This window comes from Pseudomonas capeferrum (genome assembly GCF_000731675.1).
GTDB classification, from domain to species: Bacteria; Pseudomonadota; Gammaproteobacteria; order Pseudomonadales; family Pseudomonadaceae; genus Aquipseudomonas; species Aquipseudomonas capeferrum.
The window spans coordinates 508,788-917,271 of record NZ_JMIT01000002.1 but is presented as its reverse complement, the minus strand read 5'-3'; the positions used below and the strand labels follow the sequence as shown (position 1 = coordinate 917,271).

Genomic DNA, 408,484 nt, shown 5'->3' with positions numbered 1-408,484 from the left:
CGGTGGCTTGCAGTACTTCGCCATCGACTTGCGGTGGAGCGAGGGTGATGTTGAATACGCCAGTCGGGCCGACTAGGGCAGTGCCCAGTTCGGTGCCGTCGGCGGCAAGAATACGCACGGTGCTGCCGGGTTCGGCGCGGCCAGTGACGACAGTGCCGTCAGCGCTGACGGCCAGTTCACTCGGTGCGGTTGGAGCAGTGATGTCCGGCGCGGTGATCTGCGCAGGCAGGGACGACAACCCTGTGTCATCGATGGCGACCACGTCCAGCAGTTCGCCGTTGGCCTGTGCCGGGTTGAGTTCGAGAGTGAAGGTGCCATCGGCACCGGCAATGGCGCTGCCGATCAGCGTGCCATTGGCATCGTGGACTTCCACACGGCTGCCGGCTGGGGCGGTACCGGTAAGGGTGGTGCCGTCGGCATCGATGGCCAGGTCGCTCGGGCTGGCTGGCGCTGTTATCAGGGGCACATCGTATTCAAGGGCAACCGAAGCGTTACCGCTCGGGTCGGTCTGCACCAGGCTCAGGTGCTCGCCAGGGTGTACGGCAGGGGCGAGGTCGATCAGGAAGGTGCCGTTGGCCAATACGGTGCCGGTGCCAATCACATTGCCGTTGGCGTCGCGCACTTCAACCGTGGCACCCGGCTCGCCGCGACCACTTAAGGCCACGCCTCCGGCCCCGACGACGATGTTGCTGACGGCAGCAGGCGGCGTAATGTCCGGGGCATCGAACTGCAGCGGAGCGGAGGTATTGCCAGCGGCAGCCTCCTGGCGGATATCCAGCGCCTCGCCATTGGCCTGAGTAGGGGACAGCGTCAGGCTGAAGCTACCGTCTGCACCCACCACGCCGGTACCGATCACGTTGCCTGCGGCGTCACGCACCTGAACCGTAGCCCCTGGCTCGCCACGACCGGTAAGGGTCACGCCTTCGGCCAGGGCCAGGTCGGTCGGTTGTGCCGGTGGCAGCAGGTCTTGCGAAGCGACTGAGCCAGGCTGCGAAACGTTGCCAGCGGCATCGGTCAGGGTGACCTGCAAGGTACTGCCGTCGATCACGGCAGGATCAAGCGCGATCACGAAAGTGCCGTCTGCACCCACAGTGCCCGTCGCCAGCACATTGCCGGCGGCGTCACGCACCTGCACCGTGGTGCCTGCTTCACCGCGGCCGCTGAGTTGCCGCCCGGCCAGGGCGATCAGCAGGTCGGTTGGCGCATCCGGCGGGGTAGTGTCGGGCGGTGTTTCGACATCCGGGGCCGTGATACCGGCGGCTGGCGAAGTGTTGCCAGCCGCATCCTGGGCGGTCACTTCCAGGGCCTGGCCTTCAGTCTGCGGAGGCTGCAAAGCAATGCTGAATTGCCCGTCGGCACCGGCCACCGCGCTGCCCAGCAGCACGCCACCGGCGCCCCGCACCGCTACCGTGGAGCCGGGCTCGGCACGGCCGGTGAGGGTTGTACCCTGTTCATTGATGGCAAGCTCGGTCGGCGCTACGGGGGCTGTTGCATCCGGGGCGGTAACACTGCCTGGGGCCGAGACATTGCCAGCGCCATCGGTCAGGGTGACTTGAAGGTTCTCGCTGTTGATCTGCGGGGGGGTAAGCGACACATTGAAACTGCCATCGGCACCCACCGTGCCGCTGCCGATCAGGTTGCCCGAAGCGTCGCGAATGTTCACCGTGGTGCCTGCTTCGCCACGCCCGGTCAGGCGCAGGCCATCGGGGGACACCAGCAGGTCGATGGGCGTGGCAGGGGCGGTGGTATCGCCTGGGTCCGAGCTGCCGCTGCTGCCACCGCCACTGTTGTCTGCAGCGGCCGCCGCGCCGCCGATACCCAGCAGGCTGAGCCCGGCAATCGCCCAGGTGGGCATCTCGCTACCGGCCACACCGATACCCGCGACCAGTTCATCCAGCGAAGCCACTTCGTCGAAGGTAAAACCGGTGAATGCCGCTGCATCGTAGTTCGCATGCCACAGGGTGCCGTCTTCACCGACGAAGACGATGTCGCTGCCGACCCCCGCCTGATCCACGGCGAAGAAGTTGCCGATAGTGACCTTCTCGCCCGACTTCAAGGTGACGATCAGGTCTTGCCCGCGCTGGGTTACGGTTGCCACTTTATCGGGAGAAACCGGCATCTGCACGACGCCTGGCCCGTTGAGACTGACATTGCCCCAGGCACTCTGGGTGGCGACTGCGGATTGCTTATCGGCGACGACGATGTTGTCCATGGATGCTCCCTGCTGGTGTGCGGCTACACTGGCTCGACTTCGCGACCCAGGGCCGGCGCAACGTGAAAGAACGTGTTGCGCGCAGCCTCGACCATGACGGCCGTGATACCGGTGGTTAGGGAGATATAGCAGCCCAGCAGGAAGCAACCAGATGGCTTTCTGGGTTAATCCTTTGGTAGATAGCCCTCAGCGAAGCCCCAGCCGACGCGCCAGCCGACTGAGGTTGGCGCGGTCCAGGCCCAGTTCGCGCGCAGCGGCGGCCCAGTTTTCTGCATGCCGTTGCAGGCAGTTTTCGATGACCTGGCGTTGGTAGTCATCCATGGCTTCACGCAGCCCACCCTCGGGCAAAGACGCCGCTTGCAGCGGGGTGGGTGAGGGCAGGGGGTGCAACGCGGGGGCGACACGCAAGTCCAGGTCGATGGCACCCAGGGTGAGGATGCGTGGCCGGTCAGGGTGCTGGCCCAGCGCCTTGAGTGCCGAGCGACCGATCAGGTGTTCCAGCTCACGCACGTTGCCTGGCCAGTCGTAGGCCAGCAGCGCGGCCTGGGCTTCGCTGCTCAGGCGCAGGCTGTTCAGGCCCAGGCGCGAACGGTTCTGTTCGAGGAAATAGCCCGCCAATAGCAGCACATCACGCCCACGTTCACGCAGCGGCGGCACGTGCAGCGGGTACACACTCAGGCGATGGTAGAAGTCGGCGCGGTAGTTGCCGTCGCGTACTTCTGTTGCCAGGTCACGGTTGGTGGCAGCGATCAGGCGCACGTCGACCCGGTGCTCACGGTCCGACCCCAGGCGTTGCAGTTGGCCACTCTGCAGCACCCGCAGCAGCTTGGCTTGCACCATCAGTGGCAGTTCACCGACTTCATCAAGGAACAGCGTGCCGCCATTGGCCAGCTCGAACTTGCCAAGGCGTTCGCCATGGGCGCCGGTGAAGGCGCCGCGCACGTGGCCGAACAGTTCGCTTTCCACCAAGGTGTCGGGCAATGCGGCGCAGTTGAGGCTGACCAGGGGCTTGTCGGCACGGTTGCTGGCCTGGTGCAGGGCTTGGGCCACCAGCTCTTTGCCGACGCCGGTCTCACCGGTGATCAGCACGGTCAGTTCGCTGCCGCCGACCAGGCGTATCTCCTCTTCCAGGCGTTTGTGCGCGGCGCTCTGGCCAATCAGCTGCTTGTCTTGGGTGCTGGCCTGGCGGTAGATCTCGGCGCGGTGGTGTTCGTCTTCTGCGCGCAGGGCCAGGTGTTCGATGCGCTCGGCCACCGTCACCGTGGCGGCGGCCAGGCTGGCGAAGGCCTGCAGGGCATCCAGTTCCAGGCTCTGGAACTGCCCTGGGGTGAGTGCGTCGAGGGTCAGCAGGCCCCACGGGCGTTCATCGACCATCAAGGGGCAGCCCATGCAGTCATGCACTTCAAGGTCGGCATCGGCGGCGGTGACCAGGCCGTCGTAGGGGTCGGGCAGTTCCGAATCGCTGGGGAAGCGAGTGGGTTGCGGGCGGCTCAACAAGACCTGGAAGCGCGGGTGCTCGCTGACCTTGAAGCGTCGGCCCAGGGTATCGGCGCTCAGCCCGTCCACCGCCAGAGGCACCAGCCACTCACCGTCCAGGCGCAGCAGCGCGGCAGCGTCGCAAGGCAACAGCCCACGCATGGCCTGAAGCAGTCGACGGTAACGTTCGTGGTCGCTCAGGTCGCGGGACAGGTCGCTGACCAGGGGGAGGAGGGCGGTGAGCAGGGGCTTTGCAGTCATAAGGACTCCTATTGGTCATTATGACTATACGCCGGCCTGGGTCATTATGACATGGCCTGCGTCAACCCCTTGATTTTGCTGGCGATAAAAGTTGGCACGATTGGTGATATGCCTAGTTCAATCATTACAAGCCACAGGTTCAGGAGTCGTTGCAATGCTCAATGCCGAACAACGTGCAATCATCAAGGCCACCGTACCCCTGCTGGAAAGCGGCGGCGAAGCACTGACCACCCACTTCTACAAGATGATGCTCAACGAGTACCCGCAAGTACGCCCGCTGTTCAACCAGGCCCACCAGGCCAGCGGCGACCAGCCACGTGCGTTGGCCAACGGCGTGTTGATGTATGCCCGCCACATCGACCAGCTCGAACAGCTCGGTGGCCTGGTCGGGCAGATCATCAACAAGCACGTCGCGCTGCAGATCCTCCCGGAGCACTACCCGATCGTCGGCAGCTGCCTGCTGCGTGCCATCGAAGAAGTGCTTGGCAAGGAAATCGCCACCCCTGAAGTGATCGCTGCCTGGGGCGCCGCGTATGGCCAGTTGGCCGACATCCTCATCGGCGCCGAAGAATGCCTCTATAAAGAGAAGGAACAAGCCGCCGGTGGCTGGCGCGGTACCCGCGCGTTTCGCCTGGTACGCCGCGAGCAGGAGAGCAGCGAGATCGTCTCGTTCTACTTTGCGCCGGTGGATGGCAAGCCGGTGCTCAAAGCCGAGCCAGGGCAGTACATTGGCCTGCAGTTGTTCATTGACGGTGCAGAGCAGCGTCGCAACTACTCCTTGTCGGCCCTGTGCGACGGCAAGCAATACCGCATCAGCGTCAAGCGCGAAGCCGGTGGCAAGGTCTCCAATTACCTGCATGACGAACTGGTCGTGGGCGAGACGTTGCAACTGTTCCCGCCAGCGGGCGATTTTACCCTGGCCGCCAGCGACAAGCCGCTGGTGCTGATCAGTGGTGGTGTGGGTATCACCCCGACCCTGGCGATGCTTGAAGCGGCGCTTGCGACCCAGCGCCCGGTGCATTTCATCCACTGCGCGCGCAACGGTGCCGTGCACGCCTTCCGTGACTGGATCGATGGGCTGGCCGAGCGCCACCCGCAGCTCAAGCGCTTCTATTGCTACGCAGAGCAGGATGCCGACGACCAGGCCGATGCAGTGGGCCTGCTGAGCCAGGAGCTGTTGGCGCAGTGGCTGGGGCGTGAGCGTGACGTGGATGCCTACTTCCTCGGGCCCAAGGGCTTCATGGCAGTGATCAAACGTCACCTCAAGGGCCTGGGCGTGCCTGAACAGCAGAGCCGCTACGAGTTCTTCGGGCCGGCGGCGGCGCTGGAGTAACCTGCGCCTATTGTGGGTAGGCGCCCGACAAGGCCGTGCCTACCCAGAGCACCTCATCTATATAAAGGAGAGATGAAACAGGCCCCGAACCTTTCATCTTTAATCCTCCTTTAATCACGGTATCCTTCACTCCCGGGTGTCGAGGGGCTTGCCCCTGTGCGGCACCCGGGTAGCCGCTTTTTTGCCGTGGCGCGTTGAACCGACGTCGCCAAGGCCGGTCTCAGCCATCTCCGGATAACCCGCGCAGTGCCATCACGCCGCCACCTCGGCACGCTCAAAAGGCCCTGCCCAGCGTGTAGAATTGCGCACAGGCAGGCGGACCACGCGGCCACTATCCATCGAAGGAATCGGCAATGAACGAACAAACATCGCGCCTGAATCGGGAACGGCGCTTTCTGGTGCTGCTAGGGCTGATCTGCCTGTCGCTGATCGGTGGCGCCCTCTATATGCAAGTGGTGCTGGGCGAGGCGCCTTGCCCGCTGTGCATCCTGCAGCGTTATGCCCTTCTGTTTATCGCCGTGTTCGCCTTCATCGCCGCCGCGATGCCGGGGCGCCGCAGCCTGACCTTGTTCGAAGGCCTGGTGGTGCTCAGCGCGGTGGGCGGAATCGTTGCGGCCGGCAACCATGTGTATATACTCGCCAACCCCATGGTCAGTTGCGGCATCGATACCCTGCAGCCAATCGTCGATGACCTGCCCCTGGCCAAGCTGTGGCCACTGGCGTTCCAGGTCGACGGCTTCTGCAGCACGCCGTACCCACCGATCCTCGGTCTGTCGCTGGCGCAATGGGCACTGGTCGCGTTCGTGCTCACCGCCATTCTGGTACCGCTGGGTATCTACCGCAACCGACGTCAGTCTTAGACAAAAGTCCCGAATTGTGTGAGGTCTTTTGCACCGTGTGAGATGCGCAGAAAGTTGCTCCCCGCTTGATCCAGATCAATCACGAAGCCTTGTAGAATGCGGCTTTGAGGGCTACCGGGCGGGGTGCGACAAACTGTCGCGAAGTTGATTCTTCGGGGTGCATTGTTACGTATTCTGTAAAAGACTGTTGCTCAATAAGTCATAGTCAAGGGTTGGCGACCTATCTACAATCGCCCCCAATTTCCGTTCGGCACTGCTTGCGAGTCGCAGGATTGAAGGAAGCCCCAGCGCTCCCTTTTGCTGACTTCGTCAAGTTTCGCCCAGCGGCGATACCGAGCGGACACCCCTCCGCGTTTTCCCGCACCAAATGGACTTGGTCTGAAGTACAGGCCTGTTGCCTACGAAACCATAAGCACCGCTAACACGCTTGAGCCAAGGTCCTGCAGTCGGACCCCAGGCAGGAGCGAGTACGGGCGCGAAATGCCTCACTTGGCAGGACGAAGTGTTGGCTACCAAAACACAAATTGCATTGAAGCAAGCTGATCTAGAGGTCGTGAGATGAGTAAAAAGCGTTACCCCAGACTGTTTGGCATATTGCCCTTTTTAGGCATGCTTTTACTCAGTGGGTGCAACTGGACCCTGCTCGACCCGAAAGGTCAGGTCGGCATTGAGCAAAAGAACCTCATCCTCATCGCTACCGGCCTGATGCTGCTGGTGGTGATTCCGGTCATCATCATGACCGTGGCGTTCGCCTGGAAGTACCGTGCTTCCAACAAGGCTGCGACCTACACGCCTGACTGGTCGCACTCGACCAAGATCGAGGCTGCGGTGTGGATCATCCCGATCCTGATCATCATCGCGCTGGGTTATGTCACCTACAAGTCCACCCACAAGCTGGACCCGTATCGTCCGCTGGATTCGGACGTCAAGCCGATCCAGATCGACGTGGTCGCACTGGACTGGAAGTGGCTGTTCATCTACCCGGAGCAGGGCATCGCGACGGTCAACAAGATCAACTTCCCGGCTAACACTCCGGTCAACTTCCGCGTCACCTCCGACGCCGTGATGAACTCGTTCTTCATCCCGGGCCTGGGCGGCCAGATCTACGCCATGGCCGGCATGACCACCAAGCTGCACCTGATCGCCAACGAGAACGGTGTGTTTGACGGTATCAGCGCCAACTACAGCGGTGCTGGCTTCACCGGCATGAAATTCAAGGCTACTGCCACTTCCCAGGAAGACTTCGACAAGTGGGTCGCCGAAGTGAAGCAGTCGCCTCTGAAACTGGGCAAGGCCGAGTACGAAGCACTGGCCAAACCTAGCGAATACAACCCAGTCGCGCTGTACAGCGAGGCGCCAGCGGAGCTGTTCCAGACCATCGTCGACAAGTACGAAGGCATGAACCGCGGCAAGCCGGTCCACGAAGAAGCAGGCAGCAAAGATCTGGCCACCACCACGGGTGTGGAATCGAGTACGCAACCAGCTGCCGGTGCAGAGGAGTAAGAGATGTTCGGTAAATTAAGCCTGGAGGCGATACCCTATCACGAGCCGATAGTCATGGTGACGCTTGCCATGATCGCGCTCGGCGGTATCGCTGTCGTCGGCCTTATCACCTATTTCCGCAAGTGGACCTACTTGTGGACCGAGTGGCTGACCACGGTCGACCACAAGAAAATCGGGGTGATGTACATCATCGTCGCGATGATCATGCTGCTGCGCGGCTTTGCCGACGCCATCATGATGCGTACACAGCTCGCTGCTGCTACCGGCGGCTCCGAAGGCTACCTGCCGCCTGAACACTATGACCAGATCTTCACCGCTCACGGTGTGATCATGATCATCTTCATGGCGATGCCGTTCTTCACCGGCCTGATGAACCTTGCGGTTCCTCTGCAGATCGGTGCACGTGACGTTGCCTTCCCGTTCCTGAACTCCCTGAGCTTCTACCTGCTGCTGGCAGGCGTGCTGCTGGTCAACATCTCCCTGGGCGTCGGCGAATTCGCCAAGACCGGTTGGGTTGCCTATCCGCCGCTCGCGGGCATTCAGTACAGCCCTGGAGTGGGTGTCGACTACTACATCTGGGCGCTACAGCTCTCCGGATTGGGTACGACGCTTACCGGTGTGAACTTCCTCGTCACCGTGATGAAGATGCGCGCACCTGGCATGAAACTGATGGACATGCCGATCTTCACCTGGACCTGCACCTGGGCCAACGTGCTGATCGTTGCTTCCTTCCCGATTCTGACCGCTGCACTCGCTCTGCTGACTGTTGACCGTTATCTGGACTTCCATATTTTCACCAACGAGCTTGGTGGGAACCCGATGATGTACGTCAACCTGTTCTGGGCGTGGGGTCACCCTGAGGTTTACATCCTGATTCTGCCGGCCTTCGGCGTGTTCTCGGAAGTGACTTCGACCTTCTCCGGCAAGCGTCTGTTTGGCCACCACTCGATGATCTACGCATCGGGCGCAATCGCCATCCTGGGCTTCGCGGTATGGCTGCACCACTTCTTCACCATGGGTGCCGGCGCCAGCGTCAACACCTTCTTCGGCCTGGCGACGATGCTGATCTCCATTCCGACGGGTGTGAAGTTGTTCAACTGGCTGTTCACCATGTACCAGGGCCGTGTGCGCTTCACCGCGCCGATGCTGTGGACCCTGGGCTTCATGATCACCTTCTCCATCGGTGGCATGACCGGCGTTCTGCTGGCAGTACCAGGTGCCGACTTCGTTCTGCACAACAGCCTGTTCGTAATTGCTCACTTCCACAACGTGATCATCGGTGGTGCGGTATTCGGCTACATCGCCGGCTTCGCCTACTGGTTCCCGAAAGCCTTCGGTTTCACCCTGAACGAGAAGTGGGGCAAAGCTGCCTTCTGGTTCTGGATCTCGGGCTTCTACGTTGCGTTCATGCCGCTGTACGCCCTGGGCTTCATGGGCATGACCCGTCGTCTGAACCACTCCGACAACCCACTGTGGGAACCCTACCTGTACGTAGCCGTTGTCGGCGCCGTGCTGATCCTGTTCGGTATCGCTTGCCAGCTGATCCAGCTCTACGTTTCGGTCCGCGACCGCAACCAGAACCTGGACGTGACCGGCGACCCATGGGGCGGTCGTACCCTGGAATGGTCGACTTCGTCGCCACCTCCGTTCTACAACTTCGCCCACATGCCTGAGCAGGTTGGTCTGGATGCATGGCATGAATCCAAGGAAACCGGCGTTGCCTACAAGCCGGCGACCAAGTTCGACGCCATCCACATGCCGAGCAACACCTCTACCGGTTTGTTCATGGGCCTGTTCCTGACCGTCTTCGGCTTTGCCTTCATCTGGCACATCTGGTGGCTGGTTGGCGCAAGCCTGGTTGCAACCATCGCTGTCTTCGTTCGCCACGCCGCGCGTGACGACCAAGGCTTCATGGTTCCGGCCGAAGAAGTGGCGCGCATCGAAGGCGAGCGCATGAAAGCGCTGGCCAAAGCAGGTGCTCTGCCTGCCGGCGCACGTGTCGAATCGTTTGAGCGGGTGTAATCAATGTCCAGTCAAGTAATGCACGGCGCTGCTCATGGTCACGACCATGGGCATGACGACCACCACCACGACTCGGGCCAGATGACCGTACTCGGTTTCTGGCTGTACCTGATGACCGACTGCATCCTGTTTGCGTCGCTCTTCGCCACCTACGCGGTGCTGTCCGGCAGTTTTGCCGGCGGCCCGTCGGGTCATGACATCTTCCAGCTCGATTTCGTGCTGGTAGAAACCGCGTTCCTGCTGCTGTCCTCGATCACCTTCGGCTTCGCCATGCTGAAGATGTTCGCTGGCAATAAAGCAGGTGTACTGGGCTGGTTGGCTGTGACCTTCCTGTTCGGTGCAGGCTTCATCGCGATGGAAATCTATGAATTCCATCACCTGATCGCCGAGGGCTTCGGCCCGCAGCGCAGTGGCTTCCTGTCGGCGTTCTTCGCGCTGGTCGGTACCCACGGCCTGCACGTGACTGCCGGCCTGATCTGGATGGCAATCATGATGTACCAGATCAACAAGCACGGCATCACGCCGACCGCCAAGACCCGCATGAGCTGCCTGAGCCTGTTCTGGCACTTCCTGGACGTGGTCTGGATCTGCGTATTCACCGTCGTTTACCTGCTGGGGGTTCTGTAATGGCTAACGCACACGACACTCATCACGAAGGTAATCACGGTAGCGTGAAGTCCTACATGGTCGGCTTTGTTCTGTCGATCATCCTGACCGCGATCCCGTTCGGCCTGGTGATGTTCCCAAGCCTGCCGAAGAACCTGACCGTCCTGGTCGTGGTGGCCATGGCCGTCATCCAGGTGGTAGTGCACCTTGTGTACTTCCTGCACATGGACCGCTCGCAAGAGCAGCGTTCCAACGTGTCGACGTTCCTGTTCACCGCCATGGTAATTGCACTGCTGGTCGGCCTGTCGCTGTGGATCATGTTCAACATCCACATCGAAATGATGGCCAAGTGAGGTAAGACTGCATGTCCGTTAAGCACTTTATCCAAATCACCAAACCGGGGATCATTTTCGGTAACGTGCTTTCCGTGGCAGGCGGATTCTTCCTTGCCGCGAAGGGCCATGTGGACTTCGCCCTGTTCCTGGCGGTGGTGGTTGGTACTTCCCTGGTGGTGGCGTCCGGTTGTGTGTTCAACAACTGCATCGACCGCGACATCGACATCAAGATGGAACGTACCAAGAACCGCGTCATGGTCCAGGGCGACATGTCGCTGACCCTCGCGCTGATCTACGCCACCCTGCTTGGGGTGGCGGGTTTCAGCCTGCTGTATGTCCAGGCCAACCCACTGTCGGCGTTCTGTGCGCTGATCGGTTTCATCGTCTACGTCGGTTTCTACAGCCTCTGGCTGAAGCGTAAATCGGTGCACGGCACGTTGGTCGGCAGCCTGTCCGGTGCCATGCCTCCTGTGATCGGCTACTGCGCCGTCAGCAACAGCTTCGACCTGGCTGCAGTGACCCTGCTGGTGATGTTCAGCCTGTGGCAGATGCCGCACAGCTTCGCGATCGCCATCTTCCGCTTCAAGGATTACAGCGCTGCCAACATCCCGGTTCTGCCGGTGGCGCGCGGCATTCTTGCTGCCAAGAAGCAGATCGTGCTGTACGTGCTGGCCTTCGTGCTCGCGACCCTGATGCTTACCCTCGGCGGTTATGCCGGCCTCGGCTACATGGCCGTGGCGGCAGCCATGGGCCTGTACTGGCTGTATATGGCCTGGGGTGGCTACAAGGCCGAGGACGACAGCAAGTGGGCCCGCAAGGTGTTTGGCTTCTCCATCCTCACCGTTACCGCCCTGAGCGTGATGATGTCGGTGGACAGCCAGACCGCTGCGGACGTGCTGATGACCTACGCACGCTGATACCGCTGCCTGTTACACGAAAACCCCGGCCATGTGCCGGGGTTTTTTTATGGGTGTTCTCCTGTGCCGGCCTCTTCGCGGGGCAAGCCCGCTCCCACAGGTTGGACTGCCCCCAAGAAGTTGGACAAAAAATCCAACCCTTGGGGGGACCGATGGGCAAATACACAGAGCAGTTCAAACTCACAGCCATCTCAGCCTACCTAGATGGTAGCGATGGCTTCCGAAAAGTAGCCCAGCGTTTCGGTATCGACGTCAGTCTGCTGCGCCGGTGGGCCTCCAGCTATCAGAGCAAGTCCAGCCTTAGTCCGCGCTCGCACGGGCAGCGCTATGACGACGACTTCAAGCGCCAAGTGCTGAGCCACATGCACGAGCATCGTCTCTCCCTTCGCCAAACCGCTGCGCATTTTGGCCTCGGCCAGTCCTCGCAGATAGGCAACTGGCAGCGGCAGTACTACAGTGGTAGCCCTGTAGCCCCTGTCATCCGCCAGAAAAAGCCGATTAAAGTGTTGAAGAAGATTAAACCAGCAAAGCCCACAGATACCGACGATTCGCAAAAGCCCAGAGACCAGCTGATGGCTGAGCTTGAGTATCTGCGCATGGAGAACGCTGTCCTAAAGGAGCTCAAGGCTCTGCGCGAGGAAAAGGAACGAATACCGGCGAAAAAGTCCTGATCGTTTCCAAACTCAAACGTAGATTCCCTTTGCCTGACCTGCTGCGGCTGATCGGACTGGCTCGCAGCACTTTTTACTACCAGGTACAGAGCCAACAGAAGCCGGATAAATACGCGGAGCTTAAAGAGAGAATTCGGCAGGTCTATCACAAAGAGAAGGGGCGTTACGGGTATCGGCGCGTTGCACTAGCAATCAGAAAAGAGGGGCCGCTAGTCAACAAGAAGGTCGTTGAGAAACTGATGACTGGGCTGGGTCTGAAGTCACTGGTGCGACCCAAGAAATATCGGTCGTACCGAGGTACTGTCGGCAAGATAGCGATGAATCTGCTGGAGCGTAATTTCGTCGCCCAGCGCCCCAACCAGAAATGGGTGAGTGACGTAACCGAGTTCAAGGTGGCGCAACAGAAGCTCTATCTTTCGCCTGTGATGGATTTGTATAACGGGGAAATCATCGCCTACGAGACGGCCAGTCGCCCACAGTACAGCCTGGTTGGGAACATGCTCGACAAGGCACTCAAGACCCTGGGGGAGAAGCCGAAACTCGTGCTCCACACCGATCAGGGGTGGCAGTACCAGCAGGCTCAGTATCGCCAGAAACTGCGCAGTTGTGGAGTGAAGCAGAGCATGTCTCGTAAAGGCAATTGCCTAGATAATGCAGCTATGGAAAGCTTCTTCGGCACGCTCAAGTCAGAATTTTTCTACCTCAAGCGGTTTGAGAATGTTGATGAATTGAAAGCGGGCTTGGATGAGTACATCCACTACTACAACCATGACCGCATCAAGCTGAGGCTCAATGGCCTGAGCCCTGTCGAGTACAGGACCCAGGCGGCAGCATAGAACTGTCCAACTTTTTGGGGGCAGTCCAGGTGTAGGGCAAGTCCCAATGCCTGTGTATAACCCTGTGGGAGCGGGCTTGCCCCGCGAAGAGGCCGGCCCTGAAAACATAAAATTCTAATTTTCAAAAAATACATCTGAAAAAATATAATAAAACAGGAAATTGTCCTTTACAGGTATCCTGTTTCGGCACTATCTTCTGATCCAGGCCGCTATATCGGCCAACGTCGCTCGGACGGTTCCGGGCGCTTACGTCTGCAGAGGAAACCATGGCCAACCCAGGTTTGCCGCGCCGCTTCGCGCGCATCGATCGTCTCCCCCCTTACGTCTTCAACATCACTGCCGAGCTCAAGATGGCCGCCCGCCGCCGTGGCGAAGACATCATCGACCTGAGCATGGGCAACCCCGATGGCGCCACCCCGCCGCACATCGTCGAGAAGCTGGTGCAGGTCGCCCAGCGCGAAGACACCCACGGCTACTCCACCTCCCGCGGCATCCCACGCCTGCGTCGGGCCATCTCCAATTGGTACAAGGAGCGCTACGAGGTCGACATCGACCCGGAAAGCGAAGCCATCGTCACCATCGGCTCCAAGGAAGGCCTGGCCCACCTGATGCTCGCCACCCTCGACCAGGGCGACACAGTGCTGGTACCCAACCCCAGCTACCCGATCCATATCTATGGTGCAGTGATAGCCGGTGCCCAGGTGCGCTCGGTGCCACTGGTGCCGGGTGTGGATTTTTTCAATGAGCTCGAACGGGCCATTCGCGAATCCATCCCCAAGCCGAAGATGATGATCCTCGGCTTCCCGTCCAACCCCACCGCGCAGTGCGTCGAGCTGGACTTCTTCGAGCGGGTGGTGGCCCTGGCCAAGCAGTATGACGTGCTGGTGGTGCATGACCTGGCCTACGCCGATATCGTCTACGACGGCTGGAAAGCCCCGTCGATCATGCAGGTGCCCGGGGCCAAGGACATCGCGGTGGAATTCTTCACCTTGTCCAAGAGCTACAACATGGCCGGCTGGCGTATCGGCTTCATGGTGGGCAACCCAGAGCTGGTCAATGCCCTGGCACGCATCAAGAGCTACCACGACTACGGCACCTTCACACCCTTGCAGGTGGCCGCCATCGCCGCGCTGGAAGGTGACCAACAGTGCGTGCGGGACATCGCCGAGCAGTACCGTCAGCGCCGTAACCTGCTGGTGAAGGGCTTGCACGAGCTGGGTTGGATGGTCGAGAACCCCAAGGCGTCGATGTACGTCTGGGCGAAGATTCCGCCGGAGTATGCGCACCTGGGCTCGCTGGAGTTTTCCAAGAAGCTGCTGGCCGAGGCCAAGGTCTGCGTGTCGCCAGGTATCGGCTTTGGTGATTACGGTGACGACCACGTGCGCTTTGCTCTGATCGAGAACCAGGACCGTATTCGCCAGGCGATCCGCGGTATCCGCCAGATGTTCAGGGCCGATGGCCTGACCCACAAGTAAACCGCGCGGGGCCGCAACGCGGCCCCCATCGGGTAGTAGGTTGGCCTTCCGTCTGCCTGCCCGTTATGCACGCCAATACCTTCAGCACTCATTCTTCCTGTTCAGGTATTCAAATGAGTGTGTTCACAGCCTATTTCTGCGGTACCGCTTCCAACCGTTTCGATGATGCAAACCCCAATTTCTGGAACGGTGAACTGGTCTCGACGTTGGCCAGCAACGATAAAGGGTTCGAGTTCGCTCATTGGATTGCAGTCGATGGGCCTGGTAGCGGCAACCTTCAGGACGACAACCTGTTCGTCGAGCCAGGCGGCTACTTCAACTGGAGTGGCCAGTTGTTCGGTCGCGGTTGGGACGAAAACGTGAACCATGTGCTGCAAGTCATCAAGGGCGAAAGTAACTGGCAGCGCACCAAGCTTAGCGAGGAAGCATACACAAAGCTCAAAGACGCGGGCGTACCGATCCCGGATGCGTCCGCAAAGGCATCCTGGTTCTGGCGAACCTACGACTATGGCGACCGCCACCCAACCCCGCAGGAATTGCAGGAGCGGATCATCAGCATGTTCCGCAAGCCGCGCCTGCCCACCCAGGTCAACCTGGTGGGCTGGAGCCGGGGTGGTATCAGTTGCCATATGCTGGCCAATGCGATGGCGCAAGACCCGGTGCTGCGAGATATCCCGGTCAACATTTTTGCCATCGACCCGGTGCCAGGCATTGGCAACATCCAGACGCAACGGGTGAAACTGGCGGGCAATGTCAGAGAGTACGTCGGTTTCTATTCGCGGGATGAGCGCTCCAAAGGTTTTGCCTGCGTGATCCCCTCTGTAGAGAGCGGCACGCACATGTGCATTTATCCGATGCCGGGCCGGCATGCCACCTTGGTCGGCAATGCGTCGGCCAATGGCGCGGGCGACGGCAAAGTGCTGACTGAGCCCGGTTTGATCGTGCGGCATTTCGCCGAAGTCTGCCTGACCCGTTGGGGTGTCGATTTGGACAGGCGACTGGCGCTGAATGACGACCAGTTGATGCGGCATCACCTGGCCATGGCCACTGCCGATGAGCAATACCAGGCCATGCGTAGCGAGTCGTATACCGTCTTCACCGAAGGCAGCAAGGACGACCGGCTGGTGCACTGCGGCGAAGCCCAGGCGCACTTCAGCCAAGTGAGCGGCGAAAGCTATGACCCAGGCGAAGGCCTTGGCTTGCAACACTGGGATGCCAGCACTTACAAGGCCCTGCGATAGGTCAGGCGGGCGGCCATCCAGTGGGCTGGCCGCCTGTTTTTCGGGCTTCGGGCTGCCCGGATCAGCGGCGATTTTTTTTGCATTGCCCCTCTATCCAGCCGGCCCCGGTTGGATTGAAAATGGCGCTGCGGGCCCAGCCCCGATAACAACAACCTTCCCTCCGTGGCCTCATGTCCGAATATAACCCTTGCCTTGACTGCGGCGCCTGCTGCGGGTACTTCCGTGTGTCCTTCTTCTGGGGCGAATGCCAGTCTGCCGGGGGCGTTGTGCCTGACGACCTGGTGGTGCAGATCAACCCCACCCGGGTCGCCATGATCGGCACCGATGCCAAGCCTTGCCGCTGCGTGAGCCTTGCGGGCGAGATCGGCAAAGAGGTGGCGTGTACCATTTACGCCAACCGCTCGAGCCCTTGCCGAGAGTTTGAAGCGTCGTGGGAGGGTGGGGTGCATAACCCCAGCTGCGACGATGCTCGCGCGGCCTATGGGCTACCGCCGCTGACCCCGCCAGGGGCTAACGAGCCACATTGGCCGGATGACGGGGCTGAGGTAGCTTGAGGTTACTGAGTGGCCTGTACCCGCGAGAGGGTCATCCTGAATGGCCTGTCGGGGCGCGAGTAATGGCTGAAAGGTGCATGACGCAAGGGCTGCAGCGCTCTTGAGATCGAGCGCCGCCCGCGCGGCGCGGGCGGCGCTCGATTTGCGCCCCACCGCAAGCCCCCCAAATGATCCCCAAAACACTATAAAAACCCAAGGCATCCCCCAGCCGCCCCGCTTGACGTTAAACTGTCATCTCCCCAGCAATGGACAGGAGATCCGGCGTGACCCCACCCCGCAGTTTCCCCAGTGACCTCTGCCTCGACAGCCCCCGCCTGCAATTGCGCCCGATGCGCCATGGCGATGCCGCGCAATGGCTGGCGATCATGGCCGACCCCGAGGTCATGCGTTATTGGCATCATGCACCCTGGCAAGACCTTGCCGAGGCTGAAAGCGCACTGGCCGCTGACCGCGAAGCCTATGCCAATGGCGACCAGCTCAAGCTAGGCATGTACCGCCGTGACAACGGCGAACTGATCGGCATGGTCCAACTGTTCAATATCGACGACGTTTCCCGCCGTGGCGAAATCGGCTACTGCCTGGCCAGCGCCGTGCAGGGCAGGGGCTACATGGACGAGGCATTGACCTGCTTCATCGACTACCTTGCCCATACCCTGCACATGCGCCGCCTTGAGGGCGAAATCGACCCGCGCAACCAGGGTTCGGCACGCACGCTGGAGCGTCAAGGCTTCGTGCTCGAAGGCACCTTGCGGGCGCGTTGGTGCGTGGCCGGCGAGCTGTCCGACTCGGGTATCTACGGTTTGCTGTTGGAGCCACCTGTTGCTTGATGTTGTAGCGAGCATCAACGCCCGCCGAGTATCACACCACCGTAGTTGGCCTTTCGCGGCACCTACTTAGATCTGGAAGCGGGGCAGGGCCTGGGTTATGGTCGCAGCCTGTCCCGTTTTCCCCCAGGTGTGCCCCTTGCCCGTTTTCTACCTGAGCATCAGCCTGCTTTTGTACTTGCTCGCGCTTTTTTTCGATGGCGCGCTGATGAGTGGCGGCCGCCACATGCCGGCCTTGCAGATGTTGCTGTATGGGCCCTGGGGCATGCCGTTCGGGTTGTACCAGTGGTTTGCCAACCCGTTGTTGGCGGTGGCAATTCTTGCCCACCAGCGGTTCCGTCGGATGGCGTTGGGGTGCGGGCTGGCCGCGCTGTATCTGGCCGCCAGCAGCTTTGGCATCGACCGCCTGCCAGACAGCCAGAGCTACGACTTCAATGCACGCACCGGCTTTGGTGCGGGCTTTTATCTGTGGCTTGCGGCGATCGTAGTGTTCTGCGCGGGCCAGGCCTGGCATTGCTGGAAGGCCCGCAGCGCAGCCGACATGCCTGGCTGGCGCTGGCTTGATGTGGCCTTGATTGCTGCGCTGGGGGTGGCGTTGTATGCCGCCACGCAGATGCCGTCGTTGCGTTTCGAGCCGGGCAAGGTGCTGATGCCGCCGGAGCAACCGCAGTCATTTTGATACTCACAAGGAGGGTTTGCATGATCAAGCATTACCTGGCAGGCCTGGCACTGGCCTGCGTGCTGCCGCTGGCTGTGGCGGACGACTATACGCCGGCCTATGGGCAGTGCATGGACAAGGCTTCAAGCACCCTGGCCATGAGCGAGTGCATCAACGCCGAGACCCACGTGCAGGACCAGCGCCTGAACCGGGTGTACAAGCAACTGATGGGCAAGCTGGATGCCGGGCAGCAGAAGACCCTTCGGGATGTACAGCGCAAGTGGATGGCTTACCGTGATGGCAACTGTATGTTCCATGTGCAGGCCAGTGGCGGAACCATGGCACAGCTGGAAGGCGGCACGTGCGTGATGGACATGACCCGTGACCGGGCGGCGGAGCTTGAGCGGGTGTTGGGGCCCGTGTAGGAGCGGCCTTGCGTCGCGAAAGGGTCGCGTAGCGGCCCCAAAATATTCGCGGCGAAGCTGAAATCTGGGGCCGCTACGCAGCCCTTTCGCGACGCAAGGCCGCTCCTACGACGAGCGGGCCTTGAGGTATTCGCGCACCTCTACAGCGTCCCCGGCAAACTCGATACGCTCGGCCTTGGCATCGCGCTGATAGGCATACATCGGGTCGTAATACTCCGTCAGCAACCCTTCGATCCAACCCCTGTGCAAATCCACCGAGCCACAGCGCAGTTGCTCGTCCAGCGCTTCACGCATGACCGCCGACAACCGCTGGAATCGCTCACCGCCCAGGCGCTTGTGGATATTGGCCAGGCTCTGCAGCATGCGCTCGGCGAACAGCCGCCGCCCCAGCTCTTCGCCGTGCAGCGCGACGAATTCGGCGCTCAGGTTGACCACGTAGTCGCGCAGGATACGTTCGACACGGTTCTCGAAGCTGTCCTCCAGCCACACCAACGGGTACTGCTGCATGCCTTGGTACAACGCCAGCGGCACCGTGCAACTGCCGACGATACGGCCTTCATCTTCGAGCACGAACTGCTCGATGCCGCGTGCGCGCTTTTTCAGCACATCGACGGCCAGCTTATTTTCGAAGTCGATCTGCGCAGGTTGCGCCGTGGCGCGTTTGCCAAAGCTGGAACCGCGGTGGTTGGCGTGGCCTTCAAGGTCGAGCACGTTGCTCAGTTGCTGCAACACATCGGTCTTGCCGGTGCCGGTAAGGCCACCCAGCAGGACGAAATCGCAGTGCTCCACGGCGTCCTGGGTGGTATCGAGGAGGAAGGTGCGCATGGCCTTGTAGCCGCCCTTGACGCGGGGGTAGTCGATACCCGCTTCATCACGCAGCCACTGCTGGACAATCTGCGAGCGCAGGCCACCGCGCGCGCAATACAGATAGCCGTCAGGGTGGGCCCGGGCAAAGCTGGCCCAGGCGTGCAGGCGCTCACGCTTGGTCGTGCCTCTGACCAGTTGGTGGCCGAGGGTGATGGCGGCGGCCTGGCCCTGCAGCTTGAAACAGGTGCCGACCTTCTGCCGCTCCAGATCGTTCATCAAGGGCAGGTTGACGACACCCGGGAAGGCACCTTTGGCGAATTCGACGGGCGCGCGCATGTCCATCATCGGCACGTCGTTCAAGAACAGCTGGCGGTAGTCGGTGCAGTCGGGGCGCATCAAAGCACCTCGACTGCATGGCCCTGTCGCTCGACCAGGGTGCCGATGGGGGCCAGTGCCAGGCCCAGTTCGGCGGCCACAGCCAGAAACTGCGCTTCACCCTCAGGGCTGACCGCCACCAGCAGGCCACCGCTGGTCTGCGGGTCGCACAGCAGGTGCTTTTGCTCATCGCTCAAGGCGCCGATCTTGTGGCCATAGCTGTCGTAGTTGCGCAGCGTGCCGCCTGGGATGCAGCCCTCGTCCAGGTAATGCTCGACGCTCGGCAGGCGGGGGACTGCAGCGAAGTTCAGCTGGGCGGTGAGGCGGCTGCCTTCAGCCAGTTCTACCAGGTGGCCCAGGAGGCCGAAGCCGGTGACGTCGGTCATCGCCATGACACCGTCGAGCTTGCCGAAGCGGCTGCCGGGGGTGTTGAGGGTACACATCCAGTCGCGTGCCAGGCCCTGGTCCTGTTCACGCAACTTGGCCTGTTTCTCGGCGGTGGTGAGGATGCCGATGCCCAGCGGCTTGGTCAGGTACAGCTGGCAGCCTGCAGTGGCGGTGTCGTTGCGCTTGAGGTGGCGCTTGCTGACCACGCCGGTGACGGCCAGGCCGAAGATCGGCTCCGGGGCATCGATGGAGTGGCCGCCTGCCAGCGGGATGCCGGCTTCGGCACACACCGCACGCCCGCCGCGAATCACTTCGCGGGCGACCTCCGGCGGCAGTACGTTGACCGGCCAGCCGAGGATGGCGATGGCCATCAACGGGTCGCCGCCCATGGCGTAGATGTCGCTGATGGCGTTGGTGGCGGCGATACGGCCGAAGTCGTAGGGGTCATCGACGATCGGCATGAAGAAGTCGGTGGTCGAGACCACGCCGCGTTCCTCGTCCAGGGCATACACGGCGGCATCATCGCGTGAAGCATTGCCAACCCAGAGCTTGGGGTCCAGGGCCTGGGCGCCGCTTTCGGCCAGGATCACGTCCAGCACCTTGGGGGAGATCTTGCAGCCACAACCGGCACCGTGGCTGTACTGGGTCAGGCGGATTGGCTCGCTCATACGTTCCTCAGCAGATCAAATTGTTGCGCGATTGTAGCAAAGCTGGTCATTGCGCCGTGGCCCCTTATACTTTGCACGGACGGCGTGGCAGCCGCCCCTTACCCCGCCACTGTCCCGGAGAATGTCCATGCTCAAACCCCCTCTGGCGCTCGTCGCCGGCCTCGTGTTGTCCTGCTGTGCCGTTGTCGCCCAGGCCGCAGAAACGCTGCGGGTCAGTGCCATCCCCGACGAAGCACCCACTGAACTGCAACGCAAGTTCAAGCCGTTGGGGGAGTACCTGGCCCGTACGTTGGGCATGGAGGTGAAGTTCGTGCCAGTCTCCGACTACCCGGCGGTGGTCGAGTCGCTGGCCTCGGACCGCCTCGACCTGGCTTGGCTGGGCGGCTTCACCTTTGTCCAGGTGCACCTCAAAGACCCCAATGCCACGCCGTTGGTGCAGCGTGAGCAGGACGCGCAGTTCACGTCCAAGTTCATCACCGCCAACCCCAATGTGAAGAGCCTGGCCGACCTCAAGGGCAAGTCGTTCGCGTTCGGGTCGATATCGTCCACCTCGGGCAGCCTGATGCCGCGTTACTTCATGCTCAAAGAGGACAAGATAAAGCCTGAGGACTACTTCAGCCGTGTGGCTTACTCCGGTGCCCACGACGCCACTGCGGCCTGGGTGCAGGCGGGCAAGGTCGATGCTGGGGTGCTCAATGCCAGTGTCTGGCAGAAGCTGGTGGATGCCGGCAAGGTCGATACCAGCAAGGTCAAGGTGTTCGCCACCACGCCCACCTATTTCGACTACAACTGGACCGTACGCGGCAACATGGACCCGGCACTCAAAGCGAAAATCAAAAAGGCATTCCTCGACCTCGACCCGGCCAACCCCGAGCACAAGGCGATTCTCGACCTGCAGGCCGCCAGCCGTTTCATCGAGACCAAACCTGAGAACTACCTGGGTACCGAACAAGCCGCGCGTGAGGCCGGCCTGCTCAAGTGACGGCTATTCGTTTGCACGGTGCCAGCCTGCGCCACGGCCAGGTGCGTGCGCTTGAAGCGGTGAGCCTGAGCATCGAGCAGGGCGAGCGGGTTGCGATCATCGGCCCGTCAGGGGCGGGCAAGTCCAGCTTGCTGCACCTGATGGCCACCGCTATCCAGCCCAGTGACGGGCGGTTGGAGCTGTTCGGTGAACTGCCCTGGGCGCTGTCTGGCAGGGCGCGTCAGCGGTTGCGGGCGCGGGTTGGCTTGGTGCACCAGGCGCCGCCCTTGCCGCCGCGCCAACGGGTGGTCACGGCGGTGCTGGCGGGGCGGCTGGGGCAGTGGGGCACCTTGCGTGGCTTGCTCAACCTGTTGTACCCGACCGATGTAGCGGGCGTGCGCCAGGCGTTGGCAGAGTTGGGGCTGGCCGACAAGCTTTTCGTGCAGTGCGGGCAGCTGTCTGGCGGCCAGTTGCAACGGGTGGGCATCGCCCGGGTGTTGTATCAGCGGCCGGCACTGCTGCTGACCGACGAGCCTGTGTCGGCGATGGACCCGGTGCTGGCCGACCACAGCCTGGCATTGCTCAACCGTCACGCCCAGGCCAACGGCGTCACGCTGGTGGCCAGCCTGCACGCGGTAGAACTGGCATTGGCGCACTTCCCGCGGGTGATCGGTATCCGTGAGGGGCAGGTGGTGTTCGACAGCCCCGCCGCAGCCGTCAGCCCGCAGATGCTGGCGGCACTCTACGCCAACGAACAATTGGCGCCGCCGCCTACGCCGGGGCCTACGCCTGCGTTGACGGTACAGATCCCGCGATGCTGAAGGCCGATACCCGCGACCCAGCGGCGCTGCCACGGTTGCTGTTGACCCTGCTGGCCTTGGCGGTGTTATGGCCGGGGGTGCAGTTGAGCGAGCTGAACCCGGGTGTGCTGTGGCAGGCCGAGAACCGTCAGCAGATCGCCAGTTTCACCCAGGCGTTCTGGCCACCGGCGCATGATGCCGAGTTTTTGCTGCTGCTGTTCGAGGCCACGCTGCAGACCCTTGCCGTGGCCACGGCCGGCATGGCCCTGGCGCTGCTGCTGGCGGTGCCGGCCAGCCTGCTGGCCAGCCGCGCCTTGTCGTTGCGGGCGGCCTCGCGCGGCGGCCGGGCCGGGCTGTTGTCGCGGGTGCTGCGCATGCCGGTGCGCGGGCTACTGATCTTTCTGCGTAGCGTGCCGGAAATCGTCTGGGCCTTGCTGTTCGTGCGTGCCGTAGGGCTTGGGCCAACGGCCGGTGTGCTGGCCATCGCCATTACCTACAGCGGCATGCTCGGCAAGGTCTATGCGGAAATCTTCGAGTCGGTCGACCAGCGCCCGGCCCATGCGCTGTTGCAGGCGGGCAGTGGCCGGCTGATGGCTTTCTTCTACGGCATCTTGCCCAATGCCGTGTCGGAGGTGGTGTCCTACACCGTCTACCGCTGGGAGTGCGCGGTGCGGGCTTCGGTGGTGATGGGCTTTGTCGGTGCCGGCGGCCTGGGGCAGCAGATCGACCTGTCGATGCGCATGTTTGCCGGTGCGCAAGTGGCGAGCATGCTGCTGACATTCCTGTTGCTGGTGTCTTTTGCTGACATGCTCAGCCGCTTCCTGCGGGCGAGGCTGGCATGAACCGGGTGATCAACCTGCTGGTGCTCGGCGCGCTTGTGGCAGCGGTGGTGGCCTCGTTCGCTTACCTGGAGCTGGACCTCCAGGCGCTGGTAGGTGACGGCGGGTTGGGGCAGATGGCCGAATATGCGCGGCGCTTCCTGCAGCCAGACCTGTCCGCCGAGCATTTGCGCGCGGTGGGGCGTGGCGCCTTGGAGACCTTGGCCATGTCTGGCCTGGGTACCTTGCTGGCGGTGGTGCTGGGGATGCTGCTGGCGTTGCCGGCGGCGGGCCGGTTCGGCTGGCCGCTGCAGACTGCGGCGCGGGTGCTGCTCAATGCCTTGCGGGCCATCCCCGAGCTGGTCTGGGCGGCGCTCACCGTGCTGGCAGCAGGGCTTGGCCCGAATGCCGGCACCCTGGCCCTGGCGTTGCACACCGCCGGGGTGCTGGGCCGGTTGTTTGCCGAGGCCCTGGAGAACGCGCCGGCCGAGCCTGCGGCCGCCATTCGTTTGCAGGGTGGCAGCCAGGTTGCGGCGTTCTGCTTTGGCACTTTGCCCAACCTGTGGCCGCAGTTGTTGGCCTACAGCCTGTACCGCTGGGAGAACAACATCCGCATGGCCAGCGTGCTGGGGTTTGTTGGGGCGGGTGGCTTGGGGCAGATGCTCTATACCACCTTGAGCCTGTTCCAGGAGGCGCAGGCCAGCACGGTGATCCTGGCGATGCTGGTGCTGGTGTTGCTGGTGGATGCGTTGAGTGATGTGCTGCGCCAGCGCTATGTGCGCGCCTGATCGGGGCTGCAAAGAGGCCCCGACAGCCGTCAGGTCACCTGTTCCCCATGCTGCGCCTCCCGTTGCATCGACTCCAGGTTGCGCTCTATCGTCTCGCAGATGGTATCCATCTGGATCTGGTGCTCGCTGAACCGGAACGGGCTCTGCAGGTCGGTGCCGATGCGCTCGATGGCCAGCAGCATGAACCCCACCACCGTCGAGGCCAGCGGGGTAAACCAGCCCAGCGACTCGACCAGCCCCACCGGCACGATCAGGCAGAACAGCGTGATGAACAGCCGCGGAAAATACACATAAGGGTAGGGCAGCGGTGTGTTGGCAATCCGCTCCATTCCGCCCTGAGCATTGGACAGGTCCACCAGCGTCGACTCCAGCCTCGCCAGGCGGATGCTGTCCAGGCGCCCGGCCTGGTACTCCCGCGCCAGCAGGGCCGCCGAGCCGCTGAGGATGTCATTGGCGAAGTTGTTCGAGCGGTTGCGCCGCTCGAACTCCGCTGGGGGGATGAACGCCATCAGTTCATCCGGGCAACGCTCACCCTTGAGGTGCGCCGCCAGGCAGTTCACATAGGCGATATGGCGGCGCAGCAAGGTGGCCTTGGCCGGGTTCAGGCTATCGTCCGGGTCGTCGATCAGGGTCAGCGTCTGCCGGGCAAAGCTGCGCGAACTGTTGACCAGGGCACCCCACAACGTGCGCGCCTCCCACCAGCGGTTGTAGGCACTGCTGTTGCGAAAGCTCACCAGCACCACCAGCGCCGAACCCAGCAAGGTCAATGGAATCAGCGGCAGGGTGAACTTGCTGTTGAAGAACAGCATGAAGTCGATGGTGACCAGCACATCCCAGATCAGCAGCCAGAACAGCGACCAGCCGATGTAACCGATGGTCTTCACGACCAGGCGGTACTTGCGGGCGATGATCTCTTTCACACGGGGTACCTCGGAACGCGGGGGATGCAGGATCGGACGCCGAGTGAGGGTTATGGTTCGGTGTAGTCTCTCTTAGGGTGTTAACAGAAGTGTCGAGCTACCCAAGTATTTGCCTCATCTGCACCAACGCCACCCGCTTCCCATCCGGCGCCTGGCGCGCCTCGATGCCGAACGGCACAAAGCCCATCTGTGGATAAAGCAGCAACCCCGCCGTGTTGTGATTGAAGCACGACACCCAAACCTCCCGTGCCGCAAACTGCTTGCGGGCCAGCTCGACCATGGCGTTGACCAGGTAGCTGGCCACACCATGGCCGCGGGCCGCTGGGGCCACGACCACGTTGCCCAGGGCGCATACACCGCCGTGCTCGGCTTTGTAGAAGTTGGCGAAGGCCAGCACCATGCCGCCGCCTTCCACCACCGTGGACCCGTTGCGCTGGGCGATGGCGTCGGTCAGTTGCGCGGGCGTGAGCGGGTAGGTGGCCTTGGGGAACATGTAGAACAGTTCGTCCGGGCCTTGAGGGAAGCAGCAGATGGCGGGGATGTCATTGGGCTGTACAGGGCGGTGGCTGAGGTGCATGGCAGGTCCTTTTACAGGCGTGTGGCTGGCGCTCACAGCGTAGCACTGCGCATGGGGCGCGGGCCTGTCGGGAGCGCCTGGCCGCCGCTCAAGGTTTGGCGGCCACCGCCACAAACCCCTTGATCGCGGCAGGCGCATGCGGTTTGGCCTTGCGTGCCAGCAGGTACTGGAAGCGCCGCCATTCCTTGTCGATCTCGCTGTACGACATGAACACGCTGACGCGCTCTTTATCGGGGAGGTCCGGGCGAGCGCGCACGTCGATCTCGTTCTTGGGGATGAACGCGACATTGATACCCACCACCTGGCCGTCATCGGCGAACACCGGCCCGCCCGACATGCCCTTGACCATGGGGCCGTCGTGCAACGAGTAGAAGACACTGCCCGGGGTGCCTTCGAGGCGTACCAGTGATGGCATGGCATGGCCCTTGCCCTGTACGGGCATCATCAGGCTGTTGAAGCCGACGGCCGTCACCGACTCACCTGGCACGTATTGCCGCCAATGCGGTACCTCACGCGCCTTGTGCTTGAAGAACACGACATCACCGAGGCCCTCGTGGACCACGTTGCGCAGGAAGGGTGTGTGTTTTGCGGTCACTGCGTAGTCTTCGTTCCACTGGATGGCACTGGCCATCAGCAACATCGGCAACGGCGCACCTGAGGTGACCACGAAAGCCTGGCTGTAGACGGGATCGGAGACGTAGGACGTTGGCACTCCATTGCACCCACTGAGCAGCATCATTGCCGCCAGACAGGGCACGGTTGTTTTCATGTGTCACACAGTCATGGAAAAATGGGAGCGCAAATATGGCCAAGTGATATCACTCTGGCAATACTTTGTGCATATATCCGACGAGTAACATCTTAAGTAGGGGGGAGGAGGCTAGCCAATAGATTCGAGGCATGGCTGCTGCCCCGCTCGTCAGGCACGCGGCGTCAATTTGATGAGGGATCAAGGGCGCGATTTTCGTGTTACTCATCACTCGCGATGAGGGTGATGAGCTCCATTGAGCTCTATTGAGCTTGTCGGACAGTGAGAAGATGCAGTTTGAGCCCTTGTTGCAGGCTGAACTGGATACCCTGACACTGCATAACTGTGCCAGGTATCGGCTGGGCATGAGCCAGGTGCAAGCGTGGATCGAGGCCGGACGCCCACGTTGACGAGGCGTACGCAGGGCATTGGTCGCACGTGTTCATAGATCAAAACTGAAAGGAATCAAACATGCTGAAGCTCAATCCCCTGGTCCCCGAACTCATTGTTTCCGACCTCACACGAAGCCTTGCCTTCTACTGCGACATACTCGGCTTCAAGGTCGAGTACGAGCGGCCAGAAGATCATTTCGCTTTTCTTTCTTTCGGCGGCAGCCAACTTATGTTGGAACAGGACTGGCACAGTGAATCGCCTTGGCGGGTCGGGCCTCTTGAGCCGCCTTATGGGCGTGGTATCAACCTGTCCATCGAATGCCCGAACGCTTCAGCGCTGGTGTCGGCACTGGAGGCGGCCGGGTATCCCCTCAGAAACCCGGTTGAAGAGCACTGGTACCGCAGCGGTGAACTACTGTTTGGTCAGCGCAATTTTCTGCTGCTCGACCCGGATGGTTACTTGCTCCGTTTTGCAGAAGCTATCGGCAGCAAACCCTGCTAGCCGCACCTGTCAAAGCGACTACCCATTCGGGTTGATTGGATCATCGCTATCATCCAAGGCGCCATTCGATGTCCCGGTGTGTGCTGGCCATTTCTACGGATTGCCCAATTCGATCACGCTATAGGTGAACTCGTTGGCCTGCTTGGCCTTGCCGCGCGCAGACTCGGCAACCTGAACCCGGTCATCATCGTGGACCACCATTACCTGGCGAGCATTCAACGCTACAACGCCTTCCGGTTTGTTATCGAACCACAAGGGCGAGCCGTCGGGCCCGAGGAACGGTAGCGGTGTACCCGACCCGTCCGGTTCAAGCAGTGGCAGTGGCAATGCCCACAAATAGCCACCAATCTGGTCACCCTGCTCATGGCTGGTGGTGGCCAGCAGGCGCTTGTTGAAGGGGTCGTATTCCAGGCTGGAAAGGCTCAGCGGTCTGTCGTCGCCCTGCACGCGCGGTTCGAATTGATAGGCCAGTTCGAAGGCGCCACTGATCTCGGGCTCACCGGCCTGCACTGTGATCGGCGCCTGCAGGGTTCATTTTCATTTTGCGGCTCCTTGCACGAGAGATGAAGGCAAGGGCCAGCGTAGGGAAGGGTGCTGAGCCGGGGCAGAGGGCAGTTGTGCCAAGGGGCCGCGCGACGGTGCTTGAGGATTGCTAAACGCCAGGCACAAAAAAACCGACCATAAGGTCGGTTTTTTCTGGATTTTGGTGCCCCGAGGGAGACTCGAACTCCCACTCCTTTCGAAAACGGATTTTGAATCCGCCGCGTCTACCAATTCCGCCATCAGGGCTTGTGGCGCGCAGTATAGAGAGGTGCCTCGGGTCGGTCAATCGGGTTTCATGGTCAATTTTCACACATTGGGCTAAACTTCCCGGCCCTGCCGAACCGAACATCATCATGCGCGTCGCCGATTTTTCCTTCGAACTCCCCGATTCCCTGATCGCCCGCCACCCTCTGGCCGAGCGCCATGGTAGCCGTCTGCTGGTCCTCGATGGGCCGAGCGGCGCCTTGGTACATCAGCAATTCACCGATCTGCTCGACTATTTGCGCCCGGGCGACCTGATGGTATTCAACAATACCCGGGTTATCCCGGCGCGCTTGTTCGGCCAGAAAGCCTCCGGCGGCAAGCTGGAAGTGCTGGTCGAACGCGTGCTGGACAGCCACCGGGTATTGGCCCACGTGCGCTCCAGCAAGGCGCCCAAGGTGGGTGCTCAGATTCTCATCGATGGCGGTGGCGAGGCCGAAATGGTCGCGCGCCACGAAACGCTGTTCGAGCTGCGCTTCACCGAAGAGGTGCTGCCACTGCTCGAACGCGTCGGGCACATGCCGCTGCCGCCCTATATCGACCGCCCCGACGAGGGCGCCGACCGTGAGCGTTACCAGACCGTCTACGCCGAGCGTGCCGGTGCGGTCGCAGCGCCCACGGCCGGCCTGCACTTCGACCAGGCGCTGCTGGAGCAGATTGCCGCCAAGGGCGTGGAGCGGGCCTTCGTGACCCTGCACGTCGGCGCGGGCACCTTCCAGCCGGTGCGGGTCGACAAGATCGAAGACCATCACATGCATAAAGAGTGGCTCGAAGTGAGCCAGGATGTGGTGGATGCGGTTGAGGCCTGCCGTGCCCGCGGCGGGCGTGTGGTGGCCGTGGGCACCACCAGCGTGCGCTCGCTGGAAAGCGCGGCGCGCGACGGCGTGCTCAAGGCATTCAGCGGTGATACCGACATCTTCATTTACCCGGGCCGGCCATTCCATGTGGTCGATGCCCTGGTCACCAACTTCCACCTGCCGGAGTCCACGCTGCTGATGCTGGTCTCGGCCTTCGCCGGCTACCCCGAGACCATGGCCGCCTACGCGGCTGCGGTCGAGCAGGGGTACCGCTTCTTCAGTTACGGTGATGCCATGTTCATCACCCGCAATCCGGCGCCACGCGGGCCCGAGGATCAAGCATGAGTCGCACCTGTCGAATGTCCTTCGAACTGCTGGCCACCGACGGCAAGGCCCGTCGTGGTCGCATTACCTTCCCCCGAGGTACCGTGGAAACCCCGGCGTTCATGCCGGTAGGCACCTACGGCACGGTCAAAGGCATGCTGCCGCGCGACATCGAGGCCATCGGCGCCGAGATGATCCTGGGCAACACCTTCCACCTGTGGCTGCGCCCGGGCACCGAGGTGATCAAGAAGCACAACGGCCTGCACGACTTCATGCAGTGGAAAGGCCCGATCCTCACCGACTCCGGTGGCTTCCAGGTGTTTAGCCTGGGCGCCATGCGCAAGATCAAAGAGGAAGGCGTGACCTTCGCCTCGCCCGTCGACGGCTCCAAAGTGTTCATGGGCCCCGAAGAGTCGATGCAGGTCCAGCGTGACCTGGGCTCGGACGTGGTGATGATCTTCGACGAGTGCACCCCTTACCCGGCCGAGCACGACGTGGCACGAACCTCCATGGAGCTGTCGCTGCGCTGGGCCCAGCGCTCGAAAAACGCCCACGCCGACAACACAGCGGCGCTGTTCGGCATCGTCCAGGGCGGCATGTACCAGGACCTGCGCATGCGCTCGCTGGAAGGCCTGGAAAACATCGGCTTCGACGGCCTGGCCATCGGCGGCCTGTCGGTGGGCGAGCCCAAGCACGAGATGATCAAGGTGCTGGACTACCTGCCGGACCAGATGCCTGCTGACAAACCTCGTTACCTTATGGGGGTAGGCAAACCGGAAGATCTCGTTGAGGGTGTGCGCCGCGGCGTCGACATGTTCGACTGCGTGATGCCGACGCGTAACGCGCGCAACGGCCATCTGTTCGTCGATACCGGGGTGATCAAGATCCGCAATGCGTTCCATCGCCACGATGAGTCGCCGCTGGATCCGACCTGCGATTGCTATACCTGCACCAACTTCTCCCGCGCGTACCTCCACCACCTGGACAAATGCGGCGAAATGTTGAGCAGCATGCTGAATACCATCCACAACTTGCGCCATTACCAGCGCTTGATGGCCGGTTTACGCGAGGCTATTCAACAGGGTAAATTGGCCGCCTTTGTCGACGCCTTCTACGCCAAACGCGGGCTGCCTGTGCCGCCTTTGGGCTGATTGTCAGCACTTAAATATTAAAACTCAGTAATGGAGTGCCTCATGAGCTTTCTGATTCCCGCCGCTTACGCGGACGCAGCAGCACCTGCCGCCGGCCCAGCCGGTACCGGTTTCGAGTGGATCTTCCTGGTCGGCTTCCTGGTCATCTTCTACCTGATGATCTGGCGTCCACAGGCCAAGCGCGCCAAAGAGCAGAAGAACCTGCTGGGCAACTTGCAAAAAGGTGACGAAGTTGTCACCAACGGCGGCATCGCCGGCAAGATCGTCAAGGTCACCGATGATTTCGTGGTGCTGGAAGTTTCCGACACCGTCGAGCTGAAGTTCCAGAAGGGCGCCATCGCCGCGACCCTGCCAAAAGGTACGCTCAAGGCTATCTGAGTTACCGGTTTTATTTTTCCAGTCGGGGCGCGCAACGCGCCCCGCGTCTTGAACGGGCGGCGTGATGCTGAACAAATACCCTCTGTGGAAATACGCACTGATCCTGCTGGTACTGGCGATCGGTTTTATTTATTCCGCTCCCAACCTCTACCCGGATGATCCGGCGGTGCAAGTCAGTGGTGCCAGTTCGGCGCTGCAGGTAAACCAGGCCGACCTCGATCGCGTCTCCAAGGCGCTGACCGATGCCGGTATCACCGTCAAGGGCGCCAGCCTGGGTGAAAAGGGCAGTGCGCTGATTCGCCTGACCAACCAGGAAGACCAGCTTCCAGCCAAGGATGTAGTGCGCAAGGCACTGGGCGATGATTACGTCGTGGCCCTGAACCTGGCCCAGACCACTCCGCAATGGCTGCGTAACCTGGGTGCAAGCCCGATGAAACTGGGCCTGGACCTGTCCGGTGGTGTGCACTTCCTGCTGGAAGTGGACATGGACAAGGCCATGACCGCCCGTATGAAGGTGTATGAAGGGGAGGTCAAAACCCTCCTGCGCAAAGAGCGCATCCGCTACCGCAGCCTGCCTCAGCAGGATGGCGGCATCATGCTGGGCTTCGCTGACGATGCAACCCGCGAGCAGGCACGTGCCCTGATCCGCAAGAATTTCTCCGATTTCGACCTGACTGCCACCGAGCGCAATGACCTCGCCGTGCTGCGTCTGGCGCTGACTCAGGCGAAAGTCGCCGAGATCCGCGAATACTCGATCAAGCAGAACCTGACCACCGTGCGCAACCGCGTCAACGAGCTGGGCGTGGCCGAGCCGCTGGTTCAGCGTCAGGGCGCCAACCGTATCGTGGTCGAGCTGCCAGGCGTGCAGGACACTGCCGAAGCCAAGCGTATCCTCGGCAAGACCGCTAACCTTGAGTTCCGCTTCGGTGCCGAACCTGGCGCGTCCAAGGCAACCACCGAGGTCTTCGAGTTCCGCGAGGGCGGCCGCTCCGCCCCGGTCGAGCGTGGCCTGATCATCACCGGTGACCAGGTTACCGACGCCCAGGCCAGCTTCGACGAGCACGGCCGCCCGCAAGTGAACATCCGCCTGGATGGCCACGGCGGCGAGCTGATGAGCCGCGCCACGCGCAGCAACGTCGGGCGCAGCATGGCGGTGATCTTCATCGAGCAGAAGCCGGTCACCCGCTACGTCAAGCAGACCGTCGACGGCGTCGAGAAGGAAGTGCCGGTACAGAGCTTCCAGGAAGAGAAGAAGATCATCAGCCTGGCGACCATTCAGTCGCCGCTGGGTAGCCAGTTCCGCATCACCGGCCTGAACGGCCAGGGCGAATCGTCCGAGCTGGCCCTGCTGTTGCGTGCCGGTGGTCTGGCTGCGCCGATGTATTTCGCTGAAGAACGTACCATTGGCCCAAGCCTGGGTGCGGACAACATCACCAAGGGTATTGATGCGTCGCTGTGGGGCATGCTGTTCGTCTCGCTGTTCATCATCGCCATCTACCGCGGCTTCGGCGTGATCGCCACCATCGCCCTGGCGGGCAACATGGTCTTGCTGCTGGCGCTGATGTCGCTGCTGGGCGCGACCCTGACCCTGCCGGGTATCGCGGGTATCGTGTTGACCATGGGTATGGCGGTAGACGCCAACGTGCTGATCTTCTCGCGTATCCGTGAGGAGCTCAAAGCCGGCATGTCGGTGCAGCGCGCCATCCATGAAGGTTTCAACCGCGCCTTTACCGCGATCATCGACGCCAACCTGACCAGCCTGCTGGTCGGCGGCATCCTGTTCGCCATGGGTACCGGCCCGGTCAAGGGCTTTGCGGTCACCATGTCCCTCGGGATTTTCACCTCGATGTTCACCGCCATCATGGTGACCCGCGCAATGGTCAACCTGACCTGCGGCGGGCGTGACATCAAGAAGCTGTGGGTTTGAGGGAGCTGCGATGAAAATCATCAACTTCATGGGCGTGCGCAATGTCGCGTTCGCCATCACTGTGCTCCTCACCGTCCTGGCGCTGTTCAGCTGGTGGCAGAAGGGCCTGAACTTTGGCCTGGACTTCACCGGCGGTACGCTCATCGAGCTGACCTACGAGCGCCCGGCCGACCTCAAGGCGGTACGTGCCGAACTGGTCAACTCCGGCTTCCACGAGGCCGTGGTGCAGAGCTTTGGCGCAACCACCGACCTGCTGGTGCGTATGCCGGGCGATGACCCGCAACTGGGCAGCAAGGTAGCCGAGGCACTGCAAAAAGCCGGCGGCGACAACCCGGCCACGCTCAAGCGCGTCGAGTTCGTAGGCCCGCAGGTGGGTGAAGAGCTGCGTGACCAGGGTGGCATGGGCATGCTCCTGGCCCTGGGCGGCATCCTCATCTACCTGGCCTTCCGCTTCCAGTGGAAGTTCGCCGTGGGCGCGATCATCTCGCTGATCCACGACGTGGTGGTGACGCTGGGTATCCTGTCGTTCTTCCAGATCACCTTCGACCTGACGGTATTGGCGGCGGTGCTGGCGATCATCGGTTACTCGCTCAACGACACCATTGTCGTATTCGACCGGGTGCGTGAGAACTTCCGTGTGATGCGCAAGGCGTCGCTGATCGAGAACATCAACGTCTCGACCACCCAGACCCTGCTGCGTACCATCGCCACCTCGGTGTCGACCTTGCTGGCCATCGCCGCACTGCTGTTCTTCGGTGGCGACAACCTGTTCGGCTTCTCGCTGGCGCTGTTCATCGGGGTCATGGCCGGTACCTACTCGTCGATCTATATCGCCAACGTGGTACTGATCTGGCTGAACCTGAACAGTGAAGACCTGATTCCCCCAGCCAAGACCGAAGGCGTGGACGAGCGTCCGTAAGGGCTTTTCCTACGCCGTTTGGCGAATCAAGAGGCGCGAGTATTGAACTCGCGCCTTTTTTTTTGCTCCAAGGCAGGGAGAAGGCGGGCTATGTCCCGCAGGGAAGATCAGGAGGTTCAGGTGAATAAATCAATGCTGGTGGGTGCGGTACTGGGTGCTGTCGGTGTAACTGCCGGAGGTGCTGTGGCGACCTACAGCTTGGTGAACAAAGGGCCGGAGTACGCCCAGGTCACCGATGTGCAGCCGATCAAGCAGCAGGTCAAGACACCGCGTGAGGTCTGCAAGGACGTCACCGTGACGCGTCAGGCGCCGGTCAAGGACCAGCACCAGATCGCCGGTACCGTCGTGGGTGCCCTGGCCGGTGGCCTGCTGGGTAACCAGATTGGTGGTGGTACCGGCAAGAAGATCGCCACCGTGGCCGGTGCGGTCGGTGGTGGCTATGCCGGTAACAAGGTGCAGGAAGGCATGCAGCAGCGTGACACTTACACCACGACGCAAACCCGCTGCAATACGGTCAATGACATCAGCGACAAGGTCGTTGGTTATAACGTGAAGTACACCATTGGTGACCAGGCGGGGCAGGTGAAGATGGACCGCGAGCCGGGCTCGACCATCCCCCTGGACAAGAATGGCAAGCTGATTCTCAGTGACAACCAGGCCGGGCAGTAAAGCTCACATTGGCCAGTTTGAGGAGGCGGGCTGGCGAGCCCGCTCCCAAGCCGGTCTAGCGTAGTTGTTGCTGCGCGCCTAGCTGCTTGCGAAGCCGGACGCGGTCCGGCTTGCCGGTCGGCGTCATGGGTATCCGTTCAAGCACTGCGATACTGGCACTAATGCCCAGGCGTTCCAGCCCCCCGGTCAGTTTCGCCAACCGCTCATGTGCGTCAGCCGTGTTGCCTTGCACGATCACATGGGCGCGCCGGCGATCCTGCTCGTCTACCAGTACCACCACGCGCTCGAACTTCATGGCCTGTGCGATCTGCGCTTCCAGGGCGGGGGCAAACTGCATGCCTTGTTGCGTGAGCAGGGCATCCGTCGCGCGCCCCAGCGGCATCAGGCTGCCGTCGGCAAGGCGCCGGGCGATATCGCCGGTGGCATAGGCCTGGTCCTCGCAAGGGATCGGTGCAGGTGGGAAGTACCCCGAGCCGCGGTGCGTGGAGCGGGCGATGATTTCGCCTACTTCCGGTTGCGCGGGGTCCAGCGGTTCCAGCGTCACCTCGACATCACCTACCGGGCGCATGCCACAGCCGACCTGCAGGCTCGGCGTGAAGTTTGCCAGGACCATGCCGAACTCCGTCGAGCCGTAGATCCTTTTCAGGTGCACGCCCAGGTGGCGCTCGCTTTCCAGCACCACATGGTCGTCCAGGTAGGCGCCGCCGCAGAAAGGTTTGCTCAGTGCTGGCAGGCGGATGCCGGTGTTCTGTGCGGCCTGTGCCAGCTCCAGGTACTGCGACGGCAGTGCGCTCATCACGCTGATGCGCTGTTCGTGCAGGGTGCGCAGGGTGTGCTCAACCTGGGTCGCATCACCCAGGTACAGCGTCGCACCCGTCAGCAAAGCCGGGAATACATGCAGGTCTACTGCATGCCCGCCATCGAGGCTATGGATATTCAGGTAGCGCGCACCGGCGTCCAGGCCGGCGCTGTCTACCCAATGCATGATTTCACGGTACAGCCGGTCCTGGCGCCACAGCGCAAGTTTGGGTGCGCCGGTGCTGCCTGAGGTTTCCTGCATGCGCATCAGCCCGGCGCAGTCGCGCCACGCTGGGGTCTTGAGATTGACAGGTGTGGGCGAATAGAGGGTAAAGCCTGGTACACCAAGGCCCGCCGGCACTATGCCGGCTTCGGTGATCAGTAGGGCGGCGCCGACCTGGCCCAGGCGCATTGCCCGCTGGTGTGTGCTGCTGGCCACGCTCACGGGGCAGTGAATCAGCCCCAGGCTTGCCATGGCAAACAGCAGCGCCACATATCCGGTACTGTTGCCCAGTTGAGTGGCTACCACATCACCTTCGCGCAGGCCTGCAGCATGCAGCCTGGCGCGCAACTGGTCGATGTCCTGCAGCAGTTCGCCGTAGCTGCGGGTTTTGCCATGGCTGTCGACGACCGCCGGGTAGTCGCGATGGCGCGCAACCATGCTGAAGAACTGTTGCTGGAACATGCAGGAGGGCTCCTTGTGGGTCAGCCGAAATACAGCTTCAGGTGTTTTCCCGTGCCGTCCATGTGCATCGTGGTGCTGCCTGCCGGTGCAGGCTGGTGCCACGCTAGTAAATAGGCTGCGCGCAGCGCCTGGTACCTCCCAGAACAGGGAGGTTGTGGCGGGTTGGGCAACTGACTAGTGTCTGCGACCGCTTGCTTCTCGTCGGCGAGCACTCTATGCACGTTGATTTCAATGTGCCATGTAACTATCTTATCGACCCACCTGAATGAGGGAGTCGATATTCCCTCGCGTGTTGTCTCGCCATGAGACCACCGTCAAACGGTGCCTACGAGGAAGGGAATGACCCTACTGGTAATGGATGAGCTGCTGCGACTCAGCGAAATGGAGCGCTTTGAGGACTGGCTGGCTCACCTTAAAATCCTGACCCGCAAGCTGGGATACTCGAACTTTCTGATCGGTCTCAAGCCTGCGCCCACTGACGCCAATCAGCAGGTGCTGATCTACAGCGACTACCCTGATGCGTGGCGCACACGTTACGACGCCGAGTCCTACGCTGCGGTCGATCCGGTGGTTCAGCACTGCCTGAACGCAAACCGGCCACTGCTCTGGGACCGGGACAACTACCGCCGTCCCTCAGAGTCGGAATTCTTCGAAGAAGCCGCCGCACATGGCTTGCAGCAAGGCCTTGCGCTGCCCTTGCATGGTCCGCGCGGCGAGGCGGGCATGCTCTGCCTGAAACCCTCTGAAAGTGGTCCGCAAGCGACTGCTACGATGATCGAGTCCTTGCCTACGGCGACCCTGCTGCGCGATTACGCGATGGAGGGGATGCTCAAGGCACGCATCGAATGCTCCACACCCGTGCACCTGACGAGCCGGGAAAAAGAGGTGCTGCAGTGGAGCGCAGCAGGCAAGACCACCTGGGAAATCTCGATGATTCTGTCGTGCACGACCTCGGCCATCGACTTCCACTTCAAGAACATCCGCCGCAAGTTCCAGGTCAGCTCGCGCCAGATGGCGGTGCTCAAAGCCATCCAGCAAAAATCGATCACGCCCTGAGTGTCACTGCGGGCGTTGGGCCAGGTCGCTTTCCTCCAGGCGACCGCTGAGGTAAAGGCGCAGCAGGATATACACCGGGGCGGGCACTTGACTGGTGCATTCGATGCGGCTGGCGCAGGCCTGGCTGATGCCGAACCTTGACCAGAATTCGGTCTGGCTCTGCTTGAGGCCCAGGCGCAGGCTGATGGCTTGATGGGCGACCTCGCGCACAGCTGAGGTATTGAGTAGCTTCATCGGGAATCAATCCTGCAAAAGCCGAAAAATTAACAAGTCTGGTTAATGTCGGCCACCTCCCAAATTAGGTAGGATTTTATTTAACCGGCATGAATATACCGTGGGTGGCAATTCAAACCCCTGCCGGTAATTGCCCCTATGCTTATCTCCATTGATCGCCGCACTAACATCGACCCGCAAGCGCTGAATGCCATGCATAAACTTCGGGCACGTATCTTCAAAGTTAAAAAGATGTGGGACATCCCGCTGATCAATGACATGGAGATCGATGGCTACGATGCGCTCGACCCCTATTACATGATCATCAACCGCGATGACGAGGCGGGCTATGTCTGTGGGTGCTGGCGGATACTGCCGACCACGGGCCCGAACATGCTGGCGCATACCTTCCCCGAACTGCTGCATGGGCATCCTGCACCGTGCTCCGACGCCATCTGGGAGCTGAGCCGCTTTGCCATCGAGCTGCCGGACGGCAATCGGTTCGGCTTCTCCCAGGGCACCACGCAGGCTATTCATGCGATCGTCAGCTATGCCATTGGCTGTGGCGTGAAACAGTTCGTCACGGTGACCACGGTGGGGGTCGAGAAAATGTTGATCCGCCTGGGGTTGGATATCAGCCGCTTCGGCCCGGCGTTGCAAATTGGTGTCGAGCGTGCGGTGGCGTTGCGCATCGAGTTGAATGAGAAGACGACGTCGGCATTGGAGGCGGCCATCAAGAATAACTGCCATTGAATAGGCCGCGGCTGCCGTGCGGCTGTTATATCAATACGTTGTAAGGCTGGTGAAGTGTCGAGCACAATACGTCGCCATAAAAAAAGCACCCCGAGGGGTGCTTCTTTATAACGCCAACGGTACTTAGCGCTTCATGCTCTCTGGCAGGTGCGGCTGGATAGCCGTCAGTACTGCCTTGAAGCACTTGATGTTGCCCGCGACGATGTGGCCCTTGTCGAGGAAGTCGTGGCCACCGTTGAAGTCGCTTACCAGGCCGCCTGCTTCTTGAATCAGCAGTACGCCTGCAGCCATGTCCCACTCGGACAGGCCCGACTCCCAGAATGCATCGAAGCGGCCGGCGGCGACGTAAGCCAGGTCCAGGCTGGCGGAGCCTGCGCGGCGGATGCCTGCAGTCTGGCCAGTCAGGGCGCGGAACATGCCCAGGTAGTTGTCCAGGTCGGCCATCTGGCTGTCACGGAACGGGAAACCGGTGCCCAGCAGGGCGCCTTCCAGGCTGGTGCGCGAGCTGACGCGCAGGCGGCGGCCATTGAGTTGGGCGCCACGGCCACGGCTGGCGGTGAATTCTTCCTGGCGAACCGGGTCGAGAACCACGGCGTGCTCAAGGCGACCACGGTATTTGCAGGCGATGCTGACAGCGAAATGAGGGATGCCGCGCAGGAAGTTGGTGGTGCCGTCCAGTGGGTCGATGATCCACAGGTAGTCCTTGCCTTCTTCGCCGGTGCCCGCGTGCATGCCGGTCTCTTCACCCTGGATGGAGTGGTTCGGGTAGGCCTTGCGCAGGGCGTCGACGATTTTCTGCTCGGCGGCGCGATCGACTTCGGAAACGTAGTCCTTGGCCTCTTTCTCATCGACCTTGATGCTATCCAGGCGTTCGATGGAGCGGAAAATCAGTTCACTGGCGCTGCGAGCGGCGCGCAGGGCGATATTCAGCATAGGCTGCATGGGCGGGTCACCTGGAGATGTTAAAGAAGAAAGCCGATCATTCTAGCAGAAAACTTTGACGACAGAAGTGTCACATTTGCTTTCATGGCGTTACGTCTGTCGGTTCTGTAAGATCGAAGGCCCTGATATCTGCCTCTGAGAGCACAACACCGTGCTGCAAAATATTCGTGTTGTTCTGGTCAATACCAGCCACCCCGGCAACATCGGCGGCGCTGCGCGTGCCATGAAAAACATGGGCTTGTCGCGTCTGGTGCTGGTGCAGCCAAAAGCGTTTCCCGATGCCGAAGCCAGTGCCCGGGCCTCGGGCGCCGACGATGTGCTGGGTAACGCCCAGGTTGTCGACAGCCTTGAGCAGGCGCTGGTCGGCTGTAATCTGGTGATGGGTACCAGTGCCCGCGAGCGCAGCATCCCCTGGCCATTGATCGACCCTCGCGAATGCGGGGCCAAGGCTGTGGAGCATGCGCTGGGCGGCGAGGAAATCGCCCTGGTGTTCGGTCGCGAACACGCCGGCCTGACCAACGACGAACTGCAGCGATGTCACTTCCACGTGCACATTCCCTCGAACCCCGACTTCAGCTCGCTGAATCTGGCCGCCGCGGTCCAGGTGCTCTCTTATGAGGTGCGCATGGCCTGGCTGGCAGCCGAGGATGCCCCGGCGAAAGTCGAGAAGGCCGACGCCAGCGAGCTGGCGACCATGGACGAAATGGAGCTGTTCTACGACCACCTGGAAAAGACCCTGGTGGACATCGGCTTCCTTGACCCCGAGAAGCCCAAGCACCTGATGGCGCGCCTGCGTCGGCTGTACGGGCGCAGCTCGGTGAACCGTCCGGAAATGAGCATTTTGCGCGGCATCCTCACCGAGACCCAGAAAGTGGCTCGGGGCGAACCGCATAAAAGGAAGGACTGACAGATGTTCGAACGCCTGCGTGAAGATATTCAAAGCGTATTCCATCGTGACCCGGCAGCGCGCAACGCCTTCGAGGTGCTGACCTGCTACCCGGGCATGCATGCCATCTGGCTGCACCGGCTGGGCAATGCCTTGTGGACGCGTGATTTCAAGTGGCTGGCCCGGCTGGTGTCGAACTTCGGGCGCTGGATGACCGGGATCGAGATCCACCCTGGCGCCACCATTGGCCGGCGTTTCTTCATCGACCATGGCATGGGGATCGTCATCGGCGAGACTGCCGAGATCGGCGACGACGTCACGCTTTATCAGGGTGTGACCCTGGGCGGCACCAGCTGGAATAAAGGCAAGCGCCATCCGACCCTGGAAAACGGCGTGGTGGTGGGGGCGGGGGCCAAGGTGCTGGGCCCGTTCACCGTCGGTGCCGGGGCCAAGATCGGCTCCAATGCGGTGGTGACCAAGGCCGTGCCGGCGGGGGCGACCGCAGTGGGTATCCCGGGCCGCATCATCGTCAAGAGCGAAGAAAACGAAGTCGAAGCCCGGCGCAAGGCCATGGCCGAGAAGATCGGTTTCGATGCGTATGGCGTCAGTGGCGACATGCCAGACCCGGTCGCACGTGCCATCGGGCAGATGCTCGACCACCTGCAAGCGGTGGATGAGCGCCTGGAGGGCATGTGCGGCGCGCTGACCAAGATGGGCAGCGACTACTGTGCCAAGGAGTTGCCGGCACTGCCGGAGGATGACTTCACCGAAGCTGCCCAGGCCGCCCAGCGCGACACTCAGTCGCATTGATCGCGTCGCGCTGAAGCCGTGGTGACATACGGGGCGTGTGCTCACGCCCCTCGTCTGCTACAATCGCGCCCGCCTCCCGACGTAAAACCCGACTAAAGCAGTAGGTCTAATAGTTGACTTAAATGCTCGGGAATCGCATACTCGCTCACATCCTGTAACTCCCGTGGTACCCAATAGCCATGCGACTGACTACTAAAGGCCGATACGCCGTGACAGCCATGCTCGACCTGGCGTTGCACGCGCAGCATGGGCCCGTGTCTTTGGCCGACATTTCCGAGCGCCAGGGCATTTCCCTCTCTTATCTGGAGCAGCTGTTCGCCAAGCTGCGCCGCAGCAGCCTGGTATCCAGTGTGCGCGGTCCAGGCGGTGGCTATCAGCTGTCGCGGGGCATGGAAACCATCCAGGTGGCTCAGGTCATCGACGCGGTCAACGAATCGGTCGATGCTACCCGTTGCCAGGGCCTTGGGGATTGCCATGCCGGTGATACCTGTCTGACCCACCACCTGTGGTGCGATCTCAGCCAGCAGATCCATGAATTCCTCAGCGGCATCAGCCTGGCCGACCTCGTCAAGCGCCGTGAGGTGCAGGAAGTCGCCCAGCGCCAGGACCTGCGTCGTGTCGCAGGCCGATCCGCCCAGTTGGACAAGATTGAGACGTCCGCCGTCGACTGACCTTTATAACAGCGACGAGCGACGCCACCGCCTGATAGGAGATATCCATGAAGTTGCCGATCTACCTCGATTACTCCGCGACCACCCCGGTCGACCCACGTGTCGCCCAGAAGATGGCCGACTGCCTGCTGGTCGACGGGAACTTCGGTAACCCGGCTTCGCGCTCCCACGTCTTCGGCTGGAAAGCCGAGGAAGCGGTCGAGAACGGTCGTCGCCAGGTCGCCGAACTGATCAACGCCGATCCGCGTGAAATCGTCTGGACCAGCGGTGCCACCGAGTCCGACAACCTCGCTCTCAAAGGTGTCGCGCACTTCTATCAGACCAAGGGCAAGCACATCATCACCTCCAAGATCGAGCACAAGGCGGTCCTGGATACCGCTCGCCAGCTCGAGCGTGAAGGTTTCGAAGTCACCTACCTGGAGCCAGGCGAAGACGGCATCGTCACCCCGGCCATGGTCGAGGCCGTGCTGCGCGACGACACCATTCTGGTCTCGCTGATGCACGTCAACAATGAAGTCGGCTCGATCAACGACATCGCCGCCATCGGTGAGCTGACCCGCTCGCGCGGCGTGCTGTTCCATGTCGACGCGGCCCAGTCGGCCGGCAAGGTCGAGATCGATGTGCAGAAGCTGAAGGTCGACCTGATGTCGTTCTCGGCGCACAAGGTCTACGGCCCCAAAGGCATCGGCGCACTGTACGTCAGCCGCAAGCCGCGTGTGCGCCTCGAGGCAATCATTCACGGCGGTGGCCATGAGCGCGGCATGCGTTCGGGCACCCTGCCAACCCACCAGATCGTCGGCATGGGCGAGGCGTTCGCCATCGCCAAGCAAGAGATGGCCAGTGAAAATGTGCGCATCAAGGCCCTGAGCGACCGCTTCTTCAAGCAGGTTTCGGACCTCGAAGAGCTGTACGTCAACGGCAGCCAGACCGCCCGTGTACCGCACAACCTGAACCTGAGCTTCAACTACGTCGAAGGCGAGTCGCTGCTGATGTCGCTGAAGGACATCGCGGTATCGTCCGGTTCGGCCTGTACCTCCGCTTCGCTCGAGCCGTCGTACGTACTGCGCGCTCTGGGCCGCAATGACGAGCTGGCGCACAGCTCGATCCGCTTCTCCTTCGGCCGCTTCACCACTGAAGAAGAAGTCGACTACGCCGCGCAGAAAGTCTGCGAGGCCGTTAACAAACTGCGTGAGCTGTCGCCGCTGTGGGACATGTACAAAGACGGCGTTGACATCTCCAAGATCGAGTGGGCCGCCCACTAAGCAGTCGCCGGCAAGAGCGGCTCCCTGATGAGGAAGGAATTGCACCATGGCATACAGTGAAAAGGTCATCGACCACTACGAAAACCCGCGCAACGTCGGCAAGATGAATGCCGAGGACCCGGATGTCGGTACCGGCATGGTCGGCGCGCCGGCCTGCGGTGACGTGATGCGTCTGCAGATCAAGGTCAACGAGCAGGGCGTCATCGAAGACGCCAAGTTCAAGACCTACGGCTGCGGTTCGGCCATCGCCTCCAGCTCCCTCGCCACCGAGTGGATGAAGGGCAAGACCCTGGACGAAGCCGAAACCATCAAGAACACCCAGCTGGCCGAAGAACTGGCGTTGCCGCCGGTCAAGATCCACTGCTCGGTACTCGCCGAGGATGCCATCAAGGCAGCCGTACGCGATTACAAGCAGAAGAAAGGCTTGATCTAAGTCGCCTGTTGCGAGGTAAGGAGTTCTGATGGCTATCAGCATGACAGAAGCCGCCGCCAACCATGTGCGGCGTTCCCTCGAGGGGCGCGGCAAGGGCGAAGGTATTCGCCTGGGCGTGCGCACCACCGGTTGTTCGGGCCTGGCCTACGTGCTGGAGTTCGTCGACGAGCTGGCTGACGAAGACACGGTGTTCGAGAACCATGGCGTCAAGGTGATCATCGATCCCAAGAGCCTGGTGTACCTCGACGGCACCGAACTGGACTTCGTCAAGGAAGGGTTGAACGAAGGCTTCAGGTTCAACAACCCCAACGTGCGCGGTGAGTGTGGCTGCGGCGAAAGCTTCAACGTCTGAGGCTGGCTGTGGGTACTCCTTGTCATTTCGCACTGTTTGACCTCCAGCCAAGCTTCCGCCTGGATCTCGACAAGCTGGCCACTCGCTACCGCGAGCTGGCCCGCGAAGTCCATCCTGATCGCTTTGCCGACGCCTCCGAGCGTGAGCAGCGCGTAGCGCTGGAAAAATCCGCAGCCCTCAACGACGCCTACCAGACCCTGCGTAATGCGCCGCGCCGAGCCCGCTACCTGCTGGCCATCGGTGGCCATGAAGTGCCTCAGGAAGTCACGGTCCACGACCCCGACTTCCTGTTGCAGCAGATGCAGTTGCGCGAAGAGCTCGAAGAGCTGCAGGACGAAGCCGACCTTGAGGGTGTCGGCGTGTTCAAGAAGCGCCTCAAGGTCGCCCAGGACACGCTGAACGAGGACTTCGCCGCCTGTTGGGACGTTGCAGACGAGCGCGAGAAGGCCGAGCGCCTGATGCGCCGCATGCAATTCCTCGACAAGCTCGCCCAAGAAGTGCGCCAACTGGAAGAGCGCCTCGACGATTAACCCGGTGTCTTTCGTGATGACGCCTAAGGTATTCAGATAAGCATGGCCCTACTGCAGATCGCCGAACCCGGTCAGACCCCTCAGCCGCACCAGCGTCGCCTGGCGGTGGGTATCGACCTGGGTACCACCAATTCTCTGGTCGCCGCCTTGCGCAGCGGTCGTAGTGAGCCCCTGCCCGATGCGCAGGGTAATGTCATTCTGCCGTCTGCGGTGCGCTACCTCGAAGGGCGCAGCGAAGTCGGGCAGGCTGCGCGCGATGCCGCTTCCAGCGACCCACTGAACACCGTGCTGTCGGTAAAGCGCCTGATGGGGCGTGGTCTGGCCGACGTCAAGCAATTGGGCGAACAGCTGCCTTACCGCTTTATTGGCGGTGAGTCGCACATGCCGTTCATCGACACCGTCCAGGGGCCGAAAAGCCCGGTGGAGGTGTCCGCCGATATCCTCAAGGTGCTGCGTGAGCGCGCCGAGCAAACCCTCGGCGGCGATTTGGTGGGGGCGGTGATCACCGTGCCGGCCTATTTCGACGACGCCCAGCGCCAGGCCACCAAGGACGCTGCGCGCCTGGCCGGCCTCAATGTGCTGCGCCTGCTCAACGAGCCTACCGCAGCGGCCGTGGCCTATGGCCTGGACCAGAACGCCGAAGGCGTTGTGGCCATCTATGACCTGGGTGGCGGTACCTTCGACATTTCCATCCTGCGCCTGACGGCCGGTGTCTTCGAAGTGCTGGCCACCGGCGGCGATACCGCCCTGGGCGGCGATGATTTCGACCATGCCATTGCTGGCTGGATCATCGAGCAGGCTGGCCTGTCCTCCGATCTCGACCCCGCCACCCAGCGCCAGTTGCTGCAGGCCGCCTGCGCCGCCAAGGAAGCCCTGACCGATGCCGACGTTGTCAGCGTCCGCCACGGTGCCTGGCAGGGCGAGCTGAGCCGCGCGGCCTTTGAAGCCATGATCGAGCCGTTGGTCGCCCGCAGCCTCAAGGCCTGCCGCCGCGCCGTGCGCGACAGCGGCGTCGAGCTGGAAGAGGTCGGTGCCGTGGTGATGGTGGGCGGTTCGACCCGCGTACCCCGCGTACGTGACGCTGTCGGCAGTCTGTTCGGCCGCACCCCGCTGACCTCGATCGACCCGGACCAGGTGGTGGCCATCGGTGCTGCCATCCAGGCCGACACCTTGGCTGGCAACCGCCGCGAAGGTGGCGAGTTGCTGCTGCTCGATGTCATCCCGCTGTCCCTGGGCCTTGAGACCATGGGTGGCTTGATGGAGAAAGTGATTCCGCGCAACACCACCATTCCGGTGGCGCGTGCCCAGGAATTCACTACCTATAAAGATGGCCAGTCGGCCATGATGATCCACGTGCTGCAGGGCGAACGCGAGCTGATCAGCGACTGCCGCTCCCTGGCGCGCTTCGAACTGCGCGGCATCCCGGCGATGGTTGCCGGCGCCGCGAAGATCCGCGTGACCTTCCAGGTCGATGCCGATGGCCTGCTCAGCGTCGCGGCCCGCGAGCTGGGGTCGGGGGTCGAGGCCAGCATTCAGGTCAAGCCATCCTACGGCCTGACCGACGGCGAGATCGCCCGCATGCTCAAGGATTCGTTCGAGCACGCAGGCACCGACAAGCAGGCGCGTCAGCTGCGTGAACACCAGGTTGATGGCGAGCGTCTGCTCGAAGCGGTGCAGGGCGCCCTGGACGCCGATGGCCAGCGGCTGCTCAGCAGCGAAGAACGCGAAGCCATTGAATTCCAGATGCAAGAACTACGTGATTTGCTGACCGGCACCGATGGCCCTGCCATCGAGCAACAGACCAAGCGTCTGTCGCAGGTGACCGATGCATTTGCCGCCCGTCGCCTTGATTCGACGGTCAAAGCCGCACTGGCCGGGCGCAACCTGAATGAGATCGAGGAGTAACCGATGCCGCTGGTGACATTCCTGCCGCATGAGAAGTTCTGCCCGGAGGGGCTGACCGTGGAGGTCGCGCCCGGGACCAACATCCTGGAGCTGGCCCACGACCATCACATCGAGATGGAAAGCGCCTGCGGTGGCGTAAAGGCCTGCACCACTTGTCACTGCATTGTTCGCAAAGGTTTCGAGTCGCTCGATGAAGCCGACGAGCTGGAAGAGGACATGCTGGACAAGGCCTGGGGCCTGGAGGCCCAGTCGCGCCTCGGCTGCCAGGTAGTCGTCGGTGACCAGGACCTGGCCATCGAGATCCCCAAGTATTCGCTCAACCACGCTGCCGAAGCGCCCCACTGAGGATTTTTGCATGAGTCTGAAATGGGTTGATGTACTTGAGATCGCCATCCAGCTTGCAGAAAGCAAGCCGGAAGTCGATCCTCGTTACGTGAATTTCGTCGATCTGCACCGCTGGGTGCTGGCATTGCCAGAGTTCAGCGACGATCCGTCACGCGGCGGTGAGAAAGTGCTCGAGGCCATCCAGGCGGCCTGGATTGATGAAGCCGACTAAGCGCGACGCTGCAGGTTAGGCAATCCCCTGGAACCCGCGTATAATTCGCGGGTTTAATTTTTCGCAACACTCATATTTCTGGAGTTTTCCATGGCTGTTCAACGTACTTTCTCGATCATCAAGCCTGACGCAGTTGCCAAAAACGTCATCGGCAAGATCACCACTCGCTTCGAAGACGCCGGCCTGAAAATCGTTGCCTCGAAAATCAAGCAACTGTCCAAAGCCGAAGCCGAAGGCTTCTACGCTGAGCACAGCGAGCGCGGCTTCTTCGGCGACCTGGTTGCCTTCATGACTTCCGGTCCGGTTGTCGTTCAGGTTCTGGAAGGCGAAAACGCAATCGCTCTGAACCGTGAGCTGATGGGCGCTACCAACCCTAAAGAAGCTGCTGCCGGCACCATCCGTGCTGACTTCGCCGAGTCGATCGACGCCAACGCCGTTCACGGTTCGGACTCCGAAGCTGCTGCTGCTCGCGAAATCGCTTACTTCTTCGCTGCTACCGAGGTAACCACTCGCTAAGCGAAAGCTTACGGGTGAGGGTGAATCCATGACGACATCTACTGGCAAAATCAACCTGTTGGGCCTGACCCAGCCGGAAATGGAACAATTCTTCGACTCTATCGGGGAGAAGCGCTTCCGTGCCGGCCAGGTGATGAAATGGATTCACCATTTTGGCGTCGATGATTTCGCCGCCATGACGAACGTCGGCAAGGCCTTGCGCGAAAAGCTCGAGGCTGTTGCCGAAATTCGCCCACCGGAAGTGGTCAGTGAAGACATTTCCGCCGACGGCACCCGTAAATGGGTGATCCGCGTTGCCTCCGGCAGCTGCGTCGAGACCGTCTACATTCCCACCGACGACCGCGGCACTTTGTGCGTCTCGTCGCAAGCCGGCTGCGCCCTGGATTGCAGTTTCTGCTCCACCGGCAAGCAAGGCTTCAACAGCAACCTCACCGCCGCCGAAGTGATCGGCCAGGTGTGGCTTGCCAACAAATCTTTCGGGACCGTCCCGGCCAAAGTCGACCGCGCGATTACCAACGTGGTCATGATGGGCATGGGCGAGCCTCTGCTGAACTTCGACAATGTCATCGCCGCCATGAAGATCATGATGGATGATCTGGGCTATGGCATTTCCAAACGTCGCGTCACCTTGTCCACCTCGGGCGTGGTGCCGATGATCGACGAGCTGGCCAAGCACATCGACGTGTCGCTGGCCCTGTCGCTGCACGCGCCGAACGACGCGCTGCGCAACCAGTTGGTGCCGATCAACAAGAAGTACCCGTTGAAGGTGCTGCTGGAGTCGTGCATGGGCTACATGGCCACCCTGGGTGGCAAGCGCGTGCTGACGGTTGAGTACACCCTGCTCAAGGACGTCAACGACCAGCCCGAGCACGCCGCACAGATGATCGAGCTGCTGCGTGACGTGCCGTGCAAGATCAACCTGATCCCGTTCAACCCGTTCCCGCATTCCGGTTACGAGCGTCCTAGCAACAATGCTATCCGCCGCTTCCAGGACCTGCTGCACCACGGCGGCTTCAACGTCACCACCCGTACCACCCGTGGCGAGGACATCGACGCCGCTTGTGGTCAGCTGGTCGGCCAGGTCAACGACCGCACCCGCCGCAGTGAGCGCTACATCGCCGTGCGCCAGTTGTCTGCCGACGCCGAGCTGCCAGACAGCGCCGCGCGCCACTGACCGAGAACCTAGCCATGAGCCTGCGCGCCGCGCTGTCGATCCTTGCGCTTTTGCTGCTGGCCGGCTGCGTGTCGGGCGGCGCGGGCGATCCGCTGGCCAGTCGGCAGGGGCGGGAAGAGGCGGGCAGGGCTTATGTGCAGCTTGGGCTTGGGTATTTGCAACAAGGCCTGACCGAGCAGGCCAAGGCGCCGCTTGGCAAAGCCCTCGCCCTCGACGCCAGCGATGCCGGCGCACACGCCGCCCTGGCGCTGGTGTTTCAGGCGCAGGGTGAGCCGGGGTTGGCCGAGAAACACTTTCAAAAAGCCCTGCAGGCACGCCCTGGCGATACGCGAATTCGCAACAATTACGGCAGTTTCCTTTATGCTCAGGGGCGATTTGCCGAGGCCAAGCAGATGTTTCGCCTGGCCAGCGCCGATACCCTGTATCCTGAACGCTCCCGCGTGTACGAGAACCTTGGCCTGACTGCCCTGAAGCTCGAACGTCGTGACCAGGCCCACACATATCTGTTCAAAGCGTTGCAACTCAACCCGCAGCAACCGAGAGCGTTGCTGGAAATGGCTGAGTTGTCCTACGAAAACAGGCATTATGTGCCGGCCCTGGACTACTACGATCGTTTCAGCCGGTTGAGCGACCATGACGCCCGTAGCCTTCTGCTGGGCAGCCGCCTTGCCCGGGTATTCGACGAGCAGGGCACACTGGCCGACCTGGGCCAGCAATTACAACGACTTTATCCCGGTACGCCGGAATATCAGCAATACCTGTCGGAGCAACGATGAACGCCGCGCATCCCGAAGTAGCAGTAGCGCCTGGCCAGAACCCCGGTGAGCTTTTGCGCCAGGCCCGTGAGAAGCGGGACTGGTCACAAGCCGAGGTGGCCCGCAAGCTCAACCTCACTGTCAGTTCGTTGAACCACGTGGAAACCGGCGCCTTCGACAAGCTGCCCGGGCACACCTTCGCCCGTGGCTATATCCGCGCCTATGCCAAACTGATGGACCTGGACCAGGCCGCGTTGGTCGAGGCCTTCGACCAGTACACCGGTACCCACGCCAAGGGCAGTGAAGTGCATTCGCTGGGCCGCATCGAAGAACCGGTGCGCCTGTCGCACAACATACTGCGCGGTGTCAGCCTGTTGCTGCTGGTGGCAGTGGTCGGTGGTGGTTTCGTTTGGTGGCAGGACCAGGGCAGCTTGCGGGGCAAGGACCTGGCCAAGATCGCCCTCGAGCACGTCGAGGTCGAGAGCGCCGACGGCACCACGCAGATCCACCCGCTGGACGAGCCTGAAGACCAGGCCGTGACGGCAGGCCAGCAACCCGAAAGCGCACCGTTGCCGCTGGAGCAGGCCGCTGGCGAACAGCCGCTTGCCGCCGCCGAGCAAGTGCCGGCCAGCCCTGCGCAAACCCCAGCTGCAAACGCAACGCCAGCCCCGGCCGCGCAGGCACAAGTGCCCGCCGCAGCCACTGCGCCAACGCCAGCACCTGCTGCAGTAGCACCTGCTGCCACGGCACCTGCCGCTGCTGCCCCTGTGGTCGCCGCCGCCGAGCCGGCCGCACCGGTCGCAGTACCTGCCGGTAGCGCCAAGGTCGCCATCCAGTTCACTGCCGATTGCTGGACCCAGGTCTCCGACGGCAACGGCAAGGTGCTGTTCAGCGCCGTCAAGCGCAAGGGCGACAACCTCGAGCTGACCGGCAAGCCGCCGTTCGCGGTACGCCTGGGCTTTGCCCGTGGCGCCCAGGTCAGCTACAACGGCCAGGCCGTCGATGTTGCTCCGTTCACCAGTGGCGAGACTGCTCGCCTGAAGTTGGGACAGTAAGTCATGCACGGCGAATCTCCGATCAAACGTCGCGAATCCCGCAAAATCTGGGTCGGCAATGTGCCGGTGGGTGGTGATGCGCCCATCGCGGTGCAAAGCATGACCAACACCGACACCAACGATGTCGACGCCACTGTCGGCCAGATCCAGCGTCTGGTCGATGCCGGTGTCGACATCGTGCGCGTCTCGGTACCGGACATGGACGCCGCCGAAGCGTTTGGCCGCATCAAGCAACGGGTGAGTGTGCCGCTGGTCGCCGACATTCATTTCGACTACAAGATCGCGCTGCGCGTGGCCGAGCTGGGTGTCGACTGCCTGCGTATCAACCCGGGCAACATCGGCCGTGAAGACCGTGTACGCGCGGTGGTCGATGCCGCCCGTGACCGCGGTATCCCGATCCGTATCGGCGTCAACGCAGGCTCCCTGGAAAAGGACCTGCAGAAGAAGTACGGCGAACCGACCCCAGCGGCGCTGGTCGAGTCGGCGCTGCGCCATGTCGAGCACCTGGACCGCCTGGATTTCCAGGACTTCAAGGTCAGCGTCAAGGCCTCCGACGTGTTCATGGCCGTCGAAGCCTATCGCCTGCTGGCCAAGCAGATCATCCAGCCCCTGCACCTGGGCATCACCGAAGCCGGTGGCCTGCGTTCGGGGACGGTGAAATCCGCCGTCGGCCTCGGTATGCTGCTGGCCGAGGGCATCGGCGATACCATTCGTATCTCCCTGGCCGCTGACCCGGTCGAAGAAGTGAAGGTCGGCTACGACATCCTCAAGTCGCTGCACCTGCGTTCGCGTGGCATCAACTTCATCGCCTGCCCGAGCTGCTCGCGGCAGAACTTCGATGTGGTCAAGACCATGAACGAGCTGGAAGGGCGCCTGGAAGACCTGCTGGTACCGCTGGACGTGGCGGTGATCGGTTGTGTGGTCAACGGCCCCGGCGAAGCCAAGGAAGCCCATGTAGGGCTGACCGGCGGTACGCCGAACCTGATCTACATCGACGGCAAACCGGCGCAGAAGCTAACCAATGACAACCTGGTCGATGAGCTCGAGAAGCTCATCCGCCAGAAAGCGGCCGAGAAGGCCGAGGCCGACGCGGCGCTGATCGCCCGTGGCTGACACACAGCATTCGTAAGGACTTTTCGTGAGCAAATCGCTGCAAGCCATCCGTGGCATGAACGACATCCTGCCAGAACAGTCGCCACTGTGGCGCTACTTTGAAGGCACCGTGGCCAGTCTGCTGGATACCTACGGGTACAGCCAGATCCGCACGCCGATCGTCGAGTTCACCGAGCTGTTCAAACGCTCCATCGGTGAAGTGACCGACATCGTCGAAAAAGAGATGTACACCTTCGAGGACCGCAACGGCGATTCGCTCACCCTGCGTCCTGAAGGTACCGCCGCCTGCGTGCGTGCCGTGCTGGAGCATGGCATCACCGGCAACGGCCAGGTGCAGAAACTGTGGTACATCGGCCAGATGTTCCGCCACGAGCGCCCGCAGAAAGGCCGTTACCGCCAGTTCCACCAGATCGGCGTGGAAGTGTTCAACCTCGATGGCCCGGACATCGACGCCGAGCTGATCATGCTGACTTGGCGCCTGTGGGGCCTGCTGGGCATCCAGGACGCGGTCAAGCTCGAGCTCAACAGCCTGGGTACCAGTGAAGCCCGTGCGCGCTACCGTGATGCGCTGGTCGAGTTCCTGTCGGCACGCCTTGAGCAGCTGGACGAAGACAGCCAGCGTCGCCTCAAGAGCAACCCGCTGCGCATCCTCGACAGCAAGGACCAGAACACCCAGGCGGTGCTGGTCGGTGCACCGAAGCTCGAAGATTACCTGGACGAAGCGTCCCGCGTGCACTTCGAGGGCCTCAAGGCCCGTCTGGATGCGGCCGGCATCCCGTTCGTGATCAACACCAAGCTGGTGCGTGGCCTGGACTACTACAGCAAGACCGTGTTCGAGTGGGTGACCGACAAGCTCGGCGCCCAGGGCACCGTCTGTGCCGGTGGCCGCTACGACGGCCTGGTCGAGCAGATGGGCGGCAAGCCGACCACTGGTGTAGGTTTCGCCATGGGTATCGAGCGCCTGATCCTGCTGCTGGAGACCCTGGGCAAGGTGCCCGAGTCGATCAGCCGTCAGGTCGATGTCTACCTCTGCGCCTTCGGTGAACAGGCAGAGCTGGCTGGCCTGCGCCTGTCCGAAAGCCTGCGTGATCGCCTGCCGGGCCTGCGCCTGGTGGTCAACGCTGGTGGCGGCAGCTTCAAGAGCCAATTCAAGAAAGCCGACAAGAGCGGCGCGCTGTTGGCCCTGATTCTTGGCGACGACGAGTTGGCCAAGCAGGAAATCGGCGTGAAGCCCCTGCGTGGCCAGGGCGAACAACAGAACATTGCCTGGGATGCTCTGGCTGAGCACCTGGAAACCGCAATCGCTCAGGCGTAACGCGGTTCAACAAGCGAATAGGCGAAAAGGAGTATTGGGGTGTCGAGTACAGATGATGATGACCTGGCAGGGGTCAAGGACTGGTGGAACCGCAACGGCAAGCCACTGCTGACCGGTGCCCTGCTGGCCGGCGTGGTGGTGTTGGGCTGGAATACCTGGCACAAGTACCAGAACAACCAGTCGCAAGGTGCCTCGCAGCTGTACCAGGCATTGCTTGAGACCAGCCTGACGCCAAGCGGCCAGCCAGACGCGACCAAGGTCGCGGAACTGGCCGGCAAGCTCAAGAGCGAATTCGGCGGTACCGCCTACGCCCAGTATGGCAGCCTGTTCGTGGCCAAGGTCGCGGTCGAGAGCGGCAAGCTCGACGACGCCGCCGCCGAGCTCAAGGGTGTGCTGGACAAGCCTGCCGATACCACGCTGGGCGAAATTTCGCGCCAGCGCCTGGCCCGTGTACTGGCTGCCCAGGACAAGGCCGACGAGGCCCTCAAGCTGCTCGACGGCGACGCCGACAAGGCGTTCCTGGCCAGCCGCGAAGAATTGAAGGGTGACCTGCTGGTACAGCTTGGTCGCGCCGACGATGCCCACAGCGCTTATGAAAAAGCCAAGGCCGCGCTGTCCGATGAAGCGGCGGTCGGTGGCCTGCAATTGAAGCTGGATGACCTGGCCAAAGGGGACGCCTGACGTGATCGGTTGGAAACAAGCAGCAGTGCTGACCCTGGCCGTTCTGGCCGCGGGTTGCAGCAGCAACAGCAAGAAGGAACTGCCCCCGGCCGAGCTGACCAAGTTCACCGAGGAAGTGGTACTGAAGAAGCAGTGGAGCCGTTCGATCGGTGACGGCCAGGGCGAGACGTACAACACCCTGGTACCGGCCATCGAAAACGACCGTATCTACGCCTCCGACGTCAACGGCGAAGTCTTCGCCCTCGACCGTATCACCGGCGACGTGGCCTGGAAAAAAGACCTCGACCTGCAGGTGTCGGGCGCTGTCGGTGTGGGTTACGGGCTGGTCATGCTCGGTACCCTCAAAGGCGAAGTCATCGCGCTGGACTCCAGCACCGGTGAAGAGCGCTGGCGCTCACGCGTGACCAGTGAAGTGCTGGCACCACCAGCCAACAATGGTGACGTGGTGGTGGTGCAGACCCAGGACGACCGCCTGATCGGCCTCGATGCCGCGACCGGCGACCGCCGCTGGATCTATGAAAGCACCCCGGCCGTGCTGACCCTGCGGGGCACCGGCGCGCCGATCGTGACCAACCGCATGGCGGTTGCCGGCCTGTCCACCGGCAAAGTGATCGCGGTGGATATCAGCAACGGCGTGCCGGTGTGGGAGAGCCGCGTGGCCATCCCGCAGGGGCGTTCCGAGCTGGACCGCGTAGTGGATATCGACGGCGGCTTGCTGCTGTCCGGTGGTACCCTGTACGTCAGCACCTACCAGGGCCGCGTAGCGGGCCTGGACCTGGAAAGCGGCCGTGTGCTGTGGCAGCGTGATGCTTCCAGCTACGTGGGTGTCGCCCAGGGTTACGGTAACGTCTATGTCAGCGAAGCCTCGGGTACCGTTGAAAGTGTCGACGAGCGCTCTTCCAGCGCCCTGTGGACCAACGATTCCATGGCTCGCCGTCAGCTGTCGGCACCGGAAGTGTTCTCCAGCTACGTGGCTGTAGGTGACTTCGAGGGTTACCTGCACCTGCTCAGCCAGGTCGATGGCCGCTTCGTCGGCCGCGAGCGAATCGACAGTGATGGCCTGCGCGCCCGGCCCTTGGTGGTCGGCGACACCATCTACGTCTTCGGCAACAGCGGCAAGCTCGAGGCACTGACCGTCCGCTGAAGCTAAGCTCAAGTCCGCCAACGGGCTTGAGCCGCGGTGTAGGAAACGCCGCACAAACTCCGGCCGCTGCCTTGCAGCGGCCTTTGCATTTTCAAGAATTCAAGAGTGGAGAGCCGCATGGTTCCCGTAATCGCCCTGGTGGGACGGCCGAACGTCGGCAAATCCACCATGTTCAACCGCCTGACCAAAACCCGCGATGCCATCGTCGGTGACCTGTCGGGTCTGACTCGTGACCGCCAGTATGGTGATGCCTCCTGGCAGGGTCGTTCCTTCATCCTGATCGACACCGGTGGTATCACCGGTGACGAAGTGGGCATGGACGAGAAGATGGCCGAGCAGTCGCTCATGGCCATCGAAGAAGCCGACTATGTGCTGTTCCTGGTCGATGCCCGTGCGGGCATGACCGCAGCAGACCTGATGATCGCCGAGCACCTGCGCAAGCGGAACAAGTCGGCGATTCTGGTCGCCAACAAGATCGACAACATCGACCCTGACGTCGCCCGCGCCGAGTTCTCGCCGATGGGCATGGGCAACGCCATCCCGGTGGCGGGCTCCCAGGGCCGTGGTATCAGCGCCCTGATGGAAGCCGTGCTCGGCCACCTGCCACGCGATGCCGAAGACGAAGCGCTGGACCAGGACGTCGCCGAAGGCGAGGAAGCCGTGCGCATCCCTGGCCCGAGCGAAAAGGATGGCATCAAGATCGCCATCATCGGCCGCCCGAACGTCGGCAAGTCGACCCTGGTCAACCGCATGCTCGGCGAAGAGCGCGTGGTGGTCTACGACGAGCCGGGTACTACCCGTGACAGTATCTACATCCCGTTCGAGCGTGATGGCGACAAGTACACCTTCATCGACACCGCCGGGGTGCGCAAGCGCGGCAAGATCCACGAGGAAGTCGAGAAGTTCTCCGTGGTCAAGACGCTGCAGGCGATCAAGGACGCCAACGTCGTGATCTTCGTCATGGATGCCCGCGAAGGGGTGGTCGACCATGACCTGAACCTGCTGGGCTTCGCCCTCGAAGCCGGCCGCGCCATCGTCATCGCCCTGAACAAGTGGGATGGCATGGAGCCGGGTGAGCGCGCCTACGTGAAGACCGAGTTGGAGCGCCGGCTATTCTTCGTCGACTTCGCCGACATCCACTTCATTTCCGCGCTGCACGGCACGGGCGTGGGCAACCTGTACAAGTCGGTACAGGCCGCGTTCATGTCGGCGGTAACCCGCTGGCCGACCAGCCGCCTGACGCAGATCCTCGAAGACGCCGTGAGCGAGCACCAGCCGCCGCTGGTCAATGGCCGCCGCATCAAGCTGCGCTATGCGCACTTGGGGGGTGCCAACCCGCCGCTGATCGTGATCCACGGCAACCAGACCGACAGCATTCCCAAATCGTACTCGCGTTACCTGGAAAACACCTATCGCCGCGTGCTCAAGCTGGTCGGTACGCCGATCCGTATCGAGTACAAGGGTGGTGAAAACCCGTACGAGGGCAAGAAAAACACCCTCACCGATCGCCAGGTCAACAAGAAGCGCCGCTTGATGTCGCACCACAAGAAGGCCGAGAAGAAGCGCCGCGACAAGCGCTAACTAGCGGCAAGCTACAAGCTCAAAGCTGCAAGAAAAAGCAGGCGTTGATGCATGCCGCTTTTTCTTGTGGCTTGAAGCTTGTAGCTTATAGCTCTCAGTCCCCAGGAAAGAGGGCTCCATGATCCGCAGCAAACTGCCGAATGTCGGCACGACCATCTTCACTACCATGTCCCAGCTCGCCGTGCAGACCGGTGCGCTCAACCTCTCCCAAGGTTTCCCTGACTTCAATGGCCCGCAGGCCCTGCTCGATGCAGTGGGCCGGCATGTGGCCGCCGGGCATAATCAGTACGCGCCGATGACCGGCCTGCCGGCCCTGCGCCAGCAGGTTGCGGCCAAGGTCGAGCGCCTGTATGGGGCCAAGGTCGATGCCGATCAGGAAGTGACCATCACCCCCGGTGCCACCGAGGCGATCTTCTGCGCCATTCAGGCGGTGATCCACAGCGGTGACGAGGTGATCGTCTTCGACCCTTGTTACGACAGCTATGAGCCTTCCGTAGAGCTGGCCGGCGGACGTTGCGTGCATGTACAACTCAGTGACGGCGACTTTCGCATCGACTGGCAGAAGTTCAGCGATGCCCTGAGCCCGCGCACACGCATGGTCATCCTCAATTCGCCGCACAACCCCAGCGGCGCGTTGATCACCCGAGAAGACCTGGACCAGTTGGCGCGGCTGATTGCCGAGCGCGATATCTACCTGGTCAGTGATGAAGTCTACGAACACCTGGTCTACGACGGTGTAGGCCACGCCAGCGTACTGGCCCATGCCGAGCTGTATAGCCGTGCCTTCGTGGTCAGTTCGTTTGGCAAGACCTACCATGTGACGGGGTGGAAGACCGGCTACGTGATTGCGCCAGCGGCCCTGAGTGCAGAGCTGCGCAAGGTGCACCAGTACGTCAACTTCTGCGGGGTGACGCCTTTGCAGTGCGCGCTGGCGGACTTCATGGCCGAGCACCCCGAGCACCTCGACCAACTGCCCGGCTTCTACCAGGCCAAGCGCGACCTGTTCTGCGACTTGCTGGCGGGTTCGCGCTTCAGTTTCCGCCGCGCGGCCGGCACCTACTTCCAACTGGTGGACTATTCGCAGATCCGCCCGGACCTGAACGACGTCGACATGGCGCTGTGGCTGACCCGTGAGCATGGCGTGGCGACCATTCCGGTGTCGGTGTTCTACCAGCAACCTATCCCCGAGCAACGCCTGGTGCGCCTGTGCTTTGCCAAACGTGAGGAGACGCTGCGTCAAGCAGCGGAAAAACTATGCGCGATCTGAGTGCACTGCCCAACCTGAAAATCGCTCTGGTGCAAACCACCTTGGCCTGGCATGACCGCGAGGCCAACTATGCGCATTTCGAGGTATTGCTCGACCAGGCGGGTGACGTCGACCTGGTGATCCTGCCCGAGATGTTCACCACTGGGTTTTCCATGGAGTCGCAACGCCTGGCCGAGCCTGAGAACGGCCCGACCTACAAATGGCTCAAGGCCCAGGCCAAGCGGATCGACGCAGTGGTCACCGGCAGCGTGATCATCCAGGCCGCCGATGGCAGCCACCGCAACCGCTTGCTTTGGGCACGGCCGGATGGCGAGATCCTGCACTATGACAAGCGCCACCTGTTCCGCATGGCCGGTGAGCATAAGCACTACACCCCGGGCGAGCGCCAGGTGCAGTTCGAGATCAAGGGCTGGCGGGTGCGCCCGTTGATCTGCTACGACCTGCGTTTCCCGGTGTGGAGCCGCGATGCCCAGGACACCGACCTGTTGCTGTATACCGCCAACTGGCCGGCCGCGCGCCGCCAGCACTGGAACCGCCTGCTGCCGGCCCGCGGCATCGAGAACCTGTGTTATGTGGCGGCGGTGAACCGCGTGGGCACCGATGGCAAGGGCTTTGCTTATTCGGGTGACAGCCAGGTGCTGGACTTCCAGGGCGAGAGCCTGCTCAGCGCGGGCGAGGCGGACGGGGTGTTCACGGTGGTGTTGCGGGCGGCGGAGCTGGCGGCTTACCGCAGCAAGTTCCCGGCTAACCTGGATGCTGATACTTTCGAGCTTCACTGAGTCAGCACCGGCCCTTGTGTAGGAGCGGCCTTGCGTCGCGAACGGGCCGCGAAGCGGCCCCAGGTTATTGGCGGCAGCGCTGAAATCGATGGGGCCGCTTCGCGGCCCGTTCGCGACGCAAGGCCGCTCCTACACAAAGGCGGGCTGTATCAGTTGTGGCAGTGATCAGTACACATCCCGCCGATAGCGCCCCTCTTCGATCAATTGCTCGACCAACGCTTCTCCGAGAATGCCCTTCAGCGCGGCATCAACACCGGCAGCCATCCCTTGCAGGCTGCCACAGACATACACACAGGCGCCGTCCGCGACCCAGCGCTTGACCGCTTCGGCCTGCTGCAGCAACACATCCTGCACATACACCTTCTCTGCCTGATCCCGCGAGAACGCGAGGTCCAGGCGCGCCAGGTCACCGCTGCCCAGCCAGCCTTGCAGCTCATCACCGCACAGCAGGTCGTGGGCCCGGTTACGCTCACCGAACAACAGCCAGTTGCGCTGCTCGCCCGCGTTGATGCGTGCCTTGATCAGGCTGCGCAAACCCGCCAGCCCGGTACCGTTGCCGATCAGAATCATGGGTGCCGGCGACGCGGGCAGGTGGAAGCCACTGTTGCGGCGCAGGCGCAAGCCCAGCGCGCCCTCTACCGGCAGGTACTCGGTCAGCCAACCGGAACCCAGGCCGAGGGTGCCATCGGGGTGACGTTCCTGGCGCACGATCAACTCCAGCACACCGTCACTGGCGATCGAGGCGATGGAGTATTCACGCGTGCCGATCGGTACCAGCGCATCGACCAGCGCCTGGGCGTGCAGCCCCACCAGGTGATCGCGCCGGCTCGGCAGCTGGCGGCTGGCCAGCGCCTGACCCAAGGTTTCGCTCAGGCCGTCGAGCTGCACGGACGTGTCGGCATTCAGCCCCAGGCCATGGAGGAAGGCATCGACCCGCGGCTGACCATTGCGCGGCAAGATTTCCACCAGGTCACCAGCCTGCCAGCTGGCGGGCGCTTCGGCACGCAGGCCGATCAGGTAAACCGGCTGGCCTTGGCTGCCCGGGTTCATCAGCGCGCGTTGCACCAGGGTCCAGTTGCCGAAGCTTGCTGGCTGCCAGGCCGTTACCGGCTGAGCGCCGGTCAGTTGCGCCAGTGCCTGCTGCCATTGCTGCAGGGCCGCCGGGTCGGCGCTGTCTACCTCCACCGGGCTGAACGCAGTGCTGGCGCCGCGCTCAGCCAACCAGGCCTGCAGGCGCCGGGCGAAACCGCAGAAGTGCGGATACTGACGGTCGCCCAAGGCGAGCACTGCGTAGTTGAGGTTGTTCAGCGCCCACGGCTGGCCAAGCACCTTGCGCTCGAACGCGCGGGCGCTGTCAGGGGCTTCGCCATCGCCAAACGTACTGACCACGAACAGTGCACGGCGGGCTTGGCGCAAGTCATCCTCGCCCAGTTCGGCCAAGGCGCGGACGTGCACCGGGAGGCCTGCAGCCTGCAACTGCCCGGCACTCTGCCAGGCCAGCTGTTCGGCAAAGCCGCTTTGGCTGGCGAAGCTGACCAGCCAGCTGTCGCTGCCGGCGTTGACGCTGTCGACGTTGCCGCGGGCGGCGCGCACCTGGCGCTTCTTGCGGCGGCGGTCGAGGTACAGCAGCCAACCCGTCACGAAGAACAGCGGCATGGTCAGGCTGGCGACGGTGACGATGATGCGCCCCGGCAGGCCGAAGTACTCGCCCACGTGCAGGGCGTAAACGCTCTGCAGCAACTGCGCCTTGAAGGATTTGTCGGCGTAGCGGTCGTGGTTTTTCACCTGGCCGGTGGCCGGGTCCAGCATCAGGGTGTCGAAGGCGCGGGGGTGCGCAGCGTTGTCCAGCAGGAAGAACAAGTTGGCCGGTTGCCCACCTGCCGGTGGCAGGCGCAGGTTGTAGGCGGCCAGGCCGGGGCCTGCAGCAGCCTTGAGGCTGGCCCAGATGGCGTCGTAGTCGACCACCAGCGGCGGTGCGTTTTTATCGACCTTCTGTGGCCCGTGGCGGCCACGGCCTTCGCCGCGCTTTTGCTGCTGGCCTGCTGCCGGCGCGTCGGCCAGCAGGGTGTTCAGGCCTTGGCGATACCATTCGTAAGACCAGAACAGGCCGGTGAGGGCGAACAACAGATAGAACAGCAGGCACCAGGTACCTGCCACGGCGTGCAGGTCCCAGTTGAAGGCGCGGCCTTTCTTGGCCCAGTCGAAGGTCAGCCAGACCCGCCAATTGAGTGCCTTGCGCGGCCAGCGCAGGTACAGGCCGGAGAGGCAGAAGAAGATCAGTATCAGGGTGCAGGCGCCGGTGATCTGCCGACCACTGTCGCCCATGGCCAGGAAACGGTGCAGGTTGAGCATCAGGTTGAAGAAATCCTGCCCGGCCACTTCGCCCTTGAGCTCGCCGGTGTACGGGTCGGCATAGCGCAGCTCGCCGCGGCGCTGGCCCGGCGGTGGGGTGAAGAAGATTCGCGCTGCGTTGCCCTGATGAAGGTCGACCCACAGCATCGACACCTTCTCGCCTTGCGCAGCCTCGACCCGCTGCACCAGTTCGGCGGGCGGCAGCACGCCCTCGGGGCGCACTTCTACCTTCAGCACATCGGCATTGAACGCACGCAGCAGTTCTTCCTGAAACGACCAGATCGCCCCGGTAATGCCCATCAAGGCCAGCACCAGGCCAGCGGTGATGCCAAAGAACCAGTGCAATTGGAACAGCGTCTTCTTCACCACATCGATCACCTTGTCGTGCTGCCGCAACCTGCGCGGCGTGCATTATGCCTTGGTACGCAAAAGCCCCGCTCACTGGAATGAACGGGGCTCCGGGTTGCTGCGTTAGAAGTGGACGCTGGTGGTCAGCAACGCGGTCCGGCCCGCCGCCTGGTTGGCGAAGTGGGTGGAGAACGCCTTGTCGTAGTACACCTCGTTGGTCAGGTTCTGCACGTTCAGCTGCAGGTCGACGTTCTTGGTCAGCTTATAGGCCGCCATGGCGTCGTAACGTACATAGCTGTCGACCATGGTGGTGTTGGCCACGCTGCCGTAGACGTCATCCACATAGAACGCGCCGCCACCGACGGTGAGCTTCGGCGTGATCGCGTAAGTGGTCCACAGGCTGGCGCTGTTGTTCGGCGTGTTCGGCAGCTGGTTGCCGTCGTTGGCCTTGCCCAGCGCGCCACCGTCGATCTGGCGGGCCTGCATGTAGGTATAACCGGCGAAAACCTGCCACTCGTCGGTCAGCTTGCCGCTGGCCGACAGCTCGATGCCCTGCACGCGGGTTTCACCGACGTTTTCGTAGCTGGTGGTATCTACCTGCACGCGAGCGTTTTCCTTCTCGGTGCGGAACAGCGCGGCGGCCAGGGACAGGCGCTGGTCGAGCAGGTCCCACTTGGTGCCGATCTCGTAGTTGGTAGTTTCTTCCGGCTCCATGTCGCTGCTCAGCAGGTTGCCGGCGCGGTCACTGGTGTTGCCCAGCGGGTTGCCTTCGGTGCCTTCACCCAGCATTGCGCCGGGTGGCGTTGCGGAGGTGGCGTAGGAAACGTAGATGCTGCCGTTTTCGGCCGGTTTCCAGACCAGGCCCAGCTGGCCGGTGATGAACTCGCTGGTGTCACGGCCCTTGGAAGCAACGCCCTTGCTGTTCACCACGGTAGCGCCGGCGGCATCGTAAGTGCGGTACTGGGTGTCGAAGTGGTCGTAGCGCAGGCCCATGTTCAGCAGCCAGTCAGGCGTCAGCTCCAGGGTGTCGAACACGTAGAGGGCGCGGGTGTTGCTCTTGGTGTCGGTGCCCGCGTAGTTGCGCGCAATATTGCCGTTCCAAGGGTCGTCCGGGTTCGGGTTGCTCAGCGAGGTGCAGTTGTAGCCGCTGCTGGCGCCGATCATGCCTGGGGTGCAGTTGCTGTTGGCGCTGCCCCCCGGCACGGTATCGGTGTCAACGGTGTAGGACGAACGCTTGCTCTCTTCGCGGCTCAGCTCGATACCGGTGGAGAAGCTGTTCTTCATGCCGCCCAGGTAGAACTCGCCAAACAGGTCAGTCTGGTTGGTGGTGGTGGCGGTGTTGCCGACGCGGCTGTTGGCACGGCGCCAGACGCTGCCGTTGTTGACGTTGCCCTTGCTGTCGTCCGGCTGGGTCAGGATGTAGTCCTGCATGCTGTTGCCATGGCGCAGGGTGTTCTTGACGGTCAGCGAGTCGGTCAGGTCGTGTTCGATCGCGAAGGTGGCGATGTCGACCCGGCTCTTGCGGAAGTCACGGCCGGTCAGGCCGTAGAAGTTGTCGCTGTCGCCACCGTCGTTCGGCTTGCTCGGGTGCGCCGAGGTGCGCCCGCCGCTGCCCGAGGTCGGGATGGTGTAGGGAATGCCCGAGTCCGGCAGGTCGTCGCTTTCCAGGTGGTAGTAGTCGAGGTTGACGCGGGTCGGCGTGCCCAGGCCGAAGGCCAGGGACGGGGCGATGCCCCAGCGGTCGTAGTTGACCTTGTCACGGCCGGCGACGTTGCTCTCGTGGGTCATCAGGTTGAGACGACCGGCGACGGTGTCGCTGAACTGGTAGTTGCCATCGAAGGTGTAGCGTTGGGTCTGGTCACTGCCCCAGGTCCAGGCGCCGTCCAGCGAGTTGCCCAGGTGCGCACGCTTGCTCACCAGGTTGATGGTGCCGCCTGCGGCGCCTCGGCCACCGATGGCCGAGTTCGGGCCCTTGGCCACTTCCACCGACTCGATGGCGAAGATCTCACGGGTTTGCGCGCCGGTATCACGCACGCCGTCCAGGTAGGTATCGCCCTGGGCGTCAAAGCCGCGGATGAACGGGCGGTCGCCCTGGGGGTTGCCGCCTTCACCGGCACCAAAGGTGATGCCAGGTACCGTACGCAGGGCGTCCTGCAGGCTGAGGGCGTTGGTGTCCTTGATCACCTGCTGCGGAATCACCGTGACCGAGCGCGGTGTATCGACCAGCGGCGCGGTGTACTTCTGCGACGAGGCTTTCTCGACCTTGTAGTCGGTGCTGGCCTGTTCGGCCTTGCCGTTGACGCTGGTGGCATCAAGGGTAACGGCACGGTTGGCGGCAGGCTCGGCAGCGTAGGCGGTCGAGGCAGTGATGGCGACGCCGATGGCGGTCACGATCAGGCGTGGCGAACTCACAGCAGATGGCACGTAGTGACGCATTGGTAAGGACCTTCCCCAAGGTGATAAGGCGGCGGATCTTAATGTAAGCAATTGTGACTAACAATTGAGAGTCGTTACCATTCGTGAGGAATTTACAATCTTTACAGTTTGCCGTTACGGTTTTCGTCGGCTGAAACGTCTTAATCGGCGAATGGGGCTTGTGGTGTGTAAAAGGTAATCAATATCATTGACGCCTTTACATTTGCCCAGGTGCCGCCGCCATGCTGCTTCACATTCCCGGCCTGTTCGATGCCGACGAACTCGCGCGTATCCGTGAGGCCCTGGAGCAGGCTGACTGGGCCGATGGCAAGGTCACGGCGGGTTATCAGTCGGCCAAGGCCAAGCACAACCTGCAGTTGCCTGAAGGCCACCCGCTGGCCAAGGAGCTCGGCAGCGCATTGATCGACCGCCTGTGGAAAACGCCCCGGTTCATGTCGGCAGCGCTGCCGCACAAGGTCTTCCCACCGCTGATCAATTGCTACCGCGAAGGCGGCAACTTCGGCTTTCACATCGACAATGCCCTGCGCCAGCCCAAGGGCAGCGCGGAGCGGGTGCGTACCGACCTGTCGTCAACGCTGTTTCTCAGCGACCCGGACAGTTACGACGGCGGCGAACTGGTGATCCAGGACACTTATGGCGTGCAGCAGGTGAAGCTGGCGGCCGGCGACCTGGTGCTGTACCCCGGCACCAGCTTGCACAAGGTCAACCCGGTGACACGCGGCCAGCGCTATGCTGCGTTTTTCTGGACGCAAAGCCTGGTGCGCGAAGACAGCCAGCGGGCGCTGTTGTTCGAGATGGACAATGCCATCCAGCAACTCACCGCCGATGTGCCCGAGCACCCTTCGCTGCTGCAGTTGACGGGTACCTACCACAACCTGCTGCGCCGCTGGGCTGAGGTCTGAGACGTGTCATACCAATTGCGTCGTGAAGAAGTGATCGATGTTGCAGGCCTCAAGGCCATGCTCGAAGACAGCCCCGGCAAGGCTGCCCAGGCGATCCTGGCGGCAGCGGGGCAGGGGGCGGTCGAGGCACAGTTGCTGCTGGGGCAGATTCTGCTCGACGGGCGTGGCATCGAAGCCGATGCCGGTGTGGCCCGGCGCTGGTTCGGCATCGCCGCCCAGGCTGGCAATGCCATGGCGCACAACATGCTTGGGCGTTGCCTGGAACATGGCTGGGGGGGGGAGGTGAGCCTTTCGCAGGCGGCCATCCACTATGCGCGTGCGGCCGACGCGGGGCTGGGCTGGGGCCTTTACAACCTGGGCAACCTGCTGGCCACCGGGCGTGGGGTGCCGGCAAACCAGGCCCAGGCGTTGCTCTGTTACGAGAAAGCGGCGCACATGGGGCATGCCAAGTCGATGAACTTGTATGGGCGTTACCTGGAGCAGGGCATCGCCACGGCGCCCAGCCCGGCGCGGGCGGTGCGCTGGTATCGACGTTCGGCAGAGGCGGGGGACTTTCGCGGCATGTTCAGCCTGGCGCTGGTGCTGGTCGAGCGTGGACAGGTGGCTGAGGCTGGGCCTTGGCTGGAGCGTGCGCGGGTTGAGGGGAATGTGAATTTTCTGCGCAGTGCAGTGGCCACTCTGCAGGGCGCTGGACCGTTGCTGGTGGGGTATGCTGCCGGGTACGCCGAGGAACTCGAACAGCGTCGGGAATAATGTTTACAGTGCCGGCCTCTTCGCGGGGCAAGCCCGCTCCCACAGGTTATCTGTTCCTGTGGCACAGCAGGGTCCGGTGGGAGCGGGCTTGTCCCGCGAAGAGGCCGGCATTGACACACACACACATGAAAACGGGGCCTTTCGGCCCCGTTCTTCATTACAGGTAGTAAGCCTTCAGCGGCGGGAAGCCGTTGAATTCCACCGCGCTGTAGCTGGTGGTGTAGGCACCGGTCGACAGCCAGTACAGGCGGTCGCCGATCGCCAGGTTCAGCGGCAGGCCGTACTTGTAGTGCTCGTACATGATGTCGGCGCTGTCGCAGGTCGGGCCGGCGATGACCACTTCTTCCATCTCGCCTTTCTTCTCGGTCCAGATCGGGAACTTGATGGACTCGTCCATGGTTTCGATCAGGCCGGAGAATTTGCCCACGTCGGTGTACACCCAACGCTCGACCGCGGTACGCGACTTGCGCGCTACCAGCACCACTTCGCTGACCAGGATGCCGGCGTTGGCGATCAGCGAACGGCCTGGCTCGAGGATGATTTCCGGCAGGTCGTCACCGAAGTCTTCCTTCAGGAAGCGGATGATCTCTTCGGCGTAGGTTTCCAGGCTGTTGGTACGGGTGATGTAGTTGGCCGGGAAGCCGCCACCCATGTTGATCAGTTTCAGCTCGATGCCGTCTTCTTCCTTCAGGCGCTCGAAGATCACCTTGACCTTGGCGATGGCCGCGTCCCACACGCTGATGTCGCGTTGCTGCGAACCGACGTGGAAGGAAATGCCGTACGGCACCAGGCCCAGGTCGCGGGCGAGGATCAGCAGGTCCATGGCCATGTCGGTCTGGCAGCCGAATTTACGCGACAGCGGCCAGTCGGCAGGGGTGGAGCCTTCGGTGAGGATACGCACGTAAACCTTGGAACCCGGCGCGGCCTTGGCGATATTGCGCAGGTCGGCTTCCGAGTCGGTGGCGTACAGGCGCACGCCCTTCTCGTAGAAGTAGCGGATGTCCTTGGATTTCTTGATGGTGTTGCCGTAGCTGATACGGTCGGCGCTGACGCCACGGTCCATCACTTTGTCCAGCTCGTAGATCGAGGCGATGTCGAAGCTCGAGCCTTTGTCTTTGAGCAGGTCGATGATCTCGACCGCCGGGTTGGCCTTGACTGCGTAGTAGACCTTGGCGAATTCGAAACCGGCGCGCAGGTCGTCGTAGGCCTTGCTGATCATCTGGGTATCGATGAGTACGAACGGGGTTTCTTGCTTGTCAGCGAACGCCTTCATTTTCTGGAAGGTGTCACGCGCGAAATAGTCTTCGACCTGGATCGACATGCTCAGGGACTCCATGGGCAAACTGAAAAGATAAGTGGCTGCAAACTGAACGTCCTCCGTATCCCCACTTTGGTTCGCCTACTCAGTACTTGAGCCGGATGGATCGTTTCCAGCATGGACGTTCGGCGCGCACTTTAGGGCGTGAAGAATGCAAGATCAACAGGCAATCCGGGCATGTTCGTCGCGGATCGACGACCTGCCATTTGAATAACCGACTCATGTGACCGGCAGATGTTCCCTGGGATGTTTGAAGCGTTAAATATTGTGGAATGGACCGTTTCGGCCCTTTGGCGGGTGAACCCGCTCCCATAGGGATTGCGCTAATCCTGTGGGCGCGGGCTCACCCGCGAATGGCCCTGAGGTGTTCATATTTATGGCCACATTTTCCTGGCACTGCAGTGCCTGAAATCCCTATAAATTTTTTGTTACCGACTGACGGATTTGCCGTGCTTGATGAGAAACATTACTATTCGCAGCCTTATCTGCCTCCCTGACGAACCCCGACCGTGTCCGGACCCAAAGGCTTCCTCGACCATTACCATGAGCTGATCGGCACCTGGACGCGCAAGCTGCGCAGTCGTCAGCAGGCCGAGGACCTCGCTCACGATGCCTTCGTACGGGTACTGGAAAACCCCCGCGAACAGGTCGAGCAGCCCCGCGCCTACCTGCACCAGACCGCCCGCAACATTGCCGTGGACGGTTTTCGCCGTGAAGACCGGCGCCAGGCACTGGCGCTGGAAGCCTTTGAGGAAAGCGCCAGCCACAGCGGTGACCCTGAAGCCTACGTACACGCGCTGGAGCTTGCCGACAGTGTCGAGCGGGCGCTGGCCGAGTTGCCGCTCAACTGCCGGCGGGTGTTCATCTGGCAGAAGCTCGAAGGCCTGACCCAGGCCGAGATTGCCGAGCGCATGGGCTTGAGCAAGAACATGGTCGAAAAGTATATGATCCGCACCCTCCGACACCTGCGTGAGCATCTGGATGTGTCGGCATGATGAGTCAGGAGACCTTTTCGATGAAACGGCACGGTACCGATAGCGTCCGCGAGCAGGCGGCCGAATGGTTCGCCCGCGTGCAGGATGCGCCGCGGGATGCCGAGCTGCTGGCCCGCTTGCAAGGGTGGCTGGAGGCGGACCCACGCCATCGCGAGGAATACCAGCAGCTCGCCAGCCTCTGGCGCGCCGCCGACTTCATACCGCGCCAGCGCCTCGATGCCCTGTGCGCGCCAGAGCCCGTGCGCCAGCTGCCTCGGCGGCGTTTGCTGCGCCAGGCTTTGGCGGCCGGTGTGGCAGTGGTTGCCCTGGGGCTCGGCTGGAGTGGCTGGCAGTACCAGCGCCTCAATCATCAGGACCTGTTACAGACTGCCTTCGGTGAGCGCCGCCAGGTCGAACTGCCGGACGGCTCGCAGCTGACGCTCAACGGCGGTACGCAGTTGCAGGTCGATTTCAGCGCGGGGCGGCGGCACATTCAACTGAACGCCGGTGAGGCGATGTTCATCGTCGCCCACGACAGCAGCCGACCGTTCGTGGTCGACACGGCCCAAGGCAGCGTGACCGTCACCGGCACCCGCTTTGATGTACGGCTGGACCCGGCCGCCACCCGCGTAGCGGTCGAGCAAGGCTCGGTACGGGTGCAGGGCAAGGATGCTTCGCTGGCGCAACTGACGGCCGGCCTGGGCGCGCATATAGATGCACAAGGCAAGGTGGCGGCGCCCTACGCGGTCAATGCCGCAGCCCTGACTGCCTGGCGCCAGGGCAAGCTGGTGTTCGACAACGCCACCCTGGCCGAGGTGGTGGCCGAAGTTTCCCGCTACCGCACCCAGCCGCTGCGGGTTGCTCCCGGCAAGGTGGCACAGATGCGCCTCTCAAGCACCTTCAGCACCGACGACACCGATGCACTGCTGCGCGCCTTGCCGAGCATCTTGCCGGTGGGCATCAAAGCCCATGAAGACGGCTCTCGCGAAATAATCGCGAAATAGATTCAGGTTTATTTCAGCTCGTTCGTCTTCCTCGCCAGCTGCAACTGCCAAGCATTTACATTTGCATGCGGTTGGCGTTTATCCCGCACTTCAGGATGTCTGACGACGTGAACAACAACAAATCCTTGCCACGCTTTCGCGCCCTGGCGCTGGCTCTCGCGGTCAGTGCCGTGGCCGTCAACAGCCACGCCGAACAGGCTGGCGGCGCAATCCAGATCCAGGCACAACCGCTGGCCTCGGCCCTGAGCCAATTGGGCCAGCAGACCAACCTGCAACTGTTCTACAGCCCTGAGCTTGTGGCCGGCAAACAGGCCCCGGCGGTGTCCGGCAACCTGGCGCCGGTGCAGGCGCTGCAACAGTTGCTGCAAGGCAGCGGGCTGACCTTCGAGCTGGCCCAGGACACAGTGGTGGTAAAGCCGCTGCCGACCACCCTCGACCTGGGCAGCGGTAGCCTGGAGCTGGCGCCCACCGACATCAAGGTGGTCGGTGACTGGCTGGGCGATGCCGACCAGGCCGTGGTGCAGAACCACCCCGGTGCGCGCACCGTGGTGCGTCGCGAGGCCATGGTCGAGCAGGGTGCAATGAACGTTCGCGACGTGCTGCGCGGCATCCCTGGCGTGCAGGTGCAGGACTCCAACGGCACCGGTGGCAGCGACCTGTCGCTGAACGTTGGCGTGCGCGGCCTGACCTCGCGGCTGTCGCCCCGCTCGACCGTGTTGATCGATGGCATCCCGGCGGCGTTCGCCCCTTATGGCCAGCCGCAGCTGTCGATGGCGCCGATCTCTTCGGGCAACCTGGACAGCATCGACGTGGTACGCGGCGCAGGTTCTGTGCGCTACGGCCCGCAGAACGTCGGTGGGGTGATCAACTTCGTTACCCGGGCGATCCCAGAGAAGGCCTCGGCTGAGCTTTCCACCACCTTGGAAACCTCGCAGCATGGCGGCTGGAAGCACACCGAGTCGGCCTTCGTCGGCGGCACCGCCGACAACGGCATGGGCGTAGCACTGCTGTACACCGGGGTGAACGGCAACGGTTACCGCGAGAGCAACAACGGCAACGACATCGACGATGTGATCCTCAAGACCCACTGGGCCCCGACCGACGTCGATGAGTTCTGGCTCAACTTCCATTACTACGATGGCCGTGCCGACATGCCCGGCGGCCTGACCCAGGCCCAGTACGACAGCAACCCGTACCAGTCACTGCGCGACTACGACTACTTCGCCGGCCGGCGCAAGGATGTATCGTTCAAGTGGCAGCGCCAGCTCGACGACGCTACCCAGTTCGAAGTGCTGACCTACTACACCGACAGCTTCCGTGGCAGCGCCATCGCCTCGCGTGACATGAAGACCCTCTCGTCGTACCCGCGCAACTACCACACCTTCGCCATCGAACCGCGCCTGTCGCGGATCTTCTTCGCCGGCCCCACTACCCAGGAAGTCAGTGTGGGTTACCGCTACCTGAAAGAGGCCATGCGCGAGCAGTCGACCCGCCTGGCGCTGATCGACAACGTGCCGACGCCAACCCCGACTTCTGATGGCCATGTGTTCCAGGACCGTAGCGGCGGCACCGAGGCCAGCGCCTACTACATCGACGACAAGATCGACGTCGGCAACTGGACCATCACCCCAGGCATCCGCTTCGAGCACATCAACACCGACTGGCGCGACCGCCCGGTGCTGGACGCCAACAACCGCCCGGTGGCAGAGAAGAAGCGCAGCATCACCAGCAACGAACCGCTGCCGGCACTGAGCGTGATGTACCACCTCTCCGATACCTGGAAGGTGTTCGCCAACTACGAGACCTCGTTCGGCAGCCTGCAGTACTTCCAACTGGGCCAGGGTGGTACCGGCAACAGCACGGCCAACGGCCTGGAGCCGGAAAAGGCCAAGACCTATGAGGTGGGTATGCGCTATGACAACGGCGGCTTCGCCGGTGAACTGACAGCGTTCTACATCGACTTCGATGACGAGCTGCAGTACATCAGCAACGATGTCGGCTGGACCAACCTGGGCGCCACCAAGCATCAGGGTATCGAAGCGTCGCTGCGTTTTGACCTGGCCGAGCTGGACCCGCGGCTCGAAGGCATGTCGGTGAATGGCGGCTACACCTATACCCGTGCCAATTACGAAGGGGAGATCCCAGGCTTCAAGGGGCGTGACCTGCCGTTCTACTCACGCCAGGTGGCCACTGCCGGCGTGCGCTATGCGATCAACCGCTGGACCTGGAACCTGGACGCCTATGCCCAATCCAAGCAGCGTGCGCCGGGCACCGGGATCAATAGTGATGGCAGCTTCAATGGTGACTACATCACCGAGCCGAGTGCCGATGGGCAATATGGGGATATTCCGGGTTACGTGACCTGGCATGCCCGTGGGGGGTATGACTTCGGGCCGCAGATGGCCAACCTGAAGGTGGCGGCGGGGGTGAAGAACCTGTTCGACAAGCAGTACTTCACCCGCTCCAGCGACAACAATGCTGGCCTCTATGTGGGTGAGCCGCGGACCTTTTATGTGCAGGCCAGTTTAGGGTTCTGACACAGCGTCGTCCCATTCGCGGGGCAAGCCCGCTCCCCACAGATGTGTGTAGGAGCGGCCTTGCCGGGGCGCCGGACCGGTCGGAAAGGGGCGCAAAGCGCCCCCAAAAAATCAGGAAACCACCGCCTCAGCCGGCGACACAATGCTGGTCTTCGCCCCACGCGATCGCCCCGAGCTCAAGTAAGCCGCAATCGACTCCTGCGTCACCTCGCCCAAGAACACCTGCTCGGCATCCAGCACCGGCAACCACGCCCGGTTGAACTCGTACATCCGCGACAGCAGGATGCGCAGGTTCTCATCGTGCGATGCGGTGGCATTGAACTGGCGCAGGAAGTCGCCGCAGGCCCCTTGCTGGCGGTGCATGTCGCGCCGGCGCACATAGCCCAGCGCCTTGTTCTGCGCATCGGTCACCACTACATAGCGGCGGTCGTGCTCGTCCAGCAGCTCCAGCGCATCGCTCACTGGCGTGTCCGGGCTGACTGACGGGGCGTTGTCCGCCGCATCTTCGGCACGCACCAGCAACAGGCGTTTCAAGGTGCTGTCCTGGCCGACGAAGTTGCTGACGAAGTCATCCACCGGGTGCGCCAGCAGGGTGTCCGGGTGGTCCAGCTGCAACAGCTTGCCGGCACGGAAGATGGCGATCTTGTCGCCCAGCTTGAGCGCTTCGTCGATGTCGTGGCTGACCATGATCACGGTCTTGTTCAACGCCCGCTGCATCTCGAAGAACTCGTTCTGAATCATCTCGCGGTTGATCGGGTCGACTGCGCCGAACGGCTCATCCATCAACAGCACCGGCGCGTCGGCAGCCAGCGCGCGGATCACGCCGATACGCTGCTGCTGGCCACCGGAAAGCTCACGCGGGTAGCGCTGCAGGTACTGCTTTGGCTCGAGCTTGATCATGTGCATCAGCTCGCGGGCGCGGTCGTGGCACTTCTGCTTGTCCCAGCCGAGCAGGCGCGGGACCACGGTGATGTTCTCCTCGATGGTCATGTTGGGGAACAGGCCGATCTGCTGGATCACGTAGCCAATGTGGCGGCGCAGGGTGACTTCGTCCAGCCCGCTGGTGTCTTCGCCATTGATGAACACCTGGCCGGAGGTGGGCGTGATCAGGCGGTTGATCATCTTCAGCGTGGTGCTCTTGCCGCAGCCCGAGGGGCCGAGGAATACGCAGATTTCGCCTTCGTTGACGGTCAGGCTGACCGCGTCGACGGCTTTGACATCCTTGCCGTTGACGTTGAAGGTTTTGCTGAGGTTCTTGAGTTCGATCATGAGCGCAGTCCTTCTGGAGTCAGGGCACGTTGCAGGGTTTGCAGGAGCAGGTCGGCGATGATCGCCAGCAGGCTGACCAGCACGGCGCCGACCAGCAACATCGACATGTCGCTGCGGCTGATGGAGGTCAGGATGAGCACGCCCAGGCCACCGGCACCGATGGTCGCGGCGATGGTCATCACGCCGATGTTCATTACCACGGCGGTGCGCACGCCGGCGAGGATCACCGGCACCGCAATCGGCAGTTCGACCATGCGCAGGCGTTGGCCGAAGGTCATGCCGATACCGCGCGCGGCTTCACGGATACCGGGCTCGACGTTGGTCAGGGCGAGGTAGGTGTTGCGCAGGATCGGCAGCAGTGAGTAGAGGAATACCGCAGTGATCGCCGGCAGCGGGCCGAGGCCTTGGCCGAACTTGGAATAGAACGGCAGCAGCAGGCCGAACAGGGCGATCGAGGGAATGGTCAGCAGCACCGTGGCGCTGGCCTGCAGCGGGCCTGCGACGGCCGGGAAGCGGGTCATCAGGATGCCCAGTGGCACGCCGACGAGGATGGCCAGGCTGACGGCGACGCCGACCAGCATGATGTGTTGCCAGGTCAGTTGCAGGACCTGGGCCCAGTCGAGGTGGGCGAAGGTGTCGAGCAGGCTCATGGCTGTACCTCCTTCAAAGGATGCTCACGCAGGAAGGCTGCGGCCACGGCGGTGGGGTTCTGGTGTTCGACGTCGACCTGGGCGTTGAGCTGGCGCATGGTTTCGTCGTCGAGCTGCTCGGCCAGCGGCTTGAGCAGGGTGGCCAGGTTGGGGTTGGCGTCTAGCACGGCTTTGCGCACCACCGGGGCGGCGGTGTAGTCGGGGAAGTAGTGCTTGTCGTCGTCCAGCAGTTTGAGGTCGAAGGCGTTCAGGCGCCCGTCGGTGGTGTACACCAGGCCGGCGAACACCTGGTTGTTGCGCATCGCGGTGTACACCAGGCCGCCATCCATCTGGCGGATGTTGCGGCGGTCCAGCGGCAAGCCGTACAGCTCGCGCAGGCCTACCAGCCCATCAGGGCGGTTGGCGAACTCGGTGTCCAGGGCCACCAGGTGGGTGCGGTCGTGCTCATCACGCAGCACCTGGTTGAGGTCGCTGATCGAGTTCACCTGCGGGTAGGCTTCGGCCACTTGCTTGGGCAGGCCCAGGGCATAGGTGTTGCTGAAGTTCGAGGGGGTCAGCCAGATCAGGCCCTTTTTTGCGTCCAGTGCCTTGACCTTGGCGTAGGTGGCCTCGGCGTTGGGCATGCGTTCGTCGATGTGGTTGTACGACACCAGCGATACACCGGTGTATTCCCACATCAGGTCGAGCTGGCCGGTCTCTTGTGCCTGGCGGGCGATGTTGCTGCCAAGGCCGGTGGTCACGCGCACATCGAAACCGTTTGAGCGCAGGTATTGGGCGGTGATTTCGGCAAGCACGGTCTGTTCGGTGAACACCCGCGCACCGATACGGATCAGCGGTTTGTCCGCTGCCTGGGCAAAACCTGCGAACAGCAGGGCCGCGCCCAGCAGCAAGGCGATTCTCTTCTTCATACGTTCCCTCTTCTTATTGGGCCAGGCCACGTTCCAGCCAGCGCCTGCTGGAGAAGCTCACCAGGGCGTCGAGCAGCAATGCCAGCAGCGCCGTACAAGCGGCGCCCAGCAGCAGCTGCGGCTGGTTGTTCAGGGCGATGCCAGGGAAGATCAGGCTGCCCAGGCTGTTGGCGCCGATCAGGAACGCCAGGGGCGCGGTGCCCACGTTCAGGGCCAGGGCAACACGCACACCGCCGACGATGATCGGCACGGCATTGGGCAATTCCACCTGCCACAGTTGCTGGCGCGGGGTCATGCCGATGCCGGTGGCGGCTTCCTTGAGCGAGGCGGGGACGTTTTTCAGGCCCTCGTAGGTGTTGCGCACGATGGGCAGGAGGGAGGCGAGGAACAGCGCGAAGATCGCGGGCCCGGCGCCGATGCCCAGGATACTGAGCGCGATGGCCAGAACGGCCAGAGGGGGAATGGTGTTGCCAACGTTGAAGAACTGCATGAAGCGTTCGGCTTTGTCGACCCGGTGCGGTCGACTTAACGCAATGCCGGCGGGGATGCCCACGGCCAACGCCGCCGCCATCGAAGCCAGCACCAGTACCAGGTGCGCTTGCAGGTAGAACCCAAGATCGTCGCGGTAACGCGCGATCGTGTCGATGCCGATCCAGTGGATCAGCAGGGCCAGGATGACGAGCACGGTGGCGCATCCCAACAGCCCTTTTCCGTAGCGTGTAGCCACAGGCGGACTCCTTGTGTTGTCGGCGAGCACACTTCTTTTTTTGCCGGCCATCACTGGCGGCGGTGGGTGTGTTCGCGAGTAGCAGCGTGATGCGTGCGCAAGGCAGCGATCAGGCCATGAGCCGAACCCCGTCGGGCCCGAAAAAGCTGATGAAACCAGTCCCCAAGCGAAGCGGGTTGCAGGGGAGTGGACGTCTCCGAGGGCGTAAAGGTTCCCATCTGAGGCGGCATTTGGCCAGTGTTAATCACTGGGTCAGTGAACTTTCGTACGAAAAAACAGCGCAATTCCTACCTTAAGGCGTTGGTTTACCTGCTTTCGATCCATTTGTCCTGATGGACAAAATTCCTCTCTCGATTTCCTTGATATCTATTTGAAGGAATATTCTTTGGGGGGTATATTTTGTCTTGGTCGATACATTTCTGTACCGAATTCGTCGTGGAGTTCGAAGGGTTCGACAAGCAGGTCCAGAAAGAGCTCGTGGCCCATCTGAGGCTATTGGAGTTTCAAGGGCCAACCCTGGGTAGGCCGAGGGTGGACACACTGAAGGGGTCTCGTCACAACAACATGAAAGAGCTGAGATTTTCTGCGTGTGATGGAGTCTGGCGTGTTGCATTTGCTTTTGACCCAGCGCGTAAAGCCGTAGCTCTGGTAGCTGGAAATAAGACGGGACTCAGCGAAGCACTGTTTTACCGGAGACTGATCAAGCGGGCCGATGATCGTTTCGACAAGTATTTACGAGAAGGAGATAGCAATGTCCAAGACACTTGATGAGGTCATTGAGAGTTTGCCACTGGAACTGCAGGTGGCAGCCGAAGCGCGAGGGCGTGAGCTGATACGCGAAGAGATGACATTGCAGGCGTTGCGCAAGCAGCTTGAGCTGACCCAGGAAAGCATGGCCGAAAGGCTGGATATCAGGCAGGGCAACATCTCCAAGGTCGAAAATCGCTCCGATATGCTGATTTCTACACTGCGCAGCTATGTTGAAGCGATGGGGGGGACGCTTGAGCTGGTGGCGCGCATGCCGGGTCGCCCTCCTGTCACCTTGGATGGGTTCACCGATAGCGCCACTAGCAGCAAGTAACTCAGCATCCGCTCGACGGGGGGCGGGGATCAAATTTTGGTCCCCGGCCAAACTCAGGTATGATATTGCCCCTTTTCGAATCCCCCAGTCAGGCGATTTCCCATGACCAACCAGGCCGCCGAAGTCGCGAAGCGCCGCACTTTCGCAATTATTTCCCACCCCGACGCCGGTAAGACCACCATCACCGAGAAGCTCCTGCTGATGGGCAAGGCCATTGCCGTCGCCGGTACCGTGAAGTCGCGCAAGTCCGACCGCCACGCCACCTCCGACTGGATGGAAATGGAGAAGCAGCGCGGCATCTCCATCACCACCTCGGTGATGCAGTTCCCGTACCGCGAGCACATGATCAACCTGCTCGACACCCCCGGCCACGAAGACTTCTCGGAAGACACCTACCGCACCCTGACCGCGGTGGACTCGGCGCTGATGGTGCTCGACGGCGGTAAAGGTGTAGAGCCGCGGACCATCGCCCTGATGGACGTCTGCCGCCTGCGTGACACGCCCATCGTCAGCTTCATCAACAAACTCGACCGTGATATCCGCGACCCGATCGAACTGCTCGACGAAATCGAGGCGGTGCTGAAGATCAAGGCCGCGCCAATCACCTGGCCGATCGGTTGCTACCGCGACTTCAAGGGCGTGTACCACCTGGCCGGCGACTACATCATCGTCTACACCCCGGGCCACGGCCATGAGCGTACCGAGGTAAAAATCATCGAGAAGCTTGATTCCGATGAGGCGCGTGCGCACCTGGGTGACGAATATGATCGCTTCCTCGAACAGCTTGAGCTGGTGCAGGGCGCCTGCCATGAATTCGATCAGGACGAGTTCATCAACGGCCAACTGACCCCAGTGTTCTTCGGTACCGCACTGGGCAACTTCGGTGTCGACCATGTGCTCGACGCCGTTGTCGACTGGGCGCCGCGCCCGCTGGCCCGTGTGGCGCACGAGCGTACCGTGGAGCCGGTAGAAGAGAAGTTCACAGGCTTCGTGTTCAAGATCCAGGCGAACATGGACCCGAAACACCGTGACCGTATCGCCTTCATGCGCATCTGCTCGGGCAAGTACGAGAAGGGCATGAAGATGCGCCACGTGCGTACCGGCAAGGACCTGCGCATCGGTGACGCACTGACCTTCTTCTCGTCCGAGCGCGAGCAGCTGGAAGAAGCCTTTGCCGGCGATATCATCGGCCTGCACAACCACGGCACCATCCAGATCGGCGACACCTTCACCGAAGGCGAAGCACTGGGCTTCACCGGTATCCCGCACTTTGCTCCGGAGCTGTTCCGCCGTGTGCGCCTGAAGGACCCGCTCAAGTCCAAGCAGCTGCGCCAGGGCCTGCAGCAGCTGGCCGAAGAGGGGGCGACCCAGGTGTTCTTCCCCGAGCGCAGCAACGACATCATCCTCGGTGCGGTCGGTGTGCTGCAGTTCGACGTAGTGGCCAGCCGTTTGAAGGAAGAGTACAAAGTCGAGTGCGCCTACGAGCCGATCACCGTGTGGTCGGCGCGCTGGATCAGCTGTGATGACAAGAAGAAGCTCGAGGAATTCCAGACCAAGGCCATGGAGAACCTGGCCATCGACGGTGGCGGCCACCTGACCTACCTGGCGCCGACCCGGGTCAACCTGGCGTTGATGGAAGAGCGCTGGCCGGATGTGAAATTCCGCGCTACTCGCGAGCACCACTAAAAGCAGCTTCGAGCCTCAAGCTGGAAGCTACAAGTGGAAGCGAGCCTGTATTGGCCCGCCTTTCTTGTAGCTTGCGGCTTGAAGCTGTTGTCAGTTTCCGGCTTTGATACTGGTCCAGATCCGGGTGCGAATGCGGTCGATCTTCGCCGGCATCGCCTCCAGCGCATACAGCTTGCCCATCACTTCGTCACTGGGGTAGATCATCGTATTGCCCTTCATCGCCGGGTCCACCAGGCCGTCAGCCTTGAGGTTGCCGTTGGCGTACTGCACGTGGTTACTGATGTTGGCCATCACCTCCGGCTGCAGCAGGTAGTTCATGTAGGCATACCCCGCCTTCTCATCGGGGGCATCGGCCGGCATGGCAACCATGTCGAACCACATCGGCGCGCCTTCCTTGGGGATCGAATACCCCACCTTCACCCCATTCTTTGCTTCATCAGCGCGGTTTTTCGCCTGCAGCACGTCACCGGAGAAGCCCACCACCACGCAGATATCGCCATTGGCCAGGTCACCGGTGTACTTGGATGAATGGAAGTAGCTGATGTACGGCCGCACCTTCATCAGCAAGTCCTTGGCCTTCTCGTAGTCCTTCGGGTCCTGGCTGTGATGCGGTAAGCCCAGGTAATGCAGGGCAATCGGCAGCAGCTCGGGGCCGTTGTCCAGCACTGCGACGCCGCAGCTTTTCAGCTTGCTCATGTACTCGGGCTTGAAGATCAGGTCCCATGAGTCCAGCGGCGCGTTGTCGCCGAGGACTGCCTTGACCTTATCGATGTTGTAGCCAATGCCCGTGCTGCCCCAGAGGTACGGGAAGCCGTACTGGTTGCCCGGGTCGTTGACCTCAAGTGCCTTGAGCAGCACCGGGTTGAGATTTTGCCAGTTGGGCAACTGCGACTTGTCCAGCTTCTTCAGGGCCTTGCCCTGAATCTGCCGGGCCATGAAGTGGTTGGACGGAAACACCACGTCGTAGCCGGAATTGCCGGTCATCAGCTTGCCATCGAGGGTTTCGTTGCTGTCGTACACGTCGTAGGTGGGATTGATGCCCGTGGTTTGCTGAAAGTGCTTGAGGGTGTCCGGCGCGACGTAGCTGGACCAGTTGTAGATTTTCACCGTGTCGGCGGCGTTGGCCATGCTGGCGGCCAGCATCAGAGGTGCAAGAAGAAGGGTGCGCATGTCGGGTTTACCTTGCTTTGTCTGTTGTTATCGAAGGCAGGCGATCAGCGGATCAGAAAATAAGCACGTAAGTCTTGCGCACGGTCTCCAGGATGTCCCAGGTACCGGTGCTGTTGGCCGGTAGCGTCAGTGCGTCTCCGGCTTCTATGTAGAGGGGCTCGCCACCGTCGGGGGTGAAGGTGCAGCGACCCTTGATGATGTGGCAGAACTCTTGTTGCACGATCTGCCGCCGCCAGCGCCCGGGGCTGCACTCCCAGATGCCGGTTTCGACGCCATCGCTGCGTTCCACGCAGGTGACCGAGGTCACCGCCACGGGCTCGCCGAGCGGCACTGCGACCGGGTTGGTGCTGTCCAGGACGGCGCTTTCAGTGTGTTTGAAGTGAGTGATGTTCATGACCGGTGGATCCTGTGTAGGTGAACGGTAAGTCAGTGCATGAAGCCTTCCATGAAGTCTGCCAGTGAGCTGGCCAGGCGCCGCCGCCACGGTGCGCTGGCGCGATTGGCGAGGGTACGGTCCTCGTGGACGAAACTCTGGATGATCGCGTTGTAGCCCAACCAGCGGCAGGGCTCGGGTGGCCAGCTGGCCAGGCTCGACAATGGGCGGTTGTCGAGTACCCAGGGTTGCGCGGTCAGTGCGTTGTGCTGGTTGAGGATCAGTGCCGCCAACGTCCGCCCGCCGAGGTTGGTGGCGCCGACCCCCTCGCCGCCGTAGCCGCCGGCCAAGGCGATGCCGCGCTGGCGGTCGCACAGCATGTGCGGTCGGAAGCGTCGGGCCATGCCCAGGTTGCCGCCCCAGGAGTGGGTGATGCGCACATGCTTGAGCTGCGGGAACAGCTCGCTGAACAGGTAGCGGCGCAGTTCGACTTCGGCTTCGGTCAGGGTGAAGTCTTCGCGCAGGCGGCCACCGAAGCGATAGCCGCCACGGGCGCCGAACACCAGGCGGTTGTCGGCGGTGCGCTGGCCGTAGGTAACCTGACGGCTGCTTTCGCTGAAGGCTTGGCCCTCGGCCAGGCCGATCTGCTCCCAAGTCGAATCGGGCAGTGGCTCGGTCGCCACCAGCAAGCTCTGCACCGGTAGCTGATGCTTGCCCAGCGGTGGCAGGCTGGCGGCGTAACCTTCCACGGCGGGCACCGTCCACTGGCAGCGGATGCGCGCCAAGGGGGTGCGAACTTCACCGGGCTGCCAGTCGATGGCAGGGGTGTTCTCGTAGATCGGCACGCCCAGCGCCTCTACCGCTCGGGCCAGGCCGCGGGCCAGCTTGGCGGGCTGGATGGTCGCGGTGTGCGGGCTGTAGATCGCGCCGTAGGCGTTGCTCACCCGCAGTTGTGCGTCCAGTTGCTCGGGCCGCAGCCAGCGGTAGTCATCCTCGGTCATGCCCTGGCGGTACAGGTCATCGAGGTAGGCACGCAGGCTGCGTTCCTGTTCCGGGTAGCGGGCGGCGCAGTACAGCACGCCACCTTTGCGGTAGTCGCAGTCGATGGCTTCGCGTTGCAGCACGGCGTGGACTTCATCGGGGATGCCATGCAGCAGGTCGATGCTGGCGCGGCGTTGTTGCGGCGACAGAGCGGCAAGCAGGCGGTCTTCGCCGAGCAGGTTGCCCATCAGCCAGCCGCCATTGCGCCCAGAGGCGCCGAAGCCGGCGATGTTGGCTTCGATCACGGCAATGTTCAGCTGGGGCGCCTGGCGCTTTAGGTAGTACGCGGTCCACAGGCCGGTGTAGCCGGCGCCGATGATGCACACGTCAACGTCAAGGTCGTTTCGCAGTGCCGGGCGCGCGCACAGCGGCTCGTCGAGCTGGTCCATCCACAGGCTGAGCGTGCGCAGGGGTTGCATCAGTTTCGGCTCCACATCCGTCAAGGTCTGTGGGCGATCCTAGTGGCGTTGGGGGAGGGCTGTCTTACGTGCGTGCACGCAGGGAAATTTGCTTGAGGTAGGCCTTGGGTGTGAGCCCGGTCTGTTCACGGAAGCACTTGTAGAACGCCGACAGCGAATTGAAGCCCGCGCTGAACGCCAGCTCATCGATCGTTGCCTCGACGCTGTCGTCGTTCAGGCTGGCCATCAGGTGCTGTAGCCGCGCCTGGTTCACGTAGCGGTAGAAGCTTTGGCCAAGCACCTGGTTGAGCAGGTAGGAGATCTGGTTGCGGCTGTAGCCGCTGGCATCGGCGACCTGCTGCAAGTCAAGTTCAGGGTCGAGGTAGGGGCGTTGACGCTGGAAGTAGCACTCCAGGTCCTGGGCCATGGTTGACAGCTGGCGCGGTGAAAGGCCCAGGCGGCTGGTGGCCGGGCGCGGGCCGCTGCCAGCTTGCCCTCGGTTGTTCTGCCGGACCAGCGTGGCGTATTCGTTGACGCGCCAGATCAGTCCGTCCTTGACGGTGATGGCCTCGCTGGACTGGAACGCCACCAGGCCTTCACCGCCCTGCACCGTGACCTGGTACTGGATGAACGCAGTGCAGCCATCGACGCGGATTCGGTCGCTGTGGACGATGTCCTCGCCGGCTTCATGGGGCAGGCAGGCGCGCACGTAGTCGCGCAGCGCGTCGAAGCCGAGCACGCGGTTCTGGAAGAAGTCGTGGTACTGGACGTCGGGGTGGTAGAGCGCGATCACGCCGTCGAGGTCGCGGTGCTTCCAGCACAAGTGGTAGCGCATCACAGTTTCGGCGGTGATGGGCGTCTGTTGCGGGCCGTCGGCTGGGTACTGGGAGGTCATGGGCAGATAGTGCCAGATCAACCGGCATTGCAGAACACGGCGTTGGCGTGTGGTGAATCCGGCATTTTGCACGGTCCTTGGTTGGCCCAGTGATTTAAGTCATTGATTCAGTTGGGTGTCATTTTTTGACACAACTGGCACATCCCCTGCACCGGCTCTAGGGCGAACGGACTTGTTGATCACTACAAAGGCGAAAAACCATGATCCCCTCTGCCGATTACCCGTATGTCGATTCACAGCATCGCTCTGGCGTGTCCTGGGCGGCCATTTTCGCGGGGGCCGCAGCGGCTGCCGCGTTGTCATTGATCCTTGTGGTGCTGGGTGCGGGGCTAGGCTTCGCGGCTACCTCGCCCTGGGCTGATGAAGGTGCCAGCGCCCAGACCCTGGGTGTTTCGGCGATCATCTGGCTGCTACTGACACAGATCTTCGCCTCAGGCTTGGGCGGCTATATCGCCGGTCGGCTGCGGGTGAAGTGGGCCAATCTGCAGGGTGATGAAGTGTATTTTCGTGATACGGCCCATGGCTTCCTTGCCTGGGCAGTGGCCACGCTGGTGGCGGCCATGTTGATACTGAGCACCGCCGGTGGCCTTGCCACTGCCGGTGCGCAGGCCGGGGCAAGCGCGGTAGGGGCTGCCGCCAGCATGGCGCCAAAGCCTGATCCCAATGCCTATTTCGTTGACAGCCTGTTCCGCAATGACGGCCCGGCACCTGTCAGTGATGACGCCGCCAATGGTATTGCGGCGCGCATTATTGCCAAGTCCATCGCGCAAGGGACGCTGGCCGAAGGTGACCGCGCTTACCTGGCGCAACTGGTGGCCCAGCGTACCCGCCTGAGCCAGGCCGAGGCCGAGGCACGGGTCGATCAAGTGTTCGCTCAGGTTCAACAGGCCAAGGTAGAGGTGCAGCAGGCCGCTGATACGGCAGCCAAAGTGGCGGCCTGGACGGCCCTGTGGACCTTCGTTGCACTGTTGTGTGGGGCATTCTTCGCCAGCCTTGCCGCGCTGCTCGGTGGCCGTCAGCGTGATCGTGTCGTATGGCTGGAAGCGGAAGGGGTGGACTACACCGCGCGTCGTACCATTCAACGTTAAGTAAGGAGAAACATCATGCGCTCATTACTGCTGTGGATGATTGGGGTGCCGATTCCGGTGATTATCCTGATTGCGATATTCATGCATTGAGATTCTTGGGGGCGCTTTGCGCCCCTTCGCGGGGCAAGCCCGCTCCCACAGGTACCTCGCATGTCCCAACCAGGCGAGGTACAGGGGGGAGCGGGCTTGCCCCGCGAAAAAACTCACACCGATCTAGAGAAACTGCTCCGCATAGTGGCACGCCACCTGCCGCGTCCCCACCTGCCGAAACGCTGGCACCTCCTTCCCACACCGTTCCGTCGCATACGGGCAGCGCTTGTGAAAGGCACACCCATCTGGCGGATTCAATGGGTTGGGCAGCTCACCGACAATCCTGATCTTCGGTTTCAACGGGTCGGGGTGGATCGCCGGCGTTGCCGACAGCAATGCCTGTGTATAAGGATGCAGCGGCTTCTCGTAGATGTCCGCCTTAGGCCCCATCTCCGCCGGCCGCCCCAGGTACATCACCAACACGTGGTCCGCCACATGCCGCACCACGGCGAGGTTGTGCGAGATGAATACATAGGCTGTATTGAATTCCTTCTGCAGGTCCATGAACAGGTTCAGCACCTGTGCCTGGATCGACACGTCCAGCGCCGAGGTCGGCTCGTCCGCCACCAGCACCTTGGGCTGTAGCATCATCGCCCGGGCCAGGGCGATACGCTGGCGCTGGCCGCCCGAGAACATGTGCGGGTAACGCTGGTAATGCTCGGGCCGCAGGCCGACCTGCTCCATCATCTTCTGCACTTTCTCGCGCCGCTCGGCCTTGCTCAACGAGGTGTTGATCAACAGCGGCTCGGCCAACTGGTCGCCGATCTTCTGCCGCGGGTTCAGCGAGGCATAAGGGCTCTGGAAGACCATCTGCACGTCACGGCGAAGTTGCTTGCGTTCGGCCTTGCTGGCGCCCTTGACCTCGGTGCCGGCGATCTGCAGCGAGCCGGACGAGGGCTCTTCGATCAAGGTCAGCGCGCGGGCCAGGGTCGACTTGCCGCAGCCGGACTCGCCGACCACGGCCAGGGTCTTGCCGGCCTCCAGTTCGAACGACACGCCATTGAGCGCGCGCACCAGGGCGTGGCCCTTGAACAGGCCACGGGACACTTCGTAATGGCGAGTCAGCTCGCGGGCAGTGAGTACGACGGCCATCACGCCACCTCCTGGTTCAGCGGGTAGAAACAACGCACCAGGCTATGTGCCTGGGGGGCGAGGGGGGGGCGCTGTTGCCGGCAGTTATCCTGCACGTAGGGGCAGCGCGGCGACAGCAGGCAGCCTTGTGGCCGGTCATAGCGACCGGGGACGATGCCGGGCAACGTCGCCAGGCGCTCGGCACCCAGGCTGTGCTCGGGGATCGCCGCCAGCAGCGCTTCGCTGTAGGGGTGCGCTGGCACGTCGAACAGCTCAGGCACCTGGCCCACTTCCACGGCCTGGCCTGCGTACATCACACAGACACGTCGCGCGGTTTCGGCCACCACGGCCAGGTCATGGGTGATCAGGATGAGCGCCATGTTGCGCTCCTTCTGCAGGTTCACCAACAGCTCCATGATCTGCGCCTGGATGGTGACATCCAGGGCCGTGGTCGGCTCATCGGCGATCAGCAGCTTGGGTTCCCCGGCAATCGCCATGGCAATCGCCACGCGCTGGCTCATACCGCCGGACAATTGGTGCGGGTAAGCGTCCAGGCGGCTTTCTGCGGCCGGGATCTCGACTTTTTTCAGCAGCTCCAGGGCACGCTGGCGCGCCGCCTTGCCCTTCAGGCCCAGGTGCTGGCGCAGTACTTCCTCGATCTGAAAACCTACGGTGTAGCTTGGGTTGAGCGCGGTCATCGGGTCCTGGAAGACCATGGCGATGTCCTTGCCCACCACCTTGCGCCGCTGCCGGCCGCTGAGCTTGAGCATGTTGGTGCCGTTGAACGTCAGGGTGTCGGCGGTGATGCGCCCGGGGGCGTCGATCAGCCCCATCAAGGCCATCATGGTGACCGATTTGCCCGAGCCGGATTCGCCGACGATGGCCAGGATCTCGCCGGCATCCACTGCCAGGTCCAGGCCGTCGACCACGGGTACCGCGTTGGCGTCGCCGAAGCGCACGTTGAGGTTGTTGATCTGCAACAGTGACATGGCGTTCTCCTCAGGCGGCGTTCTTGAGTTTCGGGTCCAGCGCATCACGCAGTCCGTCGCCCATCAGGTTGATTGCCAGCACGCTGAGCAGAATGGTCACCCCAGGCAGGCTGACCACCCACCAGGCGCGTTCGATGTAGTCGCGGGCCGAGGCCAGCATGGTGCCCCACTCGGGCGTTGGCGGTTGCACGCCCAGGCCCAGGAAACCCAGGGCCGCGGCGTCGAGGATCGCCGAAGAGAAACTCAAGGTGGCCTGCACGATCAACGGCGCCATGCAGTTGGGCAGCACAGTGACGAACATCAGGCGCGGCAGGCTGGCACCGGCCAGGCGGGCGGCGGTGACGTAGTCGCGGTTCAGTTCACCCATCACTGCGGCGCGGGTCAGGCGCACATAGGCGGGCAGCGAGACGATGGCGATGGCGATCACCGTGTTGAGCAGGCCGGGGCCTAGGATGGCGACGATGGCCACCGCCAGCAACAGCGACGGCAGGGCCAGCATCACGTCCATCAGGCGCATGATCGAGGGGCCGAGCAAGTGCGGGAAGAAGCCGGCCAGCAGGCCCAGCAGAATCCCCGGGATCAGCGAAATCACCACCGACGACAAGCCGATCAGCAATGACAGCCGGGCACCCTGGATCAACCGCGACAGCAGGTCGCGACCCAGCTCGTCGGTACCGAGGATGAATTGCCAGGTACCCCCTTCGAGCCACACCGGTGGGGTCAGCAGGAAGTCGCGGTACTGCTCGCTCGGGTCATGCGGGGCGACCCAGGGGGCGAACAGGGCGCAGAACACCACCAGGCACATGAAGGCCAGGCCCATCACCGCGCCCTTGTTGCGCGAGAAGGCGTGCCAGAATTCCTTGTACGGCGAGGGGTAGAGCAGGCTTTGGTCCACCGGGCTGGCCGGTGTGACGGGTTTTGCAAGTGGACTGGTCATGGCGGGGGCCTCAGCGCTGATGACGGATGCGTGGGTTGGCCAGGCCGTAGAGGATGTCCACGACGAAGTTGACCAGAATCACCAGGCAGGCGATCAAGAGGATGCCGTTCTGGACCACGGGGTAGTCACGGGCACCGATGGCTTCGATCAGCCACTTGCCGATGCCCGGCCAGGAAAAGATGGTTTCGGTAAGCACCGCACCGGCCAGCAACGTGCCGACCTGCAGGCCGAATACAGTGAGCACCGGGATCAGCGCATTGCGCAGGCCGTGCACGAACACCACGCGGGCCGGCGACAGGCCCTTGGCGCGGGCGGTGCGGATGTAGTCTTCGCGCAGCACTTCGAGCATCGACGAGCGGGTCATGCGGGCGATCACCGCCAGCGGAATGGTGCCCAGCACGATGGCCGGCAGGATCAGGTGCATCACGGCGTCCTTGAACGCGCCCTCTTCGTCGCTGAGCAGGGTATCGATCAACATGAAACCGGTTTTCGGCTCGATGTCGTAGAGCAGGTCGATGCGCCCGGACACCGGCGTCCAGCCCAGGCTGACCGAGAAGAACATGATCAGGATCAGCCCCCACCAGAAGATCGGCATGGAGTACCCGGCGAGCGAAATGCCCATGACCCCGTGATCGAACAGCGAGCCGCGCTTGAGCGCGGCGATCACCCCGGCCAGCAACCCGACGATGCCGGCGAACAGCAGCGCGGCAAAGGCCAGCTCCAAGGTGGCGGGGAACAGGGTGAGGAATTCGGTCCACACGCTTTCGCGGGTGCGCAGCGATTCACCCAGGTCACCCTGGGCGAGCTTGCCCACATAGTCCAGGTACTGGACCGGCAGCGGCTTGTTCAGGCCCAGGCGCTCCATGGCCTGGGCGTGCATTTCGGGGTCGACCCTGCGCTCGCCCATCATCACTTCCACCGGGTCGCCGGGGATCAGGCGTATGAGCGCGAAGGTCAGCAAGGTGATACCGAAAAAGGTCGGGATCAGCAGGCCCAGGCGCCGGGCAATAAAACTCAACATTGTCGGGGTTACCTCATCAGCCGTTGTACGGCAGTGCCGCTGGTCCCCGTGTGGGCTGCCAGCGGTCGTTGTTTTTCTACTTCACCTTGGTGGTGGCGAAGTTGTTGTTGGTCAGAGGGTTGATCACGTAACCCTCCACGTTCTCACGCATGGCGGTAAATATCTTGGGGTGGGCCATGCTGATCCAGGGTTGGTCGTCATCGTACACCTTCAATGCCTCGCTATAGAGCCTTGCCCGCTCGCCGTTGTCGGTCACCTGACGGGCCTGGTTGATCAGCGCCTGGAATTTCGAGTTGCACCAGCGTGCGTAGTTCTCGCCATTTTTCGCCGCCTCGCAACTGAGCAGCGGGGTGAGGAAATTGTCCGGGTCGCCGTTGTCGCTTGCCCAGCCTGTGGAAACCAGGTCGGCCTCGCCTTTTTTGGCCCGGCGCAGCATCTCTGCCCACTCCATGACGCGAATGTCGAGCTTGATGCCGACCTTGGCCAGGTCGGCCTGGAGCATTTCCGCCGACAGCCGTGGGTTGGGGTTGGTCGGGCCACCGCCGCTGCGGGTGAACAGGGTGATGACCGTACCGTCTGGCACACCGGCCTGTTTGAGCAGCGCACGTGCCTGGTCGAGGTCGCGCGGTGGGTTTTGGTTGTCGCGGTTGAAGCCGATCATGCTCGGCGGATAGGGGTTGATGCCGACCACGGCATTGCCTTTGCCGAACAGCTGGTTGACGTGGGCCTGGCGGTCGAAGGCCATGTTGATGGCTTTGCGCACACGCACATCGCTGAGGTATTTGTGTTCGGTGTTCATGGCGATGTAGCCGGTGACCAGTGCTTCGGTATTGGCCACCTTGAGCTTGGGGTCGGCCTTGATCGACGGCACGTCCTCAGGCTTGGGGTACAGCGCCACCTGGCATTCGTTGGCGCGCAGCTTTTGCAGGCGTACGTTGCTGTCGTTGGCGATGGCGAAAATCAGGGCATCGGCCGGTGGCTTGCCACGGAAATAGTCCGGGTTGGGCTTGTAGCGTACCTGGGCGTCCTTGTTGTAGCGCTGGAAGATGAACGGGCCGGTGCCGATCGGCTTGCTGTTGAGGTCGCCGGTCTTGCCAGCCTTGAGCAACTGGTCGCCGTACTCGGCGGAGTAGATCGAGGTGAAGCCCATGGCCATGTCGCGCAGAAACGGTGCTTCAGGGCGGGTCAGGGTGATGACCACGGTGCGATCGTCGGTCTTGTCCACCGACTTGAGTAATTTGCCAAAGGCCATGCTTTCGAAATATGGATAGCCGACGCTGGTCTTGTCGTGCCAGGGGTGTTGCGGGTCGAGTTGGCGGCGCAGGCTCCACAGCACGTCATCGGCATTGAAGTCGCGGGTAGGGGTGAAGTAGTCGGTGGTGTGGAACTTCACCCCCTGGCGTAGGTGGAAGGTGTAGGTCAGGCCATCGGCTGAGATGTCCCAGCGCTCGGCCAGGGCTGGCTGGATGTCGGTAGTCCCAGGTGTGAAATCGACCAGGCGATTGAACAGCGTTTCGGACGAGGCATCGAACGTCACGGCGGTGGTGTACTGGACGACGTCGAAACCCTCGGGGCTGGCTTCGGTACACACCACCAGCGGCTTGGCCGCAAGCGGCGCGGCGCTGCCCAGGATGAGCGCTGCCAAGGCAGCGTGGAGCGGTAGCGATTTCATGAGTACTCCCTGCAAGCATTGATTCCAGCGTAGCCGCCACGGCCTGTTTTTTTCAGTGGGTGAGGCAGGCCGTGGCGTCATCGGTCAGAGGATGTTGAACGGAATGGTGGTCACCAGGCGGAACTCGTCCAGGCTGCCATCGGCCTGCGCCTTGCTGGCGCGGTGCGCGGTGTAGGTGGCGCGGATACTGGTGTCCTTCAGCGGGCCGCTCTGCACGGCGTAGCTGGTGCCGATGCCCCACTCGTAGTGGGTCTCGCCGTCCATGCCGTTGACGTCATAGGCAGTGCCCCGGTAATGGGTGCCATCGATGCCCCAGCCGCGGGCGTTGTACAGGTTGAACTTGAGGCCCGGCACGCCATACGGCGCCATGTTCAGCACATAGGAAAGCTGCAGCGATTTCTCGTTCGGGCCGTTGAAGTCCGAGAGCAGCGAGTTGGCCAGGTAGATGCCGTTGGTTTCGTGCAGGTAGTCGAAGTACTCGTTGCCGTTGACCTGTTGCCATGACGCGCTGAGGGTGTGGGCCTGGTGGGTGAGGGCGAGCGACAGGCTGTAAGTGTCGTTGTCGATCTCGCCCATCTTCTTGCTGCCTGCATCCACGGTCTTGTAGTAGTTCAGGCCGGTGCTCAGGCTGAGCACGGCGCTGTCGCCCAGCACGTGGTTGGCGCCGAAGTAGTACTGGTTCCAGAAGTCGTCGACCTTGGTGGCGTACAGGCTGGTGCTCAGGCTTTTGAACGGCTGGTAGTTGACCCCGGCAGTGCTGGCGCGGTCGGTCTCGACGCCGGCGGCGCCGTACTCGGAGCGGAACTTGCTGAGGCTTTGTTCGGTTCGGGGCGAGACGCGGTCGAAGGTGCCCAGGTCGAACGACAGGTTGTCGAATTCGGCGCTGTGCAGGAAGGCGCCCTGGAAGCTCGATGGCAGGGCGCGGTTGCCAATGTAGGCGATCATCGGCGTGTCCACCGACTGGCGGCCGAGAGTGAGCGTGGTGTTGGACACGCGGGCCTTGATGTTGCCCAGGCCCAGCTTGCTCCACTGGCCCACGGGGTCGCCGTCGCTGTGGGTCAGCGTGCGGTTGTTGGGCCCGGCGATTGCCTCGCGGCTCTGTTGCAGGGCAATGGCATTATAGCCGGCGGCTTCGACGGCAATACCGACGGTGCCTTGGGTAAAGCCCGAGCTGTAGTTGAGGATGGTGCCCTGCAGCCAGTTCTCGCGGCTGTGGGTGTCGTGGCGAGTACCGTCGCGCTTGTAGTACTTCCAGAGCGGGGCGCGGGTGGCGCGCTCGCGGGCATACCAGTTACGAGTGCTGCCAGAGACGCTTTGGCCGTCGATGAAGCCGGTCGCCTGGTCTTGTTCACTGCTGGTCTTGAGGCTGAGTGGGACGTAGGCCTGGCTTTGGGGTTCGGCTTCGGCCACGGAGCAGACGCTGCCGAGGGTCAATGCCAGTGCGGTTGAGGTGAATAGTCTCAAGGTGAAAACTCCCTTTCCTTTTTCTAGTTATTACCGGCCTTGTGAGCCGGGCGTGTTGCTGCGGTGTTGCCAGAGTTGCCCGGGGTTGCCGGGCTAATCAGGGGAGGGGTGTTGTTTGTAGCGTCTAGTGCCTAATCAACACTCACACCGGAAAAATTGTTGCGGCCAAAGGGGCTGACCTTGAAATCGGCAACCTTGATGCTGATCGGCTGGTTCACCGTGGAGTGCGCCACCGGGGTGATTGGCACCTGTTGCTTGAGCCGCTGCTGGGCCTGCCGGTAGAGGGCGGTGCGTTGTTCGCGGTCGGTCACCTGCTTGGCTTGCTTGACCAGGCTGTCGTACTGCGGGTCGCACCACCGGGAGTAGTTGTTGCTGCCGATGGCGTCGCAGTTGTAGAGGGTGCCGAGCCAGTTGTCGGGGTCGCCGTTGTCACCGGTCCAGCCGATCAGGGCAATGTCGTGCTCGCCGCTTTTCATGCGCTTGAGGTATTCACCCCACTCGTAGCTGACGATACGTACCTTGAAGCCAAGCTTGCTCCAGTCGGCCTGGAGCATCTCGGCCATGAGCTTGGCATTTGGGTTGTAGGGGCGCTGCACGGGCATGGCCCACAGGGTGACTTCGGTGCCTTCCTTGACCCCGGCCTGCCTGAGCAGTTGCTTGGCTTTTTGCGGGTCGAAGGGCGCGTCCTCAAGGCTGTCGTCATAGGACCACTGGGTCGGTGGCATGGCGTTGACTGCGCGCTGCCCGGAGTCCTGATACACCGCCTGAAGGATCGCCTGCTTGTTCACCGCCATGTCCATGGCCTGGCGCACTTGCAGGCGGTCGAACGGCGGGTGCTGGGTGTTGTAGGCGATGTAGCCGAGGTTGAAGCCAGGTTGCTGCAGCACTTCGAGTTTGTTATCGGCCTTGAGCGCCGGCAGGTCGGCGGGGCGCGGGTGCAGGGTGACCTGGCATTCGTTGCGCCGCAGCTTCTGGATACGTACCGAGGGGTCGATGTTGATCGAAAACACCAGGTTGTCGATTTTCACCTGGCCCGGCGCCCAGTACGCCTTGTTGCCCTTGAAGCGGATCTGCGAATCCTTCTGGTAGCGCTGGAACACGAACGGTCCGGTGCCGATGGGCTGCTGGTTGATGTCGCTGGGGCGTCCGTTGGCCATCAAGTGCTCGGCGTACTCGGCGGACAGCACCGAGGCGAAGCTCATGGCCAGGTTCTGCACGAAGGCGGCGTCGACCTTGTTCAGGGTGAACATCACGGTCAGCGGCCCGGTCTTTTCGAGGCGGGCGATGTTCTTGTCCAGGCCCATGCTGACGAAGTAGGGGAATTCGGTGGGGTAGGCCTGACGGAACGGGTGGCCCTTGTCGAGCATGCGGTTGAAGGTGAACAGCACGTCGTCGGCATTGAAGTCGCGGCTGGGGCTGAACGCCTTGTTGGCGTGGAACTTCACCCCCTCACGCAGGTGGAAGGTGTAGCGCAGCCCATCGTCAGACACGTCCCATTGGGTGGCCAGGGCCGGCTGCACCGCCGTGCCACCGCGCTCGAACTCGACCAGGCGGTTGTACAGCGGTTCGGCGGCGTCGTTGTCGGTGGCGCTGGTGTACTGTGCCGTGTCGAAGCCGGCCGGGCTGCCTTCGGAGCAGAACACCAGGTTTTTTGCGAGCAGGGCCGGGGAGAGGCTTATCAGGCCCAGCGCGAGCAGGGTCGAAAGGGGGGTGGCAGGGCGCATGGCAAGTCCTTGTTGGTCTGTTTCGCCGGCTCGGGGTACGAATGGCGGCAACAGTTCGCCGATCCCGCTGCGGATGGCGGCGGGGCGGTATGCTGTGATCGGATCTGGTGGGGCTGGCACCCGCCGCCTGGCGGGTGCCGGGATCTACCCTATTTGTCCACGCTGACGCCGTAGAAGGCGTTCAACGCGAACGGGCTGATCTTGAAGTCCTTCACCTTGGCGCTCATGGGCTGGTACACGGTGGAGTGGGCGATCGGGGTGATCGGCACCTGCTCCTTGAGGATGTGCTGCGCCTGCTGGTACAGCTCGGTGCGCTTGGCCTGGTCCGAGGTGGCCTTGGCCTGCTTGATCAGGTCGTCGTAAGGCTTGTAGCACCACTTGGAGAAGTTGTTGCCGTCGACGGCATCGCAGCCGTACAGGGTGCCCAGCCAGTTGTCCGGGTCACCGTTGTCGCCGCTCCAGCCAATCAGCATGGCGCCTTGTTCGCCGCCTTTTGAGCGCTTGATGTACTCGCCCCATTCATAGCTGACGATTTTTGCCTTGATGCCGATCTTTGCCCAGTCGGCTTGCAGCATTTCAGCCATCAGCTTGGCATTTGGGTTGTACGGGCGTTGCACCGGCATGGCCCACAGGGTGATCTCGGTGCCTTCCTTGATGCCGGCTTGCTTGAGCAGCTGTTTGGCCTTTTCCGGGTCGTAGGTGGCGTCCTTGATACTGTCGTCATAGGACCACTGGGTGGGCGGCATGCCGTTTACCGCCAACTGACCGGCACCCTGGTAAACCGATTCGATGATCTTCTTCTTGTCCACCGCCATGTCCAGTGCCTGGCGCACTTCGAGCTTGGCCATGGGGTTGGGTGCGTCGCTGCCCTTGATCTTGTCCATCACGTTGTAGGCGATGTAACCGAGGTTGAAGCCGGCCTGATGCGGCATCTGCAGGTTCTTGTCGGCCTTGAGCGGCTCGATGTCCGCCGGCCGCGGAAACAAGGTGACCTGGCACTCGCCCTTTTTCAGCTTCTGCATGCGCACCGAGGCATCGGTGGTGATGGCGAAGATCAGGTTGTCGATCTTCACGTCCTCGGGTTTCCAGTAGTCCTTGTTGCCCTTGAAACGGATCTGCGCGTCTTTCTGGTACTTGCTGAACACGAACGGGCCGGTGCCGATCGGCTTCTGGTTGAGGTCGGCGGCCTTGCCCCCCTTGAGCAATTGGTCGGCGTACTCGGCCGACTGAATGGAGGCGAAACTCATCGCCAGGTTCTGGATGAACGCGGCGTCGACGTCGTTGAGGGTGAACTTGACCGTGTGTTCGTCGACTTTCTCCAGCTTGGCAATGTTCTTGTCCATGCCCATGTCGGTGAAGTAGGGGAACTCGGTGGGGTAGGCCTTACGGAACGGGTGGTCCTTGTCGAGCATGCGGTTGAAGGTGAACAGCACGTCGTCGGCATCGAACGGGCGGCTTGGCTTGAAGTAGTCAGTGGTGTGGAACTTGACCCCTTCGCGCAGGTGGAAAATGTAGGCCTTGCCGTCGTCGGACACTTCCCATTTTTTCGCCAGGCCCGGAATCACGGCGGTACCGCCACGTTCGAACTGGGTCAGGCGGTTGAACACGGTCTCGGCCGAGGCGTCGAAGTCGGTTCCCGTTGTGTACTGCCCTGGGTCGAAGCCGGCGGGGCTGCCTTCGGAGCAGAACACCAGGTTGGACGCCGCGTGGGCGTGGGGGGCGCCAGCGAGCAAACCTGCGCCAAGCAGGAACGGAATGACTGCGTGTTTGAGCATGGTGGCCTCATTGTTGTCATTTTTGATTGAGGTGGCCTCGTGAGCCGACCTGAGGATACTTATGCAGGGGCTATTCCCAATGCAACACTCGGAAGGATAGTTGGCGCCAGAAATGTGGAACGACCGTACATGGATGTCGCATCAGTATAACTTTTGGCGAAGTTAAACGTTTGCGAGGGCAAAATGATGGCTTTTTGCTGAATGTTACGAGGGGGAGGAATTGTAGGCATGCACCGTCAGGGTGCGTAGGAGATGTCTGAAAACGCTAAAAGTGGCCCTGCTGTGGGGCTGGCCAGAAGGGGGCGCAACGCGCCCCACTGTGCCTCAAGGCATCTGAACTTCGATCAAGCCATCGGCATTCATGCTGACTTCGCTGGTGCCCGCCTCGATATCCGGCGCCGGTGCCGCTTCGTCACCCGCCATAGCCTTCATGGCCATCGGTGCGCTGCGCATATAAGGGCGCGGGTAACCGCTGCTGTTGAGGTTCAGGTTGACCACTTTGTAGCCCTTGCCCCCCAGTGCCTCGGTGGCCAACTGAGCGCGTGCCTTGAAGGCATTGACGGCGTCCTTGAGCAGGTCGTCCTCGCTGGCCTTGCGCGTGGCCGGGGCGATGGAGAAGTCCATGCCGCCCATTTTCAGCGCCTGCAACAGGTCGGCGGTCAGTTGCGACAGGGCTGGGAAGTTGGCGCTCTCCAGGCGCAGCTCGGCACGTTCACGCCAGCCGGTGATCTTTTGCCCTTTGCTGTCGTACACCGGGTAGCTGTTGCGGCTGCCCTGGCTGATCTTCACGTCCTTGACCTGGCGAGACTGCTGCACAGCCTTGTTCATGGTCTCGGTGATCTCTTTGGCAAGCTTGCCCGGGTCGCTGTTCTGCGCTTCGCTGTAGAGGGTCACGACCATCAGGTCGCGCGGCACTTCCTTGCTGACTTCGGCACGCAGCGATACCTGGTTGTAGCGCGGCTCTTCGGCCGCCAGCGCAGGCAGGCTGGCGAGCAGCCCGCACGACAGGATCAGGGCAGTGCCGCGACGAGGGATTTGCATGTAAGACTCCTTGGCAATAAAAGGGCGTGGGATCTGGTCTCCATTCCACGCATGGCCCATCAGACCGGGAACAGTGTAGTGGGTTCAAAAGTGCCACTATGCACCTGTGACAAAGTGTGGCGCTTTGCCGCATCGCTGCAGTGAGGCGCCCGGCTTCGGTATACTCCAGCCGATTTTCTGGAGCACTCATCAGGAGAGCTCATGCTCGCTGACGTACAACCGTTGTCCGCTACCCGTCAGAACCTCTGGCGCCTGACTGTCATCCGCGTGCTGGTCCTGGCTGCCCAGGCAGGCTCGGTGGGCGTCGCCTACTGGACTGACCTGCTGCCCTTGCCATGGTTTTCGCTGGCAGCAACGCTGGCCCTGTCGTCCATCCTGTGTGCGTTCACCGCGTTGCGCCTGCGCCTGTCGCTGCCGGTCACTGAACTTGAGTATGCACTGCAGCTTGCCTGCGACCTGTTGATCCACAGTGCCTTGCTGTATTACTCCGGCGGCTCGACCAACCCGTTCGTTTCCTATTACCTGGTGCCGCTGGCCATTGCCGCGGTGACCTTGCCCTGGCTCTATTCGTTGATCCTTTCGGGCATCGCGCTGACGGCCTACAGCTTGCTGCTGGTGCAGTTCTACCCGCTTGAAGGGCTGCCGATGGCGCGGGACAAGATGCAGGTCTACGGCATGTGGCTGAGCATCGCCCTGGCGGCCGCAGTCATCACCTTCTTTGCCGCGCGCATGGCCGAGGAGCTGCGGCGCCAGGAACAACTGCGCTCCGAGCGCCGTGAAGAGAGCCTGCGCGATGAGCAATTGCTGGCCGTGGCCACCCAGGCCGCCGGCGCTGCCCATGAGCTGGGCACACCGCTGGCGACCATGAGCGTACTGCTTAACGAAATGCGCCAGGACCACCCGGACCCTTTGTTGCAGGAAGACCTGCAGATCCTTCAGGACCAGGTCAAACTGTGCAAAGAAACCTTGCAGCAACTGGTGCGTGCCGCCGAGGCCAATCGCCGCCTGGCCATGGTCGAGCAGGACGTCACCGTCTGGCTGGACGAGGCGCTCAACCGTTGGCACCTGATGCGGCCCGAAGCCAGTTACCGCTTCCAGCGCCTCAGGGACGGCCAGGTACCTCGCCTGACGCCGCCACCTGACCTGACCCAGGCCCTGCTGAACCTGCTGAACAATGCAGCCGACGCGTGCCCGGACGACCTTGAGGTGCGCCTGGACTGGGACGCCGAGGACATTGTCATCAGCATTCGTGACCATGGCCCTGGTGTGCCCCCGGCAATCGCCGAAGCGATTGGCAAACCCTTTATTACCACCAAGGGCAAAGGCTTCGGCCTGGGCCTGTTCTTGAGCAAGGCCAGCGTGACGCGTGCGGGCGGTTCGGTGAAACTCTATAGTCATGAGCAGGGTGGCACCCTGACCGAACTGCGCCTGCCCCATGGCAAGCGAGGAGATGAATGATGAGTGAAGATATCCAGGTTGAAGGCGAAGAGCTGCCGCACCTGCTGCTGGTGGATGACGATGCCACCTTTACCCGGGTCATGGCGCGCGCCATGAGCCGCCGCGGGTTCCGCGTGAGCACCGCAGGCTCGGCTGAGGAGGGGCTGATCCTGGCCCAGCAGGACCTGCCGGACTACGCCACGCTGGACCTGAAGATGGAAGGTGACTCGGGGTTGGTGCTGTTGCCCAAGCTGCTGGAGCTGGATCCGGAGATGCGGGTGGTGATCCTCACCGGTTACTCGAGCATCGCCACCGCAGTCGAGGCGGTCAAACGCGGTGCCTGCAACTACCTGTGCAAGCCGGCCGATGCTGACGATGTACTTGCGGCGCTGCTTTCCGAGCACGCTGACCTGGATGCCCTGGTGCCGGAAAACCCGATGTCGGTCGACCGCCTGCAGTGGGAGCACATCCAGCGCGTGCTGAACGAACACGAAGGCAATATCTCGGCCACGGCGCGGGCGTTGGGCATGCACCGGCGGACCTTGCAGCGCAAGCTGCAGAAGCGACCGGTTCGGCGCTGACCCGTTCGCGGGGCAAGTCCGCTCCCACAAATCATGGGAGCGGGCTTGCCCCGCGAAAGGTCCCTGGCTGTCAGACACTTCTCTGTATCGCATCCCGATCCCCGCAACTCGCAGCCGTTGACGTATCATTAGCCCCCTGACGGCAACTCCCTGCAGGATCGCATGCTCGCCCTTCTTATCCAGACGCTGAACATCACGGCGCCCGTTTTCGCCATGCTGTTCATGGGCATACTGCTCAAACGCATCCACTTGATCGACGACAACTTCAACCGTGTCGCGTCGCAGCTGGTGTTCAATGTCTGCATGCCGGCGCTGCTGTTCCTGGGCATCTACCACGCCGACCTGGCGGCCGCGGTCAAACCCGGCGTCATCCTGTATTTCGTCGCTGCCACCCTGGTAGGCTTCGCCGTGGCCTGGGGGCTGGCCCTCTGGCGTTGCCCGCCGGCAGACCGCGGCATCTACACCCAAGGCGCATTTCGCGGCAACAACGGCGTGATCGGCCTGGCGCTGGCCGCCAGCCTGTACGGCGACTACGGTATCTCGCTAGGGGCGGTGCTGGCAGGCCTGGTGATCCTCATGTACAACTCGCTGTCGGCGGTGGTGCTGGCGGTGTACAGCCCGGACCTCAAGTCCGACCCGTGGAGCATCTGCAAGAGCATCTTCAGCAACCCCTTGATCCTCAGCGTGCTGGTGGCAACGCCCATGGCCTACGGCCAGGTGCCGCTGCCCAACTGGTTGCTCACCTCGGGCGACTACCTGGCGCAGATGACCCTGCCGCTGGCGCTGATCTGCATTGGCGGTACCCTGTCGCTGGCGGCGCTGCGTGACAGTGGCAGGCTGGCGATCGATGCCAGCCTGGTGAAGATGGTCTGGTTGCCGCTGGTCGGCACGTTGGGTGCCTGGCTGTGCGGTTTCCGCGGTGCCGAGCTGGGCATCCTGTTCCTGTACATCGGCAGCCCTACCGCAGCGGCCAGCTACGTGATGGCACGGGCGGCCAATGGCAACCATGAATTGGCTGCCTCGATCATCGTGATCACGACGCTAATGGCGGCGATCACCACCAATATCGGTATTTTCATCTTGCAGTGGGGCGGATGGATCTAGATCCTTGACTGCAAATAACAGCAATAACACTGCCTCACTGAGCTAAAGGACACTTCATGCAAGACCAGAGCACGCCCGAGCGCTTGCAGCGCGGGTTGAAGAACCGCCATATCCAGCTGATCGCGCTGGGTGGGGCCATCGGCACGGGGCTGTTTCTGGGGATCGCCCAGACCATTCAGCTGGCTGGACCTTCCGTTTTGCTGGGCTATGCCATTGCCGGCCTGATGGCCTTCTTCATCATGCGCCAGCTTGGCGAAATGGTGGTCGAAGAGCCGGTCGCCGGCAGCTTCAGCCACTTTGCCCACCAGTACTGGAGCGAATTCGCAGGCTTCGTCTCGGGCTGGAACTACTGGGTGGTGTACGTGCTGGTGGGCATGGCCGAGCTGACGGCGGTGGGCATCTATGTGCAGTACTGGTGGCCAGATTTCCCTACTTGGGCGACGGCGGCGATCTTCTTCGTGGTCATCAACCTCATCAACCTGACGCAGGTGAAAGTCTACGGTGAGATGGAGTTCTGGTTCGCCCTGGTCAAGGTGGTGGCCATCGTCAGCATGATCGGCTTTGGTGCCTGGCTGCTGAGCAGCGGCCATGGCGGCCCGGATGCCAGCGTGGCCAACCTGTGGCAGTACGGTGGTTTCTTCCCTAACGGCGTCACTGGCCTGGTCATGGCCCTGGCCGTGATCATGTTCTCCTTCGGTGGGCTGGAGCTGGTGGGGATCACCGCTGCCGAGGCGGACAACCCGCGTCAGAGCATCCCCAAGGCCACCAACCAGGTGGTCTACCGCATCCTGATTTTCTACATTGGCGCCTTGGCGGTGCTGCTGTCGCTGTACCCATGGCAGAAGGTGGTGCAGGGGGGCAGCCCGTTCGTGATGATCTTCCATGAGCTGGACAGCGACCTGGTGGCGACCATCCTCAACGTCGTGGTGTTGACGGCTGCGCTGTCGGTTTACAACAGTTGTGTCTACGCCAACAGCCGCATGCTGTTCGGCCTGGCCAGCCAGGGCGATGCGCCGCGTCAGTTGCTCAAGGTCAGCCGCAGTGGCGTCCCGCTGACGGCGCTGGGCGTTTCGGCGTTCGCCACCGGCCTGTGCGTACTGATCAACTACCTGATGCCGGGGGAAGCCTTCGGTTTGCTGATGGCCCTGGCGGTGTCGGCGCTGGTGATCAACTGGGCGAGCATCAGCATTACCCACCTGAAGTTCCGCAAGGCCAAGCTGGGCGCGGGCATTACCCCGTTTTATCAGAGCTGGGGGCATCCGATTACCAATTACCTGTGCCTGGCGTTCATCGTGCTGATTCTGGTGGTGATGTACCTGACGCCGCCGATTCGTATTTCGGTGATGTTGATTCCGGGTTGGATCGCGGTGCTGTGGGTGGCGTTCCGGTTGAAGAAGGCGCGGCAGGCCAAGGGGTGAGGGGCTGACAAGCGCCTGGCTTGAGCCTTGTGGGGCCTGTGAGATCGAGCGCCGCCCGCGCGGCGCTCGATCTCACAGGCGCAGCAAACCGCAAGGCATGCACCTGGCAGCCATCACGCTACCCCTTACGGCACCTCAATGCTGTCGGCGCCAGGCGCGCACGGTGGTATATAGCAACACCACCGCTAGCACCGGCAGCACATAAAACAGCATGAGCCGTTCCAGGCGCCCGGCCAGTGGCATGCCGGTGGTGAAGGCCACCACATGCAGCCCATAGGCCAGGTACAGGCAAAGGAACACCAAGCCTTCAGCGCGGGTAATCCGGTACCCCGAATAAAACACCGGCAGGCTTAGCGCCGCCACACCCAGCATCACCGGCAAGTCAAAGGCCAGTGCGTTGGGTGAGATCGACAGCGGCTCTGGCGTGATCAGCGCAGTCAGCCCCAATACCCCCAGCAGGTTGAACAGGTTGCTGCCGATCACCGTGCCCACGGCGATCTCCCGTTCGCCGCGAAGGGCGGCGATCATCGCCGCCGCCAACTCTGGCAGCGACGTGCAGACCGCCACCACGGTCAGGCCGATGATGCGTTCGGACAGCCCCAGGTCGGTCGCTACCTCGACGACGGCTTCCAGCAGCAGGTGCCCGGCCAGGCTCAGCAGGCCAAGGCCGAGGGCAATCTGCAACAGGGCGCCAGACCAGAAGCGTGCGCCGCTGACGGTGATGACGCTGGGCGCGGGGTAGGTGCGGGCGTAATGCCGCGATTGGTGCCAGAGCATGCCCAGGTAGCCCACCAGTGCCAACAGCAGCAGCAGGCCCTCCCAGCGGCCCAGGTAGCCATTGGCGGCGAGCGCATACACCAGCGCGCTGGCGACGATCATCAGGGGGATATCCAGGCGCACCAGCTGGCGTGATACGCGCAGCGGGATGATCAGCGCGGCCAGGCCGAGAATTACCAGCACGTTGAAGATATTGCTGCCGATCACGCTGCCGACTGCGACATCGGGTGCGCCTTGGTAGGCAGCCTGCAGGCTTACGGTGAGCTGCGGCGCGGTGCTGCCGAAGGCCACCAGGCTCAGGCCGATGATCAATGGCCGCACGTGCAGGCGCAGGGCCAGGCGCAGGGCCACACGTACCAGTAGCTCTGCACCGCAGGCCAGCAGCACGAGGGCGACGCCCAGTTGCAGGAGGCTGAAGGTGGGAAGGGTGGCGAGGTCGAAAATGGTCGGGCTCCAGTCGGTCAGTCGCTCAGACCTTGTACCCGGACGCGCGCCGTTCCGCTACGGAGCATGCCGATTTTTTCTGCTGCGGCGCGTGACAGGTCGATCAGCCGGCCACGTGTGTGCGGGCCGCGGTCGTTGATGCGCACCACCACGCTGCGTTGGTTGGCAAGGTTGGTGACCAGCACCTTGCTGCCGAAGGGCAGGCTGCGGTGAGCGGCGGTGAGGCCATGCTGGTTGAAAGGCTCGCCACTGGCCGTGCGTTTGCCGTGGTGGCGGGCGCCGTAATAGGAGGCGGTACCGGTCTGGTTGTAGCCGCGAGGGTCGATGTCGTGGCTGGCGCAGCCGGCCAGCAGGGAGAAGAGTGCGAGGGTGCCGAGGGATCGTTTTAGCAAGTCGAAAGCTCCGGTGCTGCCGTTGGGGCTGCTGTGCGGCGTTCGCGGGGCCAGTCGGATCGCCGCACCGCCGCTCCCACAGCTACTGGGCTGCGCAATACCTGTGGGAGCGGCGGTGCGGCGATCCGACTGGCCCCGCGAACGAGGGCAAAGCCCTCGCCGCTTTTTTCAGCTCAGCCTTCGAGCTTGGCTTTGAGCAATTGGTTCACTTGCCCAGGGTTGGCCTTGCCCTTCGACGCTTTCATCGCCTGGCCGACGAAGAAGCCGAACATCTTGCCACGCTTGGCCTCGTCGGCAGCGCGGTATTGTTCGACCTGTTCGGCGTTGGCAGCCAGCATCTCGTCGAGCATCGTCTCGATTGCACCGGTGTCGGTAACCTGCTTCAGGCCACGGCTTTCGATGATGCTGTCGGCATCGCCTTCACCGGCGGCCATGGCTTCGAACACGGTCTTGGCAATCTTGCCGCTGATGGTGTTGTCGCGAATCCGCAGCAACATGCCACCGAGCTGCTCGGCACTGACCGGCGCCTGGTCGATCTCGATACCCAGCTTGTTCAGCAGGCTGCCCAGCTCGACCATGACCCAGTTGGCGGCCAGCTTGGCGTCGCCGCCAATCTTCACCACTTCTTCGAAGTAGTCCGCCTGTTCACGGCTGGAGGCCAGCACGTTGGCGTCGTAGGCCGACAGGCCGTACTGGCTCTGGAAGCGCTCGACCTTTTGCGGTGGCAGCTCGGGCAAGCCGGCACGGATGGTGTCGAGGAAGCTGTCCTCGATGACCACCGGCAGCAGGTCCGGGTCGGGGAAGTAACGGTAGTCGTTGGCTTCCTCCTTGCTGCGCATGGAGCGGGTCTCGTCCTTGTTCGGGTCGTACAGGCGGGTTTCCTGGATGACCCTGCCACCGTCTTCGATCAGGTCGATCTGGCGCTGGATCTCGCTGTTGATCGCACGCTCGATGAAGCGGAACGAGTTGACGTTCTTGATCTCGCAGCGGGTGCCGAACTCGGCTTGGCCCTTGGGGCGGATCGACACGTTGCAGTCGCAGCGCAGCGAGCCTTCGGCCATGTTGCCGTCGCAGATGCCCAGGTAGCGCACCAGGGCGTGGATGGCCTTGACGTAGGCCACGGCCTCCTTGGCGCTGCGCATGTCCGGCTCGGAGACGATTTCCAGCAGCGGCGTGCCGGCACGGTTCAGGTCGATGCCGGTAGAGCCGCTGAAGTCTTCGTGCAGGCTCTTGCCGGCGTCTTCTTCCAGGTGCGCACGGGTAACCCCGATGCGCTTGATGGTGCCGTCTTCCAGGGCGATATCCAGGTGGCCCTTGCCGACGATCGGCAGCTCCATCTGGCTGATCTGGTAGCCCTTGGGCAGGTCGGGGTAGAAGTAGTTCTTGCGCGCGAACACGTTGCGCTTGCCGATCTCGGCGTCGATCGCCAGGCCGAACATGCAGGCCATGCGCACGGCTTCCTGGTTTAGCACCGGCAGTACGCCGGGCATTCCCAGGTCAACCAGGCTGGCCTGGGTGTTCGGCTCGGAGCCGAAGGTGGTGGCGCTGCCGGAGAAGATCTTCGACTGGGTAGCGAGCTGGGTATGAATTTCCAGCCCGATCACAACTTCCCATTGCATGTGTGAACTCCTCAGAAGCCGTTGGGGGCACGGGTGTGCCAGTCGGTCACTTGCTGGTAGCGGTGCGCGACGTTGAGCAGGCGGCCTTCCTGGAAGTACGGCGCCAGCAACTGCACACCAACGGGCAGGCCATCGACGAAGCCGGCCGGCATCGACAGGCCGGGCAGGCCTGCCAGGTTGGCGGTGATGGTGTAGACGTCTTCAAGGTAGGCGGCGACTGGGTCGCTGCTCTTGGCGCCGAGCTTCCAGGCCGGGTTCGGCGTGGTCGGGCCAAGGATCAGGTCGACGTCGTTGAACGCGGCCATGAAGTCGTTCTTGATCAGGCGGCGGATCTGCTGCGCCTTGACGTAGTAGGCGTCGTAATAGCCGGCCGACAGGGCGTAGGTGCCGACCATGATGCGGCGCTGCACTTCGGCGCCGAAGCCTTCGCCACGCGAACGCTTGTACAGGTCGGTCAGGTCTTTGGGGGCTTCGCAGCGGTAGCCGAAACGCACGCCATCGAAACGCGACAGGTTGGAGGACGCTTCAGCGGGCGCGATCACGTAGTACGCCGGGATGGCATGCTGCATGTTCGGCAGGCTGATTTCCTTGACCACGGCGCCGAGCTTTTCCAGCTCCTTGACGCTGGCTTGCACCCGTTCGGCGATGCGCGGGTCGAGGCCGGCGCTGAAGTATTCCTTCGGCAGGCCAATGCGCAGGCCTTGCAGCGAGGCGTTGAGGTTGGCGCTGTAGTCCGGCACCGGTTCTTCGATGCTGGTGGAGTCCTTGGCGTCGAAACCGGCCATGCCTTGCAGCAGCAGCGCGCAGTCTTCGGCGGTACGGGCCAGCGGGCCGCCCTGGTCGAGGCTGGAGGCGTAAGCGATCATGCCCCAGCGCGAAACACGACCGTACGTCGGTTTCAGGCCGGTCAGGTTGGTCAGCGCTGCCGGCTGTCGGATCGAGCCGCCGGTGTCGGTGCCAGTGGAGGCTGGCAGCAGGCGCGCGGCGACGGCAGCAGCCGAGCCACCGGACGAGCCGCCAGGCACGTGCTCGAGGTTCCACGGGTTTTTCACCGGGCCATAGTGGCTGGATTCGTTGGCCGAACCCATGGCGAATTCGTCCATGTTGGTCTTGCCCAGGGTGACCATGCCGGCTTCGGCCAGCTTGGCGACCACGGTGGCATCGTACGGCGCCTTGAAGTTGTCGAGCATCTTCGAGCCGCAGCTGGTGCGTACACCGTTGGTGCAGAACAGGTCCTTGTGGGCGATCGGCGCGCCCAGCAGTGCACCGGCCTCGCCAGCGGCGCGGCGGGCGTCGGCGGCACGGGCCTGGCCCAGGGCCAGCTCTTCGGTGACGCTGATGAAGCTGTTGATTTGCGGGTCGAGTTGCTTGATGCGCGCCAGCAGGGCGCCCGTCAGCTCTTCGGAGGAAAACGACTTGTCGGCGAGTCCGCGGGCGATCTCGGCCAGGGTCAATTGATGCATGGCAGGCTCTATCCCTTACTCGATGACTTTGGGAACCAGGTACAGACCGCTTTCGGTCGAGGGTGCGATGGCCTGGTAGGCCTCGCGCTGGTTGCTTTCGGTGACCTGGTCGGGACGCAGTCGCTGGCTGGCCTCCAGGGGGTGGGCCAGGGGCTCGATGCCCGTGGTGTCGACCGCTTGCATCTGGTCGACCAGCCCGAGAATGCTGTTCAGTGCATCGGTAATGCGTGGCAGTTCGCCATCATTCAGCCCCAGACGGGCCAGATGGGCGATCTTTTCCACGTCGCAGCGTTCAAGCGCCATGGGGATCTCCAGGGGGAACAAAGAACGGAATAAGGTCCGTGATGAGGAACATGTCGGCATTCTGGCGGTCATACGGCCGCGATCATCTGCTGGCGTGCTCGGAAAAACGACCAATTTAACATATTGGCTCCTTGCCCAAAATCCCTGCCATTGTTAGAGTTTGCCGCACTTTTTTACCCACGCTTTCCCCAGGGTCACTTTCCCATGTTCAAGAAACTGCGTGGCATGTTTTCCAGCGATCTTTCCATCGACCTGGGTACTGCCAACACCCTTATTTACGTGCGTGAGCGCGGTATCGTCCTGAATGAGCCCTCGGTTGTTGCCATCCGTACCCATGGCAATCAGAAAAGCGTCGTCGCCGTCGGTACCGAAGCCAAACGCATGCTGGGCCGTACGCCCGGCAACATTGCTGCCATTCGTCCGATGAAGGACGGCGTCATCGCCGACTTCAGCGTTTGTGAAAAAATGTTGCAGTATTTCATCAACAAGGTTCACGAGAACAGCTTCCTGCAGCCCAGCCCTCGCGTGCTGATCTGCGTGCCGTGCAAGTCGACCCAGGTAGAGCGCCGCGCGATTCGCGAGTCGGCCCTGGGTGCCGGTGCCCGCGAAGTCTTCCTGATCGAAGAGCCAATGGCCGCCGCCATCGGTGCCGGCCTGCCGGTTGAAGAGGCCCGTGGCTCGATGGTCGTCGATATCGGCGGTGGTACCACCGAAATCGCGCTGATCTCCCTCAACGGTGTGGTCTATGCCGAATCCGTGCGGGTTGGCGGCGATCGCTTCGACGAAGCCATCGTCACCTACGTGCGCCGCAACTACGGCAGCCTGATTGGCGAGTCCACCGCCGAGCGTATCAAACAGGAAATCGGCACCGCCTACCCGGGCGGCGAAGTGCGCGAAGTCGATGTCCGTGGCCGTAACCTGGCCGAGGGCGTACCGCGTGCCTTCACCCTGAACTCCAACGAAGTGCTCGAAGCGCTGCAGGAATCGCTGGCGACCATCGTTCAGGCGGTCAAGAGCGCCCTGGAGCAGTCGCCGCCGGAGCTGGCCTCCGACATCGCCGAGCGCGGCCTGGTGTTGACCGGTGGTGGCGCACTGCTGCGCGACCTCGACAAGCTGCTGGCCCAGGAAACCGGCCTGCCGGTGATCGTCGCCGAGGACCCGCTGACCTGTGTCGCCCGTGGCGGCGGTCGCGCCCTGGAGATGATGGACAAGCACGCGATGGACCTGCTCTCCAGCGAGTGATCCTGCTCGCGGCTCATGAGCGCCCGGTTTACAGGTAGCACGCACAGTGCTACCTGTATGCGCTGGGCTGGCGTCCGTTTGGGCGTCGTTTCCGTCAACCCGCAACCAGGCTGGTGCGTTGTCCCATGTCCAATGACCTCCTGAGTCGTCCACGAGGAACGGCCCATTAAACCGCTTTTCTCCAAGGGCCCTTCGCTGGGCGTTCGTCTACTCGTATTGGTGGTGCTGTCGATCGCGTTGATGGTGGTCGATGCGCGCTTTGCCGTGCTCAAGCCTGTGCGCAGCCAGATGGGCATGGTGTTGATGGAATCGTACTGGATCACCGATTTGCCGCAGCGCTTGTGGCAAGGCGTGGCGGGCCAGTTCGGCAGCCGTACCGAACTGATCGCGGAAAACGAAAAGCTCAAGACCGAGGCCCTGCTGTTGCAGGGGCGCCTGCAGAAGCTGGCGGCCCTGACCGAGCAGAACGTGCGCTTGCGTGAGTTGCTCAACTCTTCGGCCCTGGTCAACGAAAAGGTCGAAGTGGCCGAACTGATCGGCGTCGACCCCAACCCGTTCACCCACCGCATCCTGATCAACAAGGGTGAGCGCGATGGTGTGTTCCTCGGCCAGCCGGTGCTCGATGCCCGCGGCCTGATGGGCCAGGTGGTCGAATTGATGCCTTACACCTCGCGGGTGCTGTTGCTGACCGATACCACCCATAGCATTCCGGTGCAGGTCAACCGCAATGGCCTGCGCGCCATCGCCAGCGGTACCGGCAACCCGGAGCGGCTGGAGCTGCGCCATGTGGCCGATACCGCCGACATCAAGGAAGGCGACCTGTTGGTCAGCTCCGGTATGGGCCAGCGCTTCCCGGCCGGCTACCCGGTGGCCACGGTCAACGAAGTGATTCACGACTCCGGCCAGCCGTTTGCCATTGTCCGCGCCATCCCTACCGCCGCACTCAACCGCAGCCGCTACATGCTGCTGGTGTTCAGTGACCGGCGTACCCCGGAACAGCGCGCCACCGACGCGGCGATTGCGCAGGAAGAGGCCGACCGCAAGGGCACCGCGGTGAGTGTTCAGCCTGGCGCCAATGGCGAGCAGGCCGCACCTGCCGGTACCGCAACCGCGCCCGTCGCGCCCGCAACTCCGGCAGCCCCTGCCACGCAGCCCGCTGCTGCGCCTGTAGCGCCTGCGGCACCCGCCGTGCCAGCGGCAGCGCCCGCTCAACCCCGGAGGCAATGATGGCTGCATCACGCCGCAACAACGGCTGGGTCATCTGGCTGACATTCGCCATTGGCTTGCTGCTCAGCGTCTCGCCCATGCCTCAGTTCATGGAAGTGTTCCGGCCCATGTGGCTGGCGCTGCTGGTATCGTTCTGGACCCTTGCCGTGCCGAGCAAGGTCGGCATGACCACGGCCTTCGTGCTGGGCCTGGCCGAGGATGTGCTGTATGGCACGTTGCTTGGGCAGAACGCGCTGATCCTGACCCTGATCACCTTCCTGGTGCTGTCGCTGCAGCAGCGCTTGCGCATGTTCCCCATGTGGCAGCAGAGCCTGGTGATCCTGGTGATCTTCGGCATCGCCCAGCTGATACAGCTATGGCTCAGCGCGCTGACCGGCAACCGCCTGCCGACCCTGGCGCTGGTGTGGTCGGCGGTCATCAGCGCCTTGCTCTGGCCATGGATCAGCTTTGCCCTGCGCGACCTGCGCCGACGCTTGCACATAAATTGACGGCGTTGCCGCGACTGACAGGGAGATGTCTACATGAACCCGTTTTACCTGGCCTCTGGCTCGCCCCGTCGTCGTGAACTGCTGACTCAGATCGGCGTACCGTTCACTACAGTAAGCGCCCCCATCGATGAAACCCCGCTGGCCAATGAAGGTGCCCAGGCCTATGTCGAGCGCCTCGCCCGGGCCAAGGCCGAAGCTGGCCTTGCCAGCCTGAAGGGCCCGGCGGTGGTGCTGGGCGCAGACACCGCAGTGGTCCTCGATGGCCGTATTCTCGGCAAACCTGAAAACCGTGAACATGCCCTGGCCATGCTGGCCGACTTGTCTGGCCGCGAACATCAGGTATTGACCGCTGTCGCCCTGAGCGATGGGGCGCGCACCCTGAGCCTGTGCGTCACCAGCAGTGTGCGCTTTCGTGCCATCAGCGCCGATGAAGCAGCGCGCTACTGGGCCAGCGGTGAGCCTGCCGACAAAGCCGGCGGTTATGCCATCCAGGGGCTGGGCGCAGTGTTCGTCACCGGCCTTGCAGGCAGTTACTCTGCGGTGGTGGGTTTGCCGCTGAGCGAGACCGCCGATCTGCTCGCCGGGTTCGGCATCGCCTGCTGGCAACTGCCTGCGCTTTCTCCAGAGGTAACAAAGCCGCAGTAGCCAGCGCTGCCTGCGCGATCCATCATTATCCAAGACCTTTGACGAGAGCCTGCCATGAGTGAAGAGATCCTGATCAACATCACCCCGATGGAGTCACGTGTGGCGGTGGTGGAAAACGGGGTGCTGCAGGAAGTGCACGTCGAGCGCACCCAGCGCCGCGGCATCGTCGGCAATATCTACAAGGGCAAAGTGGTACGCGTGCTGCCCGGCATGCAGGCGGCGTTCGTCGACATCGGCCTGGAGCGGGCTGCCTTCATCCATGCCTCGGAAATTTCCCAGCGCGAAGGCTCGGCGGTAGAAAACATCACCGCGCTGGTGCATGAAGGCCAGGCGCTGGTGGTACAGGTGACCAAGGACCCGATCGGCACCAAGGGCGCCCGCCTGACCACGCAGTTGTCGATCCCTTCGCGCTACCTGGTGTACATGCCGCGCAGCAGCCATGTCGGTATTTCCCTCAAGATCGAAGACGAAGCCGAGCGTGATCGCCTCAAGCAGGTGGTCAGCAGCTGCATGGACAGCGAGAACATCAAGGACGCCGGCGGCTTCATCCTGCGCACTGCCGCCGAAGGCGCCCGCGCCGAAGAGATCCTGCAGGACATTCGCTACCTGCGCCGCCTGTGGGAACAGATCGGCAGCCAGATCCAGACCTGCGGCGCGCCCACGGTAATCTACGAAGACCTCGGCCTGGCCCTGCGTACCCTGCGCGACCTGGTCAACCCGAAGATCGAGAAAATCCGCATCGACTCGCGGGAAACGTTCCAGAAAACCACGCAGTTCGTCGGCGAATTGATGCCGGAGATTGCCGATCGGCTCGAGCATTACCCTGGCGAGCGGCCGATCTTTGACCTGTACGGTGTCGAAGACGAGATTCAGCGTGCCCTGGAGCGCAAGGTGCCGCTCAAGTCCGGTGGCTATCTGGTGGTCGACCCCGCTGAGGCAATGACCACCATCGACGTCAACACCGGTGCCTTCGTCGGCCATCGCAACCTTGAAGAAACTATCTTCAAGACCAACCTTGAAGCCGCTACCGCCATTGCCCGGCAACTGCGCCTGCGCAACATCGGCGGCATCATCATCATCGACTTCATCGACATGGAAGATGAAGAGCATCAGCGCCAGGTGCTGCGCACCCTGGAAAAGCAGCTCGAGCGTGATCACGCCAAGACCAACATCATCGGCATTACCGAGCTGGGCCTGGTGCAGATGACCCGCAAGCGCACGCGTGAGAGCCTCGAGCAGGTGCTCTGCGAACCCTGCCTGGCGTGTCAGGGCCGTGGCAAGCTGAAAACCCCCGAGACCATTTGTTACGAGATCTTCCGTGAGATCCTTCGCGAAGCCCGTGCCTACCAGGCCGAGGGCTACCGCGTACTGGCCAACCAGAAGGTGGTCGACCGCCTGCTGGACGAAGAGTCGGGCAACGTGGCGGAGCTTGAAACCTTCATCGGCAGAACTATCCGCTTCCAGGTCGAGTCGATGTACTCGCAGGAACAATACGATGTGGTGCTGCTCTGAGGCTTACCAAAACGCAGCACAGGATGGCCGGGCTGGCAAAACCGGTACTTGGGGCCATCATGGATAAACGACCTGGAGGGCCATGGCCATGGGACGTCTGAACCGCGTTCTTGTCGCCTTGACTCGCTGGGGGCTGGGCTTGTGTGCGCTGCTGGCGGTGCTGGTGGCGTTGTATGTCAGCCTCGGCCGGCAATTGGTGCCGTTGGTGGCCGAGTACCGAGCCGATGTCGAGAGCAAGGCCGAACAGGCGTTGGGCCTGCCAGTGCATGTCGGTGCCCTTGAGGGGCGCTGGAGCGGGCTGGCGCCTGTGCTGCGCGTTCGCGACCTGCAATTGGGCGAAGGCGCCACCGCGTTGCGCCTGGACGACGTCAAGCTGGTGCCGGACTTGTGGGCCAGCCTGACCTCCCGCGAGGTACGCCTGGCGCGTATTCAGTTAGGCGGCTTGCAACTGATCCTGCGCGAAGATGAGCAAGGCGCCTGGAACCTCGAAGGGCTGCCGAAAAAAGACGATGCCCCCCTCGACCCCGCCGAGTTGCTGCAGCGCTTGCGCCAACTGGGGCGTATCGATGTATTCGACAGCCAGGTTACCTTGCAGCCCTGGCAGCGCGACCCCCTGACCTTGACGTATGTGAGTGCCGGCCTGCAGGCAGGTGCCTCGCGCCAGGCCCTCGACGTGCGCGCAACCCTGCCGGACGGCCAGCCCCTGGCGCTGAACCTGCGCAGCCGCGCGTCGGCCAAAGCCTGGCAAGACGCTGAGGTTGCGGCATACCTGAGCCTGCCGCAGAGCGATTGGGCGCGCTGGTTGCCGCCGCGTCTGCTGGGCCAGTGGCAGGCTGACGCATTGCGCGCCGGGGGCGAGTTCTGGGTCGACTGGCGCCAAGGCCAGTTGCAACACGCGGTGGTCCGTGTCAATGCGCCAACGCTGCAAGGTGCGTATGCCGGGCGCAAGGCCGCAACCTTGGACAACCTGGCGCTGGCCGCTTGGTTCCAACGCAGCCCGCAAGGCTTCGATGTGAGTGTCGATTCCCTGGCCATGAGCATCGGCAAGACCCGTTGGGAAACCCATCTGCAGTTACGCCAGCGCCCTGGGCAGGCACCCGCCGACGAGCGCTGGGAAGTGCAGGCCGACCGCCTTGACCTCACTCCGCTGACCCCATTGATCGATGCCTTGGCACCGCTGCCGGATAACCTCATGGCCGTGGTCGATGGCCTGAAGGTCACCGGCGCGCTGCGCAACTTGCGCCTGGAGGCGCGGCCCAAGGCTGAGGGCGACCAGCGGCTGCAATTTGCCGCCAACCTGGAGCAGGTCGGTTTCAACGCCTACCACGGTGCCCCGGCGGCCGGCAACGTCAGTGGCAGCATCAGCGGCGACCTGGGCCATGGCGAGCTGCGGCTCGACACTGAGGCCTTCATGCTGCACTTGTACCCGATCTTCGCCAAACCTTGGCATTACCAGCAGGCCAATGCCCGCCTGACCTGGGCCCTCGACAAGCAAGGCTTCACCCTCGTCGCGCCGTACCTCAAGGTGCTGGGCGAGGAGGGCAAGATCGCCGGTGACTTCCTGATCCGCCTGCTGTTCGAAGAGGGCCGCGAGGACTACATGGACCTGCGCGTCGGGTTGACCGAAGGCGATGGCCGATACACCGCCAAATACTTGCCGGAAGTGCTCAGCCCGGCCCTCGACGAATGGCTGCGCAGTGCGATCGTCAAGGGCACCGTGGATGAGGGCTACTTCCAGTACCAGGGATCGCTGAACCACGGCGCCGCCCCGGAGGCTCGCAGTATCAGCCTGTTCTTCAAGGTGCGTGACGCGGCGCTGGACTTCCAGCCCGGCTGGCCTCAAGTGCAGCAGGTCGATGGTGACGTGCTGATCGAAGACAGTGGTGTGCGCATCAAGGCCCACCATGGCCTGCTGCTCGATACCAAAGTCAGTGACGTCAGTGTCGACATCCCCCACGTCGAAGGCGACCAGCACAGCCATCTGTACCTGGATGGCGATTTTGACGGCAGCCTGGGTGACGGCCTGAAAATTCTCAAGGAAGCCCCGATCGGCACGGGTGAGATCTTCGCCGGGTGGGAAGGCGAGGGCCCGCTCAAGGGCAAGGTCAAACTCGATATCCCCCTGGCACATGGGCAGCGGCCCAAGGTCAAGGTGGACTTCGCCACCGCTGATGCCCGCCTCAAGGTGGCCCCGCCAAGCCTGGAGCTGAACCGCCTGAAGGGCGACTTCAGTTTCGACTTCGACAAGGGCCTGAGCGGCAAGGACATCAGCCTGCAGGCATTCGGCAAACCGGTGACTGCGCAGATCGTCGCCGAGGGCGAGCCAGGGCAGATGCAGACCCGCATCAACGCCAGCGGCCAGGTTTCGCTGAAAGCGCTGACCGAGTGGCTGCAGTTCAACCAGGCGCTGCCTGCCTCGGGCGACCTGCCCTATCAGTTGCAGGTCAACCTGGGTAGCCGGGACAACAGCCTGAACGTCAACTCGTCGCTCAAGGGGTTGGCGATCAATTTGCCGGCCCCCTTCGGCAAGGCAGCGGCGGATACCCGCGACAGCCGCTTCAGCATGAACCTGCAGGGCCAGGAGCGGCGCTTCGACGCCAGCTATGCCGACCTTGCACGCTTTGCCTATGCCGCGCCCGGCGACAAACTGGCCCAGGGCCGCGGTGAGCTGCTGCTGGGCACAGGCCAGCCGCAAGTGCCAAGCGGCCAGGGGCTGCGGGTACGCGGGCACCTGGAAACACTGGACCTGGCGCCCTGGCAAGCGCAGATGGCTAGCTTGGGCGGTGACGACCCCGGCGGTAGTGCCCGGCAGAGCCTGCAAAGCGTCGACCTGAGCATCGGCCAGCTCAAAGCCTTCGGCATGGACCTGAATCAGGCAGTGGTGCGTCTGGCCCGTGGTGGCCCGGCGTGGGACCTGCGCCTGGACAGCAAGGAAGTCATCGGCAACGCGCGCGTACCCGACGCCAAGGCCGCGCCCATGTCGGTGCGCCTGCAGACCTTGCGCCTGCCAGCGGCGGACCCGGCCCAGGCGCAGGCCGAGGAGGGGCCCGACCCGTTGGCATCATTCGACCCGCGCAAGGTGCCTGCCCTGGACCTGAGCATCGACAAGCTCTACCGTGGCGACGACCTCTACGGCAGCGCATCGATCAAGTTGCGCCCGACCGCGCGTGGCGTATCGGCAGACGATATCGACCTTGACTTCAAGGGCCTGCGCATCGATGGCGGCGGTGGCTGGGAAGGCCCGCCGGGCAGCAGCAGTAGCTGGTACAAAGGGCGCCTGGACGGCAAGAACCTGGCCGATGTGCTCAAGGCGTGGGGGTTTGCCCCTACCGTGACCAGCCGCGATTTCCGCCTGGATGTCGACGGCCGCTGGCCGGGCTCACCTGCCTGGGTGGGCTTGAACCGCTTCTCCGGGAGCATGGATGCCGCCCTGCGCACCGGCCAGTTCGTCGAAGTCGAAGGCAGTGCCCAGGCCCTGCGCGTGTTCGGCCTGCTCAATTTCAACTCCATCGGCCGCCGCCTGCGCCTGGACTTCTCCGACCTGTTCGACAAAGGCCTGGCCTATGATCGGGTCAAGGGCCTGCTGGTGGCCAGCAATGGCGTCTACGTGACCCGCGAGCCGATTACCGTTACTGGCCCGTCGAGCAACTTCGAGCTCGACGGTACCCTCGACCTGGTCCGTGACCGGGTGGATGCCAACCTGCAGGTGAGCCTGCCGGTGACCAACAACCTGCCGCTGGCCGCCCTGATCATCGGCGCACCTGCGGTGGGGGGCGCGCTGTTCCTGGTCGATCGCTTGATCGGCGACCGGGTATCACGCTTTGCTAGCGTGCATTACCGCGTCGAGGGGCCGTGGAAAGAGCCTAGAATCACATTTGTGAAACCTTTCGAGAAATCGCGCTAGGAGTCTTCATGAAGGCAGCGGTGATCCAGATGGTCAGCCAGGACGACGTGCTGGCCAACCTGCAGCGTGCCGGCGCCCTGCTTGAACAGGCCGCGCTCGGTGGCGCACGCCTGGCCGTGCTGCCAGAAAACTTCGCCGCCATGGGGCGCAAGGATGCTGCAGCGATCGGCCGCGCCGAAGCCTTGGGCGAAGGGCCGATCCTGCCATGGTTGAAACGCACCGCGCGCGACCTCAAGTTATGGATTGTTGCCGGCACCTTGCCGTTGCCACCGGTCGGCCAGCCTGATGCCAAGGCCCATGCCTGCTCACTGCTGATCGACGAGCACGGTGAAGTGGCGGCACGCTACGACAAGTTGCACCTGTTCGACGTGGACGTCGCCGACAACCGAGGCCGTTACCGTGAGTCCGACGACTATGCCCATGGCGCGCAGGTGGTGGTGGCCGATACCCCGGTGGGGCGCTTGGGCCTGAGCGTATGCTATGACCTGCGCTTCCCCGAGTTGTACAGTGCCTTGCGCGCTGCCGGGGCCGAGCTGATCTGCGCGCCAGCCGCCTTCACTGCGGTGACGGGCGCGGCGCACTGGGACGTGCTGATTCGCGCGCGTGCCATCGAGACCCAATGCTACCTGTTGGCCGCAGCGCAGGGCGGCACCCATCCAGGCCCACGGGAAACCCATGGGCATGCAGCGATCGTCGACCCTTGGGGGCGGATCGTTGCGCAGCAGGCGCAGGGCGAAGCGGTATTGCTCGCCGAGCGCGACACTGATGAACAAGCGTCCATTCGGGCGCGCATGACGGTGGTTTCGCACCGGCGCTTTTTCTCGCAGGACGCCTTGCGGCCTGCGCACACCTCGGAGTGACTATGAGCCAGATGTTATCCACCGTCAGCGAGCAGCTCCTGGCCCCAGGCGGGTTGACCCTGGACAGCCTGCAGGCTGTGCTGGGTGAGTTGGCCGGCCCGGGCATCGATGCCGCCGACTTGTATTTCCAGGGCCAGATCTCGGAAACCTGGGCGCTGGAGGACGGCATCGTCAAAGAGGGCAGCTTCAACCTCGACCAAGGCGTGGGCGTGCGTGCCCAGTCCGGTGAAAAGACCGGCTTCGCCTACAGCAACGCCATCAACCTGGAGGCACTGACCTCGGCGGCCCGTGCCGCGCGTTCGATCTCCCGTGCCGGGCAGAATGGTACGGTCCAGGCTTTCCGCAGCCAGGATGTGACGGCCCTGTATGCGCCGGACAACCCCCTGGATGTGCTCAGTCGGGCCGAAAAGGTCGACCTGCTCAAGCGTGTCGATGCCGCCACCCGCGCGCTGGACCCGCGTATCCAGCAGGTCAGCGTGAGCATGGCCGGGGTCTGGGAGCGCATTCTCATCGCGGCGGCCGATGGCAGCCTGGCCGCCGACGTGCGCCCGCTGGTGCGCTTCAACGTCAGCGTCATCGTCGAACACAATGGCCGCCGCGAGCGCGGTGGCCAGGGTGGCGGCGGGCGTACCGACTACCGCTTCTTCACCGAAGAGAAGGTCATGGGTTATGCCCGTGAGGCGTTGCGTCAGGCCCTGGTGAACCTGGAGGCGATTCCTGCCCCGGCGGGCACCTTGCCCGTGGTGCTGGGGCCGGGCTGGTCGGGCGTACTGTTGCATGAAGCGGTGGGCCATGGCCTGGAAGGCGACTTCAACCGCAAGGGCAGCTCGGCGTTCAGCGGCCGGATCGGTGAGCAGGTGGCGTCGAAACTGTGCACCATCGTCGACGACGGCACCCTTGAAGGCCGCCGCGGTTCGTTGAGCGTGGATGACGAAGGCACCCCGACCGAGTGCACCACGCTGATCGAGAACGGTGTGCTCAAAGGCTACATGCAGGACAAACTGAACGCCCGCCTGATGGGCATGGCCGTGACCGGCAATGGCCGCCGCGAATCCTACGCCCATCTGCCGATGCCGCGCATGACCAACACCTACATGCGCGCGGGCGAAAGCGACCCGCAGGAAATCATCGCTTCGGTGAAGAGGGGCATCTATTGCGCCAACCTGGGCGGTGGCCAGGTGGATATCACCAGCGGCAAGTTCGTCTTCTCCACCAGTGAGGCTTACCTGATCGAAGACGGCAAGATCACCGCGCCGGTCAAGGGTGCAACGCTGATTGGCAACGGGCCGGAGGCGATGAGCCGGGTGTCGATGGTCGGCAATGACCTGGCGCTGGACAGTGGCGTCGGCACGTGCGGCAAGGATGGGCAGTCGGTGCCGGTAGGGGTTGGGCAGCCGACGTTGAAACTCGATGCGATTACCGTCGGCGGGACCGGGGCGTGACAGGTGTGGGGGCTGCGCAGCAGCCCCTGGGCAATCAGCGCAATCCGCGCTGCAGCTCGTCGAGGTCGCGGATGTACTTGAACACCTTGCGCGCGGCGGCAGGCGGTTTGTTACGCGCCTTCTCGTGCTGGGCATGGCGGATCAGCGAGCGCATTTGCTGGCGATCGGTATCGGGGTACTCGTTGACGAAGCGTTCGAGGTCTTCGTCATTGCCGTCGATCAACCGGTCGCGCCAGCGCTCCAGGCCGTGGAAACGCTCGTTGTACTGGCGGGTCGAGCTGTCCATCTGTTCGAGCAAGGCATGGATGGCATCCAGGTCCTGCACACGCATCAGCTTGCCGACAAACGACATGTGGCGTTTGCGGGCACCGTGAGCGGTGTGCTTGCTGGCCTCGGCCAGCGCCTTGCGCAGCTCGTCGGTCAACGGCAGGCGTGCCAGGGTGTCGGCCTTGAGCGTAGTGAGGCGCTCGCCGAGTTCGACCAGTGCATGCAGTTCGCGCTTGATCTGGGTTTTGCTTTTTTCGCCGTCGAAGGCGTCGTCGTTTGAATCAACCATGGTGGCAGTCCGCTAGAAATCGCCGCCATGATAACCAGTCGGGGGCCGCTTGTCCGGCCCGGTCGTAGAATGACCCTCGCCGAACGCAGAATTTGAGTGGAGAGAACCATGAGTGCAGTCCAGAGCGTAGGTCCGAAAGACCTGCCAGCCTTGCAGGAGCAGGTCGAAGCGATCATCGCCGAAGCGCGTCGCCAGGGCGCCAGTGCCTGCGAAGTGGCGGTCTCGCTGGAGCAAGGCCTGTCCACCACGGTGCGTCAGCGCGAGGTCGAAACGGTCGAGTTCAACCGTGACCAGGGCTTTGGCATCACCCTCTATGTCGGCCAGCGCAAAGGCTCCGCCAGTACCTCGGCAAGTGGCCCCGAGGCGATCCGCGAAACCGTAGCCGCCGCGCTGGCGATCGCCAAGCATACGTCCGAAGACGAATGCTCCGGCTTGGCCGACGCCGCCCTGATGGCCCGCGATATCCCGGACCTGGACCTTTACCACGACTGGGACATCGAACCCGAGAAGGCGATCGAGATGGCCCTGGCTTGCGAGGCCGCGGCGTTCGACGCCGATTCACGCATTCTCAATGCCGATGGCACCACGCTCAACACTCACCAAGGGTGCCGAGTGTATGGCAACAGCCACGGCTTCATCGGCAGCTACGCCTCGACCCGACACAGCCTGAGCTGCGTGATGATCGCCGAGGGTGATGGCCAGATGCAGCGTGACTACTGGTATGACGTAAACCGCCAGGGCAATTTGTTGGCCGACCCGCGCAGCATCGGCCAGCGTGCGGCCCAGCGTGCGGCCAGCCGCCTCGGCGCGCGCCCGGTGCCGACGTGCGAAGTGCCGGTGCTGTTCTCGGCAGAGCTCGCCGGCGGCCTGTTTGGCAGCTTCCTGTCGGCCATTTCCGGCGGCAACCTGTACCGCAAGTCGTCGTTCCTTGAAGGCACTATCGGGCAGCGGCTGTTCCCAAGCTGGCTGACCCTCGATGAGCGCCCGCATATTCCCCGGGCCTTGGGCAGTGCTGCGTTCGACGGTGACGGCCTGGCGACCTACGCCAAACCGTTCGTCGACAAGGGTGAGCTGGTGTCGTACCTGCTGGGGACCTATTCCGGGCGCAAGCTCGGCCTGCCCAGCACGGCCAACTCCGGTGGTGTGCACAACCTGTATGTGACCCACGGCGTCGAGGACCAGGCGGCCCTGATCCGCCGGATGGGGCGTGGCTTGTTGGTGACCGAGTTGATGGGGCATGGCCTGAACATGGTCACGGGCGACTATTCGCGTGGGGCTGCAGGCTTCTGGGTCGAGAACGGCGAGATCCAGCATGCGGTCCAGGAAGTGACCATCGCCGGGAACATGAAGGACATGTTCCAGCAAATCGTGGCGATCGGTAGCGATCTTGAGACCCGCAGCAATATTCACACGGGCTCGGTGCTGATCGAACGGATGACCGTTGCCGGCAGCTGAATGGCCGCCTGATCTACAAAACCCGGCCTGCGCGCCGGGTTTTTTTATACCTGCTTACTCCTTGCTTTGGTCGATGCCCTCTTGAAGTGATTCTATTTATCACTTAATAATGAATATCATTACCCAGTTGCTTGGCGATGGTGTTCATGAAATCCGTCCTCCACGAGTTGCCCTACCTGGAAAACTGGCGCTGGCTCAGCCGGCGCATTCGCTGCGCGCTCGAGCCCGATGAGCCGCGCCTGATCGAGCACTACCTGGCCGAAGGCCGCTACCTGGTGTGCTGCACCGAAACCTTGCCATGGACGGTGGCCCTGACCTCCTTTCGCCTGCTCCTGGATACCGCTTGCGACCGCATGCTGCCCTGGCATTGGCGCTGCCTGTGCCTGGACCAGGCCTGGCGACCCTTGCTCGACCTGCGCAACCTCGACCGCCGCGAACAGAACCAGCGCTGGCAGCCCTACGCCCTGCAATTGGCCAATTGCGTGCTGCTGCCTTCGATTTCTCCCGATGAACTGATGCAAGGATTAGACGATGAGTAATACCCGTATCGAGCGTGACAGCATGGGTGAGCTGCAGGTGCCTGCCGAGGCCCTGTATGGCGCCCAGACCCAGCGCGCGGTCGACAACTTCCCGGTCAGCGGCCAGCGCATGCCGGCCCAGTTCATTCGCGCATTGCTGCTGGCCAAGGCCGCAGCGGCCAAGGCCAACATCGAGCTGGAGCAGGTGAGCGCGGAGCAAGGTCAGGCCATCGTCAAGGCAGTCGAACAACTGCTGGCGGAAGATTTCATCCAGCATTTCCCGGTGGATGTGTTCCAGACCGGTTCCGGCACCAGTTCGAATATGAACGCCAACGAGGTGATCGCCACCCTGGCGACCCGCGTGCTGGGTAATGCGGTCAATGCCAACGACCATGTGAACTGCGGCCAGAGCAGCAACGACATCATCCCGACCACCATCCATGTCAGTGCCGCCCTGGCGCTGCACGAGCAACTGCTGCCAGCGTTGCGTCACCTGGTACAGGTGATCGAGGCCAAATCGCAGCAGGTACACCCATTCGTCAAAACCGGCCGTACCCACCTGATGGACGCCATGCCCGTGCGCATGAGCCAGGTGCTCGACGGCTGGGCAGCACAAATCAAAGGTGCGCAGGCGCACATCGAGGCGACCCTGCCGAGCCTGCAGGCGCTGGCCCAGGGTGGCACGGCGGTGGGGACGGGCATCAACGCCCACCCACAGTTCGCTGCCGGCTTCGCGCGCCAGCTCAGTGCCCTGACCCAGGTCGAGTTCACCCCTGGGCAGAACCTGTTTGCCCTGATCGGCTCGCAGGACACCGCCGTAGCCCTTTCCGGCCAGCTCAAGACTGCTGCGGTGGCGCTGATGAAAATCGCCAACGACCTGCGCTGGATGAACTCCGGCCCGTTGGCCGGCCTTGGCGAGATTGAACTGCAAGGCCTGCAGCCTGGCTCTTCGATCATGCCGGGCAAGGTCAACCCAGTGATCCCGGAAGCCACTGCCATGGTGGCTGCGCAGGTCATCGGCAATGACGCGACCATCGCCATCGCTGGACAGTCGGGCAACTTCGAGCTGAACGTGATGCTGCCGGTGATCGCCCGCAACCTGCTGGAAAGCATCGAACTGATGGCCAACGTCAGCCGCTTGCTGGCCGACAAGGCCATCGCCACGTTCAAGGTCAATGAAGGCAAGCTCAAGGAGGCGCTGGCGCGCAACCCGATCCTGGTCACGGCGCTGAACCCGATCATCGGCTATCTCAAGGCCGCCGAAATCGCCAAGACCGCCTACAAGCAGGGCCGCCCGATCATCGATGTGGCGCTGGAGCATACCGACTTGTCGCGCGACCAACTGGAAGCGCTGCTCGACCCGGAAAAACTCACCGCCGGCGGGATCTGACCCCGGCGCAGGAGACACGCCATGCAGCACTGGAAACGCACCACCGAAATGGCCAACCACCTGTTCGAGCAAGGTGAGTGGGTCGATGCACGGGAACACTACCTGCAAGCCCTGGCGCTGGCCCAGGTGCTGTTCGAGCGCTGGCATGACGTCGACGAAGCGGTGGCGGTGTTCGTCATCGCTCACCACAACCTGGCCGACCTGCACCTGCGCCTGAACCAGCCGCACGAGAGCGCCGACTACCTGTGCTCTGCGCATCAGCGCCTGCTGCAGGCCAGCCAGGAGGCCCGCTTGCCCCAGGCGCTGCGCGATGCCGCGCTGCGCCACAGTGGGCGCACCTACACCGAGTTGCTGAATTTCATCGCCGAGTACGGCCAGTACCCGCGCACCGAGCGCCTGCTCAACCGTCACGCACCCGAGGCCAGCGCGCTGGCCGCGAAGGCAGACGTGACACCCAGACCCCACGCTTACGGAATCCACTGACATGCCACACACCTTGCCTGCGTTGCCCTATGCCTACGATGCGCTGGAACCGCACATCGATGCCCAGACCATGGAGATTCACCACAGCAAGCATCACCAGACCTATATCAACAACCTCAACACCGCTATCGAAGGCACCGAATGGGCCGAGTGGCCGGTGGAGCAGTTGGTCGGCGCGGTCAAGCAGTTGCCAGAGAAGCTGCAGGCTGCGGTGATCAACCAAGGGGGTGGTCACGCCAACCACACGCTGTTCTGGACCGTGATGGCACCACAGGGTGGCGGCCAGCCGCACGGTCAGGTGGCCAAGGCAATCGAAGCCGAGCTAGGTGGTTTCGACGCCTTCAAGGACGCGTTCACCAAAGCGGCACTGAGCCGCTTCGGCAGTGGTTGGGCCTGGCTCAGCGTCACCCCGGAAAACAAGCTGGTGGTTGAAAGCAGCGGCAACCAGGACAGCCCGCTGATGCACGGTAATACGCCGATCCTGGGGTTGGACGTGTGGGAACACGCTTACTACCTCAAGTACCAGAACCGTCGCCCTGAATACATCGGTGCCTTCTACAACGTCGTCGACTGGGCGGAAGTAGAACGTCGTTATCTCGAAGCCTTGAAGTGAGTCGATCCGGTATGCGTTCACAGGTGTTGTCCGTCAGCAGCGTGCGTCTGTTTCGCCTGGCGATAGGAACCTTGCTGTTGCTGGTCGGCACTGCGCTGTTGATGGTGCAGGGCATTGCCTGGCTGGGCCTGGAACCGCGCATGTTGCGCGCCCTCGAGGGGGGCGCACTGTGCGCGTTGGGGACGGCGCTGGGCGCGGTACCGGTGTTGGTGATACGTAATATGCCGGTGGCCCTGGCCGACACACTGCTGGGCTTCGGCGCCGGCGTGATGCTGGCGGCCACCGCGTTTTCCCTGATCATTCCGGGGTTGGAAGCGGCTCAAGGTATCGGCTTCAGCCCCTGGGGCGCGGGCGGCCTGATCAGCTTTGGCTTGATGTTCGGCGCCTTGTGCTTGTTTCTGGTCGACCTCAAGGTTTCCGGCGCCTCGCCGGAAGCCTTGGTCGGCACGGATAACCAGCCAGTGATCGCCGCGCGAATCTGGCTGTTCGTGATTGCCATCATTGCCCACAACATTCCTGAAGGCATGGCCATCGGCGTGTCGGCGGGTGGCGGTATGGCGGATGCCGACAGCCTGGCCATGGGCATCGCCTTGCAGGATGTGCCTGAGGGCCTGGTGATAGCGCTGGTGCTGGCGGGGGCGGGCATGCCGCGGTTCAAGGCGTTTCTGATCGGAGCCGCTTCAGGCCTGGTGGAACCCGTGGCTGCGGTGATCTGTGCCTGGCTGGTCAACGTAGCCGAACTGCTGCTGCCTTTGGGGTTGGCGTGTGCGGCGGGAGCGATGCTGTTGGTGGTGACCCAGGAAATCATCCCTGAGTCGCGCAGCAATGGGCATCACCGCTTGGCCAGCCTGGGGCTGTGTATCGGTTTCTGCCTGATGATGGTGATGGACACCGCGATGTCCTGAGCGGTTTACTCGCCTTCGTCGAAGTAGTTGTTGATCAGCTCGATCAAAGCTTCCAGCGCTTCGTTGTCCTGTTCGCCTTCGGTCAGCAGGTGCACCTGGGTGCCTTTGCCTGCCGCGAGCATCATCACTGCCATGATGCTTTTGCCGTCCACCAGCTTGTCGGGCGCGCGGCCCACGCGCACCTGGCAGGGGAAGCGCCCGGCCACGCCGACGAACTTGGCTGCCGCCCGGGCATGCAGGCCCAGCTTGTTGATGATGGTGATTTCGCAGGCGGGCATCGTGGGGTGGATCCTGTGGGCTAGAGGTCGCGGTGGCGGACCTGGACGTTTTTCAGTGATTGCTGCAGCAACTCGCCGAGGCGTTCGGTCAGGTACACCGAGCGGTGATGGCCGCCGGTGCAGCCGATGGCGATGGTGACGTAGGCGCGGTTGCTGGCGGCGAAGCGGGGCAGCCATTTGAGCAGGTAGCTGGAAATGTCGTTGAACATCTCTTCGACATCCGGCTGGGCGGCGAGGTAGTCGATCACCGGCTGATCGAGGCCGGAGTGCTCACGCAGCTCGGGCTTCCAATAGGGGTTGGGCAGGCAGCGCACATCGAACACCAGGTCGGCATCGACCGGCATGCCGCGCTTGAAGCCGAACGATTCGACCAGAAACGCAGTGCCAGGCTCTGGCTGGTTGAGCAGGCGCAGCTTGATCGAGTCGCGCAGTTGGTAAAGGTTTAGGCTGGTAGTGTCGATTTTCAGGTCAGCCAGATCGGAGATCGGCCCCAGCATGTCGCTCTCGACCCGTATTGCCTCTGCCAGGGAACGGTTGGCATTGGTCAGTGGGTGGCGCCGGCGCGTCTCGGAGAAGCGTTTGAGCAGCGTATCTTCGTCGGCGTCCAGGTACAGCACGTCGCATTGGATGTGCCGCGCTCGGGCCTCTTCGAGCAGTTCGGGGAAACGCGACAGGTGGCTGGGCAGGTTGCGCGCGTCAATCGACACAGCGACCTTGGGTTGCAGCAACTCGGTATTGATCAACGCGTTTTCCGCCAGCTGCGGTAGCAGGCCGGCGGGCAGGTTGTCGATGCAATAGAAACCGTTGTCTTCCAGCACATCGAGGGCGGTGCTCTTGCCGGAGCCGGACCGGCCGCTAACGATGATCAGACGCATGTTCAGGGCTCGCTCTGGACGTCCAGGACAACCTGGTACAGGGCCTCGTTACTGCTGGCTGCACGCAGACGATCACGAACCTCTTTGCGATCGAGCATGCTGGCAATCTGGCGCAGCAGTTCCAGGTGCGCATCGGTGGCAGCTTCGGGCACCAGCAGGACGAACAGCAGGTCCACGGGTGCGCCATCGATGGCGTCGTAGTCGATCGGTGCCTCCAGGTGCAGCAAGGCGCTGACGGGGGCGGTGCATCCTTCGAGCCGGCAGTGGGGGATGGCGATGCCGTTGCCGAACCCGGTCGAGCCGAGTTTTTCACGGGCGACCAGTTTTTCGAAGACGTCTTGCATCTCCAGTTCTGGCACTTGGTCGGCGATGACAGTGGCGACCTTTTCGAGGGCGCGCTTCTTACTGCCGCCCGGCACGTTCACGAGGGAACGGCCGGGGGTCAGGATGGTTTCAAGTCGGATCATGGATGAGGGGGATCAGCGGGCAGCCGTGCCTTGCAGCAGGCTTTGCTGTTTTTCCTTGTGTTTTTTCAGTTGGCGGTCGAGCTTGTCGGCCAAGGCGTCGATCGCTGCATACATGTCTTCGTGTTCCGCGTTGGCGACCACTTCACCGCCAGGAATCTGCAGGGTCGCTTCGACCTTCTGCTGCAGCTTCTCGACCTTCATGATGACCTGCACGTTGGTAATCTTGTCGAAGTGACCCTCCAGGCGCTTGAGTTTCTGCTCGATATAGTCGCGCAGCGGCGGGGTGACTTCTACATGGTGTCCACTGATGTTGACTTGCATACAGCTTCTCCTTTGTTGCCCGTGCATCATAAAGAGGCAGGTCTTGCACCTGCCCCGCAAATGCTGTGGCACATACCAGGGGCTACATCAGTCGCTTGCGCTCGCTCGACGGTGCGATGCCGAGAGACTCGCGGTACTTGGCGACGGTGCGACGGGCTACCTGGATGCCTTGTGCCTCCAGTAAACCAGCGATCTTGCTGTCACTCAATGGCTTTTTCTGATTTTCCGCCGCAACCAGTTTCTTGATGATCGCGCGGATCGCCGTGGACGAGCATTCTCCGCCTTCGGCGGTGCTCACATGGCTTGAGAAAAAGTATTTCAGTTCGTAGATACCGCGGGGCGTGTGCATGTATTTCTGCGTGGTGACCCGCGAAATGGTCGACTCGTGCATGCCCACCGCTTCGGCAATGTCATGCAGCACCAAGGGCTTCATCGCTTCGTCGCCATGGTCGAGAAAACCGCGCTGATGCTCGACGATCTGCGTGGCGACCTTCATCAGCGTTTCGTTGCGGCTCTGCAGGCTCTTGATGAACCAGCGCGCTTCCTGCAGCTGGTTGCGCATGAAGGTGTTGTCGGCGCTGGTGTCGGCGCGTCTGACAAAGCCTGCGTACTGCGGGTTGACGCGCAGCCGCGGGATCGCCTCCTGGTTCAGCTCGACCAGCCAGCGCTCACTGTCCTTGCGCACGATGACGTCGGGCACGACGTACTCGGGCTCGCTCGATTCGATCTGTGAACCGGGGCGCGGGTTGAGGCTTTGCACCAGTTCGATGACCTGGCGCAGTTCGTCTTCCTTGATCTTCATGCGCCGCATCAGCTGGCTGTAGTCGCGGCCACCCAGCAGGTCGATGAAGTCGGTGACCAGGCGCTTGGCCTCGGCCATCCAGGGGGTGCTGGCCGGCAGCTGACGCAGTTGCAACAGCAGGCATTCGCCGAGGTTGCGTGCACCGACGCCGGCAGGCTCGAACTGCTGGATGCGGTGCAAGACCGCTTCGACCTCGTCCAGCTCGATATCCAGTTCAGGGTCGAAACCGGCGCAGATCTCCTCCAGGGTGTCTTCCAGGTAGCCCTGGCCATTGATGCTGTCGATCAGAGTGACGGCGATCAGGCGATCGGTATCGGACATCGGCGCCAGGTTCAGCTGCCACAGCAGGTGGCTTTGCAGGCTCTCGCCGGCCGATGTGCGGGTGGTGAAGTCCCACTCGTCGTCATCGTTGCTTGGCAGGCTGCTGGCGCTGGTCTGGTAGATGTCTTCCCAGGCGGTGTCGACCGGCAGCTCGTTGGGGATGCGCTCGCTCCACTCACCGTCTTCCAGGTTTTCGGCACTGGCGGTGCTTTCCTGGAAGCTGTTGTCCTGGGCTTCGGCGGCCGGTTTGCTCTCGGCGTTATCGGCCATCGGGTCGCTATTGTCGAAGTCCTCGCCGTCTTCCTGACGTTCGAGCATCGGGTTCGACTCCAGCGCTTCCTGGATTTCCTGTTGGAGGTCCAGGGTGGACAGCTGGAGGAGGCGGATGGCCTGTTGCAACTGAGGAGTCATCGTCAGTTGCTGGCCCATTTTTAGGACGAGCGATGGTTTCATGGCAGGGGCTTAATACCTTGTTCGCCGGCGCGCATGCGCCATCCACTACACGAGGGCGCCGGAGCGCCAAATTCAAGCAAGTTTTATGCCTTAAATTGTAGCGTTTGCCTAGAGCACCGTAACAACTTAAACCCCGTCAAGGGTTATTTGCCGGTGCTCCAGGTGCGTCCCGGGGTCAGAGTCGGAACTCGTGACCCAGGTAAACCTCTTTGACCAGGTCGTTGGCCAGGATGGTCTCGGCATCGCCTTCGGCGATCAGTCGGCCATCATTGACGATATAAGCGGTTTCGCAGATATCCAAGGTCTCGCGCACGTTGTGGTCGGTGATCAGTACACCGATGCCCTTGGCCTTGAGATGGTGGATGATCTGCTTGATGTCGCCGACCGAAATCGGGTCGACACCCGCGAAGGGTTCGTCCAGCAGGATGAACTTCGGTGCGGTTGCCAAGGCCCGGGCGATCTCGACGCGGCGGCGTTCGCCACCCGAGAGGCTCATGCCGAGGTTGTCGCGGATGTGGCTGATATGGAATTCCTGCAGCAGGCTTTCCAGCTCCTTGCGGCGGCCGTCGCGGTCGAGTTCCTTGCGGGTCTCGAGGATCGCCATGATGTTGTCGGCCACCGACAGCTTGCGGAAGATCGAAGCTTCCTGCGGCAGGTAGCCGATACCGGCGCGGGCGCGACCGTGCATGGGCTGGTGGCTGACATCGAGGTTGTCGATCAGCACGCGCCCTTGCTCAGCCTGGACCAGGCCGACGATCATGTAGAAGCAGGTGGTCTTGCCGGCGCCGTTGGGGCCGAGCAGGCCGACGATCTGGCCACTGTCGATCGACAGGCTGACATCGCGCACGACCTGCCGACCCTTGTAGCTCTTGGCCAGGTGCTGGGCTTTAAGGGTTGCCATTTACTCGGCCTTCTTCTTGGGCTGGATCACCATGTCGATACGCTGACGCGGTGTAGTCACGTTGCCACCGCGACCGGCGGTCGCCACCTGGGTCTGGGTGTTGTAGACGATTTTCTCGCCTTCGGTGGTGTTGCCTTCGTTTTCGACCTTGGCGCGGTCGGTGAGGATCACCAGGTCCTTCTGCGACTGGTACTGGATAGTCACACCCCAGCCCTTCATCTTGTCCGGCTTGGCGGCGCTCTGTTGCTGCTCGAAGTAGGCCAGGTTGCCTACCGAGGTCACCACGTCGATATCGCCGGTGGCGGAGCGGGTGATGGTCACGGTGTTGCCAGTGATTTTCATCGAGCCCTGGGTGATGATCACATCGCCGGTGTAGGTGGCCACACCCTGCTTGTCGTCCAGATGGGCATTGTCGGCCTGGATACGGATCGGCTGATCACGGTCGTTCGGCAGTGCGAAGGCGCTCGCGCTTCCCAGTGCTGCGCTCAGGCTGAGCAAAAGGGGGAGGGTTTTAACGAGCCTCATACTGTCCTCTTACGTTAGAGAGCAGGTCCATCCTGCCTTCTTTCAAATACGCTTTCATTCCTTTGCCCGTAGTTGTGCCACCGGCGCCGTCGATTCTAACGGCTTGCTCGGTCTGCGCATATTGCTTCTGCGGGAACACGGTCATGCGTGAGCTGGTAATGATGGTCTCACGCTGCTTTTCGTCGGTGCGGGCAACGCGTACCTGGTCGATCAGCTCGACCTCGGTACCGTCCGGGTTGACCTCGGCGCGGGCGCTCTGCACGTGCCATGGGTACTCGGTGCCGCGGTACATATGCAGGTCGGGCGTGGTCAGCAGGGTGATTTCGCTGGCCTTGAGGTGCTCGACCTTGTCGGCGGTCATTTCATACTGCAGTTTGCCGTCGGGCAAGAATTGCAGGCTGTGGGCGTTGGTCGCGTAGTAGTCGATAGCGCTATCGTCGACCTGGCTCACCGGCTTGTCGAGGAAGCTTTCCGGGCTGACGTTCCAGTAGCCGATCGCCACCAGCAGGGCGGCGATGACCCCGAGCAGCGCAAAGTTGCGGACTTTCTTGCTGAACATGGGCAGCCTTACAGGTAGTTGGCGTTGGCAGCGTCCAGGGTGCCCTGGGCCTGCATGATCAGTTCGCAGAATTCACGGGCGGCCCCTTCGCCGCCGCGCGCCTGGGTCACGCCCTGGGCGTGCTGGCGAACGAACGGCGCGGCGTTGGCTACCGCCATGCCCAGGCCCACGCGGCGAATCACCGGCAAGTCTGGCAGGTCGTCGCCCAGATAGGCGACCTGATCATAGCTTAGGCCCAGTTCGGCGAGCAGGCCGTCAAGAACCACCAATTTGTCCTCGCGGCCCTGGAAAAGGTGAGGAATACCGAGGTTCTTCGCGCGGCGCTCGACCACCGGGGTCTTGCGCCCGCTGATGATTGCGGTGGTTACGCCCGAGGCCATGAGCATCTTGATGCCCTGGCCATCGAGGGTGTTGAAGGTCTTGAATTCGCTGCCATCTTCGAGGAAATAAAGGCGACCGTCGGTGAGCACGCCGTCGACGTCGAACACCGCCAGCTTGATGGCCTTGCCCCGTTGCATGAGGTTCTGGTTCATTTACATCACTCCGGCGCGCAGCAGATCGTGCATGTTGAGGGCACCGGTCGGCCGGTCGTCGCGGTCCACGACCACCAGGGCGCCGATCTTGTGGTCTTCCATGATCTTCAGGGCTTCGGCAGCGAGCATCTCGGCGCGGGCAGTCTTGCCGTGCACGGTCATCACGTCGTCGATCAGCGTGGTGTGCACGTCGATATTGCGATCGAGGCTGCGGCGCAGGTCGCCGTCGGTGAACACCCCGGCCAGGGTGCCATTGGCTTCGACGATCACGGTCATGCCCAGGCCTTTGCGGGACATTTCAAGGAGTGCGTCCTTGAGCAGGGTGCCGCGTGCCACCTGGGGCAGTTCGTCGCCGGTGTGCATGACATTCTCGACCTTGAGCAGCAGGCGACGGCCCAGCGCGCCACCGGGGTGCGAGAAGGCGAAGTCCTCGGCAGTGAAGCCGCGGGCTTCGAGCAGGGCGATCGCCAGGGCATCGCCCAGTACCAGCGATGCCGTGGTGGAGGAGGTCGGCGCCAGGTTCAGCGGGCAGGCCTCCTGGGCAACACGGGCGTCGAGGTTGACCTCGGCGGCCTGGGCCAGGGGCGAATCAGGGTTGCCGGTGAGGCTGATCAGCTTGATGCCCAGGCGCTTGATCAAGGGCAGCAGTGTGACGATTTCGGCGGTGCTGCCGGAGTTCGACAGGGCCAGGATGACATCGTCGCGAGTGATCATGCCCATGTCGCCATGGCTGGCTTCGGCCGGATGCACGAAAAACGCAGGCGTGCCAGTGCTGGCCAGGGTGGCGGCGATCTTGTTGCCGATGTGCCCGGACTTGCCCATGCCGACCACGACGACCCGGCCCGTGCTTGCCAGGATCAGTTCGCAGGCCTTGACGAAATTGTCGTCGATGCGCGCCAACAGGGCCTCTACGGCCTCGAGTTCCAGGCGCAAGGTGCGTTGGGCGGATTGGATCAGCTCGCTGGATTGGCTCATGTCGAAAAAGCAATGCCTGATGAAAAGGCGGCGATTATAGCCGCAATGAAAGAAACCCTCACCCTTTCGATTGCTGTGACGAATGTCATCAAAGCCTGTCTCAGGGCTGAACGACTCGCTCCCCGGCCTTGGGGCGGCGCTGTCAGCGGTGCTATAGTTCGCCGCTATTCGGCCTGCCACGGGCGCGTGTGCCTTCAAGAAGAGGGCCGGCGTCCATTAGGACGAGGCTGCACTAGCAAGGAGTCTAGATGAGTGTGGATAGCGCCTACGCGGTCGAGTTGAAGGGGGTATCCTTCAAGCGCGGTTCGCGCAGCATTTTCAGCAATGTCGACATCCGCATCCCGCGCGGCAAGGTCACCGGCATCATGGGGCCATCGGGTTGCGGCAAGACCACGTTGCTACGCCTGATGGGCGCGCAGTTGCGCCCGTCCGGTGGTGAGGTGTGGGTAGCGGGGCAGAATCTGCCGACGCTGTCGCGCAGCGACCTGTTCGACGCGCGCAAGCAGATGGGCGTGCTGTTTCAGAGTGGCGCGCTGTTCACTGACCTCGATGTGTTCGAGAACGTCGCCTTCCCGCTGCGCGTGCATACCCAGCTGTCGGAAGAAATGATCCGTGACATCGTGCTGATGAAGCTGCAGGCCGTGGGCCTGCGCGGAGCCATCGACCTGATGCCCGACGAGCTGTCCGGTGGCATGAAGCGCCGGGTGGCGTTGGCCCGTGCGATTGCCCTGGACCCGCAGATCCTCATGTATGACGAGCCGTTCGTCGGCCAGGACCCGATCGCCATGGGCGTATTGGTGCGCCTGATCCGCCTGCTCAACGATGCACTGGGCATCACCAGCATTGTCGTTTCCCACGACCTGGCCGAAACCGCCAGCATTGCCGACTATATCTACGTGGTCGGTGATGGTCAGGTGCTGGGGCAGGGCACGCCCGACGAACTGATGGGCTCGGACAACCCGCGTATTCGCCAGTTCATGAAGGGCGATCCGGACGGTCCGGTACCCTTCCACTTTCCCGCGCCTGATTACCGCGCCGACCTGCTGGGGGCGCGTTGATGCGCAGAAAATCCTTACTCGAACGTGTTCGCCTGTTCGGTCGCTCGGCGATCGACGTGGTGGCGGTGCTCGGGCGTTCCTGCCTGTTCCTGTTTCACGCGCTGGTCGGGCGTGGCGGCATTGGCGGTGGTTTCCAGCTGCTGACCAAGCAGCTGTATTCGGTGGGCGTGCTGTCGCTGGCGATCGTTGCCGTGTCCGGTGTGTTCATCGGCATGGTGCTGGCGCTGCAGGGTTACAGCATCCTGACCAAGTACGGTTCGGAGCAGGCGGTCGGGCAGATGGTTGCCTTGACCCTGCTGCGTGAGCTCGGGCCGGTGGTGACCGCCTTGCTGTTCGCTGGCCGTGCGGGCTCCGCGCTGACCGCCGAGATCGGCAACATGAAGTCCACCGAGCAGTTGTCTAGCCTCGAGATGATTGGCGTCGACCCGCTCAAGTACATCATCGCGCCGCGATTGTGGGCCGGTTTCATCTCGCTGCCGCTGTTGGCGCTGATCTTCAGCGTGGTCGGCATCTGGGGTGGTTCGTGGGTCGCAGTCGACTGGCTGGGCGTGTACGAGGGCTCGTTCTGGGCCAACATGCAGAACAGTGTTTCCTTTACCGACGACGTGTTGAACGGCTTGATCAAGAGCCTGGTGTTCGCCTTCGTCACCACCTGGATTGCCGTGTTCCAGGGGTACGACTGTGAGCCCACCTCAGAAGGGATCAGCCGCGCCACCACCAAGACCGTGGTCTATGCCTCGTTGGCAGTCCTGGGTCTGGACTTTATTCTGACCGCCTTGATGTTTGGAGATTTCTGATGCAAAACCGCACCCTGGAAATCGGTGTCGGCCTGTTCCTCCTGGCCGGGATCCTGGCGCTGCTGCTGCTGGCCCTGCGTGTCAGCGGGCTGTCGGCCAGCCCGAGCAGTGATACCTACAAAGTTTATGCGTACTTCGACAATATCGCCGGTTTGACGGTCAGAGCTAAAGTGACCATGGCCGGTGTGACGATCGGCAAGGTCACCGCCATCGATCTGGACCGTGATTCCTACACCGGTCGGGTGACGCTGCAGCTGGACAAGACCGTCGACAACCTGCCGACCGACTCCACTGCCTCGATCCTGACCGCCGGGTTGCTGGGCGAGAAGTACATCGGCATCAGCGTGGGCGGCGAAGATCAGGTGCTCAAGGATGGCGCGACCATCCACGACACCCAGTCGGCCCTGGTGCTGGAAGATCTGATTGGCAAGTTCCTGCTCAACTCCGTTGGCAAGGAACCGAAAGAAGCGCAACCGGCTAATTAAGGAGTTTCCATGATTTCGATCCTGCGACGTGGCCTGCTGGTCCTGCTGGCGGCCTTCCCCCTGCTGACCCTGGCGGCACAGACGCCCCACGAGGTGGTTCAAGGCACGACCAACGAACTGCTGGGTGACCTCAAGGCCAACAAGGAGCAGTACAAGTCCAACCCCAGCGCCTTCTACGATGCGCTCAACCGCATCCTCGGCCCGGTGGTGGACGCTGACGGTATTTCGCGCAGCATCATGACCGTCAAGTACTCGCGCAAGGCCACGCCTGAGCAGATGCAGCGCTTCCAGGAAAACTTCAAGCGCAGCCTGATGCAGTTCTATGGCAACGCCCTGCTGGAATACAACAACCAGGGCATCGTCGTCGATCCTGCCAAGGTCGATGACGGCAAGCGTGCCAGCGTCGGCATGAAGGTGACGGGCAACAACGGTGCCGTGTATCCGGTGCAGTACACCCTGGAGAACATCGCCGGCGAGTGGAAGGTGCGTAACGTCATCGTCAACGGCATCAACATCGGCAAGCTGTTCCGTGACCAGTTCTCCGACGCCATGCAGCGCAACGGCAACGACCTGGATAAAACCATCGACGGCTGGGCAGGCGAAGTGGCCAAGGCCAAGCAGGAAGCCGATCAATCGTCCGATAAGGTCGTGAAATGAGTGAAACCGGCGTAAGCATGGCCGAGCCGGGCGTACTGCGCCTGGCAGGCGTGCTGGACTATCGCAGTGGCCCGGCCTTGCGCAAGCAAGGCAAGGCGCTGGTCGAGGCTTCCAAAGAGCCGCGCCTGATCCTCGATTGCTCGGCGGTGGACAAGTCGTCGAGCGTCGGCCTGTCGCTGCTGCTGGCGTTCATCCGCGATGGCCAGGCCACTGGCAAGGTCTGCGAAGTGCGTGGAATGCCCGAAGACATGCGGGAGATTGCCGAGGTCTACGACCTCGATGAAGTGCTGGCCAGCTGATGGCCTGACACGGATGGATGGCCCCTCGGTCAGCGCAAACCTTCAGTGGGCTTCGCAGGCGAGGGGCTTTTTTGTATGATGGCCGACCCGTGCGCATCGGGCGCCGATTGAGGTTGAGCATGCAGGCCGTAGAAGTTAAAAGCTTCCTTGAAGAAAAATTGCCGGGATCCCGGGTCGAAGTTGAAGGCGAAGGCTGCAACTTCCAGTTGAACGTGATCAGCGACGAGTTGGCTGGCCTGAGCCCGGTCAAGCGTCAACAGGCGATCTATGCTCACCTTAATCCCTGGATCGCCAATGGCAGCATCCATGCGGTAACCATGAAATTTTTCAGCAGCGCAGCCTGGGCTGAGCGCACCTGAGCCAACTTGGCGGCGAGACTCCAATGGACAAACTGATTATTACTGGCGGTGCTCGCCTTGACGGCGAGATCCGCATTTCGGGCGCGAAGAACGCGGCCCTGCCGATTCTGGCGGCGACCCTGCTGGCTGACGGCCCGGTCACCGTGGGCAACCTGCCGCACCTGCACGACATCACCACTATGATCGAGCTGTTCGGGCGCATGGGCATCGAGCCTGTGATCGACGAGAAGCTGTCGGTGGAAATCGACCCGCGTACCATCAAGACGCTGGTCGCGCCGTACGAGCTGGTCAAGACCATGCGCGCCTCGATCCTGGTGCTGGGCCCTATGGTCGCGCGCTTCGGCGAGGCCGAAGTGGCTCTGCCTGGCGGTTGCGCCATCGGCTCGCGCCCTGTCGACCTGCACATCCGTGGCCTGGAAGCCATGGGTGCGAAGATCGAAGTCGAAGCCGGCTACATCAAGGCCAAGGCCCCTGAAGGTGGCTTGCGCGGTGCGCACTTCTTCTTCGATACCGTCAGTGTGACCGGTACCGAGAACATCATGATGGCCGCAGCCCTGGCCAAGGGTCGCAGCGTACTGCAAAACGCCGCGCGCGAGCCTGAAGTGGTCGACCTGGCCAACTTCATCAACGCCATGGGCGGCAAGATTCAGGGCGCCGGCACCGACACCATCACCATCGATGGCGTCGAGCGCCTTCACTCGGCCACCTACCGGGTCATGCCAGACCGTATCGAGACCGGTACCTACCTGGTCGCCGCTGCCGTCACCGGTGGCCGCGTCAAGGTCAAGGACACCGACCCGACCATCCTTGAAGCAGTACTGGAAAAACTCAAGGAAGCGGGCGCCGACATCAACACCGGCGAAGACTGGATCGAGCTGGACATGCACGGCAAGCGGCCCAAGGCTGTGAACCTGCGTACCGCGCCTTACCCGGCGTTCCCGACCGACATGCAGGCGCAGTTCATCTCGCTCAACGCCATCGCCGAAGGCACTGGCGCGGTGATCGAGACGATCTTCGAAAACCGCTTCATGCACGTCTACGAAATGCACCGCATGGGCGCGCAGATCCAGGTCGAAGGCAACACGGCCATCGTCACGGGCGTCAAGGCGCTCAAAGGTGCACCGGTAATGGCCACCGACCTCCGTGCTTCGGCCAGCTTGGTGCTGTCGGCACTGGTTGCCGATGGCGATACCCTGATCGATCGCATCTACCACATCGACCGTGGTTACGAGTGCATCGAAGAAAAACTGCAGATGCTGGGCGCGAAGATCCGTCGCGTACCGGGTTAAGAGTCTGCAGGGGCAGGGTGTGGGAGCGGGCTTGCCCCGCGAAGCAGCCACCGCGGTTATGGCACCGGCTTTGCCGGTGTTCGCGGGGCGAGCCCGCTCCCACACACGAATTGTATGCGACCGGGCTTGACGCCCGGTCGGCAGTAGCCGCTTAAGGACCGACGTTTCCCATGTTGACCATCGCGCTATCCAAAGGCCGAATTCTCGACGATACCCTGCCATTGCTGGCCGAGGCCGGTATCGTGCCGACCGAGAACCCGGACAAGAGCCGTAAACTGATCATCCCCACTACGCAGGACGACGTGCGCCTGCTGATCGTGCGTGCCACCGACGTGCCGACCTATGTCGAGCATGGTGCCGCCGACTTGGGTGTGGCTGGCAAGGACGTGCTGATGGAGTACGGCGGCCAGGGCCTGTACGAGCCGCTGGACCTGCAGATCGCCTGCTGCAAGTTGATGACCGCTGGCGTGGTTGGTGCACCCGAGCCCAAGGGCCGCCTGCGCGTAGCCACCAAGTTCGTCAACGTTGCCAAGCGTTACTACGCCGAGCAAGGCCGTCAGGTCGATATCATCAAGCTGTATGGCTCGATGGAGCTGGCCCCGCTGATCAACCTCGCCGACAAGATCATCGACGTGGTCGACACCGGCAACACCCTGCGCGCCAATGGCCTGGAGCCACAGGAAATGATCGCCACGATCAGTTCGCGCCTGGTGGTCAACAAAGCCTCCATGAAGATGCAGCATGCCCGGATCCAGAGCCTGATCGACACCCTGCGCAAAGCTGTCGAATCGCGACACCGCGGCTAAGACTCTCTACCTCCTGCGCGCGACCTCCGCTGTCGCGCCCGTCTATCCGCGTCATAGCCACTTTTCTCAGGTGCCCGCGCGGATGGACTGGTAGCCTAGGGCGCCTGAGCATTCGCTAATAATCGAGGCCCTCGCCATGACCGTGTCCACTGCAATTGCCCGTCTCAACGCCGCTGATCCGGATTTCGCCCGACATCTGGATCATCTGCTGAGCTGGGAAAGTGTGTCTGATGACGCGGTCAACCAGCGCGTGCTCGACATCATCAAGGCCGTGCGCGAGCGTGGCGATGCGGCGCTGGTGGAGTTCACCCAGCGTTTCGATGGTGTTCAGGCCACCCGCATCGAAGACCTGATCCTGGGCCGTGAGCGCCTTGAGCTGGCGCTGACCCGCATCACCCCGGCGCAGCGTGAGGCCCTGGAAAAGGCCGCCAACCGTGTGCGTATCTACCACGAGCGGCAGAAGCAGGACTCGTGGCAGTACACCGAAGCCGACGGCACCGTGCTGGGCCAGAAGGTCACGCCGCTGGACCGCGCCGGCCTGTATGTGCCCGGCGGCAAGGCGTCGTACCCGTCCTCGGTGCTGATGAACGCCATCCCGGCCAAGGTCGCAGGTGTGACCGAAGTGGTGATGGTGGTACCGACCCCGCGTGGCGAGGTCAATGAACTGGTCCTGGCAGCAGCCTGCATTGCCGGTGTCGACCGCGTGTTCACCGTCGGCGGTGCCCAGGCCGTCGCCGCCCTGGCGTATGGCACCGAGAGCGTGCCGCAGGTGGACAAGATCGTCGGCCCCGGCAACATTTATGTGGCGACTGCCAAGCGCCACGTGTTCGGCCAGGTCGGTATCGACATGATCGCCGGCCCTTCGGAAATTCTCGTGGTGTGTGACGGCCAGACCGACCCGGACTGGATCGCCATGGACCTGTTCTCCCAGGCCGAGCACGATGAAGACGCCCAGGCCATCCTGGTCAGCCCGGATGCCGAGTTCCTCGACCGCGTCGCCGCCAGCATCGACAAGCTGCTGCCGACCATGGAGCGCGCCGAGATCATCGAGAAGTCGGTCAATGGCCGCGGCGCGCTGATCCAGGTGCGTGACATGCAGCAGGCCATCGAAGTGGCCAACCGGATCGCCCCCGAGCACCTGGAGCTGTCGGTCGCAGACCCGCAAGCCTGGCTGCCGCAGATCCGCCACGCCGGCGCGATCTTCATGGGCCGCCACACCAGCGAAGCGCTGGGTGACTACTGCGCAGGCCCCAACCATGTGCTGCCGACGTCCGGCACTGCGCGCTTTTCTTCGCCACTGGGGGTGTATGACTTCCAGAAACGTTCGTCGATCATCTTCTGCTCCGAGCAGGGCGCGTCCGAGCTGGGCCACACCGCCTCGGTCCTGGCCCGTGGCGAGTCGCTGACGGCCCACGCCCGCAGCGCCGAATACCGTATCCTGACCCAAGCCAAGGGGAACTGAGCATGAGTCGATTCTGGAGCCCCTTCGTCAAGGACCTGGTGCCTTACGTGCCGGGCGAGCAACCCAAGCTGGCCCGCCTGGTCAAGCTCAACACCAATGAAAACCCTTATGGCCCGTCGCCCAAGGCGCTGGAAGCCATGCGTGGCGAGCTGAACGACAACCTGCGCCTGTACCCGGACCCGAACGGTGACCGGCTCAAGCAGGCGGTGGCCGAGTACTACGGGGTAACCCCTGGCCAGGTGTTCGTCGGCAACGGTTCGGACGAAGTGCTGGCGCACATCTTCCACGGTCTGTTCCAGCACGACGCGCCGCTGTTGTTCCCGGACATCAGCTACAGCTTCTACCCGGTCTACTGCGGCCTGTATGGCATCGCCTTCGAGCAGGTGGCGCTGGACGAGCAGTTCCAGATCCGTGTCCAGGACTACAACAAGCCTAACGCTGGCATTATCTTCCCCAACCCGAACGCGCCCACCGGCTGCCTGATGCCATTGCAGGCGGTCGAGCAACTGCTGCAAGCCAACCGTGATTCGGTAGTGGTGGTGGATGAAGCCTACATCGACTTTGGTGGCGAGACGGCCATCAGCCTGGTGGACCGCTATGACAACCTGCTGGTCACCCAGACCCTGTCCAAGTCGCGCTCGCTGGCGGGTTTGCGCGTTGGCCTGGCGGTCGGCCACCCGGACCTGATCGAGGCGCTGGAGCGGATCAAGAACAGCTTCAACTCCTACCCGCTGGACCGTGCCGCGATCGTCGGTGCGGCCGTGGCGTTCGAAGACCGTGCCTACTTCGAAGAAACCTGCCGCAAGGTGATCGACAGCCGGGAAGTGCTGGTCGAGCAACTGACTGCCAAGGGCTTCGAGGTGCTGCCGTCGGCGGCCAACTTCATCTTCGCCCGTCACCCGCAACAGGATGCGGCCGAATTGGCGGCGCGCCTGCGTGAGCAGGGGGTGATCGTGCGGCACTTCAAGCAGGCGCGGATTGCCCAGTTCCTGCGCATTACCATCGGTACCCCGGAAATGAACCAGGCATTGCTCGATGCGCTGAACTGATCAGGCAGGCTCAAGCAGCCGTCCGCTTTGATCGAACCCCGCCTGGCACTGGCTGCCAGGCGGGGTTTTTCATTCAGGGCGCAACGTTCAGTAGGCCACTTCCTCGATGTTGTAGGGTTGGCCGGCAGGCCTGTTGCGCACCGCCACCGGGGTGGCATCAAGTACCAGCACGTAGTCGTTGACGGTATCCATGCCGTCCGGGTCGGTCCATTGCCCGGCCGCGGCCGGTACTTGTGCAACCACATGCCCGTTCTTGAGGATGGTCAGGTAGCCCTTGGCGCTGCTGTGCCAGCGTAGACGCGCATTGGCTTCATCGGCCCTGGCCTTGCGCGCACCTGCCTTACCCAGCAGGGGGGGGCCGTCCAGTAGCCACTGGGCTTGCAGCGCCTGGCCCATGTGGCGCAGGACGGTGGGCGCCACCGAGGTCTGCGCGGCAAGGCAATAAAGGTTGTTTGGCCCGGGGTTTTCTTCTGGGAGGATGGGCTCGGTCAGCTCTTCGTTCATCGGTTTGTTGCTGGCGATGAAGGTGGTCTTTTCCTGCTCGGTGACGCCACCATGGCCCTTGCCCCGATAGTCGCGGCCATGGTCGGTACTGACAATCACCAGCCAGTCTTCTTGCGGGTGATTGAGGCGCCGTTCGTCGACCTTGTCCAGCAGTCTCCCCAGCCGGTTATCGGCATTGCGCAGTGCCTGTTGGTAGCGCTCGCCGAAGCCTGCAGCGTGGCCGGCTTCATCAGGTTCGCCCAGCTCAATGAAGGTGAAGTCGGCAGGCGTGCTGCCGAGAATCTGCAGTGCTCGCAGGGTGACCTGTTCATCGGACAAGCCGCTTTCGCGCACATCGTTGCCATGGGCATCTTCGAGCAAAAATGCGGTGTTGATGGGCGACCTGTGCACCACACTGGCGAGGTAGGCCGTCGGCAGTGCCTCACGCAGCCGCTTGAACAAGCTGGGAAATGCCGGGTCGACCCGCAGCGACTCGGCATTGGAGTCAACGCCATGCTTGTTGCTCCAGACCCCAGTGAGCAAGGTGACCCAGCCTGGGCCGCTGAGGGTGGGCTGCTCGCTGGCCTTGCCGGTGATGCCGCCGGTATAGGTGTACGCGTAATACAGACGTTGCTTCAGGTGGGTGGCATCGCCCAATGCCTCGTACTGTTCGAATTGCACACCTTGGATGCCGACGATCAGGGTTTTCGGTTCAGGCCCTTTTTGCGCGGGGCCGCAACCTGCCAGCAAGGCCAACGTCAGCAGAAGCAAGGCTGATGGTCGCATGGAGAGGCATCCTTGGAAGGTACAGCGAGCGTTGCAATAAAGTGCGCTGCTCACAACTGGCAGAAATACCAGGTGGTTTGCCGTCCAGAGCGCCATCCATTAAGCTTCGGTAATTCATCGGATGATTGGTTGAATGTGATGAGCGTAGCGTTGACCAAGCGTTCCCTGGTCGAACTCGCCGTGGAGCGCATGCGTGAGCGCATCCTTCAGGGCGACTGGCAGGTAGGGCAGCGACTGCCGACCGAGCCTGAGCTGGCCCAGGCGCTGGGCATCAGCCGCAACACCGTGCGTGAGGCCATGCGTGTGCTGGCGTTCAGTGGCCTGGTTGAGATCAGGCAGGGCGATGGCAGTTATCTGCGTGCTGTGCAGGACCCGCTGTTGGCTGTGCAGGCGATGTCGCGTTGCACGCCTGAACAGGCGCGGGAAACCCGCCATATCCTCGAGACCGAGGCCATCGGCCTGGCGGCGTTGCGCCGCACCGACGCAGACCTGAAGGCGCTGCGTGAAGCCCTTGAAGGCAGTGCCGGGCACTTTCACGGCGACATCGATGCCTACGTGACCTGCGACCTGGTGTTCCACCAGCGCCTGGTCGATGCCGCCCACAACCCTGCATTGAGTGAGTTGTACCGGTATTTCTCCGGTGTGGTAGCGGCAGCGCTGCAACACAACATGACCACCGTCCCACGCTGCCAGTCCACGTTCGATCTGCACGGGGAAATCCTCGATGCCATCGAACAACGTGATGCGGAGCGGGCCAAGCGCCTGAGCCGCACCCTCATCGAATCCTGACCCAGAGAAGGCCATGGCTGAATCCATCACCCGTAGCACCCCCACCGGCGAGCGGGAACTCGACGAACTGTTGATCGACGCCGAAGCCGATGACGAGCAGGTTCAGCAGCAGCCTGTGCTGCTGCGCAGGCCCTGGCTGTTGCTGCTGGGCCTGGTGCTGGTGGCGCTGAACCTGCGCCCGGCGTTGTCGAGCATGGCCCCGGTACTCGGCCTGGTTTCCGAGGGCTTGGGCCTGAGCGCGTCGCAGGCGGGCCTGCTGACCACCTTGCCGGTGCTGTGTCTGGGCTTGTTTGCGCCGCTGGCGCCGGTCCTGGCGCGGCGTTTTGGCAGTGAGCGGGTGATTTTCGGCATTCTCCTCACCTTGGCCTTGGGCATTGTGGTGCGCAGCGCGTTTGGGACGGCCGGGGTATTCTTGGGCAGCCTCATGGCCGGCGCCAGTATTGGCATCATCGGCGTGCTGTTGCCGGGCATCGTCAAGCGCGATTTCCCGCAGCACGCCGGGACGTTGACCGGCGTGTACACCATGGCCCTGTGCCTGGGCGCAGCCATGGCAGCCGGCGCCACGGTGCCCCTGGCTCAACGCTACGAGGGCAGTTGGGCGCTGGGGCTAGGCTTCTGGGCGGTGCCGGCACTGCTGGCCATGCTCGTCTGGATACCGCAGGCGCGCCAGGGGCACGGCCTGCACAAGGTTGCTTATCGGGTGCGTGGCCTTTGGCGCGACCCCTTGGCCTGGCAGGTGACCTTGTACATGGGCCTTCAGTCATCGCTGGCCTATATCGTCTTCGGCTGGTTGCCGTCGATTCTGATTGGCCGCGGCCTGACCCCGACCGAGGCGGGGCTGGTGTTGTCGGGGTCGGTGATCGTGCAATTGGTCAGCTCGCTCAGTGCGCCTTGGCTGGCAACACGCGGCAAGGATCAGCGCCTGGCTATCGTGATCGTCATGCTGGTTACCTTGGCCGGCCTGTTCGGTTGCCTGTATGCGCCGATTTCAGGGCTGTGGGGCTGGGCTGTACTGCTGGGCCTGGGGCAGGGCGGCACCTTTGCCCTGGCGCTGACGTTGATCGTGCTGCGTTCGAAAGATGCGCATGTGGCGGCGAACCTGTCGAGCATGGCACAGGGGGTAGGGTACACCCTGGCGTCGATGGGGCCGTTTGCAGTGGGCCTGGTGCACGATATGACCGGTGGCTGGGCGGCAGTGGGGTGGATTTTTGCCGTGCTGGGCATAGGTGCTATTGGTTTCGGGCTTGGCGCAGGGCGCGCGTTGCATGTGCAGGTGACCAGCGAAAAAGTCTGATGCTGATTCTGTCCATGCTGGCCCTTTCGCGGGGCAAGCCCGCTCCCACAATTGAAGTTTGTGAAGTACTTGTGGGAGCGGGCTTGCCCCGCGAAAGGGCCAGCACTGGCGCAAGCGCAGCGGGCAGATTATCTTGCATCCTTCTATTCCCAGGACGGACCTGCCCTCATGAGCGATGCCAACCGCGACCTGATCACCCGCTTCTACCAGGCCTTCCAGCGCCTGGACGCCGAGGCTATGGTGGCCTGCTACAGCGACGACATCGTGTTCAGCGACCCGGTCTTCGGCACCCTGCGCGGTCAGGATGCCTGCGATATGTGGCGGATGCTGACCACGCGCGCCAAGGGCTTCACCCTGAAGTTCGACAACGTTCGCGCGGATGCGCACAGTGGTAGCGCGCACTGGGTCGCGAGCTACCTGTTCAGCCAGACCGGCCGCACCGTGGTCAACGATATCCAGGCGCGGTTTGTCATCCGTGACGGGTTGATCTGTCAGCATGACGACAGTTTCGACCTCTGGCGCTGGTCGCGTCAGGCACTGGGCTCGCCAGGTGTGCTGCTCGGCTGGACGCCGCTGTTGCAGAACAAGGTACGCCAGCAGGCGTTCAAGGGGCTGCGGGCTTACCAGCACCAGCAGGGCAACGTACCCACTCCGTGACGCAAAGAGCAGCTGTCGTGAGCGAAGAAGTACCGAATCAGGCCGTCAAACCCTGGTATGTCTACCTGGTGCGTGCGGCCAATGGGTCGCTGTACTGCGGGATCAGTGACGACCCGCAGCGGCGCTTTCTGGCGCATCAGAAGGGGCAGGGCGCGCGTTACTTCAAGACCAGCCCGGCGCAGGCGCTGGTGTATGTTGAGCAGTGGCCGGACAAAGGCGAAGCGTTGCGCCAGGAGCGCCTGGTGAAGCGGCTGCGCAAGTCGGCCAAGGAGGCGCTGGTGGCGTCCTATCAGATTTAGAGTGCGCCCCCGCCGATATCAATCTTTACGCCGCTTCAACTGGTCCACCAACTGCGTCGGCAGCCCCTTGATGATCAAGGTGCCCGCCACTTCGTCATACTCCACCTTGTCCCCCAGCAAATGCGCCTCGAAGCTGATCGACAGCCCTTCGGCACGCCCGGTGAAGCGGCGAAACTGGTTAAGGGTGCGTTTATCCGCAGGGATTTCCGGCGACAGGCCGTAGTCCTTGTTGCGAATGTGATCGTAGAACGCCTTGGGGCGGTCCTCATCGATCAGGCTGGACAGCTCGTCCAGGGCAACCGGCTCGCCCAGCTTGGTCTGGCTGGTGGCGTAGTCGACCAGGGTCTGGGTCTTCTCGCGGGCCGACGCTTCGGGCAGGTCCTCGCTCTCGACAAAGTCGCTGAAGGCCTTGAGCAGGGTGCGGGTTTCGCCGGGGCCGTCGACGCCTTCCTGGCAGCCGATGAAGTCACGGAAGTAGTCGGAGACTTTCTTGCCGTTCTTGCCCTTGATGAATGAGATGTACTGCTTGGAGTTCTGGTTGTTCTTCCACTCGGACAGGTTGATGCGCGCTGCCAGGTGCAACTGGCCGAGGTCCAGGTGGCGCGATGGCGTCACGTCGAGTTCGGCGTTCACTGCCACGCCTTCGCTGTGATGCAGCAGGGCGATGGCCAGGTAGTCGGTCATGCCTTGCTGGTAATGGGCAAACAGAATGTGCCCGCCGGTGGAGAGGTTGGACTCTTCCATCAGCTTTTGCAGGTGTTCGACGGCTACACGGCTGAACGCGGCGAAGTCTTTTTCCGCATCCAGGTACTGCTTCAGCCAGCCACTGAGTGGGTAGGCGCCCGACTCACTGTGGAAGAAGCCCCACGCTTTGCCTTGCTTGGCGTTGTAACTGTCGTTGAGGTCGGCCAGCAGGTTTTCGATGGCATCTGAGGCGCCAAGCTCGGTGTCGCGTGCATGCAGCACGGCGGGGCTGCCATCGGGCTTCTTGTCGATCAGGTGAACGATGCAATGACGAATTGGCATGAAGTCCTCGGCGAGTCTGGGGCGGTGCACGGCCGCGCTGCAAAAGTCGTCCAGTTTACCCCAGAGACAAGGCGATGCAGTGGCCGGATGTTGGCAGAAATGCCGGTTGTTCGTTTTTTGTTCAGTTTTTTGCGTTTTAAGCCAAAACCCCTGAAAAACCTGCATTAAATCGATGTGCGCAGCGGATATTTATCTATTCCTGTGGTAGCTTTGCGCGGTCTTGCGCCCCTCGTGTGGCGCATTGCTGGCAGCACGCTAGCGTCGTGTCGAACCAAACGCCGATTTACGTATCTACATACCCGAATTGGCGCGGCCCTCCAGAATTCAGGGGCTGGCCCGATCACGTCGTAGCTCGCTGCATAACTACTGAATTTGATAGGGAAGGAACATCACCATGGCATTGACCAAAGACCAACTGATTGCCGACATCGCCGAGTCGATCGCCGCGCCAAAAGCCACCGCCAAGAACGCACTGGAGCAACTGGGCCAGATCGTTGCTGACCAACTGGAAAACGGCGCTGAAATCACCCTGCCAGGCATCGGCAAGCTGAAAGTCTCCGAGCGTCCTGCCCGTACCGGCCGCAACCCTTCGACTGGCGCTGCCATCGAAATCGCTGCCAAGAAAGTCGTCAAGTTCGTCCCAGCCAAAGTGCTGACCGATGCCATCAACAAGTAATTGTTGAAGCGTTGACCAAACCGCGTCCGGCTTGCCCGAACGCGGTTTTTTTTCATCCTTGCGTTTTGCGTCGCGCGTGCCAGGCCTGGCGAGCGTTGTCGTCCTGGAAGCTCCAGGCGACCATGCGGCTCTGCTTTTGCCCTTGGCCCATTTCGACAATGCGCACAGCCTTGGCGCCGGCCTTTTTCAGCGCCGCTTCGATGCCTGGCAGGTTGCTGGCCTTGGACACCAGGCTGGTGAACCACAGCACGCTTGCGCCGTACTGCGCGCTTTCTCCGACCAATTGGGTCACGAAGCGGATCTCGCCACCCTCGCACCACAGTTCGTTGTTCTGGCCGCCGAAATTGAGCACGGGCAGTTTGCGCTTGGGGTCCTGCTTGCCCAGGTTCTTCCACTTGCGCTGGCTGCCGCGGGTGGCCTCCTCGCGTGAAGCATGGAAGGGCGGGTTGCACAGGGTCAGGTCGAAGCGCTCGTCGTCCTGCAGCAAGCCGCTGAGGATGTGCGTGCGGTTGGCCTGTTGGCGCAAGCTGATGGCTTTGTTCAGGCCGTTGGCCTGGACGATGGCCTTGGCCGAAGCCAATGCCACGGGGTCGATGTCCGAGCCCAGGAACCGCCAGCGGTAGTCGCTGTGGCCGATCAGCGGGTAGATGCAGTTGGCCCCCACGCCGATATCCAGTACGCGTATCTGGGCGCCTTTGGGGATCTCGCCGGCGTTGTCATCGCCCAGCAGGTCGGCGAGCACGTGGATGTAGTCGGCGCGCCCGGGGATGGGTGGGCACAGGTAGTCGGCGGGGATGTCCCAGTGCTGGATGCCGTATTGGGCCTTGAGCAGAGCGCGGTTGAACACCCGTACCGCTTCGGGGTTGGCAAAGTCGATGCTGGGCTTGCCGTGCGGGTTGGTGATGGTGAAGCGGGCCAGGTCGGGGTGGGCCTTGATCAGGCTGGGGAAGTCGTAGCGACCCTGGTGGCGGTTGCGCGGGTGCAGGGTGGGTTTTTCGGTCATGGTCGGATCCGGTGTTGCAGGCCGTGGGGCTGCTTTACAGCCCTTTCGCGACACAAGGCCGCTCCTACAGGATAGCGGCGCCCTTCAAACCGGCGCCGTCCCTGTAGGAGCGGCCTTGTGTCGCGAAAGGGCCGCAAAGCGGCCCCAGCGGTCTATCAGATTGTTACAGCGCAGCAATACGCGCATGCTGCTCGGTGAAGTTGGCCAGGGCCTGTTCGGACTCGGCCAGCTTGGCGCGTTCCTTTTCGATCACCGCAGGCGGTGCCTTGTCGACGAACGCCGCGTTGGACAGCTTGCCGCCGACGCGCTGGACTTCACCCTGCAGACGCTGGATCTCCTTGTTCAGGCGAGCCAGTTCGGCGTCCTTGTCGATCAAGCCGGCCATGGGCACCAGCACCTGCAGATCGCCCACCAGCGCGGTGGCCGACAGTGGCGCTTCGTCGGCATCGCCGAGCACGGTGAACGACTCGACTTTGGCCAGCTTCTTCAGCAGGGCTTCGTTTTCCTGCAGGCGACGCTGGTCATCGGCATTGGCGTTCTTCAGGAACAGTGGCAGCGGCTTGCCCGGGCCGATGTTCATTTCGGCGCGGATGTTGCGCAGGCCGACCATCAGTTCCTTGAGCCACTCGATGTCGCCTTCGGCGGCAGCATCGATGCGGCTTTCGTTGGCCACCGGCCACGGCTGCAGCATGATGGTCTTGCCCTGGACGCCGGCCAGCGGCGCGATGCGCTGCCAGATTTCTTCGGTGATGAACGGCATGAACGGGTGTGCCAGGCGCAGTGCCACTTCCAGCACACGCACCAGGGTGCGACGGGTGCCGCGGGCGCGCTCGACGGGGGCGTTCTCGTCCCACAGCACCGGCTTGGACAGCTCCAGGTACCAGTCGCAGTACTGGTTCCAGATGAATTCGTACAGGGCCTGGCTGGCCAGGTCGAAGCGGAACTGCTCAAGCTGGCGGGTCACTTCGGCTTCGGTACGCTGCAACTGCGAGATGATCCAGCGGTCGGCCAGCGAAAGCTCGCAGGCTTCGCCGTTCTGGCCGCAGTCCTCGCCCTTGTCCAGCACGTAGCGGGCGGCGTTCCAGATCTTGTTGCAGAAGTTGCGGTAGCCTTCGACGCGGCCCATGTCGAACTTGATGTCGCGACCGGTGGAAGCCAGCGAGCAGAAGGTGAAGCGCAGGGCATCGGTACCGTAGCTGGCGATGCCTTCAGGGAACTCGGCCTTGGTCTGCTTGGCGATCTTCTCGGCAAGCTTGGGCTGCATCATGCCGCTGGTGCGTTTTTCCAGCAGGGCGTCGAGGGTGATGCCGTCGACGATGTCCAGCGGGTCAAGGACGTTGCCCTTGGACTTGGACATCTTCTGGCCCTGGCCGTCCCGCACCAGGCCGTGTACGTACACGGTCTTGAACGGAACCTGCGGGGTGCCGTCCTCGTTCTTGATCAGGTGCATGGTCAGCATGATCATGCGCGCAACCCAGAAGAAGATGATGTCGAAGCCGGTCACCAGCACATCGGTGGAGTGGAACTTCTTGAGGAACTCGGTCTGTTCCGGCCAGCCCAGCGTGGAGAAGGTCCACAGGCCCGAGCTGAACCAGGTGTCCAGCACGTCATCGTCCTGACGCAGGGCAACGTCGGCGCCCAGGTTGTGCTTGGCACGTACTTCAGCCTCGTCGCGGCCGACATAGACCTGGCCGGCCTCGTCGTACCAGGCCGGGATGCGGTGGCCCCACCACAGCTGGCGGCTGATGCACCAGTCCTGGATGTCGCGCATCCAGGAGAAGTACATGTTTTCGTACTGTTTGGGCACGAACTGGATGCGGCCATCTTCCACGGCAGCGATGGCAGGCTCTGCCAGCGGCTTGGTGGAGACGTACCACTGGTCGGTCAGCCACGGTTCGATGACGGTGCCCGAACGGTCGCCTTTCGGCACTTTCAGGGCGTGGTCGTCGATGCTGACCAACAGGCCCTGGGCGTCCAGGTCGGCGACGATCTGCTTGCGCGCGACAAAGCGGTCGAGGGTGGCGTACTGGGCGGGCAGGGTGGTGTCGACCTGCTCGTTGACGCTGCCGTCGAGGTTGAAGGCCTGGGCACTGGCCAGGACCATCGCATTCTTGTCGAAGATGTTCAGCAGCGGCAGGTTGTGGCGCTTGCCGACTTCGTAGTCGTTGAAGTCGTGAGCCGGGGTGATTTTCACACAGCCGGTGCCGAATTCAGGGTCGCAATAATCGTCGGCGATGATCGGGATGCGGCGGCCGACCAGCGGCAGCTCGACGAACTTGCCGATCAGGGCCTGGTAGCGTTCGTCGGTCGGGTTGACCGCGACAGCCGCATCACCCAGCAGGGTTTCCGGACGCGTGGTGGCAACCACCAGGTAGTCCTTGCCCTCGGCGGTCTTGGCGCCGTCGGCCAGCGGGTAGCGCAGGTTCCACAGGTGGCCCTTCTCGTCGTGGTTTTCCACTTCGAGGTCGGAGATTGCCGTGTGCAGCTTGGTGTCCCAGTTGACCAGGCGCTTGCCGCGGTAGATCAGGCCGTCTTCGTGCAGGCGCACGAAGGCTTCCTTGACCGCTTCGGACAGGCCATCGTCCATGGTGAAGCGCTCACGGCTCCAATCGACCGACGAGCCCAGGCGGCGGATCTGACGGCTGATGTTGCCGCCGGACTGATCCTTCCACTCCCAGACTTTTTCCAGGAACTGTTCGCGGCCCAGGTCATGACGGCTCTGGCCTTTGGCTTCGAGCTGACGCTCGACCAGCATCTGCGTGGCGATACCGGCGTGGTCGGTACCCGGCTGCCACAGGGTGTCGCGACCCTGCATGCGGCGGAAGCGGATCAGGGCGTCCATGATCGCGTTGTTGAACCCATGGCCCATGTGCAGGCTGCCGGTGACGTTCGGCGGTGGGATCATGATGGTGTAGGACTCGCCTGCACCTTGTGGAGCGAAATAGTTCTCGGACTCCCAGGTGTTGTACCAGGAAGTTTCGATGGCGTGCGGCTGGTAGGTCTTATCCATGCGCGGCGGGACCCTGTGCATTTATTCGGGAAAGCCGGGAAGTATAACCAAGGTGGGGGCCGCAGGCGACACGCGGCTGTCATCTGCAGGCGGGCGGTGGTTTCTTCGCGGGTAAAGCCGCGAAGAGGGGCATGCGCGGGGCCGGTTTACTCGGAGCGCTTGATCAAACGTTCGATGCGCGCATCCAGCCGACGCTTGATCTCGTTCTCGATGTGCGGGGTGAAGTCATTGATCACGTCTTGCATGATCGCCTGCGCTGCCGCGCGCAACTCGCTTTCCAGGTGCAACAGGGTGTCCTGGCGGCGGGTTTGCGAATCTTCCTCAGGTTCAGCGACGGCAGGCGCGACGGCAGGTGCGGCATTGCCGCCAGGCTCGTCGAGCAACAACGGGATCTGTTCCACCGTCTCGGTCAGCAGCGGCGGTTGCAGGTCGGCGTCGCCCAGCAGTTGGCGGATCGACTCGAGGTCATCGAGCAGGTGGGCGGAGTCGGGCAAAGGGGAGGGCTTGTCCATCGTCGTCAAAGTCGCTGTAAGCGGTGGTCTTGCAGAGCATAGCCCTGTTCACGGTAGAAACGGAACCGCTCACGGGCCGATTGGCGGATGCTCGGTTCCTCGACGACGATTTCGGCAACCCGTTCGAACTGCCCTGCGAACGCGGGTACGCCAGCCCCCAGGTTGATCAGCAGGTCACGGTGTTGCCCGGCATCCTCGCCAAGCCCTAAGGCCACGGTGGCATCAGCGTGCAGCTCCGCCAGGTCGTGAGGCACGAAAGCCTCGCCTTTGAAGTGCCATAGACGTTGGTCCAGTTCGCTGCGCTGCTCGGCGTCCTGGCAATGCAAGTAGACCCGGTGGCCGAGGCGCCAGGCTTTGTCGCACAACTTGCAGGCGAAATCGAGCCGCGCCGACAAGGAATCGGTGGGCAGGATGTAGAAATCGACTTTGCTCATGGTGGGGTCTGCCGGCCGGTGGCGCGCATGGCGCCACCGGTCTCACGGCATCAGGCGCCAGCGCGATCGAGCAGGTACTGGGTCAGCAGCGGGACCGGGCGGCCAGTGGCGCCCTTGTCCTTGCCACCGCTGATCCAGGCGGTGCCGGCGATGTCCATGTGCGCCCAGTTGTAGGCCTTGGCGAAGCGCGACAGGAAGCAGCCCGCCGTGATGGTGCCGGCCTTCGGCCCACCGATGTTGCCCATGTCGGCGAACGGGCTGTCCAGTTGCTCCTGGTACTCGTCGAACAGCGGCAACTGCCAGGCGCGGTCGTCGGCGCGCTTGCCGGCATCGAGCAACTGGCCGACCAAGTCGTCGTTGTTGCCCATCAGGCCCGAGGTGTGGCTGCCCAGGGCAACGATGCAAGCACCGGTCAGGGTGGCGATGTCGATCACCGCCTGGGGCTTGAAGCGTTCGGCGTAGGTCAGGGTATCGCACAGCACCAGACGGCCTTCGGCATCGGTGTTGAGGATTTCGACGGTCTGGCCGCTCATGGTGGTGACGATGTCACCTGGGCGGGTAGCGCCGCCGCTCGGCATGTTTTCGGCGCAGGCCAGCAGGCACACCAGGTTGATCGGCAGCTGCAGTTCGAGCACCGCACGCAGGGTGCCGAACACACTGGCGGCGCCGCACATGTCGTACTTCATCTCGTCCATGCCGGCGCCTGGCTTGAGGCTGATGCCACCGGTGTCGAAGGTGATGCCCTTGCCCACCAGCACGAACGGCTTGTCAGCCTTCTTGGCGCCCTGGTAGTTGAGCACGATCAGGCGTGGCGGCTGGTCGCTGCCCTGGCCCACGGCGTAGAACGCGCCCATGCCCAGGTCCTTGATCTTCTTCTCGTCGAGCACTTCGACCTTGAGGCCTTTGTGTGCCTTGCCCAGTTCCTTGGCCTGCTCGGCGAGGAAGCTTGGGTGGCACAGGTTGGGCGGCAGGTTGCCCAGGTCGCGGGTGAAGGCCATGCCGGTGGCGATGGCAGTGGCGTGCTTGACGGCGCGCTCGACCTCGGCCAGGCCCGCCTTGTCGGCTAGCAGGGTGACCTTTTTCAGGGCACGTGGCTCGGCCTTCTGGCTTTTGAAACGGTCGAACACGTACTCGCCGTCGAGCAGGGTCTCGGCCAGCAGGCGGTATTTGCCGTAGTGGGCGTCGCGGTTGCTGACGGCGACATCGTCCAGGGCAAGTACGGCGTCACCACCGTTCAGGCCTTTGAGCACGCCGGCGATACTGCCGACCAGCTTGCGCCAGGCGCGATCGCCCAGTGCTTCGTCCTTGCCGCTGCCAACCAGCAGCACACGCTCGGCCTTCAGGCCCGGCAGGCTCTGCAGCAGCAGGGTCTGGCCCGGCTTACCAGCCAGGTCGCCACGCTTGAGCACGGCGCTGATGGCACCTTCGCAGGCTTGGTCGACGGCCTTGGCAACAGCGCCGAGCTTGCGGCCTTCACCAACCGGTACGACCAGAGTGGCGGTTTTTACCGATGCAGCAGCTACGCTTTTTACAACCAGTTCCATGTCAGGGTCCCCGAATGATCGATACAGTTGGCGCTTCGTGTTCCAGCGCTCTGGGCGGGCCAGGCCGCGTGGTCGCGTACCCGTGGAAAAGCTGCCAGTTTGAGCCTGCGGCAAGGCTGCTGACAACCCTGTTTTGCGGCTTCATGCGCGGCCAAGTGACAGGGGCGGTCAATCACAGGATAATGCGCGCACTTTACATGGAGGTTCGCCTATGGCGAACCGGCATTGGTCTTGGCTGTACTAAGTCATTGTTTGGCGCCATTGTTTGGCAGTCCGCCCTGACAACCCAGGAGTGTCTGGTTTGATCGTCTTTCGTTATCTCTCCCGCGAGGTCCTGGTGACCTTGAGCGCCGTCAGCGCAGTGCTGCTGGTGATCATCATGAGCGGGCGCTTCATCAAGTACCTGGCCCAGGCCGCCCAGGGCGTGCTCGACCCGAGCGTGCTGTTCCTGATCATGGGCTTCCGCCTGCCGGGCTTCTTGCAGCTGATCCTGCCGTTGGGGCTGTTTCTCGGCATCCTCCTGGCGTATGGCCGCTTGTACCTGGAAAGCGAGATGACCGTGCTTTCGGCCACGGGCATGAGCCAGCAGCGCCTGCTTGGCATGACCATGGCGCCGGCTGCCCTGGTCGCCTTGCTGGTCGCCTGGCTGAGCCTGAGCCTGGCGCCGCTGGGCGTTGCCCAGGTGCAGCAGATCATCAGCCAGCAGGATGCCCTGACCGAGTTCGATACCCTGGTGCCGGGGCGCTTCCAGACCCTGCGCGATGGCTCGCGGGTGACCTACACCGAAGAGCTGTCGGACGATCGCGTCAACCTGGCCGGGGTGTTCATCTCCGAAAAGCGCTTCAACCAGGACAAGACCAAGGACCGGGCGCCGTCCGTGCTGGTTGCCGAAAAAGGCCACCAGGAAATCCAGGCCGACGGCAACCGCTACCTGATTCTCGAAAACGGCTACCGCTACGACGGCAACCCGGGCCAGGCCGATTACCGTGCGATCAAGTACGACACCTACGGTGTACTGCTGCCCAAGCCTGAAGTCAGCGAAGAAGTGACCGAGCGTGAGGCCATCCCCACCTCGCAGCTGATCGGCCAGAAGGGCTTGCGCGAACGTGCCGAGCTGCAATGGCGGCTGTCGTTGCCGATTCTGGTCTTCGTCGTGACCCTGCTGGCGGTGCCGCTATCGCGGGTCAACCCGCGCCAGGGCCGCTTCCTCAAATTGCTGCCGGCGATTCTTCTGTACATGGCCTACCTGACAATGCTGATTTCCGTACGCGGCGCCCTCGAGAAGGGCAAACTGCCGATCGCCCTGGGCATGTGGTGGGTGCACGGGCTGTTCCTGCTGATCGGCCTTGGGCTGATGTACTGGGAGCCGCTGCGCCTGAAGCGCGCCGCACGTCGTGCGGAGGTGGCCCATGGGTAAGCTGGATCGTTACATCGGCCAAAGCGTGCTGATGGCCATTCTGGCCGTGCTGGGGATCATCCTCGGCCTGGCCTCGCTGTTCGCCTTCATCGATGAGATGAGCGACCTGAGCGACACCTACACGGTCATGGAAGCGGGCAATTTCGTGCTGCTGACCGCACCCCGGCGCTTGTATGAAATGCTGCCGATGGCGGCGCTGATCGGTTGCCTGATCGGCCTGGGCAGCCTGGCCAGCAGCAGCGAACTGACCATCATGCGTGCGGCGGGGGTTTCCATCGGCCGCATCGTCTGGGCGGTGATGAAGCCGATGCTGGTGCTGATGCTGGTGGGTGTGCTGATTGGCGAGTACGTGGCGCCGGTTACCGAAAACAAGGCCCAGGCAGACCGTTCGCTGGCTCAGGGCGGTGGTGAAGCGCAGAGCTCCAAGCGGGGTATGTGGCACCGCCAGGGCGAGGAGTTCGTGCACATCAACGCCGTGCAGCCCAATGGCCTGTTGCTGGGCGTGACCCGCTACCGCTTCGACGACGAGCGCAAGATCGTCACTTCCAGCTTTGCCCGTCGGGCGCAGTACAACGACGACCACTGGCTGCTAAGCGATGTGCGCACCACGTATTTCCGTGGCGACCACACCGAAGTGGTGACGACGCCGCAAGAGCGCTGGGACGTTTCGGTCACGCCGCAACTGCTCAATACCGTGATCCTGGCCCCGGAGTCGCTGTCGATCACCGGGCTTTGGGATTACATCCACTACCTGTCGGACCAGGGCTTGAACAACGCCCGCTACTGGCTGGCGTTCTGGACCAAGGTGCTGCAGCCTGCGGTAACCGCAGCGCTGGTGTTGATGGCTATTTCCTTCATCTTCGGCCCGCTGCGTTCTGTAACCTTGGGCCAGCGGGTGTTCACCGGCGTGCTGGTGGGCTTCGTGTTCCGCATCGCCCAGGACTTGCTTGGCCCTTCAAGCCAGGTGTTCGGCTTCCCGCCGCTGCTGGCAGTGGTGATACCGGCCGCGGTGTGTGCACTGGCAGGGGTGTGGTTACTACGCCGAGCAGGTTGATGACCTGAACGATGCACACAAGCCGACCTCAGGGTCGGCTTTTTCATTTCTTCTGCTTGGGTACCCGCACCAGCTGGGTCTCGGAATAGATGTCATGCCAGCCGCGTTTGCGCTTGTCGATCAACGCCCAGAAAAACCCCAGGCCCAGGCACAGCCACGAAGCGATCGAGACCACGAAGCGCAACAGCGCCTGCCACAGGCTGATGGCACTGCCATCGGCGTTCTGCACGCGCACGCCCCATACCTGCATGCCCAGTGTCTGCCCGCCATGGGTCCAGAACTTGGCAAAGAAACCGAATAGCGCGAACAGCAGGATCGTCGACAACAGCGGGTCGCCATCCAGCGCACCGGCGTCGGTCAGCGCACGCATGCGGGCCTCACCGATGATTGCCATCTGGATCATCTTGTACGCGCCCGCCGTCACGATCAGCAGGGCAGTGCACAGCAGGAAGTCATAGAACATCGCCGCCAGGCGGCGGCCTAGCCCGGCAGGTGGAAAGTTACCCTGAGGCATGAGGGGGGGCTTGGACATTGCGCAGCAGCTCCAGAAGGCAAAGGCTCATTCTAGGGAACTGCAGGCAAAAAAAAGCCCCTGCGCGTCAACGCAAGGGCTCTTTTTTATGGATTATCAGGCTTCTGGCTGGACTTCGTCAGCCTGCATGCCTTTTTGGCCTTGAACGGCTACGAAGGTAACCTTCTGGCCTTCTTTCAGGCTTTTGAAGCCGTTGCCCTGAATGGCACGGAAGTGCACGAACAGATCCGGACCGCTCTCTGGGGTGATGAAACCGTAACCTTTCTCGTCATTGAACCACTTGACGGTACCGTTCTGACGCTGTGCCATTTTCTTATTTCCTATGAATCTATTAATTTGATAACAGTGACTTTCATGTCGTATTGGCATGAAAGCTTACTGGGCTGGGTTGCTGGAAAGTAAGAGACGTCGAACGGGTTGTAGCAGATCGCGGCTACTGGCCCAGGTCACGAACTGTTGCGACCCATGCAAACACAGTGCAGTGACTCTACGCCAACTCCCGAGAAAAAAACAAGCCCTTGCTCGTCTGCAAAAACGGGCTTTCGCCGATAGCCGAACGATTTGTCGGAAACGGCATGGCGCCTGGGCTGGCGCCATGTTCATTCGTTATTGAACAGGTTCGAAATCGAATATGACAAACCTGTTCAAACACTTCACGTCTTGCTTTCAGCCGCGGTAGTAACGTTGTGCCACGAAAGGCATTTTGCTGACTTTCAAGGCCACCTTCTTGCCGCGTACAAGTGCAAACAGTGGTGTGTCTAGTGCGGTATGTTCGCTGTCGATATAGCCCATTGCGACAGGGGCGCCGAGTGTTGGGCCAAAGCCACCGCTGCATACTTCGCCCACTGGCTGGTCGGCTGCATCGACGATCGGTGCACCCTCACGTACCGGCGTGCGTTCCTGCGGCAGCAGGCCGACGCGCTTGCGTGCCACGCCCTGTTGCTGTTGCGCGAAGATCGCCTCGGCACCCGGGAAACCACCGGCGCGGGCACCGTCGGCGCGGCGCACTTTCGAGATGGCCCACAGCAGGCTGGCCTCGATCGGCGTGGTTGCGGTGTTCATGTCGTGGCCGTACAGGCACAGGCCGGCTTCCAGGCGCAGCGAGTCACGCGCCCCCAGGCCGATCGGTTGCACCTCTGGCTCGGCCAGCAGGCGTCTGGCCAGCGCATCGGCGGCATTGGCCGGCACCGAGATCTCGTAACCGTCCTCACCGGTATAGCCCGAGCGGCTGACGTAGCAGGCTTCACCCAGCAAGGTCACCGGGCGGAACTGCATGAAAGTCATGCCGGCCACTTCCGGGGCCAGGCGCTCCAGCACCGTGACCGCAGCCGGCCCTTGCAGGGCCAGCAGGGCGCGGGCCTCGAACAGCGGCTCAATCTCGCAGCGGCTGCCGATGTGTTTTTGCAGGTGGGCCAGGTCCTGGTCCTTGCAGGCGGCGTTGACCACCAGGAACAGCACGTCGTCACCGAGGTTGGCGACCATCAGGTCGTCGAGGATGCCGCCTTGCTCGTTGGTGAACATGGCATAGCGCTGCGTGCCCACTGGCAGGTCGACGATATCCACCGGCACCAGGCTTTCCAGTGCCTGGGCCGCATCGCTGCCACGCAGGATGATCTGGCCCATGTGCGAGACGTCGAACAGGCCGGCCTGCTCACGGGTGTGCAGGTGCTCTTTGAGCACGCCCAGCGGGTACTGCACCGGCATGTCATAGCCGGCAAACGGCACCATGCGCGCACCCAACTCCAGGTGCAGGGCGTGCAGCGGGGTCTTGAGCAGTGTTTCGGACATCGGTGACTCCTTGGTGTTGTTATCGGGTCAACATTCGATGATGTTGACGGCCAGACCGCCGCGGGCGGTCTCCTTGTATTTGCTTTTCATGTCGGCGCCGGTCTGGCGCATGGTGCGGATAACCTTGTCGAGCGACACGAAGTGCTGCCCGTCGCCGCGCAAGGCCATGCGCACGGCGTTGATCGCCTTCACCGAGCCCATCGCGTTGCGCTCGATGCAGGGCACCTGGACCAGCCCGCCGATTGGGTCGCAGGTCAGGCCCAGGTTGTGTTCCATGCCGATCTCGGCGGCGTTCTCCACCTGTTGCACGGTACCGCCCATGACTTCGCACAGGGCCCCGGCAGCCATCGAGCAGGCCACGCCGACCTCGCCCTGGCAGCCGACTTCGGCACCCGAGATGGAGGCGTTTTCCTTGTAGAGGATGCCGATTGCCGCCGCCGTGAGCAGAAAGCGCACCACGCCGTCTTCGCTGGCGCCTGGGACGAAGCGCATGTAGTAGTGCAGTACCGCCGGGACGATGCCCGCTGCACCGTTGGTCGGCGCAGTGACCACGCGCCCGCCGTAGGCATTTTCCTCGTTGACCGCCAGGGCATAGAGGTTCACCCAGTCCAGCACCGACAGGGCATCGCGCAGGCTGGCTTCCGGGTGTTGGCTGAGCTGGCGGTACAACGCCGGGGCCCGGCGCTTGACCTTGAGCCCGCCTGGCAGAATGCCCTCATGCCGGTAACCGGCCTCGACGCAATCCTGCATCACCTGCCAGATCCGCAGCAGGCCGGCGCGGGTTTCGGCCTCGGGGCGCCAGGCCGCCTCATTGGCCAGCATCACCTGGCTCACCGACAGATGGTGTGCAGTGCAGTGCCCGAGCAATTGCTTGGCGGTTGTGAACGGGTAGGTGAGTACCGTGCTGTCCTCGACGATGCGGTCGTGCCCCGCAGCCTCTTCGTCGACCACGAAACCGCCGCCCACCGAGTAGTACTCGCGGCTGCGAATTTGCAAACCGGCACTGTCCAAGGCGCGGAAGATCATGCCGTTGGGGTGATAGGCCAGTGGCTTGCGGATCATCGCCAGGTGCTGTTTTTCGATGAAGTCGATTTCGTGCTCGCCGAGCAGGCGCAGGCGGCCGCTGTCACGGATCGCCTGCAGGCGGGCGGGGATGGATTCGGTGTCGACGGTATCGGGGTGCTCGCCTTCCAGGCCAAGCAATACCGCCTTGTCGCTGCCGTGGCCCTTGCCGGTGGCGCCGAGTGAGCCATACAGCTCGGCCTTGACGCTGACCGTGTCGGCCAGCAGGCCGTCGCGGCGCAGGCCTTCGGCGAAGCGTGCAGCGGCGCGCATGGGGCCGACCGTGTGGGAGCTGGAGGGGCCGATGCCGATCTTGAACAGGTCGAAGACGCTCAGTGACATGGTGGTGCCTCCTTTTGAACTTTTTGGGGCCGCGCGGCGGCCCCAAAGTTCTACAGACCGCCTCAGGCGTCCTGATAGCTCTCGATCGACGGGCAGGCGCAGACCAGGTTACGGTCGCCGAACACGTTGTCGACCCGGCCGACCGGTGGCCAGTACTTGCTTTGCACCAGGCTCGGCAGCGGGTACACAGCCTGCTCGCGGCTGTAGCCATGGGCCCAATCGCCAACCAGTTCCGCTGCGGTGTGCGGGGCGTTTTTCAGCGGGTTGTCGTCCTTGTCCAGGCTGCCGTTTTCCACGGCGCGAATTTCTTCGCGGATCTGGATCATCGCGTCGCAGAAGCGGTCCAGCTCTTCCTTGGCCTCGCTTTCGGTCGGCTCGATCATCAGCGTGCCGGCCACCGGGAAGGACATGGTCGGGGCGTGGAAGCCAAAGTCGATCAGGCGCTTGGCCACGTCGTCGACGCTGATGCCGCTGGTGTCCTTGAGCGGGCGCAGGTCGAGGATGCACTCGTGGGCGACCAGGCCATTACCACCGGTGTACAGAACAGGATAGTGCTCTTCCAGGCGGCGGGCGATGTAATTGGCGTTGAGGATCGCCATTTGCGAGGCGCGCTTGAGGCCGGCACCGCCCATCATGCGGATGTACATCCAGGTGATCGGCAGGATGCTGGCGCTGCCGAACGGCGCGGCGCACACCGCGCCCTGCGGGTTCTCCAGCTGCGCATGGCCCGGCAGGAAGGGCGCCAGGTGCGACTTGACGCCGATCGGGCCGACGCCCGGGCCGCCACCGCCGTGGGGGATGCAGAAGGTCTTGTGCAGGTTCAGGTGCGAAACGTCGCCACCGAACTTGCCCGGGGCGCACAGGCCGACCATGGCGTTCATGTTGGCGCCGTCGATGTAAACCTGGCCGCCGTTGTCGTGGATGATCGCGCAGATTTCGCCAATCGCTTCCTCGAACACGCCGTGGGTCGACGGGTAGGTGATCATGATAGCGGCCAGGCGCTCGCGGTGTTCGATGGCCTTGGCCCGCAGGTCCTCGACATCGACGTTGCCACGGGCATCACAGGCGGTGACCACCACACGCATGCCCGCCATGTTGGCGGTCGCCGGGTTGGTGCCGTGGGCCGAGGACGGGATCAGGCAGATGTCGCGATGGGCTTCGCCGCGGCTGCGGTGGTAGGCGCGGATGGCCAGCAGGCCAGCGTACTCGCCTTGGGAGCCGGCGTTGGGTTGCAGCGACACCGCGTCGTAGCCGGTGGCGGCGCACAGCATGGCTTCCAGCTCGGTGGTCATCTGCAGGTAACCCTGGCTCTGTTCGGCCGGGGCGAACGGGTGCAGGTTGCCGAACTCGGCCCAGGTGACCGGGATCATTTCACTGGCAGCGTTGAGCTTCATGGTGCACGAGCCCAGCGGGATCATGCTGCGGTCCAGCGCCAGGTCCTTGTCGGCCAGGCGGCGCAGGTAACGCATCAGCTCGGTTTCGCTGTGGTAGCGGTTGAACACCGGGTGTTCGAGGATCGCCGACTGGCGCAGCAGGCCGGCAGGCAGCAGCGAGCCGGTGCTGGCGGCGAGGGTGGCGAAATCGGGTTGCGGCTGGTCGCCGGCCAGCAGTTGCCACAGCGCTTCAACGTCCGCCTGGGCGGTGGTTTCGTCGAGCGACAGGCCGACATGGCCCGCATCGACCTGGCGCAGGTTGATGCGCTGGGCACGGGCCTTCGCGTGCAGGCTGGCGGTGGCTTCGCCGGTTGCCAGGGTCAGGGTATCGAACGCGCTCTGGCCGACGACCTGGATGCCCATGGCCTTGAGGCCGGCGGCGAGGATGGCGGTCAGTGCGTGGGTGCGTTGGGCGATGCGCTTGAGGCCGTCGGGGCCGTGGTACACGGCGAACATGCTGGCGATGTTGGCCAGCAGCACCTGGGCGGTGCAGATGTTGCTGGTGGCCTTTTCGCGGCGGATGTGCTGCTCGCGGGTTTGCATGGCCAGGCGCAGGGCGGTCTTGCCGAAGCGGTCGATCGACACGCCTACCAGGCGGCCCGGCATGTCGCGCTTGAAGGCATCACGGGTGGCGAAGTAGGCCGCGTGCGGGCCACCGAAGCCCAGGGGCACGCCGAAGCGCTGGGCGCTGCCGATGGCCACGTCGGCCTCGAACTCGCCCGGCGGGGTCAGCAGGGTCAGGGCCAGCAGGTCGGCCGCCACGGCCACCAGGGCGTTGGCCGCGTGCAGGCGCTGGACCAGTTCGCGGTAGTCGAACACTTCACCGTTGCTGGCCGGGTACTGCAGCAGTGCGCCGAAGAAGGCGCTGACATCGGTCAGCTCGCGTTCGTCGCCGACCACCACGTCGATGCCCAGCGGCTCGGCACGGGTGCGCAGCACGTCAAGGGTTTGCGGGTGGCAGTGCACCGACGCAAAGAAGGCATGGCTGCCCTTGTTCTTCGACAGGCGTTTGCAGAAGGTCATGGCCTCGGCAGCGGCGGTGGCTTCGTCGAGCAGCGAGGCGTTGGCGATCGGCAGGCCGGTCAGGTCGCTGATCAGGGTCTGGAAGTTCAGCAGCGCTTCCAGGCGGCCTTGGGAAATCTCGGGCTGGTAAGGGGTGTAGGCGGTGTACCAGGCGGGGTTTTCCAGCAGGTTGCGCAGGATCGGTGCCGGGGTGTGGGTGTTGTAGTAACCCTGGCCGATGTAGCTCTTGAACAGCTGGTTGGTACCGGCGATGGCTTTCAGCGCCGCGAGGGCGTCGGCTTCGCTCTGGCCATCTTCTGCGCCGAGCACGCTGGTGCCCTTGATGCTGTCGGGGATGACCGCAGCGGTCATGGCGTCCAGCGAGTCGAAGCCCAGGCTGGCGAGCATGGCCTGTTCGTCAGCGGCGCGTGGGCCGATGTGGCGGGCGATGAATTCGTTGGCGGTGCCGAGGTTGATGGTCATGGTGTGGTTCCTCAGGCGTCGTCGTTGGCTTTGATCAGGCGGTCGTAGGCGTCCTGGTCGAGCAGGGCGGTCACTTCGCTCATGTCGGCCGGGATGAAGCGGAAGAACCAGCCTTCGCCCATCGGGTCTTCGTTGACCAGCTCAGGGCTGTCCTCGAGCCCTTGGTTGACGGCGACTACCTCACCGGTCAGTGGCATGTACACGCCGCTGGCGGCCTTGACCGATTCGACGGTGGAGGCTTCGGTAGCTTTTTCGTAATGCTGCAGCTCCGGCAGTTGCACGAAAACCACATCGCCGAGGGCGTTCTGGGCGAAGGCGGTGATGCCCACGGTGACGCTGCCGTCGGCTTCAACGCGCAGCCATTCGTGATCTTCGGTGAAACGCAACTCGCTCATGGGAAATCCTCGAAAGCAGGGCGGTAGGCGTGGTTAGCCACGCACTTGTTGGATTTCCTGTAGCAAAAATGTGGCCAATAAAATAAAACGCTTATAAATCAATGGCTTGATAAATATTCTAAAGCCTGTTGAAAATAGGGATGGAATGAAATCGATACAGAACATCCACGGCCCAAATCGCTAGTCGTGGCAAACCCTTGCAGATACACAACGGAGTAGGGGTGTATTGATTTCAATACGATGTATTGAAATCAATACGGTTACATCATCCAAGCCTGTCGGGCTACACCTGGCTCAGGCTGGCGACGCTTGACGCTGTTGCAGGCGCACCGTCAGCATCCCCGACAGCGAGATCAGCCAGAGCACCGCGAACACGCCCGCGATCGCCAGGTTCGACGCCAAGGGCAGCGCACTGACGATACCCGAAGCCAGCGACCCGAATACCAGCATCAGGCAGCCCTGCAGGCTGGCCGCCACCCCTGCGCGGTCGGGGAAGAGGGACATGGAGCGGGCCATGGCGTTGGAGAAGATAAAGCCCTGGCCGAACGCGACAAGCATGATGCCACCCAGGATGCTGACCAGGTTCAACCCAGCAGGCATGGCGGCGATGCTCAACACGCCGAGCAGGAACAGCAGCATGCCCGTCCACATCAACGTGGCCGCCTGGACCCTGCGGATCAACGCGCGATTGACCAGCGTCCCAACCAGATAGCAACTGCCCACCGCCAGTGCCGTAGTGCCGAAGTATTGTGCGTCGTGGCCCAGCCGCTCCTGGACGATATGCGGGCCGATCACGTTCCACAGCAAAAACGCCGAGAAACTCGCGCCCAGTACAATTACCGACGAGCGAAAGCGCCCGTCAGCCAGGATGCACCGGTAGCCAACCAGGGTTTGCATGGCACTGCGACGGGCAGTGGCGGGCAGCGATTCCTTGAGCCCGGCCAAAACGAACGCCATCACGATCACGGCATAGACCGCATACAGGACGAAATTGTAGCGCCAACCCAGGTAGACCTCGATCATGCCGCCCACATACGGTGCGATGACGGGCCCGAGGCCGAACGCCAGGCTCAGATAGATAATGGCCACATAGAAGCGCGGGCCCTTGACGATATCGACCAGCAAGGCACGGGCAACCACTTGGCATGCACCAATCGCAAAACCTTGCAGTGCGCGCGCCACCAAGAGCATTTCGATGGAGGTCGAGAAGGTGGCCAGCAGGCTGCCGCTGAGGAACAGCGCCAGGCCCAGGATTACCGCCGGCCGGCGCCCGCGCGCATCGGTCATGATGCCGAAAAACAGCTGGCCGATGGCGTAGAACAGCAAGGTGATGGTGATGGTGTTCTGCATGAGCGACGGGCTGGCGCCCAGCTCATGGCCGATTGACGGCATGCTGGGCGCATACAGGTCGATGGCGATCCCCCCGACGCTATTGATCAGGGGAGCAAGGAACACGATGAAATTCTCGTAACGCTTGCTTGTGTTCATGGTTACCTCCAGTGCTCCGGGCACGGCCATGCCCGGAGCCAGATGTGGTCAGGCGGATGCCTGGCAGGTGAAATGCGGCTGGCTCAGCGCCAGGGCGGGGGCATTGCCCCAGGTACTCGGCGCAGACAGGCGCGAAGCCACCACCCGTGGTCCGTGGTCGTAGTAGTTGCCCCAATTGACGCCAGGGTCCCTGAGCCTGTTGCGGTCGGCACCGCCCAGGTCCTCGAGGGTGTCTACGAGGGGGATCAGCAACTGCCGCACCTGCTCGGTGGCGGTCAGCACCACCAAGCCGAAATTTCGCAGGGCCAGTGTCTTGATCACGTTGTTGAGCAGGTACTTCCCGGCCCCGCTACCGCTATGAAACGAGGCGAACGCGCCAACTTCGGCAATGCGTGCCCGATCGATGTGGTAGCGCTCATCCAGGCTCTGGTCCAGGTAGTACTCGCTGAACAGCTTGCCGGAATCGCCGTAGCTGATCCCCGCACAGGCATAACCTGGGGCCCCACCGTTGGCGCCGGTCAGGCAGACGAACAGATCGGGCTGTGGCTCTGGTGTCGCGCCATAGTGCTTGAGGTAGTGGGCACGTACCGCTTCCTGCAGGCATCGGTAGCCAGGTCGGCCTTTGTAGAAATTACGCACGATGTACATGATGGCTTCCTCAGGCGTACATCTGATCGATGAACCGGGCTTCGATCTCGGCCCTGCGTGGCCGCCCCGTGACCGTGTAGAACTGATCACGGAAGGTGGCGATGTCAGCGATGACGCGAATCTGCCTGACCCTGGCAAAGTCGGCGAGCCGGTGCTCCAGGCGCGCCATTTCCTGGCGGACCGAGTCTGCGCAGGCGCTGCTCAAGACGATGGCGCAGGGCTCGTCCTTGCCTTCACCCATGACGATCATGTCGTCTACCAGGGCGCTCTCCTTGTAGACGTTCTCGACCCACTCGGGCGAGATGTTGCGTGCGGTAGACAGGATGATCACGTGCTTCTTGCGGCCGGTGATGTACAGATAGCCGTCGCGAAATTCGGCGATATCGCCGGTATGCAGATAACCGTCGGACAGGTCGCAGGCTGTATCGTCGGCGTTGTAGTAACCGGCACAGAGGGTCGGCGTGCGGACCAGCAGTTCACCGTCGACCAGCTTGGGTTCGATACCATCGAGCAAGGTGCCTGCCGACCCGATACGCCGTTGCGCCGGTGAGTTGAGCGAAATGATCGAAGAGTTCTCGCTCAGGCCATAGGCTTCGAACACCTGTACGCCGTGCGCATCCAGGGCTTCCAGGACCGTCACCGGAATTTTCGCGCCGCCGGTGATGATGTGCGGGCATTGTGGCCCGAACAGTTCCTCGACCGAGCAGTGCTCGAGCAGCAGGTTGGCCTCTTCCAGTAGCTTGGGCGGCAGGTACAGGAAGTTCGGCTGGTTGGGCGCAATCAGCTGCAGGTACTGCCGTGCGTTGCCGCTGGCTGCGCCGTATTCGGTCATGCCTTCGGGCATGAGGGTCAATGTGCCGCCCGAGAGAATCGGGATGAACACCCCCAGCACCTGCTCGATCAGCAAACTCATGGGGACGATCGAGAAGTAGTGCAGCGGCTGTTGTGGCAGACGCTTCATCACGTTATCGACCAGCAGCCCGACTGCCTCGTCGCGGATCATCACCCCTTTGGGTTTGGAGGTGGTGCCCGACGTGTGGATGATCGAAACAATCCCGTCCGGGATGAGCTCGTCCTCCTGGCGCCACTCGTCACCGATGGTGTCGTGCATGAGTTGCGCGGGGATGAAGCACGCCTTGTCCGGCAGAATAGCGTGCAGGCGGCCGGCGGTTTGCTCATCGCTGACGAACACTGCCGCGGCTTTGCCCAGTAGGCTGCCGATCTGGTCGTCGGAAAATTCGATGGGCACCGGCAGCAACACACCGCCTACTTTTTGGATCGCCAACAAGGTGTACACCCACTCGTAGCAAGAGCGCATGGCGATGCCAAACACTTTGCGTTCGCAGCGGCCAACCCGCCCTTCCAGTGCACTGGCCAGTCGCATCACGTCACGGCGTAACTCGTGCAAGGTGTAGGCGCGACCGTTCATTTCCTTGATCACTACGCGGTCTGGGGTGGCGGCCAGGTAGTCCTGCATTTTTTGGCTGATCATTGGCCGATACCTCCAATGCGATAGCTTTGCGCGCCGAATATGCGCCGAGAGGGGTCATCCAGGCGCCGGCGCCCGTGCATCACGCGCGTGTTGTCGATTACCACCAGGTCGCCCTTCTGCCAGAAGTGGCTATACGTATTGCGGGCGGTCACTTCTTTGATCTCGTCCCATATATCCAGGGCGATATCCTCGCCATCGGCCCAGGTGATAAGCGGCGGTTCATAGTTGACGCTGGGGCCGAGCATTGAATTGCAAAACGCTTGCTTGCCGCTGAAGCAACTGGTTTCAACCGCCGAGATAATCAGTTCGGACGCAATCAGGTTCTGATCGATGCGGCGATAGGTTTGGCCACTGACCTGTTGATTGACTTGGTGCAAGTGCTCGTCGGTGATGTCATCGATGGGCAGTTGCAGTTCAATGCTCAGAAAACGTTTTACATTGTTCCAGGGGATGCGCCGGCTGTAACGAATCTCGCGGTTCTCAAAACACTTTCGGGTTTTCGCAGACAAGTCGAACAGTACGCGTTGGCCGTCGCACAAGGTCGTTTCAGAGCCCACTGCTGCAGGCTCCAGGCAGTAGAACCACTGCAGGTCGGGGTTGAATGGCAAGTTACCGTTCTCACGGTGCAGCCCCATTTCATTCACACCGGCCTCGATTTCTGCCGTGTTGGACGTAGCGGCTTTGCGGGCAGGGTCGAATGTCACGCGAGCGGAATGCGCGCTGACGAACTCGTTGAAGTCCGGCAGTGTATCGGCAAAGTCGCGGTAGATAATGGCGCCACTGTGGGCGAGGTCTTCATAGAGTGTCGCACTGTTGATCGAATCGCCTACCCGCAGGGCGCGGTCGACGGCATAGATACATTCGAAACCGTAGCACGGTGTCGGTTGTCGATAGAACGGAAACACCGTGGATTGTACGTGCGCCAGCATGACTTATTCCTCCTTGAACTGTGGGTCAGGTAGAACATCGCTACCCGATAACCTCACAGTAAGTGAAAAGAACAAGCTGCTGGTTTTAAGAAATTTAAACGCCCTGGGAAAATTTAATAAAGCGGGGTCATCGTTCCGTCAACAGCGTTTGCGCCACCGCTTCGACCAGTGCGCGCAGGCTGGAAATATCCTTGCTGTCGCTGCGATCGCGCGACCAGATCATGTCGAGGGTGAAACTGGGGAAGCCCAGCGGCGGTGTGCAGACCTTCAGCCCAGGTGCGATGCGCAGGTGCGGCAACAGGCGTGCGGGCAGTGCCACCGTGGCTGGCACGGCGGCCACAATATTCACGCAGGCCTGATAACCATTGGCGCGCACCAGCACGTTGCGTGATCGGCCAACCTTGTCCAGCCAGCTGTCGACCATGTTCTTTTCCGATATCCACGGTGTCGGGAACACATGGGGCGAAGCACAGAACTCGTCCAGGCTCATGGCCTCTTCACTGGCCAGCATGCCTTGGCTGGTCACGCACACGAAATCATCACTGAGCACCGGTTGCCATTGCAGCTCGGGGTGCATCTGGTGATAGCCCGGGCCGAAGCCGATGGCAATGTCGATGTCGCCTGAAATCAGCCGGTCCACCGGCAGGTCACGGCTTAAGCGATCGAGGTGCAGCGAGGTATTGCCGTGTGTACGTGACAGTACCGCCAGCGCCTGCGGCAAGAAGGAAAGTTCGAAATACTCGGGCGCGCAGATGCGCCAGATCTTGCGCTGTGCTTGTGGCGAGGCGCTGCTGTCGTCCTCGGCGCAGCGGTTTACGGACTCGACCACCACGCGAAGGTACGGCGCAATCTTTTCCGCTTTGGTGGTGGGTTTCAGCACCCCTTGCGAAGACGAGAACAGGGTGTCGTCGAAGCACCCGCGCAGGCGCTTCAGGCAATAACTGACGGTGGGCTGGCTGATATTCATCAATTCGGCAGTCCGCTTGGCGCTGCGCAGTTCGAGCAGGTTGATGAACACCACGATGTCCTGCAGATCCAATTGCTTCAGGTAATTGCTGTGAAGCATGAAAATTCCTCCTGAATTTTCCAGTTCATTGCCTGGGCGCACCCTCACCTGGCAGATGAGCGAGCATTTGCTTCAACAACTGCGCGAATAGTTCACGCTGCTCGGCGCTCAGGGGGGCCAGTACCAGCTCCTGGATCTCAGTATGGGTAAGGACTGCCTTATCAATCAATGCCTTGCCCTGTGCTGTGAGGGCCACTTGGGAGCTGCGCTTGTCTTGATTGTCGGCAATGCGCTCGACCATCCCGGCGCTTTCCAGTCTCGTCAAGCGGTTGGTCATCGCGCCGGACGTTATCAGCAACGAGCGATACAGCTCGGTTGGCGTCAGGCGGTAGGGTGCCCCTGCACGGCGCAAGGTTGCCAGGACGTCGAATTCGCCCTCTTTGAAGCCATACTGCGCCAGGGCTTCTGCACGCATGCGCTCCAGGTGCTTGCTGATACGCGCCATTCGGCCAAAGATTTCCATGGAGGAAACATCCACGGAAGGCATCGCCTGCGCCCACTGCGCGACGACGAAATCGACATGATCGTTCATTGCTGCACTCATCGTTGAACCTGGAAATGTTTAACCAACGCACCTTCTGAACCCCCGCGCCTTTTAACAATCTTAACGTTAAGTTATCTTGGCGCGATGAAGCTCAAGGATCAGGAGGCAGCATGGCTTTTTTCATACATGGACAGCACCGTCACTATTATCATGACACCGGCTCAGGCAGCCCTGTGCTCCTGCTGCATGGCTTTGCCAACAGCGGCAGGGCGTGGATGCCGCAGCTCAGCGCGCTGCTTGGCCTCGGGCACCGTGTCATCGTACCCGACCTGCTAGGGCACGGTGCATCCAGTGATGCCCCCGAAGGCATCACCGCCCATGCCCAAGCTTTGGAAATACTGGCGCTGCTGGACCACCTCGGGCTCGACAGCGTCCAGCTGGTCGGCTTGTCCCTGGGGGGCATGGTGGCCCTTGAGATGGCCTGTCATGCCCCGCACGCAGTAGAGAAACTGATCGTTGCCGGCACGTTCGCCAGCATGAACACTGCACATCGCAAGGGACTGCTCAGCGAGTGGGCGGCCGCCTTGGGCAAGCAGGATGGTTGCCTTAAACACTTCAAGTCGAGCTGGCCCGCATTGGTCGGTGCGGACTTCGCCGCCTCGCCCCGTGGTCAGCGGCTTTACCAGGCGTGGCACGCCCAGGCTGCGCAGTTACGGGCGCACAACCAGATCCGCTGGTGCGAGGGCATGAAGCAGTACGACCTGACTGGCCATTTGCAACGCATTCAGGCCGCCACACTGGTACTCGCCGCAGAATTTGACCCGATCAGCCCGAGCGCCGAAGCCGAAGCCATCTGCAACAACATCGGTCACGCTCGCCTGGCCACCCTCGCGGGCGAGGGGCACGTATTCAACGTACCGCTCGCACAGGCATTCAACCAGGCAACCGGTGCGTTCCTGCAGGAGCCCCTCCATCATGACTGATACCCCCAACAAAGCCTGCGTCGGGTTGCTGGCGATACTGATCGGCTTGAACCTGCGCCCGGTCATGGCTGCCATCGGCCCGCTGCTGCAATTGCTGCAGCACGACCTGGGGCTGAGCAACACCCAAGCCGGCCTGCTGACGACCTTGCCGGTGATGATGATGGGCGTGTTCGCGTTGTCCGGCCCCTGGCTGCTGCGTCTGGTCGGTGAGACCAAGGGCGTGGCTGCAGGCATTGTGCTGATTGCGCTGAGCTGCGCTGCACGCGCCTACGTCAGCACTGCCGAAGCGCTCATCGCCACAGCGGCACTGGGTGGTATCGGCATTGCGATCATTCAGGCGCTGATGCCGGCGTTCCTCAAGGGCAGCCATCCGCAAAGTGCTGGCATGCTGATGGGCTTGTTCACCACCGGTATCATGGCGGGCGCCGCGTTGGCCGCCGCCACGGCAGCACCTGGCGCCGGCCTGTTCGGCTGGCAACTGTCGTTGGGCTACGCTGCCGTCCCGGCATTGGTCGCCCTGATCGTCTGGCTGCTGCTAGCGCGTGGGACCCCTGGCAGACAGGTGTCGGCCACATTGCCCTACCGTAGCGCGCGGGCCTGGTTGCTGTTGCTGTTCTTCGGCATTGGCACAGGTGCCTACACCTTGGTGCTGGCCTGGTTGCCGCCGTTCTACATCGAGTTGGGGTGGACAGCAGCCGAGGCGGGTTACCTGCTGGGGGCATTGACCGTCACCGAAGTGCTCGCCGGCTTGCTCGTGTCATCCTTGATCCAGCGCTTTGCGGATCGCAGATACCTCTTGGTGTGGGTCATTTTGCTATTGATAGCAGGGTTGGCCTGCCTGATGGTCGCGCCGGTAGCGTTGGCGGCCTTCGCCACAGTGTGTCTGGGCCTGGGCATTGGGGCGCTTTTCCCACTCTCGTTGATCGTTGCCATGGATCACGCGGATTCACCTGCCAAGGCTGGCGCGCTGTTGGCGTTCGTGCAAGGTGGTGGGTACCTGATCGCCGCCAGCATGCCACTGCTCGCCGGTATCGTGCGTGACCAGCTCAGCTCATTGCACTGGGCTTGGGCGGTGATGATGATCGGCGCCTTCGTGCTGCTGGGGTTGAGCACACTGTTGCGTCCGCCGTTGCGGCACAAAGAAGCCATGGTTCGTCAGGCTTGAATCGGCAAGGCTGACGCGCCTATTCCGGTTACCGAGCGTGCGTGCCAGTTCGGCCGCACGCATGCCGCTGACGGGTTTTTAAAGCGCGGTGAAGAAGGGCAATGCCAAATACACCTTGATCACGATCACGTTGATGATATCGATGAAGAACGCACCCACCATCGGTACCACGAGAAAGGCTATATGCGAGGGCCCGTACCGCTGCGTGACCGCTTGCATGTTGGCAATGGCCGTCGGTGTGGCGCCCAGGCCGAAACCACAGTGCCCCGCCGCCAATACTGCCGCGTCATAATTACTGCCCATGACCCTGAACGTAATGAAGATTGCAAACAAGGCCATGACCAGTGCTTGCATGGCCAGCAGCATAAAGAACGGAAACGCCAGCGCGGCCAGGTCCCATAATTTAAGCGACATCAGCGCAATGGCCAGGAACAGTGAAAGGCTGACATTGCCCAATACTGAAACTTCACGTTCGAACACGCGATACGCCCCCAAAACTGAAAGCCCGTTGCGCAACACGACACCGACAAACAAGACGCAGACAAACGTGGGCAGTTCAAATGCAGTTCCCTTTAACAGGCCATTGAGCAACGAGCCTGCGAGTAAGCTGACGGCAATCAGCGCGAGGGTTTCGATAAAACTGAAAGAGGTGATCAGGCGCTCTTCGTTGGGTTGTTCAAAGCCCCTAGGTTGTTGTGGCTGCGCCTGCTCGATGCCGCTGGCATGAACACGCTTGACCAGCAGGCGGGCGACCGGGCCACCGATCAGGCCGCCCAGCACCAGGCCAAAGGTTGCAGCAGCCAGCGCCAGCTCGGAGGCCGAGGCCAGGCCATACTGCTCACTGAACGTCGCGCCCCAGGCGGCGCCTGTGCCATGGCCACCGGACAGGGTGACCGAGCCGGCCAGCAGGCCCATCAGCGGGTCGAGGCCCAATGCCGTGGCAAGCCCGATGCCCATGGCATTTTGTACCAGCAGAAGGCCGGTCACCACGAGCAGGAAGATGGCAACGACACGCCCACCCTTTTTCAGGCTGGCAAAGTCTGCGCTTAAACCAATGGTGGCGAAAAACGCCAGCATCAAGGGGGTTTGCAGGGAAGTATCGAACTGCACGTGAATATCAAAGTGCCGTAGCCCTAACAGGCAAAAGGCAACGACCAGGCCGCCGGCGACGGGCTCGGGTATATTGTAGGCGCGTAAGAAACCCACGCGTGCGACCAGGCCACGGCCTAATAACAATACTAAAGAAGCCGCTACCAAGGTGCCGTAAAAGTCGAGTTCAAACATCAGGGTGCTCTTTTATATCCACGGGCGAACACCCCTATTCTACGCAGCCACCCTGAGGTAAGTATTGGCACTGTGCGTAGGATAATTCCGAGGCGCGTGCTGATTTTTCAACAAATCTTATGATTTTCCCGATATGCCGTACTTGCGCAGCCGCTGTGCAATGGCGGTGTGTGAAGTTTGCAGCCTGCCGGCCAACTGCCGTGTCGACGGATAGCTGGCATACAAACGCTGCAACAGCTCCCGTTCGAAGTCCGCCACGGCCTGCTCCAGGCTCGCCACTTCGCCATCCTGGCCACGGGCCACCGAGGTGCCGGCGATGTCCAGGTCGCCAATGTCCACCAGGTTGCTCTCGCAAATGGCCGCCGCGCGGAAAATCACGTTCTGCAATTGCCGCACGTTGCCTGGCCAAGGGTTGGCCAGCAGCGCCGAATGGGTGGCCGGGGTCAGGCGGCAAGCTGGGCGCTGAATCTGTGTGCAGGCCTGCTGCATGAAGAAATGCGCCAGCATCAGGATGTCCTGGCCACGGTCACGCAAGGGCGGCACTTGCAGGTTGAGCACGTTGAGGCGGTAGAACAAATCTTCACGGAAGGTGCCTTCGGCCACCATGTGCTCCAGGTCGCGGTGGGTAGCGCTGATGATCCGCACATCCACCTTCACCTCACGGTCACCACCCACGCGGCGGAAGCTGCCGTCGCTGAGAAAACGCAGCAATTTGGCCTGCAGGTACGGCGACATTTCGCCGATTTCGTCGAGAAACACCGTGCCTTGGTTGGCCAGCTCCATCAACCCGGGTTTACCACCCCGTTGCGCGCCGGTAAAGGCGCCTGGGGCATAGCCGAACAGCTCGCTTTCGGCCAGGCTCTCGGGCAGCGCGGCGCAGTTCAGGGCCAGGAACGGCGCAGTGTGGCGGCTGCTGATGGCATGGCAGGCACGGGCCACCAGCTCTTTGCCGGTGCCGGTCTCGCCGTGTATCAGCAAGGGCGCATCCAGGGCGGCCACACGCAATGCGCGGGCCTTGAGGGTACGGATGGCCGGTGATTCGCCGAGCAGCGCGTCGAACCCTTCAGCATGGTCATGGTGCAACGCCGAAAGGCGTTCCCCCATGCGCGTAGGTGGGTACAGGGTCAGCAGGCCGCCGGCGTTGGTGATGGGCGTGGCGTCGAGCAACAGGCTCTGGCCGTTGAGCTGCATTTCGCGCATCGGCAGGTGGAAATTGTTGTCCTGCAGGGCCTGCAGCAGGCCGTTGTCGCCGAACAGTTCGCCCACCGAGCGCCCGGCCGATTCGCGCCCGCACAGGGCAATCAGCGCCGGGTTGGCCAGCAACACCAGGCCTGCGCTGTCCACGGCCAGTACCGGGTCGCTCATCGCCGCGAGCAGAGCATCGAGCTGCAGGTGGCGGCGTTGGCCCGGGAGGATGTCGACCACATCCACCGACTGCACGCCTTGCACGTCGAACAAAGCGTCGTGCAGCTCTTCGAGCACGGCGGGGCTGAGGGTTGGGGCGTCGATGTAGACGTTCGGCGGGACCATCTCCACGGCGTCCAGGTTGAGGTGGCGGGCACCGAGCAGGGCGAGGACTTCCTGGGTGATGCCGACGCGGTCGATGAAGCTGACGTGGATGCGCATGGGGAGGCGGTTGGTCATGGCCGGGGAGGGCCGTAGTATGCCTTGATAGGTGGGCTTGGCCCAACACTGCCGGGGCTGCACAGCAGCCCCAGTTCATTGTTACTCGAGATGTTCAGGCTTGATCGGGTCGCCCGACTTCACTTCGAGTTTTTCGCGAATATCGCTGAACATGAAGTCATAGATCTTGTGCGGTGACCCCAGGTTCTCGAATTTCTTCGGCGGGGCCAGGTAGGACTGGGCCTTGCGGGTCAACAGCATGAGGAAACTGGGCAGCACTTGGTCCTTGGCCAGGAAGAACTTTTCGTCCACCGTCTTGCCTTCGATGCTGCCATGCATGTGGAACTGAATGCCTCTGCCTTCCTTGGGATCCGACGCTGCCTCGTATTCGATGTTCAGGTCATAGCTGTGGTCATTGGTGTTCAGCGCGCTGCGCTCGATGTGTACATGACCAGGGTGGTACTGGGCCATGGCAAGCTCCTTTGGAAGGTCGAAAATGGCGGACGCCAGGCGCCCGCCCACTGCATTCAACGGTAGCTGATCCCAGGCGTGGCGGTGGAAACCCGGGTGCCCGCGGTGCCTTTGACGATGTCCTCGATGTTTTCCAGCGAGCTGATCACCGCCACTTTGCCGGTGTTACGGGCAAAGTCACTGGCCGCTTGCACCTTTGGCCCCATGGAGCCGGCGGCGAAGCCCAGGCGTTCGAGTTCGTCGGGGTGGGCCTGGGCAATGGCTTTTTGCGTGGGCTTGCCCCAGTCAATGTAGGCCGCATCGACGTCGGTGGCGATGATCAGAAGGTCGGCTTCCAATTGCTCGGCCAGCAGGGCAGAGCACAGGTCTTTGTCGATGACCGCTTCGATGCCTTTGAGCTTGCGGTTTTCATCGTACATGGTGGGGATGCCACCGCCGCCGGCGCAAATCACGATGCTGCTCTTTTCCAGCAGCCACTTGATCGGGCGGATCTCGAAGATGCGCTTGGGTTTGGGGCTGGCCACCACGCGGCGGTACTTGTCGCCGTCGGGCTTGACCACCCAGCCTTTTTCCTTGGCCAGGCGCTCGGCCTCTTCCTTGCTGTAGACCGGGCCGATGAACTTGGTCGGGTCTTTGAAAGCGGGGTCGTTGGCGTCCACTTCAACCTGGGTGAGCAGCGTGGCGAACGGTACTTCGAACGCCAGCAGGTTGCCCAGCTCCTGTTCGATCATGTAGCCGATCATGCCTTCTGTCTCGGCACCGAGCACGTCCAGCGGGTAGGCTTCGTCGGGTTTGTAAGACAGCGCCTGCAGCGACAGCAGGCCTACCTGCGGGCCGTTGCCGTGGGCGATGACCAGCTCGTTGCCGGGGTGGATCTTGGCGATCTGCTCGGTAGCGGTGCGGATATTGGCGCGCTGGTTGTCAGCGGTCATGGGCTCGCCGCGACGCAGCAGGGCGTTGCCGCCCAATGCAACAACGATACGCATGGGGAATGTCCTTTATCGGGAATTTTGACGGTCGACGCAGCCCCGATGGGGCACGGGCAAGCCCGCGCGCCATCGGGGCCGGTGTGGCCTTTAGAGGTCAGCCAGGGTCGACACCAGGATCGCCTTGATCGTGTGCATACGGTTTTCCGCTTGCTCGAAGGCGATGCAGGCCGGTGACTCGAACACGTCATCGGTCACTTCGATACCGTTGGCCAGGTCCGGGTACTGTTCGGCAATCTGCTTGCCGACCTTGGTGTCGGAGTTGTGGAAGGCCGGCAGGCAGTGCATGAACTTGGTGCGCGGGTTGCCGGTAGACTTCATCAGCTCGGCATTCACCTGGTAAGGCTTGAGCTGCTTGATGCGTTCGCCCCAGGCTTCGATGGGCTCGCCCATCGATACCCACACGTCGGTGTGCACGAAGTCCACGCCCTTGACGGCAGCTTTCGGGTCTTCGGTCAGGGTGATGCGGGCGCCGCTTTCTTCAGCGTACTTTTTGCAGCGTTCGACCAGGTCGTCATGCGGCCACAGCGCCTTTGGCGCGGCAATGCGCACGTCCATGCCAAGCTTGGCACCGATCAGCAGCAGCGAGTTGCCCATGTTGTTGCGGGCATCGCCCAGGTAGGCGTAGCTGATGTCGTGAAGTGGCTTGTCGCTGTGCTCACGCATGGTCAGCACGTCGGCGATCATCTGGGTCGGGTGGTATTCGTCGGTCAACCCGTTGAACACCGGCACGCCGGCGAACTTCGCCAGTTCTTCGACGATTTCCTGCTTGAAGCCACGGTACTCGATGGCATCGTACATGCGCCCGAGCACGCGGGCGGTGTCCTTCATGCTTTCCTTGTGGCCGATCTGCGAGGAGTTGGGGTCGATGTAGGTGACGTTGGCGCCCTGGTCATAGGCCGCGACTTCGAAGGCGCAGCGGGTGCGGGTCGAGGTCTTCTCGAAGATCAGGGCAATGTTGTTGCCCTTCAGGTGCTGCTGTTCGGTACCGGTGTACTTGGCGCGCTTGAGGTCGCGGGACAGGTCCAGCAGGTAGCGCAGCTCGCGCGTGGTGTGATGTTCGAGGCTGAGCAGGTTGCGGTTGTGAATATTGAACGCCATGACGGTTTCTCCTTGAATTCGGTGAGGTGCCCGGCCGCAGTCTTGTGGAGGCGGCCGGGAGTGATGGTCGTTAGTAGTCGAGCGGGTCGCGCACGATCGGGCAGGTCATGCAATGGCCGCCGCCACGGCCCCGGCCAAGTTCGCCGGCGCTGATGGTGATGACCTCGATACCGGCCTTGCGCAGCAGGGTGTTGGTATAGGTGTTGCGGTCGTAGCCGATGACCACGCCGGGCTCTACCGCCACCACGTTGTTGCCGTCATCCCACTGCTCGCGTTCGGCGGCGAAGCTGTTGCCACCGGTTTCGACCACGCGCAGCTTGACGCCCAGTTGTTCGCCGACCACGTCGAGGAACGACTTGTTCTCGCGGCGCACGTCCATGCCATAAGGCTTGCTTTCGTCGGGGCGGATGATGAACGGCACGATCTCTTTCACCACTTCCGGGAAGACCGTGACCAGGTCGCGGTCGCAGAAGCTGAACACGGTGTCCAGGTGCATCGCGGCGCGCGATTTCGGCAGGCCGGCGACGATGACTTTTTCCACCGCGCCTTTGGCGAACAGGTTCTGCGCCAATTGGCCGATGGCCTGGCGCGAGGTGCGCTCGCCCATACCGATCAGCACGATGCCCTTGCCGATCGGCATCACGTCACCGCCTTCGAGGGTGGCGTTGCCGTGCTGTTTGTCCGGGTCGCCGTACCAGACCTGGAAGTCGGCACCGGTGAACTCCTTGTGGAACTTGTAGATGGCGGTGGTCAGCAGCGTTTCCTGGCGTCGCGCCGGCCAGTACATCGGGTTGAGCGTAACGCCGCCGTAGATCCAGCAGGTGGTGTCACGGGTGAACTGGGTGTTGGGCAGCGGTGGCAGGATGAAGCTGGAGTGGCCCAGGTAGTCGTTGTACATCTTGACCACATCGGCGCCTTCGCTCTGCGGCAGGTCCTGGCCTGCCACGCCGCCGATCAGGAACTCGGCCAGATGGCGTGGCTCAAGGCCTTCGAGCCAGCTGCGCACTTCGTTGGTCAGGCCTACGCCGACAGTGTCAGGGGTGATTTTGCGGTCGAGGATCCACTTCAGGGCCTCTTTGTCTTGCACGATGTCGGTCAGCAGGTTGTGCATTTCCAATACATCGACGCCGCGCTCGCGCATCTTGGTGACGAAGTCGAAATGGTCGCGCTTGGCCTGGTCGACCCAGATTACATCGTCGAAGAGCAGTTCATCGCAGTTGCTCGGGGTCAGGCGCTTGTGTGCCAGGCCTGGGGAGCAGACCATCACTTTGCGCAGTTTGCCGGCTTCGGAGTGGACACCGTACTTCTGTTTTTCAGCGGACATTGTTCATTCCTCCATGTGTGCGAAGACGTGGGTCAAAGGGTCAGGAAGCCGTCGTACAGGCCATAGGCAGCCACCAGGGCGCCGACGACCACGGCCGCGAAGATCAGTTTTTCCACGTTGGTGAAGACAGGTTGGCCAACCTCGCGCTTGGCCTTGGCGAACAGGATGGCCCCCGGGGCATACAGCAGGGCCGAGAGCAGCAGGTATTTCACGCCGCCGGCGTACAGCAGCCAGATGGCGTACAGCAGAGCGATGGCGCCGATGAACAGGTCCTTCTTGCGTTCGGCCAAGGCTTGCTCGTAGGTTTCATTGCGCAGTGCCAACAGGAATGCATACGCCGCCGACCATAGGTAAGGCACCAGGATCATCGAGGTGGCGAGGTAGATCAGCGACAGGTAGGTACTGCTGGAGAACAGCGTGATGACCAGGAAGATCTGCACCATGGCGTTGGTCAGCCACAGGGCGTTGGCTGGCACCTGATTGGCGTTTTCGCGGCGCAGGAACTCCGGCATGGTGTGGTCTTTGGCGGCGGCGAACATGATTTCGGCGCACAGCAGCACCCACGACAGCAGGGCCCCGAGCAGCGAGATGATCAAGCCGACGCTGATCAGCACCGCACCCCAGTGGCCGACCACATGTTCAAGCACGGCGGCCATCGACGGGTTCTGCAGTTTGGCCAGTTCCGGTTGGGTCATGATGCCCAGCGACAGCACGTTGACCAGCACCAGGAACAGCAGCACGGTGACGAAGCCGATGACGGTGGCCTTGCCCACGTCAGCGCGTTTTTCCGCCCGTGACGAGAAGATGCTCGCGCCCTCGATGCCGATGAACACCCAGACGGTGACCAGCATCATGTTGCGCACCTGGTTCATCACGCTGCCCAGCTCCGGTGTGCCCAGGCCCCAGATGTCGGCGGTGAACACGTCGAGTTTGAAGGCGAACAGGCAGATCAGGGTGAACAGCACCAGCGGCACGATCTTGGCCACGGTGGTGACCAGGTTGATGAACGCCGCTTCCTTGATGCCGCGCAGGACCAGGAAGTGCACGGCCCAGAGCAGGATCGAAGCGCCGATGATCGCGGCGGGCGTGTTGCCCTCACCGAAGATCGGGAAGAAGTAACCGAGGGTGCTGAACAGCAGCACGAAGTAACCGACGTTGCCCAACCAGGCACTAATCCAGTAACCCCAGGCTGAAGAGAAGCCCATGTAGTCACCAAAACCGGCCTTGGCGTAGGCGTAAACCCCGCCGTCCAGGTCAGGTTTGCGGTTGGCCAGGGTCTGGAACACGAACGCCAGGGTCAGCATGCCGACCGCGGTGATGGCCCAACCGATAAGCACCGCGCCAACCCCCGCGCTGGCCGCCATGTTTTGGGGCAGCGAGAAGATCCCGCCACCGATCATTGAACCCACTACAAGTGCAACTAGCGCACCGAGTTTTAATTTTCCGGATGAATCAGACATTTAACAACTCCTGCCAGGAGAAAGTTGACGACAGAATAAATCCGACGCCGGGGCCATTCGCTGACGTGGGTCAGTTCATGGTCATGTGAAGTAGGAAAAATCCTTCACATGGCTCCTGGAGAGTGCCGACAGCTTTGCCGCAGGCCTTGTGGGCTGGCACCTCCATGTACTACTAGAGCAAACGCTCTGTTCGGCCTGCGCTGCTTGAAGCTAGCCGTTTTTGAGGCTTTCGCAAATTTTTCACAAGAATTTCGAGTTTTAACAGCGCCTTCCCTAGTTGCTGGGCAGCTGCTAATTTTTACAGAGGGTTGGCATAGACAAAGCAGTTATGAGTGCTATAGCTTTTATGGCGTTAACCCATATAAGCCACCGCGCTTAATATGGCCGGCATGGCTGTTTCAAACGAATGACAGCGGGTGAAAAAAAGGGAGGCACATGAGCGAACCGGGACAGAAGCTGCGCCTGGGCGCGCTGATCGCACTGGTGGTGGGTTCGATGATCGGTGGCGGGATCTTCTCGCTGCCGCAGAACATGGCGGCGCGTGCCGATGTCGGCGCGGTACTGATCGGTTGGGGCATCACGGCGGTTGGCATGCTGGCCCTGGCGTTCGTGTTCCAGACCCTGGCCAACCGCAAGCCTGAACTGGACTCGGGCGTGTATGCCTACGCCAAGGCGGGCTTTGGCGACTACATGGGCTTCTCTTCGGCCTGGGGCTACTGGATCAGCGCCTGGCTCGGCAACGTCGGCTATTTCGTGCTGCTGTTCAGTACGCTGGGGTTCTATTTTCCGGTGTTTGGCGAGGGCAACACGCCTATCGCCATCGGCTGCGCCTCGCTGCTGCTGTGGGCTGTGCACTTTCTGGTGTTGCGCGGCATCAAGGAAGCGGCGTTCATCAACCAGGTGACCACCGTGGCCAAGGTGGTGCCGTTGCTGATTTTCATCGTCATCGCGGCGTTTGCCTTTCGCGCCGACATCTTCACCCGTGATATCTGGGGCTTGAGCAACCCGCAGTTCGGCAATGTGCTGGACCAGGTGCGCAACATGATGCTGGTCACCGTGTTCGTGTTCATCGGCATCGAAGGCGCCAGCGTGTATTCCGGGCGTGCACAGCGCCGGTCGGATGTGGGCAAGGCCACGGTGATCGGCTTTCTGGGCGTGCTGGCGCTGCTGGTGCTGGTTAACGTGCTGTCGCTGGGGGTGATGACCCAACCGGAGCTGGCCGGGCTGCAGAACCCGTCATTGGCATCGGTGCTCGAACACATCGTTGGCCCGTGGGGCGCATTGTTGATCAGTATCGGCCTGGCCGTTTCACTGCTCGGCGCCTTGCTTTCATGGGCATTGCTGTGCGCCGAGATCCTGTACGCCACCGCGCGTGACAAGACCATGCCGCGCTTTCTGGCCAAGGAAAACGCCAACCATGTGCCGGCTAATGCCCTGTGGCTGACCAACTGCATGATCCAGGGCTTCTTGCTGATCACCCTGGTTTCGGCCGGGACCTACACCAGCCTCATCTACCTGGCTTCGTCGATGATTCTGGTGCCTTACCTGTGGTCGGCGGCGTATGCGGTGTTGCTGGCGCTGCGTGGAGACTCCTACGCCGGGCAAGCGGGCCTGCGGCGCAAGGACCTGCTGGTGGCGATGGTTGCCCTGCTGTATGCGGTGTGGTTGCTGTACGCCGGTGGGCTCAAGTACCTGCTGCTGTCGGCGCTGCTGTATGCCCCCGGTGTGATTCTGTTCGCCAGGGCCAAGCACGAGCAGGGGCAGACCCTGTTCACCACGTGGGAGAAGCTGATTTTCGCTGCGGTGCTGGCGGGCGCTGCGCTGGCGGCGTATGCCCTGTATTCAGGGTTGCTGAGCTTGTGACCCGGCTACGCAAGCTTGTTCTGGGCGCGACCAGATCCACAGGTTGCCCAGGGTCATGCCGCCGATCGCCAGAAACACCGGCCAGTGGTGATCGAGGAAGGTCAGCATCAGGCCTGCGCACAGCAGCATGCTGATGGTGGCGCTGACCTTGGCCCGGCGCTGGATCACCTTGCCATTGCGCCAGTTGAACAGAATCGGCCCGAACAACCGGTGATTCTCCAGCCAGGCAGAAAGGCGCGGTGAACTGCGGGTGGCTGCCCAGGCGGCCAGCAGGATGAACTCGGTGGTCGGCAGGCCGGGAATGACGATCGCGACCAGGCCAACCCCCAGGCTTACGTAAGCCAGGATTCCATACAGCAGGCGAGCGAGTTTCGAGCGGGCAGGTTGGGTCATGGTCTCACTGCGAAAAACGGTTCGGCCACCGGTGGGGTGGCCGGGTACAGCGTGTCAAACCAGCGCGGCATCCGCCGCATAGGCGTGCTTGAGCAGCTCGGTGAAGCGCTCGAAGGCTGCGACAGCGCCCCGTTCGGCGGCGGCCTCTTCTTCGGCCGACAGCGCCAGGCCATCGAGGATGCGGGTGAACTGTTTCCAGCCTTCGGCACGGCCGCCGGCCGGTTCGCCCAAGTGGCGGGCACCGAAGCTGTCGGACAGCTCAAGGGCCACGGCACGCTTGATCAGAAACGCAGCGCCCAGTTTGGAGCCTTCGGAGACGAAGATCCAGCCCATGGCCTCGCCCAGGCTCGGATTTTGTACCGCGCCAGGGACTGCGCCGGGCACTTCGGTGTCGAGGTCGGCGAGGTCCAGGCGGGCCTGTTCGGCGCGGCAACGCTCGGCCAGGTCGGGGACGATGGCGATCAGTTGCGGGTCGTTGTACAAGGCCTTGAGTTCGGACTGGAACAGGTACTGGGCGACCACGAAGCGGGCGAAGTTTTCACGGCTGTCGAAGGGGGCGTGCGCCTTGACCAGGGCATCCAGCTCGGTGTGCGGGGCGTGGGTGATCTGGTTGAGGCGCTGGGAGCGCAGGGCTGGGCGTTCGGTCATGGGGGCAGTCCTTGGAAAAAGGGGCGTCTAGATACAAGACGAAATAGCGGGGGCGGGACAGTAAAAAAACTGGGTTTTTTTGGTGGTGGCCTTGAGGGTTGCGGCGCTCGATCTTGTAGACGCTGCAACGCTCAAGGCCTACCCAAGGGATCAGATATCCCACACCACATTGATGCCAAAGTTGCGCCCCGGCATGGTCAGGCGGTCCATGTTGGCTGGCTGGGTTACCGCAGCCTCACCCTGGCCGTCGTAGCTGCGTACCGAGTCCCACTGCCAGTACTTCTTGTCGGTGAGGTTGTACAGGCCGGCGTTGATGGTGACGTCGTCGGTCACCTTGTAGAAACCGGTCAGGTCCAGCACGCCATAGCCCGGGGTGCGGAACTTGGCGCTGGCGCCATCGGGTGCGTAGAAGTGGGTGTCGTCCACGCGGGTCTTGCGCTTGACCAGCGTCCAGCTCAGCAGGCCGCCGTAGTTTTGCTGCTCGTAACCCAGGCCGAACACACCCTTGAGCGGGTTGACGGTGTTCAACGGCTGGCCGGTGTCATCGTTGCGACCGTAGGCGTAGGCAATCGAGCCCTGGGTGTACAGGCCTTGCGGCGCGCCGAAGTGATCCAGGTTCAGGCGGCCCTTGACCTCGGCGCCTTTGATGGTGGCGTGCTTGATGTTGTTGGCCTGGAAGGTTTGCTCCAGGTTGGCGCTTTGCACGGCATCTTCATCGATGAAGTCGCGGTACTTGTTGTAGAACACCGCCACATCGAAGTTACCCGCGTCGAAGTTGCCACGCAGGCCGGTTTCGTAGCTTTTGCTCTTTTCAGGTTCGAGACCCGGGTTGCCCTCTACGCGGTAGCCTTGCTCCAGGTTCTGGAAGCGGCCGTACATGGACTTGGCCGTGGGCGTGCGGAAGCCTTCGGCATACTGGCCGTACCAGGTGTAATTGTCGTTGAACGCGTAAGTCAGGCCAAACTTGGGCGAGACGCGGTGCCACTTCTTGTCCGAGTCGTCCTGCGAGGTGGGTGCCGTGCCGGTGGACTCCAGGCCACGCAAGAAGGCATCGGTGAACTTGGGCTCCATGTGCGTGTAGTCATAGCGTGCGCCTGGCATGAAGGTCCAGTTGTTCCAGCGGATCTCGTCCTGGACGAACAGGCTGTAGGTGTTGATGGTCGGGTCCGGGAAGTCGCTGACCAGCACCTGGCCGTCGCGAGCGCTGTCCTGCCCGATGGCGGTGCAAGTGCCGCCAACGTTCAGGCAAGTGCCCGAACCGCTACGGGAGCCGGTGACCTTTTCATGCTTGAGCGTGGTGCCGTAGGTCAGCAAATGATCGGTTGCACCGATGCTGAAGGCTTTGTCCAGCTGGGCATCAAAGACCCATTGGCGATCCTTGTAGGTGGTCTGACGTTCACGAAGTACCTGCCGACCCGAGGCGACATACAGCTCATCGGTGGTTTGATCGGTTTTGGCAATCTGGTAGTTGAGGCTCCATTTGATATGGTCGGCGACCAAGCTATCGAGACCGAACTCATGGTTGATGCCGAAGCGTTCGCGGGTCACCGTATCGTTGCCCTGGCGCATACGATAGGAATTCATGGCACCAAAGCCTGGAATGAACGGCCCACCCACCGCACTGAGGATATTCTGGTCGCGGTCATCCTTGTAGCGCTCGTAGGTGAACCCCAGGCGCGCATCGTCAGCGTAGTTCCAGCCCAGTTTGGCCAGCACGTTGGTGGTGCGCACGTCCTGCGGGTTGGCCTCGGTGCGGGCCAGGCCGTCACCGCTGTGGCCACCGTAGGACTCGGTCTCGTGGCCGTTACGCTGGCTCAGGTGCAGCAAGCCGTCGAAGTCGCCCTGGCGGCCGGCGACGGTGGCGGAGGTCAGCCAGCTTTCGTCGGCCGAGCTGTAACCGGTCTTGAGGCGCGCACCCACGTCCTCGCCGGGCTTGATGATGTCGTCCGGGTCGAGGGTGAAATAGCTGACCGCGCCGCCGATGGCATTGCTGCCATATAGCACCGACGCGGGGCCGCGCAGTATCTCCACGCGCTTGACGATCTCGGGGTCGACGTAGTTGCGCTGGGTCTGGGCGTAAGGGCCGTAGAAGAAGCTGTCGGGGATCGACACACCGTCGATCTGGGTGAGGATCCGCTCGCCGTCGATGCCGCGGATGTTGTAGCCGTTCAGGCCGCTGCGCTGGCCGGTACCGGCCACCGAAACACCTGGCTCGTAGCGCACCAGGTCCTGGATGTTGTTGACGTTCTGCCGGTCCAGTTGCTCGCGGGTCTGCACGCTGACGGTGCTCGGCACCTGGCTGACGTCCTGGGCGCTGCGGGTGGCGCTGACGGTCACCTGCTGCAGGGCGATGACATTGCCCGTGGTCTGGCGCTCGAGCACCACGTTGCCGTTACCGATCTTGCGATAGCCAAGGCCGGTGCCCTTGAGCAGGCGCTTGAGCGCGGCCTCCGGTGGCAGCGAGCCCTGCACCCCTTGCGAGGCGACGCCATCGGCCAGTTCGGCACTGAAGCCGACCTGCCAGCCGGTGACCTGGCTGAAGGCGTTGATGGCCGAAACCAGTGGCTGCTGGCCGATGCTGAAGCGATAGTCACCCATGCGCGGGCTGCTGGCCTGGGCAGGTTCGGCGGCCAGGGCCGGCAGGCTGCAGGCGCCGCAGGCGAGCAGGGCCAGGCTCAGCAGGGACAATTGCCCTGTGCGGCGGGAAAGTGTGGACGGGCGAGTTGGACCTGTGGACATCGAAAGCGCTCCCAGACGCGCGAACTGTTATAGGTGATGACCGTTCTTGTTATCAAACAAGAATCAGTTGCATTGGCTATAACGAGACGGGCGGGGTAGCGCGATCGCGTAAAAATAATTTATCGCAGTCGCAGCACCTGCAGTGGCAACTCAGTTGAGAATCACCACAGCGGGGTATTCGTGCAACTGGGCAGAGGTGATGTGGGCCAGGGCGCGCAGGGTTTCCAGCGGTTGGTCGAGGCGATAGTTGCCCGTGACCGCGACGTCTTCCAGGCCGGCATTGCGGTTGATGATCCAGCCCGGGTAGTAGCGCCTGACCTCGGCCAGCACCTGGCTCAACGGGCAGTTCTCGAATACCAGGCGGCCGTCGATCCAGGCCAGGTCCTTTTGCATGTCCGCGCGCTGGCGCTGGCCAAAGCCCTGGGGGCCGACGCTGATGCTGTCGCCGGCGCTGAGGCGGATGCGCTGGTCGCTGGCGGCCTGCAGGTCGACATCACCGCGCTGCACCCGCACCTGGGCTTCGCCGTCGAGGTAACGCACGGCGAAGTCGGTGTCACGCACCTGGGCCCGTAGCGGGCCGGCCTGGACTTCGAGCGGCCCTTGCGCGCCCTCGGGCACCTGGAAGTAGGCCTCGCCCTGCAGCAGGCGCGCGACCTGGCGCCCTTCTCGCAGGTCACTGGCGAACGCCGAGTTGGTGTTGAGCAACACTTTGGCGCCGTCGTCCAGTTGCAGGCGCTGCCGTTCGCCCACCACGGTCAGGTGATCGGCCTGCAGGCGCATGGGCAGGTTGCCGAGGGTGAACAGGCCGATCAACAACACCGCGGCGGTGGCCAAGGGCTTCCAGTGGCTGCGCAGGCGCCCGCGCAGGGATCGACGTTGGCCCTGATGCAGCTGCGCGGCCGCCTGGTGCAATGGCGTGCCATTCCACAGCGCTTCTGCTTCAACATAGGCTTCGGCGTTTTCCGGTGCGGCGCTGAGCCAGGCTTCGAAGGCCTGGGCGTCGTGCGCATCGGCGCATTGCAGGCGTACCAGCCAGTCCAGTGCCTCGTCCATGGCACGGGCACGGGCGTTGGGCCCGGCAGGTGTCGGGCGAGGGACAGGGCGGTCGGTCACGGTGAATCCTTGCAAGGGTTGTTCACGAATCATCAAGGCTAAGGTCGGGTGTGGCAAGTGCTTTGCGTTGCCCGGCTGGCCGACGGTCGCATCACTTGAGGCGGTCGGCGACGCCCATGCAGATGGCCATGATCAGTTTCAACTCCTTCTGCACCGTGCTGGCCGAGACGTTCAGTTGCTCGGCAATTTCCAGGTAGGTGGCGCCATGTAGGCGGCTGAGGATGAAGATGCGCTGCTGGCGCTCGCTCAGTTGATTGAGGCTGACGCTCAGGTGCTTGAGCAGCTGCTCGGCGTGGGCGGCGTCCTCGCTGCTGCTGGCGGGCGCAGCGACACTGTGCAGCACCTCGTCGGGCACGTCGTCGACCAGCATGCGGGACTGCACCCGGCGTGCGCGCAAATGGTCGAGGGCCAGGTTGCGCGCGGTCTGGAACACGAACGGTTCGATATGTTCGATGGGCCGTTCGCTCAGCGCACGGGAAACCCGCAGGTAGGTTTCCTGCAGCAGGTCCTCGGCCGTGCTGGGGTTGCCCACCATGCGTTGCAGGGTACGCAGCAGGCTGAGGCGCTGGACGAGGAAAACGGAGTTGAACCGGGACTGACTCACAGGGGGACCTGGCCGACGAAAGGTTAATGATAATGCTTATCATCCGTGTCGTTGGTCAAGTGTGGAAATGTTAGAAAAAGGTAAAGATTGTGAGTGGAGTGTGTATGGCGGTGGACATCCTGTGCTTTTGAGATCGAGCGCCGCCCGCGCGGCGCTTCGCGGGGCAAGCCCGCTCCCACATTTGTTTCGGGCCAGTCATGCCTGTGTAATCGGCGCGCGTCCGCCTTGGTGCACGACGCGATATCGAAGGGGACAAACAAGGGACCGCGCGCGAATGGATCAGGATTGATTGGCCCGAAACAAATGTGGGAGCGGGCTTGCCCCGCGAAGCGCCGCGCGGGCGGCGCTCGATCTCACAGGCGCTGCAAATCCCGTGGCATGCTCAACGGGCCTGGCACAACGCCAGGCAGTTATCCAGCATCCGGTTGGAGAACCCCCATTCGTTGTCGTACCAGGCCAGCACCTTCAGCATGCGCCCGTTGGTCCGGGTATGGTTGGCATCGAAGATCGCCGACAGCGGGTTGTGGTTGAAATCGCACGAAACCAATGGCAAGGCGTTGTAGCCCAATACCTTGGAGTGCCGGCTGGCCTCCTGGAACAGCTGGTTGACCTCGTCGGCGCTGGCGTCACGCTTGAGGTTGACGGTGAGGTCCACCAGCGACACGTTGATCACCGGCACCCTTACCGCCATGCCGGTCAGCTTGCCGGCCAGTTCCGGCAGCACCAGGCCCACGGCTTCGGCGGCGCCGGTCTTGCTCGGGATCATCGACTGGGTGGCCGAGCGCGCACGGTAGGGGTCGCTGTGGTAGACGTCGGTCAGCACCTGGTCGTTGGTGTAGGCATGGATGGTGGTCATCAGGCCTTGTTCGATGCCGAACTCGCGGTGCAGTACCTGGGCGATCGGCGCCAGGCAGTTGGTGGTACAGGAGGCATTGGAAATGATCTGGTGCGACGCGCGCAGCACGTCATGGTTGACCCCGTACACCACGGTGGCGTCAGCCCCCTTGGCCGGTGCCGAGACGATCACTTTGCCAGCCCCCGCAGCCAGGTGCGCGGCAGCCTTGGCCCGGTCGGTGAACAGCCCGGTGCATTCGAATACCACGTCGATCGCTTCGGCCTTCCAGGGCAGCTCGGCCGGGTTGCGGATGGCACTGACCGCGATACGGTCACCATTGACCGTGAGGCTTTCATGATCGGCTTCTACGCTGGCGTCGAAGGTGCCGTGCACGCTGTCGTACTTGAGCAGGTGGGCGTTCATGGCGCTGTCACCCAGGTCGTTGATGGCGACGACCTGCAGGTCCTGGCGGTAGCCTTGGGTATACAGTGCGCGAAGGACATTGCGCCCTATGCGGCCGAATCCATTGATGGCGATGCGAAGGGTCATGGCGTTACCTCTGGCGGTCCGAGTGAGGCCTGTGGCACAAAGGGGCTTCACTGAAACGGTTTTGTTGTTGGAATTACAAGATTATTCACTATCAGATAGAAAACAAGCCTTTTTAGTGGCAGTATTTTGTTTAAACATACAACGAGTGGTCGGGCAGGCCTCTCAGCGATGCCTCAAAGGCCCTGTTCTAGAGCCTAGGTCGCAATCGTTTGGAGGGGAAATGCCCGGTAAGCCGCCCATACAGTTAGCCTGGAGTCCAGTACATGCACCCGCGCATCCTTGAGGTCACCCAACGGCTGGTCGAACGCAGCCGTGCCACCCGTGAACGCTACCTGCAGCTGATTCGCGGCGCGGCCAGTGACGGACCCATGCGTGCCAGCCTGCAGTGCGCCAACTTCGCCCACGGCGTGGCCGGTTGCGGCGCCCAAGACAAGCAGAGCCTGCGGCTGATGAATGCGGCCAACGTCGCCATCGTCTCGGCCTACAACGACATGCTCTCGGCGCACCAGCCGTACCAGCACTTCCCAGAGCAGATCAAACAGGCCCTGCGTGAAGTCGGCTCGGTCGGCCAGTTCGCCGGCGGCGTGCCGGCCATGTGCGATGGCGTGACCCAGGGCGAGCCGGGCATGGAGCTGGCCATCGCCAGCCGTGAAGTGATCGCCATGTCCACCGCCGTGGCCCTGTCGCACAACATGTTCGACGCCGCGCTGATGCTCGGCATCTGCGACAAGATCGTCCCCGGCCTGATGATGGGCGCGCTGCGTTTCGGGCACTTGCCGACCATTTTCGTGCCAGGTGGCCCGATGCTCTCGGGCATCTCCAACAAGCAGAAGGCCGACGTGCGCCAGCGCTATGCCGAGGGCAAGGCCAGCCGCGAGGAGCTGCTGGAGTCGGAGATGAACTCCTACCACAGCCCCGGCACCTGCACCTTCTACGGCACCGCCAACACCAACCAGCTGGTGATGGAAGTGATGGGGTTGCACCTGCCAGGCGCCTCGTTCGTGAACCCCTATACGCCGTTGCGCGATGCGCTCACTGCCGAGGCCGCGCAGCAGGTCACGCGCCTGACCAAGGCCAGCGGCAGCTTCATGCCACTGGGCGAGGTCGTCGACGAGAAGTCGCTGGTCAACTCGATCGTCGCCCTCCATGCCACCGGCGGCTCGACCAACCACACCCTGCACATGCCGGCGATCGCCCAGGCGGCGGGCATTCAGCTCACCTGGCAGGACATGGCCGACCTGTCCGAGGTGGTGCCGACGCTGTCCCATGTCTACCCCAATGGCAAAGCCGACATCAACCACTTCCAGGCCGCTGGCGGCATGGCCTTCCTGATCCGCGAGCTGCTCGATGCAGGGTTGCTGCACGAAGACGTCAACACTGTTGCGGGCCACGGCTTGCGCCGCTACACCCAGGAGCCGTTCCTCGACAACGGCAAGCTGGTCTGGCGCGAAGGCCCGCTGCACAGCCTGGACGAGACCATCCTGCGCCCGGTGGCGCGGCCATTCTCGGCCGAAGGCGGCCTGCGGGTGATGGAAGGCAACCTTGGGCGTGGGGTGATGAAGGTTTCCGCAGTCGCCCGCGAGCATCAGGTGGTTGAAGCCCCGGCGCGGGTATTCCACGACCAGCAGTCGTTGGCCGACGCCTTCAAGGCCGGCGAGCTGGAGCGCGATTTCGTAGCCGTGGTGCGCTTCCAGGGGCCACGTTGCAACGGCATGCCGGAGCTGCACAAGCTGACGCCGTTCCTCGGTGTGCTGCAAGACCGCGGCTACAAGGTTGCGCTGGTCACCGATGGGCGCATGTCGGGCGCGTCGGGCAAGATCCCGGCTGCCATCCACGTTTGCCCCGAAGCCTTTGACGGTGGGCCGCTGGCACGGGTGCGCGATGGTGATATCGTGCGGGTCGATGGTGTCGAAGGTACGCTGCAGCTCAGGGTTTCGGCCCAGGAACTGGCCAGCCGCGACCTGCCGCCAGCACCTCAGGGCAACGACCTGGGCTGCGGGCGCGAGCTGTTCGGCTTCATGCGCATGGCGTTCAGCTCGGCCGAGCAAGGCGCCAGCGCCTTTACCTCGGCCCTGGAGAACCTCAAATGAAGGACCTGCTGGTTGGCGACATCGGTGGCACCAATGCCCGCTTTGCGTTGTGGCGTGACAACCAGCTGTACCAGGTGCAGGTCTTCGCCACCGCTGACTACACAAGCCCCGAGCAGGCGATTGAAGCCTACCTTCACGATCAGGGCATTGTCCGTGGCGGCCTTTCGGCGGTGTGCCTGGCCGTCGCCGGGCCGGTCGATGGCGATGAGTTTCGCTTCACCAACAACCATTGGCGGCTCAGCCGGCGTGCGTTCTGCAAGACGCTGCAGGTCGAGCAGCTGTTGCTGATCAACGATTTCACGGCCATGGCCTTGGGCATGACGCGCCTGCAAGCGGGCGAATTCCGCGAAGTCTGCCCTGGCCAGGCGGACCCGCTGCGGCCTGCTTTGGTGATCGGGCCGGGTACCGGCCTTGGTGTCGGCAGCCTGCTGCGCCTGGGTGAACAGCATTGGCAGGCATTGCCGGGTGAGGGTGGGCATGTCGACCTGCCGGTGGGCAATGCCCGTGAGGCGGCGATCCACCAGCAGATTCATGGCCAGATTGGCCATGTCAGTGCCGAGACGGTGCTCAGTGGCGGTGGCCTGGTGCGCTTGTATCAAGCCATCTGCGCGCTGGACGGCGACATACCGCGACACAAGACTCCAGCCGATATTACCGATGCCGCCCTGGGTGGCGAACCGCGGGCGTTGGCGGTGGTCGAGCAGTTCTGCCGCTTCCTGGGGCGGGTGGTGGGCAACAATGTTCTGACCCTGGGCGCCCGGGGTGGGGTTTACATTGTCGGCGGTGTGATCCCGCGGTTTGCCGAGCTGTTTTTGCGTAGCGGGTTTGCCGCGAGCTTTGCCGACAAGGGCTGCATGAGCGGGTATTTTGCCGGGGTGCCAGTGTGGCTGGTGACGGCGGAGTTTTCCGGGTTGCTGGGGGCGGGGGTGGCTTTGCAGCAGGTGCTGGATCAATAGAGCGAAGCAGCCCAATATCGAAACAGCAGGCGAAAGACCTGTGACAACAAGAGGGCGGGACACCTTGAGCACTGCCGGTAAATCCATCCTGATGGTCGACGACGATCAGGAAATCCGTGAGCTGTTGCAAACCTACCTGAGCCGTTCCGGCTTCCAGGTTCACGCCGAGGCCGACGGGCAGGGCTTTCGTCAGGCCCTGGAAAGCACCGCCTGCGACCTGGTCATCCTCGATGTGATGCTGCCCGATGAAGACGGCTTCAGCCTGTGCCGCTGGGTGCGCCAGCACCCGCGCCAGGCGCGGGTGCCCATCATCATGCTCACCGCCAGCTCCGACGAAGCCGACCGGGTCATCGGCCTGGAACTGGGCGCCGACGACTACCTGGGTAAACCCTTCAGCCCGCGTGAGCTGCAGGCACGGATCAAGGCCTTGTTGCGCCGTGCCGAGTTCGGCCAGGCGGCGCCGAACAGTGCCGTGCTGGCCTTCGACGACTGGCGCCTGGACACGGTCAGCCACCGCCTGTTCCACCGCGATGGCGAAGAGGTGATCTTGTCTGGCGCCGACTTCGCTTTGCTCAAGCTTTTTCTCGATCACCCCCAGCAGATCCTCGACCGTGACACCATCGGCAATGCCACCCGTGGCCGTGAGCCGATGCCGCTGGACCGTATCGTCGACATGGCGGTCAGCCGCCTACGCCAGCGCTTGCGCGACACCGACAAGCCGCCGCGGCTGATCCGCACTGTGCGTGGCAGTGGTTACCTGCTGGCTGCCCATGTCTGCTGTGCTTGCTGAGCGGCGTTGGCGCCTGCTGCCACGCTCGCTGCTGGGGCGCATGCTGCTGCTGACCTTGCTGGTGGTACTGCTGGCGCAGGGCTTGTCCAGCGTCATCTGGGTCGCCCAGCTACGTGCCAGCCAGTTGCAAGGCTTGCGCGCCAGTGCCGGCAGCCTGGCCCATTCGATGAGTGCCAGCGTCAGTTATTTCCGTTCTTTGCCAGTGGCCTATCGGCCGATGGTGCTGGACCAGTTGCGCAGCATGGGCGGTACGCGTTTTTTCGTGTCGCTCAACGACAAGCCGCTGGACATGCCGGTATTGCCCATAACACCGCGCAAGCAGGCGGTCATCGATGTGTTCCAGCAGGTGCTGCACGAGCGGCTGGGCGCGCAGATGGAGATTTCCGTGGAGTTCGTCGCCCCCGATGACCTGCGCATCTTCAACAGCGGCCTTAAGCTCGATGAGCTGCCGCGCTCCTGGGCCCATTATTCGCTGACCCTGGAGCCACTCAACCCCCCGGTGCTGGTCACGCAGATTCGCCTCGGCGAAGGCGAGTGGCTGTACATCGCCTCGCTGCTGCCCGAGCCGTATACCAGCCTCGAAGCCGAACGCCTGCCGCGTCAGCAAATCGGCTTCATCGTTATGACGACGGCCTTGCTGCTGCTGTTCATCGGCCTGCTGGTGCACTGGCAAAGCTGGCCGCTCAAGCGCTTGGCGCGCGCCGCGCGGGACCTGTCGCTGGGTGCCGATGTGGCGCCAGTGCCCGAGGGCGGTGGTAGCGAGGTGGTCGAGGTGGGGCGGGCGTTCAACAGCATGCGTGAGCGCATCAGCCGCTACCTGACCGAGCGCAGCCAGTTGTTCAGCGCCATTTCCCACGACCTGCGCACGCCGATCACCCGCCTGCGGCTGCGTGTCGAACTGCTGGAAGATGAGCGCCTGCAAACCAAGTTCAGCCAAGACCTGGATGAACTGGAGTTGTTGGTCAAAGGCGCCTTGCAGTGCGTAAAAGACACCGACATTCACGAGAACATCGAGCCGGTCGATCTCAACCAGATACTGGAGATTCTCGCCGAGCCCTACCTGGGCGATGGCCGCATCACCGTCGAAGGCCAGGCGCTGGCGCCGTACCCGGGTAAGCCGCTGGCCTTGCGCCGCTGCATCGGCAACCTGATCGACAATGCCATCAAGTATGGCGAGCGGGCACGCCTGCGCATCATCGACAGCAACGAGGGCTTTGTCCTGCAGGTGGATGACCAGGGGCCGGGGGTGCCGCAGCAACAGCAGGAGCAGGTGTTCGTGCCGCACTTCAGGCTGGCCGGGCAGCAGCAGGGGTACGGGTTGGGGTTGGGGATTGCGCGCAACATCGCCCATAGCCATGGCGGGGAGGTCAGCCTGCTGAACTTGCGCGAGGGCGGGTTGCGCGTGACCCTTCATCTACCCCGCAGCCTGGACTGATGGCCATGTCACTGACCGGTGACACAACGGCAGGCCTTCGTGACATTCCAGCCAGGACGGCTGGCTAGACTCTGCACACCTCTGGCATGGAAGACGTGGCTGCATGGACTCTATCGATTCGCTGGAACATACCGCCTGGCTCACCCACGAAGGGTGGCGGCTGCTGGCGTTCGCGATGGCCTCGCAAGTGCCTGAAGGCTTCGCCAATCTCGACGCCCGTGGCCAGTTGCCGCCTTCGGCCCTTGCCGAAACCCTGACAACTGCGCGCATGACCCACAGCTTCGCCCTGGCGCACCTCCAGGGTGTACCAGGCTGCCTGGCATTGGTGGAGCATGGCGTACAGGCCTTGCGCGGGCCGCTGCATGACGCCACGCACGGCGGTTGGTTCGATCGCCCGCAAGGGCAGGGTGGCAACGGCAAGGCGGCCTACCTGCATGCCTTCGTCGCGCTGGCCGCAAGCTCGGCAGTGGTAGCCGGTGCCAGCGGTGCGCAGGGTGTGCTGGAGGAGGCGATCCGGGTCATCGAGGAACGCTTCTGGAGCGAGGAAGAGGGGGCGTTGTGCGAGTCCTTTGCCAGCGACTGGCAGCAGCCGGAAGCCTACCGTGGTGCCAACAGCAACATGCACGCCACCGAGGCCTTTCTCGCCCTGGCGGATGTGACCGGCGATGCGCTCTGGCTGCAGCGCGCCCTGCGCATCGTCGAGCGCATCATTCAAGGCCATGCGGCTGCCAGCGACTACCGCGTGGTCGAACATTTCGATGCGCACTGGCAACCGCTGCCTGAATACAATCAGGCCAACCCCACCGATCATTTCCGGCCTTATGGCACGACGCCTGGCCACGCGTTCGAATGGTCACGCCTGCTTCTGCACCTGGAGGCCGCACGGCACTTGGCCGGGTTGTCTACGCCGGCGTGGCTGCTGGCCAGTGCGCGAGCGCTGTTCGCCAACGCCTGCCGGCATGCCTGGAACGTCGATGGCGCCGAGGGCATCGTCTACACCCTGGGCTGGGACAACCAGCCCAGGGTGCCCGAGCGCCTGCACTGGGTGCATGCCGAAGCGTGCGCCAGTGCGGCAGCCTTGCTGCGGCGCACCGGTGAGCAGCAGTACGCGGATTGGTATGGCTGTTTCTGGGCATTCATCGACAGCCGCTTCATCGACCGCGTCGGTGGAAGCTGGCATCACGAACTCGACCCTGGCAACCAACCTGCAGCGGCTATCTGGGCAGGCAAGCCAGACCTCTATCACGCCTATCAGGCTGTGCTGTTGCCCACCTTGCCGTTGGCGCCGAGCCTGGCGAGCGCACTGGCGCGCAATGTAACCAAACGATGACATTCACGCATCGCTTCGTTACCTGGCGCAGCGACCGCTCTGATTAGACTCCATGCAATGCAAGCGATCGACTTGCCCGGCATAACAACAAGAAAGGTATTCCGATGAATTCGACTCTCCGCCTCGCTGCCGCGATCTCCCTCGCCTCGTTGTTCCCGCTCAGTGCCCTCGCCGCCGACGCCAAAGGCAGTGTCGAAGTGGTGCACTGGTGGACCTCGGGGGGTGAAAAAGCGGCTGTCGATGTGCTCAAGGCCCAGGTCGAGAAGGATGGCTTCACCTGGAAGGATGGTGCAGTCGCCGGCGGTGGCGGCGCCACCGCCATGACCGTGCTCAAGAGCCGCGCCGTGGCCGGCAACCCGCCCGGCGTTGCCCAGATCAAGGGCCCCGACATTCAGGAGTGGGCCGCCACCGGCCTGCTCGACACGGATGTGCTCAAGGATGTCGCCAAAGAAGAGAAGTGGGACTCGCTGCTCGACAAGAAAGTCGCCGACACCGTGAAGTACGACGGTGACTACGTGGCCGTACCGGTGAACATCCACCGCATCAACTGGCTATGGATCAACCCCGACGTCTTCAAGAAAGCCGGCATCGACAAGGCGCCGACCACCCTCGACGAATTCTACGCCGCCGCCGACAAGCTCAAGGCCGCCGGCTTCATTGCGCTCGCCCATGGTGGCCAGCCCTGGCAGGACAGCACGGTGTTCGAAAGCGTGGTGCTGTCGGTAATGGGCGCGGACGGCTACAAGAAAGCCCTGGTCGACCTCGACGAAGCGACGCTGACCGGGCCGCAAATGGTCAAGTCGCTGACCGAGCTGAAGAAGGTCGCCACCTACATGGACCCTGACGGCAAGGGCCAGGACTGGAACCTGGAAGCGGCCAAGGTCATCAATGGCAAGGCCGGCATGCAGATCATGGGCGACTGGGCCAAGAGCGAGTGGACCCTGGCGCACAAGACCGCCGGCAAGGATTACCAGTGCGTCGCGTTCCCCGGTACCGACAATGCGTTCCTGTACAACATCGATTCGCTGGTGGTGTTCAAGCAGAAGGACGCAGGCACGGCTGCCGGTCAGCAGGACATCGCCCGCAACGTGTTGGGCGAGGACTTCCAGAAGGTCTTCAGTACCAACAAAGGGTCGATCCCGGTGCGTAACGACATGCTTGCCGATATGGGCAAGTATGGCTTCGACGCCTGCGCGCAGACGTCTGCCAAGGACTTCCTGGCCGACGCCAAAAGCGGTGGCCTGCAACCAAGCATGGCGCACAACATGGCCACCACGCTGGCGGTGCAGGGCGCCTTCTTCGATGTGGTGACCAACTACATCAACGACCCCAAGGCCGACCCGGCCGATGCGGCGAAGAAGCTGGCGGCGGCGATCAAGTCGGCCCGGTAACCGATCCCAAAGGTGTAAACCAGGCCCGCCCCCATGGGGGGCGGAGCTCTCAATCGTTTGGGAAGCAGATCATGACCACAACTACCGCCCAACTGCGGGCCTCACCCCTGGACGCTCTGCAGCGCTGGCTACCCAAGCTGGTGCTGGCGCCGAGCATGTTCATCGTCCTGGTGGGCTTCTATGGCTACATCCTGTGGACCTTCGTGCTGTCCTTCACCACCTCGACCTTTCTGCCAACCTACAAATGGGCGGGCCTGGCGCAATACGCCCGGTTGTTCGACAACGACCGCTGGTGGGTGGCCAGCAAGAACCTGTTGGTGTTCGGGGGGCTGTTCATTGGCATCAGCCTGGCCATCGGTGTACTGCTGGCGGTGTTGCTCGACCAGCGCATCCGCCGCGAGGGCTTCATCCGCACGATCTATCTCTACCCCATGGCGCTGTCGATGATTGTCACCGGCACCGCCTGGAAGTGGCTGCTCAACCCCGGCATGGGCCTGGACAAACTGCTGCGCGACTGGGGCTGGGAAGGTTTTCGCCTGGACTGGCTGATCGACCCCGACCGGGTGGTGTACTGCCTGGTGATCGCCGCCGTGTGGCAAGCCTCGGGCTTCATCATGGCAATGTTCCTCGCCGGCCTGCGCGGCGTCGACCAGTCGATCATCCGCGCCGCACAGATGGACGGCGCCAGCCTGCCGCGCATCTACTGGACCGTGGTATTGCCAAGCCTGCGACCGGTGTTCTTCAGCGCCGTGATGATCCTCTCGCACATCGCCATCAAGAGCTTCGACCTGGTGGCCGCGATGACCGCCGGTGGCCCAGGGTACTCGTCCGACCTGCCGGCGATGTTCATGTACTCGTTCACCTTCAGCCGCGGCCAGATGGGCATGGGCTCGGCCAGCGCCATCCTCATGCTCGGGGCGATCCTGGCGATCCTCGTGCCTTACCTGTATTCGGAGCTGCGGAGCAAACGCCATGCATAGCCCTGCCGAAAAACCGGCGTTGAGCATCAGCCGCATCGCCATCCACGCTGTACTGCTGATTGCCGTGCTGCTGTACCTGGTGCCGCTGGTAGTCATGCTGCTGACCAGCTTCAAGACCCCCGAAGACATCAGCAGCGGCAACCTGTTGAGCTGGCCGACTGTGGTCAGTGGCGTCGGCTGGGTCAAGGCGTGGGGCACGGTCAACGGGTACTTCTGGAACTCGATCATGATCACCGTGCCCGCCGTGCTGATCTCCACGGCCATCGGTGCGCTCAACGGCTATGTGCTGTCGATGTGGCGCTTCCGGGGCTCGCAACTGTTCTTCGGCCTGCTGCTGTTTGGCTGCTTCCTGCCGTTCCAGACGGTGCTGCTGCCGGCCTCGTTCACCCTTGGCAAACTGGGCCTGGCCAGCACCACCAGCGGCCTGGTGCTAGTGCATGTGGTCTACGGCCTGGCCTTTACCACGCTGTTCTTTCGCAACTTCTACGTGAGCATCCCCGATGCGCTGGTCAAGGCTGCGCGCCTGGACGGTGCCGGGTTCTTCACCATCTTCCGTTGCATCATCCTGCCGATGTCGACACCGATCATCATGGTCTGCCTGATCTGGCAATTTACCCAGATCTGGAACGACTTCCTGTTCGGTGTGGTGTTCGCCAGTGGTGACTCGCAACCGATCACCGTGGCCCTGAACAACCTGGTCAACACCAGCACCGGGGCCAAGGAATACAACGTCGATATGGCGGCGGCAATGATCGCCGGCCTGCCAACCCTGCTGGTCTACGTGGTGGCAGGCAAGTATTTCGTCCGCGGCCTCACGGCCGGCGCCGTCAAGGGGTAAGTCATGGCAACGCTTGAACTTCGCAATGTGAACAAGACCTACGGCAGCGGCTTGCCGGACACCCTCAAGGACATCCAGCTGTCGATCAAGGACGGCGAGTTCCTGATCCTGGTCGGCCCCTCGGGCTGTGGCAAGTCGACCTTGATGAACTGCATCGCCGGCCTTGAGCAGATCACCGGCGGCGCCATCCTGATCGACGAGCAGGACGTCAGCGGCATGAGCCCCAAGGACCGTGACATCGCCATGGTGTTCCAGTCCTACGCGCTGTACCCGACCATGAGCGTGCGTGAGAACATCGAGTTCGGCCTGAAGATCCGCAAGATGCCCCAGGCCGCCATCGACGAGGAGGTGGCGCGGGTGGCCAAGCTGCTGCAGATCGAGCACCTGCTTTCACGCAAGCCTGCCCAGCTCTCCGGCGGCCAGCAGCAGCGCGTGGCCATGGGCCGGGCGCTGGCGCGGCGGCCGAAGATCTACTTGTTCGACGAACCGTTGTCCAACCTCGACGCCAAGCTGCGGGTCGAGATGCGCACCGAAATGAAACTGATGCACCAGCGCCTGAAGACCACCACGGTGTACGTCACCCATGACCAGATCGAGGCCATGACCCTGGGCGACAAAGTGGCGGTGATGAAGGACGGCATCATCCAGCAGTTCGGTACCCCGCAGCAGATCTACAACGACCCGGCCAACCAATTCGTCGCCAGTTTCATCGGTTCGCCACCGATGAACTTCATTCCGGTGCGCCTGGCTCGGCAGGACGGGCGCCTATTGGCCCTGCTCGACAGCGGCCAGGCGCGTTGCGAGCTGCCGTTGGGCGTGGCCGGCGCTGAACTGGACGGGCGCGAGATCATCCTCGGCATCCGCCCCGAGCAGATTGCCCTGGGCACGGGGGAGGGCAATGGCCTGCCCGGCATCCGCGCCGACGTGCAGGTTACCGAGCCCACCGGGCCGGACCTGCTGGTGTTCGTCACCCTCAACCAGACCAAGGTCTGCTGCCGCCTGGCGCCGGATGTGGCGTGCAAGGTCGGCGACAGTCTGAACCTGCAGTTCGACCCGGCACGGGTACTGCTGTTTGACGCCGCCAGCGGTGAACGCCTGAGCCTGGACACCGCCAACGCTTCAGTGAAGGACAACGTGACTCACTTCAAGAGCCGTTGAATCGTCTACACCATCAATAAGAAAAAGAGGACGCAAAGGGATGGAACAGCGCAATCGCATCAGGACCTTGGGCTCACTGGCCTTGCTTGCCATGGTTGGCAGCAGCGGGGCGCAGGCCGCCGAGGCCTTCTCCAGCGAGTCGAAATGGATGACCGGCGACTGGGGCGGTACTCGCACCGAGCTGCTGGACAAAGGCTATGACTTCACCCTCGACTACGTGGGCGAGGTGGCGGGCAACCTCAACGGCGGCTACAACGACGACAAGACCGCACGCTACAGCGACCAGTTTGCCCTGGGTGCGCACCTGGACCTGGAAAAGATCTTTGGCTGGCATGACACCGAGTTCAAGCTGGCGATCACCGAGCGCAGCGGCCGCAACCTGTCCAACGACCGCATCAGCGACCCGCGTGCCGGCCAGTTCAGTTCGGTACAGGAAGTGTGGGGCCGCGGCCAGACCTGGCGGCTGACCCAGATGTGGATCAAGCAGAAGTACTTTGACGGTGCCCTGGATGTGAAATTCGGCCGCTTCGGCGAGGGCGAAGACTTCAACAGCTTCCCCTGCGACTTCCAGAACCTGGCCTTCTGCGGCTCGCAGGTGGGCAACTGGGTGGGCGGCATCTGGTACAACTGGCCGGTCAGCCAATGGGCGCTGCGGGTCAAGTACAACATCACGCCTGAGTTCTTCGTGCAGGTCGGCGCGTTCGAGCAGAACCCCTCGAACCTGGAAACCGGCAACGGCTTCAAGCTCAGCGGCAGCGGCACCAAGGGCGCGATCCTGCCGGTGGAGGCGGTCTGGTCACCCCAGGTCAACGGCCTGCCGGGCGAGTACCGCCTCGGCTACTACTACAGCACGGCGGATGCCGAAGACATCTACGAAGACGTCAATGGCAACCCGCAAGGCATCAGCGGCGCGGGCTTCAAGTCGCACTCCAGCAAACATGGCTGGTGGGTGGTTGCGCAGCAGCAGGTCACTGCCCAGGGCGGTGATGCCAGCCGTGGTCTCAGCCTGTTTGCCAACTTCACCGTGCACGACAAGGCCACCAACGTGGTCGACAACTACCAGCAGGTCGGGCTGGTGTACAAAGGCGCCTTCGATGCCCGGCCCAAGGACGATATCGGGTTTGGGATCGCCCGCATTCACGTCAACGACGATGTGAAGAAGCGTGCTGAGCAGCTCAATGCCCAGAGCGGCATCAATGATTACGACAACCCGGGCTTCGTGCCGCTACAGCGCACCGAGTACAACGCCGAGCTGTATTACGGCTTCCACGTCACCAACTGGCTGACCGTGCGCCCCAACCTGCAATACATCAAGAGCCCGGGCGGGGTGGATGAAGTAGACAACGCGCTGGTCGCTGGTTTGAAGATTCAGTCGTCATTCTGAGCACATTTGTTGTAAATTTACGCCAATCCAATTTCGGCTCCCGGCATCCACTGGCTTGCAGTGGTTGTCGGGGATAGGCCGAGACAGCGCTATCTCAAACAACAAGAGCTTGGAACCATGCCCGAACATCCGCTACATCGCTTCTTTTCCGCACAGCGGCCAAGGCCGACATTCGAGTGGGAGCGTTACCAGCAGCGCGATGTCCTGGTCATCGACCACCCCCTCTGCCAGGCTGTGTTCAGCCGGCAGGGCGCGCAGCTGCTGCACTTTCAACCCGCTGGCGAAAAGCCCTGGTTGTGGTGCGCCGAGCAGTGGCCGCAGGTGGGGGCGATTCGGGGGGGGGTGCCGGTGTGCTGGCCGTGGTACGGCCGCCACCCCAGCGAGGACCTGTGGCCGGCCCATGGCTGGGCACGGCTGCTGGACTGGAAGCTGGTGGACAGCCGCGAGGACGAGGAGGGCGTGACATTGAAGTGGCGCCTGGACCTCTGCGACTGGCAGGTCGACCTGCATGCACGGCTTGGCAGCCGCATGGAACTGCGCCTGAGTACCGAGCACCAGGACAGCGAGCCGTGCCAGTTGAGCCATGCGCTGCTGGCTTACTGGCGTATCAGTGACGTGTCCGAGATAGCGCTGTCTGGGCTTGAGGATATCGAAGGCTACGACCGCCTGAGCCGGCAGGCCTGCCGCGAGGAAGGTGCGCTGAAGCTCAAGGGTGGCTGCCAGAAGGTCTACCCAGGCACCCCGCGGGTGCAACTACAGGACCCGGCCTGGCAGCGCGAACTGTGCATCGACACCGGTGACAGCGATGACACCGTGGTCTGGCACCCGGGCAACCGCCCGCTGATGGGCGTGACGGGTCGCGAATGCCAGGGCTTCGTCTGTGTCGAAGCCGCCAGTGGCAGTGGCGAGGGCCTAAGCCTGGCCCCGGGGCAACGCGCGCACTTGCGTTTGCAAGCGCATCGGCTCAGTTGAGTTCGTCGTCCTCGATCGGGTAACGGCTGGCGTTGAGGCTTTCCTTGATCTTGCGCAGGTGCGGCTGGAAGTCCACGCCGCGGCGCAGGGTCATGCCGGTGGCCAGCACGTCGAGCACGGTCAGCTGGATGATTCGCGAGGTCATCGGCATGTAGATGTCGGTGTCTTCCGGCAGTGGAATGTGCAGGCTCAGGCTGCAGGCCTGGGCCAGCGGCGAGCCGGCAGCGGTCAGGCCCAGTACCGAGGCGCCGTTTTCACGGGCCACGCGCGCCACCTCGACCAGTTCGCGGGTGCGCCCGGTGTAGGAGATGATCACGAACAGGTCGCCGGTGTGGGCCACCGAGGCCAGCATGCGTTGCATCAGCACGTCGGCGTGGGCCGACACCGCCAGGTTGAAGCGGAAGAACTTGTGCTGGGCATCCAGGGCCACCGGCGCCGAGGCGCCAAGGCCGAAGAAGTGGATCTGCCGGGCCTGGATCATCATGTCCACGGCGCGGCTGACCTGCTGCGGGTCGAGTTGCTGGCAGGCGCTGTCGAGCGAGGCGATGGCGCTGCCGAAAATCTTCTGGGTGTAGGCGGCAGGGTCGTCGTCGGCCTCGACGGCGCGGCTCACATAGGCAGCGCCACTGGCCAGGCTCTGCGCCAGCTGCAGCTTGAGCTCGGGGTAGCCGCTGACGCCGAACGACCGGCAGAAGCGGTTGACGGTCGGTTCGCTGACCTTGGCCGCCTGGGCCAGTGCAGCAATGCTGAAGCGGGTGGCTTGTTGCGGATTGAGCAGGATGACTTCGGCGACTTTGCGTTCGGCCTTGTTCAGCTCGTCGAGGCGTCCCTGGATCTGTTCCAGGAGGTTTCGCACGCGGTCCATGGGTGTGTCCTTGGGTCGGGAAGACAGCCGGCTGACGGAGCAGCGGGCCTTTTGCACGGTCGTCTATCGTACTGTCGGTGCGTGTGCCGCACCACTTGTCTGTAGTATTCGTCGGTAATGTTGTTAGTTTTACTACATTACCCCTTGAAAACCGTATGTGAAAGCGGTATTCCTAGACCAACTTTAGGAAAGAACCAACATCATGGCTGCGATCAGTGTCGAACCTTGCACCTTTGCCCTGTTTGGCGCCCTGGGCGACCTGGCATTGCGCAAGCTGTTTCCAGCGCTCTATCAGCTCGACCGTGCCAACCTGCTGCACCCGGACACCCGCCTGCTGGCGCTGGCACGCGAGAGCGGCAGTGCGCAGGAGCACCTGCACACCATCGAAGCGCACCTGCGTCGGCACGTCGCCGATGCCGACATCGAACCAGCCGCGCTGGGGCGCTTCCTGGGCCGGCTGAGCTACCAGCATCTGGACTTCCTCCAGCCTGAGGGCTACCAGGCGCTGGCCGAGCAGTTGCCAGGCGAGTTGCCCTTGATTGCCTACTTCGCCACGGCGGCGGCAGTCTACGGCGCCATCTGCGAAAACCTCGACAGGGCCGGCCTGGCAGCGCGCACCCGTGTGGTGCTGGAAAAGCCGATCGGGCATGACCTGGAGTCGTCGCGCCGGGTCAACGATGCCGTGGCGCGGTTCTTCCCCGAGAGCCGGGTCTATCGCATCGACCACTACCTGGGCAAGGAGACGGTGCAGAACCTGATCGCGCTGCGCTTTGCCAACAGCCTGTTCGAAACCCAGTGGAACCAGAATTCCATCTCCCATGTGGAGATCACCGTGGCCGAAAAAGTCGGCATCGAAGGCCGCTGGGGCTATTTCGACAAGGCCGGCCAGCTGCGCGACATGATCCAGAACCACTTGCTGCAGCTGCTGTGCCTGATTGCCATGGACCCGCCCAGCGAGCTTTCGGCCGACAGTATTCGTGACGAGAAGGTAAAGGTACTCAAGGCCCTGGCGCCGATCACTGGCGATGGCTTGAGCACCCGTGTGGTGCGCGGCCAGTACATCGCCGGTTACAGCGACGGCAAGCCGGTGCCCGGCTACCTGGAAGAAGACAACGCCAACGCCCAGAGCGACACCGAGACCTTCGTTGCCCTGCGTGCCGATATCCGCAACTGGCGCTGGTCGGGCGTGCCGTTCTACCTGCGTACCGGCAAGCGCATGCCGCAGAAGCTGTCGCAGATCGTCATCCACTTCAAGGAAACGCCGCACTACATCTTCGCCCCGGAACAACGTTTGCAGGTCGGTAACAAGCTGATCATCCGTCTGCAACCGGACGAAGGCATTTCTTTACGGGTGATGACCAAGGAGCAAGGCCTGGACAAGGGCATGCAACTGCGCAGTGGCCCGCTGCAGCTGAATTTTTCCGACGCCTGGCGTAGCGCGCGGATTCCGGATGCCTACGAACGCCTGTTGCTCGAGGTGATGCGCGGCAACCAGAACCTGTTCGTGCGCAAGGATGAAATCGAATATGCCTGGAAATGGTGCGACCAGTTGATCGCTGGCTGGCAAAGCGCAGGTGATGCGCCCAAGCCGTACGCGGCGGGGTCCTGGGGCCCGATGAGCTCGATCGCACTGATCACACGAGACGGGAGGGCGTGGTATGGCGATATCTGAACTGCAATTGCCGGCGGCGGTGAAGGCGCATGAACTGGCTGATGGCAAGACCCTGGCGGCAACGCTGGCCCGCGATGTGGCCGAGCGGTTGCGGGCGGCGATTGCCGCCAAAGGCCAGGCTTGCGTGGTGTTGTCCGGCGGGCGCAGCCCGGTGCCGTTTCTCGAGCGCTTGGCCGCCGAGGCGCTGGACTGGTCGAAAGTGACCGTAAGCATGGCGGATGAGCGCTGGGTGCCGGTGGAGCATGCCGACAGCAACGCCGGCCTGCTGGCCCGTCACCTGCTCAAGGGCGCGGCGGCCAAGGCCCGCTTCATTGGCCTGTACCAGCAGGCCGAGAACCTGGAACTCGCGGCGGCCAACGCCGATCAGGCACTGGCAGACCTGCCGGCCATCGACGTGCTGGTGCTGGGCATGGGCGACGATGGCCATACCGCCTCGCTGTTCCCCAACAGCCCCAACCTGGACGACGGCCTGGCCGCCAGCAGCCCGCACCGCTGCCTGCCGATGCTGGCGCCCAGTGTGCCGCACCAGCGCTTGTCGATGACCCGCACGTTGCTGGCCAGCGCTGGCTTCATCGCGCTGGCCGTGCAAGGCCCGAACAAACTCGCTACCCTGCGCGCCGCGCTGGCGGGCAATGACCTTACCGAAATGCCGATACGCGCCTTTCTCCACGACCCCCTGGACATCTACTGGTGCCCATGAGCCAAGGATCCACAGTCATGACCACCCTTGAACGCCCACAGACTCTGCTCTCGATGGCCGACAAAGCCGCCCGGATCGACGCGATCTGCGACAAGGCGCGCATCCTGCCGGTGATCACCATCGCCCGTGAGCAAGACATCCTGCCGCTGGCCGACGCGCTGGCCGCAGGTGGCATTCGTACCCTTGAGGTGACCCTGCGCTCCCAGCACGGCCTGAAGGCCATCCAGGTGCTGCGCGAACAGCGGCCAGAGCTGTGCATTGGTGCGGGTACGGTACTTGACCGCAGCATGTTCGCGGCGGTCGAAGCGGCTGGTGCGCAGTTCGTGGTCACCCCAGGCATCACCCAGGACATTCTCCAGGCGGGTGTCGACAGCGACATCCCGCTGCTGCCGGGTATCAGTACGCCGTCCGAAATCATGATGGGCTACGCCCTGGGTTACCGTCGGTTCAAATTGTTCCCGGCGGAAATAAGCGGTGGCGTGGCAGCGATCAAGGCGTTTGGCGGCCCGTTCGGCGACATCCGCTTCTGCCCGACTGGCGGGGTGAACCCGGCCAATGTGCGCAACTACATGGCGTTGCCCAATGTGATGTGTGTTGGGGGTACCTGGATGCTCGACAGCAGCTGGATCAAGAATGGCGACTGGGCGCGGATCGAAGCGTGCAGTGCCGAGGCGATTGCGCTGCTGGACTGAAACTGAATTTGTTGTGGGCTTTACGGCTTATGGGGCGCTTGGTCGGCGCCCCTTTTTTTTTGCCTGCAGGTTTGGTGTTGCCGGTGCTGGTCTCTTCGCGGGGCAAGCCCGCTCCCACAGATAATTCACAGCCCAACAGGTAATTCCCAGTGCCACAGGTTCTGTGGGAGCGGGCTTGCCCCGCGAAAGGGCCAGTTCGGGCAATAAAAAAGCCCGCATCAAGGATGCGGGCTCTTGGCCATCAAACCGCAGCTTACGCCGCCTTGGCCTCTTGCTGGCTCAGCGAGCGGTTCAGCGCACTGAACAGCGCCTTGAAGCTGGCGGTGGTGATGTTCTCGTCGATGCCCACACCATGCACCGGGCGGCCACCGGCCACGCGCAGTTCGATGTAGGCCGCCGCCTTGGCGTTGGTGCCGGCGCCGATGGCATGCTCGTTGTAATCCATGATCTCCACGGCAATCGGCAAGCCGGCCACCAGGGCTTCCAGGGCGCCATTGCCCTTGCCGCGCCAGTGCAGGGTGGTTTCGCCTTCACCAGCGACTTCCACTTCCACGGCGCTGTGGCCGTTTTCTTCCTGCAGGCGGTGGCTGACCAGTGCATACGGGGCGTTGGCCTGGAGGTACTCTTTCTGCAGCAGGCTGTAGATCTGCTTGGCAGTCATTTCCAGGCCCAGGCGGTCGGTTTCACCCTGGACCACCTGGCTGAACTCGATCTGCATGCGGCGTGGCAGGCTGATGCCGTATTCCTGTTCGAGCAGGTAGGTGATGCCGCCTTTGCCCGACTGGCTGTTGACGCGGATCACCGCCTCGTAGCTGCGGCCGATGTCGGCCGGGTCGATCGGCAGGTACGGCACTTCCCACAGCTCGCCTTCCTGTTGCTTGGCGAAGCCTTTGCGGATGGCGTCCTGGTGCGAGCCGGAGAACGCAGTGTGAACCAAGTCGCCGACATACGGATGACGCGGGTGCACCGGCAATTGGTTGCACTCTTCAACTACCTTGCGCACGCCGTCGATGTCGGAGAAGTCCAGTTGTGGGTCGATGCCTTGGGTATAGAGGTTCAGTGCCAAGGTCACCAGGTCGACGTTGCCGGTACGCTCGCCGTTGCCGAACAGGCAGCCTTCGGCGCGGTCGGCGCCGGCCATCAGGCCCAGCTCGGTGGCGGCGATGCCGGTGCCACGGTCGTTGTGGCAGTGCAGGCTGATGATCACGCTGTCACGGCGGCTGATGTTGCGGCAGAACCACTCGATCTGGTCGGCGTAGATGTTCGGCGTGGCGACTTCCACGGTGGCTGGCAGGTTGAGGATGAGCTTGTGCTCAGGCGTTGGGTTCCACACTTCAATGACCGCGTCGCAGACTTCCTTGGCGAACTCCAGCTCGGTGGCGCTGAAGGTCTCGGGCGAGTACTGGAAAGTCCACTGGGTGTCCGGCTGCTGGGCAGCGTACTTGACGAACAGTTTGGCCGCGTTCACTGCGATGTCCTTCACGCCTTGCTTGTCTTGGTTGAAGACGATGCGGCGGAACGACGGGCTGGTCGCGTTGTACAGGTGGACGATGGCCTTCTTGGCCCCACGCAGCGATTCGAAGGTACGGGCGATCAGGTCTTCACGGGCCTGGGTCAGCACCTGGATGGTGGTGTCGTCCGGGATGTGGCCATCTTCGATCAGGGTACGCACGAAGTCGAAGTCGGTCTGCGAAGCGGACGGGAACGAGGCTTCGATCTCCTTCACGCCAACCTGCACCAAGGTCTTCCAGAAACGCAGCTTCTTCTCCGCATCCATCGGCTCGATCAGCGACTGGTTGCCATCACGCAGGTCGGAGCTGCACCAGATCGGCGCTGCGGTGATGGTTTTCGATGGCCAGGTGCGATCAGGCAGGTCGATGGTCGGGAAGGCGCGGTATTTCTTCGAAGGGTCTTTGAGCATGGTCATGGAAGCAATCCTTTTGTATGCGGCCGAGATCGGGCCTGCCGAGCAATAACGAGATGAAGAGGCGAGGCGACGCGATTCAACCTGGTAGTCGTGCGCTGACCAGGCAGAGGCTGCGATGTTGTCGGAGCAGAATGAGGTTGCTGGAGGTTTTCATGCTTCAACCCTAAGCCAGCGGGGTGAGGGATGGCAAGTGTTCGCGAAAAATTGAGAGGAATGCTTAAAAAAAGCTGGATGGCGAGATTTTGTAGCGCTTATTGCGGAGAGGCTTTCGGGTTTTTGCGCTGTAGGTTTTGATGGCGCAAGACACGGGAAGTGGAGTGTCAGTGCCGGCTTCTCGCGGGTAACCCCGCGAAGAAGCCCGCCCTATCAGGGCTGGAATGCACCAATGAAGATGGCCGGGTCCACCCGCGCATCATTCAGGCTGACATTCCAGTGCATGTGCGGCCCGGTAGCCCGCCCGGTCGAGCCAACCCGGCCAACCACCTCACCGCGGCGCAGCGCCTGCCCCACGGCCACATCGATTTTCGACATGTGGCAGAACATGCTGATGAAGCCCTGGCCATGGTCGACGAACACGGTACGGCCGTTGAAGAAATAATCACCCACCAAGATCACTTTGCCATTGGCCGGGGTCTTGATGGGCGTACCGGCGGGCACGGCGAAGTCCAGGCCGGCATGCGGGTTGCGCTCTTCGCCATTGAAGAAGCGGCGCACGCCGAACTTGCTCGACAGCGGGCCGTTGACCGGCTTGTCGAGAATCAGGTTGCTCGGCAGGGCCGGGCTGAAGCTGCGGTAGGCCTTGATCTGTTCGGCCAGTTCGCCCTCGATGCGCTTGAGGTCCGCCGGGTTCGGGTTGACCTGCCGCGTGTTCTTCAGGGTGATGCGCTGCTCGGGGTACTTCTTGCTCCCGACCGTGAAGGGCAGGCTGCGGCCGCCCTGGCTCAGCACGGCGGTGCCGGGCTTCTGGGTCAGCGGAATGCCGACGATCGCCAGCCAGTTGTCCTGTTCCTTGACCACCAGCACCGGCTTGCCGTCAAAGCGTGCATTCGGCGCCGTGCTGGCAGGCCCCAGGTCGACCACTGCCACGCCGCCGGGCACCGGCTTGTTCAAGGTACGGGTGATGTAGCTGGCCTGAGCGCCGCAGGCCAGCAACAGCAGGGAAAGGGCGAGCAGGGGCGCGAACAGGCGGGGCATGGGTCAGTCCAGTAGTGAGAGGGTAACGGGCGTCAGGTGGTTGTCTTCGACCCGCACCTGCAGTTCGCCTTCATTCAGGCGAGCGGTCAGGCGCTGGCCGTTGTGGGTCTGCTCGGCGCTGCGGATGGCCTGGCCGCGCTCATCGAGCAGGATGCTGTAGCCGCGGGCGAGGGTGGCCAGCGGGCTGACCACTTGCAGCGTCTGCAGTTGGGCCTGGAAGCGCTGGCGACGGTCCTTGAGCACCTCGCGCATGGCCCGGGGCAGGCGTTCGGCAAGGCTGTCCAGGCGCTGGTTCAGCAGCTTCAGGGTGCGCCCCGGGTGCTGCGCGGCCAGGCGGGTATCAAGGCGCCCCAGGCGCTCGCGGCGCTGGTTGAGGTTGCCGAGGAAAGCGCGACGCAGGCGCATGTCCAGATCGTCCAGGCGCTGGGCCTGCTGGCGCAGGCGCTCGCCTGGGTGGCGCAGGCGCCGGGCCAGCGACTCCACGCGCAGGCGGTCGTGGCTCAGGCGGTTCTGCATGCGCAGCAGCAGGCGCCGTTGCAGGCTGTCGAGGCGGTGCTGCAAGCCACTGTTGTCGGGGGCCAGCAGTTCGGCGGCGGCGGACGGGGTGGGCGCGCGGACGTCGGCGACGAAATCGCAGATCGACACGTCGGTCTCATGGCCGACGGCACTGACGATAGGCGTGACACAGGCGGCCACGGCGCGGGCCACGGCTTCTTCGTTGAAGCTCCACAGGTCTTCCAGCGAGCCGCCGCCGCGTGCCAGGATCAGCGCATCGAAACCAAGGCTGTCGGCCAGTTGCACGGCGCGCACGATCTGCGCGATGGATTCGCGGCCCTGCACGGCGGTGGGTATCAGGTTCAGCTCGACTTGCGGGGCGCGGCGGCCGAATACGCTGATGATGTCGCGGATCACCGCGCCCGTGGGCGAGGTGATGATGCCGATGCGTTGCGGATGCGCCGGCAGCGGTTTCTTGCGTTCGGCGCTGAACAGGCCCTCGGCGCCGAGTTTCTCTTTCAGTGCTTCGAACGCCAGGCGCAGCGCACCGTCACCGGCCGCTTCGACGGTGTCGAGGATCAGTTGGTAATCGCCACGCCCTTCGAACAGCGAGACTTTGCCGCGCACCCGCACCGCCAGGCCGTCACGCAGGGCCTGGCGGACCCGCGTGGCGTTCTGGCGGAACAGCGCGCAGCGCACCTGGGCGCCGCTGTCCTTGAGGGTGAAGTACATGTGGCCGGAGGCCGGGCGGGCGAGGTTGGAAATCTCGCCTTCCACCCAGACGCTGCGGAACACGTCTTCCAGCAGCACCCGGGCGCGGCCGTTGAGCTGGCTGACGGTGAGGACCTCGCGGTCCAGGCCGAGTCGTTCGAAGGGGTCTCTGATCATGGCGGGCATCATAAAGGACATCGGGGGCGGTTGTCTGTGTTGGGGCTGGGGGGTGAGAGGATTGGGGGACGTGGGGCTGCCAGGTGCAGGGCGATGGATTTTCGGCGCCCATGAGATCGAGCGCCGCCCGCGCGGCGCTCGATCTCATGGGCGCAGAATAACCACCGTCATGCACTACGGGCCCCCATCAAACCCCCAACATCGCCGCCAGAAACTGCCGCACCATCACCCCCGCATCGCGCCTGCAGGCCAATGCCACGGTACTCTCACAAGGCTCCCCCAACCCCACGAACCTGACCGATGCCGGCGCAATATCACGCATGCATTCAGGCAATAGCGCCACCCCGAACCCCGCCTGAATCAGCTGTAATTGCGTGGTCTTGCGTGAAACCACCTGGGCCGCCTGCGGGAAGAATCCAGCTTCCATGCACAACGACGCCGACAGGTAGCTCAAACCGCCACGATCACGGTGCGGGATGGAAATGAACCGCTCCCCACGCAACTGCTCCAGTCGCACGACCGCCTCTTCAGCCAAAATGTGTCCCGCCGCAACGGCCAGCAACAACGGCTCGCTGAACAGCTCATGCAGCACCACCCCCTCATGCTGGCGCAGCACCGGCAGCCGCAGCAGGCCGATATCCAGCCGCCCAGCGGCAATATCCTCCAGCTGCGCCTCCGACGACTGCTGCGCGATTTCCAGCGAGATCCCTGGGTGGCCCTGCAAGTAACAGCCCAGGCGAGCCAGCAGCGGCCCGGTCAGCGGCACGGTACTGGAATGGTTCAGGCGCAAGCTGCCTTGCAAGCCATCCCCCACGTCACGGGTGATGCGCTCAGCGTGCGCCAGGTCGGCCAGCAAGCGGCGGGCACGCTGCAAAAAGGCGTCCCCAGCAAGCGTCAGCCGTGGCCGCCGGGCGGTACGTTCGAACAACGGCGTTCCCAGGTGCTGCTCCAGCTCCTTGATCTGCCGGCTCAGCGCCGATTGGGCGATATACAGCCGCTCGGCGGCAACGCTGAAGCTACCGCTTTCAGCGATCTCCACGAAGTAACGCAACTGGCGGATCGACGTCATGTCATGCCTTTTCAAGATAGGTAATGGCGCAAAGGCATATTAGTCGGCATGGCTCTTGGCTGGCTAACCTTTGCATGACTTTTCAGGAACACACGCCATGCTCACCCAATTGTCATTCTCCGGCCTCGATTGGCTGCCCATCCTGCTCGGTGTCGGCCTGGCTTACATCGTCTTCGGCATTGCCGGTTTCGGCACCGCGCTGGTGGCCGGCCCGGTGCTGATCCACTTCATGCCGCTGTCGCGCGTCATTCCGCTGTTGGTGCTGCTGGACTTCGTGGCGGCCTTTGGCAACCTGCTGCCGTCGCGCCGGGATGTGGTGCGTGGCGAACTGCTGCGTCTACTGCCCTTCATGGCGATAGGCTGCACCCTGGGCGTGGTGTTTCTGCTGCGGCTCAAGGCTGACGTGTTGCTGTTGCTGATGGGGTTGTTCGTCAGCGCCTATGCGGTCTATGGCTTGGCGGTGAGGGTGCGCCCGGCGAACCTTTCAGGCTTCTGGGCGGTGCCCATGGGCACGGTGGGGGGCTTGTTCGGTGCGTTGTTTGGCAGTGGCGGGTTTCTCTATGCCCTCTATCTGAGCGCGCGCCTGGAGGCGAAAGAGCAGGTGCGCGCTACCCAGAGCGCGTTGATCAGTTGCAGCACCGTGGTGCGCCTGTCGCTGTTTCTGATCGCCGGAGTCTACGCCGACAGCAGCCTGCTGTTGCTTGCTGCCTGCCTGTTGCCGGTGATGTTCGTCGGCCTGTGGGCCGGGCGCCGGCTGACCCTGAAGCTGTCCCGCGAGGCTTTTGTGCGCCTGGTCACCTGGCTGGTGCTGGCCAGCGGCCTGGCCATGATCGGTCGCTACCTGAGCCTGTGAGCGGTAGAATTGCTGCATTACCGCAGTTCGCAGGCTTGCCTCTTTAATGAACACCCAGAGCATCATCGTCCCCAAGCTTTCCACCGTCCCGGCTCACGAGGCCCGCGCCCGGGCGATCGTGCGCTGGCTGGTGCGCGAGAAAGTCATCGAGGAACAACTCACCACCTGCGGTCGCACCGGCAACCGCATGGGCCATGCCCTGGCCGACGGTGCGCGCAAGGTGGCCCTGCACCCGGACAAACTGCCGTTCGGCGAACAAGCCAACGGCCTGGAGATCATGCTCAAGCGCTGCATCTATACCCCGACCAACGGTTTTCTCGAAGAAGCCGGCTGCCCGGAGTGCCGGCGCGAGGTCGGCGAGCCGCTGTTCGAGAGCCTGGAAGAGTGGATGCCAGGGGTCAGTGACAACTTCACCTGCCCGCTGTGCGGCTTCGAAGACGACATCAACGGCTTTCTTTACCTGCAGCCATGTGCCTTTTCCAACCTGGGGTTCATCTTCAACAACTGGGGCGAGGCCGGGTTCACCCAGGCCTTTCTCGACAGCTTCGCCGACTGGCTGGACCAGCCAGTGGCCGTGGTGCAGGTAAAACTGCCACAAGGCTGACCGAAGGCCCTTATTTTGCATTGAGCGGCGCGCCGTGGATGAGTATAATGGCGCGCTTCCATTTTTCCCGCCCGGGAGCCCCCGCGATGCTGCGTATCAGCCAAGAAGCCCTGACCTTCGACGATATCCTCCTTGTACCTGGCTATTCCGAGGTACTGCCCAATGAAGTCAGTCTCAAGACCCGTTTGACTCGTGGCATCGAGCTGAACATTCCGCTGGTTTCCGCTGCCATGGATACCGTGACCGAAGCGCGTCTGGCCATTGCCATGGCTCAGGAAGGCGGCATCGGCATCATCCACAAGAACATGACCATCGAACAGCAGGCCGGCGAAGTCCGCAAGGTCAAGAAGTTCGAGGCTGGCGTGGTCAAGGACCCGATCACCATCGAAGCAGACGCCACCGTGCGCGACCTGTTCGACCTGACCCGCCTGAACAACATTTCGGGTGTTCCGGTGCTGGAAAACGGCGACCTGGTCGGCATCGTCACTTCCCGTGACGTGCGCTTCGAAACCCGTCTTGATGCCAAGGTCCGCGATGTGATGACGCCGAAAGAGCGTCTGGTCACCGTGCGCGAAGGCGCCAACAAGAACGAAGTCCGCGAGCTGCTGCACAAGCACCGCCTTGAAAAAGTCCTGATCGTCGACGACAAGTTCAGCCTCAAGGGCATGATGACCGTCAAGGACATCGAAAAAGCCAAGGCCTACCCGCTGGCCAGCAAGGACGACCAAGGTCGCCTGCGCGTCGGCGCCGCGGTCGGTACCGGCAAGGACACCGGCGAGCGCGTAGCCGCCCTGGTTGCCGCCGGCGTTGACGTGGTGGTGGTCGACACCGCCCACGGTCACTCCAAAGGCGTGATCGACCGCGTGCGTTGGGTCAAGGAAACCTACCCGCAGGTTCAGGTGATCGGCGGCAACATCGCCACCGGTGCCGCGGCCAAAGCCCTGGCTGAAGCTGGCGCTGACGCCGTCAAGGTCGGCATCGGCCCAGGTTCGATCTGCACCACCCGCATCGTCGCCGGTGTCGGCGTACCGCAGATCAGCGCCATCGCCAACGTCGCTGCCGCACTGGAAGGCACTGGCGTGCCGCTGATCGCCGACGGTGGCATCCGCTTCTCCGGTGACCTGTCCAAGGCCATCGTTGCCGGTGCTTCCTGCGTGATGATGGGTTCGATGTTCGCCGGTACCGAAGAGGCCCCGGGTGAAGTCGAACTGTTCCAGGGCCGTTCCTACAAGGCTTACCGCGGGATGGGCTCGCTGGGTGCCATGGCACAGGCGCAGGGCTCATCCGACCGTTACTTCCAGGACTCCTCGGCCGGTGCCGAGAAGCTGGTACCGGAAGGTATCGAAGGCCGTGTGCCGTACAAGGGCGCCCTGGCTGCGATCATCCACCAACTGATGGGCGGCCTGCGTTCGTCCATGGGCTATACCGGCAGCGCGACCATCGAAGAGATGCGTACCAAGCCGGAGTTCGTGCGCATCACCGGTGCCGGCATGGCCGAGTCCCACGTGCATGACGTGCAGATCACCAAAGAAGCCCCTAACTACCGGGTCGGCTGAGGCCTCCAGCGGTAAGTAGCAAGCTTCAAGCGGTAGTTGCGTTGCAGCAGCTACCGCGTTTTCCCCGATCAACTTGCAGCTCGCAGCTAGACGCTTGCAGTTGCACCAGAGATTGAGTCATGGCCCTCGACATTCACGCTCACCGCATCCTGATCCTCGATTTCGGTTCCCAGTACACCCAGCTGATCGCCCGCCGTGTGCGCGAAATCGGCGTGTACTGCGAACTGCATCCGTTCGACATGGACGATGAAGCGATCCGCGAATTCAACCCGCGCGGCATCATCCTCGCCGGCGGCCCCGAATCGGTACACGAAGCCAACAGCCCGCGCGCGCCGCAGGCCGTTTTCGACCTGAACGTACCGCTGCTGGGCATCTGCTACGGCATGCAGACCATGGCCGAGCAACTGGGCGGCAAGGTTACCGGGTCGGACCTGCGCGAATTCGGTTACGCCCGCGTTGACGTGGTCGGCAAGAGCCGTCTGCTCGACGGCATCGAAGACCACGTGGACGCTGACGGCGTACTGGGCCTGGACGTCTGGATGAGCCACGGTGACAAGGTCACCCAGATGCCAGGCGACTTCCACGTGCTGGCCAGCACCCCGAGCTGCCCGATCGCCGGCATGTTCGACGACGCGCGCGGCTACTACGGCGTGCAGTTCCACCCGGAAGTGACCCCCACCAAGCAAGGTGGTCGCATCCTCTCGCGCTTCGTCCAGGACATCTGCGGTTGTGAAGCCCTGTGGACCCCGTCCAACATCGTCGAAGACGCCATCGCCCAAGTGCGTGAGCAAGTCGGTTCGGCCAACGTCCTGCTGGGCCTGTCTGGCGGCGTCGACTCGTCCGTGGTTGCCGCGCTGCTGCACCGCGCCATCGGCGACCAGCTGACCTGCGTGTTCGTCGACAACGGCCTGCTGCGCCTGCACGAAGGTGACCAGGTGATGGCCATGTTCAAGGAGAACATGGGCGTCAAGGTGATCCGTGCCGACGCCGAGGCGCAGTTCCTGGGCAACCTGGAAGGCGAAGCGGACCCGGAGAAGAAGCGCAAGATCATCGGCCGCACCTTCATCGACATCTTCGATGCCGAAGCCAGCAAACTGGACAACATCCAGTTCCTGGCCCAGGGCACCATCTACCCGGACGTGATCGAGTCGGCTGGCGCCAAAAGCGGCAAGGCCCACGTGATCAAGTCGCACCACAACGTCGGTGGCCTGCCTGAGGAAATGAACCTCAAGCTGGTCGAGCCGCTGCGCGAACTGTTCAAGGACGAAGTGCGCAAGATCGGCCTGGAGCTGGGCCTGCCGTACGACATGGTCTACCGCCACCCGTTCCCGGGCCCGGGCCTGGGCGTGCGCATCCTGGGTGAAGTGAAGAAGGAATACGCCGACATCCTGCGTCGCGCCGACCACATCTTCATCGAAGAACTGCGCAAGGCCGACTGGTACCACAAGACCAGCCAGGCCTTCGTGGTGTTCCAGCCGGTCAAGTCGGTGGGTGTCGTGGGTGACGGCCGTCGCTACGCCTGGGTCGTGGCCCTGCGTGCCGTCGAAACCGTGGACTTCATGACCGCGCGTTGGGCACACCTGCCGTACGAACTGCTGGAAACCGTCAGCGGCCGTATCATCAACGAAATCGAAGGCATTTCGCGCGTCACTTACGACGTCTCGAGCAAGCCGCCTGCCACCATCGAGTGGGAGTGATCGGGCGTCCGGCTGTGGCCGGAACCCGTTAGCCAAAAAGCCCGCATTGCTGCGGGCTTTTTCGTTATTGACGGGCAGGTTGTCAGCGCCTGGCGCGTTGGCGAAAATACATGCAGTTTGTATGTAAAGGAGAGAGTGATGGTCCGTCGCACGCGCGCCGAAATGGAAGAAACCCGCGCCACGTTGTTGTCCACTGCGCGCCAGGTGTTCAGCGAGCATGGCTATGCGGGTACCTCGATGGATGAGCTGACCGCCAGGGCGGGCCTGACGCGGGGTGCGCTCTATCACCACTTCGGCGACAAGAAGGGCCTGTTGGCGGCAGTGGTGGAGCAGATCGATGGTGAGGTCGACGCGCGACTGAACAGCATCTCCGAGAATGCCGGCGATGCCTGGGAGGGCTTGCGACAGCGTTGCCGTGCCTACCTCGAAATGGCACTGGAACCCGATATCCAGCGCATTGTGCTGCGTGATGCCCGGGCAGTGCTGGGGGGCGCCTCGCAGGAATCGCATCTGCACTGCCTGGCAACGATGCAACGGCTGGTTCAGAACCTGATCGAGCAAGGCGTGCTGGCTCCGGCCGAGCCGCGGGCGCTGGCCTCACTGATTTATGGCGGCCTGGCCGAAGCCGCGTGCTGGATTGCCCAAAGCGAGGAGGGCGACGCACGCCTGACGCAAAGCCTTGCCGCACTTGAGCTGTTGCTGCGCGGGTTGCTGGCCAGGCCCTGAGCGGCTCTGGGTACGATTGTTCACAGACGCTCAGGCTGTAATTGCGCACACTGCGCTTCTTCGGCTTTGCGCAAGGACAATCGCAATGGCAGGCAACATTCCTCATGTAGTGGTGGTGGGCGGCGGTATCCTCGGCGCGTCCGTCGCCTGGCACCTGGCGCGGCGTGGTGCTGCGGTCACTGTGCTCGAGCGCGAGCGGGGCGTTGCGCGGGGTGTCACCGGGCACTCCTATGGTTGGGTGGGCACGGGCAGCCGCCTGCCGTCTGCAGACCCGGCATGCTTTGCCCTGGAACAGCGTGCGCTGGCACAGTTCCCCCGCCTGACGCAGGCACTCGGCCCACTGCCGGTGGCGGCGCAAGGTGGCTTGATATGGCTCGACAGCGAGGAGCAGACCCTTGCCATGCTCGCCGAGCAGCAGGCGGCCGGGGTTTCGATGGCCGCAGTGGGGCGTGAGCGCATCCGCCAGCTCGAGCCTGGCCTGGTGCAGCCACCCGGCATGGCTATCTGGGCTCCGGACGATTTCGCGGTCGAACCTGATGTGCTGGCCCAGCACTTGTTGACGGCAGCGCAGGCTGAAGGCGCTCGGGTACTTGAGGCGCGCGAGGTACTGGCGCTGCAAGTGCAGGGTGCGCGCATTACCGGTGTACGTACCGGTCTGGGCATCGTGCATGCGGATGTCGTCGTGCTGGCCAATGCCATGGGGGCTCAGCGCCTGGCCCGTCAACTGGGGCAGGAACTGCCTATCCATGAAGCCCCCGCGGTGTTGCTGCGCTTCGGTGCCGCGCAGGTGCCGCTGCGCCATCTGCTGTATGGGCAGGGGCTGGAAGTGCGGCCAGGGCTGGGCGGCGGTTTGCTGTCGGCAGACGATTTCCCTGGTGAAGAGGGTATGGCCGAACTGGGTCGCGAAAGCCTGCAGGCGGTTGCCAGCCTGTTCCAGCCGGAGTGCGAACTGTCGCTGCAATCGATACGGGCGGTGTACCGGCCCAAAACCGACAGCGGCCTGCCACTGCGTACGTTCCTTGACGGGTGCGAAGGGCTGTACGTCATGGTCGCTCACCCGGGCGTGATACTGGCGCCAGCACTGGGCTACGAGGCTTGTGAAGACATTCTCAAGGGGCAGGTCCATGGCGATGCATATGCCTGCTGAACACCCGCTGCGACAAGACTTCACTTAATATTTCGCAAATGCAGGTGTATCGTATTCGCCCTTCATTGCCAGCCCTGCTGGCAGCTGGCTTGCGCAATAAACGAGGTACCCGCACCGATGTCCTTCACCCGTCGACAAATGCTCAAGGGCCTCACCGGCCTGGTTGTGGTAGGCCTGGGCGCCGGAGGCGCGGCGCGGTACTGGCTGGGCAAGGTCGAGGACGAGAATGCCGGGCACGACTACGAACTGATCGCCGCGCCCCTGGAAGTGGAGCTGGTGCCGGGCTTCAAGACCGAGGCCTGGGCCTTTGGCCCGTCGGCGCCGGGCACCGAATTGCGGGTACGCCAGGGTACCTGGCTGCGGGTGCGTTTCATCAACCACCTGCCGGTCGAAACCACCATCCACTGGCACGGCATCCGCCTGCCGCTGGAAATGGACGGCGTGCCCTATGTGTCGCAACTGCCGGTCAAGCCTGGCGAGTACTTCGACTACAAGTTCCGCGTGCCGGATGCCGGCAGCTACTGGTACCACCCGCATGTCAGTAGCTCCGAAGAGCTTGGCCGCGGACTGGTCGGGCCACTGATCGTCGAGGAGCGCGAGCCTACCGGGTTTCTGCACGAGCGCACCCTGAGCCTGAAAAACTGGCACGTGGACGAGCAAGGCGCCTGGCTGCCGTTCAGCATCCCCCGCGAGGCCGCGCGCAACGGCACTGCCGGGCGGCTGATCACCATCAACGGCCAGCCCGATTCGGTGACCGAGTTGCCCGCCGGCCAAGTGGTGCGCTTGCGCCTGCTCAACCTGGACAACACCTGGACCTACCGCCTGAACCTCAAGGGCAACTGCGAGGCCAGGATCTACGCGCTCGACGGCAACCCGGTCACCCCGCGCCCACTGGACGACGATTACTGGCTGGGGCCAGGCATGCGTATCTGCCTGGCGATTCGCATTCCTGAGGCGGGTGAGGAAATCTCCCTGCGCGACGGTTTCGTGCGCCTGGGCACCTTGCGTTCGGTGGCCAGCAACGACGCCCCCAGCGACTGGCCGCCAGCCTTGCCGCCGAACCCGGTGGCCGAGCCGGACCTGGAGAATGCCGAAAAGCTCAACTTCAATTTTGAATGGGTCGGCAAGGTCTCGGTCAACACCGAGAACGGCAGGCCGCCGAGCCTGTGGCAGATCAACGGCCAGGCCTGGGACATCACCGACAAGACCTGCGCCGACCGTCCCATCGCGACGCTGCAGAAGGGCAAGAGCTACATCTTCGAGCTGAAGAACATGACCCAGTACCAGCACCCGATCCACCTGCACGGCATGAGCTTCAAGGTGATCGCTTCCAACCGCCGTGAGATCGTCGAACCGTGGTTCACCGATACCTACCTGCTGGGCAAGAACGAGCGCGCCCAGGTCGCGCTGGTGGCGGATAACCCAGGCACCTGGATGTTCCACTGCCACGTCATCGACCACATGGAAACCGGCCTGATGGCCGCGATCACGGTGGTCTGATGCGCCCGCAAATCATCGATCGCAGCCGCGATCAGGAATTCATGCGCCTGGCCCTGACACTGGCCGCCGAAGGGGCGGCGATGGGTGAGGTGCCGGTGGGGGCGGTGCTGGTGCAGCATGGCCAGGTGATCGGGCAGGGCTTCAACCGGCCGATCGTCGACAGTGACCCCAGCGCCCATGCCGAAATGGTCGCCATTCGGGCAGCCGCCAAGTCAGCGAGCAATTATCGGCTGCCGGGCAGCACGCTGTATGTGACCTTGGAGCCCTGCAGCATGTGCGCGGGGTTGATCGTGCATTCGCGGGTAGCGCGGGTGGTGTACGGGGCGCTGGAGCCCAAGGCGGGGATCGTGCAGAGCCAGGGGCAGTTCTTTGGCCAGGGCTTCCTCAATCATCGGGTGATGGTAGAGGGTGGGGTGCTGGCCGAGGAGTGCGGGGCGATCTTGAGCGAGTTTTTCAAGGCTCGGCGGGCCTTGCGCTAGTCAGTGCGGGCCTCTTCGCGGGGCAAGCCCGCTCCCACAGATTCCCACATTTCTCAAGGACTGTGGGGTGCCTGTGGGAGCGGGCTTGCCCCGCTAAGAGGCCGGTGCAGGAGATCGACAGTGGCCAGGCCGGCAACAGTCACATCGGCGGCGACTGCTCCGCCGGCTTGTCCTTGTTGACCCCGGGCACATGCAAGTTGCCTTCGGCCATCTGGCCCTCGAGCTGCGGCTGGGTCACCCAGGTGAGGATGTCGTAGTAGCGGCGGATGTTGGCCACGAAGTGCACCGGCTCGCCGCCACGGGCATAACCGTACTTGGTCTTGCTGTACCACTGCTTCTGCGCCAGACGCGGCAGCATCTTCTTCACATCCAGCCACTTGTTCGGGTTGAGCTTCTCACGCTTGGCCAGGGTGCGGGCGTCTTCCAGGTGGCCGCTGCCGACGTTGTAGGCGGCCAGCGCGAACCAGGTGCGGTCGGGTTCCTGAATGCTGTCGTCGAGCTGCTGCTTGATCAGCATGAAGTACTTGGCACCGCCCTGGATGCTCTGCTTCGGGTCCAGGCGGTTGGATACGCCCATGGCCTGCGCCGTGCGCTGGGTGAGCATCATCAGGCCGCGCACGCCGGTCTTGGACGTGACTTCCGGCTGCCACATGGATTCCTGGTAGCCGATGGCCGCCAGCAGGCGCCAGTCGACCTGCTCGACCTTGGCGTAGCTCTTGAAGTGCTTCTCGTACTTGGGCAGGCGCTGCTGCAGGTGCTGGGCGAAGGTGTAGGCGCCGACATAGCCGAGTACATCGACATGGCCGTAGTAGCGGTCTTTGAGGCGCTGCAGGGTGCCGTTCTTCTGGGCCTTGTCGAGGAACTCGTTGACCTCGTTGAGCAGGCTGTTGTCTTCACCGGCCGCCACGGCCCAGCGCTGATCGCGGGTATCGCCCAGGTCGAAGGCGACCCGTACGTTGGGGAAATACACCTGGTTCATCGCCAGTTCGTTGGAGTCGACCAGGGTCAGGTCGATCTGGCCTTCATCGACCATGCGCAGCAGGTCGACCACCTCGACGGCGTCGGATTCTTCGTATTCCAGGCCTGGGTACTGTTTTTTCAGCTCGGCCAGCTGGTCGGCATGGCTGCTGCCTTTGAGCACCATGATCTTCTTGCCGACCAGGCCCTTGGCCTCTGTGGGGCGGGAGCGGCCGTTGCGATAGATGACCTGTGGAGTGACTTCCAGGTAGGGATGAGAGAATTTTGCCTGGGCCTTGCGCCGCTCGCTGCTGACCAGGCCGGCGGCGGCCAGCACCGGGCCGGAGGGCTTGCCCAGTTCGTCGAACACTTGATCAAGGTTGTCGGCGGTCTCGATCTGCAGCTTTACGCCGAGATCGTCGGCGAAATGCTTGACCAGCTCGTATTCGAAGCCGGTTTCGCCGTTGCGGTCCTGGAAATAGGTGGCCGGGCTGTTGCGGGTGATGACGCGCAGCACGCCATCCTCCTTCACGCGCTCTAGGGTGCTGGGTTTTTCAACACAGGCACCGAGCATCAGAAAGAGTCCGGTTGCGAGAAGCCATTTGGCGCAACGCTGGCGCAGAGCAGTATGGGCGAACATAGCTTGCAGTATACGCAAAGGACGAGGGCCGCCATATCTCGACAACGGTTAGCTTGTCTGGTAGCGCGTTGTGTGCTTCGGCGGGCTTGGCTGAGGATTGTGGCGCCAAACCCTCAGCAAACACGTGATTTTTTTTGACCCCGAAGTCCGGTTCCACCGCCCGGCAGCATTGCCCTCTGGCGGGTGCCTAAAGCCGCGGAATTAGGCTAGAATGCACGGCCTCTAAGCACACCCCTTCCTGAGGCTGTCCCGACGATGTTGATCCTGCGCGGCGCTCCTGCCCTTTCTGCCTTTCGCCACGGTAAATTACTCGAGCAACTGAGCCAGAAAGTCCCCGCTGTTACTGGTTTGTATGCCGAATTCGCCCACTTCGCCGATGTCGATGGCGAGCTGACCGCCGACCAGCAGCAGGTGCTGGGCCGTCTGCTCAAGTACGGCCCGAGCGTGCCGGTACAGGAGCCGACCGGCCGCCTGTTCCTGGTCGTGCCGCGCCTGGGCACCATTTCGCCCTGGGCCAGCAAGGCCAGCGACATCGCCCACAACTGCGGCCTGCAGTCGATCCAGCGCCTCGAGCGCGGCATCGCCTACTACGTAGCCGGCAACCTGAGCGAGGCCGACGCACAGGCCGTCGCCGCCGAGCTGCACGACCGCATGACCCAGCGCGTGCTGGCCCAGCTGGAGCAGGCTTCCGACCTGTTCAGCCACGCCCAGCCCAAGCCGATGACCTCGGTCGATATCCTCGCCGGTGGCCGCGATGCGCTGGCCAAGGCCAACGTCGACTTGGGCCTGGCCCTGGCCGAAGACGAGATCGACTACCTGGTCAACGCCTTCCAGGGGCTCAAGCGCAACCCGAACGACATCGAACTGATGATGTTCGCCCAGGCCAACTCCGAGCACTGCCGCCACAAGATCTTCAACGCCAGTTGGGACATCGACGGCCAGGCGCAGGAAAAAAGCCTGTTTGGCATGATCAAGAACACCTACCAGATGCACAGCGAAGGCGTGCTGTCTGCGTACAAGGACAACGCCTCGGTGATCGTCGGCAACGTTGCCGGCCGTTTCTTCCCGAACCCTGAAACCCGCCAGTACGGCGCGGTGCAGGAGCCGGTGCACATCCTGATGAAGGTCGAGACGCACAACCACCCGACCGCCATCGCGCCGTTCTCCGGTGCCTCCACCGGCTCCGGCGGCGAAATCCGCGACGAAGGCGCCACCGGCCGTGGCGCCAAGCCCAAGGCTGGCCTGACCGGCTTCACCGTGTCCAACCTGCGCATCCCGGGCTTCGAGCAGCCATGGGAGCAGGCGTACGGCAAGCCTGAGCGCATCGTCGACGCCCTCGACATCATGGTCGAAGGCCCACTGGGTGGCGCTGCGTTCAACAACGAATTCGGTCGCCCGGCCCTGACCGGTTACTTCCGTACCTTCGAGCAGGCGATCAACACCCCCCACGGCGAAGAAGTGCGCGGCTACCACAAGCCGATCATGCTCGCCGGCGGCATGGGCAACATCCGTGAAGAGCACGTGCAGAAGGCCGAGATCACCGTCGGCGCCAAGCTGATCGTGCTCGGCGGCCCGGCCATGCTGATTGGTCTGGGTGGCGGTGCGGCTTCGTCGGTCGCCACCGGCGCCAGCTCCGCCGACCTGGACTTCGCCTCGGTACAGCGCGAAAACCCGGAAATGGAGCGCCGTTGCCAAGAGGTCATCGACCGCTGCTGGCAGCTGGGTGACAAGAACCCGATCGCCTTCATCCACGACGTCGGCGCGGGTGGTATTTCCAACGCCTTCCCTGAGCTGGTCAACGACGGTGGCCGTGGTGGCCGCTTCGAACTGCGCAACGTGCCCAACGACGAGCCGGGCATGGCCCCGCACGAAATCTGGAGCAACGAATCGCAGGAGCGTTACGTGCTGGCCGTCAGCGCCGTCGACTTCGACCGCTTCCAGGCCATCTGTGAGCGCGAGCGTTGCCCGTTCGCCGTGGTCGGCGAGGCGACTGAAGAGCCGCACCTGACCGTGACCGACAGCCACTTCGCCAACACCCCGGTAGACATGCCGCTGGACGTGTTGCTGGGCAAGCCGCCGCGCATGCACCGCTCGGTCACCCGCGAAGCCGAGCTTGGCGATGAGTTCGACCCAAGCACCCTGTCGCTGGCCGATTCCGTCGAGCGCGTGCTGCACCACCCAGCGGTGGCCAGCAAGAGCTTCCTGATCACCATCGGCGACCGCACCATCACTGGCCTGGTAGCCCGTGACCAGATGGTTGGCCCATGGCAGGTGCCGGTGGCCGACTGCGCCGTTACCGCGACCAGCTTCGACGTCTACACCGGTGAAGCCATGGCCATGGGTGAGCGCACCCCGCTGGCCCTGCTTGACGCCCCGGCGTCCGGCCGCATGGCCATCGGCGAAACCCTGACCAACCTGGCGGCCTCGCAGATCGAAAAACTGTCCGACATCAAACTGTCGGCCAACTGGATGTCCGCCGCCGGCCACCCCGGTGAAGATGCCCGTCTGTACGACACGGTCAAGGCCGTGGGCATGGAGCTGTGCCCTGAGCTGGGTATCACCATCCCGGTCGGTAAAGACTCGATGTCGATGAAGACCAAGTGGAGCGAAGACGGTGTCGAGAAGAGCGTGACCTCGCCGATGTCGCTGATCATCACTGGCTTCGCCCCGGTCACCGACATCCGTAAAACCCTGACCCCGCAACTGCGCATGGACAAGGGCGAAACCGACCTGGTCCTGATCGACCTGGGCCGCGGCCAGAACCGCATGGGCGCCTCGATCCTGGCGCAGACCCACGGCAAGTTGGCCAGTGCCGCACCGGACGTCGACGATGCCGAAGACCTCAAGGCCTTCTTCGCCGTGATCCAGGGCCTCAACGCCGATGGCCACCTGTTGGCCTACCACGACCGTTCCGACGGTGGCCTGATGACCACCGTGCTGGAAATGGCCTTCGCCGGCCATTGCGGCCTCGACCTGGAGCTGGACACGCTGACCAGCAAGCCGGAAAAAGCCGCCGCCATCCTCTTCAACGAAGAGCTGGGTGCGGTAATCCAGGTTCGCCAGGATGCCACGCCAGACGTACTGGCTCAGTTCAGCGCCGCTGGCCTGGGTGAAGACTGCGTTGCGGTGATCGGCCAGCCGATCAACAACAGCGAAGTCGTCGTGCGTCTGAACGGCGAGGCGCTGTTCAAGGGTGACCGTCGCCTGCTGCAACGCCAGTGGGCCGAGACCAGCTACCAGGTTCAGCGCCTGCGTGACAACGCCGAATGCGCCGACCAGGAATTCGACGCGCTGCTCGAAGAAGACAACCCGGGCCTGTCGGTCAAGCTGGGCTTTGACGTCAACGATGACATCGCTGCGCCGTACATCAAGAAGGGCGTGCGCCCGCAAGTGGCGATCCTGCGTGAGCAGGGCGTCAACGGCCAGGTCGAGATGGCTGCCGCTTTCGACCGCGCCGGCTTCGCCGCCATCGACGTGCACATGAGCGACATCCTGGCTGGCCGTGTCGACTTCGAAGCCTTCAAGGGCTTGGTTGCCTGCGGTGGTTTCTCGTACGGCGACGTGCTGGGTGCCGGTGAAGGCTGGGCCAAGTCGGCGCTGTTCAACGCCCGTGCCCGCGATGCCTTCCAGGCCTTCTTCGAGCGTACCGACAGCTTCGCCCTGGGCGTGTGCAACGGTTGCCAGATGATGTCCAACCTGCACGAGCTGATCCCTGGCACCGAGTTCTGGCCGCACTTCGTGCGTAACCGCTCGGAGCAGTTCGAAGCCCGTGTGGCCATGGTCGAGGTGCAGAAGTCCAACTCGATCTTCTTGCAGGGCATGGCCGGTTCGCGCATGCCGATCGCCATCGCCCACGGCGAAGGCCATGCCGAGTTCGCCAACGAAGCGGCGCTGCTGGAAGCCGACGTGTCCGGTTGCGTGGCCCTGCGCTACGTCGACAACCACGGCAAGGTCACCGAAACCTACCCGGCTAACCCGAACGGTTCGCCGCGTGGCATCACCGGCCTGACCAGCCGCGACGGCCGCGTGACCATCATGATGCCGCACCCGGAGCGTATGTTCCGCGCCGTGCAGAACTCCTGGCGCCCGGATGAGTGGCAGGAAGATGCCGCGCTGATGCGTATGTTCCGCAACGCGCGGGTGTGGGTGAACTAAGGCGTGTACAAGCTCGCCTTCTTCGTCCCGGCCAGCCATGTCGAGGTGGTCAAGGCCGCTGTGTTTGCCGCTGGCGGCGGCCGCATCGGTGACTATGACCACTGCGCCTGGCAAACCCTGGGCCAAGGCCAGTTTCGCCCGTTGGATGGCAGCCAGCCATTTCTCGGGCAAGCCGGGCAGGTCGAGGTGGTGGAAGAGTGGAAGGTGGAGCTGGTGGTAGCCGACGACCTGATTACCCAGGTCGTCGCCGCGCTCAAGCAAAGTCACCCTTATCAGACGCCTGCCTACGAAGTCTGGCCATTGGCTGCCTTCTGAGCAGTCACGTGGCAGGATGTGCTGCAATGAAAAGGCCCGGCAGGCAACTGCCGGGCCTTTTCATTGGGATTGCGTTAGAGGGGGAACGCAATACTGAGCGTTTCGTAGTAATGCTGCAGGGCATAGTTGTCGTCGTTACCGAGCTTTTTCAAGCGATCGAGTGACGCTTGCATTTCTTGCTGGCGACGCTGTATCAGGCGGGTAGGGTTACAGGCTTCTTCGATTTTTTCGGGGTTGGCGGCGGCCCAGTCTCTGGCCATTTTCTCGTACCAGGTATTGTCACCCGGGTGGCTGAAGTAGCTGCTGGCCAGATAGGCGGGTTGGCGCTGGGCATTACCCTCCCATGCCTCTTTCATCGCTCTTGCTACCCGCTCGACGGCATCTTGCGCCAGCAACGCTGCCAGCTCGTGAAGGGGGTGGGTAGCGTGGTCCTTGGCCAGCTGCGAGTGCGAAACGATGGCCTCACTGTCGGTATTCGGGTCGCTGTTGAAGGCGGTCTGCAGGGGGCCGATGCTGTCGCCTGCCCATGTCGCCAGCTTCTGCATGAGCCAGTTCTTTGCAAAGTTGACCGAATTCAGTGGCAGGTCCCGGGCCCACCGGACACCTTGTACTAGGCGCAACAGCGGGTTGCGCGCGGCGATGTCACGTTGGCGCAGGGTCAATTCATAGGCCTCTTTCATCTCGGGATAATCGCTACCCTCAAGCAAGATCGACAACGCTTGTTCATTGTCGCTGCGCTCCCCCGCCTCGATCGGCCTGAAGGCAAGGGAATTGGTCGGGAAGAGGATCCTGGCCAACGGCTCGGCCACACTGCCGATGACGTCCAAGCCGCTGAACCGGCCGGTTACCACGGGGCACGGGTGTTTTGCCCCGATAAGGTCGGTGGACCACGCGGCAACATCGGCATGGCCAATCTTGCGCAAGCACAGTTCGACGTAGTTGGAGTGGGCGAACAAGTCCTCGAGCACATGCAGTGCTTCACCGAGGTTGCGCATGCCGGTGGCTGTCTTCCCTTCGGCTTTTGCAGCGTCGAGCTTTTTGCTCATATAGCGCAGTGAAGTCTTGAAATACATCATTACCGAATACTTGGGGTGCGGCACATTGAGCGGATTATCGCGCCGCACCAGTGCTTCGAACTCGGGGTCAATGGTGCGAGGGTCGATCGGCGCTTCGTCGAGGTTAATGGGGTTGTCGATGTGCTCCGAGGGCCGGTACACCCCAAGCAAGGCAGGCGTGACGGTATAGGCCTCGCGGCCTTGCGGGGTGTTCTGCAAGGCGTGGAATTTTTTCAACGCGAGAAAATCCACCAGCTTGGTCAGTGTCTGTCGGGTGAACATGGCCGGGAATTTCGCTTCTGCACCCGGCGCGCGGACGATCTTGGGGTCGATCAGTTGTGAATGATCACGCAGCCAGTTGCCAAAGTAGATTGCCTGGCACTGCTCAGCAGTAAAGCCCACGCGGGTCAGGGCCACCTTTTCGATGGTCTCGTGCGCATGCGTTGCGTCGCCATGGTCTTCTGTTTCGGCAGCGAAGCGCTTGTGTCGGGTGCCCCTTTCCGGTTCGTCGGGTGCTGCTTCAAGGGCCGGCAAGGTCAACTGGATCGGGCCGTCGTAGGCGGCGCTGGTGTAATGGGCAAAACTCACGCCGTCGCCGGGGATCTGGTCGAAGTACGTCAGCATGGCGGCGTAGTGAGTCGCCAACCCTTCGGGCGCCTCCAGCAGCACGGCAGCGGTGTCAGCTTGAGTGCTATCGGCCAGGTCATTGCGCAACAGATTATCGATGTGCAAGGCGAATGCTTCGATCAGCGCGATCAGCAGGGTGGGTGTTGTTTCCGGTTGCGCGAGGGCTTTTTCGATCGCCCCCGTGTCCACATCGATCACCCGGCGCTGGTAGTCGTAGACCGCCACCGACTCGCCCTGGTCGACCATGTTAAACGCTGGGTTGGTCACGGTGTCGTCGGCCAGCGCAGCCCTCAATGCTTCCAGGCGTGCAACGGGGATGTTCGCGTCGAATACCGGTAACAGTACCTGGGAGAACAGCAACTCATTCGAAGCGCGGGCAAATCTTTTCAATTGCTCCAGCGCGTAAGTGCTCTGGAAGCTCGGCGTGAAGTGGGTGTCGTTTGTGCTCATGGCCATTCTCGTTGTTGTCGGAAATGGCCATGGTGCATCGCTGTTATTCAGGCGAGCAGCGGGAAGTGACTCCGGGGCCGCGGGGCATCAGCGCCTCGCTCAGGGGTGGGCAGCGGGCTTGTGCAATGCCCCGCACGCCAACAACCCCACCTCGAACAGCACCCACATCGGCACCGCCAGCATCGTCTGCGAAAACACGTCCGGCGGCGTCAGAATCATCCCCACCACAAAACAGCCGACAATCACGTAGGGCCTGCTGCGCCTGAGCGTTGCCACATCCGCCAGCCCCACCCAGACCACGATGAAGGTTGCCACCGGGATCTCGAAGGCCAGCCCGAACGCCAGGAACAGCGCCATGATGAAGTCCAGGTACTGGCTGATGTCGGTCATCATCGCCACGCCATCGGGCGTCACGCTGGCGAAAAAGCCGAACATCATCGGGAACACCAGAAAGAACGCAAACGCCATGCCGGCATAGAACAGCAAAATGCTCGACACCAGCAGCGGCAGGGCAATGCGCCGTTCGCGGCGGTACAGGCCCGGCGCCAGAAATCCCCACGCCTGGTGCAGCAACAGCGGCATGGCGACGAACAGCGCGCACATTGCGGCTAGCTTGAAAGGGGTCAGAAAGGGTGAGGTGACACTGGTCGCGATCATGCTGGCGCCCTCCGGCAGGAAGCGACGCAGCGGTTCGGAGATCAGCGTGTAGAGGGGCTGGGCGAAGGGGAACAGCGCGGCGAACACCAGCGCGACCACTGCCAGGCAGCGCACCAGGCGCTTGCGCAGCTCGCGCAGGTGTTCGGTCAGCGGCATCGCTGCCGCAGGGTCCACGGCGAGGCTCATGAGGCATTCTCCCTGGGCACAGGGACGGTTGCCGGGTCATTGGCCGGTTGTGCGGCAAGGCTGATGCCCTGGCGCATTTCCTGTTCAAGGCGCTGCAGGGGCTCGCTGTCGAAGTTGGGCAACTCGATCTCCCGTTCCATCTGTGCGCGCAGGCCCTGCATGGCCCTGCGTGCCTGGCCCAGGCCGCGCCCGAGCGTACGTGCCGCAACCGGCAGCCGCTCGGGCCCGAGCACCAGCAGTGCGACGATGCCAACCAGCAGCAACTCGCTGAAGCCTACCTCGAACATCAGGCCTGACGGTCCGTTTGCGACTGCGCCGTAGCCTGGCCGGCCAGCGGTGCCTGCTGCTGCACCTGAGCCGGGCCGGATGGGTTGGCTTCGTTGTCACCGCCCATGGACTTGCGAAACCCTTGTATGGCCTCGCCAACATCGCTGCCCAAGCCCTTGAGGCGCTTGGTACCAAACAGCAGGAATACGATCATCAGTACGATCACCAGTTGCCAGATGCCAATGCCACCCATTGCGACCACTCCTGTAAGGCCATGAAAAGGAAGGGTAATCCTGCCTCGCGTAGATGACGCGAACATGACGGAAGGGCGATTGCCATCTACCTGCAACAACTGGCGTGTTGACTGGCGCTTTTACGGGCCATGAGAGGCGCACGCGGATGGGCGGCAGACGACAGCAGGGCGCGGCCCTGCTGATGGTAATGGTGGTGTTGGCGATGCTCGCGGCAGGTATGGCCTGGCTGGTGGAGGATGGCCGGCGCCAGGTCGATGAAGTGCGCCTGTTGCACCAGCGGGTGCAGGTGCGGGCGATGGAACAGGCCGGCCTGGCCTATGCCGAGCAGGCGCTGCGCGACCCGGCCTGGCGGCTTAGCCCGTTGTTCTGGCAGGCGTTGCGTGGGCAGCCGCTGAACTACGACTTTGGCGCAGGCCAGGCGCAATTACGGGTACGCGACCAGCACGCCTGCTTCAACGTCAACGCTTTGCTCGGTGCCGACGGTGAACGTGCCGAGCGCCAGTTGCGCCGCCTGCTGGGCGATGACATGGCGGCCGAGCGCCTGGTCGACGGCCTGGCCGACTGGCTCGACAGTGACAGCGATGCGCGTTTGCAGGGGGCCGAGAGTGCCCAGTACCTGCGCCAGCAACCCCCACGCCTGGCAGCCAATCAAGCGATGCTCGACACCAGCGAGCTGAACCTGCTGCTGGAGCCGGACGCCACGCGCCAGCGCCGCTACCCGATGCTGTGCGCCCTGCCGCAGACCACGGGCTGGCGTTTGAACGCCAATGCCCTGGGGTTGGAGCATCTGCCGTTGCTCGATGCCCTGTATGAGGGGCGGTATCCGCGTTCGCTGCTCAGCCGCATCGTCAGTGGCCGGCCGGCGTCAGGCTATGTGGATGCGGCGGCGCTGCGCCAGGCGTTGGGGGCGGTGGATGACGAGACGTTCGAACGGTTGAGCGAAGGGTTGCTGCTCAACAGTGGGCACTTTGTGTTGCAGCTGTCGTTCGAGGAAGATGGGCGGGTGATGCGCAGCGCGTTTCAGGTCGAGGCGCTGGGGGTGGTGCAGTGGCACGCACGCGTGCCGGCGCAGCAGGTGCGGGTGCGTAGCCGGGAGCCGATACTCTGGTGAACCTTGGCGGCCTCTTCGCGGGCAAGCCCGCTCCCTCAGGTACCCCACTGGTTTCAAGAGCAGTGGGGTACCTGTAGGAGCGGGCTTGCCCGCGAAAGGGCCGGTACAGCCGGCGCAAGGCTGACTGACCAGCTCCCGGTCAGGCGGTGCCGATCTCCCCGCCATCATCACGCTGAATCACCACCGTCGAAGCCCGCGGCCTTACCGTAGCGCCTGCCGGGGTAGCATCGGTAGCCTTGTCGGTATACGGCCAGTTCTCCGGATGCTGGATGTTCACGAACATCGATTTGTTGTCCGGGCTGAAGGCAATCCCCGTCACCTCGCAGCCGTTCGGCCCAACGAAGAAACGCCGCAGGTCCACCTGGTTCTGCGCGTTGACTGGCACCTGTTTGCCCGTGGCATCCACCAGGTCCGTCGGGATCACCGCCAGCAACTGGTCGTTGGTGTAATCGGTCAGGGTGCTCTCACCGTTGTCGGTCTCGAACCACAACACGCCACGGCTATCGAAACTCATGCCATCGGGGCTGGCGAACTGGTTCAGCTCGGTCAGCCCGGAGCGGTTGATGTCGGCGGTGCCGGCAGCGTTGGCGCCAAACACGAAAATGTCCCAGGTGAAGCTCAGCTGATCGTCGCTGTCGTGCCAGCGGATGATGTGGCCGTGACGGTTCGGGCCACGCGGGTTGGCGGCGTCGACTTTTTCCGGGGTGCGCGCGCTGTTGTTGGTCAGGGTCAGGTAGACATCGCCATTGAGCGGGTTGACTGTGGTCCATTCCGGGCGGTCCATCGGGGTCGCGCCCACGGCATCGCCCGCACCGCGAGTGTTGAGGATGATACCCGGCAGGTCACCGTACAGCGCGCCAAGGGTGCTGCCGCCGGTGGTGGCAGTGGCCACGTCGAGCAGCAGCCACACGCCTGTGCCGTCGGCATTGAAGCGGGCCACGTAGAGCTTGCCCTGGTCCATGTACTTGGCCCCGGTGGCCAGGCGGTCGGCTGGGCTTGCGTCGGCGGCGTCCCACACGGCGGTGGAGACGAACTTGTACAGGTACTCGTTGTTCGAGTCGTCGCCCATGTACCACACCAGCGGCTTGCCGGCCACCGGCAGGCCCGGGCAGCAGCCTTCGTGACGGAAGCGCCCCAGCGCCGTCCGCTTAGTCGCCAGGGTGGCGCTGTTGTACGGGTCGATTTCGACGATGTAGCCGTAGGTGCTGGCTTCGTTGCGGTAGTCGTCGGTGGCGCTGGCGCCTTTGACGGTGACGTCGAAACGGGTGAATTCGTCGGCCACTTCGGTGCTGTCACCGGCAGCGCTTTCCCATTTGTACTGGCCGCTGGAGGTGCCCACGCCGATGCGGCGCTGGTCTTCGGGGCGGGTGCCCTTGTTGACGAAGATGCCCGGCCAGTTCTCTTCACAGGTCAGGTAGGTGCCCCATGGGGTGTAGCCGTTGCCGCAGTTGTTGTTGGTGCCGCGGCAGTGGGTGCCGGCGCTGGAGTACTTGGTCTTGACGTGGTCGGTGCCGCGCAGCGGGCCAGTGATTTCCATGCGCGAGGCGGTGGTGAAGCGGCGGTTCAGCGGGTCGTTGTCGACCACCTGCCAGCGCCCGCTGACCTTCTGCAGGCGCACCACGCCAGCGCCGTGGGCGTTGATCTCTTTGCGGATCTCTTCGGCCGGGCGCTTGCCGTTGGCATCTAGGGTGGGGCCAGCCGGGTGCAAGGCGGCAGCATCGATGTACTCGAAGTTGATCGCCAGCAGGCCGTCTTCGGAACTGCCATTGATCGGGAAGAAGTGCATGCCGTCGTGGTGCATGCCCATGGCATTGGCCTGGTCGGCCGAGGTGTTGCTGCCATCGGACTTCCACGGGCTGGCATTGCTGTTCAGCGGAGTGCCCCAGGGCGCCAGCACGTAGGCGCTGTAGCCTGCGGCGACGACACAGGCATCGGTGCGCGAACCTGGGATGGACTGGAAGCCCAGTGCCAATTTCGGGACTTCCGGTTCGGTAACAGGTGGCTCCGTCACCGGTGGCTCGGTGACAGGATCATCGTGATCGGAACCACCACCGTCGAAGCAGCCTGTCAGGCCGGTACCGGCGATCATGGCGATGGCGGCGCCCAGGCTGCCACGCATGATGCTGCGGCGGCTGAGGTAGGCGTCCATGACGTTGGCCATCGGCATATTGCCGCTGTGGTTCCGGTCCAGGTTGTCGCCGGTATCTCGACTCATCAGGGTGTCCTTATGTTTGGCTGAGTTGAAGGAAACCGCGACTTTAGAGCGCAAGTGTGATGATTCCTTGGCAGAAATGTTAACGACTGCTTAAAACTGTCGGTTCTTAGATATGTGTCCGACAGATCAATTTGGAATTGCTGTCGGATTTCTGCCATCAAACTGTCATGCGAACGCCGCAACATCCGGGCCCAACGTGAACGTGGATAAGGATGGCGGGTTCGATGGCAAGCAGTGTTAACAGGCGCGAAGTGATCAGTTGGATGGGTGTCGGTGCCTTGGCACCGTTGCTCGGCGCCTGTTCCGCCTTGCCGGGGCCGCGCGGTGGCAATGCCCGCCTGGACTTGCTCTATGTCGCCGACACCCTCGATGCCCGCCAACCCGGCCGGGCTGTGGTCCCGGCGACGCGCCTGGGGCCGGTCAGCCACCTCGGGCGTGCGCCGTGGATGACCGGTGCCAGCGCCAGCATCGCGTTTCCGCAGCTGGCGCCACTGCTCGATGCCGGCCGGGCCGACGAGGCCAACCTGGGTGGCTATGCCGTACTCGGCGCATTGCTGGAGCAACTGCGTGGCGAGGCCGGTGCAGGCAACAGCCTGACCCTGGAGAACGGCCAAGGCTGGAATGGCAGCGGCCTGGCCTACCTGACCCAGGGTGAAAGTGGCGTGCAAGGCAGCCAACTGCTGGGCAGCGAAGCGCGGGTCAGCAGTGACGAGCGCGTGCTCTGGCCACAACGCAGCGCAGCACTCTACCGCCAGGCGTCTGCCACTACGCTTGGCGCCGGGCTCGCTGACGAACAACGCCAGGCCCTTGGGCTCGAACCCCTGCAGCTGTTCGAACGGGGCGGCGCGCGCATTGCCGTGGTCGGTGTCACCGACCCTTACGCGCAAGACCAGAAAGCCTCCCTCAAACAGTGGTATCAGGCCTTGCTGCCGGTTTTCCAACAGGCCCGGCGCGAGGCCGACCTGGTGGTGGCCCTGGCCGATGTCGGTACCGGGCCGGGGCTGTGGCTGGCTGAACGGCTGCCGGCCATCGACCTGTTGCTGTGCGCGCGTGGCCAGGACCTGTGGCCAACACCGGTGCAGGCCACCCAGGCCAGCGGTCGCCGCGTGCCGGTGCTGTTCGCCGGCTGCCGGGGCAGCGGTGCGTTTCGCTTGCGCTGCCAGCAGGTGGCGGGGCAATGGCAGTTCGAGGGGCGCTTCTTCCCGACGTTCGAACAGACGCTTTCACCGGCAGCGCAGGTGCGTGCCGGGCAATTGCAGGCGCAGTTGAACCAACAGCGCGCCGGCCACGCGGCGTGGCTCGATCAACCGCTGGCCCGCGCGCCCCAGGCGCTGTGGCGGCGCGACACCCGTGGCGGCAGCTGGGACCGCCTGCTGCATCAGGCTTTGGCCGATGACGGCAGCCTGCCGGTGTTGCTGCCGGGCCTGCGTTACGACTGCCCGTTGGCGGCAGGTACAGCGATTACCCGTGAGCACCTGATCAGCCTGACCGGCGGTTACCCGGCCCCGGTGGTCGAGGCTCCGGCCCGGCAGGTCGAGCAAGTGCTGGAAAATGCCGCGGAACAGCTGTTTGGCGACCCGTTGCTGCTGGACAACAGCCAGGACCTGCCGCGCTGGCAGGGCCAGGCCTGGCAAGTCAGCTACAGCCCCCAGGGCAAACGCATCAGCGGCCTGCAGCCGAGCGAGGGGTTGTGCCGCACGTTTGGCCTGCAGTTCGCGTCGCAGGCCGGCGAGCCGCTCTGGCAGCGGGTAGAGGCCTGGCTGGCACGGCAGGCGCCTGACTGGCAACTGACAGCGCTGCAATGGCCCGAAGTGCGCTATGTGCAGGGCCACCCAGGCTGGCACCCCCGGCAGATGGCTTCGTGAGCTTCGCTTCGCGGCTGATCACTGGTGGCTGCCTGACCCTGGCCGGCTGGCTCGCTGCACAGTGCGTGTTGCAACTGGGCCGCCAGCCACAACCGGCCAGCCGCTCGCCGGCCACCGAGACGCAACTGCCGGGGTTGATGGTCGGCCACTGGCAGGCACACGTTGACGACGGCGCGATCGTCATCACCCGTTTGCCCTTGCACTACCTCGGTGGCCTCAAGGCCCAGCCGTTGTCGGCCAGCGTGGTGGTGCTGCGCTACGAACAACAGGTGCGCACCCTGGCCCGCGGCCAGCGCCTGGCACCGGGGATCGTGCTGCAGGACATCGACAGCGATGGCCTGATTTTCAATAACCAGGGGCGGCGTGAACGCCTGCCCTGGCCGCCACGCCCCGCCGTGACCGGCCTCAAGCGGCAAGGATGAACGATGCCTGTTAAATACTGCATGGCGGCTGCACTGAGCCTGGCCTTGTCCGTGGGCCTGCCGGTTGCGAGCGCCGAGGAGCCGGTGTTCGATGACGACGGCACGCCGATGTACGAGGTGAACTTCGTCGACACCGAGCTGGGTGAATTCATCGACAGCGTGTCGCGCATCACCGGTACCACGTTCATCGTCGACCCGCGGGTCAAGGGCAAGGTCACCGTGCGCACCGTCGACCTGCACGACGCCGATGCCATCTATGACATCTTCCTCGCCCAACTGCGCGCCCAGGGCTACGCCACCGTCGACCTGCCCAATGGCAGCGTGAAGATCGTCCCCGACCAGGCGGCGCGCCTGGAACCGGTGCCGGTGGAGCCTGCCGGGCAGCAGGGCGAAGGCAGCGACAGCGTGGCTACCCGGGTATTCAATGTGCGCAACGCCGCTACCGAGCAGGTGCTTGGCATACTCAAGCCATTGATCGACCCACGGGTTGGGGTGATCACCCCGTACCCGGCGGCGCACCAGTTGGTCGTCACCGACTGGCGCAGCAACCTCGAACGCATCGCCAGCCTGCTGCGTCAGCTCGACCGCCCCAGCGAGACGGCGGGCAGCAGCAGTACCCAAGTCATCTACCTGCGGCACGCCACGGCCAGTGAAGTGGTCAAGGTGCTGCGCGGGCTCAGCCAGGAAGGCATGGCGCCGGCAGAAGGCGTGGCCGAGGGCGAAGCCAAGGACCGGCCGGTGATGGCCGCCCCCGGTGGCTCGGGCATTCGCCTGGAATACGAAGAGGGCACCAACGCTGTAGTCATGGTCGGCCCCGACAGCGAGCTGGCCGCCTACCGTGCCATCGTCGAGCAGCTGGATATCCGCCGTGCCCAGGTGGTGGTCGAGGCGATCATCGCCGAGGTGTCCGACAGCAGTGCCCAGGAGCTGGGTGTGCAGTGGCTGTTCGCCGACGAGAAGTTCGGTGCCGGTATCGTCAACTTCGGCAGCAACGGGGTGAACATCGCCAACATCGCCGGTGCTGCCGCCGGCGAAGACACCGAGGCACTGGGCAAGCTGTTGTCTGCCACCGCCGGGGCCACTGCCGGCATCGGCCACTTCGGCGGCGGTTTCAACTTCGCCATGCTGGTCAATGCGCTCAAGGGCAAGAGCGGCTTCAACTTGCTGTCCACGCCAACCTTGCTGACCCTGGACAACGCCGAGGCGTCGATCCTGGTTGGCCAGGAAGTGCCCTTCGTCACCGGCTCGGTGACGCAGAACAACGCCAACCCTTACCAGACCATCGAGCGCAAGGAGGTCGGGGTCAAGCTGCGGATCAAACCGCAGATCAACATCGACAACAGCGTGCGCCTGGACATCGTCCAGGAGGTCTCGTCGATTGCCGACTCCAGCGCTGCCAGTGATGTGATCACCAACAAGCGTGAGATCAAGACCAAGGTCATGGTCGAAGACAACGGCCTGGTGATTCTGGGCGGCCTGATCAGCGACGAGCTGAGTACCAGCAACCAGCGCGTACCGCTGCTGGGTGACATCCCCTACCTGGGCCGCCTGTTCCGCTCCGACGCCAGCAAGAACACCAAACAGAACCTGATGGTCTTCATTCGCCCGCGCATCCTGCGCGATGGGCCGAGCCTGGCCGGGCTCAGCGAAGGCAAGTACCGCACCCTGCAGCAGACCACCCCGCTGCAGCTGCCGGACCTTGCCGGTGCTGAAGGCGCCACGCCGCTGCTGCAGGTGTTCCCCGCCAGCCGGGCGCGCCTGGACGGCGGTAACTGGTGATGCTGCCCTATCGGCTGGCACGCCAGGCAGGCCTGGCCATGACCCCCGCGCAAGGCGGCTGGCAATTGTGGCTGCGCCGCGACGCCGACAGCGAGGTGTTGCAGGAGCTGCTGCGGGTGCATGGCCAGCCCAGTGCGCTGGCCTACCTGGAGCCCGCAGCATTCGACGAACAACTGGCACAGCTGTATCAGGGCGGCGATGCGGCCACCGCAGCGCTGATCGAAGGTATCGGCGACCAGGTCGACCTGGACAGCCTGATGAGCGAGATGCCGCGTATCGAGGACTTGCTCGAAAGCGATGACGAGGCGCCGGTGATCCGCCTGATAAACGGGCTGTTCGGCCAGGCCTTGCGCCTGCGTGCCTCGGATATCCATATCGAGACCTTCGAACAGAGCCTGGTGGTGCGCCTGCGGGTCGACGGCCACCTGCGCGAGGTGCTGCGCCCGCCGCGGGCGCTGTCGGCGATGCTGGTGTCACGCATCAAGGTCATGGCGCGGCTGGACATCGCCGAGAAACGCCAACCCCAGGATGGCCGCATCACCTTGCGGGCGGCAGGGCGCGAGGTCGATGTGCGGGTCTCGACGCTGCCGGGCATTCACGGTGAACGGGTGGTGATGCGTGTGCTCGACAAGCAGGCCAGCCTGCTGGCGCTGGACAACCTGGGCATGCCGGCCGCCGTGCTGCACGGCCTGCGCAGTTGCCTGGCGCGGCCCAATGGCATCGTGCTGTCCACCGGCCCCACCGGTTCGGGCAAGACCACCACGCTGTACGCCAGCCTCAACAGCCTCAACGATGGCAGCCGCAACATCCTCACCGTCGAAGACCCGGTGGAGTACGCCATCGCCGGCATCGGCCAGACGGCCATCAACCCACGCGCCGGGCTGACCTTTGCCAGTGGCCTGCGCGCCATCCTGCGCCAGGACCCGGATGTGATCATGCTCGGCGAAATCCGTGACCAGGAAACCGCGCAGATTGCCGTGCAAGCCAGCCTCACCGGCCACCTGGTGCTCTCGACCCTGCACACCAACAGTGCGGTGGGGGCGGTGACCCGCCTGCGTGACATGGGCATCGAACCCTTTCTGATCGCGTCGTGCCTGCGCGGTGTGCTGGCGCAGCGCCTGGTGCGGCGGCTGTGCCAGTGTGCGGTGGCGCAGCCGCTGCAAACCGCCGAACGTGACTTGTGGCCCGAGCTATGTGCGCTGGGCAGCAGTTACCACGCCGTCGGTTGCGAGCAGTGCCAGGGCAGTGGCTATGTCGGGCGCCTGGGCCTGTACGAGTTCATCGAGCTGGACGCCGGCCTGATCGCGCTGCTGTACGACGGCGCCAGTGAGCAAGCCATGCAGGATTACCTGGCCGACCGTCGGCGCAGCCTGGTAGCCATGGCCAGCGATTGCCTGGCGCGTGGCGAGACCAGCCTGGCCGAAGTGCTGCGCGTGGTGCAGGGCTGAGCCATGCCGACCTATCGTTATCAAGCCGTCGACCTGGCCGGCAAGACCCACAAGGCCAGCCTGCAGGCCGACAGCGAGCGCCATGCGCGCCAGCTGTTGCGTGACCAGGGCCTGTTCGCCCGCCAGTTGCAGCGCCACGAGGCAGGCGTGCGCCAACCCCGCCACCAGCGCCTGAGCCGTGCGCAACTGTGCGAACTGACCCGCCAGCTGGCGACCTTGACGGGCGCGGGCATCCCCTTGGTCGACGCCCTGGCCACCCTCGAGCGGCAATTGCGCCAGCCTGCCTTGCACAGCGTGCTGGTGGCCTTGCGCGGTTCGCTCGCTGAAGGCCTGGGGCTGGCGCGCAGCCTGGCCCGCCAGGGGGCGCCGTTCAGCGGCCTGTACTGTGCGCTGGTCGAGGCCGGTGAGCGCTCCGGGCGCCTGGCCCAGGTGCTCACGCGCCTGGCCGATCACCTGGAGCAGGTGCAACGCCAGCAGCACAAGGCGCGTACTGCATTGATCTACCCCTGTGTGCTGATGGGGGTGTCGCTTGCCGTGGTGATCGGCCTGATGACCTTCGTGGTGCCCAAGCTCACCGAGCAGTTTGCCCACGCGGGGCAGAGCCTGCCGTTGATAACCGCCTTGCTGATCGGCTTGAGCCAGGGGCTGGTGCACGCCGGGCCCTGGTTGTTGGGCCTGGCGATGCTGCTGACGCTGCTCGGTGGCTGGCTGCTGCGCAAGCCGCACTGGTGCCTGCGCCGTGATGAGTTGCTGTTGCGCCTGCCGCGTGTGGGCGGCCTGTTGCAGGTGCTGGAAAGCGCGCGGCTGGCACGTAGCCTGGCGATTCTCAGCAGCAGCGGCGTGGCCCTGCTCGAAGCCCTGCAGGTGGCCACCGAGACAGTTTCCAACCGGCGCATCCGCCTGGCCATGGAGCAGGTGCGCCAGCAGGTGCAGGGCGGCACCAGCCTGCACCGCGCGCTGGATGCCTGCCAACAGTTTCCGCCGTTGCTGGTGAACATGGTCGGCAGCGGCGAGGCCAGCGGCACCCTGGCCGACATGCTGGAACGGGTGGCAGACGACCAGGAGCGCGGCTTCGCCCGCCAGGTGGACACCGCCATGGCGCTTTTCGAACCGCTGATGATTCTGGTGATGGGCGCCGTGGTGCTGTTCATCGTGCTGGCGGTGCTGCTGCCGATCATGCAACTCAACCAGGGCCTGCAATTGTGAACACAAGGAGTACTTCCATGCAGCATCGTCGTAACCGTCAGCGTGGCTTCACCCTCATGGAGATCATGGTGGTGATCTTCATCATCGGCCTGTTGATCGCCGTGGTCGCACCCAGTGTGCTGGGCAACCAGGACAAGGCCATGCGGCAGAAGGTCATGGCAGACCTGGCCACACTCGAACAGGCGCTGGACATGTACCGGCTGGATAACCTGCGTTTTCCCAGTAACGAGCAAGGCTTGGCTGCGCTGGTGAAAAAGCCCGAGCAGGCGCCGCTGCCGCGTGCCTGGCGCAGCGATGGCTATGTGCGCCGCCTGCCGCAAGACCCATGGGGGACGCCGTACCAGTACCGCATGCCTGGCGAGCATGGGCGCGTTGATGTCTATTCGCTGGGTGCCGATGGTGTGCCTGGCGGCGAAGGGCAGGATGCCGACCTGGGTAACTGGGCGCTGTAAGGGTGCGCCGTGAACAAGGCTTCAGCCTGATCGAATTGCTGGTGGTGCTGGCCATCGCCGGGTTGATGACCAGCCTGGCCGTGGCCTGGCTCGACAGCGGCAAGACGAATGTCGACCAAGCCCTGCAACGCCTGGCGGCCGAAACCCGGACCCAGGCGGCCCTGGCCCGCCATGCCGGGCAGTTGCGCGGGTTGCGCTGGACTGGCCAGCGGCCGGAGTTTGTCCGCCGCGAGGGCGACGCCTGGGTGGTCGAGACCGTCGCGCTCGGCGACTGGCCCAAGGGCCTGCGCCCGGACTGGCCCGCCAGCGCGCAGCCGCATCTTCTGTTCACGCCGCAAGGCTGGGCTCAGCCGGGCTCGGTGCGCTGGCACTGGGCCAAAGGCAGCCAGCAATGGGCCTGGCGCCGCGATGGCAAGCTACAGCTGGCGCCACTGCCATGAAGCACCAGCAGCGCGGTTTCACTCTGCTGGAAGTGACCGTGGCCCTGGCGATTGCCGCCGTGCTGGCGGTGATCACCAGCCAGGTCCTGCGCCAGCGCCTGGCGGTGCAGGACAACCTGCAGCAGCACCGCCTTGGCCTGCTGTGCGCGCGCGAGCTGCAAGCCCGTTTCGTCGTCGAACAGTACTGGCCGACCAGCAACCAGGTGGGCGGCCAACTGAGCCAGGGCGGCCAGCTGTGCCATTGGCAGATGCAATTGCGCCGCACCGGCGTGCGTGACCTGCGCCGGGGCGAACTGCAGGTGTTCGGCGACCGCGACCAGCGGCTGCCGCTTGGCCAATTCAGTGTTTTTCTGGAGCGCCCATGAAGCGGCATCAGGCAGGCCTTACCCTGATCGAACTGATGGTCGCGCTGGCCCTGACCGCGCTGCTCGGCATCATGCTGGCGGCATTGGTCAACGGCTGGCTGAAGGTGCGTGAGCGGTTGCAGGTGAGCAGCCAGCAAACCTCGGTGCTGGATTTTTGCCTGGCGCTGGAGCGGCGCCTCGACAGCCCGGTGCTGCGCCGGGTGTACGAACAGCGTCTGCCCTTGGCCAGCCGCTGGTTCGATTGGCAACCCGCGAACGGCCAACTGCTGTGGGTGGCTGCCACCGGCCTGCCTGAAGTTGAAGGCGGGTCGCGCCTACAGCGCCAGCGCTTGCGCTTCGAGGCGCGCGAGCAGCGTGTGTTGCTGGAGAGTTCGGCCGACCTGTATGCCGCGACTGCTGCGCGCTGGGTGTTGCGCGAGCAACTTGAAGGGGTGAGCAAGGTGAACGTTTTGTATCACCAGGGCGGCCGCTGGCAACCCTGGCCTTCCGATCAACCGGCGCACCCCGGCCGTGGTGTGCGCCTGGAGCTGCAGCGTGATGGAGCACCGTATGTCTGCACTTTCGTTATTCCCTGGGGGCGTTCATGAAGGTTGATTGGCGTCGACGTTCGCCGGCCCGGCCTTGGCTGTTGTTGCGCCCAGGCAGCCCTTGGGACTGGCTGTTGGTCGAGGGCGGTATCGCGCAGCGCCAGGGGCAGGGCGAGCCCCCGGCGAACCTGCAGGCGCGGGTGGCGTTGATCGTGCCTGCCGAGCACTGCAGCCACTTCCAGTTGCCCGCACCGCCGGGGCTCAGGCGTGAAGAATGGCCATTGTTGCTTGAAGACCGCTTGCTGCAGAGCGCGGATGAGGTGGTGTGTGGATGTTTGGGCCGTGAAGCCGGGCAGGTGCGGCTACTGACCGTGGCACGTCAGCATCTGGAGGGCTGGCGCGGGCAGTGTGTGAAATGGGGGGTGTCGGTCGAGTGTTGCTGGGCTGAATTTCAGTTGCTGCCTGCTCCTGAACCGGGTGTGGCCTGGTGCTGGCAGAAGCCGGGCGGGTTCAGCTTGATGAAGGGGCTGAGCGAAGGCGCGGGCGAACGCTGGTTGGCCTGGCCTGATGTGCTGGGCGATGTGCGGGTCGAACCCTGGCCGCAACTGCGCAGGGTGCCGCTCGAGGGGCGCTGGCCCGACGAGTTGGCGCCGCTCGACAGCCTGCCAGGCCTGTTCGAGCAGCGACGACCTCGCACCTTTGTTGGCCCCTCGCGAGCGCAGCGTCAGCTGCTTGCCGCCTGCCTGCTGCTGGCCTGCACCTGGGGCGGCCTGTGGTTGGCCCAGCAATGGCGCCAGGTGCAGCTCTGGCAAGCCCAGGTGCTTGCCGTGACCGGCGAGCAGGCAGGGCCGCGGCAGGCGGCGCAGGCGCTCAAGCGCCTGCGCGAAGCCGAACTGCAACAGCAATTGCGTGTGCGTCAGTTGGCAGACTTGCAGGGGCGCTTGCAGGCCTGGTTGCAAGCGCATCCCGGCTGGCGCCTGCAAGCAGTGCGCTTCGACGGCCAGCGCTGGCATGTGCGCGTGGAGGGGGAGGGGGCCGCACCGCCCTGGGGCGAGATGGCCAGTGCTGTTGGGGCACAGGTGCAAGTGAACGGGGATGCATCGTCGACCCGTGTGGTTTTCGACCTGGAGGTGGCGACATGAACCGGGACTGGGTACAGCGCCATCGCCTGGCACTGGCCGGGGGGCTGATTGCGCTGCTGTCGAGCGTGCTGGTTGTACGCGAAGGATTGGCGCAATGGCACGTGCTTGGCCAATGGCGGGGGTTGGCGCAGACGGCGGCAGATTTGCAGGGGGGCGCGCCGCTGAGCTTGGAGCGTCTGCACCAGTCGGCGCAAGCGCGGCGCATCGAGTTGCAGGAGGTGGTCGCACAGGGTGAGACCTGGCACATGCAGGGGCAGGTGGCCGATGAGCAGGCCCTGCTGGGCTGGGTCGTTTCGCTGCAGAGCGAGGGCGCGCAACCGTTGCAGTGGGGGTTGGAGCAAGCCCCCAACGGCCTGCGTTTTGACCTGGTGCTGCGGCCATGAGCCGGGGCGGCGTGGCGTGGCTGCTGTGGGTGTTTGTCCTGACCTTGCTGGTAGAGCTGCCGGCCAGTTGGCTGGTGCGTGGGTTCGGCCTGCCGGCAACGGGAGTGAGCGGCAGCTTGTGGCAGGGGCAGGCGACACAGCTTGGGCCGTTCGGGCCATTGCAGTGGGCCGTGCAGCCTTGGCGTTTGCAGGGCCAAGGGGCATTGGGCTTTCAGGGGCAGGCCTGGCAGGTGCGGGTTGAAGGCTGGCCTTGGCGTTGGCGCCTTGACGTTCAGCCCACAGCGGCGCAGGTGACTGTGCCTGCGGCCTATCGCCTGGTTGGGCAATGGCAGGGTACGCTGCGGGTGCATGGTGCGGGGCGGCGATGCCAGGCTGCCGAGGGGCGTATCAGTGTCACGGACCTGGCGCTGAGTGAGCCCTGGTCGTTGGGCTTAGGGCAGGGATGGCTCGAGGTGCAGTGCCGAGGTGGTTGGCATGTGCTGGGGCAGTTGGCGCAGCAGGGGCAGCATCAGTTGCAGGTGGATGCGGACCTGCTGGGGCGACAGGCCCAGGTCACCCTCGCGCTGCAGCCCGATGCCGCCCTGACGCCGCTGCTGCGCGGTGCGCAATGGCTGGGGCCAGAGGCGACAGCGGGGCAGCGGCTGATCAGGTGGTAATCACTTGAGTGAGGTTGCGGCCATTGATAGATCGCTAACTTATTGATTTGTAAGGTTGATCTGTGGGAGCGGCCAAGTCACCACGTCATGGGTGGGTTCATGAAAGCGTCGACGGGCAACGGTTACTGCGCCTTGCCTTGCACGCTCGATACCCACTGCTCGCTGCGGTTGTGCCCGCTGGTGCGCAATAGGCCCAGGTCAAGCGCATTCTCCCCGTCTGCAGCGCCCTTGCCCTTGGTGAATTCGGCCACCGCAGTGCCCAGGTCCACCGGCGAGTTGGACGCATCGATCGACACATCGCGGCGGTAGTCGCTGCCATTCAGGGTTTCACGGGTAACGGCATTGGCGTTCAGCTCGACAGCGCCTTTGCCCGATTGCAGCCTGGCGCCCACCAGGCGGGCATCGCCACCGACCTTGAGGTCAAGCCCTTCACTGCCCTTGAGCGTGGCCTGCCTGGTCACGGTGTCGCGCTGTTGGTGTGAGACCTCCAGGCGCAAAGTCGGGGAAAAACCAGGATCGGCTTTGCTCAAGGCAGCGCCGGCTTTTTTGCCGATTTTGTCACTCAGCGGCCCAGCCAGCGCGTTGGCGGCGTTGGTGTAGCCCTGCGGGTTCTTCTCCTGGCTCAGGCGCAGGTCGCCTTTCACGCTCAAGCTGTCGACGCGGTCCTTGCGGCTGGCAACACGCAGGTCGCCGCCAACATCACCGGTAATGCGCCCGGCTTCCAGGCTGGCACCTTCGATGCGCGTGTCGCCACGGCTTTGCCACTGGATTTTTTCGGCGCGCAGTTGGCTGGCGTTCCACGTGTGGTTGTCACGCTTGTCCAGCGCTACCTGGGCGCGGCCATGCAGGCCGAGGGTATCGGTAGCGCCCTTGGCCATGTTGAAGCCGGCCCCGGCCGTGATGTCGAGGTTGTCGCGTTGCTCGCGGTCGCTCGAAGCTTCGATCAGCATGCCGCCGCCTGCGGCGTTGAGCTCGATTTGTTCGGCCGAGGCTTGCAGGCCCTCAAGGTGCAAGGCAATGTCCTCCCGGGCACGGCTGCTGAGGGTGAGCTTGCCCGCGCTTTCGAAGCTGGCATTGACGGCCTGGCTGGCGTCTTCGTTCTGCTTGCCATGCTTGAAGTGACCGCCGACAGCGCCACCCTTGGTCGCGCCAGTCTTGACTGCCAGTTCCAGGCCGCCACCCAGGCTGCCGCCCTTGGCCTGCTGGGTATTGCTGGCCGCAGTGACCTGCAAACGGCCACCACTTTCCAGCAAGGTATCGCCGACCTTGGCTTCACGGCTGCCGATACGCGTGCCTTCCAATACAAGGTCTGCCTCACTGCTCAGATGCACAGCGCCCTTGGCATCGATCTGCGCCACCTGCGCCTTGGTCTGCGCGCTGTTCTGCTGGTTGTGATCCAGGTAGCCACGGGTGTCGACGCCGGTGCTGCCGGGGCGGTTGCCGACCTTGGCCCAGGCATTACCGTCAAGCTGCTTTGAGGCCTGGCTGTTACGGTCAGTGGCCTGCGGTAACGACAGCGTGCCGCCGCTACGCATCACCACATCGCCGTCGCCACCGTCGATGCGCGTGCCCTCGTACTTGCCATCGCTGCCCAACTGCACCTGGATACCCTGTTGGCCATAGAGGCTGCCGGGCACGGCGGTACTGGCCAGGTCGTGTTTATCCAGCGAGCCGCCTTTACCGGCAATGCGTACATTGAGATCGTTACCGGTGCTGGTGTCTACGCGGGCATCGCCGCCATAGGCCAGGCGCTGCACGGTATCGGCCTGGGTGTTTTCGGCGGCGCTCAGGTGGTGCTGCGTGGCATCGATCAAGAGCTTGCCGGCGTTGGCCTTCCACGCGGTGCCCTGGTCATCGATGATATCGGCCTTGACCTCGACTGCAGCCCCCGACAGCTCACTCACCTGGGCAAAGCCGCGGCGTTGGTTTTCCAGGCGCTTGAGGTGGTCTATGGTCATGTCGGCACCGGCGCTTGGCGCCACCATCGCGTCTTCAGGCGAGCCCTGCTGGAAGCGCGCCGCCTCTTCGCCCAGCACCAGCCGTTCGATGGGGCGGGTCAGGTCACGGTATTCGACGCTGGCGCCCAGGCTGCCTGCCCCGTTATTGGTGACGCTTTCACGCGCTAGGGTATTTTGCACGGCACGGTTCTCGATGTGCTTGGCGGTTACGTTCAGTTGCTGGCCGGCTTCGACGCGCGCGGCTTCGGTAAGCAAACGCTCGGCGTCCAGCTTCACGTCCCGACTGGCCTGCAACTCGCTGCGTTGGACGGTGCTGTCGCGTTCGAGCTGGCTTTGGGTGTTGTGATGGCCTGCGAAAGCGCTGCCCAGTCGATCGATACCCCCTGTCACGTTCAAGCTGCCTCCACTCTGGCTGTCGTTGCTGACGGACTCGCGTTCATTGCGGGTTGCGCCAAGGCTGACCTGTTTGGCGGCCACAGTGAGGTCGCCCGCGCTTGCCACGACCTTGGAGCCATTGACCTGCAGGTGGGCATCGCTTTGCAGATCGACCGAAGCGCCTTTCAGTTCGCTGGCGACCTGCATTGTTTCCTGGACCTTGCCCGTCGTGTTGGCGACCTGGTAGCCCACGCTGGCTTCGTACTGGCGTGATTGCGGTTTGCCGTCCTGTGCCTCCTGGGTCTGCCGGGCGCCGGCACTGAAGCCGCGTTGCTGTTGATCGGTTTGTGTTTCGCTGCGCGACTGCGCGCTGTCGATCGTCAGGTCGCCCTTGGCCTGCACCTGCAGGTGCTTGCCGGCTTCGATTTTTGCCCCGTGGATGCGCAGTTCCTCGGCGCTGGCCAGGCGCAGGTTGCTGCTGGACGAAACGTCGCTGAGCAGTACCTGGTCCTTGCGTGTGGTGTCCTTGCGATCGCTGCCGATCAGGCCGAACAGTTTGCTGTTGCTCTGATGGTCAGTCGACGTGCTGCTGCCGTGGTCGGCCTCGATCGCCAGCAGGCCCTTTTCGCTGTACAGCACCGAATCTTCCTTGCCGTGCACCTTGCTACCTTTGATGGTGACCTGGTCAGCCGTCATGTTCAGCTTGCCGTCTGCCGTCACACTGCTGCCAACCACCGTCTGCCCTTGCGTGTCATTACCCTTGCGATCACCGAAGAAAGTCCCGGAGACCAGGTCGCCGCGGTAGTTGCGCTGTGTGCCGCTGTTCTGCAATGCAGTGGTGCCGATCTCGACTTGCCGCGCCTTGATCTGCATGTCGCTGTTGCTGTGCAGCGTGCTGCCTTGAACCGTGAGGGTATCGGCCGCAGTGAGGGCCATGCGCTCGGCATTCAACGTGCTGCCCTGGGCTGTTTCCCGGGTTTGCTCGGTGTCGCGGTCACCGCGCCACAAGTCTTTGCGGTGACGTACCTGTTCTTTGATGTGCTGGCTGTCGATGCCTGCCACGATGTCCAGTTTGCCGGCACTGTCGACGTTCAATTCGCCGCCCGCCTTCACGTCGGCGGCTACCAGGCGCATGTCAGCGCCCGATTGCAGCGTTACGCTGTCTTGGCCGTGCAACTGCGTGCCGTGCTGCTGGTTTTGGGTGGTGGTGCGCTCGCGGTTGTAGGTTTCGCGGGTGACGAAGAGAAACTTCTTCTTCCAGTTTTCGCGGTCGTGTTCGGTGTTTGCCAGGCTGTCGGCATCCAGGGTGAGTTTCTGGCCGGCCTTGACCACCACCTGTTGCGCCTGCCCTTCGACAGCCCGCAGGGTCAGGTCATGCGCGGCGCTGAGATTCAATGCGCCCCGTTCGCTGTGCAGTTCGCTGGGGTTGTCCGCCTTGCCGCTGACGTGCAGGTCGCCGGCCGAATGGATGTCGATACCGTCGCCGGCATGCACCTTTGCCGGCCCCATGCGCACCCCAGCGCCTTCAGCGGTGCTCAGCACACGGATACGCCCGGCACGCATGGCACCGAACAGCGTGGCATCGACACTGCCCTGTTCGCCGGGCAGGTGTTCGACCACCTGCCCGCTGGTGTGATCGATGCGGTTGCGGCCAACCGTGACGTTCAATTCATTGGCAGCCATGAGCAAGCCTTTGCTGTCTATTCGCGGCGCGATCAGGTCAAGGGCACCGGTGCTGTTGCTCTGGCCGTCGTCGAGTACCTGCAGGGAGCCACTGGCGTTGAGGGTGTCGAGGTATTTGAGTTGCTGGTCCTCGAATTCCGGGGTGCCGACCACGAAGCCTGCGCGGGTGGTGTTGATGAAGCTGCCGCCGTTGAGGGTGATGCCATTGGGGTTGGCCAGGATGTAGTCGGCCGGGCGGCCGAAGATTTCCTGCGGCCCCTCGATCAGCGAAGCGTTGCGGCTGATCACCTCATTGAGGATGGTCGAGGCGGCCTGGCCCTGGAACTGCGGGTTGGCCGCAAGGGCGCCGGCCAGTTGCGACTGGCCCGCCTGCGTGGCGTTGTTCAGCACTACGCCGGGGTTGCCGACGTTGTAATCGAGGAACTGGTTGTGCGACAGGCCGCTAGCGTTGGGTGCAACGATGTCGATGACCGGGACGCCATGGCCGTTGTTGATGAGTGGGGTGCCTGCAGGGCCGCTGGCAGCTTCCAGGCCGCCCGAGGCTTGCGCGGTGCTGGAGCCGAGCAGGGCGAGAAAAATGGCCCAACGCAAGGTATTGGGGTGGGTAGACGTCAGCTGCGAGAGTGTTTGCATGTTCTCGTTCTCTTTGTTGTGGGTGAATCAGATGTTCAGGTGCCACTCCAGTACCCAGAAGCCCGGCTCCAGAAGCGTGCGGGGCCGGTCGCTGGTGTACAGGGCGCGTTGATAATCGAGGCGCAGGCGACTGTCGGGCAGGCTCACTTCGATGCCGGCCGCAGCACCGGCCAGGCGCAGGACGGGGCTGTCGCTGGCGAGCTGGGTCCAGCCAAGGTCGAGGCCGACGTAGGGGCGCACTTGCAACGGTGCCGCCCAGGCGGGGCTCAGCGGGCGGCTCAAGGTGTTGCGCCAGGCCGCGCCAGTGGCGCCGGCGTAGGTGTGCAGGCGGAAGCCGCGTACCGCCGAGTCGTCGGTGGCCAGCAGTTGTTCGACGGCGGGCAGTGGGTCGGGGCTGTACTGCAGCCCGAGTTCGCTTTGCCAGCGCCAGGGCTGAGGCGCTGCGCCTTGGCGAAGGTGCAGGAGGGTGGCGCGGTATTTGACGAAATCGCTGCGCAGCCCGTTGCTGCGCATGGCCGGGTTGTCCTTGGACAGCCCCTCAAGGCCGTGGGCGACCCCCACATACCCGTTCCACAGCCCATTCTCGAGCCAGAGCCACTGCAGGCCGGCCTCGACGCTGGTGAGGGTAGGGCTCTGCAAGTCGACGACAACGCCGCCGGTGCGGTTGACCATCTGCTTGCGGTCCACCCGGGCACTGGCGCTGAGCATGCCCTGCTGATTGCGCCACAGCACACGCTCGGCGCTCACGCCCTGGAAGCGGCTGCGGCCACTGCTGGTCTGTTGCCCGTGCGGGATGGGGGCGTTGTAACGCAGTTGGCTGGCGTTGAAGGCGAATGTCCACGGACCGTAGGGGATACTGTAGTACACCGTGATGCCCGTGCTGGTGCCCGGCGCATCGAAGACGGTGCTGGCCAGCCACAGGCGCAGGTCGTCGTTTAGGCCCAGCGGGCTGTCCAGGCCGACCCCGAGGTTCAGGCGATGGCGGCCGGTCAGTTCACTGCCGCGGTTGTCCAGGCGGCCGTCCAGATGCCAGCGCGAGGCGACTTTGTGGGGCTGAACGCGCACGCGGGTGCCACCTTGCAGTTCGCCGGGGAGCAAGTCGGCACTCAAGTCGTAGGCACGCAGGCGGTTCAGCTGGTCGAGCCCTTGCTCCAGGTCCGGGAGGTACAGCGGCTGCCCCAGTACGCCAGGAAAAGCACCGCGCAAGGAAAGGGGCAGGTCGGCGCCCAGCTCGATCGACTCGACAAAACCTTCGCTGATGACGATATCCAGCGGGGCGTCATCTTCGGGGGGCTGGCGCAAGTAGGGGCGGCTGGTCGGGTAGCCGGCTTGGACATAGCGCTGGGTAATGGCCTTGAGCACGCGGTTGATATCGGCGATGCCCATGCAAGGTTGCATCAGCGGCACCACGGTCGCCTCCAGTGCTGTCCCCGACACGTGTCGATGGCCGGCCAGGCGCACGCCGCTCACCGCCCAGCAGTGGCTGTCGGCAGTCTGTGCACTCTGGCTGCGCTGATTACCTTGCGCAGCAGGCTCCCGTTGCCAGCGCTCAAGGCGTTGTTGCTGTTCCAGTTGCCGCAGCGTTTGCTGCTGATCGCGCAACTGTTGGCTGGCCAGGTCGTCGGCCAATGCCTGGGCGCAGGTCATCACCCCGGTCAGGCAGCAGACCAGCAGCCTGCAGGCAATGATGAGAATTCGGTACGGCATTCAAGCACCCCGCAGAGGACGTACGGATGTCGTATTCGTCTGCGTGGATGCTAAGAATTAAGTGATTGGCTTGGATGCAGTACCCTGCCTAAGCGGCTGTCAGGCGGGTTCTCGTTTAGGGTGCGAAAGCTCCTACAGGATGAGTCGGCATGCAGGACGTGTCAGGGACGAATCTCGATCAATGTACCGTCCTTGACCAGCTCCCAGACTTCCTGCATGTCGTGGTTGCGCATGGCGATGCAACCTTCGGTCCAGTCCAGTGTGTGGAAGTACCACTCGGGGTAGTCATCATTGACCGGTGTGCCGTGGATCATGATCATGCTGCCGGCACTCACGCCTTCGCGGGTGGCGCGTGCGGCATCTTTGATGTTGGGGTAGGAGATGTGCATGGCCAGGTTGAAGCGGTCGCTCTGCTTGCGCCAGTCCAGCCAATAGAGGCCCTCGGGGGTCTTGCGGTCACCTTCGCGTTCCTTCGCGCCCTTGGGCTGCTTGCCCAGGGAAATGCGGTAGGTCTTGAGCGGTTCGCCGCGGCTGATCAGTTGCAGGCGGCGCTCGGACTTGATCACCAGCACCTTGTCGATCAGCGGTTGCATGGCCTGCTGCGAGGGCGACGATGTTTGCGCTGCCGGCAGGGGCTTGCGCACGATGGTCTCGGTGAAGGCCGCCTGGGACACCGAGGTAACGCAAAGGCAGAAAAGGGCGAGCAACCAGCGCATGAAACGGTATCCCTGATGACGTTAGGTGGTAGACGTGACATTCATCGGTGGCAGGTACTCATGGCCTATGGGGTAGTGCTGCCCGATGCGGTCGCGATAGTAGCATTCTAGTGTGCGTGTGACGGTGCGGAAAGCCAGCGCGTCCCACGGTATCTCATGCTCCTCGAACAGCCGCACTTCCAGGCTCTCGATACCCACATCGAAGCGTAGGTCGGCCAGTTCGGCGCGGAAAAACACATGCACCTGGTTGATGTGCGGCAGGTCGAACAACTGGTACAGGTTCATGGGCCCGACCTGGGCGCAGGCTTCCTCGACGGTTTCACGACGGGCGGCCTGGTCGAGGGTCTCGCCGTTCTCCATGAACCCGGCCGGTAAGGTCCAGTAGCCACGGCGTGGCTCGATGGCGCGCCGGCACAGCAGCACCTGGCTACCCCAAGTGGGCAGGACCCCCGCCACGATGTTGGGGTTCTGGTAGTGAATGGTCTGGCAATACTCGCAGACATACCGCAGGCGGCTATCGCCCTCGGGTATCCGCTGAATGACCGGCTGGCCGCACGCGCTGCAGAATTTCATGCTTATCTTCCCTTATGACAGGGCTATCTTGGCGTGGCAGCCGGGCGGCCGCAAGCGCACAGGGCTTGGGTGCTTCTCGGCTTTGGTGCATCATGCAAGACAGGCCTTGGATACGAGAGTGCGCAATGCTGGACGAGCTACTTCGCCGAATGAGCAACCATGAACCCGCATCACTGGAAACCGACCGACGGTTTCCCGAAGCGGCGGTACTCTTGCCCATTACCCGCAGCGAAGCGCCCGAACTGGTCTTGACCCTGCGCGCCAAGGGCTTGTCGACCCACGGTGGCGAAGTCGCCTTCCCGGGTGGCCGGCGCGACCCTGAAGACCCGGACCTGGTGTTTACCGCCCTGCGCGAAGCCGAAGAAGAAATCGGCCTGCCCCCTGGGCTGGTGGAAGTGATTGGTCCGCTCAGCCCGCTGATCTCGCTGCACGGCCTGAAAGTGACGCCATTCGTCGGGCTTATTCCCGATTTCGTCGAGTATCGCGCCAACGATGCCGAGATCGCGGCAGTATTCACCGTACCGCTGGAATTCTTCCGCCAGGACCCGCGTGACCATACCCACCGTATCGATTACCAGGGCCGCAGTTGGTATGTGCCCAGTTACCGCTACGGTGAATACAAAATCTGGGGGTTGTCGGCGATCATGATCGTCGAGCTGGTCAACCTGCTGTATGACGCCGGCATCAGCCTGCATCAACCCCCGGAGCGTTACATCGAGATCTGAGCGGGGCCCACCCCGCCGTCTGCTACAAACCGCCGCCGTTTATCCTGAGGAGCGAGCATGAAATATCGCCTGGGCGACCTGCGGGTCGACAGCCACCCCACCAGCTGGATCGCGCCCAACGCCACCGTGATCGGCAATGTGCGCCTGCAGGCCCGTGCCAGCGTGTGGTTTGGCGCTGTATTGCGCGGTGACAACGAGCTGATCGACATCGGCGAGGACAGCAATGTCCAGGACGGCACCGTGATGCATACCGACATGGGTTCGCCGCTGACCCTGGGCAAGGGCGTGACGGTTGGCCATAACGCCATGCTGCATGGCTGCACGGTCGGCGATTACAGCTTGGTCGGCATCAATGCGGTGATCCTCAACGGAGCCCGCATCGGCAAGCACTGCATCATCGGCGCCAATGCGCTCATCCCCGAGGGCAAGGAGATCCCTGACGGTTCGCTGGTGATGGGCTCGCCGGGCAAGGTGGTGCGTGAACTGAGCGAGCAGCAGATGCGCATGATCGAGGCCGGTGCCGCGCACTATGTGCACAATGCCCAACGCTATGCGCGCGAGCTGGTAGCTGACGATGAGTGAGGTCATTGCCGTCGAGCGCCCGGTCGCTTCGCCTTGCGTCAGCATCTGCGCGCTGGACGAGCAGGATATCTGCACCGGCTGCCAGCGTACGGTGGCCGAAATCGGCCGCTGGGGGCGGATGGACAACACCGAGCGTCGCGCCGTACTGAAGCTGTGCCATGAGCGGGCGGTGGCCGCTGGGTTGATCATGGGGCAATGATTCGGCGCTGGCTGCCTCGCAGGTTTACCCGCGAAGCAGCCAGCGGTAATCTGTACGGCTTGCCCACAGATTACCCGCCATGTTCTATCTCATCGCCTATATCAGCAGCGTAGTGCTGATCAACTACGCCTTCTCCAGCGCCCCGCACCTGGACATCATCTGGTCCGCCTGGGGTGGCCTGGTGTTCATCCTGCGCGACATGGTGCAGACCCGCTTCGGGCATGGCGCCCTGGTCGCCATGCTGGTGGCCCTGGTGCTGTCCTACATCACCTCGGAGCCTGCCATCGCCCTGGCCAGCGCCACGGCGTTTTTCGTTTCCGAGCTGATCGACTGGCTGGTGTTCAGCATCACCCGTCGGCCCCTGCGTGACCGCCTGTGGCTGAGCTCGGCGTTGAGCATTCCGGTCGATACCTTCATTTTCTTCGGCATGATCGGCGCGCTGACCCCTGCCGTGATCGGCACGGCCATGGCCTCGAAGTTCGCCGGTGTCACCGCCGTGTGGCTGGCCATGGCATTTCGCGCCCGGCGGGCTGCCGCGGTCGGTTGATGGTGTAGAATACGGGTCCTTTTTCAGCGGGCGGCGCTTAGCCTGGCGCAGCCCCGGACGCCTTCGAGGACCTGAAATGACCCGTATCGGAACCCCATTGTCGCCCACCGCGACCCGTGTACTGCTCTGCGGCTGCGGTGAGCTGGGCAAGGAAGTGGTGATCGAGCTGCAGCGCCTGGGCGTCGAAGTGATCGCCGTGGACCGCTACGCCAACGCGCCGGCCATGCAGGTGGCGCACCGCAGCCATGTGGTCAACATGCTCGATGGCGTCGCCCTGCGCGCGGTGATCGAGGCCGAGAAACCGCACTACATCGTCCCCGAGATCGAAGCCATCGCCACCGCGACCCTGGTCGAACTGGAGAGCGAAGGTTTCACCGTGGTGCCCACCGCCCGTGCCACCCAGCTGACCATGAACCGCGAAGGCATCCGGCGCCTGGCTGCCGAAGAGCTGGACCTGCCGACCTCGCCGTACCACTTTGCCGATACCTACGAAGACTACGCCAAGGCCGTGGCCGATGTCGGCTACCCGTGCGTGGTCAAACCGGTGATGAGCTCATCGGGCAAGGGCCAGAGCCTGCTGCGCAGCGATGCCGACCTGCAGCAGTCCTGGGACTACGCCCAGGAAGGCGGGCGTGCCGGCAAGGGCCGGGTGATCATCGAGGGCTTCATCGACTTCGATTACGAAATTACCCTGCTGACCGTGCGTCATGTCGGCGGCACCACCTTCCTTGAGCCTGTCGGCCATCGTCAGGAGAAAGGTGACTATCAGGAATCGTGGCAGCCCCAAGCCATGAGCCCGAAGGCCCTTGCCGAGTCGCAGCGGGTGGCCAAGGCGGTCACCGATGCACTGGGCGGGCGTGGCCTGTTCGGCGTGGAGCTGTTCGTCAAAGGTGACCAGGTGTGGTTCAGCGAAGTGTCGCCGCGCCCGCACGACACTGGCCTGGTGACCTTGATCTCCCAGGACCTGTCGCAGTTCGCCTTGCACGCCCGCGCCATTCTCGGCCTGCCGATCCCGGTGGTGCGCCAGTTCGGGCCGTCGGCGTCGGCGGTGATTCTGCCGCAGGGGCAATCGCAGCAGACCAGCTTCGCCGACCTTGGTGCTGCGCTGAGCGAGCCGGATACGGCCATTCGCCTGTTCGGCAAGCCGGAAATCAACGGCCAGCGCCGCATGGGCGTGTGCCTGGCGCGTGACGAATCGATCGAAGCGGCGCGGGCCAAGGCGACCCGTGCTTCGCAGGCGGTCAAGGTCGAGTTCTGATCTGACATGGCTGGGGGCGCAAAGCGCCCCCAGCGTCTTCACAGTTCGGTATGCCGGGTCTCTTTAAGGCACAGCACAGCAATCAGACTGATCACCGCCGCCACCGAAACATACCCGCCCACCCAGCTCAAGCCGCCCATGCTCACTAGTTTCTGGGCAAAGAACGGCGCCGCCGAAGCCCCCACGATGCCACCCAGGTTATACGCCGCCGACGCGCCGGTGTAACGCACGTGGGTCGGGAACAGCTCGGGCAGCAGTGCCCCCATTGGCGCGAAGGTCACCCCCATCAGGAACAGCTCGATGGCCAGGAACAGCGCCACACCTGTGGTCGAGCCCGAGGTCAGCAGCGGTTCCATGGTAAAGCCCGAAGCCACCGCCAGCAGGCCACCGACGACCAATACCGGCTTGCGCCCGTAGCGGTCGCTGAGCCAGGCCGACAGCGGCGTGGCCAGGGCCATGAAGACTACCGCAAAGCACAGCAGGCCAAGGAACGTCTCGCGGCTGTAGCCCAGGGTGGTCACGCCATAGCTGAGCGAGAACACCGTCGAGATGTAGAACAGCGCGTAGCACACCACCATCGCCGCAGCACCCAGCAGGGTTGGCACCCAGTGCTTGGCGAACAAGTCGACCACCGGCATCTTCACGCGCTCATGCTGGGCAATGGCTTTGGCGAACACCGGGCTCTCTTCGAGCTTGAGGCGCACATACAGGCCCACCAGTACCAGGGCGGCGCTGAGCAGGAACGGAATGCGCCAGCCCCATTCACGGAATTGCTCGTCACTGAGCACCAGGGCCAGAGTCAGGAACAAGCCGTTGGCAGCCAAAAAGCCGATTGAAGGGCCCAGCTGCGGGAACATGCCGAACCAGGCACGCTTGCCCGGTGGTGCGTTTTCGGTCGCCAGCAGCGCCGCGCCGCCCCATTCGCCACCCAGGCCCAGGCCTTGGCCGAAGCGCAGCAGGCAAAGCAGGATCGGCGCCCACACGCCAATGCTGTCATAGCCGGGCAGCACGCCGATGGCGGTGGTGGAGACGCCCATCAACAGCAGCGACGCCACCAGGGTTGATTTGCGGCCGATACGGTCGCCAAAGTGGCCGAACAATGCCGAGCCCAGCGGGCGTGCGAGGAAGGCGATGCCGAAGGTAAGAAAGGCCGCGAGCATCTGCGCGGTGCCCGACCCGGAGGGGAAGAACACCGGGCCGATCACCAGCGCGGCGGCAGTGGCGTAAACGTAGAAGTCGTAGAACTCGATGGCAGTGCCAATGAAGCTGGCGGTGGCCACCCGCGCGGGCGAGTTGACCGGCGCGGCAGGCGCTTGGGCATAGGTGCTGCTGGTGGTCATTAAGTAGGTCCCTAACAGTCTGGTCGTGCGCCACGGGCTTGATCCGCGAGGGTGCGTGCTGCCTCAATGGGCAGGCACCGTTGCACGGACGCCGAAGCGTATTGTTCTTTTGCTCGCTCGACTGACGATAGCCCAGGGGGGGTAGGGGCGGGAGCGGGTACTGTTCGGGGTATTGAAACAGGGCCGCAGGGCGTGTCAGAGGAGCGGACTGGCCGTGGGCCGCCGGGTGCGGGTAGCAGGCGGGACGGCGGGGCTGGGTAAGCGTGACCCGAGTATAGCTAGCGGGTCACGGTCCACACCAGTACCTTGCTGGCGCAATTGTCCTCTGTTTCGAGGATTTCCAGGCGATATCGGCCGATCTTCAGGCAAACCGCACTTTCCGGGATGCTTTCCAGCGCTTCGGTGACCAACCCGTTGAGGGTTTTCGGCCCGCCATCGCAAGGCAGGTGCCAGCCCAGGGTGCGGTTGATCTCGCGCAGCGAGGCGGTGCCTTCGATGACGAAGGTGCCGTCGGCCTGGGGGTGTACATGCGGGTTGTCCAGCCCCTGTTCGTCTTCGAATTCGCCAACGATTTCTTCGAGGATGTCTTCCAGGGTGACGATGCCCAGCACTTCGCCGTATTCGTCCACCACGACGCCCAGGCGGCGTTGCTGCTTGTGAAAGTTCAGCAACTGCATCTGCAGGGGTGTGCTTTCCGGGACGAAGTAGGGTTCGTAGCAGGCGCCGTGCAGCTTCTCCAGGGTCAGCTCTGCCCTGGGCAGCAGGTGGCTGATCAGCTTGGTATTGAGGATCGCTTCAACCTGGTTGATATCGTTGTGATAGACCGGCAGCCGGGTGTGCCGGCTGACGATCAACTGCTCGATGATGCGTTCGATCGGCTCGTCCAGATTGATACCATCGACTTCGTTGCGCGGCACCAGGATGTCGTTGACGGTGACTTTGTCCAGCGACTGCAAACCATCGAGCAGCCCGTGGCGCACTGGCTCGTGCGCTTCGTCTTCGTCGAAGTCGTCATCTTGCTGTGGGTGCAGGGCCACCGCCGTAGGCTGCGCACGGAACGGGCGCAGGATCAGCTTGGCGCAACCATCGAGCAGGCAGGCCAGTGGCTGGAGGATAGCCAAAGGCACCTTCAGCAGGCTGGCACCCAGGCTGACGAACGCCTGTGGGTTACGCCGCGCCAGGCGCCGCGGCAGGAACTCGGCAAACACCAGCAGGGCCAGGGTGGCGCCCAGGCCGGCCAGCCAGAAACCGTGTTCGCCGCTGTAGCGCTGGCCGATCAGGCAGGCCAGGCCCAGTACCAGCAGCTTGCCCAGGCTGGCGCACAGCACCAGCGCCTGAGCGGGCAGGGGGGCTTGCCCGTCGTCGCCATTGCGCAGCGAGCCATTGAGTTGCAGGCGTGCGGCATCCACGGCGCTGAACAGCGCCGACCACAGCAGCGCCAGTGCCAGGGTGCCGAATAGCGGGGCGTACGGCAGGGTGTCCATGGGCGGCCGTCAGATATGCAAGATGAATTCGCGGACCAGCTTGCTGCCGAAATAGGCCAGCATCAGCAGGCAGAAACCGGCCAGCGTCCAGCGGATCGCTTTGTGGCCACGCCAACCCAGGCGGGTGCGGCCCCACAGCAGAACACTGAACACCACCCAGGCGACGCAGGCCAGCAAGGTCTTGTGCACCAGGTGCTGGGCGAACAGGTTGTCGAGGAACAGCCAGCCGGAAATCAGCGACAGCGAGAGCAGACACCAGCCGGCCCAGAGGAAGCCGAACAGCAGGCTTTCCATGGTTTGCAGCGGCGGGAAGTTGCGGATCAGCCCGGACGGGTGCTTGTTTTTCAACTGGCGGTCCTGCAGCAACAGCAGCAGCGACTGGAATACGGCAATGGTGAACAGGCCGTAGGCCAGGATCGACAGCAGGATATGCGCGAGGATGCCGGGCTCTTCGTTGATCAGCGGCACGGTGCCCGGTGGCGCGAACTGGGCCAATAGCGCCGTGACCGCACCCAGCGGGAACAGCAGCACCAGCAGGTTTTCCACCGGGATGCGCAGGCACGCCAGCAGGGTCAGGGTGATGACCGCCACGGCGATCAGGCTGGCGGCGCTGAAGAAGTCGAGGCTCAGGCCCAGCGGGGTGATCAGCTGGAAGAACAGGGCGCCGCTCTGGGCGATCACCGCAAGGGCACCGAGCAAGCCCAGCAGCCGTTTGTCGGACTTGCGGCCCTGGGCCAGGTGCGAACCCTGGTAGAGGGTCGCAGCTATATAAAGGCCGGCGGCGATCAGGTTGGGGATGAGGCTGGGTGAGGAGAACATAAGTCCTGGTTGGCGAGCCTTAAAGAGACGGAGTTTGGCATAGTGAGCTGCAAGCTGGAAGCCGTAAGCTACAAGCAAGGGCTGATGTGCAGGCTGGGCGCTTTTCCTTGTGGCTTGCAGCTTTGAGCTTGCCGCTCGGAAGCCAAGGTGTGCGCCGCCGTTGCACTTCGCTATAATCGCCGCCTTGCTGTGCCCTGGGGGTGTGCATTTCCCCCTCGGCGTCTGACAAACCTCGGCTTTTACTGGGCCAGAAAGGATCACCATGTTCGAAAACCTGACCGACCGCCTGTCACAGACGCTGCGCCATGTCACCGGCAAGGCCAAGCTGACTGAAGACAACATCAAGGACACGCTGCGCGAAGTACGCATGGCGTTGCTCGAGGCCGACGTTGCCTTGCCGGTGGTCAAGGATTTCGTCAACAGCGTCAAGGAGCGTGCGGTCGGTACCGAAGTGTCGCGCAGCCTGACCCCGGGCCAGGCCTTCGTGAAGATTGTCCAGGCCGAGCTGGAAAGCCTGATGGGCGCGGCCAACGAAGACCTCGCGCTGAACGCCGCACCACCGGCCGTGGTGCTGATGGCTGGCTTGCAGGGTGCGGGTAAGACCACCACCGCCGGCAAGCTCGCGCGCTTCCTCAAGGAGCGCAAGAAGAAGAGCGTGATGGTGGTGTCGGCCGACGTCTACCGCCCGGCGGCGATCAAGCAGCTGGAAACCCTGGCCAACGACATCGGCGTGACCTTCTTCCCGTCCGACATCAGCCAGAAGCCTGTCGCCATCGCTGAAGCGGCGATTCGCGAAGCCAAGCTCAAGTTCATCGACGTGGTCATCGTCGACACCGCCGGCCGTCTGCACATCGACGCCGACATGATGGACGAGATCAAGGCGCTGCATGCCGCGGTCAAGCCGGTCGAGACCTTGTTCGTGGTCGACGCCATGACCGGCCAGGACGCCGCCAACACCGCCAAGGCCTTTGGTGAAGCCCTGCCGCTGACCGGCGTGGTGCTGACCAAGGTCGACGGTGATGCCCGTGGCGGTGCCGCACTGTCGGTGCGGGCCATTACCGGCAAGCCGATCAAGTTCATCGGTATGGGTGAGAAGACCGAGGCCCTCGAGCCGTTCCACCCCGACCGCGTCGCGTCGCGCATCCTCGGCATGGGCGATGTACTCAGCCTGATCGAGCAGGCCGAGCAGACCATCGACAAGGCCAAGGCTGACAAGCTGGCCAAGAAGCTGAAGAAGGGCAAGGGCTTCGACCTCGAAGACTTCCGCGACCAGCTGCAGCAGATGAAGAACATGGGCGGCCTGGGCGGCCTGATGGACAAGCTGCCGAGCATTGGCGGGGTCAACCTGTCACAGATGGGCAACGCCCAGGGCGCGGCCGAGAAGCAGTTCAAGCAGATGGAAGCGATCATCAACTCCATGACCCCGGCCGAGCGCCGTGACCCTGAACTGCTCAGCGGTTCGCGCAAGCGCCGCATCGCCATCGGCTCCGGCACCCAGGTGCAGGACGTCGGCCGGCTGATCAAGCAGCACAAGCAGATGCAGAAGATGATGAAGAAATTCTCTGCCAAGGGCGGCATGGCCAAGATGATGCGCGGCTTGGGCGGCATGATGCCTGGCGGCGGCATGCCCAAGCTGTAAAACCGATTCAGGCCAGTGGCGGCAAGCCCGCCGCTGGCCGGAACCCGCTTCGGCGGGAACACTGTCGCCTCATGAGCAGGCGGCTAAATAGCAGATCAGCAGGCTGGCCTTTTTACTTGAAGTAAAAAGGCATTTGCAAATGTCCGGATATTCCTTGAGAATGTGCGGCCTTTCGGGCACCCGTGTGCCCGCTGTGCATCATGATTTGCAGCACCGACTACAGGAACGATGTTCAATGCTTACCATTCGTCTTGCCCGTGGCGGCTCCAAAAAGCGCCCGTTTTACCAACTGACCGTAACCGACTCGCGTAACCCGCGTGACGGCTCCCACATCGAACAGGTTGGCTTCTTCAACCCGATCGCTCGTGGTCAGGAAGTTCGTCTGTCCGTTAAACAAGACCGCGTTGCTCACTGGCTGAGCATCGGCGCACAGCCGTCTGAGCGTGTTGCTCAGCTGCTGAAGGAAGCTGCCAAGGCTGCTGCCTGAACTGTATGAACGCGACGCCAGAAAAGGCTGACGACCTCATCGTCGTTGGCAAGATTTTTTCGGTTCACGGCGTTCGCGGCGAGGTGAAGGTGTATTCCTTTACCGATCCGATTGAAAACCTGTTGGATTACCGTAACTGGACGCTTCGGCGCGAAGGGTCGGTCAAGCAGGTAGAGCTGGTCAGTGGCCGTTCCAATAAAAAGGAGCTGGTCGCCAAGCTCAAAGGGCTCGACGATCGTGACGAAGCGCGTCTTCTGAGCGGTTACGAGATTTGCATCTCGCGCAGCCTTTTGCCCAACCTGACGGACGACGAGTACTACTGGTACCAGTTGGTCGGCCTGAAAGTCATCAACCAGGACGAACAGCTGTTCGGCACGGTTGATCACCTGTTGGAGACCGGCGCGAACGATGTAGTGGTGGTCAAGCCTTGCGCAGGCAGCCTGGATGACCGTGAGCGCTTGTTGCCCTATACGGCGCAATGTGTGCTGGCAGTCGACCTTGAAGCCGGTGTGATGCGGGTCGAATGGGACGCGGATTTCTAACTGATGGGTAACCTTCGCGTAGAAGTCATCACGTTGTTCCCCGAGATGTTCTCGGCCATTACGGAGTACGGCATTACCAGCCGCGCGGTGAAGCAGGGCTTGTTGCAAGTCACTTGCTGGAATCCGCGGGACTACACCAGTGATCGCCACCACACGGTGGATGATCGGCCTTTTGGCGGTGGTCCGGGGATGGTGATGAAGATCAAGCCTCTGGAAGATGCACTGGCCAGTGCCAGGCAAGCGACCGGAGCAGCGGCAAAGGTGATCTACCTTTCGCCACAAGGCCGCAAGCTGGATCAGCAAGCGGTCAAAGGCTTGGCCGAACAGGAATCTCTGATCCTGATCGCCGGCCGTTATGAAGGCATTGACGAGCGTTTTATTGATGCTCATGTCGATGAAGAGTGGTCGATTGGTGACTATGTGCTTTCCGGTGGTGAGCTACCGGCCATGGTACTGATCGATGCGGTTACGCGGCTGCTGCCCGGAGCTTTAGGGCATGTAGGCTCGGCGGAGGAAGATTCCTTCACCGATGGCTTGCTGGATTGCCCGCACTACACCCGACCTGAGGTGTATGCGGATCAGCGTGTACCCGACGTGTTGCTAAGTGGCAACCATGCACATATCCGGCGATGGCGGATGAAGCAGTCCCTTGGTAGGACCTTCGAACGACGCGCCGATCTTCTGGAAAGTCGCTCACTTTCTGGAGAAGAGAAAAAGCTGCTCGAGGAATACCTCCGCGAGCGGAACGATAGTTAACGTATCGATGGTGGATCACGTTTGTCCACCTTAGGAGCACAGCATGACTAACAAAATCATCCAGCAGCTCGAAGCAGAGCAGATGAGCAAGGAAATCCCGACCTTCGCACCAGGCGACACCATTGTCGTCCAGGTTAAAGTGAAGGAAGGTGAGCGTTCCCGTCTGCAGGCGTTCGAAGGCGTTGTTATCGCCAAGCGTAACCGTGGTCTGAACAGCGCCTTCACCGTGCGCAAGATCTCGAGCGGCGTTGGTGTTGAGCGTACCTTCCAGACCTACAGCCCGCAAATCGACAGCCTGGCCGTGAAACGTCGTGGTGACGTGCGTAAAGCCAAGCTGTACTACCTGCGCGACCTGTCCGGCAAAGCCGCTCGCATCAAGGAAAAACTGTCCTGAGTACAGTTTGCCCGGTGGCCATGGCCGCCTAGCGAGAAAAAAAGCAGCCTTCGGGCTGCTTTTTTGCGTTTTGAAACTTAAGAAAGCGATGTGACCAGACATGACTACCCGAGACCAGGAAATTCAGCGCCGCACCGAGCTTTCGGTAACCCGCGTGACCAAGGCGGTATTCCCCAACACTACCAACCATCACAACACCCTGTTTGGCGGCACCGCGCTGGCGTGGATGGACGAAGTGTCGTTCATCGCCGCCACACGCTTCTGCCGCTTGCCATTGGTGACGGTTTCGACCGACCGCATCGACTTCAAGCACCCAATCCCGGCGGGTTCGATCGTCGAGCTGGTGGGCACGGTGATCAAGGTGGGCAACACCAGCTTGCAGGTGCAAGTGGATGTGTTCGTCGAGAACATGTACCTGGATGGCCGCGAACGGGCGATCCATGGTGTGTTCAGCTTTGTCGCCATCGACGAAGACAAGCGGCCGGTGCCGGTGCTGCCCCAGGCCTGACGCTCAACCTGGCGTGGTTGCAGCGTCGGCGACCAGCAGCGGCTCGACCAGGGCGACCAAGGTCCAGCCCGACTGCGGCGTGAGTGGGTTGTCCGGGCTCGCTACATGCACCCAGCCATTGGCGTCACGGGCGAACAGCAGGTGCGCGCGGTCGCCATGCAGTGCCTGATAATTTTCCCAGTCGAAGCCTTCGGTCAGGTGGGTGCTGTACAGCTCGGCGCCGCGGTGCAAGTGATTCGCCAGTTGCTGGTAGGTCATCGCGCTTGAACCGAGCAGGTGGCCGCGATGCTCCTCGCTGGCCCGGTGCTTGTCACTGCGCTGTTTCTCCAGGCCGCTGGCGAGTACGAACAGGCGGCTGTGGCCGAAGTCATGGCGAAAGCGGGCGCAGGCCAGGGCGTTGATCTCGCCGGCCGGCGACAGCCCCAACAGGTGGCCGAGGCCGACCAGGTCCAAGTGTGCATCGGCATGCTGCGAGGCGGGGTTGCCAAAGTAGGTCGGCAAGCCGTCCATGCGCGCGGCGCGGATGTTTTCCCAGCTCGAATCGGTCAGCAGTACACGGCAACCCAATTGCTGCAGGGATTTGCCGAGGGTGCGCGCAGGCCCGTTGGCGCCGACGATGAGAAAGCCGCTGGGGGCAGGCTCGGCGACCTTGAGCAGGCGCGCCAGCGGCCTTGCCGTGGCGCTCTGCAGCACCACGGTGCCGATGATCACGGCGAAGGTCAGTGGCACCAGCAACAGCGCATCCTGATGGCCGGCCTCGTGCAGGCGGATCGCGAAGATCGCCGATACCGCGGCGGCGACGATGCCGCGCGGGGCGATCCAGGCCAGCAAGGCCCGCTCGCGCCAGTTCAGCGAGGAGCCCAGCGTCGACACGAAGACGTTCAGCGGCCGTGCCAGCAACTGGATCACCAGCAGCAGCGCCAGCACCGCCGGGCCCAGCCCGAGCAAGGCGTGCAGGTCGAGGCGCGCGGCCAGCAAGATGAACAGGCCGGAGATCAGCAGCACGCTGAGGTTCTCCTTGAAGTGCAGGATCTGCCGCACATCCACCCCGCGCATGTTGGCCAGCCACATGCCCATCAGCGTCACCGCCAGCAGCCCTGATTCGTGCACGATCTGGTTGGCGGCGATGAAGATGCCCAGCACCGCTGCCAGCGACGCCAGGTTGTGCAGGTACTCCGGCAGCCACTGTTCGCGCATGACCTGGCCCAGCAACCAGCCGCCGGCAGCGCCCAGTGCAGTGCCGCAGAAGATCACCCCGGCAAAGGTACCCAGGCTCTGGATCAGGCCATTGCCATCGGCACTGGCAATGATGAAGCTGTACACCACCACGGCCAGCAGCGCGCCAATCGGGTCGATGACGATGCCTTCCCAGCGCAGGATATTGGCGATTGTCGCCTTTGGCCGCACTACCCGCAGCATGGGCACGATCACGGTCGGCCCGGTGACCAGGGTCAAGGTGCCGAACAGAATCGCCAACGGCCAGTCGAACCCCAGCAGCCAGTGGGTCGCCAGCGCGATCACCAGCCAGGTCGACAGCGCGCCAACGGTGACCAGGCGGTGCACCACGCTGCCGATATCGCGCCACTGCGACACGTGCAGGGTGAGGCTGCCCTCGAACAGGATCAGCGCCACGGCCAGGGACACCAGCGGCATCAGCAACGGGCCGAACAACGCCTGCGGGTCGAGCCAGCCGAGCAGCGGGCCGACAGTGATGCCGGTCAGCAGCAGAAAGAGGATGGCCGGCAGTTTCAGGCGCCAGGCGAGCCACTGGCAGGCCAGGGCGGCGGCACCGATGCCACCGATGCTGAGAAGGATCTGCTGTTCGTTCATGCGGGCTCCCTATGCTGGCGCTGTTATGAAAGACTAAGCGTCATTTCGTCGTTTGCCACCGAGTTTTCATGCCCGCCCTAGACCACCCCCTGATTGACCAGTTTCTTGATGCCCTGTGGCTGGAAAAAGGCCTGTCGGACAACACCCGGGTCTCCTATCGCAGCGACCTGGCGCTGTTCAACGGCTGGCTCCAGGACCACACCGTGGCCTTGCCCGACGCCGGTCGCGAGCTGATCCTCGATCACCTGGCCTGGCGCCTCGACCAAGGCTACAAACCGCGTTCCACCGCACGCTTTCTCTCTGGCCTGCGTGGCTTCTTTCGCTACCTGCTGCGCGAAAAGCTGGTGGCGATCGACCCCACCTTGCAGGTGGAGATGCCGCAGTTGGGCCGGCCTTTGCCGAAATCCTTGTCCGAAGCCGACGTAGAAGCACTGCTGCAAGCGCCGGACCTCGGCGAAGCCATCGGCCAGCGCGACCGCGCCATGCTCGAAGTCCTGTATGCCTGCGGCCTGCGGGTTACCGAACTGGTCAGCCTGACCCTCGACCAGGTCAACCTGCGCCAAGGCGTATTGCGGGTAATGGGCAAGGGCAGCAAGGAGCGGCTGGTACCAATGGGTGAAGAGGCAGTGGTGTGGCTGGAGCGCTACCTGCGCGATGGCCGCAGCGAGCTGTTGAACGGCCGCCCCAGTGATGTGCTGTTCCCCAGCCTGCGCGGCGAGCAGATGACCCGCCAGACCTTCTGGCACCGAATCAAGCACCACGCACGGGTTGCCGGTATCGACAAGGCGTTGTCACCCCACACCTTGCGCCATGCCTTCGCGACGCATCTGCTCAACCACGGTGCCGACCTGCGCGTGGTGCAGATGCTGCTGGGCCATAGCGACCTGTCGACCACGCAGATCTACACCCACGTGGCCAAGGCCCGTTTGCAGCAGCTGCACGCCCAGCATCACCCGCGTGGATGAATGATTTTCATGTTCCGCCGGCCGGTATCCGCAGACCCCTTCAACGGTGGTGTGATGTGGTAGGCTTGAGCGGTTTGCACCAAGGGCCGCACGGTCACCGCGTTTTTTTGCAGGTGACGCCCTCCGGCCCCTGTCCGCCTTCAGGAGTTCCCATGCGTTTGACCCAGATTTTCGCCGCCGCCGCGTTGGCGCTGGCCAGTACCTTTGCCGTTGCCGCGGCAACCGACAGCAATGCCGGTGCCGAGCAGGCCATCCGCAAGTCATTGCAGAACCTCGAACTGGAAGTGCCCGTAGAAAGCGTTGCCAGCAGCCCGCTCAACGGCCTGTATGAAGTCAAGCTGCAGGGCGGCCGTGTGCTGTACGCCAGCGCTGACGGCCAGTTCGTCATGCAGGGCTACCTGTACCAGATCCAGGACGGCAAGCCGGTCAACCTGACCGAGAAGACCGAGCGTCAAGGTGTCGCCAAGCTCATCAATGGCATTCCAGCCGCCGAGATGGTGGTTTATCCTGCCAAAGGCGAGACCAAGTCGCACATCACCGTGTTCACCGATACCACCTGCCCGTATTGCCACAAGCTGCACGCCGAAGTGCCGGAGCTGAACCGTCGCGGTATCGAAGTGCGCTATGTCGCCTTCCCGCGTCAGGGCCTCGGTTCGCCGGGTGACGAGCAGTTGCAGGCAGTCTGGTGTTCCAGCGACCGCCGCGCGGCGCTGGACAAGATGGTCGATGGCAAGGAAATCAAGGCGGCCAAGTGCGCCAACCCGGTCAGCAAGCAGTTCCAGCTGGGCCAGTCGATCGGCGTCAACGGCACGCCGGCGATCGTCCTTGAAAGCGGCCAGGTGATCCCGGGCTACCAGCCGGCGCCGCAAGTGGCCAAGTTGGCCCTGGCCGGCCAGCAGCAAGCAGCCAAGTAATTTATTCAGTACGCCGTCGTCATGGGGTGACGGCATGTTTCACGGTCGGCGCAGGTGCCGGCCGTTCAATGGGGAGTTCACAGTGAAACCGGTCAAAGTAGGCATCTGTGGGTTGGGGACCGTCGGTGGCGGAACCTTCAATGTACTTCAGCGCAACGCCGAGGAGATTGCCCGCCGTGCCGGGCGCGGTATTGAAGTGGCCCAGATCGCCATGCGCTCGCCGAACCCGAACTGCCAGATTACCGGTACCCCCATTACCGCTGATGTGTTCGACGTTGCGAGCAACCCGGAGATCGACATTGTCATCGAGCTGATCGGTGGCTATACCATCGCCCGTGACCTGGTACTCAAGGCCATCGAAAACGGCAAGCACGTGGTCACCGCCAACAAGGCGCTGATCGCCGTGCACGGCAACGAAATCTTCGCCAAGGCCCGCGAGAAGGGCGTGATCGTCGCCTTCGAAGCGGCGGTTGCCGGCGGCATCCCGGTGATCAAGGCCATCCGTGAAGGCTTGTCGGCCAACCATATCAACTGGCTGGCCGGCATCATCAACGGCACTGGCAACTTCATCCTCACCGAAATGCGCGAGAAGGGCCGTGCCTTCCCGGACGTACTGGCTGAAGCCCAGGCCCTGGGCTATGCCGAAGCCGACCCGACCTTCGACGTCGAAGGCATCGATGCTGCGCACAAGCTGACCATCCTGGCCTCCATTGCCTTTGGTATCCCGCTGCAGTTCGACAAGGCCTACACCGAGGGCATCACCCAGCTGACCACCGCTGACGTGAACTACGCCGAGGCCCTGGGCTATCGCATCAAGCACTTGGGTGTGGCACGCCGCACGGCCGAAGGTATCGAGCTGCGCGTGCACCCGACGCTGATCCCGAGCGACCGCCTGATCGCCAATGTCAATGGCGTGATGAACGCAGTCATGGTCAACGGCGACGCCGCTGGCTCGACCCTGTACTACGGCGCCGGTGCCGGTATGGAGCCGACCGCTTCGTCGGTGGTGGCCGACCTGGTCGACGTGGTCCGCGCCATGACCTCCGACCCGGAAAACCGCGTGCCGCACCTGGCCTTCCAGCCCGATTCGTTGTCGTCGCACCCGATCCTGCCGATCGAGGCCTGCGAAAGTGCCTACTACCTGCGCATCCAGGCCAAGGATCACCCCGGTGTTTTGGCCCAGGTGGCCAGCATCCTGTCGGAGCGTGGCATCAACATCGAATCGATCATGCAGAAGGAAGCCGAAGAGCAGGATGGCCTGGTGCCGATGATCCTGCTGACCCACCGCGTGGTCGAGCAAGGTATCAACGACGCCATCGTCGCTCTGGAAGCCCTGCAGGATGTGGTTGGCAAGGTCGTGCGCATCCGCGTCGAACAGCTTAATTAACGAAGAGTGCCGACGGGCCGCGCCAGCGGCCCCGGCCCCAGTCTCGAAGGTTTGCACCATGCGCTATATCAGCACCCGCGGCCAGGCACCGGCCCTGAACTTTGAAGATGTGCTGCTGGCTGGCCTTGCCAGCGACGGCGGCCTGTACGTCCCTGAAAACCTGCCACGCTTCACCCAGGAAGAGATCGCCTCCTGGGCTGGCCTGCCTTACCACGAACTGGCCTTCCGTGTGATGCGCCCGTTCGTTGCCGGCAGCATCGCTGATGCCGACTTCAAGAAGATCCTCGAAGAAACCTACGGCGCGTTCGCTCACGCGGCCGTGGCGCCGCTGCGCCAGTTGAATTCGAACGAGTGGGTCATGGAGCTGTTCCACGGCCCGACCCTGGCCTTCAAGGACTTTGCCCTGCAGTTGCTCGGCCGCCTGCTCGACCACGTGCTGGTCAAGCGCGGCGAGCGCGTGGTGATCGTTGGCGCCACCAGCGGTGATACCGGTTCTGCCGCCATCGAAGGTTGCCGCCGTTGCGACAACGTCGACATCTTCATCCTGCACCCGCACCAGCGTGTGTCGGAAGTACAGCGTCGGCAGATGACCACGATCTTCGGCGACAACATCCACAACATCGCCATCGAAGGCAACTTTGACGACTGCCAGGAGATGGTAAAGGCCAGCTTCGCCGACCAGTCGTTCCTCAAGGGCACCCGCCTGGTGGCAGTCAACTCGATCAACTGGGCGCGGATCATGGCCCAGATCGTCTACTACTTCCACGCAGCCCTGCAGTTGGGCGGGCCAGCCCGCTCGGTGGCGTTCTCGGTGCCTACCGGTAACTTCGGCGACATCTTCGCCGGCTACCTGGCGCGCAACATGGGCCTGCCGATCAGCCAGCTGGTGGTGGCCACCAACCGTAACGACATCCTGCACCGCTTCATGAGCGGCAATCAGTACGTCAAGGAAACCCTGCACGCGACCTTGTCGCCGTCGATGGACATCATGGTGTCGTCCAACTTCGAGCGCCTGCTGTTCGACCTGCATGGCCGCAATGGCGCTGCCATTGCCGAGCTGATGGCGAACTTCAAGCAGGGTGGCGGCTTCAGCGTCGACGAAGACCGCTGGACCGAGGCGCGCAAGCTGTTCGACTCGCTGGCCGTCAGTGACGAGCAAACCTGCGAGACCATCGCCGAGGTGTTCGCCAGCACCGGTGAAGTGCTCGACCCGCATACCGCGATCGGCGTCAAGGCCGCCCGTGAGTGCCGCCGCAGCCTGGACACGCCAATGGTGGTGCTGGGTACTGCGCACCCGGTCAAGTTCCCGGAAGCGGTAGAGAAGGCCGGTGTGGGCAAGGCGCTGGAGTTGCCTGCGCACCTGGTCGACCTGTTCAGCCGCGAAGAGCGCTGCACGGTGCTGGCCAATGACCTGAAGGCCGTTCAGGGCTTTGTCAGCCAGCACGGTAACCGCGGCAAGCCGCTTTAACGCCAGGACCGCCACATAACCCATCGCCGGCAAGCCGGCGATGGGTTGCGCAGCAGCTTCGCTCTGTCGCTGCTTCCTTGCGCTGTTTCAGACTTTTCCTATTTAAACCGCTCGACGTCTTGCCTAGATTTGCGAGTCCTTCCTTCTTCAGGAGCGGCTCATGTCCAGGCCTTACGTGCTGATTCACCAGGCACGCCCTTCCCATCAGATTCTTCTGCATCAGGCCTTCAACGCCCAAGGCATATTCGACGTGCGCATCATCGAGGACGCGGGCGACCTGCGCGCCTGCCTGTCCGCTGGCCGCTGCCCTGACTTGCTGATCCTCGACCACGCGATGCCCACAAAGGCAGGGCATGCCGTATTGAAACGGCTCACCGGCATGCCTGCGTTGCGCGCCTTGATGTTCGTGGGTCAGGCAGCACCCGACCAGCACAATCTTGCCCTGGAGGCCAAGCAACGGGGGCTTTGGGTCATTGCCGAGCTGCCCTGGCCGCTGTCCATGACGCACCTGCAGCGTGCGCTTCAGTGCCTGGGCAGGCGTACTCAAACTGTCACGTCTGCGCCGCATGCTCACTGAAACAGCGCCAGCGTCTCGAACTTTACGCTGCGCTTGTTGGTCAGTTTCTCTATAGCCCACCACGCAGCGAGTGATCCGGATGGAAAGAATCTGCAGACTGCTCAACGAAGCCCTGACCCCTTATCAAACCCACCTGGGCATCGCCGATGCCAATGGCAATCGTCAATTGACCGTGTTTGACAGCCTTGCAGGCATCACCCTGCAGCGCACGGTAAGTCTGCGCCAGTTGCAGGAGCAGCGCCTGCTGATTGACGTGGTGGATGGTCTGCACCGTGATCTGCAGATTGCCGAAGGGCGATTGCAGCCTTGTGTCATTGCTGCGTTGCAACAGCGTCAGCAACCTCAGGGAACCTTTGCCTGACCCGGCTTTCAGACACAGTAAGGGCAGCCAGCCAGCGCTTTGCTCCGGTGTTGGCAGGCTGTTCCGGGAAGTCTCCAAGGACTTTCGATTGGCCCCGGGCGTCCTCCCCAGCGTCCGGGGTTTCTTTTTTTTGCGTGATTCACGCCGGCATGGGCAAAGGCCTATTCGCCTTTGAAAAACTGCTTGCTCTGCTCCAGGTAGTCTTCCTGCAACTGCGGGTCCAGCCACCGTGCATACAGCCCCGGCAACGTGTCCCGACGCAGCGTGGGCAGCAGTTGGTCGATGTGCGCAATGGCCTCGCGCCCCAGTGGCGAGTTCGAGCAACCCACATGCAGAAACTGGTAAGGGTTCACGCCTTGCACAGGGTGGAAGTGGTAATCCGCCAGTAACCCGCCTTGCTGCTGGATCAGGTAACGCACCTCTGGCCAGTACCCCATCACCATGTGCAGGCGGCCCAGTCGCTGCATTTGCAGTTGGTTGGCGGTGGCATCGTTGCCGTAGTGGCGGCTGAGCGACGCCTCTGGCAGCTGACGCAGAACCTCATCGATCTGCGTGCCATAGCTGCGCTCGGCGACGATACCGAGCTTCAACGAGGTCTGGTTCAACAGCCCGTGCAAATCGACTTCGTGGCCTGTGAGAAACGGCGCAAGCAGTGCCTCGTCTTCCTTGCGGACCACCAGCCCGCCGCTCATTACACCCAGTAACGGCATGGAAAAATGCACGTATCCGGCACGTTCCTGCGTCCACAGCAGGGTCGGGTCGCAGGTGAAGCTGCTGGCGTCCTGAAGCATCTGGATACCCCGCGCGCGGTTGACCCGGACGATGCTGTGATCGTATTCGGGCATCTGCGCGATCAACTGCGGCAGCAGGCGATCAACCACCCCCTGGCCTTTCTCCGGGCCTTCGAAAATGGTGAACGGCGGCAGGTCTCGAACCAGCCACCAGATACGCTCCTTGGCCGCGGCGGGCAGTATGGCCAGTGCGGGCAGTAGCCCGCACAGCAGGAGCAGGGGGCGCAACCAGCGGGCAACTCGCATCGGCGGCGGCAGAGGTCAGACCGCGCCTGCTGCGCGCAGGCCGGCGATGGCGGCTGCGTCGTAGCCCAGGGCAGCGAGCAGTGCTTCGGTGTGTTCGCCCAGCGCCGGCCCGACCCATTCGGTGGAGCCGGGCGTTTCCGAAAGCTTGGGCACGATGCCTGGCATCTTGAAGGGTTTGCCGTCTGGCAGGCGTGCCTGCAGAAACATCTCCCGTGCCAGGTATTGCGGGTCATTGAACATGTCTTCGGCCGAATAGATGCGGCTGGCTGGCACTTCGGCGGTAGTGAGCACCTGCATGAGCTGGTCCAGCGGCTGGCTGTTGGCCCAGCGGTCGATTACCCCGTACAGCTCGTCCCGGCGCAGGTCGCGGCCATCGTTGGTGGCCAGCGTGGGGTCATCGGCCAGGTCGGCGCGGCCGATGGCCTGCATGAAGCGCTTGAAGATCGCATCGCCGTTGGCGCCGATCTGCACATGCTTGCCATCGGCACTGGTATGGATGGAGGAGGGGGTGATGCCCGGCATGATATTGCCGGTGCGCTCACGGATGAAACCAAAGACGTCGAATTCCGGGACCATGCTTTCCATCATGGCGAAGATCGCCTCGTACAGCGCCACGTCCACTACCTGGCCCTGGCCGCCGTTGACTTCCTGGTGACGCAAGGCCATCAACGCGCCGATCACTCCCCACAAGGCGGCAATCGAGTCACCGATGGAAATACCCGTGCGCACCGGCGGGCGGTCATCGAAGCCGGTGATGTAGCGCAGGCCGCCCATGGACTCGCCCACGGCGCCAAAGCCCGGCTGGTCTTTCATCGGCCCGGTCTGGCCGAAACCGGACAGGCGCACCATGACCAGGCGCGGGTTGAGCGCGTGCAGCACGTCCCAGCCCAGGCCGAGTTTTTCCAGCACGCCGGGGCGGAAGTTTTCGATCAGGATGTCGGCGTCGGCCAACAGGCGTTTGAGGATCTCGAGGCCTTCCGGGTGCTTGAGGTTGAGGGTCAGCGACTGTTTGTTGCGCGCCTGCACGAACCACCACAGCGACGTGCCTTCGTACATCTTGCGCCATTTGCGCAGCGGATCGCCGCCATCGGGGGACTCGACCTTGATCACCTCGGCGCCGAACTCGGCACAGATACGCGAGGCGAACGGGCCAGCGATCAGGGTCCCGAGTTCGATGACTTTCAGGCCGGCGAGGGGTTTGCTGGGCGTAGGCATGGGGCATCCGTGGCAACTGGGCAGAGCCGTGGTTTTATCATAGCTCCGAAGCCGCAGATACTGCCGCGGCGCAACGAAGGGCAGGATCGGTTAGACTGTGTCACTTTTCTTTGCGCAAGAAGCCCGTCGACCATGGCCCAGCCGTCCACCACCTACAAATTCGAACTGAATCTGACCGACCTCGATCGCAGCGTGTACGAAAGCGTCAAGCAGACCATTGCTCGTCACCCGTCGGAAACCGAAGAGCGTATGGCGGTGCGTCTGCTGGCTTATGCGCTCTGGTACAACGAGCAGCTGTCGTTTGGTCGCGGCCTGTCGGATGTCGATGAGCCGGCATTGTGGGAAAAGAGCCTGGACGATCGCGTTTTGCACTGGATCGAAGTCGGCCAGCCGGACGCGGACCGCCTGACCTGGTGTTCCCGCCGCACCGAGCGCACCAGCCTGCTGGCCTACGGTAGCCTGCGAGTGTGGGAGACCAAAGTGGTGCCTGCGGTCAAGAACCTGAAGAACCTGAACATTGCCGCTGTGCCGCAAGAGGTGCTGGAGACCCTGGCCACCGACATGCCGCGCAGCATCAAGTGGGACGTAATGATCAGCGAAGGCACAGTGTTCGTCACCGATGACCGTGGCCAGCACGAAGTGCAGCTGCAGTGGCTGCTTGGCGAGCGCGGCTGAGCCGAAGCCCTTATGCGTATCGAACCTCGCCCCCTGCCGTCGACCCTGCCATTTCTGGGTAACCTGCCACCCTTGCTGACCCGCCTGTATGCCGCCCGCGGCGTGCAGAGCGAGGCCGAGCTGGACAAGAGCCTGGCGCGGCTGCTGCCGTACCAGCAGCTCAAAGGCATCGAGGCGGGGGTAGACCTGCTGGTCGAAGCGCTCGACCAGCGCCAGCGCATCCTCATCGTTGGCGACTTCGATGCCGACGGCGCCACCGCCAGTACCGTGGGTGTGCTGGGCCTGCGCTTGCTGGGCGCGGCCCACGTCGACTACCTGGTGCCCAACCGCTTCGAATTCGGCTATGGCCTGACCCCGGAGATCGTTGAGGTCGCGCTGCAGCGCCAACCGCAATTGCTGATCACTGTCGACAACGGTATCTCCAGTGTCGACGGCGTGGCGGCAGCCAAGGCAGCGGGGCTCAAGGTGCTGGTCACCGATCACCACTTGCCGGGCGAGCAGTTGCCCGACGCCGATGCGATCATCAACCCGAACCAGCCGGGCTGCGACTTCCCGAGCAAGTCGTTGGCCGGGGTCGGGGTAATCTTCTATGTGCTCATGGCCTTGCGCGCACGCCTGCGCAGCCTGGGGCGCTACCAGAACCAAGCACAGCCGAACATCGGCGAGCTGCTCGACCTGGTGGCGCTGGGCAGTGTCGCCGACGTGGTGCCGCTGGACGCCAACAACCGCATTCTGGTGCACCAGGGCCTCGAGCGCATTCGTGCCGGCCGCGCACGGCCGGGGCTCAAGGCGATTCTGGAAGTGGCCCGCCGTGACCACCGGCGCATCACTTCGACTGACCTGGGGTTCATCCTTGGCCCGCGTTTGAACGCGGCCGGGCGCCTGGACGACATGAGCCTGGGCATCGAGTGCCTGCTGTGCGAAGACGCGGCCTTGGCCCAGGACATGGCCCAGCAGCTGGACGACCTCAACCAGGACCGCAAGTCCATCGAGCAAGGCATGCAGCGTGAGGCGCTGGCCCAACTGAAGGATTTGCCGGTCGAGTCCATGCCGTATGGCCTGTGCCTGTTCGATGCCGACTGGCACCAGGGCGTGATCGGGATTCTCGCTTCGCGCCTGAAGGAGCGCTATCACCGGCCGACCATCGCCTTTGCCGATGCTGGCGACGGCATGCTCAAGGGTTCGGCGCGCTCGGTACCCGGTTTTCATATTCGCGATGCGCTGGATGCGGTCGCGGCGCGTCATCCGCAACTGATCAGCAAGTTCGGCGGCCATGCCATGGCGGCGGGGTTGTCGCTGCCTGAGGGCAACTTCCCGGCCTTTGCTGAGGCGTTCGACGAAGAAGTGCGGCGCCAGCTGTGCGAAGAGGACCTGACTGGCCGGTTACTGTCAGATGGCAGCCTGGCGGTGGAGGAATTCCACCTCGACCTGGCCAAGGCTTTGCGCCATGCCGGGCCCTGGGGGCAGCACTTCCCGGAGCCGCTGTTCCATGGTGTGTTCCAGCTGGTCGAGCAGCGTGTGGTGGGTGAGCGGCACCTGAAGGTGGTGCTCAAGAGCGAGTGCGGTTCGGTGCGGCTGGATGGCATTGCCTTCGGCGTCGACCGCGAGGTGTGGCCGAACCCGACGGTGCGCTGGGTGGAGCTGGCGTACAAGCTGGATGTGAACGAGTTTCGTGGCAATGAAAGTGTGCAACTGATGATTGCTCACATGGAGCCGCGTTGACGGCAAGGTGCTTGCCTTGATTGTTGTGGGGTAGCGGAAATCAAGCGCCGCCCGCGCGGCGCTCGATCTCATAGGCGCTGCAAAGCTGTCGCCCTGCACCTTGCCGCCTCACATACCCTCCAAAGCCATGCCTCAGTCACCTCACAGCAAATCCCACGGAACCTCCCCCCCACCCAATCTGGTCTAGTCTGAACATAGACCGGACCCGGGCCACGGACGTGTAATTGAGTGCCCGGGCCGGATCACCATTGGAGTCCTTGGGAGGTGCCCTCATGAGCTTGCTGCTCGAGCCTTACACCCTGCGTCAGCTGACGCTGCCCAACCGCATCGCGGTCTCGCCGATGTGCCAGTATTCCGCCGTCGATGGCCTGGCCAACGACTGGCATCTTGTCCACCTGGGCAGCCGCGCCGTCGGTGGCGCCGGCCTGATCATTGCCGAAGCTACAGCGGTTACCCCTGACGGACGTATCACCGCCGAAGACCTCGGCCTGTGGAATGACGAGCAGATTGCCCCGCTGCAGCGCATCACCCGCTTCATCACCGCCCAGGGCGCCGTGCCAGGCCTGCAACTGGCCCACGCCGGGCGCAAGGCCAGCACCCACCGGCCCTGGTTGGGCAAGCATGGCAGCGTAAAGGTCGAAGAGGGCGGCTGGCAGCCGGTCGGGCCGTCGAAGATCGCCTTCGACCCTGAACATGCTGTGCCTCACGAGCTGTCGACAGAGGAGATCGCCGGCATCGTGCAGGCGTTCGCCGACGCCGCCCGGCGCGCCCTGACAGCGGGGTTCAAGGTGGTCGAGGTGCATGCGGCGCATGGCTACCTGCTGCATCAGTTTCTCTCGCCGCTGAGCAACCAGCGGCGTGACGACTATGGCAGTTGCTTTGAAAACCGTATCCGCCTGACCCTCGAAGTCACCCAGGCGGTGAGGGACGTCTGGCCTGCCGAGCTGCCCGTGTTCGTGCGGGTATCAGCGACCGACTGGGTCGAAGACGGCTGGAACCCGGACGAAACCGTAGAGCTGGCCCGTCGTCTGCGGGCGCTGGGGGTGGACCTGATCGATGTCTCCTCCGGCGGCACGTCGGTCAACGCCGAGATCCCCACGGGGCCTGGCTACCAGACCCGCTTTGCCGAGCGTGTGCGCAAGGAGTCGGAGATTGCCACTGGCACGGTGGGCATGATCACCGAACCGGCGCAGGCCGAGCACATCCTGCGCACCGGGCAGGCCGATGTCATCTTCCTGGCGCGCGAATTGTTGCGTGACCCCTATTGGCCGCTGCATGCCGATGATGACCTGGGGGGCAACAAGGCCACCTGGCCGGCGCAGTATCAACGGGCTACCAGCCGGGCCAACCCGATCCATGAGTCGGATTTACGGGACTGATAATGACCCCCGTGGGAGCGGGCTTGCCCCGCGAACACGGGCGAAGCCCGTGCCATCCTTCGCGGTGCTTGCTTCGCGGAGCAAGCCCTCTCCCACAGGCTCCTGCTAACGCCGCAGTGGTCTCAATGCTTGATCATCACATGCCGCACGCAGGTGTAGTCCTCCAGCCCATACACCGACATATCCTTCCCATAACCCGAATGCTTCTGCCCGCCATGGGGCATTTCGCTGACCAGCATGAAATGGGTATTCACCCACGTGCAGCCATACTGCAGCCGCGCCGCCAGGCGATGAGCGCGGCCGGTGTCGCCGGTCCACACCGATGATGCCAGGCCATAGTTGGAGTCATTGGCCCATTCCAGCGCTTGGGCCTCGTCGGTAAAGCGGGTCACCGACACCACTGGGCCGAACACTTCGTTGCGCACGATCTCGTCATCCTGCAGGGCATCGGCCAGTACGGTCGGCTCGAAAAAGAAGCCGTCGCCGTCAATCGCCTTGCCGCCGGTCACCAGGCGGATATGTGGCTGGGCAATGGCACGCTGCACCAGCCCGGCAACCTTGTCGCGGTGTTGCGCGCTGATCAGTGGCCCCAGCTCGGTGTCCTCGGCATCCTGCAAACCGTGCTTGAGGCTTGCGACGGCGTCGCCCAGGCGCTGCACGAACTGCTCGTAGATACCGTCCTGCACATACAGGCGGCAGGCTGCAGTGCAGTCCTGGCCGGCGTTGTAGAAGCCGAACGTGCGGATACCGTCGATGGCGGCGTCGATGTCGGCATCGTCGAACACCAGCACCGGCGCTTTGCCGCCCAGCTCCATGTGCATGCGCTTCACGCTGTCGGCCGTGGCGCTGATGATGTGCGCGCCGGTAGGGATCGAGCCGGTCAGTGACACAATGCGCACTTTCGGGTGGGTAACCAGTGGCGTGCCGACTGTCTGGCCGCGGCCGAAGAGAATGTTGAGCACGCCGGGCGGCAGCAGGCCCTGGGCCAGTTCGCCCAGGCGCAGCGCGGTCAGCGGCGTCAGTTCGGACGGTTTGATCACCACCGTGTTACCGGCGGCCAGTGCCGGTGCGACCTTCCAGGCCAGCATCATCAGCGGGTAGTTCCACGGCGCGATCGAGGCGACCACGCCCAGCGGGTCGCGGCGGATCATCGATGTGTGCCCCGGCAGGTATTCACCGGCCGCCGAGCCGCCCAGGCAGCGCGCTGCGCCGGCAAAAAAACGGAAGACATCGGCGATCGCCGGTATTTCGTCATTCAGTGCCGCGCTGAAAGGCTTGCCGCAATTCTGCGATTCGAGCCGGGCCAGTTCTTCGCCATGCTGCTCGATGGTGTCAGCCAGCGCCAGCAGGGCCAGGGAACGGTCTTTGGGGCTGGCCTGCGACCAGCTGTCGAAGGCCAGGTCGGCGGCACGCACGGCGCTGTCGACCTGGGCCTCGGTGGCCTCGTTGATCTGCGCCAGGGCGCTGCCCAGGGCGGGGTTGAGCACGGTCCAGGCCGGCCCGTCGCCAGCTACCAGGCGACCGTTGATCAGCATGTGCGTTTGCATGAGGGACTCCTCCAGGGTCATTTGCCGCTGCCCGCCACGCTTTCGCCGCCGCGGGTCAGGTAATAGGCGCCAAGTATCGGCAGCATGGTCACCAGCATCACCAGCATGGCGACCACGTTGGTCACCGGCACGTCGCGTGGGCGGCTGAGCTGGTTGAGCAACCAGATCGGCAGCGTGCGTTCGTGCCCGGCGGTGAAGGTGGTAACGATGATTTCGTCGAACGACAACGCGAAGGCCAGCATGCCGCCTGCCAGCAGCGCCGAGCCGAGGTTGGGCAGGATGATGTAGCGGAAGGTTTGCCAGCCGTCTGCGCCAAGGTCCATCGAGGCCTCGATCAAGCTTTGCGAGGTCCGCCGCAGGCGGGCGATGACGTTGTTGTAGACGATCACTACACAGAAGGTGGCGTGGCCGACCACGATGGTGAACAGGCCAGGCTCGATGCCCAGACGCTTGAACGCCGAGAGCAGGGCGATACCGGTGATGATGCCAGGCAGGGCAATCGGCAGGATCAGCATCAGCGAAATACCTTCCTTGCCAAAAAAACTGCGCCGGTACAGCGCTGCCGAGGCCAGGGTGCCGAGCACCAGGGCGATCAACGTGGCCAGGCAGGCGACCTGCAGCGACAGCTTGATGGCTTCGAGCACGTCGGGGCGAGCGAAGGCCACGGTGAACCACTTCAGGGTGAACCCCTTGGGTGGGAAGCTGAACGCTGCGTCTTCGGTGTTGAAGGCGTAGAGGACGATGATCAGGATCGGGAAGTGCAGGAACAGCAACCCGCCCCAGGCCGCCAGGCGCAGACCCATTGATGCATGTTCAGAGTGCATCGAATGCCCCCAGGCGCTTGACGAGGGAGAGGTACAGCGCAATCAGCACGATGGGCACCAGGGTGAACGCGGCGGCCATCGGCATGTTGCCGATCGCCCCTTGCTGGGCGTAGACCATGCTGCCGATGAAGTAGCCGGGCGGGCCGACCAGCTGCGGCACGATGAAGTCGCCCAGGGTCAGCGAGAAGGTGAAGATCGAGCCTGCGGCAATACCGGGGATCGACAGCGGCAGGGTCACCTGCCAGAAGGTTTGCCCGGGCCTTGCCCCCAGGTCTGCCGAGGCCTGCAGCAACGACGGCGGCAGGCGCTCCAGCGAGGCCTGGATCGGCAGGATCATGAACGGCAGCCAGATGTACACGAACACCATGAAACGCCCCAGGTGTGATGTCGACAGGGTGCTGCCGCCAATGCCCGGCACCGTCAACAGCGCCTGCAGCAGGCCATCCAGGTGCAGCAACTGGACGAACCACTGGGCCACGCCGCCCTTGGCCAGCAGCAGGGTCCAGGCATAGGTCTTGACGATGTAGCTGGCCCACATCGGCATCATCACAGCGATGTAGAAGAATGCCTTGGTTTTGCCGCTGGTGTAGCGCGCCATGTAATAGGCAATGGGGAAGGCCAGTACCGCGCTGGCCAGCGACACCGCCACGGCCATGCCCAGGGTGCGCAGGATGATGTCGAAGTTCGACGGGTTGAACAGCGCAGCGAAGTTGCCCAGGGTCAGGTCCGGGGTCACCGCCATGGTGAAGTCGTCGAAGGTATAGAAGCCTTGCCACAGCAGGTTCAGCAACGAGCCCAGGTAGATCGCCCCGAACCAGGTCAACGGCGGGATCAGCAGCAGCGTCAGGTAGAGGTTGGGCCGCCGGTACAGCAGGTTGGCAAAGCGGCGCAACGGGCCTGGGTTGGCAAGGCGCGCTTTCATCTCAGCGGCCCTCGTCGAGCACGGTTTCCAGCAGTGCCGTCATCGCTTCACGGGGCCAGCGCGCCTGCACCCGCTGGCCGGCCTGCCAGGTTTGCGCGTGGGCCTGCCAGCGGTCGTTGGCCTGGCTCACCGTCAACAGCTGGCCGCTGTCCAACTGCAGTTCGAAGCGGGTGGCGCTGCCCTGGTACTGCACATCGTGCAGCAGGCCGCTGACCTGCACCTCATGGCTGTCGGCGGCCTGTTCACCCAGGCGGATATGCTCGGGGCGGATGGAAAACGGCGCAGGGCTGCCGTTGAGCTGCTCGGCCAGCTCGCCACGCACCACATTCGAGGTGCCGACGAATTCGGCGACGAAGGTAGTAGCCGGCTGCATGTACAGGTTGCGCGGGGTGTCGACCTGTTCGATGCGGCCGCGGTTGAACACCGCCACGCGGTCGGACATCGACAGGGCTTCGGTCTGGTCGTGGGTGACGAAGATGAAGGTGATGCCCAGCTGGCGCTGCAGCTTTTTCAGTTCGCCCTGCATCTGTTCGCGCAGCTTCAAGTCCAGCGCCCCCAGCGGTTCGTCGAGCAGCAGCACCCGTGGGCGGTTGACCAGGGCGCGGGCGAGGGCGACGCGCTGGCGCTGGCCGCCGGACAGCTGCGCCGGTTTGCGCGCACCGTAACCGGCCAGCGCCACCATCGCCAGGGCCTCGTCGGCGCGGGCATGCCGTTCGGCCTTGGCCACGCCTTTGACCTTGAGGCCATAGGCGATGTTGTCGCGCACGTTCATGTGCGGGAACAGCGCATAGTCCTGGAACACAGTATTGACGTCGCGTTGGTAGGGCGGCACCCCGGCGGCTTCCACGCCATGGATGCGAATCGAACCGTTGTCGGGTTGCTCGAAGCCTGCGATCAGGCGCAGGCAGGTGGTCTTGCCCGACCCGGAGGGGCCGAGCATGGAGAAGAACTCGCCATCCATGATGTCGATGCTGACCTGATCGACGGCCTTGACCTCGCCGAAGGTGCGGGAAACCTGGGTGAACTGGACTGCTAGGGGCATGGCCGGTACTCAGTTGTTGCTGTGTTGCCTGTACCGGATCTTTCGCGGGGCTGCAGCGCGAATAGGCCGGTACAGGCTCAATCGACCTCAGCGCCCGCCCATGATCGCGATGTAGTCCTGCGTCCAGCGGCTATAAGGCACGAACTTGCCGCCCTGCGCCTGCGGCGTCTTCCAGAAGGCGATCTTGTCGAAGTTGTCGAAACCATTGGTCTTGCAGCCTTCGGCGCCCAGCAGTTCGCTGCCGGTGCAGGCCGCCGGCACCGCTGGCAATGAGCCGAACCAGGCGGCCACATCACCCTGCACCTTCGGTTGCAATGACCAGTCCATCCACTTGTAGGCGCAGTTGGGGTGTTTGGCCTCGCTGTGCAACATGGTGGTGTCGGCCCAGCCCGTGGCGCCCTCCTTGGGTATGGTAGAGGCCACCGGCTGGTTCTCTGCTTTCAGGCCGTTGACCATGTAGCCCCAGGAGCTGGAGGCGGCCACGCCTTCGTTCTTCACATCGCTCATCTGCACCGTGGCGTCATGCCAGTAGCGGTGGATCAGCGGCTGTTGCTGGCGCAACAGTTCGAGCACGGCCTTGTACTGGGTCTCGTTCAGTTGGTAGGGGTCCTGGATACCCAGTTCCGGCTTGGCCGACTTCAGGTACAGCGCCGCATCGGCGATGTAGATCGGCCCGTCGTAGGCTTGCACACGGCCTTTGTTCGGCTTGCCATCGGGCAGGTCCTGTGGCTCGAAAACCACCCCCCAGCTGGTTGGCGCCTGCTTGAACACCTGCGTGCTGTACAGCAGCACATTCGGCCCCCACTGGTATGGGGTGCCGTAGGCTTGCTTGTCGACCACGTACCAGCCACCGTTTTGCAGGCGCGGGTCGATGTTCTTCCAGTTGGGGATCAGCGCAGTGTTGATCGGTTGCACCCGCTTGCCGGCGATCAGCCGCAGCGACGCATCGCCCGAGGCCGTGACCAGGTCGTAGCCGCCCTTGGTCATCAGGCTGACCATTTCATCAGAGGTGGCGGCCGTCTTGACGCTGACCTTGCAGCCGGTTTCCTTTTCAAAGCCGGTGACCCAATCGTAGGCCTTGTCGCTTTCACCGCGCTCGATGTAACCGGGCCAGGCGACGATATCCAGGCGCCCCTCGCCGGCCCCCAGCGCCTTGAGCGGTTCGGCGGCCTGCAGGCTGGCGCTGGCCAGCAACGCGCCGGTCAGGGCGCTGAGCAATGCGGTGTTGTGCGCTGACATGGTGTTCCCTCTTATTGGAGATCTTGGTCGGGGCAGTCATCAAGCAAGCCGTGAAACGCTTGTTATAAGCGTAGTGCGATTGTGCGAGGTATTGGCGATATCGAGTCTAGTTGGCTTTTTGCTGGCCAATGCAACATCCGGAAGCAAATCCCCCCGTGGCGATCGCTCGGGCAAGGCTTAATCTGGCTGTCCTTTTGCAACGTCTGGAGGCACTTCAATGAACACCCGCGGACTGCTCGATCAACTGCTCAAGTCTGGCCAGCAACTGCTCGACGGCCAGGCCGGCAAAGCGGGCTCAGGCAAGCCAGGCGCGGGCGCCGGCGGCCTCGGCAGCCTGTTGTCCGGTGTCGGCGGCGGCGCTTTGGGGGCAGGGGCGCTGGGCCTGTTGCTGGGTAACAAGAAGGCCCGCAAATACGGCGGCAAGGCCCTGACGTACGGTGGCCTCGCTGCACTCGGGGTGTTGGCCTACAAGGCCTATGGCAACTGGCAGGCGCGCCAGCAGGGGGCAGGTCAAGCGCCCGAGCCGCAGACCCTCGACCGCCTGCCGCCGGCTCAGGCCGAGCAGCACAGCCAGGCGGTGCTGCGGGCGCTGGTGGCAGCGGCCAAGTCCGATGGCCATATCGACGAGCGCGAGCGGGCCTTGATCGAAGGCGAATTCACCCGCCTGGACACGGACGGTGAACTGCAGCAATGGCTGCACGCCGAGCTGAACAAACCGCTGGACCCGGCCGAGGTGGCGCGTGCCGCGCAAACGCCGGAAATGGCCGCCGAGATGTACCTGGCCAGCGTCATGATGGTCGACCAGGAGCATTTCATGGAACGTGCCTACCTGGACGAACTGGCCCGCCAGTTGCGCCTGGACCCAGCCTTGCGCCAGGAACTGGAGAACCAGGTACGGCTTGGCGCAGGCCAATAGCACACGGCTTGGCTTGTCCATCAGGCAAGGATGCCTGAATACCCCGCATTTCAGCCGCAAAAGCGTAGGATGCCTGGGCTATACTTCGGCGATTTTCCCCGCTCGTTGTGAATTCCTGAGGGCTGAATGTGAAGAACTGGACGCTGCGCCAACGGATCCTGGCAAGTTTCGCCGTGATCATCGCCATCATGCTGCTGATGATCGTCGCCGCCTACTCGCGGTTGGTGGCGATCGAAAGTGCCGAGCAGGCAGTGGGCACCGACAGCATCCCCGGGGTCTACTACAGCTCGATGATTCGCAGTGCCTGGGTCGACAGCTACGTCACCAGCCAGCAGCTGGTGGGTTTGTCCAACCATCGCGAAATCACGTCGGCGGACCTGGAGCTGTTCAAGAGCTTCGAGGATCGCCTCAAGCAACATATGGCCAGCTACCAGGAGACCATTCAGGACCGCGACGACCAGATGCGTTTCGATAGCTTCGTGCAGCTGGAAGAAAACTACATCAAGATCGTCGGCCAGGTGCTGGACACCTACCGCCAGCGCAATTATGTCGAAGCCGAACGGCTGATCAACGAGGTGCTCACCCCGACCTGGGTCGATGGCCGCCAGCACCTGAACGATGTGATCGAGAACAACCGGGCCTCGGCCGAAGCCGCTACCCACGACATCGTCAGCGCCGTAAGCACGGCCAAGGGCAGCATGATGATTTCGCTGCTGCTGGCAATCGTTGCCGCCGGCATCTGCGGGCTGCTGCTGATGCGCGCCATCAGTGCGCCCATGCAGCGCATCGTCCACGCCCTCGACCGGCTGCGCTCGGGTGACCTGAGCATGCGCCTGAGCCTGGACCGCAAGGACGAGTTCGGCGCGATCGAAAGCGGTTTCAACGAAATGGCCGAGGCGCTGGCCAACCTGGTGTCCCAGGCCCAGCGTTCATCGGTGCAGGTGACCACCTCGGTGACCGAGATCGCCGCCACCTCCAAGCAGCAGCAGGCCACCGCGACCGAGACCGCCGCGACCACTACTGAAATCGGCGCCACCTCGCGGGAAATCGCCGCCACCTCGCGTGACCTGGTACGCACCATGACCGAGGTCACCTCTGCCGCCGATCAGGCTTCGAGCCTGGCCGGCTCCGGCCAGCAAGGCTTGGCCCGCATGGAAGAGACCATGCACCAGGTGATGGGCGCCGCCGACCTGGTCAATGCCAAGCTCGGCATCCTCAATGAGAAGGCCAGCAATATCACCCAGATGGTGGTGACCATCGTCAAGGTGGCCGACCAGACCAACCTGTTGTCGCTCAATGCCGCCATCGAGGCTGAAAAAGCCGGCGAGTACGGTCGTGGCTTCGCCGTGGTGGCCACTGAAGTGCGCCGCCTGGCCGACCAGACTGCCGTGGCCACCTACGACATCGAGCAGATGGTGCGCGAGATCCAGTCGGCTGTCTCGGCCGGGGTGATGGGCATGGACAAGTTTTCCGAAGAAGTGCGCCGCGGCATGTTCGAGGTCCAGCAGGTGGGCGAGCAGCTCAGCCAGATCATCCATCAGGTGCAGGCCCTGGCGCCGCGTGTGTTGATGGTCAACGAAGGCATGCAGGCCCAGGCCACCGGCGCCGAGCAGATCAACCAGGCACTGGCCCAGCTCAGCGATGCCAGTACCCAGACGGTCGAGTCGCTGCGCCAGGCCAGTTTTGCCATTGACGAGCTCAGCCAGGTGGCCGCAGGCCTGCGCGGCGGCGTGTCGCGCTTCAAAGTCTGACGGCGATGAACGACTTGCAACCCCACGCTGCTCGGGCGAGCGACGCCAAGGGCACGTTGTACCTGCTGTTTCGTATCGCTGATCAGCGCTTTGCCCTGGACGTGCACGAGGTGGTCGAGGTGCTGCCGCGTCGGCCGCTGAAGGCGATCGCCCAGGCGCCGGCGTGGGTCGCAGGTATTCTCGCGCACCGCGGCGCGCTGGTGCCGGTGGTCGACCTGTCGGCGCTGAGCTTTGGCCAGGCAGCAGCGCAACGTACCAGCACGCGTCTGGTGCTGGTGCGTTACCGGGGCAACCTGCAACTCGGGCTGATCCTTGAGCAGGCGACCGAAACCTTGCGCTGCCGCCGCGAAGAATTCCAGCCGTATGGCCTGGACAATGCCGACGCCCCCTACCTGGGCCCGGTGCGCCAGGACCACCTGGGCCTGTTGCAACTCATCGAAGTCGATGACCTGCTGACGGACGCCGTGCGCGAGCTGGTGTTTGCCGATCACAGCGGTGCACCAGGGCAAGGAGTGCCGACATGACTGAACAGCGTTTCTTCCGCTACCTGCGCGAGCGTATCGGCCTGGATGTGGAGTCGGTGGGGGCGTCCATGGTCGAGCGCGCCTTGCGCCAGCGCTGCGTTGCCGTGAACGCGGCAGACCTGGACGATTACTGGCTGCGCCTGCAGCAATCGGCGGACGAGCAACAGGCATTGATCGAGGCGGTCATCGTCCCCGAGACCTGGTTCTTCCGATACCCCGAATCGTTCACGGCCCTGGTCGGGCTTGCCCATAGACGCCTGGCCCAGCTGGCCGGCGCACGCCCGGTGCGGCTGCTCAGTCTGCCGTGCTCGACCGGCGAAGAACCCTATTCACTGGCCATGGCGCTGCTGGATGGCGGCATGAGCCCTGGCTCGTTCATGATCGACGGCATCGATATCAGCCCCATTTCGGTGGCCAAGGGCGAACAGGCGGTTTACGGGCGCAATGCCTTTCGCGGCAGCGACCTGGGTTTTCGCGAGCGCTTTTTCGATGCGCTCGATGACGGCCACCGCTTGCAAGGCCGGGTGCGCCAGCAGGTCAGCCTGCAGGTAGGCAATGTGCTGGATCCGGCACTGGCCAGCCGCGATGGCCTGTACGATTTTGTGTTCTGCCGCAACCTGTTGATCTATTTCGACGTGCCCACGCAGCAGCGCGTGTTCGAGGTGCTCAAGCGCCTGACTCACGCGCAGGGCGTGCTGTTCATCGGGCCTGCCGAAGGCAGCTTGCTGGCGCGGCTGGGGATGCGCCCGTTGGGCATTGCGCAGTCGTTCGCCTACGTGCGCCAGGAGGGCGACAGTGCGCCGGTCGCCACGGCGAGCGCGCCACCCGCCAGGCGCACGCTGCCGCCTTTGGCCATGCCCGTGTACCCGCCGCCGACCCCGTCACTGACGCGGCCGTTGCGGCCCCTTGTGGCCGCTGCCAAGGCGCCACTGCCGCACGACAGCAAGGGCGAGAGCGAGGCCGAACTGCTGGCCAGCATTGCCCGGCATGCCAACGCCGGTGCCAGTGCGCAGGCGCGCGCCGCTTGCCAGCGTTACTTGAGCCAGTTCGCGCCGACCGCGCAGGTTTACTACTGGCTGGGGTTGCTCAGCGATACCGAAGGCGATGCCGGCCAAGCGCTTACCCATTATCGCAAGGCCCTGTACCTCGAACCGCAGCACCCCGAGGCCCTGGTACACCTGGCGGCGTTGCTCGCGGCCCAAGGCGACCTGGCCGGCGCGCAGCGTTTGCAGGCGCGTGCCGCACGGGTCGGTCGGGAGTCTGAACGATGAGGGGGGAATCCGCGATGCAACTGCTTGCCCAGGCCGACGAGCGCATCGACGACTGCTGGAACCGCATCGGCGTGCACGGTGACAAACAGTGCCCGCTGCTGGAGCAGCACATCCATTGCCGCAACTGCGACGTCTATGCCGCTGCCGCCACGCGCCTGCTCGACCGTTACGCCCTGCTGCAGGATGACCAGGCCGTTGCGGCGCAAGCCGCCGAGCAATCTGTCGGCCACTCCCTGCTGTTGTTCAGGCTCGGCGAAGAATGGCTGGCCCTGGCGACCGCCTGCCTGGCAGAGATCGCGCCCTTACAGGCGGTGCACTCGCTACCGCACCAGCGTTCGCGGGTATTGCAAGGCGTCGCCAACGTGCGGGGCGCGTTGGTGCCGTGCCTTTCGCTGGCTGACCTGCTGGGGGTGCAAGCGACTGCCGGGCAACAGCGCAGCGGCCGCGAGATGCCGCGCATGCTGATCCTGGCCGCCGAAGGTGGGCCGGTGGTGATGGCAGTCGAAGAGATCGACGGCATTCATCGGCTTGACCCGGCGTTGCTGGACAGCGGCCAGGACACCACGCGCTTCACCGCAGCGGTGCTGCAGTGGCGTGGCCGCAGCGTGCGCGTGCTGGACGAACAACAATTACTGTCTGCCGTGCAGCGGAGCCTTTCATGACCCCAGAGCAAATGCGCGACGCATCGTTGCTCGAGCTGTTCAGCCTGGAGGCCGAGGCGCAGACCCAGGTACTCAGCGCCGGCCTGATGGCCCTGGAGCGCAACCCCACCCAGGCCGACCAGCTGGAAGCCTGCATGCGCGCGGCCCACTCCCTGAAGGGGGCCGCGCGCATTGTCGGGGTAGACGCTGGCGTCAGCGTTGCCCATGTAATGGAAGATTGCCTGGTGGCTGCCCAGGAAGGCCGCTTGCGGCTGGGTGCCGAGCATATCGATGCGCTGCTGCAGGGTACCGACCTGTTGATGCGCATCGCCACGCCAGGCGACACCGCCGCGCAAGCGACGCTGCCGGTGTTTCTCGCACAGATGGCCAGCTTGCTGGACCCAGGCGCCGCGCCAGCGCATATGCCAGCGGCCCTGCCGGCAGTGTCTGTACGAGCAACGCCCATCGAGCCCTTTGCGGAGCCCATGGAGGCGGAATTCGAGCTTGAACCCGTGCCACGGCGCAAGGCTGGCAAACGCGCTGGTGAAGGCGCAGAGCGGGTGCTGCGGGTCACCGCCGACCGCCTCAACAGCTTGCTCGACCTGTCCAGCAAGTCGCTGGTGGAAACCCAGCGGCTCAAGCCTTACCTGGCCACCTTGCAGCGCCTCAAGCGCATGCATGGCCAAGGCATGCAGGCCCTCGATGGCTTGCGCATGCAACTGGAAGACAGTGGCCAGAGCAGCGAAGTGCTCGAAGCCCTGGCCCAGACCCAGCGCCTGTTGGCCGAAACCCAGCAGATTTTGCAGCAGCAGGCCGCCGACCTTGACGAATTCGGCTGGCAGGCCAGCCAGCGCGCACAATTGCTCTATGACACCGCCCTGGCCTGCCGGATGCGGCCTTTCGCTGACGTACTGGCCGGGCAGAGCCGCATGGTCCGTGACCTTGGGCGCTCCCTGGGCAAGCCGGTGCGCCTGGTCATCGAAGGCGAAAAGACCCAGGTCGACCGCGATGTGCTGGAAAAACTCGAAGCACCGCTGACCCACCTGCTGCGCAATGCGGTCGACCACGGCATCGAACTGCCCGAGCGGCGCCTGCTGGCAGGCAAGGCGCAGGAGGGCGTGATTCGCCTGCGCGCCTCGCACCAGGCCGGCATGCTCAGCCTAGAGCTGATCGACGATGGCGCCGGTATCGACCTTGAGCGCCTGCGCAGCGCTATCGTCGAGCGTGCCATGTCGCCGGCCGACACGGTGGCCCGGATGAGCGAGGCGGAGCTGATGACGTTCCTGTTCCTGCCCGGTTTCAGCCTGCGCGACACCGTGACCGAGGTGTCGGGGCGCGGGGTTGGCCTGGATGCCGTGCAGCACATGATCCGCGAGCTGCGCGGCTCGATCGAGTTGACGCAATTGGCGGGGCAGGGCTGCCGCTTCCACCTGCAGGTGCCGCTGACCCTGTCGGTGGTGCGCAGCCTGGTGGTGGAGGTGGGCGGCGAAGCGTATGCCTTCCCGCTGGCGCATATCGAACGCACCTTGGAGGTGACCGCCGAACAGATCGTGCAGATCGAAGGGCGCCAGCACTTCTGGCACGAAGGGCGACACATCGGCCTGGTGGCGGCAAGCCAGTTGCTCAACCGCCCGGCAGGGCAGGACGATGAGCGCAGCCTGCGGGTGGTGGTGATCCGCGAGCGCGAGCAACTCTACGGGGTTGCCGTAGAACGCTTGATCGGCGAGCGGGTGCTGGTGGTGATGCCCCTCGACCCGCGCCTGGGCAAGGTCCAGGACATCTCCTCCGGTGCCTTGCTCGACGACGGCTCGGTGGTGTTGATCATCGACGTCGAAGACTTGCTGCGCTCGGTGGAAAAACTGCTCAGTACCGGCAGCCTGGAGCGCATCGAGCGGGGCAGCAGTGGCGCCCGTGGCGCAGCGCGCAAGCGCATTCTGGTGGTCGACGACTCGCTCACCGTGCGCGAGCTGCAGCGCAAGCTGCTGGGCAACCGCGGTTACGACGTGGCGGTGGCGGTAGATGGCATGGACGGCTGGAACGCGTTGCGCGGCGACGACTTCGACTTGTTGATCACCGATATCGACATGCCGCGCATGGATGGCATCGAGCTGGTCACCCTGGTGCGCCGGGACCAGCGCTTGCAATCGCTGCCGGTGATGGTGGTGTCGTACAAGGACCGTGAGGAAGACCGACGGCGTGGCCTGGATGCTGGCGCCGACTACTATTTGGCAAAGGCCAGTTTCCACGACGATGCGTTGCTGGATGCTGTGGTGGAGTTGATCGGAGGTGCTCAGGGGTGAAGATCGCCATCGTCAATGACATGCCCATGGCGGTCGAGGTGTTACGCCGGGCGCTGGCCTTCGAGCCTGCGCACCAGGTGATCTGGGTGGCGGGCAACGGCGCCGAGGCGGTGCAGCGCTGCGCCGAGCAGTTGCCTGACCTGATCCTCATGGACCTGATCATGCCGGTGATGGATGGGGTGGAGGCGACGCGGCGGATCATGGGCGAAACCCCCTGTGCCATCGTGATCGTCACGGTCGACCGCAAACAGAACGTGCACCGGGTATTCGAGGCCATGGGCCATGGCGCCCTGGATGTGGTCGATACCCCGGCCCTGGGGGCGGGCGATGCCCGAGAGGCGGCGGCGCCGTTGCTGCGCAAGATCCTCAACATCAGTTGGCTGATCGGCCAGCAGCGCAGCCCGGCCGCGCGCCCGGTTGCCACGCCCTTGCGCGAAGCATCACAGCGCCGGGGGCTGGTAGCCATTGGCTCGTCGGCGGGCGGCCCGGCTGCCCTGGAGGTGCTGCTCAAGGGCTTGCCCCCTGCATTTCCGGCGGCCATCGTGCTGGTCCAGCATGTCGACCAGGTGTTTGCCGCCGGCATGGCCGAATGGCTCAGCAGCGCAGCAGGCCTGCCGGTGCGCCTGGCCTGCGAGGGCGAGCCGCCGCAATCGGGGCAGGTGTTGCTGGCGGGCACCAACCACCATATCCGCCTGCTGAAAAACGGCCAGCTGGCCTACACTGCCGAACCGGTCAACGAAATCTACCGGCCCTCGATCGATGTGTTCTTCGAAAGTGTGGCGCGCTACTGGAGCGGCGATGCCGTAGGTGTGCTACTCACGGGCATGGGCCGCGATGGTGCCCAGGGCCTGAAGCTGATGCGCCAGCAAGGTTTCCTGACCATCGCCCAGGACCAGGCCAGCAGTGCCGTGTACGGCATGCCCAAGGCCGCCGCAGCGATCGACGCGGCGGTGGAAATCCGCCCGCTGGAGCGAATAGCCGGGCGCTTGATGGAATTCTTTGCAAAATGACGATATGTATTGAATCACGCCGCCTGGCCGGCAGTGATCAGGTGAATAGGGATGAATGATCTACCGATCGAAGGTTTCGCGACCGCCAACGAAAATTCGGCGATGGTCCTGTTGGTCGACGATCAGGCGATGATCGGCGAAGCGGTGCGTCGTGGCCTGGCCCACGAAGACAACATCGACTTCCACTTCTGCGCCGACCCGCACCAGGCCGTGGCACAGGCCATGCGCATCAAGCCGACGGTCATCCTGCAGGACCTGATCATGCCGGGCCTGGATGGGCTGACCCTGGTGCGCGAGTACCGCAACAACCCGGTTACCCAGGATATCCCGATCATCGTGCTGTCGACCAAGGAAGACCCGCTGGTCAAGAGCGCGGCGTTTGCTGCGGGGGCCAACGACTACCTGGTCAAGTTGCCAGACAACATCGAGCTGGTGGCGCGTATTCGCTACCACTCACGCTCCTACCTGACTTTGCTCCAGCGTGACGAAGCCTACCGCGCCCTGCGTGTGAGCCAGCAACAGTTGCTCGATTCCAACCTGATGCTGCAGCGGCTGATGAATTCCGATGGCCTGACCGGGCTTTCCAACCGGCGCCATTTCGACGAGTACCTGGAGCTGGAATGGCGCCGGGCCATGCGCGAGCAGCAGCAGCTGTCGTTGCTGATGATCGACGTCGACTACTTCAAGGCCTACAACGATAACTTCGGCCACCTGGCCGGTGACGAGGCGTTGCGCCAGGTGGCCGAAGCGATTCGCGGCTCGTGTTCGCGGCCGACCGATCTGCCGGCGCGCTATGGGGGCGAGGAGTTTGCCCTGGTGCTGCCCAATACATCCCCGGGTGGCGCGCGGCTGATTGCCGAGAAATTGCGCCAGACCGTGGTGGGGTTGGGTATTGCCCATACGGCGCCAGCGGCTGATGCGCGGTTGACCGTGAGCATTGGCCTGGCGACGCAGACGCCGGCGGTTGGCGGGCATTGCCGGCAGCTGATTTCGGCGGCGGACAAGGGCTTGTACCAGGCCAAGAACAGCGGGCGTAATCAGGTGGGGATTGCCTGATGGCGAGATCGAGCGCCGCCCGCGCGGCGCTCGATCTCCCAGGCGCCGAAAGCCTATAGCCCAACACATCGTAAATCCCCCAAACCTACCGCCCGGCGGGTCTGCCGCCCCGCGTCTGACTCAGTTATACTCGCAGGCTTTTCACCGAATTCGCACGAGAGCCTCCCCCCATGGAAATCCAACCGATCCTGAACACCATCAAGGACCTCACCGAGCGTTCCCAGTCCATTCGGGGGTATCTTTGACTACGATCACAAGCATGACCGCCTGATCGAAGTCAACCGCGAGCTGGAAGACCCCAGCGTCTGGAACAAGCCCGAGTACGCCCAGGAACTGGGCCGTGAGCTTGCGTCGCTGAAAACCATCGTCGGTACACTGGATGAACTCGCCGGTGGCCTGAGCGATTGCCGCGACCTGCTGGACATGGCCGTCGAAGAGAACGACGAAGGCGCCGTCGACGACGTGGTCGCCGAGCTGCAGCGCCTGGAAGAATCCCTCGCCCAGCTGGAATTCCGCCGCATGTTCAGCGGCGAGATGGACATGAACAACGCTTACCTGGACATCCAGGCCGGTTCCGGCGGCACCGAAGCCCAGGACTGGGCCAACATCCTGCTGCGCATGTACCTGCGCTGGGCGGACAAGCGCGGCTTCGATGCCACCATCATGGAACTGTCCGAAGGTGAAGTCGCCGGCATCAAGGGCGCTACCGTGCACATCAAGGGCGAATACGCCTTCGGCTGGCTGCGTACCGAAATCGGCGTACACCGCCTGGTGCGCAAGAGCCCGTTCGACTCCGGCGCTCGTCGCCACACCTCGTTCTCGGCCGTGTTCGTATCGCCTGAAATCGACGACAAGGTCGAGATCGAGATCAACCCGTCCGACCTGCGCATCGACACCTACCGCTCCTCCGGTGCCGGTGGTCAGCACGTCAACACCACTGACTCGGCGGTGCGTATCACCCACGTGCCGACCAACACCGTGGTCAGCTGCCAGAACGAACGCTCCCAGCACGCCAACAAAGACACCGCCATGAAAATGCTGCGGGCCAAGTTGTACGAGCTGGAAATGCAGAAGCGCAGCGCCGCTTCCCAAGCCCTGGAAGACAGCAAGTCGGACATCGGTTGGGGCCACCAGATCCGCTCGTACGTGCTCGACGCGTCGCGGATCAAGGACCTGCGCACCAACGTTGAGCGCAGCGACTGCAACAAGGTGCTCGACGGCGACATCGACGAATACCTCGAAGCCAGCCTGAAACAGGGCCTGTAAGCTTCACTCCTGCTGAGAAGACCCTCGCCTGCGGGCGAGGGCAATGAATTCCCTGATGGAAGATGTGACCACATGAGCGACCTCAATAGCGCACCGCAAGACCTGCAACAGGAAGAAAACGCCCTGATCGCCCTGCGCAAGGAAAAACTTGCCGCAGAGCGCGCCAAGGGCAATGCCTTCCCCAATGACTTCCGTCGCGACAGCTACTGCAACGACCTGCAGAAGCAGTACGCCGACAAGACCAAGGAAGAACTGGAAGCTGCAGCGATTCCGGTCAAGGTTGCCGGGCGCATCATGCTCAACCGTGGCTCGTTCATGGTCATCCAGGACATGACCGGTCGTATCCAGGTCTACGTCAACCGCAAGACCCTGCCAGAAGAAACCCTGGCCGCCGTCAAGACCTGGGACCTGGGCGACATCATCAGCGCCGAAGGCACCCTGGCCCGTTCCGGCAAGGGCGACCTGTACGTCGAGATGACCAACGTGCGCCTGCTGACCAAGTCGCTGCGTCCGCTGCCCGACAAGCACCACGGCCTGACCGACACCGAACAGCGCTACCGTCAGCGTTACGTCGACCTGATGGTCAACGAAGAAACCCGCCACACCTTCCGCGTTCGCTCGCAGGTGATCTCGCACATTCGCAAGTTCCTGATCGAGCGCGACTTCCTCGAAGTCGAAACGCCGATGCTGCAGACCATCCCCGGCGGCGCCGCGGCCAAGCCGTTCGAAACCCACCACAACGCCCTGGACATGGCCATGTTCCTGCGCATCGCGCCGGAGCTGTACCTCAAGCGCCTGGTGGTCGGTGGTTTCGAGAAAGTCTTCGAGATCAATCGCAACTTCCGTAACGAAGGCGTTTCAACCCGGCATAACCCCGAGTTCACCATGCTCGAGTTCTACCAGGCCTACGCCGACTACAACGACAACATGGACCTCACCGAGGAACTGTTCCGCGAGCTGGCGCAGCTGGTGCTGGGCAGCACCGACGTACCTTACGGCGACAAGGTGTTCCACTTTGGCGAGCCGTTCGTGCGCCTGTCGGTGTTCGACTCGATCCTCAAGTACAACCCCGAGCTGACCGCCGCCGACCTGCAGGACGTCGACAAGGCCCGTGACATCGCCAAGAAAGCCGGTGCCAAGGTGCTCGGCCATGAAGGCCTGGGCAAGTTGCAGGTGATGATTTTCGAAGAGCTGGTCGAGCACAAACTGGAGCAGCCGCACTTCATTACCGAATACCCGTTCGAAGTCTCGCCGCTGGCCCGTCGCAACGACGACAACCCGGCCGTGACCGACCGCTTCGAGCTGTTCATCGGTGGCCGCGAGATCGCCAACGCCTACTCCGAGCTCAACGATGCCGAAGACCAGGCCGAGCGCTTCCTGGCCCAGGTGGCCGAGAAAGATGCCGGTGACGACGAAGCCATGCACTACGATGCCGACTTCGTCCGTGCCCTGGAGTACGGCATGCCGCCGACCGCCGGTGAAGGCATCGGCATCGACCGCCTGGTGATGCTGCTGACCAACTCGCCGTCGATTCGCGATGTGATCCTGTTCCCACATATGCGTCCGCAGGCCTGAGTGATCTGAGAAAGCCGCCTCTAGGGGCGGCTTTTTCGTGCCTGAAGCTTTATGTTGTCAGTGCGCGCTTTTTCGCGGGTAAACCTGCGCAAGGGCCGTCGCAGCCAGCACACCGTCCGTGAGGTAACCCCGTGTCCCCCGTAATCGCCCCGCAAGGCGCCGCCGGCATCGCCACCGCCGTCGCCGAAAGCGTGCAATACCAAGGCCGCAAGACTGCCCGCCAAGGCAGCGAGCAGCGCCGCCAACTGATCCTCGACGCCGCCATGCGCATCGTCGTGCGCGATGGTGTACGTGGTGTGCGCCACCGCGCGGTGGCCGCCGAGGCGGGTGTGCCATTGTCGGCCACCACCTATTACTTCAAGGACATCGAGGACCTGCTCACCGATACCTTCGCCCAGTACGTCGAGCGCAGCGCCGCCTACATGGCCAAGCTCTGGGCCAACACTGAGGTAGTGCTGCGCCAGATGCTGGCCCAGGGTGATGGCAGCCCGCAGGCGAGGGCGCGGCTGGCCGACGAAGTGGCGCGCATGACCGCTGACTATGTGTCCCGCCAGTTGCTCAATCGCCGCGACTTCCTCATGGCCGAGCAGGCATTCCGCCAGGAGGCGCTGCTGTGCCCACGTCTGGCCGAACTGGTGTGCGCCCACGAGCAGATCCTTCTGCACGGTACCCGACAGTTGCTGCAGGTGGTCGGGTCGCGGCAACCGGAACAGGACGCCCAGATGTTGACGGCGATTATCGAGCAGATGGAATATCAGGGCCTGCTCAAGGATGCGAACGCGCAAGCCGATGGGCAGATGCTCGCTATGCTTACCCGTTACCTGCACCTGGTGTTGGCATCGGCCTGAGCACAGACCTGAATTTTCAAGGAGAACCTGATGAAAGCCTGGCGTGTGGTGTTGTTGACTCTGTCATTCCTGCTGCTAGGCGGTTGTCTGGTGACCTTTCACGAGCCGTTGCCGAGCAACCAGGCCGCGCCCAAGGCTCTGCTCGGCAAATGGAGCAGCAAGGACGCCTGGGGCGAGCCGCTGAAACTTGCGATCAGCCGCAGTGGCGGCGATGCCTACAAGGCCGTGGCCACGGCCAAGGGCAAGGCCCCCGAAGCGTATGTGTTCACCGTGTCGCGCCACGGCAATCGCTGGTACCTCTCGGCCGGCGTGCCCAAGCGCCTGGGCGGTAATTTCCTGATTGGCGGTTTCGAAGTCATCGATGGCAAGGAACTGGTGGTGTACAACCTCGATGTCGAGCAGGTGCAGCAGGCTGTCGAGAAGAAAGAACTGACTGGGCGCAGCACCGAGGTGCCGGAAGACAATGGTGAGGGCGTGCTGATCGACAGCCCATCGGCGCGGGTGCTGGCCTATCTGGACGACCCGGCCAACTCCGACCTGTTCGTCGAGGTGGCGCGCTTCCAGCGCAGCGGCAAGTAGTTGCCTGTAGTGCCCTCTAGCAAGGAGTCCTCAGTGGACGAGTACCAACAGACCATCCGTGCACTGTCCGACCGCATCGTCGCGGCGCAGACCCCCATTCGTGTGCTCGATGCAGTGAAGTGGGACGACAACATCCGCCACGGCTTCCTCAAGGCCAAGGGCAAAGAGCCACCTGCCGTAGACCGCGCCTATTACCAGTCGCGCCCGTTGTCGTTCGACTCCAGTGCGGTCAAGGCCGAATTCCAGAGCATCGAGCGCGACATCACCCGCCGGCTGGGCCAGTTCAACCCGGTCGGGCAGATCATGCGGCGCATGTGCAAGGAGTACCGCATGGTGGTGCGCATGCTCGAGGCGCGTGGCACTGAAGACTTCGGGCTGATCTCGCAGGAGCTCTACGGCGCCGCCTCCGACGCCTTCCATGCCGGTGACCCGACCTTGGCCGACCTGGGCCTGATGCTTTCGGACTACCTGAACAACATCGATGGCCGTGGCGACCTCAAGGACGAGCCGAAGAACCTGACCGCCAAGGAGGCCGTGGACATCCTCCAGCGCCGCCTGAACAAGGTGTTCGGCGAGGCCGAAGAAACTATCCGTGTGTTCGAGTCCGACGGCATCGTCGCCGACGCAGCGGCAGGGGCCGACTACATCAAGGTGCGCGCCGACGCCATGTTCAACAGCCGCGACGTGCGTGCGCTGGAGGTGCACGAGGGGCTGGTGCATGTCGGCACCACGCTCAACGGCCTCAACCAGCCGATCTGCACCTTCCTGGCCAAAGGGCCACCCTCGTCGACGGTGACCCAGGAAGGGCTGGCGATTCTCATGGAGGTGATTGCCTTCGCCTCTTACCCCAGCCGCCTGCGCAAGCTCACCAACCGCACGCGCGCCATCCACATGGTCGAGGAAGGCGCCGATTTCCTTCAGGTATTCGAGTTTTTCCGCGCCCAGGGCTTTGAAATGGCGCAGAGCTACAGCAACGCCAGCCGGGTGTTCCGCGGCTCGGTGCCCAATGGGCTGCCATTCACCAAGGACTTGTCCTACCTCAAGGGCTTCATCATGGTTTACAACTACATTCAGTTGGCCGTGAAGAAGGGCAAGCTCGAGCAGATCCCGCTGCTGTTCTGTGGCAAGACCACCCTGGAAGACATGCGCACCCTGCGCCAACTGGTCGAGGAAGGGCTGGTGGAACCGCCCAAGTACTTGCCCGAACAGTTCCGTGACCTCAACGCGCTGTCGGCCTGGATGTGCTTCTCCAACTTCCTCAACCACCTGAGCCTGGATCGCATTGAAGCCGACTACGCGAACATTCTCTGAGCGCTGCCGCCTGCTGGTACTCGGTGTGCTCCTGCTGGGCCTGAGCGGGTGCAGCAGCCTGTTGTTCTACCCCGAGCCGGGCCAACCGTTCACGCCGGAAAGGGCCAAGCTGGAATACCGTGACGTTACTCTGACCACCGCCGACGGTTTGCGCCTGCATGGCTGGTGGCTGCCGGCCAAGGCCGGTGTCGAGGTCAAGGGCACGGTGTTGCACCTGCATGGCAACGGCGGCAACCTGGCCGGCCATCTGGGGGGCAGCTACTGGCTGCCGGAGCAGGGTTACCAGGTACTGATGGTCGACTACCGGGGTTATGGGCTGTCTCAGGGCAAACCGGGTTTGCCGGAGGTCTACCAGGACATTGCGGCGGCCTTGGGCTGGCTGGACCAGGCGCCCGAGGTCAAGGGCAAGCCACTGGTGCTGCTGGGGCAGAGCCTGGGCGGCGCCATGGCCATCCACTACCTGGCGGCCCACCCCGAGCAGCGCCAGCGCTTCAGCGCACTGGTGTTCGATGGCGTGCCGGCCAGCTACCGTGCGGTCGGGCGGTTTGCCCTGAGTACGTCGTGGATGACCTGGCCGTTGCAGGTGCCGCTGTCGTGGCTGGTGCCCGACGGTGACAGTGCGATCCGTTCGGTCGAGCGCCTGGACGGCCCGCCGAAGCTGTTCTTCCACAGTATCGACGACCACCTGGTGCCGATGGACAACGGCATCCGCCTGTACCAGCACGCGCCACCGCCGCGGGTACTGCAACTGATCCGTGGCGGCCATGTGCAGACCTTCGCTGACCCGGTGTGGCGCCAGGTGATGCTGCGCTTTTTGGACGACCCGAGTCATTTCAACGGCCTGCGGCGGCTTGCCGAAGTGCCCAATTACCCTGACGAGAAGAACAAGCAATGAGTGAAGAACGCAACGCCATCCCGCTGATCCTGACCGGCGTCGGCAGCATCATCGTGACGGTGGGGGCCCTCTGGTACTACGGTTACCTGCATTTCGCCAAGCCTGAAGACGCCCTGTTGCTGCAGGATTTCACCATGCTCAAGACCCTGCCAGGCGAGGATTACAAAGTCTCGCTCGACCCGGCCCCACAGGTGGCCCAGTGCGTGGACGGTGTGCTGGTGCTGTTCGATACCCAACAGAAAGGCCTGACCGGCGTGCTGGTCGACGACCGCAAGCGTGCGGTGCGTTGCATGGGCGAGGACACACCGCAGCAGGTGCAGTGAGCTGCAATCTGCGTTGCTGCACCTGACCTTTCGCGGGCAGACCAATGAAAAACCCCGCCATCAAGGCGGGGTTTTTTCATTCAACTAGCCAGCCTTACTGCGCCTGGCTCACCGAGCGCGGTGCCACCGGCTGGTTGTCGTTGGAGATGGTCACCTCTACCCGACGGTTCTGTGCACGGCCCGAGTTGCTGCCGTTGTCAGCCACCGGGTACTCCTTGCCGTAGCCCTGAGCGACGATGCGTGCTGGGTCTACGCCTGCACGTACCAGCGCCATGCGCACGGCAGCGGCGCGGCGCTCGGAGAGGGTCTGGTTGTAGTTGGCCGAACCGACGCTGTCGGTGTAGCCCTCTACGATCACCTTGCGCTCCGGGTTTTCCTGAAGGAACTGGGCCAGTTTGGTCACGTTGGGGTAGGCGTTGCTCTTGAGCACGGCCTTGTTGAAGTCGAACAGCACGTCGCCGAAGGTGACCAGCGTACCGCGGTCGGTCTGCTTGGCATTGAGGCTGTCCTGCAGCTTGGCGATCTGCGCATCGCGGGCATCCAGTTTGGCCTGGGCGCGTTGGGCGGAGGCGTTTTTCAGTTCGCCTTCGGCGGTGCGCAGGGCGATGGTCTGCTTGGCGACCTCGACCCGCTGGTTGGTCAGATAGGCGAGTTGGTCGACCTTTTTCTGGTCCTCGCGATCCATGTAGGCCTTGTCGGCCTTGTTCAGCCAGTCCTGGGCATCCTTGGTTTCCAGCGCCGCGACCTTGCTCGACTGCGGGTCGCTCTGCAGCGCGGAGAAGTTGGTGCGGGCCGATTCAAGGTTGGCGTTCGGGTCGTGCGAGCAGGCAGCAAGACCGACGCTCAGGGCCAGCAGGGCGGGAATCATGACGTGTTTGCGCATAGTGTTCATCCTTTGATCGAGTGCGAAGGCTAAGGGAAGTCGGGCAGGGCTCACTGAGCGCTGCGCAGGCCTTCCTCACGTACGTCCTGAACGCCCTGGCGGGCATCCTGCACGGCCTTCTGGGCCTTGGCCGCCTGAGCCTTGCGTTCGGCGAGGCGGGCGTCCCATTCGGCTTGTTCGGCCAGACGCTTGGCGTCGTCGTACTTCTTGTCATGCATGGCGATTTCAGCCTGCTTGAACTTGTCCTGGGCCGCTTTCATTTCAACGGCAGCGAACTCGGTACCGCCGGCGCTGACGGCAGAGTTCACGGCGGACTGGGTAACGGCATACTGCTCGGTGGGCGGGTTGCCCGCACAACCGGCCAGGACCAGGCTACTGCCCAGGGCCAGCGCGGCCAGCTTGAACCCGCGCACATGAGTGGATGAGGGTTTGAAAGTGCGGGTCTTCATGGTGGTCAGCTCCATTGGATCACTCCTGATAACGACGATGTCCGTAGCAGTCCATCGCTTATTCCCTGACAGTTGCCGTGTACTTCAGCTGAACGGTGCACGAGGGCAGTGTGCAGGGTTTTAGCGTGATGGCTATTTGCTCGGACTCGGGCGTTTTTCGAATAGTTCAGAAAAAAGTGCCGTTGACGGATAACTTTTTCTGACTGATTGGTCAGTGAGGTTTGCCCGGAACTTTCAGCGCCATGGGCGGTATTCCGGGCCTTGCAGGCCCGGAACAGGGGGTGGGGTGGTTATGTTTCGCTGTCGTCAGCAGTGCTGCTGAGTTCATGCAGGTGACGGCGAGACAACGACAGAAAACGCGGGGTAGGGCCGATGTCTTCGAACAGTGGGTCACCTTCTTCATCGGTGGCGATAACCTGGCGCCCCTGTACATAAGGGAAGCTGGCTTCCAGTTCCTCAAGGGCTGCCGCCACCAGTTCGCCGAGCAGTTCTTCGGCGGTACGTTTGGGGTACATGTCGATCAGCGCGGCCAGGCGCGCCTCCGACTCCAGGTCCAGATGCAGTACATGGCCGGTACGGCTCAGGGTACCTGCGGCATTCTGTTCCCAGTGCTGGGCGAGTTCACGGATTTTCATGATGACCTCTGTCAACGCCTCGAAAGGCTGCATTGCATCGGAGTGCTCTGCTTGCACTTTAGTTTGCTTTGCCGATCGCGGCTTGGCTGGGGCGCTTGCCATCGACGCTTGGCTGTGGGCACTCTTGGCCCAGTGCTGTTTCCTGAACGAGTGCGCCAAGGCTGCGCCACAGAGAGGGCCAATGACCGATATCGATGTGCGTTTGCGTGAAGATGTCCATGTGTTGGGGGAGTTGCTCGGCGAAACCATTCGTCAGCAGCACGGGGATGCGTTTTTGCAGAAGATCGAAGCCATTCGTCACAGCGCCAAGGCCGACCGCCGGGTGGCTGGCGAGCAATTGAGCTCGACCCTGGCGGACCTGGCCGATGAAGACTTGCTGCCAGTGGCCCGGGCGTTCAACCAGTTTCTCAACCTGGCCAACATGGCCGAGCAGTACCAGTTGATCCGCCGTCGCGATGCCGACCAGTCAGAGCCGTTCGAAGCACGGGTGCTGCCCGAGCTGCTGGCACGCCTGAAGCAGGCCGGGCATGGCAACGACGCCTTGGCCCGGCAGTTGGCCAAGCTGGATATCCAGCTGGTGCTGACGGCCCACCCCACCGAGGTCGCGCGGCGCACCTTGATCCAGAAGTACGATGCCATCGCCGCTCAGTTGGCAGCCCAGGACCATCGCGACCTGACCCCTGGTGAGCGCCAGCAGGTGCGCGAGCGCCTGCGCCGGCTGATCGCCGAAGCCTGGCACACCGAAGAGATCCGCCGTACCCGGCCCACCCCGGTGGACGAGGCCAAGTGGGGCTTCGCGGTGATCGAGCATTCCTTGTGGCAGGCCATCCCCAACCACCTGCGCAAGGTCGACAAGGCGCTGCACGATGCCACCGGCCTGCGCCTGCCGCTGGAGGCCGCACCGATCCGCTTCGCCTCCTGGATGGGCGGCGACCGCGACGGCAACCCCAATGTCACGGCCGCAGTCACCCGCGAAGTGCTGTTGCTGGCGCGCTGGATGGCGGCCGACCTGTTCCTGCGCGATATCGACGCCTTGGCTGCAGAATTGTCCATGCAACACGCCAGCAGCGCGCTGCGTGAGCGGGTCGGCGACAGCGCCGAACCTTACCGCGCCGTGCTCAAACAATTGCGTGAGCGCCTGCGGGCGACCCGCGCCTGGGCGCATGCCGCCTTGACCAGCAGCCAGCCCGCCGGTGCCGAAGTGCTGGTGGACAACCGCGACCTGATCGCGCCGCTGGAGCTGTGCTATCAATCGCTGCATGAATGCGGCATGGGCGTGATCGCCGAAGGGCCGCTGCTCGACTGCCTGCGCCGTGCCGTGACCTTTGGCCTGTACCTGGGTCGCCTGGACGTGCGCCAGGACGCTGCCCGGCACCGCGATGCCCTGACCGAGATCACCGATTACCTGGGTTTGGGGCGCTACGCCGACTGGGATGAAGAGCAACGTATCGCGTTCCTCCTGGCCGAACTGAAAAACCGCCGGCCGCTGCTGCCGGCGCACTTCCAGCCCCAGGCGGAAACCGCCGAGGTGCTGGCCACCTGCCGGGAAATTGCGGCGGCGCCGGCCGCTTCGTTGGGCTCCTATGTCATCTCCATGGCCGGTGCCGCGTCGGATGTGCTGGCGGTGCAACTGCTGCTCAAGGAAGCCGGGCTGACCCGCCCGATGCGCGTGGTACCGCTGTTCGAGACCTTGGCCGACTTGGACAACGCCGGCCCGGTGATGCAGCGCCTGCTCGGCCTGCCGGGCTATCGCGCCGGCCTGCGCGGCCCGCAGGAAGTGATGATCGGCTATTCCGACTCCGCCAAGGACGCCGGCACCACGGCAGCCGCCTGGGCACAGTACCGGGCCCAGGAAAACCTGGTGCGCATCTGCCGCGAGCATCAAGTCGAGTTGTTGTTGTTCCACGGCCGTGGCGGCACCGTTGGCCGTGGCGGCGGCCCGGCGCACGCGGCGATCCTGTCGCAGCCACCGGGCTCGGTGGCTGGGCGGTTCCGCACCACCGAGCAGGGCGAGATGATCCGCTTCAAGTTCGGTTTGCCCGGCATCGCCGAACAAAACCTCAACCTGTACCTGGCGGCCGTGCTGGAAGCCACCTTGTTACCGCCACCCCCGCCGCAGCCTGCCTGGCGTGAGGTGATGGACCAACTGGCTGCTGACGGGGTGCAGGCGTATCGCAGCGTGGTGCGCGACAACCCCGATTTTGTCGAGTATTTCCGCCAGTCGACGCCGGAGCAGGAGTTGGGGCGCCTGCCTTTGGGCAGCCGCCCGGCCAAGCGCCGCGCCGGCGGCATCGAGAGCCTGCGAGCCATCCCGTGGATCTTCGGCTGGACCCAGACGCGCCTGATGCTGCCAGCCTGGCTGGGCTGGGAAACCGCTTTGAACAATGCCTTGCAACGCGGCCAGGGCGAACTGTTGGCGCAGATGCGCGAACAATGGCCGTTCTTCCGCACCCGGATCGACATGCTGGAGATGGTGCTGGCCAAGGCCGATGCACAAATCGCAGAGGCCTACGACGAACGTCTGGTGCAACCGGAGTTGCTTCCTTTAGGTGTGCGCCTGCGCGACCTATTGTCGCAGTCCTGCCAGGTGGTACTGGGCTTGACCGGGCAGCCGGTGCTACTGGCGCACAGCCCCGAGACCCTGGAATTCATCAGCCTGCGCAACACTTACCTGGACCCGCTGCACCGTCTTCAGGCCGAGCTGCTGGCGCGCTCGCGCAGGCGCGAAGCCGCTCTGGACAGCCCGCTGGAGCAGGCCTTGCTGGTCACCGTGGCGGGCATTGCCGCGGGCCTGCGCAATACCGGCTGAGGCCGCCTCTGGTTTGCCAGGCGCAGGTGTAAGGAGGGAGGCCATCAGGAATGGGGAGGGCGGTTGCGCTGAGCGCAACCGCTTGCCGGGCAGGTCGCAAGTGGCGCATTCCTGCAACTTTGGGACGCTTGTCTGGCTGCCGGGCGCTGTGTATCTTGAGCAGCCTTCTGACCGATTTATGGTCATACCCGATTTTCCGGACTTGGCCCTGGTTGCCGAATCCATTGAATTTCATAAAAAAATTTGAGGAGCACGAGATGCGCGTAATTCTGCTGGGAGCTCCCGGGGCCGGTAAAGGTACTCAGGCAAAGTTCATCACCGAAAAGTTCGGTATTCCACAGATCTCCACCGGTGACATGCTGCGTGCCGCCGTCAAGGCCGGTACCCCGCTGGGCCTGGAACTGAAGAAAGTCATGGATGCCGGCCAACTGGTCTCCGACGATCTGATCATCAGCCTGGTAAAGGAGCGCATCGCCCAGCCGGATTGCGCCAACGGCTGCCTGTTCGACGGCTTCCCACGGACCATTCCGCAGGCTGAAGCCATGGTCGCCGCCGGTGTCGACATCGACGCCGTGGTCGAAATCGCCGTTGACGATGAAGAAATCGTTGGCCGTATGGCCGGTCGCCGTGTGCACCTGGCCTCGGGCCGCACCTACCACATTCAGTACAACCCGCCGAAAGTGGCAGGCAAGGACGACGTGACCGGCGAAGACCTGATCCAGCGCGACGACGACAAGGAAGAAACCGTGCGTCATCGCCTGTCGGTCTACCACACCCAGACCAAGCCGCTGGTCGAGTTCTACCAGAAGCTGTCGGCTGCAAATGCTGGCAAGCCGAAGTACAGCCACATCGAAGGTGTCGGTTCGGTCGACGCCATCACCGCCAAGGTACTGGCAGCCCTGAGCTGATCCATCGCCTTGCATCACAACGGCCCGCTTGCGGGCCGTTGTCGTTTATACTGGCGCTCTTTTCCCTGCACCTGGAAACCCGTTCGATGACCACCCTGCTGGCCCTGGATACCGCCACCGAAGCCTGTTCCGTCGCCTTGTTGCATGACGGCAAGGTAACCAGCCATTACGAGGTGATCCCACGTCAGCACGCGCAGAAGTTGCTGCCGATGATCAAACAGCTGCTGGCTGACTCGGGGGTGGCCTTGAATGCGCTGGATGCCATCGCGTTCGGCCGTGGCCCGGGGGCCTTCACCGGCGTGCGGATCGCCATCGGTGTGGTCCAGGGCCTGGCGTTCGCCCTCGAGCGCCCGGTACTGCCGGTGTCCAACCTGGCCGCGCTGGCGCAAGGTGCGTTGCGCGAGCAGGGTGCGCAGCACGTGGCGGCCGCCATCGATGCGCGCATGGACGAGGTGTACTGGGGCTGCTACCAGGCCAGCGCCGGCGAAATGCGCCTGGTCGGCCAGGAAGCGGTACTGCCGCCCGAGCGCGTGGCGCTGCCCGACGCCAGCACCGCCGAGTGGTTCGGTGCCGGTACCGGTTGGGGCTATGCCGAGCGCCTGGCTGTGCACGTCGCCGCCAGCAATGCGGCGGCGTTGCCCAATGCCCTGGATATCCTCAGCCTGGCCAGCTTTGCCTGGGCGCGCGGCGAGGCGATCGGCGCCGAGCAGGCGCAACCTGTGTACTTGCGCGATAATGTAGCGACACCCAAGAAGCGCTGAGTGTTGTTCGTCGGTTATCGCCGATGACGCTAAAACCTTTCTCGCGAACTGTGGTCCAGTTATCACTCAAGCATTAGCGACGTAACTCTGATGCTGCTAAATTGCCATCATCGGTTCTGAGTGTTCACGCCATGCGTATCGACGGTTTCTCATCGCAGTCCTACCCGATCAAGCGCACACCGCGCAAAGCGTCGGTGCGCGATGAGGCCATCGAAGATGCCGACGTCATCGACAGCGGCGAGCAGGGTGAGCTGGCCCAGGAGGCGGCCATTCGCCGTCGCAGCGGTGGCCTGCCAGCCCGTCAGCAAGACATGATCTTCCCTCGCGCCCGTGACCGGCGTACCGCCACTGCGTTGGCGAGCTACCTGAGCACGGCCGGTTTTACCGATTGGGACATGGAAGTACTGGGGCTCGACCTGTACATTTGAGGGATGATTCCTTCTCTTCTGCCTTATTTTCTGGGTTGTCCGTCATGGAGCGAAAACGCCTGGCGCGACTACCTGTACCCCGCCGATGCCCGAGCCGCTGAGTACCTTGGCCTGTACAGCCAGGTGTTCAACGCTGTCGAAGGCAATACCACCTTCTACGCCAGCCCCGCACCCGCCACCGTGGCACGCTGGGCGCAGACGATGCCGGCGCACTTTCGTTTCACCGCCAAATTCCCTCGCGAGGTCAGCCATGGGGGAGACCTGCGCGATCAGCTGGACGCGGCCGCTGCCTTCACCCGTTTGATGGCACCGCTGGGTGAACGGGTATCGCCTTACTGGCTGCAGTTGCCTGCGTTATTCGGGCCTTCGCGCCTGGCAGAGTTGAGCCATTTTCTGGATCAAGTGGGTGTACCGTTGGCCGTCGAAGTGCGCAACGAGGCTTTTTTTGCGCGCGGTGAAGAGGAGCGGCAGCTCAACCGGCTGTTGCTCGAGCGTGGTGTCGAGCGCATCTGCCTCGACCCGCGGGCGTTGTTCAGTTGCACCTCGCGCGAGCCCGCCGTGCTGCATGCCCAGGCCAAGAAACCCAAGGTGCCGCCACGCCCGGCCGCCTTCAGCCAGCATCCGCAGGTACGTTTCATTGGCCATCCGCAGCTTGAAGCCAACGAAGCCTTCCTGACGCCCTGGGTGGCCAAGGTGGCCAGTTGGGTCGAGGAAGGTCGTAGCCCCTACATCTTCCTGCACACCTCGGATAACCGCCTGGCTGCGGCGTTGGCCCAGCGTTTTCATCAACGTCTGATGCAGCGCCTGCCTGGCCTTGCACCTTTGCCGGAATTGCCACGCGCCCCTGAGGTCGAACAACTGGGACTACTCTGACCACTCCTGACTGCCTGAGGTTGAGACCATGGATGTGCAAACCCTGCGAGCCGAAGCCTTCAAGGCACTGCACGAACGCGACAGTGCCTTCGTCATCCCCAACCCGTGGGATGCCGGCTCCGCCAAGCTGCTCGCCAGCCTGGGCTTCGAGGCGCTGGCCACGACCAGCGCGGGCCTGGCGTTCAGCCTGGGCCGACCGGATGCCGAAGGTGCCTTGAGCCTGGACGAAACCCTGGATAACGCCGGGTCCATTGTCGATGCCACGGCCTTGCCGGTAGCCGCCGACCTGGAGAACGGCTTCGGCGACCTGCCCGAAGACTGCGCACAGACCATCCTGCGGGCCGCCGAGGCGGGTCTTGTAGGGGGTTCCATCGAAGACGCCAGCGGGCGCAGTGAAGCCCCTATCTATGACCATGGCCTGGCTGTGGAACGCGTCCGCGCGGCGGTTCAGGCAGCGCGTAGCCTGCCGTTTCCGTTCACCCTGTGCGCCCGGGCAGAAAACCTGCTGCATGGGCGCCTGGACCTGGATGACACCATCCTGCGCCTGCAAGCATATGCCGAGGCCGGGGCCGATGTGCTCTACGCGCCAGGGCTGCGCACCGTCGAAGAAATTCGCGCGGTGGTGCAGGCGGTGGCGCCCAAGCCGGTCAATGTGCTGATGGGGCTGGCGGGCGTGACCCTGAGCGTCAACCAGTTGCAAGACCTTGGGGTGCGCCGCATCAGTGTCGGCTCGTCGCTGGCCCGTGCGGCGCTGGGGGCTTTCCACCGGGCCGCGTTGGAGATTCGTGACGAGGGCACGTTCGGCTACGGTGAACAGGCGCTGCCCTTTGCCCAGCTCAACGACCTGTTCCGCCGCTGAATCGCCATGCGTGCCTTGCTGGCACTGTTGCTGGGCCTGTCACTGCTGGCAGGCTTGGCCTGGCATTTTGGCTGGCGCCTGCCGGCTGCCTGGAACCCCTGGGCGCCGCTGGACGTGCGCCAGCCGCCGAACCTGCTCACCACCTTCAAGCTGTCGCGCCTGCGCGATGACCCCGCGCTATGCCGTCAGGCACTGGAAACCAGCGATCTGCGGTACCGGGCGCAAGCCGACAGCCCGGCCTCGGCCAATTGCCCGCTGCGCAACGTATGGCGCATCGAGGGCGGTCAGGCGCGGCTCAGCAGCAGCTTCCTGGCCAGTTGCCCGTTGGCGGTGGCTTACGCGCTGTTCGAGCAGCATGGGCTGCAACCGGTGGCGCAGCGGGTATTGGGGCAGCGGGTGACGCAGGTCGACCACCTGGGCAGTTTTGCCTGCCGCAATGTCTATCACCGCAAACAAGGCCGGCTCAGTCAGCACGCCACCGCCAATGCCCTGGACATCAGTGGTTTTCGCTTGCAGGACGGGCAGCGCATCGTACTGGCTCGGGACTGGCAAGCGGGGGGGCAGAAAGCTGATTTCCTACGTCAGGTGCAGCAGGTGGCCTGTGAACGCTTCAGTACCGTGCTGGGGCCAGACTACAACGCCGCGCACCACAATCACTTCCACCTCGATATGGGCCGCTGGCAGATCTGCCGCTGAGCTTGCGCAACCTCAGGCGTGAACGCGAACGTTGTTCAGCACCACCGGGCGCGCCCAGTGGATGTCGAACGCCAGGTCATTCTGCTGCTTGGCCAGCGTGGTTTCGTCGAAGGGTTCGGGGGCCGGGTCCAGCAGGTTCGTCTCGAACTCGGCGATAGGCAGGAACAGCGGGCGCGGGGAGGGGCCTGGGCCGGGCTCGGCAAGCGGGTGACCCTGGCTCATGACCACCGGGCGCAACCAGCTGTTGCTCAGGTCGAGTTCACGCTGCTGTTCGATCAGCTCGATGGCGCTGAACGGCTCGGCGGCGGGCTCCAGCAGGTTGGCTTCCAGTTCGGCCTTGGGCAGGAACAGTGGCTCGGGCGGTGCGATTTCGGTGTCGTGCACCGGCAGCGCACGCTGGGCATCGATCAGCGCCAGCGCCCTGGCACCGCCGACCGGCTCGCCGCTGTGCTGATCGTACTGGACGAACGACTGGCTGACGCTGTCCGCTTCCTCTGCCTGTTGCTCGGCCATGGCGCGGGCAAAGAAATCCTGCCACAGGTGGCTGACGCCCCCGAGTGTCTGGGTATTCTGTTGACCGTAGTGGCCGACAGGCGACAGGTAGGTCAAACCGATGGGAAGAGTATCTGTCATGGCAGTCGCGCGCGTTGTGCTCTGGCAGAATAGCGGGATATTGCCTGTATCGGCCGTGGTTGCCGATTCATAAGGGCGTGGTTTGATTTTTTAGGTGTGGACGATGGAAGAGCAAGGCACGGGTATCAGGGTCGAAGCGATGTCGGCAGAGTATGCGCAACAGGCTACGGCGTGGGCCGAGCGCCTGGGCCTGCCGCTGCAGGACGATGCCGCGGGTTTCGCCGTGCAGGTGGGCGCTGAAGGCTTGCAGATCCAGCAACTGGGCCCGCAGGCGCCTGGGCCGGTGCGGGTGGACTTCGTCGAAGGCCAGGCCGCGCATCGGCGCCAGTTTGGCGGTGGCAACGGCCAAATGATCGCCAAGGCAGTGGGCATCGCCCAGGGTGTACGACCGCAGGTGCTCGATGCCACGGCAGGGCTGGGCAAGGATGCATTTGTGCTGGCCAGCCTGGGGTGCCAGATGACCCTGATCGAACGCCAGCCGCTGATTGCCGCATTGTTGGAAGATGGCCTGGCGCGGGCGCGGGCGGATGACGAGGTGGGCCCGATCGTTGGGCGCATGTGCCTGCTGACCGGCAACGCCATCGAGCGCATGCGTGCCTGGGAAGGGGAGCCGCCGCAGGTGATCTACCTCGACCCGATGTTCCCGCACCGGGACAAAAGCGCGCTGGTGAAGAAGGAGATGCGCGTATTCCGGCCACTGGTCGGTGATGACCTGGATGCCCCGGCCTTGCTAGAAGCCGCTTTGGCGCTTGCCAGCCACCGGGTGGTGGTGAAACGGCCACGCAAGGCGCCTATCATCGACGGGCCGAAGCCAAGCCACAGCCTGGAGGGCAAGTCGAGCCGGTATGACATTTACCCGAAGAAGGCCCTGAAGGCCTGACCGGAATGCATGCCGATTCGTGTGTTGTCGGCCAATCAGCGGTGGAAGGCGCGTATGAACACCCCCACCACCTCCCGCACATGCGCCTCGGCTTCATCCCCTTCCAGCGGCCCGGCGCAGCCGAGCAGCAACCGATAATCCGGTGCGCCCTTGACCAGGCAGAAGAAGTGCTCCGCCGCGCGCAACGGGTTGTCGATGCGCAGTAACCCGCGCTCATTCGCCCCGCGCAGCAGCGCTTCCATTCCCGCCAGCACGCGCTTGGGCCCAGCTTCGTAGAAGTACTCGCCAAAGCTTGGGTCCAGGCTGCCTTGGGCCATGATCAGGCGGCTGAGCTTAACTGCTTCGTCACTGCTGATCAGCGCCTGGAAGTTACGGGCAATGGTCAGCAGCACCTCGTCCACCGGTGCCCCCTCGGGGTACTCGAACAGCAGGTCCGGTAGCTGGATCTGGCAGGTGGCCATGACCGCCGAGCAGAACAGCGTCTGCTTGTCGGTGAAGTGGCTGTACACCGTGAGTTTTGAAACACCTGCCGCCGCAGCGACCGCATCCATGCTGGTGTTGGCATAGCCAAGGCTGAGGAACAATGTCTTGGCCGCTTCGAGGATCGCCTCGCGTTTGGCCAGGTCCTTGGGCCGGCCTGGTCCGATGGGTGCGTCGTTGGGCATTGGAGTCTGCATCTTGTTGAAGAGTCGCCCATCTTAGCGGGTCGGACGCCTTTCGGTGAAAGTGTCCGTGCAATACGTGCTGTCTGTCACTGGACAGTTGTGTTGGGGCGGGAGGTGTTTGGCGGGGGATTTATAGCGCTTTTGAGATCGAGCGCCGCCCGCGCGGCGCTTCGCGGGGCAAGCCCGCTCCCACATCTGTTTTCGGGCCAGTCATACCTGTGACATAGGCGCGCGGCCCTTGGCGGTCGCCTCAATATCGCGTCGTACAAACAAGGGGTCGCGCCAATGCCACAGGCCTCACTGGCCCGAAAACAGATGTGGGAGCGGGCTTGCCCCGCGAAGCGCCGCGCGGGCGGCGCTCGATCTCACAGGCGCCAGAGGCCTCAAGCCCCACCCTGCAAAAACCACCACAGACACCCTTCCCGGCGCCGATTCCCTGATTTAATATACCCGCCAGTATAAATATTCGATGTGCTCTTCGCGAAAGGATTCATCATGTTGCGCCATGCCTTGTCCATCGCTCTGCCCACTGCCGTCGCCCTGCTCCTTGCGGCGTGCGGCCAGGAAGCCGCGCCACCTGCCGCGCCGCGCCCGGCACTGGTGATTCAGCCACAGCCGGCCGAAGCGGCTGCCGACAGCTACCCCGGCGAAGTGCGCGCGCGCTTCGAACCGGAGCTGGCCTTCCGCATTGCCGGCAAAGTCAGCAAACGCCTGGTCGAAGAGGGCCAGCGGGTCAAGGCCGAGCAGCCGCTGGCCGAGCTGGACCCACAGGATGTGCGCCTGCAACTGGAAGCCAATCGTGCCCAGATGGCCGCCGCCGAAGCCAACCTGTCGCTGGTGCGCGCCGAGCGTGATCGCTACCAGAAGCTGCTGGACCGGCAAATGGTCAGCCACTCGCAATACGACAATGCCGAAAACCTGTACCGCGCCGGCATGGCCCGCCTGAAACAAGCCAAGGCCGAGTTCGATGTGGCCGGCAACCAGGCCGAGTACGCAGTGCTGCGTGCGCCGCAGGCCGGTGTCATCGCCAAGCGCCAGGTCGAAGTCGGCCAGGTGGTCGCGGCCGGGCAGACCGTGTTCACCTTGGCCGCAGACGGCGAGCGTGAGGTGGTCATCGGCCTGCCGGAGCAGCAATTTTCCCGTTTTGCCGTGGGCCAAGGCGTCAGCGTGGAGCTGTGGTCGCACCCAGGCGAACGCTTCGACGGGCGTATCCGTGAACTCTCGCCGGCAGCCGACCCACGTTCGCGAACCTTCGCCGCACGCATCGCCTTCACCTCGGCCAAGGCGCCCGCCGAGCTGGGCCAGAGCGCACGTGTTTTCATCGCCCATGAAGGGCTGATCCCACTGTCAGTGCCGTTGTCGGCGGTCACTGCAGAAAACGGCCAGGCCTATGTCTGGCGGGTCGGCCAGGACCGCCGCCTGGAACGCACGGTAGTGCGCCTGGGGCCGTATGGCTCTGACAGTGTACCGGTGCTCGAAGGCGTGAAACCGGGCGACTGGGTGGTCGCCGCCGGGGGCCATGTGTTGCGCGAGGGGCAGGAGGTGCGCCCCGTGGATCGTACCAACCGTGTAGTGAACCTGACGGCCAAGGAGTAAGTCCCGATGGGTTTCAACCTTTCCGCCTGGGCGCTGCGCAATCGCCAGATCGTACTGTTCCTGATGATCCTGCTGGCTGCCATTGGCGCCATGTCCTACACCAAGCTGGGCCAGAGCGAGGACCCGCCGTTCACCTTCAAGGCCATGGTCGTGCGCACCGTGTGGCCCGGCGCCACCGCCGAGGAAGTGTCGCGCCAGGTCACCGAGCGTATCGAGAAGAAGCTGATGGAGACCGGCGAGTACGAGAAGATCGTCTCGTTCTCCCGCCCGGGCGAGTCGCAGGTGACCTTCATGGCCCGCGACTCGCTGCATTCCAAGGATATCCCGGAGCTGTGGTACCAGATCCGCAAGAAAGTCGCGGACATCCGCCACACCTTGCCGCCGGAAATCCAGGGCCCGTTCTTCAATGACGAATTCGGCACCACGTTCGGCAATATCTATGCGCTGACCGGCACGGGCTTCGACTATGCGGTGCTCAAGGACTACGCCGACCGCATCCAGATCCAGCTGCAGCGGGTCAAGGATGTGGGCAAGGTCGAGCTGGTCGGGCTGCAGGACGAGAAGGTCTGGATCGAGCTGTCCAACCTCAAGCTGGCGACCCTCGGCGTGCCACTGGAAGCCGTCCAGCAGGCCCTCCAGGAGCAGAACGCGGTCAGCACGGCGGGCTTCTTCGAGACGCCCAGCGAGCGCCTGCAACTGCGGGTCAGCGGCCGCTTCGACAGTGTCGAGCAGATTCGTCAGTTCCCGATTCGGGTGGGCGATCGCACCTTCCGCATTGGTGACGTAGCCGAGGTGCACCGCGGCTTCAACGACCCGCCCGCGCCGCGCATGCGCTTCATGGGTGAAGACGCCATCGGCCTGGCCGTCTCGATGAAGGACGGCGGCGACATCCTGGTGCTGGGCAAAGCCCTGGAGGGCGAGTTCGAGCGCCTGGCGCGCAACCTGCCGGCCGGTATGGAGCTGCGCAAGGTCTCTGACCAGCCGGCTGCAGTCAAGGCCGGCGTCGGTGAGTTCGTCCAGGTACTGGTCGAGGCGCTGGTCATCGTCCTGCTGGTGAGCTTCTTCTCTTTGGGCTTGCGCACCGGGCTGGTGGTGGCATTGGCCATTCCGTTGGTACTGGCCATGACCTTTGCCGCCATGCACTACTTCGGCATCGGCTTGCACAAGATTTCGCTCGGTGCGCTGGTGTTGGCGCTGGGCTTGCTGGTGGACGACGCGATCATTGCCGTGGAGATGATGGCGATCAAGATGGAGCAGGGCTACGACCGGTTCAAGGCGGCCAGCTACGCCTGGACGAGCACGGCCTTCCCCATGCTGACCGGTACCTTGATTACCGCTGCCGGCTTCTTGCCGATTGCCACGGCGGCGTCGAGCACGGGCGAGTACACCCGTTCGATCTTCCAGGTCGTGACCATCGCGCTGCTGACCTCCTGGGTTGCGGCGGTGGTGTTTGTCCCTTACCTGGGCGAACGCCTGCTGCCGGACCTGGCCAAGCTGCATGCTGCCCGTCATGGCAGCGATGGGCATGCGCCGGACCCTTACGCCACGCCGTTCTATCAGCGCGTACGGCGTGTGGTCGAGTGGTGCGTGCGGCGTCGCAAGACAGTCATTCTGCTGACCCTCGCAGCGTTCGTCGGCAGCATCCTGCTGTTCCGCTTCGTGCCGCAGCAGTTCTTCCCGGCTTCCGGGCGCCCAGAGCTGATGGTCGACCTGAAGCTGGCCGAAGGCGCGTCGTTGTCCAATACCGCCGAGCGGGTCAAACAACTGGAGGTGCTGCTCAAGCAGCAGGATGGCATCGACAACTATGTGGCCTATGTGGGTACCGGGTCGCCGCGCTTTTACCTGCCGCTGGACCAGCAGTTGCCGGCCGCCAGCTTTGCCCAGTTCGTCGTGCTGGCCAAATCGATGGAAGAGCGCGAACGGCTGCGCAGTTGGCTGATCGATACCGTCGACCAGCAGTTCCCCGACTTGCGCGCCCGCGTCACGCGCCTGGAAAACGGCCCACCCGTGGGTTACCCGGTGCAGTTCCGGGTGACCGGCGAGCATATCGAGAAGGTGCGCGCCCTGGCCCGCGAAGTGGCCGACAAGGTGCGCGAGAACCCGCATGTGGTAAACGTGCACCTGGACTGGGAGGAGCCAAGCAAGGCGGTGTTCCTGGCCATCGATCAGGACCGCGCCCGCGCCCTTGGCGTGAGCACCGCGCACCTGTCGAGCTTCTTGCGCAGCTCGCTGACCGGCACCACGGTCAGCCAGTACCGCGAGGACAACGAACTGATCGAGATCCTGCTGCGCGGCACGCAGAAAGAGCGTGGCGACCTGGCTAACCTGGGCAGCCTGGCGCTGCCCACCGACAACGGCCAGAGCGTGGCGCTGTCGCAGGTAGCGACCCTGGAGTACGGCTTCGAAGAAGGCATCATCTGGCACCGCAACCGCCTGCCAACGGTGACCGTGCGTGCCGACATCTACGATAAGGAGCAGCCGGCGACCCTGGTGCGACAGATCGAGCCGACGTTAAGCGACGTCAAGGCCAAACTGCCGGATGGCTACCTGCTTGAGGTGGGCGGTACTGTGGAAGATTCCGAGCGCGGTCAGAAATCGGTGAATGCCGGTATGCCGCTGTTCATCGTGGTGGTGTTGAGCCTGTTGATGATCCAGTTGCGCAGTTTCTCGCGCACGGTAATGGTGTTCCTTACCGCGCCCCTGGGGCTGATTGGCGTGACCTTGTTCCTGCTGGTGTTCCGCCAGCCGTTCGGCTTCGTGGCCATGCTCGGCACCATTGCCCTGGCCGGGATGATCATGCGCAACTCGGTGATCCTGGTGGATCAGATCGAACAGGACATCGCCTCGGGGATGGAGCGTTGGCAGGCGATCATCGAGGCTACGGTACGGCGCTTCCGGCCGATCGTGCTGACGGCACTGGCGGCGGTGCTGGCGATGATCCCGTTGTCGCGTAGCGTGTTCTATGGGCCGATGGCGGTGGCGATCATGGGCGGGTTGATCGTTGCGACGGCGTTGACGTTGCTGTTCTTGCCGGCGTTGTATGCGGCGTGGTTCAGGGTCCGGAAGGGCTGAGGCCGCTGGGAGGGCTTTGCCCTCCTTTCGCGACACAAGGCCGCTCCTGCGCAGGAGCGGCCTTGTCGTCTTGGCATCACAGTGCGCCAAATACCTTTTTGGCCAGGCTGGTAGCGGCCTCGGCCGGGTTCTGGCGAATGCTCTGCTCCTGCTTGGCGATCATTTCAAACAGGCCATCCAGGGCCTTTTCGGTCACGTAGCTCTCGACATTGGCGCTCTTGGCACTGCCCAGCCCCAGGGCTGAAGCTTGACCGGCAAAGTTGTTGTATTGCTGAACCACACCAACCTTGTCGGTCGCTGCCTTGACGATCGGCAGGAACTTGGCGCGGATCTGCTCGCGGCTGCTCTTGTTCAGGTACTGGGTGGCAGAGTCGTCGCCACCGCTGAGGATGCCCTTGGCATCGGTCACGCTCATGTTCTTCACCGCATCCACCAGGATTGCCTGGGCTTGCGGTACCGCCGCCTCTGCGGCCTTGTTCATGCTGTCTTCCAGGGCTGTAACCTGGTCACCCTTGCCGAACATCTTCATGGCCTTGGCGGCCTTGCCGAGGTTGCCCGGCAACTCGATGCGCACGTCCGGGTTGTTGCTGAAGCCGCCGGGGGCACTCAGCTGCTTGACGGCAATCTGCGCGCCCTGGGTCAGGGCGTCTTTCAGGCCACCGCTGGCGTCCTTCTGGGTCAGGTCGCCAAGCGACAGCGCCAGCGCGCTGGCCGACAGCAACAGGCCGGCGCACAGGGCGGTGAAACGCAGGGAGGAGCGAATCATGAAGCTTTCCTTTTGAACAGAAATAGGCGGGTATCAGCGCACGGGGTCGACTTTGACCCGTACTGGCTGCACGTCGCTGCCATCCAGCGTGACGCCGTGATGCTCGGTGTTGATGAACAGCAGCTTGCCGTCCAGTTCGATACGGGCACTCACCGCATAGCGGTGGCCAGGCTTGACCTGGGCCGGGTCGTAGGTGAGATGGAACGGCAGTGGCACGTTGCCTTTGACCGGGCCGGCCTGGCGCGCCAGGGTGACGGCAGGGGCGTCCATCAGCGACACATCCTGCAGCTCCACGCTGAGGGTGGCGGTGGGCGGCAGGGCGATGCGCTGCAGGTAGAAGACTTCACCCTCAAGGCTCGCCTGGGGCGACGGGGTGTGGCTGGAGCAGGCTGCGAGCAGGGATGCACAACACAGCATTACGAGCTTTTTCATGGAATCTCCGTTGTCCGTGGCGTTGGCTTGTGGCCAACGCCAAGGACTTTAACGGATTTGCGCGGTAGATGAAGCCTTAGAGGGCCGAAGTTTCCAGGGCATCGTCGCGATGCAAGGCTACCTGGCGGATCGACAGCCGCAGCTCTGCCGACAGCACACGCTTGGCGACCCCTTCGGCCAGCTCGGCGAGCTTGTCGTGATAGCCCAGCTTGCCTTGCGCGTCCGCTTGCAGCACCCCTTGCTCGATCAACGTCTGGATGAAGTGGCGGAACAGGCTCTTGTCGAAGAACTCCGGGGCATTCAGGCCATGCAGGATCGACAGGCGCTGGGCCATCATCACGCAGAGGTCTTCCAGTGCTTCGGCGCTCAGGCTGTGTTGGCCGCTGTTGAGCAGCAGCGAGGTAGCCATGTAGAAGCGCTGCAGGGTCTGGGTGATGTTGCGGGCCAGCAAGGTCAGCAACACGAACGGGCGCGAGCTGGGGGCCGGGCGCAGGTATACATCGTTTTCCTGGCGCAGCAGCCCTTGCGCGACCAGCGCCGCCAGCCATTGGTCGATCACCTCGTCCAGTTGCTCGGGTGCCCAGCGCAGGAACAGCTCGGCCTGCAGGTATGGGTACAGCGCTTTGACATACTGGCCAAGCAGTTCACGGCTCATCCGCGAGCTGCTGAGGAAGAAGCTCGCCAGCAGCGCCGGCAGGGCGAAGATATGCAGGACGTTGTTGCGGTAATAGGTCATCAGCACCGCATCGGCTTCATCCAGGTACAGGATGCGGCCCAAGGCGTCCTTCTGCTCAGCCAGCAGCTTCATGCCCTTCACGTGTTCGATCAGCGCCATGCCGTCGCCTTCGGGCAAGGTGGTGTGGGGCGAATACGGTACTTGGCGCAACAGCGCCAGGTACAGGTCGAGCACGCGGCACAGGGCGCGTTCGTCGAGGGCGTGACGGCTGGTGGACAGAAGCGCCAGGGCCACCAGGTTGACCGGGTTGATCGCCGCAGCCCCATTGAGGTGGCGGGCTACGGTTTCACCCAGGCGTGTGGTGGTTTCATTCAACCAGGCTGGGCGGAACTGCGGGCCATGCTCTTGCTCGCGCCAGCCGGGTTGCTGTGCATCGAGAAAGCCGGCCAAACGGATCGGCTCGCCAAAGTTGACATAGACCTGGCCAAAACGCTGCTTGAGCGCGCTGAAGACCTTGAAGATGTCGAAGATCGATTCCTTCTTCTTGCTGGCGCCGCGCAACTCGCCCAGGTAGGTGCGGCCTTCGAGCACGCGCTCGTAGCCGATGTACACCGGCACGAAGACGATCGGCGTGCGCGAAGAGCGCAGGAAGCTGCGCAGGGTGATCGCCAGCATGCCGGTGCGCGGCTGCAGCATGCGCCCGGTGCGCGAACGGCCGCCTTCGACGAAGTACTCCACCGGGAAGCCCTTGCTGAACAGCGTGTGCAGGTACTCGTTGAACACAGCGGTATAAAGCGGGTTGCCCTTGAAGGTACGGCGCATGAAAAAGGCCCCGCCACGGCGCAGCAGGCTACCGACCACCGGCATGTTGAGGTTGATGCCGGCCGCCACGTGCGGTGGGGTGAGGCCGTTTTTGAACAGCAGGTAGGACAGCAGCAGGTAGTCGATGTGGCTGCGGTGGCAGGGCACGTAGACGACTTCGTGGCCAGGGGCGATGCCCTGCACCTGCTCGATGTGGTTGACCTTGATGCCGTCGTAGATCTTGTTCCAGAACCAGCTCAGTACCACTTCAAGGAAGCGGATCGCGGTGTAGGTGTAGTCCGAGGCGATCTCGTTGCCATAGCGCAGTGCCTGGGCTTCGGCCTTGGCCAGCGGGATGCCCTCACGCTCGGCCTCATCGCTGATGGCCTGGCGCACCTGCGGGGCATGGACCAGGCCTTTGACCAGGTTGCGTCGGTGCGAGATGTCCGGGCCGATGACTGCCGTCTTGAGGTTGCGAAAGTGCACGCGCATCAGGCGCTGGGCCATGCGCACGGTGCGTTCATGGCCTTTGTTGTGCTGGACCAGTTCGCGCAGGTGGATCGGGGCAGAGAACTGCACGCGGGTCTTGCGCCCCAGTATAAGCACGGTCAGCAGCCGGCGCAGGCGCCCGGTGACCGCCCAGCTGTCGGCGAACAGCAGCTTCCATGGGCTGGACTCACTGGCGGGGGTTTGGCCCCAGAACACGCTCACCGGGATGATCTGCGCGTCTTCCTCGGCATGCTGGCTTACCGCTGCGACCAGGCGTTCGAGGGTGGGCGGGGCGCCGCTCTTGTCCTGGCGGCCCAGCCAGTCGGGGTCGGGTGTCAGGTAGAAGAACGCCGCCGGCTCCTGCAACGTGCCCACGGCCACCGGTAGCACCGGGCGTGGCAGCCCCGCTTTGGTGCATTCGCGGTCGAGTACCGCCAGGTCAGTCAGTGAGGGCGAAGGCAGGGCATAGAACACCGGGCGGCTGCGGTCGAGCTTGAGCGTCAGCGACGACTGGTTGATGGTCTCGGAGCGCACCCACAGGTACAACAGGCGACGCAGGGCGCCGAAGATCAGGCGGCGCAGGGGGGAACGGGTCATGGGGTGTGTGCCCTGGGTATGATTTTCAGGTGAGTATCCAGCCATTTAGTCTGCCGTATGTGCGTAAGTTCAGCAAAAATCGGCAAAAAGTGGAGGTGTCATCAATTTTTTTTAATCTGTGTCATATACTCGGCCTGCCACTTGCAGGATATTTCGGCAAGCGGCGTCGGCACGTGGTGATGACTGCGTGCCTACAAGGCGATCTTCACAATAAAAATCCGGAGTAGTTCAGATGTCGTCTCGTGAGACTGGGAATGTAAAGTGGTTCAACGATGCCAAGGGCTATGGCTTCATTCAGCGCGAAGGTGGTGCGGATGTGTTCGTCCACTATCGGGCGATCCGCGGTGAGGGGCATCGTACCCTGGTCGAAGGGCAGCAGGTCGAGTACGCCTGCGTGCAGGGCCAGAAAGGCCTGCAAGCCGAGGACGTAGTAGGGCTCTGAGCCTCAAGCTTTAAGCCTCAAGCTGCAAGTGACCGTGTACTTGCAGCCTGATGCGATCCGTCTTGGCGCTTGCAACTTAAAGCTTGCCGCTCAAGAAGTGCGCCAGGTGATTTCCTCTTCACCGTCGGCGCTGATACGGACCCAGCGATCGGCATCTTCTTCACCGTCTTCCTCGACCCAGCCACCCGGTGCGCAGCGGACTTCGACGCCGAGTGCGGCGTGCGCCGCGCGGGCGCAGGCGATGTCATCAGCCCACGGGGTCTGGTCGCTTTCCAGGTAGAGGCTGTTCCATTTCCCCACAGCCTTGGGTAACCAGGTGACTGGAATGTTACCGGCCTTGCACTTGAAGGTCTGGCCTTTCTGCTGCCACTCGCTGCACGGGCCCACGGCCTGGGCCAGCCAGTCGGCAATCTGCTTGTGGTCGACGTCGGCGTCCTTCAGGTAAATCTCGATATCAGGTTGGCGCATAAGGGCTCCGGGTGTGCTCAGTCTTGGCGCACGAAATAGTCATAACGCATGGAAACCGTGACCTCGAACGGCTCGGGCTGGTCGATCACCTGTGCCCGTTTTTCGGCGCTGGCGCGCCAGCCGTGCGGGGTCATGGCCAGCAGGTCGGCGCGTGCCTTGGGCGCCGCGAGGCTCAGGCGGAACTCGAGGGTTTCGCTGTGCGCGTGAGCCATGCCCTCCGGCACCAGGGCCAGGTGCTTGTCATCGGCATACGGACGCACTTCATCGTAGAGCACTTCGCGCAGCTCCATCAGGTGGCCGCTGGTCGGGCCGACCCGCATCAAGCCGCCACCGGGGCTGAGCAGGCGTTTGGCTTCGGCCCAGTCCAGCGGGCTGAACACGCTGGCGATGAACTGGCAGCTGGCATCTGCCAGGGGCACGCGGGCCATGCTGGCGACCATCCAGGTAACCGCTGGATCACGCCGGCAGGCGCGCTTGACCGCCTCGCGCGAGATGTCCAGGGCATAGCCGTCGGCATCGGGCAGGGCGTTGGCGAGCTGCGCGGTGTAATAGCCTTCACCGCAACCGATGTCCAGCCAGGCACCGGGCTGGCGCTCGGCGGCCAGCTCGGCCAGGCGGTGGGCCACCGGGGCATAGTGGCCGGCGTCGAGGAAGTCGCGACGGGCTTCGACCATGGCCTGGTTGTCACCGGGGTCACGGCTGTTCTTGTGCTGCACCGGCAGCAGGTTCAGGTAACCCTGGCGCGCACGGTCGAAGCGGTGGCCCGCAGGGCACACCACGCCGTTGTCGAGCGGTGTCAGGGCTGCCTGGCAGAGGGGGCAGGCGAGCATCAGGCGAGCAACCGGACCAGGGTCTGGTAGTAGATCTCGGTCAGCAAGTCGAGGTCGCTGGCCAGGATCCGCTCATCGACCTGGTGAATGGTGGCGTTGACCGGGCCGAGTTCGACCACCTGGGTGCCCATGGTGGCGATGAAACGGCCGTCCGAGGTGCCGCCACTGGTGGAGGGGTGGGTATCGCGGTCGGTGACGGCCTTGATGCTGGCCGACACTGCATCGAGCAACTCGCCCGGTTCGGTGAGGAACGGCAGGCCAGACAGCGCCCACTCGACGCTCCACTCAAGCTGATGCTTGTCGAGGATCGCCGCTACCCGCTGTTGCAGGCCTTCGACGGTCGACTCGGTGGAGAAGCGGAAGTTGAACAGCGCGGTCAGTTCGCCGGGTACCACGTTGGTGGCGCCAGTGCCGGAGTTGAGGTTGGAGATCTGGAAGCTGGTCGGCGGGAAGAAGGCGTTGCCTTCGTCCCAGTGTTCGGCCGCCAGTTCTGCCAGGGCGGGGGCGGCGAGGTGAATCGGGTTGCGCGCCAGGTGCGGGTAGGCCACATGGCCTTGCTTGCCACGTACGGTCAGCTTCGCGCCCAGCGAGCCGCGGCGGCCGTTCTTGACCACGTCGCCGAGCAGGTTGGTGCTCGAAGGCTCGCCGACGATGCACCAGTCCAGGCGCTCGTTGCGCGCTTTCAGGCGCTCGACCACGGCCTTGGTGCCGTGGTGGGCCGGGCCTTCTTCGTCGCTGGTGATCAGGAAGGCGACCTTGCCGCGGTGGCCCGGGTAGTCACGCACGAAACGCTCGCTGGCCACCACCATCGACGCCAGGCTGCCTTTCATGTCGGCGGCGCCACGGCCGCAGAGCATGCCGTCGGCGTCGATCAGCGCTTCGAACGGCTCATGCTGCCACTGCTGCACCGGGCCGGTCGGCACCACGTCGGTGTGGCCGGCGAAGCACAACACCGGACCTTCCTGGTTGCCATGAGTGGCCCAGAAGTTGTCGACGTCCTCGATGCGCATGGGTTCGAGGGTGAAGCCCACGGCGCCCAGGCGATTCATCATTTGTGCCTGGCAGTCGGCATCGACGGGGGTGACCGAGGGGCGACGGATCAGGTCGCAGGCCAGTTGAAGGGTAGGCGAGAGCTCGGCAGGGGCCGTCATGGGGAACTCCGGGGCAAGGCAAGGCGGAAAAACGAGGGGCGTTATCTTATATCAAACAAGCGGGCCGATGGGGCGCAAAGCGCCCCCGGATTTTCAGGCCTGCTGTGGCTGTGCAACCTTGTCCGCAGGCTTTGGCAGCGAAGACAGCAACGCCATCACCAACGCCGCCAGATACGGCAACGACTGCACCAGCAACATCGCCACCCAGAAGCGCATGTCCGAGCTTGGCAGCCCTTGCACCAGGAAGATGCCCAGTGCGGCGCCCCAAAGCAGCAACATGATGAACAGCTCTTCACGTGCTTCGGAGAGGGCCACCAGCACCCCGTGGCTGTCGGCGTTCTTCGGCGTGCGGAAGAACGGCATGCTGCTGGTGAAGAACCCGTACAACACCGCCTTGGCGATGGTGTGCGACAACGCCAGCCCCGCCAGTGCCGCGGCGAAGGCATCCTTGAGGTTGACCCCGACCGCCCGGCGGTACAGGAAGATGATCTTGCCGACCTTGAAGAAGAACAGCGCCAGGGGCGGGATGGCGAAAATCATCAGCGGCGGGTCGACCCGGTGCGGGACGATGATCATCGCCGCCGACCACAGCAATGCGCCGACGGTGAAGAAGATGTTCATGCCGTCGGCCACCCACGGCAGCCAGCCGGCCAGGAAGTGGTAGCGCTGGCCACGAGTCAGCTCGCTGCCCTTGCCGCGCAGCAGGGCGCCGGCGTGGTGCTTGATGATCTGGATGGCGCCATAGGCCCAGCGGAAGCGCTGCTTCTTGAAGTCGATGAAGGTGTCGGGCATCAGGCCCTTGCCGTAGCTGTTGTGGGCGTAGGCGGCCGACAGGCCTTTCTCGAATACCCGCAGGCCCAGTTCGGCATCCTCGCAGATGCACCATTCGGCCCAGCCGAGTTCTTCCAGGACTGTGCGGCGGGTCATGGTCATGGTGCCGTGCTGGATGATCGCGTCACGGTCGTTGCGGGTCACCATGCCGATGTGGAAAAAGCCCTTGTATTCGCTGTAGCACAGCTTCTTGAAGGCACTTTCGTGCTGGTCGCGGTAGTCCTGCGGCGACTGCACCACGGCGATCTTCGGGTCGGCGAAATGCGGCACCATGTGCTTGAGCCAGTTGCGGTCGACGCAGTAGTCCGAGTCGATCACCGCGATCACTTCGGCGTCCTTGGCGGTGTGCGGGAGCAGGTAGTTGAGTGCGCCGCCCTTGAAACCGGCCAACGGCGCGACGTGGAAGAACTTGAAGCGCTCGCCGAGCTTCTCGCAGTGCGCCTTGAGCGGCTCCCACACGGCCGGGTCCTTGGTGTTGTTGTCGATCACCAGCACTTCATAGTCGGGGTAATCCAGCGCGGCCAGGGCGTCGAGGGTCTGCTTGACCATCTCGGGCGGCTCGTTGTAACACGGTACATGCACCGATACCTTGGGCCGGTAGGCGCTGTCGGCCTGCACCGGCAGGAACTCGCGCCGTCGCTTGTGAATCCATACCGCTTCCGCCAGTTCGTGGGCCTCGGTCATCAGCACGATGAACACGCCCAATGCCCCCAGCGCCAGCAGCACGCCGACGGTCAGGCTGAACCAGGTGCTGTATTGCTGGCTGTAGTCGTAGGCGATCCACACCAGCACCGACCCACACAGGAAGGTGATGAAAGTCAGGAAGGTGCGGCCACGCTGGCGCAAGGCCGAACCATCGATCAGCAGCACGGCCAGGGCAATCATCGCCAGTACCACCGACGCCACGGCCAGGGCCCGCCACTGCGGGATGGCGACCACGGGGCCATCGAAGTTGAACTTCTGCTGGCGTTCGGCGTTGAACACACCCCAGTAGGCGCCAACCGAACCTTCGTCGCTGGCCTTCCAAGGCTGGTCGTAGGCCTCGATGACAAAGTAGTTGTAGCCGCGGCGGTTGAGGGTGTTGACCAAGGTGCGCAGGTAGATGGCCTGGTCGGCCTGGGTGGCATCGGCACCGCCGCGCATACGGCCGTTGCTCGGCCAGCCGACTTCCGACAGCAGCAGTGGCTTGCGTGGGAACTGCTGCTTGAGCTCGCGGGCGCGGTCGAGCACGAATTCCACCGAGTCTTTCATCGGCACGAATTCCCAGTAAGGCAGGATGTGCGCGGCGATCAGGTCGACGTGCTTGGCCAGCTCCGGGTTTTCCTTCCAGATATGCCATTGCTCACTGGTGGTGACCGGCACCTTGACCGCCGCGCGTACCCGGTCCAGGTACTGGATCAAGGCTTGCGGGGTGACTTCTTCGCGGAACAGCGCCTCGTTGCCCACCACTACCCGCACCACACTGCGCGAGGTGTTGGCCAGTTCGATGGCGCTGGCGATTTCACGCTCGTTGCGCTCAAGGTCCGGGCTGATCCAGATGCCCAAGGTCACCCGCAGGCCGAATTCTTCGGCCAGGCGCGGGATATCGGCCTGGGTGCCCTCTACGGTGTAGATGCGGATGCTGTCGGTCAGCTTGCTCATCTGCTCCAGGTCCTGGCGCATCTCGTCGTCGTTGGGGTATTGGCCCTTTTGCGGGCTTTCGCCCAGACGGAACGGCGAATACGAGAAGCCGGAGATCTGTTCCGGCCAGGCAGGCGCGGACACCGGGCGGTTGATCAGCGCCCAGAACCCGGTAAATAGCGCAGCGATGGCCAGGACCACGACCAGGTTGAGGCCGAATTTGCGTGATGACATTGTCGTCCAAGTCTGTCGAATTGAGTGAATATTAAAGCAGGATTGGTAGGCACTTTCCTAACGATGGAGGCTACGGGTGCCATTGGCATATAATGCGCGCCGTTTTTTGGGGTATGAGCTTCGGGGTAGCAAGATGAGCACAGAAGATCCACGCTTTGCCGGCGTTGCCCGGTTGTACGGCGACGATGGCCTGCAACGGCTGAAGTTCGCCCATGTGGCGGTCGTCGGTATCGGCGGGGTCGGCTCCTGGGCGGCCGAGGCATTGGCCCGCAGTGGCGTGGGCGAAATTACCCTGTTCGACCTCGACGATGTCTGCGTGAGCAATACCAACCGCCAGGCCCATGCCCTGGAAGGGCAGGTGGGCAGGCCCAAGGTCGAAGTCATGGCCGAGCGCCTGCGGGCGATCAACCCGGCGTGTACGGTGCATGCGGTAGCTGACTTCGTGACCCGCGAAACCATGGCCGAGTACATCACCGAAGGGCTCGACTGTGTCATCGACTGTATCGACAGTGTCATGGCCAAGGCCGCACTGATCGCCTGGTGCAAGCGCCGCAAGATCGCCATCGTCACCACCGGTGGCGCAGGTGGGCAGATCGACCCGACGCAGATCCAGGTCGGTGACCTCAACAAGACCTTCAACGACCCGCTGGCCTCGCGGGTACGCTCGACCTTGCGCCGCGACTACAACTTCTCGCGCAATGTCAGCCGCAACTACGGTGTGCCGTGTGTGTTTTCCAGCGAGCAGCTGCGCTACCCCAAGGGGGATGGCAGCGTTTGCCTGCAGAAGAGCTTCGTCGGTGAAGGCGTGCGCCTGGACTGCTCGGGCGGGTTTGGCGCGGTGATGATGGTGACTGCGACCTTTGCCATGGTGGCGGCGAGCAAGGCCGTGGAAAAGCTGGTGGCAGGTGCCCGGCGGCCTTCGGAGCGGGTCAAGCCCGAGTAAGGCGCACGATCTGTGCAGCATTTTTCGCGGGGCAAGCCCACTCCCACAGTAGCCCGTTAACTCATTGATGAGCGGGTTCTTGTGGGAGCGGGCTTGCCCCGCGAAGCATCCAACGCCGATTCAACTGACAGAAACCAGCTCGGCCATGCGCTGCAACACCGCATGCAGCCCATTGCTGCGCGAGGGTGACAGCTGCCGTTCTAGCCCTAGCTGGTGGAACCAGGCCCGCAGATCCAGTTCAGCCAGCTCGCTGCTGGCCAAGCCCTGCACCCGCACCAGCAGCAACGCCAGCAGCCCGCGCAACAACCGTGCATCGCTGCTGGCCTTGAACTGCCACTGGCCGTCGTGCTGCTCAGCCACCAGCCATACCAGGCTTTCACAGCCATGCACGCGGTTGCGCTCGCATTTGTCCGCATCGCTCAGCGGCTCAAGCCGATCACCCCACTGCATCAGCAGCCGTGCACGTTGTTCCCAGCCACGGGCCTGTTCAAACTGTTCCAGTGCTTCGCGGGCAGGTGTCGGCACATTCATCGCAACAACTCCAGCCCTTGATCCAGCGCCTCGAAGAAGCGCTGCAGGTCATCGCTGTCGTTATACAGCCCCAGCGACACTCGAATCGCCCCCTCCAGCCCCAGCCCCTTGAGCAGCGGCATAGCGCAATGATGACCGGCACGTACGGCGATGCCTTGTTCGGTCAGCAGGTGGGCGATGTCTGCGTTATGCACCCCCTCGATGACGAAGCTGGCCAACGCCGCCTGCGGTGCACCGAGCACCCGGATGCCATCGCGGTCGGCCAGGCCACGCAGCAAGTGCTGGTGCAAGCTGGACTCATGCCGTTCGACCGCATGGGCATCGAGGCTGGCCAGGTAATCGAGTGTCGCACCCAGGCCGATAACACCTGCGATGGGCGGGGTTCCGGCTTCAAACCCCAGTGGCGCGGGGCGGAAGCTGGCGCTCTGGTACTCGGCCAGTTGCACCATTTCACCGCCAAATTGCCAGTGACGTAGCAACGCCAGCGCCTGGCTGCGGCCGTAGAGCACGCCGACACCTTCCGGGCCGTACAGCTTGTGGCTGGAAAACACGTAGTAATCGCAGGCCAACTGCTGCACATCATGACGGCCGTGCACCACGCCTTGGGCGCCATCGACCACGGTCAGCGCGCCTTGCGCCCGGGCGTGGGCCAGCAAGGCTGGCAGCGGTTGCCAGGTGCCGAGCACGTTGGACAGCTGGCTGACCGCCAGTACCCGCGTGCGTGGCCCGATCAGTTGCAGTGCCTGGTCGAGGTCGATACGTCCCTGCACGTCCAGCGGCAGAATCACCAGGCGCAGGTTGCGTCGCCGGGCCAGCTGTTGCCAGGGTAGCAGGTTGGCATGGTGCTCCAGGGCGCTGACGGCGATTTCGTCGCCGGCTTCGAAGCGGTGTTCCAGGCCGTAGGCCAGCAGGTTCAAGGCCGAGGTGGCGCCGTGGGTGAAGATGATCTGCTGCGAGTCGGCGGCATTGAGCCAGGCGGCAACCTTGTCGCGGCTGGTTTCGAACGCCTGGGTCGCCAGTGCGCCGGGCAAGTGCTGGGCACGGTGCACGTTGGCCGCGCCATGGCCGTAGTAATAGCTCAGGGCATCGAGCAGGGCTTGCGGTTTCTGGCTGGTGGCGGCGCTGTCCAGGTAGGTCTGGTGCTGCCGTTGCAGGGCGTCGATGGCGGGGAAATCGGCACGCCAGGGGGAGGGCTGGAACATGTTCGCGGGGCCTGGAATGAAAAACGGGTCTGGCATTACGCCAGACCCGATCTTATCACTTCAAACCGTGGAAGGTTCTCAGTTATGGGCGTGCAGCGCCTCGTTCAGCTCGATGGCCGACTTGTGGGTCTTGCACTCCACAGCGCCGTTCAGCGAGTTGCGGCGGAACAGCAGGTCGGTCTGGCCGGCCAGGTCGCGGGCCTTGACCACTTTGACCAGCTCGTTGTGCTCGTCCAGCAGGTTCACCTTGGTGCCGGCAGTGATGTACAGGCCGGCTTCGACGGTGTTGCGGTCGCCCAGCGGGATGCCGATACCGGCGTTGGCGCCGATCAGGCAGCCTTCGCCAACTTTGATGACGATGTTGCCGCCGCCGGACAGGGTGCCCATGGTCGAGCAGCCGCCGCCCAGGTCCGAACCCTTGCCGACGAACACGCCTGCCGACACGCGGCCTTCGATCATGCCCGGGCCTTCGGTGCCGGCGTTAAAGTTGACGAAGCCTTCGTGCATGATGGTGGTGCCTTCGCCGATGTAGGCGCCCAGGCGCACACGGGCGGTGTCGGCGATGCGCACGCCGGCCGGGACCACGTAGTCGGTCATTTTCGGGAACTTGTCTACCGAGAACACTTCCAGCAGCTCGCCCTTCAGGCGCGCTTCCAGTTGCAGTTGGGCCAGCTCGGCCAGGTCGACGGCGCCCAGGTTGGTCCAGGCAACGTTCGGCAGCAGCGGGAAGATGCCGGCCAGGCTCACGCCGTGCGGCTTGACCAGGCGGTGCGACAGCAGGTGCAGCTTGAGGTAGGCCTCTGGGGTCGAGGTCAGCGCTGCGTCTTCGGCCAGCAAGGTGGCGACCAGCGGCTTGTGGCTTTCGGCCAGGCGGGTCAGCAGGGCGGCCTGGGTGGCATCGACACCTTTCACGGCTTCGGCCAGTTGCGCTGCTTGCCCGTTGCTGAACGCAATGGCCTGGTTACCGCCTTCGTAGCCCAGGATCGGGGCAACGGCGGCGATCAGGTCGGCGCTTGGGTTGACCAGAGGTTGGGCGTAGAAGACTTCCAGCCAGGTACCCTGGCGGTTCTGGGAGCCGACACCGAAGGCCAGGCTGAACAGAGTATTGGACATGTGATTACCTCGTGCGAAATAGGGTATTGAGCGGTGATGGGCTCAGGCCAGTGCGGCGGCGTACAGGTCCGGCTTGAAGCCGACCAATGTGCGCGTGCCAAGGTCGAGTACCGGACGCTTGATCATCGACGGCTGGGCCAGCATCAGTTCGACGGCCTTGGCTTGGTCGATGTCGGCCTTGCTGGCGTCGTCGAGCTTGCGGAAGGTGGTGCCGGCACGGTTGAGGATGACTTCCCAGCCGTGTTCGTCGCACCAGCGGTTCAGGCTGTCACGGTCGATGCCTTGGGTCTTGTAGTCGTGGAATTCGTAGCCGATGGCTTTGTCTTCGAGCCAGGTGCGCGCCTTTTTCATGGTGTCGCAGGCTTTGATGCCGTAGAGCGTGTAGGTCATTGTGTACATTGAGGCCACAGGCTGCCCCAATCTCTCCATTTTCGAATGTCAGTCGCGGGATTATGCGTGAACGATGTGGTGAGCGCCACGGGGTGTGGGCGAATGGGGGGTATAGGGTAAGGTTCGGGTTTTTTGGCGCCTATGAAATCGAGCGCCGCCCGCGCGGCGCTCGATCTCACAGGCGCCAGAGCTCTGCCGCCATGCCCCCATCGCGCAAACACACGCAGCATTGTGTTACATATTCATGTGCCACTTGCGACTATGGTGCAGCGGTCCAGAATCCCCACTCGCCGCTAACATATTGTTTCAATGGCGATGTTTCACCCCGCTGTAGTTATTGATTCATAAAGGAAGCTTTCACCGATGCAGTCAGCCTATACCGTCCTCATCCTGCTGACGCTGGTAAGCGTGTCAAAACTGGTCGGCCGAATCATTCCGCTGCCGCTGCCCTTGGTGCAGATCGCCGCCGGTGCCTTGTTAGCCTGGCCGACCCTGGGCCTGCACGTGGCCCTTGACCCTGAACTGTTCCTTTTCCTGTTCCTGCCACCGCTGCTGTTTGCCGACGGCTGGCGCATTCCCAAGCGCGAGCTGTGGCGCATTCGTGGCCCAGTGGTGGCGCTGGCCGTGGGCCTGGTGCTGTTCACCGTGGTGGGCGCTGGTTACTTCATTCACTGGCTGCTGCCCAGCATCCCGCTGGCAGTCGCCTTCGCCCTGGCGGCCGTGCTGTCGCCGACCGATGCCGTGGCGGTCTCGGCCATCGCCCAGGACCGCTTGCCGACACCGCTGATGCACATGCTGCAGGGCGAAGCGTTGATGAACGATGCCTCGGGCCTGGTGACGTTCAAGTTTGCCCTGGCCGCAGCGATTACCGGGGTGTTCTCGTTGGCCGATGCCAGCTTCAGTTTCGTCCTGGTTGCCCTCGGCGGCCTGGCGGTCGGCGTTGCGCTGAGCTGGCTGATCGGCCGGCTGCGCATCTGGATGATCGCGCGGGGCTGGGACGACCCGGCTACGCACGTGGTGTTCATGCTGCTGCTGCCCTTTGCCGCTTACGTACTGGCCGAGCGCCTGGGTGTGTCCGGCATCCTCTCGGCGGTAGCTGCCGGCATGATGCAGAGCTGGCTCGACCTGCTGCCACGCCAGACCAGCACCCGCCTGCTCAACCGCAGCGTGTGGTCGTTGCTGGAGTTTGCCTTTAATGGCTTGATCTTCCTGCTGCTCGGCTTGCAGTTGCCGGACATCATCAAGGCCGTGGTGAGCCACGAGCCCACCGTGTGGCCGACCCTGGCCTGGCGCTGCCTGGATGTGCTGGCGATCTTTGCCGCGTTGATCCTGCTGCGGTTCATCTGGGTGCAGAGCATCTGGCGGGCCATCGGGGTGGTGCGCCATTGGCGCGGCAAGCCGGCGTTGGTGCTGATGCCAACGGCGCGTTCCTGCTGGTTGCTGACCCTTGGTGGCGTACGCGGTGCGGTCACCTTGGCCGGTGTGATGTCGGTGCCGCTGCTGATGGGGGCGGGCAAGGCCTTCCCCGAGCGTGACCTGCTGATTTTCATTGCGGCCGGGGTGATCCTGTTGTCGCTGATCAGTGCCTGTATCGCCTTGCCGATCCTGCTGCGCGGTGTGACCAAAAGCCCCGACGAGCGCCTGCATCAGGAAGTACTGGAAGCCTGGCGACGTACCGCGGAGGCTGCGATTCATGCGCTGGAGGCGGAGGAGGTAATCGACGCCAATGCACCGCAGGATGCGGCCCAGGCGACCTTGGCAACCGAGCTCAAGGCGCGGCTGATGGCGGAGTACCGCGACGAGCTGAACAGTTACAACGACACGGCCGAGGCGCGGGCCCTGGCTGAGCAGATGGACTTGCTTGAGCGGCGTTTGCGCTTGCGTGCGCTGCGGGCGCAGCGTCTGGAATTGTACAACCTGCATCGCCAGCACCTGGTGGGCGATGAGGTGGTGCGGCAGGTGCTGGGGGAGTTGGATATGAGCGAGGCGAACCTGGGGGCCATCAGGTAGGTAGCGAAAGGGGCGCCAAGCGCCCCCTTCAGCTCAATCAGCGATTCTGCAGGAACGCGCGAATTCGCTCAGCGGCCTCGATGCATTCGGCCAACGGCGCAACCAGCGCCATGCGCACCCGGCCAGCGCCTGGGTTGACGCCATCCACTTCACGCGACAGGTACGACCCGGGTACCACGGTCACATGCTCGGCTTCGAACAGGTCGCGGGTGAACGCAGCATCGCAGCCCGGTACCTTGGCCCACAGGTAGAAGCTGCCATCGGGCCGCTGCACATCCATCACCGGCTGCAGGATATCCAGCACGGCAGCGTACTTGGCCCGGTACTGGTCACGGTTGTCGCGCACATGCGCCTCATCCTGCCAGGCCGCGATGCTGGCCAGCTGGGTTTGCACGGGCATGGCGCAGCCGTGGTAGGTGCGGTACAGCAGGAAGGGTTTGATGATTTCGGCATCACCTGCCACGAAGCCCGAGCGCAGGCCAGGCAGGTTGGAACGCTTGGACAGGCTGTGGAACACCACGCAACGCTTGAAGTCGCTGCGACCAAGCTCGGCGCAGGCGCTGAGCAGGCCCGGGGGTGGCGCGTCTTCGTCGAAGTACAGCTCGCTGTAGCACTCGTCGGCGGCAATCACGAAATCGTGCTCGTCGGCCAAAGCGATCAGTTTCTTCAGGGTGTCCATCGGCACCAGCGCGCCAGTGGGGTTGCCCGGCGAGCACAGGAACAGGATCTGGCAACGCTGCCAGACATCCGCTGGCACGGCATCGAAGTCCGGGTTGAAACCGTTGTTTTCAAGGCACGGCAGGTAATGCGGGGTGGCACCTGCCAGCAGGGCCGCGCCTTCGTAGATCTGGTAGAACGGGTTCGGGCTGACCACCAGGCCATCATCGGCGCGGTTGACCACGGCCTGGGTGAAGGCGAACAGCGCTTCACGGGTGCCGTTGACCGGCAGGATGTGGCGGTCGGCATCCAGCCAGCCGGCCGGCACGCCGAAACGACGTTCGCACCACTGGCCGATGGCCTGGCGCAAGGCTGGCAGGCCAAGGGTGCTGGGGTACACCGCCAGCTTGTCGAGGTTGTCGGTCATGGCCTGGGCGACGAACGCCGGCGAGGCGTGCTTGGGCTCGCCGATCGACAGGGCGATGGCGCGTTTGTCCGCCGCAGGCTTTACGCTGCCCAGCAGGGCACGGAGTTTCTCGAACGGGTAGGGCTGAAGCTGGGTCAGGGCATGGTTCATCGGCGCAAGGTCTCGTCAATCGTTAAAAGGTCACGCGGGTAGGGCTGGCATCGCTCGCCTGGCCGGCCTGCAGCTGCTGCACGATGGCCTCCTGCAGGCGGCTGCACAGCTGCGGGTCGGACAGCGGCTGGTTGTCGGCGTCGGTGATGAAGAACACGTCTTCCACGCGCTCGCCAAGGGTGGCGATCTTGGCGTTCTGCAGCGACAGATCAAACTCCAGGAAGATGCGCCCGATCCTGGCCAGCAGGCCCGGGCGGTCGGGGGCGGTGATCTCGAGGATGGTCACCGGCCGCTGGGCATCGTTGAGGATGGTGACCTGCGGCGGGAAGTTGAAGTGCTTGAGCTGGCGCGGCACCCGGCGCTGAATGATCGTCGGATAGTCCTCGGGGTTGCGTAGCGCTTCGGTCAGGCCGTCGCGAATCTGTTTGACCCGCTGCGGGTTGTCGCCGATCGAGCCACCGTCGTTGTCGAGCACGATATAGGTGTCGAGGGTGAACTGGCTGCTCGAGGTGATGATCCGCGCGTCATGGATGTTCAGGTTGAGCTGCGACATGGCCGCCACGGTCACGGCGAAGAAGTCGTGTTGGTCGGGGGCATAGATGAAGATCTGCGTGCCGCCCTCGAACTCGCGCGAGGTGGTTTCCTTGATCAGCACCAGTGGCCCACCGTCAGCGGGCTGCTGGAGGATGGCGTCACTGTGCCAGGCCACGTCGGCGGCGGTGTGCTTGAGGAAGTAGTCGTCACCCAGCTGCGACCAGAGTTGCTCCACGTCGTCCGGGTCGGTGCCCTCGCGGATCAGGATGTCCAGTGCCGCGCTCTGGGTCTGGCGAATCTGCTCTTCACGGTCCAGCGGGTTTTCCAACCCACGGCGCAGCGCGCGCTTGGTTTCGGTGTAGAGCTGGCGCAGCAGGCTGGCACGCCAGGAGTTCCACAGGCTCGGGTTGGTGGCGTTGATGTCGGCCACGGTCAGCACGTAGAGGTAGTCCAGGCGGGTTTCGTCACCCACGTGCAAGGCGAAATCGTTGATCACCTGCGGGTCGGACAGGTCCTTGCGCTGGGCGGTGGTGGACATCACCAGGTGGTTCAGCACCAGCCAGACGATCAGGCGGCTGTCCCAGGCGGGCAACTGGTGGCGCTCGCAGAACGCTTGCGCGTCCACCGCGCCCAGCTCCGAATGGTCACCCTGGCGGCCCTTGCCGATGTCGTGGTAAAGCCCGGCCAGGTAGATAAGCTCGGGTTTGGGCAGGCGGCCCATGAGCTTGCTGGCCAGCGGGAATTTTTCGGAAACCGGCGTGTACTGCAGTTTGCGCAGGTGCTTGATAAGGTTGAGCGTGTGCGCATCGACCGTATAAATGTGGAACAGGTCATGCTGCATCTGCCCGACGATCAGGCCGAACTCCGGCAGGTAGCGGCCAAGAATGCCGTAGCGGTTCATCCGCCGCAGGTTGCGGTGGATGCCGATCTCGCACTTGAACAGCTCGATGAACAGGCTGGTGTTGCGGATATCGTGGCGGAACGTTTCGTCGATCAGGTGGCGGTGTTCGCGCAGCAGGCGCACGGTGTCGGCACGTACCCCTTTGATCTCCGGGTGCTGGGCCATCAGCACGAAAATTTCCAGCATGGCGAACGGCGTGCGCTTGAACACGTTCGGCTTGGTCGCTTCTATATAGCCGTCGTGCAGGCGGAAGCGCGCATTCAGCGGCTGAGTAGTGCCACTGTCCTCGTCGGCGAGGATGACTTCCTCGAAGTGCTGGATGATCAGGTCGCACAACTGGCTGATGCTCATCACCACCCGGTAGTACTGCTGCATGAACTGTTCGATCGCGCGCTTGGGGTTTTCGTCGCTGTAGCCCAGCAGCGCGGCGATGCTGCGCTGGTGATCGAACAGCAAGCGGTCTTCGGCGCGCCCGGCCAGCATGTGCAGGGCGTAGCGCACCTTCCACAGGAAGTCCTGGGAGGAGGCCAGCAGTTCGTTCTCGCTTTCCAGCAAGAAGCCTTCGCCTGCCAGTGCGTGCAGGTTCAGGGTGCCGTATTGGCGGCGGGCCACCCACAGCACGGTCTGGATGTCGCGCAGGCCACCGGGTGAACCCTTGACGTTGGGCTCAAGGTTGTACTCGGTGTCGTTGTACTTGTGGTGGCGGGCCTTGAGCTCGGCACGCTTGGCCAGGAAGAACTCCTTGCTCGGCCACATGTGCTCGGTGCTGGTGACTTCGAGCATGCGCTGGCGCAAGGCTTCGGGGCCGGCAATCGTGCGGCTTTCCATCATGTTGGTGATGACCGTGAGGTCCGCACGCGCCTGTTCGGCACATTCGTCGACGGTGCGCACGCTCTGGCCCACTTCCAGGCCGATGTCCCACAGCAGGGTAAGGAAGCGCTCGATGGCCTCGCGGTACTGCTCGTGCTCGGCGGCGCCCAACAGGATCAGCAGGTCGATGTCCGAGTGCGGGTGCAGTTCACCGCGCCCGTAGCCGCCCACTGCGACCAGGGCGATACCGTGCTGGTCGCCCCAGTCGAACTGGTTCCAGGCCTGCTGCAGGATGTTGTCGACGAGCCAGGCGCGGTCCTCGATCAGCCGGCGGATCTCGCGGCCATCGCGAAAACGCTTGTCGAGCACCTCGCCAGCCTGGCGGATGGCTTTCTTGAAGGCGGTGATAGGGCTCGCCTTGAGGGCCAGTTCCGCCTGGAACTGGCCGCGGTCGAACAGCTCGGGATCCACCTGGGGCATTGCGTCGCGTTCCTGTCGTGGGGTGCCTGGCGCGGACTCAGGCCGAGGTGCGCGCGATGGTGTCGTCCTTGCGCAGGGTAAAGATCTCGTAGCCGGTAGCGGTCACCACCAGGGTGTGCTCCCACTGGGCCGAGAGCTTGCGGTCCTTGGTGATGGCGGTCCAGCCGTCGCCCAGCACCTTGGTGTCGGCCTTGCCCTGGTTGATCATCGGCTCGATGGTGAAGGTCATGCCTTCTTTGAGTTCCATGCCGGTGCCGGCGCGGCCGTAGTGAAGAATTTGCGGTTCTTCGTGGAACACCTTGCCGATGCCATGGCCGCAGAATTCGCGCACCACCGAGAAGCCGTTCTTTTCAGCGTGCTTCTGGATCACTTCGCCGATGTCGCCCAGGCGGCAACCAGGCTTGACCAGTTCGATGGCCTTGTACATGCATTCCTGGGTGACCTGGGACAGGCGCTCGGCCCACACGGGTACCTTGCCGACGTGGAACATGCGGCTGGTGTCGCCGTGATAGCCGTCCTTGATCACGGTGACGTCGATGTTCAGCGTGTCACCGTCCTTTAGTGGCTTGTCGTTGGGGATGCCGTGGCAGACCACATGGTTGATCGAGGTGCAGATCGACTTGGGGTAGCCCTTGTAGTTGAGCGGCGCCGGGATGGCCTGCTGGACGTTGACGATGTAGTCGTGGCACAGGCGGTCCAGTTCTTCGGTGGTGACACCGGGTTTGACGTGCGCTTCGATCATTTCCAGCACGTCGGCGGCCAGGCGGCCGGCGATGCGCATCTTCTCGATGTCTTCTGCGGTCTTGATGGTGACGGTCATTACAGGCTCTCTACGGCGCCGTGCACGGCGCGAACAAACGGGAAAGGCCGGATTCTAGCAGAGCAGGGCGGCAATCGGTCGGGATAAAGGCGGCCAAGCTGCTGTCTATAGAGGGCATTCTGGCCTGAAAGCCTGGGTGCTGCAAAAGCCGCTGACGGACGCAACAGTATTCGGGTTCCGTTCGCTCGCGGTCTGTGGTATAAAATGCGCCGCTTTCGGGGTAGACCCCGTTAGCCTTAAACCCACACACGTGTCGACACGATGACCTGGGTGCCCCGAATTGCAGAATTTGCGGGTTGGTCATTGGGATGCGTGGAGGCCCAACCCGACTTACCAAGGAACTATCATGTCCCAAGTCAACATGCGCGATATGCTGAAGGCCGGTGTGCACTTCGGTCACCAGACCCGTTACTGGAACCCGAAAATGGGCAAGTACATTTTCGGCGCGCGTAACAAGATCCACATCATCAACCTGGAAAAAACCCTGCCGATGTTCAACGAGGCTCTGGCCTTCGTAGAGCGCCTGGCCCAGGGCAAGAACAAGATCATGTTCGTCGGCACCAAGCGTTCCGCCGGCAAGATCGTCGCCGAGCAAGCTGCTCGTGCCGGTTCGCCATACGTTGACCACCGCTGGTTGGGCGGCATGCTGACCAACTACAAAACCATCCGTGCTTCGATCAAGCGTCTGCGCGACCTGGAAACTCAGGCCGAAGATGGCACCTTTGCCAAGCTGACCAAGAAAGAAGCCCTGATGCGTTCGCGCGATCTGGAAAAGCTGGACCGCAGCCTGGGTGGTATCAAGGACATGGGCGGCCTGCCTGATGCCCTGTTCGTGATCGACGTTGACCACGAGCGCATTGCTATCACCGAAGCCAACAAACTGGGCATCCCGGTCATCGGCGTTGTCGATACCAACAGCAGCCCGGAAGGTGTTGACTACATCATCCCAGGTAACGATGACGCCATTCGCGCTATCGAGCTGTACATGACTTCGATGGCTGACGCCATCATCCGCGGCCGCAACAACGTTGCTGGCGGCACCGAAGTCTACGCTGAAGAAGCGGCTGCACCTGCTGCTGAGTAATTGACGCCTGGCGTCTACTTGGCACGCAAAAAGGGGGCTCTGCCCCCTTTTTGCCACCTTGAAATCCTGCTGTCAGCAACGGCCCCGCACTATGGGCCTGCTGAGACGAAAACAGCGGATTTGCAGAATTGAACGCCCGTGACGAGCGGGTGGAATGGTTGAAAAACTTTCCAAGAGGATTTTGAAATGGCAGAGATTACTGCGGCGCTGGTCAAAGAACTGCGCGAGCGTACCGGCGAAGGCATGATGGATTGCAAGAAGGCGCTGACCAAGGCCGGCGGCGACATCGAAAAAGCCATTGACGACATGCGTGCCTCCGGCGCCATCAAGGCTGCCAAAAAGGCTGGCAACGTTGCTGCTGAAGGCGCTATCGCCATCAAGGCCGACGAAAAGTCCGCCGTTCTGCTGGAAGTGAACTCGCAGACCGACTTCCTGGCCCTGCAAGACGACTTCAAGAACTTCGTTGCTGAAAGTGTCGAGCAAGCCTTCGCCGAGAAGCTGACCGATGCCGCTCCGCTGATCGCTTCCCGTGAAGCGGCTCGCGAAGCCCTGGTTGCCAAGGTTGGCGAGAACGTCAACATCCGTCGCCTGGTGCGCGTTGAAGGTGACGTTGTCGGTACCTACCTGCACGGCAACAAGATCGGTGTTGCTGTTGTGCTGAAGGGCGGCGACGTTCAACTGGCCAAAGAAATCGCCATGCACGTGGCTGCCAGCAACCCAGAGTTCCTGCTGCCATCGGAAGTCTCGGCTGAGGCTATCGAGCGTGAGAAGGCGGTCTTCCTGCAACTGAACGAAGACAAGATCAAAGGCAAGCCTGAGAACATCGTCGAGAACATGATCAAAGGCCGTATTTCCAAGTTCCTGGCCGAAGCCAGCCTGGTTGAACAGGCCTTCGTCATGAACCCGGAAATCAAAGTCGGCGAACTGGCCAAGAAAGCCGGCGCTGAAATCGTTTCCTTCACCTACTTCAAAGTAGGCGAAGGCATCGAGAAGCCGGTCGACAACTTCGCTGAAGAAGTTGCTGCTCAGCTGGCTGCTGCCAAGCAGTAAGACAGACCCGTCTGTCGCCCCAAAGAGGCTGCCCGCTCACGCGCGCAGCCTCTTTGTCAAAGCGGGAGTGGTTTTCAGAACCGTTCCTCGCTGACGCAGTCGCTGCGTCACGTTAGAGTTACACGCAGGCTCAAACAGCCCGCAGAATTTTACAAACGCCGCAGGAGAGATTCGCAATGGCTCAGCAGGGCAGTGGTTATCAGGCTCGCTATAAACGCATTCTACTCAAACTTAGCGGCGAGGCCCTGATGGGCTCGGAAGAGTTCGGGATCGACCCCAAGGTCCTGGATCGCATGGCGCTGGAGGTCGGCCAGCTGGTCGGCATCGGTGTTCAGGTAGGTCTGGTAATCGGCGGTGGCAACCTGTTCCGTGGTGCGGCGCTCAGTGCAGCCGGCATGGACCGCGTCACCGGTGACCACATGGGCATGCTGGCGACCGTGATGAACGCCCTGGCCATGCGCGACGCGCTGGAGCGGGCAAACATTACCGCCATCGTCATGTCGGCCATTTCCATGGTTGGCGTAACCGATCACTATGATCGCCGCAAAGCCATGCGCCACCTCAATGCCAAAGAGGTCGTGATCTTCGCTGCCGGTACCGGCAACCCGTTCTTTACCACCGACTCCGCCGCTTGCCTGCGCGCCATCGAAATCGATGCCGACGTGGTATTGAAGGCAACCAAGGTCGATGGTGTATACACTGCAGATCCATTCAAGGACCCGCATGCCGAGAAGTTCGATCATCTGACCTACGATGAAGTGCTGGATCGCAAGCTGGGTGTGATGGATCTGACGGCAATCTGTCTGTGCCGCGACCACAAGATGCCGTTGCGCGTCTTCAACATGAACAAACCCGGCGCCTTGCTGAACATCGTGCATGGCGGCGCGGAAGGAACTCTGATCGAGGAAGTTCAAAAATGATCAACGCTATCAAGAAAGACGCCCAGGACCGCATGGGCAAGTCCATCGAGGCGCTGGGTCGCCACCTGGCAGCTATCCGCACCGGTCGCGCCCACCCAAGCATCCTGGACAGCGTCAAGGTGACTGCCTGGGGTAGCGACATGCCGCTGAACCAGGTGGCTGCGATTTCCGTCGAAGACGCCCGCACCCTGAAAATTGTCGCCCACGACAAGAACCTCAGCGCAGCCATTGAAAAAGCCATCCTGACTTCCGACCTGGGCCTGAACCCGTCCAGCGCCGGTACCACCATCCGCGTACCGATGCCGGCCCTGACCGAGGAAACCCGCAAGGGTTACACCAAGCAGGCCAGCGGCGTTGCCGAAGATGCCAAGGTTGCCGTGCGTAACGTGCGCCGCGATGCCCTCGCCGACCTGAAGAAGCTGACCAAGGACAAGGAAATCAGCGAAGACGAAGAACGTCGCGCTGCTGACGAGATCCAGAAGCTCACCGACAAGTTCGTCGCTGACATCGACGCGGCGTTCAAAGCCAAGGAAAAGGACCTGTTGGCCGTTTAAGGCCGAGGTTTTTTAATGGAAAAGACCAAGCCAGCGGCGCCGTCCTCGGTGCCGCGACACGTCGCGATCATCATGGATGGCAACAACCGTTGGGCGAAGAAGCGCCTGTTGCCCGGTGTTGCCGGGCACAAGGCTGGCGTCGATGCCGTTCGCGCGGTCATCGAAGTCTGTGCCGAATCGGGGGTCGAGGTCCTGACCCTGTTCGCCTTCTCCAGCGAGAACTGGCAACGCCCCGCCGAAGAAGTCGGTGCGCTGATGGAGCTGTTCTTCTCGGCCTTGCGCCGTGAGGCTCGCCGCCTCAACGAGAACAACATCTGCTTGCGCATCATCGGCGATCGCTCACGCTTCCATCCCGAGCTGCAGGCTGCCATGCGTGAGGCCGAAGCGCTGACCGCCGGCAACAACCGCTTCATACTGCAGATCGCGGCCAACTACGGTGGCCAGTGGGACATCGCCCAGGCTGCCCAGCGCCTGGCGCGGGAAGTACAGGCCGGCCATCTGCGCCCGGACGACATTACGCCGGGTCTGCTGCAAACCTGCCTGTCCACGGGCGAGTTGCCGCTGCCCGACTTGTGTATCCGTACCGGTGGCGAGCGGCGCATCAGCAATTTCCTGCTGTGGCAGCTGGCCTATGCCGAGCTGTATTTCTCCGACCTGTACTGGCCGGACTTCAAACACGAGGCCATGCGCAATGCCCTGGCCGATTTCGCTTCGCGCCAGCGCCGCTTCGGTAAGACCAGCGAGCAGGTCGAGGCTGGAGCTCGTGCTTAATGCTTAAACAACGCATCATTACCGCGCTGATCCTGTTGCCGGTCGCGCTGGGTGGCTTCTTCCTGCTCAATGGTGGGGATTTCGCCCTGTTCATCGGCTTCGTGGTCACCCTCGGGGCCTGGGAGTGGGCGCGCCTGGCCGGTTTGATGGCCCAGCCGCTGCGCATTGCCTATGCCGCCGTCGTCGGCGGTGCGCTGATGCTGCTGCACCTGATGCCTGACCTGGCGCCCTGGGTGCTCGGTGCGTCGGTGATCTGGTGGGCACTGGCTACCTGGCTGGTGCTGACCTACCCGCGCAGCAGCGAACTGTGGGCCAGTGCGGCCTGTCGCCTGCTGATCGGCCTGCTGGTATTGCTACCGGCGTGGCAGGGCCTGGTGCTGCTCAAGCACTGGCCGCTGGGCAACTGGCTGATCCTGTCGGTGATGGTGCTGGTATGGGCCGCCGACATCGGTGCCTATTTCTCTGGGCGAGCCTTCGGCAAGCGCAAGCTGGCGCCGCAGGTCAGCCCGGGCAAGAGTTGGGAAGGCGTCTATGGCGGCCTGGTCGTCAGCCTGGTCATCACCCTGGCAGTCGGTATCAGCCGCGACTGGGGCATCGGCCAGATTTTGCTGGGCCTGCTGGGCGCGGCGCTGGTGGTCATGGCCTCGGTGATCGGTGACCTGACCGAAAGCATGTTCAAGCGCCGTTCCGGCATCAAGGACAGCAGTAACCTGCTGCCCGGCCATGGTGGCGTACTTGACCGCATCGACAGCCTGACCGCAGCCATCCCGCTGTTTGCGGTGCTGCTGTGGGCTGCCGAATGGGGTGTGATGTGAGTGCGGTGCAACGCATCACCGTGCTTGGCGCCACAGGCTCCATTGGCCTGAGCACGCTGGATGTGATCGCGCGTCATCCCGAGCGTTACTCGGTTTTCGCATTGAGCGGTTACTCGCGCATCGATGAGCTGCTGGCGTTGTGCGTGCGCCATCGTCCCGAGTTTGCGGTGGTGCCAAGTGCCGAGGGGGCTGCACGTTTACGTGACGGCCTGGCGGCAGCGGGTTGTGCCACGCAGGTGCTGGAAGGCGAGGCGGGGCTGTGCCAGGTGGCCGCGGCTGCGGAAGTGGATGCGGTCATGGCGGCCATCGTAGGCGCGGCCGGGCTGCGACCGACCTTGGCGGCCGTCGAGGCGGGCAAGAAGGTGCTGCTGGCCAACAAGGAGGCGCTGGTGATGTCTGGCGCGCTGTTCATGGAGGCGGTGCGGCGCAGTGGTGCCGTGCTGTTGCCGATCGACAGCGAGCACAATGCGATCTTCCAGTGCCTGCCGGGTGACTATGCCCGTGGCCTGAGCCAGGTGGGTGTGCGCCGCATCCTGCTCACCGCGTCGGGCGGCCCGTTCCGCGAAACACCGCATGCGGCGCTCGCCGATGTCACCCCGGAACAGGCCTGCGCCCATCCCAACTGGTCCATGGGGCGCAAGATTTCCGTGGATTCGGCCAGTATGATGAACAAGGGCCTGGAGTTGATCGAGGCGTGCTGGTTGTTCGATGCCTCGCCCGCCAAGGTCGAGGTGGTGGTGCACCCGCAGAGCGTGATCCACTCGCTGGTGGATTACGTGGACGGTTCGGTCCTCGCCCAGTTGGGTAACCCCGACATGCGCACGCCTATCGCCAACGCGCTGGCCTGGCCAGAGCGTATTGATTCCGGGGTTGCCCCGCTGGACTTGTTCGCCATCGCGCGTCTGGATTTCCAGGCCCCTGACGAACAGCGCTTCCCTTGCCTGCGCCTGGCGCGGCAGGCTGCCGAGGCCGGCAACAGCGCGCCCGCAGTGCTCAACGCGGCCAATGAAGTGGCGGTCGAGGCATTTCTGCAGCGGCGTATCCGCTTCCCGGAGATCGCGGGTATGATCGAACAGGTGCTCGATCAGGAGCCCGTAGTGCCACTGGCATCGTTGGACGCGGTATTTGCCGCCGACCAGCGTGCCCGGGAGTTGTCCCGCGAGTGGTTGAGGCGTCACGGTCACTGATGCAGGCCTGCCAGGGCTTGTGCGAAACGTCGTTCTGCTGAACGTCATCTGGAGAAAGATATGACTGCGCTCTACATGATTGTCGGCACCCTGGTGGCGTTGGGTGTTCTGGTCACGTTTCACGAATTCGGCCACTTCTGGGTGGCCCGACGCTGCGGCGTCAAGGTGCTGCGTTTTTCGGTAGGCTTCGGCACGCCGCTGCTGCGCTGGCATGATCGGCAGGGTACCGAGTTCGTGGTGGCAGCGATCCCGCTGGGTGGCTACGTCAAGATGCTCGACGAGCGCGAAGGCGATGTACCGCCTGCGCTGGCCGACCAGTCGTTCAATCGCAAATCCGTGCGTCAGCGCATTGCCATCGTCGCAGCAGGGCCGATTGCCAATTTCCTCTTGGCCATCGTGTTCTTCTGGCTGCTGGCCATGCTCGGCACCCAGCAGATCCGCCCGGTCATCGGTGGGGTCGAGGTAGGCAGCCAGGCAGCCTCGGCAGGCCTGGCCGCTGGTCAGGAAATCGTATCCATCGATGGCAAACCGACCAGCGGTTGGTCAGCGGTCAACCTGCAACTGGTGCGCCGCCTGGGCGAGAGCGGCACCCTGCAGGTGGGCGTGCGCGATGAAGGCGCCAGCGCCGAGCGTCAACTGCAGATCAAGCTGGACCACTGGCTGAAAGGCGCTGACGAACCGGACCCTATCCAGTCCCTGGGCTTGCGCCCCTGGCGCCCGGTGATCGTGCCGGTGCTGGCCGAAATCGAATCGAAAGGGCCGGCCGCAGCGGCGGGCTTGAAGACGGGCGACAAGTTGCTGGCCATCGACGGTGTGGTCGTCACCGAATGGCAGCAGGTGGTCGATGCCGTGCGCGCCCGCCCGCATGCCAAGGTGGTGGTACGTGTGGAGCGCGACGGCGCTGCCCTGGATGTGCCGGTAACCCTGGCGCAGCGGGGCGAGGGTAAGGCCTCGGGCGGCTACCTGGGGGCAGGGGTAAAAGGTGGCGAATGGCCTGCCAACATGCTTCGCGAAGTCAGCTATGGCCCGCTGGAAGCGGTGGGCGAGGGCTTGTCGCGCACCTGGAACATGAGTGTCCTGACCCTCGAGTCGCTGAAGAAAATGCTGTTCGGAGAGCTCTCGGTAAAAAACTTGAGCGGACCGATAACCATTGCTAAAGTGGCGGGCGCTTCAGCCCAGTCCGGCGTGGGGGATTTCCTGAATTTCCTGGCCTACCTGAGCATAAGCCTGGGGGTTCTTAACCTGCTGCCCATTCCAGTACTGGATGGGGGGCATTTGCTGTTTTACCTGGTTGAGTGGGCGCGCGGTCGTCCGCTGTCGGACCGGGTACAAGGTTGGGGGGTCCAGATCGGTATCAGTTTGGTCATAGGGGTGATGTTGCTCGCCCTGATCAACGATCTGGGTCGACTTTAAAAGCTTCGCTCAATTGCGAACCCGCCGTCTATTCGCGGCGGGTTGTTTATTGCCAGTTGGAATAAAAGGACTTCATGAAACGTCTGCTGCTAACTGCGGTCCTCTCCGCACTGATGATCGCTGAAGTTCACGCCGAGTCCTTCACCATCTCCGATATTCGTGTCAACGGCCTGCAGCGGGTATCCGCCGGCAGCGTCTTCGGTGCCTTGCCCCTGAACGTGGGCGACCAGGCCGACGATCGGCGTCTCGTGGACTCGACCCGTTCCCTGTTCAAGACCGGTTTCTTCCAGGACATCCAGCTGAACCGCGATGGCAATGTCCTGATCATCAACGTGGTCGAGCGCCCGTCGGTGTCGAGCATCGAGATCGAAGGCAACAAGGCGATCAGCACCGAAGACCTGATGAAGGGCCTGAAGCAGTCGGGCCTGGCCGAAGGTGAAATCTTCCAGCGCGCCACCCTCGAAGGTGTGCGTAACGAGCTGCAGCGCCAGTACGTGGCCCAGGGCCGCTACTCGGCCGAGGTCGACGCCGAAGTCGTGCCGCAGCCGCGCAACCGCGTCGCGCTGAAAATCAAGATCAACGAAGGCACCGTCGCCGCCATCCAGCACATCAACGTGGTGGGCAACAACGTCTTCGACGACGAAGAGCTGTCGCAGCTGTTCGAGCTGAAAACCACCAACTGGCTGTCGTTCTTCAAGAACGACGACAAGTACGCCCGTGAAAAACTGTCCGGTGACCTGGAGCGTCTGCGTTCCTACTACCTGGACCGCGGCTACATCAACATGGATATCGCCTCTACCCAGGTGTCCATCACGCCAGACAAGAAGCACGTCTACATCACCGTCAACATCAACGAAGGCGAGAAGTACACCGTCCGTGACGTGAAGCTCTCCGGTGACCTCAAGGTCCCTGAAGACCAGGTCAAGTCGCTGCTGCTGGTGCAGCCGGGCCAGGTATTCTCGCGCAAGGTGATGACCACCACGTCCGAGCTGATCACCCGTCGCCTGGGTAACGAAGGCTATACCTTCGCCAACGTCAACGGCGTGCCGCAGCCCAACGATGAAGACCACACCGTCGATATCATGTTCGTGGTCGACCCGGGCAAGCGTGCCTACGTCAACCGCATCAACTATCGCGGCAACACCAAGACCGAAGACGAAGTGCTACGTCGCGAGATGCGCCAGATGGAAGGCGGCTGGGCTTCGACCTACCTGATCGACCAGTCCAAGACCCGTCTTGAGCGTCTGGGCTTCTTCAAGGAAGTCAACGTCGAAACGCCACCGGTGCCTGGCACCGATGACCAGGTCGACGTCAACTACAGCGTCGAAGAACAAGCCTCCGGCTCGATCACCGCCAGCGTCGGTTTTGCCCAGAGCGCCGGCCTGATCCTTGGCGGCTCGATCAGCCAGAGCAACTTCCTGGGTACCGGTAACAAGGTGTCCGTCGGCCTGACCCGTTCCGAGTACCAGACCCGATACAACTTCGGCTTCGTCGACCCCTACTTCACTGCCGACGGCGTCAGCCTGGGCTACAACGCCTTCTACCGCAGCACCGACTACGACGACCTCGATGTCGACGTTGCCAGCTATGCGGTCGACAGCCTTGGCGCCGGCGTCAGCCTGGGTTACCCGATCAGCGAGACCTCGCGCCTGACCTACGGCCTGAGCGTGCAGCAGGACAAGATCAAGACCGGCAAATACACCGTTGACGAGATCTTCAATTTCCTCGAAGAAGAGGGCGATAGCTTCCTCAACTTCAAAGCGTCGATCGGCTGGTCCGAGTCGACCTTGAACAAAGGCGTGTTGGCTACCCGTGGTCACTCCCAAAGTTTGACCCTGGAATCCACCATCCCGGGCAGCGACCTGTCGTTCTACAAGCTCGACTACCGTGGCCAGTTGTTCAAGCCGATCAATAACGACTACACCCTGCGCCTGCACACTGAACTGGGCTATGGTGATGGTTTCGGTGGCACTTCCGGCCTGCCGTTCTACGAGAACTACTACGCGGGTGGCTTCAACTCCGTCCGTGGCTTCAAGGACAGCAGCCTGGGCCCCCGCAGCACGCCGAGTAAGGGTACCAACCCGGGCACTATCGAAGACCCGGATCAGGATCCGCTGCCGTTCGGTGGCAACGTGCTGGTCCAGGGTGGTGTAGAACTGCTGTTCCCGCTGCCGTTCGTCAAAGACCAGCGTTCGCTGCGCACTTCCGTGTTCTGGGACGTGGGTAACGTGTTCGACACCAATTGCGGTTCCAAGCCTGATTGCGCCAAGGTCGGTTTCTCGGACATGGCCAGCTCCGTGGGCCTGGGTGTGACCTGGATTACTGCGCTGGGCCCGTTGAGCTTCAGCCTGGCGATGCCGATCAAGAAACCGGACGACGCCGATACCCAGGTGTTCCAATTCTCTCTGGGCCAGACCTTCTAAGGTCGGCCCTTGCATAACGACAACGGTTTATCCAGGAGTGCATCGTGCGTAAGTTGACTCAACTGGCCATCTTGGCCGCGGCGCTGGTCGCCACCCCGGCTTTCGCCGAAATGAAGGTTGCCGTCCTGAACTATCAGATGGCCCTGCTTGAATCGGATGCCGCCAAGAAGTACGCGGTCGATGCCGAGAAAAAATTCGGCCCGCAACTGACCAAGCTCAAGAGCCTGGAAAGCAGCGCCAAGGGCATCCAGGACCGCCTGATCAAAGGCGGCGACAAGATGCAGCAGCAGGAGCGTGAGCGCCTGGAGCTCGAGTTCAAGCAAAAGGCCCGCGACTTCCAGTTCCAGTCCAAGGAACTGAACGAAGCCAAGGCCGTTGCTGATCGCGACATGCTCAAGCAGCTCAAGCCCAAGCTGGACGGCGCTGTCGAGGAAGTGATCAAGAAGGGCGGTTTCGACCTGGTCCTCGAGCGTGGCGCGGTCATCGATGTCAAACCTCAGTACGACATCACCCGCCAAGTCATCGAGCGCATGAACCAAGCCCGTTGATATGACCTTGACCATGACGCTTGGCCAGCTGGCCGAAGCCCTCGGGGCCACCCTCAAGGGGCCCGAGGCGCTGCAGATTACCGGGCTGGCCACCTTGCAGGAGGCCGGGCCCGGTCAATTGAGCTTCCTCGCCAACCCGCAGTACCGCAAATTCCTGGATAACAGCCAGGCGGCAGCGGTACTGCTAAAGGCTGCGGATGCTGAAGGCTTTGCCGGCAACGCACTGATCGTCGCTGATCCGTACCTGGCCTATGCACGCATTTCCCATCTGTTCGATCCCAAGCCCAAGGCTGTGGCGGGAGTTCATCCCAGCGCCGTGGTAGCAGAAGATGCGCAGGTGGATGCCAGTGCCAGCATCGGCCCGTTCGCGGTCGTCGAGAGCGGTGCGCGGATTGCGGCCAATGTCAGCATCGGTGCTCATTGCGTGGTCGGTGCCCGCTGCGTCATCGGCGAGGGTGGTTGGCTGGCGCCACGGGTCACCCTGTACCATGACGTGACCATCGGCAAGCGTGTCGTCATCCAGTCGGGTGCGGTGATCGGTGGCGAAGGCTTCGGCTTCGCCAACGAGAAGGGCGTGTGGCGCAAGATTGCCCAGATTGGCGGCGTGACCATCGGCGATGATGTGGAAATCGGCGTCAATACGGCCATTGACCGTGGTGCGCTGTCTGACACGCGCATTGCCGACGGGGTCAAACTCGACAACCAGATCCAGATCGCCCATAACGTCCAGATCGGCGAGCACACGGCCATGGCTGCCTGTGTTGGCATTTCCGGCAGCACGCGCATCGGTAAGCACTGCACCATTGCGGGCGGTGTCGGCATGGTGGGCCATATTGACGTCTGTGATAACGTTTTCGTGTCTGGCATGACCATGGTGACCCGATCGATCACCGAACCGGGTGCCTATTCTTCCGGCACTGCCATGCAGCCATTGGCTGACTGGCGCAAGAGCGCCGCGCGTATCCGCCACCTGGACGACATGGCCAAGCGTCTCCAGCAGGTGGAAAAGCGCATCGATACCGTGACCTCAGGTGGCCAGCCGGCATCAGAAGGCTGATACCATTCCCTGAGCAAGAGTGAACAGACGCTAGCTGGCTCCTCTTTGGACTGCAAAAGGAGCGCGTGGTCAGCACCTGCGCTCCCTATTCTTATTACAGGCTTCCCCCCGAAATGATGGACATCAACGAGATTCGCGAATACCTGCCTCACCGTTACCCGTTCCTGCTGGTGGACCGCGTGACGGATCTGGACTTCGAGGCCCAGAGCATTCGTGCCTACAAGAATGTCAGCATCAACGAGCCGTTCTTCAATGGCCATTTCCCGGCCCACCCGATCATGCCGGGCGTTCTGATCATCGAGGCCATGGCCCAGGCGGCCGGTATTCTCGGTTTCAAGATGCTTGATGCCAAGCCGGCTGATGGCACCCTGTACTACTTTGTCGGTTCCGACAAACTGCGTTTCCGTCAGCCGGTATTGCCGGGTGACCAGCTTGTGCTGGAAGCCAAGTTCCTCAGCCGCAAGAGCATGATCTGGAAATTCGAATGCCGCGCCCTGGTCGACGGCAAGCCTGTATGCTCGGCACAGATCACCTGCGCGGAACGCTCCCTATGAATTCGATTGATCCACGGGCCATCATCGACCCATCGGCCAAGCTGGCCGATGGTGTCGAGGTGGGCCCGTGGTCGATCGTAGGCCCCGATGTCGAAATCGGGGAGGGCACCATCATTGGCCCGCATGTGGTGCTCAAAGGGCCGACCCGTATCGGCAAGCACAACCGTATCTACCAGTTTTCCTCGATCGGCGAAGACACCCCTGACCTCAAGTACAAGGGTGAGCCGACCCGTCTGGTGATTGGCGATCACAATGTGATCCGCGAGGGCGTGACCATTCACCGCGGTACCGTTCAGGACCGTGCCGAAACCACCCTGGGCGATCACAACCTGATCATGGCCTATGCGCACATCGGTCACGACAGTGTCATCGGTAATCATTGCATTCTGGTGAACAACACCGCGTTGGCCGGGCATGTGCACGTCGGCGACTGGGCGATTCTGTCCGGGTACACCCTGGTGCACCAGTACTGCCATATCGGTGCTCATGCGTTTTCTGGCATGGGTACGGCGATCGGCAAGGACGTGCCGGCCTTCGTCACGGTGTTCGGCAGCCCGGCCGAAGCCCGAAGCATGAACTTCGAAGGCATGCGCCGCCGGGGTTTCAGCGACGAGGTCATTCATACCCTGCGGCGTTGCTACAAGATCGTCTATCGCCAGGGCCTGACCGTCGAAGATGCAATCAAGGCGCTGGACGAGCCGGCAGCCCAGCACCCCGAGGTCGAGCTGTTCCGTCAGTCGATCCTGAATTCCGCACGCGGCATCACGCGCTGACATGGCCCAGCTTTGCGTAGCCCTGGTCGCGGGTGAGGCCAGCGGCGATATTCTCGGTTCCGGCTTGATGCGCGCCCTCAAGGCCCGCCATCCCGACGTACGGTTCATCGGCGTTGGCGGCCCCTTGATGGAAGCCGAAGGCCTGCAGTCCTACTTCCCCATGGAACGCCTGGCCGTGATGGGCCTGGTCGAAGTGCTGGGGCGCCTGCGCGAGCTGCTCAAGCGCCGTAAACTGCTGATCCAGACGCTGATCGCCGAAAAGCCCGATGTGTTTATCGGTATCGACGCCCCGGATTTCACCCTCAATATCGAATTGAAATTGCGTCAGGCCGGCATCAAGACCGTGCACTACGTCAGCCCTTCCGTGTGGGCCTGGCGGCAGAAGCGCGTGCTGAAGATCCGTGAAGGCTGCGACCTGATGCTGACACTGCTGCCGTTTGAGGCGCGGTTCTACGAAGAGCAGGGTGTGCCGGTGCGCTTTGTCGGCCACCCGCTGGCCGACACCATCCCCCTCGAAGCGGATCGGCAGGCGGCGCGCAGTGAGCTTGGCCTGGGCCATGGCCCGGTGGTTGCACTGATGCCAGGCAGCCGTGGTGGGGAGGTCGGGCGCCTGGGCGCGCTGTTCCTCAATGCGGCCGAGCGCTTGCGCGAGCGGGTGCCAGGTGTGCGCTTCGTGCTGCCGTGTGCCAATGCCGCGCGGCGTGCCCAGGTCGAGCAGATGCTCGAAGGGCGCGAGCTGCCGCTGACCCTGCTCGACGGCCAGTCGCACCAGGCCTTGGCGGCCTGTGATGCGGTGCTGATTGCGTCAGGTACCGCCACCCTGGAGGCCCTGCTGTACAAGCGGCCCATGGTGGTGGCCTACCGCCTGGCGCCGCTGACCTACTGGATTCTCAAGCGCCTGGTGAAAAGCCCCTACGTGTCGTTGCCCAACCTGCTGGCCCAGCGTGCGCTTGTGCCTGAGCTGCTGCAGGATGACGCCACCAGCGAAGCCCTGGCGCAGACCTTGGCCCCCTTGGTGGCCGACGGCAGCCAGCAGACCGAACGTTTCGACGAGATTCACCGCACCCTGCGCCGGGACGCCTCCAACCAGGCGGCCGAGGCGGTGCTGGCTTTGCTCAAGGACCGCTGACATGCAAATAGGACTGGATTTCAACCTGGTCGAAGACCTGGTCGCCGGTGTCGATGAAGTCGGCCGTGGCCCGCTGTGCGGGGCGGTGGTCACCGCTGCCGTGATCCTCGATCCGGCACGGCCGATTCTGGGCCTGAATGATTCGAAGAAGCTCACCGAAGCCAAGCGCGAAGCGTTGTTCGACGAAATCTGCGAAAAGGCACTGAGCTTTTGCATTGCCCGCGCCGAGGTCGACGAAATCGACCGCCTGAACATCCTTCAGGCCACCATGCTGGCGATGCAGCGCGCGGTCGAGGGCCTGCACGTTACGCCCAAGCTGGCACTGATCGACGGCAACCGCTGCCCGAAACTCGCAGTGCCTGCGGCGCCGGTGATCAAGGGCGATAGCCAGGTGCCGGCGATCGCGGCGGCGTCGATCCTGGCCAAGGTGACACGTGACCGGGAGATGAGCGCGTTCGAGCTGATCTACCCCGGTTATGGCATCGGTGGGCACAAGGGCTACCCGACGCCGGTACACCTTGAGGCCCTGGCGCGGCTTGGGCCGACGCCCATTCATCGGCGTTCCTTCGCGCCTGTGCGGGCGGCCTGGGAAGCGCGTGAAGGCGTTGTCGATTCCTTGATTTAGCCTGTCAGTGCCGCTGCGCGGCCCTTCGCGGGGCTGCACAGTAGCCCCAAAATACCCTCGCTTTTGCGCTACAATCCCGCCCTTGTCGTTCTGCTACAGGATCATCCATGTCGGTTCCCTTCGTTCACCTTCGCGTGCACTCCGAATTCTCGCTGGTCGACGGTCTGGTGCGGATCAAGCCGCTGGCCAAGGCGCTGGCGGGGATGAACATGCCGGCGGTGGCGATCACCGACCAGAGCAACATGTGCTCGCTGGTGAAGTTCTACAAGACCGCCATGGGCGCCGGGATCAAGCCGATCTGTGGTGCCGACCTGTGGCTGGCCGGGGCCGACCCGGAAGCACCGTTGTCGCGCATCTGCTTCCTGGCGATGAACCCCACGGGCTACCGCAACCTCACCGAGCTGATTTCGCGGGGCTGGGTCGAAGGCCAGCGCAATGGCCTGGTGATTCTGCAGCGTGAATGGATCGCCCCCGCCAGCGAGGGCCTGATCGCTTTGTCCGCCGGCAAGGAAGGTGACATCGGCGCGGCGCTGCTGGGTGGCAGGGTTGAAGAGGCCGAAGCGCTGCTGCGCGATTGGCTGGGCATGTTCCCCGAGCGCTTCTACGTCGAAGTGCAGCGCACCAACCGCGCGCGCGACGAAGAATACGTGCACGCCGCCGTGGCTCTGGCCGACAAGGTTGGCGCACCGCTGGTGGCGACCAACGATGTGCGCTTCATCAAGCAGGCCGACTACGATGCCCACGAAACCCGTGTCTGCATCGGTGAGGGCTGGACCCTGGACGACCCGCGTCGCCCGCGTAACTACAGCGACCAGCAGTACCTCAAGAGCTCGGACGAAATGGCCGAGCTGTTCAGCGACCTGCCCGACGCCATCGCCAACACCGTCGAAATCGCCAAGCGTTGCAACATCCAGGTGCAGTTGGGCAAGCACTTCCTGCCCGACTTCCCCACGCCCAACGGCATGGGCATCGACGATTATCTGCGCCATGTCTCCCATGAAGGCCTGGAGGAGCGCCTGGCGGTGCTCTGGCCCAAGGAGACCACGCCAGACTATGAAGAAAAGCGCCAGGTCTACCTGGACCGCCTGAAGTTCGAGCTGGATATCATCATCCAGATGGGCTTCCCGGGCTACTTCCTGATCGTTATGGACTTCATCAAGTGGGCCAAGAACAACGGTGTACCGGTGGGCCCGGGCCGGGGTTCGGGTGCCGGTTCGCTGGTCGCCTACGTGCTGAAGATCACCGACCTCGACCCGCTGGCCTACGACCTGCTGTTCGAGCGCTTCCTCAACCCTGAACGTGTATCCATGCCCGACTTCGACGTCGACTTCTGCATGGATGGCCGCGACCGGGTCATTGAATATGTGGCCGATGCCTATGGGCGTAACGCGGTCAGCCAGATCATCACCTTCGGTACCATGGCCGCCAAGGCGGTGGTGCGCGACGTGGCGCGGGTGCAGGGCAAGTCCTACGGCCTGGCCGACCGCCTGTCGAAGATGATCCCCTTCGAAGTCGGCATGACCCTGGAGAAGGCCTACGAGCAGGAAGAAATCCTGCGTGACTTCCTCAAGGGCGACGAAGATGCCCGCGAGATCTGGGACATGGCCCTCAAGCTCGAGGGCGTCACCCGTGGTACCGGCAAACACGCCGGTGGCGTGGTAATCGCCCCGACCAAACTCACCGACTTCTCGCCGATCGCCTGTGACGAAGAAGGCGGCGGCCTGGTGACCCAGTTCGACAAGGACGATGTCGAGGCCGCCGGGCTGGTCAAGTTCGACTTCCTCGGCCTGCGCACACTGACCATCATCAAGTGGGCGATGGAGACGATCAACCGTGAGCAGGCCAAGCAGGGCCTGCCGGACCTGAACATCGACTTCATTCCGCTGGATGACCGCAAGACCTACGAGCTGCTGCAAAAAGCCGAGACCACGGCGGTGTTCCAGCTCGAATCGCGCGGCATGAAGGAGCTGATCAAGAAGCTCAAGCCGGACTGCCTGGAAGACCTTATCGCACTGGTGGCGCTGTTCCGCCCGGGCCCGCTGCAGTCGGGCATGGTGGACGACTTCATCAACCGCAAGCACGGCCGCGCCGAGCTGGCCTACCCGCACCCGGATTACCAGTATGACGGCCTGCAGCCGGTACTGGCGCCCACCTACGGCATCATCCTGTATCAAGAGCAGGTGATGCAGATTGCCCAGGTCATGGCCGGCTATACCCTGGGCGGTGCCGACATGCTGCGTCGTGCCATGGGTAAGAAAAAGCCCGAGGAAATGGCCAAGCAGCGCGGCGGTTTCATCGAAGGTTGCGCCAATAACGGTATTGATGGTGACCTGGCAGGTAACATCTTCGACCTGGTAGAGAAGTTCGCCGGTTACGGTTTCAACAAATCTCACTCTGCCGCCTATGGCCTGGTGTCGTACCAGACCGCCTGGCTCAAGACCCACTACCCGGCGCCGTTCATGGCGGCGGTGTTGTCGGCGGATATGCACAACACCGACAAGGTGGTGGTGCTGATCGAGGAAGTGCGCAGCATGAAGCTGCGCCTCGACGCGCCTGATGTGAACACCTCCGACTTCAAGTTCACCGTCAACGACGATGGCCGTATCGTCTATGGCTTGGGCGCGATCAAGGGTGTGGGCGAGGGGCCGGTCGAAGCCATCGTCGAAGTGCGTGCGCAGGGCGGGCCGTTCAAGGACCTGTTCGATTTCTGTGAGCGCGTCGACCTCAAGCGCGTCAACAAGCGCACCCTCGATGCGCTGATCCGCAGTGGTGCACTGGACCGCCTCGGCCCGTACTTCCATGACGAAATCAAGGCCTACCAGGCCAACATCGACCGCAACCGCGCAACCTTGCTGGCGGCGCTGGAAGAGGCGGTCAAGTCTGCCGAGCAGACCGCACGTACCGCCGACAGTGGCCATGTCGATCTGTTCGGCGGGTTGTTCGTGGAGGCCGATTCGGACGTCTATGCCAACCACCGCAAGGTCCGCGAACTCACCCTCAAAGAGCGCCTCAAAGGCGAGAAGGACACGCTTGGCCTGTACCTCACCGGCCACCCGATTGATGAGTACGAAAGCGAGATTCGCCGTTTCGCCCGCCAGCGCATCATCGACCTGAAGCCGTCCCGTGAGTCGCAGACGATCGCCGGCATGATCATTGCCCTGCGGGTAATGAAGAACAAGAAGGGTGACAAGATGGGTTTCGTCACGCTTGATGACCGCTCTGGGCGTATCGAGGCGTCGCTGTTTGCCGACTCCTTCATGGCTGCCCAGTCACTGTTGCAGAACGATGCCATGGTCGTGGTCGAAGGCGAGGTCAGCAACGATGACTTCTCCGGTGGCCTGCGCCTGCGGGTCAAGCAGGTGATGACCATGGAAGATGCCCGCACGCGTCTGGCCGAAAGCCTGCGCCTGAAAGTCGCCCATGATGCGCTCAAGGGCGACCGCCTGAACTGGCTGGGTGAGCTGATCACCCGGCACCGCGGCGGCTGCCCGATCACCCTGGAGTACACCGGCAGTGACGCCAAGGCCATGCTGCAGTTCGCCGATGAATGGTCGATCGACCCGGCCGACGGCCTGATTCAGGCTCTGCGTGACCAGTTCGGGCGTGAGAACGTCTTCCTGCAATATCGTTGAATCGACGAATTTTAATCTCGACCTGAATGCGCCCGATCCCTTAAGGTAGGGCGCCAAACGGATCAACCGGCCGGCCGCCTGGCCGTAGACCCAAGACGGATGCCTATGAACCCGAATTTCCTCGATTTCGAACAGCCGATTGCCGACCTGCAAGCCAAGATCGAAGGGCTGCGCCTGGTGGGTAACGACAACTCGCTGAACATCAGCGATGAAATTGCCCGTCTGCAAGACAAGAGCAATACCCTGACCGAAAGCATCTTCGGCAACCTGACCAGCTGGCAGATCGCCCGCCTGGCCCGTCACCCGCGTCGTCCATACACCCTGGACTACCTGCAGCACATCTTCACCGAATTCGAAGAGCTGCACGGTGACCGCCACTTCTCCGACGACGCCGCGATCGTGGGCGGTACTGCGCGCCTGGATGGCCAGGCGGTGATGGTCATCGGCCACCAGAAGGGCCGTGAAGTGCGCGAGAAAGTGCGCCGCAACTTCGGCATGCCACGCCCAGAGGGCTACCGCAAGGCGTGCCGCCTGATGGAAATGGCCGAGCGCTTCAAGATGCCGATCCTGACCTTCATCGACACACCGGGCGCCTACCCGGGCATCGACGCCGAAGAGCGCAACCAGAGCGAAGCGATCGCTTGGAACCTGCGCGTCATGGCGCGCCTGAAGACGCCAATCATCGCCACCGTGATCGGTGAGGGTGGTTCAGGCGGTGCGCTGGCCATTGGTGTGTGTGATCAGCTGAACATGCTGCAGTACTCCACCTACTCGGTGATCTCGCCAGAAGGTTGCGCTTCGATCCTGTGGAAGACCGCCGACAAGGCTGCCGATGCCGCCGAGGCCATGGGCATCACGGCCGAGCGCCTGAAGAGCCTGAACATCGTCGACAAGGTGATTCAGGAGCCGCTGGGCGGCGCCCACCGTGACCCGGCGCAGATGGCGGAAAGCATTCGTGCCGACCTTGTGCAGCAGCTGGACATGCTTGGCAAGCTTGATAATGACGCGCTGTTGGCCCGTCGCTACGAGCGTCTGATGAGCTACGGCCTCTGATGCATATTGCTGGGGCCGCTTTGCGGCCCCAGCGATTCCAAGCCGTGTGAGGCCCTCATGCTCAACCTCACCCCCTGGCTTCAAGCCCCCGCCTGGCACATCGCTTTCTCCGGCGGCCTCGACTCCACCGTCCTCCTGCACCTGCTGGCCGATTACGCCCGTACTCACCCAGCGCCTCCTCTGCACGCCATCCATATCCATCATGGCCTACAGCCTGCGGCTGACGCCTGGCCGGCGCACTGCACGCATGTCTGCGCCACGCTAGGCATCCCGCTCAGCGTGATACACGTCCAGGTCGCACCCGGTGCCAGCCTCGAGCAGGCTGCCCGCGATGCCCGTTACGCGGCATTCAAGCAACGGCTCGGCCCCGGTGAAGTGCTATTCACCGGGCAACATCGCGAAGACCAGGCAGAAACCTTGCTCTTTCGTCTGTTGCGCGGCAGCGGCCTGCGCGGTTTGGCCGCGATGCCGGCCCAGCGGGCGCTGGGGCAGGGCACCCTGGCCAGGCCATTGCTGGGGATTGCGCGCCAACAGTTGCAGGCGTATGCCCAAATCCAGAGGTTAAGCTGGATTGAAGACCCCTCTAACAGCGACACCGCCTTTGCCCGCAACTATTTGCGCGGCAAAGTGTTCCCCGTGCTGCAGCAGCGTTGGCCGCAGGCCAGCCAGAACCTGGCCCGTTGCGCCGAGCACCTGGGTGAAGCGCTGGGGCTGCTGGATGAAGTGGCCCAGGCCGATCTGGCCAAGGCCGGGGAGGGCGCTGCTGCGCCCTGGGCGCGGCTGGATTCCCTCGACCTTGCAGTGCTCACGGCGCTGACGCCCGCTCGTCAGCGCAATGCCCTGCAATACTGGCTCAGCGTTCGCACCCGGTTGCCCGACGCGCGTCACTGGGCTGGCTGGGCCGATCTGCGTGATGCCGCAGCCGACGCCCAGCCGGTCTGGCGCCTAGCCGACGGCCGGTTGCTGCGCAGCAACGGCCGTATCTGGTGGTTGAGCGGTGACTGGCTGCAGGCACCGCAAGGCGAGTTCGCCTGGCCCGAGCCCTCTGTGGTGCTGACATTGCCAGGCAACGGCAGTGTGCGGTTGACCGCGCCCCAGCCCCTGGCCGGGCTGTGTATCCGCTATCGCCAGGGCGGTGAAGTGCTTGAACTTGCAGGGCGCGGCCGGCGCGACCTGAAGCGTTTGCTCAACGCGCTGCAGGTGCCGTATTTCGTGCGTGCGCGCCTGCCGTTGCTCTATCAGGGCGAGCGCTTGCTGGCAGTGGCCAATCTGCCCGAACTCGGTCAGGCGGATTGCCAGCTGCATTGGCTGCCTCCGACGAACGCGCAAGGTTTGAGCTGAAGGGTACATTCCGGTAGACTACCCTCCCTTCTTGATACAACTTCTGTGCGTTCCTCGAAAACACAGCAGTTGCCGATTACCACGCAGTTTTTTGCTGGGCTGATTCTGGAAATGACGAGCGAGCTCCATGCCGGGGATACCCTGGTTTGTACAGACGCGGCAGTTTTTCGAGATGCACTGTGATTGACGCAGGTGATCGGGGGCTTCGGCCTTCCTTCGCTTTCTCCGGCGGCGCTGGCCGCCTTAACGCAGACTTCTAGGGTTTTTCATGACGCGCTACATATTCGTCACGGGCGGTGTTGTTTCTTCATTGGGGAAAGGCATTGCCTCGGCTTCCCTGGCGGCCATCCTGGAAGCGCGGGGGCTCAAGGTCACCATGCTCAAGCTGGATCCGTACATCAACGTCGATCCTGGCACCATGAGTCCGTTCCAGCACGGTGAAGTCTTCGTCACCCATGATGGCGCCGAGACTGACCTTGACCTGGGCCACTACGAGCGGTTCATCCGCACGACCATGACCCAGAACAACAACTTCACCACTGGCCGCATCTACGAGCACGTGCTGCGCAAAGAGCGTCGTGGTGACTACCTGGGCGCGACCATCCAGGTCATCCCGCACATCACTGACGAGATCAAGCGTCGCATCATCAAGGGTGCCGGCGATGCCGACGTGGCCCTGGTGGAAATCGGCGGTACCGTCGGCGACATCGAGTCGCAGCCGTTCCTCGAGGCCATCCGCCAGTTGCGTTTCGAAGTCGGCGCCAAGCGCGCGATGCTGATGCACCTGACGCTGGTTCCGTACATCGCCACTGCTGGCGAGACCAAGACCAAGCCTACCCAGCACTCGGTCAAGGAGCTGCGCTCCATCGGCCTGCAGCCTGACGTGCTGGTATGCCGCTCCGATCACCCGATCGACAGCTCGTCGCGTCGCAAGATCGCCCAGTTCACCAACGTTGAAGAGCGTGCGGTGATTGCGCTGGAAGACGCCGATACCATCTACAAGATCCCAGGCATCCTGCATGCTCAGGGCCTGGATGATTTCGTCACCGAGCGCTTCGGCCTGCAGTGCAACAGCGCCGACCTGTCCGAGTGGGACAAAGTGGTCGACGCCAAGCTCAACCCAGAGCACGAAGTGACCATCGCCATGGTCGGCAAGTACATGGAGCTGCTGGATGCGTACAAGTCGCTGATCGAAGCGATGAGCCACGCCGGCATCACCAACCGCACCAAGGTCAACCTGCGCTACATCGACTCCGAAGACATCGAGAACCAGGGCACCAGCCTGCTCGAAGGCGCCGATGCCATCCTGGTACCGGGCGGTTTCGGCCTGCGCGGCGTCGAAGGCAAGATCACTGCGGTGCAATACGCCCGTGAGAACAAGGTGCCGTACCTGGGTATCTGCCTGGGCATGCAGGTTGCCGTGATCGAGTTCGCCCGTAACGTGATGGGCTGGAAAGACGCCAACTCCACCGAGTTCGACCGCAACAGCGGCCACCCGGTCGTCGGCCTGATCACCGAGTGGGCCGATGCCACCGGTGCCGTCGAGACCCGCACCGAAGCGTCCGACCTGGGCGGCACCATGCGCCTGGGCGCACAGGATTGCCAGATCGTCTCGGGTTCCAAGGTTCACGACTGCTACGGCAAGGACGTGATTACCGAGCGTCACCGTCACCGCTACGAAGTGAACAACAACCTGCTGCCACAGCTGCTCGACGCTGGCCTGGTGGTCTCCGGTCGTTCCGAAGACGGCGCGCTGGTGGAAGTGGTCGAGTCCAAGGACCACCCATGGTTCGTCGCCTGCCAGTTCCACCCGGAGTTCACCTCGACCCCGCGTGACGGCCACCCGCTGTTCAGTGGCTTCGTCAAGGCAGCCCTGGCTCAGAAGAACAAGGCCTGATCAATGACCCAGAAGATCATTCGCGTCGGTAACATCGAGATCGCCAACGACAAGCCGTTCGTCCTGTTCGGCGGCATGAACGTTCTGGAGTCCCGTGACCTGGCCCTGAAGGTCTGCGAAGAGTACGTGCGGGTGACCGAGAAGCTCGGTATTCCGTACGTGTTCAAGGCCAGCTTCGACAAGGCCAACCGTTCGTCTGTGGCGTCCTACCGTGGCCCGGGCATGGAAGAGGGGCTGAAGATCTTCGAAGAGATCAAACGCACCTTCAACGTGCCGGTAATCACCGACGTGCACGAGCCCTACCAGGCCGAGCCGGTGGCCAAGGTCTGCGACATCATCCAGTTGCCGGCCTTCCTGTCGCGCCAAACCGACCTGGTGGTGGCCATGGCCAAGACCGGCGCGGTGATCAACATCAAGAAGGCCCAGTTTCTCGCACCCCAGGAGATGAAACACATCCTGGCCAAGTGCGAAGAGGCCGGTAACGATCAGTTGATCCTCTGCGAGCGGGGTTCGAGCTTCGGCTACAACAACCTGGTAGTGGACATGCTCGGCTTCGGTGTCATGAAGCAGTTCGAGTACCCGGTATTCTTCGATGTGACCCACGCCCTGCAAATGCCGGGCGGCCGCTCGGACTCTGCCGGTGGCCGCCGCGCCCAGGTCACCGACCTGGCCAAGGCCGGCATGAGCCAGGGCCTGGCTGGTCTGTTCCTCGAGGCCCACCCCGATCCGGACAACGCCAAGTGCGATGGTCCATGCGCCCTGCGCCTGGACAAGCTGGAGCCGTTCCTGGCCCAGCTCAAGCAATTGGACGACCTGGTGAAAAGTTTTCCGACGGTAGAAACCGCGTAAAGCTCATTTCTCGGGTAAAGTACCGCCCGTTCTCTCCCTGACCGTTTGGTCAGGGAGTGCTTTTATCAGGCCTGCCTGCTGCATACCCCGCCTGGTGAAGTGCAAGGATTTCCTAAGCTGCGTTGTTTTCGTCAATTCTGGAGTGCTTACAACAATGGCAAAAATCGTCGACATCAAAGGTCGTGAAGTTCTCGATTCGCGTGGCAACCCCACCGTGGAAGCCGATGTACTGCTCGACAACGGCATCATCGGTAGCGCTTGCGCGCCGTCCGGTGCTTCCACCGGCTCGCGCGAAGCGCTGGAGCTGCGTGATGGCGACAAGAGCCGTTACCTGGGCAAGGGCGTGCTGAAGGCCGTCGCCAACATCAACGGCCCGATCCGCGACCTGCTGCTGGGCAAGGACCCTTCCGACCAGAAGGCTCTGGACCGCGCCATGATCGACCTGGACGGTACCGAGAACAAAGCCAAGCTGGGCGCCAACGCCATCCTGGCTGTTTCCCTGGCTGCCGCCAAGGCCGCTGCCCAGGACCAGGACCTGCCGCTGTATGCGCACATCGCCAACCTGAACGGCACCCCGGGCCAGTACTCGATGCCGGTTCCGATGATGAACATCATCAATGGCGGCGAGCACGCCGACAACAACGTCGATATCCAGGAGTTCATGGTGCAGCCGGTTGGCGCCAAGACCTTCTCCGACGGCCTGCGCATGGGCACCGAAATCTTCCATCACCTCAAGGCGGTACTGAAGGCTCGCGGCCTGAACACTGCCGTTGGTGACGAAGGCGGCTTCGCGCCGAACCTGGCTTCCAACGAAGACGCCCTGGCCGCCATCGCTGAAGCCGTGGAAAAAGCAGGCTACAAGCTGGGTACCGACGTGACCCTGGCCCTGGACTGCGCGGCTTCCGAATTCTACGAAGACGGCAAGTACAACCTGTCCGGCGAAGGCAAGTCGTTCGACGCCGAAGGCTTTGCCGACTACCTGAAAGGCCTGACCGAGCGCTTCCCGATCATCTCGATCGAAGACGGCCTGGACGAGTCCGACTGGGCTGGCTGGAAGATCCTCACCGACAAGATCGGCGAGAAGGTGCAACTGGTCGGTGACGACCTGTTCGTGACCAACACCAAGATCCTCAAGGAAGGCATCGAAAAGGGCATCGGTAACTCGATCCTGATCAAGTTCAACCAGATCGGTTCGCTGACCGAAACCCTGGAAGCCATCCAGATGGCCAAGGCTGCCGGCTACACCGCGGTGATCTCGCACCGTTCCGGTGAAACCGAAGACTCGACCATCGCCGACCTGGCCGTGGGTACTGCTGCTGGCCAGATCAAGACCGGTTCGCTGTGCCGTTCCGACCGCGTTTCGAAGTACAACCAACTGCTGCGCATCGAAGAGCAACTGGGTGCCAAGGCGGTTTACCGTGGTCGTACCGAGTTTCGCGGTTAAGCAAGAGATGGTAAAAAGACAGCAGCCGGAGCTGTAGGAACATTCGTACTGAATGTTCCTACACTTCCAACGGGTTTCTGTCGACGAAGCCTGGCCTCGGCCAGGCTTCGTGCTATTCGAGGCCCCGAAGTGAACAGTACGCGGCGGTCTTTTTAACCTGGATACCTTGATGCGCAGTCCCTATTGGTTGTTCCTCGTTCTGCTTCTGCTGTTGGGTGGCCTGCAGTACCGCCTTTGGGTGGGCAACGGCAGCCTGGCGCAAGTGACCGAGCTCAAGCAGCAGATCGCCGAGCAGCATGCCGAAAACGAGCGTCTGCTTGAACGTAACCGCGTGCTTGACGCAGAAGTCCTGGAGTTGAAGAAAGGTATGGAGACCGTGGAAGAACGGGCTCGTCATGAATTGGGGATGGTCAAAGAGGGCGAAACCCTCTTCCAGTTGCCGCAAAAATGACTGATACATTACCGGCCTTCTGGGCCGTGATTCCTGCTGCGGGCGTTGGTGCCCGCATGGCTGCCGACCGCCCCAAGCAGTACCTGGAGCTGGCCGGGCAGACTATTCTCGAGCACAGCCTCGACTGTTTTCTTGGCCACCCCACGCTCAAGGGCGTAGTAGTCAGCATTGCCGAAGATGACTCGTACTGGCCAGGCCTGCGCTGCGCCAGCGATCCGCGCATCCAGCGCGCGGCGGGTGGCCGCGAGCGCGCCGACTCGGTGCTCAACGCCTTGCTGCTGCTGCATGCGCAAGGGGCTTCGGACAACGACTGGGTGCTGGTGCACGATGCTGCGCGGCCGAACCTTGCGCGTACCGACCTGGACAAACTGTTGTCAGCGTTGGCCAATGACCCTGTTGGCGGCCTGTTGGCAGTACCGGCGCGCGATACATTGAAGCGTGCCGATGCTACGGGCCGGGTCACGGCCACCGTAGACCGCAGCACCATCTGGCAGGCCTATACACCGCAGATGTTCCGCCTCGGCGCCTTGCACCGAGCGCTGGCCGAGTGCCTGGTTTCCGATGTGGTGGTCACTGACGAGGCGTCAGCCATCGAATGGTCCGGCCAGGCGCCGCGGCTGATAGAGGGCCGCAGCGACAACATCAAGGTGACCCGGCCGGAAGATTTGGAGTGGTTGCGCCAGCGCTGGGCTGGGCGGCGCTGAAGTCAGCCCAGTCGGTACTCCGGCAACCCCGCCAGCCCTTCTTTCAGGTAATCCACCAATCGCCGAACCTTCGGCGACAGATGCCGTTGCTGTGGGTACAGCGCCCACACTGCCGTATTCGGTGGCTGATGCGCCTCCAGCAGGGATACCAGCGCACCGCTGTTGAGGTGCTCCAGCACGTAATAGTCCGGCAACTGGCACAGGCCCATCCCCAGCAAAGCCGCGTCCAGCACGGCTTGCCCGCTGTTGCAGCGCCAGTTGCCCTGCACCCGCTGGCTGATCTCGCGGCCGTCCTGCAGCAGCGCCCACAGGTCCGAACTGCCAATCAGGCAGTTGTGCCGGGCCAGTTCCGACAGGCTGTGCGGCCGACCGTAGCGCTCCAGATAAGCCGGCGAGGCGCACAGGAACATGCGCCGCGGTGCCAGGCGGGCGGCAACCAGCCTGGAGTCGGCCAGCCGGCCGAGGCGAATGGCCAGGTCCATGCCTTCATGCAGCAGGTCCAGCGTGCGGTTGCTCAGTTCCACGTCAACCCGCAGTTGTGGGTACTGCGCCATGAAGCGCGTCACCAGTGGCACGATGAAACGCTCGCCATAGGCCACTGCACAGGTCATGCGCAGCAAGCCCTTGGGTTCGCTGGCCAGGTCGCCCATCGCGCGCAGGGCTTCTTCACGGCCATCCTGCAGGCGTTGGCAGTGCTGCAGGAACGTCTGCCCGGCTTCGCTCAAGGTGACGCGTCGGGTGCTGCGGTACAGCAGGCGCGTCTGCAGGCGCTCCTCCAGCCGCGCGATCTGACGGCTGATATGCGAGGACGACACACCCAGGCGCTCAGCTGCGGCGGTGAACTGGCCAGACTCGGCCACCGCAACGAATTCGTCGATGCCTTCCCAGCGGCTGCTCATTGATTATCCCTGCATGGCAATAATGTTTTGTCTTTGCCTGGATTATTCATCAAAAAAGCATGAATTACACTGCGAGACTGAACTGACCTTCTGTCTGGAGACCTTTGATGATCAAGTCCCGTGCTGCCGTAGCCTTCGAAGCCAAGAAACCCCTGGAAATCGTCGAAGTGGACGTGGCCATGCCCAAGGCTGGCGAAGTGCTGCTGCGCGTGGTTGCCAGCGGTGTCTGCCACACCGACGCCTACACCCTGTCCGGTGCTGACCCTGAAGGGATCTTCCCCTCGATCCTTGGCCACGAAGGTGGCGCGATCGTCGAGGCGGTGGGCGAGGGCGTGACCTCGGTGGCCGTGGGCGATCATGTCATTCCGCTCTACACCCCGGAGTGCGGCCAGTGCAAATTCTGCCGTTCGGGCAAGACCAACCTGTGCCAAGCCATTCGCGCCACCCAGGGCAAGGGCCTGATGCCTGACGGCACCACGCGCTTCTCCTACAAAGGCCAGCAGCTGTTCCACTACATGGGCACGTCGACCTTCTCCGAGTACACCGTGCTGCCGGAAATTTCCGTGGCCAAGATCCAGAAGGAAGCCCCGCTGGAGAAGGTCTGCCTGCTCGGTTGCGGCGTCACCACCGGTATCGGTGCCGTGCTCAACACCGCCAAGGTCAAGCCCGGTGATACCGTAGCCATCTTCGGCCTTGGCGGCATCGGCCTGTCGGCGATCATTGGCGCAGTCAAGGCCAAGGCCTCGCGCATCATCGCCATCGACATCAACCCGGCCAAGTTCGAAATCGCCCGCCAGTTGGGTGCCACCGACTGCATCAACCCGAAAGAGTACGACCGCCCGATCCAGGAAGTGATCGTCGACCTCACCGACGGCGGCGTGGACTTCTCCTTCGAGTGCATCGGTAATGTGCAACTGATGCGCGCGGCCCTGGAGTGCTGCCACAAGGGCTGGGGCGAGTCGGTCATTATCGGTGTTGCCGGTGCCGGCCAGGAAATCGCCACCCGTCCGTTCCAACTGGTGACCGGTCGCGTCTGGCGCGGTTCGGCGTTCGGTGGCGTGCGCGGGCGCAGCGAGCTGCCAAGCTACGTCGACATGGCCGAGAAGGGCGAGATCCCGCTGGATACGTTCATCACCCACACCATGGGCCTGGAAGACATCAACAAGGCCTTCGACCTGATGCATGAAGGCAAGAGCATCCGTAGCGTGATCCACTTCTGAGGTCTGCCATGAGCCTGGACAACATCTCTTGCCAGAAGAGCTTCGGCGGCTGGCACAAGCGGTACCGTCATCACTCCAAGGTGCTCGGCTGCGACATGGTGTTTGCCGTGTACCTGCCGCCACAGGCCGAACAGGGCGCGAAGCTGCCGGTGCTGTACTGGCTCAGCGGCCTGACCTGCACCGACGAGAACTTCATGCAGAAGGCCGGCGCCCAGCGCCTGGCTGCCGAGCTTGGGCTGATCATCGTCGCACCCGACACCAGCCCGCGCGGCGAGCAGGTGCCCGGCGACCCCGACGGCGCGTGGGACTTTGGCCTGGGGGCCGGCTTCTACCTCAATGCCACCCAGCAACCCTGGGCGCAGCATTACCGCATGCATGACTACGTGGTGGAGGAGCTGCCAGCCCTGATCGAGGCGCACTTCCCGGCGTCCGACCAGCGCAGCATCAGTGGCCACTCGATGGGGGGGCATGGCGCATTGGTGTGTGCCTTGCGCAACCCGGGGCGCTACCGCTCGGTATCGGCGTTTTCGCCGATCAGCAACCCGATGGATTGCCCGTGGGGCGAAAAGGCCTTCAGCCGCTTCCTGGGTGACGATCGTGCACGCTGGCGCGAGTGGGATGCCAGTGTGCTGCTGGCGGAAACGCCTGCAGGCAGCTGCCCACCGTTGCTGGTGGATCAGGGCGACCGTGACGACTTCCTCGAGAAGCAGCTCAAGCCCGAGGCGCTGGAGCAAGCGGCGCGCAAAGGTGGGCATGAGCTGACCCTGCGTCTGCAGCCTGGCTATGACCACAGCTACTACTTCATCGCCAGCTTCATCGACACGCACTTGCGCCATCACGCGGCGGCACTGGGGCGGGTATAAGCGCAGCCCCAATACGGCACAAAGCAGGTAGAATCACGCCCTGACTCAATCAGGGCGTTTTTCTATGCGTATTGGCCATGGCTACGATGTGCACCGTTTCTGTGACGGTGATTTCATTACCCTGGGCGGGGTCCGTATCCCCCACAAACATGGCCTTCTGGCCCACTCCGACGGTGACGTGCTGCTGCACGCCCTCAGCGATGCCTTGCTCGGTGCCGCTGCGTTGGGTGACATTGGCAAGCACTTCCCCGATACCGACCCACAGTTCAAGGGCGCCGACAGCCGTGCGTTGTTGCGCCATGTGGTCGGCATCGTCCAGGGCAAGGGCTGGAAGGTGGGCAACGTCGACGCCACCATCGTCGCCCAGGCACCGAAAATGGCGCCGCACATCGAGACCATGCGCCAGTTGATCGCCGAGGACCTGCAGGTGGAACTCGACCAAGTCAACGTCAAGGCCACCACCACCGAGAAGCTGGGGTTCACCGGCCGTGAGGAGGGTATCGCCGTGCACGCGGTGGCCCTGCTGCTGCCAGCATGACCGAACTGGAACTGCTGGGCCCGCGCGCATCGGGCGAACCCCTGGGGACTGCGGTACTCAAGGCCGTGGCTGAAGACTTCCAGGTCGACGAGGTGCTGGACATTCCGTTGTCCGGCCAAGGTGAGCACCTGTGGCTGTGGGTTGAAAAACGCGACCTCAACACCGAAGAAGCCGCCCGCCGACTGGCTCGCGCCGCTGGCGTGCCGGCCCGTTCGATCAGCTATGCCGGGCTCAAGGACCGCCAGGCCCTGACCCGCCAGTGGTTCAGCCTGCACCTGCCCGGCAAGGCCGACCCCGACCTGTCGCGTGCCGAGGATGCCAGCCTGCGCGTGCTCAAACAGGTACGCCACCAGCGCAAGCTGCAGCGTGGCGCGCATTCGGCCAACGGCTTCACCCTCCGCCTGACCGGCCTTGCCGCCGATCATCAGGCGCTGGACGCGCGCCTGGAAGCGCTCAAGCAGCACGGTGTGCCGAACTACTTCGGCAGCCAGCGCTTCGGCCATGCTGGTGGCAATGTCCACGACGCGCTCGACTGGGCCGCACGCAAAGCCCTGCCCGAGCAGCGCAACGTGCGTTCGCGCCTGCTCTCGGCGGGGCGCAGCTACCTGTTCAACCAGATCCTCGCCGCCCGTGTTGCCGACGGTAGCTGGGCACGTGCGCAGGTCGGTGACCTCCTGGCATTCACCACTAGCCGTAGTTTCTTTCCTGCTACAGAGCAGGAATGTTCAGATCCGCGGCTGGATATTCTCGATCTGCATCCCACCGGTGCGTTGTGGGGCGAGGGCGAAACGCCCGCCGGGGGTGCCACTGGCGAGTTGGAAGCGGCAATTGCGGCACGGCAGCCGGCACTTTGCCATTGGCTGGCCCAAGCGGGCATGGATCACGAACGGCGCATTCTGCGGCTCCCTATTGGCGGCCTGACGTGGCATTATCCGGAGCCTGATATCCTGCAACTGGAATTCGTCCTTCCGGCCGGATGCTTCGCCACCGTAGTAGTGCGCGAAGTCGTGGATCTGGTGCCGGCAGGGCAGACGGACAGCCCATGCGTATTCTGATTTCGAACGACGACGGTGTTACCGCACCAGGCCTCGCCGCGCTGCATGCTGCGCTGGTGGATTACGCCGAGTGCGTGGTAATTGCCCCGGATCAAGACAAGAGCGGCGCCAGCAGTTCGCTGACGCTGGACCGGCCGCTGCATCCGCAGACCCTGGCCAACGGCTTCATCAGCCTCAACGGCACGCCGACCGACTGCGTGCACCTGGGGCTCAACGGGCTGTTGGCGCAGACGCCGGACATGGTGGTGTCGGGGATCAACCTGGGGGCCAACCTGGGCGACGACGTGCTGTATTCGGGCACGGTCGCCGCCGCGCTGGAAGGCCGCTTCCTGGGCAACACGTCGCTGGCGTTTTCGTTGCTGTCGCGCCAGCCCGACAACCTGCCCACCGCAGCCTACATCGCCCGGCGCCTGGTGGAGGCGCAGTCGCGCCTGCAGTTGCCGCCGCGTACCGTGCTCAACGTCAACATTCCCAACCTGCCGCTGGAGCATATCCGTGGCATCCAGCTCACCCGCCTCGGTCACCGGGCGCGGGCGGCGGCACCGACCAAGGTGGTCAACCCGCGCGGCAAGGAAGGTTACTGGATTGCCGTGGCTGGTGATGCGGAGGACGGTGGCCCTGGCACGGACTTCCACGCGGTGATGCAAGGCTACGTATCGATCACCCCGCTGCAACTCGACCGCACCTTCAACGATGCTTTCGAACAGCTCGACGGTTGGCTGGAGGGCCTGCTCTGATGCGCGAGGACGATATGCTGCGCCGGGGTATCGGCATGACCTCCCAGCGCACCCGGGAGCGGCTGATACAGCGCCTGTGCGAAGAGGGCGTGGCGAACACCAAGGTGCTCGACGCGATCCGCCGTACCCCGCGCCACCTGTTCGTCGACGAGGCATTGGCGCATCGCGCCTACGAAGACACCGCACTGCCTATCGGCCACAACCAGACCATCTCGCAGCCGTTCATGGTGGCGCACATGAGCGAGCTGCTGCTTGAAGCAGGGCCGCTGGACAAGGTGCTGGAGATCGGCACTGGCTCGGGTTACCAGACGGCGATACTTGCCCAACTGGTCGAGCGGGTGTTCTCGGTGGAGCGCATCAAGGTGCTGCAGGATCGCGCCAAGGAGCGCCTGGTGGAGCTGAACCTGCGTAACGTGGTGTTCCGCTGGGGGGATGGTTGCGAGGGCTGGCAGGCGCTGGCACCCTACAATGGCATCATCGTCACCGCAGTGGCGCCCGAAGTGCCACAAGCACTGCTCGACCAGTTGGCGCCAGGCGGGCGCATGGTGATTCCGGTGGGCCCGGCAGGCGAGGCGCAGCAGTTGATGCTGATCGTGCGCGAGGAACACGGGTTCTCCCGGCGTGTCCTCGGGGCCGTGCGCTTCGTGCCGTTGCTCAATGGCCCGCTGGCCTGAACCACGGAATATTTACGGCAGCGACGAATTCTTGCGCCATCGCCCTGTCTATCTGGCGGGGTGATCCGCTATGGCGCTGCCGGTAGCGGGCTTTTGCAGCCGCCCACCTAATGCAGGTGGGCTCGGTTATAATTGCAACAATATTGCATTTCTTATCGTTATTTCGGTATTCGGCACCATGAGGGGAGCGCGGGTGGGGCACACAGGCATTCGGCAGCGCAAGGATTGGGCGGGTTTCAAGCTTCTGGTGCTTGCACTGGCCATGGGCACCTTGCTGGCGGGTTGCTCCAGCACCAGCTCGACGAGTGCGCGGGTGGTCGACCGTAACAATGCAGCGCCCAAGCGGCCGACGGTGACCTCCGGGCAATACATCGTCAAGCCGGGCGATACGCTGTTCTCCATCGCCTTCCGTTACGGCTGGGACTACAAGGAGTTGGCTGCCCGTAACGGCATCCCGGCGCCTTATACCATTCGCCCCGGCCAGCCGATTCGATTCAGCAGCGGTTCCACGGGCAGCACCACGGTGGTGTCCAGCCCGTCGTCCTCGAGCAAGACCACGGTCATCCGTCGGCCTGTTGGCAGCGCCGGCAGCGCACCTGCCAGTACCACCAAGCCGGCAACCACGGCCCCGACAATCCCTGCGCCGGTGGTGGCAACCGTGCCGGCTGCAGAGCGTGCGGTAGGGGGCTGGACCTGGCCGGCCAACGGGGTGCTGATTGGAAAATTTGCTTCAAACGGTAGTTTGAATAAAGGCATTGATATCGCCGGTGATTTGGGACAGCCTGTTTTTGCTGCGTCTGGTGGTGCAGTGGTCTACGCCGGGAGTGGCTTGCGGGGCTACGGCGAGCTGATCATCATCAAGCACAGCGATACCTACGTCAGTGCCTACGGTCACAACCGCAGGCTTTTGGTTCGGGAGGGGCAGCAGGTCAAGGCTGGGCAGTCGATTGCTGAAATGGGGTCCACGGGCACTGATCGGGTGAAGCTGCATTTCGAGATTCGCCGCCAGGGCAAACCCGTCGATCCACTCCAGTTCCTGCCACGCCGTTGATTGTTGTACCCGGCCTGTTCCTGTGATGTAGAGGGGACAGGCTCCAGCGCTGCCAGGGATACAGGTGCCGCTCGAGTCTGAGTTCGAACTCAGCAAAGGACTATAACAATGGCTCTCAATAAAGAAGCGCCGGAGTTTGACATCGACGATGACGTCCTCCTAATGGAGACGGGCATCGTTTTGGAAACGGATGTGGTGTCAGACGAACCTGCTGTACCTTCGGTTCGGACCAGGGCCAAGTCCGGCTCTTCGCTCAAGCAGCACAAGTACATCGATTACACTCGGGCACTTGATGCTACCCAGTTGTACCTCAACGAAATCGGCTTCTCGCCTCTGCTGTCGCCGGAGGAGGAAGTGCATTTTGCGCGCCTGTCGCAAAAAGGCGACCCCGCCGGCCGCAAGCGCATGATCGAAAGCAACCTGCGCCTGGTTGTCAAAATTGCCCGTCGTTACGTGAATCGCGGCCTGTCGTTGCTCGACCTGATCGAGGAAGGCAACCTGGGGCTGATCCGCGCGGTCGAGAAGTTCGACCCGGAGCGTGGTTTCCGTTTCTCGACCTATGCGACCTGGTGGATTCGCCAGACCATCGAGCGGGCGATCATGAACCAGACCCGCACCATTCGCCTGCCGATCCATGTGGTCAAGGAACTCAACGTTTACCTGCGTGCCGCGCGGGAGCTGACCCAGAAGCTCGACCACGAGCCCTCGCCAGAAGAAATCGCCACCTTGCTGGAGAAGCCTGTCGCTGAGGTCAAGCGCATGCTGGGGCTCAATGAGCGGGTTTCTTCGGTGGACGTTTCCCTTGGCCCAGACTCGGACAAGACGCTGCTCGATACCCTCACCGATGACCGCCCGACCGACCCGTGTGAGCTGCTGCAGGATGACGACCTGTCGCAGAGCATCGATCAGTGGTTGGGAGAGCTGACCGACAAGCAGCGCGAGGTGGTAGTGCGTCGCTTTGGTCTGCGCGGGCACGAGAGCAGCACCTTGGAGGATGTTGGCCTGGAGATCGGCCTGACCCGTGAGCGTGTACGGCAGATCCAGGTAGAGGGGCTCAAGCGTCTGCGCGAGATCCTCGAGAAGAACGGTCTGTCCAGCGAGTCGTTGTTCCAGTAATACGCTGTTCGCAAGCACAAGACGCCCCGATAGTTCGGGGCGTTTTTGTATGCGCGTAACAGCACTGCTGCACCGTAGCTGCCAGCCGGCATTGTGTAATGCGCCACCCCAGTAACATTGCGTGTAAGCGATTGCTTACTTGTTGTGTAAGCAATCTATGCAACCATCAGTAAATCATTGTCGTTTTCAGATCCGGTTTAATCCCAACTCATTGAAAAACATGATTTATTTGGATGCGAGGAAATGTGTCCACGGCAATATCCTGTGAGGTTCTGCGGTTGTCTGCCCCCCTGAAATCGCTAGTATTCGAACTGTGCACACGGACATGCACAGGCTTTCAGGGAGAAGGCCAAGGACATCGCAAGAAGCGATTTCATCAGGACGATGTTTGGGACAATCAGGGACTACGGAAAAAAATGTGGGCGGGTCAAACCGCCCCTTTTTTTTGCCTGCTGAAAATGAAAAAAGGCCCGCATGGGCCTTTTTCGTTTCCGGGCGCTATCAGCGCTCCAGGTCTGCAATCTTGCCAGTCTTGCCATCCCACTCTTCAGCGTCGGGCAGGGCGTCCTTACGCTCGGTGATGTTTGGCCAGATTTCCGCCAGTTCGGCGTTCAGCTCGATGAAGTTCTCCATGCCCGATGGCACTTCGTCTTCCGAGAAGATGGCTTGCGCTGGGCATTCCGGCTCGCACAGTGCGCAGTCGATGCACTCGTCCGGGTGGATGACCAGGAAGTTCGGGCCTTCGTAGAAGCAGTCCACCGGACAGACTTCCACGCAGTCGGTGTATTTGCATTTGATGCAGTTGTCGGTGACGACGAAGGTCATTTCTAGTTCTCTCCTCAGGCGACGGCGGCGGCCCTTCCTCTCAGGGCCGCGCGGTTTACGGGTATGTGGCTGCAGGCCAGGCTAATAACCTGCAGCACCAGCAAACCGCGGCGGATTCTACCAGCTTGTAGTGGGCGCCGTTATAACAGGTTCTTTAGTTGATATAGCATTTCGATAGCTTGGCGCGGGGTCATGTCGTCCAGGTCCAGCTTGCCCAGCTTCTCGATGGCCGGGTGTGGCAGGCTGGCGAACAGATCGCTCTGATGCGGGACGTGTAGCGCGTCCTTGGCCTTTGTGCTGTGCGGCTGCTCGTGCGGCAGGCTCGCCGTTTCCAGGCGGCCCAGGTGCTCGCGGGCACGCTGGATCACGGCAGTGGGCACCCCGGCCAGTTGGGCCACGGCCAGGCCATAGCTTTGGCTGGCAGGGCCTGGCAGTACGTGGTGCAGGAAGACGATTCGCTCGTTGTGCTCGGTGGCATTCAAGTGCACGTTGGCCACCAGCGGTTCGCTCTCCGGTAGTACCGTGAGTTCGAAGTAGTGCGTGGCGAACAGCGTGTAGGCGCGTAGCTGGGCCAGACGCTCGGCGGCGGCCCAGGCCAGCGACAGGCCGTCGAAGGTGCTGGTGCCGCGGCCTACTTCGTCCATCAGCACCAGGCTGCGGTCGGTGGCGTTGTGCAGAATATTGGCGGTTTCACTCATCTCGACCATGAAGGTCGAGCGCCCGCCGGCCAGGTCATCACTGGAGCCGATACGGGTGAAGATACGGTCCACCAGCGACAGCTCGCACTGGGCTGCCGGTACGAAGCTTCCGATGTGCGCCATCAGCACGATCAGTGCGGTCTGGCGCATGTAGGTGGACTTACCGCCCATGTTCGGGCCGGTGATGATCAGCATGCGGGTGCTATTGTCCAGGCCCAGGTCGTTGGCCACGAACGGCGTGGTCAACACTTGCTCGACCACCGGATGCCGGCCCTGTTCGATGCGCAGGCACGGCTCGTCGACGAAGCGGGGGCAATTCAGGTCGAGGTTCAGTGCGCGCTCGGCGAGGTTGCTCAGCACGTCCAGCTCGGCCAGGGCGGCGGCGCTGTCCTGCAGCGGTGCCAGGTGGCTGATCAGGGTTTCGAGCAAGGCATCGTAGAGCATCTTCTCGCGGGCCAGGGCGCGGCTCTTGGCCGACAGTGCCTTGTCCTCGAACGCCTTGAGCTCCGGCGTGATGAAGCGCTCTGCGCCCTTGAGGGTCTGGCGGCGAATGTAGTCGCCCGGGGCCTGTTCGGCCTGCTTGGTCGGCAGTTCGATGAAGTAGCCGTGCACGCGGTTGTAGCCGACCTTTAGGTTGGCAAGGCCGGTACGGGCCTTCTCGCGGGCTTCCAGGTCGATCAGGAACTGGCCAGCGTTCTCGCTGATCGCCAGCAGCTCGTCCAGCTCATTGTCGTAGCCGGCCTTGAGCACGCCGCCGTCACGGATCACCGCCGGCGGGTTGTCGACCACTGCCCGCTCCAGCAGGCTGGCCAGCTCCGGGTAGGTGCCGGTGATGGCCGCCAGGCGCGCCAGGTGCGGGGCTTCCAGTTCGGCCATGGCGTTCTGCAGCTCGGGCAGGGCGCCGAGGGCATCACGCAGGCGGGCGAGGTCGCGTGGGCGGGCATTGCGCAGGCCGATACGGGCGAGGATCCGCTCGATATCGCCGATTTCCTTGAGCTGCGGCTGCAACTTTTCGAAGCGGTAGCCGTCGAGCAGGCAGCGGATAGAGTCCTGGCGCGCCTGCAGCACCTTGAGGTCACGCAGTGGGCGGTTCAGCCAGCGGCTCAGCAAGCGGCTGGCCATGGCGGTTTGGCAGCGGTCGATCACCGACTGCAGGGTGTTGTCGCGTCCGCCCGCCAGGTTGATGTCCAGCTCCAGGTTGCGGCGGCTGGCGCCGTCGAGGATCACCGTGTCGTCCAGGCGTTCGTGGCGCAGGCTGCGCAGGTGCGGCAGGGCAGTACGCTGGGTTTCCTTGGCGTAGGTCAGCAGGCAGCCGGCAGCGCCAATGGCCAGGGTCAGCTTGTCGCAGCCAAAGCCCTTGAGGTCTTTGGTTGCGAACTGCTGGCACAGCGCCTTGCGTGCCGAGTCGCGGTCGAAGTCCCAAGGCGCACGGCGGCGCGCGCCGGGGCGCTTCTCGGCGGGCAGGTCGCGCGGCCAGTCGTCGGGGATCAGCAGCTCGACCGGGTTGATGCGTTCGAGCTCGGCCAGCAGGTTTTCCCAGCCCTTGATCTCCTGCACGCTGAAGTTGCCACTGGTGATATCCAGCACCGCCAGGCCAAACAGGCGCTCATCGCCCAGCAGGGCGGCGATCAGGTTGTCGCGGCGCTCGTCGAGCAGCGCTTCGTCGCTGACCGTGCCGGGGGTGATGATGCGCACCACCTGGCGTTCCACCGGGCCCTTGCTGGTGGCAGGGTCGCCAATCTGCTCGCAGATCACCACCGATTCGCCGAGCTTGACCAGTTTGGCCAGGTAACCTTCGAGCGAATGGAAGGGAATGCCGCACATGGGGATGGACTGGCCCGCCGACTGACCGCGCGCGGTCAGCGTGATATCCAGCAGTTTCGCGGCTTTCTTCGCATCTTCGTAGAAGATCTCGTAAAAGTCGCCCATGCGGTAGAACATCAGCTGGTCCGGGTGCTGGTGCTTCAGCTTCCAGTACTGCTGCATCATCGGGGTGTGTGCGGAGAGATCAGACATTCAGGGCCTTACAGCGGGTGATCTGGTTGGCGATGGTAAACCGGCAATGGTACAGGCTTTTTCATCCAGATGCAGGCGGCTGCGGTAGGGCATGTGCGCGCAGTTCGGCGGGCAGTGATGGAGCTTCGCCGATTACTCCACTAGAATGCTCGGACTTTTTGCCTGCCCCAGCCGTGACGTAGATGAACCTGTCCAGCAGTGTCCCTTATGTAAAGCAACAGCTGATCTACCTCCTTTATGGTGAGCGCCGGATTTATCAGCTGGAGGCCAAGTTCAGCATCCTCACAGCCCTGGCTCGCTGCAAGCCGGCCGAGCTGCCGGTGATCCGTGTGCTGACCGACCAGCCGCAGGCCTTCGCAGGGTGGCCCGTCGAGGTGATCGCGCTGGATGAGCAGACGCTGCACGCCTGGACCGGGGACGGTGGCTACACGCATCGGCGCAAGGCCTGCGCCATTGCCTATGCCGGGCAATGGGCGGACAAGACGGTGTTCATCGATACCGACACGGTCTTCCTGCAAACGCCGCAGAAGCTGTTCAGCCAAGTAGATGTCGGGCAGTACCTGGTGGACGAAATCGAGATGAGCTGGGCCGAGGCGTCACGCAGTGACTACTACCGGGGCTTCACCACAGGGCTTGCCCGTGATGGCGCTGCGCCGGCCGCCGAGCTGCAGCTGTGCAACAGCGGCGTCATGGGCTTTACCCGTGACAACGCCGGTATCGCCGAGCGTGCGATCCAGCGTATCGATGCATGGACGCCCTACGCGCAAGCGTTGCACACCATCGAGCAGATCGCTTTCTCGTTCGAGTTGCACGGGGCGCAGATCAACCAGGCGCGTGGCGTGATCAGCCACTACTTTGCAATGAAGCAATACATCCACGCCATCCTCGAGATCTTCTTCGCCCGTCACGGTGAACACTTTGCTGCCAAGATGCCTGGCCTGGCCTTGAAGGTGCCGGCGCATCGCCCGGTGCCGTCCTGGCTCAACCGGCTATCGGTCAAGTGGAGCCTCAAGCGCGTGCCACCAGAGCTGCGCGGTATCGGCCGCAAGCTTCTTTATGGCAGTGTCATCGGCAGTGACGATTACCAGCGTGCTTGCAAGGTGATCTGGTGGCGTTCGGCGATCGAGGACATGCGCAAGCTGGGCGGCCTGGATTGGACCCAGGAGTGGCCAGCCGGGCTGCCTCGCCTTGGGCCGCGCGACGAGCTTGCGTTCAGTGCGATTGCCCGGGACAGCCTGAAGGTTTCCTGAGGCTGTACTGGTCATGGGGTGGTAGGGTAGTGCCCAGTCTTCAAGGAGCCTGACATGGACCCGATCACCACGCTTGCCGCCCGCCTGGGCGAACACCTGCGCCGCTTCAACGCCCAGGTGACCACCGCCGAATCCTGCACCGGCGGGGGCATCGCCGAGGCCATCACCCGCATTCCCGGCAGTTCGGCCTGGTTCGAAGCCGGCTACGTGACCTACTCCAATGCCCAGAAAACCCGCCAGCTGCGGGTGCCCGAGGCGCTGTTCGGCCAGGTGGGTGCGGTCAGCCAGGAAGTGGTCGAAGCCATGGCCCGGGGGGCGCAAGCCGCCAGCGGCGCACGGTTTGCGGTGGCGGTGAGCGGGGTGGCTGGGCCAGACGGTGGCTCGCCGGCCAAACCGGTGGGCACCGTGTGGCTGGCCTGGGCCGATGGCAGCCATGTCTTCAGCGAACGCCGCCAGTTTGACGGCGACCGCGATGCGGTGCGCCGACAAACGGTGATCGCCGCGCTAGACGGCTTGTTACAGCTTGGTGCCGAGTAAATCGACGACAGGGGTTTGCTCGCGCGCTTCGCTGTGGAATAATACTGGCTACTTATACAGGTATTCCGGCCATCAGGGCCAAGTCGAACACGTGAGGATTTCAATGGACGACAACAAGAAACGCGCCTTGGCTGCGGCCCTGGGTCAGATCGAACGCCAATTCGGCAAGGGCGCGGTCATGCGCATGGGCGACCACGAGCGCACTGGCATCCCGGCCATCTCCACCGGTTCCCTGGGCCTGGACATCGCCCTCGGTATCGGCGGCCTGCCAAAAGGCCGTATCGTCGAAATCTACGGCCCGGAGTCCTCGGGTAAAACCACCCTGACCCTGTCGGTCATTGCCGAAGCCCAGAAGAACGGCGCCACCTGCGCCTTCGTCGACGCCGAGCACGCCCTCGACCCGGAATACGCCGGCAAGCTGGGTGTCAACGTCGACGACCTGCTGGTTTCGCAGCCGGACACCGGCGAGCAGGCCCTGGAAATCACCGACATGCTGGTGCGTTCCAACGCGGTTGACGTGATCATCGTCGACTCCGTGGCTGCTCTGGTCCCCAAGGCCGAGATCGAAGGCGAGATGGGTGACATGCACGTGGGTCTGCAGGCCCGTCTGATGTCGCAGGCGCTGCGCAAGATCACCGGTAACATCAAGAACGCCAACTGCCTGGTCATCTTCATCAACCAGATCCGTATGAAGATCGGCGTGATGTTCGGCAGCCCGGAAACCACCACCGGTGGTAACGCCCTGAAGTTCTACGCCTCCGTGCGCCTGGACATCCGCCGTACCGGCGCGGTCAAGGAAGGCGACGAAGTGGTCGGCAGCGAAACCCGCGTCAAGATCGTCAAGAACAAGGTCTCGCCGCCGTTCCGTCAGGCCGAGTTCCAGATCCTCTACGGCAAGGGCATCTACCGCAACGGCGAGATCATCGACCTGGGTGTTTCTCAGGGGCTGGTGGAGAAATCCGGTGCCTGGTACGCCTACCAGGGCAACAAGATCGGCCAAGGTAAAGCCAACGCCGCCAAGTACCTGGCTGAGAACCCGGCCATTGGCGCCGAGATCGAGAAGCAGATCCGCGAGAAGCTGCTCAAGGCTGGTGCTGCCGCCGAAGCAGGCAAGGCTGCCGCAGTCGAGGCCAAGGCCGACGACGTGGCTGATGCCGAAGCCGGTTATTGATAGCGGTTGTAGATAGCCGATTATGTCCGCCGTACTCGACACCCCCGTCGCCATTCGGCGGACAGCCATGGACCTGCTCGCGCGACGTGAGCATGGTCGCGTCGAGCTGACGCGCAAGTTGCGTCAGCGCGGCGCTTCGGATGAGTTGATCGAGCCTGAGCTCGACCGGCTCGCCGAAGAAGGGCTGCTCAGCGAAGCCCGCTACCTCGAAAGCTTCATCCGGTATCGCTCCAATTCCGGCTATGGCCCTGCGCGTATACGCGAAGAGCTTGGCCAGCGCGGCCTGGCGCGTGGCGATATCGATAAGGCATTGCGTGAAAGCGGTGTGGACTGGGCGCAGCGGCTGATGGATGTCTGGCAGCGCAAGTTTGACGGCCAGCGCCCCCATGACCCCCGCAGCCGTGGCCAGCAGACCCGCTTTCTGGCCTACCGTGGTTTCTCCATGGAGATGATCAGCCGGTTGCTTAGTGGTCGCGACCTCGACGATTACTGAAACCTCACGGTTCCCTGTAGGAGCGGCCTTGCCGGGGCGCCGGACCGGTCGGAAAGGGCTGCGCAGCGGCCCCAGGTTCTGTGTCGTTGCAGAGGGGCCGCTACGCGCCCCTTTCCGACCGGTCCGGCGCCCCGGCAAGGCCGCTCCTACAGAGGCCGCGATATTCGCAGAGGCCGGTTTACCCCCACCCGGCGGTGGGTGGTTCAATTGACCTTCAACGCCTCCCTGGCCCGCTGGGTCGTGTGCATGGGCTGCGGCTTGGCCCAGTTCTCCGGCAGGTTGATGAAGTCCACCAGTTCGCGCAGCCGGCCCTGGTCGCGGCCGTTGAAGGCGAACGACAGCCGGGTCAGGTGGCTGAAGTTACCTACCTCATGCTCCGCGCCACTGTCGGCGTGCTGGTGGTACTTGCCACTCAGGCGCAAATCGGCGAAACCTTCCTGAATGTCGTACAGCGCAGCCTCGCTGAGCGGGTGATGCATGCGGATCACGAACTGGTTCTTCAGCCAGCGGCTGGAGTGGTAGTTGCTGTAGAACTGGTTGATTTCCTCCACCGCCTCATCGGCGCTGTGCACCAGGCGCACCAGCTTGAGGTCGCTGGGCAGGATGTAGCGGTTCTCTTCGAGCTGGCGGCTGATGAAGGCCAGGCAATCGCGCCAGAAGCTGCCACCGGGTGAGTCGAGCAACACCACCGGCACCAAAGGGCTCTTGCCGGTCTGGATCAGGGTGAGCACTTCGAGTGCTTCATCCAGCGTGCCGAACCCGCCCGGGCAGAGCACCAGGCCATCGGCTTCCTTGACGAAAAACAGCTTGCGAATGAAGAAGAAGTGGAAGGGCAACAGTTTGTCGGTGCCGTCCACCGTGGGGTTGGCATGCTGCTCGAAGGGCAGGGTGATGTTGAAGCCCAGGCTGTGTTCGCTGCCGGCCCCTTCGTGGGCTGCAGCCATGATGCCACCACCGGCGCCAGTAATGACCATCAGGTCGGAGCGGGCCAGGGTGGCGCCCAGCTCGCGGGCCAGGGCGTACATCGGGTGTTCCAGTGGCGTTCGGGCCGAGCCGAATACCGTCACCTTGCGTCGGCCCTTGTAGCGTTCCAGGGCGCGGAACGAGTGGTCCAGCTCGCGCAGCGCCTGCAGGGTGATCTTGGCACTCCAGCGATCGGTGTCGTCGTGGGCCATGCGCAGGATGGTCAGCATCATGTCGCGGTACAGGGGCAGGTTGGGGCTGTTCGGTGCAACGAGTTGCAGTTGTTCGTCGATCTTGCTCAGGTCGATGTTGTTGTCCCTGAAATGATTGAACAACAGCTCATTGGGTTGGTAAGGCATTCAACGTCTCCTTCTGCAGCAAAACCTCTGACCGGGTCGATGGGGTGTCCCGGCCGCGACACTGCATGCGTCGCTGGCTGCTGATGCTCGAGTGTGCAGTTCGAGCGTTGCAGTAGGCCTTCAAGGCCAGGGTGCAGTAGCAATCAATCCATCTCGTCGATTCGGGTGTACTCGATATCAATCTAGACCCTCGCGCCTGATCGTGCCGCAGTCATTGCAGCCGCCGCTGGTCGGCGCGCACCCAATGGCGCTGAGGGTTTGGTTAACTGGGGAAGCGAAACGTATCGATGCAGGAGGTGGCGGTATGCATCGCTTGATCATCGAGGTGGACCAGCAGCTCTATCAGCAGCTGGAAAATGCGGCGCAGGTGCACCACCTGAGCCTTGAGGCAGAGTGTCGTCGCAGGCTTTCGGAGCTGGAGTGCCAGTCACGCTACCTACAGGCGCTTCTGGCAGAATTGCGCGCCGATGCCGAAGAAGAGCAGTGGCGCGCGCCTGATGACCAGCGGGTGGTCTAGGTCATCGGTTTACTTCTTTTTGTTGCCCGCAACGCAGCTTGCTGCATCGAATGCCTGGTCCATGACTGGTTGGTTGGTCTTGTACACCGTGAAGCGATAGACCATCACAGCGCCCTTGGACATCAGGTTACGGTAACCGCTGTTACGGCAAACGCTGTCTCCCAGTTGGCTGCGGACTTGTTCCGGGTTGCCCTGCATGCGCTCGGCATGGCTTTGGCGCACGCTCAGGTGGTTGACCAGGGCCTTGCCTTCGACGGTGTAGCCTTGGTCGAGGATGTCTTCGTTGACGGCGCGGGGCGTGCCGACGCTGCTCTCTTTGGCGACCTTCTGCAGCATCTTGTTCAGATCGTAGTCCTGCTTGGACGCCGCCTGGGCCGCCAGGGGCAGGGTGAGCAAAAGGCTCAAGGTCGGGACGATAAGGCGCAGCATGTATCTCTCCTGGTTCATTGACTGGCGGTTTGACATGCGCCGGCAGGTGGCGTTCCCTGAGGGGCGCTTGACGGCTGGTCGGGTACGCCAAAGTGTCGATTATAAGGGCCCGGGCAGTCCCGCTGCACGGCAAATGACGCCCGCTCTGGTAGACTTGCGTTTTGAGTTTCCGAGCCCTCGCAGTGTCCCTCTTCAACCTTTCCAAAGGCCTGCCAGCATGAGCCACGCGGTAGCGCGCCTGCGCGCCGAACGCCTGGCCCGCAGCAACAAGCCGTTCATTGCCCGGGGTTCTCGGGCCGTCCGTTGCCCGCAATGCCGGGTCATTGCCAGCCATTGCCTGTGTGCCTGGAAGCCCCGGGTGCCGGCGGAGTCGGGTGTGTGCCTGCTGATGCACGACACCGAGCCACTCAAGCCGACCAACACCGGTTGGCTGATTGCCGACCTGGTCGAGGACACCTCGGCCTTCGGCTGGCAGCGCACTGCAGTCGATGACAACCTGCTGGCGCTGCTCGAACAGCCTCAATGGCAGCCCTATATCGTCTTCCCCGGCGAGTTCGTTGCCCAAGAGCGGGTAGTCAACCAGGTGGTGCGCGAGCCCGGTAAACGGCCGTTGTTCATACTGCTCGACGCCACTTGGACCGAGGCGCGCAAGATGTTTCGCAAGAGCCCGTACCTGGACCGTTTCCCGGTGCTGAGCCTTGAAGCCGAACAGATGTCGCGCTACCGCTTGCGCCGTTCCAAGCGTGACGACCACTTCTGCACGGCGGAAGTGGCCGCCATGTGCCTGGAGCTGGCTGGCGATCAGCGTGCCTCGCAGGCCCTGGACGCCTACCTGGACGTGTTCAGCCTGCACTACCTGAGCGCCAAGCGGCATTTGCCGCTGGACGAGCAGGACGATGCGCATCAGCGTTTGCATACCTTCCTATAGTCCAAGGGGCAGTGACGCCGGATTGGTTCATAATGACGGGGCTGGCAGCCAGGGTGGGCGAGGACGGCAGGGCAATTGTCTTGACCACCCCGACCGTGCTCGGCATCCTTGGCGCCGATTCGGGCACGCCGAAAATGCTGTTACCCCGGACTTTGCCGTGCCTTTCCGCCAAGCGCCCTGACTACCCCGCACGCGCCTGGCACAGAACAGGATCCTTAGATCGATGGCCACTTACGAAATCCTGATTGCCGATGACCACCCGCTGTTTCGTGGCGCCCTGCGCCAGGCTGTTACCCTGGGCCTTGGCGCCGATGTACGCCTGGTTGAAGTTGCGAGCATTGCCGAACTGGAAACCCGCCTGAGCGAGAAAGCCGACTGGGATTTGGTGCTGTTGGACCTCAACATGCCGGGCGCCTATGGCTTCTCCGGGCTGGTCCTGTTGCGTGGGCAATACCCGCAGATCCCCGTGGTGATGGTATCGGCGCAGGAAGAAGCAGCGGTTGTGGTCAAGTCGCGCGAATTTGGCGCCAGTGGCTTCATCCCCAAGTCCAGCCCGCTGGAAGTGATTCAGGACGCCGTGCGCAAGGTGCTGGACGGCGAGGTCTGGTGGCCACCGCAGGCGTTCGAGAAAGTCGACGTTTCGGCCGAGGCCAAGGCTGCCAGCGAAGGGCTGGCCAGCCTCACGCCGCAGCAGTTCCGCGTACTGACCATGGTTTGTGAAGGTTTGCTGAACAAGCAGATCGCCTACGAGCTCAGCGTCTCGGAGGCCACCATCAAGGCCCACGTGACGGCGATCTTCCGCAAGCTGGGCGTGCGTACTCGCACCCAGGCGGCCTTGTTGCTGCAACAACTTGAATCGGTTGCCAGCCACTAACTGGCTGCTTCTTCACGCTTTTTTGACCCACGCTGGATTAGTCTGCCGGCCTTTTATCGGTGAAGTGACGCACATGTCGCCATTCAAAGGCCAGACCGGCCTCAAACGCATCTTCAACGCCGCCGGCTATTCGCTGGACGGCTTGCGCGCCGCCTTCAAGGGCGAGGCCGCATTCCGCCAGCTGGTCCTGCTCAACGTACTGCTGATCCCGACGGCCTTCTGGCTGCCGGTCAGCCGCGCAGAGCGGGCGATCATGATCGCGGTGTGCCTGCTGGGCCTGATCGTCGAGCTGTTCAACTCGGCGGTGGAAGCCGCCATCGACCGTATTTCGCTTGAGCGCCACCCCTTGTCGAAAAACGCCAAGGACATGGGCAGCGCCGCGCAACTGGTGGCGCTGACCATGGTTGCCCTGGTCTGGGGTGTGATTCTGCTCTAGGCGATTGGTGGCAGCACGATCTCGTCACTGCGGGTAAAGCCCGCGGTGAAGTTGCGGCACAACTCAAGAAACTCGCGCATGGCCGACGTCTGGTACTTCTGCTTGTGCCAGATGAAATAGAACTGGCGCATCAAGTCCAGCTCCGGCGTTTCCACCGGTACCAGGCTGCCGCGGCGGAACGCATCGCGCAGGGCCAGGCGCGAGATGCAGCCGATGCCCAGGCCTGATTCCACCGCGCGCTTGATGGCCTCGGTATGTTCCAGCTCCAGGCGGATGTTGAGGTTGGCGCGATGATGGCGCATGGCCTGGTCAAAGGTCAGGCGTGTACCGGAGCCCTGCTCGCGAAGAATCCAGGCTTCCTGGGACAATGTCTGGATATCCGCGTGGCCTAGCGTCGCCAAGGGGTGTTGTGGCGCGCAGAACACTACCAGCTCGTCCTCGACCCAAGGCTGAACTTCAAGGTCAGGGTGGTTGCAATCGCCTTCGATCAGACCCAGATCAATTTCGTAGTGGGCGACCTGGTGCACGATATGCGCAGTGTTCTGCACGTGCAGCTTGACCTGGCTTTCCGGGTGCACCTGCATGAAGCTGCCGATCAGCAGGGTCGCCAGGTAGTTGCCGATGGTCAGTGTGGCGCCGACCGCCAGCGAACCGAAGGCGGACTTGCCATTGAGCAGGTCTTCGATTTCCTTGGCCTGGTCGAGCAGGGCCACGGCCTGCGGCAGCAGTTGATGGCCCAGGGCGTTGAGGCTCAGGCGTTTGCCGGCGCGATCGAACAGCTGACAGCTGGATTGGCGCTCAAGCTCGGTGATGGAGGTACTGGCAGCCGACTGCGACAGCGACAGCAGGCCGGCGGCTCTAGAGACGCTTTGATGCTGGGCCACGGCCACGAAGACTTGAAGCTGACGGAGTGTGAATCGCATATCTATATAACCGATAACACATATCTTGATAATTCAGTTAACAGATATTGTCGCTGCCCCTAAACTATCGCGCAACTGCGCGTTTTGCGCGCGCTGCGTCTTTCTTCAGGAGCCCCATCGATGAGCAACATGAACCACGAACGTGTCCTCAGTGTGCACCACTGGAACGACACTCTGTTCAGCTTCAAGTGCACCCGTGACCCGGGCCTGCGCTTCGAGAACGGTCAGTTCGTGATGATCGGCCTGCAGCAGGAAACCGGTCGCCCGCTCATGCGCGCCTATTCCATCGCCTCGCCGAACTGGGAAGAGCACCTGGAGTTCTTCAGCATCAAGGTGCCGGACGGCCCGCTGACTTCCCAGTTGCAGCACTTGAAGGAAGGCGACGAGATCATCATCAGCAAGAAGCCTACCGGTACCTTGGTCCTCGACGACCTGAACCCGGGCAAGCACCTCTACCTGCTGAGCACCGGCACTGGCCTGGCCCCTTTCATGAGCGTCATCCAGGACCCGGAAACCTACGAGCGCTTCGAGAAGGTGATCCTGGTTCACGGCGTGCGTTACGTGAACGAGGTGGCCTACCGCGAGTTCATCACCGAGCACCTGCCGCAGAACGAGTTCTTCGGTGAGTCGGTACGCGACAAGCTGATCTACTACCCGACCGTGACCCGCGAGCCGTTCGAGAACCAGGGCCGCCTGACCGACCTGATGCGCAGCGGCAAACTGTTCAGCGACATCGGCCTGCCGCCGATCAACCCGCAGGACGACCGCGCGATGATCTGCGGCAGCCCAAGCATGCTGGATGAGACCAGCGAAGTGCTGGACAGCTTCGGCCTGAAAGTCTCCGCCCGCATGCGCGAGCCGGGTGACTACCTGATCGAGCGTGCCTTCGTCGAGAAGTAAGGCGCAGGCTGGTACGAAAAAGGCGACCCTCGGGTCGCCTTTTTTATTGCTGCTGAGGGATGTGCTGTTTGTGGGGGGGGAAGGTCGCTGTGGGCTATTCGACGCGCGTCTCGCCGCTGTACACCAGAGTCTCCCGGCACCGCTTGCACAGGTACCGTCGCCCCTGGCGCACCAGCTTGTGCCGCTGTGCGGTAAACGGGAAATCACCTTGCGGGCACGGGCAGCGATAGATGTAGCGGGTTACCACGCGCCGTTGCACTTCATAGTTGTGGCAACGGTTGGGTGGCAGCTCATACACCCCACGCATGATCAGTTGCCACTCTTCGCCATGGGCCTGGATGCGCTCGCCAAACAGCTGGTGAGCCACAAGGTGCGCCACCTCGTGGGCAACAGTCTGGCGCAGGAAGTCTTCGTGGTTCTCGCGGTACAGCTGCAGGTTGAAGCGCAGCAGGTTCTCGTGCAGGTGGGCAACGCCGGCCTTCTGGCCGCGCAGTTTGAAGCTGACTTCCGGGCGCGGGAAGGGGCGTTTGAAGAAGGTTTCGGCTTGCTGGTAACAGGTTTCGACGCGTTGTCTGAGCAGCTCTGGCATGGCGGGGTAATTCTCCTTGCCCGGCATTATGCCGCAAGCCTTGGCGGCTTGCCGAGCCACCGGTCAGCGCACAGCCAGAGGCCGCCTTGCGGCGGCCTCTGGTTGATGCCCCAGTGTTGGTTGGATCTCGTTGGGTTGCTCTAGTTGGTGTAGACGGGCCCCACGCCCAGTCCCCAGATGATCACGGTCGCGGCCATGATCGCCACCAGTACCACAAGGCCTACCGCCAGCACCGAGCTGGAAAACAGGAAGCCTTCATCGGATGGAATGTTCATGAACGTCGGCAAGCCGACATACAACAGGTACACGGTGTAGCAGATGGCTGCAGTGCCGAGCAGCATGCCCAGCCACAGGTGCGGGTAGAGCGCCGCCAGGCCGCCGAGGAACAACGGCGTGGCGGTGTAGGTGGCGAAGGCAATGCACTGCGCCATGGACGGGTTGGCATCGTAGGTGCGCGCCATCCAGTGGATGAACGCGCCCATTACCGCCACCCCGGCGAGCATCGCCAGGTAGGACATGATGCTCATCCAGATGGCGCTTTCCATGGTCAGCATCACTGCCGGCCGGTCGCCAATCACCCAGCCGACCTGGGTGGTACCGATGAATGCGGAAACGGCAGGGATCGCCGCCAGGATCAAGGTGTGCGTCAGGTACATGTGGCTGATGGATTCTTCTTCGCCACGAATTTCCCGCCATTCCTGATCGGGATGGGTAAACAGCCCCACAACGTGATGAATCATGCCGATCACTCCTCTCAATGTTGCCAAACGCCCCCCAGATGGAGCGCAAGCGGCCCGAGGCCCGAACACCAATGCAAGCGGTAATGTGGCCTTATGTCGCAGTATAGGAAGCCGTTACCTGCACAAACCGCGCTTTTTAGAGCAAATTGCGCTGTAAGACCGCCTGCTGATTACCTTGAAGTCTTTATCGGAATGCCTACAGCGCCGCGCGGTTTGTGCGTAAAATAGCCGGCTTTTGTCACACCTCGCGGATCCAAGCGCTATGGGCACCCTCTCGGTCAACCAGAACAAACTGCAAAAACGCCTGCGTCGTCTCGCTGGCGAAGCCATCACCGACTACAACATGATCGAGGATGGCGACAAGGTCATGGTCTGCCTGTCCGGCGGCAAGGACAGCTACACCATGCTCGACGTTCTGTTGCACCTGCAAAAGGTGGCGCCGATCTCGTTCGAGATCGTGGCGGTGAACATGGACCAGAAGCAGCCCGGCTTCCCCGAGCATGTGCTGCCGGCCTACCTCAAGACCCTGGGCGTCGAGTACCACATCGTCGAGAAAGACACCTACTCGGTGGTCAAGGAACTGATCCCCGAAGGCAAGACCACCTGCTCGCTGTGCTCGCGCCTGCGCCGTGGCACCTTGTACACCTTCGCCGACGAAATCGGCGCGACCAAGATGGCGCTGGGGCACCACCGCGACGACATGGTCGAGACGTTCTTCCTCAACATGTTCTTCAATGGCTCGCTCAAGGGCATGCCACCCAAGCTGCGTGCCGACGATGGCCGTAACGTGGTGATCCGCCCGCTGGCCTACTGCAGCGAGAAGGACATCCAGGCCTACTCGGACATGCGCGAATTCCCGATCATCCCGTGCAACCTGTGCGGCTCGCAGGAAAACCTGCAACGCCAAGTGGTCAAGGACATGCTGGTGGAGTGGGAGCGTAAGCACCCGGGCCGTACCGAGAGCATCTTCCGCGCCATGCAGAACGTCGCGCCGTCGCAGTTGGCGGACCGCAATCTGTTCGACTTCACCAGCCTGAAGATCGACGAAAGCGCCACGCCGCGTTTTCTCGACGTGCTGAACATCTGACCCCATGCGCGATTACCAGTGGCTGCATGAGTACTGCCTGAACCGCTTCGGCTCGGCCCAGGCCCTTGAGGCCTTTCTGCCGCAGCCACGCACGCCTGCGCAACTGCGTGACATCAGTGACGATCGCTACCTGTCGACCTTGGCCCTGCGCGTGTTCCGCGCCGGGCTCAAGCACAGCCTGGTAGATGCCAAGTGGCCGGCATTCGAGCAAGTGTTCTTTGGCTTCGATCCGCACAAGGTGGTGCTGATGGGCGCCGAGCACCTGGAGCGGTTGATGCATGACGAGCGCATCATCCGCCACCTGGGCAAGCTCAAGAGCGTGCCGCGCAATGCGCAGATGGTGCTTGATGTGGCAAAGGAGAAGGGCAGTTTCGGCGCGTTCATCGCCGACTGGCCGGTGACCGACATCGTCGGCTTGTGGAAGTACCTGGCCAAGCAGGGCAACCAGTTGGGCGGCTTGTCGGCACCGCGGTTCTTGCGCATGGTCGGCAAGGATACGTTTATCCCGACCGACGACATGGCCGCCGCGCTGATTGCGCAGAAGGTGATTGACAAGCAACCGACCAGCCAGCGAGACCTGGCCTTGGTGCAGCAGGCGTTCAACCAGTGGCACGAAGAGAGCGGGCGGCCGTTGTGCCAGTTGTCGGTGATGCTGGCGCATACCGTCAACCATTGAGATTAGCGTTGCCCCGCGAATGGGCTGCAAAGCAGCCCTGAACTCAAGCCCCTTCGCCCGCCAGGCGCCGCTCATGCTGGAACTTCCAGCGCACGAACAGCAGCGCGCTGACGAACAGCCCCAGGCTCACGATCACCTCAATCCAGCCAAACACCGCCCGCGCCGGGTCGAACGCCGCCAGCACCCCCTTGATGAAGTAGATGTTCACCACAAAGCAGGTCCAGGCATGCGCCCGGGCACTGCCCGTGAGCATACCCGGCAGCAGCAACAGCAGCGGCACCAGCTCGACGGCCAGAATCACCTCGACCCGTGCCCCGTGCAAGTTGGCGAACCACAGGTTGTTCGCCACCAGCAACGCCATCAGCCCAAAAAAGCAGGCCAGGCTCAACGTTCGCGTCAGGCGTAGGCGCGGTGCCAGCCAGTCCAGCGGCGGCAACACCTTGGGCTTTCTAGCCACGCGCGGCCTCCAGGGCCTTGGCCGTGGTTGCCAGGCGTTGGCCGAGGGCGCGGCACAGGGTGATTTCGTGCTGATCGAGCTCACGCTTGCCGTCGGCACCGGCATGGTGGCTGGCGCCGTACGGTGTACCGCCGCCACGCGTCTCGAGCAATGCCGACTCGCTGTAGGGCAGGCCCATCACCAGCATGCCGTGGTGCATCAGCGGCAGCATCATCGACAGCAGGGTGGTTTCCTGGCCACCGTGCAGGCTGGCGGTGGAGGTGAACACCCCAGCCGGCTTGCCGACTAGCTCACCGCCCAGCCACAGGCTGCTGGTGCCGTCGAGGAAGTACTTCAGCGGCGCGGCCATGTTGCCGAAGCGGGTCGGGCTGCCCAGCACCAGGCCGGCGCAATGGCGCAGGTCGTCGAGGGTGGCGTACAGCGCGCCGCTGGCCGGGATGTCCGGGGCCACGGCTTCGCATTCGGTAGAAATCGCCGGCACCGTGCGCAGGCGTGCCTCCATACCGGCCATTTCGATACCGCGGGCGATGTGCCGGGCCATCTCGCTGGTGGAACCATGGCGGCTGTAATACAACACCAGGATGAAGGGCTGGCTCACGGCAGGATCTCCAGCACCTTCTCCGGCGGGCGGCCGATCACGGCGCGGTCGCCGGCCACCAGGATCGGCCGCTCGATCAGCTTAGGGTGCTGAGCCATGGCGTCGATCAGTTGCGCGTCGGTCAGGGCCGGGTTGGCCAGGTTCAGGTCCTTGTATTCGTCTTCGCCAGTGCGCAGCAGCTGGCGCGGGGCGATCCCCAGCTTGCCGAGCAGGGCCGCCAGGGTGGCGGTGTCCGGCGGTGTCTCGAGGTAGCGCACGATGGTTGGCGTCAGGCCACGGGCTTCGAGCAGTTCCAGCGCGCCGCGGGATTTAGAGCAGCGCGGGTTATGATAGAGCGTCAGGTCAGTCATGTCGGGTCGCATCCAGCTGGGTGTGGCGGCTATTCTAACCGCAGCGACTGAACCATTTGCTTGAAACTTCGAGAAGGATTGACCCATGGCAAGGCGTTTGGCAGCAGTACTGGCCATCACCGCGAGCCTATTGCTCGGTGGTTGCGGTGCCGACTACGGCGTGGACCAACACGGCAACACGGTAAAGGCCGAGCAGATCGAGGGGCACTGGCTGGTGCTCAACTACTGGGCCGAATGGTGCGGCCCGTGCCGTACCGAAATCCCTGAACTGAACGCGGCGGCCAAGCAATGGGCAGCGGACGGTATCAAGGTGGTTGGGGTGAACTTCGATGGCTTGCAGGGCCAAGACCTGAAGCAGGCTGCCGACACCTTGGGCATCGGCTTTACCGTGCTGGCGCAGGACCCGGCCGAGCGTTATGAACTGCCACGCAGCGAGGCGCTGCCGGTGACCTACATCATCGACGACAAGGGCAAGGTGCGTGAGCAACTGATGGGTGAGCAGACCCTGGAAGGGCTGCAGGCCAAGATCAAGGCGCTGAAGGGCGCTTGATGTAAATGGGGCTGCACAGCAGCCCCATTACCTTCAGCCTTCCTCAGGCCAGAACCGCAATGGCTTGCCCTCGGCCGGCCAGAAGCGCATCTGCTCCACAGGCGACACATCCCAGCGCTGTACGGTCTCCAGCGCCTGCAGGAAGCGTTTTTCCTGCTCCATCAGCGCCGGTGCGCACAGTTTGCGGGTTTTGCCGACCTTGCCGAAGCTCAGCTGCTCGCCGTCCAGCGTATAAGGTGCAAACCAGTGGTTGCAGCCACCATTGCCATACGCGCGACCATCACTGGCCAGGGTCAGGGTGAGGTGGCTGTAGTCAATCAGCGGGCGCTCGCCGATCCACTCCAGCACATAGCTGCGCTCCTGCTGCAGCTTCGACGGTTGCGCGGCGCAGCCGAGCAGGCCGGTGGCAATCAGCACGCCGGTCAGCAGATTTTTCACGCAGCGCTCTCCTGGCAACGCGGGCACAGGTGCTTTTCGCCACGGCTGGCCCAGCCCAGCTCAGCGATACGTGCGCTGGCAGCCGGTTGGCGGGCTTTCTTGCCCAGCTTGGCGTCCACCGCGAACTCGAAATCCAGCAGTGCGTCGCACTGGTCGCACGCGACCTGCCAGTTGAGGATTTCCAGTTCGTTGAACACCGGGCCGCTGGCCACGGCGACCCACTGGCCGCGCGGGTTGATCAGGTGTCGCACGCTTTCCACGGACAGGCGCATGGACAAGTCCTTGCTGCCCTTGAGGGTGACCAGCAAAGTGTCGCCCTTGTGCATCGAACCGCCGTTGCCGGTCACCTGATAGCGGCCGGGTACCAGGGCGCGGCACTCGATCAGGGTGTGTTGCGGGTTGAATAGGGTGTAGCGGAAATCGTGCTCGACCATGGGTCCTCCAGAAATGCCGCGTATCCTAGCATTAACCCAATACCAGATTCTGTGGATTGCCTGCCATCCAGCAGTTGATGTTGTCCAGCGTGGTGGTGGCGATGGCGTCCAGGGCTTCGCGGGTCAGGAAGGCCTGGTGGGCGGTGACGATCACGTTGGGGAAGGTCAGCAGCCGGGCCAGCACGTCGTCTTGCAGTGGCAGGTCGGAGCGGTCTTCGAAAAACAGCTGGGCCTCTTCCTCGTACACATCCAGGCCAAGGTAGCCGAGCTGGCCGCGCTTGAGCGCGTCGATCAGGGCCGGGGTGTCGACCAGGGCTCCTCGGCCGGTGTTGATCAGCATTGCCCCGGGTTGCAACTGCGCGAGGCTCTGCGCGTTGATCAGGTGCCGGGTGTGCTCGGTCAGCGGGCAATGCAGGCTGATGATGCGCGCTTCGCGCAGCAACTCGGGCAGTGCCAGGTAGCGGGCGCCGAGGGCCAGCAGCTCCGGGTTGGGGTAGGGGTCGTAGGCCAGCACCTGGCAGCCGAAGCCGGCCATGATGCGGGCGAAGGCAGCGCCGATCTGGCCGGTGCCGACCACCCCGACGGTCTTGCCGTGCAGGTCGAAGCCGGTCAGGCCGTGCAAGGTGAAGTCGCCTTCGCGGGTGCGGTTGTAGGCCCGGTGCAGCCGCCGGTTGAGGGCGAGGATCAGGGCCACGGCGTGCTCGGCCACGGCGTGTGGCGAGTAGGCCGGTACCCGCACCACGGCCAGACCCAGGCGTTGGGCGGCGTTCAGGTCGACATGGTTGTAGCCCGCCGAGCGCAGGGCGATCAGGCGCGTGCCGCCCGCAGCCAGGCGCGCCAGCACCTGGGCGTCGAGTTCATCGTTGATGAAGGCGCAGACCACCTCGTAGCTATCGGCGAGGGGCGCGGTGTCCAGGGTCAGGCGGGCAGGCTGGAAGTGCAGGTCCAATAAAGTGCCGGCGGCGGCCTGGGTAAAACTCTCCTGGTCGTAGTGCTGGCTGCTGAACAACAGGGCGCGCATGGTCGGGCTTCCTTTACGAGGGGCTGGGTATTTTAGCCGCCTGGCCTGTCAGGCATTCAGGTGAGCCTGACAGGCCAGCCGGTTGATCGCGCTGTCCAGCTCATCCAGTGCCTGCTGTGCAAGCGGATGCTCCTGTTTGAGCAAGGTCTCGCTGCGCTGGCATGCCGCCCGTAGTTGCGGCACGCCGCAATAACGCGAAGCGCCGTTGAGGCGGTGTACCTGCTCGATCAGCGTGGTGTGATCGTGCGCTTCACGCGCAGCGCGTATCGCCTCGCGATCGGATTCCAGCGATGCCAGCAGCATGGCCAGCATGTCGGCCGCCAAGTCGGGCTTGCCGGCTGCCAGGCGCAAGCCCTCCTCGGGGTCCAGCACCTTCAGTTCGTCACTGTTGGCCAGTTGTTCTGCCAGGCGTTCCTGCTGTGGCATGCCAAGGCTCAGGCCGGTCCACTTCATCACCACCTGGGCCAGCTGCCGCTCGCTGATCGGCTTGGTCAGGTAGTCATCCATGCCAGCATGCAGCAGGGCGCGTTTCTCGTTGGCCATGGCATGCGCGGTGAGGGCGACGATCGGCAGCGGGCTGCCGTTCTGGGCGTTTTCCCACAGGCGGATCTGCTCGGTACAGGCGCGGCCATCCATGCCGGGCATCTGCACGTCCATCAGCACCAGGTCGAACGGCTCGTCCTGTACTGCCTGCACCGCCGCGTAGCCATTGTCCACCGCCAGTACCTCGGCACCGAGGTCTTCGAGCAGGGTCTGCACCAGCAGCAAGTTGGCCGCATTGTCATCAACGCAGAGGATCTTCGGTTGACGCTGGCCGCTGTGGACGTTTGGCTCGCCGAGCGGGCGACGTGGCTGCACCAGCTCCAGCAACAGCCGACGCAGCTTGCGCGTACAGGTCGGTTTGGACAGCAACTGGCCATGCCCATTGGGCAGGTAGGGGTGATACAGCGCCTGCTCGGTGGTCGGGCACAACACCACGCATTGGCATTGGTAGCGCTCAAGGTGCAGGTGATATTCCCCGAGCTGCTCTGGTGTGAGGTTGCCCAGGTTGGCGCCGAGCACCGCGAAGTCGAACGGGTGGCCAGCCTGGTGGGCGGCCTGCACGGCATGCAGCAACTGATCGAAAGAAGCGAACAGGCTGACGCTCAGGCCGCAGTCCTCAAGCTGATGCTCCAGTGCCTGGCGCGCCAGCTCATGGCTGTCGACGATGGCCGCGCGCCGCCCCAGCAGCGGTTGCAGCGGCAGGTCTTCGGCATCGTCGTGGGCCTTGGGCAGGTTGAGGCTGATCCAGAACTGCGAGCCTTCACCCGGCGTGCTGTCGACGCCGATCTCGCCGCCCATCTGCTCGATCAGGCGCTTGGAAATCACCAGGCCCAGGCCGGTGCCACCGGGCTGGCGAGCCAGCGAGTTGTCGGCCTGGCTGAAGGCCTGGAACAGGGTGCGCACATCCTGCGGAGACAAGCCGATACCGGTGTCCTGCACGCTGATGCGAAGCTGTGCGCTGTCTTCGCGTTCGTCCTCGAGCATGGCGCGCACGACGATCGTGCCTTCGCGGGTGAACTTGATGGCGTTGCTCACCAGGTTGGTGAGGATCTGCTTGAGGCGCAGTGGGTCGCCGACCAGTGAAGATGGGGTGTCACGGTAGATCAGGCTGAGCAGTTCGAGCTGCTTGGCGTGGGCGGCAGGGGCGAGGATGGTGAGGGTGTCCTGGACCAGGTCGCGCAGGTTGAACGGAATGCTGTCGAGCACCAGCTTGCCGGCCTCGATCTTGGAGAAGTCGAGGATCTCGTTGATGATCCCCAGCAGGTTGTCGGCGGACTTCTCGATGGTGCTCAGGTAATCCAGCTGGCGCGGCGTCAGTTCGCTTTTCTGCAGCAGGTGGGTGAAACCGAGGATGCCGTTGAGCGGGGTGCGGATCTCGTGGCTCATGTTGGCCAGGAACTCCGACTTGATCCGGCTGGCCTCCAGGGCTTCCTTGCGGGCCATGTCCAGCTCGATGTTCTGGATCTCGATGGTTTCCAGGTTCTGGCGCACGTCCTCGGTGGCCTGGTCAATGCTGTGCTGCAACTCTTCATGGGCGCTGTGCAGGGTCTCGGCCATGCGGTTGATGCCGCGGGCCAGCTCGTCCAGCTCATGGCTGCCCATGGCCGGCAGGCGTTCGTCGAGGTGGCCGTCCTTGAGCTGATTGACCGTGTGCTTGATGCGTTTGATCGGGTCGTTGATGGTGCGGCTCATGCGCAGGGCCAGCAGGCCGCTGAGGGCCAGGCAGGCGAGGATCAGCAACAGGCTGGTGAACAGGTTGCGGTAGCCCCGCAGCAGGGTGCCGTCATGCGACAGTTCGATTTCGACCCAGCCCAGCAGGCGTTCGGCCTCGGCTGGCACCGCATCGGTGGCCAGGTCGCGGTGGTGGCCGAAGACCGGCATCAGGTAGCGGGTGGCATCATTGCCGGTGCGTTGCAGCAACTGGGTGCCGGTGCCGCCGCTTGGCGGCTGGTTGAGCATGCTCGGGCCGGCATGGGCCAGGCGCGTGCGGTCCGGGGCAAGGAAGGCAACGGCGCGCACATCGGCTTGCTCCAGGGTCTGTGCGGCAATCCGCTCCAGTTGCGCGGGCGCCAGGCGGGCCATGGCGGGCGCAGCCAGTGGCGCCAGTTGCTCGGCGATCATCTTGCCGCGTTGCAGCAGCTGGGTGCGCAAATCGCTTTGCTGCAACCAGGTGAAATAACTGCCCAGTACCAGCGCCATCAGGCCGGCAGGCAGCAGGGCCAACAACAGGACCCGGCTTCTGATTCCCAAACGATCGAGCACACTTGCCTCCTGTCATGTGCCTGGACGCCGTCAACCGCGTGACGGACCAAGCCGGGAAGTTACTCCGCCTGTTCCGGTATTGCACTCATTTGTCTGTCTTTTCGTGGCCTTGGCAAGGCATTGGTCGCAGGGCGGTTGCTTACAGCCGAGCGGATGCTCAATAATTGCGCAATTGAGAATGCATGGCAGTTGCTAATGAATCCCGTAGCTATTCACGCCTCCAACATCCTCGCGATCGAGGATGACCCGGTACTGGGCGCCTATCTGCACGAAGAGCTGCAGCGGGGCGGTTTCCAGGTGACCTGGTGCCGCAATGGTCTCGAAGGCCTTGAAACGGCAGGCCGTCAGGCCTTCGATGTGGTGCTCATGGACATCCTGCTGCCCGGGCTCAACGGCCTGGATGCACTGGCCCAGTTGCGCCTGCGCAGCGCCACGCCGGTAATTCTGATGTCGGCGCTGGGCGCCGAGGCCGATCGTATCAGCGGTTTTCAGCGGGGCGCCGACGACTACCTGCCCAAGCCCTTCAGCATGGCCGAACTGCAGGTGCGCATCGAGGCGATCCTGCGGCGTGTGGCCCTGGAGCGGCGTCATCAGCCGCAGCAGGAAGCCGTTTCAGGCGGTTTGCAGTTTGACGAAGTGCTCAGCGATGTACGGCTCGAAGGGCGCCTGGCCGGCCTCACCCCGAGCGAATACCGGCTGCTCGAGATCCTCAACCGCAACCTGGATGAGGTGCTGAGCAAACCCTTCCTTTATCAGCAGGTTCTGCAGCGTGGTTACTCGCGGCATGATCGCAGCCTGGACATGCACGTCAGCCAGATCCGCCGCAAGCTCAAGGGCATCGGCTACCAGGAGCGGCAGATCCGCACCGTCTGGGGCAAGGGCTACGTGCTCAGCGCCAGCGAAATGGAGTAAGCCATGCTCGACCGCCATTCACTGTTCTGGAAGCTGGCCATTCTGTTGGTGGGCTTCTGCCTGCTGATGATCGGCCTGAGCTACACCTGGGGCCGGCACATGGAAACCCAGAACGCCTTCCTTTCCGAGCCGGCGCGGCAGTTGCTGCGCGGCTACGCGGCCGAGGCCGAACGGGCCTGGCGCAGCGGCGGGCGAGCAGGGCTGGACCAGTGGGTGGGCGAGATGCACCAGCGCGAGCGCGGCTGGGTCGGCGTGCTCGACAGCAACCTGCGGCCGCTCGACAGCGCCACCCTGCGCCCCGATATCATGCAAAGGCTGACGCGCCTGCGCAGCGTCGACTGGCCCATGAGCCGGCGCAGTGTCGACCAACCTTGGCTGCGCATTCCATTCCCGGGGGCGCCGGAGCAGGGCATGCTGGTGATCGAGCTGCCTGAGCGCCTCAACCCCGGCCAGTACCGTGTGCTGTGGCGGGTGGTGACCAACGGCATCATCCCTGGTCTGTTCACCCTGCTGCTGTGCGTGGGCCTGTACCGCATGCTGATCGTGCCACTCAACCAGTTGCGTGAGCAGGCCAATGCCTGGCGCGCCGACCAACTGTCGGCGCGCCTCGACCCGCGCACCATTGCCCGGCATGACGAGCTTGGCGAACTGGCCCGGGCGTTCGACCAGATGGCCGACCGGCTGCAGGGCACGGTGGCCCTGCAGCAGCAGATGTTGCGCGACCTGTCCCACGAAATGCGCACGCCGCTTAGCCGGCTGCGTGTGGCCTGTGATGGCGAAACCGACCTGCAGGGCCTGCGCGAGCGGCTGGCGCGTGAGGTGGACTGCATGCAGCAATTGGTCGAGGGCACCTTGCAACTGGCCTGGCAAGACGCCGAGCGCGCGCCGATGAACCTGGAGCCGATCCAGGTCCAGGCGCTGTGGGAGCTGCTCGCCGAAGATGCCAGTTACGAAAGCGGCTGGTCACCCGCGCGGCTGCGCTGTGAACTGCCCGCCAGTTGCTGGGTGCAGGGCAATCTCAATTACCTGGCCCAGGCGCTGGAAAACCTGCTGCGCAATGCCATCCGTCACTCGCCGGCCGACGGCCTGGTACGCCTCGGCGGGCAGCGCGAGGGCAACCACTGGTGGCTGTGGCTGGAGGATGAAGGCCGGGGCGTGGCCGAGGAGGACCTGGAACGGATCTTCGCGCCGTTTTCCCGGCTGGATGGTTCGCGCCCCGGCGACGGCGGGTTCGGCTTGGGCTTGAGCATTGCCCGCAGCGCCATCCAGCGCCAGGGCGGGACCTTGTGGGCGGAGAATGGCAAGCGGGGCCTGCGCTTGTGGATGCGCCTGCCCGTGCATGAACCCGCAGCCCGCGAACAGGGCGACAAGCGGCCGCAGCGCCCCGCTTATAGCGTGTAGCTATATGCATCGCAGATTGCGTGATATGGCCGGGAAAGGTTTGCCGGTATGATAGGCGCCCCTGCCGTCCGGATTGTGAAATACGCCATGACCTTGCAGTACCCAACCATCGCCGATTGCGTCGGCAATACGCCCCTGGTTCGCCTGCAGCGCATTGCCGGAGAGACCAGCAACACGCTTCTGCTCAAGCTCGAAGGCAACAATCCCGCCGGCTCGGTCAAGGACCGCCCGGCGCTGTCGATGATCACCCGCGCCGAACTGCGCGGCCAGATCAAACCTGGCGACACGCTGATCGAGGCCACCTCGGGCAACACCGGCATCGCCCTGGCGATGGCGGCAGCGATCAAGGGTTACAAGATGATCCTGATCATGCCGGACAACTCCACCGCCGAACGCAAGGCCGCCATGACGGCCTACGGCGCCGAGTTGATCCTGGTGACCAAGGAGGAGGGCATGGAAGGTGCCCGTGACCTCGCCGAGAAGCTGCAGGCCGAAGGCCGCGGCCTGGTGCTCGACCAGTTCGCCAATGGCGACAACCCGATCGCCCACTACAACAGCACCGGCCCGGAGATCTGGCAGCAGACCCAGGGCAACATCACCCATTTCGTCAGTTCCATGGGTACCACCGGCACCATCATGGGCTGCTCGCAGTACCTCAAGGAGCAGAACCCGGCGGTGCAGATCATCGGCCTGCAGCCGATGGAAGGCTCGGCTATCCCGGGCATCCGTCGGTGGCCGGAGCAATACCTGCCGAAAATCTTCGACGCCAGCCGCGTGGACCGCGTGGTCGACATGTCGCAGCAGGAAGCCGAAGACATCACCCGCCGCCTTGCCCGTGAAGAGGGCATTTTCTGCGGCGTGTCTTCCGGCGGTGCGGTCGCGGCGATGCTGCGCCTGTCCCACGAGGTGGAAAACGCGGTAATGGTCGCAATCATCTGCGACCGTGGTGACCGATACCTGTCCACTGGCCTGTTTGACCCGAGCTAAATGTCCAAGAAGAAAAGCAACAGCGGCCTGCGCTTCCAGCCAGCCGGTGGCAACCGTAGCCCTCAGGTTCCCGTGGGCAAGAAACAGCGCCTGGATATCGAGCGCCTGGCCGGTGACGGCCGTGGCATCGCCTTCCATGAAGGGCGTACCTGGTTCGTCAGCGGCGCGTTGGCCGGTGAGGCCGTCGAGGCCCGCGTGCTCAATGCCCGCGGCAAGGTGGTGGAGGCGCGCCTGGAACGCGTGCTGCAGGCCAGCCCCGAACGGCGCGAGGCGCCGTGCCGGCACTATGCCCGCTGTGGTGGCTGCAACCTGCAGCATTTGCCCCACGAAGGGCAACTGGCGCTCAAGCAGCGCACGCTGGCCGAGCAACTGCAGCGGGTTGCCGGCATACAACCCGACGCATGGGCCGCCCCGCTGAGCGGGCCGGAATTCGGCTACCGACGCCGGGCGCGGGTAGCCGTGCGCTGGGACATCAAGGCGCGTCAGCTGGAAGTCGGCTTCCGTGCCGAAGCCAGTCAGGAGATCATTTCCATCGACGAATGCGCGGTGCTGGTACAGCCCTTGCAGTCGATTCTGCGTCACTTGCCGACCGCCTTGCGTGCGTTGAGCAAACCGCAGGTAATCGGCCATGTCGAGCTGTTCAGCGGCACTGCCGAAGCCGTGCTGGTACGCCATGTCGCGCCGCTGGCGGAAGATGACCTGGCACGCCTGCAGGCATTTTGCAGCGAGGCCGGGGCGCAGCTCTGGCTGCAGGGTGAAGGTGAGCCGGCGCCCGTGGATACGGCCGCGAAACTGGGCTTTGCCCTTGAGCCCTGGCAGTTGGAACTGGCCTGGCGCCCCGGCGACTTCGTGCAGGTCAACGCGCAGGTCAACACGGCGATGATCGAGCAGGCCCTGGCCTGGCTCGCACCCACGGCCGACGAGCGTGTGCTGGACCTGTTCTGCGGCCTGGGCAACTTTGCCCTGCCGCTGGCCCGCCAGGCCCGTGAAGTGGTGGCGGTGGAAGGTGTACAGGCCATGGTCGATCGGGCTGCGGCCAATGCCCGAAACAACAATGTGCATAACGCACGGTTTTTTCAGGCCGATTTATCGCAGCCTTTGGCAGGTGCCGAATGGGCCGCCGAAGGCTTTTCTGCGGTACTCTTGGATCCACCGCGCGACGGTGCTTTCGAGGTGGTGCGAGATATCGCCCGCCTCAAGGCCAAGCGGCTGGTCTACGTATCGTGCAACCCGGCCACGCTGGCGCGAGACGCCCAGGTGCTGGTCGGTCAGGGGTACCGGTTAAAAAGGGCCGGGATTCTCGACATGTTTCCTCAGACGGCGCATGTCGAGGCCATGGCGTTATTCGAGGCGGGCTAGCAGACTGGCCCGTTGGTGGGGTTGCCAGGGAATGGCGGCCACACAGTGGAAGCCTGCGTACCCGCGTGGTGCGCTGTATGGAAAGGTAAAACAAAGATGGTACAGGTGAGAGTGCACCAGCCGGTCAACACCGACGGCAGTATCAATCTCGAAGCATGGCTGGATCATGTGGTAAGCGTCGATTCGGCCCTGAATCGCGCGGAACTCAAAGAAGCCTGCGAGTTCGCTCACGAAGTCGAGAGAAAGGGTAACCCTGCCAAGCATTCCTGGGCCGACGGTACGTCCAGCTTCCAGGCGGGCCTGGAGATCGCCGAAATTCTCGCCGACCTCAAGCTCGACCAGGATTCGCTGGTAGCGGCCGTCATCTACCGCTCGGTGCGCGAAGGCAAAGTGACCTTGGCCGAAGTCAGTCAGCGCTTTGGGCCGGTGGTGTCCAAATTGATCGACGGCGTGCTGCGCATGGCGGCCATCAGTGCCAGTCTCAGCCCGCGCCAATCGTTGGTGCTGGGCTCCCAGGCGCAGGTCGAGAACCTACGCAAGATGCTCGTGGCCATGGTCGACGATGTGCGCGTGGCGTTGATCAAGCTGGCCGAGCGCACCTGTGCAATCCGCGCTGTCAAGGCTGCCGACGACGATAAACGTCTGCGTGTCGCGCGCGAAGTGTTCGACATCTATGCGCCACTGGCTCACCGCCTGGGTATCGGTCACATCAAGTGGGAGCTGGAAGACCTGTCTTTCCGTTACCTCGAACCCGACCAGTACAAACAGATCGCCAAGCTCCTGCACGAGCGCCGGCTGGACCGCGAGCGCTTCATCAGCGACGTGATGAACCAGTTGCAGAACGAACTGCTGGCCACCGGCGTGAATGCCGATATCAGTGGCCGGGCAAAACACATCTATTCGATCTGGCGCAAGATGCAACGCAAAGGCCTGGAATTCAGCCAGATCTACGATGTGCGCGCAGTGCGCGTGCTGGTGCCGGAGATCCGCGACTGCTACACCGCATTGGGCATCGTTCATACGCTGTGGCGGCACATCCCCAAGGAGTTCGACGACTACATCGCCAACCCCAAGGAGAACGGCTACCGCTCGTTGCACACGGCGGTGATCGGCCCCGAGGGCAAGGTGCTGGAGGTGCAGATCCGTACCCATGGCATGCACGAGGAAGCCGAACTGGGCGTGTGCGCGCACTGGCGCTACAAGGGTACCGACGTCAAGCCCAGCTCCAATCATTACGAAGAGAAGATTTCCTGGCTGCGCCAGGTGCTCGAGTGGCATGAAGAGCTGGGTGACATCGGCGGCCTAGCCGAACAGCTGCGGGTCGACATTGAGCCTGACCGGGTCTATGTGTTCACCCCCGACGGCCATGCCATCGACCTGCCCAAGGGCGCTACACCGCTGGACTTCGCCTACCGCGTGCACACCGAAATCGGTCACAACTGCCGCGGCGCCAAGATCAACGGGCGTATCGTGCCGCTCAACTACAGCCTGCAGACGGGCGAGCAGGTCGAGATCATCACCAGCAAACACGGCAACCCCAGCCGTGACTGGTTGAACTCCAACCTGGGTTACGTCACCACCTCGCGGGCACGGGCGAAGATTGTCCATTGGTTCAAGCTGCAGGCACGCGACCAGAACGTGGCGGCCGGCAAGACCTTGCTCGAACGTGAACTCAGCCGCCTGGGCCTGCCCCAGGTGGACTTCGAGCGCCTGGCCGAGAAGACCAACGTCAAGACCGCCGAAGACATGTTCGCCTCGCTGGGTGCGGGTGATCTGCGCCTGGCGCACCTGGTCAACGCCGCCCAGCAATTGCTCGAGCCCGAGCGCATCGAGCAGATCGAGCTGGTGCAACGCAAGCCCACCGGGCCGCGTACCGGCAAGCGCGGCGATATCCAGATCCAGGGTGTCGGCAACCTGCTGACGCAGATGGCCGGCTGCTGCCAGCCGCTGCCAGGCGATGCCATCGTCGGCTATATCACCCAGGGCCGGGGTGTGAGCATCCACCGCCAGGACTGCGCTTCGGTGCTGCAACTGGCAGGCAAGGAGCCAGAGCGGATGATCCAGGTCAGTTGGGGGCCGATCCCGGTGCAGACCTACCCGGTCGACATCGTCATCCGTGCCTACGACCGCCCAGGCTTGCTGCGTGACGTGTCGCAGGTACTGCTCAACGAGAAGATCAACGTGCTGGCGGTCAACACCCGCTCGAACAAGGAAGACAACACGGCGTTGATGTCGCTGACCATCGAGATTCCAGGCCTGGATGCGCTTGGGCGCTTGCTGGGGCGGATCTCGCAGTTGCCGAACATCATCGAGACGCGGCGTAATCGTACGCCTTGAGACTGGGGTGGCAGCTTCGCGGGTTCACCCGCGAGCAGCCACCACCGGAGGACCTTGCTTAATGACCTACACCCTCGAAGACCTGCTGCACCTCATGGCCCGCCTGCGTGACCCGCAACATGGCTGCCCGTGGGATTTGCAGCAGGACTACGCCAGCATCGTCCCGCACACCCTCGAAGAAGCCTACGAGGTCGCCGACACCATCGAGCGCGGCGATTTCGAGCACTTGCAGGGCGAGCTCGGCGACCTGTTGTTCCAGGTGGTCTACTACAGCCAACTGGCCCGGGAAGAGGGGCGTTTCGCCTTTGACGGGGTGGTCGACAGCATCACCCGCAAGCTGATCCGCCGCCACCCGCACGTATTCCCCACCGGCGAGCTGTACGCACCGGTGGGCACGCCCAGCCTGAGCGAGGCCGAGGTCAAGTTGCGCTGGGAACAGATCAAGGCCGAAGAGCGCGCCGAAAAGAGCGAGCCTGAACAGCTGTCGCTGCTCGATGATGTGCCTGCGGCATTGCCGGCGCTGTCGCGGGCAGCCAAACTGCAGAAGCGTGCGGCCACGGTCGGTTTCGACTGGCCTGACGCATTGCCGGTGCTGGACAAGGTCCGCGAGGAGCTGGATGAAGTCCTGCAGGCCATGGCCGACGGTGATGCCGATGCGCTACAAGACGAGGTCGGCGATCTGCTGTTCGCCACCGTCAACCTGGCCCGCCACCTCAAGCAAGACCCGGAGCATGCCCTGCGCCGCGCCAACCGCAAGTTCGAGCGACGTTTCCGCTTTATCGAACAGGCAGTGCGCGACAGCGGTCGGCCCATCGAAGATTGTAGCCTTGACGCGCTGGATGCCCTTTGGGGTGAAGCCAAACGTCAGGAAAAGAACCTGCCCAGCTGCGGCTGAGCTGTTGCATAAGTGAGTGAATTCATGAGCCTTTCCCTTCGCGACCAATTGCTCAAAGCCGGTCTGGTCAACCAGAAACAGGTCTCGCAGACCAACAAAGCCGAAAAGAAACAAAAGCGCCTGGAGCACAAAGGCCAGGTCGAGGTGGATGACACCCAGCAGCGCCTCGCCAAGGAAGCCATGGCTGACAAGGCCAAGCGTGACCAGGAGCTTAACCGCCAGCAGCAGGAAAAGGCCGAGCAAAAGGCCCGTGCCGCGCAGGTCAAGCAGTTGATCGAAGCGACTCGCCTGCCCAAGCTCAACAGCGAGGACTACTACAACTTCGTCGACGACAAGAAGGTCAAGCGCATTGCCGTCAATGCCCTGATGCGCAGCAAGCTGAGCAATGGCTCGCTGGCGGTGGTCTCTTTCGCTGGCGGCTACGAGGTGATTCCGCGTGAGGCGGCGGTGAAGATCCAGGAGCGCGACCCGCATCGCGTGCTGCTGCTCAACACCCACGTCGAAGAGGCCAACGAGGATGACCCTTATGCGGCTTACAAGATCCCTGACGACCTGATGTGGTAAGCATGAAAAACCCCGCCTAGGCGGGGTTTTCTTTTGAAGGCGGTGTCATTGCGTGGCGCGCAGGTTTTCCAGGTCTTCGAGCTCTACCCGATACTGGTGGGCTTCATGTTCGTTGTGAAACATTCCGACCAGTTGGCCCTGCTGGTGCACATCCCAGATCCGCACGCCAGCGGCCAGGCCTTCGTGGGACATTTTCGATTCGTCGCGTTCGGTTACTTGGACTGTCATCGGTAAACTCCACTTTTCAGTTGGCTGCGGCACTGTGTCGCAGGTCTTCTTTATAGAGTTTGTTAGCAGCCTAAGTAAATAAAACGGGCATGAAACAAGTTTCATGTAAGGGCGGCCAGGCAAAAAGAAGCCCCGCACAAGGCGGGGCTGCAGGTGCTTCAGGCTGCGGTTGATCAGTTACCCTTCACCGCCTTGCCATCGACCGTGCCATCCTGCAGCACGATCACATACTCCTTGCCATCGGTTTCGACCTGGCGCAGTTGCACCAGCAGGTAGTCCCAGTTCTTGGCGAACCACAGCTCGGTGATGCGCTTGCTTTGGCTCGGGTCGCGCACGCGCTCGACCTTGACCGCATCGACCTGGCCGGTCTTGGTGGTGACCTTCTCGGTGCCCAGTACGCGGAAGTCGTAGGTGTCGATCTCGTCACCGTCGACCACCTGGTAGGTCATGCTCTTCTTGCCGGCGGCCACGTCATGCTGCAGCGCCAGCTGGTAGGACGACTTGTCGAGCACGCCGCGGTTGAGCGGCAGGCTGACGGCATCGCCGCGGTCGCTACCGGTGACTTTCTTGCTGTTCCAGTCGAAGTTCAGGTCGACCTTCTTCGCCTTGCCCAGGCCGCCACGTTCGAAGTGATACTTCTGCGGCAGCAGGGTGTCGTTTTCCAGGCGCAGGGTGCTTTGCTCGGTCAGGCTGGCGATCATCATGGAAGCCCGGAAATTGAGGTCCCAGGTACCATTGGCATTCTTGACCAGGCTGCGTTCGGCGGTGCCGCTCATGGGCAGCTGCTTCCAGTCGGCGGTGTAACTGGCCGAGAAAGGCTTCAGATCAGCTGCCTGGAGGGGCAGGGCGAGCACGGCGAGAGCCAAAAGCAGGGCGCGACGCATATATTCTCCTAGGGTCGAATCAAGTGACCGCTGGCCGCCAGAGGCTGGCCATCCAGTAACGCACCGTGTTCACCCAGACGCAAGCGTCCTTCGGCGAACCAGTGCACCGCCAGCGGGTAGATCTGGTGTTCCTGGTGGTGAACCCGCTGGGCCAGGCTTTCAGCGGTGTCGTCCGACGTCACCGGTACCACAGCCTGTACGACCAGTGGGCCGCCATCGAGTTCCTCGGTGACGAAGTGTACGCTGCAGCCATGCTCGGCGTCGCCTGCCTCCAGAGCCCGGCGATGGGTATGCAAGCCCTTGTACTTGGGCAGCAGCGACGGGTGGATATTGAGCAGGCGGCCCTGATAGTGGCGCACGAAACCGCCACTGAGGATGCGCATGAAACCGGCCAGCACCACCAGGTCGGGCGCAAAGCCGTCGATGCGTGCCATCAGCGCCGCATCGAAGGCTTCGCGGCCGTCGAAGTCGGTGTGGTCCAGCACGGCGGTATCGATGCCAGCGGCTGCAGCGCGCTGCAGGCCGTAGGCATCGGCGCGGTTGGAAACCACCGCACGGATGCGCACCGGGCTGTCTTCACTGCGGCAGCTGTCGATCAGGGCTTGCAGGTTGCTGCCGGAACCCGACAGCAGTACCACTACATTGCAGGTCTTGCTCGGCATCAGTGTGCCTTGAGGTTCTGCAGCTCGACCTGGGCGGCGCCTTCGGCGGCCTGCTCGATGCGGCCGATGACCCAAGGCTGTTCGCCTTCTGCACGCAGCACGTTCAGGGCGTTTTCGACCTGGTCCTGGGCTACGCAGATGACCATGCCGACGCCGCAGTTCAGTACGCGGTGCATTTCATGCTCGTCAACGTTGCCTTGTGCCTGCAGGAAGTCGAATACCGCCGGGCGCTGCCAGCTGGCCACGTCGACCACGGCCTGGGCGTTCTTTGGCAGTACGCGCGGGATGTTGTCCAGCAGGCCGCCACCGGTGATGTGGGCCATGGCCTTGACTGCGCCGGTCTGCTTGATCAATTGCAGCAGCGGTTTGACGTAGATGCGGGTCGGCGCCATCAGCAGGTCGGTCAGTGGCTGGCCGTCGAGCTGGGTGTTTTCGATGTCCGTGCCGGACACTTCGAGGATCTTGCGGATCAGCGAGTAGCCGTTGGAGTGCGGACCGGAAGACGGCAGGGCGATCAGCGCGTCACCGGTGGCAACCTTGGAGCCGTCGATGATCTCGGCCTTTTCCACGACGCCGACGCAGAAGCCGGCCAGGTCGTAGTCTTCGCCTTCGTACATGCCTGGCATCTCGGCGGTTTCGCCACCGACCAGCGAGCAACCGGCCAGTTCACAGCCGGCACCGATGCCGGTGACTACGGTGGCGGCGACGTCGACGTTGAGCTTGCCAGTGGCGTAGTAGTCGAGGAAGAACAGCGGCTCGGCACCGCATACCACCAGGTCGTTGACGCACATGGCGACCAGGTCCTGGCCGATGCTGTCGTGCTTGTTCAGGTTCAGGGCAAGGCGCAGCTTGGTGCCGACGCCGTCGGTGCCGGAGACCAGAACCGGCTGCTTGTAGCCGGCCGGGATCTCGCAGAGGGCGCCGAAGCCGCCCAGGCCACCCATGACTTCAGGGCGTGCGGTGCGTTTTGCCACGCCCTTGATGCGTTCGACCAGTGCTTCGCCGGCGTCGATGTCTACACCGGCGTCCTTGTAGCTCAGGGAGGGTTGCTTGCTCATTGATCCAGGCCTTTAGGAGGGAGGGATTCTTAAAAACGACCATGACGGCCAAGGCCGGCTGTGTAAGCGGCGGCTGCCTGAAACGTCAGAGGTCTGCGAAGGCGCGCGATTTTATCAGGGTTGCCGTGCAGCGGCCATCCTCAGGCCGACGGGCAGGGGTCGAAAGCGTTAAAAAGGTGATGGGGGGAGGGGGCTTGCTTGGGTTTTTTGGGGAGGTGGGCGAATTGAGGCGTGAAGCGGATGGTTTGAAAGTTGTGTCGCCTATGAGATCGAGCGCAGCCATTGGCGCGCGCCCCTTTGGCGCTACCATCAATATCGCGTCGTACAAACAAGGCGGTCGCGCGCAAATGGTACAGGCCTCACTGGCCCGAAACAAATGTGGGAGCGAGCTTGCTCGCGATGCGCCGCGCGGGCGGCGCTCGATGTCAGCCCCACCGCCTGACTCAAGACAAACCCCAAAGAAAACCATCCTTTCACTGTCTGCGACTGGTTGCCGCGCGAAGCGCTGTATAAGGTATAGACAGGACGATCATGCGAAAGGCCCCGCGCGCAGGAGCATTTGTCATTCCACCGCGGTCACAGTCTGCACGTTAACGGCCCGTTTCACCTAGTTTCTGGACAGGAATCCTTCATGCATCTTCTCAAAAATCTGGCAGCGGGATGCCTTGCCCTGGTGGCTGTCGCCGCCCAGGCCGAAACCGTCTCCGGGCTCTACCAAGTGCGTGAGCCGCTTGCAGGGCAGGGCGCCGAAGCCCGTACCCAGGCAACCGGCAAGGCCCTCGATACCTTGATTCTGCGCCTGACCGGCGACCCGAAAGCGGCGCAAAACCCGGCTTTGGCGGAGTTGCGCAAGGACCCGCAGCAAATCATCAACCAGGTCGGTACCGAAGCCGGCCCGCCCGAATCGGTGCTGGTCGAGTTCGACCCCGGCAGTACCGAACGTGCCTTGCGCAAGGCCGGCCTGGCCCTGTGGGGCAGCAACCGGCCGTCGATCATCGGCTGGTGGCTTAACGACAGCGTCGAAGGTAGCAACCTGGTCGGCGACGGCCAGGCCACTGCCCAGCCACTGCGCCGTGCGGCACAGCACCGAGGCTTGCCATTGCGCTTGCCGCTGGCCGACCTGCAGGAGCAACTGGTGGCCAACGCCAAGCAAATCGAGGCCAGTGACCCAGCGCCGCTGCGCGAAGCGTCCGAGCGCTACGCGGCCGATGCACTGCTGGCGGTCCACGCCCATGAAGCGGATGGCAAATGGCAAGGCAGATGGCAGTTGTGGGTGGGTGACCAGCGCGAGCAGGGTAATGCCGAGGGCGCCGACCAGGCGGCCTTGGCCGACGCGGTGATGCTGGCGGTGAGCAGCCGCCTGGCGCCGCGCTATGTGACCCGCCCTGGTGCCAGCAGCCAGCTGCAGCTCCAGGTGCAGGGGATGAACCTGCAGCGCTACGCCGAATTGAGCCGGGTGCTCGAACCGTACGGCGCGCGACTGAAGATGGCCGAAGGCAGCACGCTGACCTACGGTGTCACCGCCAACCGCGAACAATTGCGTGCCCAACTGGGGCTGGCCAAGCTGCAGGAAGTGCCGGCCGAGCAGGTCCCCGCTGCACCCGTGGTCCCCGCGCCTGCACCTGGCGCTGCCGCAGAGCAGCCCGCAGTGCCCAAGCCGTTCGACGGCCTGCGTTTTCGCTGGTAAGGAGTACCGACCGTGACCGATATGCGCCGCTGGATCTGGCTGGGTGCGGCACTGCTGTTCGCCGTGCTGCTATATAGCTTGCACAACATTCTTGCCCCCTTTCTGATCGGTATTCTGCTGGCTTATCTGGCAGACCCTCTGGTTGACCGCCTGGAGCGCCTGGGGCTGTCACGCACCTGGGGCGTGGTGGTGGTGTTCAGTCTCTTCACCCTGCTGTTCATGGCCCTGCTGCTGGTGCTGGTGCCGATGCTGGCCAAGCAGCTGCTGCGCCTGTACGAGCTGGCGCCGCAGATGCTCGACTGGTTGCAGCATCAGGCGTTGCCTTGGGTGCAACACCGCCTTGGCCTGGCCGATGGCTTCTGGAAGTTCGACAAGATCAAGGCAGCCATTGGCGAGCACATGGGCCAGACCACCGACATCGTCGGCATCGTGCTGTCCCAGGCGACGGCTTCGAGCCTGGCCTTGATGGCCTGGCTGGCCAACCTGGTGCTGATCCCGGTGGTGGGGTTCTACCTGCTGCGTGACTGGGACCTGATGATGGCCAAGTTGCGCAGCCTGCTGCCGCGCCAGCGCGAGTCGCAAATAGTGGGGTTGGCGCAAGAGTGCCATGAAGTCCTGGGCGCGTTCGTCCGCGGCCAATTGATGGTGATGCTCGCGCTGGGCGTCATCTACTCGGCAGGGCTGATGCTGGTGGGGCTCGAACTCGGCCTGTTGATCGGCATGCTGGCGGGGTTGGCAGCCATCGTGCCGTACATGGGCTTCATCATCGGTATTGGTGCGGCGTTGGTCGCCGGCCTGTTCCAGTTCGGTGGCGACCTGTATCCGATGCTGGGCATCGTTGCGGTGTTCATGGTCGGCCAGGCGCTGGAAGGCATGGTGCTGACGCCGTTGCTGGTGGGCGACCGTATCGGCTTGCACCCGGTGGCAGTGATCTTCGCCATTCTTGCCGGTGGCGAGTTGTTCGGCTTCACCGGTGTGCTGCTGGCGCTGCCGGTGGCGGCAGTGATCATGGTGCTGCTACGTCATGTGCATGATCTGTACAAAGAGTCGGACATGTATGACGCCGATGTCGATCCGCAGTTGTAAATTACCCAGTCAGACCGAGCAGGGCAGGTCGCAAGCCTTTGATTTTGCTTGTGCTCTTCTGCTCCCTGATTGTGCCGTCCGCGTTGCGGGTATAGACTTTGCACACTGTCCACCAAAGGCCCCCTGTGGTCCCAGCGACCGCCCGCGAGCATGAAACCACCGATCCAGTTGCCCCTGGGTGTGCGCCTGCGCGATGACGCCACCTTCATCAACTACTATCCGGGCGCCAATGCTGCGGCATTGGGCTACGTCGAGCGCCTATGCGAAGCCGACGCCGGCTGGACCGAGAGCCTCATCTACCTGTGGGGCAAGCAGGGTGTCGGCCGCACCCACCTGTTGCAGGCCGCCACCCACCGCTTCCAGCAGTTGGGCGAACCCGCCGTTTACTTGCCGTTGGCGCAACTGCTCGAGCGGGGTGTCGAATTGCTCGATCACCTCGAACAGTACGAGCTGGTGTGCATTGACGACCTGCATGTAATTGCTGGCAAGGCCGACTGGGAAGAGGCCATGTTCCACCTGTTCAATCGCCTGCGTGACAGTGGCCGTCGTTTGCTGCTGGCGGCCTCCAGCTCGCCGCGCGAGCTGCCCATCAAGCTCGCCGACCTCAAGTCGCGGCTGACCCTGGCACTGATCTTCCAGATGCGTGGCATGTCCGATGAAGACAAGCTGCGTGCCTTGCAGTTGCGTGCCTCGCGCCGTGGCCTGCACCTCACCGATGAGGTCGGGCATTTCATCCTTACCCGCGGTACCCGCAGCATGAGCGCACTGTTCGATCTGCTCGAACGCCTCGACCAGGCATCGCTGCAGGCGCAGCGCAAGCTGACCATCCCTTTCCTGAAAGAAACCCTGGGCTGGTAAGCCCCTGAAAATCCTGGGCTAGAGCGGAAAAACGAAAAAGTCACATCTTTTTCGATAAAATTTGCAAATGGCCATGATAGAGGGCATAGTTTCCCCCTTCTAAAGGATTACAGACACGGTCGTGCCCATGCTAAAGCGCTTCGCACCCCTCGTGCCCCTCGCACTCGTGACCCTGCTTTTCGGCTGCGCGGCCCAAGGCCCGGTATCCCAGCCCCAGGATCACACCCCGATCGACGCCCAATCGGCGTTCAAGGCCAAAGCCTCGCCTTCGTCCGTATTCGGCGAACCGGAAGAGCTGGCCACCGAAGATGATCTGGCGGCCTTCTCCAGCAACAGCAAGCCTTATCAGCTGCCGGTTCTGGCTGACAGCATTCTCGAGCGCGGCATGGCGTTGATCGGCACCCGCTACCGCTTCGGTGGTACCTCGGAGAAGTCAGGCTTCGATTGCAGCGGCTTCATCGGTTACCTGTTCCGCGAAGAAGCCGGCATGACCTTGCCGCGTTCGACGCGTGAAATGATCAACGTCGATGCCCCGAAAGTGGCCCGTAACAAGCTCAAGCCAGGCGACCTGCTGTTCTTCAGCACCAATGGCCGCGGCCGGGTCAGCCATGCCGGCATCTACTTGGGTGACAACCAGTTCATCCACTCCAGCAGCCGCCGCAGCGGTGGTGTGCGCATCGACAGCCTCGGTGATCGCTACTGGAGCAAGACCTTCATCGAAGCCAAGCGAGCCTTGGCGATGGCGCCGACCAACATCGCGCGCAACTGATACCCAGATGATGTACCGTGCCACGGCGGCGATGCTTTAAAAAAGCTCGCCGCCGTGCGCATTTACAGAAAGCGTCTAATCTAAATTCTCAACACTTTTCGGCTGCGGTCCAGCGGTCTCAGACAGGATGTTCTGGCCATGGTAATGATGGCGCGCTTCGCATTCCTCTCCCTGGTGGCATTGCTTGCTGCCTGCTCCAGCCGCGCGCCTGCGCCGGCCCCTGTGGTCAAGCCGCAGGTCTCCTACAGCCAACTGCCTGATGCTTCGCCGATTGCCGACGACGTGTTGATCCGCGCGATCGGGCTGGTGGGCACGCCTTACCGATGGGGTGGCAATACGCCTGACTCCGGGTTCGATTGCAGTGGCCTGATCAAGTATGTCTATCGGGATGCCGCTGGCATCAGCTTGCCGCGCTCGACGCGGGAGATGATCGTCATGCGTGCGCCGACCGTGGATGCGAAGGCGCTGCAGTCAGGTGACCTGGTGTTCTTTGCCACCAGCGGCGGGTCGCAGGTCAGCCATGCCGGCATCTACGTGGGGGAGGGGCGTTTCGTGCACGCACCGTCCACCGGTGGTACGGTGCGTCTGGACTACCTGTCCAACAGTTACTGGGCCAAGGCTTACCTGCAGGCCAAGCGGGTGATTCCCCAGGGGCATCTGGCGCAAAACCCCTGATCGCCTGAAGGCGGCCCGGCAAGGCCGCCTTGACTCACCGTTACCGCGCAGCGCTCACCCGCCAGATCATATTGCCCACGTCATCCGCCACCAGCACCCCACCGCGCTGATCGTTGATCACGCCCACCGGCCGGCCCATGGCCTTGCCATTGCCATCCAGAAACCCGGTGAGCAGGTCGACGGGCTTGCCGACAGGCTTGCCGGCACTGTCGAACGGCACGAAAATCACCTTGTAGCCACTGTGTGGCTTGCGATTCCATGACCCGTGCTGGCCCACGAATGCGCCTTGCTCGAAAGGCGCTGGCAGCACACCTGGCTCGGCGAACGTCAGCCCCAGTGAAGCCGTGTGCGGGCCGACGGCATAGTCCGGCACCAGTGCCTGGGCGACCTTTTGCGGCGCCTGTGGCTGGACCCGCTGGTCTACGTGCTGGCCGTAGTAGCTGTAGGGCCAACCATAGAAGCCGCCGTCCTTGACCGAGGTAATGTAGTCCGGCACCAGGTCGCTACCGATTTCGTCACGCTCGTTGACTGCCGTCCACAGTGCGCCGCTGTGTGGCTCCCAGGCCAGGCCATTGGGGTTGCGCAGGCCGCTGGCGTACAAACGCTGCTGGCCGCTGGCCGGGTCCACCTCCCAGATCGCCGCCCGCCCTTGTTCCTTGTCCAGGCCGTTTTCCCCCACATTGCTGTTGGAGCCAACCGTCACGTAGAGTTTCTTGCCATCTGGGCTGGCGATCACGTTCTTGGTCCAGTGATGGTTGAACGGCCCGCCCGGTAGCTCGACCACCTGCTGGCCCTTGTCGCGTATCTGCATGGCCCCGGGCTCGTAGTGAAAACGCAGCAGCTTGTCGGTGTCGGCCACATAGAAGTCCTTGCCCACCAACGCCATCCCGAATGGGGAATTCAGGCCTTCCAGGAAGGTACTGCGAATTTCTGCGACGCCATCATGATCGGCATCGCGCAGCAGGGTGATGCGGTTGGCGCTGGGTACAGCGGCGCCGGCACGTTTCATCGCCTTGCCCATGGCCCAGCCACGCAGGCCTTTGCCGTCCTCGGGTTTTGGCGGCGCGTTGGTTTCGGCTACCAGCACGTCACCGTTGGGCAGTACATAGAGCCAGCGAGGGTGGTCGAGTTTGTCGGCGAAGGCCGCTACCTGCGTGCCCGTTGCAGCCTTGGGCTTGCCGCCGTCCGGCCAGCCGATGGCAGGGGCGATGTTGATGGTCGGAATCAGCGTTGCATGGGGTTCTGGCAACTGCGGCGAGGGGCCACTGCCTTCGCTGACGTTCAACAGTGCTGTGTCGCCGCAGCCCACCAGGCAGGCACTGATCGCCCAGGGTAAGACGTAGCCGATGTGGCGCATGTTCAATGCCCTCAGGAGATGATCTTTCATTATTCAGAGCACGGCGCAACATGACTGGTTCAGCCCGGGGCGAACAACACCCGGCTGCGCAAGGCCATGCTCAGTGGTTATCTTCGTTCCTGCGCCCCGTTCGATTGACGCTCCCGCCCCAACCCTCTAACCTTCGCGGCGTGTTTCAGGTGCCCTGCCAGCCTCGTCTGAGCAGGGTGAAACTGGGAAGCCGGTGGGCGCCAGCAAAGGCGCGATTCCGGCGCTGCCCCCGCAACGGTAGGTGAGTCAAAGGTCGCGCACAGCCACTGGATGCCAGCATCCGGGAAGGCGCGCAGGCCCGGGCCAAGGCCCGCTCGCAAGCCCGGAGACCGGCCTGATACAGCCAACGGCATCACGGAGGGTGATGCGCGGTGCACCGTGGCCTACGGCCACTGCTCCTGCGCGCTCTGTGTCTGCCTGCCTATCGACCTGTCGCCGCCTTTCGCGTGGCGTCAGCCTGCGGAGACCCCTGATGAGCGAACCCACCGAACGCGACGAACGCCACTTGGCGCGCATGCAGCGCAAAAAGGCGATCATCGACGAGCGTATCGCCAATTCCCCCAACGAATGCGGCCTGCTGCTGGTGCTGACGGGCAATGGCAAGGGCAAGAGCAGCTCAGCTTTCGGCATGCTCGCCCGTGCCCTGGGCCATGGCATGCAGTGCGGCGTGGTGCAGTTCATCAAAGGCCGCAACAGCACTGGCGAAGAGCTGTTCTTCCGGCGTTTTCCCGAGCAGGTGCGTTATCACGTGATGGGCGAAGGCTTTACCTGGGAGACCCAGGACCGCCAGCGTGACATCGCCGCCGCTGAGGCCGCTTGGGCGGTGTCGCGCCAGCTGCTGCAGGACCAGACCGTGCAGTTCGTGGTGCTCGATGAACTCAATATCGCCCTCAAGCATGGTTACCTCGACCTCGACCAGGTGCTGTCCGACATCCAGGCCCGCCCGCCGATGCAGCACGTGATCGTCACCGGTCGCGCGGCCAAGCCTGAAATGATCGAGCTGGCCGACACCGTCACCGAGATGGGCATGCTCAAGCACGCCTTCCAGGCGGGTATCCGTGCGCAGAAAGGCGTCGAACTGTGACTCAGATGCGACACTGCCCGGCGGTATTGATTGCAGCGCCGGCTTCCGGCCAGGGCAAGACCACCGTCACCGCCGCCTTGGCCCGCCTGCACCGCAACCTTGGGCGCAAGGTTCGGGTGTTCAAATGCGGGCCCGACTTTCTCGACCCGATGATCCTCGAACGTGCCAGCGGCGCGCCGGTCTACCAGCTCGACCTGTGGATGATCGGCGCCCAGGAAAGCCGCCGCCTGCTGTGGGACGCAGCCGGGGAGGCCGACCTGATCCTGATCGAAGGGGTCATGGGGCTGTTCGACGGTACGCCGTCGAGCGCGGACCTGGCGCGCCACTTCGGCGTGCCGGTGCTGGCGGTAATCGACGGCACGGCCATGGCCCAGACCTTTGGCGCCCTGGCCCTGGGGCTGGCGCGTTACCAGACCGACCTGCCGTTTGCCGGTGTGCTGGCCAACCGGGTCGGCAGCCTGCGCCATGCGCAGCTGCTCGAAGGCAGCCTGACCGAGGGGTTGCGCTGGTATGGCGGCCTGTCGCGTGAACGCGGTATCGAACTGCCCAGCCGTCACCTGGGGTTGGTCCAGGCCAGCGAACTGAACGACCTGGATGCCCGCCTGGATGCTGCGGCCGAGGCGCTGGGTGCCAGTTGCGATGCTGCTTTACCCCCGCCGGTGGCGTTTGCCGAGCCCGAGCCACAGCCGGCCGCCGTGTCATTGGCCGGTGTGCGCATTGGCGTGGCCCGGGACGAGGCGTTTGCGTTCACCTATGGTGCCAACCTCGACCTGCTGCGCAACCTGGGCGCGCAACTGGTGTTTTTCTCGCCACTGCATGACCGTGAACTGCCAACCGTGGACAGCCTTTACCTGCCGGGCGGCTACCCCGAACTGCACCACCACGCGTTGGCGGCCAATACCGCCATGTGCGCGGCGATCCGTGACCATCACGGGCAGGGCAAGCCCTTGTTGGCCGAATGCGGCGGCATGCTCTACCTGCTCGACGCACTGACCGATGTGGCGGGGGAGCGTGCCGAACTGCTCGGTTTGCTGGCGGGCGAGGCGACCATGCAGAAACGCCTTGCAGCCCTGGCCTTGCAGGCCGTGGAGCTGCCGGAAGGTACCCTGCGTGGGCATACCTACCACCACTCCCTGACCAGCACCGAGCTGACACCGATCGCCCGTGGCCTGAGCCCCAACGGCGGGCGTGGCAACGAGGCGGTGTATCGCCTGGGACGTCTGACGGCATCCTACGTGCACTTCTACTTCCCCTCCAACCCTGACGCGGCGGCGGCGCTGCTGCGACCATGAGCCAACACGCTTTCAGCGACGCCGAGCGCGCCGCCGTGTACCGGGCCATCGGCGAGCGCCGCGACATGCGTCATTTTGCCGGTGGCGAGGTGGCCCCGGCGCTGCTTGGTCGCCTGTTGGCCGCGGCGCATCAGGCCCCCAGCGTCGGGCTGATGCAGCCCTGGCGGTTCATCCGTATCACCCAGCGTGGCCTGCGCGAGCGCATCCAGGCGCTGGTCGAGGAGGAGCGGGTACGCACCGCCGATGCCCTGGGTGAACGGTCCGATGCGTTCATGGCCCTCAAGGTCGAAGGCATCAACGATTGTGCTGAGCTGCTGGTGGCCGCCTTGATGGACCAGCGCGAGCCGCACATCTTCGGCCGTCGCACCTTGCCGGAAATGGACCTCGCCTCGCTGGCCTGCGCCATCCAGAACCTGTGGCTTGCGGCGCGAGCCGAAGGCCTGGGGATGGGCTGGGTGTCGTTGTTCGACCCGCTGGCCCTGGCCGAGCTGCTGGGCATGCCTGCCGGCGCCAAGCCGGTGGCCGTGCTGTGCCTGGGGCCTGTGACCGAATTCTATCCGGCGCCAATGCTGGTGCAGGAAAACTGGGCCGAACAACGCCCCTTGAGTGACATGCTGTATCACAACCAATGGGGAGAGCGGCCATGAGCGTTGCCTTGCTGACCGTGGCCGGGGTGGCCCTGGATGCCTTGCTGGGCGAGCCGCAACGGCGTCATCCACTGGTGGCGTTCGGCAACATGGCCGCCAACCTGGAGCGCCGCCTGAACGCTGGCGGGCGCGGTTGGCGCAGCCACGGGGTGAGCGCCTGGTTCATTGCCGTGGTGCCGCTGACCCTGGTCGCATTGATCCTGTCCTGGCTGCCGTACATCGGCTGGCTGGTGGACGTGCTGGCGCTGTATTGCGCCCTGGGGCTGCGCAGCCTTGGCGAGCATGTGTTGCCGGTGGCCAACGCGTTGCGCCAAGGCGACCTGGAAGAGGCACGGCGGCGGGTCGGCTACCTGGTCAGCCGCGAAACCCGCGAGCTGGACGAGCCCGCCGTGGCCCGGGCAGCCACCGAGTCGGTGCTGGAGAACGGCAGCGATGCCGTTTTTGCCGCGCTGTTCTGGTTTGTGCTGGCTGGCGCGCCCGGTGTGGTGTTGTACCGGCTGAGCAATACCCTGGATGCCATGTGGGGCTATCGCAACGAGCGTTTCGAGCGGTTTGGCTGGTGCGCGGCGCGTATCGACGATGTGCTCAACTATATTCCCGCAAGGCTGGTGGCGCTGACCTACGCGCTGCTCGGCAAGACTCGCCTGGCCCTGGCCTGCTGGCGCAACCAGGGGCCACTGTGGGACAGCCCCAACGCAGGCCCGGTGATGGCAGCCGGTGCCGGCGCGCTGGCGGTCGAACTTGGCGGCCCGGCGGTGTACCACGGTGAGCTGCACGAGCGGCCGCGCCTGGGCGAAGGGCCGATGGCCGATGCCGACGCCATCGAGCGCGGCTGGAGCCTGGTGCAGCGGGGTGTGTGGCTGTGGGTACTGGTGATTTGCCTGGGGGCTTACTGGAATGCTTGAACACGGTGGTCGTCTGCTGCGTGCGGTGCATCAATACGGCATCGCGCGTGAACATTGGCTCGACCTGTCCAGCGGCATCGCCCCTTGGTCTTACCCGATCCCGCCGATTCCCCTCGACGCCTGGGCGCGCCTGCCGGAAACCGAAGACGGCCTGGAAGAGGCCGCGCGGCAGTATTACGGCACTCGCCAGCTACTGCCGGTAGCCGGCTCGCAGGCCGCGATCCAGGCGTTGCCGTTGTTGCGCCCGGCTGGCCGGGTTGGCGTGCTGACCCCTTGCTACGCCGAGCATCCGCACGCCTGGCAGCGGGCAGGGCATCAGTTGCTGGAGCTGGATGAAGCCGAGGTCGAGGGCGCGCTCGACAGCCTCGATGTGCTGGTGCTGGTCAACCCCAACAACCCGACCGGCCGCCAGGTCAGCCGCGAGCGCCTGCTCGACTGGCATGGCCGCCTGGCAGCCCGCGGAGGCTGGCTTGTGGTCGACGAAGCGTTCATGGACAACACCCCCGCTCATAGCGTGGTCGACTGCGCCGAGCGGCCAGGCCTGATCGTGCTGCGTTCGTTTGGCAAGTTCTTTGGCCTGGCCGGTGTCCGGCTGGGCTTCGTGGCGGCTCAAGCAAGCCTGCTGCAGCGCCTGGCAGAGCTGCTTGGCCCTTGGACTGTCAGTGGCCCGACGCGGGTGCTGGCTCAGGCCTGTTTTGCCGACCACACCGCCCACCTGTTGCAGATCGACCGCTGCGCTGCCAGCAGCCAGCGGCTCGCGGCCTTGTTGCGCAGCACCGGCCTGGCCCCGAGCGGTGGCTGCGACCTGTTCCAGTACGTGCGCAGCGAACGTGCCGCGCACCTGCATGACTTTCTCGCCCGGCACGGCATCCTGGTTCGCCTGTTCGCGCTGCCGGCCGCCGTGCGCCTGGGCTTGCCTGCCTGCGCTGCGGACGAACAACGCCTGGCCCAGGCCCTGGCCGACTATCAAAAGGAAACGGCATGACCACGCTCATGGTGCAAGGCACCACCTCCGATGCCGGCAAGAGCACGCTGGTGACCGCGTTGTGCCGCTGGCTGCTGCGCCAGGGCGTCGGCGTGGTGCCGTTCAAGCCGCAGAACATGGCGCTCAACAGCGCGGTGACCGCCGACGGTGGCGAAATTGGCCGGGCCCAGGCCGTGCAGGCCCAGGCTTGCCGGCTGGCGCCGCACACTGACATGAACCCGGTGCTGCTCAAGCCCAACAGCGACACCGGCGCCCAGGTGATCATCCACGGGCGCGCGGTCACCAGCATGAATGCAGTGGCCTATCACGACTACAAGGCCACCGCTATGCAGGCCGTGCTGGCCTCGCACCAGCGCCTGAGCGCTGCGTACCCGGTGGTCATGGTCGAAGGTGCAGGCTCGCCTGCGGAGATCAACCTGCGTGCCGGCGACATCGCCAACATGGGCTTTGCCGAAGT

General features: G+C 63.2%; 385 protein-coding genes, 1 tRNA gene and 1 riboswitch (1 of these 387 running past the window's edge). Of the genes, 241 read left to right on the top strand and 145 right to left on the bottom strand.

Annotated elements, in window-relative coordinates; translation table 11 throughout:
• The coding region (locus PC358_RS28150; RefSeq protein ID WP_244884620.1) for an Ig-like domain-containing protein at positions 1 to 2,212 on the bottom strand (2,212 nt) is incomplete at its 3' end.
• 186 nt (positions 2,213 to 2,398) lie between these two features.
• The gene (gene norR / locus PC358_RS16715) at positions 2,399 to 3,949 is read right to left on the bottom strand and encodes a nitric oxide reductase transcriptional regulator NorR (protein ID WP_033701233.1); all 1,551 of its coding nucleotides are present in this window, start codon (positions 3,947 to 3,949) and stop codon (positions 2,399 to 2,401) included.
• Between the two features lie 154 nt (positions 3,950 to 4,103).
• Between norR and hmpA the strand changes: the two genes are divergently transcribed.
• From hmpA to PC358_RS16640, 14 genes are all read left to right on the top strand, one after another.
• On the top strand, positions 4,104 to 5,282 hold the full coding sequence (gene hmpA, locus PC358_RS16710) for an NO-inducible flavohemoprotein (protein WP_033701230.1): 1,179 nt from the start codon (positions 4,104 to 4,106) through the stop codon (positions 5,280 to 5,282).
• Positions 5,283 to 5,635: 353 nt separating this feature from the next.
• Positions 5,636 to 6,142, top strand: coding sequence for a disulfide bond formation protein B (locus PC358_RS16705; RefSeq protein ID WP_033701229.1), 507 nt, complete (start codon positions 5,636 to 5,638; stop codon positions 6,140 to 6,142).
• 558 nt (positions 6,143 to 6,700) lie between these two features.
• Positions 6,701 to 7,645 carry a ubiquinol oxidase subunit II gene (gene cyoA, locus PC358_RS16700; protein WP_012316183.1) on the top strand — a complete coding sequence of 315 codons (945 nt, stop codon included), beginning with the start codon at positions 6,701 to 6,703 and terminating at the stop codon, positions 7,643 to 7,645.
• A gap of 3 nt (positions 7,646 to 7,648) precedes the next feature.
• Positions 7,649 to 9,667, top strand: a complete 2,019-nt coding sequence (cyoB, locus tag PC358_RS16695) for a cytochrome o ubiquinol oxidase subunit I (protein ID WP_033701227.1) — start codon at positions 7,649 to 7,651, stop codon at positions 9,665 to 9,667.
• 3 nt (positions 9,668 to 9,670) lie between these two features.
• Entirely contained in the window at positions 9,671 to 10,294 is a 624-nt protein-coding gene (cyoC, locus tag PC358_RS16690) for a cytochrome o ubiquinol oxidase subunit III (protein ID WP_033701226.1), read from the top strand.
• Positions 10,294 to 10,626, top strand: coding sequence for a cytochrome o ubiquinol oxidase subunit IV (gene cyoD / locus PC358_RS16685; RefSeq protein ID WP_033701225.1), 333 nt, complete (start codon positions 10,294 to 10,296; stop codon positions 10,624 to 10,626). Before cyoC ends, cyoD begins: the two co-directional genes overlap by 1 nt.
• A gap of 11 nt (positions 10,627 to 10,637) precedes the next feature.
• Positions 10,638 to 11,525 carry a heme o synthase gene (gene cyoE / locus PC358_RS16680; RefSeq protein ID WP_033701223.1) on the top strand — a complete coding sequence of 296 codons (888 nt, stop codon included), beginning with the start codon at positions 10,638 to 10,640 and terminating at the stop codon, positions 11,523 to 11,525.
• A 152-nt stretch (positions 11,526 to 11,677) separates the two neighbouring features.
• Positions 11,678 to 13,032 (top strand): IS3 family transposase gene (locus PC358_RS27785; protein WP_156056794.1). Its coding sequence is split into 2 segments (ribosomal slippage): positions 11,678 to 12,148 and positions 12,151 to 13,032, totalling 1,353 coding nucleotides; the frame shifts between segments, so codons are not numbered across the junction.
• Between the two features lie 266 nt (positions 13,033 to 13,298).
• A complete protein-coding gene (gene alaC / locus PC358_RS16665; protein WP_033701220.1) occupies positions 13,299 to 14,507 on the top strand; it encodes an alanine transaminase in 1,209 nt (402 codons plus the stop codon).
• Positions 14,508 to 14,620: 113 nt separating this feature from the next.
• Positions 14,621 to 15,748 (top strand): hypothetical protein, encoded by a 1,128-nt coding sequence (locus PC358_RS16660; protein ID WP_033701219.1) that lies wholly within the window; start codon positions 14,621 to 14,623, stop codon positions 15,746 to 15,748.
• 170 nt (positions 15,749 to 15,918) lie between these two features.
• Complete coding sequence (locus tag PC358_RS16655) at positions 15,919 to 16,302, top strand: YkgJ family cysteine cluster protein (protein ID WP_033701218.1); 384 nt, start codon at positions 15,919 to 15,921, stop codon at positions 16,300 to 16,302.
• A gap of 263 nt (positions 16,303 to 16,565) precedes the next feature.
• The gene (locus PC358_RS16650) at positions 16,566 to 17,129 is read left to right on the top strand and encodes a GNAT family N-acetyltransferase (protein WP_027595514.1); all 564 of its coding nucleotides are present in this window, start codon (positions 16,566 to 16,568) and stop codon (positions 17,127 to 17,129) included.
• A gap of 136 nt (positions 17,130 to 17,265) precedes the next feature.
• Positions 17,266 to 17,805: a hypothetical protein gene (locus PC358_RS16645; RefSeq protein ID WP_033701217.1), complete on the top strand. Its 540-nt coding sequence runs from the start codon at positions 17,266 to 17,268 to the stop codon at positions 17,803 to 17,805.
• A 20-nt stretch (positions 17,806 to 17,825) separates the two neighbouring features.
• Entirely contained in the window at positions 17,826 to 18,209 is a 384-nt protein-coding gene (locus tag PC358_RS16640; protein ID WP_033701215.1) for a lysozyme inhibitor LprI family protein, read from the top strand.
• Positions 18,210 to 18,314: 105 nt separating this feature from the next.
• Here the strand turns inward: PC358_RS16640 and mnmH are convergent, their stop codons facing one another.
• Both mnmH and selD read right to left on the bottom strand, forming a co-directional pair.
• Entirely contained in the window at positions 18,315 to 19,412 is a 1,098-nt protein-coding gene (gene mnmH, locus PC358_RS16635) for a tRNA 2-selenouridine(34) synthase MnmH (protein ID WP_033701214.1), read from the bottom strand.
• A complete protein-coding gene (gene selD / locus PC358_RS16630; RefSeq protein ID WP_033701212.1) occupies positions 19,412 to 20,446 on the bottom strand; it encodes a selenide, water dikinase SelD in 1,035 nt (344 codons plus the stop codon). Before selD ends, mnmH begins: the two co-directional genes overlap by 1 nt.
• Positions 20,447 to 20,573: 127 nt before the next feature.
• Between selD and PC358_RS16625 the strand changes: the two genes are divergently transcribed.
• Genes PC358_RS16625 through phnE form a run of 4 tightly spaced genes read left to right on the top strand, consistent with a single transcriptional unit; the run spans position 20,574 to position 23,813 of the window.
• A complete protein-coding gene (locus PC358_RS16625) occupies positions 20,574 to 21,428 on the top strand; it encodes a putative selenate ABC transporter substrate-binding protein (protein WP_033701211.1) in 855 nt (284 codons plus the stop codon).
• Positions 21,425 to 22,228 (top strand): phosphonate ABC transporter ATP-binding protein, encoded by an 804-nt coding sequence (locus PC358_RS16620; RefSeq protein ID WP_033701210.1) that lies wholly within the window; start codon positions 21,425 to 21,427, stop codon positions 22,226 to 22,228. Before PC358_RS16625 ends, PC358_RS16620 begins: the two co-directional genes overlap by 4 nt.
• Positions 22,222 to 23,049 carry a PhnE/PtxC family ABC transporter permease gene (locus PC358_RS16615; protein WP_033701209.1) on the top strand — a complete coding sequence of 276 codons (828 nt, stop codon included), beginning with the start codon at positions 22,222 to 22,224 and terminating at the stop codon, positions 23,047 to 23,049. The genes PC358_RS16620 and PC358_RS16615 overlap by 7 nt, the downstream gene beginning before the upstream one ends.
• Positions 23,046 to 23,813 carry a phosphonate ABC transporter, permease protein PhnE gene (gene phnE / locus PC358_RS16610; protein ID WP_033701208.1) on the top strand — a complete coding sequence of 256 codons (768 nt, stop codon included), beginning with the start codon at positions 23,046 to 23,048 and terminating at the stop codon, positions 23,811 to 23,813. The genes PC358_RS16615 and phnE overlap by 4 nt, the downstream gene beginning before the upstream one ends.
• Positions 23,814 to 23,842: 29 nt before the next feature.
• Here phnE and PC358_RS16605 read toward each other — a convergent pair whose 3' ends face one another.
• The 3 genes from PC358_RS16605 to PC358_RS16595 form a co-directional block, all read right to left on the bottom strand.
• Complete coding sequence (locus PC358_RS16605) at positions 23,843 to 24,733, bottom strand: bestrophin family protein (protein ID WP_033701207.1); 891 nt, start codon at positions 24,731 to 24,733, stop codon at positions 23,843 to 23,845.
• A 97-nt stretch (positions 24,734 to 24,830) separates the two neighbouring features.
• Complete coding sequence (locus PC358_RS16600; RefSeq protein ID WP_033701206.1) at positions 24,831 to 25,310, bottom strand: GNAT family N-acetyltransferase; 480 nt, start codon at positions 25,308 to 25,310, stop codon at positions 24,831 to 24,833.
• Between the two features lie 88 nt (positions 25,311 to 25,398).
• On the bottom strand, positions 25,399 to 26,046 hold the full coding sequence (locus PC358_RS16595; protein WP_033701525.1) for a trypsin-like peptidase domain-containing protein: 648 nt from the start codon (positions 26,044 to 26,046) through the stop codon (positions 25,399 to 25,401).
• A gap of 483 nt (positions 26,047 to 26,529) precedes the next feature.
• On the opposite strand from PC358_RS16595, the gene PC358_RS16590 reads away from it, so the two are divergent.
• Positions 26,530 to 26,952 carry a bleomycin resistance protein gene (locus tag PC358_RS16590; protein WP_033701203.1) on the top strand — a complete coding sequence of 141 codons (423 nt, stop codon included), beginning with the start codon at positions 26,530 to 26,532 and terminating at the stop codon, positions 26,950 to 26,952.
• A gap of 93 nt (positions 26,953 to 27,045) precedes the next feature.
• Here PC358_RS16590 and PC358_RS16585 read toward each other — a convergent pair whose 3' ends face one another.
• Together PC358_RS16585 and PC358_RS16580 are read right to left on the bottom strand one after the other, a co-directional pair.
• Positions 27,046 to 27,462 (bottom strand): hypothetical protein, encoded by a 417-nt coding sequence (locus tag PC358_RS16585; protein WP_033701202.1) that lies wholly within the window; start codon positions 27,460 to 27,462, stop codon positions 27,046 to 27,048.
• Between the two features lie 194 nt (positions 27,463 to 27,656).
• Positions 27,657 to 27,741 (bottom strand) — tRNA-Leu (locus PC358_RS16580).
• A 107-nt stretch (positions 27,742 to 27,848) separates the two neighbouring features.
• Here PC358_RS16580 and queA point away from each other — a divergent pair.
• The 6 genes from queA (at position 27,849) to PC358_RS16550 (ending at position 33,921) form a co-directional block, all read left to right on the top strand.
• A complete protein-coding gene (gene queA / locus PC358_RS16575) occupies positions 27,849 to 28,898 on the top strand; it encodes a tRNA preQ1(34) S-adenosylmethionine ribosyltransferase-isomerase QueA (RefSeq protein WP_033701201.1) in 1,050 nt (349 codons plus the stop codon).
• Positions 28,899 to 28,912: 14 nt separating this feature from the next.
• Positions 28,913 to 30,028 carry a tRNA guanosine(34) transglycosylase Tgt gene (gene tgt, locus PC358_RS16570; RefSeq protein ID WP_077068621.1) on the top strand — a complete coding sequence of 372 codons (1,116 nt, stop codon included), beginning with the start codon at positions 28,913 to 28,915 and terminating at the stop codon, positions 30,026 to 30,028.
• 42 nt (positions 30,029 to 30,070) lie between these two features.
• Positions 30,071 to 30,406 (top strand): preprotein translocase subunit YajC, encoded by a 336-nt coding sequence (gene yajC / locus PC358_RS16565; RefSeq protein ID WP_027595530.1) that lies wholly within the window; start codon positions 30,071 to 30,073, stop codon positions 30,404 to 30,406.
• A 64-nt stretch (positions 30,407 to 30,470) separates the two neighbouring features.
• A complete protein-coding gene (gene secD, locus PC358_RS16560; protein ID WP_033701200.1) occupies positions 30,471 to 32,333 on the top strand; it encodes a protein translocase subunit SecD in 1,863 nt (620 codons plus the stop codon).
• Positions 32,334 to 32,343: 10 nt separating this feature from the next.
• Positions 32,344 to 33,252: a protein translocase subunit SecF gene (gene secF, locus PC358_RS16555; RefSeq protein WP_033701199.1), complete on the top strand. Its 909-nt coding sequence runs from the start codon at positions 32,344 to 32,346 to the stop codon at positions 33,250 to 33,252.
• Between the two features lie 120 nt (positions 33,253 to 33,372).
• Positions 33,373 to 33,921, top strand: a complete 549-nt coding sequence (locus PC358_RS16550) for a glycine zipper 2TM domain-containing protein (protein ID WP_033701198.1) — start codon at positions 33,373 to 33,375, stop codon at positions 33,919 to 33,921.
• Positions 33,922 to 33,976: 55 nt separating this feature from the next.
• On the opposite strand, the gene PC358_RS16545 is transcribed toward PC358_RS16550, so the two are convergent.
• A complete protein-coding gene (locus tag PC358_RS16545) occupies positions 33,977 to 35,404 on the bottom strand; it encodes a class I adenylate-forming enzyme family protein (protein ID WP_033701196.1) in 1,428 nt (475 codons plus the stop codon).
• A 339-nt stretch (positions 35,405 to 35,743) separates the two neighbouring features.
• Between PC358_RS16545 and PC358_RS16540 the strand changes: the two genes are divergently transcribed.
• The gene (locus tag PC358_RS16540; RefSeq protein ID WP_050506134.1) at positions 35,744 to 36,460 is read left to right on the top strand and encodes a LuxR family transcriptional regulator; all 717 of its coding nucleotides are present in this window, start codon (positions 35,744 to 35,746) and stop codon (positions 36,458 to 36,460) included.
• Between the two features lie 3 nt (positions 36,461 to 36,463).
• Here PC358_RS16540 and PC358_RS16535 read toward each other — a convergent pair whose 3' ends face one another.
• On the bottom strand, positions 36,464 to 36,694 hold the full coding sequence (locus PC358_RS16535) for a hypothetical protein (RefSeq protein ID WP_027595536.1): 231 nt from the start codon (positions 36,692 to 36,694) through the stop codon (positions 36,464 to 36,466).
• Positions 36,695 to 36,832: 138 nt separating this feature from the next.
• On the opposite strand from PC358_RS16535, the gene PC358_RS16530 reads away from it, so the two are divergent.
• Positions 36,833 to 37,426 carry an acyl-homoserine-lactone synthase gene (locus PC358_RS16530; RefSeq protein ID WP_033701194.1) on the top strand — a complete coding sequence of 198 codons (594 nt, stop codon included), beginning with the start codon at positions 36,833 to 36,835 and terminating at the stop codon, positions 37,424 to 37,426.
• A gap of 123 nt (positions 37,427 to 37,549) precedes the next feature.
• Here PC358_RS16530 and suhB read toward each other — a convergent pair whose 3' ends face one another.
• A complete protein-coding gene (gene suhB / locus PC358_RS16525; RefSeq protein WP_033701193.1) occupies positions 37,550 to 38,368 on the bottom strand; it encodes a type III secretion system regulator SuhB in 819 nt (272 codons plus the stop codon).
• A gap of 151 nt (positions 38,369 to 38,519) precedes the next feature.
• Between suhB and trmJ the strand changes: the two genes are divergently transcribed.
• From trmJ to PC358_RS16420, 21 genes are all read left to right on the top strand, one after another.
• On the top strand, positions 38,520 to 39,275 hold the full coding sequence (trmJ, locus tag PC358_RS16520) for a tRNA (cytosine(32)/uridine(32)-2'-O)-methyltransferase TrmJ (RefSeq protein ID WP_033701191.1): 756 nt from the start codon (positions 38,520 to 38,522) through the stop codon (positions 39,273 to 39,275).
• 3 nt (positions 39,276 to 39,278) lie between these two features.
• Positions 39,279 to 40,064 (top strand): serine O-acetyltransferase, encoded by a 786-nt coding sequence (gene cysE / locus PC358_RS16515; protein WP_033701190.1) that lies wholly within the window; start codon positions 39,279 to 39,281, stop codon positions 40,062 to 40,064.
• Between the two features lie 179 nt (positions 40,065 to 40,243).
• On the top strand, positions 40,244 to 40,735 hold the full coding sequence (iscR, locus tag PC358_RS16510) for a Fe-S cluster assembly transcriptional regulator IscR (protein ID WP_027595541.1): 492 nt from the start codon (positions 40,244 to 40,246) through the stop codon (positions 40,733 to 40,735).
• A 47-nt stretch (positions 40,736 to 40,782) separates the two neighbouring features.
• Positions 40,783 to 41,997, top strand: a complete 1,215-nt coding sequence (locus tag PC358_RS16505; RefSeq protein WP_033701189.1) for an IscS subfamily cysteine desulfurase — start codon at positions 40,783 to 40,785, stop codon at positions 41,995 to 41,997.
• Positions 41,998 to 42,043: 46 nt separating this feature from the next.
• Entirely contained in the window at positions 42,044 to 42,430 is a 387-nt protein-coding gene (iscU, locus tag PC358_RS16500; protein ID WP_003248539.1) for a Fe-S cluster assembly scaffold IscU, read from the top strand.
• Positions 42,431 to 42,458: 28 nt separating this feature from the next.
• Complete coding sequence (iscA, locus tag PC358_RS16495) at positions 42,459 to 42,782, top strand: iron-sulfur cluster assembly protein IscA (protein ID WP_033701188.1); 324 nt, start codon at positions 42,459 to 42,461, stop codon at positions 42,780 to 42,782.
• 8 nt (positions 42,783 to 42,790) lie between these two features.
• Positions 42,791 to 43,312 (top strand): co-chaperone HscB, encoded by a 522-nt coding sequence (gene hscB, locus PC358_RS16490; RefSeq protein WP_033701187.1) that lies wholly within the window; start codon positions 42,791 to 42,793, stop codon positions 43,310 to 43,312.
• A 42-nt stretch (positions 43,313 to 43,354) separates the two neighbouring features.
• A complete protein-coding gene (gene hscA, locus PC358_RS16485) occupies positions 43,355 to 45,217 on the top strand; it encodes a Fe-S protein assembly chaperone HscA (protein WP_033701185.1) in 1,863 nt (620 codons plus the stop codon).
• A gap of 3 nt (positions 45,218 to 45,220) precedes the next feature.
• Positions 45,221 to 45,562: an ISC system 2Fe-2S type ferredoxin gene (gene fdx / locus PC358_RS16480; RefSeq protein ID WP_033701184.1), complete on the top strand. Its 342-nt coding sequence runs from the start codon at positions 45,221 to 45,223 to the stop codon at positions 45,560 to 45,562.
• Between the two features lie 10 nt (positions 45,563 to 45,572).
• Positions 45,573 to 45,773: a Fe-S cluster assembly protein IscX gene (gene iscX, locus PC358_RS16475; protein WP_003248529.1), complete on the top strand. Its 201-nt coding sequence runs from the start codon at positions 45,573 to 45,575 to the stop codon at positions 45,771 to 45,773.
• 90 nt (positions 45,774 to 45,863) lie between these two features.
• On the top strand, positions 45,864 to 46,289 hold the full coding sequence (ndk, locus tag PC358_RS16470; RefSeq protein ID WP_033701183.1) for a nucleoside-diphosphate kinase: 426 nt from the start codon (positions 45,864 to 45,866) through the stop codon (positions 46,287 to 46,289).
• Positions 46,290 to 46,317: 28 nt separating this feature from the next.
• The gene (rlmN, locus tag PC358_RS16465) at positions 46,318 to 47,463 is read left to right on the top strand and encodes a dual-specificity RNA methyltransferase RlmN (protein WP_033701180.1); all 1,146 of its coding nucleotides are present in this window, start codon (positions 46,318 to 46,320) and stop codon (positions 47,461 to 47,463) included.
• Between the two features lie 14 nt (positions 47,464 to 47,477).
• Positions 47,478 to 48,239 (top strand): type IV pilus biogenesis/stability protein PilW, encoded by a 762-nt coding sequence (pilW, locus tag PC358_RS16460; protein WP_033701179.1) that lies wholly within the window; start codon positions 47,478 to 47,480, stop codon positions 48,237 to 48,239.
• Positions 48,236 to 49,273: a RodZ domain-containing protein gene (locus tag PC358_RS16455; RefSeq protein ID WP_033701178.1), complete on the top strand. Its 1,038-nt coding sequence runs from the start codon at positions 48,236 to 48,238 to the stop codon at positions 49,271 to 49,273. The genes pilW and PC358_RS16455 overlap by 4 nt, the downstream gene beginning before the upstream one ends.
• Before the next feature lie 3 nt (positions 49,274 to 49,276).
• A complete protein-coding gene (ispG, locus tag PC358_RS16450; protein WP_033701177.1) occupies positions 49,277 to 50,386 on the top strand; it encodes a flavodoxin-dependent (E)-4-hydroxy-3-methylbut-2-enyl-diphosphate synthase in 1,110 nt (369 codons plus the stop codon).
• 25 nt (positions 50,387 to 50,411) lie between these two features.
• Positions 50,412 to 51,701, top strand: a complete 1,290-nt coding sequence (gene hisS, locus PC358_RS16445) for a histidine--tRNA ligase (RefSeq protein WP_033701176.1) — start codon at positions 50,412 to 50,414, stop codon at positions 51,699 to 51,701.
• Between the two features lie 39 nt (positions 51,702 to 51,740).
• Complete coding sequence (locus PC358_RS16440) at positions 51,741 to 52,382, top strand: tetratricopeptide repeat protein (RefSeq protein WP_033701175.1); 642 nt, start codon at positions 51,741 to 51,743, stop codon at positions 52,380 to 52,382.
• Between the two features lies 1 nt (position 52,383).
• Complete coding sequence (gene bamB, locus PC358_RS16435; RefSeq protein WP_033701523.1) at positions 52,384 to 53,526, top strand: outer membrane protein assembly factor BamB; 1,143 nt, start codon at positions 52,384 to 52,386, stop codon at positions 53,524 to 53,526.
• A 117-nt stretch (positions 53,527 to 53,643) separates the two neighbouring features.
• Positions 53,644 to 55,107: a ribosome biogenesis GTPase Der gene (der, locus tag PC358_RS16430; protein WP_033701174.1), complete on the top strand. Its 1,464-nt coding sequence runs from the start codon at positions 53,644 to 53,646 to the stop codon at positions 55,105 to 55,107.
• Positions 55,108 to 55,225: 118 nt separating this feature from the next.
• A complete protein-coding gene (locus PC358_RS16425) occupies positions 55,226 to 56,374 on the top strand; it encodes a pyridoxal phosphate-dependent aminotransferase (RefSeq protein ID WP_033701171.1) in 1,149 nt (382 codons plus the stop codon).
• On the top strand, positions 56,362 to 57,153 hold the full coding sequence (locus PC358_RS16420) for an amidohydrolase (RefSeq protein ID WP_033701169.1): 792 nt from the start codon (positions 56,362 to 56,364) through the stop codon (positions 57,151 to 57,153). Before PC358_RS16425 ends, PC358_RS16420 begins: the two co-directional genes overlap by 13 nt.
• A 165-nt stretch (positions 57,154 to 57,318) precedes the next feature.
• Here the strand turns inward: PC358_RS16420 and PC358_RS16415 are convergent, their stop codons facing one another.
• Positions 57,319 to 59,874 carry a PepSY domain-containing protein gene (locus PC358_RS16415; protein ID WP_033701522.1) on the bottom strand — a complete coding sequence of 852 codons (2,556 nt, stop codon included), beginning with the start codon at positions 59,872 to 59,874 and terminating at the stop codon, positions 57,319 to 57,321.
• A 102-nt stretch (positions 59,875 to 59,976) separates the two neighbouring features.
• Positions 59,977 to 62,289: a TonB-dependent receptor gene (locus PC358_RS16410; RefSeq protein ID WP_033701168.1), complete on the bottom strand. Its 2,313-nt coding sequence runs from the start codon at positions 62,287 to 62,289 to the stop codon at positions 59,977 to 59,979.
• 221 nt (positions 62,290 to 62,510) lie between these two features.
• On the opposite strand from PC358_RS16410, the gene PC358_RS16405 reads away from it, so the two are divergent.
• Positions 62,511 to 63,191 (top strand): Fe2+-dependent dioxygenase, encoded by a 681-nt coding sequence (locus PC358_RS16405; protein WP_033701166.1) that lies wholly within the window; start codon positions 62,511 to 62,513, stop codon positions 63,189 to 63,191.
• Positions 63,192 to 63,194: 3 nt separating this feature from the next.
• On the top strand, positions 63,195 to 63,944 hold the full coding sequence (locus tag PC358_RS16400) for a tetratricopeptide repeat protein (protein ID WP_033701163.1): 750 nt from the start codon (positions 63,195 to 63,197) through the stop codon (positions 63,942 to 63,944).
• A gap of 157 nt (positions 63,945 to 64,101) precedes the next feature.
• On the opposite strand, the gene PC358_RS16395 is transcribed toward PC358_RS16400, so the two are convergent.
• The gene (locus tag PC358_RS16395; protein ID WP_033701161.1) at positions 64,102 to 65,265 is read right to left on the bottom strand and encodes a type III PLP-dependent enzyme; all 1,164 of its coding nucleotides are present in this window, start codon (positions 65,263 to 65,265) and stop codon (positions 64,102 to 64,104) included.
• A gap of 506 nt (positions 65,266 to 65,771) precedes the next feature.
• Between PC358_RS16395 and PC358_RS16390 the strand changes: the two genes are divergently transcribed.
• From PC358_RS16390 to PC358_RS16380, 3 genes are all read left to right on the top strand, one after another.
• The gene (locus tag PC358_RS16390) at positions 65,772 to 66,257 is read left to right on the top strand and encodes a sigma-70 family RNA polymerase sigma factor (RefSeq protein ID WP_033701160.1); all 486 of its coding nucleotides are present in this window, start codon (positions 65,772 to 65,774) and stop codon (positions 66,255 to 66,257) included.
• A gap of 20 nt (positions 66,258 to 66,277) precedes the next feature.
• Positions 66,278 to 67,240 carry a FecR family protein gene (locus tag PC358_RS16385; RefSeq protein ID WP_033701159.1) on the top strand — a complete coding sequence of 321 codons (963 nt, stop codon included), beginning with the start codon at positions 66,278 to 66,280 and terminating at the stop codon, positions 67,238 to 67,240.
• A 107-nt stretch (positions 67,241 to 67,347) separates the two neighbouring features.
• On the top strand, positions 67,348 to 69,777 hold the full coding sequence (locus PC358_RS16380) for a TonB-dependent siderophore receptor (protein ID WP_077068619.1): 2,430 nt from the start codon (positions 67,348 to 67,350) through the stop codon (positions 69,775 to 69,777).
• A gap of 111 nt (positions 69,778 to 69,888) precedes the next feature.
• On the opposite strand, the gene PC358_RS16375 is transcribed toward PC358_RS16380, so the two are convergent.
• Genes PC358_RS16375 through PC358_RS16360 form a run of 4 tightly spaced genes read right to left on the bottom strand, consistent with a single transcriptional unit; the run spans position 69,889 to position 73,331 of the window.
• Entirely contained in the window at positions 69,889 to 71,046 is a 1,158-nt protein-coding gene (locus PC358_RS16375) for an osmoprotectant ABC transporter ATP-binding protein OsmV (protein WP_033701154.1), read from the bottom strand.
• Complete coding sequence (locus tag PC358_RS16370) at positions 71,043 to 71,696, bottom strand: ABC transporter permease (protein WP_033701152.1); 654 nt, start codon at positions 71,694 to 71,696, stop codon at positions 71,043 to 71,045. Before PC358_RS16370 ends, PC358_RS16375 begins: the two co-directional genes overlap by 4 nt.
• The gene (locus PC358_RS16365) at positions 71,693 to 72,604 is read right to left on the bottom strand and encodes a glycine betaine ABC transporter substrate-binding protein (protein WP_033701150.1); all 912 of its coding nucleotides are present in this window, start codon (positions 72,602 to 72,604) and stop codon (positions 71,693 to 71,695) included. The genes PC358_RS16370 and PC358_RS16365 overlap by 4 nt, the downstream gene beginning before the upstream one ends.
• A 13-nt stretch (positions 72,605 to 72,617) precedes the next feature.
• The gene (locus PC358_RS16360) at positions 72,618 to 73,331 is read right to left on the bottom strand and encodes an ABC transporter permease (protein WP_033701148.1); all 714 of its coding nucleotides are present in this window, start codon (positions 73,329 to 73,331) and stop codon (positions 72,618 to 72,620) included.
• A gap of 435 nt (positions 73,332 to 73,766) precedes the next feature.
• On the opposite strand from PC358_RS16360, the gene PC358_RS27245 reads away from it, so the two are divergent.
• From PC358_RS27245 to PC358_RS16350, 3 genes are all read left to right on the top strand, one after another.
• Positions 73,767 to 74,099, top strand: coding sequence for a type II toxin-antitoxin system RelE/ParE family toxin (locus tag PC358_RS27245; protein WP_258714449.1), 333 nt, complete (start codon positions 73,767 to 73,769; stop codon positions 74,097 to 74,099).
• The gene (locus PC358_RS16355; RefSeq protein ID WP_033701147.1) at positions 74,083 to 74,412 is read left to right on the top strand and encodes a helix-turn-helix domain-containing protein; all 330 of its coding nucleotides are present in this window, start codon (positions 74,083 to 74,085) and stop codon (positions 74,410 to 74,412) included. The genes PC358_RS27245 and PC358_RS16355 overlap by 17 nt, the downstream gene beginning before the upstream one ends.
• Before the next feature lie 102 nt (positions 74,413 to 74,514).
• Positions 74,515 to 76,098, top strand: coding sequence for a peptide chain release factor 3 (locus tag PC358_RS16350; RefSeq protein ID WP_033701146.1), 1,584 nt, complete (start codon positions 74,515 to 74,517; stop codon positions 76,096 to 76,098).
• A gap of 90 nt (positions 76,099 to 76,188) precedes the next feature.
• Here PC358_RS16350 and PC358_RS16345 read toward each other — a convergent pair whose 3' ends face one another.
• From PC358_RS16345 to PC358_RS16330, 4 genes are all read right to left on the bottom strand, one after another.
• Positions 76,189 to 77,268 (bottom strand): polyamine ABC transporter substrate-binding protein, encoded by a 1,080-nt coding sequence (locus PC358_RS16345; RefSeq protein WP_033701145.1) that lies wholly within the window; start codon positions 77,266 to 77,268, stop codon positions 76,189 to 76,191.
• 52 nt (positions 77,269 to 77,320) lie between these two features.
• A complete protein-coding gene (locus PC358_RS16340) occupies positions 77,321 to 77,662 on the bottom strand; it encodes a cupin domain-containing protein (RefSeq protein WP_033701144.1) in 342 nt (113 codons plus the stop codon).
• Positions 77,663 to 77,694: 32 nt separating this feature from the next.
• The gene (locus tag PC358_RS16335) at positions 77,695 to 79,101 is read right to left on the bottom strand and encodes an NAD(P)/FAD-dependent oxidoreductase (protein WP_033701143.1); all 1,407 of its coding nucleotides are present in this window, start codon (positions 79,099 to 79,101) and stop codon (positions 77,695 to 77,697) included.
• 64 nt (positions 79,102 to 79,165) lie between these two features.
• Complete coding sequence (locus PC358_RS16330; RefSeq protein WP_033701142.1) at positions 79,166 to 79,975, bottom strand: AraC family transcriptional regulator; 810 nt, start codon at positions 79,973 to 79,975, stop codon at positions 79,166 to 79,168.
• A 200-nt stretch (positions 79,976 to 80,175) separates the two neighbouring features.
• Here PC358_RS16330 and PC358_RS16325 point away from each other — a divergent pair, with 200 nt between their 5' ends.
• On the top strand, positions 80,176 to 81,063 hold the full coding sequence (locus PC358_RS16325) for a hypothetical protein (RefSeq protein WP_033701140.1): 888 nt from the start codon (positions 80,176 to 80,178) through the stop codon (positions 81,061 to 81,063).
• Between the two features lie 213 nt (positions 81,064 to 81,276).
• Here PC358_RS16325 and PC358_RS16320 read toward each other — a convergent pair whose 3' ends face one another.
• The 9 genes from PC358_RS16320 to PC358_RS16280 form a co-directional block, all read right to left on the bottom strand.
• Positions 81,277 to 82,245 (bottom strand): peptide ABC transporter ATP-binding protein, encoded by a 969-nt coding sequence (locus tag PC358_RS16320; protein ID WP_033701139.1) that lies wholly within the window; start codon positions 82,243 to 82,245, stop codon positions 81,277 to 81,279.
• Positions 82,245 to 83,213 carry an ABC transporter ATP-binding protein gene (locus PC358_RS16315; RefSeq protein WP_033701138.1) on the bottom strand — a complete coding sequence of 323 codons (969 nt, stop codon included), beginning with the start codon at positions 83,211 to 83,213 and terminating at the stop codon, positions 82,245 to 82,247. The genes PC358_RS16320 and PC358_RS16315 overlap by 1 nt, the downstream gene beginning before the upstream one ends.
• Before the next feature lie 10 nt (positions 83,214 to 83,223).
• Positions 83,224 to 84,150 carry an ABC transporter permease subunit gene (locus tag PC358_RS16310; protein WP_033701137.1) on the bottom strand — a complete coding sequence of 309 codons (927 nt, stop codon included), beginning with the start codon at positions 84,148 to 84,150 and terminating at the stop codon, positions 83,224 to 83,226.
• Positions 84,151 to 84,160: 10 nt separating this feature from the next.
• Positions 84,161 to 85,171 (bottom strand): ABC transporter permease subunit, encoded by a 1,011-nt coding sequence (locus PC358_RS16305; RefSeq protein WP_016485006.1) that lies wholly within the window; start codon positions 85,169 to 85,171, stop codon positions 84,161 to 84,163.
• Positions 85,172 to 85,247: 76 nt separating this feature from the next.
• Positions 85,248 to 86,843 carry an ABC transporter substrate-binding protein gene (locus PC358_RS16300; protein WP_033701136.1) on the bottom strand — a complete coding sequence of 532 codons (1,596 nt, stop codon included), beginning with the start codon at positions 86,841 to 86,843 and terminating at the stop codon, positions 85,248 to 85,250.
• Positions 86,844 to 86,927: 84 nt separating this feature from the next.
• Positions 86,928 to 88,307, bottom strand: coding sequence for an OprD family porin (locus tag PC358_RS16295; protein ID WP_033701134.1), 1,380 nt, complete (start codon positions 88,305 to 88,307; stop codon positions 86,928 to 86,930).
• Between the two features lie 131 nt (positions 88,308 to 88,438).
• Positions 88,439 to 90,031 (bottom strand): ABC transporter substrate-binding protein, encoded by a 1,593-nt coding sequence (locus PC358_RS16290; RefSeq protein WP_033701133.1) that lies wholly within the window; start codon positions 90,029 to 90,031, stop codon positions 88,439 to 88,441.
• Positions 90,032 to 90,180: 149 nt separating this feature from the next.
• Positions 90,181 to 91,806, bottom strand: coding sequence for an ABC transporter substrate-binding protein (locus PC358_RS16285; RefSeq protein WP_033701132.1), 1,626 nt, complete (start codon positions 91,804 to 91,806; stop codon positions 90,181 to 90,183).
• A 324-nt stretch (positions 91,807 to 92,130) separates the two neighbouring features.
• Positions 92,131 to 92,847 carry an SIMPL domain-containing protein gene (locus PC358_RS16280; RefSeq protein WP_033701131.1) on the bottom strand — a complete coding sequence of 239 codons (717 nt, stop codon included), beginning with the start codon at positions 92,845 to 92,847 and terminating at the stop codon, positions 92,131 to 92,133.
• 201 nt (positions 92,848 to 93,048) lie between these two features.
• On the opposite strand from PC358_RS16280, the gene PC358_RS16275 reads away from it, so the two are divergent.
• The 4 genes from PC358_RS16275 to PC358_RS16260 all read left to right on the top strand — a co-directional run bounded on the left by PC358_RS16275 (position 93,049) and on the right by PC358_RS16260 (position 97,387).
• Positions 93,049 to 94,305 carry an ATP-binding protein gene (locus PC358_RS16275; RefSeq protein WP_033701130.1) on the top strand — a complete coding sequence of 419 codons (1,257 nt, stop codon included), beginning with the start codon at positions 93,049 to 93,051 and terminating at the stop codon, positions 94,303 to 94,305.
• Positions 94,305 to 94,865, top strand: a complete 561-nt coding sequence (locus PC358_RS16270; protein WP_033701129.1) for a response regulator transcription factor — start codon at positions 94,305 to 94,307, stop codon at positions 94,863 to 94,865. Before PC358_RS16275 ends, PC358_RS16270 begins: the two co-directional genes overlap by 1 nt.
• A gap of 162 nt (positions 94,866 to 95,027) precedes the next feature.
• Positions 95,028 to 95,969, top strand: coding sequence for an AEC family transporter (locus PC358_RS16265; protein WP_033701128.1), 942 nt, complete (start codon positions 95,028 to 95,030; stop codon positions 95,967 to 95,969).
• 56 nt (positions 95,970 to 96,025) lie between these two features.
• On the top strand, positions 96,026 to 97,387 hold the full coding sequence (locus PC358_RS16260) for an amino acid permease (protein ID WP_033701127.1): 1,362 nt from the start codon (positions 96,026 to 96,028) through the stop codon (positions 97,385 to 97,387).
• A gap of 135 nt (positions 97,388 to 97,522) precedes the next feature.
• Here PC358_RS16260 and PC358_RS16255 read toward each other — a convergent pair whose 3' ends face one another.
• The 5 genes from PC358_RS16255 to gatC all read right to left on the bottom strand — a co-directional run bounded on the left by PC358_RS16255 (position 97,523) and on the right by gatC (position 102,385).
• The gene (locus PC358_RS16255) at positions 97,523 to 98,566 is read right to left on the bottom strand and encodes a calcium/sodium antiporter (protein WP_033701126.1); all 1,044 of its coding nucleotides are present in this window, start codon (positions 98,564 to 98,566) and stop codon (positions 97,523 to 97,525) included.
• A gap of 59 nt (positions 98,567 to 98,625) precedes the next feature.
• Positions 98,626 to 99,000, bottom strand: a complete 375-nt coding sequence (locus PC358_RS16250) for a septal ring lytic transglycosylase RlpA family protein (RefSeq protein ID WP_033701125.1) — start codon at positions 98,998 to 99,000, stop codon at positions 98,626 to 98,628.
• Between the two features lie 173 nt (positions 99,001 to 99,173).
• Positions 99,174 to 100,619 carry an Asp-tRNA(Asn)/Glu-tRNA(Gln) amidotransferase subunit GatB gene (gene gatB / locus PC358_RS16245; protein ID WP_033701124.1) on the bottom strand — a complete coding sequence of 482 codons (1,446 nt, stop codon included), beginning with the start codon at positions 100,617 to 100,619 and terminating at the stop codon, positions 99,174 to 99,176.
• 11 nt (positions 100,620 to 100,630) lie between these two features.
• The gene (gatA, locus tag PC358_RS16240; protein ID WP_033701123.1) at positions 100,631 to 102,082 is read right to left on the bottom strand and encodes an Asp-tRNA(Asn)/Glu-tRNA(Gln) amidotransferase subunit GatA; all 1,452 of its coding nucleotides are present in this window, start codon (positions 102,080 to 102,082) and stop codon (positions 100,631 to 100,633) included.
• Between the two features lie 15 nt (positions 102,083 to 102,097).
• Positions 102,098 to 102,385: an Asp-tRNA(Asn)/Glu-tRNA(Gln) amidotransferase subunit GatC gene (gene gatC / locus PC358_RS16235; protein WP_027595588.1), complete on the bottom strand. Its 288-nt coding sequence runs from the start codon at positions 102,383 to 102,385 to the stop codon at positions 102,098 to 102,100.
• A 204-nt stretch (positions 102,386 to 102,589) separates the two neighbouring features.
• Between gatC and mreB the strand changes: the two genes are divergently transcribed.
• The 8 genes from mreB (at position 102,590) to tldD (ending at position 113,705) form a co-directional block, all read left to right on the top strand.
• Positions 102,590 to 103,627, top strand: a complete 1,038-nt coding sequence (gene mreB, locus PC358_RS16230) for a rod shape-determining protein MreB (protein WP_003255163.1) — start codon at positions 102,590 to 102,592, stop codon at positions 103,625 to 103,627.
• A 195-nt stretch (positions 103,628 to 103,822) separates the two neighbouring features.
• The gene (mreC, locus tag PC358_RS16225; protein ID WP_241380773.1) at positions 103,823 to 104,854 is read left to right on the top strand and encodes a rod shape-determining protein MreC; all 1,032 of its coding nucleotides are present in this window, start codon (positions 103,823 to 103,825) and stop codon (positions 104,852 to 104,854) included.
• On the top strand, positions 104,854 to 105,342 hold the full coding sequence (mreD, locus tag PC358_RS16220) for a rod shape-determining protein MreD (protein ID WP_019473693.1): 489 nt from the start codon (positions 104,854 to 104,856) through the stop codon (positions 105,340 to 105,342). Before mreC ends, mreD begins: the two co-directional genes overlap by 1 nt.
• A gap of 33 nt (positions 105,343 to 105,375) precedes the next feature.
• A complete protein-coding gene (locus tag PC358_RS16215; protein ID WP_033701122.1) occupies positions 105,376 to 105,987 on the top strand; it encodes a Maf family protein in 612 nt (203 codons plus the stop codon).
• A gap of 54 nt (positions 105,988 to 106,041) precedes the next feature.
• A complete protein-coding gene (gene rng / locus PC358_RS16210) occupies positions 106,042 to 107,499 on the top strand; it encodes a ribonuclease G (protein ID WP_033701120.1) in 1,458 nt (485 codons plus the stop codon).
• A gap of 82 nt (positions 107,500 to 107,581) precedes the next feature.
• The gene (locus tag PC358_RS16205) at positions 107,582 to 111,403 is read left to right on the top strand and encodes a YhdP family protein (protein WP_033701119.1); all 3,822 of its coding nucleotides are present in this window, start codon (positions 107,582 to 107,584) and stop codon (positions 111,401 to 111,403) included.
• A gap of 8 nt (positions 111,404 to 111,411) precedes the next feature.
• Positions 111,412 to 112,263: a carbon-nitrogen hydrolase family protein gene (locus PC358_RS16200; RefSeq protein WP_033701118.1), complete on the top strand. Its 852-nt coding sequence runs from the start codon at positions 111,412 to 111,414 to the stop codon at positions 112,261 to 112,263.
• Positions 112,264 to 112,265: 2 nt separating this feature from the next.
• The gene (gene tldD / locus PC358_RS16195; RefSeq protein WP_033701116.1) at positions 112,266 to 113,705 is read left to right on the top strand and encodes a metalloprotease TldD; all 1,440 of its coding nucleotides are present in this window, start codon (positions 112,266 to 112,268) and stop codon (positions 113,703 to 113,705) included.
• A 34-nt stretch (positions 113,706 to 113,739) separates the two neighbouring features.
• Here tldD and yjgA read toward each other — a convergent pair whose 3' ends face one another.
• Positions 113,740 to 114,261: a ribosome biogenesis factor YjgA gene (yjgA, locus tag PC358_RS16190; protein WP_033701114.1), complete on the bottom strand. Its 522-nt coding sequence runs from the start codon at positions 114,259 to 114,261 to the stop codon at positions 113,740 to 113,742.
• A gap of 108 nt (positions 114,262 to 114,369) precedes the next feature.
• On the opposite strand from yjgA, the gene pmbA reads away from it, so the two are divergent.
• From pmbA to PC358_RS16160, 6 genes are all read left to right on the top strand, one after another.
• Entirely contained in the window at positions 114,370 to 115,716 is a 1,347-nt protein-coding gene (pmbA, locus tag PC358_RS16185) for a metalloprotease PmbA (RefSeq protein WP_033701112.1), read from the top strand.
• 137 nt (positions 115,717 to 115,853) lie between these two features.
• Positions 115,854 to 116,255, top strand: coding sequence for a hypothetical protein (locus PC358_RS16180; RefSeq protein ID WP_033701111.1), 402 nt, complete (start codon positions 115,854 to 115,856; stop codon positions 116,253 to 116,255).
• A complete protein-coding gene (locus tag PC358_RS16175) occupies positions 116,248 to 117,624 on the top strand; it encodes a class II fumarate hydratase (protein WP_033701110.1) in 1,377 nt (458 codons plus the stop codon). Before PC358_RS16180 ends, PC358_RS16175 begins: the two co-directional genes overlap by 8 nt.
• A 21-nt stretch (positions 117,625 to 117,645) precedes the next feature.
• Complete coding sequence (locus tag PC358_RS16170) at positions 117,646 to 118,107, top strand: hypothetical protein (RefSeq protein ID WP_033701108.1); 462 nt, start codon at positions 117,646 to 117,648, stop codon at positions 118,105 to 118,107.
• 1 nt (position 118,108) lies between these two features.
• Complete coding sequence (locus PC358_RS16165; protein ID WP_033701107.1) at positions 118,109 to 118,720, top strand: superoxide dismutase; 612 nt, start codon at positions 118,109 to 118,111, stop codon at positions 118,718 to 118,720.
• Positions 118,721 to 118,731: 11 nt separating this feature from the next.
• Entirely contained in the window at positions 118,732 to 119,625 is an 894-nt protein-coding gene (locus tag PC358_RS16160; protein ID WP_033701106.1) for a ZIP family metal transporter, read from the top strand.
• Between the two features lie 5 nt (positions 119,626 to 119,630).
• Here the strand turns inward: PC358_RS16160 and PC358_RS16155 are convergent, their stop codons facing one another.
• From PC358_RS16155 to PC358_RS16110, 10 genes are all read right to left on the bottom strand, one after another.
• A complete protein-coding gene (locus PC358_RS16155) occupies positions 119,631 to 119,903 on the bottom strand; it encodes an HPr family phosphocarrier protein (protein WP_033701105.1) in 273 nt (90 codons plus the stop codon).
• 20 nt (positions 119,904 to 119,923) lie between these two features.
• On the bottom strand, positions 119,924 to 120,778 hold the full coding sequence (gene rapZ / locus PC358_RS16150) for an RNase adapter RapZ (RefSeq protein ID WP_033701103.1): 855 nt from the start codon (positions 120,776 to 120,778) through the stop codon (positions 119,924 to 119,926).
• A gap of 2 nt (positions 120,779 to 120,780) precedes the next feature.
• Positions 120,781 to 121,245 carry a PTS IIA-like nitrogen regulatory protein PtsN gene (gene ptsN, locus PC358_RS16145; protein WP_033701102.1) on the bottom strand — a complete coding sequence of 155 codons (465 nt, stop codon included), beginning with the start codon at positions 121,243 to 121,245 and terminating at the stop codon, positions 120,781 to 120,783.
• A 12-nt stretch (positions 121,246 to 121,257) separates the two neighbouring features.
• The gene (gene hpf / locus PC358_RS16140; RefSeq protein ID WP_033701100.1) at positions 121,258 to 121,566 is read right to left on the bottom strand and encodes a ribosome hibernation-promoting factor, HPF/YfiA family; all 309 of its coding nucleotides are present in this window, start codon (positions 121,564 to 121,566) and stop codon (positions 121,258 to 121,260) included.
• 82 nt (positions 121,567 to 121,648) lie between these two features.
• Positions 121,649 to 123,142 (bottom strand): RNA polymerase factor sigma-54, encoded by a 1,494-nt coding sequence (locus PC358_RS16135; RefSeq protein WP_033701099.1) that lies wholly within the window; start codon positions 123,140 to 123,142, stop codon positions 121,649 to 121,651.
• Between the two features lie 175 nt (positions 123,143 to 123,317).
• Positions 123,318 to 124,043 carry an LPS export ABC transporter ATP-binding protein gene (gene lptB, locus PC358_RS16130; RefSeq protein WP_033701098.1) on the bottom strand — a complete coding sequence of 242 codons (726 nt, stop codon included), beginning with the start codon at positions 124,041 to 124,043 and terminating at the stop codon, positions 123,318 to 123,320.
• Positions 124,044 to 124,568 carry a lipopolysaccharide transport periplasmic protein LptA gene (gene lptA, locus PC358_RS16125; protein ID WP_033701097.1) on the bottom strand — a complete coding sequence of 175 codons (525 nt, stop codon included), beginning with the start codon at positions 124,566 to 124,568 and terminating at the stop codon, positions 124,044 to 124,046.
• On the bottom strand, positions 124,555 to 125,127 hold the full coding sequence (gene lptC / locus PC358_RS16120) for an LPS export ABC transporter periplasmic protein LptC (RefSeq protein ID WP_033701095.1): 573 nt from the start codon (positions 125,125 to 125,127) through the stop codon (positions 124,555 to 124,557). The genes lptA and lptC overlap by 14 nt, the downstream gene beginning before the upstream one ends.
• Before the next feature lie 8 nt (positions 125,128 to 125,135).
• Positions 125,136 to 125,660: a KdsC family phosphatase gene (locus PC358_RS16115; RefSeq protein WP_033701094.1), complete on the bottom strand. Its 525-nt coding sequence runs from the start codon at positions 125,658 to 125,660 to the stop codon at positions 125,136 to 125,138.
• Positions 125,661 to 126,635, bottom strand: coding sequence for a KpsF/GutQ family sugar-phosphate isomerase (locus tag PC358_RS16110; RefSeq protein WP_033701093.1), 975 nt, complete (start codon positions 126,633 to 126,635; stop codon positions 125,661 to 125,663).
• A gap of 248 nt (positions 126,636 to 126,883) precedes the next feature.
• Between PC358_RS16110 and PC358_RS16105 the strand changes: the two genes are divergently transcribed.
• The 10 genes from PC358_RS16105 to hisC all read left to right on the top strand — a co-directional run bounded on the left by PC358_RS16105 (position 126,884) and on the right by hisC (position 134,896).
• On the top strand, positions 126,884 to 127,693 hold the full coding sequence (locus tag PC358_RS16105) for an ATP-binding cassette domain-containing protein (protein ID WP_033701092.1): 810 nt from the start codon (positions 126,884 to 126,886) through the stop codon (positions 127,691 to 127,693).
• Positions 127,693 to 128,490 (top strand): lipid asymmetry maintenance ABC transporter permease subunit MlaE, encoded by a 798-nt coding sequence (gene mlaE / locus PC358_RS16100; protein ID WP_033701089.1) that lies wholly within the window; start codon positions 127,693 to 127,695, stop codon positions 128,488 to 128,490. The genes PC358_RS16105 and mlaE overlap by 1 nt, the downstream gene beginning before the upstream one ends.
• Entirely contained in the window at positions 128,490 to 128,975 is a 486-nt protein-coding gene (mlaD, locus tag PC358_RS16095; RefSeq protein WP_016501327.1) for an outer membrane lipid asymmetry maintenance protein MlaD, read from the top strand. Before mlaE ends, mlaD begins: the two co-directional genes overlap by 1 nt.
• Before the next feature lie 9 nt (positions 128,976 to 128,984).
• Complete coding sequence (locus tag PC358_RS16090; protein ID WP_033701088.1) at positions 128,985 to 129,632, top strand: MlaC/ttg2D family ABC transporter substrate-binding protein; 648 nt, start codon at positions 128,985 to 128,987, stop codon at positions 129,630 to 129,632.
• Positions 129,629 to 129,931 carry an STAS domain-containing protein gene (locus tag PC358_RS16085; protein WP_033701086.1) on the top strand — a complete coding sequence of 101 codons (303 nt, stop codon included), beginning with the start codon at positions 129,629 to 129,631 and terminating at the stop codon, positions 129,929 to 129,931. The genes PC358_RS16090 and PC358_RS16085 overlap by 4 nt, the downstream gene beginning before the upstream one ends.
• A gap of 119 nt (positions 129,932 to 130,050) precedes the next feature.
• The gene (locus tag PC358_RS16080; protein WP_003255121.1) at positions 130,051 to 130,290 is read left to right on the top strand and encodes a BolA family protein; all 240 of its coding nucleotides are present in this window, start codon (positions 130,051 to 130,053) and stop codon (positions 130,288 to 130,290) included.
• Between the two features lie 23 nt (positions 130,291 to 130,313).
• Entirely contained in the window at positions 130,314 to 131,579 is a 1,266-nt protein-coding gene (murA, locus tag PC358_RS16075; protein WP_033701085.1) for a UDP-N-acetylglucosamine 1-carboxyvinyltransferase, read from the top strand.
• Positions 131,580 to 131,749: 170 nt separating this feature from the next.
• Positions 131,750 to 132,385: an ATP phosphoribosyltransferase gene (gene hisG, locus PC358_RS16070; RefSeq protein WP_033701084.1), complete on the top strand. Its 636-nt coding sequence runs from the start codon at positions 131,750 to 131,752 to the stop codon at positions 132,383 to 132,385.
• 136 nt (positions 132,386 to 132,521) lie between these two features.
• Complete coding sequence (gene hisD, locus PC358_RS16065) at positions 132,522 to 133,847, top strand: histidinol dehydrogenase (RefSeq protein ID WP_033701083.1); 1,326 nt, start codon at positions 132,522 to 132,524, stop codon at positions 133,845 to 133,847.
• A 2-nt stretch (positions 133,848 to 133,849) separates the two neighbouring features.
• A complete protein-coding gene (gene hisC / locus PC358_RS16060) occupies positions 133,850 to 134,896 on the top strand; it encodes a histidinol-phosphate transaminase (RefSeq protein WP_033701082.1) in 1,047 nt (348 codons plus the stop codon).
• Between the two features lie 87 nt (positions 134,897 to 134,983).
• On the opposite strand, the gene PC358_RS16055 is transcribed toward hisC, so the two are convergent.
• The gene (locus tag PC358_RS16055; protein ID WP_033701081.1) at positions 134,984 to 136,165 is read right to left on the bottom strand and encodes an alkaline phosphatase family protein; all 1,182 of its coding nucleotides are present in this window, start codon (positions 136,163 to 136,165) and stop codon (positions 134,984 to 134,986) included.
• Positions 136,166 to 136,303: 138 nt separating this feature from the next.
• Between PC358_RS16055 and PC358_RS16050 the strand changes: the two genes are divergently transcribed.
• The 4 genes from PC358_RS16050 (at position 136,304) to PC358_RS16035 (ending at position 139,204) form a co-directional block, all read left to right on the top strand.
• The gene (locus tag PC358_RS16050) at positions 136,304 to 136,954 is read left to right on the top strand and encodes a FadR/GntR family transcriptional regulator (RefSeq protein WP_033701080.1); all 651 of its coding nucleotides are present in this window, start codon (positions 136,304 to 136,306) and stop codon (positions 136,952 to 136,954) included.
• Positions 136,955 to 136,967: 13 nt separating this feature from the next.
• Positions 136,968 to 138,248, top strand: a complete 1,281-nt coding sequence (locus PC358_RS16045; protein ID WP_033701078.1) for a CynX/NimT family MFS transporter — start codon at positions 136,968 to 136,970, stop codon at positions 138,246 to 138,248.
• Positions 138,249 to 138,416: 168 nt separating this feature from the next.
• Complete coding sequence (locus tag PC358_RS16040) at positions 138,417 to 138,905, top strand: nuclear transport factor 2 family protein (protein ID WP_033701076.1); 489 nt, start codon at positions 138,417 to 138,419, stop codon at positions 138,903 to 138,905.
• A gap of 17 nt (positions 138,906 to 138,922) precedes the next feature.
• Positions 138,923 to 139,204 (top strand): GIY-YIG nuclease family protein, encoded by a 282-nt coding sequence (locus PC358_RS16035; protein ID WP_033701075.1) that lies wholly within the window; start codon positions 138,923 to 138,925, stop codon positions 139,202 to 139,204.
• An 18-nt stretch (positions 139,205 to 139,222) separates the two neighbouring features.
• On the opposite strand, the gene yejK is transcribed toward PC358_RS16035, so the two are convergent.
• The gene (gene yejK, locus PC358_RS16030; protein WP_033701074.1) at positions 139,223 to 140,230 is read right to left on the bottom strand and encodes a nucleoid-associated protein YejK; all 1,008 of its coding nucleotides are present in this window, start codon (positions 140,228 to 140,230) and stop codon (positions 139,223 to 139,225) included.
• A 394-nt stretch (positions 140,231 to 140,624) separates the two neighbouring features.
• On the opposite strand from yejK, the gene PC358_RS16025 reads away from it, so the two are divergent.
• Positions 140,625 to 140,906, top strand: coding sequence for an HU family DNA-binding protein (locus tag PC358_RS16025; RefSeq protein WP_003255106.1), 282 nt, complete (start codon positions 140,625 to 140,627; stop codon positions 140,904 to 140,906).
• 52 nt (positions 140,907 to 140,958) lie between these two features.
• Here PC358_RS16025 and rlmF read toward each other — a convergent pair whose 3' ends face one another.
• From rlmF to PC358_RS16000, 5 genes are all read right to left on the bottom strand, one after another.
• Entirely contained in the window at positions 140,959 to 141,909 is a 951-nt protein-coding gene (rlmF, locus tag PC358_RS16020; RefSeq protein ID WP_033701072.1) for a 23S rRNA (adenine(1618)-N(6))-methyltransferase RlmF, read from the bottom strand.
• Between the two features lie 163 nt (positions 141,910 to 142,072).
• Positions 142,073 to 144,919 carry a valine--tRNA ligase gene (locus tag PC358_RS16015; RefSeq protein WP_033701070.1) on the bottom strand — a complete coding sequence of 949 codons (2,847 nt, stop codon included), beginning with the start codon at positions 144,917 to 144,919 and terminating at the stop codon, positions 142,073 to 142,075.
• Between the two features lie 146 nt (positions 144,920 to 145,065).
• Positions 145,066 to 145,431, bottom strand: a complete 366-nt coding sequence (locus tag PC358_RS16010; RefSeq protein WP_033701069.1) for a hypothetical protein — start codon at positions 145,429 to 145,431, stop codon at positions 145,066 to 145,068.
• A 5-nt stretch (positions 145,432 to 145,436) separates the two neighbouring features.
• Positions 145,437 to 145,865: a DNA polymerase III subunit chi gene (locus PC358_RS16005; protein WP_033701068.1), complete on the bottom strand. Its 429-nt coding sequence runs from the start codon at positions 145,863 to 145,865 to the stop codon at positions 145,437 to 145,439.
• A gap of 50 nt (positions 145,866 to 145,915) precedes the next feature.
• Positions 145,916 to 147,409 carry a leucyl aminopeptidase gene (locus tag PC358_RS16000; RefSeq protein ID WP_033701067.1) on the bottom strand — a complete coding sequence of 498 codons (1,494 nt, stop codon included), beginning with the start codon at positions 147,407 to 147,409 and terminating at the stop codon, positions 145,916 to 145,918.
• 301 nt (positions 147,410 to 147,710) lie between these two features.
• On the opposite strand from PC358_RS16000, the gene lptF (PC358_RS15995) reads away from it, so the two are divergent.
• Positions 147,711 to 148,826 carry an LPS export ABC transporter permease LptF gene (gene lptF / locus PC358_RS15995; RefSeq protein ID WP_033701066.1) on the top strand — a complete coding sequence of 372 codons (1,116 nt, stop codon included), beginning with the start codon at positions 147,711 to 147,713 and terminating at the stop codon, positions 148,824 to 148,826.
• Positions 148,819 to 149,880, top strand: coding sequence for an LPS export ABC transporter permease LptG (gene lptG, locus PC358_RS15990; protein WP_033701064.1), 1,062 nt, complete (start codon positions 148,819 to 148,821; stop codon positions 149,878 to 149,880). The genes lptF (PC358_RS15995) and lptG overlap by 8 nt, the downstream gene beginning before the upstream one ends.
• 43 nt (positions 149,881 to 149,923) lie before the next feature.
• On the opposite strand, the gene PC358_RS15985 is transcribed toward lptG, so the two are convergent.
• The 12 genes from PC358_RS15985 to PC358_RS15930 form a co-directional block, all read right to left on the bottom strand.
• A complete protein-coding gene (locus PC358_RS15985) occupies positions 149,924 to 150,412 on the bottom strand; it encodes an RDD family protein (RefSeq protein WP_033701063.1) in 489 nt (162 codons plus the stop codon).
• Between the two features lie 96 nt (positions 150,413 to 150,508).
• Positions 150,509 to 150,721, bottom strand: a complete 213-nt coding sequence (locus tag PC358_RS15980; protein WP_033701061.1) for a cold-shock protein — start codon at positions 150,719 to 150,721, stop codon at positions 150,509 to 150,511.
• A 357-nt stretch (positions 150,722 to 151,078) separates the two neighbouring features.
• Positions 151,079 to 152,200, bottom strand: coding sequence for a glycine cleavage system aminomethyltransferase GcvT (gcvT, locus tag PC358_RS15975; RefSeq protein ID WP_033701060.1), 1,122 nt, complete (start codon positions 152,198 to 152,200; stop codon positions 151,079 to 151,081).
• A gap of 27 nt (positions 152,201 to 152,227) precedes the next feature.
• Complete coding sequence (locus PC358_RS15970) at positions 152,228 to 153,604, bottom strand: L-serine ammonia-lyase (RefSeq protein ID WP_033701059.1); 1,377 nt, start codon at positions 153,602 to 153,604, stop codon at positions 152,228 to 152,230.
• Positions 153,605 to 153,666: 62 nt separating this feature from the next.
• Positions 153,667 to 156,522 carry an aminomethyl-transferring glycine dehydrogenase gene (gene gcvP, locus PC358_RS15965; RefSeq protein ID WP_033701058.1) on the bottom strand — a complete coding sequence of 952 codons (2,856 nt, stop codon included), beginning with the start codon at positions 156,520 to 156,522 and terminating at the stop codon, positions 153,667 to 153,669.
• 11 nt (positions 156,523 to 156,533) lie between these two features.
• Entirely contained in the window at positions 156,534 to 156,917 is a 384-nt protein-coding gene (gcvH, locus tag PC358_RS15960; protein WP_033701056.1) for a glycine cleavage system protein GcvH, read from the bottom strand.
• 294 nt (positions 156,918 to 157,211) lie between these two features.
• The gene (locus tag PC358_RS15955; RefSeq protein WP_033701055.1) at positions 157,212 to 158,405 is read right to left on the bottom strand and encodes a multidrug effflux MFS transporter; all 1,194 of its coding nucleotides are present in this window, start codon (positions 158,403 to 158,405) and stop codon (positions 157,212 to 157,214) included.
• 48 nt (positions 158,406 to 158,453) lie between these two features.
• On the bottom strand, positions 158,454 to 159,053 hold the full coding sequence (locus PC358_RS26680; protein ID WP_050506133.1) for a thermostable hemolysin: 600 nt from the start codon (positions 159,051 to 159,053) through the stop codon (positions 158,454 to 158,456).
• Between the two features lie 10 nt (positions 159,054 to 159,063).
• Positions 159,064 to 160,545 (bottom strand): AMP-binding protein, encoded by a 1,482-nt coding sequence (locus tag PC358_RS15945; protein ID WP_033701054.1) that lies wholly within the window; start codon positions 160,543 to 160,545, stop codon positions 159,064 to 159,066.
• Positions 160,542 to 161,474, bottom strand: coding sequence for a TauD/TfdA family dioxygenase (locus tag PC358_RS15940; RefSeq protein WP_050506132.1), 933 nt, complete (start codon positions 161,472 to 161,474; stop codon positions 160,542 to 160,544). The genes PC358_RS15945 and PC358_RS15940 overlap by 4 nt, the downstream gene beginning before the upstream one ends.
• A gap of 127 nt (positions 161,475 to 161,601) precedes the next feature.
• Entirely contained in the window at positions 161,602 to 162,540 is a 939-nt protein-coding gene (locus PC358_RS15935) for a LysR family transcriptional regulator (RefSeq protein WP_033701053.1), read from the bottom strand.
• A gap of 25 nt (positions 162,541 to 162,565) precedes the next feature.
• A complete protein-coding gene (locus PC358_RS15930; protein WP_033701052.1) occupies positions 162,566 to 163,072 on the bottom strand; it encodes a MarR family winged helix-turn-helix transcriptional regulator in 507 nt (168 codons plus the stop codon).
• Between the two features lie 185 nt (positions 163,073 to 163,257).
• Here PC358_RS15930 and PC358_RS15925 point away from each other — a divergent pair, with 185 nt between their 5' ends.
• Positions 163,258 to 164,007, top strand: coding sequence for an alpha/beta fold hydrolase (locus PC358_RS15925; protein ID WP_209435450.1), 750 nt, complete (start codon positions 163,258 to 163,260; stop codon positions 164,005 to 164,007).
• Positions 164,000 to 165,172 (top strand): MFS transporter, encoded by a 1,173-nt coding sequence (locus PC358_RS15920; RefSeq protein ID WP_033701050.1) that lies wholly within the window; start codon positions 164,000 to 164,002, stop codon positions 165,170 to 165,172. Before PC358_RS15925 ends, PC358_RS15920 begins: the two co-directional genes overlap by 8 nt.
• A gap of 78 nt (positions 165,173 to 165,250) precedes the next feature.
• Here PC358_RS15920 and gltS read toward each other — a convergent pair whose 3' ends face one another.
• From gltS to arcD (PC358_RS15885), 7 genes are all read right to left on the bottom strand, one after another.
• Complete coding sequence (gene gltS, locus PC358_RS15915; RefSeq protein ID WP_033701049.1) at positions 165,251 to 166,456, bottom strand: sodium/glutamate symporter; 1,206 nt, start codon at positions 166,454 to 166,456, stop codon at positions 165,251 to 165,253.
• Between the two features lie 117 nt (positions 166,457 to 166,573).
• On the bottom strand, positions 166,574 to 168,082 hold the full coding sequence (locus PC358_RS15910) for a sigma-54-dependent transcriptional regulator (RefSeq protein WP_033701516.1): 1,509 nt from the start codon (positions 168,080 to 168,082) through the stop codon (positions 166,574 to 166,576).
• A gap of 99 nt (positions 168,083 to 168,181) precedes the next feature.
• Positions 168,182 to 168,550: a DUF5064 family protein gene (locus PC358_RS15905; RefSeq protein WP_033701048.1), complete on the bottom strand. Its 369-nt coding sequence runs from the start codon at positions 168,548 to 168,550 to the stop codon at positions 168,182 to 168,184.
• A gap of 56 nt (positions 168,551 to 168,606) precedes the next feature.
• On the bottom strand, positions 168,607 to 169,536 hold the full coding sequence (gene arcC, locus PC358_RS15900; RefSeq protein ID WP_033701047.1) for a carbamate kinase: 930 nt from the start codon (positions 169,534 to 169,536) through the stop codon (positions 168,607 to 168,609).
• A 90-nt stretch (positions 169,537 to 169,626) separates the two neighbouring features.
• Positions 169,627 to 170,637 carry an ornithine carbamoyltransferase gene (locus PC358_RS15895; RefSeq protein ID WP_016485079.1) on the bottom strand — a complete coding sequence of 337 codons (1,011 nt, stop codon included), beginning with the start codon at positions 170,635 to 170,637 and terminating at the stop codon, positions 169,627 to 169,629.
• A 70-nt stretch (positions 170,638 to 170,707) separates the two neighbouring features.
• Positions 170,708 to 171,961, bottom strand: coding sequence for an arginine deiminase (arcA, locus tag PC358_RS15890; RefSeq protein ID WP_033701046.1), 1,254 nt, complete (start codon positions 171,959 to 171,961; stop codon positions 170,708 to 170,710).
• 32 nt (positions 171,962 to 171,993) lie between these two features.
• Positions 171,994 to 173,421, bottom strand: a complete 1,428-nt coding sequence (gene arcD / locus PC358_RS15885) for an arginine-ornithine antiporter (RefSeq protein ID WP_033701045.1) — start codon at positions 173,419 to 173,421, stop codon at positions 171,994 to 171,996.
• A 435-nt stretch (positions 173,422 to 173,856) separates the two neighbouring features.
• Between arcD (PC358_RS15885) and arcD (PC358_RS15880) the strand changes: the two genes are divergently transcribed.
• Positions 173,857 to 175,284, top strand: a complete 1,428-nt coding sequence (gene arcD / locus PC358_RS15880; RefSeq protein ID WP_033701042.1) for an arginine-ornithine antiporter — start codon at positions 173,857 to 173,859, stop codon at positions 175,282 to 175,284.
• On the opposite strand, the gene PC358_RS15875 is transcribed toward arcD (PC358_RS15880), so the two are convergent.
• The 6 genes from PC358_RS15875 to gap form a co-directional block, all read right to left on the bottom strand.
• The gene (locus tag PC358_RS15875) at positions 175,264 to 175,677 is read right to left on the bottom strand and encodes a YbaN family protein (RefSeq protein WP_033701041.1); all 414 of its coding nucleotides are present in this window, start codon (positions 175,675 to 175,677) and stop codon (positions 175,264 to 175,266) included. The two genes, arcD (PC358_RS15880) and PC358_RS15875, sit on opposite strands and share 21 nt — an antisense overlap.
• Before the next feature lie 54 nt (positions 175,678 to 175,731).
• Positions 175,732 to 176,325 carry a biliverdin-producing heme oxygenase gene (locus tag PC358_RS15870; protein WP_033701040.1) on the bottom strand — a complete coding sequence of 198 codons (594 nt, stop codon included), beginning with the start codon at positions 176,323 to 176,325 and terminating at the stop codon, positions 175,732 to 175,734.
• Positions 176,326 to 176,475: 150 nt separating this feature from the next.
• Positions 176,476 to 179,064 carry a TonB-dependent receptor gene (locus PC358_RS15865; RefSeq protein WP_033701039.1) on the bottom strand — a complete coding sequence of 863 codons (2,589 nt, stop codon included), beginning with the start codon at positions 179,062 to 179,064 and terminating at the stop codon, positions 176,476 to 176,478.
• A 150-nt stretch (positions 179,065 to 179,214) separates the two neighbouring features.
• Positions 179,215 to 180,177: a FecR family protein gene (locus tag PC358_RS15860; RefSeq protein WP_033701038.1), complete on the bottom strand. Its 963-nt coding sequence runs from the start codon at positions 180,175 to 180,177 to the stop codon at positions 179,215 to 179,217.
• A gap of 91 nt (positions 180,178 to 180,268) precedes the next feature.
• Positions 180,269 to 180,781: an RNA polymerase sigma factor gene (locus PC358_RS15855; protein WP_033701037.1), complete on the bottom strand. Its 513-nt coding sequence runs from the start codon at positions 180,779 to 180,781 to the stop codon at positions 180,269 to 180,271.
• Positions 180,782 to 181,163: 382 nt separating this feature from the next.
• Positions 181,164 to 182,165 carry a type I glyceraldehyde-3-phosphate dehydrogenase gene (gene gap, locus PC358_RS15850; RefSeq protein ID WP_033701035.1) on the bottom strand — a complete coding sequence of 334 codons (1,002 nt, stop codon included), beginning with the start codon at positions 182,163 to 182,165 and terminating at the stop codon, positions 181,164 to 181,166.
• A gap of 263 nt (positions 182,166 to 182,428) precedes the next feature.
• On the opposite strand from gap, the gene edd reads away from it, so the two are divergent.
• The 11 genes from edd to PC358_RS15795 all read left to right on the top strand — a co-directional run bounded on the left by edd (position 182,429) and on the right by PC358_RS15795 (position 195,489).
• On the top strand, positions 182,429 to 184,255 hold the full coding sequence (edd, locus tag PC358_RS15845; RefSeq protein ID WP_033701034.1) for a phosphogluconate dehydratase: 1,827 nt from the start codon (positions 182,429 to 182,431) through the stop codon (positions 184,253 to 184,255).
• Positions 184,252 to 185,211, top strand: coding sequence for a glucokinase (locus tag PC358_RS15840; protein ID WP_033701032.1), 960 nt, complete (start codon positions 184,252 to 184,254; stop codon positions 185,209 to 185,211). The genes edd and PC358_RS15840 overlap by 4 nt, the downstream gene beginning before the upstream one ends.
• A gap of 64 nt (positions 185,212 to 185,275) precedes the next feature.
• Positions 185,276 to 186,001: a two-component system response regulator GltR gene (gene gltR / locus PC358_RS15835; RefSeq protein WP_033701031.1), complete on the top strand. Its 726-nt coding sequence runs from the start codon at positions 185,276 to 185,278 to the stop codon at positions 185,999 to 186,001.
• Entirely contained in the window at positions 185,982 to 187,436 is a 1,455-nt protein-coding gene (locus tag PC358_RS15830; RefSeq protein WP_033701030.1) for an ATP-binding protein, read from the top strand. The genes gltR and PC358_RS15830 overlap by 20 nt, the downstream gene beginning before the upstream one ends.
• 103 nt (positions 187,437 to 187,539) lie before the next feature.
• Positions 187,540 to 188,766: a D-mannose isomerase gene (locus PC358_RS15825; protein ID WP_033701029.1), complete on the top strand. Its 1,227-nt coding sequence runs from the start codon at positions 187,540 to 187,542 to the stop codon at positions 188,764 to 188,766.
• 104 nt (positions 188,767 to 188,870) lie between these two features.
• Positions 188,871 to 190,157, top strand: a complete 1,287-nt coding sequence (locus tag PC358_RS15820; RefSeq protein WP_033701028.1) for an ABC transporter substrate-binding protein — start codon at positions 188,871 to 188,873, stop codon at positions 190,155 to 190,157.
• Between the two features lie 71 nt (positions 190,158 to 190,228).
• Complete coding sequence (locus PC358_RS15815) at positions 190,229 to 191,137, top strand: carbohydrate ABC transporter permease (RefSeq protein WP_033701027.1); 909 nt, start codon at positions 190,229 to 190,231, stop codon at positions 191,135 to 191,137.
• Positions 191,130 to 191,975 carry a carbohydrate ABC transporter permease gene (locus PC358_RS15810; RefSeq protein WP_033701025.1) on the top strand — a complete coding sequence of 282 codons (846 nt, stop codon included), beginning with the start codon at positions 191,130 to 191,132 and terminating at the stop codon, positions 191,973 to 191,975. Before PC358_RS15815 ends, PC358_RS15810 begins: the two co-directional genes overlap by 8 nt.
• Before the next feature lie 3 nt (positions 191,976 to 191,978).
• A complete protein-coding gene (locus tag PC358_RS15805; protein WP_033701023.1) occupies positions 191,979 to 193,133 on the top strand; it encodes an ABC transporter ATP-binding protein in 1,155 nt (384 codons plus the stop codon).
• A gap of 91 nt (positions 193,134 to 193,224) precedes the next feature.
• Positions 193,225 to 194,517 carry a carbohydrate porin gene (locus tag PC358_RS15800; RefSeq protein ID WP_227697292.1) on the top strand — a complete coding sequence of 431 codons (1,293 nt, stop codon included), beginning with the start codon at positions 193,225 to 193,227 and terminating at the stop codon, positions 194,515 to 194,517.
• Between the two features lie 117 nt (positions 194,518 to 194,634).
• Positions 194,635 to 195,489 (top strand): D-hexose-6-phosphate mutarotase, encoded by an 855-nt coding sequence (locus tag PC358_RS15795; protein ID WP_033701020.1) that lies wholly within the window; start codon positions 194,635 to 194,637, stop codon positions 195,487 to 195,489.
• Here the strand turns inward: PC358_RS15795 and hexR are convergent.
• Positions 195,482 to 196,345, bottom strand: a complete 864-nt coding sequence (gene hexR / locus PC358_RS15790; RefSeq protein WP_172960401.1) for a DNA-binding transcriptional regulator HexR — start codon at positions 196,343 to 196,345, stop codon at positions 195,482 to 195,484. The two genes, PC358_RS15795 and hexR, sit on opposite strands and share 8 nt — an antisense overlap.
• A 211-nt stretch (positions 196,346 to 196,556) precedes the next feature.
• On the opposite strand from hexR, the gene zwf reads away from it, so the two are divergent.
• From zwf to PC358_RS15775, 3 genes are read left to right on the top strand one after another with little or no spacing between them, the layout of a single operon-like run.
• Positions 196,557 to 198,026: a glucose-6-phosphate dehydrogenase gene (zwf, locus tag PC358_RS15785; RefSeq protein WP_033701019.1), complete on the top strand. Its 1,470-nt coding sequence runs from the start codon at positions 196,557 to 196,559 to the stop codon at positions 198,024 to 198,026.
• Entirely contained in the window at positions 198,013 to 198,726 is a 714-nt protein-coding gene (gene pgl / locus PC358_RS15780) for a 6-phosphogluconolactonase (protein WP_033701016.1), read from the top strand. The genes zwf and pgl overlap by 14 nt, the downstream gene beginning before the upstream one ends.
• A gap of 17 nt (positions 198,727 to 198,743) precedes the next feature.
• A complete protein-coding gene (locus tag PC358_RS15775; protein WP_033701015.1) occupies positions 198,744 to 199,418 on the top strand; it encodes a bifunctional 4-hydroxy-2-oxoglutarate aldolase/2-dehydro-3-deoxy-phosphogluconate aldolase in 675 nt (224 codons plus the stop codon).
• A gap of 253 nt (positions 199,419 to 199,671) precedes the next feature.
• Here the strand turns inward: PC358_RS15775 and leuA are convergent, their stop codons facing one another.
• The 4 genes from leuA to PC358_RS15755 all read right to left on the bottom strand — a co-directional run bounded on the left by leuA (position 199,672) and on the right by PC358_RS15755 (position 204,991).
• A complete protein-coding gene (leuA, locus tag PC358_RS15770; protein WP_033701014.1) occupies positions 199,672 to 201,345 on the bottom strand; it encodes a 2-isopropylmalate synthase in 1,674 nt (557 codons plus the stop codon).
• A gap of 366 nt (positions 201,346 to 201,711) precedes the next feature.
• Complete coding sequence (locus PC358_RS15765; protein WP_033701012.1) at positions 201,712 to 202,539, bottom strand: M23 family metallopeptidase; 828 nt, start codon at positions 202,537 to 202,539, stop codon at positions 201,712 to 201,714.
• A gap of 3 nt (positions 202,540 to 202,542) precedes the next feature.
• A complete protein-coding gene (gene xseA, locus PC358_RS15760; RefSeq protein WP_033701011.1) occupies positions 202,543 to 203,922 on the bottom strand; it encodes an exodeoxyribonuclease VII large subunit in 1,380 nt (459 codons plus the stop codon).
• A 187-nt stretch (positions 203,923 to 204,109) separates the two neighbouring features.
• Positions 204,110 to 204,991, bottom strand: a complete 882-nt coding sequence (locus PC358_RS15755) for a LysR family transcriptional regulator (protein ID WP_033701010.1) — start codon at positions 204,989 to 204,991, stop codon at positions 204,110 to 204,112.
• 97 nt (positions 204,992 to 205,088) lie between these two features.
• On the opposite strand from PC358_RS15755, the gene PC358_RS15750 reads away from it, so the two are divergent.
• From PC358_RS15750 to tadA, 8 genes are all read left to right on the top strand, one after another.
• Positions 205,089 to 205,844, top strand: coding sequence for a sulfite exporter TauE/SafE family protein (locus PC358_RS15750; protein ID WP_033701008.1), 756 nt, complete (start codon positions 205,089 to 205,091; stop codon positions 205,842 to 205,844).
• Between the two features lie 46 nt (positions 205,845 to 205,890).
• Entirely contained in the window at positions 205,891 to 206,448 is a 558-nt protein-coding gene (locus PC358_RS15745) for a hypothetical protein (RefSeq protein WP_033701006.1), read from the top strand.
• A gap of 86 nt (positions 206,449 to 206,534) precedes the next feature.
• Positions 206,535 to 208,004: an IMP dehydrogenase gene (gene guaB, locus PC358_RS15740; RefSeq protein WP_027595680.1), complete on the top strand. Its 1,470-nt coding sequence runs from the start codon at positions 206,535 to 206,537 to the stop codon at positions 208,002 to 208,004.
• 119 nt (positions 208,005 to 208,123) lie between these two features.
• A complete protein-coding gene (gene guaA, locus PC358_RS15735; RefSeq protein ID WP_033701005.1) occupies positions 208,124 to 209,701 on the top strand; it encodes a glutamine-hydrolyzing GMP synthase in 1,578 nt (525 codons plus the stop codon).
• A 138-nt stretch (positions 209,702 to 209,839) separates the two neighbouring features.
• Positions 209,840 to 210,427, top strand: a complete 588-nt coding sequence (locus tag PC358_RS15730) for a TetR/AcrR family transcriptional regulator (protein WP_033701004.1) — start codon at positions 209,840 to 209,842, stop codon at positions 210,425 to 210,427.
• A gap of 85 nt (positions 210,428 to 210,512) precedes the next feature.
• Positions 210,513 to 211,574, top strand: coding sequence for an NAD(P)/FAD-dependent oxidoreductase (locus PC358_RS15725; RefSeq protein WP_050506131.1), 1,062 nt, complete (start codon positions 210,513 to 210,515; stop codon positions 211,572 to 211,574).
• Positions 211,575 to 211,691: 117 nt separating this feature from the next.
• Positions 211,692 to 213,074: a multicopper oxidase family protein gene (locus PC358_RS15720; RefSeq protein WP_033701003.1), complete on the top strand. Its 1,383-nt coding sequence runs from the start codon at positions 211,692 to 211,694 to the stop codon at positions 213,072 to 213,074.
• Positions 213,074 to 213,553 (top strand): tRNA adenosine(34) deaminase TadA, encoded by a 480-nt coding sequence (gene tadA / locus PC358_RS15715; protein WP_033701001.1) that lies wholly within the window; start codon positions 213,074 to 213,076, stop codon positions 213,551 to 213,553. Before PC358_RS15720 ends, tadA begins: the two co-directional genes overlap by 1 nt.
• A 139-nt stretch (positions 213,554 to 213,692) precedes the next feature.
• Here the strand turns inward: tadA and mltF are convergent, their stop codons facing one another.
• Positions 213,693 to 215,150 carry a membrane-bound lytic murein transglycosylase MltF gene (gene mltF / locus PC358_RS15710; protein ID WP_033701000.1) on the bottom strand — a complete coding sequence of 486 codons (1,458 nt, stop codon included), beginning with the start codon at positions 215,148 to 215,150 and terminating at the stop codon, positions 213,693 to 213,695.
• A 255-nt stretch (positions 215,151 to 215,405) separates the two neighbouring features.
• Between mltF and purL the strand changes: the two genes are divergently transcribed.
• Both purL and PC358_RS15700 read left to right on the top strand, forming a co-directional pair.
• Positions 215,406 to 219,305: a phosphoribosylformylglycinamidine synthase gene (gene purL, locus PC358_RS15705; RefSeq protein ID WP_033700999.1), complete on the top strand. Its 3,900-nt coding sequence runs from the start codon at positions 215,406 to 215,408 to the stop codon at positions 219,303 to 219,305.
• 3 nt (positions 219,306 to 219,308) lie between these two features.
• Entirely contained in the window at positions 219,309 to 219,620 is a 312-nt protein-coding gene (locus PC358_RS15700; RefSeq protein WP_033700996.1) for a YqfO family protein, read from the top strand.
• 74 nt (positions 219,621 to 219,694) lie between these two features.
• Here the strand turns inward: PC358_RS15700 and PC358_RS15695 are convergent, their stop codons facing one another.
• The 4 genes from PC358_RS15695 to tatA all read right to left on the bottom strand — a co-directional run bounded on the left by PC358_RS15695 (position 219,695) and on the right by tatA (position 223,115).
• The gene (locus PC358_RS15695) at positions 219,695 to 221,752 is read right to left on the bottom strand and encodes an HET-C-related protein (protein ID WP_050506130.1); all 2,058 of its coding nucleotides are present in this window, start codon (positions 221,750 to 221,752) and stop codon (positions 219,695 to 219,697) included.
• Between the two features lie 99 nt (positions 221,753 to 221,851).
• On the bottom strand, positions 221,852 to 222,595 hold the full coding sequence (gene tatC, locus PC358_RS15690) for a twin-arginine translocase subunit TatC (protein WP_033700995.1): 744 nt from the start codon (positions 222,593 to 222,595) through the stop codon (positions 221,852 to 221,854).
• Entirely contained in the window at positions 222,592 to 222,882 is a 291-nt protein-coding gene (gene tatB / locus PC358_RS15685) for a Sec-independent protein translocase protein TatB (protein ID WP_033700994.1), read from the bottom strand. The genes tatC and tatB overlap by 4 nt, the downstream gene beginning before the upstream one ends.
• On the bottom strand, positions 222,882 to 223,115 hold the full coding sequence (gene tatA / locus PC358_RS15680; RefSeq protein ID WP_033700993.1) for a twin-arginine translocase TatA/TatE family subunit: 234 nt from the start codon (positions 223,113 to 223,115) through the stop codon (positions 222,882 to 222,884). Before tatA ends, tatB begins: the two co-directional genes overlap by 1 nt.
• A gap of 146 nt (positions 223,116 to 223,261) precedes the next feature.
• On the opposite strand from tatA, the gene gspK reads away from it, so the two are divergent.
• Positions 223,262 to 224,227: a type II secretion system minor pseudopilin GspK gene (gspK, locus tag PC358_RS15675; protein ID WP_033700992.1), complete on the top strand. Its 966-nt coding sequence runs from the start codon at positions 223,262 to 223,264 to the stop codon at positions 224,225 to 224,227.
• A 139-nt stretch (positions 224,228 to 224,366) separates the two neighbouring features.
• On the opposite strand, the gene PC358_RS15670 is transcribed toward gspK, so the two are convergent.
• Positions 224,367 to 226,442 (bottom strand): PhoX family protein, encoded by a 2,076-nt coding sequence (locus PC358_RS15670; protein WP_033700991.1) that lies wholly within the window; start codon positions 226,440 to 226,442, stop codon positions 224,367 to 224,369.
• A gap of 224 nt (positions 226,443 to 226,666) precedes the next feature.
• On the opposite strand from PC358_RS15670, the gene PC358_RS15665 reads away from it, so the two are divergent.
• Genes PC358_RS15665 through PC358_RS15610 form a run of 12 tightly spaced genes read left to right on the top strand, consistent with a single transcriptional unit; the run spans position 226,667 to position 237,127 of the window.
• Positions 226,667 to 228,307, top strand: a complete 1,641-nt coding sequence (locus PC358_RS15665) for a bifunctional UDP-sugar hydrolase/5'-nucleotidase (RefSeq protein WP_033700990.1) — start codon at positions 226,667 to 226,669, stop codon at positions 228,305 to 228,307.
• Positions 228,304 to 228,729 carry a pilus assembly protein PilZ gene (locus PC358_RS15660; RefSeq protein WP_033700989.1) on the top strand — a complete coding sequence of 142 codons (426 nt, stop codon included), beginning with the start codon at positions 228,304 to 228,306 and terminating at the stop codon, positions 228,727 to 228,729. Before PC358_RS15665 ends, PC358_RS15660 begins: the two co-directional genes overlap by 4 nt.
• A gap of 21 nt (positions 228,730 to 228,750) precedes the next feature.
• Positions 228,751 to 230,508 carry a type II secretion system secretin GspD gene (gene gspD / locus PC358_RS15655; RefSeq protein WP_033700988.1) on the top strand — a complete coding sequence of 586 codons (1,758 nt, stop codon included), beginning with the start codon at positions 228,751 to 228,753 and terminating at the stop codon, positions 230,506 to 230,508.
• On the top strand, positions 230,508 to 231,956 hold the full coding sequence (locus tag PC358_RS15650; protein ID WP_033700986.1) for a GspE/PulE family protein: 1,449 nt from the start codon (positions 230,508 to 230,510) through the stop codon (positions 231,954 to 231,956). The genes gspD and PC358_RS15650 overlap by 1 nt, the downstream gene beginning before the upstream one ends.
• Positions 231,957 to 231,959: 3 nt before the next feature.
• Complete coding sequence (gene gspF, locus PC358_RS15645; RefSeq protein WP_033700984.1) at positions 231,960 to 233,162, top strand: type II secretion system inner membrane protein GspF; 1,203 nt, start codon at positions 231,960 to 231,962, stop codon at positions 233,160 to 233,162.
• A 17-nt stretch (positions 233,163 to 233,179) separates the two neighbouring features.
• A complete protein-coding gene (gene gspG, locus PC358_RS15640) occupies positions 233,180 to 233,614 on the top strand; it encodes a type II secretion system major pseudopilin GspG (RefSeq protein WP_033700983.1) in 435 nt (144 codons plus the stop codon).
• A 2-nt stretch (positions 233,615 to 233,616) separates the two neighbouring features.
• Entirely contained in the window at positions 233,617 to 234,054 is a 438-nt protein-coding gene (gspH, locus tag PC358_RS15635) for a type II secretion system minor pseudopilin GspH (protein ID WP_033700982.1), read from the top strand.
• Positions 234,051 to 234,419, top strand: coding sequence for a type II secretion system protein GspI (locus tag PC358_RS15630; RefSeq protein WP_033700981.1), 369 nt, complete (start codon positions 234,051 to 234,053; stop codon positions 234,417 to 234,419). The genes gspH and PC358_RS15630 overlap by 4 nt, the downstream gene beginning before the upstream one ends.
• Positions 234,416 to 235,006 carry a type II secretion system protein gene (locus PC358_RS15625; RefSeq protein WP_033700980.1) on the top strand — a complete coding sequence of 197 codons (591 nt, stop codon included), beginning with the start codon at positions 234,416 to 234,418 and terminating at the stop codon, positions 235,004 to 235,006. Before PC358_RS15630 ends, PC358_RS15625 begins: the two co-directional genes overlap by 4 nt.
• Positions 235,003 to 236,088: a GspL/Epsl periplasmic domain-containing protein gene (locus PC358_RS15620; RefSeq protein ID WP_033700977.1), complete on the top strand. Its 1,086-nt coding sequence runs from the start codon at positions 235,003 to 235,005 to the stop codon at positions 236,086 to 236,088. Before PC358_RS15625 ends, PC358_RS15620 begins: the two co-directional genes overlap by 4 nt.
• Positions 236,085 to 236,471: a type II secretion system protein GspM gene (gene gspM / locus PC358_RS15615; protein ID WP_033700976.1), complete on the top strand. Its 387-nt coding sequence runs from the start codon at positions 236,085 to 236,087 to the stop codon at positions 236,469 to 236,471. Before PC358_RS15620 ends, gspM begins: the two co-directional genes overlap by 4 nt.
• A complete protein-coding gene (locus PC358_RS15610; protein WP_033700974.1) occupies positions 236,468 to 237,127 on the top strand; it encodes a general secretion pathway protein GspN in 660 nt (219 codons plus the stop codon). The genes gspM and PC358_RS15610 overlap by 4 nt, the downstream gene beginning before the upstream one ends.
• 122 nt (positions 237,128 to 237,249) lie before the next feature.
• On the opposite strand, the gene PC358_RS15605 is transcribed toward PC358_RS15610, so the two are convergent.
• From PC358_RS15605 to PC358_RS15590, 4 genes are all read right to left on the bottom strand, one after another.
• A complete protein-coding gene (locus PC358_RS15605; RefSeq protein ID WP_033700973.1) occupies positions 237,250 to 241,776 on the bottom strand; it encodes a hemagglutinin repeat-containing protein in 4,527 nt (1,508 codons plus the stop codon).
• A 27-nt stretch (positions 241,777 to 241,803) separates the two neighbouring features.
• Positions 241,804 to 243,483: a ShlB/FhaC/HecB family hemolysin secretion/activation protein gene (locus tag PC358_RS15600; RefSeq protein ID WP_033700972.1), complete on the bottom strand. Its 1,680-nt coding sequence runs from the start codon at positions 243,481 to 243,483 to the stop codon at positions 241,804 to 241,806.
• Between the two features lie 161 nt (positions 243,484 to 243,644).
• Entirely contained in the window at positions 243,645 to 244,199 is a 555-nt protein-coding gene (locus tag PC358_RS15595; RefSeq protein WP_033700971.1) for a L,D-transpeptidase family protein, read from the bottom strand.
• Positions 244,200 to 244,220: 21 nt separating this feature from the next.
• Entirely contained in the window at positions 244,221 to 244,772 is a 552-nt protein-coding gene (locus PC358_RS15590) for an NUDIX hydrolase (protein WP_033700970.1), read from the bottom strand.
• Between the two features lie 125 nt (positions 244,773 to 244,897).
• Between PC358_RS15590 and PC358_RS15585 the strand changes: the two genes are divergently transcribed.
• The 5 genes from PC358_RS15585 to purT all read left to right on the top strand — a co-directional run bounded on the left by PC358_RS15585 (position 244,898) and on the right by purT (position 248,083).
• Entirely contained in the window at positions 244,898 to 245,497 is a 600-nt protein-coding gene (locus PC358_RS15585) for a CoA pyrophosphatase (RefSeq protein WP_033700969.1), read from the top strand.
• Between the two features lie 57 nt (positions 245,498 to 245,554).
• Complete coding sequence (locus PC358_RS15580) at positions 245,555 to 246,079, top strand: gamma carbonic anhydrase family protein (protein ID WP_033700968.1); 525 nt, start codon at positions 245,555 to 245,557, stop codon at positions 246,077 to 246,079.
• On the top strand, positions 246,072 to 246,278 hold the full coding sequence (locus PC358_RS15575; protein WP_033700967.1) for a DUF1289 domain-containing protein: 207 nt from the start codon (positions 246,072 to 246,074) through the stop codon (positions 246,276 to 246,278). The genes PC358_RS15580 and PC358_RS15575 overlap by 8 nt, the downstream gene beginning before the upstream one ends.
• 79 nt (positions 246,279 to 246,357) lie before the next feature.
• Entirely contained in the window at positions 246,358 to 246,825 is a 468-nt protein-coding gene (locus PC358_RS15570) for a 7-cyano-7-deazaguanine/7-aminomethyl-7-deazaguanine transporter (protein WP_033700966.1), read from the top strand.
• 76 nt (positions 246,826 to 246,901) lie between these two features.
• A complete protein-coding gene (purT, locus tag PC358_RS15565; protein ID WP_033700965.1) occupies positions 246,902 to 248,083 on the top strand; it encodes a formate-dependent phosphoribosylglycinamide formyltransferase in 1,182 nt (393 codons plus the stop codon).
• 38 nt (positions 248,084 to 248,121) lie between these two features.
• Here the strand turns inward: purT and PC358_RS15560 are convergent, their stop codons facing one another.
• From PC358_RS15560 to PC358_RS15550, 3 genes are all read right to left on the bottom strand, one after another.
• Positions 248,122 to 249,423, bottom strand: coding sequence for an MFS transporter (locus tag PC358_RS15560; protein WP_033700964.1), 1,302 nt, complete (start codon positions 249,421 to 249,423; stop codon positions 248,122 to 248,124).
• Between the two features lie 278 nt (positions 249,424 to 249,701).
• A complete protein-coding gene (locus tag PC358_RS15555; RefSeq protein WP_033700963.1) occupies positions 249,702 to 250,907 on the bottom strand; it encodes a transporter associated domain-containing protein in 1,206 nt (401 codons plus the stop codon).
• Positions 250,908 to 250,916: 9 nt separating this feature from the next.
• Entirely contained in the window at positions 250,917 to 251,726 is an 810-nt protein-coding gene (locus PC358_RS15550) for a cytochrome C assembly family protein (RefSeq protein ID WP_033700961.1), read from the bottom strand.
• Between the two features lie 262 nt (positions 251,727 to 251,988).
• On the opposite strand from PC358_RS15550, the gene ffh reads away from it, so the two are divergent.
• The 6 genes from ffh (at position 251,989) to PC358_RS15520 (ending at position 256,052) form a co-directional block, all read left to right on the top strand.
• Positions 251,989 to 253,365 carry a signal recognition particle protein gene (ffh, locus tag PC358_RS15545; RefSeq protein ID WP_033700960.1) on the top strand — a complete coding sequence of 459 codons (1,377 nt, stop codon included), beginning with the start codon at positions 251,989 to 251,991 and terminating at the stop codon, positions 253,363 to 253,365.
• A gap of 235 nt (positions 253,366 to 253,600) precedes the next feature.
• On the top strand, positions 253,601 to 253,852 hold the full coding sequence (gene rpsP / locus PC358_RS15540) for a 30S ribosomal protein S16 (RefSeq protein WP_016501232.1): 252 nt from the start codon (positions 253,601 to 253,603) through the stop codon (positions 253,850 to 253,852).
• 5 nt (positions 253,853 to 253,857) lie between these two features.
• Entirely contained in the window at positions 253,858 to 254,394 is a 537-nt protein-coding gene (gene rimM, locus PC358_RS15535) for a ribosome maturation factor RimM (protein WP_033700959.1), read from the top strand.
• A gap of 3 nt (positions 254,395 to 254,397) precedes the next feature.
• Positions 254,398 to 255,150 carry a tRNA (guanosine(37)-N1)-methyltransferase TrmD gene (gene trmD, locus PC358_RS15530; protein WP_033700958.1) on the top strand — a complete coding sequence of 251 codons (753 nt, stop codon included), beginning with the start codon at positions 254,398 to 254,400 and terminating at the stop codon, positions 255,148 to 255,150.
• 43 nt (positions 255,151 to 255,193) lie between these two features.
• Complete coding sequence (rplS, locus tag PC358_RS15525) at positions 255,194 to 255,544, top strand: 50S ribosomal protein L19 (RefSeq protein WP_008094487.1); 351 nt, start codon at positions 255,194 to 255,196, stop codon at positions 255,542 to 255,544.
• Between the two features lie 100 nt (positions 255,545 to 255,644).
• Complete coding sequence (locus PC358_RS15520) at positions 255,645 to 256,052, top strand: acyl-CoA thioesterase (RefSeq protein ID WP_009683444.1); 408 nt, start codon at positions 255,645 to 255,647, stop codon at positions 256,050 to 256,052.
• Positions 256,053 to 256,055: 3 nt separating this feature from the next.
• On the opposite strand, the gene PC358_RS15515 is transcribed toward PC358_RS15520, so the two are convergent.
• The gene (locus PC358_RS15515; protein WP_033700956.1) at positions 256,056 to 257,882 is read right to left on the bottom strand and encodes a cation:proton antiporter; all 1,827 of its coding nucleotides are present in this window, start codon (positions 257,880 to 257,882) and stop codon (positions 256,056 to 256,058) included.
• A 68-nt stretch (positions 257,883 to 257,950) separates the two neighbouring features.
• Here PC358_RS15515 and xerD point away from each other — a divergent pair, with 68 nt between their 5' ends.
• From xerD to PC358_RS15485, 6 genes are all read left to right on the top strand, one after another.
• On the top strand, positions 257,951 to 258,847 hold the full coding sequence (xerD, locus tag PC358_RS15510; protein ID WP_033700955.1) for a site-specific tyrosine recombinase XerD: 897 nt from the start codon (positions 257,951 to 257,953) through the stop codon (positions 258,845 to 258,847).
• Between the two features lie 152 nt (positions 258,848 to 258,999).
• Positions 259,000 to 259,761, top strand: coding sequence for a thioredoxin fold domain-containing protein (locus PC358_RS15505; RefSeq protein WP_033700954.1), 762 nt, complete (start codon positions 259,000 to 259,002; stop codon positions 259,759 to 259,761).
• 82 nt (positions 259,762 to 259,843) lie between these two features.
• Positions 259,844 to 261,148 carry a homoserine dehydrogenase gene (locus tag PC358_RS15500; RefSeq protein ID WP_033700953.1) on the top strand — a complete coding sequence of 435 codons (1,305 nt, stop codon included), beginning with the start codon at positions 259,844 to 259,846 and terminating at the stop codon, positions 261,146 to 261,148.
• A 58-nt stretch (positions 261,149 to 261,206) separates the two neighbouring features.
• A complete protein-coding gene (thrC, locus tag PC358_RS15495; RefSeq protein ID WP_033700952.1) occupies positions 261,207 to 262,616 on the top strand; it encodes a threonine synthase in 1,410 nt (469 codons plus the stop codon).
• A 160-nt stretch (positions 262,617 to 262,776) separates the two neighbouring features.
• On the top strand, positions 262,777 to 263,193 hold the full coding sequence (locus tag PC358_RS15490; protein ID WP_033700951.1) for a DNA-binding transcriptional response regulator: 417 nt from the start codon (positions 262,777 to 262,779) through the stop codon (positions 263,191 to 263,193).
• A 79-nt stretch (positions 263,194 to 263,272) separates the two neighbouring features.
• Positions 263,273 to 263,554 carry a DUF3509 domain-containing protein gene (locus PC358_RS15485; RefSeq protein ID WP_033700949.1) on the top strand — a complete coding sequence of 94 codons (282 nt, stop codon included), beginning with the start codon at positions 263,273 to 263,275 and terminating at the stop codon, positions 263,552 to 263,554.
• Between the two features lie 161 nt (positions 263,555 to 263,715).
• Here PC358_RS15485 and PC358_RS15480 read toward each other — a convergent pair whose 3' ends face one another.
• Both PC358_RS15480 and PC358_RS15475 read right to left on the bottom strand, forming a co-directional pair.
• On the bottom strand, positions 263,716 to 264,591 hold the full coding sequence (locus PC358_RS15480) for a TIGR02285 family protein (protein ID WP_033700948.1): 876 nt from the start codon (positions 264,589 to 264,591) through the stop codon (positions 263,716 to 263,718).
• 15 nt (positions 264,592 to 264,606) lie between these two features.
• Positions 264,607 to 265,806: a CaiB/BaiF CoA transferase family protein gene (locus PC358_RS15475; protein WP_033700947.1), complete on the bottom strand. Its 1,200-nt coding sequence runs from the start codon at positions 265,804 to 265,806 to the stop codon at positions 264,607 to 264,609.
• Positions 265,807 to 265,938: 132 nt separating this feature from the next.
• On the opposite strand from PC358_RS15475, the gene PC358_RS15470 reads away from it, so the two are divergent.
• The 3 genes from PC358_RS15470 (at position 265,939) to PC358_RS15460 (ending at position 269,582) form a co-directional block, all read left to right on the top strand.
• Positions 265,939 to 266,481: a YaeQ family protein gene (locus PC358_RS15470; RefSeq protein WP_033700946.1), complete on the top strand. Its 543-nt coding sequence runs from the start codon at positions 265,939 to 265,941 to the stop codon at positions 266,479 to 266,481.
• A 12-nt stretch (positions 266,482 to 266,493) separates the two neighbouring features.
• Positions 266,494 to 268,203 (top strand): single-stranded-DNA-specific exonuclease RecJ, encoded by a 1,710-nt coding sequence (gene recJ, locus PC358_RS15465; protein WP_033700945.1) that lies wholly within the window; start codon positions 266,494 to 266,496, stop codon positions 268,201 to 268,203.
• Between the two features lie 272 nt (positions 268,204 to 268,475).
• Positions 268,476 to 269,582 carry an NADH:flavin oxidoreductase/NADH oxidase gene (locus PC358_RS15460; protein WP_033700944.1) on the top strand — a complete coding sequence of 369 codons (1,107 nt, stop codon included), beginning with the start codon at positions 268,476 to 268,478 and terminating at the stop codon, positions 269,580 to 269,582.
• A gap of 122 nt (positions 269,583 to 269,704) precedes the next feature.
• On the opposite strand, the gene PC358_RS15455 is transcribed toward PC358_RS15460, so the two are convergent.
• From PC358_RS15455 to ydcS, 5 genes are all read right to left on the bottom strand, one after another.
• Entirely contained in the window at positions 269,705 to 271,129 is a 1,425-nt protein-coding gene (locus PC358_RS15455) for a gamma-aminobutyraldehyde dehydrogenase (protein ID WP_033700943.1), read from the bottom strand.
• A gap of 17 nt (positions 271,130 to 271,146) precedes the next feature.
• On the bottom strand, positions 271,147 to 271,953 hold the full coding sequence (locus PC358_RS15450) for an ABC transporter permease (protein WP_033700942.1): 807 nt from the start codon (positions 271,951 to 271,953) through the stop codon (positions 271,147 to 271,149).
• Complete coding sequence (locus PC358_RS15445; RefSeq protein ID WP_033700940.1) at positions 271,943 to 272,875, bottom strand: ABC transporter permease; 933 nt, start codon at positions 272,873 to 272,875, stop codon at positions 271,943 to 271,945. The genes PC358_RS15450 and PC358_RS15445 overlap by 11 nt, the downstream gene beginning before the upstream one ends.
• A 1-nt stretch (position 272,876) precedes the next feature.
• Complete coding sequence (locus tag PC358_RS15440; RefSeq protein ID WP_033700938.1) at positions 272,877 to 273,917, bottom strand: ABC transporter ATP-binding protein; 1,041 nt, start codon at positions 273,915 to 273,917, stop codon at positions 272,877 to 272,879.
• Between the two features lie 87 nt (positions 273,918 to 274,004).
• Positions 274,005 to 275,156, bottom strand: a complete 1,152-nt coding sequence (gene ydcS / locus PC358_RS15435; RefSeq protein ID WP_033700937.1) for a putative ABC transporter substrate-binding protein YdcS — start codon at positions 275,154 to 275,156, stop codon at positions 274,005 to 274,007.
• Positions 275,157 to 275,373: 217 nt separating this feature from the next.
• Between ydcS and PC358_RS15430 the strand changes: the two genes are divergently transcribed.
• The 15 genes from PC358_RS15430 (at position 275,374) to PC358_RS15360 (ending at position 291,422) form a co-directional block, all read left to right on the top strand.
• A complete protein-coding gene (locus tag PC358_RS15430; RefSeq protein ID WP_033700936.1) occupies positions 275,374 to 276,072 on the top strand; it encodes a tellurite resistance TerB family protein in 699 nt (232 codons plus the stop codon).
• A gap of 128 nt (positions 276,073 to 276,200) precedes the next feature.
• On the top strand, positions 276,201 to 277,823 hold the full coding sequence (locus PC358_RS15425; protein WP_033700935.1) for a methyl-accepting chemotaxis protein: 1,623 nt from the start codon (positions 276,201 to 276,203) through the stop codon (positions 277,821 to 277,823).
• A gap of 5 nt (positions 277,824 to 277,828) precedes the next feature.
• Positions 277,829 to 278,347 carry a chemotaxis protein CheW gene (locus PC358_RS15420; protein WP_033700934.1) on the top strand — a complete coding sequence of 173 codons (519 nt, stop codon included), beginning with the start codon at positions 277,829 to 277,831 and terminating at the stop codon, positions 278,345 to 278,347.
• Positions 278,344 to 279,618 (top strand): CheR family methyltransferase, encoded by a 1,275-nt coding sequence (locus tag PC358_RS15415; RefSeq protein WP_033700933.1) that lies wholly within the window; start codon positions 278,344 to 278,346, stop codon positions 279,616 to 279,618. Before PC358_RS15420 ends, PC358_RS15415 begins: the two co-directional genes overlap by 4 nt.
• Positions 279,615 to 280,280, top strand: a complete 666-nt coding sequence (locus PC358_RS15410; RefSeq protein ID WP_033700932.1) for a chemotaxis protein CheW — start codon at positions 279,615 to 279,617, stop codon at positions 280,278 to 280,280. Before PC358_RS15415 ends, PC358_RS15410 begins: the two co-directional genes overlap by 4 nt.
• On the top strand, positions 280,277 to 282,559 hold the full coding sequence (locus PC358_RS15405) for a hybrid sensor histidine kinase/response regulator (protein ID WP_033700930.1): 2,283 nt from the start codon (positions 280,277 to 280,279) through the stop codon (positions 282,557 to 282,559). Before PC358_RS15410 ends, PC358_RS15405 begins: the two co-directional genes overlap by 4 nt.
• Complete coding sequence (gene wspF / locus PC358_RS15400; RefSeq protein WP_033700929.1) at positions 282,556 to 283,569, top strand: Wsp signal transduction system protein-glutamate methylesterase WspF; 1,014 nt, start codon at positions 282,556 to 282,558, stop codon at positions 283,567 to 283,569. Before PC358_RS15405 ends, wspF begins: the two co-directional genes overlap by 4 nt.
• Positions 283,570 to 283,620: 51 nt before the next feature.
• The gene (gene wspR, locus PC358_RS15395; protein WP_033700928.1) at positions 283,621 to 284,625 is read left to right on the top strand and encodes a Wsp signal transduction system regulator diguanylate cyclase WspR; all 1,005 of its coding nucleotides are present in this window, start codon (positions 283,621 to 283,623) and stop codon (positions 284,623 to 284,625) included.
• Positions 284,626 to 284,795: 170 nt separating this feature from the next.
• Positions 284,796 to 285,891, top strand: a protein-coding gene (prfB, locus tag PC358_RS27780) for a peptide chain release factor 2 (RefSeq protein ID WP_143500723.1) whose coding sequence is annotated in 2 segments (ribosomal slippage) — positions 284,796 to 284,867 and positions 284,869 to 285,891 — 1,095 coding nt in all. Because the reading frame shifts where the segments join, the coding sequence is not laid out codon by codon here.
• Between the two features lie 72 nt (positions 285,892 to 285,963).
• Positions 285,964 to 287,466: a lysine--tRNA ligase gene (lysS, locus tag PC358_RS15385; RefSeq protein WP_033700926.1), complete on the top strand. Its 1,503-nt coding sequence runs from the start codon at positions 285,964 to 285,966 to the stop codon at positions 287,464 to 287,466.
• A gap of 143 nt (positions 287,467 to 287,609) precedes the next feature.
• Entirely contained in the window at positions 287,610 to 288,314 is a 705-nt protein-coding gene (locus PC358_RS15380) for a TetR/AcrR family transcriptional regulator (protein ID WP_095064155.1), read from the top strand.
• Between the two features lie 30 nt (positions 288,315 to 288,344).
• Positions 288,345 to 288,893, top strand: coding sequence for a lipoprotein (locus PC358_RS15375; protein ID WP_033700924.1), 549 nt, complete (start codon positions 288,345 to 288,347; stop codon positions 288,891 to 288,893).
• A 33-nt stretch (positions 288,894 to 288,926) separates the two neighbouring features.
• Positions 288,927 to 290,204, top strand: a complete 1,278-nt coding sequence (locus PC358_RS15370; RefSeq protein WP_033700922.1) for a flavohemoglobin expression-modulating QEGLA motif protein — start codon at positions 288,927 to 288,929, stop codon at positions 290,202 to 290,204.
• On the top strand, positions 290,176 to 291,099 hold the full coding sequence (locus PC358_RS15365) for an alpha/beta hydrolase (protein ID WP_033700921.1): 924 nt from the start codon (positions 290,176 to 290,178) through the stop codon (positions 291,097 to 291,099). The genes PC358_RS15370 and PC358_RS15365 overlap by 29 nt, the downstream gene beginning before the upstream one ends.
• Positions 291,096 to 291,422, top strand: a complete 327-nt coding sequence (locus tag PC358_RS15360; protein WP_033700920.1) for a PA3694 family proteiin — start codon at positions 291,096 to 291,098, stop codon at positions 291,420 to 291,422. Before PC358_RS15365 ends, PC358_RS15360 begins: the two co-directional genes overlap by 4 nt.
• Positions 291,423 to 291,516: 94 nt before the next feature.
• On the opposite strand, the gene lptF (PC358_RS15355) is transcribed toward PC358_RS15360, so the two are convergent.
• The 3 genes from lptF (PC358_RS15355) to PC358_RS15345 form a co-directional block, all read right to left on the bottom strand.
• A complete protein-coding gene (lptF, locus tag PC358_RS15355) occupies positions 291,517 to 292,305 on the bottom strand; it encodes a lipotoxin F family OmpA-related lipoprotein LptF (protein ID WP_033700919.1) in 789 nt (262 codons plus the stop codon).
• Positions 292,306 to 292,355: 50 nt separating this feature from the next.
• Positions 292,356 to 292,769: a DUF4398 domain-containing protein gene (locus PC358_RS15350; RefSeq protein WP_027595759.1), complete on the bottom strand. Its 414-nt coding sequence runs from the start codon at positions 292,767 to 292,769 to the stop codon at positions 292,356 to 292,358.
• 275 nt (positions 292,770 to 293,044) lie between these two features.
• Entirely contained in the window at positions 293,045 to 293,389 is a 345-nt protein-coding gene (locus PC358_RS15345) for a pilin assembly protein (RefSeq protein WP_033701512.1), read from the bottom strand.
• Between the two features lie 181 nt (positions 293,390 to 293,570).
• Between PC358_RS15345 and ppc the strand changes: the two genes are divergently transcribed.
• The 7 genes from ppc (at position 293,571) to PC358_RS15310 (ending at position 300,723) form a co-directional block, all read left to right on the top strand.
• Positions 293,571 to 296,198, top strand: a complete 2,628-nt coding sequence (gene ppc, locus PC358_RS15340; protein WP_033700917.1) for a phosphoenolpyruvate carboxylase — start codon at positions 293,571 to 293,573, stop codon at positions 296,196 to 296,198.
• A 257-nt stretch (positions 296,199 to 296,455) separates the two neighbouring features.
• A complete protein-coding gene (adk, locus tag PC358_RS15335; RefSeq protein WP_033700916.1) occupies positions 296,456 to 297,106 on the top strand; it encodes an adenylate kinase in 651 nt (216 codons plus the stop codon).
• 86 nt (positions 297,107 to 297,192) lie between these two features.
• Positions 297,193 to 297,867, top strand: a complete 675-nt coding sequence (gene tsaB / locus PC358_RS15330; RefSeq protein ID WP_033700915.1) for a tRNA (adenosine(37)-N6)-threonylcarbamoyltransferase complex dimerization subunit type 1 TsaB — start codon at positions 297,193 to 297,195, stop codon at positions 297,865 to 297,867.
• A 131-nt stretch (positions 297,868 to 297,998) separates the two neighbouring features.
• Complete coding sequence (locus PC358_RS15325) at positions 297,999 to 298,295, top strand: hypothetical protein (protein ID WP_033700914.1); 297 nt, start codon at positions 297,999 to 298,001, stop codon at positions 298,293 to 298,295.
• Between the two features lie 3 nt (positions 298,296 to 298,298).
• Positions 298,299 to 299,168 carry a DUF72 domain-containing protein gene (locus PC358_RS15320; protein WP_033700913.1) on the top strand — a complete coding sequence of 290 codons (870 nt, stop codon included), beginning with the start codon at positions 298,299 to 298,301 and terminating at the stop codon, positions 299,166 to 299,168.
• A 28-nt stretch (positions 299,169 to 299,196) separates the two neighbouring features.
• Positions 299,197 to 300,027: an isocitrate lyase/PEP mutase family protein gene (locus tag PC358_RS15315; RefSeq protein WP_033700911.1), complete on the top strand. Its 831-nt coding sequence runs from the start codon at positions 299,197 to 299,199 to the stop codon at positions 300,025 to 300,027.
• 6 nt (positions 300,028 to 300,033) lie between these two features.
• Positions 300,034 to 300,723: an extensin-like domain-containing protein gene (locus tag PC358_RS15310; RefSeq protein WP_033700910.1), complete on the top strand. Its 690-nt coding sequence runs from the start codon at positions 300,034 to 300,036 to the stop codon at positions 300,721 to 300,723.
• 12 nt (positions 300,724 to 300,735) lie between these two features.
• On the opposite strand, the gene PC358_RS15305 is transcribed toward PC358_RS15310, so the two are convergent.
• Complete coding sequence (locus tag PC358_RS15305; protein ID WP_033700909.1) at positions 300,736 to 301,356, bottom strand: hypothetical protein; 621 nt, start codon at positions 301,354 to 301,356, stop codon at positions 300,736 to 300,738.
• A gap of 103 nt (positions 301,357 to 301,459) precedes the next feature.
• Here PC358_RS15305 and PC358_RS15300 point away from each other — a divergent pair, with 103 nt between their 5' ends.
• Positions 301,460 to 302,236 (top strand): class I SAM-dependent methyltransferase, encoded by a 777-nt coding sequence (locus PC358_RS15300; protein WP_033700908.1) that lies wholly within the window; start codon positions 301,460 to 301,462, stop codon positions 302,234 to 302,236.
• A gap of 35 nt (positions 302,237 to 302,271) precedes the next feature.
• Here PC358_RS15300 and PC358_RS15295 read toward each other — a convergent pair whose 3' ends face one another.
• On the bottom strand, positions 302,272 to 302,913 hold the full coding sequence (locus tag PC358_RS15295) for a TetR/AcrR family transcriptional regulator (protein ID WP_033700907.1): 642 nt from the start codon (positions 302,911 to 302,913) through the stop codon (positions 302,272 to 302,274).
• Between the two features lie 483 nt (positions 302,914 to 303,396).
• Here PC358_RS15295 and PC358_RS15290 point away from each other — a divergent pair, with 483 nt between their 5' ends.
• The gene (locus PC358_RS15290) at positions 303,397 to 304,497 is read left to right on the top strand and encodes an efflux RND transporter periplasmic adaptor subunit (protein ID WP_033700906.1); all 1,101 of its coding nucleotides are present in this window, start codon (positions 303,397 to 303,399) and stop codon (positions 304,495 to 304,497) included.
• A gap of 6 nt (positions 304,498 to 304,503) precedes the next feature.
• A complete protein-coding gene (locus tag PC358_RS15285) occupies positions 304,504 to 307,569 on the top strand; it encodes an efflux RND transporter permease subunit (RefSeq protein WP_033700905.1) in 3,066 nt (1,021 codons plus the stop codon).
• A gap of 76 nt (positions 307,570 to 307,645) precedes the next feature.
• Here PC358_RS15285 and PC358_RS15280 read toward each other — a convergent pair whose 3' ends face one another.
• From PC358_RS15280 to plsB, 3 genes are all read right to left on the bottom strand, one after another.
• Positions 307,646 to 308,335 (bottom strand): DUF4197 domain-containing protein, encoded by a 690-nt coding sequence (locus PC358_RS15280; RefSeq protein WP_033700903.1) that lies wholly within the window; start codon positions 308,333 to 308,335, stop codon positions 307,646 to 307,648.
• A gap of 33 nt (positions 308,336 to 308,368) precedes the next feature.
• Positions 308,369 to 308,767, bottom strand: a complete 399-nt coding sequence (locus PC358_RS15275) for a YbaY family lipoprotein (protein WP_033700902.1) — start codon at positions 308,765 to 308,767, stop codon at positions 308,369 to 308,371.
• A gap of 76 nt (positions 308,768 to 308,843) precedes the next feature.
• A complete protein-coding gene (gene plsB / locus PC358_RS15270) occupies positions 308,844 to 311,330 on the bottom strand; it encodes a glycerol-3-phosphate 1-O-acyltransferase PlsB (RefSeq protein WP_033700901.1) in 2,487 nt (828 codons plus the stop codon).
• A gap of 232 nt (positions 311,331 to 311,562) precedes the next feature.
• Between plsB and PC358_RS15265 the strand changes: the two genes are divergently transcribed.
• A complete protein-coding gene (locus tag PC358_RS15265; protein WP_027595776.1) occupies positions 311,563 to 311,772 on the top strand; it encodes a cold-shock protein in 210 nt (69 codons plus the stop codon).
• A gap of 90 nt (positions 311,773 to 311,862) precedes the next feature.
• Here the strand turns inward: PC358_RS15265 and PC358_RS15260 are convergent, their stop codons facing one another.
• The 4 genes from PC358_RS15260 to PC358_RS15245 form a co-directional block, all read right to left on the bottom strand.
• On the bottom strand, positions 311,863 to 312,240 hold the full coding sequence (locus PC358_RS15260) for a hypothetical protein (RefSeq protein ID WP_033700900.1): 378 nt from the start codon (positions 312,238 to 312,240) through the stop codon (positions 311,863 to 311,865).
• 17 nt (positions 312,241 to 312,257) lie between these two features.
• A complete protein-coding gene (locus PC358_RS15255) occupies positions 312,258 to 313,070 on the bottom strand; it encodes a putative RNA methyltransferase (protein WP_033700899.1) in 813 nt (270 codons plus the stop codon).
• Entirely contained in the window at positions 313,070 to 314,221 is a 1,152-nt protein-coding gene (dapE, locus tag PC358_RS15250) for a succinyl-diaminopimelate desuccinylase (RefSeq protein ID WP_033700897.1), read from the bottom strand. Before dapE ends, PC358_RS15255 begins: the two co-directional genes overlap by 1 nt.
• Positions 314,222 to 314,314: 93 nt before the next feature.
• Positions 314,315 to 316,906, bottom strand: a complete 2,592-nt coding sequence (locus PC358_RS15245) for a glycosyltransferase (RefSeq protein WP_033700895.1) — start codon at positions 316,904 to 316,906, stop codon at positions 314,315 to 314,317.
• Positions 316,907 to 317,039: 133 nt separating this feature from the next.
• Between PC358_RS15245 and tcdA the strand changes: the two genes are divergently transcribed.
• Positions 317,040 to 317,849, top strand: a complete 810-nt coding sequence (gene tcdA, locus PC358_RS15240; RefSeq protein ID WP_033700894.1) for a tRNA cyclic N6-threonylcarbamoyladenosine(37) synthase TcdA — start codon at positions 317,040 to 317,042, stop codon at positions 317,847 to 317,849.
• A gap of 120 nt (positions 317,850 to 317,969) precedes the next feature.
• Here the strand turns inward: tcdA and PC358_RS15235 are convergent, their stop codons facing one another.
• The 4 genes from PC358_RS15235 to PC358_RS15220 form a co-directional block, all read right to left on the bottom strand.
• On the bottom strand, positions 317,970 to 318,380 hold the full coding sequence (locus tag PC358_RS15235; RefSeq protein WP_033700893.1) for a SufE family protein: 411 nt from the start codon (positions 318,378 to 318,380) through the stop codon (positions 317,970 to 317,972).
• Positions 318,377 to 319,582 (bottom strand): cysteine desulfurase, encoded by a 1,206-nt coding sequence (locus PC358_RS15230; RefSeq protein WP_033700892.1) that lies wholly within the window; start codon positions 319,580 to 319,582, stop codon positions 318,377 to 318,379. The genes PC358_RS15235 and PC358_RS15230 overlap by 4 nt, the downstream gene beginning before the upstream one ends.
• Positions 319,583 to 319,660: 78 nt before the next feature.
• Positions 319,661 to 320,695, bottom strand: a complete 1,035-nt coding sequence (gene dapD / locus PC358_RS15225; RefSeq protein ID WP_033700891.1) for a 2,3,4,5-tetrahydropyridine-2,6-dicarboxylate N-succinyltransferase — start codon at positions 320,693 to 320,695, stop codon at positions 319,661 to 319,663.
• Positions 320,696 to 320,737: 42 nt separating this feature from the next.
• A complete protein-coding gene (locus PC358_RS15220) occupies positions 320,738 to 321,085 on the bottom strand; it encodes an ArsC family reductase (protein ID WP_077068598.1) in 348 nt (115 codons plus the stop codon).
• A gap of 363 nt (positions 321,086 to 321,448) precedes the next feature.
• Here PC358_RS15220 and PC358_RS15215 point away from each other — a divergent pair, with 363 nt between their 5' ends.
• Entirely contained in the window at positions 321,449 to 323,095 is a 1,647-nt protein-coding gene (locus PC358_RS15215; RefSeq protein ID WP_033700889.1) for a Na+/H+ antiporter, read from the top strand.
• 37 nt (positions 323,096 to 323,132) lie between these two features.
• Here PC358_RS15215 and dapC read toward each other — a convergent pair whose 3' ends face one another.
• From dapC to map, 3 genes are read right to left on the bottom strand one after another with little or no spacing between them, the layout of a single operon-like run.
• The gene (dapC, locus tag PC358_RS15210) at positions 323,133 to 324,329 is read right to left on the bottom strand and encodes a succinyldiaminopimelate transaminase (protein ID WP_033700888.1); all 1,197 of its coding nucleotides are present in this window, start codon (positions 324,327 to 324,329) and stop codon (positions 323,133 to 323,135) included.
• A gap of 22 nt (positions 324,330 to 324,351) precedes the next feature.
• Positions 324,352 to 327,054 carry a [protein-PII] uridylyltransferase gene (locus PC358_RS15205; protein WP_033700887.1) on the bottom strand — a complete coding sequence of 901 codons (2,703 nt, stop codon included), beginning with the start codon at positions 327,052 to 327,054 and terminating at the stop codon, positions 324,352 to 324,354.
• A 37-nt stretch (positions 327,055 to 327,091) separates the two neighbouring features.
• The gene (map, locus tag PC358_RS15200) at positions 327,092 to 327,874 is read right to left on the bottom strand and encodes a type I methionyl aminopeptidase (protein ID WP_033700886.1); all 783 of its coding nucleotides are present in this window, start codon (positions 327,872 to 327,874) and stop codon (positions 327,092 to 327,094) included.
• 346 nt (positions 327,875 to 328,220) lie between these two features.
• On the opposite strand from map, the gene rpsB reads away from it, so the two are divergent.
• The 23 genes from rpsB to ispD all read left to right on the top strand — a co-directional run bounded on the left by rpsB (position 328,221) and on the right by ispD (position 354,148).
• Positions 328,221 to 328,958 (top strand): 30S ribosomal protein S2, encoded by a 738-nt coding sequence (gene rpsB, locus PC358_RS15195; RefSeq protein ID WP_027595792.1) that lies wholly within the window; start codon positions 328,221 to 328,223, stop codon positions 328,956 to 328,958.
• 186 nt (positions 328,959 to 329,144) lie between these two features.
• On the top strand, positions 329,145 to 330,008 hold the full coding sequence (gene tsf / locus PC358_RS15190; protein ID WP_033700885.1) for a translation elongation factor Ts: 864 nt from the start codon (positions 329,145 to 329,147) through the stop codon (positions 330,006 to 330,008).
• A gap of 176 nt (positions 330,009 to 330,184) precedes the next feature.
• Positions 330,185 to 330,928 (top strand): UMP kinase, encoded by a 744-nt coding sequence (gene pyrH, locus PC358_RS15185; RefSeq protein ID WP_016392310.1) that lies wholly within the window; start codon positions 330,185 to 330,187, stop codon positions 330,926 to 330,928.
• Entirely contained in the window at positions 330,925 to 331,482 is a 558-nt protein-coding gene (frr, locus tag PC358_RS15180; RefSeq protein WP_033700883.1) for a ribosome recycling factor, read from the top strand. The genes pyrH and frr overlap by 4 nt, the downstream gene beginning before the upstream one ends.
• Before the next feature lie 15 nt (positions 331,483 to 331,497).
• Complete coding sequence (gene uppS, locus PC358_RS15175) at positions 331,498 to 332,253, top strand: polyprenyl diphosphate synthase (protein ID WP_033700882.1); 756 nt, start codon at positions 331,498 to 331,500, stop codon at positions 332,251 to 332,253.
• A complete protein-coding gene (locus PC358_RS15170) occupies positions 332,253 to 333,068 on the top strand; it encodes a phosphatidate cytidylyltransferase (protein WP_033700881.1) in 816 nt (271 codons plus the stop codon). The genes uppS and PC358_RS15170 overlap by 1 nt, the downstream gene beginning before the upstream one ends.
• Positions 333,065 to 334,255, top strand: a complete 1,191-nt coding sequence (gene ispC / locus PC358_RS15165) for a 1-deoxy-D-xylulose-5-phosphate reductoisomerase (protein WP_033700880.1) — start codon at positions 333,065 to 333,067, stop codon at positions 334,253 to 334,255. Before PC358_RS15170 ends, ispC begins: the two co-directional genes overlap by 4 nt.
• Before the next feature lie 60 nt (positions 334,256 to 334,315).
• The gene (rseP, locus tag PC358_RS15160; RefSeq protein ID WP_033700879.1) at positions 334,316 to 335,668 is read left to right on the top strand and encodes an RIP metalloprotease RseP; all 1,353 of its coding nucleotides are present in this window, start codon (positions 334,316 to 334,318) and stop codon (positions 335,666 to 335,668) included.
• 74 nt (positions 335,669 to 335,742) lie between these two features.
• Entirely contained in the window at positions 335,743 to 338,091 is a 2,349-nt protein-coding gene (gene bamA, locus PC358_RS15155) for an outer membrane protein assembly factor BamA (RefSeq protein ID WP_033700878.1), read from the top strand.
• Between the two features lie 44 nt (positions 338,092 to 338,135).
• On the top strand, positions 338,136 to 338,639 hold the full coding sequence (locus PC358_RS15150; protein WP_027595800.1) for an OmpH/Skp family outer membrane protein: 504 nt from the start codon (positions 338,136 to 338,138) through the stop codon (positions 338,637 to 338,639).
• Between the two features lies 1 nt (position 338,640).
• Positions 338,641 to 339,696 (top strand): UDP-3-O-(3-hydroxymyristoyl)glucosamine N-acyltransferase, encoded by a 1,056-nt coding sequence (lpxD, locus tag PC358_RS15145; RefSeq protein ID WP_033700876.1) that lies wholly within the window; start codon positions 338,641 to 338,643, stop codon positions 339,694 to 339,696.
• A gap of 113 nt (positions 339,697 to 339,809) precedes the next feature.
• On the top strand, positions 339,810 to 340,250 hold the full coding sequence (gene fabZ, locus PC358_RS15140) for a 3-hydroxyacyl-ACP dehydratase FabZ (RefSeq protein ID WP_008094893.1): 441 nt from the start codon (positions 339,810 to 339,812) through the stop codon (positions 340,248 to 340,250).
• Positions 340,247 to 341,023: an acyl-ACP--UDP-N-acetylglucosamine O-acyltransferase gene (lpxA, locus tag PC358_RS15135; RefSeq protein WP_033700874.1), complete on the top strand. Its 777-nt coding sequence runs from the start codon at positions 340,247 to 340,249 to the stop codon at positions 341,021 to 341,023. The genes fabZ and lpxA overlap by 4 nt, the downstream gene beginning before the upstream one ends.
• Before the next feature lies 1 nt (position 341,024).
• Positions 341,025 to 342,152: a lipid-A-disaccharide synthase gene (lpxB, locus tag PC358_RS15130; protein WP_033700873.1), complete on the top strand. Its 1,128-nt coding sequence runs from the start codon at positions 341,025 to 341,027 to the stop codon at positions 342,150 to 342,152.
• A gap of 1 nt (position 342,153) precedes the next feature.
• Positions 342,154 to 342,777: a ribonuclease HII gene (gene rnhB, locus PC358_RS15125; protein WP_033700872.1), complete on the top strand. Its 624-nt coding sequence runs from the start codon at positions 342,154 to 342,156 to the stop codon at positions 342,775 to 342,777.
• A 107-nt stretch (positions 342,778 to 342,884) separates the two neighbouring features.
• Entirely contained in the window at positions 342,885 to 346,409 is a 3,525-nt protein-coding gene (gene dnaE / locus PC358_RS15120; RefSeq protein ID WP_033700870.1) for a DNA polymerase III subunit alpha, read from the top strand.
• A 105-nt stretch (positions 346,410 to 346,514) separates the two neighbouring features.
• A complete protein-coding gene (locus PC358_RS15115; protein ID WP_033700869.1) occupies positions 346,515 to 347,462 on the top strand; it encodes an acetyl-CoA carboxylase carboxyltransferase subunit alpha in 948 nt (315 codons plus the stop codon).
• Between the two features lie 57 nt (positions 347,463 to 347,519).
• The gene (gene tilS, locus PC358_RS15110; RefSeq protein WP_033700867.1) at positions 347,520 to 348,803 is read left to right on the top strand and encodes a tRNA lysidine(34) synthetase TilS; all 1,284 of its coding nucleotides are present in this window, start codon (positions 347,520 to 347,522) and stop codon (positions 348,801 to 348,803) included.
• Positions 348,804 to 349,071: 268 nt separating this feature from the next.
• Positions 349,072 to 350,700 (top strand): CTP synthase, encoded by a 1,629-nt coding sequence (locus PC358_RS15105; RefSeq protein WP_033700866.1) that lies wholly within the window; start codon positions 349,072 to 349,074, stop codon positions 350,698 to 350,700.
• Positions 350,701 to 350,703: 3 nt separating this feature from the next.
• On the top strand, positions 350,704 to 351,549 hold the full coding sequence (kdsA, locus tag PC358_RS15100) for a 3-deoxy-8-phosphooctulonate synthase (protein ID WP_033700864.1): 846 nt from the start codon (positions 350,704 to 350,706) through the stop codon (positions 351,547 to 351,549).
• A 154-nt stretch (positions 351,550 to 351,703) separates the two neighbouring features.
• Positions 351,704 to 352,993 carry a phosphopyruvate hydratase gene (eno, locus tag PC358_RS15095; RefSeq protein ID WP_033700863.1) on the top strand — a complete coding sequence of 430 codons (1,290 nt, stop codon included), beginning with the start codon at positions 351,704 to 351,706 and terminating at the stop codon, positions 352,991 to 352,993.
• Positions 352,994 to 353,162: 169 nt separating this feature from the next.
• Entirely contained in the window at positions 353,163 to 353,444 is a 282-nt protein-coding gene (gene ftsB / locus PC358_RS15090; RefSeq protein WP_004375443.1) for a cell division protein FtsB, read from the top strand.
• Positions 353,441 to 354,148: a 2-C-methyl-D-erythritol 4-phosphate cytidylyltransferase gene (gene ispD, locus PC358_RS15085; RefSeq protein ID WP_033700862.1), complete on the top strand. Its 708-nt coding sequence runs from the start codon at positions 353,441 to 353,443 to the stop codon at positions 354,146 to 354,148. The genes ftsB and ispD overlap by 4 nt, the downstream gene beginning before the upstream one ends.
• A 2-nt stretch (positions 354,149 to 354,150) precedes the next feature.
• Here the strand turns inward: ispD and PC358_RS15080 are convergent, their stop codons facing one another.
• Positions 354,151 to 355,047 (bottom strand): LysR substrate-binding domain-containing protein, encoded by an 897-nt coding sequence (locus PC358_RS15080; RefSeq protein WP_033700861.1) that lies wholly within the window; start codon positions 355,045 to 355,047, stop codon positions 354,151 to 354,153.
• Positions 355,048 to 355,154: 107 nt separating this feature from the next.
• Between PC358_RS15080 and PC358_RS15075 the strand changes: the two genes are divergently transcribed.
• From PC358_RS15075 to rpoS, 8 genes are all read left to right on the top strand, one after another.
• Complete coding sequence (locus PC358_RS15075; protein WP_033700860.1) at positions 355,155 to 356,267, top strand: S-(hydroxymethyl)glutathione dehydrogenase/class III alcohol dehydrogenase; 1,113 nt, start codon at positions 355,155 to 355,157, stop codon at positions 356,265 to 356,267.
• Between the two features lie 8 nt (positions 356,268 to 356,275).
• The gene (gene fghA / locus PC358_RS15070; RefSeq protein ID WP_033700859.1) at positions 356,276 to 357,130 is read left to right on the top strand and encodes an S-formylglutathione hydrolase; all 855 of its coding nucleotides are present in this window, start codon (positions 356,276 to 356,278) and stop codon (positions 357,128 to 357,130) included.
• Between the two features lie 64 nt (positions 357,131 to 357,194).
• Complete coding sequence (ispF, locus tag PC358_RS15065) at positions 357,195 to 357,668, top strand: 2-C-methyl-D-erythritol 2,4-cyclodiphosphate synthase (protein ID WP_033700858.1); 474 nt, start codon at positions 357,195 to 357,197, stop codon at positions 357,666 to 357,668.
• Positions 357,665 to 358,723 carry a tRNA pseudouridine(13) synthase TruD gene (truD, locus tag PC358_RS15060; RefSeq protein WP_033700857.1) on the top strand — a complete coding sequence of 353 codons (1,059 nt, stop codon included), beginning with the start codon at positions 357,665 to 357,667 and terminating at the stop codon, positions 358,721 to 358,723. Before ispF ends, truD begins: the two co-directional genes overlap by 4 nt.
• On the top strand, positions 358,711 to 359,460 hold the full coding sequence (gene surE, locus PC358_RS15055) for a 5'/3'-nucleotidase SurE (protein ID WP_033700856.1): 750 nt from the start codon (positions 358,711 to 358,713) through the stop codon (positions 359,458 to 359,460). The genes truD and surE overlap by 13 nt, the downstream gene beginning before the upstream one ends.
• Before the next feature lie 35 nt (positions 359,461 to 359,495).
• Positions 359,496 to 360,134: a protein-L-isoaspartate(D-aspartate) O-methyltransferase gene (locus PC358_RS15050; RefSeq protein WP_162181156.1), complete on the top strand. Its 639-nt coding sequence runs from the start codon at positions 359,496 to 359,498 to the stop codon at positions 360,132 to 360,134.
• A gap of 193 nt (positions 360,135 to 360,327) precedes the next feature.
• Positions 360,328 to 361,185 carry a peptidoglycan DD-metalloendopeptidase family protein gene (locus tag PC358_RS15045; protein WP_033700854.1) on the top strand — a complete coding sequence of 286 codons (858 nt, stop codon included), beginning with the start codon at positions 360,328 to 360,330 and terminating at the stop codon, positions 361,183 to 361,185.
• Between the two features lie 108 nt (positions 361,186 to 361,293).
• Complete coding sequence (gene rpoS / locus PC358_RS15040) at positions 361,294 to 362,301, top strand: RNA polymerase sigma factor RpoS (protein ID WP_033700853.1); 1,008 nt, start codon at positions 361,294 to 361,296, stop codon at positions 362,299 to 362,301.
• Between the two features lie 501 nt (positions 362,302 to 362,802).
• Here rpoS and fdxA read toward each other — a convergent pair.
• Both fdxA and mutS read right to left on the bottom strand, forming a co-directional pair.
• The gene (fdxA, locus tag PC358_RS15035) at positions 362,803 to 363,126 is read right to left on the bottom strand and encodes a ferredoxin FdxA (RefSeq protein WP_027595821.1); all 324 of its coding nucleotides are present in this window, start codon (positions 363,124 to 363,126) and stop codon (positions 362,803 to 362,805) included.
• 140 nt (positions 363,127 to 363,266) lie between these two features.
• Positions 363,267 to 365,840: a DNA mismatch repair protein MutS gene (gene mutS / locus PC358_RS15030; protein WP_033700852.1), complete on the bottom strand. Its 2,574-nt coding sequence runs from the start codon at positions 365,838 to 365,840 to the stop codon at positions 363,267 to 363,269.
• 182 nt (positions 365,841 to 366,022) lie between these two features.
• Between mutS and PC358_RS15025 the strand changes: the two genes are divergently transcribed.
• The 4 genes from PC358_RS15025 to recX all read left to right on the top strand — a co-directional run bounded on the left by PC358_RS15025 (position 366,023) and on the right by recX (position 369,291).
• Entirely contained in the window at positions 366,023 to 367,090 is a 1,068-nt protein-coding gene (locus PC358_RS15025; RefSeq protein WP_033700851.1) for a hypothetical protein, read from the top strand.
• 54 nt (positions 367,091 to 367,144) lie between these two features.
• Positions 367,145 to 367,627: a CinA family protein gene (locus tag PC358_RS15020; RefSeq protein ID WP_033700850.1), complete on the top strand. Its 483-nt coding sequence runs from the start codon at positions 367,145 to 367,147 to the stop codon at positions 367,625 to 367,627.
• Between the two features lie 103 nt (positions 367,628 to 367,730).
• Positions 367,731 to 368,798, top strand: a complete 1,068-nt coding sequence (recA, locus tag PC358_RS15015) for a recombinase RecA (protein WP_033700849.1) — start codon at positions 367,731 to 367,733, stop codon at positions 368,796 to 368,798.
• A gap of 22 nt (positions 368,799 to 368,820) precedes the next feature.
• Entirely contained in the window at positions 368,821 to 369,291 is a 471-nt protein-coding gene (gene recX, locus PC358_RS15010) for a recombination regulator RecX (RefSeq protein WP_033700848.1), read from the top strand.
• A gap of 203 nt (positions 369,292 to 369,494) precedes the next feature.
• Here recX and PC358_RS15005 read toward each other — a convergent pair whose 3' ends face one another.
• Positions 369,495 to 370,613 carry an LOG family protein gene (locus tag PC358_RS15005; protein ID WP_033700846.1) on the bottom strand — a complete coding sequence of 373 codons (1,119 nt, stop codon included), beginning with the start codon at positions 370,611 to 370,613 and terminating at the stop codon, positions 369,495 to 369,497.
• Between the two features lie 304 nt (positions 370,614 to 370,917).
• On the opposite strand from PC358_RS15005, the gene PC358_RS15000 reads away from it, so the two are divergent.
• The gene (locus PC358_RS15000; protein ID WP_033700845.1) at positions 370,918 to 371,130 is read left to right on the top strand and encodes a hypothetical protein; all 213 of its coding nucleotides are present in this window, start codon (positions 370,918 to 370,920) and stop codon (positions 371,128 to 371,130) included.
• 9 nt (positions 371,131 to 371,139) lie between these two features.
• On the opposite strand, the gene PC358_RS14995 is transcribed toward PC358_RS15000, so the two are convergent.
• Positions 371,140 to 371,559: a quorum-sensing-regulated virulence factor family protein gene (locus PC358_RS14995; RefSeq protein ID WP_033700844.1), complete on the bottom strand. Its 420-nt coding sequence runs from the start codon at positions 371,557 to 371,559 to the stop codon at positions 371,140 to 371,142.
• 217 nt (positions 371,560 to 371,776) lie between these two features.
• Here PC358_RS14995 and PC358_RS14990 point away from each other — a divergent pair, with 217 nt between their 5' ends.
• The 3 genes from PC358_RS14990 to PC358_RS14980 all read left to right on the top strand — a co-directional run bounded on the left by PC358_RS14990 (position 371,777) and on the right by PC358_RS14980 (position 373,797).
• On the top strand, positions 371,777 to 372,487 hold the full coding sequence (locus PC358_RS14990; protein ID WP_033700842.1) for a tRNA-uridine aminocarboxypropyltransferase: 711 nt from the start codon (positions 371,777 to 371,779) through the stop codon (positions 372,485 to 372,487).
• Positions 372,488 to 372,710: 223 nt separating this feature from the next.
• Positions 372,711 to 373,361: a response regulator transcription factor ErdR gene (gene erdR / locus PC358_RS14985; RefSeq protein ID WP_027595831.1), complete on the top strand. Its 651-nt coding sequence runs from the start codon at positions 372,711 to 372,713 to the stop codon at positions 373,359 to 373,361.
• Positions 373,362 to 373,434: 73 nt separating this feature from the next.
• Positions 373,435 to 373,797 (top strand): diacylglycerol kinase, encoded by a 363-nt coding sequence (locus PC358_RS14980; protein WP_027595832.1) that lies wholly within the window; start codon positions 373,435 to 373,437, stop codon positions 373,795 to 373,797.
• Here PC358_RS14980 and finR read toward each other — a convergent pair.
• Positions 373,794 to 374,720, bottom strand: a complete 927-nt coding sequence (gene finR, locus PC358_RS14975; RefSeq protein WP_033700841.1) for a LysR family transcriptional regulator FinR — start codon at positions 374,718 to 374,720, stop codon at positions 373,794 to 373,796. The two genes, PC358_RS14980 and finR, sit on opposite strands and share 4 nt — an antisense overlap.
• 120 nt (positions 374,721 to 374,840) lie before the next feature.
• Between finR and fpr the strand changes: the two genes are divergently transcribed.
• The gene (gene fpr, locus PC358_RS14970) at positions 374,841 to 375,620 is read left to right on the top strand and encodes a ferredoxin-NADP reductase (protein WP_033700840.1); all 780 of its coding nucleotides are present in this window, start codon (positions 374,841 to 374,843) and stop codon (positions 375,618 to 375,620) included.
• Positions 375,621 to 375,714: 94 nt separating this feature from the next.
• On the opposite strand, the gene PC358_RS14965 is transcribed toward fpr, so the two are convergent.
• Positions 375,715 to 376,209 carry a SprT family zinc-dependent metalloprotease gene (locus PC358_RS14965; RefSeq protein ID WP_033700839.1) on the bottom strand — a complete coding sequence of 165 codons (495 nt, stop codon included), beginning with the start codon at positions 376,207 to 376,209 and terminating at the stop codon, positions 375,715 to 375,717.
• Positions 376,210 to 376,349: 140 nt separating this feature from the next.
• Entirely contained in the window at positions 376,350 to 376,949 is a 600-nt protein-coding gene (locus PC358_RS14960; RefSeq protein WP_033700838.1) for a Yip1 family protein, read from the bottom strand.
• Positions 376,950 to 377,211: 262 nt separating this feature from the next.
• On the opposite strand from PC358_RS14960, the gene ttcA reads away from it, so the two are divergent.
• Together ttcA and PC358_RS14950 are read left to right on the top strand one after the other, a co-directional pair.
• Positions 377,212 to 378,036, top strand: coding sequence for a tRNA 2-thiocytidine(32) synthetase TtcA (ttcA, locus tag PC358_RS14955; RefSeq protein WP_033700837.1), 825 nt, complete (start codon positions 377,212 to 377,214; stop codon positions 378,034 to 378,036).
• 4 nt (positions 378,037 to 378,040) lie between these two features.
• Positions 378,041 to 378,712, top strand: coding sequence for a DNA-3-methyladenine glycosylase I (locus PC358_RS14950; protein WP_033700836.1), 672 nt, complete (start codon positions 378,041 to 378,043; stop codon positions 378,710 to 378,712).
• Positions 378,713 to 378,755: 43 nt separating this feature from the next.
• On the opposite strand, the gene PC358_RS14945 is transcribed toward PC358_RS14950, so the two are convergent.
• The 3 genes from PC358_RS14945 to arsC are packed head-to-tail and all read right to left on the bottom strand — an operon-like array spanning position 378,756 to position 380,117.
• Complete coding sequence (locus tag PC358_RS14945; RefSeq protein ID WP_033700835.1) at positions 378,756 to 379,169, bottom strand: DUF2069 domain-containing protein; 414 nt, start codon at positions 379,167 to 379,169, stop codon at positions 378,756 to 378,758.
• Positions 379,162 to 379,767: an NAD(P)H:quinone oxidoreductase gene (gene wrbA / locus PC358_RS14940; protein WP_033700833.1), complete on the bottom strand. Its 606-nt coding sequence runs from the start codon at positions 379,765 to 379,767 to the stop codon at positions 379,162 to 379,164. Before wrbA ends, PC358_RS14945 begins: the two co-directional genes overlap by 8 nt.
• Positions 379,764 to 380,117 (bottom strand): arsenate reductase (glutaredoxin), encoded by a 354-nt coding sequence (arsC, locus tag PC358_RS14935; protein WP_033700832.1) that lies wholly within the window; start codon positions 380,115 to 380,117, stop codon positions 379,764 to 379,766. The genes wrbA and arsC overlap by 4 nt, the downstream gene beginning before the upstream one ends.
• Positions 380,118 to 380,202: 85 nt before the next feature.
• Here arsC and PC358_RS14930 point away from each other — a divergent pair, with 85 nt between their 5' ends.
• Positions 380,203 to 380,667 (top strand): TlpA disulfide reductase family protein, encoded by a 465-nt coding sequence (locus PC358_RS14930; protein ID WP_033700831.1) that lies wholly within the window; start codon positions 380,203 to 380,205, stop codon positions 380,665 to 380,667.
• A 33-nt stretch (positions 380,668 to 380,700) separates the two neighbouring features.
• On the opposite strand, the gene PC358_RS14925 is transcribed toward PC358_RS14930, so the two are convergent.
• Genes PC358_RS14925 through PC358_RS14910 form a run of 4 tightly spaced genes read right to left on the bottom strand, consistent with a single transcriptional unit; the run spans position 380,701 to position 385,365 of the window.
• Positions 380,701 to 381,105, bottom strand: coding sequence for an META domain-containing protein (locus tag PC358_RS14925; protein ID WP_033700829.1), 405 nt, complete (start codon positions 381,103 to 381,105; stop codon positions 380,701 to 380,703).
• Positions 381,102 to 381,539: a hypothetical protein gene (locus tag PC358_RS14920; RefSeq protein WP_033700828.1), complete on the bottom strand. Its 438-nt coding sequence runs from the start codon at positions 381,537 to 381,539 to the stop codon at positions 381,102 to 381,104. The genes PC358_RS14925 and PC358_RS14920 overlap by 4 nt, the downstream gene beginning before the upstream one ends.
• 31 nt (positions 381,540 to 381,570) lie before the next feature.
• Positions 381,571 to 382,560 carry a 2-hydroxyacid dehydrogenase gene (locus tag PC358_RS14915; protein ID WP_033700827.1) on the bottom strand — a complete coding sequence of 330 codons (990 nt, stop codon included), beginning with the start codon at positions 382,558 to 382,560 and terminating at the stop codon, positions 381,571 to 381,573.
• Positions 382,561 to 382,608: 48 nt separating this feature from the next.
• Positions 382,609 to 385,365 carry a response regulator gene (locus tag PC358_RS14910; RefSeq protein WP_033700825.1) on the bottom strand — a complete coding sequence of 919 codons (2,757 nt, stop codon included), beginning with the start codon at positions 385,363 to 385,365 and terminating at the stop codon, positions 382,609 to 382,611.
• A gap of 195 nt (positions 385,366 to 385,560) precedes the next feature.
• Here PC358_RS14910 and PC358_RS14905 point away from each other — a divergent pair, with 195 nt between their 5' ends.
• From PC358_RS14905 to PC358_RS14875, 7 genes are all read left to right on the top strand, one after another.
• Positions 385,561 to 386,277: a response regulator transcription factor gene (locus tag PC358_RS14905; protein WP_033700824.1), complete on the top strand. Its 717-nt coding sequence runs from the start codon at positions 385,561 to 385,563 to the stop codon at positions 386,275 to 386,277.
• Positions 386,278 to 386,280: 3 nt separating this feature from the next.
• Positions 386,281 to 387,678: a sensor histidine kinase gene (locus PC358_RS14900; protein WP_033700823.1), complete on the top strand. Its 1,398-nt coding sequence runs from the start codon at positions 386,281 to 386,283 to the stop codon at positions 387,676 to 387,678.
• An 87-nt stretch (positions 387,679 to 387,765) separates the two neighbouring features.
• Positions 387,766 to 388,665 (top strand): cysteine synthase CysM, encoded by a 900-nt coding sequence (gene cysM / locus PC358_RS14895; protein WP_047581666.1) that lies wholly within the window; start codon positions 387,766 to 387,768, stop codon positions 388,663 to 388,665.
• Complete coding sequence (gene rlmD / locus PC358_RS14890; protein WP_033700820.1) at positions 388,666 to 390,024, top strand: 23S rRNA (uracil(1939)-C(5))-methyltransferase RlmD; 1,359 nt, start codon at positions 388,666 to 388,668, stop codon at positions 390,022 to 390,024.
• Between the two features lie 96 nt (positions 390,025 to 390,120).
• Positions 390,121 to 392,361 (top strand): GTP diphosphokinase, encoded by a 2,241-nt coding sequence (gene relA / locus PC358_RS14885; protein WP_033700819.1) that lies wholly within the window; start codon positions 390,121 to 390,123, stop codon positions 392,359 to 392,361.
• Between the two features lie 61 nt (positions 392,362 to 392,422).
• Positions 392,423 to 393,256, top strand: a complete 834-nt coding sequence (gene mazG / locus PC358_RS14880; RefSeq protein ID WP_033700818.1) for a nucleoside triphosphate pyrophosphohydrolase — start codon at positions 392,423 to 392,425, stop codon at positions 393,254 to 393,256.
• Positions 393,257 to 393,280: 24 nt separating this feature from the next.
• Positions 393,281 to 393,820, top strand: coding sequence for a DUF2058 domain-containing protein (locus PC358_RS14875; RefSeq protein WP_033700817.1), 540 nt, complete (start codon positions 393,281 to 393,283; stop codon positions 393,818 to 393,820).
• 45 nt (positions 393,821 to 393,865) lie between these two features.
• Here the strand turns inward: PC358_RS14875 and PC358_RS14870 are convergent, their stop codons facing one another.
• The 4 genes from PC358_RS14870 to purM all read right to left on the bottom strand — a co-directional run bounded on the left by PC358_RS14870 (position 393,866) and on the right by purM (position 396,652).
• Positions 393,866 to 394,048 carry a hypothetical protein gene (locus PC358_RS14870; protein ID WP_033700816.1) on the bottom strand — a complete coding sequence of 61 codons (183 nt, stop codon included), beginning with the start codon at positions 394,046 to 394,048 and terminating at the stop codon, positions 393,866 to 393,868.
• Between the two features lie 173 nt (positions 394,049 to 394,221).
• Entirely contained in the window at positions 394,222 to 394,932 is a 711-nt protein-coding gene (locus PC358_RS14865) for a DUF3108 domain-containing protein (protein WP_033700814.1), read from the bottom strand.
• Positions 394,933 to 394,940: 8 nt separating this feature from the next.
• Positions 394,941 to 395,594, bottom strand: a complete 654-nt coding sequence (purN, locus tag PC358_RS14860) for a phosphoribosylglycinamide formyltransferase (protein WP_033700812.1) — start codon at positions 395,592 to 395,594, stop codon at positions 394,941 to 394,943.
• Positions 395,594 to 396,652 carry a phosphoribosylformylglycinamidine cyclo-ligase gene (gene purM / locus PC358_RS14855; RefSeq protein ID WP_033700811.1) on the bottom strand — a complete coding sequence of 353 codons (1,059 nt, stop codon included), beginning with the start codon at positions 396,650 to 396,652 and terminating at the stop codon, positions 395,594 to 395,596. Before purM ends, purN begins: the two co-directional genes overlap by 1 nt.
• 631 nt (positions 396,653 to 397,283) lie before the next feature.
• Between purM and PC358_RS14850 the strand changes: the two genes are divergently transcribed.
• From PC358_RS14850 to PC358_RS14830, 5 genes are all read left to right on the top strand, one after another.
• Entirely contained in the window at positions 397,284 to 398,339 is a 1,056-nt protein-coding gene (locus tag PC358_RS14850; protein ID WP_033700810.1) for a DUF2066 domain-containing protein, read from the top strand.
• A gap of 12 nt (positions 398,340 to 398,351) precedes the next feature.
• Positions 398,352 to 399,425, top strand: a complete 1,074-nt coding sequence (locus tag PC358_RS14845; protein ID WP_033700808.1) for an AI-2E family transporter — start codon at positions 398,352 to 398,354, stop codon at positions 399,423 to 399,425.
• Between the two features lie 150 nt (positions 399,426 to 399,575).
• Complete coding sequence (gene hda, locus PC358_RS14840; protein WP_027595859.1) at positions 399,576 to 400,283, top strand: DnaA regulatory inactivator Hda; 708 nt, start codon at positions 399,576 to 399,578, stop codon at positions 400,281 to 400,283.
• 127 nt (positions 400,284 to 400,410) lie between these two features.
• Positions 400,411 to 401,052, top strand: a complete 642-nt coding sequence (locus PC358_RS14835; protein WP_033700807.1) for a C40 family peptidase — start codon at positions 400,411 to 400,413, stop codon at positions 401,050 to 401,052.
• Positions 401,053 to 401,190: 138 nt separating this feature from the next.
• Positions 401,191 to 401,727: an NlpC/P60 family protein gene (locus PC358_RS14830; RefSeq protein ID WP_033700806.1), complete on the top strand. Its 537-nt coding sequence runs from the start codon at positions 401,191 to 401,193 to the stop codon at positions 401,725 to 401,727.
• Positions 401,728 to 401,767: 40 nt separating this feature from the next.
• Here PC358_RS14830 and PC358_RS14825 read toward each other — a convergent pair whose 3' ends face one another.
• Positions 401,768 to 403,084 (bottom strand): PQQ-dependent sugar dehydrogenase, encoded by a 1,317-nt coding sequence (locus tag PC358_RS14825; protein ID WP_033700805.1) that lies wholly within the window; start codon positions 403,082 to 403,084, stop codon positions 401,768 to 401,770.
• A 160-nt stretch (positions 403,085 to 403,244) separates the two neighbouring features.
• Positions 403,245 to 403,466: riboswitch (cobalamin riboswitch) on the top strand.
• Positions 403,467 to 403,586: 120 nt separating this feature from the next.
• On the opposite strand from PC358_RS14825, the gene cobO reads away from it, so the two are divergent.
• The 6 genes in view from cobO to PC358_RS14795 are tightly spaced (each overlapping or abutting the next) and all read left to right on the top strand, a layout consistent with a single transcriptional unit that may run on beyond the window.
• A complete protein-coding gene (gene cobO / locus PC358_RS14820; protein WP_033700803.1) occupies positions 403,587 to 404,198 on the top strand; it encodes a cob(I)yrinic acid a,c-diamide adenosyltransferase in 612 nt (203 codons plus the stop codon).
• Positions 404,195 to 405,490 (top strand): cobyrinic acid a,c-diamide synthase CobB, encoded by a 1,296-nt coding sequence (locus tag PC358_RS14815; protein ID WP_033700802.1) that lies wholly within the window; start codon positions 404,195 to 404,197, stop codon positions 405,488 to 405,490. Before cobO ends, PC358_RS14815 begins: the two co-directional genes overlap by 4 nt.
• Positions 405,487 to 406,137 (top strand): 5,6-dimethylbenzimidazole synthase, encoded by a 651-nt coding sequence (gene bluB, locus PC358_RS14810; protein ID WP_033700801.1) that lies wholly within the window; start codon positions 405,487 to 405,489, stop codon positions 406,135 to 406,137. Before PC358_RS14815 ends, bluB begins: the two co-directional genes overlap by 4 nt.
• Positions 406,134 to 407,042, top strand: coding sequence for an adenosylcobinamide-phosphate synthase CbiB (gene cbiB, locus PC358_RS14805; RefSeq protein ID WP_033700800.1), 909 nt, complete (start codon positions 406,134 to 406,136; stop codon positions 407,040 to 407,042). Before bluB ends, cbiB begins: the two co-directional genes overlap by 4 nt.
• Positions 407,035 to 408,027, top strand: coding sequence for a threonine-phosphate decarboxylase CobD (gene cobD / locus PC358_RS14800; protein ID WP_033700799.1), 993 nt, complete (start codon positions 407,035 to 407,037; stop codon positions 408,025 to 408,027). The genes cbiB and cobD overlap by 8 nt, the downstream gene beginning before the upstream one ends.
• Positions 408,024 to 408,484, top strand: the 5' end (the start) of a protein-coding gene (locus PC358_RS14795; RefSeq protein ID WP_033700797.1) for a cobyric acid synthase. The gene runs 994 nt beyond the window's last position; only the first 461 of its 1,455 coding nucleotides appear in the window; the start codon lies at positions 408,024 to 408,026; the stop codon falls past the right edge of the window. Before cobD ends, PC358_RS14795 begins: the two co-directional genes overlap by 4 nt.

Coding starts and splice junctions, on each gene's coding strand:
- norR (WP_033701233.1), bottom strand. CDS start 3,949: ATGACTGCAAAGCCCCTGCTCACCGCCCTCCTCCCCCTGGTCAGCGAC.
- hmpA (WP_033701230.1), top strand. CDS start 4,104: ATGCTCAATGCCGAACAACGTGCAATCATCAAGGCCACCGTACCCCTG.
- PC358_RS16705 (WP_033701229.1), top strand. CDS start 5,636: ATGAACGAACAAACATCGCGCCTGAATCGGGAACGGCGCTTTCTGGTG.
- cyoA (WP_012316183.1), top strand. CDS start 6,701: ATGAGTAAAAAGCGTTACCCCAGACTGTTTGGCATATTGCCCTTTTTA.
- cyoB (WP_033701227.1), top strand. CDS start 7,649: ATGTTCGGTAAATTAAGCCTGGAGGCGATACCCTATCACGAGCCGATA.
- cyoC (WP_033701226.1), top strand. CDS start 9,671: ATGTCCAGTCAAGTAATGCACGGCGCTGCTCATGGTCACGACCATGGG.
- cyoD (WP_033701225.1), top strand. CDS start 10,294: ATGGCTAACGCACACGACACTCATCACGAAGGTAATCACGGTAGCGTG.
- cyoE (WP_033701223.1), top strand. CDS start 10,638: ATGTCCGTTAAGCACTTTATCCAAATCACCAAACCGGGGATCATTTTC.
- alaC (WP_033701220.1), top strand. CDS start 13,299: ATGGCCAACCCAGGTTTGCCGCGCCGCTTCGCGCGCATCGATCGTCTC.
- PC358_RS16660 (WP_033701219.1), top strand. CDS start 14,621: ATGAGTGTGTTCACAGCCTATTTCTGCGGTACCGCTTCCAACCGTTTC.
- PC358_RS16655 (WP_033701218.1), top strand. CDS start 15,919: ATGTCCGAATATAACCCTTGCCTTGACTGCGGCGCCTGCTGCGGGTAC.
- PC358_RS16640 (WP_033701215.1), top strand. CDS start 17,826: ATGATCAAGCATTACCTGGCAGGCCTGGCACTGGCCTGCGTGCTGCCG.
- mnmH (WP_033701214.1), bottom strand. CDS start 19,412: ATGCGCCCCGACTGCACCGACTACCGCCAGCTGTTCTTGAACGACGTG.
- selD (WP_033701212.1), bottom strand. CDS start 20,446: ATGAGCGAGCCAATCCGCCTGACCCAGTACAGCCACGGTGCCGGTTGT.
- PC358_RS16625 (WP_033701211.1), top strand. CDS start 20,574: ATGCTCAAACCCCCTCTGGCGCTCGTCGCCGGCCTCGTGTTGTCCTGC.
- PC358_RS16615 (WP_033701209.1), top strand. CDS start 22,222: ATGCTGAAGGCCGATACCCGCGACCCAGCGGCGCTGCCACGGTTGCTG.
- phnE (WP_033701208.1), top strand. CDS start 23,046: ATGAACCGGGTGATCAACCTGCTGGTGCTCGGCGCGCTTGTGGCAGCG.
- PC358_RS16600 (WP_033701206.1), bottom strand. CDS start 25,310: ATGCACCTCAGCCACCGCCCTGTACAGCCCAATGACATCCCCGCCATC.
- PC358_RS16595 (WP_033701525.1), bottom strand. CDS start 26,046: ATGCTGCTCAGTGGGTGCAATGGAGTGCCAACGTCCTACGTCTCCGAT.
- PC358_RS16590 (WP_033701203.1), top strand. CDS start 26,530: ATGCTGAAGCTCAATCCCCTGGTCCCCGAACTCATTGTTTCCGACCTC.
- queA (WP_033701201.1), top strand. CDS start 27,849: ATGCGCGTCGCCGATTTTTCCTTCGAACTCCCCGATTCCCTGATCGCC.
- tgt (WP_077068621.1), top strand. CDS start 28,913: ATGTCCTTCGAACTGCTGGCCACCGACGGCAAGGCCCGTCGTGGTCGC.
- yajC (WP_027595530.1), top strand. CDS start 30,071: ATGAGCTTTCTGATTCCCGCCGCTTACGCGGACGCAGCAGCACCTGCC.
- secD (WP_033701200.1), top strand. CDS start 30,471: ATGCTGAACAAATACCCTCTGTGGAAATACGCACTGATCCTGCTGGTA.
- secF (WP_033701199.1), top strand. CDS start 32,344: ATGAAAATCATCAACTTCATGGGCGTGCGCAATGTCGCGTTCGCCATC.
- PC358_RS16545 (WP_033701196.1), bottom strand. CDS start 35,404: ATGTTCCAGCAACAGTTCTTCAGCATGGTTGCGCGCCATCGCGACTAC.
- PC358_RS16540 (WP_050506134.1), top strand. CDS start 35,744: ATGACCCTACTGGTAATGGATGAGCTGCTGCGACTCAGCGAAATGGAG.
- PC358_RS16535 (WP_027595536.1), bottom strand. CDS start 36,694: ATGAAGCTACTCAATACCTCAGCTGTGCGCGAGGTCGCCCATCAAGCC.
- PC358_RS16530 (WP_033701194.1), top strand. CDS start 36,833: ATGCTTATCTCCATTGATCGCCGCACTAACATCGACCCGCAAGCGCTG.
- suhB (WP_033701193.1), bottom strand. CDS start 38,368: ATGCAGCCTATGCTGAATATCGCCCTGCGCGCCGCTCGCAGCGCCAGT.
- cysE (WP_033701190.1), top strand. CDS start 39,279: ATGTTCGAACGCCTGCGTGAAGATATTCAAAGCGTATTCCATCGTGAC.
- iscR (WP_027595541.1), top strand. CDS start 40,244: ATGCGACTGACTACTAAAGGCCGATACGCCGTGACAGCCATGCTCGAC.
- PC358_RS16505 (WP_033701189.1), top strand. CDS start 40,783: ATGAAGTTGCCGATCTACCTCGATTACTCCGCGACCACCCCGGTCGAC.
- iscU (WP_003248539.1), top strand. CDS start 42,044: ATGGCATACAGTGAAAAGGTCATCGACCACTACGAAAACCCGCGCAAC.
- iscA (WP_033701188.1), top strand. CDS start 42,459: ATGGCTATCAGCATGACAGAAGCCGCCGCCAACCATGTGCGGCGTTCC.
- hscA (WP_033701185.1), top strand. CDS start 43,355: ATGGCCCTACTGCAGATCGCCGAACCCGGTCAGACCCCTCAGCCGCAC.
- fdx (WP_033701184.1), top strand. CDS start 45,221: ATGCCGCTGGTGACATTCCTGCCGCATGAGAAGTTCTGCCCGGAGGGG.
- iscX (WP_003248529.1), top strand. CDS start 45,573: ATGAGTCTGAAATGGGTTGATGTACTTGAGATCGCCATCCAGCTTGCA.
- ndk (WP_033701183.1), top strand. CDS start 45,864: ATGGCTGTTCAACGTACTTTCTCGATCATCAAGCCTGACGCAGTTGCC.
- rlmN (WP_033701180.1), top strand. CDS start 46,318: ATGACGACATCTACTGGCAAAATCAACCTGTTGGGCCTGACCCAGCCG.
- pilW (WP_033701179.1), top strand. CDS start 47,478: ATGAGCCTGCGCGCCGCGCTGTCGATCCTTGCGCTTTTGCTGCTGGCC.
- PC358_RS16455 (WP_033701178.1), top strand. CDS start 48,236: ATGAACGCCGCGCATCCCGAAGTAGCAGTAGCGCCTGGCCAGAACCCC.
- ispG (WP_033701177.1), top strand. CDS start 49,277: ATGCACGGCGAATCTCCGATCAAACGTCGCGAATCCCGCAAAATCTGG.
- der (WP_033701174.1), top strand. CDS start 53,644: ATGGTTCCCGTAATCGCCCTGGTGGGACGGCCGAACGTCGGCAAATCC.
- PC358_RS16425 (WP_033701171.1), top strand. CDS start 55,226: ATGATCCGCAGCAAACTGCCGAATGTCGGCACGACCATCTTCACTACC.
- PC358_RS16420 (WP_033701169.1), top strand. CDS start 56,362: ATGCGCGATCTGAGTGCACTGCCCAACCTGAAAATCGCTCTGGTGCAA.
- PC358_RS16410 (WP_033701168.1), bottom strand. CDS start 62,289: ATGCGTCACTACGTGCCATCTGCTGTGAGTTCGCCACGCCTGATCGTG.
- PC358_RS16405 (WP_033701166.1), top strand. CDS start 62,511: ATGCTGCTTCACATTCCCGGCCTGTTCGATGCCGACGAACTCGCGCGT.
- PC358_RS16395 (WP_033701161.1), bottom strand. CDS start 65,265: ATGTCGATCCAGGTCGAAGACTATTTCGCGCGTGACACCTTCCAGAAA.
- PC358_RS16385 (WP_033701159.1), top strand. CDS start 66,278: ATGAAACGGCACGGTACCGATAGCGTCCGCGAGCAGGCGGCCGAATGG.
- PC358_RS16375 (WP_033701154.1), bottom strand. CDS start 71,046: ATGATCGAACTCAAGAACCTCAGCAAAACCTTCAACGTCAACGGCAAG.
- PC358_RS16370 (WP_033701152.1), bottom strand. CDS start 71,696: ATGAGCCTGCTCGACACCTTCGCCCACCTCGACTGGGCCCAGGTCCTG.
- PC358_RS16365 (WP_033701150.1), bottom strand. CDS start 72,604: ATGAAGAAGAGAATCGCCTTGCTGCTGGGCGCGGCCCTGCTGTTCGCA.
- PC358_RS16355 (WP_033701147.1), top strand. CDS start 74,083: ATGTCCAAGACACTTGATGAGGTCATTGAGAGTTTGCCACTGGAACTG.
- PC358_RS16350 (WP_033701146.1), top strand. CDS start 74,515: ATGACCAACCAGGCCGCCGAAGTCGCGAAGCGCCGCACTTTCGCAATT.
- PC358_RS16345 (WP_033701145.1), bottom strand. CDS start 77,268: ATGCGCACCCTTCTTCTTGCACCTCTGATGCTGGCCGCCAGCATGGCC.
- PC358_RS16340 (WP_033701144.1), bottom strand. CDS start 77,662: ATGAACATCACTCACTTCAAACACACTGAAAGCGCCGTCCTGGACAGC.
- PC358_RS16335 (WP_033701143.1), bottom strand. CDS start 79,101: ATGCAACCCCTGCGCACGCTCAGCCTGTGGATGGACCAGCTCGACGAG.
- PC358_RS16330 (WP_033701142.1), bottom strand. CDS start 79,975: ATGACCTCCCAGTACCCAGCCGACGGCCCGCAACAGACGCCCATCACC.
- PC358_RS16325 (WP_033701140.1), top strand. CDS start 80,176: ATGATCCCCTCTGCCGATTACCCGTATGTCGATTCACAGCATCGCTCT.
- PC358_RS16320 (WP_033701139.1), bottom strand. CDS start 82,245: ATGGCCGTCGTACTCACTGCCCGCGAGCTGACTCGCCATTACGAAGTG.
- PC358_RS16315 (WP_033701138.1), bottom strand. CDS start 83,213: ATGTCACTGTTGCAGATCAACAACCTCAACGTGCGCTTCGGCGACGCC.
- PC358_RS16310 (WP_033701137.1), bottom strand. CDS start 84,150: ATGACCAGTCCACTTGCAAAACCCGTCACACCGGCCAGCCCGGTGGAC.
- PC358_RS16305 (WP_016485006.1), bottom strand. CDS start 85,171: ATGTTGAGTTTTATTGCCCGGCGCCTGGGCCTGCTGATCCCGACCTTT.
- PC358_RS16300 (WP_033701136.1), bottom strand. CDS start 86,843: ATGAAATCGCTACCGCTCCACGCTGCCTTGGCAGCGCTCATCCTGGGC.
- PC358_RS16290 (WP_033701133.1), bottom strand. CDS start 90,031: ATGCGCCCTGCCACCCCCCTTTCGACCCTGCTCGCGCTGGGCCTGATA.
- PC358_RS16285 (WP_033701132.1), bottom strand. CDS start 91,806: ATGCTCAAACACGCAGTCATTCCGTTCCTGCTTGGCGCAGGTTTGCTC.
- PC358_RS16280 (WP_033701131.1), bottom strand. CDS start 92,847: ATGCAAATCCCTCGTCGCGGCACTGCCCTGATCCTGTCGTGCGGGCTG.
- PC358_RS16275 (WP_033701130.1), top strand. CDS start 93,049: ATGCTCGCTGACGTACAACCGTTGTCCGCTACCCGTCAGAACCTCTGG.
- PC358_RS16270 (WP_033701129.1), top strand. CDS start 94,305: ATGAGTGAAGATATCCAGGTTGAAGGCGAAGAGCTGCCGCACCTGCTG.
- PC358_RS16265 (WP_033701128.1), top strand. CDS start 95,028: ATGCTCGCCCTTCTTATCCAGACGCTGAACATCACGGCGCCCGTTTTC.
- PC358_RS16260 (WP_033701127.1), top strand. CDS start 96,026: ATGCAAGACCAGAGCACGCCCGAGCGCTTGCAGCGCGGGTTGAAGAAC.
- gatB (WP_033701124.1), bottom strand. CDS start 100,619: ATGCAATGGGAAGTTGTGATCGGGCTGGAAATTCATACCCAGCTCGCT.
- gatA (WP_033701123.1), bottom strand. CDS start 102,082: ATGCATCAATTGACCCTGGCCGAGATCGCCCGCGGACTCGCCGACAAG.
- gatC (WP_027595588.1), bottom strand. CDS start 102,385: ATGGCGCTTGAACGCTGCGACGTGGAAAAGATCGCCCATCTGGCCCGT.
- mreB (WP_003255163.1), top strand. CDS start 102,590: ATGTTCAAGAAACTGCGTGGCATGTTTTCCAGCGATCTTTCCATCGAC.
- mreD (WP_019473693.1), top strand. CDS start 104,854: ATGGCTGCATCACGCCGCAACAACGGCTGGGTCATCTGGCTGACATTC.
- PC358_RS16215 (WP_033701122.1), top strand. CDS start 105,376: ATGAACCCGTTTTACCTGGCCTCTGGCTCGCCCCGTCGTCGTGAACTG.
- rng (WP_033701120.1), top strand. CDS start 106,042: ATGAGTGAAGAGATCCTGATCAACATCACCCCGATGGAGTCACGTGTG.
- PC358_RS16205 (WP_033701119.1), top strand. CDS start 107,582: ATGGCCATGGGACGTCTGAACCGCGTTCTTGTCGCCTTGACTCGCTGG.
- PC358_RS16200 (WP_033701118.1), top strand. CDS start 111,412: ATGAAGGCAGCGGTGATCCAGATGGTCAGCCAGGACGACGTGCTGGCC.
- tldD (WP_033701116.1), top strand. CDS start 112,266: ATGAGCCAGATGTTATCCACCGTCAGCGAGCAGCTCCTGGCCCCAGGC.
- yjgA (WP_033701114.1), bottom strand. CDS start 114,261: ATGGTTGATTCAAACGACGACGCCTTCGACGGCGAAAAAAGCAAAACC.
- pmbA (WP_033701112.1), top strand. CDS start 114,370: ATGAGTGCAGTCCAGAGCGTAGGTCCGAAAGACCTGCCAGCCTTGCAG.
- PC358_RS16180 (WP_033701111.1), top strand. CDS start 115,854: ATGGTGTTCATGAAATCCGTCCTCCACGAGTTGCCCTACCTGGAAAAC.
- PC358_RS16175 (WP_033701110.1), top strand. CDS start 116,248: ATGAGTAATACCCGTATCGAGCGTGACAGCATGGGTGAGCTGCAGGTG.
- PC358_RS16170 (WP_033701108.1), top strand. CDS start 117,646: ATGCAGCACTGGAAACGCACCACCGAAATGGCCAACCACCTGTTCGAG.
- PC358_RS16165 (WP_033701107.1), top strand. CDS start 118,109: ATGCCACACACCTTGCCTGCGTTGCCCTATGCCTACGATGCGCTGGAA.
- PC358_RS16160 (WP_033701106.1), top strand. CDS start 118,732: ATGCGTTCACAGGTGTTGTCCGTCAGCAGCGTGCGTCTGTTTCGCCTG.
- PC358_RS16155 (WP_033701105.1), bottom strand. CDS start 119,903: ATGCCCGCCTGCGAAATCACCATCATCAACAAGCTGGGCCTGCATGCC.
- rapZ (WP_033701103.1), bottom strand. CDS start 120,778: ATGCGTCTGATCATCGTTAGCGGCCGGTCCGGCTCCGGCAAGAGCACC.
- ptsN (WP_033701102.1), bottom strand. CDS start 121,245: ATGATCCGACTTGAAACCATCCTGACCCCCGGCCGTTCCCTCGTGAAC.
- hpf (WP_033701100.1), bottom strand. CDS start 121,566: ATGCAAGTCAACATCAGTGGACACCATGTAGAAGTCACCCCGCCGCTG.
- PC358_RS16135 (WP_033701099.1), bottom strand. CDS start 123,142: ATGAAACCATCGCTCGTCCTAAAAATGGGCCAGCAACTGACGATGACT.
- lptB (WP_033701098.1), bottom strand. CDS start 124,043: ATGGCAACCCTTAAAGCCCAGCACCTGGCCAAGAGCTACAAGGGTCGG.
- lptA (WP_033701097.1), bottom strand. CDS start 124,568: ATGAGGCTCGTTAAAACCCTCCCCCTTTTGCTCAGCCTGAGCGCAGCA.
- lptC (WP_033701095.1), bottom strand. CDS start 125,127: ATGTTCAGCAAGAAAGTCCGCAACTTTGCGCTGCTCGGGGTCATCGCC.
- PC358_RS16115 (WP_033701094.1), bottom strand. CDS start 125,660: ATGAACCAGAACCTCATGCAACGGGGCAAGGCCATCAAGCTGGCGGTG.
- PC358_RS16110 (WP_033701093.1), bottom strand. CDS start 126,635: ATGAGCCAATCCAGCGAGCTGATCCAATCCGCCCAACGCACCTTGCGC.
- PC358_RS16105 (WP_033701092.1), top strand. CDS start 126,884: ATGAGTGTGGATAGCGCCTACGCGGTCGAGTTGAAGGGGGTATCCTTC.
- mlaE (WP_033701089.1), top strand. CDS start 127,693: ATGCGCAGAAAATCCTTACTCGAACGTGTTCGCCTGTTCGGTCGCTCG.
- mlaD (WP_016501327.1), top strand. CDS start 128,490: ATGCAAAACCGCACCCTGGAAATCGGTGTCGGCCTGTTCCTCCTGGCC.
- PC358_RS16090 (WP_033701088.1), top strand. CDS start 128,985: ATGATTTCGATCCTGCGACGTGGCCTGCTGGTCCTGCTGGCGGCCTTC.
- PC358_RS16085 (WP_033701086.1), top strand. CDS start 129,629: ATGAGTGAAACCGGCGTAAGCATGGCCGAGCCGGGCGTACTGCGCCTG.
- PC358_RS16080 (WP_003255121.1), top strand. CDS start 130,051: ATGCAGGCCGTAGAAGTTAAAAGCTTCCTTGAAGAAAAATTGCCGGGA.
- murA (WP_033701085.1), top strand. CDS start 130,314: ATGGACAAACTGATTATTACTGGCGGTGCTCGCCTTGACGGCGAGATC.
- hisG (WP_033701084.1), top strand. CDS start 131,750: ATGTTGACCATCGCGCTATCCAAAGGCCGAATTCTCGACGATACCCTG.
- hisD (WP_033701083.1), top strand. CDS start 132,522: ATGACCGTGTCCACTGCAATTGCCCGTCTCAACGCCGCTGATCCGGAT.
- hisC (WP_033701082.1), top strand. CDS start 133,850: ATGAGTCGATTCTGGAGCCCCTTCGTCAAGGACCTGGTGCCTTACGTG.
- PC358_RS16055 (WP_033701081.1), bottom strand. CDS start 136,165: ATGCGACCATCAGCCTTGCTTCTGCTGACGTTGGCCTTGCTGGCAGGT.
- PC358_RS16050 (WP_033701080.1), top strand. CDS start 136,304: ATGAGCGTAGCGTTGACCAAGCGTTCCCTGGTCGAACTCGCCGTGGAG.
- PC358_RS16045 (WP_033701078.1), top strand. CDS start 136,968: ATGGCTGAATCCATCACCCGTAGCACCCCCACCGGCGAGCGGGAACTC.
- PC358_RS16040 (WP_033701076.1), top strand. CDS start 138,417: ATGAGCGATGCCAACCGCGACCTGATCACCCGCTTCTACCAGGCCTTC.
- yejK (WP_033701074.1), bottom strand. CDS start 140,230: ATGCCAATTCGTCATTGCATCGTTCACCTGATCGACAAGAAGCCCGAT.
- PC358_RS16025 (WP_003255106.1), top strand. CDS start 140,625: ATGGCATTGACCAAAGACCAACTGATTGCCGACATCGCCGAGTCGATC.
- rlmF (WP_033701072.1), bottom strand. CDS start 141,909: ATGACCGAAAAACCCACCCTGCACCCGCGCAACCGCCACCAGGGTCGC.
- PC358_RS16015 (WP_033701070.1), bottom strand. CDS start 144,919: ATGGATAAGACCTACCAGCCGCACGCCATCGAAACTTCCTGGTACAAC.
- PC358_RS16010 (WP_033701069.1), bottom strand. CDS start 145,431: ATGGACAAGCCCTCCCCTTTGCCCGACTCCGCCCACCTGCTCGATGAC.
- PC358_RS16005 (WP_033701068.1), bottom strand. CDS start 145,865: ATGAGCAAAGTCGATTTCTACATCCTGCCCACCGATTCCTTGTCGGCG.
- PC358_RS16000 (WP_033701067.1), bottom strand. CDS start 147,409: ATGGAACTGGTTGTAAAAAGCGTAGCTGCTGCATCGGTAAAAACCGCC.
- lptG (WP_033701064.1), top strand. CDS start 148,819: ATGGGTAAGCTGGATCGTTACATCGGCCAAAGCGTGCTGATGGCCATT.
- PC358_RS15985 (WP_033701063.1), bottom strand. CDS start 150,412: ATGTCCAAGCCCCCCCTCATGCCTCAGGGTAACTTTCCACCTGCCGGG.
- PC358_RS15980 (WP_033701061.1), bottom strand. CDS start 150,721: ATGGCACAGCGTCAGAACGGTACCGTCAAGTGGTTCAATGACGAGAAA.
- gcvT (WP_033701060.1), bottom strand. CDS start 152,200: ATGTCCGAAACACTGCTCAAGACCCCGCTGCACGCCCTGCACCTGGAG.
- PC358_RS15970 (WP_033701059.1), bottom strand. CDS start 153,604: ATGTCACTGAGCGTCTTCGACCTGTTCAAGATCGGCATCGGCCCCTCC.
- gcvP (WP_033701058.1), bottom strand. CDS start 156,522: ATGACCATCAACCTCGGCACCGCCAACGAATTCATCGCCCGCCACATC.
- gcvH (WP_033701056.1), bottom strand. CDS start 156,917: ATGAGCGAGTTGCGTTTCACCGAAGATCACGAATGGCTGCGCGTTGAA.
- PC358_RS15955 (WP_033701055.1), bottom strand. CDS start 158,405: ATGAACACAAGCAAGCGTTACGAGAATTTCATCGTGTTCCTTGCTCCC.
- PC358_RS26680 (WP_050506133.1), bottom strand. CDS start 159,053: ATGTACATCGTGCGTAATTTCTACAAAGGCCGACCTGGCTACCGATGC.
- PC358_RS15945 (WP_033701054.1), bottom strand. CDS start 160,545: ATGATCAGCCAAAAAATGCAGGACTACCTGGCCGCCACCCCAGACCGC.
- PC358_RS15940 (WP_050506132.1), bottom strand. CDS start 161,474: ATGCTGGCGCACGTACAATCCACGGTGTTTCCGTTCTATCGACAACCG.
- PC358_RS15935 (WP_033701053.1), bottom strand. CDS start 162,540: ATGCTTCACAGCAATTACCTGAAGCAATTGGATCTGCAGGACATCGTG.
- PC358_RS15930 (WP_033701052.1), bottom strand. CDS start 163,072: ATGAACGATCATGTCGATTTCGTCGTCGCGCAGTGGGCGCAGGCGATG.
- PC358_RS15920 (WP_033701050.1), top strand. CDS start 164,000: ATGACTGATACCCCCAACAAAGCCTGCGTCGGGTTGCTGGCGATACTG.
- gltS (WP_033701049.1), bottom strand. CDS start 166,456: ATGTTTGAACTCGACTTTTACGGCACCTTGGTAGCGGCTTCTTTAGTA.
- PC358_RS15910 (WP_033701516.1), bottom strand. CDS start 168,082: ATGCGCATCCACGTCAGCTTCATCGACCGCGTCGGCATCACCCAGGAA.
- PC358_RS15905 (WP_033701048.1), bottom strand. CDS start 168,550: ATGGCCCAGTACCACCCTGGTCATGTACACATCGAGCGCAGCGCGCTG.
- arcC (WP_033701047.1), bottom strand. CDS start 169,536: ATGCGTATCGTTGTTGCATTGGGCGGCAACGCCCTGCTGCGTCGCGGC.
- PC358_RS15895 (WP_016485079.1), bottom strand. CDS start 170,637: ATGGCGTTCAATATTCACAACCGCAACCTGCTCAGCCTCGAACATCAC.
- arcA (WP_033701046.1), bottom strand. CDS start 171,961: ATGTCCGCTGAAAAACAGAAGTACGGTGTCCACTCCGAAGCCGGCAAA.
- arcD (WP_033701045.1), bottom strand. CDS start 173,421: ATGTCTGATTCATCCGGAAAATTAAAACTCGGTGCGCTAGTTGCACTT.
- arcD (WP_033701042.1), top strand. CDS start 173,857: ATGAGCGAACCGGGACAGAAGCTGCGCCTGGGCGCGCTGATCGCACTG.
- PC358_RS15875 (WP_033701041.1), bottom strand. CDS start 175,677: ATGACCCAACCTGCCCGCTCGAAACTCGCTCGCCTGCTGTATGGAATC.
- PC358_RS15870 (WP_033701040.1), bottom strand. CDS start 176,325: ATGACCGAACGCCCAGCCCTGCGCTCCCAGCGCCTCAACCAGATCACC.
- PC358_RS15865 (WP_033701039.1), bottom strand. CDS start 179,064: ATGTCCACAGGTCCAACTCGCCCGTCCACACTTTCCCGCCGCACAGGG.
- gap (WP_033701035.1), bottom strand. CDS start 182,165: ATGACCCTTCGCATCGCCATCAATGGATTCGGCCGCATAGGGCGCAAT.
- edd (WP_033701034.1), top strand. CDS start 182,429: ATGCACCCGCGCATCCTTGAGGTCACCCAACGGCTGGTCGAACGCAGC.
- PC358_RS15840 (WP_033701032.1), top strand. CDS start 184,252: ATGAAGGACCTGCTGGTTGGCGACATCGGTGGCACCAATGCCCGCTTT.
- PC358_RS15830 (WP_033701030.1), top strand. CDS start 185,982: ATGTCTGCTGTGCTTGCTGAGCGGCGTTGGCGCCTGCTGCCACGCTCG.
- PC358_RS15825 (WP_033701029.1), top strand. CDS start 187,540: ATGGACTCTATCGATTCGCTGGAACATACCGCCTGGCTCACCCACGAA.
- PC358_RS15820 (WP_033701028.1), top strand. CDS start 188,871: ATGAATTCGACTCTCCGCCTCGCTGCCGCGATCTCCCTCGCCTCGTTG.
- PC358_RS15815 (WP_033701027.1), top strand. CDS start 190,229: ATGACCACAACTACCGCCCAACTGCGGGCCTCACCCCTGGACGCTCTG.
- PC358_RS15810 (WP_033701025.1), top strand. CDS start 191,130: ATGCATAGCCCTGCCGAAAAACCGGCGTTGAGCATCAGCCGCATCGCC.
- PC358_RS15805 (WP_033701023.1), top strand. CDS start 191,979: ATGGCAACGCTTGAACTTCGCAATGTGAACAAGACCTACGGCAGCGGC.
- PC358_RS15800 (WP_227697292.1), top strand. CDS start 193,225: ATGGTTGGCAGCAGCGGGGCGCAGGCCGCCGAGGCCTTCTCCAGCGAG.
- PC358_RS15795 (WP_033701020.1), top strand. CDS start 194,635: ATGCCCGAACATCCGCTACATCGCTTCTTTTCCGCACAGCGGCCAAGG.
- zwf (WP_033701019.1), top strand. CDS start 196,557: ATGGCTGCGATCAGTGTCGAACCTTGCACCTTTGCCCTGTTTGGCGCC.
- pgl (WP_033701016.1), top strand. CDS start 198,013: ATGGCGATATCTGAACTGCAATTGCCGGCGGCGGTGAAGGCGCATGAA.
- PC358_RS15775 (WP_033701015.1), top strand. CDS start 198,744: ATGACCACCCTTGAACGCCCACAGACTCTGCTCTCGATGGCCGACAAA.
- leuA (WP_033701014.1), bottom strand. CDS start 201,345: ATGACCATGCTCAAAGACCCTTCGAAGAAATACCGCGCCTTCCCGACC.
- PC358_RS15765 (WP_033701012.1), bottom strand. CDS start 202,539: ATGCCCCGCCTGTTCGCGCCCCTGCTCGCCCTTTCCCTGCTGTTGCTG.
- xseA (WP_033701011.1), bottom strand. CDS start 203,922: ATGATCAGAGACCCCTTCGAACGACTCGGCCTGGACCGCGAGGTCCTC.
- PC358_RS15755 (WP_033701010.1), bottom strand. CDS start 204,991: ATGACGTCGATCCGCCAGTTGCGTTACTTCGTGGAGATCGCTGAAAGC.
- PC358_RS15750 (WP_033701008.1), top strand. CDS start 205,089: ATGCTCACCCAATTGTCATTCTCCGGCCTCGATTGGCTGCCCATCCTG.
- PC358_RS15745 (WP_033701006.1), top strand. CDS start 205,891: ATGAACACCCAGAGCATCATCGTCCCCAAGCTTTCCACCGTCCCGGCT.
- guaB (WP_027595680.1), top strand. CDS start 206,535: ATGCTGCGTATCAGCCAAGAAGCCCTGACCTTCGACGATATCCTCCTT.
- guaA (WP_033701005.1), top strand. CDS start 208,124: ATGGCCCTCGACATTCACGCTCACCGCATCCTGATCCTCGATTTCGGT.
- PC358_RS15730 (WP_033701004.1), top strand. CDS start 209,840: ATGGTCCGTCGCACGCGCGCCGAAATGGAAGAAACCCGCGCCACGTTG.
- PC358_RS15725 (WP_050506131.1), top strand. CDS start 210,513: ATGGCAGGCAACATTCCTCATGTAGTGGTGGTGGGCGGCGGTATCCTC.
- PC358_RS15720 (WP_033701003.1), top strand. CDS start 211,692: ATGTCCTTCACCCGTCGACAAATGCTCAAGGGCCTCACCGGCCTGGTT.
- tadA (WP_033701001.1), top strand. CDS start 213,074: ATGCGCCCGCAAATCATCGATCGCAGCCGCGATCAGGAATTCATGCGC.
- mltF (WP_033701000.1), bottom strand. CDS start 215,150: ATGTTCGCCCATACTGCTCTGCGCCAGCGTTGCGCCAAATGGCTTCTC.
- purL (WP_033700999.1), top strand. CDS start 215,406: ATGTTGATCCTGCGCGGCGCTCCTGCCCTTTCTGCCTTTCGCCACGGT.
- PC358_RS15695 (WP_050506130.1), bottom strand. CDS start 221,752: ATGAGCACAAACGACACCCACTTCACGCCGAGCTTCCAGAGCACTTAC.
- tatC (WP_033700995.1), bottom strand. CDS start 222,595: ATGAGCCTCGCCGTGGACCCTGCGGCAGCGATGCCGCTGACCGAACAC.
- tatB (WP_033700994.1), bottom strand. CDS start 222,882: ATGTTCGAGGTAGGCTTCAGCGAGTTGCTGCTGGTTGGCATCGTCGCA.
- tatA (WP_033700993.1), bottom strand. CDS start 223,115: ATGGGTGGCATTGGCATCTGGCAACTGGTGATCGTACTGATGATCGTA.
- gspK (WP_033700992.1), top strand. CDS start 223,262: ATGGGCGGCAGACGACAGCAGGGCGCGGCCCTGCTGATGGTAATGGTG.
- PC358_RS15670 (WP_033700991.1), bottom strand. CDS start 226,442: ATGAGTCGAGATACCGGCGACAACCTGGACCGGAACCACAGCGGCAAT.
- PC358_RS15665 (WP_033700990.1), top strand. CDS start 226,667: ATGGCAAGCAGTGTTAACAGGCGCGAAGTGATCAGTTGGATGGGTGTC.
- gspD (WP_033700988.1), top strand. CDS start 228,751: ATGGCGGCTGCACTGAGCCTGGCCTTGTCCGTGGGCCTGCCGGTTGCG.
- PC358_RS15650 (WP_033700986.1), top strand. CDS start 230,508: ATGCTGCCCTATCGGCTGGCACGCCAGGCAGGCCTGGCCATGACCCCC.
- gspF (WP_033700984.1), top strand. CDS start 231,960: ATGCCGACCTATCGTTATCAAGCCGTCGACCTGGCCGGCAAGACCCAC.
- gspG (WP_033700983.1), top strand. CDS start 233,180: ATGCAGCATCGTCGTAACCGTCAGCGTGGCTTCACCCTCATGGAGATC.
- PC358_RS15630 (WP_033700981.1), top strand. CDS start 234,051: ATGAAGCACCAGCAGCGCGGTTTCACTCTGCTGGAAGTGACCGTGGCC.
- PC358_RS15625 (WP_033700980.1), top strand. CDS start 234,416: ATGAAGCGGCATCAGGCAGGCCTTACCCTGATCGAACTGATGGTCGCG.
- PC358_RS15620 (WP_033700977.1), top strand. CDS start 235,003: ATGAAGGTTGATTGGCGTCGACGTTCGCCGGCCCGGCCTTGGCTGTTG.
- gspM (WP_033700976.1), top strand. CDS start 236,085: ATGAACCGGGACTGGGTACAGCGCCATCGCCTGGCACTGGCCGGGGGG.
- PC358_RS15610 (WP_033700974.1), top strand. CDS start 236,468: ATGAGCCGGGGCGGCGTGGCGTGGCTGCTGTGGGTGTTTGTCCTGACC.
- PC358_RS15605 (WP_033700973.1), bottom strand. CDS start 241,776: ATGCAAACACTCTCGCAGCTGACGTCTACCCACCCCAATACCTTGCGT.
- PC358_RS15600 (WP_033700972.1), bottom strand. CDS start 243,483: ATGCCGTACCGAATTCTCATCATTGCCTGCAGGCTGCTGGTCTGCTGC.
- PC358_RS15595 (WP_033700971.1), bottom strand. CDS start 244,199: ATGCGCTGGTTGCTCGCCCTTTTCTGCCTTTGCGTTACCTCGGTGTCC.
- PC358_RS15590 (WP_033700970.1), bottom strand. CDS start 244,772: ATGAAATTCTGCAGCGCGTGCGGCCAGCCGGTCATTCAGCGGATACCC.
- PC358_RS15585 (WP_033700969.1), top strand. CDS start 244,898: ATGCTGGACGAGCTACTTCGCCGAATGAGCAACCATGAACCCGCATCA.
- PC358_RS15580 (WP_033700968.1), top strand. CDS start 245,555: ATGAAATATCGCCTGGGCGACCTGCGGGTCGACAGCCACCCCACCAGC.
- PC358_RS15575 (WP_033700967.1), top strand. CDS start 246,072: ATGAGTGAGGTCATTGCCGTCGAGCGCCCGGTCGCTTCGCCTTGCGTC.
- PC358_RS15570 (WP_033700966.1), top strand. CDS start 246,358: ATGTTCTATCTCATCGCCTATATCAGCAGCGTAGTGCTGATCAACTAC.
- purT (WP_033700965.1), top strand. CDS start 246,902: ATGACCCGTATCGGAACCCCATTGTCGCCCACCGCGACCCGTGTACTG.
- PC358_RS15560 (WP_033700964.1), bottom strand. CDS start 249,423: ATGACCACCAGCAGCACCTATGCCCAAGCGCCTGCCGCGCCGGTCAAC.
- PC358_RS15555 (WP_033700963.1), bottom strand. CDS start 250,907: ATGGACACCCTGCCGTACGCCCCGCTATTCGGCACCCTGGCACTGGCG.
- PC358_RS15550 (WP_033700961.1), bottom strand. CDS start 251,726: ATGTTCTCCTCACCCAGCCTCATCCCCAACCTGATCGCCGCCGGCCTT.
- ffh (WP_033700960.1), top strand. CDS start 251,989: ATGTTCGAAAACCTGACCGACCGCCTGTCACAGACGCTGCGCCATGTC.
- rpsP (WP_016501232.1), top strand. CDS start 253,601: ATGCTTACCATTCGTCTTGCCCGTGGCGGCTCCAAAAAGCGCCCGTTT.
- rimM (WP_033700959.1), top strand. CDS start 253,858: ATGAACGCGACGCCAGAAAAGGCTGACGACCTCATCGTCGTTGGCAAG.
- trmD (WP_033700958.1), top strand. CDS start 254,398: ATGGGTAACCTTCGCGTAGAAGTCATCACGTTGTTCCCCGAGATGTTC.
- rplS (WP_008094487.1), top strand. CDS start 255,194: ATGACTAACAAAATCATCCAGCAGCTCGAAGCAGAGCAGATGAGCAAG.
- PC358_RS15520 (WP_009683444.1), top strand. CDS start 255,645: ATGACTACCCGAGACCAGGAAATTCAGCGCCGCACCGAGCTTTCGGTA.
- PC358_RS15515 (WP_033700956.1), bottom strand. CDS start 257,882: ATGAACGAACAGCAGATCCTTCTCAGCATCGGTGGCATCGGTGCCGCC.
- xerD (WP_033700955.1), top strand. CDS start 257,951: ATGCCCGCCCTAGACCACCCCCTGATTGACCAGTTTCTTGATGCCCTG.
- PC358_RS15505 (WP_033700954.1), top strand. CDS start 259,000: ATGCGTTTGACCCAGATTTTCGCCGCCGCCGCGTTGGCGCTGGCCAGT.
- thrC (WP_033700952.1), top strand. CDS start 261,207: ATGCGCTATATCAGCACCCGCGGCCAGGCACCGGCCCTGAACTTTGAA.
- PC358_RS15490 (WP_033700951.1), top strand. CDS start 262,777: ATGTCCAGGCCTTACGTGCTGATTCACCAGGCACGCCCTTCCCATCAG.
- PC358_RS15485 (WP_033700949.1), top strand. CDS start 263,273: ATGGAAAGAATCTGCAGACTGCTCAACGAAGCCCTGACCCCTTATCAA.
- PC358_RS15480 (WP_033700948.1), bottom strand. CDS start 264,591: ATGCGAGTTGCCCGCTGGTTGCGCCCCCTGCTCCTGCTGTGCGGGCTA.
- PC358_RS15475 (WP_033700947.1), bottom strand. CDS start 265,806: ATGCCTACGCCCAGCAAACCCCTCGCCGGCCTGAAAGTCATCGAACTC.
- PC358_RS15470 (WP_033700946.1), top strand. CDS start 265,939: ATGGCCCAGCCGTCCACCACCTACAAATTCGAACTGAATCTGACCGAC.
- recJ (WP_033700945.1), top strand. CDS start 266,494: ATGCGTATCGAACCTCGCCCCCTGCCGTCGACCCTGCCATTTCTGGGT.
- PC358_RS15460 (WP_033700944.1), top strand. CDS start 268,476: ATGAGCTTGCTGCTCGAGCCTTACACCCTGCGTCAGCTGACGCTGCCC.
- PC358_RS15455 (WP_033700943.1), bottom strand. CDS start 271,129: ATGCAAACGCACATGCTGATCAACGGTCGCCTGGTAGCTGGCGACGGG.
- PC358_RS15450 (WP_033700942.1), bottom strand. CDS start 271,953: ATGCACTCTGAACATGCATCAATGGGTCTGCGCCTGGCGGCCTGGGGC.
- PC358_RS15445 (WP_033700940.1), bottom strand. CDS start 272,875: ATGAAAGCGCGCCTTGCCAACCCAGGCCCGTTGCGCCGCTTTGCCAAC.
- PC358_RS15440 (WP_033700938.1), bottom strand. CDS start 273,917: ATGCCCCTAGCAGTCCAGTTCACCCAGGTTTCCCGCACCTTCGGCGAG.
- ydcS (WP_033700937.1), bottom strand. CDS start 275,156: ATGTCAGCGCACAACACCGCATTGCTCAGCGCCCTGACCGGCGCGTTG.
- PC358_RS15430 (WP_033700936.1), top strand. CDS start 275,374: ATGAACACCCGCGGACTGCTCGATCAACTGCTCAAGTCTGGCCAGCAA.
- PC358_RS15420 (WP_033700934.1), top strand. CDS start 277,829: ATGAACGACTTGCAACCCCACGCTGCTCGGGCGAGCGACGCCAAGGGC.
- PC358_RS15415 (WP_033700933.1), top strand. CDS start 278,344: ATGACTGAACAGCGTTTCTTCCGCTACCTGCGCGAGCGTATCGGCCTG.
- PC358_RS15410 (WP_033700932.1), top strand. CDS start 279,615: ATGAGGGGGGAATCCGCGATGCAACTGCTTGCCCAGGCCGACGAGCGC.
- PC358_RS15405 (WP_033700930.1), top strand. CDS start 280,277: ATGACCCCAGAGCAAATGCGCGACGCATCGTTGCTCGAGCTGTTCAGC.
- wspR (WP_033700928.1), top strand. CDS start 283,621: ATGAATGATCTACCGATCGAAGGTTTCGCGACCGCCAACGAAAATTCG.
- lysS (WP_033700926.1), top strand. CDS start 285,964: ATGAGCGACCTCAATAGCGCACCGCAAGACCTGCAACAGGAAGAAAAC.
- PC358_RS15375 (WP_033700924.1), top strand. CDS start 288,345: ATGAAAGCCTGGCGTGTGGTGTTGTTGACTCTGTCATTCCTGCTGCTA.
- PC358_RS15360 (WP_033700920.1), top strand. CDS start 291,096: ATGAGTGAAGAACGCAACGCCATCCCGCTGATCCTGACCGGCGTCGGC.
- lptF (WP_033700919.1), bottom strand. CDS start 292,305: ATGCGCAAACACGTCATGATTCCCGCCCTGCTGGCCCTGAGCGTCGGT.
- PC358_RS15350 (WP_027595759.1), bottom strand. CDS start 292,769: ATGGAGCTGACCACCATGAAGACCCGCACTTTCAAACCCTCATCCACT.
- PC358_RS15345 (WP_033701512.1), bottom strand. CDS start 293,389: ATGAAAATCCGTGAACTCGCCCAGCACTGGGAACAGAATGCCGCAGGT.
- ppc (WP_033700917.1), top strand. CDS start 293,571: ATGACCGATATCGATGTGCGTTTGCGTGAAGATGTCCATGTGTTGGGG.
- adk (WP_033700916.1), top strand. CDS start 296,456: ATGCGCGTAATTCTGCTGGGAGCTCCCGGGGCCGGTAAAGGTACTCAG.
- tsaB (WP_033700915.1), top strand. CDS start 297,193: ATGACCACCCTGCTGGCCCTGGATACCGCCACCGAAGCCTGTTCCGTC.
- PC358_RS15325 (WP_033700914.1), top strand. CDS start 297,999: ATGCGTATCGACGGTTTCTCATCGCAGTCCTACCCGATCAAGCGCACA.
- PC358_RS15320 (WP_033700913.1), top strand. CDS start 298,299: ATGATTCCTTCTCTTCTGCCTTATTTTCTGGGTTGTCCGTCATGGAGC.
- PC358_RS15315 (WP_033700911.1), top strand. CDS start 299,197: ATGGATGTGCAAACCCTGCGAGCCGAAGCCTTCAAGGCACTGCACGAA.
- PC358_RS15310 (WP_033700910.1), top strand. CDS start 300,034: ATGCGTGCCTTGCTGGCACTGTTGCTGGGCCTGTCACTGCTGGCAGGC.
- PC358_RS15305 (WP_033700909.1), bottom strand. CDS start 301,356: ATGACAGATACTCTTCCCATCGGTTTGACCTACCTGTCGCCTGTCGGC.
- PC358_RS15300 (WP_033700908.1), top strand. CDS start 301,460: ATGGAAGAGCAAGGCACGGGTATCAGGGTCGAAGCGATGTCGGCAGAG.
- PC358_RS15295 (WP_033700907.1), bottom strand. CDS start 302,913: ATGCAGACTCCAATGCCCAACGACGCACCCATCGGACCAGGCCGGCCC.
- PC358_RS15290 (WP_033700906.1), top strand. CDS start 303,397: ATGTTGCGCCATGCCTTGTCCATCGCTCTGCCCACTGCCGTCGCCCTG.
- PC358_RS15285 (WP_033700905.1), top strand. CDS start 304,504: ATGGGTTTCAACCTTTCCGCCTGGGCGCTGCGCAATCGCCAGATCGTA.
- PC358_RS15280 (WP_033700903.1), bottom strand. CDS start 308,335: ATGATTCGCTCCTCCCTGCGTTTCACCGCCCTGTGCGCCGGCCTGTTG.
- PC358_RS15275 (WP_033700902.1), bottom strand. CDS start 308,767: ATGAAAAAGCTCGTAATGCTGTGTTGTGCATCCCTGCTCGCAGCCTGC.
- plsB (WP_033700901.1), bottom strand. CDS start 311,330: ATGACCCGTTCCCCCCTGCGCCGCCTGATCTTCGGCGCCCTGCGTCGC.
- PC358_RS15265 (WP_027595776.1), top strand. CDS start 311,563: ATGTCGTCTCGTGAGACTGGGAATGTAAAGTGGTTCAACGATGCCAAG.
- PC358_RS15260 (WP_033700900.1), bottom strand. CDS start 312,240: ATGCGCCAACCTGATATCGAGATTTACCTGAAGGACGCCGACGTCGAC.
- PC358_RS15255 (WP_033700899.1), bottom strand. CDS start 313,070: ATGCTCGCCTGCCCCCTCTGCCAGGCAGCCCTGACACCGCTCGACAAC.
- dapE (WP_033700897.1), bottom strand. CDS start 314,221: ATGACGGCCCCTGCCGAGCTCTCGCCTACCCTTCAACTGGCCTGCGAC.
- PC358_RS15245 (WP_033700895.1), bottom strand. CDS start 316,906: ATGTCATCACGCAAATTCGGCCTCAACCTGGTCGTGGTCCTGGCCATC.
- tcdA (WP_033700894.1), top strand. CDS start 317,040: ATGAGCACAGAAGATCCACGCTTTGCCGGCGTTGCCCGGTTGTACGGC.
- PC358_RS15235 (WP_033700893.1), bottom strand. CDS start 318,380: ATGAATGTGCCGACACCTGCCCGCGAAGCACTGGAACAGTTTGAACAG.
- PC358_RS15230 (WP_033700892.1), bottom strand. CDS start 319,582: ATGTTCCAGCCCTCCCCCTGGCGTGCCGATTTCCCCGCCATCGACGCC.
- dapD (WP_033700891.1), bottom strand. CDS start 320,695: ATGTCCAATACTCTGTTCAGCCTGGCCTTCGGTGTCGGCTCCCAGAAC.
- PC358_RS15220 (WP_077068598.1), bottom strand. CDS start 321,085: ATGACCTACACGCTCTACGGCATCAAAGCCTGCGACACCATGAAAAAG.
- PC358_RS15215 (WP_033700889.1), top strand. CDS start 321,449: ATGCAGTCAGCCTATACCGTCCTCATCCTGCTGACGCTGGTAAGCGTG.
- dapC (WP_033700888.1), bottom strand. CDS start 324,329: ATGAACCATGCCCTGACCCAGCTTCAGCCCTACCCGTTCGAGAAACTC.
- PC358_RS15205 (WP_033700887.1), bottom strand. CDS start 327,054: ATGCCCCAGGTGGATCCCGAGCTGTTCGACCGCGGCCAGTTCCAGGCG.
- map (WP_033700886.1), bottom strand. CDS start 327,874: ATGACCGTCACCATCAAGACCGCAGAAGACATCGAGAAGATGCGCATC.
- rpsB (WP_027595792.1), top strand. CDS start 328,221: ATGTCCCAAGTCAACATGCGCGATATGCTGAAGGCCGGTGTGCACTTC.
- tsf (WP_033700885.1), top strand. CDS start 329,145: ATGGCAGAGATTACTGCGGCGCTGGTCAAAGAACTGCGCGAGCGTACC.
- pyrH (WP_016392310.1), top strand. CDS start 330,185: ATGGCTCAGCAGGGCAGTGGTTATCAGGCTCGCTATAAACGCATTCTA.
- frr (WP_033700883.1), top strand. CDS start 330,925: ATGATCAACGCTATCAAGAAAGACGCCCAGGACCGCATGGGCAAGTCC.
- uppS (WP_033700882.1), top strand. CDS start 331,498: ATGGAAAAGACCAAGCCAGCGGCGCCGTCCTCGGTGCCGCGACACGTC.
- PC358_RS15170 (WP_033700881.1), top strand. CDS start 332,253: ATGCTTAAACAACGCATCATTACCGCGCTGATCCTGTTGCCGGTCGCG.
- rseP (WP_033700879.1), top strand. CDS start 334,316: ATGACTGCGCTCTACATGATTGTCGGCACCCTGGTGGCGTTGGGTGTT.
- bamA (WP_033700878.1), top strand. CDS start 335,743: ATGAAACGTCTGCTGCTAACTGCGGTCCTCTCCGCACTGATGATCGCT.
- lpxD (WP_033700876.1), top strand. CDS start 338,641: ATGACCTTGACCATGACGCTTGGCCAGCTGGCCGAAGCCCTCGGGGCC.
- fabZ (WP_008094893.1), top strand. CDS start 339,810: ATGATGGACATCAACGAGATTCGCGAATACCTGCCTCACCGTTACCCG.
- lpxA (WP_033700874.1), top strand. CDS start 340,247: ATGAATTCGATTGATCCACGGGCCATCATCGACCCATCGGCCAAGCTG.
- lpxB (WP_033700873.1), top strand. CDS start 341,025: ATGGCCCAGCTTTGCGTAGCCCTGGTCGCGGGTGAGGCCAGCGGCGAT.
- rnhB (WP_033700872.1), top strand. CDS start 342,154: ATGCAAATAGGACTGGATTTCAACCTGGTCGAAGACCTGGTCGCCGGT.
- dnaE (WP_033700870.1), top strand. CDS start 342,885: ATGTCGGTTCCCTTCGTTCACCTTCGCGTGCACTCCGAATTCTCGCTG.
- PC358_RS15115 (WP_033700869.1), top strand. CDS start 346,515: ATGAACCCGAATTTCCTCGATTTCGAACAGCCGATTGCCGACCTGCAA.
- tilS (WP_033700867.1), top strand. CDS start 347,520: ATGCTCAACCTCACCCCCTGGCTTCAAGCCCCCGCCTGGCACATCGCT.
- PC358_RS15105 (WP_033700866.1), top strand. CDS start 349,072: ATGACGCGCTACATATTCGTCACGGGCGGTGTTGTTTCTTCATTGGGG.
- kdsA (WP_033700864.1), top strand. CDS start 350,704: ATGACCCAGAAGATCATTCGCGTCGGTAACATCGAGATCGCCAACGAC.
- eno (WP_033700863.1), top strand. CDS start 351,704: ATGGCAAAAATCGTCGACATCAAAGGTCGTGAAGTTCTCGATTCGCGT.
- ftsB (WP_004375443.1), top strand. CDS start 353,163: ATGCGCAGTCCCTATTGGTTGTTCCTCGTTCTGCTTCTGCTGTTGGGT.
- ispD (WP_033700862.1), top strand. CDS start 353,441: ATGACTGATACATTACCGGCCTTCTGGGCCGTGATTCCTGCTGCGGGC.
- PC358_RS15080 (WP_033700861.1), bottom strand. CDS start 355,047: ATGAGCAGCCGCTGGGAAGGCATCGACGAATTCGTTGCGGTGGCCGAG.
- PC358_RS15075 (WP_033700860.1), top strand. CDS start 355,155: ATGATCAAGTCCCGTGCTGCCGTAGCCTTCGAAGCCAAGAAACCCCTG.
- fghA (WP_033700859.1), top strand. CDS start 356,276: ATGAGCCTGGACAACATCTCTTGCCAGAAGAGCTTCGGCGGCTGGCAC.
- ispF (WP_033700858.1), top strand. CDS start 357,195: ATGCGTATTGGCCATGGCTACGATGTGCACCGTTTCTGTGACGGTGAT.
- truD (WP_033700857.1), top strand. CDS start 357,665: ATGACCGAACTGGAACTGCTGGGCCCGCGCGCATCGGGCGAACCCCTG.
- surE (WP_033700856.1), top strand. CDS start 358,711: ATGCGTATTCTGATTTCGAACGACGACGGTGTTACCGCACCAGGCCTC.
- PC358_RS15050 (WP_162181156.1), top strand. CDS start 359,496: ATGACCTCCCAGCGCACCCGGGAGCGGCTGATACAGCGCCTGTGCGAA.
- rpoS (WP_033700853.1), top strand. CDS start 361,294: ATGGCTCTCAATAAAGAAGCGCCGGAGTTTGACATCGACGATGACGTC.
- fdxA (WP_027595821.1), bottom strand. CDS start 363,126: ATGACCTTCGTCGTCACCGACAACTGCATCAAATGCAAATACACCGAC.
- mutS (WP_033700852.1), bottom strand. CDS start 365,840: ATGTCTGATCTCTCCGCACACACCCCGATGATGCAGCAGTACTGGAAG.
- PC358_RS15025 (WP_033700851.1), top strand. CDS start 366,023: ATGAACCTGTCCAGCAGTGTCCCTTATGTAAAGCAACAGCTGATCTAC.
- PC358_RS15020 (WP_033700850.1), top strand. CDS start 367,145: ATGGACCCGATCACCACGCTTGCCGCCCGCCTGGGCGAACACCTGCGC.
- recA (WP_033700849.1), top strand. CDS start 367,731: ATGGACGACAACAAGAAACGCGCCTTGGCTGCGGCCCTGGGTCAGATC.
- recX (WP_033700848.1), top strand. CDS start 368,821: ATGTCCGCCGTACTCGACACCCCCGTCGCCATTCGGCGGACAGCCATG.
- PC358_RS15005 (WP_033700846.1), bottom strand. CDS start 370,613: ATGCCTTACCAACCCAATGAGCTGTTGTTCAATCATTTCAGGGACAAC.
- PC358_RS15000 (WP_033700845.1), top strand. CDS start 370,918: ATGCATCGCTTGATCATCGAGGTGGACCAGCAGCTCTATCAGCAGCTG.
- PC358_RS14995 (WP_033700844.1), bottom strand. CDS start 371,559: ATGCTGCGCCTTATCGTCCCGACCTTGAGCCTTTTGCTCACCCTGCCC.
- PC358_RS14990 (WP_033700842.1), top strand. CDS start 371,777: ATGAGCCACGCGGTAGCGCGCCTGCGCGCCGAACGCCTGGCCCGCAGC.
- erdR (WP_027595831.1), top strand. CDS start 372,711: ATGGCCACTTACGAAATCCTGATTGCCGATGACCACCCGCTGTTTCGT.
- PC358_RS14980 (WP_027595832.1), top strand. CDS start 373,435: ATGTCGCCATTCAAAGGCCAGACCGGCCTCAAACGCATCTTCAACGCC.
- finR (WP_033700841.1), bottom strand. CDS start 374,720: ATGCGATTCACACTCCGTCAGCTTCAAGTCTTCGTGGCCGTGGCCCAG.
- fpr (WP_033700840.1), top strand. CDS start 374,841: ATGAGCAACATGAACCACGAACGTGTCCTCAGTGTGCACCACTGGAAC.
- PC358_RS14965 (WP_033700839.1), bottom strand. CDS start 376,209: ATGCCAGAGCTGCTCAGACAACGCGTCGAAACCTGTTACCAGCAAGCC.
- PC358_RS14960 (WP_033700838.1), bottom strand. CDS start 376,949: ATGATTCATCACGTTGTGGGGCTGTTTACCCATCCCGATCAGGAATGG.
- ttcA (WP_033700837.1), top strand. CDS start 377,212: ATGGGCACCCTCTCGGTCAACCAGAACAAACTGCAAAAACGCCTGCGT.
- PC358_RS14950 (WP_033700836.1), top strand. CDS start 378,041: ATGCGCGATTACCAGTGGCTGCATGAGTACTGCCTGAACCGCTTCGGC.
- arsC (WP_033700832.1), bottom strand. CDS start 380,117: ATGACTGACCTGACGCTCTATCATAACCCGCGCTGCTCTAAATCCCGC.
- PC358_RS14930 (WP_033700831.1), top strand. CDS start 380,203: ATGGCAAGGCGTTTGGCAGCAGTACTGGCCATCACCGCGAGCCTATTG.
- PC358_RS14920 (WP_033700828.1), bottom strand. CDS start 381,539: ATGGTCGAGCACGATTTCCGCTACACCCTATTCAACCCGCAACACACC.
- PC358_RS14915 (WP_033700827.1), bottom strand. CDS start 382,560: ATGCGCGCCCTGTTGTTCAGCAGCCAGCACTACGACCAGGAGAGTTTT.
- PC358_RS14905 (WP_033700824.1), top strand. CDS start 385,561: ATGAATCCCGTAGCTATTCACGCCTCCAACATCCTCGCGATCGAGGAT.
- PC358_RS14900 (WP_033700823.1), top strand. CDS start 386,281: ATGCTCGACCGCCATTCACTGTTCTGGAAGCTGGCCATTCTGTTGGTG.
- cysM (WP_047581666.1), top strand. CDS start 387,766: ATGACCTTGCAGTACCCAACCATCGCCGATTGCGTCGGCAATACGCCC.
- rlmD (WP_033700820.1), top strand. CDS start 388,666: ATGTCCAAGAAGAAAAGCAACAGCGGCCTGCGCTTCCAGCCAGCCGGT.
- relA (WP_033700819.1), top strand. CDS start 390,121: ATGGTACAGGTGAGAGTGCACCAGCCGGTCAACACCGACGGCAGTATC.
- mazG (WP_033700818.1), top strand. CDS start 392,423: ATGACCTACACCCTCGAAGACCTGCTGCACCTCATGGCCCGCCTGCGT.
- PC358_RS14875 (WP_033700817.1), top strand. CDS start 393,281: ATGAGCCTTTCCCTTCGCGACCAATTGCTCAAAGCCGGTCTGGTCAAC.
- PC358_RS14870 (WP_033700816.1), bottom strand. CDS start 394,048: ATGACAGTCCAAGTAACCGAACGCGACGAATCGAAAATGTCCCACGAA.
- PC358_RS14865 (WP_033700814.1), bottom strand. CDS start 394,932: ATGCGTCGCGCCCTGCTTTTGGCTCTCGCCGTGCTCGCCCTGCCCCTC.
- purN (WP_033700812.1), bottom strand. CDS start 395,594: ATGCCGAGCAAGACCTGCAATGTAGTGGTACTGCTGTCGGGTTCCGGC.
- purM (WP_033700811.1), bottom strand. CDS start 396,652: ATGAGCAAGCAACCCTCCCTGAGCTACAAGGACGCCGGTGTAGACATC.
- PC358_RS14850 (WP_033700810.1), top strand. CDS start 397,284: ATGCATCTTCTCAAAAATCTGGCAGCGGGATGCCTTGCCCTGGTGGCT.
- hda (WP_027595859.1), top strand. CDS start 399,576: ATGAAACCACCGATCCAGTTGCCCCTGGGTGTGCGCCTGCGCGATGAC.
- PC358_RS14835 (WP_033700807.1), top strand. CDS start 400,411: ATGCTAAAGCGCTTCGCACCCCTCGTGCCCCTCGCACTCGTGACCCTG.
- PC358_RS14830 (WP_033700806.1), top strand. CDS start 401,191: ATGGTAATGATGGCGCGCTTCGCATTCCTCTCCCTGGTGGCATTGCTT.
- PC358_RS14825 (WP_033700805.1), bottom strand. CDS start 403,084: ATGCGCCACATCGGCTACGTCTTACCCTGGGCGATCAGTGCCTGCCTG.
- cobO (WP_033700803.1), top strand. CDS start 403,587: ATGAGCGAACCCACCGAACGCGACGAACGCCACTTGGCGCGCATGCAG.
- bluB (WP_033700801.1), top strand. CDS start 405,487: ATGAGCCAACACGCTTTCAGCGACGCCGAGCGCGCCGCCGTGTACCGG.
- cbiB (WP_033700800.1), top strand. CDS start 406,134: ATGAGCGTTGCCTTGCTGACCGTGGCCGGGGTGGCCCTGGATGCCTTG.
- cobD (WP_033700799.1), top strand. CDS start 407,035: ATGCTTGAACACGGTGGTCGTCTGCTGCGTGCGGTGCATCAATACGGC.